The 456078-nt window shown below is 63.4% G+C and carries 409 protein-coding genes, 4 tRNA genes, 7 pseudogenes and 1 riboswitch (2 of these 421 only partly in view); of the genes and pseudogenes, 257 read left to right on the top strand and 163 right to left on the bottom strand.

Going from position 1 to position 456078, the window contains the following annotated elements:
• Nucleotides 1-239 carry the 3' end of a YajG family lipoprotein gene (locus ACIPW4_RS07775; RefSeq protein ID WP_400656380.1) on the top strand. 346 nt of this gene lie to the left of the window's left edge, so the window shows 239 of its 585 coding nt (coding positions 347-585); its start codon lies beyond the left edge, outside the window; its stop codon occupies nt 237-239.
• Nucleotides 240-310: 71 nt separating this feature from the next.
• Here ACIPW4_RS07775 and ACIPW4_RS07770 read toward each other — a convergent pair whose 3' ends face one another.
• Nucleotides 311-517 carry a hypothetical protein gene (locus ACIPW4_RS07770; protein WP_400656378.1) on the bottom strand — a complete coding sequence of 69 codons (207 nt, stop codon included), beginning with the start codon at nt 515-517 and terminating at the stop codon, nt 311-313.
• A gap of 160 nt (nt 518-677) precedes the next feature.
• Between ACIPW4_RS07770 and ACIPW4_RS07765 the strand changes: the two genes are divergently transcribed.
• Nucleotides 678-938 carry a hypothetical protein gene (locus tag ACIPW4_RS07765; RefSeq protein WP_400656377.1) on the top strand — a complete coding sequence of 87 codons (261 nt, stop codon included), beginning with the start codon at nt 678-680 and terminating at the stop codon, nt 936-938.
• A 34-nt stretch (nt 939-972) separates the two neighbouring features.
• On the opposite strand, the gene ACIPW4_RS07760 is transcribed toward ACIPW4_RS07765, so the two are convergent.
• The gene (locus ACIPW4_RS07760) at nt 973-2142 is read right to left on the bottom strand and encodes a 1-acyl-sn-glycerol-3-phosphate acyltransferase (RefSeq protein WP_400656375.1); all 1170 of its coding nucleotides are present in this window, start codon (nt 2140-2142) and stop codon (nt 973-975) included.
• 123 nt (nt 2143-2265) lie between these two features.
• On the opposite strand from ACIPW4_RS07760, the gene ACIPW4_RS07755 reads away from it, so the two are divergent.
• From ACIPW4_RS07755 to ACIPW4_RS07740, 4 genes are all read left to right on the top strand, one after another.
• Nucleotides 2266-2448: a CPXCG motif-containing cysteine-rich protein gene (locus ACIPW4_RS07755; protein ID WP_400656373.1), complete on the top strand. Its 183-nt coding sequence runs from the start codon at nt 2266-2268 to the stop codon at nt 2446-2448.
• On the top strand, nt 2448-2708 hold the full coding sequence (locus ACIPW4_RS07750) for a putative signal transducing protein (RefSeq protein ID WP_400656371.1): 261 nt from the start codon (nt 2448-2450) through the stop codon (nt 2706-2708). The genes ACIPW4_RS07755 and ACIPW4_RS07750 overlap by 1 nt, the downstream gene beginning before the upstream one ends.
• 15 nt (nt 2709-2723) lie before the next feature.
• Nucleotides 2724-3344, top strand: coding sequence for an SOS response-associated peptidase (locus ACIPW4_RS07745; RefSeq protein ID WP_400656369.1), 621 nt, complete (start codon nt 2724-2726; stop codon nt 3342-3344).
• Between the two features lie 79 nt (nt 3345-3423).
• Nucleotides 3424-4239 (top strand): M48 family metallopeptidase, encoded by an 816-nt coding sequence (locus ACIPW4_RS07740; protein ID WP_400656367.1) that lies wholly within the window; start codon nt 3424-3426, stop codon nt 4237-4239.
• A 105-nt stretch (nt 4240-4344) separates the two neighbouring features.
• On the opposite strand, the gene ACIPW4_RS07735 is transcribed toward ACIPW4_RS07740, so the two are convergent.
• From ACIPW4_RS07735 to ACIPW4_RS07725, 3 genes are all read right to left on the bottom strand, one after another.
• Entirely contained in the window at nt 4345-4929 is a 585-nt protein-coding gene (locus ACIPW4_RS07735; protein WP_400656365.1) for a TMEM165/GDT1 family protein, read from the bottom strand.
• A gap of 88 nt (nt 4930-5017) precedes the next feature.
• A riboswitch (yybP-ykoY riboswitch) is annotated at nt 5018-5138 on the bottom strand.
• Nucleotides 5139-5177: 39 nt separating this feature from the next.
• The gene (locus tag ACIPW4_RS07730) at nt 5178-6176 is read right to left on the bottom strand and encodes a methyltransferase (protein WP_400656362.1); all 999 of its coding nucleotides are present in this window, start codon (nt 6174-6176) and stop codon (nt 5178-5180) included.
• A gap of 63 nt (nt 6177-6239) precedes the next feature.
• Nucleotides 6240-7205: a 2-hydroxyacid dehydrogenase gene (locus ACIPW4_RS07725; protein ID WP_400656360.1), complete on the bottom strand. Its 966-nt coding sequence runs from the start codon at nt 7203-7205 to the stop codon at nt 6240-6242.
• A 162-nt stretch (nt 7206-7367) separates the two neighbouring features.
• Between ACIPW4_RS07725 and ACIPW4_RS07720 the strand changes: the two genes are divergently transcribed.
• The 10 genes from ACIPW4_RS07720 to ACIPW4_RS07675 all read left to right on the top strand — a co-directional run bounded on the left by ACIPW4_RS07720 (nt 7368) and on the right by ACIPW4_RS07675 (nt 20389).
• Entirely contained in the window at nt 7368-9050 is a 1683-nt protein-coding gene (locus ACIPW4_RS07720; RefSeq protein WP_400656358.1) for a fatty acid--CoA ligase, read from the top strand.
• Between the two features lie 327 nt (nt 9051-9377).
• Nucleotides 9378-11264, top strand: coding sequence for a DUF1302 domain-containing protein (locus ACIPW4_RS07715; protein ID WP_400656356.1), 1887 nt, complete (start codon nt 9378-9380; stop codon nt 11262-11264).
• 25 nt (nt 11265-11289) lie between these two features.
• Nucleotides 11290-12654, top strand: a complete 1365-nt coding sequence (locus tag ACIPW4_RS07710; RefSeq protein ID WP_400656354.1) for a DUF1329 domain-containing protein — start codon at nt 11290-11292, stop codon at nt 12652-12654.
• 252 nt (nt 12655-12906) lie between these two features.
• A complete protein-coding gene (locus tag ACIPW4_RS07705) occupies nt 12907-15624 on the top strand; it encodes a LuxR C-terminal-related transcriptional regulator (RefSeq protein ID WP_400656352.1) in 2718 nt (905 codons plus the stop codon).
• A gap of 162 nt (nt 15625-15786) precedes the next feature.
• A complete protein-coding gene (locus ACIPW4_RS07700) occupies nt 15787-17394 on the top strand; it encodes a tetratricopeptide repeat protein (protein WP_400656351.1) in 1608 nt (535 codons plus the stop codon).
• Nucleotides 17391-18083, top strand: coding sequence for a sensor histidine kinase (locus ACIPW4_RS07695; protein WP_400656350.1), 693 nt, complete (start codon nt 17391-17393; stop codon nt 18081-18083). The genes ACIPW4_RS07700 and ACIPW4_RS07695 overlap by 4 nt, the downstream gene beginning before the upstream one ends.
• 167 nt (nt 18084-18250) lie before the next feature.
• The gene (locus ACIPW4_RS07690) at nt 18251-18529 is read left to right on the top strand and encodes an AbrB/MazE/SpoVT family DNA-binding domain-containing protein (protein WP_400656348.1); all 279 of its coding nucleotides are present in this window, start codon (nt 18251-18253) and stop codon (nt 18527-18529) included.
• A complete protein-coding gene (locus ACIPW4_RS07685; RefSeq protein WP_400656346.1) occupies nt 18526-18873 on the top strand; it encodes a type II toxin-antitoxin system ChpB family toxin in 348 nt (115 codons plus the stop codon). Before ACIPW4_RS07690 ends, ACIPW4_RS07685 begins: the two co-directional genes overlap by 4 nt.
• A 22-nt stretch (nt 18874-18895) precedes the next feature.
• The gene (locus tag ACIPW4_RS07680) at nt 18896-19540 is read left to right on the top strand and encodes an MBL fold metallo-hydrolase (protein ID WP_400656344.1); all 645 of its coding nucleotides are present in this window, start codon (nt 18896-18898) and stop codon (nt 19538-19540) included.
• 123 nt (nt 19541-19663) lie between these two features.
• Nucleotides 19664-20389, top strand: coding sequence for an OmpA family protein (locus ACIPW4_RS07675; RefSeq protein WP_400656342.1), 726 nt, complete (start codon nt 19664-19666; stop codon nt 20387-20389).
• A 36-nt stretch (nt 20390-20425) separates the two neighbouring features.
• Here the strand turns inward: ACIPW4_RS07675 and pta are convergent, their stop codons facing one another.
• Together pta and ACIPW4_RS07665 are read right to left on the bottom strand one after the other, a co-directional pair.
• Entirely contained in the window at nt 20426-22513 is a 2088-nt protein-coding gene (pta, locus tag ACIPW4_RS07670; RefSeq protein ID WP_400656339.1) for a phosphate acetyltransferase, read from the bottom strand.
• 30 nt (nt 22514-22543) lie between these two features.
• Nucleotides 22544-22845 (bottom strand): annotated as a pseudogene (locus ACIPW4_RS07665) (DUF3565 domain-containing protein).
• Between ACIPW4_RS07665 and ACIPW4_RS07660 the strand changes: the two are divergent.
• From ACIPW4_RS07660 to ACIPW4_RS07650, 3 genes are all read left to right on the top strand, one after another.
• Entirely contained in the window at nt 22844-23329 is a 486-nt protein-coding gene (locus tag ACIPW4_RS07660; protein ID WP_400656337.1) for a peptidylprolyl isomerase, read from the top strand. The pseudogene ACIPW4_RS07665 and the gene ACIPW4_RS07660 sit on opposite strands and share 2 nt — an antisense overlap.
• A 145-nt stretch (nt 23330-23474) precedes the next feature.
• Nucleotides 23475-23957 carry a glutathione peroxidase gene (locus tag ACIPW4_RS07655; protein ID WP_400656335.1) on the top strand — a complete coding sequence of 161 codons (483 nt, stop codon included), beginning with the start codon at nt 23475-23477 and terminating at the stop codon, nt 23955-23957.
• Nucleotides 23958-24081: 124 nt separating this feature from the next.
• A complete protein-coding gene (locus tag ACIPW4_RS07650; protein WP_400656333.1) occupies nt 24082-25185 on the top strand; it encodes an NADH:flavin oxidoreductase in 1104 nt (367 codons plus the stop codon).
• Here the strand turns inward: ACIPW4_RS07650 and ACIPW4_RS07645 are convergent.
• Entirely contained in the window at nt 25154-26368 is a 1215-nt protein-coding gene (locus ACIPW4_RS07645) for a glycosyltransferase family 4 protein (RefSeq protein WP_400656331.1), read from the bottom strand. The two genes, ACIPW4_RS07650 and ACIPW4_RS07645, sit on opposite strands and share 32 nt — an antisense overlap.
• Before the next feature lie 87 nt (nt 26369-26455).
• Between ACIPW4_RS07645 and ACIPW4_RS07640 the strand changes: the two are divergent.
• From ACIPW4_RS07640 to ACIPW4_RS07620, 5 genes and pseudogenes are all read left to right on the top strand, one after another.
• Nucleotides 26456-27322 (top strand): annotated as a pseudogene (locus ACIPW4_RS07640) (PAS domain-containing protein); the annotation flags it as partial.
• Nucleotides 27323-27430: 108 nt separating this feature from the next.
• Nucleotides 27431-27862 (top strand): methyl-accepting chemotaxis protein, encoded by a 432-nt coding sequence (locus ACIPW4_RS07635; protein WP_400656465.1) that lies wholly within the window; start codon nt 27431-27433, stop codon nt 27860-27862.
• Nucleotides 27863-28097: 235 nt separating this feature from the next.
• Nucleotides 28098-29354: pseudogene (locus ACIPW4_RS07630) on the top strand (DUF6861 domain-containing protein).
• A 10-nt stretch (nt 29355-29364) separates the two neighbouring features.
• Nucleotides 29365-29982 carry a GAD-like domain-containing protein gene (locus ACIPW4_RS07625; protein WP_400656329.1) on the top strand — a complete coding sequence of 206 codons (618 nt, stop codon included), beginning with the start codon at nt 29365-29367 and terminating at the stop codon, nt 29980-29982.
• Between the two features lie 46 nt (nt 29983-30028).
• A pseudogene (locus ACIPW4_RS07620) lies at nt 30029-30148 on the top strand (T6SS immunity protein Tdi1 domain-containing protein); the annotation flags it as partial.
• 45 nt (nt 30149-30193) lie between these two features.
• Here the strand turns inward: ACIPW4_RS07620 and cysZ are convergent.
• Nucleotides 30194-30922, bottom strand: coding sequence for a sulfate transporter CysZ (gene cysZ, locus ACIPW4_RS07615; protein WP_400656327.1), 729 nt, complete (start codon nt 30920-30922; stop codon nt 30194-30196).
• Between the two features lie 310 nt (nt 30923-31232).
• On the opposite strand from cysZ, the gene trxB reads away from it, so the two are divergent.
• A complete protein-coding gene (gene trxB, locus ACIPW4_RS07610; protein WP_085673809.1) occupies nt 31233-32195 on the top strand; it encodes a thioredoxin-disulfide reductase in 963 nt (320 codons plus the stop codon).
• A gap of 55 nt (nt 32196-32250) precedes the next feature.
• Here trxB and nadC read toward each other — a convergent pair whose 3' ends face one another.
• Complete coding sequence (gene nadC / locus ACIPW4_RS07605) at nt 32251-33099, bottom strand: carboxylating nicotinate-nucleotide diphosphorylase (protein ID WP_400656325.1); 849 nt, start codon at nt 33097-33099, stop codon at nt 32251-32253.
• A gap of 246 nt (nt 33100-33345) precedes the next feature.
• On the opposite strand from nadC, the gene ACIPW4_RS07600 reads away from it, so the two are divergent.
• The 5 genes and pseudogenes from ACIPW4_RS07600 to ACIPW4_RS07580 all read left to right on the top strand — a co-directional run bounded on the left by ACIPW4_RS07600 (nt 33346) and on the right by ACIPW4_RS07580 (nt 39116).
• Nucleotides 33346-35490, top strand: a complete 2145-nt coding sequence (locus ACIPW4_RS07600) for a DUF1631 domain-containing protein (RefSeq protein ID WP_400656323.1) — start codon at nt 33346-33348, stop codon at nt 35488-35490.
• Between the two features lie 89 nt (nt 35491-35579).
• Nucleotides 35580-36152: a 1,6-anhydro-N-acetylmuramyl-L-alanine amidase AmpD gene (gene ampD, locus ACIPW4_RS07595; RefSeq protein WP_400656321.1), complete on the top strand. Its 573-nt coding sequence runs from the start codon at nt 35580-35582 to the stop codon at nt 36150-36152.
• A complete protein-coding gene (ampE, locus tag ACIPW4_RS07590; protein WP_400656319.1) occupies nt 36149-36979 on the top strand; it encodes a regulatory signaling modulator protein AmpE in 831 nt (276 codons plus the stop codon). The genes ampD and ampE overlap by 4 nt, the downstream gene beginning before the upstream one ends.
• Before the next feature lie 157 nt (nt 36980-37136).
• Nucleotides 37137-38258, top strand: a pseudogene (locus tag ACIPW4_RS07585) (HAMP domain-containing protein); the annotation flags it as partial.
• 42 nt (nt 38259-38300) lie between these two features.
• On the top strand, nt 38301-39116 hold the full coding sequence (locus ACIPW4_RS07580; RefSeq protein WP_400656462.1) for a methyl-accepting chemotaxis protein: 816 nt from the start codon (nt 38301-38303) through the stop codon (nt 39114-39116).
• A 106-nt stretch (nt 39117-39222) separates the two neighbouring features.
• On the opposite strand, the gene ACIPW4_RS07575 is transcribed toward ACIPW4_RS07580, so the two are convergent.
• Both ACIPW4_RS07575 and cra read right to left on the bottom strand, forming a co-directional pair.
• Nucleotides 39223-39999, bottom strand: a complete 777-nt coding sequence (locus ACIPW4_RS07575; RefSeq protein ID WP_400656317.1) for a TatD family hydrolase — start codon at nt 39997-39999, stop codon at nt 39223-39225.
• Between the two features lie 2 nt (nt 40000-40001).
• Complete coding sequence (cra, locus tag ACIPW4_RS07570; protein ID WP_400656315.1) at nt 40002-40997, bottom strand: catabolite repressor/activator; 996 nt, start codon at nt 40995-40997, stop codon at nt 40002-40004.
• A 297-nt stretch (nt 40998-41294) separates the two neighbouring features.
• Between cra and ptsP the strand changes: the two genes are divergently transcribed.
• From ptsP to ACIPW4_RS07555, 3 genes are read left to right on the top strand one after another with little or no spacing between them, the layout of a single operon-like run.
• A complete protein-coding gene (gene ptsP / locus ACIPW4_RS07565) occupies nt 41295-44147 on the top strand; it encodes a phosphoenolpyruvate--protein phosphotransferase (RefSeq protein ID WP_400656313.1) in 2853 nt (950 codons plus the stop codon).
• Nucleotides 44148-45095 carry a 1-phosphofructokinase gene (gene pfkB / locus ACIPW4_RS07560; protein WP_400656310.1) on the top strand — a complete coding sequence of 316 codons (948 nt, stop codon included), beginning with the start codon at nt 44148-44150 and terminating at the stop codon, nt 45093-45095. It begins immediately after the preceding gene.
• Entirely contained in the window at nt 45092-46822 is a 1731-nt protein-coding gene (locus tag ACIPW4_RS07555) for a PTS fructose-like transporter subunit IIB (RefSeq protein ID WP_400656308.1), read from the top strand. The genes pfkB and ACIPW4_RS07555 overlap by 4 nt, the downstream gene beginning before the upstream one ends.
• Nucleotides 46823-46926: 104 nt before the next feature.
• Here the strand turns inward: ACIPW4_RS07555 and ACIPW4_RS07550 are convergent, their stop codons facing one another.
• Nucleotides 46927-47148 (bottom strand): DUF3820 family protein, encoded by a 222-nt coding sequence (locus ACIPW4_RS07550; RefSeq protein WP_400656460.1) that lies wholly within the window; start codon nt 47146-47148, stop codon nt 46927-46929.
• A 201-nt stretch (nt 47149-47349) separates the two neighbouring features.
• Between ACIPW4_RS07550 and ACIPW4_RS07545 the strand changes: the two genes are divergently transcribed.
• On the top strand, nt 47350-47826 hold the full coding sequence (locus ACIPW4_RS07545) for a PA2169 family four-helix-bundle protein (RefSeq protein WP_400656305.1): 477 nt from the start codon (nt 47350-47352) through the stop codon (nt 47824-47826).
• Here ACIPW4_RS07545 and ACIPW4_RS07540 read toward each other — a convergent pair.
• From ACIPW4_RS07540 to ACIPW4_RS07510, 7 genes are all read right to left on the bottom strand, one after another.
• Nucleotides 47823-49319, bottom strand: coding sequence for a diguanylate cyclase domain-containing protein (locus tag ACIPW4_RS07540; RefSeq protein ID WP_400656302.1), 1497 nt, complete (start codon nt 49317-49319; stop codon nt 47823-47825). The genes ACIPW4_RS07545 and ACIPW4_RS07540 overlap by 4 nt on opposite strands.
• 124 nt (nt 49320-49443) lie before the next feature.
• On the bottom strand, nt 49444-50778 hold the full coding sequence (locus ACIPW4_RS07535; RefSeq protein ID WP_400656299.1) for an OprD family porin: 1335 nt from the start codon (nt 50776-50778) through the stop codon (nt 49444-49446).
• Between the two features lie 205 nt (nt 50779-50983).
• Nucleotides 50984-51205: a hypothetical protein gene (locus ACIPW4_RS07530; RefSeq protein ID WP_400656297.1), complete on the bottom strand. Its 222-nt coding sequence runs from the start codon at nt 51203-51205 to the stop codon at nt 50984-50986.
• A 300-nt stretch (nt 51206-51505) separates the two neighbouring features.
• Nucleotides 51506-52900 (bottom strand): heavy metal sensor histidine kinase, encoded by a 1395-nt coding sequence (locus ACIPW4_RS07525; RefSeq protein ID WP_400656295.1) that lies wholly within the window; start codon nt 52898-52900, stop codon nt 51506-51508.
• Nucleotides 52875-53549, bottom strand: a complete 675-nt coding sequence (locus ACIPW4_RS07520; protein WP_400656292.1) for a heavy metal response regulator transcription factor — start codon at nt 53547-53549, stop codon at nt 52875-52877. Before ACIPW4_RS07520 ends, ACIPW4_RS07525 begins: the two co-directional genes overlap by 26 nt.
• A gap of 9 nt (nt 53550-53558) precedes the next feature.
• Nucleotides 53559-56651, bottom strand: a complete 3093-nt coding sequence (locus ACIPW4_RS07515; RefSeq protein WP_400656290.1) for a multidrug efflux RND transporter permease subunit — start codon at nt 56649-56651, stop codon at nt 53559-53561.
• Nucleotides 56648-57811 (bottom strand): efflux RND transporter periplasmic adaptor subunit, encoded by a 1164-nt coding sequence (locus tag ACIPW4_RS07510; RefSeq protein ID WP_400656288.1) that lies wholly within the window; start codon nt 57809-57811, stop codon nt 56648-56650. The genes ACIPW4_RS07515 and ACIPW4_RS07510 overlap by 4 nt, the downstream gene beginning before the upstream one ends.
• Nucleotides 57812-58382: 571 nt before the next feature.
• Here ACIPW4_RS07510 and ACIPW4_RS07505 point away from each other — a divergent pair.
• Together ACIPW4_RS07505 and ACIPW4_RS07500 are read left to right on the top strand one after the other, a co-directional pair.
• Nucleotides 58383-58640: a hypothetical protein gene (locus ACIPW4_RS07505; RefSeq protein ID WP_400656285.1), complete on the top strand. Its 258-nt coding sequence runs from the start codon at nt 58383-58385 to the stop codon at nt 58638-58640.
• A complete protein-coding gene (locus ACIPW4_RS07500; protein ID WP_400656283.1) occupies nt 58630-58881 on the top strand; it encodes a DUF3077 domain-containing protein in 252 nt (83 codons plus the stop codon). Before ACIPW4_RS07505 ends, ACIPW4_RS07500 begins: the two co-directional genes overlap by 11 nt.
• 126 nt (nt 58882-59007) lie before the next feature.
• Here ACIPW4_RS07500 and ACIPW4_RS07495 read toward each other — a convergent pair whose 3' ends face one another.
• The 8 genes from ACIPW4_RS07495 to norR all read right to left on the bottom strand — a co-directional run bounded on the left by ACIPW4_RS07495 (nt 59008) and on the right by norR (nt 80075).
• The gene (locus ACIPW4_RS07495) at nt 59008-59742 is read right to left on the bottom strand and encodes a YkgJ family cysteine cluster protein (protein WP_400656281.1); all 735 of its coding nucleotides are present in this window, start codon (nt 59740-59742) and stop codon (nt 59008-59010) included.
• Entirely contained in the window at nt 59739-60050 is a 312-nt protein-coding gene (locus ACIPW4_RS07490) for a hypothetical protein (protein WP_400656279.1), read from the bottom strand. The genes ACIPW4_RS07495 and ACIPW4_RS07490 overlap by 4 nt, the downstream gene beginning before the upstream one ends.
• A gap of 98 nt (nt 60051-60148) precedes the next feature.
• Nucleotides 60149-61048 carry a chemotaxis protein gene (locus ACIPW4_RS07485; protein ID WP_400656277.1) on the bottom strand — a complete coding sequence of 300 codons (900 nt, stop codon included), beginning with the start codon at nt 61046-61048 and terminating at the stop codon, nt 60149-60151.
• Between the two features lie 220 nt (nt 61049-61268).
• Nucleotides 61269-62453, bottom strand: a complete 1185-nt coding sequence (locus tag ACIPW4_RS07480) for an HlyD family type I secretion periplasmic adaptor subunit (protein WP_400656275.1) — start codon at nt 62451-62453, stop codon at nt 61269-61271.
• Nucleotides 62450-64618, bottom strand: a complete 2169-nt coding sequence (locus ACIPW4_RS07475) for a type I secretion system permease/ATPase (RefSeq protein ID WP_400656273.1) — start codon at nt 64616-64618, stop codon at nt 62450-62452. The genes ACIPW4_RS07480 and ACIPW4_RS07475 overlap by 4 nt, the downstream gene beginning before the upstream one ends.
• Nucleotides 64615-66048, bottom strand: coding sequence for a TolC family outer membrane protein (locus tag ACIPW4_RS07470; RefSeq protein ID WP_400656271.1), 1434 nt, complete (start codon nt 66046-66048; stop codon nt 64615-64617). The genes ACIPW4_RS07475 and ACIPW4_RS07470 overlap by 4 nt, the downstream gene beginning before the upstream one ends.
• Nucleotides 66049-66111: 63 nt before the next feature.
• Entirely contained in the window at nt 66112-78378 is a 12267-nt protein-coding gene (locus ACIPW4_RS07465) for a BapA/Bap/LapF family large adhesin (RefSeq protein WP_400656269.1), read from the bottom strand.
• 137 nt (nt 78379-78515) lie between these two features.
• Nucleotides 78516-80075, bottom strand: a complete 1560-nt coding sequence (norR, locus tag ACIPW4_RS07460; RefSeq protein ID WP_400656267.1) for a nitric oxide reductase transcriptional regulator NorR — start codon at nt 80073-80075, stop codon at nt 78516-78518.
• A 155-nt stretch (nt 80076-80230) separates the two neighbouring features.
• Between norR and hmpA the strand changes: the two genes are divergently transcribed.
• From hmpA to ACIPW4_RS07400, 12 genes are all read left to right on the top strand, one after another.
• Nucleotides 80231-81409: an NO-inducible flavohemoprotein gene (gene hmpA, locus ACIPW4_RS07455; protein WP_400656265.1), complete on the top strand. Its 1179-nt coding sequence runs from the start codon at nt 80231-80233 to the stop codon at nt 81407-81409.
• Between the two features lie 431 nt (nt 81410-81840).
• Nucleotides 81841-82347, top strand: a complete 507-nt coding sequence (locus tag ACIPW4_RS07450) for a disulfide bond formation protein B (protein ID WP_400656263.1) — start codon at nt 81841-81843, stop codon at nt 82345-82347.
• A gap of 561 nt (nt 82348-82908) precedes the next feature.
• Nucleotides 82909-83853 (top strand): ubiquinol oxidase subunit II, encoded by a 945-nt coding sequence (gene cyoA, locus ACIPW4_RS07445; protein ID WP_159412056.1) that lies wholly within the window; start codon nt 82909-82911, stop codon nt 83851-83853.
• Between the two features lie 3 nt (nt 83854-83856).
• Complete coding sequence (gene cyoB, locus ACIPW4_RS07440; protein WP_400656260.1) at nt 83857-85875, top strand: cytochrome o ubiquinol oxidase subunit I; 2019 nt, start codon at nt 83857-83859, stop codon at nt 85873-85875.
• Nucleotides 85876-85878: 3 nt separating this feature from the next.
• A complete protein-coding gene (cyoC, locus tag ACIPW4_RS07435) occupies nt 85879-86502 on the top strand; it encodes a cytochrome o ubiquinol oxidase subunit III (RefSeq protein WP_159412054.1) in 624 nt (207 codons plus the stop codon).
• Complete coding sequence (cyoD, locus tag ACIPW4_RS07430) at nt 86502-86834, top strand: cytochrome o ubiquinol oxidase subunit IV (RefSeq protein ID WP_103445642.1); 333 nt, start codon at nt 86502-86504, stop codon at nt 86832-86834. The genes cyoC and cyoD overlap by 1 nt, the downstream gene beginning before the upstream one ends.
• A gap of 11 nt (nt 86835-86845) precedes the next feature.
• Complete coding sequence (gene cyoE, locus ACIPW4_RS07425; protein ID WP_054887539.1) at nt 86846-87733, top strand: heme o synthase; 888 nt, start codon at nt 86846-86848, stop codon at nt 87731-87733.
• A 332-nt stretch (nt 87734-88065) separates the two neighbouring features.
• Nucleotides 88066-89274: an alanine transaminase gene (gene alaC / locus ACIPW4_RS07420; RefSeq protein ID WP_103445641.1), complete on the top strand. Its 1209-nt coding sequence runs from the start codon at nt 88066-88068 to the stop codon at nt 89272-89274.
• Between the two features lie 151 nt (nt 89275-89425).
• Entirely contained in the window at nt 89426-89809 is a 384-nt protein-coding gene (locus tag ACIPW4_RS07415; protein ID WP_400656256.1) for a YkgJ family cysteine cluster protein, read from the top strand.
• A 195-nt stretch (nt 89810-90004) separates the two neighbouring features.
• On the top strand, nt 90005-90568 hold the full coding sequence (locus tag ACIPW4_RS07410) for a GNAT family N-acetyltransferase (protein ID WP_400656254.1): 564 nt from the start codon (nt 90005-90007) through the stop codon (nt 90566-90568).
• On the top strand, nt 90565-91119 hold the full coding sequence (locus ACIPW4_RS07405) for a hypothetical protein (protein ID WP_400656251.1): 555 nt from the start codon (nt 90565-90567) through the stop codon (nt 91117-91119). The genes ACIPW4_RS07410 and ACIPW4_RS07405 overlap by 4 nt, the downstream gene beginning before the upstream one ends.
• Nucleotides 91120-91130: 11 nt before the next feature.
• Nucleotides 91131-91511 (top strand): lysozyme inhibitor LprI family protein, encoded by a 381-nt coding sequence (locus ACIPW4_RS07400; RefSeq protein WP_400656248.1) that lies wholly within the window; start codon nt 91131-91133, stop codon nt 91509-91511.
• A gap of 151 nt (nt 91512-91662) precedes the next feature.
• Here ACIPW4_RS07400 and mnmH read toward each other — a convergent pair whose 3' ends face one another.
• Together mnmH and selD are read right to left on the bottom strand one after the other, a co-directional pair.
• On the bottom strand, nt 91663-92763 hold the full coding sequence (mnmH, locus tag ACIPW4_RS07395; RefSeq protein WP_400656246.1) for a tRNA 2-selenouridine(34) synthase MnmH: 1101 nt from the start codon (nt 92761-92763) through the stop codon (nt 91663-91665).
• On the bottom strand, nt 92763-93797 hold the full coding sequence (gene selD, locus ACIPW4_RS07390) for a selenide, water dikinase SelD (protein ID WP_400656243.1): 1035 nt from the start codon (nt 93795-93797) through the stop codon (nt 92763-92765). Before selD ends, mnmH begins: the two co-directional genes overlap by 1 nt.
• 126 nt (nt 93798-93923) lie before the next feature.
• Between selD and ACIPW4_RS07385 the strand changes: the two genes are divergently transcribed.
• From ACIPW4_RS07385 to phnE, 4 genes are read left to right on the top strand one after another with little or no spacing between them, the layout of a single operon-like run.
• Nucleotides 93924-94778 carry a putative selenate ABC transporter substrate-binding protein gene (locus tag ACIPW4_RS07385; protein WP_400656241.1) on the top strand — a complete coding sequence of 285 codons (855 nt, stop codon included), beginning with the start codon at nt 93924-93926 and terminating at the stop codon, nt 94776-94778.
• A complete protein-coding gene (locus tag ACIPW4_RS07380; RefSeq protein ID WP_400656238.1) occupies nt 94775-95572 on the top strand; it encodes a phosphonate ABC transporter ATP-binding protein in 798 nt (265 codons plus the stop codon). Before ACIPW4_RS07385 ends, ACIPW4_RS07380 begins: the two co-directional genes overlap by 4 nt.
• Complete coding sequence (locus tag ACIPW4_RS07375) at nt 95566-96393, top strand: PhnE/PtxC family ABC transporter permease (protein WP_400656235.1); 828 nt, start codon at nt 95566-95568, stop codon at nt 96391-96393. Before ACIPW4_RS07380 ends, ACIPW4_RS07375 begins: the two co-directional genes overlap by 7 nt.
• The gene (phnE, locus tag ACIPW4_RS07370; RefSeq protein WP_400656233.1) at nt 96390-97157 is read left to right on the top strand and encodes a phosphonate ABC transporter, permease protein PhnE; all 768 of its coding nucleotides are present in this window, start codon (nt 96390-96392) and stop codon (nt 97155-97157) included. Before ACIPW4_RS07375 ends, phnE begins: the two co-directional genes overlap by 4 nt.
• Nucleotides 97158-97271: 114 nt before the next feature.
• On the opposite strand, the gene ACIPW4_RS07365 is transcribed toward phnE, so the two are convergent.
• Complete coding sequence (locus tag ACIPW4_RS07365; protein ID WP_400656230.1) at nt 97272-98162, bottom strand: bestrophin family protein; 891 nt, start codon at nt 98160-98162, stop codon at nt 97272-97274.
• Between the two features lie 134 nt (nt 98163-98296).
• Here ACIPW4_RS07365 and ACIPW4_RS07360 point away from each other — a divergent pair.
• Together ACIPW4_RS07360 and ACIPW4_RS07355 are read left to right on the top strand one after the other, a co-directional pair.
• Nucleotides 98297-98509 (top strand): annotated as a pseudogene (locus tag ACIPW4_RS07360) (type II toxin-antitoxin system RelE/ParE family toxin); the annotation flags it as partial.
• Nucleotides 98506-98802, top strand: coding sequence for an addiction module antidote protein (locus ACIPW4_RS07355; protein ID WP_400656228.1), 297 nt, complete (start codon nt 98506-98508; stop codon nt 98800-98802). The pseudogene ACIPW4_RS07360 and the gene ACIPW4_RS07355, both read left to right, overlap by 4 nt.
• A gap of 3 nt (nt 98803-98805) precedes the next feature.
• Here the strand turns inward: ACIPW4_RS07355 and ACIPW4_RS07350 are convergent, their stop codons facing one another.
• A complete protein-coding gene (locus tag ACIPW4_RS07350) occupies nt 98806-99285 on the bottom strand; it encodes a GNAT family N-acetyltransferase (protein ID WP_400656226.1) in 480 nt (159 codons plus the stop codon).
• 61 nt (nt 99286-99346) lie between these two features.
• Complete coding sequence (locus ACIPW4_RS07345) at nt 99347-99994, bottom strand: trypsin-like peptidase domain-containing protein (protein ID WP_400656458.1); 648 nt, start codon at nt 99992-99994, stop codon at nt 99347-99349.
• A gap of 272 nt (nt 99995-100266) precedes the next feature.
• Here ACIPW4_RS07345 and ACIPW4_RS07340 point away from each other — a divergent pair, with 272 nt between their 5' ends.
• Nucleotides 100267-100740 carry a winged helix-turn-helix transcriptional regulator gene (locus ACIPW4_RS07340; RefSeq protein ID WP_400656223.1) on the top strand — a complete coding sequence of 158 codons (474 nt, stop codon included), beginning with the start codon at nt 100267-100269 and terminating at the stop codon, nt 100738-100740.
• Nucleotides 100741-100807: 67 nt separating this feature from the next.
• Here ACIPW4_RS07340 and ACIPW4_RS07335 read toward each other — a convergent pair.
• A tRNA-Leu gene (locus ACIPW4_RS07335) sits at nt 100808-100892 on the bottom strand.
• A gap of 108 nt (nt 100893-101000) precedes the next feature.
• Between ACIPW4_RS07335 and queA the strand changes: the two genes are divergently transcribed.
• From queA to ACIPW4_RS07305, 6 genes are all read left to right on the top strand, one after another.
• Entirely contained in the window at nt 101001-102050 is a 1050-nt protein-coding gene (gene queA, locus ACIPW4_RS07330; RefSeq protein ID WP_400656221.1) for a tRNA preQ1(34) S-adenosylmethionine ribosyltransferase-isomerase QueA, read from the top strand.
• A 14-nt stretch (nt 102051-102064) separates the two neighbouring features.
• On the top strand, nt 102065-103180 hold the full coding sequence (tgt, locus tag ACIPW4_RS07325; RefSeq protein ID WP_165837370.1) for a tRNA guanosine(34) transglycosylase Tgt: 1116 nt from the start codon (nt 102065-102067) through the stop codon (nt 103178-103180).
• Nucleotides 103181-103222: 42 nt separating this feature from the next.
• On the top strand, nt 103223-103558 hold the full coding sequence (gene yajC / locus ACIPW4_RS07320) for a preprotein translocase subunit YajC (protein ID WP_027920288.1): 336 nt from the start codon (nt 103223-103225) through the stop codon (nt 103556-103558).
• Nucleotides 103559-103622: 64 nt separating this feature from the next.
• Nucleotides 103623-105485, top strand: a complete 1863-nt coding sequence (gene secD, locus ACIPW4_RS07315; RefSeq protein ID WP_400656219.1) for a protein translocase subunit SecD — start codon at nt 103623-103625, stop codon at nt 105483-105485.
• Between the two features lie 10 nt (nt 105486-105495).
• Nucleotides 105496-106404, top strand: coding sequence for a protein translocase subunit SecF (gene secF, locus ACIPW4_RS07310; protein ID WP_400656217.1), 909 nt, complete (start codon nt 105496-105498; stop codon nt 106402-106404).
• Between the two features lie 119 nt (nt 106405-106523).
• Nucleotides 106524-107066: a glycine zipper 2TM domain-containing protein gene (locus ACIPW4_RS07305; protein ID WP_103445626.1), complete on the top strand. Its 543-nt coding sequence runs from the start codon at nt 106524-106526 to the stop codon at nt 107064-107066.
• A 215-nt stretch (nt 107067-107281) separates the two neighbouring features.
• On the opposite strand, the gene suhB is transcribed toward ACIPW4_RS07305, so the two are convergent.
• Nucleotides 107282-108100, bottom strand: a complete 819-nt coding sequence (gene suhB, locus ACIPW4_RS07300; RefSeq protein ID WP_400656214.1) for an inositol-phosphate phosphatase — start codon at nt 108098-108100, stop codon at nt 107282-107284.
• 151 nt (nt 108101-108251) lie between these two features.
• Between suhB and trmJ the strand changes: the two genes are divergently transcribed.
• From trmJ to ACIPW4_RS07195, 21 genes are all read left to right on the top strand, one after another.
• Nucleotides 108252-109022, top strand: a complete 771-nt coding sequence (gene trmJ, locus ACIPW4_RS07295) for a tRNA (cytosine(32)/uridine(32)-2'-O)-methyltransferase TrmJ (protein ID WP_400656212.1) — start codon at nt 108252-108254, stop codon at nt 109020-109022.
• Between the two features lie 3 nt (nt 109023-109025).
• Nucleotides 109026-109811 carry a serine O-acetyltransferase gene (gene cysE, locus ACIPW4_RS07290; protein ID WP_400656211.1) on the top strand — a complete coding sequence of 262 codons (786 nt, stop codon included), beginning with the start codon at nt 109026-109028 and terminating at the stop codon, nt 109809-109811.
• 179 nt (nt 109812-109990) lie between these two features.
• Nucleotides 109991-110482, top strand: coding sequence for a Fe-S cluster assembly transcriptional regulator IscR (gene iscR, locus ACIPW4_RS07285; protein WP_008092572.1), 492 nt, complete (start codon nt 109991-109993; stop codon nt 110480-110482).
• A gap of 45 nt (nt 110483-110527) precedes the next feature.
• On the top strand, nt 110528-111742 hold the full coding sequence (locus ACIPW4_RS07280) for an IscS subfamily cysteine desulfurase (protein ID WP_400656209.1): 1215 nt from the start codon (nt 110528-110530) through the stop codon (nt 111740-111742).
• Nucleotides 111743-111788: 46 nt separating this feature from the next.
• Nucleotides 111789-112175 carry a Fe-S cluster assembly scaffold IscU gene (iscU, locus tag ACIPW4_RS07275; RefSeq protein WP_003248539.1) on the top strand — a complete coding sequence of 129 codons (387 nt, stop codon included), beginning with the start codon at nt 111789-111791 and terminating at the stop codon, nt 112173-112175.
• A 35-nt stretch (nt 112176-112210) separates the two neighbouring features.
• Nucleotides 112211-112534 carry an iron-sulfur cluster assembly protein IscA gene (gene iscA, locus ACIPW4_RS07270; RefSeq protein WP_400656207.1) on the top strand — a complete coding sequence of 108 codons (324 nt, stop codon included), beginning with the start codon at nt 112211-112213 and terminating at the stop codon, nt 112532-112534.
• Between the two features lie 8 nt (nt 112535-112542).
• Nucleotides 112543-113064, top strand: a complete 522-nt coding sequence (gene hscB / locus ACIPW4_RS07265) for a co-chaperone HscB (RefSeq protein ID WP_400656205.1) — start codon at nt 112543-112545, stop codon at nt 113062-113064.
• 42 nt (nt 113065-113106) lie between these two features.
• Entirely contained in the window at nt 113107-114969 is a 1863-nt protein-coding gene (gene hscA / locus ACIPW4_RS07260) for a Fe-S protein assembly chaperone HscA (protein ID WP_400656203.1), read from the top strand.
• Between the two features lie 3 nt (nt 114970-114972).
• The gene (gene fdx, locus ACIPW4_RS07255) at nt 114973-115314 is read left to right on the top strand and encodes an ISC system 2Fe-2S type ferredoxin (protein WP_400656201.1); all 342 of its coding nucleotides are present in this window, start codon (nt 114973-114975) and stop codon (nt 115312-115314) included.
• Between the two features lie 10 nt (nt 115315-115324).
• Nucleotides 115325-115525, top strand: coding sequence for a Fe-S cluster assembly protein IscX (gene iscX, locus ACIPW4_RS07250; protein WP_400656199.1), 201 nt, complete (start codon nt 115325-115327; stop codon nt 115523-115525).
• Between the two features lie 90 nt (nt 115526-115615).
• Nucleotides 115616-116041, top strand: coding sequence for a nucleoside-diphosphate kinase (gene ndk / locus ACIPW4_RS07245; RefSeq protein WP_008092560.1), 426 nt, complete (start codon nt 115616-115618; stop codon nt 116039-116041).
• Nucleotides 116042-116069: 28 nt separating this feature from the next.
• The gene (gene rlmN, locus ACIPW4_RS07240) at nt 116070-117215 is read left to right on the top strand and encodes a 23S rRNA (adenine(2503)-C(2))-methyltransferase RlmN (protein ID WP_054887568.1); all 1146 of its coding nucleotides are present in this window, start codon (nt 116070-116072) and stop codon (nt 117213-117215) included.
• 13 nt (nt 117216-117228) lie between these two features.
• Nucleotides 117229-117990 (top strand): type IV pilus biogenesis/stability protein PilW, encoded by a 762-nt coding sequence (pilW, locus tag ACIPW4_RS07235; protein WP_400656196.1) that lies wholly within the window; start codon nt 117229-117231, stop codon nt 117988-117990.
• Nucleotides 117987-119000 (top strand): RodZ domain-containing protein, encoded by a 1014-nt coding sequence (locus ACIPW4_RS07230; RefSeq protein WP_400656194.1) that lies wholly within the window; start codon nt 117987-117989, stop codon nt 118998-119000. The genes pilW and ACIPW4_RS07230 overlap by 4 nt, the downstream gene beginning before the upstream one ends.
• A 3-nt stretch (nt 119001-119003) precedes the next feature.
• Nucleotides 119004-120113, top strand: a complete 1110-nt coding sequence (gene ispG, locus ACIPW4_RS07225; RefSeq protein ID WP_400656192.1) for a flavodoxin-dependent (E)-4-hydroxy-3-methylbut-2-enyl-diphosphate synthase — start codon at nt 119004-119006, stop codon at nt 120111-120113.
• 24 nt (nt 120114-120137) lie between these two features.
• The gene (hisS, locus tag ACIPW4_RS07220) at nt 120138-121427 is read left to right on the top strand and encodes a histidine--tRNA ligase (protein WP_400656190.1); all 1290 of its coding nucleotides are present in this window, start codon (nt 120138-120140) and stop codon (nt 121425-121427) included.
• Nucleotides 121428-121466: 39 nt separating this feature from the next.
• Nucleotides 121467-122108 (top strand): tetratricopeptide repeat protein, encoded by a 642-nt coding sequence (locus tag ACIPW4_RS07215; protein WP_400656188.1) that lies wholly within the window; start codon nt 121467-121469, stop codon nt 122106-122108.
• Nucleotides 122109-123251 carry an outer membrane protein assembly factor BamB gene (gene bamB, locus ACIPW4_RS07210; RefSeq protein ID WP_400656186.1) on the top strand — a complete coding sequence of 381 codons (1143 nt, stop codon included), beginning with the start codon at nt 122109-122111 and terminating at the stop codon, nt 123249-123251.
• Nucleotides 123252-123368: 117 nt separating this feature from the next.
• Complete coding sequence (gene der, locus ACIPW4_RS07205; RefSeq protein WP_103445617.1) at nt 123369-124832, top strand: ribosome biogenesis GTPase Der; 1464 nt, start codon at nt 123369-123371, stop codon at nt 124830-124832.
• 265 nt (nt 124833-125097) lie between these two features.
• Complete coding sequence (locus tag ACIPW4_RS07200) at nt 125098-126246, top strand: pyridoxal phosphate-dependent aminotransferase (RefSeq protein ID WP_400656184.1); 1149 nt, start codon at nt 125098-125100, stop codon at nt 126244-126246.
• On the top strand, nt 126234-127025 hold the full coding sequence (locus ACIPW4_RS07195; RefSeq protein ID WP_400656182.1) for an amidohydrolase: 792 nt from the start codon (nt 126234-126236) through the stop codon (nt 127023-127025). The genes ACIPW4_RS07200 and ACIPW4_RS07195 overlap by 13 nt, the downstream gene beginning before the upstream one ends.
• Nucleotides 127026-127137: 112 nt before the next feature.
• Here ACIPW4_RS07195 and ACIPW4_RS07190 read toward each other — a convergent pair whose 3' ends face one another.
• Both ACIPW4_RS07190 and ACIPW4_RS07185 read right to left on the bottom strand, forming a co-directional pair.
• Nucleotides 127138-129693, bottom strand: coding sequence for a PepSY domain-containing protein (locus tag ACIPW4_RS07190; protein ID WP_400656180.1), 2556 nt, complete (start codon nt 129691-129693; stop codon nt 127138-127140).
• 102 nt (nt 129694-129795) lie between these two features.
• Nucleotides 129796-132084 carry a TonB-dependent receptor gene (locus ACIPW4_RS07185; protein ID WP_400656178.1) on the bottom strand — a complete coding sequence of 763 codons (2289 nt, stop codon included), beginning with the start codon at nt 132082-132084 and terminating at the stop codon, nt 129796-129798.
• A gap of 221 nt (nt 132085-132305) precedes the next feature.
• Here ACIPW4_RS07185 and ACIPW4_RS07180 point away from each other — a divergent pair, with 221 nt between their 5' ends.
• The 3 genes from ACIPW4_RS07180 (at nt 132306) to ACIPW4_RS07170 (ending at nt 134397) form a co-directional block, all read left to right on the top strand.
• Nucleotides 132306-132986: a Fe2+-dependent dioxygenase gene (locus tag ACIPW4_RS07180; RefSeq protein WP_400656175.1), complete on the top strand. Its 681-nt coding sequence runs from the start codon at nt 132306-132308 to the stop codon at nt 132984-132986.
• A gap of 3 nt (nt 132987-132989) precedes the next feature.
• The gene (locus tag ACIPW4_RS07175) at nt 132990-133739 is read left to right on the top strand and encodes a tetratricopeptide repeat protein (RefSeq protein WP_400656173.1); all 750 of its coding nucleotides are present in this window, start codon (nt 132990-132992) and stop codon (nt 133737-133739) included.
• A 121-nt stretch (nt 133740-133860) separates the two neighbouring features.
• On the top strand, nt 133861-134397 hold the full coding sequence (locus tag ACIPW4_RS07170) for a hypothetical protein (protein ID WP_400656171.1): 537 nt from the start codon (nt 133861-133863) through the stop codon (nt 134395-134397).
• A gap of 38 nt (nt 134398-134435) precedes the next feature.
• On the opposite strand, the gene ACIPW4_RS07165 is transcribed toward ACIPW4_RS07170, so the two are convergent.
• A complete protein-coding gene (locus ACIPW4_RS07165) occupies nt 134436-135599 on the bottom strand; it encodes a type III PLP-dependent enzyme (RefSeq protein WP_400656168.1) in 1164 nt (387 codons plus the stop codon).
• 494 nt (nt 135600-136093) lie between these two features.
• Here ACIPW4_RS07165 and ACIPW4_RS07160 point away from each other — a divergent pair, with 494 nt between their 5' ends.
• From ACIPW4_RS07160 to ACIPW4_RS07150, 3 genes are all read left to right on the top strand, one after another.
• Entirely contained in the window at nt 136094-136594 is a 501-nt protein-coding gene (locus ACIPW4_RS07160) for an RNA polymerase sigma factor (RefSeq protein WP_400656165.1), read from the top strand.
• Nucleotides 136595-136611: 17 nt separating this feature from the next.
• The gene (locus tag ACIPW4_RS07155) at nt 136612-137574 is read left to right on the top strand and encodes a FecR family protein (protein ID WP_400656163.1); all 963 of its coding nucleotides are present in this window, start codon (nt 136612-136614) and stop codon (nt 137572-137574) included.
• 107 nt (nt 137575-137681) lie between these two features.
• On the top strand, nt 137682-140111 hold the full coding sequence (locus ACIPW4_RS07150) for a TonB-dependent siderophore receptor (RefSeq protein ID WP_400656160.1): 2430 nt from the start codon (nt 137682-137684) through the stop codon (nt 140109-140111).
• Between the two features lie 121 nt (nt 140112-140232).
• Here the strand turns inward: ACIPW4_RS07150 and ACIPW4_RS07145 are convergent, their stop codons facing one another.
• Genes ACIPW4_RS07145 through ACIPW4_RS07130 form a run of 4 tightly spaced genes read right to left on the bottom strand, consistent with a single transcriptional unit; the run spans nt 140233 to nt 143675 of the window.
• Nucleotides 140233-141390 carry a betaine/proline/choline family ABC transporter ATP-binding protein gene (locus tag ACIPW4_RS07145; protein WP_400656158.1) on the bottom strand — a complete coding sequence of 386 codons (1158 nt, stop codon included), beginning with the start codon at nt 141388-141390 and terminating at the stop codon, nt 140233-140235.
• Nucleotides 141387-142040: an ABC transporter permease gene (locus tag ACIPW4_RS07140; protein WP_400656156.1), complete on the bottom strand. Its 654-nt coding sequence runs from the start codon at nt 142038-142040 to the stop codon at nt 141387-141389. Before ACIPW4_RS07140 ends, ACIPW4_RS07145 begins: the two co-directional genes overlap by 4 nt.
• Nucleotides 142037-142948 (bottom strand): glycine betaine ABC transporter substrate-binding protein, encoded by a 912-nt coding sequence (locus ACIPW4_RS07135; protein ID WP_400656154.1) that lies wholly within the window; start codon nt 142946-142948, stop codon nt 142037-142039. Before ACIPW4_RS07135 ends, ACIPW4_RS07140 begins: the two co-directional genes overlap by 4 nt.
• 13 nt (nt 142949-142961) lie before the next feature.
• A complete protein-coding gene (locus ACIPW4_RS07130; protein WP_400656151.1) occupies nt 142962-143675 on the bottom strand; it encodes an ABC transporter permease in 714 nt (237 codons plus the stop codon).
• 475 nt (nt 143676-144150) lie between these two features.
• Between ACIPW4_RS07130 and ACIPW4_RS07125 the strand changes: the two genes are divergently transcribed.
• The 4 genes from ACIPW4_RS07125 (at nt 144151) to ACIPW4_RS07110 (ending at nt 146419) form a co-directional block, all read left to right on the top strand.
• Complete coding sequence (locus tag ACIPW4_RS07125) at nt 144151-144276, top strand: hypothetical protein (RefSeq protein WP_400656456.1); 126 nt, start codon at nt 144151-144153, stop codon at nt 144274-144276.
• A gap of 25 nt (nt 144277-144301) precedes the next feature.
• A complete protein-coding gene (locus tag ACIPW4_RS07120) occupies nt 144302-144421 on the top strand; it encodes a hypothetical protein (protein ID WP_400656149.1) in 120 nt (39 codons plus the stop codon).
• A complete protein-coding gene (locus ACIPW4_RS07115; RefSeq protein ID WP_400656146.1) occupies nt 144405-144734 on the top strand; it encodes a transcriptional regulator in 330 nt (109 codons plus the stop codon). Before ACIPW4_RS07120 ends, ACIPW4_RS07115 begins: the two co-directional genes overlap by 17 nt.
• A gap of 101 nt (nt 144735-144835) precedes the next feature.
• A complete protein-coding gene (locus ACIPW4_RS07110; protein ID WP_400656144.1) occupies nt 144836-146419 on the top strand; it encodes a peptide chain release factor 3 in 1584 nt (527 codons plus the stop codon).
• 118 nt (nt 146420-146537) lie between these two features.
• Here ACIPW4_RS07110 and ACIPW4_RS07105 read toward each other — a convergent pair whose 3' ends face one another.
• The 13 genes from ACIPW4_RS07105 to ACIPW4_RS07045 form a co-directional block, all read right to left on the bottom strand.
• Nucleotides 146538-147617 carry a polyamine ABC transporter substrate-binding protein gene (locus ACIPW4_RS07105; protein ID WP_400656142.1) on the bottom strand — a complete coding sequence of 360 codons (1080 nt, stop codon included), beginning with the start codon at nt 147615-147617 and terminating at the stop codon, nt 146538-146540.
• A 52-nt stretch (nt 147618-147669) separates the two neighbouring features.
• Entirely contained in the window at nt 147670-148011 is a 342-nt protein-coding gene (locus tag ACIPW4_RS07100) for a cupin domain-containing protein (protein ID WP_400656140.1), read from the bottom strand.
• Nucleotides 148012-148043: 32 nt separating this feature from the next.
• Nucleotides 148044-149450: an NAD(P)/FAD-dependent oxidoreductase gene (locus ACIPW4_RS07095; RefSeq protein WP_400656138.1), complete on the bottom strand. Its 1407-nt coding sequence runs from the start codon at nt 149448-149450 to the stop codon at nt 148044-148046.
• A 64-nt stretch (nt 149451-149514) separates the two neighbouring features.
• The gene (locus ACIPW4_RS07090; RefSeq protein WP_400656136.1) at nt 149515-150324 is read right to left on the bottom strand and encodes a helix-turn-helix domain-containing protein; all 810 of its coding nucleotides are present in this window, start codon (nt 150322-150324) and stop codon (nt 149515-149517) included.
• A gap of 374 nt (nt 150325-150698) precedes the next feature.
• Nucleotides 150699-151667, bottom strand: coding sequence for a peptide ABC transporter ATP-binding protein (locus ACIPW4_RS07085; protein ID WP_400656134.1), 969 nt, complete (start codon nt 151665-151667; stop codon nt 150699-150701).
• Complete coding sequence (locus tag ACIPW4_RS07080) at nt 151667-152635, bottom strand: ABC transporter ATP-binding protein (protein WP_400656132.1); 969 nt, start codon at nt 152633-152635, stop codon at nt 151667-151669. The genes ACIPW4_RS07085 and ACIPW4_RS07080 overlap by 1 nt, the downstream gene beginning before the upstream one ends.
• A 10-nt stretch (nt 152636-152645) precedes the next feature.
• Nucleotides 152646-153572: an ABC transporter permease subunit gene (locus tag ACIPW4_RS07075; RefSeq protein ID WP_400656130.1), complete on the bottom strand. Its 927-nt coding sequence runs from the start codon at nt 153570-153572 to the stop codon at nt 152646-152648.
• A gap of 10 nt (nt 153573-153582) precedes the next feature.
• Nucleotides 153583-154593 (bottom strand): ABC transporter permease subunit, encoded by a 1011-nt coding sequence (locus ACIPW4_RS07070; protein WP_400656128.1) that lies wholly within the window; start codon nt 154591-154593, stop codon nt 153583-153585.
• Nucleotides 154594-154668: 75 nt separating this feature from the next.
• Entirely contained in the window at nt 154669-156264 is a 1596-nt protein-coding gene (locus ACIPW4_RS07065) for an ABC transporter substrate-binding protein (protein ID WP_400656126.1), read from the bottom strand.
• 73 nt (nt 156265-156337) lie between these two features.
• Nucleotides 156338-157717, bottom strand: a complete 1380-nt coding sequence (locus ACIPW4_RS07060) for an OprD family porin (RefSeq protein ID WP_400656124.1) — start codon at nt 157715-157717, stop codon at nt 156338-156340.
• A 224-nt stretch (nt 157718-157941) separates the two neighbouring features.
• Nucleotides 157942-159534: an ABC transporter substrate-binding protein gene (locus ACIPW4_RS07055; protein WP_400656122.1), complete on the bottom strand. Its 1593-nt coding sequence runs from the start codon at nt 159532-159534 to the stop codon at nt 157942-157944.
• 153 nt (nt 159535-159687) lie between these two features.
• Entirely contained in the window at nt 159688-161313 is a 1626-nt protein-coding gene (locus tag ACIPW4_RS07050) for an ABC transporter substrate-binding protein (protein WP_400656120.1), read from the bottom strand.
• A 462-nt stretch (nt 161314-161775) separates the two neighbouring features.
• Nucleotides 161776-162492, bottom strand: a complete 717-nt coding sequence (locus ACIPW4_RS07045) for an SIMPL domain-containing protein (RefSeq protein ID WP_400656117.1) — start codon at nt 162490-162492, stop codon at nt 161776-161778.
• Between the two features lie 201 nt (nt 162493-162693).
• Here ACIPW4_RS07045 and ACIPW4_RS07040 point away from each other — a divergent pair, with 201 nt between their 5' ends.
• From ACIPW4_RS07040 to ACIPW4_RS07025, 4 genes are all read left to right on the top strand, one after another.
• Entirely contained in the window at nt 162694-163950 is a 1257-nt protein-coding gene (locus ACIPW4_RS07040) for an ATP-binding protein (protein ID WP_400656115.1), read from the top strand.
• Nucleotides 163950-164510 carry a response regulator transcription factor gene (locus tag ACIPW4_RS07035; protein ID WP_400656113.1) on the top strand — a complete coding sequence of 187 codons (561 nt, stop codon included), beginning with the start codon at nt 163950-163952 and terminating at the stop codon, nt 164508-164510. Before ACIPW4_RS07040 ends, ACIPW4_RS07035 begins: the two co-directional genes overlap by 1 nt.
• Nucleotides 164511-164734: 224 nt before the next feature.
• Nucleotides 164735-165676, top strand: coding sequence for an AEC family transporter (locus ACIPW4_RS07030; RefSeq protein ID WP_400656110.1), 942 nt, complete (start codon nt 164735-164737; stop codon nt 165674-165676).
• A gap of 56 nt (nt 165677-165732) precedes the next feature.
• Nucleotides 165733-167091 (top strand): amino acid permease, encoded by a 1359-nt coding sequence (locus ACIPW4_RS07025; protein WP_400656108.1) that lies wholly within the window; start codon nt 165733-165735, stop codon nt 167089-167091.
• Between the two features lie 6 nt (nt 167092-167097).
• Here ACIPW4_RS07025 and ACIPW4_RS07020 read toward each other — a convergent pair whose 3' ends face one another.
• The 5 genes from ACIPW4_RS07020 to gatC all read right to left on the bottom strand — a co-directional run bounded on the left by ACIPW4_RS07020 (nt 167098) and on the right by gatC (nt 171933).
• A complete protein-coding gene (locus tag ACIPW4_RS07020; RefSeq protein ID WP_400656105.1) occupies nt 167098-168141 on the bottom strand; it encodes a calcium/sodium antiporter in 1044 nt (347 codons plus the stop codon).
• Nucleotides 168142-168201: 60 nt separating this feature from the next.
• Nucleotides 168202-168576, bottom strand: a complete 375-nt coding sequence (locus ACIPW4_RS07015) for a septal ring lytic transglycosylase RlpA family protein (RefSeq protein ID WP_400656103.1) — start codon at nt 168574-168576, stop codon at nt 168202-168204.
• Between the two features lie 145 nt (nt 168577-168721).
• Complete coding sequence (gene gatB, locus ACIPW4_RS07010) at nt 168722-170167, bottom strand: Asp-tRNA(Asn)/Glu-tRNA(Gln) amidotransferase subunit GatB (RefSeq protein ID WP_294336294.1); 1446 nt, start codon at nt 170165-170167, stop codon at nt 168722-168724.
• Nucleotides 170168-170178: 11 nt separating this feature from the next.
• Nucleotides 170179-171630: an Asp-tRNA(Asn)/Glu-tRNA(Gln) amidotransferase subunit GatA gene (gene gatA / locus ACIPW4_RS07005; RefSeq protein ID WP_400656101.1), complete on the bottom strand. Its 1452-nt coding sequence runs from the start codon at nt 171628-171630 to the stop codon at nt 170179-170181.
• A 15-nt stretch (nt 171631-171645) separates the two neighbouring features.
• On the bottom strand, nt 171646-171933 hold the full coding sequence (gene gatC / locus ACIPW4_RS07000) for an Asp-tRNA(Asn)/Glu-tRNA(Gln) amidotransferase subunit GatC (protein WP_400656099.1): 288 nt from the start codon (nt 171931-171933) through the stop codon (nt 171646-171648).
• A 204-nt stretch (nt 171934-172137) separates the two neighbouring features.
• On the opposite strand from gatC, the gene mreB reads away from it, so the two are divergent.
• From mreB to tldD, 8 genes are all read left to right on the top strand, one after another.
• Nucleotides 172138-173175, top strand: a complete 1038-nt coding sequence (gene mreB / locus ACIPW4_RS06995; protein ID WP_003255163.1) for a rod shape-determining protein MreB — start codon at nt 172138-172140, stop codon at nt 173173-173175.
• A gap of 162 nt (nt 173176-173337) precedes the next feature.
• Complete coding sequence (mreC, locus tag ACIPW4_RS06990; RefSeq protein WP_400656454.1) at nt 173338-174411, top strand: rod shape-determining protein MreC; 1074 nt, start codon at nt 173338-173340, stop codon at nt 174409-174411.
• The gene (gene mreD, locus ACIPW4_RS06985) at nt 174411-174899 is read left to right on the top strand and encodes a rod shape-determining protein MreD (protein ID WP_400656096.1); all 489 of its coding nucleotides are present in this window, start codon (nt 174411-174413) and stop codon (nt 174897-174899) included. The genes mreC and mreD overlap by 1 nt, the downstream gene beginning before the upstream one ends.
• Before the next feature lie 33 nt (nt 174900-174932).
• Nucleotides 174933-175544, top strand: a complete 612-nt coding sequence (locus ACIPW4_RS06980; protein ID WP_400656094.1) for a Maf family protein — start codon at nt 174933-174935, stop codon at nt 175542-175544.
• A 54-nt stretch (nt 175545-175598) separates the two neighbouring features.
• The gene (gene rng / locus ACIPW4_RS06975) at nt 175599-177056 is read left to right on the top strand and encodes a ribonuclease G (RefSeq protein WP_400656092.1); all 1458 of its coding nucleotides are present in this window, start codon (nt 175599-175601) and stop codon (nt 177054-177056) included.
• Between the two features lie 79 nt (nt 177057-177135).
• Nucleotides 177136-180951, top strand: a complete 3816-nt coding sequence (locus tag ACIPW4_RS06970; protein WP_400656089.1) for a YhdP family protein — start codon at nt 177136-177138, stop codon at nt 180949-180951.
• Between the two features lie 14 nt (nt 180952-180965).
• Nucleotides 180966-181817 (top strand): carbon-nitrogen hydrolase family protein, encoded by an 852-nt coding sequence (locus ACIPW4_RS06965; protein ID WP_400656087.1) that lies wholly within the window; start codon nt 180966-180968, stop codon nt 181815-181817.
• A gap of 2 nt (nt 181818-181819) precedes the next feature.
• Nucleotides 181820-183259: a metalloprotease TldD gene (gene tldD / locus ACIPW4_RS06960; protein WP_400656084.1), complete on the top strand. Its 1440-nt coding sequence runs from the start codon at nt 181820-181822 to the stop codon at nt 183257-183259.
• Between the two features lie 149 nt (nt 183260-183408).
• Here the strand turns inward: tldD and yjgA are convergent, their stop codons facing one another.
• Nucleotides 183409-183930 carry a ribosome biogenesis factor YjgA gene (yjgA, locus tag ACIPW4_RS06955; RefSeq protein ID WP_027920225.1) on the bottom strand — a complete coding sequence of 174 codons (522 nt, stop codon included), beginning with the start codon at nt 183928-183930 and terminating at the stop codon, nt 183409-183411.
• A gap of 251 nt (nt 183931-184181) precedes the next feature.
• On the opposite strand from yjgA, the gene pmbA reads away from it, so the two are divergent.
• From pmbA to ACIPW4_RS06925, 6 genes are all read left to right on the top strand, one after another.
• Complete coding sequence (gene pmbA / locus ACIPW4_RS06950) at nt 184182-185528, top strand: metalloprotease PmbA (RefSeq protein WP_400656080.1); 1347 nt, start codon at nt 184182-184184, stop codon at nt 185526-185528.
• A gap of 127 nt (nt 185529-185655) precedes the next feature.
• Complete coding sequence (locus ACIPW4_RS06945; protein WP_400656078.1) at nt 185656-186057, top strand: FagA protein; 402 nt, start codon at nt 185656-185658, stop codon at nt 186055-186057.
• On the top strand, nt 186050-187426 hold the full coding sequence (locus ACIPW4_RS06940) for a class II fumarate hydratase (protein ID WP_400656076.1): 1377 nt from the start codon (nt 186050-186052) through the stop codon (nt 187424-187426). The genes ACIPW4_RS06945 and ACIPW4_RS06940 overlap by 8 nt, the downstream gene beginning before the upstream one ends.
• Before the next feature lie 30 nt (nt 187427-187456).
• Nucleotides 187457-187918, top strand: a complete 462-nt coding sequence (locus ACIPW4_RS06935) for a hypothetical protein (protein WP_400656074.1) — start codon at nt 187457-187459, stop codon at nt 187916-187918.
• A gap of 1 nt (nt 187919) precedes the next feature.
• Nucleotides 187920-188531, top strand: coding sequence for a superoxide dismutase (locus ACIPW4_RS06930; RefSeq protein ID WP_400656071.1), 612 nt, complete (start codon nt 187920-187922; stop codon nt 188529-188531).
• 11 nt (nt 188532-188542) lie between these two features.
• Nucleotides 188543-189436: a ZIP family metal transporter gene (locus ACIPW4_RS06925; protein ID WP_400656451.1), complete on the top strand. Its 894-nt coding sequence runs from the start codon at nt 188543-188545 to the stop codon at nt 189434-189436.
• A 163-nt stretch (nt 189437-189599) separates the two neighbouring features.
• Here the strand turns inward: ACIPW4_RS06925 and ACIPW4_RS06920 are convergent, their stop codons facing one another.
• The 10 genes from ACIPW4_RS06920 to ACIPW4_RS06875 form a co-directional block, all read right to left on the bottom strand.
• Entirely contained in the window at nt 189600-189872 is a 273-nt protein-coding gene (locus ACIPW4_RS06920; protein ID WP_400656069.1) for an HPr family phosphocarrier protein, read from the bottom strand.
• A gap of 20 nt (nt 189873-189892) precedes the next feature.
• The gene (gene rapZ, locus ACIPW4_RS06915) at nt 189893-190747 is read right to left on the bottom strand and encodes an RNase adapter RapZ (RefSeq protein ID WP_400656067.1); all 855 of its coding nucleotides are present in this window, start codon (nt 190745-190747) and stop codon (nt 189893-189895) included.
• 2 nt (nt 190748-190749) lie between these two features.
• Nucleotides 190750-191214 (bottom strand): PTS IIA-like nitrogen regulatory protein PtsN, encoded by a 465-nt coding sequence (gene ptsN, locus ACIPW4_RS06910; RefSeq protein WP_400656065.1) that lies wholly within the window; start codon nt 191212-191214, stop codon nt 190750-190752.
• 12 nt (nt 191215-191226) lie between these two features.
• The gene (gene hpf, locus ACIPW4_RS06905) at nt 191227-191535 is read right to left on the bottom strand and encodes a ribosome hibernation-promoting factor, HPF/YfiA family (protein ID WP_003255135.1); all 309 of its coding nucleotides are present in this window, start codon (nt 191533-191535) and stop codon (nt 191227-191229) included.
• A gap of 78 nt (nt 191536-191613) precedes the next feature.
• A complete protein-coding gene (locus ACIPW4_RS06900) occupies nt 191614-193107 on the bottom strand; it encodes an RNA polymerase factor sigma-54 (protein WP_400656063.1) in 1494 nt (497 codons plus the stop codon).
• A gap of 175 nt (nt 193108-193282) precedes the next feature.
• Nucleotides 193283-194008: an LPS export ABC transporter ATP-binding protein gene (gene lptB / locus ACIPW4_RS06895; RefSeq protein ID WP_027920214.1), complete on the bottom strand. Its 726-nt coding sequence runs from the start codon at nt 194006-194008 to the stop codon at nt 193283-193285.
• Nucleotides 194009-194536 (bottom strand): lipopolysaccharide transport periplasmic protein LptA, encoded by a 528-nt coding sequence (gene lptA / locus ACIPW4_RS06890; protein WP_400656061.1) that lies wholly within the window; start codon nt 194534-194536, stop codon nt 194009-194011. It abuts the gene before it with no gap.
• Nucleotides 194523-195095 (bottom strand): LPS export ABC transporter periplasmic protein LptC, encoded by a 573-nt coding sequence (lptC, locus tag ACIPW4_RS06885; RefSeq protein WP_400656058.1) that lies wholly within the window; start codon nt 195093-195095, stop codon nt 194523-194525. The genes lptA and lptC overlap by 14 nt, the downstream gene beginning before the upstream one ends.
• Before the next feature lie 8 nt (nt 195096-195103).
• Nucleotides 195104-195628, bottom strand: a complete 525-nt coding sequence (locus tag ACIPW4_RS06880; protein ID WP_400656056.1) for a KdsC family phosphatase — start codon at nt 195626-195628, stop codon at nt 195104-195106.
• A gap of 13 nt (nt 195629-195641) precedes the next feature.
• Nucleotides 195642-196616, bottom strand: coding sequence for an SIS domain-containing protein (locus ACIPW4_RS06875; protein ID WP_400656054.1), 975 nt, complete (start codon nt 196614-196616; stop codon nt 195642-195644).
• A 247-nt stretch (nt 196617-196863) separates the two neighbouring features.
• Between ACIPW4_RS06875 and ACIPW4_RS06870 the strand changes: the two genes are divergently transcribed.
• From ACIPW4_RS06870 to hisC, 10 genes are all read left to right on the top strand, one after another.
• Nucleotides 196864-197673 carry an ATP-binding cassette domain-containing protein gene (locus tag ACIPW4_RS06870; protein WP_400656052.1) on the top strand — a complete coding sequence of 270 codons (810 nt, stop codon included), beginning with the start codon at nt 196864-196866 and terminating at the stop codon, nt 197671-197673.
• Complete coding sequence (gene mlaE / locus ACIPW4_RS06865; RefSeq protein ID WP_317661316.1) at nt 197673-198470, top strand: lipid asymmetry maintenance ABC transporter permease subunit MlaE; 798 nt, start codon at nt 197673-197675, stop codon at nt 198468-198470. Before ACIPW4_RS06870 ends, mlaE begins: the two co-directional genes overlap by 1 nt.
• Nucleotides 198470-198955: an outer membrane lipid asymmetry maintenance protein MlaD gene (mlaD, locus tag ACIPW4_RS06860; RefSeq protein ID WP_201176384.1), complete on the top strand. Its 486-nt coding sequence runs from the start codon at nt 198470-198472 to the stop codon at nt 198953-198955. Before mlaE ends, mlaD begins: the two co-directional genes overlap by 1 nt.
• A gap of 9 nt (nt 198956-198964) precedes the next feature.
• Complete coding sequence (locus tag ACIPW4_RS06855; protein ID WP_400656049.1) at nt 198965-199612, top strand: phospholipid-binding protein MlaC; 648 nt, start codon at nt 198965-198967, stop codon at nt 199610-199612.
• On the top strand, nt 199609-199911 hold the full coding sequence (locus ACIPW4_RS06850) for a lipid asymmetry maintenance protein MlaB (RefSeq protein WP_400656047.1): 303 nt from the start codon (nt 199609-199611) through the stop codon (nt 199909-199911). The genes ACIPW4_RS06855 and ACIPW4_RS06850 overlap by 4 nt, the downstream gene beginning before the upstream one ends.
• 118 nt (nt 199912-200029) lie before the next feature.
• On the top strand, nt 200030-200269 hold the full coding sequence (locus tag ACIPW4_RS06845) for a BolA family protein (protein ID WP_003255121.1): 240 nt from the start codon (nt 200030-200032) through the stop codon (nt 200267-200269).
• Between the two features lie 23 nt (nt 200270-200292).
• On the top strand, nt 200293-201558 hold the full coding sequence (murA, locus tag ACIPW4_RS06840) for a UDP-N-acetylglucosamine 1-carboxyvinyltransferase (protein WP_400656045.1): 1266 nt from the start codon (nt 200293-200295) through the stop codon (nt 201556-201558).
• 174 nt (nt 201559-201732) lie between these two features.
• Entirely contained in the window at nt 201733-202368 is a 636-nt protein-coding gene (gene hisG / locus ACIPW4_RS06835) for an ATP phosphoribosyltransferase (RefSeq protein WP_400656043.1), read from the top strand.
• A 126-nt stretch (nt 202369-202494) separates the two neighbouring features.
• A complete protein-coding gene (gene hisD / locus ACIPW4_RS06830) occupies nt 202495-203820 on the top strand; it encodes a histidinol dehydrogenase (protein ID WP_400656041.1) in 1326 nt (441 codons plus the stop codon).
• 2 nt (nt 203821-203822) lie between these two features.
• Nucleotides 203823-204872: a histidinol-phosphate transaminase gene (gene hisC, locus ACIPW4_RS06825; protein ID WP_400656038.1), complete on the top strand. Its 1050-nt coding sequence runs from the start codon at nt 203823-203825 to the stop codon at nt 204870-204872.
• Nucleotides 204873-204915: 43 nt separating this feature from the next.
• Here hisC and ACIPW4_RS06820 read toward each other — a convergent pair whose 3' ends face one another.
• Nucleotides 204916-206106, bottom strand: coding sequence for an alkaline phosphatase family protein (locus ACIPW4_RS06820; RefSeq protein WP_400656449.1), 1191 nt, complete (start codon nt 206104-206106; stop codon nt 204916-204918).
• Between the two features lie 157 nt (nt 206107-206263).
• On the opposite strand from ACIPW4_RS06820, the gene ACIPW4_RS06815 reads away from it, so the two are divergent.
• The 4 genes from ACIPW4_RS06815 to ACIPW4_RS06800 all read left to right on the top strand — a co-directional run bounded on the left by ACIPW4_RS06815 (nt 206264) and on the right by ACIPW4_RS06800 (nt 209156).
• Nucleotides 206264-206914 carry a FadR/GntR family transcriptional regulator gene (locus ACIPW4_RS06815; protein ID WP_400656036.1) on the top strand — a complete coding sequence of 217 codons (651 nt, stop codon included), beginning with the start codon at nt 206264-206266 and terminating at the stop codon, nt 206912-206914.
• A gap of 13 nt (nt 206915-206927) precedes the next feature.
• Entirely contained in the window at nt 206928-208208 is a 1281-nt protein-coding gene (locus ACIPW4_RS06810; RefSeq protein WP_400656034.1) for a CynX/NimT family MFS transporter, read from the top strand.
• 170 nt (nt 208209-208378) lie between these two features.
• Complete coding sequence (locus tag ACIPW4_RS06805; RefSeq protein ID WP_400656032.1) at nt 208379-208852, top strand: nuclear transport factor 2 family protein; 474 nt, start codon at nt 208379-208381, stop codon at nt 208850-208852.
• Nucleotides 208853-208862: 10 nt separating this feature from the next.
• Nucleotides 208863-209156: a GIY-YIG nuclease family protein gene (locus tag ACIPW4_RS06800; RefSeq protein WP_400656030.1), complete on the top strand. Its 294-nt coding sequence runs from the start codon at nt 208863-208865 to the stop codon at nt 209154-209156.
• Here ACIPW4_RS06800 and yejK read toward each other — a convergent pair whose 3' ends face one another.
• Nucleotides 209157-210164 (bottom strand): nucleoid-associated protein YejK, encoded by a 1008-nt coding sequence (yejK, locus tag ACIPW4_RS06795; protein WP_400656028.1) that lies wholly within the window; start codon nt 210162-210164, stop codon nt 209157-209159. It abuts the gene before it with no gap.
• Nucleotides 210165-210557: 393 nt separating this feature from the next.
• On the opposite strand from yejK, the gene ACIPW4_RS06790 reads away from it, so the two are divergent.
• Nucleotides 210558-210839 carry an HU family DNA-binding protein gene (locus ACIPW4_RS06790; RefSeq protein ID WP_103445548.1) on the top strand — a complete coding sequence of 94 codons (282 nt, stop codon included), beginning with the start codon at nt 210558-210560 and terminating at the stop codon, nt 210837-210839.
• Nucleotides 210840-210890: 51 nt separating this feature from the next.
• On the opposite strand, the gene rlmF is transcribed toward ACIPW4_RS06790, so the two are convergent.
• The 5 genes from rlmF to ACIPW4_RS06765 form a co-directional block, all read right to left on the bottom strand.
• Nucleotides 210891-211841 (bottom strand): 23S rRNA (adenine(1618)-N(6))-methyltransferase RlmF, encoded by a 951-nt coding sequence (rlmF, locus tag ACIPW4_RS06785; protein WP_400656026.1) that lies wholly within the window; start codon nt 211839-211841, stop codon nt 210891-210893.
• Nucleotides 211842-212001: 160 nt separating this feature from the next.
• Nucleotides 212002-214848 carry a valine--tRNA ligase gene (locus ACIPW4_RS06780; RefSeq protein ID WP_400656021.1) on the bottom strand — a complete coding sequence of 949 codons (2847 nt, stop codon included), beginning with the start codon at nt 214846-214848 and terminating at the stop codon, nt 212002-212004.
• 147 nt (nt 214849-214995) lie between these two features.
• Entirely contained in the window at nt 214996-215367 is a 372-nt protein-coding gene (locus tag ACIPW4_RS06775) for a DNA polymerase III subunit chi (RefSeq protein ID WP_400656012.1), read from the bottom strand.
• A 6-nt stretch (nt 215368-215373) separates the two neighbouring features.
• Nucleotides 215374-215802, bottom strand: coding sequence for a DNA polymerase III subunit chi (locus ACIPW4_RS06770; RefSeq protein WP_400656011.1), 429 nt, complete (start codon nt 215800-215802; stop codon nt 215374-215376).
• Nucleotides 215803-215852: 50 nt separating this feature from the next.
• Entirely contained in the window at nt 215853-217346 is a 1494-nt protein-coding gene (locus ACIPW4_RS06765) for a leucyl aminopeptidase (protein ID WP_400656009.1), read from the bottom strand.
• 291 nt (nt 217347-217637) lie between these two features.
• On the opposite strand from ACIPW4_RS06765, the gene lptF reads away from it, so the two are divergent.
• Nucleotides 217638-218753 (top strand): LPS export ABC transporter permease LptF, encoded by a 1116-nt coding sequence (gene lptF, locus ACIPW4_RS06760; protein ID WP_400656007.1) that lies wholly within the window; start codon nt 217638-217640, stop codon nt 218751-218753.
• Entirely contained in the window at nt 218746-219807 is a 1062-nt protein-coding gene (lptG, locus tag ACIPW4_RS06755) for an LPS export ABC transporter permease LptG (protein WP_400656005.1), read from the top strand. The genes lptF and lptG overlap by 8 nt, the downstream gene beginning before the upstream one ends.
• 43 nt (nt 219808-219850) lie before the next feature.
• On the opposite strand, the gene ACIPW4_RS06750 is transcribed toward lptG, so the two are convergent.
• The 13 genes from ACIPW4_RS06750 to arcD (ACIPW4_RS06690) form a co-directional block, all read right to left on the bottom strand.
• Nucleotides 219851-220345: an RDD family protein gene (locus tag ACIPW4_RS06750; protein WP_400656003.1), complete on the bottom strand. Its 495-nt coding sequence runs from the start codon at nt 220343-220345 to the stop codon at nt 219851-219853.
• A gap of 90 nt (nt 220346-220435) precedes the next feature.
• Nucleotides 220436-220645: a cold-shock protein gene (locus ACIPW4_RS06745; RefSeq protein WP_016392187.1), complete on the bottom strand. Its 210-nt coding sequence runs from the start codon at nt 220643-220645 to the stop codon at nt 220436-220438.
• Between the two features lie 358 nt (nt 220646-221003).
• Nucleotides 221004-222125, bottom strand: a complete 1122-nt coding sequence (gene gcvT, locus ACIPW4_RS06740) for a glycine cleavage system aminomethyltransferase GcvT (RefSeq protein ID WP_400656000.1) — start codon at nt 222123-222125, stop codon at nt 221004-221006.
• Between the two features lie 25 nt (nt 222126-222150).
• Nucleotides 222151-223527: an L-serine ammonia-lyase gene (locus ACIPW4_RS06735; protein ID WP_400655998.1), complete on the bottom strand. Its 1377-nt coding sequence runs from the start codon at nt 223525-223527 to the stop codon at nt 222151-222153.
• Nucleotides 223528-223671: 144 nt separating this feature from the next.
• The gene (gene gcvP / locus ACIPW4_RS06730; RefSeq protein WP_400655996.1) at nt 223672-226527 is read right to left on the bottom strand and encodes an aminomethyl-transferring glycine dehydrogenase; all 2856 of its coding nucleotides are present in this window, start codon (nt 226525-226527) and stop codon (nt 223672-223674) included.
• A gap of 11 nt (nt 226528-226538) precedes the next feature.
• A complete protein-coding gene (gene gcvH / locus ACIPW4_RS06725) occupies nt 226539-226922 on the bottom strand; it encodes a glycine cleavage system protein GcvH (RefSeq protein WP_400655994.1) in 384 nt (127 codons plus the stop codon).
• 720 nt (nt 226923-227642) lie between these two features.
• A complete protein-coding gene (gene gltS / locus ACIPW4_RS06720) occupies nt 227643-228848 on the bottom strand; it encodes a sodium/glutamate symporter (protein ID WP_400655992.1) in 1206 nt (401 codons plus the stop codon).
• Between the two features lie 134 nt (nt 228849-228982).
• A complete protein-coding gene (locus ACIPW4_RS06715) occupies nt 228983-230491 on the bottom strand; it encodes a sigma-54-dependent transcriptional regulator (RefSeq protein WP_400655991.1) in 1509 nt (502 codons plus the stop codon).
• A 168-nt stretch (nt 230492-230659) separates the two neighbouring features.
• A complete protein-coding gene (locus tag ACIPW4_RS06710) occupies nt 230660-231028 on the bottom strand; it encodes a DUF5064 family protein (protein WP_400655990.1) in 369 nt (122 codons plus the stop codon).
• A gap of 55 nt (nt 231029-231083) precedes the next feature.
• The gene (gene arcC, locus ACIPW4_RS06705) at nt 231084-232013 is read right to left on the bottom strand and encodes a carbamate kinase (RefSeq protein ID WP_400655988.1); all 930 of its coding nucleotides are present in this window, start codon (nt 232011-232013) and stop codon (nt 231084-231086) included.
• Nucleotides 232014-232191: 178 nt separating this feature from the next.
• Entirely contained in the window at nt 232192-233202 is a 1011-nt protein-coding gene (locus tag ACIPW4_RS06700) for an ornithine carbamoyltransferase (protein ID WP_400655985.1), read from the bottom strand.
• Between the two features lie 69 nt (nt 233203-233271).
• Entirely contained in the window at nt 233272-234534 is a 1263-nt protein-coding gene (gene arcA, locus ACIPW4_RS06695) for an arginine deiminase (RefSeq protein WP_400655983.1), read from the bottom strand.
• Between the two features lie 33 nt (nt 234535-234567).
• Nucleotides 234568-235995, bottom strand: a complete 1428-nt coding sequence (arcD, locus tag ACIPW4_RS06690; RefSeq protein WP_400655982.1) for an arginine-ornithine antiporter — start codon at nt 235993-235995, stop codon at nt 234568-234570.
• Nucleotides 235996-236426: 431 nt separating this feature from the next.
• Here arcD (ACIPW4_RS06690) and arcD (ACIPW4_RS06685) point away from each other — a divergent pair, with 431 nt between their 5' ends.
• Complete coding sequence (arcD, locus tag ACIPW4_RS06685; protein WP_400655980.1) at nt 236427-237854, top strand: arginine-ornithine antiporter; 1428 nt, start codon at nt 236427-236429, stop codon at nt 237852-237854.
• On the opposite strand, the gene ACIPW4_RS06680 is transcribed toward arcD (ACIPW4_RS06685), so the two are convergent.
• The 6 genes from ACIPW4_RS06680 to gap form a co-directional block, all read right to left on the bottom strand.
• Nucleotides 237834-238247 (bottom strand): YbaN family protein, encoded by a 414-nt coding sequence (locus tag ACIPW4_RS06680; RefSeq protein WP_400655977.1) that lies wholly within the window; start codon nt 238245-238247, stop codon nt 237834-237836. The two genes, arcD (ACIPW4_RS06685) and ACIPW4_RS06680, sit on opposite strands and share 21 nt — an antisense overlap.
• A gap of 53 nt (nt 238248-238300) precedes the next feature.
• On the bottom strand, nt 238301-238894 hold the full coding sequence (locus tag ACIPW4_RS06675; protein ID WP_103445523.1) for a biliverdin-producing heme oxygenase: 594 nt from the start codon (nt 238892-238894) through the stop codon (nt 238301-238303).
• A gap of 220 nt (nt 238895-239114) precedes the next feature.
• Nucleotides 239115-241700 carry a TonB-dependent receptor gene (locus tag ACIPW4_RS06670; protein ID WP_400655975.1) on the bottom strand — a complete coding sequence of 862 codons (2586 nt, stop codon included), beginning with the start codon at nt 241698-241700 and terminating at the stop codon, nt 239115-239117.
• 125 nt (nt 241701-241825) lie between these two features.
• On the bottom strand, nt 241826-242788 hold the full coding sequence (locus ACIPW4_RS06665; protein ID WP_400655974.1) for a FecR family protein: 963 nt from the start codon (nt 242786-242788) through the stop codon (nt 241826-241828).
• 90 nt (nt 242789-242878) lie between these two features.
• Nucleotides 242879-243391: an RNA polymerase sigma factor gene (locus ACIPW4_RS06660; RefSeq protein ID WP_400655973.1), complete on the bottom strand. Its 513-nt coding sequence runs from the start codon at nt 243389-243391 to the stop codon at nt 242879-242881.
• A gap of 256 nt (nt 243392-243647) precedes the next feature.
• The gene (gene gap, locus ACIPW4_RS06655; RefSeq protein WP_400655971.1) at nt 243648-244649 is read right to left on the bottom strand and encodes a type I glyceraldehyde-3-phosphate dehydrogenase; all 1002 of its coding nucleotides are present in this window, start codon (nt 244647-244649) and stop codon (nt 243648-243650) included.
• Between the two features lie 265 nt (nt 244650-244914).
• On the opposite strand from gap, the gene edd reads away from it, so the two are divergent.
• From edd to ACIPW4_RS06600, 11 genes are all read left to right on the top strand, one after another.
• The gene (gene edd / locus ACIPW4_RS06650) at nt 244915-246741 is read left to right on the top strand and encodes a phosphogluconate dehydratase (protein WP_400655970.1); all 1827 of its coding nucleotides are present in this window, start codon (nt 244915-244917) and stop codon (nt 246739-246741) included.
• Nucleotides 246738-247697, top strand: a complete 960-nt coding sequence (locus ACIPW4_RS06645) for a glucokinase (RefSeq protein ID WP_400655968.1) — start codon at nt 246738-246740, stop codon at nt 247695-247697. Before edd ends, ACIPW4_RS06645 begins: the two co-directional genes overlap by 4 nt.
• A gap of 65 nt (nt 247698-247762) precedes the next feature.
• A complete protein-coding gene (gene gltR, locus ACIPW4_RS06640) occupies nt 247763-248488 on the top strand; it encodes a two-component system response regulator GltR (protein WP_400655966.1) in 726 nt (241 codons plus the stop codon).
• The gene (locus tag ACIPW4_RS06635) at nt 248469-249923 is read left to right on the top strand and encodes an ATP-binding protein (protein WP_400655964.1); all 1455 of its coding nucleotides are present in this window, start codon (nt 248469-248471) and stop codon (nt 249921-249923) included. Before gltR ends, ACIPW4_RS06635 begins: the two co-directional genes overlap by 20 nt.
• A gap of 101 nt (nt 249924-250024) precedes the next feature.
• Complete coding sequence (locus ACIPW4_RS06630) at nt 250025-251275, top strand: AGE family epimerase/isomerase (RefSeq protein WP_400655962.1); 1251 nt, start codon at nt 250025-250027, stop codon at nt 251273-251275.
• A 104-nt stretch (nt 251276-251379) separates the two neighbouring features.
• Nucleotides 251380-252666, top strand: a complete 1287-nt coding sequence (locus ACIPW4_RS06625; protein ID WP_400655961.1) for an ABC transporter substrate-binding protein — start codon at nt 251380-251382, stop codon at nt 252664-252666.
• A gap of 198 nt (nt 252667-252864) precedes the next feature.
• Entirely contained in the window at nt 252865-253773 is a 909-nt protein-coding gene (locus ACIPW4_RS06620; RefSeq protein ID WP_400655959.1) for a carbohydrate ABC transporter permease, read from the top strand.
• The gene (locus tag ACIPW4_RS06615) at nt 253766-254611 is read left to right on the top strand and encodes a carbohydrate ABC transporter permease (protein WP_400655957.1); all 846 of its coding nucleotides are present in this window, start codon (nt 253766-253768) and stop codon (nt 254609-254611) included. The genes ACIPW4_RS06620 and ACIPW4_RS06615 overlap by 8 nt, the downstream gene beginning before the upstream one ends.
• 3 nt (nt 254612-254614) lie before the next feature.
• The gene (locus ACIPW4_RS06610) at nt 254615-255769 is read left to right on the top strand and encodes an ABC transporter ATP-binding protein (protein ID WP_400655955.1); all 1155 of its coding nucleotides are present in this window, start codon (nt 254615-254617) and stop codon (nt 255767-255769) included.
• A 42-nt stretch (nt 255770-255811) separates the two neighbouring features.
• The gene (locus ACIPW4_RS06605) at nt 255812-257155 is read left to right on the top strand and encodes a carbohydrate porin (protein ID WP_400655954.1); all 1344 of its coding nucleotides are present in this window, start codon (nt 255812-255814) and stop codon (nt 257153-257155) included.
• A gap of 117 nt (nt 257156-257272) precedes the next feature.
• Nucleotides 257273-258127 carry a D-hexose-6-phosphate mutarotase gene (locus ACIPW4_RS06600; protein ID WP_400655951.1) on the top strand — a complete coding sequence of 285 codons (855 nt, stop codon included), beginning with the start codon at nt 257273-257275 and terminating at the stop codon, nt 258125-258127.
• Here ACIPW4_RS06600 and hexR read toward each other — a convergent pair.
• Nucleotides 258120-258983: a DNA-binding transcriptional regulator HexR gene (hexR, locus tag ACIPW4_RS06595; protein ID WP_400656447.1), complete on the bottom strand. Its 864-nt coding sequence runs from the start codon at nt 258981-258983 to the stop codon at nt 258120-258122. The genes ACIPW4_RS06600 and hexR overlap by 8 nt on opposite strands.
• Before the next feature lie 211 nt (nt 258984-259194).
• On the opposite strand from hexR, the gene zwf reads away from it, so the two are divergent.
• From zwf to ACIPW4_RS06580, 3 genes are read left to right on the top strand one after another with little or no spacing between them, the layout of a single operon-like run.
• Nucleotides 259195-260664, top strand: coding sequence for a glucose-6-phosphate dehydrogenase (gene zwf / locus ACIPW4_RS06590; RefSeq protein ID WP_400655950.1), 1470 nt, complete (start codon nt 259195-259197; stop codon nt 260662-260664).
• A complete protein-coding gene (gene pgl, locus ACIPW4_RS06585; protein WP_400655948.1) occupies nt 260651-261364 on the top strand; it encodes a 6-phosphogluconolactonase in 714 nt (237 codons plus the stop codon). The genes zwf and pgl overlap by 14 nt, the downstream gene beginning before the upstream one ends.
• A gap of 17 nt (nt 261365-261381) precedes the next feature.
• Entirely contained in the window at nt 261382-262062 is a 681-nt protein-coding gene (locus ACIPW4_RS06580) for a bifunctional 4-hydroxy-2-oxoglutarate aldolase/2-dehydro-3-deoxy-phosphogluconate aldolase (RefSeq protein ID WP_400655947.1), read from the top strand.
• A gap of 154 nt (nt 262063-262216) precedes the next feature.
• Here ACIPW4_RS06580 and leuA read toward each other — a convergent pair whose 3' ends face one another.
• The 3 genes from leuA to xseA form a co-directional block, all read right to left on the bottom strand.
• On the bottom strand, nt 262217-263890 hold the full coding sequence (leuA, locus tag ACIPW4_RS06575) for a 2-isopropylmalate synthase (protein WP_400655945.1): 1674 nt from the start codon (nt 263888-263890) through the stop codon (nt 262217-262219).
• Nucleotides 263891-264323: 433 nt separating this feature from the next.
• A complete protein-coding gene (locus ACIPW4_RS06570) occupies nt 264324-265151 on the bottom strand; it encodes a peptidoglycan DD-metalloendopeptidase family protein (protein ID WP_400655943.1) in 828 nt (275 codons plus the stop codon).
• Between the two features lie 3 nt (nt 265152-265154).
• Nucleotides 265155-266534: an exodeoxyribonuclease VII large subunit gene (gene xseA / locus ACIPW4_RS06565; protein WP_400656443.1), complete on the bottom strand. Its 1380-nt coding sequence runs from the start codon at nt 266532-266534 to the stop codon at nt 265155-265157.
• Nucleotides 266535-266721: 187 nt separating this feature from the next.
• Here xseA and ACIPW4_RS06560 point away from each other — a divergent pair, with 187 nt between their 5' ends.
• The 3 genes from ACIPW4_RS06560 to guaA all read left to right on the top strand — a co-directional run bounded on the left by ACIPW4_RS06560 (nt 266722) and on the right by guaA (nt 270491).
• On the top strand, nt 266722-267279 hold the full coding sequence (locus ACIPW4_RS06560; protein WP_400655942.1) for a sugar ABC transporter ATPase: 558 nt from the start codon (nt 266722-266724) through the stop codon (nt 267277-267279).
• A gap of 86 nt (nt 267280-267365) precedes the next feature.
• A complete protein-coding gene (gene guaB, locus ACIPW4_RS06555; protein WP_016713074.1) occupies nt 267366-268835 on the top strand; it encodes an IMP dehydrogenase in 1470 nt (489 codons plus the stop codon).
• A 78-nt stretch (nt 268836-268913) separates the two neighbouring features.
• A complete protein-coding gene (gene guaA, locus ACIPW4_RS06550; RefSeq protein WP_400655939.1) occupies nt 268914-270491 on the top strand; it encodes a glutamine-hydrolyzing GMP synthase in 1578 nt (525 codons plus the stop codon).
• A gap of 98 nt (nt 270492-270589) precedes the next feature.
• On the opposite strand, the gene ACIPW4_RS06545 is transcribed toward guaA, so the two are convergent.
• Nucleotides 270590-273520 carry a membrane-targeted effector domain-containing toxin gene (locus ACIPW4_RS06545; protein ID WP_400655937.1) on the bottom strand — a complete coding sequence of 977 codons (2931 nt, stop codon included), beginning with the start codon at nt 273518-273520 and terminating at the stop codon, nt 270590-270592.
• 216 nt (nt 273521-273736) lie between these two features.
• Between ACIPW4_RS06545 and ACIPW4_RS06540 the strand changes: the two genes are divergently transcribed.
• Together ACIPW4_RS06540 and tadA are read left to right on the top strand one after the other, a co-directional pair.
• Nucleotides 273737-275119, top strand: a complete 1383-nt coding sequence (locus ACIPW4_RS06540) for a multicopper oxidase family protein (protein WP_400655935.1) — start codon at nt 273737-273739, stop codon at nt 275117-275119.
• Nucleotides 275119-275598 (top strand): tRNA adenosine(34) deaminase TadA, encoded by a 480-nt coding sequence (gene tadA / locus ACIPW4_RS06535; RefSeq protein WP_400655933.1) that lies wholly within the window; start codon nt 275119-275121, stop codon nt 275596-275598. Before ACIPW4_RS06540 ends, tadA begins: the two co-directional genes overlap by 1 nt.
• Nucleotides 275599-275697: 99 nt before the next feature.
• On the opposite strand, the gene mltF is transcribed toward tadA, so the two are convergent.
• Nucleotides 275698-277155: a membrane-bound lytic murein transglycosylase MltF gene (mltF, locus tag ACIPW4_RS06530; protein ID WP_400655931.1), complete on the bottom strand. Its 1458-nt coding sequence runs from the start codon at nt 277153-277155 to the stop codon at nt 275698-275700.
• Between the two features lie 220 nt (nt 277156-277375).
• Here mltF and purL point away from each other — a divergent pair, with 220 nt between their 5' ends.
• Nucleotides 277376-281275 (top strand): phosphoribosylformylglycinamidine synthase, encoded by a 3900-nt coding sequence (gene purL / locus ACIPW4_RS06525; RefSeq protein ID WP_400655929.1) that lies wholly within the window; start codon nt 277376-277378, stop codon nt 281273-281275.
• A 3-nt stretch (nt 281276-281278) separates the two neighbouring features.
• Nucleotides 281279-281590, top strand: coding sequence for an NGG1p interacting factor NIF3 (locus ACIPW4_RS06520; RefSeq protein WP_400655927.1), 312 nt, complete (start codon nt 281279-281281; stop codon nt 281588-281590).
• A 42-nt stretch (nt 281591-281632) separates the two neighbouring features.
• On the opposite strand, the gene tatC is transcribed toward ACIPW4_RS06520, so the two are convergent.
• Genes tatC through tatA form a run of 3 tightly spaced genes read right to left on the bottom strand, consistent with a single transcriptional unit; the run spans nt 281633 to nt 282911 of the window.
• Nucleotides 281633-282391: a twin-arginine translocase subunit TatC gene (tatC, locus tag ACIPW4_RS06515; RefSeq protein ID WP_400655924.1), complete on the bottom strand. Its 759-nt coding sequence runs from the start codon at nt 282389-282391 to the stop codon at nt 281633-281635.
• Nucleotides 282388-282678, bottom strand: coding sequence for a Sec-independent protein translocase protein TatB (gene tatB, locus ACIPW4_RS06510; protein ID WP_400655922.1), 291 nt, complete (start codon nt 282676-282678; stop codon nt 282388-282390). The genes tatC and tatB overlap by 4 nt, the downstream gene beginning before the upstream one ends.
• Nucleotides 282678-282911 carry a twin-arginine translocase TatA/TatE family subunit gene (tatA, locus tag ACIPW4_RS06505; RefSeq protein ID WP_400655920.1) on the bottom strand — a complete coding sequence of 78 codons (234 nt, stop codon included), beginning with the start codon at nt 282909-282911 and terminating at the stop codon, nt 282678-282680. Before tatA ends, tatB begins: the two co-directional genes overlap by 1 nt.
• A 144-nt stretch (nt 282912-283055) precedes the next feature.
• Between tatA and gspK the strand changes: the two genes are divergently transcribed.
• Nucleotides 283056-284021, top strand: a complete 966-nt coding sequence (gspK, locus tag ACIPW4_RS06500; protein WP_400655918.1) for a type II secretion system minor pseudopilin GspK — start codon at nt 283056-283058, stop codon at nt 284019-284021.
• Between the two features lie 150 nt (nt 284022-284171).
• Here the strand turns inward: gspK and ACIPW4_RS06495 are convergent, their stop codons facing one another.
• Entirely contained in the window at nt 284172-286247 is a 2076-nt protein-coding gene (locus tag ACIPW4_RS06495) for a PhoX family protein (RefSeq protein WP_400655916.1), read from the bottom strand.
• 224 nt (nt 286248-286471) lie between these two features.
• On the opposite strand from ACIPW4_RS06495, the gene ACIPW4_RS06490 reads away from it, so the two are divergent.
• From ACIPW4_RS06490 to ACIPW4_RS06430, 13 genes are all read left to right on the top strand, one after another.
• Nucleotides 286472-288112 carry a lipoprotein UxpA gene (locus ACIPW4_RS06490; protein WP_400655915.1) on the top strand — a complete coding sequence of 547 codons (1641 nt, stop codon included), beginning with the start codon at nt 286472-286474 and terminating at the stop codon, nt 288110-288112.
• A complete protein-coding gene (locus ACIPW4_RS06485; RefSeq protein WP_400655913.1) occupies nt 288109-288534 on the top strand; it encodes a pilus assembly protein PilZ in 426 nt (141 codons plus the stop codon). The genes ACIPW4_RS06490 and ACIPW4_RS06485 overlap by 4 nt, the downstream gene beginning before the upstream one ends.
• Nucleotides 288535-288537: 3 nt before the next feature.
• Nucleotides 288538-290490: a type II secretion system secretin GspD gene (gspD, locus tag ACIPW4_RS06480; RefSeq protein WP_400655909.1), complete on the top strand. Its 1953-nt coding sequence runs from the start codon at nt 288538-288540 to the stop codon at nt 290488-290490.
• On the top strand, nt 290490-291938 hold the full coding sequence (locus ACIPW4_RS06475; RefSeq protein WP_400656440.1) for a GspE/PulE family protein: 1449 nt from the start codon (nt 290490-290492) through the stop codon (nt 291936-291938). Before gspD ends, ACIPW4_RS06475 begins: the two co-directional genes overlap by 1 nt.
• 3 nt (nt 291939-291941) lie before the next feature.
• Nucleotides 291942-293144 (top strand): type II secretion system inner membrane protein GspF, encoded by a 1203-nt coding sequence (gene gspF / locus ACIPW4_RS06470; protein ID WP_400655907.1) that lies wholly within the window; start codon nt 291942-291944, stop codon nt 293142-293144.
• Nucleotides 293145-293161: 17 nt separating this feature from the next.
• Complete coding sequence (gspG, locus tag ACIPW4_RS06465) at nt 293162-293596, top strand: type II secretion system major pseudopilin GspG (protein ID WP_400655905.1); 435 nt, start codon at nt 293162-293164, stop codon at nt 293594-293596.
• A 3-nt stretch (nt 293597-293599) separates the two neighbouring features.
• Nucleotides 293600-294037 (top strand): type II secretion system minor pseudopilin GspH, encoded by a 438-nt coding sequence (gspH, locus tag ACIPW4_RS06460; RefSeq protein ID WP_400655904.1) that lies wholly within the window; start codon nt 293600-293602, stop codon nt 294035-294037.
• Nucleotides 294034-294402, top strand: coding sequence for a type II secretion system protein GspI (locus tag ACIPW4_RS06455; protein ID WP_400655902.1), 369 nt, complete (start codon nt 294034-294036; stop codon nt 294400-294402). The genes gspH and ACIPW4_RS06455 overlap by 4 nt, the downstream gene beginning before the upstream one ends.
• A gap of 116 nt (nt 294403-294518) precedes the next feature.
• Nucleotides 294519-295109 (top strand): type II secretion system protein J, encoded by a 591-nt coding sequence (locus ACIPW4_RS06450; protein ID WP_400655900.1) that lies wholly within the window; start codon nt 294519-294521, stop codon nt 295107-295109.
• Complete coding sequence (locus ACIPW4_RS06445) at nt 295106-296182, top strand: type II secretion system protein GspL (RefSeq protein ID WP_400655898.1); 1077 nt, start codon at nt 295106-295108, stop codon at nt 296180-296182. Before ACIPW4_RS06450 ends, ACIPW4_RS06445 begins: the two co-directional genes overlap by 4 nt.
• The gene (gene gspM, locus ACIPW4_RS06440) at nt 296179-296565 is read left to right on the top strand and encodes a type II secretion system protein GspM (protein ID WP_400655897.1); all 387 of its coding nucleotides are present in this window, start codon (nt 296179-296181) and stop codon (nt 296563-296565) included. The genes ACIPW4_RS06445 and gspM overlap by 4 nt, the downstream gene beginning before the upstream one ends.
• On the top strand, nt 296562-297221 hold the full coding sequence (locus ACIPW4_RS06435; protein ID WP_400655895.1) for a hypothetical protein: 660 nt from the start codon (nt 296562-296564) through the stop codon (nt 297219-297221). The genes gspM and ACIPW4_RS06435 overlap by 4 nt, the downstream gene beginning before the upstream one ends.
• Nucleotides 297222-297424: 203 nt before the next feature.
• Entirely contained in the window at nt 297425-298372 is a 948-nt protein-coding gene (locus ACIPW4_RS06430; protein WP_400656438.1) for an RHS repeat-associated core domain-containing protein, read from the top strand.
• Nucleotides 298373-298588: 216 nt separating this feature from the next.
• Here ACIPW4_RS06430 and ACIPW4_RS06425 read toward each other — a convergent pair whose 3' ends face one another.
• The 6 genes and pseudogenes from ACIPW4_RS06425 to ACIPW4_RS06400 all read right to left on the bottom strand — a co-directional run bounded on the left by ACIPW4_RS06425 (nt 298589) and on the right by ACIPW4_RS06400 (nt 307047).
• Entirely contained in the window at nt 298589-298861 is a 273-nt protein-coding gene (locus ACIPW4_RS06425; RefSeq protein WP_400655892.1) for a DUF3077 domain-containing protein, read from the bottom strand.
• A gap of 3 nt (nt 298862-298864) precedes the next feature.
• Nucleotides 298865-299134 carry a hypothetical protein gene (locus tag ACIPW4_RS06420; protein ID WP_400655891.1) on the bottom strand — a complete coding sequence of 90 codons (270 nt, stop codon included), beginning with the start codon at nt 299132-299134 and terminating at the stop codon, nt 298865-298867.
• A gap of 393 nt (nt 299135-299527) precedes the next feature.
• Nucleotides 299528-304054, bottom strand: coding sequence for a hemagglutinin repeat-containing protein (locus ACIPW4_RS06415; RefSeq protein WP_400655889.1), 4527 nt, complete (start codon nt 304052-304054; stop codon nt 299528-299530).
• 27 nt (nt 304055-304081) lie between these two features.
• Nucleotides 304082-305761, bottom strand: a complete 1680-nt coding sequence (locus ACIPW4_RS06410; protein WP_400655887.1) for a ShlB/FhaC/HecB family hemolysin secretion/activation protein — start codon at nt 305759-305761, stop codon at nt 304082-304084.
• A 161-nt stretch (nt 305762-305922) separates the two neighbouring features.
• A pseudogene (locus tag ACIPW4_RS06405) lies at nt 305923-306342 on the bottom strand (murein L,D-transpeptidase family protein); the annotation flags it as partial.
• Nucleotides 306343-306495: 153 nt separating this feature from the next.
• The gene (locus ACIPW4_RS06400; protein WP_400655885.1) at nt 306496-307047 is read right to left on the bottom strand and encodes an NUDIX hydrolase; all 552 of its coding nucleotides are present in this window, start codon (nt 307045-307047) and stop codon (nt 306496-306498) included.
• Between the two features lie 126 nt (nt 307048-307173).
• Between ACIPW4_RS06400 and ACIPW4_RS06395 the strand changes: the two genes are divergently transcribed.
• The 5 genes from ACIPW4_RS06395 to purT all read left to right on the top strand — a co-directional run bounded on the left by ACIPW4_RS06395 (nt 307174) and on the right by purT (nt 310405).
• Nucleotides 307174-307773, top strand: coding sequence for a CoA pyrophosphatase (locus ACIPW4_RS06395; protein ID WP_400655882.1), 600 nt, complete (start codon nt 307174-307176; stop codon nt 307771-307773).
• A gap of 43 nt (nt 307774-307816) precedes the next feature.
• Nucleotides 307817-308341 (top strand): gamma carbonic anhydrase family protein, encoded by a 525-nt coding sequence (locus ACIPW4_RS06390; protein WP_400655879.1) that lies wholly within the window; start codon nt 307817-307819, stop codon nt 308339-308341.
• On the top strand, nt 308334-308537 hold the full coding sequence (locus tag ACIPW4_RS06385; protein ID WP_400655877.1) for a DUF1289 domain-containing protein: 204 nt from the start codon (nt 308334-308336) through the stop codon (nt 308535-308537). Before ACIPW4_RS06390 ends, ACIPW4_RS06385 begins: the two co-directional genes overlap by 8 nt.
• Nucleotides 308538-308679: 142 nt before the next feature.
• Nucleotides 308680-309147: a VUT family protein gene (locus ACIPW4_RS06380; protein WP_400655874.1), complete on the top strand. Its 468-nt coding sequence runs from the start codon at nt 308680-308682 to the stop codon at nt 309145-309147.
• Nucleotides 309148-309223: 76 nt separating this feature from the next.
• The gene (purT, locus tag ACIPW4_RS06375; protein WP_400655872.1) at nt 309224-310405 is read left to right on the top strand and encodes a formate-dependent phosphoribosylglycinamide formyltransferase; all 1182 of its coding nucleotides are present in this window, start codon (nt 309224-309226) and stop codon (nt 310403-310405) included.
• Nucleotides 310406-310546: 141 nt separating this feature from the next.
• On the opposite strand, the gene ACIPW4_RS06370 is transcribed toward purT, so the two are convergent.
• The 3 genes from ACIPW4_RS06370 to ACIPW4_RS06360 form a co-directional block, all read right to left on the bottom strand.
• On the bottom strand, nt 310547-311845 hold the full coding sequence (locus ACIPW4_RS06370) for an MFS transporter (protein WP_400655870.1): 1299 nt from the start codon (nt 311843-311845) through the stop codon (nt 310547-310549).
• A 271-nt stretch (nt 311846-312116) separates the two neighbouring features.
• A complete protein-coding gene (locus ACIPW4_RS06365; RefSeq protein WP_400655868.1) occupies nt 312117-313322 on the bottom strand; it encodes a transporter associated domain-containing protein in 1206 nt (401 codons plus the stop codon).
• Nucleotides 313323-313331: 9 nt separating this feature from the next.
• Nucleotides 313332-314141, bottom strand: a complete 810-nt coding sequence (locus ACIPW4_RS06360; RefSeq protein WP_400655866.1) for an inner membrane protein YpjD — start codon at nt 314139-314141, stop codon at nt 313332-313334.
• A gap of 195 nt (nt 314142-314336) precedes the next feature.
• Between ACIPW4_RS06360 and ffh the strand changes: the two genes are divergently transcribed.
• From ffh to ACIPW4_RS06330, 6 genes are all read left to right on the top strand, one after another.
• Nucleotides 314337-315713: a signal recognition particle protein gene (gene ffh / locus ACIPW4_RS06355; RefSeq protein ID WP_012270758.1), complete on the top strand. Its 1377-nt coding sequence runs from the start codon at nt 314337-314339 to the stop codon at nt 315711-315713.
• Between the two features lie 235 nt (nt 315714-315948).
• Complete coding sequence (gene rpsP, locus ACIPW4_RS06350) at nt 315949-316200, top strand: 30S ribosomal protein S16 (RefSeq protein WP_027920106.1); 252 nt, start codon at nt 315949-315951, stop codon at nt 316198-316200.
• Nucleotides 316201-316205: 5 nt separating this feature from the next.
• A complete protein-coding gene (rimM, locus tag ACIPW4_RS06345) occupies nt 316206-316742 on the top strand; it encodes a ribosome maturation factor RimM (RefSeq protein WP_400655863.1) in 537 nt (178 codons plus the stop codon).
• Nucleotides 316743-316745: 3 nt separating this feature from the next.
• Nucleotides 316746-317498 carry a tRNA (guanosine(37)-N1)-methyltransferase TrmD gene (gene trmD, locus ACIPW4_RS06340; RefSeq protein ID WP_135192778.1) on the top strand — a complete coding sequence of 251 codons (753 nt, stop codon included), beginning with the start codon at nt 316746-316748 and terminating at the stop codon, nt 317496-317498.
• A gap of 42 nt (nt 317499-317540) precedes the next feature.
• Nucleotides 317541-317891, top strand: a complete 351-nt coding sequence (gene rplS, locus ACIPW4_RS06335; RefSeq protein ID WP_023629812.1) for a 50S ribosomal protein L19 — start codon at nt 317541-317543, stop codon at nt 317889-317891.
• Nucleotides 317892-317984: 93 nt separating this feature from the next.
• Nucleotides 317985-318392 (top strand): acyl-CoA thioesterase, encoded by a 408-nt coding sequence (locus ACIPW4_RS06330; protein ID WP_400655860.1) that lies wholly within the window; start codon nt 317985-317987, stop codon nt 318390-318392.
• A 3-nt stretch (nt 318393-318395) separates the two neighbouring features.
• Here the strand turns inward: ACIPW4_RS06330 and ACIPW4_RS06325 are convergent, their stop codons facing one another.
• Complete coding sequence (locus tag ACIPW4_RS06325) at nt 318396-320231, bottom strand: cation:proton antiporter (protein WP_400655858.1); 1836 nt, start codon at nt 320229-320231, stop codon at nt 318396-318398.
• A gap of 68 nt (nt 320232-320299) precedes the next feature.
• Between ACIPW4_RS06325 and xerD the strand changes: the two genes are divergently transcribed.
• The 6 genes from xerD (at nt 320300) to ACIPW4_RS06295 (ending at nt 325920) form a co-directional block, all read left to right on the top strand.
• Nucleotides 320300-321196, top strand: a complete 897-nt coding sequence (xerD, locus tag ACIPW4_RS06320; protein ID WP_400655855.1) for a site-specific tyrosine recombinase XerD — start codon at nt 320300-320302, stop codon at nt 321194-321196.
• Between the two features lie 154 nt (nt 321197-321350).
• Nucleotides 321351-322109, top strand: a complete 759-nt coding sequence (locus ACIPW4_RS06315) for a thioredoxin fold domain-containing protein (RefSeq protein ID WP_400655852.1) — start codon at nt 321351-321353, stop codon at nt 322107-322109.
• A gap of 82 nt (nt 322110-322191) precedes the next feature.
• Nucleotides 322192-323496, top strand: a complete 1305-nt coding sequence (locus tag ACIPW4_RS06310) for a homoserine dehydrogenase (RefSeq protein WP_400655849.1) — start codon at nt 322192-322194, stop codon at nt 323494-323496.
• A 49-nt stretch (nt 323497-323545) separates the two neighbouring features.
• The gene (gene thrC, locus ACIPW4_RS06305) at nt 323546-324955 is read left to right on the top strand and encodes a threonine synthase (RefSeq protein WP_400655846.1); all 1410 of its coding nucleotides are present in this window, start codon (nt 323546-323548) and stop codon (nt 324953-324955) included.
• A gap of 215 nt (nt 324956-325170) precedes the next feature.
• On the top strand, nt 325171-325560 hold the full coding sequence (locus ACIPW4_RS06300) for a histidine kinase (RefSeq protein ID WP_400655843.1): 390 nt from the start codon (nt 325171-325173) through the stop codon (nt 325558-325560).
• Between the two features lie 78 nt (nt 325561-325638).
• Nucleotides 325639-325920 carry a DUF3509 domain-containing protein gene (locus tag ACIPW4_RS06295; RefSeq protein WP_400655840.1) on the top strand — a complete coding sequence of 94 codons (282 nt, stop codon included), beginning with the start codon at nt 325639-325641 and terminating at the stop codon, nt 325918-325920.
• 138 nt (nt 325921-326058) lie between these two features.
• Here ACIPW4_RS06295 and ACIPW4_RS06290 read toward each other — a convergent pair whose 3' ends face one another.
• Both ACIPW4_RS06290 and ACIPW4_RS06285 read right to left on the bottom strand, forming a co-directional pair.
• On the bottom strand, nt 326059-326916 hold the full coding sequence (locus ACIPW4_RS06290) for a TIGR02285 family protein (protein WP_400655838.1): 858 nt from the start codon (nt 326914-326916) through the stop codon (nt 326059-326061).
• Nucleotides 326917-326927: 11 nt separating this feature from the next.
• Entirely contained in the window at nt 326928-328127 is a 1200-nt protein-coding gene (locus ACIPW4_RS06285; RefSeq protein WP_400655835.1) for a CaiB/BaiF CoA transferase family protein, read from the bottom strand.
• 133 nt (nt 328128-328260) lie between these two features.
• Here ACIPW4_RS06285 and ACIPW4_RS06280 point away from each other — a divergent pair, with 133 nt between their 5' ends.
• Together ACIPW4_RS06280 and recJ are read left to right on the top strand one after the other, a co-directional pair.
• Nucleotides 328261-328803: a YaeQ family protein gene (locus ACIPW4_RS06280; RefSeq protein WP_400655833.1), complete on the top strand. Its 543-nt coding sequence runs from the start codon at nt 328261-328263 to the stop codon at nt 328801-328803.
• 8 nt (nt 328804-328811) lie between these two features.
• Nucleotides 328812-330521, top strand: a complete 1710-nt coding sequence (gene recJ / locus ACIPW4_RS06275) for a single-stranded-DNA-specific exonuclease RecJ (protein WP_400655831.1) — start codon at nt 328812-328814, stop codon at nt 330519-330521.
• Nucleotides 330522-330526: 5 nt separating this feature from the next.
• Here the strand turns inward: recJ and ACIPW4_RS06270 are convergent, their stop codons facing one another.
• Both ACIPW4_RS06270 and ACIPW4_RS06265 read right to left on the bottom strand, forming a co-directional pair.
• Nucleotides 330527-330730, bottom strand: coding sequence for a DUF3077 domain-containing protein (locus tag ACIPW4_RS06270; RefSeq protein WP_400655829.1), 204 nt, complete (start codon nt 330728-330730; stop codon nt 330527-330529).
• 45 nt (nt 330731-330775) lie between these two features.
• Entirely contained in the window at nt 330776-331057 is a 282-nt protein-coding gene (locus tag ACIPW4_RS06265; protein WP_400655827.1) for a hypothetical protein, read from the bottom strand.
• A gap of 454 nt (nt 331058-331511) precedes the next feature.
• On the opposite strand from ACIPW4_RS06265, the gene ACIPW4_RS06260 reads away from it, so the two are divergent.
• A complete protein-coding gene (locus tag ACIPW4_RS06260; RefSeq protein ID WP_400655826.1) occupies nt 331512-332618 on the top strand; it encodes an NADH:flavin oxidoreductase/NADH oxidase in 1107 nt (368 codons plus the stop codon).
• Between the two features lie 185 nt (nt 332619-332803).
• Here the strand turns inward: ACIPW4_RS06260 and ACIPW4_RS06255 are convergent, their stop codons facing one another.
• The 5 genes from ACIPW4_RS06255 to ydcS form a co-directional block, all read right to left on the bottom strand.
• Nucleotides 332804-334228 (bottom strand): gamma-aminobutyraldehyde dehydrogenase, encoded by a 1425-nt coding sequence (locus tag ACIPW4_RS06255; RefSeq protein WP_400655823.1) that lies wholly within the window; start codon nt 334226-334228, stop codon nt 332804-332806.
• A gap of 17 nt (nt 334229-334245) precedes the next feature.
• The gene (locus tag ACIPW4_RS06250; protein ID WP_400655821.1) at nt 334246-335052 is read right to left on the bottom strand and encodes an ABC transporter permease; all 807 of its coding nucleotides are present in this window, start codon (nt 335050-335052) and stop codon (nt 334246-334248) included.
• Nucleotides 335042-335944, bottom strand: a complete 903-nt coding sequence (locus tag ACIPW4_RS06245; RefSeq protein WP_400655819.1) for an ABC transporter permease — start codon at nt 335942-335944, stop codon at nt 335042-335044. Before ACIPW4_RS06245 ends, ACIPW4_RS06250 begins: the two co-directional genes overlap by 11 nt.
• A 1-nt stretch (nt 335945) precedes the next feature.
• The gene (locus ACIPW4_RS06240; protein ID WP_400655817.1) at nt 335946-336986 is read right to left on the bottom strand and encodes an ABC transporter ATP-binding protein; all 1041 of its coding nucleotides are present in this window, start codon (nt 336984-336986) and stop codon (nt 335946-335948) included.
• Nucleotides 336987-337141: 155 nt separating this feature from the next.
• Entirely contained in the window at nt 337142-338293 is a 1152-nt protein-coding gene (gene ydcS / locus ACIPW4_RS06235; RefSeq protein ID WP_400655815.1) for a putative ABC transporter substrate-binding protein YdcS, read from the bottom strand.
• Nucleotides 338294-338449: 156 nt separating this feature from the next.
• Here ydcS and ACIPW4_RS06230 point away from each other — a divergent pair, with 156 nt between their 5' ends.
• From ACIPW4_RS06230 to ACIPW4_RS06195, 8 genes are all read left to right on the top strand, one after another.
• Nucleotides 338450-339136 carry a tellurite resistance TerB family protein gene (locus ACIPW4_RS06230; RefSeq protein WP_400655814.1) on the top strand — a complete coding sequence of 229 codons (687 nt, stop codon included), beginning with the start codon at nt 338450-338452 and terminating at the stop codon, nt 339134-339136.
• 128 nt (nt 339137-339264) lie between these two features.
• Nucleotides 339265-340887 carry a methyl-accepting chemotaxis protein gene (locus ACIPW4_RS06225; RefSeq protein WP_400655812.1) on the top strand — a complete coding sequence of 541 codons (1623 nt, stop codon included), beginning with the start codon at nt 339265-339267 and terminating at the stop codon, nt 340885-340887.
• 5 nt (nt 340888-340892) lie between these two features.
• A complete protein-coding gene (locus ACIPW4_RS06220) occupies nt 340893-341399 on the top strand; it encodes a chemotaxis protein CheW (RefSeq protein WP_400655811.1) in 507 nt (168 codons plus the stop codon).
• Complete coding sequence (locus ACIPW4_RS06215; RefSeq protein WP_400655809.1) at nt 341396-342649, top strand: CheR family methyltransferase; 1254 nt, start codon at nt 341396-341398, stop codon at nt 342647-342649. The genes ACIPW4_RS06220 and ACIPW4_RS06215 overlap by 4 nt, the downstream gene beginning before the upstream one ends.
• Nucleotides 342646-343311, top strand: a complete 666-nt coding sequence (locus tag ACIPW4_RS06210) for a chemotaxis protein CheW (protein ID WP_400655806.1) — start codon at nt 342646-342648, stop codon at nt 343309-343311. Before ACIPW4_RS06215 ends, ACIPW4_RS06210 begins: the two co-directional genes overlap by 4 nt.
• Entirely contained in the window at nt 343308-345590 is a 2283-nt protein-coding gene (locus tag ACIPW4_RS06205; protein ID WP_400655805.1) for a hybrid sensor histidine kinase/response regulator, read from the top strand. Before ACIPW4_RS06210 ends, ACIPW4_RS06205 begins: the two co-directional genes overlap by 4 nt.
• A complete protein-coding gene (locus ACIPW4_RS06200; protein ID WP_400655803.1) occupies nt 345587-346600 on the top strand; it encodes a chemotaxis response regulator protein-glutamate methylesterase in 1014 nt (337 codons plus the stop codon). Before ACIPW4_RS06205 ends, ACIPW4_RS06200 begins: the two co-directional genes overlap by 4 nt.
• Before the next feature lie 51 nt (nt 346601-346651).
• Nucleotides 346652-347656 (top strand): diguanylate cyclase, encoded by a 1005-nt coding sequence (locus ACIPW4_RS06195; RefSeq protein WP_400655801.1) that lies wholly within the window; start codon nt 346652-346654, stop codon nt 347654-347656.
• A 40-nt stretch (nt 347657-347696) separates the two neighbouring features.
• Here ACIPW4_RS06195 and ACIPW4_RS06190 read toward each other — a convergent pair whose 3' ends face one another.
• Entirely contained in the window at nt 347697-348092 is a 396-nt protein-coding gene (locus ACIPW4_RS06190; protein WP_400655798.1) for a hypothetical protein, read from the bottom strand.
• A 190-nt stretch (nt 348093-348282) separates the two neighbouring features.
• Here ACIPW4_RS06190 and prfB point away from each other — a divergent pair.
• From prfB to ACIPW4_RS06155, 7 genes are all read left to right on the top strand, one after another.
• Nucleotides 348283-349378, top strand: a protein-coding gene (gene prfB, locus ACIPW4_RS06185) for a peptide chain release factor 2 (RefSeq protein ID WP_103445435.1) whose coding sequence is annotated in 2 segments (ribosomal slippage) — nt 348283-348354 and nt 348356-349378 — 1095 coding nt in all. Because the reading frame shifts where the segments join, the coding sequence is not laid out codon by codon here.
• A 93-nt stretch (nt 349379-349471) separates the two neighbouring features.
• Complete coding sequence (gene lysS, locus ACIPW4_RS06180; protein ID WP_400655795.1) at nt 349472-350974, top strand: lysine--tRNA ligase; 1503 nt, start codon at nt 349472-349474, stop codon at nt 350972-350974.
• A 206-nt stretch (nt 350975-351180) separates the two neighbouring features.
• On the top strand, nt 351181-351885 hold the full coding sequence (locus ACIPW4_RS06175; RefSeq protein WP_400655793.1) for a TetR/AcrR family transcriptional regulator: 705 nt from the start codon (nt 351181-351183) through the stop codon (nt 351883-351885).
• 29 nt (nt 351886-351914) lie between these two features.
• Nucleotides 351915-352463, top strand: a complete 549-nt coding sequence (locus tag ACIPW4_RS06170; RefSeq protein ID WP_400655790.1) for a hypothetical protein — start codon at nt 351915-351917, stop codon at nt 352461-352463.
• Nucleotides 352464-352521: 58 nt separating this feature from the next.
• A complete protein-coding gene (locus ACIPW4_RS06165) occupies nt 352522-353799 on the top strand; it encodes a flavohemoglobin expression-modulating QEGLA motif protein (protein WP_400655789.1) in 1278 nt (425 codons plus the stop codon).
• Nucleotides 353771-354694, top strand: coding sequence for an alpha/beta hydrolase (locus ACIPW4_RS06160; protein WP_400655787.1), 924 nt, complete (start codon nt 353771-353773; stop codon nt 354692-354694). The genes ACIPW4_RS06165 and ACIPW4_RS06160 overlap by 29 nt, the downstream gene beginning before the upstream one ends.
• Complete coding sequence (locus ACIPW4_RS06155) at nt 354691-355017, top strand: hypothetical protein (RefSeq protein ID WP_400655785.1); 327 nt, start codon at nt 354691-354693, stop codon at nt 355015-355017. The genes ACIPW4_RS06160 and ACIPW4_RS06155 overlap by 4 nt, the downstream gene beginning before the upstream one ends.
• A 178-nt stretch (nt 355018-355195) precedes the next feature.
• Here ACIPW4_RS06155 and ACIPW4_RS06150 read toward each other — a convergent pair whose 3' ends face one another.
• From ACIPW4_RS06150 to ACIPW4_RS06140, 3 genes are all read right to left on the bottom strand, one after another.
• Nucleotides 355196-355987, bottom strand: coding sequence for an OmpA family protein (locus ACIPW4_RS06150; RefSeq protein WP_400655783.1), 792 nt, complete (start codon nt 355985-355987; stop codon nt 355196-355198).
• Nucleotides 355988-356037: 50 nt separating this feature from the next.
• Nucleotides 356038-356445 carry a DUF4398 domain-containing protein gene (locus ACIPW4_RS06145; RefSeq protein WP_400655782.1) on the bottom strand — a complete coding sequence of 136 codons (408 nt, stop codon included), beginning with the start codon at nt 356443-356445 and terminating at the stop codon, nt 356038-356040.
• Nucleotides 356446-356721: 276 nt separating this feature from the next.
• Nucleotides 356722-357066: a pilin assembly protein gene (locus tag ACIPW4_RS06140; protein WP_400655781.1), complete on the bottom strand. Its 345-nt coding sequence runs from the start codon at nt 357064-357066 to the stop codon at nt 356722-356724.
• Nucleotides 357067-357235: 169 nt separating this feature from the next.
• Between ACIPW4_RS06140 and ppc the strand changes: the two genes are divergently transcribed.
• From ppc to ACIPW4_RS06105, 7 genes are all read left to right on the top strand, one after another.
• A complete protein-coding gene (gene ppc / locus ACIPW4_RS06135; RefSeq protein ID WP_400655779.1) occupies nt 357236-359863 on the top strand; it encodes a phosphoenolpyruvate carboxylase in 2628 nt (875 codons plus the stop codon).
• A 257-nt stretch (nt 359864-360120) separates the two neighbouring features.
• Nucleotides 360121-360771 carry an adenylate kinase gene (gene adk / locus ACIPW4_RS06130; RefSeq protein ID WP_028691565.1) on the top strand — a complete coding sequence of 217 codons (651 nt, stop codon included), beginning with the start codon at nt 360121-360123 and terminating at the stop codon, nt 360769-360771.
• Between the two features lie 203 nt (nt 360772-360974).
• Nucleotides 360975-361649 carry a tRNA (adenosine(37)-N6)-threonylcarbamoyltransferase complex dimerization subunit type 1 TsaB gene (gene tsaB, locus ACIPW4_RS06125; RefSeq protein ID WP_400655777.1) on the top strand — a complete coding sequence of 225 codons (675 nt, stop codon included), beginning with the start codon at nt 360975-360977 and terminating at the stop codon, nt 361647-361649.
• 131 nt (nt 361650-361780) lie between these two features.
• A complete protein-coding gene (locus ACIPW4_RS06120; protein ID WP_400655775.1) occupies nt 361781-362065 on the top strand; it encodes a hypothetical protein in 285 nt (94 codons plus the stop codon).
• 3 nt (nt 362066-362068) lie between these two features.
• The gene (locus ACIPW4_RS06115) at nt 362069-362938 is read left to right on the top strand and encodes a DUF72 domain-containing protein (protein WP_400655772.1); all 870 of its coding nucleotides are present in this window, start codon (nt 362069-362071) and stop codon (nt 362936-362938) included.
• Between the two features lie 27 nt (nt 362939-362965).
• The gene (locus tag ACIPW4_RS06110; protein WP_400655770.1) at nt 362966-363796 is read left to right on the top strand and encodes an oxaloacetate decarboxylase; all 831 of its coding nucleotides are present in this window, start codon (nt 362966-362968) and stop codon (nt 363794-363796) included.
• A gap of 6 nt (nt 363797-363802) precedes the next feature.
• The gene (locus ACIPW4_RS06105; protein WP_400655768.1) at nt 363803-364492 is read left to right on the top strand and encodes an extensin family protein; all 690 of its coding nucleotides are present in this window, start codon (nt 363803-363805) and stop codon (nt 364490-364492) included.
• A gap of 2 nt (nt 364493-364494) precedes the next feature.
• Here ACIPW4_RS06105 and ACIPW4_RS06100 read toward each other — a convergent pair whose 3' ends face one another.
• A complete protein-coding gene (locus ACIPW4_RS06100; RefSeq protein WP_400655766.1) occupies nt 364495-365115 on the bottom strand; it encodes an energy transducer TonB in 621 nt (206 codons plus the stop codon).
• Between the two features lie 103 nt (nt 365116-365218).
• On the opposite strand from ACIPW4_RS06100, the gene ACIPW4_RS06095 reads away from it, so the two are divergent.
• The gene (locus tag ACIPW4_RS06095; RefSeq protein WP_400655764.1) at nt 365219-365995 is read left to right on the top strand and encodes a class I SAM-dependent methyltransferase; all 777 of its coding nucleotides are present in this window, start codon (nt 365219-365221) and stop codon (nt 365993-365995) included.
• Between the two features lie 118 nt (nt 365996-366113).
• Here the strand turns inward: ACIPW4_RS06095 and ACIPW4_RS06090 are convergent, their stop codons facing one another.
• Nucleotides 366114-366755 carry a TetR/AcrR family transcriptional regulator gene (locus ACIPW4_RS06090; RefSeq protein WP_400655763.1) on the bottom strand — a complete coding sequence of 214 codons (642 nt, stop codon included), beginning with the start codon at nt 366753-366755 and terminating at the stop codon, nt 366114-366116.
• 168 nt (nt 366756-366923) lie between these two features.
• On the opposite strand from ACIPW4_RS06090, the gene ACIPW4_RS06085 reads away from it, so the two are divergent.
• Nucleotides 366924-368024, top strand: coding sequence for an efflux RND transporter periplasmic adaptor subunit (locus ACIPW4_RS06085; RefSeq protein WP_400655761.1), 1101 nt, complete (start codon nt 366924-366926; stop codon nt 368022-368024).
• 6 nt (nt 368025-368030) lie between these two features.
• Nucleotides 368031-371096 (top strand): efflux RND transporter permease subunit, encoded by a 3066-nt coding sequence (locus ACIPW4_RS06080; RefSeq protein ID WP_400655759.1) that lies wholly within the window; start codon nt 368031-368033, stop codon nt 371094-371096.
• Nucleotides 371097-371216: 120 nt separating this feature from the next.
• Here the strand turns inward: ACIPW4_RS06080 and ACIPW4_RS06075 are convergent, their stop codons facing one another.
• From ACIPW4_RS06075 to plsB, 4 genes are all read right to left on the bottom strand, one after another.
• Nucleotides 371217-371903, bottom strand: a complete 687-nt coding sequence (locus ACIPW4_RS06075; RefSeq protein ID WP_400655757.1) for a DUF4197 domain-containing protein — start codon at nt 371901-371903, stop codon at nt 371217-371219.
• Nucleotides 371904-371935: 32 nt separating this feature from the next.
• The gene (locus ACIPW4_RS06070; protein ID WP_400655755.1) at nt 371936-372334 is read right to left on the bottom strand and encodes a YbaY family lipoprotein; all 399 of its coding nucleotides are present in this window, start codon (nt 372332-372334) and stop codon (nt 371936-371938) included.
• A 71-nt stretch (nt 372335-372405) separates the two neighbouring features.
• On the bottom strand, nt 372406-372780 hold the full coding sequence (locus ACIPW4_RS06065; RefSeq protein ID WP_400655753.1) for a YbaY family lipoprotein: 375 nt from the start codon (nt 372778-372780) through the stop codon (nt 372406-372408).
• A gap of 80 nt (nt 372781-372860) precedes the next feature.
• On the bottom strand, nt 372861-375347 hold the full coding sequence (plsB, locus tag ACIPW4_RS06060) for a glycerol-3-phosphate 1-O-acyltransferase PlsB (protein WP_400655751.1): 2487 nt from the start codon (nt 375345-375347) through the stop codon (nt 372861-372863).
• A gap of 231 nt (nt 375348-375578) precedes the next feature.
• On the opposite strand from plsB, the gene ACIPW4_RS06055 reads away from it, so the two are divergent.
• The gene (locus tag ACIPW4_RS06055) at nt 375579-375788 is read left to right on the top strand and encodes a cold-shock protein (RefSeq protein ID WP_003252255.1); all 210 of its coding nucleotides are present in this window, start codon (nt 375579-375581) and stop codon (nt 375786-375788) included.
• A 90-nt stretch (nt 375789-375878) separates the two neighbouring features.
• Here ACIPW4_RS06055 and ACIPW4_RS06050 read toward each other — a convergent pair whose 3' ends face one another.
• The 3 genes from ACIPW4_RS06050 to dapE are packed head-to-tail and all read right to left on the bottom strand — an operon-like array spanning nt 375879 to nt 378237.
• Nucleotides 375879-376256, bottom strand: coding sequence for a hypothetical protein (locus ACIPW4_RS06050; RefSeq protein ID WP_400655749.1), 378 nt, complete (start codon nt 376254-376256; stop codon nt 375879-375881).
• A gap of 17 nt (nt 376257-376273) precedes the next feature.
• Nucleotides 376274-377086, bottom strand: coding sequence for a putative RNA methyltransferase (locus tag ACIPW4_RS06045; RefSeq protein WP_400655747.1), 813 nt, complete (start codon nt 377084-377086; stop codon nt 376274-376276).
• Complete coding sequence (gene dapE, locus ACIPW4_RS06040; RefSeq protein WP_400655745.1) at nt 377086-378237, bottom strand: succinyl-diaminopimelate desuccinylase; 1152 nt, start codon at nt 378235-378237, stop codon at nt 377086-377088. The genes ACIPW4_RS06045 and dapE overlap by 1 nt, the downstream gene beginning before the upstream one ends.
• Before the next feature lie 217 nt (nt 378238-378454).
• Between dapE and ACIPW4_RS06035 the strand changes: the two genes are divergently transcribed.
• Genes ACIPW4_RS06035 through ACIPW4_RS06025 form a run of 3 tightly spaced genes read left to right on the top strand, consistent with a single transcriptional unit; the run spans nt 378455 to nt 382187 of the window.
• Entirely contained in the window at nt 378455-379099 is a 645-nt protein-coding gene (locus ACIPW4_RS06035; protein ID WP_400655743.1) for a DUF1120 domain-containing protein, read from the top strand.
• 5 nt (nt 379100-379104) lie between these two features.
• The gene (locus tag ACIPW4_RS06030) at nt 379105-379797 is read left to right on the top strand and encodes a fimbria/pilus chaperone family protein (RefSeq protein WP_400655742.1); all 693 of its coding nucleotides are present in this window, start codon (nt 379105-379107) and stop codon (nt 379795-379797) included.
• Nucleotides 379797-382187, top strand: coding sequence for a fimbria/pilus outer membrane usher protein (locus ACIPW4_RS06025; protein ID WP_400655740.1), 2391 nt, complete (start codon nt 379797-379799; stop codon nt 382185-382187). The genes ACIPW4_RS06030 and ACIPW4_RS06025 overlap by 1 nt, the downstream gene beginning before the upstream one ends.
• Nucleotides 382188-382199: 12 nt before the next feature.
• On the opposite strand, the gene ACIPW4_RS06020 is transcribed toward ACIPW4_RS06025, so the two are convergent.
• Nucleotides 382200-384788, bottom strand: a complete 2589-nt coding sequence (locus tag ACIPW4_RS06020; protein WP_400655737.1) for a glycosyltransferase — start codon at nt 384786-384788, stop codon at nt 382200-382202.
• Nucleotides 384789-384920: 132 nt separating this feature from the next.
• On the opposite strand from ACIPW4_RS06020, the gene tcdA reads away from it, so the two are divergent.
• On the top strand, nt 384921-385730 hold the full coding sequence (tcdA, locus tag ACIPW4_RS06015) for a tRNA cyclic N6-threonylcarbamoyladenosine(37) synthase TcdA (RefSeq protein WP_400655735.1): 810 nt from the start codon (nt 384921-384923) through the stop codon (nt 385728-385730).
• A gap of 140 nt (nt 385731-385870) precedes the next feature.
• Here tcdA and ACIPW4_RS06010 read toward each other — a convergent pair whose 3' ends face one another.
• The 4 genes from ACIPW4_RS06010 to ACIPW4_RS05995 all read right to left on the bottom strand — a co-directional run bounded on the left by ACIPW4_RS06010 (nt 385871) and on the right by ACIPW4_RS05995 (nt 388982).
• Nucleotides 385871-386284, bottom strand: a complete 414-nt coding sequence (locus ACIPW4_RS06010) for a SufE family protein (protein WP_400655732.1) — start codon at nt 386282-386284, stop codon at nt 385871-385873.
• Entirely contained in the window at nt 386281-387486 is a 1206-nt protein-coding gene (locus tag ACIPW4_RS06005; protein ID WP_400655730.1) for a cysteine desulfurase, read from the bottom strand. The genes ACIPW4_RS06010 and ACIPW4_RS06005 overlap by 4 nt, the downstream gene beginning before the upstream one ends.
• Before the next feature lie 81 nt (nt 387487-387567).
• Nucleotides 387568-388602 (bottom strand): 2,3,4,5-tetrahydropyridine-2,6-dicarboxylate N-succinyltransferase, encoded by a 1035-nt coding sequence (gene dapD, locus ACIPW4_RS06000; RefSeq protein WP_027920042.1) that lies wholly within the window; start codon nt 388600-388602, stop codon nt 387568-387570.
• 32 nt (nt 388603-388634) lie between these two features.
• Nucleotides 388635-388982: an ArsC family reductase gene (locus ACIPW4_RS05995; RefSeq protein ID WP_054885379.1), complete on the bottom strand. Its 348-nt coding sequence runs from the start codon at nt 388980-388982 to the stop codon at nt 388635-388637.
• Nucleotides 388983-389389: 407 nt separating this feature from the next.
• Here ACIPW4_RS05995 and ACIPW4_RS05990 point away from each other — a divergent pair, with 407 nt between their 5' ends.
• Nucleotides 389390-391036: a Na+/H+ antiporter gene (locus ACIPW4_RS05990; RefSeq protein ID WP_400655728.1), complete on the top strand. Its 1647-nt coding sequence runs from the start codon at nt 389390-389392 to the stop codon at nt 391034-391036.
• A 123-nt stretch (nt 391037-391159) separates the two neighbouring features.
• On the opposite strand, the gene dapC is transcribed toward ACIPW4_RS05990, so the two are convergent.
• Genes dapC through map form a run of 3 tightly spaced genes read right to left on the bottom strand, consistent with a single transcriptional unit; the run spans nt 391160 to nt 395913 of the window.
• Nucleotides 391160-392356 (bottom strand): succinyldiaminopimelate transaminase, encoded by a 1197-nt coding sequence (gene dapC, locus ACIPW4_RS05985; protein WP_400655726.1) that lies wholly within the window; start codon nt 392354-392356, stop codon nt 391160-391162.
• A gap of 33 nt (nt 392357-392389) precedes the next feature.
• Nucleotides 392390-395092, bottom strand: coding sequence for a [protein-PII] uridylyltransferase (locus ACIPW4_RS05980; protein WP_400655724.1), 2703 nt, complete (start codon nt 395090-395092; stop codon nt 392390-392392).
• A gap of 38 nt (nt 395093-395130) precedes the next feature.
• The gene (gene map, locus ACIPW4_RS05975; RefSeq protein ID WP_400655722.1) at nt 395131-395913 is read right to left on the bottom strand and encodes a type I methionyl aminopeptidase; all 783 of its coding nucleotides are present in this window, start codon (nt 395911-395913) and stop codon (nt 395131-395133) included.
• A 345-nt stretch (nt 395914-396258) separates the two neighbouring features.
• On the opposite strand from map, the gene rpsB reads away from it, so the two are divergent.
• The 22 genes from rpsB to ispD all read left to right on the top strand — a co-directional run bounded on the left by rpsB (nt 396259) and on the right by ispD (nt 421529).
• On the top strand, nt 396259-396996 hold the full coding sequence (gene rpsB, locus ACIPW4_RS05970) for a 30S ribosomal protein S2 (RefSeq protein WP_060512637.1): 738 nt from the start codon (nt 396259-396261) through the stop codon (nt 396994-396996).
• Between the two features lie 184 nt (nt 396997-397180).
• Nucleotides 397181-398044 carry a translation elongation factor Ts gene (gene tsf / locus ACIPW4_RS05965; protein WP_400655720.1) on the top strand — a complete coding sequence of 288 codons (864 nt, stop codon included), beginning with the start codon at nt 397181-397183 and terminating at the stop codon, nt 398042-398044.
• A gap of 177 nt (nt 398045-398221) precedes the next feature.
• Nucleotides 398222-398965: a UMP kinase gene (pyrH, locus tag ACIPW4_RS05960; protein ID WP_027920035.1), complete on the top strand. Its 744-nt coding sequence runs from the start codon at nt 398222-398224 to the stop codon at nt 398963-398965.
• The gene (frr, locus tag ACIPW4_RS05955) at nt 398962-399519 is read left to right on the top strand and encodes a ribosome recycling factor (protein WP_400655718.1); all 558 of its coding nucleotides are present in this window, start codon (nt 398962-398964) and stop codon (nt 399517-399519) included. Before pyrH ends, frr begins: the two co-directional genes overlap by 4 nt.
• A 15-nt stretch (nt 399520-399534) precedes the next feature.
• Nucleotides 399535-400290, top strand: a complete 756-nt coding sequence (gene uppS, locus ACIPW4_RS05950) for a polyprenyl diphosphate synthase (protein ID WP_085673255.1) — start codon at nt 399535-399537, stop codon at nt 400288-400290.
• Entirely contained in the window at nt 400290-401105 is an 816-nt protein-coding gene (locus ACIPW4_RS05945) for a phosphatidate cytidylyltransferase (protein WP_400655716.1), read from the top strand. The genes uppS and ACIPW4_RS05945 overlap by 1 nt, the downstream gene beginning before the upstream one ends.
• Nucleotides 401102-402292 (top strand): 1-deoxy-D-xylulose-5-phosphate reductoisomerase, encoded by a 1191-nt coding sequence (ispC, locus tag ACIPW4_RS05940; RefSeq protein ID WP_400655713.1) that lies wholly within the window; start codon nt 401102-401104, stop codon nt 402290-402292. Before ACIPW4_RS05945 ends, ispC begins: the two co-directional genes overlap by 4 nt.
• 48 nt (nt 402293-402340) lie before the next feature.
• A complete protein-coding gene (gene rseP / locus ACIPW4_RS05935; protein WP_400655711.1) occupies nt 402341-403693 on the top strand; it encodes an RIP metalloprotease RseP in 1353 nt (450 codons plus the stop codon).
• Between the two features lie 74 nt (nt 403694-403767).
• Nucleotides 403768-406116, top strand: a complete 2349-nt coding sequence (bamA, locus tag ACIPW4_RS05930) for an outer membrane protein assembly factor BamA (protein ID WP_400655709.1) — start codon at nt 403768-403770, stop codon at nt 406114-406116.
• 44 nt (nt 406117-406160) lie between these two features.
• Complete coding sequence (locus tag ACIPW4_RS05925) at nt 406161-406664, top strand: OmpH family outer membrane protein (protein ID WP_012270843.1); 504 nt, start codon at nt 406161-406163, stop codon at nt 406662-406664.
• Nucleotide 406665: 1 nt separating this feature from the next.
• Nucleotides 406666-407721: a UDP-3-O-(3-hydroxymyristoyl)glucosamine N-acyltransferase gene (gene lpxD, locus ACIPW4_RS05920; RefSeq protein WP_400655707.1), complete on the top strand. Its 1056-nt coding sequence runs from the start codon at nt 406666-406668 to the stop codon at nt 407719-407721.
• A 113-nt stretch (nt 407722-407834) separates the two neighbouring features.
• Nucleotides 407835-408275: a 3-hydroxyacyl-ACP dehydratase FabZ gene (gene fabZ, locus ACIPW4_RS05915; protein WP_003252314.1), complete on the top strand. Its 441-nt coding sequence runs from the start codon at nt 407835-407837 to the stop codon at nt 408273-408275.
• On the top strand, nt 408272-409048 hold the full coding sequence (gene lpxA, locus ACIPW4_RS05910; RefSeq protein WP_400655704.1) for an acyl-ACP--UDP-N-acetylglucosamine O-acyltransferase: 777 nt from the start codon (nt 408272-408274) through the stop codon (nt 409046-409048). The genes fabZ and lpxA overlap by 4 nt, the downstream gene beginning before the upstream one ends.
• Nucleotide 409049: 1 nt before the next feature.
• Entirely contained in the window at nt 409050-410177 is a 1128-nt protein-coding gene (gene lpxB, locus ACIPW4_RS05905; protein ID WP_400655702.1) for a lipid-A-disaccharide synthase, read from the top strand.
• Between the two features lies 1 nt (nt 410178).
• Nucleotides 410179-410802 (top strand): ribonuclease HII, encoded by a 624-nt coding sequence (gene rnhB, locus ACIPW4_RS05900; RefSeq protein ID WP_400655700.1) that lies wholly within the window; start codon nt 410179-410181, stop codon nt 410800-410802.
• 188 nt (nt 410803-410990) lie between these two features.
• Nucleotides 410991-414515 (top strand): DNA polymerase III subunit alpha, encoded by a 3525-nt coding sequence (gene dnaE, locus ACIPW4_RS05895; RefSeq protein WP_400655699.1) that lies wholly within the window; start codon nt 410991-410993, stop codon nt 414513-414515.
• Between the two features lie 105 nt (nt 414516-414620).
• Complete coding sequence (locus ACIPW4_RS05890) at nt 414621-415568, top strand: acetyl-CoA carboxylase carboxyltransferase subunit alpha (RefSeq protein ID WP_400655698.1); 948 nt, start codon at nt 414621-414623, stop codon at nt 415566-415568.
• 147 nt (nt 415569-415715) lie between these two features.
• Nucleotides 415716-416999, top strand: coding sequence for a tRNA lysidine(34) synthetase TilS (tilS, locus tag ACIPW4_RS05885; RefSeq protein ID WP_400655695.1), 1284 nt, complete (start codon nt 415716-415718; stop codon nt 416997-416999).
• Between the two features lie 269 nt (nt 417000-417268).
• Nucleotides 417269-418897 (top strand): CTP synthase, encoded by a 1629-nt coding sequence (locus ACIPW4_RS05880; protein ID WP_400655692.1) that lies wholly within the window; start codon nt 417269-417271, stop codon nt 418895-418897.
• Between the two features lie 200 nt (nt 418898-419097).
• Nucleotides 419098-420387, top strand: coding sequence for a phosphopyruvate hydratase (gene eno / locus ACIPW4_RS05875; protein ID WP_400655690.1), 1290 nt, complete (start codon nt 419098-419100; stop codon nt 420385-420387).
• Between the two features lie 156 nt (nt 420388-420543).
• Entirely contained in the window at nt 420544-420825 is a 282-nt protein-coding gene (ftsB, locus tag ACIPW4_RS05870) for a cell division protein FtsB (protein ID WP_023534037.1), read from the top strand.
• Nucleotides 420822-421529 (top strand): 2-C-methyl-D-erythritol 4-phosphate cytidylyltransferase, encoded by a 708-nt coding sequence (ispD, locus tag ACIPW4_RS05865; RefSeq protein WP_400655688.1) that lies wholly within the window; start codon nt 420822-420824, stop codon nt 421527-421529. Before ftsB ends, ispD begins: the two co-directional genes overlap by 4 nt.
• Nucleotides 421530-421635: 106 nt before the next feature.
• Here the strand turns inward: ispD and ACIPW4_RS05860 are convergent, their stop codons facing one another.
• A complete protein-coding gene (locus tag ACIPW4_RS05860; RefSeq protein ID WP_400655685.1) occupies nt 421636-422532 on the bottom strand; it encodes a LysR substrate-binding domain-containing protein in 897 nt (298 codons plus the stop codon).
• Between the two features lie 108 nt (nt 422533-422640).
• On the opposite strand from ACIPW4_RS05860, the gene ACIPW4_RS05855 reads away from it, so the two are divergent.
• The 8 genes from ACIPW4_RS05855 to rpoS all read left to right on the top strand — a co-directional run bounded on the left by ACIPW4_RS05855 (nt 422641) and on the right by rpoS (nt 429872).
• The gene (locus ACIPW4_RS05855; RefSeq protein WP_400655683.1) at nt 422641-423753 is read left to right on the top strand and encodes an S-(hydroxymethyl)glutathione dehydrogenase/class III alcohol dehydrogenase; all 1113 of its coding nucleotides are present in this window, start codon (nt 422641-422643) and stop codon (nt 423751-423753) included.
• An 8-nt stretch (nt 423754-423761) separates the two neighbouring features.
• Nucleotides 423762-424616 (top strand): S-formylglutathione hydrolase, encoded by an 855-nt coding sequence (fghA, locus tag ACIPW4_RS05850; RefSeq protein WP_400655680.1) that lies wholly within the window; start codon nt 423762-423764, stop codon nt 424614-424616.
• Nucleotides 424617-424791: 175 nt separating this feature from the next.
• A complete protein-coding gene (gene ispF / locus ACIPW4_RS05845; RefSeq protein WP_400655678.1) occupies nt 424792-425265 on the top strand; it encodes a 2-C-methyl-D-erythritol 2,4-cyclodiphosphate synthase in 474 nt (157 codons plus the stop codon).
• A complete protein-coding gene (gene truD, locus ACIPW4_RS05840) occupies nt 425262-426320 on the top strand; it encodes a tRNA pseudouridine(13) synthase TruD (protein ID WP_400655677.1) in 1059 nt (352 codons plus the stop codon). Before ispF ends, truD begins: the two co-directional genes overlap by 4 nt.
• On the top strand, nt 426308-427057 hold the full coding sequence (gene surE / locus ACIPW4_RS05835) for a 5'/3'-nucleotidase SurE (protein ID WP_060510080.1): 750 nt from the start codon (nt 426308-426310) through the stop codon (nt 427055-427057). Before truD ends, surE begins: the two co-directional genes overlap by 13 nt.
• A 41-nt stretch (nt 427058-427098) precedes the next feature.
• On the top strand, nt 427099-427737 hold the full coding sequence (locus ACIPW4_RS05830; protein WP_400656435.1) for a protein-L-isoaspartate(D-aspartate) O-methyltransferase: 639 nt from the start codon (nt 427099-427101) through the stop codon (nt 427735-427737).
• A gap of 160 nt (nt 427738-427897) precedes the next feature.
• A complete protein-coding gene (locus tag ACIPW4_RS05825) occupies nt 427898-428755 on the top strand; it encodes a peptidoglycan DD-metalloendopeptidase family protein (protein WP_400656432.1) in 858 nt (285 codons plus the stop codon).
• A gap of 109 nt (nt 428756-428864) precedes the next feature.
• Nucleotides 428865-429872: an RNA polymerase sigma factor RpoS gene (rpoS, locus tag ACIPW4_RS05820; protein ID WP_016392283.1), complete on the top strand. Its 1008-nt coding sequence runs from the start codon at nt 428865-428867 to the stop codon at nt 429870-429872.
• A 521-nt stretch (nt 429873-430393) separates the two neighbouring features.
• Here the strand turns inward: rpoS and fdxA are convergent.
• Together fdxA and mutS are read right to left on the bottom strand one after the other, a co-directional pair.
• Entirely contained in the window at nt 430394-430717 is a 324-nt protein-coding gene (gene fdxA / locus ACIPW4_RS05815; protein WP_012270863.1) for a ferredoxin FdxA, read from the bottom strand.
• 140 nt (nt 430718-430857) lie between these two features.
• Nucleotides 430858-433431 (bottom strand): DNA mismatch repair protein MutS, encoded by a 2574-nt coding sequence (gene mutS / locus ACIPW4_RS05810; RefSeq protein WP_400655673.1) that lies wholly within the window; start codon nt 433429-433431, stop codon nt 430858-430860.
• 163 nt (nt 433432-433594) lie between these two features.
• Here mutS and ACIPW4_RS05805 point away from each other — a divergent pair, with 163 nt between their 5' ends.
• The 7 genes from ACIPW4_RS05805 to recX all read left to right on the top strand — a co-directional run bounded on the left by ACIPW4_RS05805 (nt 433595) and on the right by recX (nt 439081).
• A complete protein-coding gene (locus ACIPW4_RS05805; protein ID WP_400656430.1) occupies nt 433595-434662 on the top strand; it encodes a hypothetical protein in 1068 nt (355 codons plus the stop codon).
• A gap of 35 nt (nt 434663-434697) precedes the next feature.
• On the top strand, nt 434698-435444 hold the full coding sequence (locus tag ACIPW4_RS05800) for a S24 family peptidase (RefSeq protein WP_400655671.1): 747 nt from the start codon (nt 434698-434700) through the stop codon (nt 435442-435444).
• 250 nt (nt 435445-435694) lie between these two features.
• Entirely contained in the window at nt 435695-436051 is a 357-nt protein-coding gene (locus ACIPW4_RS05795; RefSeq protein ID WP_400655669.1) for a phage holin family protein, read from the top strand.
• A 91-nt stretch (nt 436052-436142) separates the two neighbouring features.
• Complete coding sequence (locus tag ACIPW4_RS05790; RefSeq protein WP_400655667.1) at nt 436143-436691, top strand: glycoside hydrolase family 19 protein; 549 nt, start codon at nt 436143-436145, stop codon at nt 436689-436691.
• 254 nt (nt 436692-436945) lie between these two features.
• Complete coding sequence (locus ACIPW4_RS05785; protein ID WP_400655665.1) at nt 436946-437428, top strand: CinA family protein; 483 nt, start codon at nt 436946-436948, stop codon at nt 437426-437428.
• A gap of 103 nt (nt 437429-437531) precedes the next feature.
• Nucleotides 437532-438599 carry a recombinase RecA gene (recA, locus tag ACIPW4_RS05780; RefSeq protein WP_027919991.1) on the top strand — a complete coding sequence of 356 codons (1068 nt, stop codon included), beginning with the start codon at nt 437532-437534 and terminating at the stop codon, nt 438597-438599.
• Between the two features lie 11 nt (nt 438600-438610).
• A complete protein-coding gene (gene recX / locus ACIPW4_RS05775; protein WP_400655663.1) occupies nt 438611-439081 on the top strand; it encodes a recombination regulator RecX in 471 nt (156 codons plus the stop codon).
• 65 nt (nt 439082-439146) lie between these two features.
• Here recX and ACIPW4_RS05770 read toward each other — a convergent pair whose 3' ends face one another.
• Nucleotides 439147-440265 carry an LOG family protein gene (locus ACIPW4_RS05770; RefSeq protein WP_400655661.1) on the bottom strand — a complete coding sequence of 373 codons (1119 nt, stop codon included), beginning with the start codon at nt 440263-440265 and terminating at the stop codon, nt 439147-439149.
• A gap of 302 nt (nt 440266-440567) precedes the next feature.
• On the opposite strand from ACIPW4_RS05770, the gene ACIPW4_RS05765 reads away from it, so the two are divergent.
• Nucleotides 440568-440771, top strand: coding sequence for a hypothetical protein (locus ACIPW4_RS05765; protein ID WP_400655659.1), 204 nt, complete (start codon nt 440568-440570; stop codon nt 440769-440771).
• On the opposite strand, the gene ACIPW4_RS05760 is transcribed toward ACIPW4_RS05765, so the two are convergent.
• Complete coding sequence (locus tag ACIPW4_RS05760; protein ID WP_400655658.1) at nt 440772-441194, bottom strand: quorum-sensing-regulated virulence factor family protein; 423 nt, start codon at nt 441192-441194, stop codon at nt 440772-440774.
• Between the two features lie 225 nt (nt 441195-441419).
• On the opposite strand from ACIPW4_RS05760, the gene ACIPW4_RS05755 reads away from it, so the two are divergent.
• From ACIPW4_RS05755 to ACIPW4_RS05745, 3 genes are all read left to right on the top strand, one after another.
• Entirely contained in the window at nt 441420-442130 is a 711-nt protein-coding gene (locus ACIPW4_RS05755; protein ID WP_400655656.1) for a tRNA-uridine aminocarboxypropyltransferase, read from the top strand.
• A gap of 179 nt (nt 442131-442309) precedes the next feature.
• Nucleotides 442310-442960 carry a response regulator transcription factor ErdR gene (gene erdR / locus ACIPW4_RS05750; protein ID WP_027919985.1) on the top strand — a complete coding sequence of 217 codons (651 nt, stop codon included), beginning with the start codon at nt 442310-442312 and terminating at the stop codon, nt 442958-442960.
• Nucleotides 442961-443033: 73 nt separating this feature from the next.
• Nucleotides 443034-443399, top strand: coding sequence for a diacylglycerol kinase (locus ACIPW4_RS05745; RefSeq protein ID WP_060484470.1), 366 nt, complete (start codon nt 443034-443036; stop codon nt 443397-443399).
• Here the strand turns inward: ACIPW4_RS05745 and finR are convergent.
• On the bottom strand, nt 443396-444322 hold the full coding sequence (gene finR / locus ACIPW4_RS05740; RefSeq protein ID WP_400655653.1) for a LysR family transcriptional regulator FinR: 927 nt from the start codon (nt 444320-444322) through the stop codon (nt 443396-443398). The genes ACIPW4_RS05745 and finR overlap by 4 nt on opposite strands.
• Nucleotides 444323-444439: 117 nt before the next feature.
• Between finR and fpr the strand changes: the two genes are divergently transcribed.
• Nucleotides 444440-445219: a ferredoxin-NADP reductase gene (gene fpr, locus ACIPW4_RS05735; protein WP_400655651.1), complete on the top strand. Its 780-nt coding sequence runs from the start codon at nt 444440-444442 to the stop codon at nt 445217-445219.
• A gap of 67 nt (nt 445220-445286) precedes the next feature.
• Here fpr and tsaA read toward each other — a convergent pair whose 3' ends face one another.
• From tsaA to rimO, 5 genes are all read right to left on the bottom strand, one after another.
• Complete coding sequence (gene tsaA / locus ACIPW4_RS05730) at nt 445287-445982, bottom strand: tRNA (N6-threonylcarbamoyladenosine(37)-N6)-methyltransferase TrmO (RefSeq protein ID WP_400655649.1); 696 nt, start codon at nt 445980-445982, stop codon at nt 445287-445289.
• 6 nt (nt 445983-445988) lie between these two features.
• Nucleotides 445989-446450 (bottom strand): DUF1456 family protein, encoded by a 462-nt coding sequence (locus ACIPW4_RS05725; protein WP_400655648.1) that lies wholly within the window; start codon nt 446448-446450, stop codon nt 445989-445991.
• Nucleotides 446451-446497: 47 nt separating this feature from the next.
• The gene (locus ACIPW4_RS05720) at nt 446498-447208 is read right to left on the bottom strand and encodes an rRNA pseudouridine synthase (RefSeq protein ID WP_400655646.1); all 711 of its coding nucleotides are present in this window, start codon (nt 447206-447208) and stop codon (nt 446498-446500) included.
• 119 nt (nt 447209-447327) lie between these two features.
• Nucleotides 447328-447783: a GNAT family N-acetyltransferase gene (locus tag ACIPW4_RS05715; RefSeq protein ID WP_400655644.1), complete on the bottom strand. Its 456-nt coding sequence runs from the start codon at nt 447781-447783 to the stop codon at nt 447328-447330.
• Between the two features lie 126 nt (nt 447784-447909).
• Nucleotides 447910-449241: a 30S ribosomal protein S12 methylthiotransferase RimO gene (gene rimO, locus ACIPW4_RS05710; RefSeq protein ID WP_046787966.1), complete on the bottom strand. Its 1332-nt coding sequence runs from the start codon at nt 449239-449241 to the stop codon at nt 447910-447912.
• A 234-nt stretch (nt 449242-449475) separates the two neighbouring features.
• On the opposite strand from rimO, the gene ACIPW4_RS05705 reads away from it, so the two are divergent.
• Nucleotides 449476-451386 carry a potassium transporter Kup gene (locus ACIPW4_RS05705; RefSeq protein ID WP_400655642.1) on the top strand — a complete coding sequence of 637 codons (1911 nt, stop codon included), beginning with the start codon at nt 449476-449478 and terminating at the stop codon, nt 451384-451386.
• A gap of 33 nt (nt 451387-451419) precedes the next feature.
• Here the strand turns inward: ACIPW4_RS05705 and ACIPW4_RS05700 are convergent, their stop codons facing one another.
• The 5 genes from ACIPW4_RS05700 to ACIPW4_RS05680 all read right to left on the bottom strand — a co-directional run.
• On the bottom strand, nt 451420-452712 hold the full coding sequence (locus ACIPW4_RS05700) for a virulence factor family protein (protein WP_400655640.1): 1293 nt from the start codon (nt 452710-452712) through the stop codon (nt 451420-451422).
• Nucleotides 452712-455354 (bottom strand): bifunctional lysylphosphatidylglycerol flippase/synthetase MprF, encoded by a 2643-nt coding sequence (mprF, locus tag ACIPW4_RS05695; RefSeq protein WP_400655637.1) that lies wholly within the window; start codon nt 455352-455354, stop codon nt 452712-452714. Before mprF ends, ACIPW4_RS05700 begins: the two co-directional genes overlap by 1 nt.
• A gap of 249 nt (nt 455355-455603) precedes the next feature.
• Nucleotides 455604-455680 (bottom strand) — tRNA-Met (locus ACIPW4_RS05690).
• 133 nt (nt 455681-455813) lie between these two features.
• Nucleotides 455814-455890, bottom strand: a tRNA-Met gene (locus ACIPW4_RS05685).
• 136 nt (nt 455891-456026) lie between these two features.
• A tRNA-Met gene (locus ACIPW4_RS05680) sits at nt 456027-456078 on the bottom strand (it continues 125 nt past the right edge of the window).

Raw genomic sequence — 456078 nt, 5'->3', positions numbered from 1 at the left:
AGTACCAGTCGCCGAAGGACAACCTGTACGTCACCGAAGCCACCATCGGCGCCACCTTCCGTGCCGACGTGCAGAACGCCAGCCGCCGTTACAGCGGCCGCTACGGTGCATCGCTGGACCAGCGCTTCGGCATGGCGCCGAACCAGGAAACCAACACCACCTTGGTGAGTGATGTTCTGAGCGACGCGCTGACCCGCCTGTTCAAGGACCCGACCATTGGCCAGGTGCTGGGCGAATAAGCCTTTCACCTGATTGATAAGAACCCGCTGCCGGCGCCCCGAACAGCGGGTTTTTTATTGCCTGTACGGCTTCAGGCGGCTTCTATGTGGAAATCCAGCAAGCTGACGCCGGTGAGCAAATCCACTTCTGGCAAATCTTCATGCACATGCCCGCCCAGGGCACAGTAGACCAGCCACTGACGGTCGTGGACATTGATGGCAAAACCATCGATCAGCGCCTGTTGCTCATCACTCTGAGCCACCAGATAGAGGCGGTCCTGGTTTTCGGCATGCAGCATCAACACGCTCCGGTACGGGAAAAGGCCGATAGAGTGGCCTGCCCTGATGACGCGCATGTGACAAATGAAATTTAGTGACACTTTGTCGCCACGATCGGGCGAGCAGGCTGGACTTCGGTAGAATGCCGGGCTTCGCTGTGGCTATGACCGAGGTTGTGTGATGTCTTTGCAAGTGCTCTGGGGGTTTCTTAGCGCCCACCCGACCAAACTGATCAATCTGCTGGCGCTATTGCTGACCTGCCCGGGTGGTTTGCTGCTGCAGAGTGCGCGGCGGCGTGAGGTGACCACCCGCGAGAGCCTGGCGGTGGATGAGGGGGTAGTGGATGCCTTCGACCAGCGCGTGCCGCGCTACTACTACATCCTGGGTTTTTCCTGCCTCGCCATGGCCTTGCTGCTGTCCTGGTTCAGCACCTGGATCTGAGGCTTCCGGGGCTGCAAAGCAGCCCCGAATTCGGTCAGGCGACCGGGGCCTGCTGCCTGACCTGATACTGGTTGCGCACCGGCGTCGCATACTGCAACACCAGGTACGGCCGCTGCTCTTCAGGGCAAGCATCCAGGCGGCGCTGCCACTCTTCGCTGGCCTTGGCCAGTTCTTCTGCCGGGAACACCTGCTCGGCGCTCGGCACCTGCAGCGCCTCGTCCTTCTCGCTCCACATCGCATAAGCCAGGTAATGCACCGGGAACAGGCGGTAGCCGCCGAGGATCTGCCGGTCGGTTTCCTGTGCCAGCTGCTTGGTGTCCTCGTAGTAATCGGTCACCGGTGGGGCGAAGTGGATGTGCACCCGGCCCTTGTAGCCGGTGATGCCCTTGGCGATGCTGTTGTCGTCCTCGCCCGGGGCCTTCTTGTAGGTGCCGGTAGTTGCACGAATGTACAGCTCGCGGGCCTTGGCCTGGTCGCAGGGGTCGTATTCGTAGCTGATGGAAACCGGGATCAGGTTCAGGCTCTGGATCACCGCACCGAACGGCTCGTCCTTGCGGCTCATGTGGAACATCTTGAGGATCGCCGAATCGGTACGGTCGTCACCGTCCTTGGCGCGGCCTTCGGCCTGGGCGATCCAGATCGACGCGCCATCGTTGCGGATCGAGTGGTTGATGTAGGCCGAGAGCAACTGGTAGGCCGCGAGCTTTTCGCGGCGGCCGCTGATCGAGCGGTGCACGATGAAGCTCTTGTTCAGGCGCATCATGTCGCTGACGAACGGCTTCTGCAGCAGGTTGTCGCCGATGGCGATGCGTGGGGTCGGCAGGCCGGCGTGGTACACCGCGTAGTTGACGAAGGCCGGGTCCATGACGATGTCGCGGTGGTTGGCCAGGAACAGATAGGCAGTGCCCGACTTGAGCTGCTCGACGCCGGAGTAGGTGACGCCATCGGTGGCACGCTCGATGGTCTGGTCGACGTAGTATTCGACTTTGTCCTGCAGGGTCGACACGCAGGTGACGCCGGCGAATTCTTTGCGCAGGCGCCTGGCGATCAGCGGCTTGAGCAGCCAGCCGAGGGCGCCAGCGGCGCGCGGAAATTTGAAGTGGGTGAGGATATCGAGGAATGCCGGGTCGCTGAGCAGGCGTGCCAGAACGGCAGGGACCTCAGCGTCGTCGTACGGTCGGATGGCATCGAATTCGCCCATCATGCTCTCTTGTTGGAAACGGCTAGGGTAATAAGGTAAGGGGGGGGGCCCGAAAAACGGCTCAGGCACACGCAAGCCCTGTAAACAGACCGGCAATTATACGCACAAGTCACCCCGGAGGCCGCGATGCTCGAACAAGCGTCTTACGATTGCCCTTATTGTGGTGAAGTGGTCGAGACGACTCTGGACCTGTCCGGGGGCGACCAGGAGTACATCGAGGACTGCCAGGTATGCTGCAAGCCTATCCGTTTTGTGCTGCAGGTTCATGGCGACGAATGGATGCTGGACGTCTACGGTGAGAACGACTGATGCGGCGGATCTATGAACCGGAAAACCTCCTGGAGGCCGAAATGCTGGTAGGCATGCTCGCCAGCGAGGGCATCGAAGCGCACCTGGCCGGCCGCGACCTGATGGGCGCAGCCGGAGAGTTGCCGCTGCAGGGGTTGCTCGGGCTTGCGGTGCCCGATGAACAGGCCGAATACGCACGGCAGCTGATCGATGCGTACAATGGTGCCCAGCCGCTTGCCGGCGACGAGCCGGAGAGTCATCCCGGTACCTTGATCTGCTAGGTTCTGAAATCCCCCATGTGTGGACGTTACGCCCTGTTTCGCTGGCCTCAGACGCTGGCCAGCCTGCCGGGCTTCCCTGCCGGCCAGCCGGCCCAATGGAATATCTCGCCCGGTGCTTCGGTGCTGATCCAGCGCCAGCTCGATGGCCAGCAGCAACTGGCCAAGGCGCGCTGGGGGTTGACCCCCGCCTGGCTCACCGACCTTACCCGCACCCCTGCCCATGCGCGGGCCGAGACATTGGCCGAGCAGCCGATGTTCCGCGAGGCGTTTCGCCTGCGCCGGTGCCTGATGCCGGCCAACGGTTTCTACGAGTGGCGCGGTTCGGTGCGCAAGAGGCCTTACTGGCTGACACCGGGGGAGGGCGCATCGTTGTACTTTGCCGCCATTTGGGAAGCCTACCCCGTGCAGGATCAGGTGTGGCTGAGCTGTGCGGTGGTGACCCAGGCCGCGATGAACCAGCGCCGTCCGTTGATTCTCGACGAAGCCGGGCAGGCTGCATGGCTGGACCTGGAAACACCGCTTGCGCGCTTGCACGAGCTGCTCGCCAGCCCGCCGGCGACGCTGCGCGAGCGGGCGCTGGCGAACTTCGTCAACGATCCGAAACTGGACGCGCCGGAGTGCCTTACCCCCGCTTAGGTAAAAACTGCCTTGCGGCTATGGCGGGAGGCGGGCAACTCGGCCTAGGATACGGCGCATGTAAAAAGGGAGTGTTTTCATGCGTAAGTCTTTTGTCGTCAGCCTGTTGAGTGCTGGCATCTTGCTGGCCGGCTGCCAGGCGGTGAATACCACCAGCGGCGGTGCTGTCGGCGTCGAGCGCCAGCAGTACATGTTCAGCATGCTGTCGACCGATGAGGTCAACCAGATGTACGCCCAGTCTTACCAGCAGACCCTCGGCGAAGCGTCGAGCAAGGGCGTGCTGGACAAGTCCAGCGCCGATGCCAAGCGTGTGCAGGTAATTGCCGACCGGCTGATCGCCCAGGCGCCGAAATTCCGCCCAGACGCGGCGCAGTGGCAGTGGGAGGTCAACGTGATCAAAAGCGACGAGCTCAACGCCAACTGTGGACCGGGCGGCAAGATCATTGTCTACACCGGGTTGATCGACCAACTCAAGCTCACCGATGCCGAGATTGCTGCAGTCGTCGGGCATGAAATCGCCCACGCCCTGCGTGAGCACAGCCGCGAAGCCATGTCCAAGGCCTATGGGGTGGAAATGGCTCGCCAGGGCGCGGGTGCGCTGTTTGGTCTTGGCCAGAACAGCATCGCGCTGGCCGACCAGGTGGTGAACTACGCCATGACCCTGCCCAACAGCCGTGCCAATGAAAACGAAGCTGACCTGATCGGCCTGGAGCTGTCGGCGCGTGCCGGTTACGACCCGAATGCCGCCATTACCTTGTGGAACAAGATGAGCAAGGCTTCGGAGGGCGCACCGCCCGAATTCATGAGCACTCACCCGGCATCCGAAAGCCGGATCGCCTCGTTGCAGGCGGCGATTCCGAAGGTGATGCCGCTGTACGAAGCCGCAAAGAAGTAGAACCGATAAGGCGGCTGCTTTGCCGCCCTTTCGCGACACAAGGCCGCTACATGGTGGGAGCGGGCTTGACCCGCGAATGGGCGCAAAGCGCCCCCGCTTTCAGCATTACCCCACCCAGCCACTGGTCTTCATCGCCGAGTACACGGCCACGATCGCCAGTACGAAGAATGCAGCAGCCGCCAGGCGACGAATCAGCGTCAGCGGCAGCTTGTCTGCAGCGAAGTTACCCGCCAGCACCACCGGCACGTTGGCAATCAGCATGCCCAGGGTCGTCCCGACGATGACCAGGATCAGGTGCGGGTACTGGGCTGCCAGCATCACCGTGGCGACCTGGGTCTTGTCACCGATTTCGGCCAGGAAGAACGCGATCAGGGTCGTCAGGAACGGTCCGAAGCGGCGTGCCGGGTTCTCGTCATCGTCCATCTTGTCTGGCACCAGCGTCCACAGCGCAGTGGCGGTGAAGCTTGCGGCAAGCACCCAGTGCAACACCGACTCGGTAAAGAAACTGCCGACCCAGGCACCCACCGCACCGGCTGCAGCATGGTTGGCCAGGGTGGCGGCGATGATGCCGGCGATGATTGGCCAAGGCTTGCGAAAGCGTGCAGCGAGGATGAGCGCGAGCAATTGCGTCTTGTCGCCGATTTCGGCCAAGGCAACGATTGCAGTGGGGACCAACAGTGATTCCAGCATCAGGATTCCTACGGGGGCGGGTCGACACGGCTATGACACGTACAGCCTTCCCGCCCCGGGTAAGGTGTGCGTGTCATAGGTCTTGTCAAACCCCGGACCTGTCTGTGCAGGTCGCTGGGTCGCACGCGCCATGGCCTGTGGGCCAAGTATGTTGACGCGTACCGGGCGAGCAGGGTGCTCGCGGGAGACTACTCCCCTAGGACGGTGCGGATTCTGCCTAGCCGAAACGGTTTCGGCAAGCCCTGTTTCTAACTGCGTGTGGCGCGATAGATGCGGAAGCCATCGGCTTCGGCGCAGGTCTGGCAGTTGCCCAGGGCGCCCTCGATCAGTGGTTGATAGCGCAGGAAGCTATTCGCCACGAGGCGCATTTCGCCACCTTTTCGAAGATGTTGCCCTGATTTTTTCAGCAGGTTTTCCGACGCCTGGTAATTGGTGTGCACCCCGGTATGGAACGGTGGGTTGCTCAGGATCACGCTCAGGTCGGCGGGTGCGGCATCGATGCCATCGCCGCAGATGACTGCGCCCTCAAGGCTGTTGGCCGCCAGCGTCAGGCGGCTGGCGGCTACGGCGAAGGCATCGACATCCAGCAGGGTCACCCGGCTCTGTGGATAACGGCGTTTGACCGTGGCACCGAGCACCCCGGCGCCACAGCCGAAGTCCAGTACATGGCCGCCTGGCAGGTTGTCCAGGTGCTTGAGCAACAGGGCGGTGCCGCGGTCGAGGCGGCCGTGGCTGAACACGCCTGGCAGGCTCACTACCTGCAGCGGGCCGTCTTCGAGGTCGAGCGTGAAGCGCTCGGCCAGGCTTTCCAGGGGTTTGGCTTGCGGGACGTTGTCCACGGTCACCTGCCAAAGCTGGCAATGCCGGGCGCTGTCCAGCTTGCGCGGTTTGCCGAAAGCCTGCAGCTGCTTGGCTGCGCCTTCGATGCCGCCACGCTTTTCCCCCACCAGGTACAGTTCGCGGCCAGCCAGGCGGGATGCCAGTGCATTGAGCAGGTAGGCCGCCAGTTCCCGGGACTTGGGCAGGAACAGCACGGCTGCCTCGAAGGCAACCGGCGGCACCTCGACGCCGAAGTGACTGCGCCCGGCGAAGCGGCTGTCGAGCATGGCCTGGTCACCGGCATGCCAGGCCCAGCCATGGGCCTGGGGCAATTGCCCGAGCAGGCCATCGGCGGGGGCGCCAGCGAGCAGCAGCGGGCCCTGGAACAGCTCTGCCTGGCGGAGCAACACTTCACTGCGCGGGTCCATGGACGACGCCTCCTGAAAAAGTGGCGCAGTTTAGCAGAGCCGAGTGCGGGATTGAGCCGGCGCTTAGCTGACCACGCGACGGGGCTGGCCTTCGAAGAATGCCTTGGCGTTTTCACTGAGCTGGCCGACGATGCGCTGGCGCGACTCCACCGCACCCCAGGCGCTGTGCGGGGTGATCAGCAGGCGCGGGATGCCTTTTTCCAGCAGCGGGTTGCCATCGACCGGCGGCTCGACGCTCAGCACATCGGTGGCGGCGCCGCCCAGGTGGCCATTGCGCAGGGCGTCGGCCAGGGCCTGTTCGTCGATCAGGCCGCCACGGGCGGTGTTCACCACCAGCGCGCCCCTTTTCAGCAGGGCCAGTTCGCGGGCACCGATCATGTGCCGGGTATGCTCGTTGAGTGGGCAGTGCAGGGTCAGCGCGTCGACCTGTGGCAGCAGTTCGTCCAGCGCCAGGCGATCATGACGGGCCGGGCGGCCGGGGATCTGCCCGCTCAGCACGCGCATGCCAAAGGCTTCGGCCAGCCGCGCCACTGCGCCGCCGAGTTCGCCATGGCCGAGCAGGCCGAGTGTCTTGCCCTCCAGTTCGACGATCGGGAAATCCAGCAGGCAGAACTGGCTGGCCTTGGCCCACTGGCCATCGGCAACCGCCTGGTTGTAGTCGCACAGGCGCGTGGCCAGGGCCAGCAGCAGGGCGAGGGTGTGCTGGGCCACCGACGGTGTGCCGTAGCCCTGGCAGTTGCAGACGGTGACGCCCTGGGCGCGGGCCGCTGCCAGGTCGACATTGTTGGTGCCGGTCGCGGCCACCAGGATGAGCTTCAGCTGCGGGTTGGCGGCCAGTGTGGCGGCATCGAGCATGACTTTGTTGCTGACCACCGCGACAGCGCCCTGCAGGCGTTCGGCGACCTGCTCCGGGCGAGTGGCGGCAAACAGTTCGAACTCTTCGAACTGCTGCTGCAACGGCGACAGGTCGAGGTCGCCAAGGTCCAGGGATTGGTGATCGAGAAACACGGCACGGCGCAGGCTGGGCATCTGGAGAAGCTCCGGTGGCGGGGCAGGGGTTGGTCCATCACCCGCACAATGCCACTCATACCTCGCACAGCCAAATCATTCCTTCGGCTGATTTGACCGTCACATTGAGCTACTACAGTAGTTCCAGACTTGTCCGGCATGCTTTTCAAAAAAGGGACCACCATGTTGCAGACCCGCATCATCAAGCCCGCCGAGGGCGCCTATGACTTCCCTCTGTTGATCAAACGTCTGCTGATGTCCGGCAGCCGCTACGAAAAGACCCGCGAGATCGTCTACCGCGATCAGCTTCGCCTGACTTATCCACAGCTCAACGAGCGCATTGCCCGCCTCGCCAACGTGCTCACCGAGGCGGGGGTCAAGGCCGGGGACACCGTGGCGGTGATGGACTGGGACAGCCACCGCTACCTGGAATGCATGTTCGCCATCCCGATGATCGGCGCGGTGGTGCACACCATCAACGTGCGCCTGTCGCCCGAACAGATTCTCTACACCATGAACCACGCCGAAGACCGCTTCGTGCTGGTCAACAGCGACTTCATCGGCCTTTACCAGGCCATCGCCGGGCAACTGACCACGGTGGACAAGACCGTGCTGATCACCGATGGCCCGGACAAGACCGCCGAGCTGCCGAACCTGGTCGGCGAATACGAGCAACTGCTTGCTGCCGCCAGCCCGCTCTACGACTTCCCGGATTTTGACGAAAATTCGGTGGCCACCACCTTCTACACCACTGGCACCACCGGCAACCCCAAGGGCGTCTATTTCACCCACCGCCAGCTGGTGCTGCATACCCTGGCCGAGGCTGCAGTGACCGGCAGTATCGACAGCGTGCGCCTGCTCGGCAGCAACGACGTGTACATGCCGATCACGCCGATGTTCCACGTGCATGCCTGGGGCATCCCCTACGCGGCAACAATGCTTGGCATGAAGCAGGTCTACCCAGGCCGCTACGAGCCGGACATGCTGGTCAAGCTGTGGCGCGAAGAGAAGGTCACTTTCTCGCACTGTGTGCCGACCATCCTGCAGATGCTGCTCAACTGCCCATCCTCCCAGGGTGAGCATTTCGGTGGCTGGAAGATCATCATCGGCGGCAGCGCGCTCAACCGGGCGTTGTATGAAGCGGCGCTGGCCCGGGGCATCCAGCTGACGGCGGCGTATGGCATGTCCGAAACCTGCCCGCTGATTTCCGCCGCGCACCTGAATGACGAACTGCAGGCCGGCAGCGAGGATGAGCGCGTCAGTTACCGCATCAAGGCCGGCGTGCCGGTGCCGCTGGTGGAAGCGGCGATCGTCGATGGCGATGGCAACTTCCTGCCGGCCGATGGCGAGACCCAGGGTGAACTGGTGCTGCGTGCGCCGTGGCTGACCATGGGTTACTTCAAGGAGCCGGAAAAGAGCGAGGAGCTGTGGCAGGGCGGCTGGCTGCACACCGGTGACGTCGCCACCCTCGACGGCATGGGCTACATCGATATCCGCGACCGCATCAAGGACGTGATCAAAACCGGTGGCGAGTGGATCTCCTCGCTCGACCTCGAAGACCTGATCAGCCGCCATCCGGCCGTGCGCGAGGTAGCGGTGGTAGGGGTCGCCGACCCGCAATGGGGCGAGCGCCCGTTCGCGCTGCTGGTGGTGCGCGACGACAAGGCAATCGACGCCAAGGCGCTCAAGGAGCATCTCAAGCCTTTCGTCGAGCAAGGGCACATCAACAAGTGGGCCATTCCCAGCCAGATCGCCGTTGTTACTGAAATTCCCAAGACCAGTGTCGGCAAACTCGACAAGAAGCGCATCCGCCAGGACATCGTGCAGTGGCAAGCCAGTAACAGCGCCTTCCTGTCTACCTTGTAAGCGTGCCGCAGGTCGCGCGCGACAGAACGCGACCCGCGTGCTAGACAGTCTGAAGCCTTGCCAAACGAAAAAAATCGGCCATGCTTCAGCACGGCCAATCGCTGCCGGGGAAACACCGGGACGATTTGGCAGCCGGTGCGCAAATCACACTTTAGAGGGATCAAGCACCTGAGCCTGCTGGCTATAGTCGGGGCCAGGGGATCTTCAGGAATGGGGGAGAGCGGTACGCGCAAGACGTACCGCTGCAGGGCAACCTGCATACCGGTCGCTCGGGCCGTTTCTGAAAGGACTCACTGCCATAACAATAAAGTACATGGAGTAGCGTCGATGAAATCTGCAAATCCGTTCTGGCGCCGGGCCAAGTTGCCCCTGGCCGTCAGCCTTGCTTCCACGCTCGCAAGTCCTGCTTTCGCTGTCAGTTTCAACATCGGTGAAATCGAAGGCCAGTTCGACTCGTCGCTCTCCGTCGGGGCCAGTTGGTCTACCGCCAATCCCAACAAGAACCTGATCGGGGTGAACAACGGTGGCAAGGGTCTGTCGCAGACTTCCGACGACGGCCACCTGAACTTCAAGAAGGGCGAGACGTTCTCGAAGATCTTCAAAGGCATCCATGACCTCGAACTCAAGTACGGCGACACTGGTGTGTTCGTGCGCGGCAAGTACTGGTACGACTTCGAGCTCAAGGACGAAAGCCGCGAGTTCAAGGACATCAGCGACTCGGGCCGCAAGGAGGGCGCCAAATCCTCAGGGGCCCAGCTGCTCGACGCCTTCGTGTACCACAACTATTCGATCGGCGATCAGCCAGGCTCGGTACGCCTCGGCAAGCAGGTGGTGAGCTGGGGTGAAAGTACCTTCATCGGTGGCGGCATCAACTCGATCAACCCGATCGACGTGGCCGCCTTCCGCCGCCCGGGCGCCGAGATCAAGGAAGGGCTGATTCCCGTCAACATGTTCTACATCTCGCAGAGCCTGACCGACAATCTGTCGGCCGAGGCCTTCTACCAGATCGAGTGGGACCAGACCGTCGTTGACAACTGCGGCACCTTCTTCTCGCAACCCGACATCATCGCCGACGGCTGTACCGACAACCTGCGCGTACTCAACAGCAGCCGCACGGTGCCGGCAGCGGCCCAGCAGTTTCTCGCCACTCGCGGCGTGAACATCAACGAAGAGGGCGTGATGGTCGCCCGCGGTGCCGACCGCGACGCCCGTGACAGCGGCCAGTTCGGCGTGGCCATGCGCTACATGTTCGAGCCGCTGGACACCGAATTCGGTGCCTACTTCATGAACTACCACAGCCGTGCACCGATTTTCAGCGCCACCGGCGCATCGCCTTCGGTGTTCGCCGGCCTGAGCCAGCTGCCCGCACAGCTGCGTGCCCTGGCGCCGCTGATCGTGGCGGGCAACTCCAAATACTTCGTCGAATACCCCGAAGACATTCGCCTGTATGGCCTGAGTTTCTCCACCACGCTGCCCACCGGCACTGCCTGGAGCGGTGAAATCAGCTACCGGCCAAATGCTCCGGTGCAGTTGAACACCACCGATATCCTGTTTGCCGGCGTGCGTCCGATTGGCGGCGCATTGACCAATGCCTCGTTGCTCACCGGCACCCCAGGCCAGGACCTGAACGGCTATCGTCGCAAGGAGATCACCCAGTTCCAGACCACCCTGACCCACTTCTTCGACCAGGTGATGGGCGCCAGCCGCATGACCGTGGTCGGTGAAGTCGGCGTCACCCATGTGGGTGGCCTGGAGAACGCCCACGATACCCGCTACGGCCGTGACCCGGTGTTCGGCCCTGGTCCGCTGCCAGCGACCGGCGGCGCCGACACCTGCCAGGCGCTCAACGCGAGCACCATCGCCGGTGCCGGTGCTGGTGCGTCGACCACCAACCTCAACCGCAAGTGCGAAAACGACGGCTACACCACCAGCACCTCCTGGGGTTACCGCGCCCGGGTCATCTGGGACTACAACGACGTGTTCGCCGGGGTCAACCTCAAGCCCAACGTGGCCTGGTCCCATGACGTATCCGGTTACTCGCCGGGCCCTGGCGGCAACTTCGAGGAAGGGCGCAAGGCGGTCAGCCTGGGCCTGGATGCCGAGTACCAGAACACCTACACCGCCAGCCTGTCGTACACCAACTTCTTCGACGGCAAGTACAGCACCGTGGATGATCGCGACTTCGTCGCCCTCAGCTTCGGCGTGAACTTCTAAGAACCTTGATCCAGGACGACACGAGATGAACAAGACCAGAAGTCTGCTGCAAGCCGGTGTACTGGGCCTGTCCCTGCTGGCGACCAGCGTCATGGCTGCGGTTTCCGCCGATGAAGCGGCAAAACTGGGCAGCACCCTGACCCCGATGGGCGCGGAAAAGGCCGGTAACGCCGATGGTTCGATCGGCCCGTGGGAGCCACTGTCGAAGACCGCAGGCAGCGTCGATGCCAAGGGTTTCCTTGCTGACCCGTACGGCAGCGACAAGCCGCTGTTCACCATCACGGCGCAGAACGCCGAGCAGTACAAGGACAAGCTCTCGCCAGGCCAGCTGGCGATGCTCAAACGCTACCCGGATACCTTCAAGATCCCGGTGTACAAGACCCACCGTGGCTCCACGGTGCCAGACGATGTATTTGCCGCGATCAAGAAGAACGCCACCGCGACCACCCTGGTCGAAGGCGGCAACGGCCTTAACAACTTCCAGACCGCCGTACCTTTCCCGATCCCGAAAAGCGGCCTGGAAGTGATCTGGAACCACATCACCCGCTACCGTGGCGGCAGCGTGACCCGCCTGGTGACCCAGGCCACGCCGCAGCAGAACGGCTCGTACAGCCTGGTGTACTTCCAGGACCAGTTCGTGTTCCGTGATCGCATGAAGGACTACGACCCGAACAACCCGGGCAACATCCTGTTCTACTTCAAGCAGGAGGTGACCGCCCCGGCACGCCTGGCCGGTACCGTGCTGCTGGTGCACGAGACCCTCGACCAGGTCAAGGAACCGCGCAAGGCATGGATCTACAACGCCGGCCAGCGCCGTGTGCGCCAGGCCCCGCAAGTGTCGTACGACGGCCCGGGTACTGCGGCCGATGGCCTGCGCACCTCGGACAACCTGGACATGTACAACGGTGCGCCGGACCGCTACGACTGGAAGCTCGAAGGCAAGAAGGAGATGTACATCGCCTCCAACGCCTTCATGCTGGATGACCCCAAGCTCAAGTACGCCGACATCCTCAAGGCCGGGCACATCAACCAGGACCTGTCGCGCTATGAGCTGCGTCGGGTGTGGCATGTGGTCGCGACGCTCAAGCCGGGCCAGCGCCACATCTACGCCAAGCGTGACTTCTACATCGACGAGGACACCTGGCAAGCTGCAGTGATCGACCAGTACGACGGTCGCGGCCAGTTGTGGCGCGTGTCCGAGGCCCATGCCCAGCCGTATTACAACGTGCAGGTGCCGTGGTACACCCTTGAAGCCATCTACGACCTGCAGTCGGGCCGCTACCTGGCCCTGGGCATGAAGAACGAAGAGAAGCGTGCCTACGACTTCGGCTTCACTGCCAGCAAAGCCGATTTCCAGCCAGCCGCCCTGCGCCAGTCGGGTATCCGTTGAGCTGAAACTCTGCAACTCCGTGTGACCTCCCAGAACGCCCCGGCTTGCCGGGGCGGTTCTGTTTCAGCGGCCGATAAGGCCGATGAATACCTCGCCAAAGCCCCGCCCCAGCCCATACCCATCGGCCATGTTGCTTTTTGTCGCAGTCTTTTACGGACAGATGGCGCCCATTATCTTCAAATGCGTTGCATTACCCGCTAGTCTCGCAAACATCCGTACCGCCGTAAGTCTTACCAACAGAACGAGCCGGCCATGACAGATCTGTCCCGTACGCATGGAATCGCCAGCCAGGCCCTGGGCCTGCTGGACGGGCGTTTCTTCCGGCCACCGCAGCCGGACGGCCACGTGCCGCGTGCGCGACTGTGCCAGCGCCTCCAAGGTGGCCTTGGCGGGCGCCTGTTGCTGGTCAACGCCCCCGCCGGCTTTGGCAAAAGCTCCCTGGCCATCGAGTTCTGCGAGTCGCTGCCCGACCATTGGCGCAGCCTCTGGCTCGGCCTGAGCCAACGGGACGCTGACCCAGGTCGTTTCCTCGAGCGCCTGCTCGAAGGCTTGCAGCAATATTGCCCGGCACTGGGCGGCCAGGCCATGGGCCTGCTGAAGATGCGCCAGCGCCACCAGCCCTTTGCCTTCGAAGAATGGCTCGACAGCTTGCTCGACGAACTGGCGCTTTACCTTCAGGCCGATACGCCCTTGCTGTTGGTGCTGGACGATTACCACCTGGCTCAGGGGGCGGTACTCGATCGCTGTCTGCAATTTTTCCTCAATCACCTGCCCGCAGGCCTGGTTCTGCTGGTGACCAGCCGCCAGCGCCCGGACTGGCACCTGGCGCGGTTGCGCTTGTCACGGCAGTTGACCGAACTCACTGAGCAGGACCTGCGCCTGACCGCCGAAGAGTCTCTGGCGGTGATTGGTCGGCAACCCTCTGGGCTGCGTGGGCAGGCGCTCGACAACCTGATACAGCGCAGCGACGGCTGGGTGGCCGGGCTGCGCTTCTGGCAGTTGGCAGCCACTGAAGCCGGTGACGAGCATGCCTTGCCCCAGGCGCTGTACGGCGGTGAAGGGTTGATCCGCGACTACTTGCTGGAAGAAGTCATCGAGATGCTGCCGGCGGATGTGCAGGCGTTTCTGTTCGACACGGCTTGCCAGGAGCGCTTCTGCGCCGCGCTGTGCGATGCACTGCGTGACCGTAACGACAGTGAAGAGATCCTGCGTTATCTGCAGGCGCATCAGGTGTTTCTGGTGCCACTGGATGAGCACGGTCACTGGTATCGCTACCATCACCTGTTCTCCGACCTGTTGCGCAGCCGCCAGTCCAGCGAACCGCTGGTTCGCCTGCAACTTCGCGCCTGCCGCTGGTTCCAGGCCCAGGGGTTGCTCGACGAGGCGGTGGAGCAGGCATTGCGCGCCGGGCACCTCGATGTTGCCGCTAACCTCGTGCAGAGCCTGTCCGAGGAACAACTGCTGGCTGAACAGAACGTCGGCATGCTGTTGCGCTGGAAAATGGACTTGCCCGACAGCCTGCTGATCAGCACGCCGCGGTTGATCGTGCTGTACAGCTGGGCGCTTGGCCTGGCTTGCCAACTGGATGCCGCAGAGGAACTGGCCAGTTACCTCAGTCGCTTCCTGCCTGCGCCTTCCGCCACTGCACAGAAGTCGATGCTGGCGCAGTGGCTGGCCCTGAGCGGGGTCATTGCCCGTGGCCGTGGTGACCGCGAGCGGACCCTGGCCTACTGCGGCGAAGCGCTGCAGAGCCTGCCGAGCAAACGTTACGGTCAACGCCTGGTGTGCTTGTCGACGCTGTCCAACCTGGCCATTGCCGATGGCGATTTCTGGCGTGCGCGCGGCTGGAACCGCGAAGCGCTGGAGCTGGCGCAGCGTGTCGGCAACCCGTTGTTCGAGGCGTTGGCGCATTACGACCGTGCGCGGGTGCTGCATGCCCGCGGCGAGGTATTGCGAGCACTGGATGAAGTGCGTCAGGGTCTGCAACGCCTGCAGGGGTTGTCGGCACAGCGGCTGTATGCGGTGCGGGCGCGGCTGACCCTGTACGAGGGTTACCTGCTGGTGGCGCGCCTGCAACCTGTGCAGGGGCGTGCGCGCTTGCGCGCGGGGCTTGGCGAGGCGCGCGCCTGCCGTGACATCAGCGTGCTCATCGGTCATTGCGTGATTGCCTCGCTCGATGGCCGCGAGGGCCAGTACGCCGAAGCATTCGCCGAGCTGGCCGAAGCAGAGCGGCTGATGCACATCTGGGATGTGCCGCCGATCTTCTACCTGGCGATGATCACCCTGGTGAAGTGCGAGCTGTGGCTCGCCCAGGGCCGTACCGACCTCGCCGAATCCTGGCTGCTGCGCCTGGGCCAGACTTACGGTGGTGAGCACCCGGCGGCGGCGCCAGAGTTCCACCCGTTGTTGCCTCTGCATATCGAACTGCAGCAGGCGTTGCTCGAGCGTGTGCAGCGGCGCAGCGAAGACGCCGTGACACGGCTGTGTGCCCTGGCCGAGCGCGGGCAGGCCAGTGGCGGCATGATGCTCACCTTGCACGCACTGTCGCAGTGGATCGACCTGTCGTTGAGCGAGGGGCGTGAAGCGCAGGCAGTGCAGTTGCTGCCCATGGCCTTGAGCGCAGCCCGGGGAGGGGTGATGCAACCTTTCCAGCGGCTGATCGAATTGCACCCTGCATGGTTGCGTGAACAGTTGCTTGGGCAACCCGCCTGCCATGCTCAGGCCGAACTGCTGACCCGCCTGCCGTCGCCGGCGACGCCCGCAGGCAGCGCCGCCGAGGCGTTGAGCGGTCGAGAATTGGCGGTGCTCGAATTGATCGCCCAAGGCTGTTCCAACCAGCAGATCAGCGAGCGGCTGTTCATCTCGCTGCACACCGTCAAGACCCACGCCAGCCATATCAACAGCAAGCTCGGAGTGGAGCGCCGCACCCAGGCGGTGGCCCGGGCCAAGGCGTTGGGCATGCTGTCCTGAAGGTAGCTGCAAGGGGCATGGCGCTATAAAATGATGGCTCTTGGCTATCGCCTGGGCGCTGCATGCTCAACCCTCATCTTTCCTGAGTGGCTGCCGATACAGGTTTCGGCGGTATGCATCGCCTCGCGCCATCCACCCATCTACCCAATACAGGTCGTGTTGATGCTGCAGTACGGGCAAAAAAACTTTCTGATCGTCGACGACTTCACCGACTTTCGCACGTCGACCCGTTCCATGCTGCGCGAACTGGGCGTGCGCGATGTGGATACCGCTGACAGCGGTGAGCAGGCCCTGCGCATGTGCGGCCAGAAGCGCTATGACTATGTCCTCCAGGACTTTCATCTCGGCGACGGCAAGAAGAACGGCCAGCAAGTCCTTGAGGATCTGATCCTCGACAAACTGATCAGCCACGAATGCGTGTTCATCATGGTCACTGCCGAGAGCAGCCAGGCCATCGTGCTCAGTGCCCTCGAGCACGAGCCCGATGCCTACCTGACCAAGCCGTTCAACCGCGTGGGCCTGGCCCAACGCCTGGACAAGCTGACCCAGCGCAAGACCCTTCTCAAGCCGATTCTGCAGGCCCTCGACCGTGGTCGTCCGGCCGAAGTGCTGGCCGCCTGCGCCGAGCTGTGCAAGAAGGACCCGCGTTTTGCGCCGTTGTGCCTGCGCTATCGTGCCGATGCGCTGCGCGACCTCAACCGCTTCGATGAACTGGAGAAGTTTCTCAAGGGTATCCTCGCCAGCCGCCCGCAACCCTGGGTGTATTCGGCGCTGGGCAGCCTCATGCACAAGCGTGGGCAGAACGCCCAGGCCCAAGGCGTGTATGAACAGGCGCTCAAGGCATTCCCGATCATGCCCGGGCTGTATGACGGCATGGCCGAAGTGCTGGTCGCACAGGGCGAAACCAAGCGTGCCCAGAGCATGCTCGAAGAAGCGGTGCGCTTGTCGCCTCTGGCCGTGCGCCGGCAGGCCGCGCTGGGCAAGCTGGCATTGGATAACGAAGACTTCGAAAGCGCTTCCAAGGCCTTCCGCCATGCGGTGAGTCAGGGGCAGAGTTCGCGCTACAAGGATGCCGAAAGCAACCTTGGGCTGGTCCAGGCGCTGATGAGCAAGAACGCAGGCTTCGGCCTGGATGCCCGTGCCCGGGTCGAAATCAACACCGTGCTGAGCGAAGTGGCCAAGGACAACATCGAAGACCAGGGCCTGCAAGTGCGTGCCCGGCTGATGAAGGCCGCCAGCCTGCAGCAGGCAGGCGACCCCGAGACCGCCGCCAAGCTCACCGAGCAGGCCATGCAGCGGCTGGAGAAAATGGACCAGTTCTTCTCGGTCGAGGCTGCGTTGACCGTGGCCAGGCAATTGCAGTCGCTCGGCCAGGAAGCGGCCGGCGGCAACATCCTCAAGGGTTGCGTGGAAACCTACGGCGACGACCCCAAGGTCATGCAGAGCGTGGCCAAACTGACTGACGACCCGGCGGTACTCGGTGCGGTCACCGAAGCCGTCGATCTCAACCGTCAGGGGGTGCGCAGCTACCAAGCCGGGCAACTCAACGAAGCCTTGCAGATGTTCCGCAAGGCGCTGTCGCTGCAACCGAAGAACATCAGCATTGCGCTCAACACGGCGCAAGCCCTGCTGCGCATCGGTGGCGAGGTGACACCGCCGGCGATCGAGCAAGAATGCCGCGACTGCCTGACCCGCGTGGCGGGCATCCCGACCAGCGACAGCCGCTACGACCGCTACCGCAAACTGCATATCAAGGTCTTCGGCGCATGAGTCAGGATAACCAGGGGCTGGATTTTTCCACGGTGATCGCCTCCACCGTGCATGACCTGAAGAACTCGCTGTCTGCGCTGATCCAGTCCCATGACCAATGGCTGGCACGGCTGCCTGAAGAGTGGCGCTGCGGTACCGAGCAAGGAGTGATCGAGCATGAGTTCCGCCACCTCAATGGCATGCTGGTGCAGTTGCTGGGGCTGTACAAGCTGGGGGTGAACCAGCTGCCGGTGTGCCCGGACTACCACGAACTGGATGACTTCATCGAGGCGCAACTGGCGGCCCACCAGGAAGTGCTGCAGCACAACGACATCCTCGCCACCTGGCGCGTCGACACCGACAATCCGTTGGGCTTCTTCGATCGCGAACTGGTGGCTTCGGTCATCGCCAACGTGGTCACCAACGCCACCCGTTATGCCGGCCATGCGTTGTTGATCAGCATTGGCGAGGAAGACGAGCAGCTGGTCATCAGCGTCAACGACGACGGCCCCGGTTACCCGGCGCGGATGCTCGAGCGCCAGCAGGATTACGTGCAGGGCATCGATTCGCAGAGCGGCAGCACCGGGCTCGGGCTGTATTTCGCGGCGCGAATTGCGGCGTTGCATGAGCGTAACGGCGTGCGCGGGCGGATCGAGATCGCCAATGGTGGGGCGCTTGGGGGCGGGTTGTTCAGGTTGTACTTACCATGAGTAGCGTGCTTCGAATGTTGAGTACTTTGCAGTTTTGAGGGTTTTTCCCAAGGTCTAGTAGGAAAATTCCTAGGCGTATTGTCTGCTCTGTTTTCGATGGCCTCTGAGTGGCAGTGTAGATACGAGGTTTCTACATTTCACTTGCAATCGACAGGAGGGTTTCTACTATGTATCTACCTTGGGAGATACTCATGCAGATCAAGATTCAGCAATGGGGCAACAGTGCGGCTATCCGTTTGCCGGCCGCTGTGCTCAAGCAGATGCGCCTCGGCGTTGGCTCGACATTGAGCCTGGATGCAGCAGGAGAGACCCTGGTCCTCAAGCCCGTCAGGCCCAAGCCGAAGTACACGCTAGAAGAACTGATGGCTCAATGTGATTTGAACGCGCCGGAGCCTGAGGATATGGCTGAGTGGAACGCAATGCGCCCAGTGGGGCGTGAGGTGTGAAGCGGGTCAAGTTCGCCAGGGGCGATATTGTTCGGGTCAACCTGGATCCTACCGTTGGACGAGAACAGCAAGGCAGCGGGCGTCCAGCCCTCGTGCTTACCCCTGCTGCCTTTAACGCGTCCGGTCTGGCTGCGATCGTGCCAATTTCTCGAGGCGGTGACTTTGCCAGGCATGCAGGTTTTGCTGTCACCCTCAGTGGCGCGGGCACGCTGACGCAAGGTGTGTTGTTGTGCAACCAGATTCGTACGGTGGACCTCGACGCCAGAGGCGCCAAGCGTGTCGAGTCGGCTCCTGAAGTTGTTATTCTTGATGCATTAGCACGCGTTCAAACCCTGTTCGAATAACCGGTTGCTTTTGAATTCACTCATGGAAAATGCATCCACAGCGCTGATCCGCGAAACCTTCCCCGTAGGCCCCCTGCAGTGCAACTGCACGCTGATCGGCGACCCGGTCAGCAAGAAGGCCATCGTCGTGGACCCAGGCGGCGACCCGGACAAGATCCTCGCCCGCCTGCAGGCCCATGGTCTGGCCCTGGTGAGCATCATCCACACCCATGCGCATTTCGACCATTTCCTCGCTTCGGGCAAGCTCAAAGAGCTCACCGGCGCCACCTTGCACCTGCACAAGCAGGACCAGGTGCTGTGGGACAACCTGGAGATGCAATGCCAGATGTTCGGCGTCCCCTATACCCCGGTGCCGTCGCCAGACCACTGGCTTGGCGATGACGAGGAACTTGCCTGCGGTTGTGGCGTGGCGCTGCACACGCCAGGGCACACTCCGGGCTCGATGAGTTTCTGGTTCGCCGATGCCAAGTTGCTGATCGCAGGCGACACCCTGTTCCGCCGTGGCATCGGCCGCACCGACCTGTGGGGCGGCGACCAACGCGCCATCGTGCGTTCGATCAAGGAGCGGCTGTATCGCCTGGACGAAGATGCCATCGTGGTCACCGGACACGGGCCGGATACCCGACTGGGCGACGAGATGCGCGAGAACCCTTTCGTTCGCGCCTGAGTCGCCTACCATGCGCCGGCATGAAAAGCCTTTCATGGAATTTTTCCGTATCTTTGCGTTCGAAGCCTGGCATCGATCCCTCTGCGATCTGCCGCACATACGAATTTTTGTAGGAGCTTGTCCATGTTCACCATGCGTCGTCTGATTATCGTCGCAACCGCTGCAGCCCTGATCACCGGCTGCGCCGGGCAGAATCCATACAACAGCCAAGGCCAGGCTCAGGGTGAGTCCACGGGGATGAGCAAGACCGCCAAGTACGGCGGCCTGGGCGCGCTGGCCGGTGCCATCGCCGGTGCTGCCATCGACCACAACAACCGTGGCAAGGGCGCGCTGATTGGCGCCGCCGCAGTCGGTGCCGCCGCTGCTGGTTACGGCTACTACGCCGACAAGCAGGAAGCCGAGCTGCGCGCGAAAATGGCCAATACCGGCGTCGAAGTTCAGCGCCAGGGCGACCAGATCAAGCTGATCATGCCAGGCAACATCACCTTTGCCACCGACTCGGCCAACATTTCGTCGAGCTTCTACAGCCCGCTGAACAATCTGGCCAACTCGTTCAAGTCGTTCAACCAGAACACCATCGAAGTGGTCGGCTTCACCGACAGCACCGGCAGCCGCCAGCACAACATGGACCTGTCGCAGCGCCGTGCCCAGGCCGTCAGCACCTACCTGACTTCGCAGGGCGTGGATGCTTCGCGGGTGTCGGTACGTGGCATGGGCCCGGACCAGCCGATCGCCAGCAATGCCGACGCCAATGGCCGCGCACAGAACCGCCGTGTAGAGGTCAACCTGAAGCCTATTCCGGGCCAGCAGTATGACCAGCAACAGGGCCAGGTTCAGCAGTACCCCTGATTGATCGCCGGGGCCGCAAAGCGGCCCCCAATGATTTCAGCGGGTAACGCTGGCCTGAATGGCAGTCAGGGCGATGGTATGCACGATATCGTCCACCTGCGCTCCGCGTGGCAAGTCGTTCACCGGCTTGCGCAACCCTTGCAGCATCGGCCCCAGGCTGACCCCGTCGGTACTGCGCTGCACCGCCTTGTGGGTGGTGTTGCCGGTGTTCAGGTCAGGGAACACGAACACCGTCGCACGCCCGGCCACCTGGCTTTCAGGGGCCAGCTGGCGAGCGACCTGCGGGTTGGCAGCGGCGTCATACTGCAGCGGCCCGTCGATCAGCAGCCCTTGCTTCGCGCTCTGTGCCAGGCGCGTGGCTTCGCGCACTTTCTCCACTTCCTCGTCACTCGCCGAATCGCTCGAGTAGCTGATCATCGCCACCCGTGGCGCGATGCCGAAGGCCTGCGCCGACTCGGCGCTCTGCCGGGCGATTTCGGCCAGTTCGCTGGCGCTGGGGTGCGGGTTCATCACGCAGTCGCCGTACACCAGTACCTGTTCGGGGAACAGCATGAAGAACACCGACGACACCAGGCTGGCACCGGGTGCGGTCTTGATCAGCTGCAGGGCCGGGCGAATGGTGTTGGCGGTGGAATGCACCAGGCCCGAGACCAGGCCATCCACCTCGTCCAGGGCCAGCATCATGGTGCCGATCACCACCGGGTCTTCAAGCTGTTGCTCGGCCATTGGCGCGTTGAGGTTCTTGCTCTTGCGCAGGTTGACCATCGGCTCGACATAGCGCCCGCGAATCAACTCGGGGTCGATCACTTCCAGGTCCGGCGGCAGGGTAATGCCTTGCGCACGGGCCACGGCTTCGACCGCCTCGGGCTTGGCCAGCAGCACGCAACGGGCGATTCCACGCGCCTGGCAGATGGCTGCGGCCTGTACCAGCAGCGGCTCGGCGCCTTCCGGCAGGACAATGCGCTTGTTGGCCTGCTGCGCCCGCTGGATCAGCTGGTAACGAAACACCGCTGGCGACAGGCGCATCTCCCGTGGCGTGCCGCAACGTTGGTGCAGCCAGGCGGCGTCCAGGTGGCTGGCGACGAAGTCGGTGATGAATTCGGCCCGGTCTCGATCGTCCACCGGGATTTCGCGGTTCAGCGAGTTGAGCAGGTTGGCGGTGTCGTAGGAGCCGGTGCTCACCGACAGAATCGGCAGGCCGGCCTGCAGGGCGCCACGGCACAGGCCGAGGATGCGTGCATCGGGCTTGCTGTCGCTGGTCAGCAGCAGGCCAGCCAGGGGCACGCCGTTGATGGCGGCCAGGCTCACGGCCAGGATGATGTCATCGCGATCGCCCGGGGTCACCACCAGGGTGCCCGGGGTCAGCAGTGGCACGGTATTGGCGACGGTGCGGGCGCAGATGATGATCTTGTTCATCCGCCGTTGCTCGTAGTCGCCGGCGTTGAGCACCTGGGCGCCGAGCAGTTCGGCCACGTCGCGGGTGCGCGGGGCGTTCAGCTCGGGCTGGTAGGGAATGCAGCCGAGCAGGCGAAAGTCGTTGCCGCGCAGCAGCGGCGAATGTTCGCGCAGGCGGGTGGCGAAGTCGGCCATGCTTTCGTCGGTGCGCACTTTGTTGAGGATCACCCCCAGCACCTTTGGATCGCGTGGGCCGCCGAACAACTGGGCCTGCAACTCGACCCGTCCGGAAAGCTCGCTGAGCACTTCGTTTTCCGGGGCCGAGACCAGGATCACTTCGGCATCCAGGCTCTTGGCCAGGTGCAGGTTGACCCGCGCCGCATAGCTGGCGTGGCGGGTCGGGACCATGCCCTCGACCACCACCACGTCATTGCCGACGCAGGCCTGCTGGTAAAGGCGGATAATCGCTTCGAGCAACTCATCCAACTGGCCATCGCCAAGCATGCGCTCGACCTGGGCCAGGCTCAGTGGAATGGGTGGCCTGATGCCGTGGGTGCGGGCAACCAGTTCGGTGGAGCGCTCCGGGCCCGTGTCGCCGGGGTGCGGCTGGGCAATCGGCTTGAAGAAGCCGACCTTGAGCCCGGCGCGCTCCAGGGTGCGCACCAGGCCCAGGCTGATGGAAGTCAGGCCGACACCAAAGTCGGTCGGCGCAATGAAAAATGTCTGCATGCGTGCTTCTCGAATAAGCGGTGCAAGGGATCAACGCTCAAGGGTAGCGCTATCGGCACCCTGTGCGCACCAGCCACAGGCGAATGCCTGGCCGATGCGCCCGGCGCGCTGCCCGGCATCGAGCACCCACGGCGTGCCTGCCACGGTGGCTGGTGGCGCAGGTGCTGGGTGTGGCCGCAGGACAGCTCGACCACCCAGTGGCCTTCTTCGTCCTGGTGAAAGCCGGTGATCCGACTGATGGGTCGCCCCTCGTCCGCGTTGCGGTCGCAATCGGGCGATGCCTTGGTTACACTTGTCCGCTCTACATACTTTTGCAAAAGGTCTTGCCCCATGCTGATCGCCGCCAACAAGGCTGTCTCCATCGACTATACCCTGACCAACGACGCCGGGGAGACCATCGACAGCTCCGCCGGCGGTGCGCCGCTGGTTTACCTGCACGGTGCCGGCAACATCATCCCAGGCCTGGAAAAAGCCCTGGAAGGCAAGCAGGCCGGTGATGAGCTGGAAGTTGCCATCGAGCCGGAAGACGCCTACGGCGAATACTCGGCCGAACTGGTCAGCACCCTGAGCAGCAAGATGTTCGAAGGTGTCGACCAGCTGGAAGTCGGCATGCAGTTCCACGCTTCGGCGCCGGACGGCCAGATGCAGATCGTCACCATCCGCGATATCGACGGCGACGACGTTACCGTTGACGGCAACCACCCGCTGGCTGGCCAGCGCCTGAACTTCAAGGTCAAGGTTGTCGACGTGCGCGACGCCAGCGATGAAGAAATCGCTCACCGTCACATCCACGGTGAAGGTGGCCATCACCACTGATTTTCTGCGCTAAGCTCAGAAAGTCGCCAGGCGCTCGGACAAGCTGGCATGCCTCCCAACAGGGGGCGCGCGGCTTGGAAGAGCGCCTTTTTAGTGGGCGCAATTCGCCCCCAGCGGCAAACGGGAACCTGAGAGGGGATTCATCATGAGTGCATTTCACGACCTGACGTTGAAGGCGCTGAACGGCGAAGACCTGCCCCTGGCACCGTTCAAGGGCCAGGTGGTGCTGGTGGTCAATGTCGCCTCCAAGTGCGGTTTGACGCCGCAATACGCCTCGCTGGAAAAACTCCAGCAGCAGTTCAAGGGCAAGGGTTTCAATGTGCTGGGCCTGCCCTGCAACCAGTTCGCCGGCCAGGAGCCGGGCAGCGAAAAGGACATCCAGGAATTCTGCAGCCTGAACTACGGCGTGAGTTTCCCGCTGGGCGCCAAGCTGGAGGTCAACGGCCATGACCGTCATCAGCTGTACCGGCTGCTGGCGGGGGAGGGGGCGGAGTTCCCTGGCGATATCACCTGGAACTTCGAGAAGTTCCTGGTGGGCAAGGATGGCCGGGTACTGGCGCGTTTTGCCCCACGAACGGCACCGGATGATCCGACCGTGGTGCAGGCAATAGAAAAAGCGCTGACCTGATCTTTAGCCGGGGTGCGAAGCACCCCCGGCGATACCCCAGAATCACCCAGATCAATAATGCTGGGCCCCACTTCTCACTGCCCCTAACCTCAGGCGCATTTCCTCCCTCAGACGGAAGCGCCCCATGTCCAGCAACCCCCTTTTCCAGCCTTTCACCCTCGGCGCGCTCGAGCTGCCGACCCGTGTCGTCATGGCGCCCATGACCCGTACCTTCTGCCCAGGTGGCGTGCCACACGCTGGCGTGGTCGAGTATTACCGCCGGCGTGCTGCGGCCGGCGTGGGGCTGATCATCACCGAGGGCACCACGGTCGGGCACAAGGCAGCCAATGGTTACGCCAATGTGCCGCGCTTCCATGGTGCAGATGCGTTGGCGGGCTGGAAGCAGGTGGTCGACGCGGTGCATGCCGAAGGAGGCCGCATTGTGCCGCAGCTGTGGCATGTGGGCACGGTGCGCCGCCTGGGTACCGAGCCGGACGCCAGCGTGCCGGGTTACGGGCCGAGCGAAAAGGTCAAGGACGGCCAGGTACTGGTGCATGGCATGACCCGTGACGATATTCGTGAAGTGATCGCCGCCTTTGCACAGGCGGCTCGCGATGCCAAGGCCATCGGTATGGATGGCGTAGAGATCCATGGTGCTCATGGCTATCTGATCGACCAGTTTTTCTGGGACGCCAGCAACCGTCGCAGCGATGAATATGGTGGTGACCTGGCCGGCCGTTCGCGCTTTGCCATCGAGCTGATCCAGGCCGTACGCGCCGCTGTGGGCCCGGACTTCCCGATCATCTTCCGCTTCTCGCAATGGAAACAGCAGGACTACAGCGCGCGCCTGGTGGAAACGCCGCAAGCACTGGCAGCGTTCCTCGAGCCGCTATCGACGGCGGGTGTGGATATCTTCCACTGCTCGACCCGGCGCTTCTGGGAGCCGGAGTTCGAAGGTTCCGAGCTGAACCTGGCCGGCTGGACTCGAACCCTCACCGGCAAACCGAGCATCACCGTCGGCAGCGTGGGTCTTGATGGCGAATTCCTGCAGTTCATGGTCGCCACCGACAAGGTCGCCAAGCCCGCCAGCCTCGAAGGTCTGCTGCGACGCCTCGGCGATGAAGAATTCGACCTGGTAGCGGTTGGCCGCGCATTGCTGGTGGATGCCGAATGGGCGCAGAAGGTGCGCGAAGGGCGTGAGGCGGACGTGCTGCCGTTCAGCCGCGAGGCGTTGACGACCCTGGCTTGATCGCCAGTGCGGAGCCTGCCGGCCGGGTGCTGGCAGGTGCCGTGTAGCAGGCGTTGAACAGGTGCGACTCGAACTGTTCGACGATCGCCGGCCAGCCTTGGCGGCTGGCATGCTGGCGGGCGTTCAGGCGAACCCGGCGCAGGGTCTCGCTTTCTTCCAGCAGCCAGCAGGCGGCATCGATGAACGCGCACTGGTCACCGGGCATCGCTAACGCGCCGCTGTGGCCATGGCGGATATGCTGGGCTGCGGCAGCTTCGTCATAGGCGACCACGGCCAGCCCCGAGGCCATGGCCTCGAGCACCACGTTGCCGAAGGTTTCGGTAAGGCTCGGGAACAGGAACAGGTCGCCGCTGGCGTAGTGTTCGGCCAGCGCTTCGCCGCGCTGAGCGCCGCAGAACAGCGCATCCGGCATCTGCTGTTCAAGGGCCGCTCGCTGAGGGCCATCCCCCACCACGACCAGGCGCAGGCGCCGCTGTGGATAAGTTTTCTGCAAGGCCTGCATGGACGGTTGCAACAGCGCCAGGTTCTTTTCCGCCGCCAGGCGCCCGACGTGCAGCACGGCGATGTCGTCTGGGCCAAGCCCCCAGGCCTCGCGTAAGGCCTGGCTGCGCCGGGCAGGGTTGAACAGGCCTGCATCGACGCCCCGGGCCATCAGGGCCAGGCGCTCGAAGCCGCGGCGTTCCAGCTCCAGGCGCTGGCTGACGCTGGGGACCAGGGTGGCGGCAGTGCGCCGATGGAACCAACGCAGGTAATGGGTGAGCAGCCGCGCCAGCAGGCCGAGGCCGTACTGGCCGGAGTATTGCGGGAAGTTGGTGTGGAAACCGCTGACCACGGCCACCCCCAGGCGCCGTGCTGCGCGCAGGGCACTGAGGCCCAATGGCCCTTCGGTCGCGATATACAGCACGTCAGGGCGCTGCCTGCGCCAGCGGCGCAGCAGCTTGTGCATCGACACCTCGCCCCACTGCAGGCCAGGGTAACCGGGCAGTGCCCAGCCACGGCAGAGCAACAGGCCTTGGTCGTCACCCGCCGGTGCCTCATTGGCTTGCCGTGGGCGCACGATTTCCACCTGATGGCCACGCTCTCGCAAACCTTCGCTGAGGCGGCCAAGGGTATTGGCCACACCGTTTATTTCGGGCGGGAAGGTTTCGCTGACAAGTGAGATGCGTAGGGCAGGTGTATTCATGACAAAAAGTTTCCACCTGCTGCGTTGCGCTCACATGACAGCTTTGTGACGTGCAGGTGACGCCTGATTTTCGGTAGCTGGAACTCTATGAACTTTTCTTTTCAAGGTGCTCAAGCGGCGCGCGTTGCAGCCGATGAAGATGCATCAAATTCGGCGCGTGGCGCTTGGGGAGCGGTGATGTTCAACAGCAAGCTCAAGAAAGAAATTCAGCAACTGCGCGAAGAGCTGATAGCGATCGAGCAGGTCAAGAACAGCCTCGACAGCGAGATGCTGGTGCTGCAGCTCGACCCCAAGGGCCGCATCGAGCAGGTCAACGGCAACTTCGAGAGCGAGATGCTCTACCGTGCCGAGCAACTGATCGGCCGCAACATCGAAGACATCGTGCCGGCGCACGTGAAGAAACTCGATTTTTACCAGCGCATGAAAACCGCCATCAGCCGTGGCGAGCACCTCAATGGCGCGTTCCGCCTGCTGCGCGGCAATGGCAAAGAGGCGTGGCTGCGTTCCATCCTGCAGCCGGTGAAGACTGCGGACGGACGTATCAGCCACTTCTCCATGCATTCCAGCGACCTGACCCGTACCATCGAAACGTCTCGTGAGCACGAGAGCCTGATCAAAGCGCTGATGCGCTCCACTGCCGTGATCGAATTCAACCTCAATGGCGAGGTACTTACGGCCAATGACCGTTTCCTGCAGACAGTGGGATACAGCCTGGAACAGGTACGCGGCAAGCATCACCGCCTGTTCTGCGAGCCGGAGGAAGCCAGCTCGGCGGGTTATCAGGCATTCTGGGACAAACTGCGCCGGGGCGAATACGTGGCAGACCGTTTCAAGCGGATCGACGCCCACGGCCGCACGATCTGGCTGGAAGCTTCCTACAACCCGATATTCGATGCCCAGGACGTGCTGTACAAGGTGGTCAAGTTCGCCACGGTGATCACCGACCAGGTCAACCAGGAGAAGGCTGTCGCGCAGGCCGCCGACATCGCCTACAACACCTCGCTGGAAACCGACAGCAGCGCCCGCAAGGCGACTGAAGTGGTGACCCAGACTGTGGAGGTGATGCGTGGGCTGGAGGGTTCCATGCAGGACGCTGCCGAGGGCATCCAGGCACTGGACAAGCAGTCGAAGGTGATTGGCGCGATCATCAAGACCATCAGCGACATCGCCGGGCAGACCAACCTGTTGGCGCTCAATGCTGCCATCGAGGCCGCCCGCGCCGGCGAGCAGGGCCGTGGCTTCGCCGTGGTCGCCGACGAAGTGCGGCAGCTGGCCTCGCGTACCAGCAGCGCCACCGAAGAGATTGCCAAGGTGGTGCAGCAGAACGAGCAACTGGCTCAGGCGGCGGTGGACATCATCGATACCAGCAAGCGCCAGGCCGAACAGGGGCTGGCGCTGGCGGCGGATACCGGTGGGGTGATCGTCGAGATTCAAGATGGGGCGAAGAAGGTGGTGGATGCGGTGGGGCAGTTTTCCAGTCAGTTGAGTCATTGATTGGGGCTGGGGGCTCGCCTTGAGGTTTTTCAGCGCCTGTGAGACCGAGCGCCGCGCGGGCGGCGCTCGGTCTCAATGCCGACAAATCCCTCCAGCCCTACTCAGCGCCGCACCAACCCGATCTCCATTCACCCCACCAGCTACGAAATAGACATTTCCTACAACCGTCTCAGGAATTTCCCACCCAGCTTCATGATGTGATTTCCCCTGCACAAAACTGGCAGGGAGACGCCTCATGCTGCTCTGGCACATCGTGCCCACCTGGCGCGATATCGAGACACGCATCACCGATGAAATGGGCTATCAGGGAGGTGGCCATTTTCGTACTTACCTCAACGAAGAAGTACCGTCACTGGCCCTCAACCTGCGCCGCGTGGACAGCGTGCGGCGCGCGTTCCACAAAGCTGAATGGGTAGCGGGCGGGTTGCTGCTCCAGCGCTTCGCCGACCTCGAGATCCAAAGCATCCTCAACGACCTGCTCGCCGTCGCCGAGCAGATGGCGATGATCGTCGCCGGCAGCGCCCTCAAGGTCAGCGGCTGGATCCTCGGCGCGCTGGGCATCGCCTCCATCGCCGAGTTCTTCGTAGAAGGCCTGCCGCGTATCGGCGAGTACTATCTGGACGGCATCGGCATCGCCTGGGAAGGCACACGCGGTGAGGAAGGGCTGAACGCGTTCAGCCAGGACAACCCGTTCGCCATCGACTAGGCAGCGCATTTCATCGCCACCGGGCATGTGGAAGTGGTCATGCTGCTGTTGGGCGCCATGGTGTCCTACCTCACCCGTGGGGGCGGCAATGCAGGTGTGCTTGCCCACGAGATGGCCGCCAGCAAGAAAGGCGCACGGATCGGGCAATGGATGCTCAAGCATGAAGAGGCCCTGAAGAAACGGCCGGACCTGCAGGTGCCGGAGCGGCGCAAAGGCGCGGCGGGTGAGCCACAGCCTGCGCAGCCGAACCGGCCGGCGGGGAAAGACAAGGAGCCATCCACGGGCAAGCCGGGTAGCATGCCGTTGCATACGGTGGCGTGTTTCAAGGCAGATAACTTGCCAGTTTCGAAACATGGCGAGTTTGAGAGGCAGTTGAAGGGGCAGCAAGATGGACTCAATCGGCTGACAGTTGAGGAGTTCCTGGAGCACGTCGCCAACCCCATAAAACGAAGCCCTAGCGCGGCCAGGCGAGCGCGTAAGGAATTCGAAGAAGGTTTAACCCAGCGACTAGAACAGGAATTGCAGGAGTCAATGGGTTTCAGGGCCGCAAAAATAGAGGCCTCAAAAAGGGCAAAGGAAACCATGGCAAGCCTTGCAGCCCTGCACAACCCGGATCTTATCGCTGGGGGCAGGGACGTCATTTCAGATTTTGGAGATCGCCAGGTCAACTCAAGTATTGGGCCGCAATGGAGTACTAAGATTGACCACATGAAGAATGCGGCAGCAGCAGTTCCGGAGTCATCGAGGAATAAAACTGTCATGAATGTCAAACTTCATAAGTGCTAGGAGGTTGGTGATGGATGAGGCGTTTTCGATTTTTTTAGAAGAATTTGGTGCTCCCATCGAACGCAGGGAGGTGCCAGTTTCGAGCATTCAGCGCTATCGCGGATTACTGCCTGATCAGTTGCTGGAATATTGGTCCGAGCATGGGTGGTGTGGCTATGGTTCTGGGATTTTCTGGATGGTCAACCCGCAAGAGTATGATGGAGTAGTAGCCTCTTGGCTGGAGAATACAGAATTTGAAAAAATGGATAGTTATCACGTAATCGCTAGAAGTGCCTTTGGGGATCTCTATCTATGGGGAGAGAAAACAGGCGCATCACTCAAGATTACCAGCATTCTTTCGCGCTGTAGTGTTCACAAATCCATTTATATTGGGGATAAAATGGACAAGGGCGTTCAAGCGTTCATGGTATCCAAGCGGGTAGGCACGAACGACTATGGTGATTTGTTCAAACCCGCACTAAAGAAATTTGGCCTGCTCGGTCCAGATGAAATGTACGGTTTCACCCCTGCATTCATGCTCGGAGGGCTCGACGATCTTGAACACATGGAGAAGCTGAAGATTGTCGAGCATTTGATGTTTCTCTCGCAAATTACCGAGCTCAAGCCATTTGACTATTCAGACTGTTAGGAGGCTTGTCTTTACTGTGGCATTTGAGATGTAAGGATTTGTTCCGGCGCTAGCGTTTGGTGGGTTAAGCAAGCTTGAAAATTTACGAAAGGTAAGCGTAGTGGAGCACTTGATACTGCTCACTCAGTTGTCACCTCTAAAACCCTACAGTTTCTCCGATTTCTAAAAGAATACGCTTCGAAAAGGGGCTGCCCCGCAGCCCCTCGCTCAATCAGCTCCGCTCCCTTACCCAGAACAACGTAGCCCCCGCCACCGCCGCCGGCATCATCAGCACGTTCACGCCCGGAATGAGCAAGGCCAGGTAGGTAATGCCGCCAAACCCCATCGACTGCCAGCGCTTCTGCCGCAACCACGCCAGCATGTCCTGCCAGCTCATCTTGTTGTTGTCCGCCGGGTAGTCGATGTACTGGATAGCCATCATCCACACACCAAAGACCAGCCACAGCGGCGCGGCAACCACGTTGACCACCGGAATCAGCGACAGGATGAACAGGCCGATGGCCCGCGGCAGGAAGTAGCCAAGCTTGCGCATCTCGCGGCCAAAGGTACGCGGCACCATGGCCATCAGCTCGCCCCAGCTGAACGCCGGGAACGGGTCCTGGCCACGCACGACCACTTCGACCTTTTCCGCCAGAAAGCCATTGAACGGCGCGGCAATGATATTGGCCACCAGGGTGAAGGTGAAGAACACCATCAGCACCAGCAAGGCGACGAACAGGGGCCAAAGAATGTAGGAAAGGAAGCTTAGCCAGCTGGGCAGGGTCGGCATCAATGCGTCGAGCCACAGGCTGAACTCGTGGCCGGCGAAGTAGATCAGGCCGCCGAACAGCAACAGGTTGATCGCCAGTGGCAGCAGCACGAACATCCGCAGGTTGGGGCTCAGCACCAGTTTCAGGCCTTCGCGCAGGTACTGGGGGCCGGAGAGGACAGGGGCTTGCATCGGGATACTCCGCAGAGAAGGGAAAACGCGCTGACCTTACCGAGTTTGCCGCGCCGACGAAAGGCAGGCGGGCATGAAGAAACTGGCTGTAACAAATGTGCGAGGGCCGCTTGCCCAAGTGAAAATCGCAGATAGAGGATGCCTATGAGGTGGATTGTCGAAGGATATTTCCTTAATCTCTGCCACCTCGCTACAGTGCGCTCAACTTTCCGCTTTCTGGACCTGCGCGTTGTAGCCTTCCCCAAGTGCTGCGTGGGTCCTTTTAATTTCCAGCTGGCGGCCCCTGCGGCCCGCTCGACAGGAGTTCGACATGTCTGAAGTACGTCATTCGCGCGTCATCATCCTCGGTTCCGGCCCTGCCGGTTACAGCGCCGCGGTCTACGCCGCCCGCGCCAACCTCAAGCCACTGCTGATCACCGGCATGCAGGCGGGTGGGCAGCTGACCACCACCACCGAAGTCGACAACTGGCCGGGCGACCCCCACGGCCTGACCGGCCCAGCCCTGATGCAACGCATGCAGGAGCACGCCGAGCGTTTCGAGACCGAGATCGTCTTCGACCACATCAATGCCGTCGACCTGGCCAACAAGCCGTTCACCCTGCAGGGTGACAGCGGCAAGTACACCTGCGACGCGCTGATCATCGCCACCGGTGCCAGCGCCCGCTACCTGGGCCTGCCATCGGAAGAAGCGTTCATGGGCAAGGGCGTTTCCGCCTGCGCCACCTGTGACGGTTTCTTCTACCGCAACAAGCCGGTCGCCGTGGTCGGTGGCGGCAACACTGCCGTGGAAGAAGCGCTCTACCTGGCCAATATCGCCAGCAAGGTGACCCTGGTACACCGCCGCGAAACCTTCCGCGCCGAGAAGATCCTGGTCGACAAGCTCAACGCCCGCGTTGCCGAAGGCAAGATCGAGCTCAAGCTCAACGCCACCCTGGACGAAGTGCTGGGTGACAACATGGGCGTGACCGGTGCGCGCCTGAAGAACAATGACGGCAGCAGCGACGAAATCAAGGTCGACGGCGTGTTCATTGCCATTGGCCACACCCCGAACACCTCGCTGTTCGAAGGCCAGCTGACCCTCAAGGACGGCTACCTGGTGGTTGCCGGCGGCCGTGAGGGCAACGCCACCGCCACCAATGTCGAGGGCGTGTTCGCTGCCGGCGACGTGGCTGACCACGTTTACCGTCAGGCCATCACCTCGGCCGGCGCCGGCTGCATGGCGGCATTGGACGTCGAGCGTTACCTGGACGGCCTGGCCAACGCCTCGTTCTGATTCAGGCAATAAAAAAACCGGCCATCCGGCCGGTTTTTTCATGCCTGCAATTTGCTCACAGGCTCAGCCGCATCGACAGGTCAACCGCCTTCACATCCTTGGTCATGGCGCCAATCGAGATGTAGTCGACGCCGGTTTCGGCAATGACCCGCAGGGTGGTTTCATTGACCCCGCCGCTGGCTTCCAGCTTGGCCTTGCCCGCGGTGATATGCACCGCTTCGCGCATTTCATCCAGGGTCAGCTCGTCGAGCATGATGATGTCCGCGCCTGCATTCAGCGCCTGGCGCAGCTCATCCAGGCTTTCCACTTCGATTTCCACCGGTTTGCCGGGGGCGATGCGGTGCGCCGCCGCCACTGCCTCGGCCACGCCACCGCTGGCGGCGATGTGGTTTTCCTTGATCAGGAAGGCGTCATAAAGGCCGATGCGGTGATTGTGGCAGCCGCCGCAGGTGACGGCGTACTTCTGCGCCAGGCGCAGGCCCGGCAGGGTCTTGCGGGTGTCGAGCAGCTGCACCTGGGTGCCTTCGACCAGGTCGGCCAGGAAGCGAGCACGGGTAGCCACCCCCGACAGCAGTTGCAGAAAGTTCAGCGCGCTGCGCTCACCGCTGAGCAGCGAACGCGCCGGGCCTTCGAGGTGGAACAACGGCTGATTGGCGGTCGCGCGCTCGCCATCGACCACCTGCCAATGCACGGCCACGCGCGGGTCGAGCTGACGGAACACGGCATCGACCCAGGCGGTGCCGGCGATCACGCAGTCTTCGCGGGTAATGATGGTGGCCTTGGCCAGGCGCTCGGCCGGGATCAGTTGCGCGGTGATGTCGCCGCTGCCGATGTCCTCCAGCAGCGCACGGCGCACATTGGCTTCGATCTCGGCGGTCAGGTCGGCAAGGCGTAGGTTCGGCATGGTCGGCTCCACTAGCAAGATGCCGGCGATTATAGGGCAGGGGAGCGGCGCCGTGTACCGCTGCCGCGCAGGCGACCATTGGTCAGGTCAAATGAGCATTTTCCTGAAAACAGAGTCACTTCCCGGCACGCAGAAGAGTGCTGGCAGCGGTCGGCATTTTTACCGATAATAGCGCCCAACATTTGGCGTCATAGCTTTGACGATTGCTCGCCCTGTCGTACAGGTCACCCCCTCAAGGAGTCCGGGATGTATAAAGAAGGCAAGGTGGTGCCCCTGGCAGCTGCCCTCGATCGTGGCTCACGCACGCCTTTGCCATGCCTTCCAGTGCTGCTCCTGCAGGTACGTGACAAGGCAGCCTTGCAACTGCGCCAGGCGCTGCAAGCGCTGTTCGACAATGCAGACGACACGCTTTTCGAAATGGCCGACCGGGCGGCCGACCGCTTCGATCAGAACCTGTACTTCGAGGCCATGCGTGACCTGCGCCTGAAGCGCAAGAGCATCGAACGCGGCTTTCTCGATATTTTCTACGACACCTTCGCCCGCATCGGCCAGTTCGACCCGCTGGGGCAGCAGGGTGCGAACAACAAGGTGCACATGGAGCGTACCGTCGCCGTCGACGGCATGGTCGCGCGGGTGCTGTCGCGTGATGGCTTCGCCCTCGAGCAACTGGGTATGCGCCTCCAGCGCCTGCTGGCACGCAGCTTCGACGAGCAGCAGAACCCGTTCGGGCCTGCTGCGCTGTGTGGTTACTTCCTCGATGCCGGGCGCAACCTGGGGGTGGGCCTGCGGGTCAAACTGATCCTGCTGAAGCTGTTCGAGCGCTACGTGCTGCGTGACATCGACGTGCTTTATGCCGAGGCCAATCAGTTGCTGGCCGCTGCGGGCGTGATGCCCGAGCTGCAGCCGGCGCCGCGTCGGCGCGCCGAGGACCACCGGCTGGGTTCGCGGCGCGTATCGGTCAGCCTCGAACCTGATGCCATCGGTGCGGACAGCGCCGGGCATGCATTCATGCAATCGCTGGAAGGCTTGCTGGCACCGTGCCGAGGCCGCATCGCCCCGCGCCTGCAAGCTGTCGCCAGCGCCCAGCCGATCAGCACTGCCGACCTGCTGCGCCTGCTTTCGCACCTGCAGCACTACGTGCCGGCCACCGTCGACGATGACGACTTCGACCTTGAGCAGCAGCTTGAACAACTGCTGCTGCGAGTCAGCGTGCGCAGCGGTACCCGGCGGCACATCGCATGCGCCGACGAGGACATGATCAACCTGGTCGGCCTGCTGTTCACCTGCATCGCAGCCGACCGCAACCTGCCGCAGAGCCTGCGCGCACTGATCGTTCGCCTGCATATTCCGCTGCTCAAGGTGGCGCTGCTGGACAACAGCCTGTTCAGCCGTGCCAGCCATCCGGTGCGGCGCCTGCTCAACGAGATCGCTGCTGCCGCGATTGGCTGGGAGACCGGCAGCGAGGGCCTGCGCGACAGCCTGCATCTGCGTGTGGAGCGCATCGTCCAGCGCCTGCTCAATGACTTCACTGAAGACACCGCACTGTTTGACGAACTGCTGGAGGACTTTCTGGCCTTCAGCCATGACGAGCGCCGGCGCAACGAACTGCTCGAGCAGCGTACGCGTGATGCCGAAGAAGGGCGCGCCCGTGCCTTGCAGGCCCGTCAGCAGGTGCAGCAGGCGCTCAACCTGCGTCTGCGCGGGCGCACCCTGCCGCAGGGGGTGGTAAACATGCTGGTCCAGGCCTGGAGCCAGGTGTTGCTGATGGCCTGGCTCAAGCAGGGCGAGGCGTCCCAGGCCTGGCAGCAGGCGCTGGCGACCATGGATACCTTGCTCGCCAGCATTGCCCCGCATCAGCAGCCACAGGCGTTGTTGCAACAAGTGCCAGGCTTGCTCAAGGCCCTGCGTGACGGCCTGGCCAACGTGGCGCTGGACTCGGCGGCCACGCGCGGGTTCTTCCAGCAGCTTGAGCAGTTGCACTTGCGTGCGTGCGAGGGCGCCGAACGGCCAGATGGCAGCGATGAACTGGCCGAAGTCCTGGTCGCCGAGGACATCGTGTTGGCCATCGCCGAAGAGTCCGCCTGCGCACCGCTCCTTCAACGCGATGAGCAAGGGGCGGAGCTGCGCCAGGTCCAGCGCCTGCGGATCGGCACCTGGGTAGAAATGCTCGATGACGACGAGCCGCTGCGCTGCAAGCTGGTGGCGCGCATCGACAGCAGCGACCGGCTGGTCTTCGCCAACCGTACCGGGATGAAGGTGCGCGAATGGAACTCGGCCGGCCTGGCGCAGGCCCTGCGGCGCGGCGCGGCACGGCTGCTGGATGATGGCCTGCTGTTCGAGCGGGCACTGGAAACCGTGCTCGAAGGGCTGCGCCAGCAGCAGGTTCACTGAACCGGCGGCATTACAATCATTCACCTGCACAGCGGCCCGCACGCAAGGCATACTGCAGCTCTGTACCGGTACTTTTCAGGATTTGCCCCATGCAATTGAACCGTGCCACTGGCTGGTTCGACGAAGGTGAAATCGCCCACTGCCCTTCGCCGAACTTCAACGCCCGCCCGGAGGGCGAAGCGATATCCCTGCTGGTGATCCACAACATCAGCCTGCCGCCGGCCTGCTTCGGCAGCGGTAAGGTCCAGCAGTTCTTCCTGAACCGCCTTGACCCGAACGAACACCCCTACTTTGCCAGCATCAGCCACCTGACCGTTTCGGCGCACCTGTTCGTCGAGCGCAACGGTGCGGTGACCCAATTCGTGTCGTTGCTCGACCGTGCGTGGCATGCCGGCGTGTCGTGTTTCGACGGGCGCGAGGGTTGCAACGATTTTTCCATCGGTATCGAGCTCGAAGGCACCGACGATCTGCCCTACACCGATGCCCAGTACGCCGTGCTGGAGCAGCTGACCCGGCAGATCCAGGCCGCCTGGCCGGTAATCAGCCTTGAGCGCATCCAGGGCCACAGCGACATTGCCCCGGTGCGCAAGACCGACCCCGGCCCGGCCTTCGACTGGGCGCGCTACCGCAAGGCCGTGAAGGACAACGAGGACAACGCATGAGTTTTCTGGTGCTGTTATTGGCGCTGTGGGTGGAGAAGTTTTCCGCGCTGCGCCATCAGGTGCAACGAGATGGCTTTTTCCTTGGCGAACTGGTGCGACTCGAGCGCAGTGGCAAGGTCCACCCCTGGTGGACGCTGGCGATCCTGGTGCTGGCACCGGTCGCCCTGCTGGTGCTGTTGCTGCACGTGCTGGAGCCGGTGGCCTATGGCCTGCTGGCGTTGCCGTTGCACTTGCTGGTACTGATCTACAGCCTGGGACGCGGCGATGCCAAGCGTGCGCTCGGGCCATTTCGCGATGCCTGGCGGCGTGGCGACGACCAGGCCGCGCTGCATGTGGCCGAACGCGACCTGGGCCTGGCGGCCGACGAGCCCCATAGCCTGCTGGTACGCGTGCAGGGTTACCTGTTGTGGCAGGCCTACCAGAGCTTCTTCGCGGTGATCTTCTGGTATTTCGTGCTCGGGCCAGGCGCGGCGCTGGCCTATCGCCTGCTGGCGCTGACGGGCGAGCATAGCCGTCAGCCTGCGCTCAAGGCGCGTGCTGAGCAGCTGCGGCATGTCATGGACTGGCTGCCGGTGCGTGTGCTCGCCCTGAGCTTCGCACTGGTCGGCAATTTCGTTGCGGTGATGCGGGTAATGCTGCACGAGCTGCTCAACTGGCACATCAGTGCCGGGCACCTGGTGGCAAGAGTCGGGCGCATTGCCGATGACATCCCCGAAGAAGAAGACCCCCAACGCGGCCTCGGGCGGCTGGACAGCCTGTGGGAACTGCTGCTGCGCTGTGCGGTGTTGTGGTATGCAGGGTTTGCCCTGTGGACGGTGCTGGTCTGACCGGGCGCGGTTGGTGTAGGGACGGGCTGGTTAACCTTAAGTTACAAACCTCCGATTCGTTCTGCGGTATACAAGTGGCCTAGTGCTATCTCTGCAGAACAACAAGAATCCATGGAGGTGCCCCGTGAAGCGTCTGCTCTACCCGGCCATCGCAGTGATGAACAGGCTGAGCTTTGGCCAGAAGTTCAGCCTCATCAGCGCCCTGTTCTTCCTGCCCATGCTGGCCACCAGTTTTTATCTGGTGCGCGATGCCTACCAGCAGTTCCAGGCTACCCGTGCCGAGTTGCAAGGCATCGCCCCGCTGGCGGACAGCCTGAACCTGCGCGCCGACCTGGAAGCGCTGGGCAATCTGTTGCAGATCAATGCCGTGCTTGGCCAGTCAGGCCAGGCCGGGGACTTGGAAGCGCGTATCGCGGCGTTGCAGGACAAGGTCCAGGCGCAGTTGCACACGTTGCAAGGGGATGAGGCGGTACCGCAAGGCAAGCTCGAAGAACTGGCAGGGGCATTTGCCAGTGCACGGGCAGAATCGTCGCTGCAGAACAAGGCCGCACTGTTCGACAAGCTGCTGGCCCAAGCCCAGATGCTGAGCAAGCAGGTGGTGAGCCAGGCCGGCCTGAGCCAGGACAGACAGGCGCCGGTACGCCAGCTGAGCGAACTGCTAGGGGTGACCACGGCGCAGGTTACCCAAGCCCTCGGGGAAGGGCGGGCCATGGGCGCCGTCGCGTTGGGGAGGGGGTTCATCGACTCCTCTGGCAGTGCCCGTTTCGAAGACCTCGTGCAACGCCTCGATCGCCTGGCGGCCGACTATAGCCTGCGGCTGGACGACGCCCTCGCCACCGACGCTGGCGCCGAGGCCGGCCTGGCACAGGCCGCGCAAACCAGCCAGGCGACGGTCAGGCAGGCTGCGTCGTTGTTCGAAGAGCGAGTGTTGGTGGCGGAAACCCTCGATGCGCCCTGGCCGCTGTTCTACGAACAGGTCGGCGAACTGATTGCACAGACCTACAGGCTGAATGACGCCGTGCTTGCGCACTTGCAAGGGCAGCTGCAAGCGCGCCTGGCAGAGCAGCGCTTGCGCATGCTTGCATTGGGCGCGGTGCTGGCCAGTGTGTTCGTGCTGATCCTGTACCTGTATGGCGGCTTCTATGTGTCGACCCGGGCCACATTGCGGCGGCTGGGCGGTGCCATGGACAAGGTGGCAGCGGGCGACATGACTGTCAGCTTCCAGGCCGACAGCCGCGATGAGCTGGGCGAGCTGGGCCAGGGCTTCAGCGAGACCGTGCGCCGTATCCGCGGCCTGATCGACCAGGTCGGGCGCACCGTGATGGCGGTCGAAGAGCAGGCCGGGCAGGTGCTGGCGGTTTCGGCGCGGAGCAATCAGGCGGTCAGTGGCCAGCGTGAGCAGATAGAACAGGTGGCCACGGCGATGAACCAGATGAGCGCCACTGCGCAGGAGGTGGCGCGCAGTGCCGCGCTGGCTGCGAACGGCGCACAGCAGGTCAACCTGGAAAGCGCCAATGGCCGTAGCCTCGTGCACAGCCAGCAAGCCAGCATCGGCCGCCTCGCCGAGGAAATCGACCAGACCGTACTGGCGATCAATCGGTTGGCCGATGACAGCCAGGCCATCGGCCAGGTGCTGGAAGTGATTCGCAGCATTGCCGAGCAGACCAATCTACTGGCCCTGAATGCCGCCATCGAAGCAGCCCGGGCCGGTGAGCAGGGGCGTGGGTTTGCCGTGGTGGCCGATGAAGTGCGTACCCTGGCGCGGCGTACCCAGGATTCCACCGCGCAGATCGCGCAGATGATCCAGCGCCTGCGCGACGGTGTGGAGACGGCGGTACGGGCTATGGGTAGCAGCCATCAGATGGCGGCGGGCACAGTCGATGAAGCGCGCCAGGTGCAGCAGGCGCTGGGCAACATCCTGGGAGCAGTGGGTGGGATCGTCGAGCAGAACCAGCAGATTGCTGCAGCGGTGGAGCAGCAGACGGCGGTGGCACATGATATCGACCGCAACATCGTGGCGATTAACCGGGCGGCGCAGGATACAACTCATGGGGCCTGCCAGGCGGAGGATGCCAGCCGGGTGCTGTCGACGCAGGTGGAGGAGTTGAAGCGGTTGATCGGGGCGTTCAGGGTCTGAGGTTTACCTGTGCCGGCCCTTTCGCGGGCACGCCCGCTCCCACAGGTACAGCACAGGCCTTGAATGGGGTGCTATCCCTGCGGGTTTACCCGCGAAAGGGCCGGCACTACCAGCCAAAAAGCTCACAGGCATTGCGGCTGCTGGCTTCAGCCAACACTTCAGCCTCGATGCCCATCACCTCGGCCAGCGCCTGGGCGATCTCCGGCAGGTGCTCAGGGCTGTTGCGCTGGCCGGCAAACATCGCCGGCGCCATGTCCGGCGAGTCGGTCTCCAGCACGATGCTTTCCAGCGGCAGGCGCGGCAGGGTCTTGCGCAGGCGTAGCGCCTGCGGCCAGGTCGCTGCGCCCCCCAAACCCAGCCGGAAGCCCAGCCTGATGTATTCCTGCGCCTCTTCGTAACTGCCGGCAAAGGCATGGATCACCCCCGCCCGCGCCGGCTTGTAGCGCTTGAGCGTAGCAATCACCTGGGCGTGGCTGCGGCGTACATGCAACAGCGCAGGCAGCTCGAAGTCACAGGCCATCTGCAGCTGTGCTTCGAACAGCGCCTGCTGGCGCGCTTTGTCCAGCGCTTCGAGGTAGTAGTCCAGGCCGAACTCGCCGACGGCGCACAGCCGTGGGTCGCCATGCAGGCGCTCCAGCCATTCGCGCAGCTGCGTCAGGTGCTCTGGGCGGTGCTGCTCAAGGTAGATCGGGTGCAGCCCCAGCGCCGCCTGTACGTTGCCTTCGGCGCAGGCCAGGTCCCACACCCGTTGAAAATTCGCCTGATACACCCCCAGCACCACCATGCGCTCCACGCCCCGCGCCGCCGCGCTGGCCAGCAGGCGCGAGCGGTCGGCGTCGAAGTCGGGGAAATCCAGGTGGGTGTGGGTGTCGATCAGGCGCATGATCAGGCCGCGCCGATGCGTTGCTTGAAGGTGCGGCCAATGGCATGCACGCCGGGTTCGTAGCGCTTTTCCTCGATCGCGGCCAGGGCCAGTTCCAGCGCGGTGGCAGCGATCAGGCCATGCTGCTGAGCCATGGCGTTGACCGGCAACGGCAGGAAGTCGAGCAACTGGTTGTCACCGAAGGTGCCCAGTTGCAGCTGACGCGAGTCGGCCGGGCGCGCCTGCAAGGTATCGAACACACCTTGCAGCAGCACGTAGGAGGTGGTCACCAGGGCATCCGGCAGGCCGCCTTGTTCATCGATCAGTTGCTGCATCAGGCGCTGGCCGCATTCACGGCTGAACGCCTCGCCCTGATAGCGGCGGACCACGCCGTCGAAACCCTGCATGGCTTCGTCGAAGCCGCCCGCACGGGCCTGGCTGACCGACAGCTCCGGGCGTGCACCGATCAGCGCGATGCTGCCGGGCGCGGTGGCCAGCAAGCTGTCGGCCAGCTGGCGGCTGGCATCGCGGTCGTCGCTGATCACCGAGCAGAAGTGTGCCGGGTCCATGCGCCGGTCGATGGCGATAACCGGCAGGCCCTTGTCCTGCAGTTCGCGGTAGCTGTCGTCCTCCGGCGGCAGGCAGCTGGCGACGAACAGGGCATCGCAACGGCGGGCGCGGAACAGCTGCTGCAACTGGCGCTCGCTGTCGGGCTGGTCGTCGCTGCTGGCGATCAGCAGCTGATAGCCACGGGCGCGGGCGCCTTGCTCGAGCTGTTTGGCGATACGGGCATAGCTGGGGTTCTCCAGATCCGGGAGAATGAAACCCAGGGTGCGGGTGTGCCGGCTGCGCAAGCCGGCGGCCTGCGGGTTGGGGGTGAAGCCATGGGCTTCGACCACCGCGCGTACCCGCTCGACAGTGCTGCTGCTGATGCGCTGCTGTTCGGCCTTGCCATTGATGACATAACTGGCAGTGGTCACTGACACACCGGCCAGACGGGCGATATCGCTGAGTTTCACCGAATATTCCTTGTTATTACCGGGCCTGGTTAGGAAACCAGGACCGGGTAGTTTGACCCGGGTTGGCCGCTACGCGCAGGCGACCATTGTCGCAATTGTCCGACAGGATGGGGCTTTTTCCCCGGAAGATTATCGAGTAACGTGGCCGCTTGGTCAGATTAAACGTTTCAGCTATTGAATTTTCTGCCTCGGCTGCCGCCCATGCAAGGCTGTCGAACTGGCTGATTCCGTGAATATCACAACAATACCTCAGTACCCGCCGTGAAAACCAAGCCGGGGCTGCAAAAGGAGAAGGTCATGCTCGAGCTCGCCAAAGAGCAGATAGCCATGGGCCAGAAGGCCGCCGACAAGGCCGGGGCGTTGCGCCTGCTGGCGGATCAGCTGGTGGCCGACGGCCTGGTTGCCGAAGGGTATCTCGAAGGCCTGCAGGCGCGCGAAGCGCAAGGGTCGACGTTCCTTGGCCAGGGCATCGCCATCCCGCACGGCACCCCGCAGACTCGCGAGCTGGTGTTCGCCACAGGCGTGCGCCTGTTGCAGTTCCCCGAAGGCGTGGACTGGGGCGATGGTCAGATTGTTTACCTGGCCATCGGCATCGCCGCCCGCTCCGACGAACACCTGCGTCTGCTGCAACTGCTGACCCGCGCCCTCGGTGAAACCGACCTGGCCGAGGCGCTGCGCCGGGCGGGTTCTGCCGAGGCGTTGCTCAAGCTGCTGCAGGGCGCGCCACAGGCACTGGCCCTGGACGCGCAGCTGGTCGGTCTCAACCTGCCCGCCGAAGATTTCGACGAGCTGGCCTGGCGCGGTGCGCGCCTGCTGCAGCGCGCCGGCTGTGTCGACAGCGGCTTCGCTGGCGTGCTGCAGCAGGCCGACCCGCTGCCACTGGGCGAGGGCCTGTGGTGGCTGTACAGCGAGCGTCAGGTGCGTCAGCCGGGCCTTGCCTTCATCACCCCGCAACAGCCCCTGCGTTATCGCGACCAGCCGCTCAATGGCCTGTTTTGTCTGGCCAGCCTCGGTGCCGCCCACCAGGCCCTGCTCGAGCGCCTGTGCGAAGTGCTGATCGAAGGGCGTGGGCAAACGCTCTACCAGGCTACCAGCAGCCGTGCGGTCCTCGAGGTGCTGGGCGGTGAGGCACCGGCCGACTGGCCCAGCGTGCGGGTCGTGCTGGCCAACCCGCATGGGCTGCACGCCCGCCCGGCAAAGATCCTGGCGCAATTGGCCAAGGGCTTCGAGGGCGAAATCCGTATGCGCGTGCTCGACAGCGCACAGCCGGCAGTGTCGATCAAGAGCCTGAGCAAGTTGCTCAGCCTCGGCGCCCGTCGTGGCCAGGAACTTGAGCTAAGCGCTGAGCCATCGATTGCCGGCGATGCGTTGCCAGTGCTGCTGGCTGCCATCGAGCAAGGCCTGGGTGAGGAAGTCGAGCCGCTGGTGCCAACCCGCACAGCGGCCACTGCCAGCAGCGACGTGGCCATCCAGGCGCCCGTTGCTGGCAGTCGAATTCAGGGCGTCAGTGCATCCCCGGGCATTGCCAGCGGCCCGGCGCATGTCTGCGTCGAGCGCGACATCGATTATCCGGTGCGCGGCGAGTCGCCGGCCCGGGAGCGCCTGAAACTGCGCGACGCGCTGGAGGCTGTGCATGGCGAGCTGCAGGCACTGGTGCAACGCAGTGACAAGGCGATTGGCGAGATCTTCGTCACCCACCAGGAAATGCTCGCCGACCCGGCCTTGAGCGACGATGTCGAAGCCCGCCTGGCTCACGGCGAAAGTGCGGCGGCAGCGTGGATGGCGGTGATCGAGGCGGCGGCGCGCCAGCAGGAAGCGCTGCACGATGCACTGCTGGCCGAGCGTGCGGCGGACCTGCGCGACATTGGCCGCCGGGTGCTGGCCCAGCTGTGCGGTGTGCAGGCCCAGGCCGAGCCGGAACAACCCTATGTGCTGGTCATGGCCGAGGTCGGGCCCTCCGATGTCGCCCGCCTGGACCCGGCCCGTGTCGCCGGTATCGTCACCGCCCATGGCGGTGCCACCGCGCACAGCGCGATCGTCGCTCGCGCCCTGGGCATCCCGGCAGTGGTCGGCGCGGGGCCAGCGGTGCTGCTGCTCGAAGCCGGCACAGCGCTGCTGATCGACGGCGAGCGCGGCGTGGTCAACGTCGCCCCGCCCGCTGACGAGCTGCAACGGGCACTGGCCGAGCGCGACCTGCGCGAACAACGCCTGCAAGCCGCCTGGGCCAAGCGCCATGAGCCGGCAGTGACCCGCGACGGCCATGCCATCGAAGTCTTCGCCAACATCGGCCAGAGCAGTGGCATCGACAAGGTGGTGGAGGAGGGTGCCGAAGGTGTTGGTCTGCTGCGCACCGAGCTGATCTTCATGGCCCATGCCCAGGCACCCGACGTCGCCACCCAGGAAGCGGAATACCGCCGCGTGCTCGACGGCCTTGGCGGCCGGCCGCTGGTGGTGCGCACCCTCGATGTGGGCGGCGACAAGCCGTTGCCGTACTGGCCGATCGCCGCCGAGGAAAACCCGTTCCTCGGCGTGCGCGGTGTGCGCCTTACCCTGCAACGCCCGCAGATCATGGAAGAGCAGCTGCGCGCCTTGCTGCGCGCCGCCGATCAGCGGCCACTGCGCATCATGTTCCCCATGGTCGGGCAGGTTCACGAGTGGCGTGAGGCGCGGAGCATGGTCGAGCGTCTGCGCCAGGAAATCCCGGTCGCCGACCTGCAGGTCGGGATCATGGTCGAAGTGCCGTCCGCCGCCTTGCTGGCGCCACAACTGGCCCGTGAAGTGGACTTCTTCAGCATCGGCACCAACGACCTGACCCAGTACACCCTGGCCATCGACCGTGGCCACCCGAGCCTTTCTGCCCAGGCCGACGGCTTGCACCCGGCGGTGCTTAGCCTGATCGACATGACCGTGCGCGCCGCCCACGCCGAGGGCAAGTGGGTGGGTATCTGCGGCGAACTCGCCGCCGACCCGCAGGCGGTGGCCGTACTCCTGGGCCTGGATGTGGACGAGTTGAGCGTGGCTGCCCGCAGCATTGCCGAAGTCAAAGCCCTGGTGCGCCAGGCCGATTACCAGACGGCCCGCGCCCTCGCGCGCGAGGCCTTGCAACAGGACAGCGCCGCAGCGGTTCGCGCGCTGGTGGAGCGTTACTGAATGGCCAAGATCCTCACCCTGACCCTGAACCCGGCGCTGGACATCACCGTCAGCCTCGACGCCTTGCGCCCGGGGCACGTCAACCGCGCCCAGGCCCAGCAAACTCATGCCGCGGGCAAGGGCCTGAACGTGGCCCAGGTACTCGCAGACCTTGGCCACAGTGTCACCGTCGGGGGCTTTCTTGGCTGCGACAACCTGCAACCGTTCGAGGCGTTGATCGCCCGACGCGGTTTTGCCGACTGCTTCGTGCGGGTGGCCGGTGAAACCCGCAGCAACCTCAAGCTGGTCGAGGCGGATGGTCGGGTCACCGACATCAATGGCCTGGGGCCGGACGTCGACGAAGCCGCCCGCGCCCAATTGCTGCAACGCTTGGCGCTGGTGGCCCCCGGGCATGACGCAGTGGTCGTGGCTGGCAGCCTGCCGCGTGGGGTGAGCCCCGAGTGGTTCCGCCAATTGCTCCAGCAATTGCAGGCGCAAGGGCTGAAAGTGGCCCTCGACAGCAGTGGCGAGGCGCTGCGTGCCGGCCTGCAGACTGCCCCCTGGCTGGTCAAGCCCAATACCGAAGAGCTGGGCGAAGTGCTGGGCGTGAACGTGCAGACCTTCGCCGAGCAGCACACCGCTGCCGAGCGACTGCTGGCCTGCGGTGTCGAGCATGTGGTGGTATCGGCGGGCGAGCAGGGCGTCAGCTGGTTTACCGCCGGCCTGGCGCTGCAGGCGCGCCCGCCCCAGGTGCGGGTTGCCAGTACCGTGGGCGCGGGTGATTCGCTGGTCGCCGGTATGGTCCACGGCCTGCTGGCGGCGCAGTGCCCGCAGCAGACCTTGCGCTGCGCCACGGCCATCGCCGCGCAGGCCGTGACCCAGGTCGGCTTCGGCATCTGCGACCGCGAGCAGCTGGCGCAGCTGGAGGCCGCCGTGCAACTGACAGAACAACAAGAGGGTTGCCAATGAACATCGCCATTGTCACCGCTTGCCCCAACGGGCAGGTGTCCAGCGTGCTCAGCGCCCGCCTGCTGGCGGCTGCCGCTCAGCGCCGTGGCTGGAGCACCAGTGTCGAGGTACAGGATGCCGAGCATCCGGAGCGCCAGCTGACACCTGCGCAAATCGCCGAGGCCGATTGGGTGCTGGTGGTCTCCACCGGCCCGGTGGACCTCGCACGCTTCACCGGCAAGCGCGTGTACCAGAGCACCCCGGCGCAAGCCCTGGCCGACCGTGAGGGCTTCCTCGACGAGGCGGTGGGGAAGGCCGAAGTGCTGGCTGCGCAACCGGTCAGCGCGGCGCCTTCGGGGGCTGTACGGATTGTCGCGGTCACCGCCTGCCCCACGGGCGTGGCGCACACCTTCATGGCCGCCGAAGCCTTGCAACAGGCCGCGCAACAGCTGGGTTACCAGCTCACTGTCGAAACCCAGGGCTCGGTCGGTGCGCGCAACCCACTGTCGGCCCAGGCCATTGCAGATGCCGATGTGGTGCTGCTGGCCGCTGACATCGAGGTGCCGACAGCGCGCTTTGCCGGCAAGCGCATCTACCGCTGTGGCACCGGCATTGCCCTCAAGCAGGCACGTGCGACCCTGGAAAAGGCCTTGGCCGAGGCCGAGGTCGAAAGTGCCGCAGGTTCCACCTCGGCGGCCCCGGCCAAGGCCGAGAAAACCGGCGTCTACAAGCACTTGCTGACCGGTGTTTCGTTCATGCTGCCGATGGTCGTGGCCGGTGGCTTGCTGATCGCCCTGTCGTTCGTCTTCGGCATCGAAGCCTACAAGCAGCCAGGCACCTTGCCGGCCGCGCTGATGCAGATCGGCGGCGAGGCGGCGTTCAAACTGATGGTGCCGCTGCTGGCGGGTTACATCGCCTGGTCCATCGCCGACCGCCCGGGCCTTGCGCCGGGCATGATCGGCGGCCTGCTGGCCAGCACCCTGGGTGCCGGCTTCATTGGCGGTATCGTCGCCGGCTTTCTCGCCGGCTACAGCGCCAAGGCCATCGCCCGCTGGGCGCGCTTGCCGAGCAGCCTGGAGGCGCTCAAGCCGATCCTGATCATCCCGCTGCTGGCCAGCCTGTTCACCGGCCTGGTGATGATCTACGTGGTCGGCCAGCCAGTGGCGGCGATGCTCGAAGGGCTGACTCACTTTCTCGACAGCATGGGCACCACCAACGCCATTCTGCTCGGGCTGCTGTTGGGCGGCATGATGTGCGTCGACCTCGGCGGGCCGATCAACAAGGCGGCGTATGCCTTCTCGGTGGGGCTGCTGGCGTCTTCCAGCTATGCACCGATGGCGGCGACCATGGCCGCCGGCATGGTGCCGCCGATCGGCCTGGGCATCGCTACTTTCCTCGCCCGGCGCAAGTTCGCCCAGAGCGAGCGCGAGGCGGGCAAGGCGGCATTGGCGCTGGGGCTGTGCTTCATCTCGGAAGGGGCGATTCCCTTCGCGGCGAAGGACCCGTTGCGGGTGATCCCGGCGAGCATTGCCGGTGGCGCCTTGACCGGTGCACTGTCGATGTACTTCGGCTGCAAGCTGATGGCGCCGCATGGCGGGCTGTTCGTGTTGCTGATCCCCAATGCGATCAACCATGCGCTGTTGTATCTGCTGGCGATCGTGGCGGGCAGCCTGGTGACTGCAGTGGTGTATGCGGTGATCAAGAAGAGCGAGCGGGTGGAGTTGGCCGTTGCGCCTGTGAAAGGCTGAAGCCTTCTGTTTGATTTGCCGGCCCTTTCGCGGCTAAAGCCGCTCCCACAGGTATTGTGTGATTCCTTGTAGGAGCGGGCTTGCCCGCGAAGGGCCATGGCAGGTTAACGACGGTGCTTGTGCCGCAACGGCACCAGCAGGTCGCCCAGGCCGTTGTGGTCGACCTCGTGCATCAACGCCAGCAACCCGCCCAGTTCCCCCGTCGGGAACCCCTTGCGCGCAAACCAGGCCAGGTAATCCCCCGGCAGGTCGGCAATGATCCGTCCCTGGTATTTGCCAAAGGGCATGGTGCGGGTGACCAGCAGTTCGAGCATTTCCGGTTTCATCGACGAAGCCTGGCAGTGAATGAGCGCCGACCATACTGCAATCTGCACGAGCGCCCAAGCGGCAATCATGCATAACACCGTTTTCAGACGTTAATCGATATCGATTAAATCTTTGATTTAAAAGGAGTTATTTTTTAGGTATGGCTTGGCATGAAGGCTGCTCCAGTAAAGATGACTATCACCTGCCAAGGAGTTCGTGCCATGAGCAACCCCAACAAAGACGTGATCGATGTACTTAACGACCTGGTCGAGTACAGCAAGGATGGCGAAAAAGGTTTCAAGGCCTCGGCCGATGATGTGAAAAACCCCGAGCTGAAAACCTTCTTCGTCCAGCGCGCTGGCGAATGCGGCAATGCGGCCGCCGAGTTGCAGAGCGAAGTGCGCCGCCTGGGCGGTGACCCTGAAACGTCCACCAGCATCAGCGGCGATCTGCATCGCGGCTGGGTGAACCTGAAGTCCATGGTCACCGGCAAGGATGAGGAAGCGGTGCTCAACGAGGTGGAGCGCGGCGAGGACCATGCCCTCAAGGCCTACAAGGAAGCCCGCGAGAAACTGGTCAAGCTGGGACGCACTGCCAGTGACTCGAGTTATGCCCTGGTAGAGAAACAACTGCAGGGCGTGCAACGCAATCACGACCAGGTGAAGGCGCTGCGTAACGCCGCTCGCGCCCGCTCCTAGTCAACAGGCCCCTCGACCCGGTTGCGGCCATTGGCCTTGGCCCGGTAGAGCGCTTGGTCTGCGGCACTCAGCACACCGGTAAGGTCGCGCTGGGTGCCGGGGATGTAGACCCCGATCCCGATGCTCACCGTCACTGCGTGAGCATCATCTGCAAACGGCGCCAGTGCTTGCACCTGGGCGCGAATACGTTCGGCGAGTATGCGTGCGCCGGCCAGTTCTGTCTCCGGCAGCAGTACCTGAAACTCCTCCCCCCCATAGCGTGCTGCCAGGTCTGCCGGGCGGCGTATGCAGCGCTCCAGTGCCCTGGCCACCTCGCGCAAGGCGTGATCGCCCCCGGCGTGGCCATGGCGCTGGTTGAACGCTTTGAAATGATCCACATCCACCATCAGTACGGCCAAGGGTTTGCCATTGCGCTGCGCCCGGGCCCACTCAAGGCGCAGCACCTGGTCCAGCCGGCGCCGGTTGGCCAGGCCGGTCAGGCTGTCGGTCGCGGCAAGGGTCGCCAGGCCCTGTTCGGCCTCGTGACGACGGCGCAGCTCGCGGCCCAGCAGCAAGGTCAGCCAGAGAATGCCGATACACAGCACGCCCGTCGCCGCGCTGACGACGATCGCTGTGCGCCGCCATGACTGGAACACTTCCTCGGCCGAATGCACCACCAGCACGATCAGGGGCAGGTCGGCAACCTGGGCGAACGTGTACATGCGCTGGGTGCCATACACGCTGGACTTGGCGGTGAAGCTGCCGCTGCGCTCGCCGAGGATGCGCTTGAAATTGGGGCGGTCGCCGAAGTGGGTACCGATCAGCGGATCCTGGTCCCGGGTCGGTTGGCGGGCGAGCAGTTGGCCGTCGGTATTGAGCAGGTTGATGCTGCTCTCGTCGCCGATGTCCAGCCGCTGGAAAAGCTCGTTGAAGTAGGACAGGCGAAGCGCGCCAGCCGCCAGCCCGGCGAAGGAGCCGTCAGCTGCAGAAATGCGCCGGCTGAAGCTGATGCACCAGTCAAGGTCGCCCAGCCTGGCCTTGAACGGCGGGCTGATGAACAGCCCGAGGCGCGGATCGTCGCGATGGGCCTGGAAGGCCGGGGTATCTGCGAAGTTGGCCTGGCGTGGGGTGATGCTGATCGAGTCGCCTACCACATCCCCTTTGGCGTTCAGCCAGAGGATGTCGCCCCGGACCGGCGCGGCGAAGGTCTGGTTGAACAGGATCTGCTGGCGCAACTCGGGGGCGACCTTCAGCAGTGCCGGGTGCCGCACGGCCCAGATCAACCCGCGCAGGGACTGGTCGTAGAGTTCGACGTTGCGCAGGATGTCGCTTTCGATCAGTTGCACGATGTTGCTGGAAGAGCGCACGGCCGATTGCTCGACGTTATCGCGCTCGCGGGCCAGCAAGTAGCTGACGATGGTCACGATGGCGAGCACGGCAAGGCAACTGCCCAGGTTGAGGATCAGCTCGGGGTGCGACCTGTAGAGTGCGAAACGCGGTGATCGAGTGGGCATGCGCGCTACTGCTGAGGCAGGGCCGTTTGCGGCGGGCGACATTCTAGGGAAGCACGGATTGTCGGACAAGTTTTGTCCGACGGAATCACGAAACGAGGGCAAAGCCCTCGCCAGCGGTCTCAGATCAGAAGATGTTCAGCGGATAATCGACGATCACCCGCACTTCATCATTGTCGCTGTTGCTGTCGATCGACGCATACCCTTGGCTACCGCGGTGAGTGGCATAGCGCAACTGCACCGCCAGGTCCTTCAGGTCGCCTTCCTGGAATACATACTTCACGTCCAGGTCGCGCTCCCAATGCATGGCGTTCTTGCCATCGGCGCGGTAGTAATCGTAGTGGCTGGTGTCCTGGCTGGCCTTGGTCAGGTCCGCCTCGCCGCGCGAGTACGACAGCGAAGTGCTGAGGCCAGGGATGCCGATACCGGCAAAGTTGTAGTCGTACTGCAGCTTCCACGAACGCTCGTTCGGGGCGTTGAAGTCCGAGTACATGCGCGAGTTGTCCAGGTACACGCTGTCGCCCAGGTTGATGTAGTCGAACGGCGTGTTGCCGTTGACTCGCTGGTAGGCGGCGGTGACGCTGTGGTACCCGGCGTTGACCGTGAAGTGCACGCTGTAGGTGTTGTTGTCGATCTTGCCCAGCAGCGCCTGGCCGGTGTCCTGGGTGTGGTAGAAGTGCACGCCTGGGTTGAGGCTGACCAGGTCGTTGACCACGTAGGTGTAGTCGAAGTCGGCGTAGTACTGGTTCCAGATGTCCTTCAGTTCGGCCGCGTAGAGGTTGGTGGTGATGTTCTCGGTACCACTCCACGACGCGCCGGCCCAGTTCAGGTGCTTGCTCTTGTCGTGCTCGTCCAGGCTGCCGTAGTAGGTGTCGATACGGCGGTGGCCGCTCTGGTTGTACGGGTGGGTGAAGCTGACCTGGCCGCCTTCGAGCAGCAGGCCGTCCACGCTGTGGTTGGTCAGGCTTACACCGCGGAAGGTCTGCGGCAGCATGCGGGTTTCGCCGCCAGCGATCACCGGGTTGGTGATGAACAGGTCACCGGCTTTCAACTCGGTGTCGAATGCCTTGAGCTTGACCGCTGCACCGGCCGTGGAGAACGAGTGCGGGGCGGCGCCCAGCTCACCGTTGTCCTTGATGTGCTCGGGCAGGATGCTGGTGCCGGCATGGCCGCCACCGCCGTCGAGCTTCAGGCCCAGCATGGCGTGGGCGTCGAGGCCGAAGCCGACTGCGCCCGGGGTGTAGCCGGATTCGAAACGGGCGACCGCGCCCTGGCCCCACTCGCGGGTGTCGCGCACGCCGGCGTTGTGGTTGTCGCGGTTGAAGTAGGCATTACGAAAATGCAGGTTGAAAGACGATCCTTCGATGAAGCCATCAGCCTTGTCTTCATCTGCCTGGGCGGTGAAGGGGATCGTTGCAGTCAATGCAATGAACAGCGGGGTAAAACGAAACGCGGAAGGCACCGGTACTAGCTCCTTTGGTCTGGCGGTGGGGCAGTTTTTGTTTTTTGAATGTGCGTCTTTTTATAGGTGTACGTTACGGCGGGGCTGATAGTTAGAGCACATAAAAAAAGCCGCTGATCGGCAGCGGCTTTAAAAGGCTAACATATCGGCACCGACGGTGCCCATGGCGTAGCCAAGGGAAAACTGGAGCAGGTGCGACGCGCGATCAGCTATCGGCATTGGCGTCGCTGGTAACTTTCGAAGCTGTCTGTTCTGCGTCTTTGCTGGCGTTGTCCTGGTGTGCCAGGGCTTCGCGAGAGTCTTGGTGAACTGCGGCAAGTTCTGCAGTGCGCGCAACGAAAGCCGGGGATTCTTCGGCCATGGCCAGGGGCGACAACAACAGGGAAGACAGAACGAAAACGCTGGCAATACCCATACTGTTGGACATGATTGAAACTACCTTCTTGCGGGGCAAGTGCTATGAGGACGGGGCTAAAGTTAGCCCGTGAAGTGCTGGGGAAACAGCCTCTTTGGCGATAAGCACTGTTGCGCGAAAGGTAATGATCTCGACAAAAGCAATAGGACCTTGGCCGCAAACCACCGTACTAGACAGCCTGCGCGGTCCATTGTGGGAGCGGCCTTGCGTCGCGAAAAGGGCGCGAAGCGGCCTCAGGATTTGAGCCATTGCCAAGATTGCTGGGGCTGCTGCGCAGCCCTTTCGCGACGCAAGGCCGCTCCCACAAGAGGGCTATGCAGACTTCAAGATCGGCAATCGGATGCCAAAGGTGTTGGCGCCGGCAGCACTGCGCACAAAAACGTCCCCGCCATGCATTAGCGCGATCGCCTTGACGATCGCCAACCCCAGCCCGTGATTGCCACCGCCGCTGTTGCTGCGCGCCGCATCCACTCGATAGAAGCGCTCGAACAGCAGCGGCAGGTGCGCATCGTCGATGGCCGGCCCCGGGTTGCTCACGGCAATGCAGACCTGCTCCGGCTCTGCCTCGATCTGCACCTCGATCACCTGGTTCGGCGCCGTGTGCTGCACGGCGTTGTTCAGCAGGTTGATCAACGCCCGGCGCAGCTGGGCCTTTTCGATGGGCGCCTGGGCATCACCGCTGACGCTGACGCTGACCTGGGCGTCTTCGAGGATGTAGTCCAGGTAATCGAGGGTGGTGGCCACTTCCTCGGCCAGCGATACCTGGGTCAGGGCGGTGGCCTTGCTGCCCTGGTCGGCGCTGGCGAGGAACAGCATGTCGTTGATGATGCTGCGCAGGCGCTCCAGCTCTTCCAGGTTTGACTGCAGCACTTCGAAGTAATGCTCGGCGCTGCGCCCGCGGGTGAGGGCGACCTGGGTCTGGCCGATCAGGTTGGTCAATGGCGAGCGCAGTTCGTGGGCAACATCGGCGTTGAAGGCTTCGAGCCGCGAATAGGCCTGGCTGACCCGGTCCAGCGCGGCGTTGAAGGCACCGGCGAACTGCGCCAGTTCCGGTGCCAGGTTGTGCGTCTGCAAGCGGCCATCAAGGCGCGGCGGTGCCAGCGCCTGGGCCTCGACGGACAGCGCCAGCAACGGCCGCAGGCCGATGCGCGCCACCCAGTAACCCAACACCGACGCCAGCAGCACACCCAGCACCGCCAGGCCGACGATGGCCCCCAGCAGGCTGTGCTGGGCCTGCCAGAAGGTTTCGGTGTCGATGCCGATCAGAAAGCGCAGCGGCGGGCGCTCGCCCAGGGCCGGCAGTTCGCTGACCAGCACCTTGTAAGGGTACGGCCGGTCGGGCAAGCGCAGGTCGCGCATGCCTAGCGAGCCTTCGCCAAAGGCGCGGACCAGTTCGCTGGGGTGGCCGTATTCGTAGGCCGGATTGCTGCTCACCACCCAGAAGCGGATGCGCTTGTCTTCCTCGCTGAGCAGGTTGAGCTTGTTGTTGATCTTGGCCCAGTGCTCGGGTGTGCCGAAGCGGTTGAGGGTGGACTCCAGCACGCTGAAACGCGCATCCAGTTCGGCCGCCGGCAGCAGGTCGAGGCTGCGGTCGACCTGGCGGTACAGCGCCGAGCCGATCAGCACGAACACCCCCAGCGCCACCAGGATGAACAGCGCCGACAGGCGCAGGGCGATGGAGTTAAGCGGCGCGGTTTTCCAGGACATAGCCCATGCCTCGGATGGTGTGCAGCAGCTTGTTGTCGAACGGCCCGTCAAGCTTGGCGCGCAGGCGTTTGATGGCCACTTCGACGACATTGGCATCGCTGTCGAAGTTGATGTCCCAGACCAGCTCGGCGATGGCGGTCTTGGAGAGGATTTCGCCCTGGCGCCGGGCCAGCACGCTGAGCAAGGAGAACTCCTTGGCGGTCAGTTCCAGGCGCTGGCCGGCGCGGCTGGCCTTGCGCGCCATCAGGTCGATCCACAGGTCGCCGACCTGGATCTGCAACGGCTCGTGGCTGCTGCTGCGGCGGGTCAGGGCCTGCAGCCGGGCGACCAGCTCGAGGAACGAGAACGGCTTGCCCAGGTAATCGTCGGCACCTTCGCGCAGGCCGTGTATGCGGTCTTCGACGCGCTCGCGGGCGGTGAGCATGATCACCGGCGTCTGCTTGCGCGCGCGCAGGGCGCGCAGCACGCCGTAGCCGTCCAGGCCTGGCAGCATTACATCGAGCACGATCACCGCGTAGTCGCCCTCCAGCGCCAGGTGCAGGCCGTCGATACCGTCCCGCGCCAGGTCGACAGTAAAGCCCTGTTCGGTCAGGCCACGTTGCAGGTAGTCGGCGGTTTTTTCTTCGTCTTCGATGATCAGCACACGCATGGTCTTGTCCTAGCTGGCACTTGGCGCCGCCGCACGGGCGGCCTGGCGGCGATGGAACAGGCGCTCCAGGGCCAAGTATATGACCGGGGTGGTGAACAGCGTCAGCGCCTGGCTCACCAGCAGCCCGCCGACCACCGCGATGCCCAGTGGCTGGCGCAACTCGGAGCCGGCGCCGAAGCCGAACATCAGCGGCACCGCGCCGAGCAAGGCGGCGAGGGTGGTCATGATGATCGGCCGGAAGCGCGTCAGGCACGCCTGGTGAATCGCCTGTTCGGGTGTCATGCCCTGATGGCGCTGGGCTTCCAGGGCGAAGTCGATGAGCAGGATACCGTTCTTCTTGACGATGCCGATCAGCAGCACCACGCCGATCAGGCCCATGATGCTGAAGTCCTGGCCCATGGCCCAGAGCAGTATCAACGCGCCGAGGCCGGCCGAAGGCAGGGTGGAAATGATGGTCAACGGGTGGACGAAGCTCTCGTAGAGCACGCCGAGGATGATGTACACCGCCACCAGCGCGGCGAGGATCAGCCATGGCTGGCTCGATAGCGAACTCTGGAAGGCCTGGGCCGCACCCTGGAAGTTGCCGCTGATCGAATCGGGCATGCCCAGCTCGCGCTGGGTGCGTTCGAGGACCTTCACCGCATCGCCCAGGGCCACGCCGGGGGCCAGGTTGAACGACAGGTTGGCCGCCGGGAACAGGCCATCGTGGCTGATCGACAACGGGCCGGTGCTCGGCGGCGCGACATGCGCCAGGGCCGACAGCGGCACCATCTCGTTGGTCAGTGGCGAGCGCAGGTAGAAGAAGTTCAGGCTTTCGGCCTTGCCGCGCTGCTTCGCGTCCAGTTCGAGGATCACCTTGTACTGGTTGGTCTCGGTCTGGAATTCGCTGATCTGCCGCTGGCCGAAGGCATCGTACAGCGCCTGGTCGACGTCGGTGGTGGTCAGGCCGAAGCGCGCCGCAGCCTGGCGGTCGATGTCGATGCGGGTGACGCTGGCGCCCAGTTGCAGGTCGTTGGACAGGTCGCGGAATACCGGGTTTTCCCGCAGGCGATCGGTCAGGCGCTGGGTCCACAGGTTCAGCGCCACGCCGTCGTTGCTCTTGAGCACGTACTGGTACTGGGTGCGCGACGGGCCGGAGCTGAGGTTGATGTCCTGGCCGGCCCGCATGTACAGGACGATGCCCGGTACCTGGGCGAGTTTCGGCCGCAGGCGGTCGATCAGTTCGCTGGCCGACACATCACGGTCGCCACGCGGCTTGAGGGCGATCCAGAAGCGGCCATTGGCGATGGTCTGGTTGCTGCCGGTGACCCCCACCGAATGGGAGTAGGCCTGCACGGCCGGGTCGTCGCCGATGATCTTGGCCAGCGCCAGGTGCTTCTCGACCATCGACGGGTACGACACGTCCGCCGCCGCCTCGGTGGTGCCGAGGATGAAGCCGGTGTCCTGCAGCGGGAAGAAACCCTTGGGGATGCCGACGTAACCGACGACAGCCAGGGCCAGGGTTATGCCGAATACGCCCAGGGTCAGGCGCTGGTGGGCGAGGGCACGGTCAAGGCCTTTTTCGTACCACTTCACCAGGCGCTCGCCAAACCCGCCGTGCTGCTCGCCAGGTGGGCGGCGCATGAACAATGCACACAAGGTAGGCGCCAGGGTCAGCGAAACCACCACCGAAATCAGAATGGTAGAGGTGGCTGTCAGGGCGAATTCCTTGAACAGCCGGCCCACCACACCGCCCATGAACAGCAGCGGGATGAACGCGGCGATCAGCGAGAAGCTGATCGACACCACGGTGAAACCGATCTCGCCTGCGCCCTTGAGCGCTGCCGTGCGGCTGTCGTCCCCGGCCTCCAGGTGGCGGTGGATGTTCTCCACCACGACGATAGCGTCGTCCACCACGAAGCCCACCGAGATGACGATGGCCACCAATGTGAGGTTGTTGAGGCTGAAGCCCATGACGTACATCAGCGCGCAACTGGCGATCAGCGACACGCCAAGCACGGCGGACACCACCATCGTTGCCGACCACTGGCGCAGGAACAGCGCCATCACCCCGATCACCAGGGCTACGGCAATCATCAAGGTCAGCTCGACTTCGTGCAAGGAGGCGCGAATGGTCTGGGTTCGGTCCTGCAGCACCGACACTTCGATCGACGCGGGCAGCATTTCCTGCAACTTGGGCAGTGCCGCCATCACCCGGTCGACGGTGTCGACGATGTTCGCGCCGGGCTGGCGGAATACCACCAGGTTGAGCCCTGGCTGGTCGCCGGACCAGGCTTTGACGTAGGCGTTTTCGGCGCCGTTGATCACCTTCGCGACGTCCTGCAAATGCACCGGGGCGCCGTTGCGGTACGACACGATGAGCTTGGCGTAGTCCTCGGGGTGGAACAGCTGGTCGTTGGCGGCAATGGTCGAGACGCTGTGTTCGCCGTACAGCGCGCCCTTGGCCAGGTTGAGACTGGTCTGCTGGATGGCCTGGCGCACATCGGCCAGGGTCAGGCCGATGGCGGCGAGTTTTTCCGGCTGGGCCTGCACGCGAATGGCCGGGCGCAGCTGGCCGGTGATGTTGATCAGGCCGACCCCTTCGATCTGGCTGAGCTGGCGTGCCAGCAGGGTCTCGGCGTAGTCGCTGAGGTCATTGCCTGGCATCTGCGCCGAGCTGACAGTGAGCACCAGCACCGGGCTGTCGGCCGGGTTGACCTTGCGCCAGGTCGGCGGGTTGGGCAGGTCCTGGGGCAAGCGGGCGGTGGCGGTGTTGATCGCTGCCTGGACTTCCTGGGCGGCGGTGTCGATGTTCTTGTCGAGGGTGAACTGCAGGATCAGCGTGGTCGAGCCCAATGCGCTGCTGCTGGTCATCTGGGTCATGCCGGGGATGGCACTGAACTGCACCTCCAGCGGCGTGGCCACCGACGATGCCATGGTTTCCGGGCTGGCACCGGGCAGCTGTGTAGTGACCTGGATGGTCGGGAAGTCCGCTTCGGGCAGCGGTGCCACCGGCAGCCGCGGAAAGGCGATGGCGCCGAGCAGCACCAGGGCGAAGGTCAGCAGCAGGGTGGCGATCGGGTGATCGATGCACCAGGCCGAAACGCCGTTGCGGGTATTCATGGCCGGCTCCTGCGGTCAGCCATTTCCGCCGGTGGCGGTGCGTCGGGGGTGACCTCGACCCGCGAACCGGGCTTGAGCCGTGACTGGCCATCGAGCACCAGGCGCTCGCCCGGCTTGACTCCGGCGATGATGTTCAGGCCGCTGTCCTGGTACAACACCTTGACCGGCACGCTGGTGACCTTGTCACCGTCCAGGCGGTAGACGAAGTGGCCGTCTGTGCCGCGCTGCACCACGGGTGGCGGCACCACCAGGGCGTTCTCCTCGACGGCGGTGCGCAGGCGGATGGTGACCAGTTGCCCCGGCCACAGGCGGCCATCCTTGTTGTCGAACTCGGCTTTAACCCGCACCGTGCCGGTGTTGGCCGAGATCTGGTTGTCGATCAGTGCCAGGTGGCCTTCGCCGAGCAGGTTGCGTTCGCCGTCGGCGTCCATGTAGGCCTGCACCAGCGCCGGGGTGGGGGCCTTGAGCAAGGCTTGCAGGGTGGGCAGCATCTGTTGCGGCAAGGCGAATTCGACGGCGATCGGGTCGATCTGGGTGACGCTGAACAGGCCTTGGGTATCGCTGCTGCGTACCAGGTTGCCGGGGTCGACATTGCGGATGCCGACACGCCCGGTCACCGGCGAGCGGATCTGCGTGTAGGACAGTTGCACCTCGGCATTGGCGATGGCCGCCTGGTTGCCCTTGACCGTGGCCTGCAGCTGGTTGACCAGCGCCTGTTGCTGGTCCAGCGTCTGCTTGGACACACCATCGTCGGTGCTGAGCAGGCGGTAACGCTTGAGGTCGACGCCGGCCACCTGGATCTGCGCCTGGCTCTGGCCGAGTTGGGCGCGGGCCTGGTCGAGGCTGGCGCGGATCGACCGGTCGTCCAGGGTGGCGAGCAGGTCGCCTTGCTTGACCCACTGGCCTTCCTTGACCAGCACCTGGGTCAGCACGCCTTCGACCTGTGGGCGGACTTCGACGCTGTGCAGGGACAGCACCGAGCCGATGGCGCTGGCGTAGCGCGGCACGTCCTGCTGGGCGACGCTGACCACGCGCACCGGGATCGCCGTTTGCGCGCGGGGCGTGGTGGTTTCCTCGCGCTTTGCGTACCAGATGCCAAGGGTTACCAGGGCGAGCAGTGCCAGCGCAGCGAGAAGTACAGAGCGGGAAGGACGTCGCATCGGCGCGGGCACCTTGGCCAAGGGGTGGGGAACGGAGGTGTGTATTGGAGTTTATAGCGCTGCGACCGGGTCGGCAGCGTGACAGCTGGCTGACAGCGGTGACAGGTTGGGGGTGGTGTTGGGTTAGGGGCGCCTGTCTTGAGTTTTTTGGTGATGCCCAAATTGAGCGCCGCCCGCGCGGCGCTCGATCTCATAGGCGCTGAAGATGTTGCGGCAAGCCCCTGGTGGCCCCAACACGGTCCCTTCCAGCAGCTGTAGGAAAATTCCCAAACTGAAACCAAATGCTTCAAGAGCCCGGAGTGACGAATTATCCTACGCGCTCTGTCGAATGGCGTCTGATAGGCAGGGAACAGCTTCAGCGATAATTTCACGGTTCGCCAACAACGGCGAGCGGCCGTGAGAAGCTGCGGCTGTATCTGGGATGCCATTTTTCATGGCAGCCGTGCGCGTGCGGACTTCGGTCCGGGCCGCGGTTCCTGGACGCGGTCTTCTCACCTCGCGTACGGCTGCCACCCTATCCGTGAGAAGAGCACGGTGGTTGCTTTCCAATAGCAATTTCAGGAAAGTTATCATGAAAAAGATCGTACCGGACCCGCCTCCGCGGTTCCCTATTCCTTACATCAAAATCATCGCCGACCTCACCTTCGACGACGCCAAACCCCACGCCGCGGCACTCATGGACAGCCTGTCCAACACCATCCAGCTCCTGCTCGAAACCAAAACCGAAGATCACCGCCAAATCCTGCTGGTAAACATGAGCATCCTCACCGAGCTGATCCATACCCTGGCCTCCCACATGGCAACGCTGGAGAGGGCACATGAGCAATGACCTGAAGACGCGCATCACAGCGGGCAAAGAAACCTTCCTCGACCTCTACGCCATCCAGCCGGGCATCCCGCTCGATCATGCTTTCGATGAGTTGTCTGTCCTGCTCGGTTGCATCCGCCATTTGAGCGAGGAGGCCGAGATGGAGGGCAATCTGGTCGCGGGCAGTGCCGCGCGGATTCTTAGTGCCATGGCCAAGGCGCTGATCAATGACATGGAAATGGGCTTGAACCGCAGCGCCTGAGAGTTACTGGGGCCGCTTTGCGGCCCTTCGCGGACTCGCCCGCTCCCACAGGTACTGCACAACTCACGAAGGCGGCGGTAATCCTGTGGGAGCGGGCGTGCCCGCGAAGAGGCCGGACCTGCCTACCTAGAATCCGATGAAGGCATAGTAGACCGGCGCTTGCGCAGTGGTCCGCAATCCTCGAGCCTGCAAGTCATTCACCAGCTCAGGCTGTTCCACGTGCAGTTCCCACTCGGTACCGGCGTTTGATGAAGCCTGTGCCAGCGCCCCAGCAAAGGCCGCCATCTCCGGCAGATAAGCGGTAAACCCATTGCCCTTCAGCGCACTGGTGGTCATCCCCAGTACCTCGCACACGGCCACCTTGGCCGCAATGTCATCGCGATCCGCCTGCCGCGAAGCCTGCACCATCGCCATCAACGCCGGGTCCACCGGCACTGAACCATGGATCAGCTCAGGCCCTTGTTCCCAAGCCTCGGGCGGGCAATCCTTGTTCTCCGGCCGCAGCGGGATATGCGGGTTGATTTCTACCGGATAGATACGACACACCAGCGGTCGGCTTTCATAGATGGTGCACAGGTCGTTGTCGTCGAGGTTGCGACAGCGCCCCGGGTTGAACGCGGCAAAGGTCACCGAAACACGCACCTCGCTGCCCCCGCAGGGCACCGGATACGAGCGGCGCAGCACATGCTCGCGCTGGTCCACCGGCATGCCCGGCCCATCGACTACGAAGCCTTCGATCAGCACGATCACCTGGCCACCGCCTGCCGCCCACTGGCGTGCTTCGTTCAGAGTCAGCGGCACATGGTGACCGGTACAGCACTTGCCACACCCGGTACAGGCAAAACGCAGGCTGTCGTTCACTTGTCGTCAGGGTTCCATTCGCTGATGTAAGCCTGCTGCTGCTTGCGGTCGTACAGGCAGAGCTCGGTGCCGGTGCGCTGCTGCATGTGCTTCTGTGGATAAACCCCTTCGATCAGCAGGGCACTGAAGCCGACCTGGTCATCGAATTCCGCCGGTTTGCCACGGGCATGGGCATCCTTGAACTGGCTGGCCTTCAGGCAGGCCTTGAGCATCTGCTGGCGCTGGTCGTTCCAGGCCTGGGTGCTGGAGGCCTGGGCGACACCGCTGAACAGGGCGCAGGTGATCAGGAGAGAGCTGAAAAACTTCATACGCGGTTCCGGGAAGTTATCCGAGGGGCGCGAATTATGCCCGAGTCATCCCCGGCGGCAAGCCAGGGAGTTTGTCGCTGAATATAACAACACGGGCTTCAGCGCTCGGCAAACACCACCGTCCGCGCCGCCGTCACCAGGCAGTCGGTCAGGTCGGGCGAGGAGAACTTGGTGAGGATGGCATTGGCCCCGGCCACCTTGGCTTTCTCGCTGCTCATGGCGCTGTCCAGCGAGGTGTGCAGCAGCACGTAGAGATGCTGGAAGTCCGGCGTCTCGCGCAGGGTGCGGGTGAAGGCGTAGCCGTCCATTTCGGACATTTCGATGTCCGAGACGATGATGTTGATCTCCTGCCCGGTGCCCTGCAGCTCCAGCAGCACGTTCATCGCATCCTTGGCGCTGCGCGCAGTGTGGCAGTCGATACCAAGGTTGCGCAGGGTGTGCACCGATTGTTGCAGCGCCACCTGGCTGTCGTCGACCACCAGGATGTTGGCGGCTGCCAGCACGCTCGCGTCTTCCTCGCTCAGTTCACCCGGCTGTGGCTCCGGTACGGGCGGGGCGATGCCGTGGATGACCTTTTCGATGTCCAGCACCTGCACCAGGGTGTTGTCGACCCGGGTCACGCCGGTGATGAACGAGCGGTTGCCCGAGCCGAACGGCGGCGGCTTGATGTCGGTGCTCAGGCAATGGACGATGCGGCTCACCGCCTGCACGTGCAGGCCCTGGCGTGAGCGGCTGATCTCGGTGACGATCAGGCAGCCGCCCTGTGGGTCCTCCAGCGGCCGTTCGCCGATGGCCCGGGACAGGTCGATCACCGACAGCGAATTGCCGCGCAGGGTCGCTACACCTTTCACGTGTGGGTGCGACTCGGGCAGCTTGGTCAGGGGTGGGCAGGGGATGATCTCGCTGACCTTGAGCAGGTTGATTGCCATCAGCTTGCCGCTGCGCAGGGTGAACAGCAGCAGCGACAGCGAGTCCGCGCGGGCATTTTGCGTGGCCATGGTGACCTTCGTGGGAGACAGGGGATAACGGGTTATCGGCCTCAGTTGCTTGGGCTTTAACCAAACTCCCCTGCAAGAGCATGGGGCTGCTTTGCAGCCCTTTCGCGACACAAGGCCGCTCCCACAGGTACTGCACAGCATTCAAGACCTGTGAGGTCCCTGTGGGAGCGGCCTTGTGTCGCGAAAGGGGCGCAGCGCGCCCCCAGGGATTTCAGCCCGTTCACCGTTCGCGCAGGGCTTCGCGGGCGCGGTTCAGTGGTTTGATCAGGTAATCGAGAATGGTCTTTTCGCCGGTACGAATATCCACCGTGGCGATCATCCCCGGCACGATCGCGAAGTGCTTGCCGGCCTTGTTGGTCAGGCTGTCCTGTTCGGTGCGGATGAACACGCGGTAGTAGTAGATCTCCGGCTTCACCTCATCCTGCAGGGTGTCCGGCGAAATCCCCACCACCTTGCCCTCCAGCCCGCCATACACCGAGTAGTCATAGGCGCTGATCTTCACCTTGGCCGCCTGGTCGGGGTGGATGAAGGCGATGTCCCGCGGGGCAATGCGTGTTTCGATCAGCAGGCGCTCGTCCATCGGCACGATCTTCATCACCTGCCCGCCGGGCTGCACCACGCCGCCCAAGGTGTTCACCTCGATGTCCTTGACGATGCCGCGAACCGGCGAACGCAGGGTCAGGCGGGTCAGCGAGTCGCTACGCCCGCGGATCACTTCCGACAGGCTGTCGGCTTCGGCGCTTGCCTTGGCCAGCTCTTCGCGGGCGCGCACCAGGTAGTCGGAGCGTGCTTCGTTGGCCTTGAGTTCCAGCTCTGAGCGCTGGCGGTTCAGGCGGATCACTTCGACCCGGCTGGAGGCGCCCATCTTGGCCAGGTTCTCGGTGATCTTCAGTTCCGCCCGCACCAGCCGCAGCGAATCCTCGATGCCGGCCAGGGTCTGCTCCAGGCCACGGCGACGGGTTTCGTAAAGCGCCGTTTCGGCATCGATCAGGTCGGGCGAATCACGCAGGCTCTCGGGGAAGCTCAGCGGCTTGCCGGTGACTTCGGCACGCAGACGCGCCTCGCTGGCCTTGGCCGCACGGTACTTGGCTTCGCTTTCGCCCACGCTGGAGGCGGTCTTGGTCGGGTCGAGCTGCGCAAGCACCTGGCCACGCTCGACCAGGTCGCCCTCGGCCACGTTCATCTCGGCGACGATGCCGCCTTCGAACGACTGGATCACCTGCTCGCGCGAGCTGGGGATCACCTTGCCCGTCCCGGTGGACACCTCGGTCACCTCGAACCAGGCCGCCCAGGCCAGGAACGCAGCGAGCATGATTGCGCAGACCGTGATGACGCGGCCGGCGCGCAGCACGGCCTGGTCGTCCTGGCCATCCAGATAGGACGCGGGGAGTTCATGGTTGCTCATGCCTGCACTCCTTGCAGTTTGGCCAGGGCGGCGTCGCGCTTGTCGTCGATGACGATGCGCCCGCCGTCCAGCACGATGATGCGTTCGACCCGCTGCAGCACGCTCAGGCGGTGCGTGGCGATCACCAGGGTGCGGCCCTGACAGAAGCGGTCGAGGTTATCCAGCAGCTTGCGTTCGGTGATGTCGTCGAGCGAGGCGGTGGGCTCGTCGAGCAGCAGCACCTGCGGTTGACGGACCAACAGACGCGCCAGCACCAGGGCCTGGCGCTGCCCGCCAGACAAGCCTTGGCCGCCTTCGAGGATCAGGTGGTCGAGGCCCTTGGGCAGGCGGCGGACGAACTCCAGAGCACCGGTGGCGGCCAGCGCCGCCACCAGCTCCTGGTCGCTGGCCTGGCCTGCACCGAGGGTGAGGTTTTCCCGCAGGGTGCCGTGGAACAGCCGGGCATACTGCGCCAGCAAGCCGACGTCACGGCGCAGGTCGGCCGGGTCGAGGTGGGCCATGGCGATGCCATCGAGGCTGACTTCGCCCTGGCTCAGGTCCATCGCGCCGCCCAGTGCCTGCAGCAGGGTCGACTTGCCGGCGCCGTTGCGCCCGAGCACGGCAATGCGCTCGCCGGGCTGGATGTCGAGCTGGCCGATGCTCAGCACCGGTGGGGCTTCCGGGCTGTAGCGGAAGTGCGCCTGGCGCAGTGCATACTCGCCACGGATGGCCGGCAGGTGCACGCGGGCTTCGCCTTCAGGGTGGTCGACCGGTGACTGCATCAGCTTGTCCAGGCCTTGCAGGGCCACCTTGGCCTGCTGCCAGCGGGTCAGCACATGGGTCAGCTGCGCCAGTGGCGCCATCATTCGCGACGACAGCATCGAGGCGGCCACCAGGCTACCGGTGGTGAGGTCGCCGGCAATCACCATCGGCGCGCCGATCACGATGACCACGGCAAACACCGCGCCCTGAACGTTCTGGGTCCAGGTCACCAGGCCGTTGGTCAGGGTGCGCAGGCGCAGGTTGGTGTGCGCACAGGCGGCGTTGTACTGGTTCCACTGGCGCTCGAAGCGCGCCTCGGCCTGCAGCGCCTTGATCTCGTCCAGGCCCTGGATGCTCTCCACCAGCATGGCGTTGCGCAGCGAAGACTCACGCATCGAGGCGTTGGCCAGTACCGCCAGCCGCCGCTGCGCAAGCAGGCCCGGGATGACCATGGCCAGCAGCGCCACCAACGGGATGAACACCAGCACCCCACCGATCAGCCAGAACACGAACAGGAACAACAGGAAGAACGGCAGGTCGGCCAGCGCCGTGGCGGTGCTTGAGGTGATCAGGTCGCGGATCGACTCCAGCTCACGCAGCTGCGAGATGAACGAGCCGGTGGATTTCGGCCGTGCCGAGTTGCGCAGGCGCAGGGCATGGCCGTAGACCAGGTCGGACACCCGCAGGTCGGCGCGCTTGCCCAGCAGGTCGGTGACCTTCAGGCGCAGCAGGCGCATGCTGAAATCGAACACCAGCGCCAGCACCACGCCGCCGAACAGCACGTACAGGGTCGGCAGAGACTCGGCGGGGATCACCCGGTCATACACCTGCATCGAAAACAGCACCCCGGCCAGGGCCAGCACGTTGGCCACCAGGGAGGCGACCATCACCTGGCCGTACGGGCGCAGGTCGCGCAGCACGATGCGGGTAAACCAGTGGCGATCGTACGGCGCGGTGTAGTCGTCGGTGCGCACATCGCGCAGCGGCCGTGCCGGGCGCATCAAGGCCACGCGGTTGATACGCCCTTCGAGGGCTTCGCGGGGCAGGCGCGAGGTAAGGCGCTGGTCGCCGGCGAAGACCACGGCCAGTTCGTTTTCCTCGGTTACCGCTTCGACCGTGGCCAGCTGGCCATCGTCCAGTTCCAGCACCAGCGGCGTGCGCCACTGGCGCAAGGCCTTGGCGTCGTAGCGCACGAAGCGCAAGGTCAGGCCGGCCTGGCGCGCCATGTGCCGAAGGATTTCATCCAGCGGGCGCGCATCCTCGACGGCCGCCAGGCGGATGCGCTGGGGCGAGACGTCCAGGCGGTAGTGGTGGGCGACCTGGAGCATCACTTCCAGCCAGGGGCCGAGATCGGGCCGGTGCTCCACCGGCTGCTCCGGGTTCTGCGCCTGACCGGCCTGGGTCAGCTTGACGGTATCGTTCATGGCTCGATTTCCACCCCTTGCAGGTTGCGCCCTTCCAGCCCGAAGGCGGTACGCAGGGCGCCGGTGTTGTACAGGCAGTCGACATCCAGGCGCAGCAGGTCGGAACGGGTGCCGGCGAGTTCGAAGCGTGACTGGTAGATCTCCTGCTCGGCGTTGAGCAGGTCGAGCAGTGGCCGGGTACCCAGGTCCAGGTATTGCCGGCCGTAGAGTTCACGGGCCTCCTGGATGCTGGTCTGGCGCGCTTCAAGCGAGCTGAGGCGCCGGCCCAGCCCGGAGGTCTGCGCCATGGCTTCGGCCAGGCCACGGCGGGCCTGCAGGCGCGCGGTGTCTTCAGCGGAATCGGCGGCGCTCAGGGCATGGCCGGCGGCGCGGCTGCGGGCGCTGATGGCACCGCCCTGGTAGATCGGCACCTCGACGTTCAGGTAGATGCCCGCCTGGGTGCGGTCCAGGCTGCGGTTGTCACGGTTGTAGTCGTTGTCCAGGTAGTGGTTGACCTGCGGCTGCAGCGACAAGGTGGGGTAGGCTTCCGCTTTGGCCTGGGCCAGTTCGGCCTGGGACTGGGCGCGCAGGGCCAGGGCCATCAGCACGGCTGGCAGCCGGTCGCCAGCCCCTGTGGAGCGCTTGCACGCCTGGTTCAGCTCGGGCGGCGATTCCTCGGCCAGAGACGGCGGCGCCACCCTGCCGAGCAGTTCGGCCAAGGTCGAACGCCAGCGTTCGTACTGTGACTGGTATTCCTCAAGAGTGGCGCGAGCGCCTTCGACGCGGGATTCGGCCTGGACCACATCGGAGCGGGTGCTGGCACCCATGTCGCTGCGTTGGCGGGCCATGCCGGCGATGTCGCCGACGCCGCGGATCTGGTCGCGTGCAATAACCATCAACTGTTCATAGCGGCGGGTTTCGATCCAGGCGTAGGCGGTGTCGCGGGCGAGGTCGTCGACCACCAGCAGGATATTGGCCTGGGCCCGGGTGGCGGCGGCCTCGGCGGCACTGACGGCATTGTCGACCTTGCCGAAGTCGTAGAGCATCTGCTTCAACGACAGGTTCAGCGCCTGGCTGTTGCGGTCGCCGCCGTAGCCGCTGTCATAGCCGGTGCGGATACCGCCGGAAATCTGTGGGTAGTAACCGGCGCGGGCGACGTTGATGCCTTCGCCCTGTTTGTAGAGGTTGCCGATGGCTTCGGCGATGCTCGGGTGCCACTGCGCGGCGGTCAGCACCGCCTCGGCCAGCCCCAGCCGGTCGCCATTGTCGGGCGCCTGGCCGGAAGGTGGGCGGGCGGGAACGGCAGCGGGCGCGTCGCGTATCGATGACGGGCCGATGGTGCGCAGTCTGGGGTCTATGTCATCGGCTGCCTGGGCAACCGGGTTCAGGTTCAGCACCAGGAGCCCGAAGGCTCCCAGCCACAGCGGTGACAGCGGACTGCGTCGCTTCACGAAATTCCCTTACTGCTGTTCGTCCTTGCCGCCGGGCAATGTGCCCGGCGGGTTGCAGCGGCCTCAGACGACATGGATGCTGTTTTGCACCCAGAGGTGGTGGCTCGGATCTTCCTGGGCCGTGTACTGGTTATAGTCGATACCGTCGGCAGTTTGGTTCCCGACCAGGTTCCAGTTGTCTGTCATGTGCACCGAGTCTTTGTCATCGCCCTTGATGATCAGCGTGTCGTTGCCGGTTTCGGTGATCGCCACCACGTCCGCCAGGTTGAGGGTCAGCGCCACCGCGCTGGTGTCGTTGAGGTCGATGACCTCGATGTTGTGGACGCGCTCGGCCAGGGTACCCAGGTCGATGCTGGCATCACCGCCACCCCACAGCAGGGTGTCGGTGCCGCTGCCGCCATCGACGCTGGCGAAGTTCTGGTCGACCACTTCGAGGATGTCGTTGCCAGCGCCTCCTTCCAGGGTGATGTGGCCGCCCTGGCTGCCCATCAGGTGGTCGTTGCCGTCGGTGCCGGCGAGTACTTCGCTGGACGCGCCGGCCGCCACGCTGGCCATAGCCACGCTGTCGTCGCTGGTATCGGCCGCCAGTGCGGAGAAGGTGGTGACGTTGGCGGCGTTGTCCAGGTTCACGGTCAGTGTGGCGGTGTCGGTGGCGCCGTTGGGGTGGGTCAGTTCGTAGGTGAAGGTGTCGTGTTGGCCGATTACCGCCGAGGTCAGCCCGCTGTTGAGGGTGTAGGTGTAGCTGCCGTCCGCATGCACCAGCAGCGTGCCGTAGGTGCCGGCCACGCTGACGCCGTTGTGGCCGGGGATGCTGAAGGTGCCGGCGGCCGTCAGCACGCTCAGCACGGTCAATGCCGAACCCAGGTTGTCGGTACCGGACGGGTCGGTGATCAGGTTGCCGCTGGCCACCGTGGCGCTGCTGACCACGAACTCGGTGAGGTGCGTGGTGGTGGTATTGAGGCTGGTGGTGATCGAACTGGCCAGGCCGATGCCGCCGGCGGTCACCACGATGTGGTAGGTGCCAGCGCCCTGGTTCTGGAAGGTATAGCCGGCGCCACCGCCGAGCAGGCTGATGAGCGAGCCGCCATTAACCGTCTCCACCACTACGTACTGGCCGGTAGCGGGGTTGAGCTTGAGCAGTTGAATGGTGGTGCCGTTGAGCAGACCCAACAGGTTGGTGGAGTTGACCACCACTTGCAGGTTGGCGGTGGTGTCGGTGGCCACCGTGGTGGTGTAGGTGGCCGAGCGCGAGCCGATCAGCGGCAGGGTCAGCGAACCGAGGGTGGCGCTGCTGCTGTCGACCCGGTTGGCCAGGGTGATGTGGCTGCTGTCAACGTCGTTTACCGCGTCTACAACGGTCGCTGGCGCGCTGAGGTTGTTGTTGTTCCAGATCTCGTTGGCCTGCGGGCTGTCGATGCGCACATAGAGGTTGGCGCTGTCGGTGAGGCCGTTCGGGTGTACCAGTTGGTAGCTGAACACATCCACCTTGCCGACGCTCGATGGGCTGCCGTTGGGTGTGTAGGTGTAGCTGCCATCGGCATTGATCACCAAGGTGCCGTACTGGCCCTGCACCGTGGTGCCGCTGGCGGCGACATAGCTGCCGTTCTTCAGCACCTGCAGCACGGCGCCACTGTCGGGGCCGCGGGCATCGACGGTGCCGTCGGTGCCCGGGTCGGTCACCACGTTACCCGATACCGCCGTGCCCACCCCGGTGAACTGGGTCAGGCTGGTGGCTGCGATGTCGAGGGTGGTGGTGACCTGGGTGATCAGCCCAATGCCACCGCTGGCCACGGTCAGGCGGTAGTCACCGGCCTGCAGCTTGCCAATATCCACCTGCAGCCCCAGCGGTAGCACGATCAGGTCGAGCAGCCCTTGGGTGTTGCCGGTGGCGATGGTCACCCACGCGCCGCTGGCATCTTTCACCTGCAGGGTGAAGGTGGAGTTGTTGAGCAGTGCCAGCACGCTGTTGGTGGTGAGTGTCAGGGTCGGGTCGACCGTGGTGCCGGCGGCCACCGTCCAGGTGTAGGTCTTGCTGAAGCCGGACAACAGGGTGGTGAAGCTGTCGGTGTAGGTCTGGGTGGCGGTGACCGGCGCCAGGTTGACGGTGGCGGTGGCGAGGTTGTCGCTGGCGATGACCGGGGCGTTGGCGTCGACATCCGGTGCGGTGATATTGACGTTGCCCGACACATTGCTGCGCGGGTCGGTCAGCGTCACCGACAGCACTTGGCCGTTGTCCTGGGCCGGGCTCAGGGTCACGCTGAAGGTACCGTCGGGTTGCACGGTCGCGGTCTGCAGCACGGTGCCGCTGGCGCTGCGCACGGTGACCGTGGCGCCGGCCTCGCCGCTGCCGGTGAGTGTCGAGCCATCGGCACTGATGACCAGGTTGGCAGCGTTGGCCGGCGGGGTGAAGTCCGGCGCGGTCAGCGCGGTGGCAGTCGAGGTGTTGCCGGCGCCATCGGTGAGGGTGACGCTCAGCGCCTGGTTGTCGACTTGCGCAGCGGTGAGGCTGACCACGAACAGGCCGTTGGTACCGACCGTGGCGGTGCCGAGCACGGTGCCGGCACTGTTGCGCACGGTGACCGTGCTGCCAATCTGGCCCGAGCCGCTGACCGTGGTGCCGTTGGCATTGATGCTGGCGACCGGTGCGGTCGGTGGGGTGGTGTCCGGCGCGGTAATACCAGCGCTGCCGGACTGGTTGCCGGCGGCGTCGGATTGGCGCACCACCAGGGCCTGGCCGTCGTTCTGCGCGGTGGTCAGGGTGATGCTGAAGGTGCCATTGGCCTGCACGATGGCGCTGCCGAGCGCGCCACCGGGCCCTTGCACGGTCACCGTTGCGCCGGCTTCGCCGTTACCGGTCAGTACAGTGCCGCCGGCGTTGATTGCCAGGTTGGTCGGCGCCAGTGGGGCCTGGGTGTCCGGTGCGGTATAGCTGGTCGCGCCGGAGACGTTCAGAGCAGCGTCTGCCTGGGTCAGGCTCAGCACCTGGCCGTTGAGCTGGGCACTGCTCAGGTTGATGCTGAACGCGCCTGCGCCGTTGACCAGGCCGCTGCCGAGCACGTTGCCGCCGGCATCGCGCACGGTGACGGTGGCGCCGGCTTCACCGGTGCCAGTAAGCACCAGGCCATTGGCTGACAGTGCACTGACAAGCGGGTTGGCCGGCGGGGTGATGTCGGCCGCGTTGACGAACACCGGCTGCGACTCGCCACCGAGCAGCGACACCGACGTCACCGACAGGTGTTGCCCGTTGAGCTGGGCTGCACTCAAGGTGATGGTGAAACCACCATTGCCGATGTTGGCCGAGCCGCTACCGATCAGGTTGCCGGCAGCGTCGTAGACGCGGATCGACGAACCGGTGGCGGCGGTACCGGTCAGCGTCAGGCCATCGGCCGCCAGCACCACGTTCACCGGCGGTTCCGGTGGTGGCACTAGTGGCGTGAGATAGGTTTCCACCGCCGAAGTATTGTTGGCGGCATCGGTCTGGGTGACGGCCAGGGTGGCCAGCGAACCGGGTGTTGGCTGCAGGTTGATCGAGAAGTTGCCACCGCTGTCGACCTGACCGGTACCGATGACCGTGCCGGCCAGGCTGACGGTGACGGTTGCGCCAGCTTCACCACGCCCGGTGAGGATGTCGTAAGTGTTGTTGACCGCAAGGTTGGTCACCACAGTGGGTGGTGCGGTGTCGAGGGTCTGGTATTGGGCCGGTATCGAGGTGTTGCCGGCGGGGTCGGTGGCAATCACGGTCAGCAACTGGCCGTTGTTCTGCGCCGAGTCGAGGGTCACGGTGAAGGTGCCACCAGCAGGTACCGTGACGGTACCGACCTCGGTCCCGGAAGGGTCGCGCACGCTGATGACGCTGCCGACTTCACCGGTGCCGCTGAGCACTGTGCCGTTGCCGGTCAGGGTGAGGTTGTCAGGCTGCATCGGTGGGGTCAGGTCGGGTGCGGTCAGTTGCAGCGGCGTAGACGGGTTGCCGGTCGCGTCCTGGGCAATGACGGTGAGCACCTGGCCGTTGATCTGCGCGGTGATCAGGTTGAGCACGAAGGCGCCGTCGGGGTCGATGGTGCCCTGGGCGATCAGGTTGCCTTGGCTGTCCATCACGGTCACGCGCGCACCGGCTTCACCGGTGCCGAGCAGTTGCGTACCGCTGCCGTTGAGGCTGGCGACCACGGTGGCCGGCGGGGTGCTGTCGACGGCGTTCACCGTGCTGATCGCAGAAATGTTGCCGCTGGCATCGGCCAGGGTCACTTGCAGGGTCTGGCCGTTGAGCTGTGGCGAATTCAGGTTGACCACGAAGGTGCCGTTGGCGCCGACCGTGGCAGTGCCGATCTCGGTGGTGCCGACGTAGACACGCACGGTACTGCCGGCTTCACCAGTACCCCCGAGCTGGTCGCCGGCGGCGTTGAGCCGCAAGTCGAGCGCTGCAGCTGGGGGCGTCAGGTCCGGTGCATTGACCGTGACCGGCTCGCTGATGTTGCCGGGCGGGTCGGCCTGTTGCACCGACAGCACCTGCTGGTTGATCTGCGCAGGCGTGAGCTCGACGCGGAAACTGCCGTCTGCCAGCACCGTGCCGGTGCCCAGCAGCACACCGGCGGCGTTGCTGACGGTGACCGTCGCACCGGCTTCGCCGCGGCCACTGACCACGCTGCCGTCGGCGTTTATGACCACATTGGTGAGCACGTCTGGCGGGGTGAAGTCCGGGGTTTGCAGGGTCGCGACTGCCGACACGTTGCCGGCAGCATCGGTCTGCGTGAGGCTGAGCAGTTCGGCGTTGCCCAGCGCCGGGTTGAGGGTCACGGTGAAGTGCCCGCTGGCATCGACGGTTACCGTACCGAGGTCATCGCCGGCAGCGTTGGTCACGCTGACCAATGCACCCGCTTCGCCACGGCCGGTGAGGGTGACGCCATCGCTGGAGATCGCCAGCTCGCCCGGCGCCGCAGGCGGCGTAGTGTCGGGTGCGGTGATTACCCCAGCCTGGGACTGGTTGCCGGCGGCATCGCTGAGCACCACCTGTACTGGCTGGCCGTTGGCCTGTGGCGAGCTGAGGGTGACCTGGAAGCTGCCGTCACCGCGCACTACCGCGGTGCCCAGCACGGTGCCATCGGCGGCCAGCACCTTGACGTTGGCGCCGGCCTCGCCGGTGCCGTTGAGCAGGCTGCCGCCACCTGCGAAGGCCAGGCCGCCCGGGGCATCTGGCGCCACTCGGTCAGGTGCGGTGAGGCTGACGCTGTTCGACTCGTTGCCGGCAGCATCGGCCTGGGCGGCGCTGAGCTGTTCGCCGTTAAGTTGTGCGACGGCCAGGTTGACGCTGAAGTTGCCGTTGGCGTCGACCACCGCAGTGCCCAGGTCGATGCCACCTTCACCGATGACGGTGACGGTTGCACCCGCTTCGCCACGGCCGGTCAATACCAGGCCGTCGCTGGACAGCGTCAGGTTGCTCAGTGGTTGCGGCGCGGTGGTATCGGGCGCCTGCAGGTCGGCTGGCAGCGAGGTGCTGCCGTCGCTGCCCACAGCGTTCACCTGCAGCAGTTCGCCATTGGCCTGGGCACTGCCCAGGTTCACCGTGAAGGTGCCGTCATTGGCGACCGGCGCGGAACCCAGCAGCACGCCGCCAGGCCCATAGACGGTGACCGTGCTGCCCGGCGCGGCGTTACCGGTGACCACCAGGCCATCGGCGGACAGCACCAGGTTGTCGGGTGCGTCTGGCGCCAGGTTGCCTGGGGCCGTGACGTTCTGTGCCGGCGAGGTGTTCTGCGCCGCATCGGTCTGCACCACGCTGAGGCTTTCACCCACCATGGCGGCAGGTGCAAGAGCGACCGTGAAGCGACCGTCGGCACCCACCGTTGCCGTGCCCAGCGAGCTACCGTCCGGTGCCCGCACGGTGACCGTGGCGCCGGCTTCGCCGGTGCCCATCAGGGTGCTGCCATCGGCCGAAACGGCCAGATGGTCGACAGCCGCAGGGGGTGTGATATCGGCAGCGGTGTAAGGCGTTGCAGGCGATACGTTGCCCGCCGCATCGGTGGCGGTGACCTGCAAGGTCTGGCCGTTGGTCTGGGCAGTGTTCAGGGTGACCTGGAAGGTGCCATTGCTGCCGGCCACGGCCGTGCCGAGCACGTTGCCTGCAGCATCGCGCACGGTGACCGTGCTGCCGGCCTCGGCAATGCCGCTCAGTTGCAGGCCGGTGCCAGCCAGGGCCAGCGTGGTGGGCGCCGCTGGCGGGGTGAAGTCCGGCGCGGTGACGGCCACTGCGGTCGAGGTGTTGTTGCCACTGTCGGTCTGGGTCACGCTCAGGTGCTGGGCATTGAGCTGGGCGCTGTTCAGGTTCAGGGTGAAGCTGCCATTGGCGGCGACCAGGCCGGTGCCGATGATGGTGCCGTCAGGGCCGCGCACGGTGACCGTGGCGCCTGCCTCACCGAGGCCGGTCAGGGTCAGGCCGTTGTTGTTGAGCACCACATTGGTCAGTGCCGCAGGCGGGGTGAGGTCCGGTGTGGTGATGTTCACCGCCGGCGAGACGTTGCCCGCGGCGTCCACCTGGCTCACGCCGATGGCCTGGCCATTGGCTTGCGGTGTATCGAAATTGACGGTGAAGCGGCCATCGGCACCCACCGTGGCGGTGCCAAGCACGGTACCGGCAGCATTGCGCACCTGCACCGTGGCACCGACTTCGCCGCTGCCGGACAGCTGCCGGCCATCGGCACTGAGCTGCGGGTTGCCGACCACTGCCGGTGGCGTGCGGTCTGGCGTAGCCAGGCTGGCGGGGCCGGAGATGTTGCCGGCTGCGTCGCTCAAGGTCACCTGCAGCGCGCTGCCGGTGGTCTGCGCACTCGGCAGGGTGATCTGGAACTGGCCACTCTGGTTGACCGTGCCGGTGGCGAGGATCGCGCCACTGGCGTCGCGCACGGTCACCAGCGCACCGGCTTCGCCCTGGCCGCTGACCACGGTGGCGGCGGTGTTGAGGCTCAGGCCGCTGGCGGCATCCGGAGCTTGCAGATCGGGTGCCTGCACGGTCGCGGCCAGCGAGGCGTTGCCGGCGGCGTCGGCCTGGGTGACGGTGAGGTTCTGCGCATTGCCCTGCGCTGGCACCAGGGTGACGGAGAACAGCCCGTTGCTGCCGACCACGCCGCTACCCAGCAGCGTGCCGCTGGCATCGGTCACACTCACGGTCGCACCGACTTCGCCATGGCCGTTGACCGTGCTGCCGCTGCGGTTGATGGTGACCTGGGTTGGCGCATCGGGCGCAGTGCTATCCGCCGCCACGATGGTGGCGGGCACCGAGGGAGCGCTGCCGGCCGAGGCGCGGGCACTGACCTGCAGGGTCTGGGCATTGAGCTGGGCATTGGCGAAGAAGATACGGAAGATGCCGTCGCTGCCGACCGTGCCGGTGCCCAGAGTGGCGCCCGCGGAGGTGACGGTGATCAGCGAACCCACCGTGCCTTCACCCGTCAACAGGAAGCCGTCGGCGCTGATCGAGAGGTTGCTTGGCGCGGCGAGCTCGCTGCCATCCGGGCCGGTCACATTGATGGAGGTTTCGTTGTTGCCGGCATCGTGCACCACCAGCTGCACGTTGTCGCCAGCCACCAGTGGCGGGTTGACCTCGACCACGAAGCTGCCGTCCGGCGCGACCGTGGCGGTACCCAGTTCGGTGGTGCCATCGCGCACGATAATGGTGGTGCCGGGTTCGGCAGTACCACTTATGGTGCCGCCATCCGGGCTGACCGAAATGTCGGCGGCGGGTGCTGGCGGGGTGCTGTCGGCGGCGTTTACCTCGGTCGGCGCCGTGGTGTTGCCGGCGGCATCGGTGACCACCACCGTCACTGTCTCGCCATTGAGCAGGGCAGGTGAAAGCGGCACGCTGAAGCTGCCGTCGCCATTCACGGTCACGGTGGTTTCGACACCGGTCGGGCTGATGACGGTGACCGATGCTGCGCCGGGTGCGTTACCGGTCAGCGCCAGGCCATCGCCGCTGACTGCAAGGTCCGTAGGCAGTGCGGGTGGGGTCAGGTCTGGTGCGGTCGTCTGGGCGGCACCGGAGGCATGCCCTTGCGGGTCGGTCTGGGTCACGTCCAGCGTCTGGCCATCCAGCTGGGCCGGGTTCAACGACACACTGAAACTGCCATCGGCCGGCACCACCACGGTACCCAGCAGGTCGCCTGCGGTGTTGCGCACTTCCACGGTCGCGCCGGCTTCACCGGTGCCTTGCACGAGGGTGCCGTCGGCGCTGACCTGCAGCCCGCCGGGTGCTGCCGGGGCGCTGCTGTCGTCAGCGGTGAAGGGGGCCGAAGGCGAGGCATTGCCGGCAGCGTCGGTGAGCACTACCGACACGGTTTCGCCGTTGGTCTGTGCTGGCGTCAGGGTAATGCTGAAGGTGCCGTCGTTGTCGACTACACCGTCGCCTAGCAGCTGACCGGCAGTATCACGCACCTGCACGGTGGCGCCGGGTTCGCCTTGCCCGGTCAGGGTGATGCCATCGGCAGTCAGACCCAGGCCTTGCGCTGGCGCGGGTGCCTCGAGGTCACTGGCGGTGACGGTGTTGGCGGGTGAGGGGTTGCCGCCGCCGTCGGTCTGGATAACGGTCAGGGTCTGGCCGTTGAGTTGCGGCGGGTCGATGGTCACGCGGAAGCTGCCGTCGGCCTCCACTACGGTGGTGCCCAGCACGGCGCCGCCGGCGCCGGTGACCTGCACCTGCGCGCCGGGTTCGCCGTTGCCGGTGAGTTGTGTGCCGTCGCCGGACAGCGCCAGGCCGGTGGTAACGGCAGGCGGGGTGATGTCGGGTGCGGGCAGGTCGACAGTCGCCGACACGTTACCGGTGGGGTCGCGCTGCTCGACGGTCAGCGCCTGGCCGTTGGTCTGCGCCGTGCTCAGGGTGACCTGGAAGCTGCCGTCGCCGTTCACCACGCTGGTGCCCAATACGCTGCCGTCGGGGCCGCGCACGGTGACGGTGGCGCCGGGTTCACCGGCGCCGCTGACCGTGCTGCCGGCGCCATCGATGCTCGGTGTGCCGACGGCCTGTGGCGGTGTGCTGTCTGGCGCCGTGAAGTCCACGGGGCCGGCGCTGTTGCCCTGGTTGTCGGTGGCTTCCACGGTCAGGCTTTCACCGTTGCGCTGCGGCTGCCCGAGGGTGACGTCGAAACGCCCATCGGCACCGACCGTGATGCTCCCCAGCACGTTGCCGTTGGCATCTCGCACGGTGACGACCGAGCCCGCCTGACCTTGACCGGTAAGGTGCAGGCCACTGCTGTCGATGGCCAGGCCCGAAGGTTGCAGCGGGCCGTCCAGGTCCGGTGCGATGAAGGTGGCAGTCGAGCTGTTGCCTGCGCCATCGCGCAACACCACGTCGAGTTCCTGGCCGTCGGTCTGGGCCGGGTTCAGGGTCACGGTGAAGGTGCCGTTGGCACCGACCACCGCAGTGCCCAGCAAGGTGCCCTGGGCATTGCTGATCTGCACCGTGGCGCCCACTTCGCCGCGACCGGTCAGGGTCACGCCGTCGCTGCTGAGCTGCAGGTCGCTGGCTGCGTTTGGCGGGGTGATGTCCGGGGCAGTGATCTGGGCCGGCAGCGAACTGTTGCCGTCAGCGTCGATGGCCACCACGTCGAGCAGCTCGCCGTTGGCCTGGGCCGGGCTTAGGGCGATGGCGAAGGTGCCATCGTTGCCCGCCTGTACGCTGCCGAGCACGTTGCCGTTGGCGTCGCGCACTTCCACCAGGCTGCCCGCCGGCGCCGAGCCGCTGATGGTGGTGCCATCGGCGGCCAGCACCAGGTCGGCAGGGCTTTCCGGCACTGCGGTGGACGGGACGATGACAGTGAGGGCAACCGATGGATTGCCGGCGGGGTCGGTCTGTACCAGCACGACAGATTCGCCAGCGTTGAGCGCTGCATCCAGGTCGACCAGGAAGGTGCCATTGGCGGCCACCACGCCCGTGCCGATCACAGTGCCGTTGGCGTCACGCACCTCCACTGTGGCACCCGGTTCGCCGCGGCCACTGATGACCAGGCTGCCGGCGCCCACCACCACGTTGCTGATGATTGCCGGTGCAGTGGTGTCAGGCGCGGTGTAGTCAAGCGGTTGCGAGCTGTTGCCTGCGGCATCGGTGACGCTGATGGCCAGGTGTTCACCATCGACCTGGGCAGGGGCGAGGGTGAGGCTGAAGCTTCCGTCCGGCCCGACGATACCGCTGCCAATCAGATTGCCATCGGCATCGCGCACTTCCACGCGAGCGCCTGCTTCGGCGCTGCCGGTCAGGGTAACGCCATTGGCCAGGCCCAGCCCGGTCGGTTGGGCAGGCGCTACCTGGTCCGGCGTGGTCAGCGGGCTGGGTGTGGAGACATTGCCGGCGGCATCGGTGAGGGTGACCTGCAGCGACGAGCCATCGACCACCGGCGCGTTCAGTTGCAAGGTGAAGCTGCCGTCAGGTTGCACGGTACCGGTACCGATCACCTGGCCCTGGTCGTTCAGTACGTTGACGGTGGCACCTGTTTCGCCATGGCCCGAGACGGTGCGCCCATCAGCGCTGATGATCAGGTCGCTGGCCGGTTGCGGCGGGGTGATGTCACTCCCGCCGTCGACGTCCGGCGCCGTGACATTGCCTGCCGTGGAGAGGTTGCCTGCGGCATCGGTGGCGGTCACCTGCAGTTGCTCGCCGTCGACCTGCGGTGGGGCGAGGGTCACGCTGAACGTACCGTTTGCAGCCGCCACGGCGCTGCCTAGCACGGTAGTGCCATCGGCGGCCAGCACGCGCACGGTGCTGCCGGGCTCGGCGCGGCCAGTGACAACGCTGCCATCGGCATTCACGGCAAGATCGCCCGGCGCAGACGGGGCGGTGATATCGGGGGCATCGAATGGCAGGGGCGAGGAGATGTTGCCGGCGGCGTCGACCTGGCGCACGTCCAGTGCTTCGCCATTGGCCTGGGCTGGCGACAGGGTGACGCTGAAGTTGCCATCGGCATCCACCGTGCCGCTGCCGATCAGGGTGCCGGCAGCATCGCGCACTTGCAGGGTGCTGCCGGGTTCGCCGCGGCCGGTCAGAGTAACGCCATCGGCCAGGGCCAGGTTGGTGGGTTGAGCCGGGGCCTGCAGGTCGGTAGAAGTGACCGAACCCGGCTGGGAGACATTGCCCGCCGCATCGGTAAGCGTCACTTGCAAGGTACTGCCGTCATTCACAGCCGGGTCGAGGGTGAGCTGGAAGGTGCCATCGGCAGCGACCGTGCCGGTGGCGATCACGTTGCCTTCGGCATCACGCACCTGAACATTGGTGCCTGCTTCGCCGCGGCCCGTGAGTTGGCGGCCTGCCTGGCCGATGACCAGGTTTGCCGGGGCATCAGGCGCAGTGGTATCGGGCGGGTTGCCGACGCCATCGTCCGGTGCGCTGATCGTGGTGTTGCTGGAGGTATTGCCGGCAGCATCGGTTACCGTGACTTGCAAGGCCTGGCCGTCGGTCTGCGGCGGTTGCAAGGTGATGCTGAACTGGCCGTCGGCACCGGCTACTGCGCTACCCAGGACCGCCCCGTCGGCACCCAGCACCTGCACCGTCGAGCCCGGTTCGGCGCGGCCGGTGAGGGTGGTGCCTTGCCCGTCGATCGCCAGCTCCGTCGGCGCGGTTGGCGCGCTGATGTCCGGTGCGGTAACCGCACCCGGCTGCGATGCGTTGCCCGCAGGGTCGGTCAGGGTGACGCCAAGGTTTTCACCATTGGCCTGCGGGGTGTTCAGCGCGACATCGAAGCTGCCATCGGCATTCACCGTGCCGCTGCCGATCAGGTTGCCGGCAGCGTCGAACACATTCACTGTGGCCCCCGCTTCACCCCGACCGCTCAGGCGCAGGCCATCGGGCGAAACCAGCAGGTCGATGGGCGTGGCCGGTGCCGTGGTATCGCCAGGTGCGCTGCCGCCGCCACCGCTGCTGCCTCCACCGCTGTTGTTTGCCGCTGCCGCCACGCCGCCGACACCGAGCAGGCTGAGGCCGGCGATGGCAAAGGTCGAGGTCTCGGCGCCGGCGACACCGACGCCGGCCACCAGTTCGTCAAGCGAAGCCACTTCGTCGAAGGTGAAGCCGGTGAAGGCCGTCGCGTCATAGTTGGCGTGCCACAAGGTGCCGTCTTCGCCAACGAATACCATGTCACTGCCAACACCTGCCTGGTCCACGGCAAAGAAATTGCCGACGGTGACCTTTTCTCCGGATTTGAGCGTGACGATCAGATCCTGGCCCCGCCGGGTGACGGTGGCGACCTGATCGGGGGCGACGGGCATCTGCACCACGCCAGGGCTGTTGAGGGTGATGTTACCCCAGGCATTCTGGGTGGCTACGGCGGATTGCTTGTCGGCGACGACGATGTTGTCCATGAGTGCTCCCTGCTGGATTTCGGTACACAGGGCCGCCTTCGCGACCCTTGGCCGTGTAACCGGAGATTAGGGAGATATAGCAGTCCAGCAGATTGCCACCAGATGGCTTTGCGGATAGTCCTTTAGTGAAGGGGGGCTCAGCGCAGCCCCAGGCGGCGGGCCAGACGGCTCAGGTTGGCGCGGTCCAGACCCAGCTCGCGGGCCGCGGCTGCCCAGTTGTCCTGATGACGTTGCAGGCAGGCGTCGATCACCTGGCGCTGATAGTCATCGAGGGCTTCACGCAGGCCGCCTGCGGGTACCGCCATGGCGGCAGGCGTGGCAGGGGAAGGGGAAGGGGGGGAAATCATTGCTGGTGGAGTAACACGCAGGTCAAGGTCGCTGGCTTCCAGGGTGAGGATGCGTGGGCGTTGCGGGTGTTGGCCCATGGCCTTGAGCGCCGAGCGGCCGATCAGGTGTTCGAGCTCGCGCACGTTGCCTGGCCAGTCATATGCCAGCAGGGCAGCTTGCGCTTCGCTGCTCAGCCGCAGGCTGTTCAAACCTAGACGTGATCGGTTCTGTTCGAGGAAATAGCCTGCAAGAAGCACTACATCGCGCCCACGTTCGCGCAAGGGCGGCACGTGTAGCGGGTACACGCTGAGGCGGTGGTAGAAGTCGGCGCGGTAGTTGCCTGTGCGTACTTCGGCGGCCAGGTCGCGGTTGGTGGCGGCGATCAGGCGTACATCGACACGGTGTTCGCGGTCCGAGCCCAGGCGTTGCAACTGGCCACTTTGCAACACGCGCAAAAGCTTGGCCTGGACAGTCAGGGGCAGCTCGCCGACCTCATCGAGAAAGAGGGTTCCGCCGTTGGCTAGTTCGAACTTGCCGCGCCGTTCGCCGTGGGCGCCAGTGAAGGCGCCACGCACGTGGCCGAACAGTTCGCTTTCCACCAGGGTGTCGGGCAGCGCGGCACAGTTGAGGCTGACCAGGGGTTTGTCGGCGCGGTTGCTGGCCTGGTGCAGGGCCATGGCCACCAGCTCCTTGCCCACGCCGGTTTCGCCGGTGATCAGCACGGTCAGATCGCTGCCGCCTACCAGGCGGATTTCTTCCAGCAGGCGCTTGTGCGCCGGGCTCTGGCCGATCAGCTCCTTGTCCTGGCCGCTGGCCTGGCGGTAGATCTCGGCGCGGTGGTGCTCGTCTTCGGCGCGCAGGGCCAGGTGCTCGATGCGCTCGGCCACGGTCACGGTGGCGGCGGCCAGGCTGGCGAAGGCCTGCAGGGCGTCCAGTTCGAGGCTCTGGAACTGGCCGGGGGTGAGGGCGTCGAGGGTGACCAGGCCCCACGGGCGCTCGTCGACCATCAGCGGGCAGCCCATGCAGTCGTGCACTTCAAGGTCGGCGTCTGGAGCGTTTACCAGGCCGTCGTAAGGGTCTGGCAGCTCGGAGTCGCTGGCAAAGCGTGTCGGTTCCGGGCGGCTGAGCAGGATCTGGAAGCGCGGGTGCTCACTGACCTTGAAGCGACGGCCGAGCGTGTCGGGGGACAGCCCATCGACGGCCAGCGGCACCAGCCATTCGCCATCCAGGCGCAGCAGCGCGGCGGCATCGCAGGGCAACAGCCCGCGCATGGACTGCAGCAGGCGACGGTAGCGCTCCTGGTCGGGCAGGTCGCGGGACAGGTCGCTGACCAGGGGCAGCAAGGTGGTGAGCAACGGTCTTGTAGTCATAAAGACTCCTATGGGTCGATTTGACTCTACACCCAAGTGGGTCGAATTGACATGATTGGCGTCAATGCCCTGATTTCATTGGCGAAAAAAGTTGGCACGATTGCTGTAATAGCAAGGGCAACCATTTGAAGCCTCAGGCTCAGGAGTTGTCGCAAATGCTCAATGCCGAACAACGTGCAATCATCAAAGCCACTGTCCCGCTGCTGGAAACCGGCGGTGAAACACTGACCACCCACTTCTACAAGCTGATGCTCAGTGAGTACCCAGAGGTCCGTCCACTGTTCAACCAGGCCCACCAGGCCAGCGGCGACCAGCCGCGCGCCCTGGCCAACGGTGTGCTGATGTATGCCCGTCACATCGACCAGCTGGAGCAGCTGGGTGGCCTGGTCGGGCAAATTATCAACAAGCACGTTGCCCTGCAGATTCTGCCTGAGCATTACCCGATCGTCGGCAGCTGCCTGCTGCGCGCCATCGAGGAAGTGCTGGGCAAGGAGATCGCCACGCCTGAGGTCATCGCCGCCTGGGCCGCTGCCTATGGCCAGCTGGCCGACATCCTGATCGGTGCCGAGGAAAGCCTCTACAAACAGAAGGAAGAGGCCGCCGGCGGCTGGCGCGGTACCCGCGAATTCCGCCTTGCCCGTCGCGAGCAGGAAAGCAGCGAGATCACCTCGTTCTATTTCGCCCCGGTGGATGGGCAGCGGGTACTCAAGGCCGAACCAGGCCAGTACATCGGCCTGCAGCTGTTCATCGACGGTGCCGAGCAGCGCCGCAACTACTCGCTGTCGGCGCTTTGCGATGGCAAGGAATACCGTATCAGCGTCAAGCGCGAGGCGGGTGGCAAGGTCTCCAGCTACCTGCATGACAAGCTGGTGGTGGGCGATACCCTGCAACTGTTCCCGCCAGCGGGTGACTTCACCCTGGCGGCCAGCGACAAGCCACTGGTGCTGATCAGCGGTGGTGTCGGCATTACCCCGACCTTGGCGATGCTCGAAGCAGCCCTGCAGACCCAGCGCCCGGTGCATTTCATCCACTGTGCACGCAACGGCGCGGTACACGCCTTCCGCGACTGGATCGATGCCCAGGCCGCGCGCCACCCTCAGCTCAAGCGCTTCTACTGCTATGCCGAGGAGGAGGGGGCGCAGAAGGCAGACGCGGTTGGCCTGCTGAGTCAGGACCTGCTGGGTGAGTGGCTGCCGCACGAGCGCGATGTGGATGCCTACTTCCTCGGGCCGAAAAGCTTCATGGCGGCGGTCAAGCGCCAGCTGAAGGGCCTGGGTGTGCCCGAGCAGCAGAGCCGCTACGAGTTCTTCGGGCCGGCCGCTGCCCTGGAATAATTTGCCACGCTGGACTGTAGGAGCGGCCTTGTGTCGCGAAAGGGCTGCGAAGCGGCCCCAGGGTTTCAGCTTCGCAGCTGAAGTTGCCGGGGCCGCTTTGCGGCCCTTTCGCGACACAAGGCCGCTCCTACAACCTATATATAAAGAAAGATGAAAGGGCCTCTGGCGCCTTTCATCTTTAATCCTCCTTTAATCACTGTATCCTTCACTCCCGGGTGTCGAGGGGCTTGCCCCTGCGTGGCACCCGGGCAGCCGCTTTTTTGCCGGCAGTCGTTGAACCGACGTTGCTGCAGCCGGTCTCAGCCCCTGCGGATAGCCCCGCGCAGTGTCATCCTGCCGCTTCCTCGACACGCTAACGGGCCATGCCTGCGTGTAGAATTGCACCCAGGCGGGCGGACCACGCTGCCACCTATCCATCGAAGGAATCGGCAATGAACGAACAAACAACGCGCCTGAACCGCGAACGGCGCTTTCTGGTGCTGCTGGGGGTGATCTGCCTCGCCCTGATCGGCGGTGCGCTGTACATGCAGGTGGTACTGGGTGAGGCACCTTGCCCGCTGTGCATCCTGCAACGCTATGCCCTGCTCTTTATCGCCCTCTTCGCATTCATTGCCGCGGCCATGCCCGGGCGCCGCAGCCTGACCCTGTTCGAGGGGCTGGTGGTGCTCAGTGCAATTGGCGGAATCATTGCGGCTGGCAACCATGTGTATATACTCGCCAACCCCATGGTCAGTTGCGGCATCGATACCCTGCAGCCGATCGTCGACGACCTGCCCCTGGCCAAGCTCTGGCCGCTGGCGTTCCAGGTCGACGGCTTCTGCAGCACGCCGTACCCGCCGATCCTCGGTTTGTCGCTGGCGCAGTGGGCACTGGTGGCATTCGTCCTGACCGCCGTCCTGGTACCGGTCGGCATCTACCGCAACCGGCGACAGTCTTAGACATAAGTCCTGATTTCGGTGTGGTCTTTTACACCGGATGAGAAGAGCGAAAAGTCCTCCCCCGCTTGATCCATATCAACCTCCAGGCCTTGAAAACTGCGGCTTGGAGGGCTAGCAAGCGGGGTGCGACAAACTGTCGCGAAGTTGATTTGCAGAGCTTGATTGTTACGCATTCTGTAAAAGACTGTTGCTCAATAAGTCATAGTCAAGGGTTGGCGACCTCACTACAATCGCCCCCAATTTCCGTTCGGCACTGCTTGCGAGTCGCAGGATTGAAGGAAGCCCCAGCGCTCCTTTTTGCTGACTTCGTCAAGTTTCGCCCAACGGCGATACCGGGCGGACCCCCCTCCGCGTTTTCCCGCACCAAATGGACTTGGTCTGAAGTACAGGCCTGTTGCCTACGAAACCATAAGCACCGCTAACACGCTTTTTTGCGCCAAGGTCCTGCAGTCGGACCCAGGCAGGAGCGAGTACGGGCGCGAAATGCCGCACTTGGCAGGACGAAGTGTTGGCTACCAAAACACAAATTGCATTGAAGCAAGCTGATCTAGAGGTCGTGAGATGAGTAAAAAGCGTTACCCCAGACTGTTTGGCATATTGCCCTTTTTAGGCATGCTTTTACTCAGTGGGTGCAACTGGACCCTGCTCGACCCGAAAGGTCAGGTCGGCATTGAGCAAAAGAACCTGATCCTGATCGCTACCGGCCTGATGCTGCTGGTGGTGATTCCGGTCATCATCATGACCGTGGCGTTCGCCTGGAAGTACCGTGCTTCCAACAAGGCCGCCACCTACACCCCCGACTGGTCGCACTCGACCAAGATCGAACTCGCGGTGTGGATCATCCCGATCATCATCATCATCGCCCTGGGCTACGTCACCTACAAGTCGACCCACAAGCTGGACCCATACCGTCCGCTGGATTCCGACGTGAAGCCGATCCAGATCGACGTGGTCGCGCTGGACTGGAAGTGGCTGTTCATCTACCCGGAGCAGGGCATCGCCACCGTCAACCAGATCAACTTCCCGGCTAACGTCCCGGTGAACTTCCGCGTCACCTCCGACGCCGTGATGAACTCGTTCTTCATCCCGGGCCTGGGTGGCCAGATCTACGCGATGGCGGGCATGACCACCAAGCTGCACCTGATCGCCAACGAAAATGGCGTGTTCGACGGTATCAGCGCCAACTACAGCGGTGCTGGCTTCACCGGCATGAAATTCAAGGCCAATGCGACCTCTCAGGAAGACTTCGACAAGTGGGTCGCCGAGGTCAAGCAGTCGCCACTGAAACTGGGCAAGGCCGAGTACGAAGCACTGGCCAAACCTAGCGAATACAACCCAGTCGCGCTGTACAGCGAGGCACCCGCTGAGCTGTTCCAGACCATCGTCGACAAGTACGAAGGCATGAACCGCGGCAAGCCGGTCCACGAAGAAGCTGGCAGCAAAGACCTGGCCACAACCAAGGGTGTGGAATCGAGTATGCAACCAGCTGCCGGGGCAGAGGAGTAAGAGATGTTCGGTAAACTAAGCCTGGAGGCGATACCCTATCACGAGCCGATAGTCATGGTGACGCTTGCCATGATCGCGCTCGGCGGTATCGCTGTCGTCGGTCTTATCACCTATTTCCGCAAGTGGACCTACTTGTGGACCGAGTGGCTGACTACGGTCGACCACAAAAAGATCGGCGTGATGTACATCATCGTCGCGATGGTCATGCTGCTGCGCGGCTTTGCCGACGCCATCATGATGCGTACCCAGCTGGCTGCCGCTACCGGTGGCTCCGAAGGCTACCTGCCGCCTGAACACTATGACCAGATCTTCACCGCTCACGGTGTGATCATGATCATCTTCATGGCGATGCCGTTCTTCACCGGCCTGATGAACCTTGCGGTTCCTCTGCAGATCGGTGCACGTGACGTTGCCTTCCCGTTCCTGAACTCCCTGAGCTTCTACCTGCTGCTGGCAGGCGTGCTGCTGGTCAACATCTCGCTGGGCGTTGGTGAATTCGCCAAGACCGGCTGGGTTGCCTATCCGCCGCTCGCGGGCATTCAATACAGCCCTGGGGTGGGTGTCGACTACTACATCTGGGCGCTACAGCTATCAGGCCTGGGTACGACACTGACCGGCGTGAACTTCCTCGTCACCGTGATGAAGATGCGCGCACCTGGCATGAAGCTGATGGACATGCCGATCTTCACCTGGACCTGCACCTGGGCCAACGTGCTGATCGTGGCTTCGTTCCCGATCCTGACCGCTGCACTCGCACTGCTGACTGTTGACCGTTATCTGGACTTCCACATTTTCACCAACGAGCTTGGTGGGAACCCGATGATGTACGTCAACCTGTTCTGGGCGTGGGGTCACCCTGAGGTTTACATTCTGATCCTGCCGGCCTTCGGCGTGTTCTCGGAAGTGACTTCGACCTTCTCCGGCAAGCGTCTGTTCGGCCACCACTCGATGATCTACGCATCGGGCGCCATCGCCGTTCTGGGCTTCGCCGTATGGCTGCACCACTTCTTCACCATGGGTGCCGGCGCCAGCGTCAACACCTTCTTCGGCCTGGCGACGATGCTGATCTCCATCCCGACCGGTGTGAAGCTGTTCAACTGGCTGTTCACCATGTACCAGGGCCGTGTGCGCTTCACCGCGCCAATGCTGTGGACCCTGGGCTTCATGATCACCTTCTCGATCGGTGGCATGACTGGCGTTCTGCTGGCTGTTCCAGGTGCTGACTTCGTACTGCACAACAGCCTGTTCGTAATCGCTCACTTCCACAACGTGATTATCGGTGGTGCGGTATTCGGCTACATCGCCGGCTTCGCCTACTGGTGGCCAAAAGCGTTCGGCTTCAAGCTGAACGAGAAGTGGGGCAAGGCTGCCTTCTGGTTCTGGATCTCCGGTTTCTACGTTGCGTTCATGCCGCTGTACGCCCTGGGCTTCATGGGCATGACCCGTCGTCTGAACCACTCCGACAACCCACTGTGGGAACCCTACCTGTACGTAGCCGTTGCCGGCGCCGTGCTGATCCTGTTCGGTATTGCCTGCCAGCTGATCCAGATCGTCGTTTCGATCCGCGACCGCGAGCAGAACCTGGACGTGACCGGCGACCCATGGGGCGGCCGTACCCTGGAATGGTCGACTTCGTCGCCACCTCCGTTCTACAACTTCGCCCACATGCCAGAAAAAGTTGGCCTGGACTGCTGGAACGAAGCCAAGGAAGCCGGTGTTGCCTACAAGGTGCCGGGCAAGTACGAAGCGATCCACATGCCGAACAACACCGCTACCGGTCTGTTCATGGGTCTGTTCCTGACTGTCTTCGGCTTCGCTTTCATCTGGCACATCTGGTGGCTGGTTGGCGCTAGCCTGCTGGCAACCATCGCGGTCTTCGTTCGCCACGCTGCGCGTGACGACCAGGGCTACATGGTTCCGGCCGAAGAAGTGGCGCGCATCGAAGGCGAGCGTCTCAAAGCGCTGGCCAAAGCAGGTGCTCTGCCTGCCGGCGCACGTGTCGAATCGTTTGAACGGGTGTAATCAATGTCCAGTCAAGTAATCCACGGTGGCGCGCATGGTCATGACCATGCTCACGATGACCACCACCACGACTCGGGCCAGATGACCGTCCTCGGTTTCTGGCTGTACCTGATGACCGACTGCATCCTGTTTGCGTCGCTCTTCGCCACCTACGCGGTGCTGTCCGGCAGTTTTGCCGGCGGCCCGTCGGGTCACGACATCTTCCAGCTCGACTTCGTAGCGGTTGAAACGCTGTTCCTGCTGCTGTCCTCGATCACCTTCGGCTTCGCCATGCTGAAGATGTTCGACGGCAAGAAAGCGGGCGTACTGGGCTGGTTGGCTGTGACCTTCCTGTTCGGTGCAGGCTTCATCGCGATGGAAATCTATGAATTCCATCACCTGATCAGCGAGGGCTTCGGCCCGACCCGCAGTGGCTTCCTGTCGGGCTTCTTCGCCCTGGTAGGTACCCACGGTCTGCATGTGACTGCCGGCCTGATCTGGATGGCAATCATGATGTACCAGATCAACAAGCACGGCATCACGCCGACCGCCAAGACCCGCATGAGCTGCCTGAGCCTGTTCTGGCACTTCCTGGACGTGGTCTGGATCTGCGTATTCACCGTCGTCTACCTGCTGGGAGTTCTGTAATGGCTAACGCACACGACACTCATCACGAAGGTAACCACGGCAGCGTCAAGTCGTACATGATCGGCTTCATCCTGTCGATCATCCTGACCGCGATCCCGTTCGGCCTGGCCATGTCGCCAAGCCTGCCGAAGAACCTGACCGTTCTGATCATCGTGGCCATGGCCGTGATTCAGGTAGTGGTACACCTGGTGTACTTCCTGCACATGGACCGCTCGAAAGAGCAGCGTTCCAACGTGTCGACGTTCCTGTTCACCGCCATGGTGATTGCACTGCTGGTCGGCCTGTCGCTGTGGATCATGTTCAGCATCCACTTCGAAATGATGGCCAAGTGAGGTAAGACTGCATGTCCGTGAAGCACTTTATCCAAATCACCAAACCGGGGATCATTTTCGGTAACGTGCTTTCCGTGGCAGGCGGTTTCTTCCTTGCCTCGAAGGGCCATGTGGACTTCGCCCTGTTCCTGGCGGTGGTGATCGGTACTTCGCTGGTGGTGGCGTCCGGATGCGTGTTCAACAACTGCATCGACCGTGACATCGACCACAAGATGGAGCGCACCAAGAACCGCGTCATGGTGCAGGGCGGCATGTCGCTGACCCTCGCGCTGGTCTACGCCACCCTCCTCGGGGTGGCGGGCTTCAGCCTGCTGTATGTCCAGGCCAACCCGCTGTCGGCGTTCTGTGCGCTGATCGGCTTCATCGTCTACGTCGGTTTCTACAGCCTCTGGCTGAAGCGCAAATCGGTGCACGGCACCTTGGTCGGCAGCCTGTCCGGTGCCATGCCTCCGGTGATCGGCTACTGCGCCGTGAGCAACAGCTTCGACCTGGCAGCAGTGACCCTGCTGGTGATGTTCAGCCTGTGGCAGATGCCGCACAGCTTCGCCATCGCCATCTTCCGCTTCAAGGATTACAGCGCTGCCAACATTCCGGTCCTGCCGGTGGCACGCGGCATCCTCGCGGCGAAGAAGCAGATCGTGCTGTACGTGCTGGCCTTCCTGCTCGCCACCTTGATGCTTACCCTCGGCGGTTACGCCGGCCTCGGCTACCTGGCCGTGGCGGCAGCCATGGGCCTGTACTGGCTGTACATGGCCTGGGGTGGCTACAAGGCTGAAGACGACAGCAAGTGGGCCCGCAAGGTATTTGGTTTCTCCATCCTCACCGTCACTGCCCTTAGCGTGATGATGGGTGTGGACAGCCAGACCGCTGCGGACGTGCTGATGACCTACGCGCGCTGATCGAGGCGAGTGCTTCACTAAAGACCCGGCCACTGTGCCGGGTTTTTTTATGCTTGTGATTTTCGTCTTGGCTTCTTCGCGGGCTCGCCCGCTCCCACAGGTACTGCACAGGTTTCAGATACTGCGCAATCCTTGTGCGGGCTTGCCCGCGAAGAGGCCTGACCTGAAAACATAAATCTCAGATTTTCAAAAAATACATCTGAAAAATTCTAACAAAACAGGAAATTGTCCTTTACAGGTATCCTCTATCAGCACTATCTTCTGATTCAGGCCGCCGCAGCGGTCAGCGTCGCTCGGACGGTTCCGGGCGCTTACGTACCCCAGAGGAAACCATGGCCAATCCAGGTTCGCCGCGCCGCTTCGCGCGCATCGATCGTCTCCCCCCTTACGTCTTCAACATCACTGCCGAGCTCAAGATGGCTGCCCGCCGCCGTGGCGAGGACATCATCGACCTGAGCATGGGCAACCCCGATGGCGCGACCCCGCCGCACATCGTCGAGAAGCTGGTGCAGGTCGCCCAGCGTGATGACACCCATGGTTATTCCACCTCTCGCGGCATCCCGCGCCTGCGCCGCGCCATCTCCAACTGGTACAAGGAACGCTACGAGGTCGATATCGACCCGGAGAGCGAAGCCATCGTCACCATTGGCTCGAAAGAGGGCCTGGCGCACTTGATGCTCGGCACCCTCGACCACGGCGACACCGTGCTGGTGCCCAACCCGAGCTACCCGATCCACATCTACGGTGCCGTGATCGCCGGCGCCCAGGTGCGTTCCGTGCCGCTGGTGCCGGGCGTGGACTTCTTCAACGAGCTGGAGCGGGCGATCCGCGAATCGATCCCCAAGCCAAAAATGATGATCCTCGGTTTCCCGTCCAACCCTACCGCCCAGTGCGTGGAGCTGGACTTCTTCGAGCGCGTGGTGGCCCTGGCCAAGCAGTACGATGTGCTGGTGGTGCATGACCTGGCCTATGCCGACATCGTCTACGACGGCTGGAAGGCCCCGTCGATCATGCAGGTGCCGGGCGCCAAGGACATTGCGGTGGAGTTCTTCACCCTGTCCAAAAGCTACAACATGGCCGGCTGGCGGATCGGCTTCATGGTCGGCAACCCCGAGCTGGTCAGTGCCCTGGCGCGGATCAAGAGCTACCACGACTATGGCACCTTCACCCCTCTGCAGGTGGCTGCCATCGCCGCGCTGGAAGGTGACCAGCAGTGCGTGCGTGACATCGCCGAGCAGTACCGCCAACGTCGCAACTTGCTGGTCAAGGGCCTGCACGAACTGGGCTGGATGGTCGAGAATCCCAAGGCGTCGATGTACGTGTGGGCGAAGATTCCGGAGCAGTATGCGCACCTGGGTTCGCTGGAGTTTTCCAAGAAGCTGCTGGCCGAAGCCAAGGTCTGTGTGTCGCCGGGCATCGGTTTTGGTGACTACGGCGACGACCATGTGCGCTTCGCCCTGATCGAGAACCAGGACCGCATCCGCCAGGCGATCCGCGGTATCCGCCAGATGTTCCGGGCTGACGGCTTGACCCAGAAATAACATGTCACCCGGGCCCGCTTCGGCGGGCCCGGGACTGCCGGATAAACGGCCAACTATTTTTGCATTGCCCCTCTTCTCAGCCGACCTGGCTTCGATTACAAATGGCGCCCGGGCCCAGACCCGATAACAACAACCTTCCCTCCGTGCCATCATGTCCGAAAACAACCCTTGCCTTGACTGCGGCGCCTGCTGCGGGTACTTCCGTGTGTCCTTCTTCTGGGGCGAATGCCAGTCTGCCGGCGGCCTTGTGCCAGATGACCTTGTGGTACAGATCAACCCCACCCGCGTTGCCATGATCGGCACCGACGCCAAGCCTTGCCGCTGTGTGAGCCTGCAGGGCGAGATCGGTACCGAGGTGGCGTGCACCATCTACGCCAACCGTTCCAGCCCATGCCGCGAGTTCGAGGCGTCGTGGGAGGGTGGGGTGCATAACCCCAGCTGTGACGATGCGCGCGCGGCTTATGGGCTGGCGCCGTTGACGCCGCCGGGGGCCAACGAGCCGCATTGGCCAGATGATGGGGCCGAGGTGGCCTGAGCCATTTTCGCCAGCCTCTGCCGGCCCCTTCGCGGGTAAACCCGCTCCCACAGGTACAGCGCAAGCTTCGGGCCTGGGGAGTTCCTGTATGAGCGGGCTTGCCCCGCGAATGGGCTGCAAAGCAGCCCCGGGATGCTCGAACCGGTCACATGACGTTAAACTGTCATCTCCCCAGCAATGGACAGGAGATCCGGCGTGACCCCACCCCGCAGTTTCCCGACTGACCTCTGCCTCGACAGCCCGCGCCTGCAGCTGCGCCCAATGCGCCACGCCGATGCTTCTCAATGGCTGACGATCATGGCCGACCCCGAGGTCATGCGTTACTGGCACCATGCCCCCTGGCAAGACCTGGCCGAAGCCGAAAGCGCCCTGGCCGCCGACCGCGAGGCCTATACCAATGGCGACCAGCTCAAGCTTGGCATGTACCGCCGCGACAATGGTGAACTGATCGGCATGGTCCAGCTGTTCAACATCGACGATGTCTCGCGTCGTGGCGAGATCGGCTATTGCCTGGCCAGTGCTGTGCAGGGCAGGGGCTACATGGACGAAGCACTCACCTGCTTCATCGACTACATCGCCCACACCCTGCACATGCGCCGCCTTGAAGGCGAAATCGACCCACGCAATCAGGGCTCGGCACGAACCCTCGAACGCCAGGGCTTCGTGCTCGAAGGCACGCTGCGGGCACGCTGGTGCGTGGCGGGCGAGCTGACTGATTCGGGCATCTACGGCCTGCTGCTGGAACCACCTGTCGCATGAGCCTATCTCGCTGGCCTGCGTTCTATCTCACGCTCAGCCTTGCCCTGTACCTGCTCAGCCTGGCCTTCGACGGTGCGCTGATGAGCGCCGGCCGGCACATGCCGGCGCTGCAGATGTTCCTGTATGGGCCCTGGGGCATTCCCTTCGGCATGTTCCAGTGGTTTGCCAACCCGCTGCTGGCGGTCGCCATCCTTTGCCACCGGCGCTTTCGCCGCCTGGCTCTGTTGCTTGGGCTGGGTGCGTTGTACCTGGCCGTTAGCAGCTTCGGCATTGAACGTCTGCCGGATAACATCAGCTATGAGTTCACAGTTCGTACGGGGTTCGGCGCCGGTTTTTACTTGTGGGTGGCGGCGTTCATGGTGTTTTGTATGGGGCAGGCGTGGCAGTGCTGGATCGCGCGCAGCAGCGACGATGTGCCGGGCTGGAACTGGCTGGATGTCACCCTGATCGCAGCGCTGGCCGTGACCGCCTATTCGGCGACGCAGATGCCAGCGCTGCGCTTCGAACCGGGCAAGGTGCTGATGCCGCCTGAACCTGTACAAACGCTTTGAAGGGATTTGCGATGAACAAGCGATACCTGATGCTACTGGCCTTTGTTGCCCCGTTGGCACTGGCCGATGACAACTCGCCGGCCTACGGCCAGTGCATGGACAAGGCCTCTAGCACGTTGGCCATGAGCAGTTGCATTCAGAACGAAACACAACGCCAGGACCAGCGCCTGAATCGGGTTTACAAGCAACTGATGGCCAAGCTCGAGCCCGGGCCACAGAAGAGCCTGCGCGATGTGCAGCGGCAGTGGATCGCCTATCGTGATGCCAACTGCAGGTTCCATGTGCAGGTCAGTGGCGGGACCATGGCGCAGCTCGAAGGTGGCATGTGCGTGCTGGACATGACCCGCGAACGGGCGGCGGAACTGGAGCGGGTGCTCAGCCCCGGGCAATGAAGTTCACACGGTTTATTGTAGGAGCGGCCTTGTGTCGCGAAAGGGCTGCAAAGCAGCCCCGGCAATTAATGCTTTTTCGCTGAGGCCCAGGGGCTGCGTTGCAGCCCTTTCGCGACACAAGGCCGCTCCTACAAGGTGAACCGCGTTTCGATCAGCGATTGGCACGTGCCTTGAGGTATTCGCGCACCTCCACGCCATCCCCGGCAAACTCGATCCGCTCGGCCTTGGCTTCACGCTGATAGGCGTACATCGGGTCGTAGTACTCCTTGAGCAACCCTTCGATCCAGCCCCGGTGCAGGTCTACAGAGCCACTGCGCAGTTGCTCTTCCAGTGCTTCACTCAAGATGGCAGACAAGCGCTGGAAGCGTTCGCCGCCAAGGCGCTTGTGGATGTTGCTCATGCTTTGCATCAACCGCCCGGCAAACTTCAGGCGACCGTCTTCCTCGCCATGCACATCGACGAACTCTGCGCACAGGTTGATCACGTAATCACGCAGGATGCGCTCCACGCGGTTCTCGAAACTGTCTTCCAGCCACACCATCGGGTACTGCTGCATCCCTTGGTAAAGCTCCAGCGGCACCGAGCAACTGCCAACGATTCGGCCTTCGTCTTCCAGCACGAACTGCTCGATGCCACGGGCGCGCTTCTTCAGCACATCGACCGCCAGTTTGTTCTCGAAGTCGATCTGCGCAGGCTGGCCTGTGGCGCGCTTGCCGAAGCTGGAGCCGCGATGGTTGGCGTGGCCTTCGAGGTCGAGCACGTTGTTCAGCTGGTGCAGCACGTCGGTCTTGCCGGTGCCGGTGAGGCCACCGACCAGCACGAAATCGCATTGCTCGACGGCCTGCTGGGTGGTTTCCAGCAGGAAGGTGCGCATGGCCTTGTAGCCACCCTTGATGCGAGGGTAGTCGATGCCGGCCTCGTCGCGCAGCCATTGCTGCACGATCAGCGAGCGCAGGCCGCCGCGGGCGCAGTACAGGTAACCATCAGGGTGGGCCTTGGCAAAACTGGCCCAGGCATGCAGGCGCTCGCGTTTGCTCGCGCCGCTGACCAACTGGTGGCCGAGTGTGATGGCGGCGGCCTGCCCCTGCTGCTTGTAGCAGGTGCCGACTTTCTGCCGCTCCTGGTCCGTCATCAGCGGCAGGTTGACGGTGCCGGGGAAGGCACCTTTGACGAATTCGATCGGCGCGCGCATGTCCATCATCGGCGCGTCGTCAAGGAACAGTTGGCGCAAATCGGTGCAGTCGGGGCGCATCAGTTCACCTCGACCGCATGGCTCTGTCGCTCGACCAGCAGGCCGATCGGCGACAGGTTCAGGCCCAGTTCGCCTGCCACTGCCAGGAACTCGGCTTCGCCTTCAGGGGTAACGGCAACCAGCAGGCCACCGCTGGTCTGCGGGTCGCACAGCAGGTGCTTCTGCTCATCGGTCAGCGCACCGAGCTTGTGCCCGTAGCTGTCGTAATTGCGCAGTGTGCCGCCAGGTATGCAGCCTTCGGCCAGGTAATAATCGACACTTGGGAGGCGTGGCACGGCGGCGTAGTTCAGCTCCGCCGTCAGGCCGCTGCCCTCGGCCAGCTCGACCAGGTGGCCGAGCAGGCCGAAACCGGTCACGTCGGTCATCGCCTTGACCCCATCGAGCTTGCCGAAGCGGCTGCCCGGTGTGTTCAGCGTGCACATCCAGTCGCGCGCCAGGCCCTGGTCCTGCTCGCGCAGCTTGGCCTTCTTCTCGGCGGTGGTGAGGATGCCGATGCCCAGGGGCTTGGTCAGGTACAGGCGGCAACCGGCGGTGGCGGTGTCGTTGCGCTTGAGGTGGCGCTTGCTGACCACGCCGGTGACCGCCAGGCCGAAGATCGGCTCGGGGGCGTCGATGGAGTGGCCGCCGGCCAGCGGGATGCCGGCTTCGGCGCACACGGCACGGCCACCGCGGATCACTTCGCGGGCGACTTCCGGTGGCAGCACGTTGACCGGCCAGCCGAGGATGGCGATGGCCATCAGCGGGTCACCGCCCATGGCATAGATGTCGCTGATCGCGTTGGTAGCGGCAATGCGGCCGAAGTCGTACGGGTCGTCGACGATCGGCATGAAGAAGTCGGTAGTCGACACCACGCCACGTTCGTCGTCCAGGGCATACACGGCGGCGTCGTCACGCGAGGCATTGCCGACCCACAGCTTCGGGTCCAGGGCCTGGGCGCCGCTTTCGGCGAGGATCACATCCAGCACCTTGGGGGAGATCTTGCAGCCACAGCCGGCACCGTGGCTGTACTGGGTCAGGCGAATCGGCTCGCTCATACGTACCTCAGGGATCGATTTGATGCGCGATTGTAGCAAAGCTGGCCTTTGCGCCCGCGACTCTTATAATTCCCAGCGTCGGCATGTTGCCGGCACTTTTCCCCGCTATTGAACCGGAGAACCCCCATGCTCAAACGCCCCTTGGCGCTCGCCGCCGGCCTCGTGCTGTCCTGTTGTGCCGTCGTCGCCCAGGCTGCCGACACCTTGCGGGTCAGTGCCATCCCCGACGAAGCGCCGACCGAACTGCTGCGCAAGTTCGAGCCATTGGGCAAGTACCTGTCCCAGAAGCTGGGCATGGAGGTGAAGTTCGTACCGGTGGCCGACTACCCGGCCGTGGTCGAGTCGCTGGCCAGCAACCGCCTGGACATGGCCTGGCTGGGCGGCTTCACCTTCGTCCAGGTGCACCTGAAAGACCCGACCGCCACGCCGCTGGTGCAGCGTGAGCAGGATGCCCAGTTCACCTCCAAGTTCATCACCGCCAACCCAGCCGTGAAGAGCCTGGCCGACCTCAAGGGCAAGTCGTTCGCCTTCGGTTCGATCTCGTCCACTTCGGGCAGCCTGATGCCGCGTTACTTCATGCTCAAGGAAGACAACATCAAGCCCGAGGGCTACTTCGGCCGCGTGGCCTATTCCGGTGCCCACGACGCGACCGTGGCCTGGGTGCAGGCCGGCAAGGTCGATGGCGGCGTGCTCAACGCCAGCGTCTGGCAGAAGCTGGTCGATGCCGGCAAGGTCGATACCAGCAAGGTCAAGGTGTTCGCCACCACCCCGACCTACTACGACTACAACTGGACCGTGCGCGGCAACATGGACCCGGCCCTGAAAGCGAAAATCAAGCAGGCCTTCCTCGACCTCGACCCCGCCAACCCGGAGCACAAGGCGATCCTCGACCTGCAGGCGGCCAGCCGCTTCATCGAGACCAAGCCTGAAAACTATGCGGGCACCGAGCAAGCCGCACGTGAGGCCGGCCTGCTCAAGTGACTATTCATGTACACGGCGCCGGCCTGCGCCACGGCCAGGTGCGCGCGCTCGATGCGGTCAGCCTGAGCATCGCCAAGGGTGAGCGGGTGGCGATCATCGGCCCCTCGGGGGCCGGCAAGTCCAGCCTGCTGCACCTGATGGCCACCGCCGTACAGCCCAGCAGCGGGCAGCTGGAACTGTTCGGTGAGCAGCCCTGGGCGTTGTCTGCCGGGGCGCGCCAGCGCCTGCGCGCACGCATTGGCCTGGTGCATCAGGCACCGCCGCTGCCGCCACGCCAACGGGTGGTGACGGCGGTACTGGCGGGGCGCCTGGGGCAGTGGGGCCTGCTGCGCGGGCTGCTCAACCTGGTGTATCCGACCGATGTGCCGGGGGCGCGACAGGCCCTGGCCGAACTGGGCCTGGCCGACAAGCTGTTCGTTCAGTGCGGGCAGTTGTCCGGCGGCCAGTTGCAGCGGGTCGGCATTGCCCGGGCGCTGTATCAGCGGCCAGAAGTGCTGTTGACCGATGAGCCGGTGTCGGCCATGGACCCGGTGCTGGCCGACCACAGTCTGGCGCTGCTCAATCGCCATGCCCAAGCCAATGGCGTGACCCTGGTGGCTAGCCTGCATGCGGTCGACCTGGCGCTTGCGCACTTTCCGCGGGTGATCGGTATTCGTGAAGGGCAAGTGGCGTTCGACTGCTCGGCCGAGGCGGTGACCGAGCAATTGCTCGATGCACTGTACGCCAACGAGCAACTGGGCTCGCCAGCGCAAGCCCAGGGCCCGGCCTTGACTGTGCAGATTCCACGATGCTGAAGGCCGACGCCCGCGACCCGGCCGCATTGCCGCGGTTGCTGCTGACCTTGCTCGCCTTGGCCGTGCTGTGGCCCGGGCTGCAACTGAGCGAACTGAACCCTGGGGTTTTGCTGCAAGCAGAAAACCGTCAGCAGATCGCCAGCTTCACCCGGGCTTTCTGGCCGCCAGCGCACAATGCCGAATTCCTCACGTTGTTGTACCAGTCCACCTTGCAGACCTTGGCCGTGGCGACGGCCGGCATGGCTCTGGCGTTGCTGCTGGCGGTCCCGGCCAGTCTGCTGGCCAGCCGTGCGCTGTCATTGCGCGCGGCTTCCCGTGGTGGTCGGGCAGGGCCGTGGTCGCGATTGTTGCGCCTGCCCGTTCGCGGCTTGCTGATCTTCCTGCGCAGCGTCCCGGAGATCGTCTGGGCACTGCTGTTCGTGCGGGCTGTGGGGCTGGGGCCGACAGCCGGGGTGCTGGCCATCGCCATTACCTACAGCGGCATGCTCGGCAAGGTCTACGCGGAAATCTTCGAATCGGTCGACCAGCGCCCGGCGCATGCCTTGCTGCAGGCCGGCAGTGGCCGGTTGACGGCCTTCTTCTACGGCATCCTGCCCAGTGCGTCGGCGGAGGTGGTGTCCTACACCGTCTACCGCTGGGAATGTGCCGTGCGTGCTTCGGTGGTGATGGGCTTTGTCGGCGCCGGCGGGCTGGGGCAGCAGATCGACCTGTCGATGCGCATGTTCGCCGGGGGCGAGGTGGCGAGCATGTTGCTGGCGTTCCTCGGCCTGGTGTTGCTGGCCGATCTGCTCAGCCGATTCCTGCGGGGGAGGCTGGCATGAACCGGGTGATCAATCTGCTGGTAATCGTTGCCATTGTGGCGGCGGTGGTGGCGTCGTTCGGCTATCTGGAACTGGACCTGCATGCCCTGGTGGGCGATGGCGGGCTGGGGCAGATGGGGGAATATGCCGCCCGCTTCCTGCACCCGGACTTGTCCGCTGAGCACCTGCAAGCTGTATGGCGAGGCGCTCTGGAAACCCTCGCCATGTCTGGGCTGGGCACGTTGCTGGCGATGTTCCTCGGCATGTTGCTGGCCTTGCCGGCGGCGGGGCGCTTCGGTTGGCCGCTGCAGTCGCTGGCGCGCTTGCTGCTCAATGCGCTGCGGGCCATTCCGGAGTTGGTGTGGGCTGCATTGACGGTGCTGGCGGCGGGCCTGGGGCCCAATGCCGGTACGCTGGCCCTGGCCCTGCACACCTCGGGAGTGCTCGGGCGCCTGTTCGCCGAAGCGCTGGAGAATTCGCCGGCGGAACCTGCCGCAGCGATCCGCCTGCAGGGCGGGGGGCAGGTGGCAGCATTCTGTTACGGGACCTTGCCGAACCTGTGGCCGCAGTTGCTCGCTTACAGCCTGTATCGCTGGGAGAACAACATTCGCATGGCCAGTGTGCTGGGGTTTGTCGGGGCAGGGGGATTGGGGCAGATGCTTTACACCACCCTGAGCCTGTTCCAGGAGGCCCAGGCCAGCACGGTCATCATGGCGATGTTGCTGCTGGTGTTGCTGGTGGATGCCTTCAGTGACGTGCTGCGCCAGCGGTATGTGCGGGCCTGACAGATAGCCGGGGCCGCTTCGCGGCCCTTTCGCGACACAAGGCCGCTCCTACAGGTAACGCGATCTTCTGTAGGAGCGGCCTTGTGTCGCGAAAGGGCTGCGAAGCAGCCCCATTCACGACACCAACTCCCCACACTGAGCTTCCCGCTGCATCGATTCCAGATTCCGCTCGATGGTCTCGCAGATCGTGTCCATCTGAATCTGATGTTCACTGAAGCGAAACGGACTCTGCAGATCCGTCCCGATCCGCTCGATCGCCAGCAGCATGAACCCCACCACCGTCGACGCCAGTGGCGTGAACCAGCCCAGCGATTCCACCAGCCCCACCGGCACGATCAGGCAGAACAGCGTTATGAACAGCCGCGGGAAGTACACGTACGGGTAGGGTAGCGGCGTATTGGCGATCCGCTCCATGCCACCCTGGGCATTGGACAGGTCTACCAATGTCGACTCCAGCCGCGCCAGGCGAATGCTGTCCAGACGCCCGGCCTGGTATTCCCGTGCCAGTAATGCCGCCGAGCCACTGAGGATATCGTTGGCGAAGTTGTTCGAACGGTTGCGCCGCTCGAACTCTGCCGGCGGGATGAACGCCATCAGCTCGTCCGGGCAGGCCTCACCCTTCAGGTGCGCCGCCAGGCAGTTCACATAGGCGATGTGCCGGCGCAGCAGGGTCGCCTTGACCGGGTTCAGTCCATCTTCGGTGTCATCGATCAGCGTCAGCGTCTGCCGGGCGAAGCTGCGTGAACTGTTCACCAGCGCTCCCCACAAGGTGCGCGCTTCCCACCAGCGGTTGTAGGCGCTGCTGTTGCGAAAGCTCACCAGCACCACCAGTGCCGAACCCAGCAAGGTCAGCGGAATCAGCGGCAGGGTGAACTTGCTGTTGAAGAACAGCATGAAATCGATGGTGACCAGCACGTCCCAGAGCAGCAGCCACAACAGCGACCAGCCGATGTAGCCGAAGGTCTTTACGATCAGGCGGTATTTGCGGGCGATGACGTCTTTCACGCGGGGTGCCTCGAAAAGCCGGGGATGCAGAATGGGACGTCGAGGAGGGGTGAAGGTTCGGCACCGGATGTTGCAAGAGATTTTGCCGTTCGAAGCACGGTGATAAGTCTGACAAAGCCATAGGACGTAGCTGGCGCCGGATTGAGCGAGTTTCAATGGGGAATGTGGGCGACTGCAAGTCAGTTGGCGAGGGTGTTAGTGAGCTCCGCATCAGTGTTTCTGCGGGGTAGCGTATCTACTTCACGCGCAGAGGCAGTAGATTGATTCTCTTGTTGGTTGGGGGAGACAAGTCGTCTCAGACCTTCGACATCCTGAAGGCCAAAAATCTGGCGAAGGAGCTGAAATGAAAGAAGAGCTGATTCCATTTGATATGGCAGCATTGCTCGATAGTGATGAGGCGATCAGCGAATACCTCACTCAGGTGCTATCTGATGGTGATACCGCTGAGATCATCCGTGCACTTGGTCATATAGCCCGTGCCAAAGGCATGACTCAAATTGCAGCTCAAAGCGGGCTGGGACGAGAGAGCCTGTACAAAGCGCTTAGCCCTGGGGCAAAGCCTCGCTTTGATACCGTGCTGAAGGTCATACGCGCACTAGGGGTAGAGCTTTTCGCCCAACCCCATGTTTCCTCACGCTAGCAATCAACCTGTCAGTTTCTTCATCTGCACCAAGGCCACCCGTTTGCCATCCTGAACCTGCCGCTCTTCAATGCCAAACGGTACGAAGCCAAGTTGTGGATAAAGCAGCAAACCCGCAGTGTTGTGGTTGAAGCACGACACCCAGACTTCCCGCGCCGCGAACTGCTCGCGGGCCAGCTCGGCCATGCATTGCACCAGGTAACGCGCCACGCCCTGGCCGCGAGCGGCGGGGGCGACCACCACGTTGCCGAGGGCACAGATACCGCCGTGCTCGGCCTTGTAGAAGTTGGCAAAACCGAGCACCAGGCCGTCGCCTTCGACCACCGTCGAACCGCTGCGCTGGGCGATGGCGTCGCTCAATTGCGCGGGGGTGAGCGGGTAGGTGGCTTTGGGGAACATGTAAAACAGCTCGTCCGGGCCTTGCGGGAAGCAGCAGATGGCCGGGATGTCACTGGGTTCGACGGGGCGGTGGACAAGGTGCATGGCAGGTCCTTTGCGTGAATGTGCCGACCGCAACCGTATCATGTTGGCCCGCAACGATGGATCAAGGTTTGCTGGCTACTGCCACATAGCCCTTGATCGCGGCTGGCGCGTCGTGCCGCTTGCCCTTGTGCGCCAGGTACTGGAAGCGCCGCCATTCCTTGTCGATTTCGCTGTAGGACATAAACACGCTGATCCGTGCCTTGTCGGCGAGGTCCGGGCGGTTGCGGGCATCGATCCCGTCTTTGGCGATGAAGGCGACGTTCATTCCGACTACCTTGCCGTCATCGGCGAACACCGGGCCGCCGGACATCCCCTTGACCAGCGGGCCGTCGTGCACCGAGTAGAACACGCTGCCCGGTGTGCCATCGAGGCGTACCAGCGAGTCGAGCGTACGGCCCTTGCCTTGCACAGGCATCATCAAGCTGTTGAAGCCGACTGCAGTTACCGACTCGCCCGGCACGTACTGCCGCCACTCTGGCAACTTGTCGGCCTTGTGTTTGAAAAACACCACATCGCCCAGCCCTTCATGCACCACGTTGCGCAGGAACGGGGTGTGCTTGGCAGTGACGGCGTAGTCTTCGTTCCACTGGATGGCGGTGGCCATCAGCAGCATCGGGATGGGGGCACCGGAAGTGACGACAAAAGCCTGGTCGTAGACGGGGTCTGAAACGTAAGCGGTTGGCATTCCATTGCACCCACTCAGCAGCATCATTGCTGCCAGACAGGGCGCGAGATTGTTCATGGGTCACGCAAAGTGGTATGGATAGGGGGTGCGACTATGGCTAAGTGATATTACAGAATCAATACTTTAGTTGTATCGCAGACGAATGACAGCTTATGGCCATTACTCAGCGAGGGCCAATAGATTCGAAGGATGCCTGCAGGCAGCCAAGTCGTTGAAGTGGCGTCAAAAAGGCGGGTTTTTAGCTTGTCAGGATGAATGAGCTGGGTTGAGCTGCATTGAGCCGAATCGGAGATATCATGACGTTGCCAAACAAGATCCTGAGCGTGTTGCAGGGCAATCGAGCGCTCAGTTCCCGTGAATTGGCCGAGCACCTGGACGCTAGCTGGTCAACTGTCAAACGTCATCTGGTGGTACTGCTGGAGGCGGGCAAGGTTGGGCGCGAGAAAGATGGGCGCACTAACCGATACCGACTCAACTGTGCTGCACCACGTGCAATCGATAGCGCGACAACGCTCGAGGCCATGGGTGTTCCGGACCCTGTTCGCCTGCGGTATCGGGAATTGCTGAATGAGGCGATCAACGCCGTAGTGCGTGAGCGATCAGGTGCAGATCAGGTGGTGGCCGGGCTGGAACTTTCGGTAGAGGAAAAGCCCCAGTTCGAAACCCTGTTGCGCCAGGAGCTGGACATTCTTGCTCTGCACAACTGCGCCCGTTATCGATTGACCATGAAGCAGGTAAAGGCGTGGATTGAGGCGGGTCGCCCATTCTGAGGGGGCAGACGCAAGCTAAATTTCAGGCACAAAAAAACCGACCATAAGGTCGGTTTTTTCCGGATCTTGGTGCCCCGAGGGAGACTCGAACTCCCACTCCTTTCGAAAACGGATTTTGAATCCGCCGCGTCTACCAATTCCGCCATCAGGGCTTGTGGCGCGCAGTATAGAGAGGTCGCCCAAGCCGGTCAATCGGCTTTCATGGTCAATTTTCACGCATTGGGCTAAACTTCCCGGCCCTGTCGAACCCGAACATCATCATGCGCGTCGCCGATTTTTCTTTCGAACTCCCCGATTCCCTGATCGCCCGCCACCCTCTGGCCGAGCGCCATGGCAGCCGTCTGCTGGTCCTCGATGGGCCGAGCGGGGCGCTGGCGCACAAGCAATTCCCCGATCTGCTCGACTACCTGCAGCCGGGTGACCTGATGGTGTTCAATAACACCCGGGTGATTCAGGCGCGGCTGTTTGGCCAGAAAGCCTCCGGTGGCAAGCTGGAAGTGCTGGTCGAGCGTGTGCTCGACAGCCACCGTGTGCTGGCCCATGTGCGTGCCAGCAAGGCGCCGAAAGAGGGCGCAGTGATCCTTGTCGATGGCGGTGGCGAGGCCGAAATGGTCGCTCGCCACGACACGCTGTTCGAGCTGCGCTTCACCGAAGAAGTGCTGCCCCTGCTCGACCGGGTCGGCCACATGCCACTGCCGCCGTACATCGACCGCCCCGATGAAGGCGCCGACCGTGAGCGCTACCAGACCGTCTACGCCGAACGCGCCGGTGCGGTTGCCGCGCCGACTGCCGGCCTGCACTTCGATGAAGCGCTGCTGGAGAAGATCGCCGCCAAGGGCGTCGAGCGCGCCTTCGTCACCCTGCACGTGGGCGCCGGCACCTTCCAGCCGGTGCGGGTCGACAAGATCGAAGACCACCACATGCACAAGGAGTGGCTCGAAGTGAGCCAGGACGTGGTCGACGCCATCGAGGCCTGCCGCGCCCGTGGCGGCCGGGTGATCGCGGTCGGTACCACCAGCGTGCGCTCGCTGGAGAGCGCGGCGCGCGATGGCCAGCTCAAGGCCTTCAGCGGTGACACCGACATCTTCATCTTCCCTGGCCGGCCATTCCATGTGGTCGATTGCCTGGTCACCAACTTCCACCTGCCGGAGTCCACGTTGCTGATGCTGGTCTCGGCCTTCGCCGGTTACCCCGAGACCATGGCTGCCTATGCGGCGGCGGTCGACAACGGTTACCGCTTCTTCAGTTATGGTGATGCCATGTTCATCACCCGCAATCCGGCGCCACGCGGCCCAGAGGATCAAGCATGAGTCGCACCTGTCGAATGTCGTTCGAACTGCTGGCTACCGACGGCAAGGCCCGTCGTGGCCGGCTGACCTTCCCCCGTGGCACGGTCGAGACCCCGGCGTTCATGCCGGTGGGTACCTATGGCACGGTCAAGGGCATGCTGCCGCGTGACATCGAGGCCATCGGCGCCGAGATCATCCTTGGCAACACCTTCCATCTGTGGCTGCGCCCGGGTACCGAGGTGATCAAGAAGCACAACGGTCTGCACGATTTCATGCAGTGGAAAGGCCCGATCCTCACCGACTCCGGTGGTTTCCAGGTGTTCAGCCTGGGCGCCATGCGCAAGATCAAGGAAGAGGGCGTAACCTTCGCCTCGCCGGTCGACGGCTCCAAGGTGTTCATGGGCCCTGAGGAGTCCATGCAGGTGCAGCGGGACCTGGGATCGGACATCGTGATGATCTTCGACGAATGCACGCCATACCCGGCCGAGCACGATGTCGCGCGTACCTCCATGGAGCTGTCGCTGCGCTGGGCCCAGCGCTCGAAGAATGCCCACGGCGACAGCAGCGCTGCGCTGTTCGGTATCGTTCAGGGCGGCATGTACCAAGACCTGCGCATGCGCTCGCTGGAAGCGCTGGTCAACATCGACTTCGATGGCCTGGCCATCGGCGGCCTGTCGGTGGGCGAGCCCAAGCACGAAATGATCAAAGTGCTGGATTACCTGCCAGACCAGATGCCGGCTGACAAACCTCGTTACCTTATGGGGGTAGGCAAACCGGAAGATCTGGTTGAGGGTGTGCGCCGCGGCGTCGACATGTTCGACTGCGTGATGCCCACGCGCAACGCGCGCAACGGCCACCTGTTCGTCGATACAGGGGTGATCAAGATCCGCAACGCGTTCCATCGCCATGATGATTCGCCGCTGGATCCGACCTGTGACTGCTACACCTGCACCAACTTCTCCCGTGCTTATCTGCATCATCTGGACAAGTGCGGCGAAATGTTGAGCAGCATGCTGAATACCATCCACAACTTGCGCCATTACCAGCGCTTGATGGCCGGTTTACGCGAGGCTATTCAACAAGGTAAATTGGCCGCCTTTGTCGACGCCTTCTACGCCAAGCGCGGGCTGCCTGTGCCGCCTTTGGACTGACTGTTCGCATCCATTATTAGAAAATTACATTAGGAGTGCCCAATGAGCTTCTTGATCCCCGCCGCATACGCGGACGCTGCTGCACCCGCCGCTGGCCCAGCCGGTACCGGTTTCGAGTGGATTTTCCTGGTAGGTTTCCTGGTCATCTTCTACCTGATGATCTGGCGCCCGCAGTCCAAGCGTGCCAAAGAGCAGAAGAACCTGCTGAGCAACTTGCAGAAAGGTGACGAAGTTGTCACCAACGGCGGTATCGCCGGCAAGATCGTCAAGGTCTCCGACGACTTCGTGGTCCTGGAAGTTTCCGACACCGTCGAGCTGAAGTTCCAGAAGGGTGCCATTGCGGCCACCCTGCCAAAAGGTACGCTCAAGGCTATCTGAGTTACCGGTTTCATTTTTCCAGTCGGGGCGCGCAAAGCGCCCCGCGTCTTGAACGGGCGGCGTGATGCTGAACAAATACCCTCTGTGGAAATACGCACTGATCCTGGTGGTACTGGCGATCGGTTTCATTTATTCCGCTCCCAACCTCTACCCGGATGATCCGGCGGTGCAGATCAGCGGTGCCAGCTCGGCGCTGCATGTCAACCAGGCCGACCTCGACCGCGTCAGCAAGGCGCTGGTTGACGCTGGCATCACCGTCAAGGGCGCGAGCCTGGGTGAGAAGGGCAGTGGGCTGATTCGCCTGACCAACCAGGAAGATCAACTGCCAGCCAAGGATGTCGTGCGCAAGGCACTGGGCGATGATTACGTCGTGGCCCTGAACCTGGCCCAGACTACCCCGCAGTGGCTGCGTAACCTGGGTGCAAGCCCGATGAAGCTGGGCCTGGACCTGTCCGGTGGTGTGCACTTCCTGCTGGAAGTGGACATGGACAAGGCCATGAGCGCCCGCATGAAAGTCTACGAAGGCGAGGTCAAGACCTTGCTGCGCAAAGAGCGCGTCCGCTACCGCAGCCTGCCGCAGCAGGATGGCGCCGTGATGCTGGGCTTCGCCGACGATGCTACCCGCGAACAGGCACGTGCCCTGATCCGCAAGAATTTCAATGATTTCGACCTGACCACCAGCGAGCGCAACGAGCTCGCCGTGCTGCGTCTGGCGCTGACCCAGGCGAAAGTCGCCGAGATCCGCGAATACTCGATCAAGCAGAACCTGACCACCGTCCGCAACCGTGTGAACGAGCTGGGTGTGGCTGAGCCGCTGGTGCAGCGCCAGGGTGCCAACCGTATCGTGGTCGAGCTGCCGGGCGTGCAGGACACTGCCGAAGCCAAGCGCATCCTCGGCAAGACCGCCAACCTGGAGTTCCGCTTCGGCGCCGAGCCGGGTGCCTCCAAGGCCACTACCGAGGTCTTCGAGTTCCGTGAAGGCAACCGTTCCGCCGCAGTCGAGCGTGGCCTGATCATTACCGGTGACCAGGTCACCGACGCCCAGGCCAGCTTCGACGAGCACGGCCGCCCACAGGTGAACATCCGTCTGGATGGCCATGGTGGCGAACTGATGAGTCGCGCCACCCGCAGCAATGTCGGTCGCAGCATGGCGGTGATCTTCATCGAGCAGAAACCGGTCACTCGCTACGTCAAGCAGACTGTCAACGGTGTCGAGAAAGACGTTGCCGTACAGAGTTTCCAGGAAGAGAAGAAGATCATCAGCCTGGCGACCATCCAGTCGCCGCTGGGCAGCCAGTTCCGCATCACCGGCCTGAACGGCCAGGGTGAGTCCTCGGAGCTGGCCCTGCTGCTGCGTGCCGGTGGCCTGGCTGCGCCGATGTACTTCGCCGAAGAACGCACCATCGGTCCAAGCCTGGGTGCCGACAACATCACCAAGGGTATCGATGCGTCGCTGTGGGGCATGCTGTTCGTCTCGCTGTTCATCATCGCCATCTACCGCGCCTTTGGCGTGCTGGCCACCATCGCCCTGGCGGGCAACATGGTCCTATTGCTGGCGTTGATGTCCCTGCTGGGTGCAACGCTGACCCTGCCGGGTATCGCGGGTATCGTGCTGACCATGGGCATGGCGGTTGACGCCAACGTGCTGATCTTCTCGCGTATCCGTGAGGAAATCGCTGCTGGCATGTCGATACAGCGCGCCATCCACGAAGGCTTCAACCGCGCCTACTCGGCGATCGTCGATGCCAACCTGACCACGTTGCTGGTCGGCGGCATCCTGTTCGCCATGGGTACAGGCCCGGTCAAAGGCTTCGCGGTTACCATGTCCCTCGGGATTTTCACCTCGATGTTCACTGCCGTGATGGTGACCCGTGCATTGGTCAACCTGACGTGCGGCGGGCGTGACATCAAGAAGCTGTGGGTTTGAGGGAGCTGCGATGAAAACCATCAATTTCATGGGCGTGCGCAATGTCGCGTTCGCCATTACCGTGCTCCTCACCGTGCTGGCACTGTTCAGCTGGTGGCAGAAGGGCCTGAACTTCGGCCTGGACTTCACTGGCGGTACGCTGATCGAACTGACCTACGAGCGCCCGGCTGACCTCAAGGCCGTACGTGCCGAGCTGGTCGAGTCCGGCTTCCACGAGGCCGTGGTGCAGAGCTTCGGTGCTACCACCGACCTGCTGGTGCGCATGCCGGGCGATGATCCGCAACTGGGCAACAAGGTGGCTGAAGCCTTGCAGAAGGTGGGCGGCGACAACCCGGCTACGGTCAAGCGTGTCGAGTTCGTTGGCCCGCAGGTGGGTGAAGAGCTGCGTGACCAGGGCGGCCTCGGCATGCTTCTGGCGCTGGGCGGTATCCTCATCTACCTGGCGTTCCGCTTCCAGTGGAAGTTCGCCGTGGGTGCGATCGTCTCGCTGATCCACGACGTGGTGGTGACCCTGGGAATTCTGTCGTTCTTCCAGATCACTTTCGACCTGACGGTGCTGGCTGCGGTGCTGGCGATCATCGGCTACTCGCTGAACGACACCATCGTCGTGTTCGACCGGGTGCGCGAGAACTTCCGCGTGATGCGCAAGGCCTCGCTGATCGAGAACATCAACGTCTCGACAACCCAGACCCTGCTGCGGACCGTCGCCACCTCGGTTTCGACCTTGCTGGCGATTGCCGCACTGCTGTTCTTCGGTGGTGACAACCTGTTCGGCTTCTCCCTGGCACTGTTCATCGGTGTCATGGCAGGTACCTACTCGTCGATCTACATCGCCAACGTGGTGCTGATCTGGCTGAACCTGAACAGTGAAGACCTGATTCCGCCGGCGAAAACTGATGGAGTGGATGACCGTCCTTAAGGATTAGACCTACGCCGTTCGGCGGCCAAAAAGGCGCGAGTGTTGAACTCGCGCCTTTTTTTTTGCTCCAAGGCTGGGAGAAAGCAGGTTGAACCCTGCAGGTACAACAGGAGGTTCATGTGAATAAATCAATGCTGGTAGGTGCTGTACTGGGTGCTGTCGGTGTGACTGCCGGAGGTGCTGTCGCAACCTACAGCTTGGTGAACAAGGGGCCTGAGTATGCCCAGGTCACCGACGTGCAACCGATCAAGCAACAGGTCAAGACCCCGCGTGAAGTCTGCAAGGATGTCGCCGTGACCCGTCAGGCGCCGGTGAAGGATCAACACCAGATCGCCGGCACGGTAGTCGGGGCCTTGGCGGGCGGCCTGCTGGGTAACCAGATCGGCGGCGGCACCGGCAAGAAGATCGCCACCGTGGCCGGTGCGGTCGGTGGTGGTTATGCCGGTAACAAGGTGCAGGAAGGCATGCAGCAGCGTGATACCTACACCACCACGCAAACCCGCTGTAACACGGTCAACGACATCAGCGAGAAGGTGGTGGGCTACAACGTGACCTATTCCATCGGTGATCAGGTGGGCAAGGTGAAGATGGACCGCGAGCCAGGCTCGACCATCCCGCTGGACAAGAATGGCAAGCTGATCCTCAGCGAAGCCGGCCAGTAAGTCGCACGCGGCTTGCTCTTTGTAGGAGCGGCCTTGTGTCGCGAAAGGGCTGCGAAGCAGCCCCGGCGATCTGTAATATGGCCAAGATCCTGGGGCCGCTATGCGGCCCTTTCGCGACACAAGGCCGCTCCTACAAAGGGCGTGTATGGCCTGGCATGACCATCAGGCACAAAAAAGCACCTCGAGAGGTGCTTTTTTTTGCCTGCAATCCGCGCTTAGCGCTTCATGCTCTCTGGCAGGTGCGGCTGGATAGCGGTCAGCACGGCCTTGAAGCACTTGATGTTGCCTGCAACGATGTGACCCTTGTCGAGGAAGTCGTGGCCACCGTTGAAGTCGCTCACCAGACCACCGGCTTCCTGGATCAGCAATACGCCCGCCGCCATGTCCCACTCGGACAGGCCCGACTCCCAGAAGGCGTCGAAGCGGCCGGCGGCCACGTAGGCCAGGTCCAGGCTGGCGGAGCCGGCGCGGCGGATGCCGGCGGTCTGGCCAGTCAGGGCGCGGAACATGCCCAGGTAGTTGTCCATGTCAGCCATCTGGTTGTCACGGAACGGGAAGCCGGTGCCCAGCAGGGCGCCATCCAGGCTGGTGCGCGAGCTGACGCGCAGACGGCGGCCATTGAGCTGGGCGCCGCGGCCACGGCTGGCGGTGAATTCTTCCTGGCGAACCGGGTCGAGGACGACCGCGTGCTCGAGGCGGCCGCGGTATTTGCAGGCGATGCTGACGGCGAAGTGAGGGATGCCACGAAGGAAGTTGGTGGTGCCGTCCAGCGGATCGATGATCCACAGGTAGTCCTTGCCCTCTTCGCCGGTGCCCGCGTGCATGCCCGTCTCTTCACCCTGGATCGAGTGGTTCGGGTAGGCCTTGCGCAGTGCGTCGACGATTTTCTGCTCGGCGGCGCGATCAACTTCGGAAACGTAGTCCTTGGCCTCTTTCTCGTCGACCTTGATGGTATCCAGGCGTTCGATGGAGCGGAAGATCAATTCACTGGCGCTGCGAGCGGCGCGCAGGGCGATATTCAGCATAGGCTGCATGGGCGGGTCACCTGGAGATGTTAAAGAGGAAAGCCGGCCATTCTAGCAGAAATTTTTGAAGGCAGAAGTGTCACATTTGCTTTCATGGCGTTACGCCTGTCGGTTATGTAATATCGAATGCCCTGATTCCTGCATCTGTGAGCACAACACCTTGCTGCAAAATATTCGTGTTGTTCTGGTCAATACCAGCCACCCCGGCAATATCGGCGGCGCTGCGCGTGCCATGAAAAACATGGGCTTGTCGCGGCTGGTGCTGGTGCAGCCAAAAGAGTTCCCGTCCGGCGACGCCACCGCGCGCGCCTCGGGCGCCGACGACATCCTGGCCAATGCCCAGGTGGTCGACAGCCTTGAAGATGCGCTGGTCGGCTGCAGTCTGGTCATGGGCACCAGTGCCCGCGAGCGCAGCATCCCCTGGCCGTTGATCGACCCGCGCGAGTGCGGGGCCAAGGCCGTGGAGCACGCCAATGGTGGTGAAGATATCGCCCTGGTGTTCGGGCGCGAGCACGCCGGGTTGACCAACGAAGAACTGCAGCGATGTCACTTCCACGTGCACATTCCCTCGAACCCCGACTTCAGCTCGCTGAACCTTGCCGCCGCTGTCCAGGTGCTGTCCTACGAGGTGCGCATGGCCTGGCTGGCAGCCGAAGGCGCGCCCTCGAAAGTCGAGAAGTTCGACGCCAATTCGCTGCGCAGCAACGAGCTGGCGACCATGGACGAAATGGAGCTGTTCTATGAACACCTGGAGAAAACCCTGGTGGACATCGGCTTCCTCGACCCGGAGAAGCCCAAGCACCTGATGGCGCGCCTGCGCCGACTGTATGGGCGCAGCTCGGTCAATCGTTCGGAAATGAGCATTTTGCGCGGCATCCTCACCGAGACCCAGAAGGTCACCCGGGGCGAGCCGCATAAACGGAAGGACTGACAGATGTTCGAACGTCTGCGTGAAGATATCCAGAGCGTATTCCATCGTGACCCGGCAGCGCGCAATGCATTCGAGGTGCTGACCTGCTACCCCGGCATGCACGCCATCTGGCTGCACCGCCTGGGCAATGCCTTGTGGAAGCGTGACTTCAAGTGGCTGGCCCGCCTGGTGTCGAACTTCGGCCGCTGGATGACCGGCATCGAAATTCATCCCGGCGCGACCATTGGTCGACGCTTCTTCATTGACCACGGCATGGGCATCGTCATCGGCGAAACCGCCGAGATCGGCGACGATGTCACCCTTTATCAGGGCGTGACGCTGGGTGGCACGAGCTGGAACAAAGGCAAGCGCCATCCGACCCTGGAAGACGGTGTGGTGGTTGGGGCAGGAGCCAAGGTGCTCGGCCCGTTCACCGTCGGTGCCGGGGCCAAGATCGGTTCCAATGCAGTGGTGACCAAGGCGGTGCCGGCCGGCGCAACCGCAGTGGGTATTCCTGGGCGGATCATCGTCAAGAGCGAAGACAACGAGATCGAGGCCAGGCGCAAGGCCATGGCCGAGAAGATCGGCTTCGATGCCTATGGTGTCAGCGGCGACATGCCGGACCCGGTAGCCCGCGCCATCGGTCAGATGCTCGACCACCTGCAGGCTGTCGATGAACGGCTGGAGGGCATGTGTGGTGCGCTGACCAAGATGGGCAGCGACTACTGTGCCAAGGAATTGCCAAAGCTGCCGGAAGATGACTTCGCGGTCGAAACCCAGGCTGCCCAGCGCGACACTCAGTCGCATTGATCGCGTCGCAGTGAAGTCACTCTGACATATGGGGCGTGTGCTCACGCCCCTTTGCTGCTACACTCGCGCCCGCCTCTCCGATGCAAACCCGACTAAAGCAGTAGGTCTTATAGTTGACTTAAATGCTCGGGAATCGCATACTCGCACACATCCCGTAACTCCCGTGGTACCCATTAGCCATGCGACTGACTACCAAAGGCCGATACGCCGTCACTGCCATGCTCGACCTGGCATTGCACGCGCAGCATGGGCCGGTGTCTTTGGCCGACATTTCCGAGCGCCAGGGCATTTCCCTCTCTTATCTGGAACAGCTGTTCGCCAAGCTGCGCCGTAGCAGCCTGGTCTCCAGCGTGCGCGGTCCAGGCGGTGGCTACCAGCTGTCGCGCGGCATGGAAACCATCCAGGTGGCCCAGGTCATCGACGCGGTCAACGAATCGGTCGATGCCACCCGTTGCCAGGGGCTCGGGGATTGCCATGCCGGTGACACCTGCCTGACCCACCACTTGTGGTGCGACCTCAGCCAGCAGATTCACGAATTCCTCAGTGGCATCAGCCTGGCTGACCTCGTCATGCGCCGTGAGGTGCAGGAAGTCGCCCAGCGCCAGGACCTGCGGCGTGTCGCAGGCCGTACCGCCCAGCTGGACAAGATTGAGACGTCCGCCGTCGACTGACCTTTTACAGTGACGAGCGACGCCACCGCCTGATAGGAGATACCCATGAAGTTGCCGATCTACCTCGATTACTCCGCTACCACGCCGGTCGACCCCCGTGTCGCCCAGAAGATGGCCGACTGCCTGCTGGTCGACGGCAACTTCGGTAACCCGGCCTCGCGCTCCCACGTATTCGGCTGGAAGGCCGAAGAAGCGGTCGAGAACGGCCGCCGCCAGGTTGCCGAGCTGATCAACGCCGACCCGCGCGAAATCGTCTGGACCAGCGGTGCCACCGAGTCCGACAACCTCGCCCTGAAAGGCGTGGCGCACTTCTATCAGACCAAGGGCAAGCACATCATCACCTCCAAGATCGAGCACAAGGCGGTCCTGGACACCGCTCGCCAGCTCGAGCGTGAAGGTTTCGAAGTCACCTACCTGGAACCGGGCGAAGACGGCATCGTCACCCCGGCCATGGTCGAGGCCGTGCTGCGCGACGACACCATCCTGGTCTCGCTGATGCACGTGAACAACGAAGTCGGCTCGATCAACGACATCGCCGCCATCGGTGAACTGACCCGTTCGCGCGGCGTGCTGTTCCATGTCGACGCCGCCCAGTCGGCCGGCAAGGTCGAAATCGACCTGCAAAAGCTGAAAGTCGACCTTATGTCGTTCTCCGCGCACAAGGTCTACGGCCCTAAAGGCATCGGCGCGCTGTATGTCAGCCGCAAGCCGCGCGTACGCCTGGAAGCCATCATTCACGGCGGTGGCCATGAGCGCGGCATGCGTTCTGGCACCCTGCCGACCCACCAGATCGTCGGCATGGGCGAAGCCTTCGCCATCGCCAAGCAGGAAATGGCCGCCGAGAACGTGCGCATCAAGGCCCTGAGCGACCGCTTCTTCAAGCAGGTCTCGGACCTCGAAGAACTGTACGTCAACGGCAGCAAGACGGCCCGCGTGCCGCACAACCTGAACCTGAGCTTCAACTACGTCGAAGGCGAGTCGCTGCTGATGTCCCTGAAGGACATCGCGGTATCGTCCGGTTCGGCCTGCACCTCCGCTTCGCTCGAGCCGTCGTATGTACTGCGCGCTCTGGGCCGTAACGACGAGCTGGCGCACAGCTCGATCCGCTTCTCCTTCGGCCGCTTCACCAGCGAAGAAGAAGTCGACTACGCCGCGCAGCAAGTCTGCATGGCCGTAAACAAACTGCGTGAACTGTCGCCGCTGTGGGACATGTACAAAGACGGCGTTGACATCTCCAAGATCGAGTGGGCCGCCCACTAAGCAGTCGCCGGCAAGAGCGGCTCCCTGATGAGGAAGGAATTGCACCATGGCATACAGTGAAAAGGTCATCGACCACTACGAAAACCCACGTAACGTCGGCAAGATGAACGCCGAGGACCCGGATGTCGGTACCGGCATGGTCGGCGCCCCAGCGTGCGGTGACGTGATGCGTCTGCAGATCAAGGTCAACGAGCAAGGCGTCATCGAAGACGCCAAGTTCAAGACCTACGGCTGCGGTTCGGCCATCGCCTCCAGCTCCCTCGCCACCGAGTGGATGAAAGGCAAGACCCTGGACGAAGCCGAAACCATCAAGAACACCCAGCTGGCGGAAGAACTGGCGCTGCCGCCAGTGAAAATCCACTGCTCGGTACTCGCCGAAGATGCCATCAAGGCAGCCGTTCGCGACTACAAGCAGAAGAAAGGCTTGATCTAAGCCGTCCGTTGCAAGGTAAGAGTCAAGGAGTTCCGATGGCTATCAGCATGACAGAAGCCGCCGCCAACCACATTCGCCGCTCCCTCGATGGGCGCGGCAAGGGTGAGGGTATTCGCCTGGGCGTGCGCACCACCGGCTGCTCGGGCCTGGCCTACGTGCTGGAGTTCGTCGACGAAGTGGCGGGCGAAGACACTGTTTTCGAGAACCATGGCGTCAAGGTGATCATCGATCCCAAGAGCCTGGTCTACCTCGACGGCACCGAGCTGGACTTCGTCAAGGAAGGGTTGAACGAAGGCTTCAAGTTCAACAACCCCAACGTGCGCGGTGAGTGTGGCTGCGGCGAAAGCTTCAACGTCTGAGGCTGGCCGTGGGTACTCCTTGTCATTTCGCGCTGTTTGACCTCCAGCCCTGCTTCCGTCTGGACCTCGACAAACTGGCCGTTCGCTATCGCGAGCTGGCCCGTGAGGTTCATCCGGACCGCTTCGCCGATGCTTCCGAGCGCGAGCAGCGGGTAGCGCTGGAAAAGTCCGCGGCCCTCAACGACGCCTACCAGACCCTGCGCAGTGCGCCACGCCGTGCCCGCTACCTGCTGGCAATCGGTGGCCACGAAGTGCCTCAGGAGGTCACGGTCCACGACCCTGACTTCCTGTTGCAGCAGATGCAGTGGCGTGAAGAGCTCGAAGACCTGCAGGATGAGGCCGACCTCGATGGCGTGGCCGTGTTCAAGAAGCGCCTGAAGGCCGCTCAGGACACGCTGAACGAGGATTTTGCCGCCTGCTGGGATGTGTCTGCCGAGCGCGACAAGGCCGAACGCCTGATGCGCCGCATGCAGTTCCTCGACAAGCTCGCCCAAGAAGTGCGCCAACTGGAAGAGCGCCTCGACGATTAACCCGGTGTCGCCCGTGATGACGCCTAAGGTATTCAGATAAGCATGGCCCTACTGCAGATCGCCGAACCCGGTCAAAGCCCTCAGCCGCACCAGCGCCGCCTGGCGGTGGGGATCGACTTGGGTACCACCAATTCTCTGGTCGCTGCCGTGCGCAGCGGTCGCAGCGAGCCCCTGCCCGATGCGCAGGGTAATGTCATTCTGCCGTCGGCGGTGCGTTACCTGTCTGGCCACAACGAAGTCGGCCTGACCGCGCGCGAAGCGGCTGCCAGCGACCCGCTGAACACCGTGTTGTCGGTCAAGCGCCTGATGGGGCGTGGCCTGGCTGACGTGAAGCAGTTGGGTGAGCAACTCCCGTACCGCTTCATTGGCGGCGAGTCGCACATGCCGTTCATCGACACCGTCCAGGGGCCGAAAAGCCCGGTGGAAGTGTCCGCCGACATCCTCAAGGTGCTGCGCGAGCGTGCCGAAGCCACCCTGGGTGGTGAGCTGGTGGGGGCGGTGATTACCGTGCCGGCCTATTTCGACGATGCCCAGCGCCAGGCCACCAAGGATGCCGCGCGCCTGGCGGGGCTGAGCGTGCTGCGCCTGCTCAACGAGCCGACTGCCGCTGCCGTGGCCTATGGCCTGGACCAGAACGCCGAAGGCCTGGTGGCCATCTATGACCTGGGTGGCGGTACCTTCGACATTTCCATCCTGCGCCTGACCGCCGGTGTTTTCGAAGTGCTGGCTACCGGTGGCGATACCGCCCTGGGCGGCGACGATTTCGACCACGCCATCGCGGGCTGGATCATCGAGCAGGCCGGCCTGTCCGCTGATCTCGACCCGGCTACCCAGCGCCAGTTGCTGCAGGCCGCCTGCGCCGCCAAGGAAGCCCTGACCGATGCCGACACTGTCAGCGTCAACCACGGCGCCTGGACGGGCGAGCTGAGCCGCTGCGCCTTCGAGGCCATGATCGAGCCGCTGGTTGCCCGCAGCCTGAAAGCCTGCCGCCGCGCCGTGCGCGACAGCGGTGTCGAGCTGGAGGAGGTGGGTGCAGTGGTGATGGTTGGTGGTTCGACCCGCGTGCCGCGTGTACGTGAAGCGGTGGGTGCACTGTTTGGCCGCACCCCCATGACTTCGATCGACCCGGATCAGGTGGTGGCCATTGGCGCCGCGATCCAGGCCGACACCCTGGCCGGCAACCGCCGCGAAGGTGGCGAGCTGCTGCTGCTCGACGTCATTCCGCTGTCCCTGGGCCTTGAGACCATGGGCGGGCTGATGGAGAAGGTGATCCCGCGCAACACCACCATTCCGGTCGCCCGCGCGCAGGAATTCACCACCTACAAAGATGGCCAGTCGGCCATGATGATTCACGTGCTGCAGGGTGAGCGCGAGCTGATCAGCGATTGCCGCTCCCTGGCGCGCTTCGAACTGCGCGGCATTCCGGCCATGGTTGCCGGCGCCGCCAAGATTCGCGTGACCTTCCAGGTCGATGCCGACGGCCTGCTCAGTGTCGCGGCCCGCGAACTGGGCTCGGGCGTGGAAGCGAGCATCCAGGTCAAACCGTCCTACGGCCTGACCGACGGCGAGATCGCCCGCATGCTCAAGGACTCCTTCGAGCACGCAGGGTCCGACAAGCAGGCGCGCCAGCTGCGCGAGCACCAGGTCGATGGTGAGCGACTGCTCGAAGCGGTACAGGGCGCCCTGGACGCCGATGGCGAGCGACTGCTCGATAGCGAAGAGCGCGACGCCATCGAATACCAGATGCAAGAACTACGTGATTTGCTCACCGGCACCGATGGCGCGGCCATCGAGCAACAGACCAAGCGTCTGTCGCAGGTGACCGATGCATTTGCCGCCCGTCGCCTTGATTCGACGGTCAAAGCCGCACTGGCCGGGCGCAACCTGAATGAGATCGAGGAGTAATCGATGCCGCTGGTGACATTCCTGCCGCATGAGAAGTTCTGCCCCGAGGGGCTGACCGTGGAGGTGCCAGCCGGGACCAATATCCTGGAGCTGGCCCACGACCATCACATCGAGATGGAAAGCGCCTGCGGTGGCGTCAAGGCCTGCACCACTTGCCACTGTATTGTTCGCAAAGGTTTCGACTCCCTCGAAGAGGCTGACGAGCTGGAAGAGGACATGCTGGACAAGGCCTGGGGCCTGGAGGCCCAGTCGCGTCTGGGCTGCCAGGTGGTCGTGGGTGGTGAAGACCTGACCATCGAGATCCCCAAGTATTCGCTCAACCACGCTGCCGAAGCACCGCACTGAGGTCCTGTCCATGAGTCTGAAATGGGTTGATGTACTTGAGATCGCCATCCAGCTTGTGGAAAGCAAGCCGGACGTCGATCCTAGATATGTGAATTTCGTCGATCTGCACCGTTGGGTGCTGGCCTTGCCAGAATTCAGCGACGATCCGTCACGTGGCGGTGAGAAAGTGCTCGAGGCCATCCAGGCGGCCTGGATTGATGAAGCCGACTAAGCGTGACGCAGCAGGTTAGGCAATCCCCTGGAACCCGCGTATAATTCGCGGGTTTAATTTTTCGTAACACTCAATATTCTGGAGTTTTCCATGGCTGTTCAACGTACTTTCTCGATCATCAAGCCTGACGCCGTTGCCAAGAACGTGATCGGCAAGATCACCACCCGCTTCGAAGAAGCCGGCCTGAAAATCGTTGCCTCGAAAATCAAGCAACTGTCCAAAGCCGAAGCCGAAGGCTTCTACGCCGAGCACAGCGCTCGTGGCTTCTTCGGTGACCTGGTTGCCTTCATGACTTCCGGCCCGGTCGTCGTTCAGGTTCTGGAGGGCGAAAACGCCATCGCTCTGAACCGTGAGCTGATGGGCGCTACCAACCCTAAAGAAGCTGCTGCCGGCACCATCCGTGCTGACTTCGCCGAGTCGATCGACGCCAACGCCGTTCACGGTTCGGACTCCGAAGCTGCCGCTGCTCGCGAAATCGCTTACTTCTTCGCTGCTACCGAGGTAACCACTCGCTAAGCGAAAGCTTACGGGTGAGGGTGAATCCATGACGACATCTACTGGCAAAATCAACCTGTTGGGGCTGACCCAGCCGGAAATGGAAAAGTTCTTCGACTCGATAGGGGAGAAGCGCTTCCGTGCCGGTCAGGTGATGAAATGGATTCACCATTTTGGCGTGTCCGACTTTGCGGCCATGACCAACGTAGGCAAGGTCTTGCGCGAAAAGCTCGAGGCCGTTGCCGAGATTCGCCCCCCGGAAGTGGTCAGTGAAGACATTTCCGCCGACGGCACCCGCAAATGGGTGATCCGCGTTGCCTCCGGCAGCTGCGTCGAGACCGTCTACATTCCCACCGACGACCGTGGCACCCTCTGCGTCTCGTCGCAAGCCGGCTGCGCCCTGGACTGCAGTTTCTGCTCCACCGGCAAGCAAGGCTTCAACAGCAATCTCACTGCCGCCGAAGTGATCGGCCAGGTGTGGCTTGCGAACAAATCCTTCGGGACCGTCCCTGCCAAGATCGACCGCGCGATTACCAACGTGGTGATGATGGGCATGGGCGAGCCCCTGCTGAACTTCGACAACGTCATCGCCGCCATGCACATCATGATGGATGACCTGGGCTATGGCATTTCCAAGCGTCGTGTCACCCTGTCCACTTCGGGCGTGGTGCCGATGATCGACGAACTGGCCAAGCACATCGACGTGTCCCTGGCGCTGTCGCTGCACGCGCCTAACGACGAACTGCGCAACCAGCTGGTGCCGATCAACAAGAAGTACCCGCTGAAGATGCTGCTCGAGTCGTGCATGGGCTACATGTCGACCCTGGGCGGCAAGCGTGTGCTGACCATCGAATACACCCTGCTCAAAGACGTCAACGACCAGCCCGAGCATGCGGCACAGATGATCGAGCTGCTGCGCGACGTGCCGTGCAAGATCAACCTGATCCCGTTCAACCCGTTCCCGCACTCGGGCTACGAGCGGCCGAGCAACAACGCTATTCGCCGCTTCCAGGACCTGCTGCACCATGGTGGTTTCAACGTCACCACCCGTACCACGCGTGGCGACGACATCGACGCCGCCTGTGGCCAGCTGGTCGGCCAGGTCAACGACCGTACCCGCCGCAGCGAGCGCTACATCGCCGTCCGCCAGCTGTCCGCTGACGCCGAGCTGCAAGACAGCGCCGTGCGCCACTGAGTCCGGCCTTGCCATGAGCCTGCGCGCCGCGCTGTCGATCCTTGCGCTTTTGCTGCTGGCCGGCTGCGTGTCGGGCGGTGCGAGCGACCCCCTGGCCAGCCGCCAGGGGCGAGCGGAAGCGGGGCGGGCTTACACGCAACTTGGCCTGGGTTATTTGCAACAAGGTTTGACCCAGCAGGCCAAGGCTCCATTGGGCAGGGCCCTGGCGCTGGATTCGGGCGATGCCGACGCCCATACGGCTCTGGCGTTGGTGTTCCAGGCCGAAGATGAGCCAGCGCTTGCCGAGGCGCACTTCAAAAAAGCCTTGGCATCCCGCTCGGGCGACACGCGAATTCGCAACAATTACGGCAGTTTCCTATATGCTCAGCAACGTTTTGCCGAAGCCGAGCAGATGTTTCGCCTGGCCAGCGCCGATACCCTGTATCCTGAACGTTCGCGGGTTTACGAGAACCTTGGCCTGACGGCCTTGAAACTCGACGATCGCGACCAGGCGCATGCGTATTTGACCAAGGCCCTGCAACTTGACCAGCGCCAGCCCAGAGCATTACTGGAAATGGCTGAGTTGTCCTACGAAAACAGGCATTATGTGCCGGCCCGTGACTACTACGATCGTTTCAGCCAGTTGAGCGGTCACGACGCCCGTAGTCTTCTGCTGGGCAGCCGCCTTGCCCGGGTATTCGACGAGCAGGGCACACTGGCCGATATGGGCCAGCAATTACAACGACTTTATCCCGGTACGCCGGAATATCAGCAATACCTGTCGGAGCAACGATGAAAGCCGCGCATCCCGAAGTAGCAGCAGCGACTGGCCAGAACCCCGGTGAGCTGTTGCGCCAGGCCCGCGAGAAACGGGAGTGGTCGCAAGCCGAGGTGGCCCGCAAGCTCAACCTCACCGTAAGTTCGCTGAACCACGTGGAAACCGGCGCCTTCGACAAGCTGCCCGGGCACACCTTCGCCCGTGGTTACATTCGCGCCTACGCCAAGCTGATGGACATGGACCAGGCCCCGCTGGTCGAGGCCTTCGACCAGTACACCGGCACCCACGCCAAGGGCAGCGAAGTGCATTCGCTGGGCCGCATCGAAGAGCCGGTGCGCCTGTCGCACAACATCATGCGCGGTGTCACCCTGTTGCTGCTGGTCGCCGTGGTCGGCGGCAGCTTCATCTGGTGGCAGGACCAGGGCAGCCTGAAAGGCAAGGACCTGGCCAAGATCGCCCTCGAGCATGTGGAAGTCGAAAGTGCCGACGGCACCACCCAGATCCACCCGTTGGACGAGCCTGAAGACCAGGCCGTGACCGCGGGCCAGCAGCCCGAGACCGCGCCGCTGCCGCTGGAGCAGGCGCCTGCCGAGGCAACTGCCGGCACTACCAGTGAAGCCACCCCGGCAGCCGCCACGCCGGCACCTGCTGCTCCGGTTCAGCAGGCACCAGCCCAGGCTGCCGTGCCAGCCCCGGCCCCTGCTCCGGCAGCACCGGCTGCGCCCGTTGCCAGTGTGCCGGCCGTCGCCGCAGCCGAGCCTGCCGCCCCTGCGGCTGTGCCGGCCGGGAGTGCCAAGGTTGCAATCCAGTTCACCGCCGATTGCTGGACCCAGGTGTCCGATGGCAACGGCAAGGTGCTGTTCAGCGCCATCAAGCGCAAGGGGGACAACCTCGAGCTGACCGGCAAGCCGCCATTTGCGGTACGCCTGGGCTTTGCCCGGGGCGCCCAGGTCAGCTACAACGGCCAGGCCGTCGATGTTGCCCCGTTCACCAGTGGCGAAACCGCTCGCCTGAAGTTGGGACAGTAAGTCATGCACGGCGAATCTCCGATCAAGCGTCGCGAATCCCGCAAAATCTGGGTCGGCAATGTACCGGTGGGTGGTGATGCCCCCATCGCGGTGCAGAGCATGACCAACACCGACACCAACGATGTGATGGCCACCGTTGCGCAGATCCAGCGCCTGGTCGACGCCGGCGTCGACATCGTTCGTGTCTCGGTGCCGGACATGGACGCCGCCGAGGCGTTCGGCAAGATCAAGCAGCTGGTCAGCGTGCCGCTGGTTGCCGATATCCATTTCGACTACAAGATCGCGCTGCGTGTGGCCGAGCTTGGCGTCGATTGCCTGCGCATCAACCCGGGCAACATCGGCCGTGAAGACCGCGTGCGTGCGGTGGTCGATGCCGCCCGCGACCGTGGCATCCCGATCCGCATCGGTGTCAATGCCGGTTCGCTGGAAAAGGACCTGCAGAAGAAGTATGGCGAGCCGACGCCGGCCGCGCTGGTCGAATCGGCCCTGCGTCACGTCGAGCACCTCGACCGCCTGGACTTCCAGGACTTCAAGGTCAGCGTCAAGGCCTCCGACGTGTTCATGGCCGTCGAAGCCTATCGCCTGCTGGCCAAGCAGATCATCCAGCCATTGCACCTGGGCATCACCGAAGCCGGTGGCCTGCGCTCGGGGACGGTGAAATCCGCCGTCGGCCTCGGTATGCTGCTGGCCGAGGGCATTGGCGATACCATCCGTATTTCGCTGGCGGCCGACCCGGTCGAGGAAGTGAAGGTCGGCTACGACATCCTCAAGTCGCTGCACCTGCGTTCGCGTGGCATCAACTTCATCGCTTGCCCGAGCTGCTCGCGGCAGAACTTCGATGTGGTCAAGACCATGAACGAGCTGGAAGGGCGCCTGGAAGACCTGCTGGTACCGCTGGACGTGGCGGTAATCGGTTGTGTGGTCAATGGCCCTGGCGAAGCCAAGGAGGCCCACGTAGGTCTGACCGGTGGCACGCCGAACCTGATCTACATCGACGGCAAGCCGGCGCAGAAGCTGACCAATGACAACCTGGTCGATGAGCTGGAGAAGCTCATCCGCCAGAAAGCGGCCGAAAAGGTCGAGGCTGATGCGGCGCTGATCGCCCGCGGCTGACACACAGATTCGTAAGGACTTTTCGTGAGCAAATCGCTGCAAGCCATCCGTGGCATGAACGACATCCTGCCAGACCAGTCGCCGCTCTGGCGCTACTTCGAAGGCACTGTCGCCGGCCTCCTGGACACCTACGGGTACAGCCAGATCCGCACGCCGATCGTCGAGTTCACCGAGCTGTTCAAGCGCTCCATTGGTGAAGTCACCGACATCGTCGAAAAAGAGATGTACACCTTCGAGGACCGCAACGGCGATTCGCTCACCCTGCGCCCAGAAGGCACCGCTGCTTGTGTGCGCGCAGTGCTGGAGCACGGCATCACCGGCAACGGTCAGGTGCAGAAGCTCTGGTACATCGGCCAGATGTTCCGCCACGAGCGCCCGCAGAAGGGCCGCTACCGCCAGTTCCACCAGATTGGCGTGGAAGTGTTCAACCTGGACGGCCCGGACATCGACGCCGAGCTGATCATGCTGACCTGGCGCCTGTGGGGCCTGCTGGGCATTCAGGACGCGGTCAAGCTGGAACTCAACAGCCTGGGCACCAGCGAAGCCCGTGCCCGCTACCGTGACGCGCTGGTCGAGTTCCTTTCGGCGCGCCTGGAGCAGCTCGACGAAGACAGCCAGCGCCGCCTCAAGAGCAACCCGCTGCGCATCCTCGACAGCAAGGACCAGGGCACCCAGGCGGTGCTGGTTGGCGCGCCGAAGCTGGAAGACTACCTGGACGACGATTCCCGCGTGCACTTCGAGGGCCTGAAGGCGCGCCTCGACGCCGCCGGCATCCCGTTCGTGATCAACACCAAGCTGGTACGTGGCCTGGACTACTACAGCAAGACCGTGTTCGAGTGGGTCACCGACAAGCTCGGCGCCCAGGGCACCGTCTGTGCCGGTGGCCGTTACGACGGCCTGGTCGAGCAGATGGGCGGCAAACCGACCACTGGCGTCGGTTTCGCCATGGGCATCGAGCGCCTGATCCTGCTGCTGGAAACCCTCGGCAAGGTCCCTGAGTCGATCAACCGCACCATCGACGTCTACCTGTGCGCCTTCGGCGAGCAGGCGGAACTGGCCGGCCTGCGGCTGTCCGAAAGCCTGCGCGACCGCCTGCCGGGCCTGCGCCTGGCAGTCAATGCCGGTGGGGGCAGCTTCAAGAGCCAGTTCAAGAAGGCCGACAAGAGCGGCGCGCTGTTCGCCCTGATCCTCGGCGACGACGAGCTGGCAAAGCAAGAGATCGGCGTGAAGCCCCTGCGTGGTCAGGGCGAACAACAGAACATTGCCTGGGATGCTCTGGCTGAGCACCTGGAAACCGCGATCGCTCAGGCGTAACGCGGTTCAACAAGCGAATAGGCGAAAAGGAGTATTGGGGTGTCGAGTACCGATGATGATGACCTGGCAGGGGTCAAGGACTGGTGGAACCGTAACGGCAAGCCGCTGCTGACTGGCGCATTGCTGGCGGGCGTGGTGGTACTGGGCTGGAACACCTGGCACAAGTACCAGAGCAACCAGTCGCAAGGTGCCTCGCAGCTGTATCAGGCCTTGCTCGAGACCAGCCTGACGCCGAACGGCCAGCCAGACGCGACCAAGGTTGCGGAATTGGCCGGCAAGCTCAAGAGCGAGTTCGGCGGTACTGCGTACGCCCAGTACGGCAGCCTGTTCGTGGCCAAGGTCGCGGTCGAGAGCGGCAAGCTCGACGACGCCGCTGCCGAGCTGAAAGGCGTGCTGGACAAGCCGGCCGACGTTACCCTGGGTGAAATCTCGCGCCAGCGCCTGGCACGCGTGCTCGCTGCACAGAACAAGGCCGAAGAGGCCCTCAAGCTGCTCGACGGTGACGCCGACAAGGCGTTCCTGGCCAGCCGTGAAGAGTTGAAGGGCGACCTGCTGGTACAGCTGGGTCGCGGCGACGATGCCCACAGTGCCTACGAAAAAGCCAAGGCCGCGCTGTCTGACGAAGCAGCGGTCGGTGGCCTGCAACTGAAGCTGGATGACCTGGCCAAAGGGGACGCGTAAGTGATCGGTTGGAAACAAGCAGCAGTGCTGACCCTGGCCGTGCTGGCCGCAGGTTGCAGCAGCAACAGCAAGAAGGAACTGCCTCCGGCCGAGCTGACCAAGTTCACCGAAGAAGTGGTGCTGAAAAAGCAGTGGAGCCGTTCAATCGGTGACGGCCAGGGCGAGACCTATAACACCCTGGTTCCAGCCATCGAGAACGACCGTATCTACGCCTCCGACGTCAATGGCGAAGTGTTCGCCCTGGACCGCATCACTGGCGACGTAGTATGGAAAAAAGACCTGGAGCTGCCGGTTTCCGGCGCGGTCGGCGTCGGTTACGGCCTGGTCATGCTCGGCACCCTCAAGGGCGAAGTCATCGCCCTGGACTCCAGCACCGGCGAAGAACGCTGGCGCTCGCGCGTCACCAGTGAAGTGCTGGCTCCGCCGGCCAACAATGGTGACGTTGTTGTGGTGCAGACCCAGGACGATCGCCTGATCGGCCTGGATGCCGCCACCGGCGACCGCCGCTGGATCTATGAAAACACCCCGGCCGTGCTGACTCTGCGTGGCACTGGCGCGCCGATCGCTACCAACCGCCTGGCCGTCGCCGGCCTGTCCACCGGCAAGGTGGTGGCGGTGGACATCAACAACGGCGTGCCGGTGTGGGAGAGCCGCGTGGCCATCCCGCAGGGCCGTTCCGAGCTGGACCGCGTGGTCGACATCGACGGCGGCCTGCTGCTGTCCGGTGGTACCCTGTACGTAGGCACCTACCAGGGCCGTGTCGCGGGCCTGGACCTGGAAAGCGGCCGTGTGCTGTGGCAGCGCGATGCTTCCAGCTATGTGGGTGTCGCCCAAGGCTTCGGCAACGTCTATGTCAGCGAAGCCAGTGGTACTGTTGAAGGTGTCGACGAGCGCTCCTCCAGCGCGCTGTGGACCAACGACTCGATGGCCCGCCGTCAGCTGACCGCTCCCGAGGTGTACTCCAGCTACGTGGCAGTGGGTGACTTCGAGGGTTACCTGCACCTGCTCAGCCAGGTCGATGGCCGCTTCGTCGGCCGTGAGCGTATCGACAGCGATGGCCTGCGTGCCCGCCCACTCGTGGTCGGCGACACCATCTACGTCTTTGGCAACAGCGGCAAGCTCGAGGCACTGACCATCCGCTGAAGCTATGCTTGAAGCTTTGACGGGCTTCAAGCTGCGGCGTAGGACGCGCCGCCCGAACTCCGGCCGCTGCCTTGCAGCGGCCTTTGCATTTTCAAGAATTCAAGAGTGGAGAGCCGCATGGTTCCCGTAATCGCCCTGGTGGGCCGCCCGAACGTCGGCAAATCCACCATGTTCAACCGCCTGACCAAGACCCGCGATGCCATCGTCGGTGACTTGTCGGGCCTGACCCGTGACCGCCAGTACGGTGATGCCACCTGGCAGGGTCGTTCCTTCATCCTCATCGACACCGGCGGTATCACCGGTGACGAAGTGGGCATGGACGAGAAGATGGCCGAGCAGTCGCTCATGGCTATCGAAGAAGCCGACTACGTGCTGTTCCTGGTCGACGCTCGAGCCGGTATGACTGCCGCCGACCAGATGATTGCCGAGCACCTGCGCAAGCGCAACAAGTCGGCCATCCTGGTGGCCAACAAGATCGACAACATCGACGCCGACGTCGCCCGCGCCGAGTTCTCGCCGCTGGGCATGGGCAACGCCATTCCGGTGGCCGGGTCACAGGGCCGTGGCATCAACGCGCTGATGGAAAGCGTCCTGGGCCATATTCCTCGTGACGCTGAGGAAGAAGCCCTGGACCAGGAAGTCGCCGAAGGCGAGGAAGCGGTTCGCATCCCCGGCCCGAGCGAGAAGGATGGCATCAAGATCGCCATCATCGGCCGCCCGAACGTGGGCAAGTCGACCCTGGTCAACCGCATGCTCGGCGAAGAGCGCGTGGTGGTCTACGACCAGCCGGGCACTACCCGCGATAGTATCTACATCCCGTTCGAGCGCGATGGCGAGAAGTACACCTTCATCGACACCGCCGGCGTGCGCAAGCGCGGCAAGATCCACGAGGAAGTCGAAAAGTTCTCGGTGGTGAAGACCCTGCAGGCGATCAAGGACGCCAACGTGGTGATCTTCGTCATGGATGCCCGCGAAGGTGTGGTCGACCATGACCTCAACCTGTTGGGCTTCGCCCTGGAAGCCGGCCGCGCCATCGTCATTGCCCTCAACAAGTGGGATGGCATGGAGTCGGGCGAGCGCGACTACGTAAAGACCGAGCTGGAGCGCCGGCTGTTCTTCGTCGACTTCGCCGACATCCACTTCATTTCCGCCCTGCATGGCACCGGTGTGGGCCACCTGTACAAGTCGGTACAGGCTGCATTCAAGTCGGCGGTTACCCGCTGGCCGACCAGCCGCCTGACGCAGATCCTCGAAGATGCCGTCAGCGAGCACCAGCCGCCGTTGGTCAACGGCCGCCGCATCAAGCTGCGCTATGCCCACCTGGGTGGTGCCAACCCGCCGCTGATCGTGATCCACGGCAACCAGACCGAGAAGATTCCAAAGTCCTATTCGCGTTACCTGGAAAACACCTACCGCCGCGTGCTGAAGCTGGTCGGTACGCCGATCCGCATCGAGTACAAGGGCGGTGAAAACCCGTACGAGGGCAAGAAAAACACCCTCACCGATCGCCAGGTCAACAAGAAACGCCGCCTGATGTCGCACCACAAGAAGGCCGAAAAGAAGCGCCGCGACAAGCGCTGATTAAAAGCTGGCGCGATCTCTGTGGGAGCGGCCTTGCCGGGGCGCCGGACCGGTCGGAAAGGGCCGCATAGCGGCCCCCGGGTGTCAGCGATGACGCTAATATTGCTGGGGCTGCTTCGCAGCCCTTTCGCGACACGAGGCCGCTCCCACAAGGGCCTATTGATCCAAGGCAATCCCCCTATTGTTTCAACCTTTTTCCTGACCGCTCGATCCGCTATGCTCGGGGTCCACCCCGTGCCGGATACACCCCAGGAAAGAGGGCTCCATGATCCGCAGCAAACTGCCGAATGTCGGCACGACCATCTTCACTACCATGTCCCAGCTCGCCGCGCAGACCGGCGCGCTCAATCTGTCCCAGGGGTTCCCCGACTTCAACGGCCCGCAGGCGCTGCTCGATGCAGTCGGCCGGCACGTGGCCGCCGGGCATAACCAGTATTCGCCGATGACCGGCCTGCCGGCTCTGCGCCAGCAGGTGGCAGCCAAGGTCTCACGGCTGTATGGCGCCCAGGTCGATGCCGACCAGGAAGTGACCATCACCCCCGGCGCCACCGAAGCGATCTTCTGCGCCATTCAGGCGGTGATCCACGCCGGGGATGAAGTGATCGTCTTCGACCCCTGCTACGACAGCTACGAGCCCTCCGTGGAGCTGGCGGGCGGGCGCTGTGTGCATGTGCAACTGAGCGACGGTGACTTTCGCATCGACTGGCAGAAGTTCAGCGATGCCCTCAGCCCGCGCACGCGCATGGTCATCCTCAACTCGCCGCACAACCCAAGCGGTGCACTGATCACCCGTGAAGACCTCGACCAGTTGGCCCAGCTGATCGCCGAGCGCGATATCTACCTGGTCAGCGATGAAGTCTACGAGCACCTGATCTACGACGGCGTGCGCCACGCCAGCGTGCTGGCCCATGAGCAGCTGTATCAGCGTGCCTTCGTGATCAGCTCGTTCGGCAAGACCTACCACGTCACCGGTTGGAAGACCGGCTATGTGATCGCGCCGCCGGCCTTGAGCGCGGAACTGCGCAAGGTGCACCAGTACGTCAATTTCTGCGGCGTGACGCCCCTGCAATGCGCGTTGGCCGACTTCATGGCCGAGCACCCGGAGCACATCGATGAGCTGCCGGCCTTCTACCAGGCCAAGCGCGACTTGTTCTGCGACCTGCTCGAAGGCTCGCGTTTCAGCTTTACCCGCACGGCGGGCACCTATTTCCAGCTGGTGGACTACTCACAGATCCGCCCGGACCTGAACGATGTCGACATGGCGCTGTGGCTCACCCGTGAGCACGGTGTCGCGACCATCCCGGTGTCGGTGTTCTACCAGCAACCCATCCCCGAGCAACGCCTGGTGCGCCTGTGCTTTGCCAAACGTGAGGAGACGCTGCGCCAGGCAGCGGAAAAACTATGCGCGATCTGAGTGCACTGCCCAACCTGAAAGTCGCCTTGGTCCAGACGACCCTGGCGTGGCATGACCGTGAGGCCAACTACGCGCATTTCGAGGTACTGCTGGACCAAGCCCAGGGTGCCGATCTGGTGGTGTTGCCGGAGATGTTCACCACGGGTTTTTCCATGCAGTCGGAAACCCTGTGCGAGCCTGAGAACGGCCCGACCTACAAATGGCTCAAGGCCCAGGCCAAGCGCATCGATGCAGTGATTACCGGTAGCGTAATCATCCAGGCCGCCGACGGCAGCCACCGCAACCGCCTGCTGTGGGCGCGGCCGGACGGTGAGATCCTGCACTACGACAAGCGTCACCTGTTCCGCATGGCGGGTGAGCACAAGCATTACACCCCGGGCGAGCGCCAGGTGCAGTTCGAGGTCAAGGGTTGGCGGGTGCGCCCGCTGATCTGCTACGACCTGCGCTTCCCGGTCTGGAGCTGTGACGCCCAGGACACCGACTTGCTGCTGTATACCGCCAACTGGCCAGCGGCACGGCGCCAGCACTGGAACCGCCTGCTGCCGGCGCGAGGGATCGAGAACCTGTGCTATGTGGCGGCGGTGAACCGGGTGGGGACTGATGGCAAAGGCTTTGCCTATTCCGGGGACAGCCAGGTGCTGGACTTCCAGGGCGAGAGCCTGCTCAGTGCAGGGGAGGCGGACGGGGTGTTCACCGCAGTATTGAGCGCGGCGGAGCTGGCGGCTTACCGTACCAAGTTCCCGGCCAACCTGGATGCCGATACCTTCGAGCTGCACTGATAGCCTGTACCGGCCTCTTCGCGGGTAAACCCGCTCCCACAGGTTCTGCGCAGGACCTGAGGGCAGTGGGATTACCCGCGAAGAGGCCGGTACCAGCTACACCAATGGTTGGTCAGTACACATCCCGCCGGTAGCGCCCATCCTCGATCAGCTGCTGTACAGCCTCTTCCCCCAGCAAGCCGTTTAGTGCCGCATCCACGCCCGCCGCCATCCCTTGCAGGCTGCCGCAGACATATACACACGCCCCGTCAGCGACCCAGCGCTTGAACTCATCGGCCTGCTGCAGCAACACATCCTGCACATACACTTTCTCGGCCTGATCCCGCGAGAACGCCAGGTCCAGCCGCGACAGGTCGCCGCTGTCGAGCCAGCCGTGCAGCTCAGCCCCGCACAGCAGGTCATGCGCCCGGTTGCGCTCGCCGAACAGCAGCCAGTTGCGCTGCTCGCCCGCATTGACCCGCGCCCGGAGCAGGCTGCGCAGCCCGGCAAGGCCGGTGCCATTGCCGATGAGAATCATCGGCGCATCGGTCTCGGGCAGGTGGAAGCCACTGTTGCGGCGCAGGCGCAGGCTCAAGGTGCCGCCCTGTGGGAGGTACTCGGTCAGCCAGCCCGAACCCAGGCCGAGGTTGCCGTCGGCGTGGCGCTCCTGGCGCACGATCAGCTCCAGCACGCCATCGCTTGCGATCGAGGCGATCGAGTACTCGCGGCTACCGATTGGCACCAGTGCATCGACCAATGCCTGCGGATGCATGCCGAGCAGGTGATCGCGACGGCTCGGTAGCTGACGGCCAGCCAATGCCTGGCTCAAGGTTTGCTGCAGGCCATCGACTTGTACACTGGCGATAGCGTCCAATGCCATGCCGTGAAGGAACGCGTCGATCCGTGGCTGGCCATTGAGCGGCAGGATCTCCACCAGGTCACCGGCTTCCCAGCTGGTGGGCTCTTCAGGTTGCAAGCCCAGCAGGTAAACCGGCTGGCCTTGGCTGCCCGGGTTGAGCAGTTCGCGCTGCACCAGGGTCCAGTTGCCGAAGCTTGGCGGTTGCCAGGCGGTTACCGGTTGAGCGCCGGTCAGTTGCGCCAGTTCCTGCTGCCACTGCTGCAGAGCGGCCTGGTCGGCATTGTCCACTTCCACCGGGCTGAATGCGCTGCTGGCGCCACGCTCGCCAAGCCACGCCTGCAAGCGCCGGGCGAAGCCGCAGAAGTGCGGATACTGGCGGTCGCCGAGGGCGAGCAGGGCATAGCTGAGATTGTTCAGGGCCCACGGCTGGCCGAGGATCTTGCGTTCGAAGCCGCGTGCGCTGTCGGGCGCTTCGCCGTCGCCGAAGGTGCTGACCACGAACAGGGCACGGCGAGCCTGACGCAAATCTTCTTCACCCAGGTCGCCCAGGGCGCGTACTTGCACTGGCAAGCCGGCAGCCTGCAATTGCCCGGCACTCTGCCAGGCCAGTTGCTCGGCAAAGCCGCTCTGGCTGGCGAAGCCGATCAGCCAGCTGTCGCCGTTGCCCTGATGGCTGTCAACATTGCCGCGTGCGGCACGTACCTGGTGCTTCTTGCGCCGGCGGTCGAGGTACAGCAGCCAGCCGGTCACGAAGAACAGCGGCATGGTCAGGCTGGCGAGGGTGACGATGATGCGCCCCGGCAGGCCGAAGTATTCGCCGACGTGCAGGGCATAGACGCTCTGCAGCAGCTGCGCCTTGAAGGACTTGTCGGTGTAGCGGTCGTGGCTTTTCACCTGGCCGGTGGCCGGGTCGAGCACCAGGGTGTTGAACGCGCGCGGGTGAGCGGCGTCTTCGAGCAGGTAGAACAGGTTGGCCGGCTGGCCTCCCGTTGGCGGCAGCCGCAGGTTGTAGGCGGCCAGACCCGGGCCGGCAGCGTCCCTGAGGTTGGCCCAGATGGCGTCGTAATCGACCACCAGCGGCGGCGCGTTCTTGTCGACCTTGGGCGGGCCATGGCGGCCACGGCCTTCGCCGCGCTTCTGTTGCTGGCCGGCGGCAGGTTCGTCAGCCAGCAGTTTATTCAGGCCCGAGCGATACCATTCGTAGGACCAGAACAACCCGGTCAGGGCAAACAGGAGGTAGAACAGCAGGCACCAGGTACCGGCCACGGCGTGCAGGTCCCAGTTGAAGGCGCGGCCTTTCTTGGCCCAGTCGAATGTCAGCCAGGTGCGCCAGTTCAGCGCCTTGCGTGGCCAGCGCAGGTACAGGCCGGACAGGCAGAAGAACACCAGCATCAGGGTGCAGGCACCGGTGATCTGCCGGCCCGTGTCGCCCATGGCGAGGAAGCGGTGCAGGGTCAGCATCAGGTTGAAGAAGCCTTGCCCGGCCGCATCGCCCTTGAGCTCACCGGTGTATGGGTCGGCGTAGCGCAGTTGGCCACGGCGCTCGCCGGGTGGTGGGGTGAAGAAGATGCGGGCGGCGTTGCCTTCACGCACATCCACCCACAGCATCGACACTTTCTCGCCCTGCACGGCTTCGACCCGGCGTACCAGCTCGGCGGGTGGCAGGACACCTTCGGTGCGCACTTCGACCTTGAGCACATCGGCGTTGAACGCGCGCAGCAGTTCTTCCTGGAACGAGTAAAGCGCCCCGGTGATGCCCATCAAGGCCAGCACCAGGCCAGCGGTGATGCCAAAGAACCAGTGCAATTGGAACAGCGTCTTCTTCACCACATCTCTCACCTTGTGTTGCTGCCACAAACCGCGCGGCGTGCATTATGCCTTGATACGCAAAAGCCCCGTTCACTGGAATGAACGGGGCTCGGCGGTGTTTCGTTAGAAGTGGACGCTGGTGGTCAACAAGGCAGTCCGCCCGGCCGCCTGGTTGGCGAAGTGGGTGGAGAAGGCCTTGTCGTAGTACACCTCGTTGGTCAGGTTCTGCACGTTCAGCTGCAGGTCGACGTTCTTGGTCAGCTTGTAGGCGGCCATGGCGTCGTAGCGCACGTAGCTGTCGACCATGGTGGTGTTGGCCACGCTGCCATACACGTCATCCACGTAGAAGGCGCCGCCACCGACGGTCAGCTTCGGCGTGATCGAGTAGGTGGTCCACAGGCTGGCGCTGTTGTTCGGCGTGTTCGGCAGCTGGTTGCCGTCGTTGGCCTTGCCCAGCGGGCCGCCGTCGATCTGCCGCGCTTGCATGTAGGTGTAGCCGGCGAACACTTGCCACTTGTCGGTGATCTTGCCGCTGGCCGACAGCTCTATGCCTTGCACGCGGGTCTCGCCGACGTTTTCGTAGCTGGTGGTATCCACCTGGACGCGGGCGTTTTCCTTCTCAGTGCGGAACAGTGCGGCAGTCAGGGACAGACGCTCGTCGAGCAGGTCCCACTTGGTGCCGATTTCATAGTTGGTGGTTTCTTCCGGCTCCATGTCGCTGCTCAGCAGGTTGCCGGAGCGGTCGGTGCTGCCGCCCAGCGGGTTGCCTTCCATGCCTTCGCCAAGCAATGCACCTGGTGGCGTCGCAGAGGTAGCGTAGGACACGTAGATGCTGCCGTTCTCCGCCGGTTTCCATACCAGGCCCAATTGGCCGGTGAAGAATTCACTGACGTCATCGCCCTTGGCGGTGGTGGTGCCAGCGGCGTTGTACGTCTTGTAGTCGGTATCGAAGTGATCGTAACGCAGGCCCATGTTGAGCAGCCATTCTGGCGACAGTTCGAGGGTGTCGAACACGTAGATCGCACGGGTGTTGCTCTTGGTATCGGTGCCTGCGTAGTTGCGCGCAATGCTGCCGTTCCAAGGATCGTCCGGGTTCGGATTGCTCAGCGAGGTACAGTTGTAGCCACTGCTGGCACCGATCATGCCAGGGGTGCAATTGGTGTTGGCAGCGCCGCCCGGAACGGTGTCGGTGTTGACGGTGTAGGACGAGCGGTCACTCTCTTCTCGGCTCAGCTCGATACCGGTGGAAAAGCTGTTCTTCAGGCCGCCCAGGTAGAACTCGCCGAACAGGTCGGTCTGGTTGGTAGTGGTGGCGGTGTTGCCAACGCGGGTGTTGGCGCGGCGCCAGACGCTGCCGTTGTTGACGTTGCCCTTGCTGTCGTCGGGCTGGGTCAGGATGTAGTCCTGCATGCTGTTGCCGTGACGGAAGGTGTTCTTGACGGTCAGCGCGTCGGTCAGGTCGTGCTCGATGGCGAAGGTGGCGATGTCGACACGGGTCTTGCGAAAATCACGGTCGGTCAGGCCGTAGAAGTTGTCGCTGTCGCCGCCATCGTTCGGCTTGCTCGGGTGCGCAGAGGTGCGCGCGCCGCTGCCACCGGTCGGGATGGTGTACGGGATGCCCGAGTCTGGCAGGTCGTCGCTTTCCAGGTGGTAATAGTCGAGGTTCACGCGGGTCGCAGTGCCCAGGCCGAAGGCCAGCGACGGGGCGATACCCCAACGGTCGTAGTTGACCTTGTCGCGGCCGGCGACATTGCTTTCGTGGGTCATCAGGTTCAGGCGGCCGGCAACGGTGTCGCTGAACTGGTAGTTGCCATCGAAGGTGTAGCGCTGGGTCTGGTCGCTGCCCCAGGTCCAGGCGCCGTCGAGGGAGTTGCCCAGGTGGGCACGCTTGCTCACCAGGTTGATGGTGCCGCCAGCGGCGCCACGGCCACCAATGGCCGAGTTCGGGCCCTTGGCCACTTCGACCGATTCGATGGCAAAGATTTCGCGGGTCTGGGCGCCGGTGTCGCGCACGCCGTCCAGGTAGGTGTCACCCTGGGCGTCGAAGCCGCGGATGAACGGGCGGTCGCCTTGCGGGTTGCCGCCTTCGCCGGCGCCAAAGGTGATGCCCGGCACGGTGCGCAGGGCGTCCTGCAGGGTCAGGGCGTTGGTGTCCTTGATCACTTGCTGCGGGATGACGGTGACCGAACGCGGGGTGTCCACCAGCGGTGCGGTGTACTTCTGCGAGGAGGCCTTTTCGACCTTGTAATCGGTGCTGGCCTGTTCAGCCTTGCCATTGACGCTGGTGGCGTCGAGCGTGACGGCATTGCTGGCGGCCGGGTCGGCGGCGTAGGCGCCGGAAGCGCTGAGGGCGACGCCGATGGCCGAGACGATCAGGCGTGGTGAGCTCACTGCAGATGGTACGTGACGCATTGTTGTAGACCTTCCCCAAGGTATGAAGGCCGCGGATGGTAATGTAAGCAAATGTTAAGCACAATTGAGACTCGTTACCATTCGTTATGAATTTACAATCTTTACAAATTCTCTTTACGTTTTGCGGGTGCTGAATCGTCTAAGGCACGGGCAGGGCTTGTGCGACGTAAAAGGGAATCAATATCATTGACGCCTTTACAGATCTTAACGGTGCCCCCGCCATGCTGCTTCATATCCCAGGGTTGTTCGACGCCGATGAACTGGCCCGTATTCGCGAGGCGCTGGAGCAGACTGACTGGGCCGACGGCAAGGTCACGGCCGGGTACCAGTCGGCCAAGGCCAAGCACAACCTGCAGCTGCCGGAAGGGCACCCGCTGGGCAAGGAAATCGGCAGCGCGCTGATCGACCGCTTGTGGCAGACCCCGCGTTTCATGTCGGCGGCTTTGCCGCACAAGGTGTTCCCACCGCTGATCAACTGCTACCGCGAGGGCGGCAACTTCGGCTTCCACATCGACAACGCCCTGCGCCAGCCCAAGGGCAGCGCGGAACGGGTGCGCACCGACCTGTCCTCGACCCTGTTCCTCAGCGACCCGGACAGCTACGACGGCGGCGAACTGGTGATCCAGGACACCTACGGCGTGCAGCAGGTCAAGCTGGCGGCTGGCGACCTGGTACTGTACCCCGGCACCAGTCTGCACAAGGTCAACCCGGTGACCCGTGGTGTACGTTACGCGGCGTTCTTCTGGACCCAGAGCCTGGTCCGCGAGGACAGCCAGCGAGCGTTGCTGTTCGAAATGGACAATGCCATCCAGCAACTCACCGCCGATGTGCCGGACCATCCGTCCTTGCTGCAACTGACCGGTACCTACCACAACTTGCTACGCCGCTGGGCAGAGGTCTGAACCATGTCCTATCAGCTGCGTCGTGAAGAAGTGGTGGATGCTGCCGGCCTGCAGGCCATGCTCGAACACAGCCCCGGCAAGGCGGCCCAGGCGATCCTGGCAGCGGCGGGGGAAGGCCTGGTCGAGGCACAGTTGCTGCTTGGGCAAATACTGCTCGATGGCCGTGGCATCGAGCAGGATGCCGGTGTCGCCCGGCGCTGGTTCGGCATTGCGGCACAGGGTGGCAGTGCCATGGCGCACAACATGCTCGGGCGCTGCCTGGAACATGGCTGGGGCGGTGAGGTGAACCTGGCGCAGTCGGCCATTCACTATGCCCTGGCGGCCGATGCCGGGCTTGATTGGGGGCTGTACAACCTGGGCAACCTGCTGGCCACCGGGCGGGGTCTGCCGGCCAACCAGGCCCAGGCGCTGGCCTGCTACGAGAAGGCGGCGCAGATGGGCCATGCCAAGTCGATGAACTTGTATGGGCGTTATCTGGAGCATGGCATCGCCACCGCGCCGAGCCCGGTGCGGGCGGTACGCTGGTATCGGCGCTCGGCCGAGGCGGGGGATTTTCGTGGGATGTTCAGCCTGGCGATGGTGTTGGCCGAGCGAGGCGAGATGCTTGAGGCCGGGCGTTGGCTGGCGCAGGCGCAAGTGGAGGGCAACATGAATTTTCTGCGCAGTGCGCTGGTGAGCTTGCAAGGAGCGGGGCCAGAATTCATGGCCTTTGCAGGGCGGTATGCCGAAGAGATCGAACAGCGCGAGAGGTGAGAGCGCCCTTGCTGGCTTGCTTGCGGCGCCCCGGCAACTTGGTGATCGGCCAGTAGTTCTTCCAGATTACTGTCTGTATGCCTTTCGGGGATGTTGAACGCCCATTCCGCGAGGGTTTGACATGCCACTCATACAAGAACGTTCTTTTATCGCCACCCTGACCTCCACTACACCTGGATATGAAGGCATTCTCGACTCCGTCGAATCCAAGACCATCCCGGCCTCGCGTTGCAATGATTGGCTCACGGTTGCGCCAGGCCACAGTGTCGCTTCGCAGCAGCGTTTCTGGTTTGGTTATTACGAGGGTATGCAGCCAGGTTACCGCATTCTCACTGTAGAGTCGGAAGAGGGCGCATCCCATAGGGATGCCTGGGACCTCGGGCGCGGAGATTGCGTTGGCTACTACGCGAAGGTTTCCACACCGCTGTTGTGGCGAATCTGGGTCAAGGGCGAGGCGCTTGCCATCCCGGAGGTCAGCGAATATGCAGGGGTGACAATTGCCGCAGTGGGCAGTGTACCGATCGGCGTGCGTAACCGAAAACGCTGGGAGGACCGCTATGTCAGCGCCGGAGCGCCGAACAAATTGATCATGCTGATGAACGTCAGCGAAGTGAACGTACCAGACTTCGACAGCTTTTCGAGGTTTCGACGCCGCTGAGCGGGCATGAAAACGGGGCCTTTCGGCCCCGTTCTGCATTACAGGTAGTAAGCCTTCAGCGGCGGGAAGCCGTTGAATTCCACCGCGCTGTAGCTGGTGGTGTAGGCACCGGTCGACAGCCAGTACAGGCGGTCACCGATCGCCAGGTTCAGTGGCAGGCCGTACTTGTAGTTTTCGTACATGATGTCGGCGCTGTCGCAGGTCGGGCCGGCGATGACCACTTCTTCGGCTTCGCCTTTCTTCTCGGTCCAGATCGGGAACTTGATGGCTTCGTCCATGGTTTCGATCAGGCCGGAGAACTTGCCCACGTCGGTGTAGATCCAGCGCTCGACGGCGGTGCGCGACTTGCGTGCGACCAGCACCACCTCACTGACCAGAATACCGGCGTTGGCAATCAGCGAACGGCCTGGCTCGAGGATGATTTCCGGCAGCTCGTCACCGAAGTCTTCCTTCAGGAAGCGGATGATCTCTTCGGCGTAGGTTTCGAGGCTGTTGGTACGGGTGATGTAGTTGGCCGGGAAGCCGCCACCCATGTTTATCAGCTTCAGCTCGATGCCGTCTTCTTCCTTCAGGCGCTCGAAGATCACCTTGACCTTGGCGATGGCCGCATCCCATACGCTGATGTCGCGCTGTTGCGAACCGACGTGGAACGAGATGCCGTAAGGCACCAGGCCCAGATCACGGGCGAGGATCAGCAGGTCCATGGCCATGTCGGTCTGGCAGCCGAATTTGCGCGACAGTGGCCAGTCGGCAGTGGTCGAGCCTTCGGTGAGGATACGCACGTAAACCTTCGAGCCCGGTGCGGCCTTGGCGATGTTGCGCAGGTCGGCTTCGGAGTCGGTGGCGAACAGGCGCACGCCCTTCTCGAAGAAGTAGCGGATATCCTTGGACTTCTTGATGGTGTTGCCGTAGCTGATACGGTCGGCACTGACACCGCGGTCCATGACCTTGTCCAGCTCGTAGATCGAGGCGATGTCGAAGCTCGAGCCTTTCTCTTTGAGCAGGTCGATGATTTCGACAGCCGGGTTGGCCTTGACCGCGTAGTACACCTTGGCGAATTCGAAACCAGCACGCAGGTCGTCATAGGCCTGGCTGATCATCTGGGTGTCGATGAGTACGAACGGGGTTTCCTGCTTGTCGGCGAACGCCTTCATTTTCTGGAAGGTGTCACGCGCGAAATAGTCTTCGACCTGGATCGACATGCTCAGGGACTCCATGGGCAAACTGAAAGATTAAGTGGCTGCAAACTGAACGTCCTCCGTATCCCCACTTTGGTTCGCCTACTCAGTACTTGAGCCGGATGGATCGTTTCCAGCATGGACGTTCGGCGCGCACTTTAGGGCGTGAAGAATGCAGAATCAACAGGCAATCCGGGTGCGATCGTCGTGGATCGACGCCCTACCCGTTGAATAACCGACTCGCATGACCGCCTGATGTTCCCCACCGTGTTTCAAGCGTAAAAAATTGTGGAATGGATCGCGTTGACCCCTTCGCGGGTAAACCCGCTCCTACAGGGTTTTCGCAATTCCTGCGGGAGCGGGTTTACCCGCGAACGGGCCTGCGGTGTTCATATTTATGGCCACAATCCCCTGGTACTCCCGTACCTGAAAAAGACCGTAAATTTTTTATTACCGACTGGCGGATTTGCTGGTTTTGATGAGAAACATTACTATTCGCACCCTCATCCGCCTCCCTGATGACCCCGAACGTGTCCGGACCCAAAGGCTTCCTCGACCACTACCATGAGCTGATCGGCACCTGGACGCGCAAGTTGCGCAGTCGTCAGCAGGCCGAGGACCTCACCCACGATGCCTTTGTTCGGGTACTGGAAAACCCGCGCGAGCAGGTCGAGCAGCCACGTGCCTATCTGCACCAGACCGCTCGCAACATTGCCGTGGACGGGTTTCGCCGCGAAGACAGGCGCCAGGCGCTGGAGCTGGAAGCCTTCGATGAAGTCAGCAGCACCAGCGACGACCCTGAAGCCTATGTGCATGCCCTGGAGCTGGCCGACAGCGTCGAGCGTGCATTGGCGGAGTTGCCGTTGAACTGCCGCCGGGTGTTCATCTGGCAGAAGCTCGAAGGCCTGAGCCAGGCCGAAATCGCCGAGCGCATGGGTTTGACCAAGAACATGGTCGAAAAGTATATGATTCGCACGCTCCGGCATCTGCGTGAGCACCTGGATGTGTCGGCACGATGAGTCAGGAGACCTTTCCCATGAAACAGCACGGTTCCGAGACCGTCCGTGAGCAGGCGGCCGCATGGTTCGTCCGCATGCAGGACGCGCCGCGCGATGCCACGCTGCAAAAGCAGCTGCGTGCCTGGCTTGCCGCCGACCCCAGCCATCGTGCCGAGTACGATGCTCTGGCCACGGTCTGGAACGCGGCGACGTTGATCCCGCGCGACCGCCTCGAAGCGCTGTGCGAGCCGGACCCGGTGCGCCAGCTGCCGCAGCGGCGCCTGCTGCGCCAGGCCCTGGCGGCGAGTGTGGCGGTGGTGGCGCTGGGGCTGGGCTGGATGGGCTGGCACTATCAGCAACTCAATCACCAGGGCAGCCTGCAGACTGCGCTTGGCGAGCGCCGCCAGGTCGATCTGCCCGATGGCTCGCACCTCGAGCTCAACGGAGCCACTCAGCTGCAGGTCGATTTCAGCCCAGGCCGCCGACACATTCAGTTGAACGCCGGTGAGGCGATGTTCATTGTTGCCCACGACAGCAGTCGGCCGTTCGTGGTCGATACCGCCCAGGGTAGCGTGACCGTGACTGGCACCCGTTTCGATGTGCGTCTGGACCCGGCCGCGACCCGGGTGGCGGTCGAGCAGGGCTCGGTGCGCGTGCAGGGCAGCGATGCTTCGCTGGCACAACTGGGGGCGGGTCAGGGGTCCTACATCGACGCGCACGGCCAGGTTGCCGCGCCTTATGCGGTCAACGCCGCCACACTGACCGCCTGGCGCCAGGGCAAGCTGGTGTTCGACAACGCCACCCTTGCCGAAGTGGTGGCCGAAGTGTCGCGCTATCGTGCCCAACCACTGCGCGTGGCACCGGGCAAGGTTGCCCGGATGCGCATCTCCAGCACCTTCAGCACCGATGACACGGATGCGCTGCTGCGTGCCTTGCCGAGCATCCTGCCGGTGGCGATCAAGGCCCATGAAGACGGCTCTCGCGAAATAATCGCGAAATAGATTCAGGTTTTTTTCCGCTCGTTCGTCTTCCCCGCCAGCTGCAACTGCCAAGCATTTCCATTCGCATGCGGTTGGCGTTTATTCCTTCTTCAGGATGTTTCGACGACGTGAACAACAACAAAGCTTTCCCACGCCTGAGCGCCCTGGCGCTGGCCCTGGCGGTCAGTGCCGCCGCCGTCAATGCCCAGGCCGATCAGGCCGGCAGCGCAATCCAGATCCAGGCGCAACCTTTGGCCTCGGCATTGAGCCAGTTGGGCCAGCAGACCAATCTGCAGCTGTTCTTCAGCCCTGAACTGGTGGCTGGCAAGCAGGCTCCGGCGGTGTCCGGCAACCTGGCGCCCGAGCAGGCGCTGCAGCAACTGCTGCAGGGCAGCGGGCTGACGTACGAGAAGTCCGAAGACACGGTGGTGGTGAAGCCGGCCCAGGCCGCTGGCACGCTGACCACCGGGAGCCTTGAGCTGGCGCCCACCGACGTGAAGGTGGTCGGTGACTGGCTGGGCGATGCCGACCAGGCCGTGGTGCAGAATCACCCCGGCGCGCGCACCGTGGTGCGCCGCGAAGCGATGGTGGAAAAGGGCGCGATGAACGTGCGCGATGTGTTGCGCGGCATTCCGGGCGTGCAGGTGCAGGACAGCAACGGCACCGGTGGCAGTGACCTGTCGCTGAACGTCGGTGTGCGCGGCCTGACCTCGCGGCTGTCGCCGCGCTCGACCGTGCTGATCGACGGCATCCCGGCGGCATTTGCGCCCTATGGCCAGCCGCAGTTGTCGATGGCACCGATCTCTTCGGGCAACCTCGACAGCATCGACGTGGTGCGCGGTGCCGGCTCGGTGCGCTATGGCCCGCAGAACGTCGGCGGGGTGATCAACTTCGTTACCCGGGCGATTCCCGAAAAGGCTTCGGCAGAACTGTCCACCACGCTGGAAACCTCCCAGCACGGCGGCTGGAAGCACACTGAGTCAGCGTTCGCCGGCGGCACTGCCGACAACGGCATGGGCGTTGCGTTGCTCTATACCGGGGTGAACGGCAACGGTTACCGTGAAAGCAACAACGGCAACGACATCGACGACGTCATCCTCAAGACCCACTGGGCGCCGACCGACGTCGATGAGTTCTGGCTCAACTTTCACTACTACGATGGCCGTGCGGACATGCCCGGTGGCCTGACTCAGGCTCAGTACGACAGCAGCCCGTACCAATCGCTGCGTGATTACGACTACTTCGCCGGCCGGCGCAAGGACGTGTCGTTCAAGTGGCAGCGCCAGCTCGATGATGCCACCCAGTTCGAAGTGCTGACCTACTACACCGATAGCTTCCGTGGCAGCGCCATCGCCGCGCGCGACATGAAGACCCTGTCGTCCTACCCGCGCAATTACCACACCTTCGCCATCGAGCCACGGCTGTCGCGGATCTTCTTCGCCGGCCCCACCACCCAGGAAGTCAGCGTCGGCTACCGCTACCTGAAAGAAGCCATGCGCGAGCAGTCGACCCGCCTGGCACTGATCGACAACGTCCCGACGCCCACCCCGACCTCCGACGGTCACGTGTTCCAGGACCGCAGCGGCGGCACCGAGGCCAGCGCCTACTACATCGACGACAAGATCGATGTCGGCAACTGGACCATCACTCCGGGCATCCGCTTCGAGCACATCAACACCGACTGGCGCGATCGCCCGGTGCTGGATGCCAACAACCGCCCGGTGGCAGAAAAAAAACGCAGCATCACCAGCAACGAGCCATTGCCGGCGTTGAGCGTGATGTACCACATCTCCGATGCCTGGAAGCTGTTCGCCAACTACGAGACCTCGTTCGGCAGCCTGCAGTACTTCCAGCTGGGCCAGGGCGGCACTGGCAACAGCACGGCCAATGGCCTGGAACCGGAGAAGGCCAAGACCTACGAGGTCGGTACCCGTTATGACAACGGTGGTTTCGCCGGCGAGCTGACTGCGTTCTACATCGACTTCGATGACGAGTTGCAGTACATCAGCAACGACGTGGGCTGGACCAACCTCGGCGCGACCAAGCACCAGGGTATCGAGGCTTCGGTACGCTACGACCTGGCGGGGCTGGACCCACGCCTGGATGGGCTCTCGGTGAGCGGTGGCTACACCTATACCCGCGCGACGTATGAAGGTGAGATCCCGGGCTTCAAGGGCCGTGACCTGCCGTTCTATTCACGCCAGGTGGCCACGGCAGGCGTGCGTTATGCAATCAACCGCTGGACCTGGAATCTGGATGCCTACGCCCAGTCCAAACAGCGTGCGCCGGGGACCGGGATCAATGCCGATGGCAGCTTCAACGGTGACTACATCACCGAGCCGAGTGCCGATGGGCAATACGGTGATATTCCGGGTTATGTGACCTGGCATGCCCGTGGCGGGTATGAGTTCGGGGCGGACATGTCCAACCTGAAGCTGGCGGCGGGGGTGAAGAATCTGTTCGACAAGCAGTATTTCACCCGCTCCAGCGACAACAATGCCGGCCTCTATGTGGGTGAGCCACGGACCTTCTATGTGCAGGCCAGTGTAGGGTTCTGATCCGAGATTGCAGGGGCCGCTTTGCGGCCCTTTCGCGACACAAGGCCGCTCCTACAGGAAACCGAGTTCCCTTGTAGGAGCGGCCTTGTGTCGCGAAAGGGGTGCAAAGCACCCCCAGCAATTACGAAACCACCGCCTCGGCCGGCGAAACGATGCTGGTCTTCGCCCCACGGGAGCGCCCCGAGCTCAGGTAAGCCGCAATCGACTCCTGGGTTACCTCGCCCAAAAACACCTGCTCGGCATCCAGCACCGGCAACCACGCGCGGTTGAACTCATACATCCGCGACAACAGGATGCGCAGGTGCTCGTCATGCGAAGCCGTGGCATTGAACGCTCGCAGGAAGTCGCCACAGGTCCCTTGCTGGCGGTGCATGTCACGCCGGCGCACATACCCCAGCGCCTTGTTCTGCCCGTCGGTCACCACCACATAACGGCGGTCGTGCTCGTCGAGCAGCTCCAGCGCATCGCTGACCGGCGTCTCGGGGCTCACCGACGGTGCGTTGTCTGCCGCATCCTCGGCACGCACCAGCAGCAGGCGCTTGAGCGTGCTGTCCTGGCCGACGAAATTGCTCACGAAGTCGTCCACCGGGTGCGCCAGCAAGGTGTCCGGGTGGTCCAGCTGCAGCAGCTTGCCAGCGCGGAAGATGGCGATCTTGTCGCCCAGCTTGATCGCCTCGTCGATGTCGTGGCTGACCATGATCACGGTCTTGTTCAGCGCCCGTTGCATCTCGAAGAACTCGTTCTGGATCATCTCGCGGTTGATCGGGTCGACCGCACCGAACGGTTCGTCCATCAGCAGCACTGGCGCTTCCGCCGCCAATGCGCGGATCACGCCGATGCGCTGCTGCTGGCCACCGGACAGCTCGCGCGGGTAGCGCTGCAGGTACTGCTTGGGTTCGAGCTTGATCATGTGCATCAGTTCGCGGGCGCGCTCGTGGCACTTCTGCTTGTCCCAGCCGAGCAGGCGCGGGACCACGGTGATGTTTTCCTCGATGGTCATGTTGGGGAACAGGCCGATCTGCTGGATCACATAGCCGATGTGGCGGCGCAGGGTCACTTCGTCGAGCGCGCTGGTGTCTTCGCCGTTGATGAACACCTGGCCGGAGGTCGGTGTGATCAGGCGGTTGATCATCTTCAGGGTGGTGCTCTTGCCGCAGCCCGAGGGGCCGAGGAACACGCAGATTTCGCCTTCGTTGACGGTGAGGCTGACCGAATCGACGGCTTTGACGTCCTTGCCGTTGACGTTGAAGGTCTTGCTGAGGTTCTTGAGTTCGATCATGAGCGCAGTCCTTCTGGAGTCAGGGCACGTTGCAGGGTTTGCAGGAGCAGGTCGGCGATGATCGCCAGCAGGCTGACCAGTACAGCGCCGACCAGCAGCATCGACATGTCGCTGCGGCTGATGGAGGTGAGGATGAGCACGCCCAGGCCGCCGGCGCCGATGGTGGCGGCGATGGTCATGACGCCGATGTTCATCACCACGGCGGTACGCACGCCGGCGAGGATCACCGGCACGGCGATGGGCAGCTCGACCATGCGCAGGCGCTGGCCGAAGGTCATGCCGATGCCGCGCGCCGCTTCACGGATGCCGGGCTCGACGTTGGTCAGGGCCAGGTACGTGTTGCGCAGGATCGGTAGCAGTGAATAAAGGAATACCGCAGTGATTGCCGGCAGCGGGCCGAGGCCCTGGCCGAACTTGGAATAGAACGGCAGCAGCAGGCCGAACAGGGCAATCGAAGGGATTGTCAGCAGCACCGTGGCGCTGGCCTGCAGCGGGCCGGCGACGGCCGGGAAGCGGGTCATCAGGATGCCCAGGGGTACGCCGACGATGATCGCCAGGGAAACCGCCGTGCCGACCAGCATGATGTGCTGCCAGGTCAGTTGCGCGACCTGGGCCCAGTCGAGGTGGGCGAATGTATCGAGCAGGCTCATGGGGTCACCTCCTTGAGGGGATGCTCACGCAGGAAGGCGGCGGCCACTGCAGTCGGGTTCTGGTGATCGACGTCGACCTTGGCATTGAGCTGGCGCATGGTTTCGTCGTCGAGCTGTTCGGCCAGTGGCTTGAGCAGGCCGACCAGTTTCGGGTTGGCGTCGAGCACCTGTTTGCGCACCACCGGGGCGGCGGTGTAGTCGGGGAAGTAATGCTTGTCGTCTTCCAGCAACTTCAGGTTGAACGCGCTGAGGCGGCCGTCGGTGGTGTACACCAGGCCTGCGAACACCTGGTTGTTGTGCATGGCGGTGTAGACCAGGCCAGCATCCATCTGACGGATGTTGGCGCGCCCCACTTGCAGGTCGTACATTTCTTTCAGGCCGACCAGGCCATCGGGGCGGTTGGCGAACTCGGTGTCCAGTGCCACCAGGTGCTTGCGCTGGCTTTCGTCACGCAGCACTTGGTTGAGGTCGCTGATCGTGTTGACCTGTGGATAAGCCTCGGCGACCTGCTTGGGCAGGCCAAGCGCGTAGGTGTTGCTGAACTTCGACGGAGTCAGCCAGATCAGGTCTTTCTTCGCGTCCAGCTGCTTGACCCTGGCGTAGGTGGCTTCGGCGCTGGGCATGCGCTCGTCGATGTGGTTGTACGACACCAGCGAAACGCCGGTGTATTCCCACATCAGGTCGAGCTGCCCGGTCTCCTGGGCCTGGCGCGCAATGCTGCTGCCAAGGCCGGTGGTGACGCGCACGTCGAAGCCGTGGGCTCGCAGGTATTGCGCGGTGATTTCGGCGAGCACGGTCTGTTCGGTGAACACCCGCGCGCCGATGCGGATCAGCGGGTTTTCCGCTGCCTGGGCAAATCCTGCGAACAGCAGGGCCGCGCCCAGCAACAAGGCGATTCTCTTCTTCATGGGTTCCCTCGGGTTATCCAGCCAGGCCACGTTCCAGCCAGCGCTTGCTGGAGAAACTCACCACCGCATCCAGCACCAGCGCCAGCAGTGCGGTGCAGGCGGCACCGAGCAGCAGTTGTGGCTGGTTGTTCAGGGCGATGCCGGGGAAGATCAGGCTGCCCAGGCTGTTGGCACCGATCAAAAAGGCCAGCGGTGCAGTGCCGACGTTCAGCGCCAGGGCCACGCGCACGCCGCCGACGATGATCGGCACGGCGTTGGGCAGCTCCACCTGCCAGAGTTGCTGGCGCGGGGTCATGCCGATGCCGGTGGCGGCTTCCTTGAGCGAGGCGGGGACGTTTTTCAGGCCTTCGTAGGTGTTGCGCACGATGGGCAGGAGGGAGGCGAGGAACAGCGCGAAGATCGCGGGTCCGGCGCCGATGCCCAGGATACTCAGGGCGATGGCCAGAACGGCCAGGGGGGGAACGGTGTTGCCAACGTTGAAGAACTGCATGAAGCGCTCGGCTTTGTCGACCCGGTGCGGTCGACTCAAGGCAATGCCGGCGGGGATGCCCACGGCCAGCGCCGCCGCCATCGAAGCCAGCACCAGTACCAGGTGCGCTTGCAGGTAGAACCCAAGATCGTCGCGATAACGCGCGATCGTGTTGATGCCGATCCAGTGGATCAGCAGGGCCAGGATGACGAGCACGGTGGCGCATCCCAACAGCCCTTTACCGTAGCTTTTTGCCACAGGCGGACTCCTTGTGTTGTCGGCGAGCACACTTCTTTTATTGCCGGCCTTGGTTGGCGGCGGTGGGTGTGTTCGCGAGTAGCAGCGTGAAGCAACCGAAGGCTGCGATCAGGCCATGAGCCGAACCCCGTCGGGCCCGAAAATGCTGATGTAACCAGTCCCCAACCGAAGCGGGTTGCAGGGGAGTGGACGTCTCCGTGGGCGTAAAGGTTCCCATCTGAGGCGGCATTTGGCCAGCGTTAATCACTGGTGAGATGGAAATTACTCACGAAAAATAAGCGCAAATCCTACTTCAAGGCGTTGAATTCACTGCTACCGGTCCACCTTCACCGATGGACAAAATTCCTATCTCGATTTTCTCAATATCTACTTGAGGGAATATTCCTCTGGGGGTAATTTACGGGTGTGGACGATCAGATTTTGTGAGGAGTTCGAAAGCGACTTCGAGGCTTTGGATGACAACATTCAGGAGCGAATGCTGGGTCATCTGAGGTTGCTGCAATCTTCAGGGCCGGCGCTTGGGCGTCCTCACGTCGATACGCTAAACGGTTCCCGGTTTGCGAACATGAAAGGCGGTATGGCGAGTCGCATTCGCCTTTGATCCTGATCGCCAGGCTGTCATTCTGGTGGCCGGTGACAAGGCAGGAGCGAGAGAGCAGAGGTTTTATCAGGAGTTGATCAGGCGCGCAGATGCCCGTTTTGATAACCACCTGTCTAAAGGAGAAAAAGATGTCCAAGACACTTGATGAGGTCATAGGCGCATTGCCCCCGGAGCGTAGGGAGCGAGTAGAGCAACTGGGGCGTCAGTTGATCCGCGAAGAAATGACTCTTCAGGCGCTGCGCAGGCAACTCGAATTAACCCAGGAAGGCCTGGCTGGACGTCTGGAGATTCGTCAGGGCAACATTTCCAAAGTGGAGAAGCGCAGTGACATGTTGATCTCGACTTTACGCAGCTATGTGGAGGCATTGGGCGGGACATTGGAGCTCGTTGCGCACATGCCGGGTCGTCCACCTGTCACGCTTGAGGGTTTTAGTGAGGAGCAGGCAAAACGCGCATGACTGCTAATGATTAATCAGCGGACGGGGATCAAACTTTGGTCCCCGCCCAACTTCAGGTATGATATCGCCCCTTTTCAAATCCCCCAGTCAGGCGATTTCCCATGACCAACCAGGCCGCCGAAGTCGCGAAGCGCCGCACTTTCGCAATCATTTCCCACCCCGACGCCGGTAAGACCACCATCACCGAGAAGCTCCTGCTGATGGGCAAGGCCATTGCCGTCGCCGGTACCGTGAAGTCGCGCAAGTCCGACCGCCACGCCACCTCCGACTGGATGGAAATGGAGAAGCAGCGCGGCATCTCCATCACCACCTCGGTGATGCAGTTCCCGTACCGCGAGCACATGATCAACCTGCTCGACACCCCCGGCCACGAAGACTTCTCGGAAGATACCTACCGCACCCTGACCGCGGTGGACTCGGCGCTGATGGTGCTCGACGGCGGTAAAGGTGTAGAGCCGCGGACCATCGCCCTGATGGACGTATGCCGCCTGCGTGACACGCCGATCGTCAGCTTCATCAACAAACTCGACCGTGACATCCGTGACCCGATCGAGCTGCTCGACGAGATCGAAGCGGTGCTGAAGATCAAGGCCGCGCCAATCACCTGGCCGATCGGTTGCTACCGTGACTTCAAGGGTGTGTATCACCTGACCGGCGACTACATCGTGGTCTACACCCCGGGCCACGGCCACGAGCGCACCGAAGCCAAGATCATCCAGAACCTGGACTCCGACGAGGCCCGCGCGCACCTGGGCGACCAGTACGATTCGTTCGTCGAGCAACTGGAGCTCGTGCAGGGCGCCTGCCACGAGTTCAACCAGGAAGAGTTCATCAACGGTCAGCTGACCCCGGTGTTCTTCGGTACCGCGTTGGGCAACTTTGGTGTCGACCATGTGCTCGACGCTGTCGTCGACTGGGCGCCGCGCCCGCTGGGCCGCGTGGCCCACGAGCGGACCGTCGAGCCTGTGGAAGAGAAGTTCACCGGCTTCGTGTTCAAGATCCAGGCGAACATGGACCCGAAACACCGCGACCGTATCGCCTTCATGCGCATCTGCTCGGGCAAGTACGAGAAGGGCATGAAGATGCGCCATGTGCGCCTGAACAAGGACCTGCGCATCGGCGACGCGCTGACCTTCTTCTCCTCCGAGCGTGAGCAGCTGGAAGAGGCCTATGCCGGCGACATCATAGGCCTGCACAACCACGGCACCATCCAGATCGGCGACACCTTCACCGAAGGCGAGGCGCTGGGCTTCACTGGTATCCCACACTTCGCGCCGGAGCTGTTCCGCCGCGTGCGCCTGAAGGACCCGCTGAAATCCAAGCAGCTGCGTCAGGGCCTGCAGCAGCTGGCCGAAGAAGGCGCGACCCAGGTGTTCTTCCCGGAGCGCAGCAACGACATCATCCTCGGTGCGGTCGGTGTGCTGCAGTTCGACGTGGTCGCCAGCCGCCTGAAGGAAGAGTACAAGGTGGAATGCGCCTACGAGCCGATCACCGTATGGTCGGCCCGCTGGATCGGCTGCGACGACAAGAAGAAGCTCGAGGAATTCCAGAACAAGGCCATGGAAAACCTGGCCATCGACGGTGGCGGTCACCTGACCTACCTGGCGCCGACCCGGGTCAACCTGTCGCTGATGGAAGAGCGCTGGCCGGACATCAAGTTCCGGGCTACCCGCGAGCATCATTAATCAGTGAAATTGGGGCCGCTTTGCGGCCCTTTCGCGACACAAGGCCGCTCCTACAAGGGATCGCATGTCCCTGTAGGAGCGGCCTTGTGTCGCGAAAGGGCTGCAAAGCAGCCCCATATCAATTCCCGGCCTTGATGCTGGTCCAGATCCGGGTCCTGATGCGGTCGATCTTCGCCGGCATGGCCTCCAGCGCATACAGCTTGCCCATCACATCGTCGCTCGGGTAAATCATCGTATTACCCTTTATCGCCGGCTCCACCAGTCCGTCCGCCTTGAGGTTGCCGTTGGCATACTGCACATGGTTGCTGATGTTGGCCATCACCTCCGGCTGCAACAGGTAGTTCATGTAGGCATACCCGGCTTTTTCATCCGGTGCATCGGCCGGCATGGCCACCATGTCGAACCACATCGGCGCACCTTCCTTCGGGATCGAATACCCTACCTTCACCCCGTTCTTCGCCTCTTCGGCCCGGTTCTTCGCCTGCAGCACATCCCCCGAGAAGCCCACCACCACGCAGATATCGCCGTTGGCCAGGTCACCGGTGTACTTCGATGAGTGGAAGTAGCTGATGTACGGCCGCACCTGCATCAGCAGCGCCTTGGCCTTGTCGTAGTCGGCCGGGTTCTGGCTGTGGTGTGGCAGGCCCAGGTAGTGCAGGGCGATCGGCAGCAGTTCGGGGCCGTTGTCCAGTACCGCGACGCCGCAGCTCTTCAGCTTGCTCATGTACTCGGGCTTGAAGATCAGGTCCCAGGAATCCACTGGCGCATTGTCGCCGAGCACCGCCTTGACCTTGTCGATGTTGTAGCCAATGCCGGTGCTGCCCCACAGGTACGGGAAGCCGTACTGGTTGCCCGGGTCGTTGACCTCCAGCGCCTTCATCAGCACCGGGTTGAGGTTGTGCCAGTTGGGCAGCTGCGACTTGTCCAGCGGCTTCAGGGCCTTGCCTTGAATCTGCCGGGCCATGAAGTGGTTGGACGGGAACACCACGTCGTAGCCGGAGTTGCCGGTCATCAGCTTGCCGTCGAGGGTCTCGTTGCTGTCGTACACGTCATAGGTCGGCACGATGCCGCTGGCCTGCTGGAAGTTCTTCAGCGTGTCGGGCGCGACGTAGCTGGACCAGTTGTAGATCTTCACCGTTTCGGCGGCGCTGGCGACGCTGGCGGCCAGCATCAGGGGAGCGAGAAGGAGCGTGCGCATGTCGGTTTTACCTTGCTTTGTCTGTTGTTATCGAAGGCAGGCGATCAGCGGATCAGAAAATCAGAACGTAGGTCTTGCGCACGGTCTCCTGGATGTCCCAGATGCCGGTGCTGTTGGCCGGTAGCATCAGTGCGTCTCCGGCTTCTATGAACAGAGGCTCGCCACCGTCGGGGGTGAAGGTGCAGCGGCCCTTGATGAAGTGGCAGAACTCCTGCTGCACGATCTGTCGCCGCCAGCGCCCGGGGGTGCACTCCCAGATGCCGGTTTCGACGCCGTCGCTGCGTTCCACGCAGGTGACCGAAGCCAATGCCACGGGTTCGCCAAGCGGCACCGCGACCGGGTTGGCGCTTTCGAGCACGGCGCTGTCTGTGTGTTTGAACTGGGTGATGCTCATGACCGGTGGGTCCTGTGTCGGGGTAAGGGAAGTCAGTGCATGAAGCCTTCCATGAAGTCCGCAAGGGAGCTGGCCAGGCGCCGCCTCCAGGGCGCGCTGGCGGGATTGGCGAGGGTCCGGTCCTCGTGGACGAAGCTCTGGATGATCGCGTTGTAGCCGAGCCAGCGGCAGGGCTCGGGCGGCCAGCTGGCCAGGCTCGCAACCGGGCGATTGTCGAGCACCCAGGGTTGCGCGGTCAGCTGGTTGTGCTGGTTGAGGATCAGCGCCGCCAGCGTGCGCCCACCGAGGTTGGTGGCACCGACACCTTCGCCGCCGTAGCCGCCGGCCAGGGCGATGCCGCGCTGGCGGTCGCAGAGCATGTGCGGGCGGAAGCGCCGCGCCATGCCCAGGTTGCCGCCCCAGGAATGGGTGATGCGTGCGTGCCTGAGCTGCGGGAACAGTTCGCTGAACAGGTAGCGACGCAGTTCGATTTCGTGCTCGTCGAGGTTGAAGTTCTCGCGCAGCCGGCCGCCGAAGCGATAGCCGCCGCGGGCGCCGAACACCAGGCGGTTGTCGGCGGTGCGCTGGCCGTAGGTGACCTGGCGGCTGCTCTCGCTGAAGGCCTGGCCCTGGCTCAGGCCGATCTGCTCCCAGGTCGAGTCCGGCAGCGGCTCGGTGGCGACCAGCAGGCTCTGCACCGGCAACTGGTGCTTGCCCAGCGGCGGCAGGCTGGCGGCATACCCTTCAACGGCGGGTACCATCCATTGGCAGCGGATGCGCGCCAGTGGCGAGCGTACTTCGCCGGGCTGCCAGTCGATGGCCGGGGTGTTCTCGTAGATCGTCACGCCCAGCGCTTCCACGGCCCGGGCCAGGCCACGGGCCAGCTTGGCCGGCTGAATGGTCGCGGTGTGCGGGCTGTAGATCGCGCCGTAGGCATTGCTGACCCGCAGTTGCGTGTCCAGCTGCTCGGGGCGCAGCCAGCGGTAGTCGTCTTCGGTCATGCCTTGGCGATACAGGTCATCGAGGTAGGCGCGCAGGCTGCGCTCCTGCTCCGGGTAGCGCGCAGCGCAATACAGCACACCGCCTTTGCGGTAGTCGCAGTCGATGCCTTCTCGCTGCAGCACGCTGTGCACTTCATCCGGTATGCCGTGCAACAGGTCGATGCTGGCGCGGCGCTGCTGCGGCGACAGGGTGGCGAGCAGGCGGTCTTCGCCGAGCAGGTTGCCCATCAGCCAGCCGCCATTGCGCCCCGAGGCGCCGAAGCCGGCGATGTTGGCCTCGATCACCGCGATGCTCAGTTGAGGCGCCTGGCGCTTGAGGTAGTAGGCGGTCCATAGCCCGGTGTAGCCGGCGCCGATGATGCACACATCGACTTCAAGGTCCTGGCGCAGGGCTGGGCGCGCGCACAGCGGCTCGTCGAGCTGGTCCATCCACAGGCTGAGCGTGCGCAGGGGTTGCATCGGGTTTTGCTCCACATCCGTCAAGGTCTGTGGGCGATGCTAGTGGTGTCGGCCGGTGGCTGTCTTACGTGCGTGCACGCAGGGAAATTTGCTTGAGATAGGCCTTGGGGGTGAGGCCGGTGTGTTCGCGAAAGCACTTGTAGAACGCCGACAGCGAGTTGAAACCGGCATTGAATGCCAAGTCGTCGATCGGCGCCTCGACGCTGTCGTCGTCGAGGCTGGCCATCAGGTGCTGCAGGCGCGCCTGGTTGACGTAGCGGTAGAAGCTTTGCCCGAGCACCTGGTTGAGCAGGTAGGAGATCTGGTTGCGGCTGTAGCCGCTGGCGTCGGCCACCTGCTGCAAGTCCAGCTCCGGGTCGAGGTAGGGGCGCTGGCGCTGGAAGTAGTGCTCCAGGTCCTGGGCCATGGTCGACAGCTGCCGCGGCGACAGGCCCAGGCGGCTGGTGGCCGGGCGCGGGCCGCTGCTGACCAGGCCGTTGCCGTTCTGGCGAACCAGGGTGGCGTACTCGTTGACCCGCCAGATCAGGCCGTCCTTGACGGTGATCGCTTCGCTGGACTGGAACGCCACCAGGCCGTCGCCACCTTGCACCGTGACCTGGTACTGGATGAAAGCGGTGCAGCCGTCGACGCGAATGCGGTCGCTGTGGACGATGTCTTCGCCGGCTTCATGGGGCAGGCAGGCGCGCACGTATTCGCGCAGCTCGCCGTAGCCGAGCACGCGGTTCTGGAAGAAATCGTGGTACTGGATGTCGGGGTGGTACAGCGCGATCACACCGTCGAGGTCACGGTGCTTCCAGCACAGGTGGTAGCGCAGCACGGTGTCGGCGGTGTGCGGGGTCTGCTCGGGGCCGTCGGGGAGAGTGGTGGCGGTCATGGAACTGGATAGTGCATTGCAGAACACCCAGGCGCAAGGGTGCGGATCAGGCGTTTTGCATGGTTTCTTCACAAGGGTTGTGAGATAAGTGATTGATTCATATGAATGTAATTTTTTGATACCGATGGCATGGCAGGTGCACCGGTCTAATCACCATCGAACAAGGAGAAAGGCCATGCGCTCGATACTGTTGTGGATGATTGGGGTGCCGATTCCCGTGATTATCCTGATCTGGTTCTTTATGCATTGAGATGGCTGGGGCTGCTGCGCAGCCCTTTCGCGACACAAGGCCGCTCCTACAGGAAATCGCGATCCCTTGTAGGAGCGGCCTTGTGTCGCGAAAGGGCCGCGAAGCGGCCCCAGAAATCCAAAGCCTAAAGGAACTGCTCGGCATAGTGGCAAGCCACCTGCCGGGTACCTACCTGCCGAAACGCCGGCACCTCCTTGGCACAGCGCTCGGTCGCATACGGGCAACGCTTGTGAAACGCACACCCATCCGGCGGATTCAGCGGGTTGGGCAGCTCCCCCACAATGCGAATCTTCGGCTTCAGCGGATCGGGGTGAATCGCCGGTGTCGCCGACAGCAGCGCTTGGGTATACGGATGCAGCGGTTTCTCGTAGATATCCTCCTTCGGCCCCATCTCCGCCGGTCGCCCCAGGTACATCACCAGCACTTGATCGGCCACATGCCGCACCACCGCGAGGTTGTGCGAGATGAACACGTAGGCGGTGTTGAACTCCTTCTGCAAATCCATGAACAGGTTCAGCACCTGCGCCTGGATCGACACGTCGAGCGCCGACGTCGGCTCGTCCGCCACCAGTACCTTCGGTTGCAGCATCATCGCCCGGGCCAGGGCAATTCGCTGGCGTTGACCGCCGGAGAACATGTGCGGGTAGCGCTGATAGTGTTCAGGGCGCAGCCCGACCTGCTCCATCATCTTCTGCACTTTCTCGCGCCGCTCGGCCTTGCTGAGCGAGGTGTTGATCAGCAGTGGTTCGGCCAGCTGGTCACCAATCTTCTGTCGCGGGTTGAGCGAGGCATAGGGGCTCTGGAACACCATCTGCACGTCGCGGCGCAGCTGCTTGCGCTCGGCCTTGCTGGCGCCCTTCACCTCGGTGCCGTCGATTTGCAGCGAGCCGGAGGAGGGCTCCTCGATCAGCGTCAGGGCACGGGCCAGGGTCGACTTGCCACAGCCGGATTCACCGACCACGGCCAGGGTCTTGCCGGCCTCCAGTTCGAACGACACGCCATTGAGCGCGCGCACCAGGGCGTGACCCTTGAACAGCCCGCGGGAAACTTCGTAATGCCGGGTCAGCTCCCGAGCAGTGAGAACGACGGCCATCACGCCACCTCCTGGTTCAGCGGATAGAAGCAACGCACCAGGCTGTGTGCCTGGGGATCGAGGGTCGGGCGCTGGTGCCGGCAGTTGTCCTGCACATAGGGGCAACGCGGTGACAGCAGGCAGCCGGCCGGGCGGTCGTAGCGGCCGGGAACGATGCCGGGCAGGGTGGCCAGGCGTTCGGCGCCGATGCTGTGCTCGGGGATCGCCGCCAGCAGCGCTTCGCTGTACGGGTGGGCGGGCACGTCGAACAGCTCCGGCACCTGGCCGACTTCCACGGCCTGCCCGGCGTACATCACGCACACGCGCCTGGCGGTTTCGGCGACCACGGCCAGGTCATGGGTGATCAGGATGAGCGCCATGTTGCGCTCCTTCTGCAGGTTGACCAGCAGCTCCATGATCTGTGCCTGGATGGTCACGTCCAGCGCGGTGGTCGGTTCATCGGCGATCAGCAGCTTGGGTTCGCCGGCGATGGCCATGGCGATCGCCACGCGCTGGCTCATGCCGCCGGACAGTTGGTGCGGGTAGGCGTCCAGGCGGCTTTCGGCGGCCGGGATTTCCACCTTCTTCAACAGCTCCAGGGCACGCTGGCGCGCAGCCTTGCCCTTCAGGCCCAGGTGCTGGCGCAGCACTTCCTCGATCTGGTAGCCCACGGTGTAGCTGGGGTTGAGCGCGGTCATCGGGTCCTGGAAGACCATGGCGATGTCCTTGCCCACCACCTTGCGCCGCTGGCGGCCACTGAGCTTGAGCATGTCGGTGCCGTCGAAGGTGAGCGCATCGGCGGTGATGCGCCCGGGGGCGTCGATCAGGCCCATCAGGGCCATCATGGTGACGGATTTGCCCGAGCCGGACTCGCCGACGATGGCCAGAATCTCGCCGGCGTCCACCGCCAGGTCCAGGCCATCGACCACGGGTACTGCATTGGCGTCGCCGAAGCGCACGTTCAGGTTGTTGATCTGCAACAGTGACATGGCGTTCTCCTCAGGCGGCGTTCTTGAGTTTCGGGTCCAGCGCATCGCGCAGGCCGTCGCCCATCAGGTTGATTGCCAGCACACTGAGCAGAATGGTCAGGCCAGGCAGGCTCACCACCCACCAGGCGCGCTCGATGTAGTCACGGGCCGAGGCCAGCATGGTGCCCCACTCGGGGGTTGGCGGCTGAACGCCGAGGCCGAGGAAGCCCAGGGCGGCGGCGTCGAGGATTGCCGAGGAAAAACTCAAGGTGGCCTGCACGATCAGCGGCGCCATGCAGTTGGGCAGCACGGTGACGAACATCAGCCGTGGCAGCCCGGCACCGGCCAGGCGGGCGGCGGTGACGTAGTCGCGGTTCAGCTCGCCCATCACTGCGGCGCGGGTCAGGCGCACGTAGGACGGCAAGGAAACGATGGCGATGGCGATCACCGTGTTGATCAGGCCTGGGCCGAGGATGGCGACGATGGCCACGGCCAGCAGCAGTGACGGCAGGGCGAGCATCACGTCCATCAGGCGCATGATCGATGGGCCGAGCACCTGCGGGAAGAAGCCGGCCAACAGGCCCAGCAGTATCCCCGGAATCAGCGATATCACCACCGACGACAGGCCGATCAGCAGTGACAGGCGTGCACCCTGGATCAGGCGCGACAGCAGGTCGCGGCCAAGCTCGTCGGTGCCGAGGATGAACTGCCAGTTACCGCCGTCGAGCCACACCGGCGGGGTCAGCAGGAAGTCGCGGTACTGTTCGCTCGGGTCATGGGGGGCGACCCACGGCGCGAACAACGCGCAGAACACCACCAGGCACATGAAGGCCAGGCCCATTACCGCGCCCTTGTTGCGCGAGAAGGCGTGCCAGAATTCTTTGTAGGGTGAGGGGTAGAGCAGGCTCTGGTCCACCGGGCTGGCCGGTGTGACGGACTTCGGAATCGGGCTAGTCATGGCGAAGGCCTCAGCGCTGATGACGGATGCGTGGGTTGGCCAGGCCGTAGAGGATATCCACGACGAAGTTGACCAGGATCACCAGGCAGGCGATCAACAGGATGCCGTTCTGGACCACGGGGTAGTCACGGGCACCGATGGCTTCGATCAGCCATTTGCCGATGCCCGGCCAGGAGAAGATGGTTTCGGTGAGCACGGCGCCGGCCAGCAGCGTGCCGACCTGCAGGCCAAACACCGTCAGCACCGGGATCAGCGCGTTGCGCAGGCCATGCACGAACACCACGCGGGCCGGCGACAGGCCCTTGGCGCGGGCCGTACGGATGTAGTCCTCGCGCAGCACTTCGAGCATCGATGAGCGGGTCATGCGGGCGATCACCGCCAGCGGGATGGTGCCGAGCACGATGGCCGGCAGGATCAGGTGCATCACCGCGTCCTTGAACGCGCCTTCCTCGTCGCTGAGCAGGGTGTCGATGAGCATGAAGCCGGTTTTCGGCTCGATGTCATAAAGCAGGTCGATGCGCCCGGACACCGGGGTCCAGCCCAGGCTCACCGAGAAGAACATGATCAGGATAAGGCCCCACCAGAAGATCGGCATGGAATAGCCGGCCAGGGAGATCCCCATCACACCGTGGTCGAACAGCGAACCGCGCTTGAGCGCGGCGATCACCCCGGCCAGCAGGCCGACGATGCCGGCGAACAGCAGGGCGGCCATGGCCAGCTCCAGGGTGGCGGGGAACAGGGTGAGGAACTCGGTCCACACGCTCTCGCGGGTGCGCAGCGATTCACCGAGGTGGCCCTGGGCCAGTTTGCCGACATAGTCCAGGTACTGGGCGGGCAACGGCTTGTTCAGGCCCAGGCGCTCCATGGCCTGGGCGTGCATTTCGGGGTCGACCCTGCGCTCGCCCATCATCACTTCCACCGGGTCGCCGGGGATCAGGCGTATCAGCGCGAAGGTCAGCAGGGTGATACCGAAGAAGGTCGGTATCAGCAGGCCCAGGCGCCGGGCAATAAAACTCAACATTGTCGGGGTTACCTCATCAGCCGGTCAGGGCAGTGCCGCCGGTGCCCGTGTCGGGTCCCGGCGATCGTTGTTGTTCTACTTCACCTTGGTGGTGGCGAAGTTGTTGTTGGTCAGAGGGTTGATCACGTAGCCCTCCACGTTGTCACGCATGGCGGTGAACATCTTCGGATGGGCCATGCTGATCCAGGGTTGATCGTCATCGTACACCTTCAAAGCCTCGGCATAGAGCCTGGCGCGTTGGTCGTTGTCGATCACTTCGCGTGCGCGGGTGATCAGCTCCTGAAACTTGGGGTTGCACCAGCGTGCATAGTTCTCGCCGGCTTTGGCGGCGTCGCAACTGAGCAGCGGGCTGAGGAAGTTGTCCGGGTCACCGTTGTCACCGGCCCAGCCAGAGGACACCAGGTCGGCCTCACCGTTCTTGGCGCGGCGCAGCATCTCGGCCCATTCCATCACGCGGATATCCAGCTTCAGGCCGATCTGCTTGAGGTCGGCCTGCAGCATCTCGGCGGACAGGCGCGGGTTGGGGTTGGTCGCGCCGCCGCCGTTGCGGGTGAACAGGGTGATCACCGTGCCTTCCGGCACGCCGGCCTGCTGCAGCAGTTCCCGGGCCTTGGCCAGGTCGCGGGGCGGGTTCCTGTTCTCGGTGTTGTAGCCGATCAGGGTCGGCGGGTAGGGGTTCACGCCGACCTGTGCGTTGCCTTTGCCGAACAGCTGGTCGACGTGGGCCTGGCGGTCGAAGGCCATGTTGATGGCTTTGCGCACGCGCACGTCGCTCAGGTACTTGTGCTCGGTGTTCATCGCGATATAGCCGGTGACCAGGGCTTCGATTTCGTCGACCTTGAGCTTCGGGTCTTGCCTGATCGAGGGTACGTCATCGGGTTTGGGATACAGCGCCACCTGGCATTCGTTGGCGCGCAGCTTCTGCAGGCGCACGTTGCTGTCGGTGGCGATGGCAAAGACCAACGCGTCGGCCGGTGGCTTGCCACGGAAGTACTCCGGGTTGGGCTTGTAGCGAACCTGGGCGTCCTTGTTGTAGCGCTGGAAGATGAACGGGCCGGTGCCGATCGGCTTGCTGTTGAGGTCGCCGGTCTTGCCGGCCTTGAGCAACTGGTCACCGTATTCGGCGGAATAGATCGAGGTGAAGGCCATGGCCATGTCGCGCAGGAACGGCGCTTCGGGGCGGGTCAGGGTGATCACCACGGTGTGCGCATCGGTGCTGGTCACCGACTTGAGCAGGTCTTTGAATGCCATGCTCTCGAAGTACGGGTAGCCGACGCTGGTCTTGTCGTGCCACGGGTGATTCGGGTCGAGCTGGCGATTCAGGCTCCACAACACGTCGTCGGCGTTGAAGTCGCGGGTCGGCTTGAAGTAGTCGGTGGTGTGGAACTTCACCCCCTGGCGCAGGTGGAAGGTGTAGGTCAGGCCGTCCGGGGAAATGTCCCAGCGTTCGGCCAGCGCCGGCTGGATGTCGGTGGTGCCGGGCTTGAAGTCGACCAGGCGGTTGAACACCGTTTCGGCCGAGGCATCGGCGGTGACGGCGGTGGTGTACTGGACGATGTCGAAGCCTTCCGGGCTGGCTTCGGTGCACACCACCAGCGGCTTGGCCGCGAGGTGGCCGGCGGCGCCCAGGATGACCGCTGCCAGGGCAGCGCGGAGCGGTAGCGATGTCATGGAAACTCCCTGCTTGCATTGATTCCAGCGTAGCCGCCACGGCCCGCGTCGAAGCGGGCCACGGCGCCATCGGTCAGAGAATGTTGAATGGAATGGTGGTGACCACGCGGAACTCGTCCAGGCTGCCATCGGCTTGGGCCTTGCTGGCGCGGTGCGCGGTGTAGGTGGCGCGGATGCTGGTGTCTTTCAGCGGCCCGCTCTGCACGGCATAGCTGGTGCCGATGCCCCACTCGTAGTGGGTTTCGCCGTCCAGGCCGTTCACATCGTAGGCGGTGCCACGGTAGTGGGTGCCGTCGATGCCCCAGCCACGGGCGTTGTACAGGTTGAACTTGAGGCCGGGCACGCCGTAGGGCGCCATGTTCAGCACGTAGGAAAGCTGCAGGGATTTCTCGTTGGGGCCGTTGAAGTCCGACAGCAGCGAGTTGGCCAGGTAGATGCCGTTGGTTTCGTGCAGGTAATCGAAGTACTCGTTGCCGTTGACCTGCTGCCACGATGCCGTGAGGGTATGCGCCTGGTGGGTCAGGCCGAGCGACAGGCTGTAGGTATCGTTGTCGATCTCGCCCATCTTCTTGCTGCCGGCGTCCACGGTCTTGTAGTAGTTCAGGCCGGTGGTCAGGGCGAGCACGGCGTTGTCGCCGAGCACGTGGCTGGCGCCGAAGTAGTACTGGTTCCAGAAGTCGTCGACCTTGGTGGCGTACAGGCTGGTGCTCAGGCTCTTGAACGGCTGGTAGTTGAAACCTGCGGTGCTGGCGCGGTCGGTTTCGACACCGGTGGCGCTGTATTCGCTGCGGAACTTGCTCAGGCTCTGCTCAGTGCGTGGCGACACGCGGTCGAAGGTGCCCAGGTCGAGTGACAGATTGTCGAACTCGGCGCTGTGCAGGAACGCGCCCTGGAAGCTCGACGGCAGTGCACGGTTGCCGATGTAGGCGATCATCGGCGTGTCCACGGATTGGCGGCCGACGGTGAGGGTGGTGTTGGACAGCCGCGCCTTGACGTTGGCCAGGCCCATCTTGCTCCACTGGCCGACCGGGTCGCCGTCGCTGTGGGTGAGGGTCCGGTTGTTCGGCCCGGCGATCGCTGCACGGCCTTGTTCCAGGGCGATGGCGTTGTAGCCGGCGGCTTCGACGGCGAAGCCCACGGTGCCCTGGGTGAACCCCGAGCTGTAGTTGAGGATGGTGCCCTGCACCCAGTTGTCGCGGCTGTGGGTATCGTGGCGGGTGCCGTCGCTTTTGTAGTACTTCCACAGCGGCGCGCGGGTGGCGCGTTCACGGGCGTACCAGTTGCGGGTGCTGCCGGACAGGCTCTGGCCGTCGATGAAGCCTTTGGCTTCGTCCTGCTCGCTGCTGGATTTCAGGCTGAAGGGGACGTAGTCCTGGCTCTGGGTGTCGGCCTCTGTCACGGCGGAAAAGGTGCCGATGGATAAGGCCAGAGCGGTCAAGGTGAATAGTCTCAAGGTAAAAGCTCCCTTACGTTCTTTTAGTTATTGCCTGGCCTTGTGGGCCGGGTTGTTTGCTGCGGTGTTGCCAGGGGTGCCCGGGGTCACCGGGCAAAATCGGGGAGTTGTGTTGGCTGTGCCGGCCCTTTCGCGGGGCAAGCCCGCCCCCACAGTTTTCTAAACCTGCCGTGATCTGTGTGGGAGCGGGCTTGCCCCGCGAAGGGGTTGGTCCTGGTTAATGCCTAATCAACACTCACACCGGAAAAGTCATTGCGCCCAAACGGGCTGACCTTGAAATCCACCACCTTGATGCTCAGCGGCTGGTTCACCGTGGAATGCGCCACCGGGGTGATCGGCACCTGCTGCTTCAGGCGCTGCTGGGCCTGCTGGTAAAGGGCCGTGCGCTGTTCGCGGTCGGTGACCTGCTTGGCCTTTTTGACCAGGCTGTCGTACTGCGGGTCGCACCACAGCGAGTAGTTGTTGCTGCCGATGGCGTCGCAGTTGTAGAGGGTGCCGAGCCAGTTGTCCGGGTCGCCGTTGTCGCCGGTCCAGCCGATCAGGGCGATGTCGTGCTCGCCGCTTTTCATGCGCTTGAGGTATTCGCCCCATTCGTAGCTGACGATGCGCACCTTGAAGCCGAGTTTGTTCCAGTCGGCCTGGAGCATCTCGGCCATCAGCTTGGCATTGGGGTTGTACGGTCGCTGTACCGGCATGGCCCACAGGGTGATTTCGCTGCCCGGCTTCACCCCGGCCTGCTGTAGCAGCTGTTTGGCCTTTTCCGGGTCGAAGGGCGCGTCCTTGAGGCTGTTGTCATAGGACCACTGGGTCGGGGGCATGGCATTGACCGCCAGCTGGCCGGAGTCCTGGTACACCGCCTGGAGAATGGCCTGCTTGTTCACCGCCATGTCCATGGCTTGGCGCACTTCAAGGCGGTCGAAAGGTGGGTGCTGGGTGTTGTAGGCGATGTAGCCAAGGTTGAAACCCGGCTGCTGCATGACTTGCAGCTTGCCATCGGCCTTGAGCGCCGGCAGGTCGGCCGGGCGTGGGTGCAGGGTCACCTGGCATTCGTCGCGGCGCAGCTTCTGGATACGCACCGATGCATCGGTGTTGATCGAGAACACCAGGTTGTCGATCTTCACTTGATCCGGCGCCCAATAATCCTTGTTTCCCTTGTAGCGGATCTGCGAGTCCTTCTGGTAACGCTGAAACACGAATGGCCCGGTGCCGATCGGTTGCTGGTTGATATCGCTGGGGCGCCCACTGGCCAGCAGCTTTTCGGCGTATTCAGAAGACAGGATCGAGGCGAAGCTCATCGCCAGGTTCTGGATGAATGCCGCATCGACCTTGTTCAGGGTGAACACCACGGTCAGCGGGCCGGTCTTCTCGACTTTCGCGATGTTCTTGTCCAGGCCCATGCTGACGAAATACGGGAACTCGGTGGGGTAGGCCTTGCGGAACGACTGATCCTTGTCGAGCATGCGGTTGAAGGTGAACAGTACGTCGTCGGCGTTGAAATCGCGGCTCGGTTTGAAGGCCTTGTTGGCGTGGAACTTCACGCCCTCTCGCAGGTGGAAGGTGTAACGCAGGCCATCGTCGGAAACGTCCCATTTCGTCGCCAGCGCCGGGTGCACGGCCGTGCCGCCGCGTTCGAACTCCACCAGCCGGTTGTAGATCGGCTCGGCGGCATCGTTGTCGGTGGCACTGGTGTACTGGGCAGTGTCGAAGCCGGCCGGGCTGCCTTCGGAGCAAAACACCAGGTTACTGGCCTGGAGGGCAGAGGCCTGGCTCAACAGGCCGAGGGCGAGCAGGGTCGAGAGGCGAGTGACGTGGCGCATGGCGGTTCCTTTTCCAGCTGTTCGAGCCGCTTCGGGGTACGAATGGCGGCAACAGTTTCCCGACCCCGTCGCGGGTAGCGTCGGAGCGGGTGTGCAGTGCTTGGTTATGGTGAATTGGCCCCCGCCGCGGTCTGGCGGGAGCCGGGGTCTACCCTATTTCTCCACGCTGACGCCGTAGAAGGCGTTCAACGCGAACGGGCTGATCTTGAAGTCCTTCACCTTGGCGCTCATCGGCTGGTACACGGTGGAGTGGGCGATCGGGGTGATCGGTACCTGCTCCTTGAGAATGTGCTGGGCCTTCTGGTACAGCTGGGTGCGCTTGGCCTGGTCGGAGGTGGCCTTGGCCTGCTTGATCAGGTCGTCATAGGGCTTGTAGCACCACTTGGAGAAGTTGTTGCCATCGACGGCATCGCAGCCATAGAGGGTGCCGAGCCAGTTGTCCGGGTCACCGTTGTCGCCGCTCCAGCCGATCAGCATGGCGCCCTGTTCGCCGCCCTTGGAACGCTTGATGTACTCGCCCCATTCATAGCTGACGATCTTCGCCTTGATGCCGATCTTGGCCCAGTCGGATTGCAGCATCTCGGCCATCAGCTTGGCATTGGGGTTGTAAGGGCGTTGCACGGGCATGGCCCACAGGGTGATCTCGGTGCCTTCCTTGATGCCGGCTTCCTTGAGCAGCTGCTTGGCCTTTTCCGGGTCGTACGCCGGGTCCTTGATGCTGGTGTCATAGGACCACTGGGTGGGCGGCATGGCGTTGACTGCCAGTTGGCCGGCGCCCTGGTACACCGACTCGATGATCTTCTTCTTGTCCACGGCCATGTCCAGCGCTTCGCGGACTTTCAGCTGAGCCATGGGGTTGGGCTCGTTGCTGCCCTTGATCTTGTCCATCACGTTGTAGGCGATGTAGCCGAGGTTGAAGCCGGCCTGCTGCGGCATTTGCAGGTTCTTGTCGGCCTTCAGTGGCTCGATGTCGGCCGGCCGCGGGAACAGGGTGACCTGGCACTCGTTCTTCTTCAGCTTCTGCATGCGCACCGAAGCGTCGGTGGTGATGGCGAAGATCAGGTTGTCGATCTTCACATCCTCGGGCTTCCAGTAGTCCTTGTTGCCCTTGAAGCGGATCTGCGCATCTTTCTGGTACTTGCTGAACACGAACGGGCCGGTGCCGATCGGCTTCTGGTTGATGTCGGCAGCCTTGCCGTCCTTGAGCAATTGGTCGGCGTATTCGGCGGACTGAATGGAGGCGAAACTCATGGCCAGGTTCTGGATGAACGCGGCGTCCACTTCATTCAGGGTGAACTTCACCGTGTGATCGTCGAGCTTCTCCACCTTGGCGATGTTCTTGTCCATGCCCATGTCGGTGAAGTAGGGGAACTCGGTGGGGTAGGCCTTACGGAACGGGTGATTCTTGTCGAGCATGCGGTTGAAGGTGAACAGCACGTCATCGGCGTTGAAGGGGCGGGTCGGCTTGAAGTAGTCAGTGGTGTGGAACTTGACCCCTTCGCGCAGGTGGAAGGTGTAGGTCTTGCCGTCGTCGGCCACGTCCCATTGGGTCGCGAGGCCCGGGATTACCGCGGTACCGCCGCGTTCGAACTGGGTCAGGCGGTTGAACACGGTCTCGGCCGAGGCGTCGAAGTCGGTTCCGGTGGTGTATTGCCCCGGGTCGAAGCCGGCCGGGCTGCCTTCGGAGCAGAACACCAGGTTGGACGCCGCGTGGGCCAGCGGAGCGCCGGCGAGCAAGCCTGCACCTAGCAGGAACGGAATGACTGCGTGTTTGAGCATGGTGGCCTCAATGTTGTCGTTTTTGGTTTGAGGTGGCCTCGTGAGCCGACCTGCGGATACTTATGCAGGGGGTATTCCCAATGCAACAGGCAGAAGGATAGTTGGCGTCAGAAAAGTAGTACGGGCGTACATGGATGTCGCATTCGTATAACTTTCAGCGAAGTTGAACGTTTGCGAGGGTGAAATGATGGCTTTTTGCTGGATGTTACGGAGGCAGGGAGTGTGTAGGACGCACTTCTATAGTGCGTAGGAAATTTCTGTATTTGATGTAGGCAGCTCTTTGTGAAAGCAACTGTCTTGCTCAATTCTCCAAGAGCTGGCGCGATCTGTGTGGGAGCGGCCTTGTGTAGCGAAAGGGCCGCAAGGCGGCCCTGGCAATCTTGCGGTGCAGTTGAAATCCAGGGGGCGCTGCGCGCCCCTTTCGCGACACAAGGCCGCTCCTACAGGGGGCTGTGTTGCTATTCAGGGCATCTGCACTTCGATCAGGCCATCAGCATTCATGCTCACTTCACTGGTACCCGCCTCGATATCCGGCGCTGGCGCCGCCTCATCCGCAGCCTTGGCCATCATCGCCATCGGCGCGCTACGCAGGTACGGGCGCGGGTAACCGGAGCTGTTCAGGTTCAGGCTGACCACTTTATAACCCTTGCCCCCCAACGCCTCGGTGGCCAACTGCGCACGGGCCTTGAAGGCGTTTACCGCATCCTTGAGCAGCTCATCCTCACTGGCCTTGCGCGTGGCCGGGGCGATGGAGAAGTCCATGCCACCCATTTTCAGGTCTTGCAGCAGGTCGGCGGTGAGCTGGGACAGGGCCGGGAAGTCGGCACCTTCCAGGCGCAGCTCGGCGCGCTCGCGCCAGCCGGTGATTTTCTGGCCCTTGCTGTCATAAATCGGGTAGCTGTTGCGGCTGCCCTGGCTGATCTTCACGTCCTTGACCTGGCGTGCCTGCTGCACGGCCTTGTTCATGGTTTCTGTGATCTGCTTGGCGAGCTTGCCCGGGTCGGTGTTCTGCGCTTCGCTGTAGAGGGTCACGACCATCAGGTCGCGCGCCACTTCCTTGCTGACTTCGGCGCGCAGCGACACCTGGTTGTAGCGCGGCTCGTCGGCTGCCAGCGCCGGCAGGCTGGCGAGCAGGCCGCAGGAGAGGATCAGGGCCGCGCCGCGACGTGGGATGTGCATGTGTTACTCCTTGGCAATAGTGGGCGTGGGTTCTGGTCATCCATCCACGCATGGGCCATCAGACCGGGACAAGTGTAGTGGGTTCAAAAGTGCCATCATGAACGTGTGACAAAGTGTGGCGCTTTGCCGCATCGCTGCAGCGGGGCGCCCGGCTTCGGTATACTCCAGCCGATTTTCCTGGAGCACTCATCGGGAGAGCGCATGCTCGCCGTCGCACAACCGTTGTCCGCAACACGCCAGAACCTCTGGCGCCTGACTGTCATTCGCGTTCTGGTCCTTGCCGCCCAGGCAGGCTCCGTGGGCGTCGCCTACTGGACCGACCTGCTGCCACTGCCGTGGTTGTCACTGGCCGCGACCCTGGCGTTGTCGTCCATTCTCTGCGCCTTCACCGCCTTGCGCCTGCGCCTGTCGTTGCCGGTCACCGAGACCGAGTATGCCTTGCAGCTGGCCTGCGACCTGCTGATTCACAGTGCCTTGCTGTATTACTCGGGTGGTTCTACCAACCCGTTCGTCTCCTATTACCTTGTGCCGCTGGCCATCGCTGCGGTGACCTTGCCGTGGCTGTATTCGCTGATCCTTTCGGGCATTGCCCTGACCGCCTACAGCCTGCTGCTGGTGCAGTTCTACCCGCTCGAGGGGCTGCCGATGGCGCGCGACAAGATGCAGGTCTATGGCATGTGGCTGAGCATCGCCCTGGCCGCCGCCGTAATTACCTTCTTCGCCGCACGCATGGCCGAGGAGCTGCGCCGTCAAGAGCAGTTGCGCTCCGAGCGCCGCGAAGAAAGCCTGCGTGATGAGCAGTTGCTGGCCGTGGCCACCCAGGCCGCTGGCGCGGCGCACGAACTGGGCACACCCTTGGCGACCATGAGCGTGCTGCTCAATGAAATGCGCCAGGATCACACCGATCCGCTGCTGCAGGAAGACCTGCAAATCCTTCAGGACCAGGTCAAGCTGTGCAAGGAAACATTGCAGCAGCTGGTACGCGCCGCCGAAGCCAACCGCCGCCTGGCAGTGGTCGAACAGGACGTCACCGCCTGGCTCGACGAGGCACTGAACCGCTGGCACCTGATGCGCCCGGAGGCCAGCTATCGATTCCAGCGCCTGCGCGACGGTCAGGTGCCACGCCTGACGCCGCCACCGGACCTGACCCAGGCGCTGCTGAACCTGCTGAACAACGCAGCCGATGCCTGCCCCGATGACCTGCAGGTGACCCTCGACTGGGACGCCCAGGATATCCTGATCAGCATCCGCGACCATGGCCCCGGCGTGCCGCCGGCCATCGCCGAAGCAATCGGCAAACCCTTCATTACCACCAAGGGCAAAGGCTTCGGCCTGGGCCTGTTCCTGAGCAAGGCCAGCGTGACCCGTGCGGGCGGCTCGGTGAAACTCTATAGTCATGAACAGGGTGGCACCCTGACCGAACTGCGCCTGCCCCATGGCACGCGAGGAGATGAATGATGAGCGATGAAAACCAGGTCGAAGGCGAAGAGTTGCCGCACCTGTTGCTGGTGGACGATGACGCCACCTTTACCCGGGTCATGGCCCGCGCCATGAGCCGCCGTGGTTTCCGCGTGAGCACCGCCGGTTCCGCCGAGGAAGGCCTGATCCTGGCCCAGCAGGACCTGCCGGACTACGCCACGCTGGACCTGAAGATGGAAGGCGACTCGGGTCTGGTGCTGCTGCCCAAGCTGCTGGAGCTGGACCCGGAGATGCGCGTGGTGATCCTGACCGGTTACTCGAGCATCGCCACCGCCGTAGAGGCGGTCAAGCGCGGTGCCTGCAACTACCTGTGCAAGCCGGCCGACGCCGACGATGTGCTGGCGGCGCTGCTTTCGGAGCATGCCGATCTGGATTCCCTGGTGCCGGAAAACCCGATGTCGGTGGACCGCCTGCAGTGGGAGCACATCCAGCGCGTGCTGAACGAGCACGAAGGTAATATTTCCGCCACCGCGCGGGCGCTGGGCATGCACCGCCGGACCTTGCAGCGCAAATTGCAGAAGCGCCCGGTTCGCCGCTGACCTTCTGCTGCCTGCACCGGCCTTTTCGCGGGCAAGCCCGCTCCCACAGGAATTACACAGGACCTGGAATCTGTACAATCCCTGTGGGAGCGGGTTTACCCGCGAAGTTGCCGGCACAGGTTAATCGAGAAACTTGTTTATAGTCCCGCTCGATCCCCGCATTTCCTGACGCGTTGGCGTATCATTAGCCGCCTAACGGCAACCCCCATCAGGATCGCTTGCGCATGCTCGCCCTTCTCATACAGACGCTGAACATCACGGCGCCCGTCTTCGCCATGCTGTTCATGGGCGTGCTGCTCAAACGCATCCACCTGATCGACGACAACTTCAACCGCGTCGCCTCGCAGTTGGTGTTCAACGTCTGCATGCCCGCATTGCTGTTCCTCGGCATCTACCACGCCGACCTGGCCACAGCGGTGCAGCCCAAGGTCATCCTCTACTTTGTCGCCGCCACCCTGGTCGGTTTTGCCGTGTCGTGGGGCATGGCCATCTGGCGCAGCCCGCTGGCCGAGCGCGGCATCTACACCCAGGGCGCGTTCCGCGGCAACAACGGCGTGATCGGCCTGGCCCTGGCCGCCAGCCTCTATGGCGATTACGGCATTTCCCTGGGAGCGGTGCTCGCCGGCCTGGTAATCCTCATGTACAACTCGCTGTCGGCGGTGGTACTGGCGGTGTACAGCCCGGACCTCAAGTCCGACCCGTGGAGCATCTGCAAAAGCATCTTCAGCAACCCGCTGATCATCAGCGTGCTGGTGGCAACGCCGATGGCCTACGGCCAGGTGCCGCTGCCCAACTGGCTGCTGACCTCGGGTGACTATCTGGCGCAGATGACCCTGCCGCTGGCGCTGATCTGTATCGGAGGCACCCTGTCGCTGGCGGCACTGCGTGACAGTGGCAAGCTGGCTGTCGATGCCAGCCTGGTGAAGATGGTCTGGCTGCCGCTGATCGGCACCTTGGGTGCGTGGTTGTGCGGCTTCCGCGGTGCAGAACTGGGCATCCTGTTCCTGTACATCGGCAGCCCGACTGCGGCGGCCAGCTATGTCATGGCCCGCGCGGCGAATGGCAATCATGAGTTGGCGGCGTCGATCATCGTGATCACAACGTTAATGGCTGCGATCACCACCAATATTGGTATTTTCATCTTGCAGTGGGGCGGATGGATCTAGATCCTTGTCCGCAAATGACAGCTACAACACTGCCTCACTGAGCCAAAGGACACTTCATGCAAGACCAGAGCACGCCCGAGCAGCTGAAGCGCGGGCTGAAAAATCGCCATATCCAGCTGATCGCCCTGGGCGGTGCCGTTGGCACCGGGCTGTTTCTGGGCATCGCCCAGACCATCCAGCTGGCCGGCCCTTCCGTTCTGCTGGGCTACGCCATCGCCGGCCTGATGGCCTTCTTCATCATGCGCCAACTGGGTGAGATGGTGGTCGAAGAGCCGGTTGCCGGCAGCTTCAGCCACTTTGCTCACCAATACTGGAGCGAGTTCGCCGGGTTCGTCTCCGGCTGGAACTACTGGGTGGTGTACGTGCTGGTCGGCATGGCCGAGCTCACGGCCGTGGGTATCTACGTGCAGTACTGGTGGCCGGAATTCCCCACCTGGGCCACGGCGGCGATCTTCTTCGTGGTGATCAACCTGATCAACCTGACCCAGGTGAAGGTCTACGGCGAGATGGAGTTCTGGTTCGCCCTGGTCAAGGTGGTGGCCATCGTCAGCATGATCGTTTTCGGTGCCTGGCTGCTGGCCAGCGGCCACGGCGGCCCGGATGCCAGCGTGGCCAACCTGTGGCAATACGGCGGGTTCTTCCCCAATGGCATAACCGGGCTGGTGATGGCGCTGGCGGTGATCATGTTCTCGTTCGGTGGCCTGGAGCTGGTCGGCATCACCGCCGCCGAGGCCGACAACCCGCGCCAGAGCATCCCCAAGGCGACCAACCAGGTGGTCTACCGCATTCTGATCTTCTATATCGGCGCCCTGGCCGTGCTGCTGTCGCTGTACCCCTGGCAGAAAGTGGTACAGGGCGGCAGCCCGTTCGTGATGATCTTCCACGAACTGGATAGCGACCTGGTGGCGACCATCCTCAACATCGTGGTGCTGACCGCCGCGCTGTCGGTGTACAACAGCTGCGTCTATGCCAACAGCCGCATGCTGTTCGGTCTGGCCAGCCAGGGCGATGCACCGCGACAGCTGCTCAAGGTCAGCCGCAGCGGCGTGCCGCTTACGGCGCTGGGTGTGTCGGCATTGGCCACCGGCCTGTGCGTGCTGATCAACTACCTGATGCCCGGTGAGGCGTTCGGCCTGTTGATGGCGTTGGCGGTGTCGGCGCTGGTGATCAACTGGGCCAGCATCAGCATTACTCACCTGAAGTTCCGCAAGGCCAAGCTGGCGGCGGGCATTACCCCGTTCTATCAGAGCTGGGGGCACCCGCTGACCAATTACCTGTGCCTGGCGTTCATCGTCCTGATTCTGGTGGTGATGTACCTGACGCCGCCGATTCGCATCTCGGTGATGTTGATTCCGGGGTGGATTGCAGTGCTGTGGGTGGCCTTCAAGCTGAAAAAAGCCCGCCAGGCCAAGTGAGCAGGTTCAATGCTGCCTGCGCCAGGCCCTTACGGTGGTAAACAGCAGCACCGCACCTAGCACCGGTAGCACATAGAACAGCATCAACCGCTCCAGGCGGCCGGCCAGTGGCATGCCCATGGTGAAGGCCGCCACATGCAGCCCATACACCAGATACAGGCAGAGGAACACCAGCCCCTCGGCGCGGGTGATGCGATAACCGGAATAGAACACCGGCAGGCTCAGCGCTGCGACGCCAAGCATCACCGGCAGGTCGAAGGCCAGTGCATTGGGCGAGATAGTCAGTGGTTCGGGGGTGGTCAGCGCGGTCAGGCCAAGTACTGCCAGCAGGTTGAACAAGTTGCTGCCGATCACCGTGCCCACCGCTATCTCCCGTTCGCCTCGGATAGCGGCGATCAGCGCGGCGGCAAGCTCAGGCAGGGACGTGCACACCGCGACTACAGTCAGGCCGATGATGCGTTCTGACAGGCCAAGGTCGGTGGCCACTTCAATGGCCGCTTCCAGTAGCAGGTGGCCGGCCAGGCTCAGCAGGCCAAGGCCGAACAGCACCTGCAGCAGCGTCCCGGACCAGAAGCGCCCGGCGCTGGCCGCCCCGGTGTCCGGCGCGGGGTAGGTGCGGGCATAGCTGCGTGACTGGTGCCACAGCATCGCCAGGTAGCCCACCAGGGCTAGCAGCAACAGCAACCCTTCGGCGCGGCCCAGATGGCCGTTGGCACACAGTGCATACACCAGGCCGCTGGCAACGATCATCAGCGGAATGTCCAGGCGCACCAATTGGCGTGAAACCCGCAGCGGAATGACCAGCGCGGCCAGGCCGAGGATGACCAGTACGTTGAAGATGTTGCTGCCGATCACGCTGCCCACGGCCACGTCGGGGGCGCCCTGATAGGCGGCCTGCAGGCTTACGGTCAGCTGAGGCGCGGTGCTGCCGAAGGCCACTAGGCTCAGGCCGATGATCAGCGGCCGCACGCGCAGGCGGTGGGCCAGGCGCAGGGCGGCGCGCACCAGCAGTTCGGCCCCGGCGATCAGCAGCAGCAGGGCGATGCCCATTTGCAACAGGCTGAAGGTGGGGAGGGTGGCCAGGTCGAAAATGTTCAGACTCCTGTCAGGTCAGTCGCTCAGACCTTGTACCCGGACGCGCGCCGTTCCGCTACGGAGCATGCCGATTTTTTCTGCTGCAGCACGTGACAGGTCGATCAGCCGGCCGCGGGTATGCGGGCCACGGTCGTTGATGCGCACGACAACGCTGCGGTCGTTGGCCAGGTTGGTGACCAGCACTCGGCTGCCAAACGGCAGGCTGCGGTGGGCGGCGGTAAGGCCGTGCTGGTTGAACGGTTCGCCGCTGGCGGTGCGTTTGCCGTGGTGGCGCGAGCCGTAATAGGAAGCGGTACCGGTCTGGTTGTAACCACGGGGGTCGATGTCATGGCTGGCACAGCCGGCCAGGACGGAGAAGAGGGCGAGGGTACTCAAGGAACGTTTCAGCAAGTCAGGTGCTCTCCTAGTGCGGCCATTCGCGGGTAAACCCGCTCCCACAGGTAGCCGCCGCCTGTGAGAGCGGCGCAGTACCTGTGGGAGCGGGTTTACCCGCGAACGAGGGCGAAGCCCTCGCAGGACTACAGGGGTAAAACAATCACCCTTCGAGCTTGGCCTTGAGCAATTGGTTCACCTGCCCCGGGTTGGCCTTGCCTTTGGAGGCCTTCATCGCCTGGCCTACGAAGAAGCCGAACATCTTGCCGCGCTTGGCCTCGTCGGCGGCGCGGTACTGTTCGACCTGTTCGGCGTTGGCGGCGAGCATCTCGTCGAGCATCTTGTCGATCGCACCGGTGTCGGTGACCTGCTTGAGGCCTTTGCTTTCGATGATGCTGTCGGCATCGCCTTCACCGGCGGCCATGGCCTCGAACACGGTCTTGGCGATCTTGCCGCTGATGGTGTTGTCGCGAATGCGCAGCAGCATGCCGCCCAGGTGCGCAGCGCTGACCGGCGCCTGGTCGATCTCGATGCCCAGCTTGTTCAGCAGGCTGCCCAGCTCGACCATGACCCAGTTGGCGGCCAGTTTGGCATCGCCACCAATCTTCACCACTTCTTCGAAGTAGTCTGCCTGCTCACGGCTGGAAGCCAGCACGTTGGCGTCGTAGGCCGACAGGCCGTACTGGCTCTGGAAGCGCTCGACTTTCTGCGGTGGCAGCTCTGGCAGGCCGGCACGCACGGTTTCGAGGAAGCTGTCCTCGATCACCACTGGCAGCAGGTCCGGGTCGGGGAAGTAGCGGTAGTCGTTGGCCTCCTCCTTGCTGCGCATGGAGCGGGTTTCGTCCTTGTTCGGGTCGTACAGGCGGGTTTCCTGCACCACCTTGCCGCCGTCCTCGATCAGGTCGATCTGGCGCTGGATCTCGCTGTTGATCGCGCGTTCGATGAAGCGGAACGAGTTGACGTTCTTGATCTCGCAGCGGGTGCCGAACTCGGTCTGGCCTTTGGGGCGGATCGACACGTTGCAGTCGCAGCGCAGCGAGCCTTCGGCCATGTTGCCGTCGCAGATGCCCAGGTAGCGCACCAGGGCGTGGATGGCCTTGACGTAGGCCACGGCTTCCTTGGCGCTTCGCATGTCCGGCTCGGAGACGATTTCCAGCAGCGGGGTGCCGGCACGGTTCAGGTCGATGCCGGTAGAGCCGCTGAAGTCTTCGTGCAGGCTCTTGCCAGCGTCTTCTTCCAGGTGCGCGCGAGTGACGCCGATGCGTTTGATGGTGCCATCTTCCAGGGCGATGTCCAGGTGGCCCTTGCCGACGATCGGCAGGTCCATCTGGCTGATCTGGTAGCCCTTGGGCAGGTCGGGGTAGAAGTAGTTCTTGCGCGCGAACACGTTGCGCTTGCCGATCTCGGCATCGATCGCCAGGCCGAACATGCAGGCCATGCGAACGGCTTCCTGGTTCAGCACCGGCAGGACGCCGGGCATCCCTAAGTCAACCAGGCTGGCCTGGGTGTTCGGCTCGGAGCCGAAGGTGGTGGCGCTGCCGGAGAAGATCTTCGACTGGGTGGCCAGCTGGGTATGAATCTCCAGCCCGATCACAACTTCCCATTGCATGTGTGAATTCCTCAGAAGCCGTTAGGGGCGCGGGTGTGCCAGTCGGTGACTTGCTGGTAACGGTGCGCGACGTTGAGCAGGCGGCCTTCCTGGAAGTACGGGGCCAGCAGCTGCACGCCGACCGGCAGGCCATCGACGAAGCCGGCAGGCATCGACAGGCCCGGCAGGCCTGCCAGGTTGGCGGTGATGGTGTAGACGTCTTCCAGGTAGGCGGCGACCGGGTCGTTGCTCTTGGCGCCGAGTTTCCAGGCCGGGTTCGGCGTGGTCGGGCCGAGGATCAGGTCGACATCATTGAAAGCGGCCATGAAGTCGTTCTTGATCAGGCGGCGGATCTGCTGCGCCTTGACGTAGTAGGCGTCATAGTAGCCGGCCGACAGAGCGTAGGTGCCGACCATGATGCGGCGCTGCACTTCGGCACCGAAGCCTTCGCCACGGGAGCGCTTGTACAGGTCGGTCAGGTCCTTGGGTTCTTCGCAGCGGTAGCCGAAGCGCACGCCGTCGAAACGCGACAGGTTGGAGGAGGCTTCCGCCGGTGCGATCACGTAGTACGCCGGAATGGCGTGCTGCATGTTCGGCAGGCTGATTTCCTTGACCACCGCGCCGAGCTTTTCCAGCTCTTTGACGCTGGCCTGGACCAGTTCGGCGATGCGCGGGTCGAGGCCGGCACCGAAATATTCCTTAGGCAGGCCGATGCGCAGGCCCTGCAGCGAGCCATTGAGGCCGGCGCTGTAGTCTGGTACCGGCTCGTCGATACTGGTGGAGTCCTTGGCGTCGAAGCCGGCCATGCCTTGCAGCAGCAGGGCGCAGTCTTCGGCGGTGCGCGCCAGCGGGCCACCCTGGTCGAGGCTGGAGGCGTAGGCGATCATGCCCCAGCGTGATACACGACCGTACGTCGGCTTGAGGCCGGTGAGGTTGGTCAGTGCCGCCGGCTGGCGGATCGAGCCACCGGTGTCGGTGCCGGTGGTGGCCGGCAGCAGGCGCGCGGCCACGGCTGCGGCCGAACCGCCGGACGAACCGCCAGGCACGTGCTCGAGGTTCCACGGGTTCTTCACCGCGCCATAGTGGCTGGATTCGTTGGCCGAACCCATGGCGAATTCGTCCATGTTGGTCTTGCCCAGGGTGACCATGCCGGCTTCGGCCAGCTTGGCCACCACGGTGGCGTCGTACGGGGCCTTGAAGTTGTCGAGCATCTTCGAGCCGCAGCTGGTGCGTACACCGCTGGTGCAGAACAGGTCCTTGTGGGCGATCGGGGCGCCGAGCAGCGCACCGGTTTCGCCAGCGGCGCGGCGGGCGTCGGCGGCGCGTGCCTGGCCCAGGGCCAGTGCTTCGGTGACGCTGATAAAGCTGTTGATCTGCGGGTCGATCTGCTTGACGCGCGCCAGCAGGGCGCCGGTCAGCTCTTCGGAGGAAAACGACTTGTCGGCGAGTCCGCGGGCGATCTCGGCCAGGGTCAATTCATGCATGGCAGGCTCTATCCCTTACTCGATGACTTTGGGAACCAGGTACAGACCGCTTTCGGTCGAGGGTGCGATGGCCTGATAGGCTTCGCGCTGGTTGCTTTCGGTGACCTGGTCCGGACGCAGGCGCTGGCTGGCCTCCAGAGGGTGGGCCAGGGGTTCGATGCCGTCGGTATCGACCGCTTGCATCTGGTCGACCAGGCCGAGAATGCTGTTCAGGGCGTCAGTAATGCGTGGCAGTTCGCCGTCATTCAGGCCCAGGCGGGCCAGATGGGCGATCTTTTCCACGTCGCTGCGTTCAAGCGCCATGGTGATCTCCAGGGGAAACAAAGAACGGAACAGGGTCCGCAGTGAGGAACATGTCAGCATTTTGGCGGTCTAACGGCCGCGATCATCTGCTGGCGTGCTCGGAAAAACAGCCAATTTAACATATTGGCTCCTTGCCCAAAATCCCTGCCATTGTTAGAGTTTGCCGCACTTTTTTACCCACGCTTTCCCCAGGGTCACTTTCCCATGTTCAAGAAACTGCGTGGCATGTTTTCCAGCGATCTTTCCATCGATCTGGGGACTGCCAACACCCTTATCTACGTGCGTGAGCGCGGTATCGTCCTGAATGAGCCCTCGGTTGTTGCCATCCGTACCCACGGCAACCAGAAAAGCGTCGTCGCCGTCGGTACCGAAGCCAAGCGCATGCTGGGCCGTACGCCAGGTAACATTGCTGCCATTCGTCCGATGAAGGACGGCGTCATCGCCGACTTCAGCGTTTGTGAAAAAATGTTGCAGTACTTCATCAACAAGGTTCACGAAAACAGCTTTCTGCAGCCCAGCCCTCGCGTGCTGATCTGTGTGCCGTGCAAGTCGACCCAGGTAGAGCGCCGCGCCATTCGCGAGTCGGCCCTGGGTGCCGGTGCCCGTGAGGTGTTCCTGATCGAAGAACCGATGGCCGCTGCCATTGGTGCCGGCCTGCCGGTCGAAGAAGCTCGTGGCTCGATGGTGGTCGATATCGGTGGTGGTACTACCGAAATCGCCCTTATCTCGCTGAACGGTGTGGTCTATGCCGAGTCCGTCCGCGTTGGCGGCGACCGCTTCGACGAAGCCATCGTCACCTATGTGCGCCGCAACTATGGCAGCCTGATCGGTGAATCCACCGCCGAGCGTATCAAACAGGAAATCGGCACCGCCTACCCGGGTGGCGAAGTGCGCGAAGTCGACGTGCGCGGCCGTAACCTGGCCGAGGGCGTACCACGCGCCTTCACCCTGAATTCCAACGAAGTCCTGGAAGCCCTGCAGGAATCCCTGGCGACCATCGTCCAGGCGGTCAAGAGCGCCCTGGAGCAGTCGCCGCCGGAGCTTGCGTCCGACATCGCCGAGCGCGGCCTGGTGCTGACCGGTGGTGGTGCGTTGCTGCGTGACCTCGACAAGCTGCTGGCCCAGGAAACCGGCCTGCCGGTGATCGTCGCCGAAGACCCGCTGACCTGCGTCGCCCGTGGCGGTGGTCGCGCCCTGGAGATGATGGACAAGCACGCGATGGACCTGCTCTCCAGCGAGTGATCCCCGCAGCGTTCAAGCGCCCGGTTTACAGGTAGCACGCGCAGTGCTACCTGTATGCGCTGGGCTGGCGTCCGGTCGGGCGTCGTTTCCGTCAACCCGCAACCAGGCTGGTGCGTTGTCCCATGTCCAATGACCTCCTGAGTCGTCCACGAGGAACGGCCCATTAAACCGCTTTTCTCCAAGGGCCCTTCGCTGGGCGTTCGCCTGCTGGTACTGGTGGTGCTGTCGGTCGCGTTGATGGTTGTCGATGCGCGTTTCGACGTGCTCAAACCGGTGCGCAGCCAGATGGGCCTGGTGCTGATGGAATCGTACTGGATCACCGACCTGCCGCAGCGCATGTGGCAAGGCGTGGCCGGCCAGTTCGGCAGCCGCACCGAGCTGATCGCCGAAAACGAAAAACTCAAGACCGAAGCCCTGCTGTTGCAGGGGCGCCTGCAGAAGCTGGCGGCCCTGACCGAGCAGAACGTACGCCTGCGCGAGCTGCTCAACTCTTCGGCGCTGGTCAACGAGAAGGTCGAGGTGGCCGAGCTGATCGGTGTCGATCCCAACCCGTTCACTCACCGCATCCTGATCAACAAGGGCGAGCGCGACGGCGTGTTCCTCGGCCAGCCGGTGCTCGATGCCCGCGGCCTGATGGGCCAGGTGGTCGAGCTGATGCCGTATACCGCGCGCGTCCTGCTGCTGACCGACACGACCCACAGCATTCCGGTGCAGGTCAATCGCAATGGCCTGCGTGCCATCGCCAGCGGTACCGGCAACCCGGAGCGCCTCGAGCTGCGCCATGTCGCTGACACCGCCGACATCAAGGAAGGTGACTTGCTGGTGAGTTCAGGCATGGGCCAGCGCTTCCCGGCCGGCTACCCGGTGGCCACGGTCAATGAAGTGATCCACGATTCCGGCCAGCCGTTCGCCATCGTCCGCGCCATTCCCACTGCTGCGCTCAACCGCAGTCGCTACATGCTGCTGGTGTTCAGTGACCGCCGCACCCCTGAGCAGCGCGCCACCGACGCCGCGATTGCCCAGGAAGAAGCCGATCGCAAGGGGGCTGGCCAACCTGCCGCCACTCCCGAACACCCGGTGACGGCGCCGGCCACAGCAGCCCCGGCGCAGCCAGCGGCTCCGGCTGCGCCGGCAGCAACGGGCCAGGCACCTGCCGCGCCAGCTGCAGCGCCCGCTGCAGCGCCCGCCAGCCCGGCCGCCGCGCCTGCGGCACCTGCCCATCCACGGAGGCAATGATGGCCAAGTCGCGCCGTAACAACGGTTGGGTCATCTGGCTGACGTTCGCCATCGGCCTGTTGCTCAGCGTTTCGCCCATGCCGCAGTTCCTCGAAGTGTTCCGGCCCATGTGGCTGGCAATGCTGGTGTCGTTCTGGACCTTGAACGTCCCGAGCAAGGTAGGCATGACCACCGCCTTCGCTCTGGGCCTGGCCGAAGACGTGCTGTACGGCACCCTGCTGGGGCAGAACGCGCTCATCCTCACCCTGATCACCTTCCTCGTGCTGACGTTGCAGCAGCGCCTGCGCATGTTCCCGCTCTGGCAGCAGAGCCTGGTGGTCCTGGTGATCTTCGGTATCGCCCAGCTGATCCAGCTGTGGCTCAGCGCGCTTACCGGCAATCGCCTGCCCACCCTGGCGCTGGTCTGGTCAGCGGTGATCAGCGCCTTGCTCTGGCCGTGGATCAGCTTCGCCCTGCGCGACCTGCGCCGACGCTTGCATATCAACTGACGGCGCTGGCGCCACTGACAGGGAGATGTCTGAATGAAACCACTCTACCTCGCCTCTGGCTCGCCGCGCCGGCGTGAACTGCTCGGCCAGATCGGCGTGCCGTTCACCGTCATCGGCGCGCCCATCGATGAAACCCCGTTGCCTGGCGAAAGCGCGCAGGCCTATGTCGAGCGCCTGGCCCGGGCCAAGGCCGAAGCCGGTCTGGCCACGCTTCAGGACCCCGCTGTGGCGCTTGGCGCCGACACGGCTGTGGTGCTCGATGGTCGCATTCTCGGCAAACCGGAAAACCGTGAACATGCCCTGCAGATGCTGGCTGACCTGGCCGGCCGCTCGCACCAGGTGCTGACGGCCGTGGCTTTGAGCGACGGCCAGCGCTGCGAGAGCCTGTGCGTCAGCAGCACCGTGTGTTTTCGTCCTGTGGATGCCGCAGAGGCCGAGCGGTACTGGGCCAGTGGTGAACCGGCGGACAAGGCGGGCGGCTATGCCATTCAGGGCCTGGGCGCGGTGTTCGTCACCGGGCTCGAAGGCAGTTATTCGGCGGTGGTCGGCCTGCCGCTGTGCGAAACGGCCGACATGCTCGCCCGGTTCGGTATTGCCTGCTGGCAGGTACCGGCGCTTTTGCCTGAGGTGACAAACCAGCGGTAGCCAGGGCAGCGTGCGCGATCCATCATTACCGAAGACCTTTGACGAGAGCCTGCCATGAGTGAAGAGATCCTGATCAACATCACCCCGATGGAATCGCGAGTGGCGGTGGTGGAAAACGGGGTGCTGCAGGAAGTGCATGTCGAGCGCACCCAGCGCCGCGGCATCGTCGGCAATATCTACAAGGGCAAGGTAGTGCGGGTGCTGCCAGGCATGCAGGCGGCGTTCGTCGACATCGGCCTGGAGCGCGCTGCGTTCATCCATGCGTCGGAAATATCCCAGCGTGAAGGTTCGGCGGTGGAGAACATCACGGCGCTGGTGCATGAAGGCCAGGCTTTGGTGGTGCAGGTGACCAAGGACCCGATCGGGACCAAGGGCGCACGCCTGACCACTCAATTGTCGATCCCCTCGCGTTATCTGGTGTACATGCCCCGCAGCAGTCATGTGGGTATTTCCCTGAAGATCGAAGACGAAGCGGAACGCGAACGCCTCAAGCAGGTGGTCAGCAGCTGCATGGACAGCGAGAACATCAAGGACGCTGGTGGCTTCATCCTGCGCACCGCTGCCGAAGGAGCGCGGGCCGAGGAAATCCTGCAGGACATCCGCTACCTGCGCCGCCTGTGGGAGCAGATCGGCAGCCAGATCCAGACCTGCGGCGCGCCGACAGTCATTTATGAAGATCTCGGCCTGGCCTTGCGTACGCTGCGCGACCTGGTCAACCCGAAGATTGAAAAAATCCGCATCGACTCGCGGGAGACCTTCCAGAAAACCACGCAGTTCGTCGCTGAACTGATGCCGGAGATCGCCGATCGCCTGGAGCACTACCCGGGTGAGCGGCCGATCTTCGACCTGTATGGGGTCGAGGACGAAATCCAGCGCGCCCTTGTGCGCAAAGTGCCGCTCAAGTCCGGAGGTTACCTGGTGGTCGACCCGGCCGAGGCAATGACCACCATCGACGTCAACACGGGGGCTTTCGTCGGCCACCGCAACCTCGAAGAAACCATTTTCAAAACCAACCTCGAAGCCGCCACCGCCATCGCCCGACAGCTGCGCCTGCGCAACATTGGCGGGATCATCATCATCGATTTCATCGACATGGAAGATGAAGAGCATCAACGCCAGGTGCTGCGGACCCTGGAAAAACAGCTGGAGCGCGATCACGCCAAGACCAACATCATCGGCATCACCGAACTGGGCCTGGTGCAGATGACCCGCAAACGCACCCGTGAAAGTCTCGAGCAGGTGCTGTGCGAACCCTGCGTTGCCTGCCAGGGCCGCGGCAAGCTGAAAACCCCGGAAACCATCTGCTACGAGATCTTCCGCGAAATCCTCCGCGAGGCTCGTGCCTACCAGGCCGAGGGGTATCGGGTGCTGGCCAACCAGAAGGTGGTCGATCGCCTGCTGGATGAGGAGTCCGGCAACGTTGCCGAGCTGGAGACCTTCATTGGCCGAACCATTCGCTTCCAGGTCGAATCGATGTATTCACAGGAACAATATGATGTGGTGCTGCTCTGAGGTTTTCTGATACCCCCCGATGGCACTGGCTGACAAAAACGGCACGCCGGGCCATCATGGATAAACGACCTGGAGGGCCATGGCCATGGGACGTCTGAACCGCGTTCTTGTCGCCTTGACCCGCTGGGGCCTGGGCATCTGCGCCCTTCTCGCGGTGCTGGTGGCGTTGTATGTCAGCCTTGGTCGCGAGTTGGTGCCGCTGGTGGCCGAATACCGCGCCGACGTGGAAAGCAAGGCCCAACAGGCGTTGGGCCTGCCCGTGCATGTGGGGGCCCTGGAAGGGCGCTGGAGCGGCCTTGCGCCGGTATTGCGCGTGCGTGACCTTGAGCTGGGCGAGGGCGCATCGGCCTTGCGCCTGGATGATGTCAAGGTGGTGCCCGACCTGTGGGCCAGCCTGACCGCCCGTGAAGTGCGCCTGGCGCGCATCGAACTCGGTGGCCTGCAACTGATCTTGCGCGAAGACGAGCAGGGTGGCTGGGCACTCGAAGGGCTGCCGAAAAAGGACGACGCGCCGCTGGACCCTGCCGAACTGTTGCAGCGCCTGCGCCAGTTGGGCCGCATCGATGTATTCGACAGCCAGGTTACCCTGCAGCCCTGGCAGCGTGACCCGCTGACCCTCACCTATGTCAGCGTCGGTCTGCAGGCCGGCGCATCGCGTCAGGCCCTGGACTTGCGTGCGACCTTGCCCGACGGCCAGCCGCTGGCGCTCAACCTGCGTAGCCGAGCAACCGCCAATGCCTGGCGCGAGGGCGAGTTGGACGCCTACCTGAGCCTGCCCCAAAGCGACTGGGCGCAGTGGTTGCCGCCGCGTTTGCTGGGCCAGTGGCGGGCCGAGGCGCTGAAGGCCGGTGGCGAGTTCTGGGTCGACTGGAGCAAGGGCCAGTTGCAACAGGCGGTGGTCCGCCTCAACGCCCCACAACTGCGCGGTGCCTACGGCGAGCGCAAGGCTGCGACCTTGGACAATCTTGCCGTGGCTGCCTGGTTTCAGCGCCGCGACCAAGGCTTCGATGTGGTGGTGGACTCTCTCGCCGCGAGCATCGGCAAGGCACGCTGGGAATCACACCTGCAAGTGAACCAGCGTCCAGGCGATGACCCGGCGGGCGAAACCTGGCAAGTGCAGGCCGACCGCCTTGACCTGACCCCGTTGACCCCATTGATAGATGCATTGGCGCCTTTGCCGGACAAGTTCATGACCGCGGTCGATGCGCTGAAGGTCACCGGGGCGCTGCGCAATGTCCGCCTTGAGGCACGGCCAAAGGCCGAGGGCGACCAACGCCTGCAATTCGCCGCCAATCTGGAGAAGATTGGCTTCGATGCCTACCACGGCGCACCGGCGGCCGGCAATGTCAGCGGCAGCATCAGCGGCGACCTCGGGCATGGCGAACTGCGCCTCGATACCGACGCGTTCATGCTGCATCTGTACCCGATCTTCGCTAAACCCTGGCACTACCAAAAGGCCAATGCACGCCTTGCCTGGGCCCTGGACCCGCACGGCTTTACCCTTGTCGCGCCCTACCTCAAGGTGCTCGGCGAAGAAGGCAAGATCGCCGGCGACTTCCTGATTCGCCTGTTGTTCGACGAAGGCAGCGAAAGCTATATGGACCTGCGTGTCGGTCTGACCGAGGGTGATGGCCGCTACACCGCGAAGTACCTGCCCGAGGTGCTGAGCCCGGCGCTCGATGAATGGCTGCGCAGCGCTATCGTCAAAGGCAATGTCGATCAGGGTTACTTCCAGTACCAGGGGTCGTTGAACCACGGTGCCACGCCAGAAGCACGCAGCATCAGCCTGTTCTTCAAGGTCCACGATGCCGCGCTGGACTTTCAGCCTGGCTGGCCACAGGTGCAGCAGGTGGATGGCGATGTCCTGATCGAAGACAGTGGCGTGCGCATCAAGGCCAGCAAGGGCCTGTTGCTCGACACCAAGGTCAGCGACGTCAGCGTGGATATTCCACATGTAGACAACGGTCAGCACAGCCATCTGCATCTCGACGGCAATTTCGACGGCAGCCTCGGCGATGGCTTGAAGATCCTCAAGGAAGCGCCGATAGGTACCGGCGAGATCTTTGCGGGCTGGGAAGGCGAGGGGCCATTGAAGGGCAAGCTCAAGCTCGACGTGCCCCTGGCCCATGGCGAGCGCCCGAAAGTGCGGGTGGACTTCGCCACCGCCGATGCAAAGCTGAAGGTGGCCCCGCCCAGCCTGGACCTCACGCGCCTGAAGGGCGACTTCAGCTTCGACCTCGACAAGGGGCTGAGCGGCAAGAACATCAGCTTGCAGGTGTTCGGCAAGCCAGCCACTGCGCAGATCAGCGCCGAGGGCCAGCCCGGGCAGATGCAGACACGCATCGAGGCCAGCGGCCAGGCTTCGCTGAAGTCGCTGACCGACTGGCTGCAGTTCAAGCAGACCTTGCCTGCTGCAGGCGATCTGCCTTACCAGTTGCAGGTCAACCTGGGCAGCCGTGACAACAGCTTGAATGTCAGTTCTTCGCTCAAGGGCCTGGCCATCGACCTGCCATCGCCATTTGGCAAGGCGGCAGCGGATACCCGCGACAGCCGCTTCAGCATGAACCTGCAGGGGCCGGAGCGACGTTTTGATGCGGCTTACGCCGACCTGGCCCGTTTCGCCTACGCCGCACCGGCCGACAAGCTGGGCCAGGGCCGCGGCGAATTGTTGCTGGGCGTCGGGCAGGCGCAATTGCCTGCAGGCCAGGGGCTGCGGGTGAAAGGGCGGCTGGAAAGCCTGGACCTGGCACCCTGGCAGGACCAGGCCGCACGCTTTGCCGGTGACGACCCTGGCGGCAATGCACGGCAGAACCTGCAGAGTGTCGACCTGAGCATCGGCCAGTTGAAAGCATTCGGCATGACCCTGAACCAGGCCGTGGTGCGCCTGGCCCGTGGCGGCTCGGCCTGGGACCTGCGCTTGGACAGCAAGGAAGTCATCGGCAACGCGCGCGTGCCAGACGCCAAGACCGCGCCGATGACCGTACGCCTGCAGACCTTGCGCCTGCCGCCTGCCGACCCGGCTGAAACACAATCGGAAGAGGGCCCCGACCCGCTGGCATCGTTCGACCCGCGCAAGGTGCCAGCCCTGGACCTGAGCATCGACAAGCTCTACCGCGGCGACGACCTGTTCGGCAATGCCGCGCTCAAGCTTCGCCCGACTGCACGGGGTGTGACGGCGCAGGACATCGACCTCGATTTCAAAGGCCTGCATGTCGATGGCAGTGGCGCCTGGGAAGGCGAAACGGGGGCTACCAGCAGCTGGTACAAAGGCCGGCTCGATGGCAAGAACCTCGCCGATGTGCTCAAGGCCTGGGGCTTCGCTCCGACGGTGACCAGTCGCGATTTCCGCCTGGATGTCGACGGCCGTTGGCCCGGCTCGCCGGCCTGGGTCGGCCTCAAGCGGTTCTCTGGCAGCATGGATGCCGCCTTGCGCAGTGGCCAGTTCGTCGAAGTGGAAGGGGGGGCCCAGGCGCTGCGTGTGTTCGGCCTGCTCAACTTCAACTCGATTGGCCGGCGCCTGCGGCTGGACTTCTCCGACCTGTTCGACAAGGGCCTGGCCTACGACCGGGTCAAGGGCCTGCTGGTGGCCAGCAATGGTGTTTACGTGACCCGCGAGCCGATCAGCGTGACCGGCCCGTCGAGCAATTTCGAGCTCGATGGCACCCTGGACCTGGTGCGTGATCGGGTCGATGCCAACCTCCAGGTGAGCCTGCCGGTCACCAATAACCTGCCACTGGCCGCACTGATCGTCGGTGCCCCTGCGGTCGGTGGTGCGCTGTTCCTGGTCGATCGGTTGATTGGCGACCGGGTGTCGCGTTTTGCGAGCGTGCACTATCGCGTCGAGGGCCCGGTGAAAGAGCCTAAAATCACATTTGTGAAACCGTTCAATAAATAACGCCGGGAGTGCCCATGAAGGCAGCAGTGATCCAGATGGTCAGTCAGGACGACGTGCTGACCAACCTGCAGCGCGCGGGCGCCCTGCTCGAACAGGCGGCCTTGGGCGGTGCGCGGCTGGCGGTGCTGCCGGAAAACTTCGCCGCAATGGGGCGCAAGGATGCCGCCGCCATCGGCCGCGCCGAAGCCTTGGGCGAAGGTCCGATCCTGCCATGGTTGAAACGTACCGCACGCGACCTCAGATTATGGATTGTTGCCGGGACATTGCCTTTGCCACCGCAAGGCCAGCCTGGCGCCAAGGCGCATGCCTGTTCGCTGCTCATCGACGAACACGGCGACGTGGTGGCGCGCTACGACAAGCTGCATCTGTTCGACGTGGATGTGGCCGACAACCGCGGCCGCTACCGTGAGTCCGATGACTATGCCCATGGTGCCCAGGTGGTGGTGGCTGACACGCCGGCAGGGCGCCTGGGGCTCAGCGTGTGTTACGACCTGCGCTTCCCTGAGCTGTACAGCGCCTTGCGCAGCGCAGGCGCGGAATTGATCACGGCACCGGCCGCCTTTACTGCGGTCACAGGTGCAGCGCACTGGGAAGTGCTGATTCGAGCCCGGGCTATCGAGACCCAGTGCTATGTACTGGCAGCGGCCCAGGGCGGTATCCATCCAGGCCCGCGGGAAACCCACGGGCATGCGGCGATCATCGACCCTTGGGGGCGGATCGTCGCTGAACAGGCGCAAGGCGAAGCGGTATTGCTCGCCGAGCGCGACATTGAAGAACAGGCGTCCATCCGGGCGCGCATGCCGGTCATCACGCACCGGCGCTTTTTCTCGCAGGGCGCCTTGCGGCCTGCGCACACCTCGGAGTGACTATGAGCCAGATGTTATCCACCGTCAGCGAGCAGCTCCTGGCCCCGGGCGGACTCACCCTCGACAGCCTGCAGAGCGTGCTGGGCGAGCTGGCCGGCCCCGGCATCGACGCCGCCGACCTGTATTTCCAGGGCCAGATCTCGGAAACCTGGGCGCTGGAGGACGGCATCGTCAAAGAGGGCAGCTTCAACCTTGACCAGGGCGTGGGTGTGCGTGCCCAGTCCGGTGAAAAGACCGGCTTCGCCTACAGCAATGCGATCAACCTTGAGGCGCTGACCTCGGCGGCCCGTGCCGCCCGTTCGATTTCCCGCGCCGGCCAGAGCGGCACGGTGCAGGCGTTTCGCAGCCAGGACGTGACCGCACTGTATGCGCCGGACAACCCGCTGGACGTGCTCAGCCGCGCCGAGAAGGTCGAGCTTCTCAAGCGTATCGATGTCGCCACCCGAGCGCTCGACCCGCGTATCCAGCAGGTCAGCGTGAGCATGGCCGGGGTCTGGGAGCGCATCCTGATTGCCGCCGCCGACGGTAGCCTGGCGGCCGACGTGCGCCCACTGGTGCGTTTCAACGTCAGTGTCATCGTCGAGCAGAATGGCCGCCGCGAGCGCGGCGGGCAGGGCGGTGGCGGGCGTACCGACTACCGCTACTTCACCGAAGAGCGCGTCATGGGCTATGCCCGCGAAGCGCTGCGCCAGGCGCTGGTCAACCTCGAGGCCATCCCGGCGCCGGCCGGTACGTTGCCGGTGGTGCTGGGTTCCGGCTGGTCAGGCGTGCTGCTGCACGAAGCGGTCGGCCACGGCCTGGAAGGCGATTTCAACCGCAAGGGCAGCTCGGCCTTCAGTGGACGGATTGGCGAGAAAGTCGCTTCGAGCCTTTGTACCATCGTCGACGACGGCACCCTCGAAGGTCGCCGTGGCTCGTTGAGCGTCGACGACGAGGGCACGCCGACCGAATGCACCACGTTGATCGAGAATGGCGTCCTCAAGGGCTATATGCAGGACAAGCTCAATGCGCGACTGATGGGCATGGCGGTGACTGGCAACGGTCGCCGCGAATCCTATGCGCACCTGCCGATGCCGCGCATGACCAACACCTACATGCTGGCCGGCAAAAGCGACCCGCAGGAGATCATCGCTTCGGTGAAGAAGGGCATCTATTGCGCCAACCTCGGCGGAGGCCAGGTCGATATCACCAGTGGCAAGTTCGTGTTCTCGACCAGCGAAGCCTACCTGATCGAAGACGGCAAGATCACCGCGCCAGTGAAGGGCGCGACCCTGATCGGCAACGGGCCTGAGGCCATGAGCCGGGTGTCGATGGTCGGTAACGACCTGGCGCTGGACAGTGGGGTGGGGACGTGTGGCAAGGATGGCCAGTCGGTGCCGGTAGGCGTCGGGCAGCCGACCTTGAAACTGGATGCGATTACCGTGGGCGGTACTGGCGCGTGACGATGCGCGCTGTTTGCAGGAGCGGCCTTGTGTCGCGAAAGGGCCGCAAAGCGGCCCCGGGATTTCAGCGATACAGCAGAAATAGCTGGGGCTGCTGCGCAGCCCTTTCGCGACGCAAGGCTGCTCCTGCAAGCGCCCGGTGTCAGCTTTCAGCGCAGACCGCGCTGCATCTCGTCGAGATCGCGGATGTACTTGAACACCTTGCGCGCAGCGGCCGGCGGTTTGTTCCGCGCCTTTTCGTGCTGGGCATGACGGATCAGCGAGCGCAGTTGCTGGCGATCGGTCTCGGGGTATTCGTTGACGAAACGCTCGAGGTCTTCGTCGTTACCGTCGATCAGGCGGTCGCGCCAGCGCTCCAGGTTGTGGAAGCGTTCGTTGTACTGGCGGCTGGAGCTGTCGATCTGCTCGAGCACGGCGTGGATGGCGTCCAGGTCCTGGTCGCGCATCAGCTTGCCGACGAACGACATGTGGCGTTTGCGAGCGCCATGGGCGGTGTGCTTGCTGGCGTCGGCCAGGGCCTTGCGCAGCTCGTCGGTGAGCGGCAGGCGCGCCAGGGTGTCGGCCTTGACCGTGGTCAGGCGCTCGCCGAGTTCGACCAGTGCATGCAGCTCGCGCTTGATCTGGGTTTTGCTTTTTTCGCCGTCGAAGGCGTCGTCGTATGAATCAACCATGGTGGCAGTCCGCTTGGGTTGTATGAAAAGTCGCCGAGCGGCGATCAGGCAAGGCGAAAACAGGCGAGGAAGCGGAGTTACTGATTGTAAATGAGCATTCCGAGCCTGTTTTCAACGCAGCATGAGCGTCGCGCAGGCACTTTTCATGCAAGGCATAGAAATCGCCGCCATGATAACGAGTCGGGGGCCGCTTGTCCGGCCCGGTCGTAGAATGACCCAAGCCGTACGCAGAATTTTGAGTGGAGAAAACCATGAGTGCAGTCCAGAGCGTAGGCCCCAAGGACCTGCCAGCGTTGCAGGAGCAGGTCGAAGCGATCATTGCAGAAGCTCGCAAGCAAGGCGCCAGTGCCTGCGAAGTGGCGGTTTCGCTGGAGCAGGGTCTGTCCACCACGGTGCGTCAGCGCGAGGTCGAGACGGTCGAATTCAACCGTGACCAGGGCTTTGGCATCACCCTCTATGTCGGCCAGCGCAAGGGCTCGGCCAGCACCTCGGCCAGTGGCCCGGATGCCATTCGCGAAACCGTGGCCGCCGCCTTGGCGATTGCCAAGCATACCTCCGAGGACGAATGCTCGGGCCTGGCCGACGCCGCGCTGATGGCCCGCGAGATACCCGACCTCGACCTTTATCACGACTGGGACATCGAGCCGGAAAAGGCCATCGAGATGGCGCTGGCCTGCGAAGCGGCGGCATTCGACGCCGACCAGCGCATCCTCAACGCCGATGGCACCACCCTGAACACTCACCAGGGTTGCCGCGTGTACGGCAACAGCCACGGCTTTATCGGTGGCTATGCCTCGACCCGGCACAGCCTGAGCTGCGTGATGATCGCCGAAGGCGAAGGGCAGATGCAGCGTGACTACTGGTATGACGTCAACCGCCAGGGCAGCCTGCTGGCCGACCCGCGCAGCATTGGCGTGCGCGCCGCCCAGCGTGCCGCCAGCCGACTGGGCGCGCGGCCGGTAGCGACCTGCGAAGTGCCCGTGCTGTTCTCCGCCGAACTGGCGGGTGGCTTGTTCGGCAGCTTCCTGTCGGCCATCTCGGGGGGCAACCTGTATCGTAAGTCGTCATTCCTCGACGGCGCCATCGGCCAGCGCCTCTTCCCATCCTGGCTGACCCTCGACGAGCGTCCGCACATTCCGCGTGCGCTGGGGAGTGCCGCATTCGACGGTGACGGGCTGGCGACTTACGCCAAGCCGTTCGTCGACAAAGGCGAGCTGGTGTCCTACCTGCTGGGTACCTATTCCGGGCGCAAGCTGGGCTTGCCGAGCACTGCCAACGCCGGGGGTGTTCACAACCTGTACGTCACCCATGGCGTCGAAGACCAGGCAGCACTGATTCGGCGCATGGGCCGGGGCCTGCTGGTGACCGAGTTGATGGGCCATGGCCTGAACATGGTGACCGGTGACTATTCCCGCGGTGCGGCGGGCTTCTGGGTCGAGAATGGCGAGATCCAGCATGCTGTACAGGAAGTGACCATCGCCGGGAACATGAAGGACATGTTCCAGCAAATTGTCGCGATTGGCAGTGATCTGGAAACCCGTAGCAATATTCATACAGGCTCGGTGCTGATCGAGCGGATGACGGTCGCAGGCAGCTGAATGCTGCGAGAAATGCCCAGTGATACTGAAACCCGGCCATCGTGCCGGGTTTTTCTTTCATCACTCTCCACTTGAAGTGATTCTGTTTATCACTTAATAATGAATATCATTATCCAGTCACCCGGCGATGATGTTCATGAAACCCGTCCTCCGCGAACTGCCCTACCTGGAAAACTGGCGCTGGCTCAGCCGGCGCATCCGCTGCGCCCTTGAGCCCGACGAGCCGCGCCTGATCGAGCACTATCTGGCCGAAGGCCGTTACCTGGTGTGCTGCACTGAAACGTCGCCATGGACCGTGGCACTGACCTCCTTCCGCCTGCTGCTGGATACCGCCTGCGACCGCATGTTGCCGTGGCACTGGCGCTGCCTGTGCCTGGATCAGGCCTGGCGCCCGCTGCTCGACCTGCGCAACCTCGATCGCCGTGAGCACAACCAGCGGTGGCAGCCCTATGCCTTGCAGCTGGCCAATTGCCGGTTGCTGCCGTCGATTTCTCCCGATGAACTGATGCAAGGATTTGAAGATGAGTGATACCCGTATCGAGCGTGACAGCATGGGCGAGCTGCAGGTGCCGGCCAAGGCCCTGTATGGCGCCCAAACCCAGCGCGCGGTCGACAACTTCCCGATCAGCGGCCAGCGCATGCCGGCTCAGTTCATTCGTGCCCTGTTGCTGGCCAAAGCCGCAGCAGCCAAGGCCAACATCGAGCTGGAGCAACTTTCGGCAGGGCAGGGCCAGGCCATCGTCGAGGCGGTCGAGCAACTGCTGGCCGAAGACTTCATCGAGCACTTCCCGGTAGATGTGTTCCAGACCGGTTCCGGCACCAGTTCGAACATGAATGCCAACGAGGTGATCGCCACCCTGGCCAGCCGCATTCTCGGCGAGCCGGTCAATGCCAATGACCACGTCAATTGTGGTCAGAGCAGCAACGACATCATCCCGACCACCATTCACGTCAGTGCCGCCCTGGCCCTGCATGAGCAACTGCTGCCAGCCCTGAGCCACCTGGTGCAGGTGATCGAGGCCAAGTCGGCGCAAGTGCATCAGTATGTAAAAACCGGCCGCACCCACCTGATGGATGCCATGCCGGTGCGCATGAGCCAGGTGCTCGATGGCTGGGCGGCGCAAATCAACGGCGCCAAGGCGCATATCCAGGCGACCTTGCCGAGCCTGCAGGCACTGGCCCAGGGTGGCACCGCCGTGGGTACCGGAATCAATGCCCACCCGCAGTTCGCAGCTGGCTTCGCCCGCCAGTTGAGCGGCCTCACCAAGGTCGAATTCACCCCCGGTCATAACCTGTTCGCCCTGATCGGCTCCCAGGACACTGCCGTGGCCTTGTCTGGCCAACTCAAGACTACCGCCGTGGCGTTGATGAAGATCGCCAACGACCTGCGCTGGATGAACTCGGGCCCGTTGGCCGGCCTGGGCGAAATCGAACTGCAGGGCCTGCAGCCGGGCTCGTCGATCATGCCTGGCAAGGTGAACCCGGTGATCCCGGAAGCCACCGCCATGGTTGCCGCCCAGGTCATCGGCAATGACGCCACCATCGCCGTGGCCGGTCAATCAGGCAACTTCGAGCTGAACGTGATGCTGCCGGTGATCGCACGCAACCTGCTGGAGAGCATTGAGCTGATGGCCAATGTCAGCCGTCTGCTGGCGGACAAGGCCATATCCAGCTTCAAGGTGAATGAGGGCAAGCTCAAGGAGGCCCTGGCGCGCAACCCGATCCTGGTTACCGCACTGAATCCGATCATCGGCTACCTCAAGGCCGCCGAAATCGCCAAGACCGCCTACCAGCAGGGCCGCCCGATCATCGATGTGGCATTGGAGCACACCGACCTGTCGCGTGATCAGCTCGAGGCGCTGCTGGACCCTGAAAAACTCACCGCAGGCGGCATCTGACAAGCCGTAGCGCCCAGAGGGAACAACGCCATGCAGCACTGGAAACGCACCACCGAGACGGCCAACCGCCTGTTCGAACAGGGTGAGCTGGTCGACGCACGGGAACACTACCTGCAAGCCCTGGCCCTGGCCCAGGTGCTGTTCGAGCGCTGGCATGACGTCGACGAAGCGGTGGCCGCGCTGGTCATCGCCCATCACAACCTGGCCGATCTGCACCTGCGCCTGAACCAACCGCACGAGAGTGCCGACTATTTGTGCGCCGCCCATCAGCGTTTGCTTCAGGCCAGCCAGGAGGCGCGCTTGCCGCAGGCGCTGCGTGATGCAGCGCTGCGCCATAGCAGCCGCACCTACACCGAACTGCTGAGTTTCATCGCCGAGTACGGCCAGTACCCGCGCACCGAGCGCCTGCTCAACCGCCACAGCGCCGAGGCCAGCGAACTCGCTGCCCAGGCGGACGTGACGCCTAGAACCCATGCCTACGGAATCCATTGATATGCCGCATACCTTGCCTGCACTGACTTATGCCTACGATGCACTGGAACCGCACATCGATGCGCAAACCATGGAAATCCACCACACCAAGCACCACCAGACCTACGTCAACGGCCTGAATGCGGCTGTCGAAGGCACCGAGTGGGCCGAATGGCCGGTTGAGAAACTGGTTGGCGCGGTCGGCACGTTGCCTGAGAACCTGCGCGGGCCGGTCACCAACCATGGTGGTGGCCACGCCAACCACAGCCTGTTCTGGACCGTCATGTCGCCTCAAGGCGGTGGTCAACCACAAGGCGAGGTGGCTGCGGCCATCGACGCCGAGCTCGGTGGGTTCGAGGCGTTCAAGGAAGCCTTCACCAAGGCTGCGCTGACCCGTTTTGGCAGTGGCTGGGCCTGGCTGAGCGTGACTCCGCAGAAGCGACTGGTGGTGGAAAGCAGTGGTAACCAGGACAGTCCGCTGATGCATGGCAACACGCCGATCCTCGGCCTGGACGTGTGGGAGCACGCCTACTACCTCAAGTATCAGAACCGTCGTCCGGAATACATCGGCGCTTTCTACAACGTAATTGACTGGGCGGATGTGAATCGCCGCTATCACGAAGCCTTGAAGTGAGTCGTACCGGTATGCGCTCTGAGGTGATGTCTGTCAGCAGTGTGCGCCTGTTCCGGCTGGCGCTGGGTACCTTGCTGTTGCTGGCAGGCACTGCGCTGCTGCTGGCCCGTGGCATTGCCTGGCTGGACCTGGAACCGCGGATGCTGCGTGCCCTTGAGGGCGGTGCATTGTGTGCGCTGGGGACGGCCCTGGGTGCGGTACCGGTGCTGGTGATTCGCAACATGCCGGTCGCCCTGGCCGATACCTTGCTGGGGTTCGGGGCAGGGGTGATGCTGGCGGCCACGGCGTTCTCCCTGATCATCCCCGGGCTGGATGCCGCCCAGGCCATTGGTTTCAGCCCTTGGGGCGCCGGTGGCCTGATCAGCTTTGGCCTGATGCTCGGCGCTCTGTGCCTGTTCCTGGTCGACCTCAAGGTTTCCGGTGCTTCGCCGGAAGCATTGGTGGGCTCCGAGAATCAGCCAGTGATCGCCGCGCGGATCTGGTTGTTCGTGATCGCCATAATTGCCCACAACATCCCTGAGGGCATGGCCATCGGTGTGTCAGCCGGGGGCGGCATGGCCGACGCCGACAGCCTTGCGATGGGCATTGCCCTGCAGGATGTTCCCGAAGGGCTGGTGATAGCGCTGGTGCTGGCCGGGGCGGGGATGCCAAGGTTCAAGGCGTTCCTGATCGGCGCCGCCTCTGGCCTGGTCGAGCCACTGGCAGCAGTGATCTGCGCCTGGCTGGTGAACATGGCAGCGTTTCTGTTGCCGGTGGGCCTGGCCTGTGCGGCTGGGGCGATGCTGCTGGTGGTGACCCAGGAGATCATTCCCGAGTCGCGCAGCAATGGGCATCACCGCCTGGCCAGCCTAGGGCTGTGCATCGGCTTCTGCCTGATGATGGTGATGGATACGGCGATGTCGTGATTCGCCGTGAGCCCGGCGCGGTCCCTGTAGGAGCGGCCTTGTGTCGCGAAAGGGCCGCAGAGCGGCCCCGGCGATCTTTGCGCCCATGTCGAAATCCTGGGGCCGCTCTGCGGCCCTTTCGCGACACAAGGCCGCTCCTACAGATTCTGGGCCGTCTTTGGGCTTACTCGCCCTCGTCGAAGAAGTTGTCGATCAGCGCCACCAGCGCTTCCAGGGCGTCGTTATCCTGCTCCCCTTCGGTAAGCAGGTGTACCTGGGTGCCTTTGCCGGCAGCCAGCATCATCACCGCCATGATGCTCTTGCCGTCCACCAGCTTGTCGGGCGCGCGGCCGACGCGGACCTGGCAGGGGTATTTGCCGGCTACACCGACGAACTTGGCGGCCGCCCGGGCATGCAGGCCCAGCTTGTTGATGATGGTGATTTCGCGGGCGGGCATCGTGCGGTGGATCCTGTGGGCTAGAGGTCGCGGTGGCGGACCTGGACGTTCTTCAGGGATTGTTGCAGCAGCTGGCCGAGGCGTTCGGTGATGTAGACCGAGCGGTGGTGGCCCCCTGTGCAGCCAATGGCGATGGTGACATAGGCGCGGTTGCTGGCAGCAAAGCGTGGCAGCCATTTGAGCAAGTAGCTGGAAATGTCGTTGAACATTTCTTCGACATCCGGTTGTGCGGCCAGGTAATCGATGACCGGTTGTTCCAGCCCGGAATGATCGCGCAGTTCCGGCTTCCAGTAGGGGTTGGGCAGGCAGCGTACGTCGAACACCAGGTCAGCATCCACCGGCATACCGCGCTTGAAGCCGAACGACTCGACCAGGAAGGCGGTGCCGGGCTCGGGCTGGTTGAGCAGGCGCAGTTTGATCGAATCGCGCAACTGGTAGAGATTGAGGCTGGTGGTGTCGATCTTCAGGTCGGCCAGGTCGGCGATCGGCCCCAGCAGTTCGCTTTCAACGCGGATCGCTTCGGCCAGCGACCGATTGGCGTTGGTCAGCGGGTGGCGCCGACGGGTTTCCGAGAAACGCTTGAGCAAGGTGTCTTCGTCGGCATCCAGAAACAGCACGTCACATTGGATGTGGCGCCCTCGGGCTTCCCCCAGCAGTTCGGGGAAGCGCGACAGGTGGCTGGGCAGATTGCGCGCATCGATCGATACCGCCACCTTGGGTTGCAGCAGCTCGGTATTGATCAATGCATTTTCCGCCAGCTGCGGCAGCAGCCCGGCGGGCAGATTGTCGATGCAATAGAAACCGTTGTCTTCCAGCACGTCGAGGGCGGTGCTCTTGCCGGAGCCGGACCGGCCGCTGACGATGATCAGGCGCATGTTCAGTGCTCGTTCTGTGCGTCCAGGACAACCTGGAACAGGGCGTCGCTGCTGCCGGCGGCACGCAGGCGATCACGGACCTCCTTGCGATCCAGCATGCTGGCGATCTGGCGTAGCAGTTCAAGATGGGCGTCGGTAGCCGCCTCAGGTACCAGCAGCACGAACAGCAGATCAACCGGGGCGCCATCGATGGCGTCGTAGTCGATCGGCGCATCCAGGTGCAGCAGGGCACTTACCGGGGAGTCGCAACCTTCCAGCCGGCAGTGGGGAATGGCAATGCCATTGCCAAAGCCGGTCGAGCCCAGTTTTTCGCGAGCGATGAGTTTTTCGAAGACGTCTTGCATCGCAAGCTCGGGTACTTGCTCGGCAATCAGGTTGGCGACCTTTTCCAGGGCGCGCTTCTTGCTGCCGCCCGGCACGTTCACAAGGGAACGGCCGGGGGTCAGGATGGTTTCAAGTCGGATCATGGATGAGAGGGATCAGCGGGCGGCTGCACCTTGCAGCAGGCTTTGCTGTTTTTCCTTGTGTTTTTTCAGTTGGCGGTCGAGCTTGTCGGCCAAGGCGTCGATTGCTGCATACATGTCTTCGTGTTCCGCGTTGGCAACCACTTCACCGCCTGGAATCTGCAGGGTCGCCTCGACCTTCTGCTGCAGTTTCTCGACTTTCATGATGACCTGCACGTTGGTGATCTTGTCGAAGTGACTTTCCACGCGGGCGAGCTTTTCAAGCACGTAATCGCGCAGTGGCTGGGTGACTTCTACATGCTGTCCACTGATATTGACTTGCATACAGCTTCTCCTTTGTTGCCCGTGCATAAAGAGGCAGGTATTGCACCTGCCCCACAAACGCTGTGGCACATCCGGGGGCTACATCAGTCGCTTGCGCTCGCTCGACGGTGCGATGCCGAGGGACTCGCGGTACTTGGCGACGGTGCGACGGGCTACCTGGATGCCTTGTGCCTCCAGTAAACCAGCGATCTTGCTGTCACTCAATGGCTTTTTCTGATTTTCCGCTGCAACCAGTTTCTTGATGATCGCGCGGATCGCCGTAGACGAGCATTCTCCGCCTTCGGCGGTACTCACGTGGCTGGAGAAAAAGTATTTCAGTTCGTAGATGCCGCGCGGGGTGTGCATGTATTTCTGCGTGGTCACCCGCGAAATGGTCGACTCATGCATGCCAACCGCTTCCGCGATGTCGTGCAGGACCAACGGCTTCATCGCTTCGTCGCCGTGATCGAGGAAGCCGCGCTGGTGCTCGACAATCTGCGTGGCGACCTTCATCAGTGTTTCGTTGCGGCTTTGCAGGCTCTTGATGAACCAGCGCGCCTCCTGCAACTGGTTGCGCATGAAGGTGTTATCGGCGCTGGTGTCGGCGCGGCGTACGAAGCCGGCGTACTGCGGGTTGACACGCAGGCGCGGGATCGCCTCCTGGTTCAGCTCGACCAGCCAGCGTTCGCTGTCCTTGCGCACGATCACGTCTGGTACCACGTATTCCGGCTCGCTCGACTCGATTTGCGAACCTGGCCGCGGGTTGAGGCTCTGCACCAGCTCGATCACCTGGCGCAGCTCGTCTTCCTTAAGCTTCATGCGGCGCATCAGCTGGCTGTAGTCGCGGCCGCCGAGCAGGTCGATGAAGTCGGTGACCAGGCGCTGTGCTTCGGCCATCCACGGTGTGCTGGCGGGCAGCTGGCGCAATTGCAGCAGCAGGCATTCACCCAGGGTGCGGGCGCCGACGCCGGCGGGTTCGAACTGCTGGATGCGGTGCAGTACCGCTTCGACCTCGTCGAGCTCGATGTCCAGCTCCGGGTCGAAGCCTGCGCAGATTTCTTCGAGGGTGTCTTCCAGGTAGCCCTGGCCGTTGATGCTGTCGATCAGGGTGACGGCGATCAGGCGGTCGGTATCGGACATCGGTGCGAGGTTCAACTGCCACAGCAGATGACTCTGCAGGCTCTCGCCGGCAGATGTGCGGGTGGTGAAGTCCCACTCGTCGTCGTCGTTGCTCGGCAGGCTGCTGGCGCTGGTCTGGTAGATGTCTTCCCAGGCGGTGTCGACTGGCAGCTCGTTGGGGATTCGCTCGCTCCACTCACCGTCTTCCAGGGTTTCGGCACTGCTGGTGCTTTCCTGGAAGCTGTTGTCCTGGACTTCGGCGACCGGCTTGTTTTCGGCGTTGTCCGCCATCGGGTCGCTGTTGTCGAAGTCGTCGCCGTCTTCCTGACGTTCGAGCATCGGATTGGACTCCAGCGCTTCCTGGATTTCCTGCTGGAGGTCCAGGGTAGAGAGCTGAAGCAGGCGGATGGCCTGTTGCAACTGCGGTGTCATCGTCAGTTGCTGGCCCATTTTTAGGACGAGCGATGGTTTCATGGCTGGGGCTTAATACCTTGTTCGCCGGCGCGCATGCGCCATCCACTACACGAGGGCGCCGGAGCGCCAATTTCAAGCAAGTTTTATGCCTTAAATTGTAGCGTTTGCCTAGAGTGCTGTAACAACTTAAGCCCCGACAGGGCGTGAAAGCCAGCACTCCCGGCAGGTTACAGGGTCAGAGTCGGAACTCGTGGCCCAGGTAGACCTCCTTGACCAGGTCGTTGGCCAGAATGGTCTCGGCGTCACCTTCGGCGATCAGTTGACCGTCATTGACAATGTAGGCTGTCTCGCAGATATCCAGGGTTTCACGGACGTTGTGGTCGGTAATCAGTACACCGATACCCTTGGCCTTGAGGTGGTGGATGATCTGCTTGATGTCGCCCACGGAGATCGGATCGACACCGGCAAAGGGTTCGTCCAGCAGGATGAACTTGGGTGCGGTGGCCAGGGCGCGGGCAATTTCGACCCGGCGGCGCTCGCCACCGGAAAGGCTCATGCCGAGGTTGTCGCGAATGTGGCTGATGTGGAACTCCTGCAGCAGGCTTTCCAGCTCTTTGCGCCGGCCTTCGCGGTCGATGTCCTTGCGGGTCTCGAGAATGGCCATGATGTTGTCGGCCACCGACAGCTTGCGGAAGATCGAGGCTTCCTGCGGCAGGTAGCCGATGCCGGCGCGGGCGCGGCCGTGCATGGGCTGGTGGCTGACATCGAGGTTATCGATCAGCACGCGCCCCTGGTCGGCCTGGACCAGGCCGACGATCATGTAGAAGCAGGTGGTCTTGCCGGCGCCGTTGGGGCCGAGCAGGCCGACGATCTGCCCGCTGTCGATCGACAGGCTGACATCGCGCACGACTTGCCGCCCCTTGTAGCTCTTGGCCAGGTGCTGGGCTTTGAGGGTTGCCATTTACTCGGCCTTCTTCTTCGGCTGGATCACCATGTCGATGCGCTGACGTGGCTGAGTCACGTTGCCACCACGACCGGCGGTCGCAACCTGGGTCTTGGTGTTGTAGACGATCTTCTCGCCTTCGGTGGTGTTGCCTTCGTTCTCGACCTTGGCGCGGTCGGTGAGGATCACCGTGTCTTTTTGCGCCTGGTACTGAATGGTCACCGCCCAGCCTTTCATCTTGTCGGGCTTGTCCGTGCTCTGCTGCTGCTCGAAGTAGGCCAGGTTGCCCACCGAAGTCACCACGTCGATGTCGCCGTTGGCGGCACGGGTCATGGTCACGGTGTTGCCTTTGATCATCATCGAGCCCTGGGTGATGATCACATCGCCGGTATAGGTGGCCACGCCTTGCTTGTCGTCCAGGTGCGCGTTGTCGGCCTGGATGCGGATAGGCTGGTCACGGTCGGTCGGCAGGGCGAAGGCGCTCGCGCTTCCCAGTGCTGCTGCGCTCAGGCTGAGCAAAAGGGGGAGGGTTTTAACGAGCCTCATACTGTCCTCTTACGTTAGAGAGCAAGTCGATCTTGCTTTCTTTCAAATACGCTTTCATTCCCTTGCCTGTGGTTGTACCACCGGCGCCGTCGATTCTAACGGCTTGCTCGGTCTGCGCATATTGCTTCTGCGGGAATACGGTCATGCGCGAACTGGTGATGATGGTGTCGCGCTGTTTTTCGTCGGTGCGGGCGACCCGCACCTGGTCGATCAGTTCGACTTCGGTGCCGTCAGGGTTGACCTCGGCGCGCACGCTCTGCACGTGCCAGGGGTACTGAGTGCCCCGGTACAGGTGCAGGTCGGGCGTGGTCACCAGTGTGACCTCGCTGGCCTTGAGGTGTTCGACCTTGTCGGCAGTCATTTCATACTGCAGTTTGCCGTCGGGCAGGAACTGCACGCTGTGGGCGTTGATCGCATAGTAGTCGATGGCGCTTTCGTCGACTTGTGCCTGCGGCGCTTCGAGGAAGCGCTCGGGGCTGACATTCCAGTAGCCAACCGCCGCCAGCAGGGCGGCGATGACCACCAGCAGCGCTATGTTGCGGGCTTTCTTGCTGAACATGGGCAGCCTTAAAGGTAGTTGGCGTTGGCAGCGTCCAGGGTGCCCTGGGCCTGCATGATCAGTTCACAGAACTCGCGAGCGGCGCCTTCGCCGCCGCGTGCCAGGGTTACACCGTGGGCGTGCTGGCGCACAAACGGTGCGGCGTTGGCCACGGCAATGCCCAGGCCTACCCGGCGAATCACCGGCAGGTCAGGCAAATCGTCGCCCAGATAGGCAACCTGTTCATAGCTTAGGCCCAGTTCGGCGAGCAGGCCGTCGAGTACAACCAATTTGTCCTCGCGCCCCTGAAAGAGATGGGGAATGCCGAGGTTCCTCGCCCGGCGCTCTACCACCGGGGTCTTGCGCCCGCTGATGATCGCCGTGGTCACCCCGCTGGCCATGAGCATCTTTATACCCTGGCCGTCCAGGGTGTTGAAGGTCTTGAATTCGCTGCCATCTTCGAGGAAGTACAGGCGGCCATCAGTGAGTACGCCGTCGACATCGAAAACGGCCAGTTTGATCGCCTTGCCACGTTGCATGAAGTCTTGAGTCATCGGTTCGCTCTCCTTACATCACGCCGGCGCGCAGCAGGTCGTGCATGTTCAGGGCGCCGCTCGGGCGGTCGTCCTTGTCCACGACCACCAGCGCGCTGATCTTGTGGTCCTCCATGATCTTCAGGGCCTCGGCGGCGAGCATCTCGGCGCGTGCGGTCTTGCCGTGCACCGTCATCACCTGGTCGATCAGGGTGGTGTGCACGTCGATGTTGCGGTCCAGGCTGCGGCGCAGGTCACCGTCGGTGAAGATCCCGGCCAGCTTGCCGTCGGCTTCCACGATCACGGTCATGCCCAAACCTTTACGGGACATTTCGAGTAGTGCGTCCTTGAGCAGCGTGCCCCGTTGCACTTGCGGCAGCTCGTCGCCCGCGTGCATGACATTCTCGACCTTGAGCAGCAGGCGGCGGCCCAGCGCACCGCCCGGGTGCGAGAACGCGAAGTCTTCGGCGGTGAAACCGCGCGCCTCGAGCAGGGCGATAGCCAGCGCGTCACCCAGAACCAGTGCTGCCGTGGTGGAGGAGGTCGGGGCCAGGTTCAGTGGGCAGGCTTCCTGGGAGACGCTGGCATCGAGATTGACCTCGGCGGCCTGGGCCAGTGGCGAGCCAGGGTTGCCGGTCATGCTGATCATCTGGATGCCAAGGCGCTTGATCAACGGCAGCAGGGTGACAATTTCAGCCGTGCTGCCGGAGTTGGACAGGGCCAGGATGACATCGTCGCGGGTAATCATCCCCATGTCCCCATGGCTGGCTTCCGCTGGGTGCACGAAGAACGCCGGGGTGCCTGTGCTGGCCAGGGTTGCGGCGATCTTGTTGCCGACATGGCCCGATTTGCCCATGCCGACCACAACGACCCGCCCCTTGCTCGCCAGGATCAGTTCGCAGGCCTTGACGAAATTGGCGTCGATGCGGGCCACCAGGGCTTCCACAGCCTCGAGTTCGAGGCGCAGGGTGCGCTGGGCGGATTGGATCAGCTCGCTGGATTGGCTCATGTCGAAAAGCAATGCCTGATTAAAAGGCGGCGATTATAGCCGCAATACAAGAAAGCCTCATCCTTTCGATTGCGCTATCAAATGTCATGCAACCCTGTCGTTGCCCTTAACAACCTGCTTCTCGGCCTTGGGGGCATGCGGTCTGCGGTGCTATAGTTCGCCGCTATTCGGCCTGCCAAGGGTGCGTGTGTCTTTAGCATGAAGGCCAGCGTCCATAAGTGCGAGGCTGCACTAGCAAGGAGTCTAGATGAGTGTGGATAGCGCCTACGCGGTCGAGTTGAAGGGAGTCACCTTCAAGCGCGGTTCGCGCAGCATTTTCAGCAATGTCGACATCCGTATCCCGCGCGGCAAGGTCACCGGGATCATGGGGCCGTCGGGTTGCGGCAAGACCACGCTGCTACGCCTGATGGGCGCGCAGCTACGGCCGTCGAGCGGTGAAGTGTGGGTGGCGGGTCAGAACCTGCCGAGCCTTTCGCGTAGCGACCTGTTCGACTCACGCAAGCAGATGGGCGTGCTGTTCCAGAGCGGCGCGCTGTTTACCGATCTCGACGTGTTCGAGAATGTCGCCTTTCCGTTGCGCGTGCATACCCAGCTTTCCGACGAAATGATCCGCGATATCGTGCTGATGAAACTGCAGGCCGTGGGCCTGCGCGGTGCCATCGACCTGATGCCGGACGAACTGTCCGGCGGCATGAAACGCCGGGTGGCGCTGGCCAGGGCAATTGCCCTGGATCCGCAGATCCTGATGTACGATGAACCGTTCGTCGGCCAGGACCCGATTGCCATGGGTGTACTGGTGCGGCTGATCCGCCTGCTCAATGATGCCCTGGGCATCACCAGCATCGTGGTTTCCCACGACCTGGCCGAAACCGCCAGTATCGCCGACTACCTCTATGTGGTCGGTGATGGCCAGGTGCTGGGCCAAGGGACGCCCGACGAGCTGATGGGCTCGGACAATCCGCGCATTCGCCAGTTCATGAAAGGTGACCCGGACGGTCCGGTACCATTCCATTTTCCCGCGCCAGACTACCGCGCCGACCTCCTGGGGGCGCGGTGATGCGCAGAAAATCCTTGCTCGAACGTATCCGCCTGCTCGGGCGCTCGGCGATCGACGTGCTGGCGGTGCTCGGGCGCTCGTGCCTGTTCCTTTTCCATGCACTGGTCGGCCGTGGCGGCATCGGCGGCGGTTTCCAGTTGCTGACCAAACAGCTGTATTCGGTGGGTGTGCTATCGCTGGCGATCGTCGTCGTTTCCGGCGTGTTCATCGGCATGGTGCTGGCCCTGCAGGGCTACAGCATCCTGACCAAGTACGGTTCCGAACAGGCGGTCGGGCAGATGGTCGCCCTGACCCTGCTGCGTGAGCTCGGCCCGGTGGTCACCGCGCTGCTGTTCGCCGGCCGCGCAGGTTCCGCGCTGACCGCCGAAATCGGCAACATGAAGTCCACCGAGCAGCTGTCGAGCCTGGAAATGATCGGCGTCGACCCGCTCAAGTACATCGTCGCGCCACGCCTGTGGGCCGGTTTCATCTCGCTGCCGCTGCTGGCGCTGATCTTCAGCGTGGTCGGCATCTGGGGCGGTTCGTGGGTCGCGGTCGACTGGCTGGGTGTCTACGAAGGCTCGTTCTGGGCCAACATGCAGAACAGTGTTTCCTTTACCGACGACGTGCTCAACGGGCTGATCAAGAGCCTGGTATTCGCCTTCGTCACGACCTGGATCGCCGTATTCCAGGGGTACGACTGCGAACCCACTTCAGAGGGGATCAGCCGTGCCACCACCAAGACCGTGGTCTATGCCTCGTTGGCAGTACTGGGTCTGGACTTTATTCTGACCGCCTTGATGTTTGGAGATTTCTGATGCAAAACCGCACCCTGGAAATCGGTGTCGGCCTGTTCCTCCTGGCCGGGATCCTGGCGCTGCTGCTGCTGGCCCTGCGTGTCAGCGGGCTGTCGGCCAGCCCGAGCAGCGACACGTATAAAGTTTATGCGTACTTCGACAATATCGCCGGTTTGACGGTCAGAGCTAAAGTGACCATGGCTGGAGTAACGATCGGCAAGGTCACCGCCATCGATCTGGACCGTGATTCCTACACCGGTCGGGTGACCCTGCAGCTGGACAAGTCGGTCGACAACCTGCCGACCGATTCCACTGCTTCGATCCTGACCGCCGGCTTGCTTGGCGAGAAGTACATCGGTATCAGCGTGGGCGGCGAAGAAGACGTGCTCAAGGATGGCGCCACCATCCACGACACGCAGTCGGCGCTGGTTCTGGAAGATCTGATTGGCAAGTTCCTGCTCAACTCCGTTGGCAAGGAACCCAAAGAAGCGCAACCGGCTAATTAAGGAGTTTCCATGATTTCGATCCTGCGACGTGGCCTGCTGGTGCTGCTGGCGGCCTTCCCCCTGATGGCCCTGGCCGCACAGTCGCCGCATGACGTGGTTCAGAGCACCACCACCGAGCTGCTGGGTCAGCTCAAGGCCAACAAGGAGCAGTACAAGTCCAACCCGCAAGCCTTCTACGACACCCTTGACCGGATCCTCGCGCCGGTGGTCGATGCCGACGGCATCTCCAGAAGCATCATGACCGTCAAGTACTCGCGCAAGGCGAGCCCTGCGCAGATGCAGCGCTTCCAGGAAAACTTCAAGCGCAGCCTGTTCCAGTTCTACGGTAACGCCCTGCTGGAATACAACAACCAGGGCATCGTCGTGGACCCGGCCAAGGCCGATGACGGCAAGCGCGCCTCCGTAGGCATGAAGGTCACCGGCAACAACGGTGCCGTGTACCCGGTGCAGTACACCCTGGAAAACCTCGGTGGCGAGTGGAAGGTGCGCAACGTCATCGTCAACGGCATCAATATCGGCAAGCTGTTCCGCGACCAGTTCGCCGACGCCATGCAGCGCAACGGCAACGACCTGGACAAGACCATCGACGGCTGGGCCGGCGAAGTGGCCAAGGCCAAGGAAAAGGCCGACGACTCGCCAGAGAAGACCGTCAAATGAGCGAGGCCGCTGTAACCATGGCCGAGCCGGGCGTGCTGCGCCTGGCCGGCGAACTGGACTACCGCAGCGGGCCGGCCCTGCGCAAGCAGGGCAAGGCGCTGATCGGCGCTTGCCGTGAAGCACGTCTGGTGCTGGACTGCTCGGCCGTGGCGCGTTCCACCAGTGTCGGCCTGTCGTTGCTGCTGGCGTTCATCCGTGACGCACAGGCAGCCGGGAAGGCCTTCGAGGTGCGCGGCATGCCCGAAGACATGCAGGAAATTGCCGGGGTTTATGACCTCGATGAGGTGCTGGCAAGCTGATGGCTTGGCAGTGATGACAGGCCCCTCGGTCGCGCGCCCCTTCGTTGGGCTTCGCAGGCGAGGGGCTTTTTTGTATGATGGCCGACCCGTGCGCATCGGGCGCCGATTGAGGTTGAGCATGCAGGCCGTAGAAGTTAAGAGCTTCCTTGAAGAGAAATTGCCGGGATCCCGGGTCGAAGTTGAAGGCGAAGGCTGCAACTTCCAGTTGAACGTGATCAGCGACGAGTTGGCTGGCCTGAGCCCGGTCAAACGTCAGCAGGCGATCTATGCTCACCTGAATCCGTGGATTGCCAATGGCAGCATCCATGCGGTAACCATGAAATTTTTCAGCAGCGCAGCCTGGGCTGAGCGCACCTGAGCCAACTTGGCGGCGAGACACCAATGGACAAACTGATTATTACTGGCGGCGCTCGTCTTGACGGCGAGATCCGCATTTCCGGCGCGAAGAACGCGGCACTGCCGATTCTGGCTGCGACCCTGCTGGCCGATGGCCCGGTCACCGTCGGCAACCTGCCGCACCTGCACGACATCACCACCATGATCGAGCTGTTCGGGCGCATGGGCATCGAGCCTGTGATCGACGAAAAGCTGGCCGTGGAGATCGACCCGCGCACCATCAAGACCCTGGTAGCCCCTTACGAGCTGGTCAAGACCATGCGCGCCTCGATCCTGGTGCTCGGCCCCATGGTCGCGCGCTTCGGTGAAGCCGAAGTGGCCCTGCCAGGTGGCTGCGCCATCGGTTCGCGCCCGGTCGACCTGCACATCCGCGGCCTCGAGGCCATGGGTGCGAAGATCGAGGTCGAAGGCGGCTACATCAAGGCCAAGGCGCCTGAAGGCGGCCTGCGCGGTGCGCATTTCTTCTTCGACACCGTCAGCGTGACCGGTACCGAGAACATCATGATGGCGGCGGCCCTCGCCAAGGGCCGTAGCGTGCTGCAGAACGCCGCACGCGAGCCTGAAGTGGTCGACCTGGCCAACTTCATCAACGCCATGGGCGGCAAGGTCCAGGGCGCCGGTACCGACACCATCACCATCGATGGCGTCGAACGCCTGGGCTCGGCCAACTACCGCGTGATGCCCGACCGTATCGAGACGGGCACCTACCTGGTCGCCGCTGCCGTGACTGGCGGCCGCGTCAAGGTCAAGGACACCGACCCGACCATCCTCGAGGCGGTACTGGAAAAGCTCAAGGAAGCGGGCGCCGACCTCACCACCGGCGAGGACTGGATCGAACTGGACATGCACGGCAAGCGGCCGAAAGCCGTCAACCTGCGCACCGCCCCGTACCCGGCGTTCCCGACCGACATGCAGGCGCAGTTCATTTCGCTGAACGCCATCGCCGAAGGGACTGGCGCAGTCATCGAGACGATCTTCGAAAACCGCTTCATGCACGTGTACGAAATGCACCGCATGGGCGCGCAGATCCAGGTCGAAGGCAACACGGCGATCGTCACCGGCGTACCGGCCCTGAAGGGCGCCCCGGTCATGGCCACCGACCTGCGTGCATCCGCCAGCCTGGTGCTGTCGGCGCTGGTCGCTGAAGGCGATACCCTGATCGACCGCATCTACCACATCGACCGTGGTTACGAGTGCATCGAGGAAAAACTGCAGATGCTCGGCGCGAAAATCCGCCGCGTACCGGGCTAGTTGTGGGAGCGAGCGTGCTCGCGAAGAAGCCGCCGCAATGCATGGCACCGGCTCCGCCGGTGTTCGCGGCGGTTCGACGCTTCGACGAGCCCGCTCCTGCAGAATCGCCTTACGAATTGAATGCGGTCGGGCGAAAGCCCGGCCGGCAGTAGCCGCTTAAGGACCGACGTTCCAATGTTGACCATCGCGCTTTCCAAAGGCCGTATTCTCGACGATACCCTGCCATTGCTGGCCGAGGCCGGTATCGTGCCGACCGAGAACCCGGACAAGAGCCGCAAGCTGATCATCCCCACCACGCAGGACGACGTGCGCCTGCTGATCGTGCGTGCCACCGACGTGCCGACCTATGTCGAGCACGGTGCTGCCGACCTCGGCGTGGCTGGCAAGGACGTGCTGATGGAGTACGGCGGCCAGGGCCTGTACGAGCCACTGGACCTGCAGATTGCCAAGTGCAAGCTGATGACTGCGGGTGTCACCGGTGCGCCGGAGCCCAAGGGCCGCCTGCGTGTCGCCACCAAGTTCGTCAATGTGGCCAAGCGTTACTACGCCGAGCAAGGTCGCCAGGTCGATATCATCAAGTTGTACGGCTCGATGGAACTGGCACCGCTGATCAACCTCGCCGACAAGATCATCGACGTGGTCGACACCGGCAACACCCTGCGTGCCAACGGCCTGGAACCTCAGGACATGATCGCCACGATCAGCTCGCGCCTGGTGGTCAACAAAGCCTCCATGAAGATGCAGCACGCCCGCATCCAGAGCCTGATCGACACGCTGCGCAAAGCGGTCGAATCGCGACACCGCGGTTAAGTCCTGCGCGCGACCTCCGCTGTCGCGCCCGTCTATCCGCGTCATAGCCACTTTTCTCGGGTGCCCGCGCGGATGGACTGGTAGCCTAGGGCGCCTGAGCATTCGCTAATAATCGAGGCCCTCGCCATGACCGTGTCCACTGCAATTGCCCGTCTCAACGCTGCTGACCCGGATTTCGCCCGACATCTGGATCATCTGCTGAGCTGGGAAAGTGTGTCCGATGACGCGGTCAACCAGCGCGTGCTCGACATCATCAAGGCCGTGCGCGAACGCGGTGACGCCGCGCTGGTGGAGTTCACCCAGCGGTTCGACGGTGTTGACGCCAAGTCCATCGATGACCTGATCCTTCGCCGCGAGCGCCTGGAACTGGCCCTGACCCGTATCACCGACACCCAGCGTGAAGCCCTGGAGAAAGCCGCCAACCGTGTGCGCCTGTACCACGAGCGGCAGAAGCAGGACTCCTGGCAGTACACCGAGGCCGACGGCACCGTGCTCGGCCAGAAGGTTACCCCGCTGGACCGTGCCGGCCTGTACGTGCCGGGTGGCAAGGCGTCGTACCCGTCGTCGGTGCTGATGAACGCCATCCCGGCCAAGGTCGCCGGCGTCACCGAGGTGGTGATGGTGGTGCCGACCCCGCGTGGCGAGGTCAACGAACTGGTACTGGCTGCCGCCTGCATCGCCGGTGTCGACCGGGTGTTCACCGTCGGTGGCGCCCAGGCCGTCGCTGCCTTGGCCTATGGCACCGAAAGCGTGCCGCAGGTCGACAAGATCGTCGGCCCGGGCAATATCTACGTGGCCACCGCCAAGCGCCATGTGTTCGGCCAGGTCGGCATCGACATGATCGCTGGCCCTTCGGAAATTCTCGTGGTGTGCGATGGCCAGACCGACCCGGACTGGATCGCCATGGACCTGTTCTCCCAGGCCGAGCACGATGAAGACGCCCAGGCCATCCTGGTCAGCCCGGATGCCGCGTTCCTCGACCGCGTGGCCGCGAGCATCGACAAGTTGCTGCCAACCATGGAGCGTGCCGAGATCATCGAGAAGTCGATCAACGGCCGTGGTGCGCTGATCCAGGTGCGCGACATGCAGCAGGCCATCGAGGTGGCCAACCGCATCGCGCCTGAGCACCTGGAGCTGTCGGTTGCCGACCCGCAAGCCTGGCTGCCGCAGATCCGCCACGCCGGCGCGATCTTCATGGGCCGCCACACCAGCGAAGCGCTGGGCGACTACTGCGCCGGCCCCAACCATGTGTTGCCGACCTCCGGTACCGCGCGTTTCTCGTCGCCGCTGGGGGTGTATGACTTCCAGAAGCGCTCGTCGATCATCTTCTGCTCCGAGCAGGGCGCATCCGAGCTCGGCCACACCGCCTCGGTCCTGGCCCGCGGCGAGTCGCTGACCGCCCACGCCCGCAGTGCCGAATACCGTATCCTCACCCAAGACAAGGGGAACTGAGCATGAGTCGATTCTGGAGCCCCTTCGTCAAGGAGCTGGTGCCCTACGTGCCGGGCGAGCAGCCCAAGCTGGCCCGCCTGGTGAAGCTGAACACCAACGAGAACCCCTATGGCCCATCGCCCAAGGCGCTGGAAGCCATGCGCGCCGAGCTGAACGACAACCTGCGCCTGTACCCGGACCCGAACAGCGACCGGCTCAAGCAGGCGGTGGCCGAGTATTACGGCGTCACAGCGGCCCAGGTATTCGTCGGCAACGGCTCGGACGAGGTGCTCGCGCACATTTTCCACGGCTTGTTCCAGCACGATCGTGGCCCGCTGCTGTTCCCGGACGTGAGCTACAGCTTCTATCCGGTCTACTGCGGTCTGTACGGTATTCCATTCGAGCAAGTGGCGCTGGATGAGCAATTCCAGATCCGCATCGCCGATTACGCCAAGGCCAATGCCGGCATTATTTTCCCCAACCCCAACGCGCCCACCGGCTGTCTGCTGCCGCTGCAAGCGATTGAGCAGTTGCTGCAGGCCAACCGTGACTCGGTCGTGGTGGTGGACGAGGCCTACATCGACTTCGGTGGGGAGACGGCCATCAGCCTGGTGGATCGCTACGACAACCTGCTGGTGACCCAGACCCTGTCGAAATCGCGTTCGCTGGCCGGGTTGCGGGTCGGCCTGGCCGTCGGCCATCCGGACCTGATCGAAGCGCTGGAGCGGATCAAGAACAGTTTCAACTCCTACCCGCTGGACCGCATGGCCATCGTCGGTGCGGCGGTGGCGTTCGAAGATCAGGCGTATTTCGAGGAAACGTGCCGCAAGGTGATCGACAGCCGTGAAACGCTGGTCGAGCAACTGGTTGCCAAGGGCTTCGAAGTGCTGCCGTCGGCGGCCAACTTCATCTTCGCCCGCCACCCGCAGCAGGATGCCGCGCAACTGGCGGCGCGCCTGCGCGAGCAAGGGGTGATCGTGCGTCACTTCAAGCAGGAACGTATTGCCCAGTTCCTGCGGATCACCGTTGGTACGCCGGAGATGAACCAGGCGTTGATCGATGCGCTGAACTGACGCGGTGCGCCACAGGGGCGATCTCGCTCCTGTGGCGCACACATCAGTAGCTGGCTTTCTCAAGGGCGAATGGCGCGCTGACCGGCCGGGTGCGCAGCGCTATCGGCGTGTCATCCAGCACGAGCACATAGTCCCTGGCCTCGCGCATGCCCTGCGGATCAGTCCATTGCTGCAGGTAGGCCGGCACGCTCGCGGCGACCTGGCCATTTCTGTGAATGATCACTGCCCTTTGTGAGTCGCTGTTCCACAGCAACCTGGCGTCGCCTTCGATGGCCCGTGCCTTGCGTACGCCCGTGGCGCCCAACAGTGGCGTGCCATCGAGCCCCCACTCTGGCAGCAGGTCGAGCCCCATGTGCCTGAGTACGGTCGGGGCCACCGACGTCTGCGCCGCGAAGCCATACAAGTTGTTGGGCCCGGGGTTGTCCTCTGGAACGCTCGGTTGGGTCAGCTCTTCGTTCAAAGGCTTGTTGCTGGCGATGAAGACCGTCTTTTCCTGCTCGGTCACACCCCCGTGGCCCGAGCCCCAGTAATCACGACCGTGATCGGTACAGACGAGCACCAGCCAGTCCTCCTGCGGGTTCTTCTGCGCACGCGCCGCGACCTTGTCGAGCAGGCGCCCAAGCTTCTCGTCAGCTTCGCGCAGGGCGACCTGGTAAGCCGGGCCGAAGCCGCTGGCGTGGCCGACTTCATCGGGTTCGTCGAGCTGGATGAAGGTGAAGTCGGCAGCTGTGTTTTCCAGGATCTCCAGGGTGCGGGCGGTTACCTGCTCATCGCTCAGGCCGCTTTCGCGCACATTGTTGCCTTGCGCGTCCTCCAGCAGGTAGGCCGTGTTGATCGGCGACCAGTTCACGATACTGGAGAGGTAGGCATTGGGCAGGGCGTCGCGCAGCCGTTTGAACAGGCTGGGGAACCTGGGGTCGATCCGTAAGGATTCTGTATTGGCAATGACTCCATGCTTGTTGGCCCATACGCCGGTGAGCAAGGTTATCCAGCCCGGGCCGCTGATGGTCGCCTGTTCGCTGGCGCGGCCACTGATGCCTCCGGCGTATGCTTTGCCGTAGAACAGGCGCTTGTGCAGGTTGGTGTCGCTGCCCAGCTGTTCGTAGTGCTGCAACTGCACGCCGTCCATGCCGATGATGAGCGTCTTGGGTTGTATGGGGGGCTGTCTATGGTCGCAGCCTTTGAAAAGCACGCCGAGCAGCACGCCGGCAGAAACCAGGGCAATCAACCGCAATGTCTTGGAAAGGGCCATGAATGATGCCTTGCTGGGTGACATGCCAAGCCTTGCAACAAGTCCCTCGGCTGGCAACTGACAGAAATGCCAGTTGAATTGATGTCTGCAAGGCGTTCCATTAAGCTTGGCAAATTCGTCGGATGATTGGTTGAATGCAATGAATAGTGAATTGACCAAGCGTTCGCTGGTCGAGCTTGCGGTCGAACGCATGCGCGAGCGCATCCTCCAAGGCGACTGGCAAGTCGGCCAGCGTCTGCCGACCGAGCCGGTGCTGGCACTGGAGCTGGGCATCAGCCGCAACACCGTGCGTGAGGCCATGCGTGTACTGGCGTTCAGTGGGCTGGTGGAAATCCGCCAAGGTGACGGCAGTTACCTACGTACCTGCCTGGACCCGCTGCAAGCCGTGCAGGCCATGTCGCGCTGCACCCTGGAGCAGGCTCGGGAAACACGGCACATCCTCGAAACCGAAGCAATCGGGCTTGCGGCGTTGCGCCGTACCGACGAAGACCTGCACGGCTTGCGCGTGGCATTGACGGGCAGTGCCGAGCACTTTCACGGTGATGTAGATGCCTATGTCTGCTGCGACCTGGTGTTTCACCAGCGGCTGATCGACGCCGCGCACAACCCGGCACTGAGCGAGCTGTACCGCTACTTCTCCGGCGTGGTGGCTGCCGCGCTGCAACACAACATGGCCAGCGTGCCGCGTAGCCAGGCGACCTTCGACCTGCACGGGCAGATCCTCGATGCCATCGAACAACGCGATCCGGAGCGGGCCAAGGCCCTGAGCCGGACCCTCATCGAATCCTGAAGACGAGAAGGCCATGGCTGAACCAATGACCCGAGACGCACCCGCCCGCGAGCCAGAACTGGAAGAACTGCTGATCGACGCCGAGGTCGACGATGAACAGGTACAACAACAACCGCCGGCCCTGCAGCGCCCTTGGCTACTGCTGTTGTGCCTGGTGCTGGTGGCATTGAACCTTCGCCCGGCGTTGTCGAGCATGGCGCCTGTGCTGGGCCAGGTGGCTGCGGGGCTTGGCCTGAATGCCTCCGAGGCCGGCCTGCTGACCACCTTGCCGGTGCTCTGCCTGGGCGTGTTCGCACCGCTGGCGCCGCTGCTGGCGCGCCGCTTCGGCAGCGAGCGGGTAATCCTGGGCATCCTGCTCACCCTGGCGCTGGGTATCGTGGTGCGCAGCACGCTGGGGGCTGCTGGCGTTTTCATTGGCAGCGTGATGGCCGGCGCCAGCATCGGCATCATCGGCGTGCTGTTGCCGGGTATCGTCAAACGCGATTTCCCGCAGCATGCGGGCACCCTGACCGGCGTCTACACCATGGCCCTGTGCCTGGGAGCGGCCATGGCGGCCGGAGCCACAGTGCCGCTGACCCGGCATTTCGATGACAACTGGGCCCTTGGCCTGGGCTTCTGGATGATCCCGGCGCTACTGGCCATGCTCATCTGGTTGCCGCAAGCGCGTCAGGGCCATAGCCTGCACAAGGCTGCCTATCGGGTGCGCGGGCTGTGGCGAGACCCGCTGGCATGGCAGGTCACGCTGTACATGGGGCTGCAGTCGTCGCTGGCCTACATCGTCTTCGGCTGGTTGCCGTCGATCCTGATTGGCCGTGGCCTGAGCCCGACCGAAGCCGGCCTGGTGCTGTCCGGCTCGGTGATCGTGCAGTTGGTCAGCTCGCTGAGCGCACCGTGGCTGGCGACCCGCGGCAAGGACCAGCGGCTGGCCATCGTGATTGTGATGCTGGTGACCTTGGCGGGATTGTTCGGTTGCCTGTATGCACCCATTGACGGGCTGTGGGGCTGGGCGGTGCTTTTGGGCCTGGGGCAGGGCGGTACTTTCGCCTTGGCCCTTACGCTGATCGTGCTGCGCTCGAAGGATGCCCATGTGGCGGCGAACCTGTCGAGCATGGCGCAGGGTGTGGGTTATACCCTGGCGTCCATGGGCCCGTTTGCGGTCGGGCTGGTGCATGACCTGACTGGGGGCTGGGCGGCAGTGGGCTGGATCTTTGCCGTGCTGGGCGTCGGGGCGATCGTGTTCGGGCTTGGGGCCGGGCGGGCTTTGCATGTGCAGGTGACCAGCGAAAAGCTCTGAAGTCTGTGCTGGCCTCTTCGCGGGCAAGCCCGCTCCCACAGGATCTCAACAGGTTCAGGCCTGGTGCGGTCCCAGTGGGAGCGGGCTTGCCCGCGAAGAGGCCGGTACTGGCGAAAGAGTTGTTGGCAGATTATCGTGCAGCTTCCCACTCCCAGGACGGATCTGCTGCCATGACCGACGCCAACCATGCCCTGATCACCCGCTTCTACCAGGCCTTCCAGCGCCTGGACGCCGAGGCCATGGTGGCCTGCTACAGTGACGACATCGTCTTCAGCGACCCGGTGTTCGGCACCCTGCGCGGCCGTGACGCGGGTGACATGTGGCGCATGCTGACCACCCGCGCCAAGGACTTTTCGCTGACCTTCGACCAGGTCCGTGCCGATCCGCGCAGCGGTTGCGCGCACTGGGTGGCGAGCTACCTGTTCAGCCAGACCGGGCGCACCGTGGTCAACGATATCCAGGCGCGCTTCGTCATACGCGACGGCCTGATCTGCCAGCATGACGACAGCTTCGACCTTTGGCGCTGGTCGCGTCAGGCGCTGGGAGCGCCAGGGCTGTTGCTGGGGTGGTCGCCAATGTTGCAGAACAAGGTGCGCCAGCAGGCTTTCAAAGGGCTGCGGGCGTTCCAGCAGGCGAGCGGTTAAGCTGTCGGCCATGAACATCGTTACCGAAACTGCCGAAACCTCGCTGTGCAAACCGTGGTACGTGTACCTGGTCCGGGCTGCCAATGGCTCGCTGTACTGCGGTATCAGCGATGACCCGCAACGGCGTTTCGCTGCCCATCAGAAAGGCCAGGGTGCGCGCTATTTCAAGACCAGCCCGGCGCAGGCGCTGGTCTATGTCGAACAGTGGCCGGACAAGGGCGAGGCGTTGCGCCAGGAGCGCCTGGTGAAGAAGTTGCGCAAGTCGGCCAAGGAGGCGCTGGTCGCCTCCTATGTGGCCGTCTGATCAGTCCTTGCGACGTTTGAGCTGATCCACCAGCGTGGTTGGCAAACCTTTGATGATCAGGGTGCCGGCGGCCTCGTCGTACTCCACCTTGTCACCCAGCAGGTGCGCTTCGAAGCTGATGGACAAACCTTCGGCGCGCCCGGTGAAGCGGCGGAACTGATTGAGCGTGCGTTTGTCCGCCGGGATTTCCGGCGACAGGCCGTAGTCCTTGTTGCGAATGTGATCGTAGAACGCCTTTGGGCGGTCCTCGTCGATCAGGCTGGACAGCTCTTCAAGGGTCACCGGTTCACCCAGCTTGGTCTGGGTGGTGGCGTATTCGACCAGCGTCTGGGTCTTCTCGCGGGCGGACTCTTCCGGCAGGTCCTCGCTTTCGACGAAGTCGCTGAAGGCCTTGAGCAGGGTGCGCGTCTCGCCCGGGCCGTCGACGCCTTCCTGGCAGCCGATGAAGTCGCGGAAGTAGTCCGAGACCTTCTTGCCGTTCTTGCCCTTGATGAACGAGATGTACTGCCTGGAGTTCTGGTTGTTCTTCCACTCCGACAGGTTGATGCGGGCCGCTAGATGCAGCTGGCCGAGGTCAAGGTGGCGCGACGGTGTCACGTCCAGCTCGGCATTCACGGCCACGCCTTCGCTGTGGTGCAGCAGGGCGATGGCCAGGTAATCGGTCATGCCTTGCTGGTAGTGGGCGAACAGGATGTGGCCACCGGTGGAGAGGTTGGACTCTTCCATCAGCTTTTGCAGGTGCTCGACGGCCACCCGGCTGAACGCGGCGAAGTCTTTCTCGTCTTCCAGGTACTGCTTCAGCCAGCCACTGAGCGGGTAGGCACCAGACTCGCCGTGGAAGAAGCCCCAGGCTTTGCCTTGCTTGGCGTTGTAGCTGTCGTTGAGGTCGGCCAGCAGGTTTTCGATGGCGTCCGATGCGCCCAGCTCGGTATCCCGAGCATGGAGCACGGCGGGGCTGCCATCGGGCTTCTTGTCGATCAGGTGAACGATGCAATGACGGATTGGCATGGAATTCTCGGTGAGTCCGGGGCGGCGGCAAGCCGCGCTGCAAAAGTCGTCCAGTTTACCCCAGACAACAGGCGCCGCAGTGGCCGGATGTTGGCAGAAATGCCGGTTGTTCGTTTTTTGTTCAAAATTGTGGGATTTCGGCTAAAACCCCCGAAAAACCTGCACTAAATCGAAGCGGGTAGCGGATATTTATCCATTCCTGTGGTAGCTTTGCGCGGTCTTGCGCACCTTGTGTGGCGCATTGCTGGCAGTGTGCTCATGCCGTGTCGAACCAAACGCCGATTTGCGCATCTACATTCGCGATTGGCGCGGCCCTCCAGCATTCAGGGGCTGGCCCGATAACGTCGTAGCACGCTGCATAACCACTGAATTAGATAGGGAAGGAACACCACCATGGCATTGACCAAAGACCAACTGATTGCCGACATCGCCGAAGCCATCGACGCGCCAAAAACCACCGCTCGCAACGCACTGGAGCAACTGGGCCAGATCGTTGCCGACCAGCTGGAAAACGGCGCTGAAATCACCCTGCCAGGCATCGGCAAGCTGAAAGTCTCCGAGCGTCCTGCCCGTACCGGCCGCAACCCTTCGACTGGCGCTGCCATCGAAATCGCCGCCAAGAAAGTCGTCAAGTTCGTACCGGCCAAAGCGCTGAACGATTCCATCAACAAGTAATTGTTGATGCGTTGACCAGAACCGCGCCCGGCTTGCCCGGGCGCGGTTTTTTCATGCCTGCGATTTACGCAGGGCGTGCCATTGCTGGCGGCCAGCGTCGTCAGCGAAGCTCCACGCGACCATGCGGCTCTGCTTCTGCCCCTGGCCCATCTCGACGATGCGCACGGCCTTGGCGCCGGCCTGTTTCAGCGCGGCCTCGATGCCAGGCAGGTTGCTGGCTTTGGACACCAGGCTGGTGAACCACAGCACCTGTTGTGCGTATTGCGCGCTTTCGCCGACCAGCTGCGTGACAAAGCGGATCTCGCCGCCCTCGCACCACAGCTCGTTGTTCTGCCCGCCGAAGTTGAGCACTGGCAGCTTGCGCTTGGGGTCTTGCTTGCCGAGGTTCTTCCACTTGCGCTGGCTGCCGCGGGTGGCTTCCTCGCGCGAAGCATGGAAGGGCGGGTTGCACAGGGTCAGGTCGAAGCGCTCATCCGCTTGCAGCAAGCCGCTGAGGATGTGCTTGCGGTCGGCTTGCTGGCGCAGGCTGATGCCCTTGCTCAAACCGTTGGCCTGGACGATGGCCTTGGCCGACGCCAGCGCAACCGGATCGATGTCCGAGCCCAGGAAGCGCCAACGGTAATCGCTATGGCCGAGCAATGGATAGATGCAGTTGGCACCTACGCCGATATCCAGCACGCGAACCCGTGCGCCTCTGGGTACCTCGCCGGCATTGTCCTCGGCCAGCAGGTCGGCGGCCACGTGGAGGTAGTCGGCACGGCCGGGGATCGGCGGGCACAAGTAATCGGCCGGGATGTCCCAGTGCTGGATGCCGTACTGCGCCTTGAGCAGGGCGCGGTTGAACACCCGCACGGCTTCGGGGTTGGCGAAGTCGATGCTGGGTTTGCCGTGGGGGTTGGTGATGGTGAAGCGGGCCAGGTCAGGGTGGGCCTTGATCAGGCTGGGGAAGTCGTAGCGGCCCTGGTGGCGGTTGCGCGGGTGCAGGGTGGGTTTGGTGGTCATGGTGAGATCCGGTGTCGCAGGCCGAGGGGCTGCTTCGCAGCCCTTTCGCGACACAAGGCCGCTCCTACAGGATAGCGGCGCCTATCGAACCGGCACCGTCCCTGTAGGAGCGGCCTTGTGTCGCGAAAGGGCCGCACAGCGGCCCCATCGGTCTCAATGATTACAGCGCTGCAATCCGCGCGTGCTGCTCGGTGAAGTTGGCCAGTGCCTGCTCGGACTCGGCCAGCTTGGCGCGCTCCTTCTCGATCACCGCAGGCGGTGCCTTGTCGACGAAGGCCGCGTTGGACAGCTTGCCGCCCACGCGCTGGACTTCACCCTGCAGACGCTGGATTTCCTTGTTCAGGCGAGCCAGCTCGGCGTCCTTGTCGATCAGGCCGGCCATTGGTACCAGTACCTGCAGGTCGCCAACCAGTGCGGTGGCTGACAGCGGTGCTTCTTCTGCATCGCCGAGCACCGTGAACGATTCGACCTTGGCCAGTTTCTTCAGCAGGGCTTCGTTTTCCTGCAGGCGACGCTGGTCGTCGGCGTTGGCGTTCTTCAGGAACAGTGGCAGCGGCTTGCCCGGGCCGATGTTCATCTCGGCGCGGATGTTGCGCAGGCCGACCATCAGCTCCTTGAGCCACTCGATATCACCTTCGGCGGCGGCATCGATGCGGCTTTCATTGGCCACCGGCCATGGCTGCAGCATGATGGTCTTGCCTTCGATGCCGGCCAGCGGCGCGATGCGCTGCCAGATTTCTTCGGTGATGAACGGCATGAACGGGTGCGCCAGGCGCAGCGCCACTTCCAGCACGCGTACCAGGGTGCGACGGGTGCCACGGGCGCGCTCGACCGGCGCGTTCTCGTCCCACAGCACTGGCTTGGACAGCTCCAGGTACCAGTCGCAGTACTGGTTCCAGATGAACTCGTAGAGCGCCTGGCTGGCCAGGTCGAAGCGGAACTGCTCGAGCTGGCGGGTCACTTCGGCTTCGGTGCGCTGCAGCTGCGAGATGATCCAGCGGTCAGCCAGCGACAGCTCGTAGGCTTCGCCGTTCTGGCCGCAGTCCTCGCCCTTGTCCAGCACGTAGCGGGCGGCGTTCCAGATCTTGTTGCAGAAATTGCGGTAGCCTTCGACGCGGCCCATGTCGAACTTGATGTCGCGGCCGGTGGAGGCCAGCGAGCAGAAGGTGAAGCGCAGGGCGTCGGTGCCGTAGCTGGCAATACCTTCCGGGAACTCGGCCTTGGTCTGCTTGGCGATCTTCTCGGCAAGTTTGGGTTGCATCATGCCGCTGGTGCGTTTTTCCAGCAGGGCGTCGAGGGTGATGCCGTCGACGATGTCCAGCGGGTCAAGCACGTTGCCCTTGGACTTGGACATCTTCTGGCCCTGGCCATCGCGCACCAGGCCGTGCACGTATACGGTCTTGAACGGTACCTGCGGGGTGCCGTCTTCGTTCTTGATCAGGTGCATGGTCAGCATGATCATGCGCGCAACCCAGAAGAAGATGATGTCGAAGCCGGTCACCAGCACGTCGGTGCTGTGGAACTTCTTGAGGAACTCGGTCTGTTCCGGCCAGCCCAGGGTGGAGAAGGTCCACAGGCCCGAGCTGAACCAGGTGTCGAGCACGTCGTCGTCCTGGCGCAGCTTCACATCGCTGCCCAGGCCGTGCTTGGCGCGCACTTCCTCTTCATTGCGGCCGACATAGACCTGGCCTGCCTCGTCGTACCAGGCCGGGATGCGGTGGCCCCACCACAGCTGGCGGCTGATGCACCAGTCCTGAATGTCACGCATCCAGGAGAAGTACATGTTCTCGTATTGCTTGGGCACGAACTGGATGCGGCCGTCTTCCACGGCTTCGATGGCAGGCTCTGCCAGCGGCTTGGTGGAGACGTACCACTGGTCGGTCAGCCACGGCTCGATGACGGTGCCCGAACGGTCGCCTTTCGGCACTTTCAGGGCGTGGTCGTCGATGCTGACCAGCAGGCCCTGGGCGTCCAGGTCGGCGACGATCTGTTTGCGTGCGACGAAGCGGTCGAGGCCGGCGTACTGGGCGGGCAGGCTGGTGTCGACCTGCTCGTTGAGGCTGCCGTCGAGGTTGAAGGCCTGGGCGGCGGACAGCACCAGGGCGTTCTTGTCGAAAATGTTCAGCAGCGGCAGGTTGTGGCGCTTGCCGACTTCGTAATCGTTGAAGTCGTGGGCCGGGGTGATCTTCACGCAGCCGGTGCCGAATTCCGGGTCGCAGTAATCGTCGGCGATGATCGGGATGCGGCGGCCAACCAGCGGCAGCTCGACGAACTTGCCGATCAGTGCCTGGTAGCGCTCGTCGGTCGGGTTGACGGCGACGGCTGCATCGCCCAGCAGGGTTTCCGGACGGGTGGTGGCGACCACCAGGTAGTCCTTGCCCTCGGCGGTCGTGGCGCCGTCAGCCAGCGGATAGCGCAGGTTCCACAGGTGGCCCTTCTCGTCGTGGTTTTCCACTTCAAGGTCGGAGATGGCCGTGTGCAGCTTGGTGTCCCAGTTGACCAGGCGCTTGCCGCGGTAGATCAGGCCGTCTTCGTGCAGGCGCACGAAGGCTTCCTTGACTGCCTCGGACAGGCCGTCGTCCATGGTGAAGCGCTCGCGGCTCCAGTCTACCGAGGAGCCCAGGCGACGGATCTGGCGGCTGATGTTGCCACCTGACTGATCCTTCCATTCCCAGACCTTGTCCAGGAACTTCTCGCGGCCCAGGTCGTGGCGGTTCTGGCCCTTGGCCTCGAGCTGGCGCTCGACCAGCATCTGCGTGGCGATACCGGCGTGGTCGGTACCAGGCTGCCACAGGGTGTCACGGCCTTGCATGCGGCGGAAACGGATCAGGGCGTCCATGATCGCGTTGTTGAAGCCGTGGCCCATGTGCAGGCTGCCCGTCACGTTCGGTGGCGGGATCATGATGGTGTAGGACTCACCTGCACCTTGTGGAGCGAAATAGTTTTCGGACTCCCAGGTGTTGTACCAGGAAGTTTCGATGGCGTGCGGCTGGTAGGTCTTATCCATGCGCGGCGGGACCCTGTGCATTTATTCGGGAAAGCCGAAAAGTATAACGAAGGCACAGGGTTTAGGCGACAGGAGCGGACAGAAGACCGTGATTTCCTGCAGGAGCGGCCTCGTGTCGCGAAAGGGGCGCAGAGCGCCCCCCGGGAATCACTCGGAACGCTTGATGAGACGCTCGATCCGCGCATCCAGCCGGCGCTTGATCTCGTTCTCGATATGCGGGGTAAAGTCGTTGATCACGTCCTGCATGATCATCTGCGCAGCGGCGCGCAACTCGCTCTCCAGGTGCAGCAAGGTGTCCTGGCGGCGGGTTTGCGGATCATCCTCGGGCTCAACTGCTGCGGGCTCGGCTACAGGCGCCGGCGCCGCGTTACCGGCAGGCACATCGAGCAACAGCGGAATCTGTTCGACGGTTTCGGTCAGCAGCGGCGGCTGCAGGTCGGCATCGCCGAGCAGCTGGCGAATCGACTCCAGATCGTCCAGCAGATGGGCGGAATCGGGTAGGGCGGAAGGCTTGTCCATCGTCGTTTAAAGTCGCTGTAAGCGGTGGTCTTGCAGAGCATAGCCCTGTTCACGGTAGAAACGGAACCGCTCGCGGGCCGATTGGCGAATGCCGGGCTCTTCGACAACGATCTCGGCAACCCGCTCGAACTGGCCGACGAACCCCGGCACACCGGCGCCCAGGTTGATCAGCAGGTCACGGTGTTCGCCGGCATCGTCGGCAAGGCCCAGCGCTATCCTGGCATCCGCATACACTTCAGCCAGGTCGTGGGGCACGAACGCTTCGCCCTTGAACCGCCACAGGCGTTGATCCAGCGCGTCGCGTTGCTCGGCGTCCTGGCAATGCAGGTAGACCCGGTGGCCGAGGCGCCAGGCCTTCTCGCACAGCTTGCAGGCGAAATCCAGCCGCGCCGACAGCGAGTCGGTGGGCAGAATATAGAAGTCGACTTTGCTCATGGTGTGTTCTGCCAGCCGGCGACGCCCTGGGCGCCACCGGCTTTACGGCATCAGGCGCCAGCGCGGTCCAGCAGGTACTGGGTCAGCAGCGGGACCGGGCGGCCGGTAGCGCCCTTGTCCTTGCCGCCGCTGATCCAGGCCGTGCCAGCGATGTCCATGTGCGCCCAGTTGTAAGCCTTGGCGAAGCGCGAGAGGAAGCAGCCCGCGGTGATGGTGCCGGCTTTCGGCCCACCGATGTTGCCCATGTCGGCGAACGGGCTGTCCAGTTGCTCCTGGTATTCATCGAACAGCGGCAGTTGCCAGGCACGGTCGTCGGCACGCTTGCCGGCGTCGAGCAGTTGGCCGACCAGCTCGTCGTTGTTGCCCATCAGGCCCGACGTGTGGCTGCCCAGGGCGACGATGCAGGCACCGGTCAGGGTGGCGATGTCGATCACCGCCTGCGGCTTGAAGCGTTCGGCGTAAGTCAGGGTGTCGCACAGCACCAGGCGGCCTTCGGCGTCGGTGTTGAGGATTTCGACGGTCTGGCCACTCATGGTGGTGACGATGTCGCCTGGGCGGGTCGCGCCGCCGCTCGGCATGTTCTCGGCACAGGCCAGCAGGCACACCAGGTTGATCGGCAGCTGCAGCTCGAGGACCGCACGCAGGGTGCCGAACACGCTGGCGGCGCCGCACATGTCGTATTTCATTTCATCCATGCCGGCGCCTGGCTTGAGGCTGATACCGCCGGTATCGAAGGTGATGCCCTTGCCCACCAGCACGAACGGCTTGTCGGCCTTCTTGCCGCCCTGGTAGTTGAGCACGATCAGGCGTGGCGGCTGCTCGCTGCCCTGGCCCACGGCATAGAATGCGCCCATGCCCAGGTCCTTGATCTTCTTCTCGTCCAGCACTTCGACCTTCAGGCCCTTGTGGGCCTTGCCCAGGTCCTTGGCCTGCTCGGCCAGGTAGCTCGGGTGGCACAAGTTGGGCGGCAGGTTGCCCAGGTCGCGGGTGAAGGCCATGCCGGTAGCGATGGCGCTGGCGTGCTTGACGGCGCGCTCGACCTCGGCCGCACCGGCCTTGTCGGCGAGCAGGGTGACCTTCTTGAGGGCGCGTGGCTCGGCCTTCTGGCTCTTGAAACGGTCGAACACGTATTCGCCGTCGAGCAGGGTTTCGGCCAGCAGGCGGTATTTGCCGTAATGAGCGTCGCGATTGCTGACTGCGATGTCGTCCAGCGCCAGCACGGCGTCTGCGCCGTTCAGGCCCTTGAGCACCCCGGCCACGCCGGCGACCAGTTTGCGCCATGCACGGTCACCGAGGGTTTCGTCCTTGCCGCTGCCAACCAGCAGCACGCGTTCGGCCTTCAGGCCCGGCAGGCTCTGCAGCAACAGGGTCTGGCCAGGCTTGCCGGCCAGGTCGCCGCGCTTGAGCACTGCGCTGATGGCGCCTTCGCAGGCCTGGTCGACGGCCTTGGCAACGGCACCGAGCTTGCGCCCTTCACCGACCGCCACCACCAGAGTGGCGGTTTTTACGGATGCAGCAGCTACGCTTTTTACAACCAGTTCCATGTCAGGGTCCCCGAATGATCTATGCAGTTGGCGCTATGGCTTTTCGCGCTCTGGACGGGCATGGCCGCGTTGTGCCGCGAGCCAGTGGAAAAGCTGCCAGTTTGAGCCTCTGGCAAGTGTGCTGACAACCCCGATGTTGGCCTTCATGCGCGGCCAAGTGACAGGCGCTGCCAATCACAGGATAATGCGCGCACTTCATATGGAGGTTCGCCCCTGGCGAACCGGCTTTGGTCCTGGCTGTCACAGACCAATGTTTGGCAGTCCGCCCCTGACAACCCAGGAGTGTCTGGTTTGATCGTCTTTCGTTATCTGTCCCGCGAGGTCCTTGTGACCTTGAGCGCCGTCAGCGCCGTGCTGCTGGTGATCATCATGAGCGGGCGCTTCATCAAGTACCTGGCCCAGGCGGCCCAGGGCATCCTCGACCCGGGCGTGCTGTTCCTGATCATGGGTTATCGCATGCCAGGTTTCCTGCAGCTGATTCTGCCGCTGGGCCTGTTTCTCGGCATTCTGCTGGCATACGGCCGGCTGTACCTGGAAAGCGAGATGACCGTACTGTCGGCAACCGGCATGAGCCAGCAGCGCCTGCTGGGCCTGACCATGGCGCCGGCGGCGCTGGTCGCCGTGCTGGTCGCCTGGCTGAGCCTGAGCCTGGCGCCACTGGGCGTTGCCCAGGTGCAGAAGATCATCGCCCAGCAGGATACGTTGACCGAGTTCGATACCCTGGTGCCGGGCCGCTTCCAGACCCTGCGCGACGGTAGCCGGGTCACCTATACCGAAAAACTGTCGGACGACCGCGTCAAGCTGGACGGGGTGTTCATTTCCGAGAAGCGCTTCAATCAGGACAAGACCAAGGACCGTGCACCTTCGGTACTGGTCGCCGAAAAAGGCCATCAGGAAGTACAGGCCGATGGCAATCGCTACCTGGTGCTGGAGAATGGCTACCGCTATGACGGCAACCCGGGGCAGGCTGATTACCGCGCCATCAAGTACGACACCTATGGCGTGTTGCTGCCAAAGCCTGAAGTCGCCGAGGAAGTGACCGATCGCGAAGCGATCCCGACCCTCGAGCTGTTCGGCAAGACCGACCTGCGCGAACGTGCCGAGCTGCAATGGCGCCTGTCACTGCCGATCCTGGTGTTCATCGTGACCCTGATGGCGGTGCCGCTGGCCAGGGTCAACCCACGCCAGGGCCGCTTCCTCAAGCTGCTGCCGGCGATTCTTCTGTACATGGCTTACCTGACGATGCTGATTTCCGTACGTGGCGCCCTGGAGAAAGGCAAATTGCCGATCGGCCTGGGTATCTGGTGGGTGCACGGCCTGTTCCTGCTCATCGGCCTGGGCCTGATGTACTGGGAACCGCTGCGCCTTAAAATGGCTGCCCGTCGTGCGGAGGTGGCCCGTGGGTAAGCTCGATCGCTATATCGGCCAGAGTGTGTTGCTGGCCATTCTGGCCGTGCTGGGCATCATCCTCGGCCTGGCTTCCCTGTTCGCCTTCATCGATGAAATGGGCGACCTGAGTGATAGTTACACGTTGCTGGATGCGGGCAACTTCGTGCTGTTGACTGCACCGCGGCGCCTGTACGACATGTTGCCGATGGCAGCGTTGATCGGCTGCCTGATCGGCCTCGGCAGCTTGGCCAGCAGCAGCGAACTGACCATCATGCGCGCTGCCGGCGTCTCCATTGGCCGCATCGTCTGGGCGGTGATGAAGCCGATGCTGGTGCTGATGCTCGCCGGCTTGCTGATTGGTGAATACGTCGCCCCGGTCACCGAAAACAAGGCCCAGGCCGACCGTTCGCTGGCTCAGGGGGGAGGTGAAGCGCAAACGTCCAAGCATGGCATGTGGCACCGCCAGGGCGAAGAGTTCGTGCACATCAACGCCGTGCAACCCAATGGCCTGCTGCTGGGCGTTACTCGCTACCGTTTCGACGAAGAGCGCAAGATCCAGACCTCGAGCTTTGCCCGCCGTGCCCAGTACAGCGAAGACCACTGGACGCTCAGCGATGTCAGCACCACCTACTTCCGCGGTGATCACACTGAAGTGATCAAGACACCGACCGAGAGCTGGGACGTTTCGCTGACACCTCAACTACTCAATACCGTGATCATGGCCCCCGAGTCACTGTCGATCACCGGGCTGTGGGATTACATCCACTACCTGTCGGACCAGGGCCTGAACAACGCCCGCTACTGGCTGGCGTTCTGGACCAAGGTACTCCAGCCGATGGTGACTGCGGCGCTGGTGTTGATGGCGATCTCCTTCATCTTCGGCCCGCTGCGTTCGGTCACCCTCGGCCAGCGCGTCTTTACCGGTGTGCTGGTGGGCTTCGTGTTCCGCATCGGCCAGGACCTGCTGGGCCCGTCGAGCCAGGTGTTCGGTTTCCCTCCGCTGCTGGCGGTGGTGATTCCGGCGGGTATCTGTGCCGTGGCCGGCCTGTGGTTGCTGCGCAGGGCTGGCTGACCGCCTGAACCCGCTGAAAAAGCCGACCTTGGGGTCGGCTTTTTCATGCCTGTTTTTTCTGCTTGGGTACTCGTACCAGCTGGGTTTCCGAATAGATGTCATGCCAGCCGCGCTGGCGTTTGTCGATCAGCGACCAGAAGAACCCGAGCCCCAGGCACAGCCAGGAGGCAATCGACACCACGAAGCGCAGCAGGGCCTGCCACAGGCTGATCGCGCTGCCATCGGCATTCTGCACGCGTACACCCCACACCTGCATGCCCAGGGTCTGGCCGCCATGGGTCCAGAATTTGGCAAAGAAGCCGAACAGGGCGAACAGCAGGATGGACGACAGCAGCGGGTCGCCATCCAGCGCGCCGGCCTCGGTCAGTTCACGCATGCGGGCTTCGCCGATGATCGCCATCTGGACCATCTTGTAGGCCCCGGCAGTGACGATCAGCAGCGCCGTGCACAGCAGGAAGTCGTAGAACATTGCTGCCAGGCGTCGGCCCAGGCCGACCGGCGGGAAATCACCCTGGGGGGAGAGCAGAGGCTTGGACATGCAGAACAGCTCCAGATGGCGAAGCCGCTATTCTACGGGCAAAAAAAAACCCCTGCACATGGCAGGGGCTTTTTGGAGTCTGGCTTGTGCTTACACAGGCTGGACTTTGTCAGCCTGCATGCCTTTCTGGCCTTGAACGGCTTCGAAGGTGACCTTCTGGCCTTCTTTCAGGCTCTTGAAGCCGTTGCCTTCGATGGCGCGGAAGTGCACGAACAGATCCGGACCGCTTTCTGGGGTGATGAAACCGTAACCTTTTTCGTCATTGAACCACTTGACGGTACCGTTCTGACGCTCAGCCATTGTCTTATTTCCTATGAAGCTTAAATTTTGATGACAGTTTCTTTCACGTTATATAGAAGTGAAAGAGTACTGGGCTGGGTTGCAGGAAAGTAAGAGACGTCGAACGGGTTGTAGCGAATCTCGGCTACTGGCCCAGGTCACGAACTGTTGCGACCCATGCAAACACAGTGCAGTGACTCTACGCCAACTCCCGAGAAAAAAACAAGCCCTTGGTCGTATAGAAAATCGGCCTTATTACCGATAACCGACAGCCATGTCGGAAACGGCATGGTGCCTGGCCTGGCGCTATGTTCAAAAGTTATTGGGCAGGTTCGAAAACGAATATTTCAAACCTGCCCAGACACCTCACGCGCTACCTTCAGCCACGGTAGTAACGCTGTGCAACAAAAGGCATTTTGCTGACTCTCAAGGCAACCTTCTTGCCGCGCACCAATGCAAATAGTGGCGTATCGAGTACAGCATGTTCACTATCGATATAACCCATTGCAACAGGTGCGGCCAGTGTCGGGCCAAAACCGCCACTGCACACTTTGCCTACCGGTTTATCGTTTGCATCGACAATATCTGTGCCCTCACGTACCGGCGTACGTTCCTGCGGCAGCAGGCCCACACGTTTGCGCGCGACGCCTTCGCGCTGGTGGGTGGATATGGCCTCGGCACCCGGGAAGCCGCCGGCACGAGCACCGTCGGCACGGCGTACCTTGGAAATGGCCCACAACAGACTGGCTTCGACTGGCGTGGTTTCACTGTTCATATCGTGGCCATACAGGCATAGGCCGGCTTCCAGGCGCAGCGAGTCGCGTGCGCCCAGGCCGATGGGCTGCACTTCAGGCTCTGCCAGCAGGCGGCGAGCCAAGGCTTCGGCAGCGGCCACCGGTACCGAAATTTCGTAGCCGTCTTCGCCGGTATAACCCGAGCGGCTGACGAAGCAGTCTTCACCCAGCAGCTTCACCGGGCGGAACTGCATGAAGGTCATGCCCGCCACTTCCGGCGCCAGGCGCTCCAGCACCTTTACTGCAGCCGGGCCTTGCAGGGCGAGCAGGGCACGCTCACCGAACAATGGCTGCACTTCACAACGGCTGCCGATGTGTTGCTGCAGGTGGGCCAGGTCCTGGTCCTTGCAGGCCGCGTTGACCACCAGAAACAGGGTATCGTCGCCGAGGTTGGCGACCATCAGGTCATCGAGGATGCCGCCTTGCTCGTTGGTGAACATGGCATAGCGTTGCATACCCACCGGCAGGTCGATGATGTCTACCGGTACCAGCGACTCCAGGGCCTTGGCCGCATCGGTGCCACGCAGGATGATCTGGCCCATGTGCGAGACGTCGAACAGGCCGGCCTGTTCGCGGGTGTGCAGGTGTTCCTTCAGCACGCCCAGCGGGTATTGCACCGGCATGTCGAAGCCGGCGAACGGCACCATGCGCGCCCCCAGCTCCAGGTGCAGGGCGTGCAGCGGGGTCTTTTGCAGTGTTTCGGACATCGATGACTCCTTGGTTGTTATCGGGTCAACATTCGATGATGTTGACGGCCAGACCGCCGCGGGCGGTCTCCTTGTATTTGCTTTTCATGTCGGCGCCGGTCTGGCGCATGGTGCGGATCACCTTGTCGAGCGACACGTAGTGCTGCCCGTCACCGCGCAGGGCCATGCGCACGGCGTTGATGGCCTTCACCGAGCCCATGGCGTTTCGCTCGATGCAGGGCACCTGGACCAGGCCGCCTATGGGGTCGCAGGTCAGGCCGAGGTTGTGTTCCATGCCGATTTCAGCGGCGTTTTCCACTTGCTGCGGGGTGCCACCCATCACTTCGCACAGTGCCCCGGCAGCCATCGAGCAGGCCACGCCGACCTCGCCCTGGCAGCCGACTTCGGCCCCGGAAATCGAGGCGTTTTCCTTGTAGAGGATGCCGATGGCGGCAGCGGTGAGCAGAAAGCGCACCACCCCGTCTTCGCTGGCACCCGGGACGAAGCGCATGTAGTAGTGCAGCACCGCCGGGACGATGCCCGCTGCGCCGTTGGTGGGCGCAGTGACTACGCGGCCGCCGTAGGCGTTTTCCTCGTTGACCGCCAGGGCGTAGAGGTTGACCCAGTCGAGCACCGACAGCGCGTCGCGCAGGCTGGCCTCCGGATGGCGGCTGAGTTGGCGGTACAGCGCCGGGGCACGGCGCTTGACCTTGAGCCCGCCGGGCAGGATGCCTTCGTGCCGGCAACCGGCTTCGACGCAGTCCTGCATCACTTGCCAGATGCGCAGCAGGCCGCTGCGGGTTTCGGTCTCGGGGCGCCAGGCGGCCTCGTTGGCCAGCATCACCTGGCTGACCGGCAGGTGCTGCGCGGTGCAGTGGCCGAGCAGTTCCTTCGCGGTCTTGAACGGGTAGACCAGCACGGTACTGTCCTCGACGATGCGGTCCTGGCCGGCAGCGTCCTCGTCCACCACGAAACCGCCGCCCACGGAGTAGTACTCGCGGCTGCGGATTTGCAATCCGGCAGCATCGAACGCACGAAAGATCATGCCGTTGGGGTGGTAGGCCAGTGGCTTGCGGATCATCGCCAGGTGCTGCTTCTCAACGAAGGCGATGGTCTGCTCGCCGAGCAGGCTGAGCTGGCCGCTGGCGCGGATGGCCTGCAGGCGGGCGGGGATGGTTTCGGTGTCGACGGTGTCAGGGTGCTCGCCTTCCAGGCCGAGCAATACCGCCTTGTCACTGCCGTGGCCCTTGCCAGTGGCGCCGAGTGAGCCATACAGCTCGGCCTTGACGCAGACGGTGCTGGCCAGCAGGCCATCGCGGCGCAGCCCTTCGGCGAAGCGTGCGGCGGCGCGCATCGGGCCGACCGTGTGCGAGCTGGAGGGGCCGATGCCGATCTTGAACAGGTCGAAGACGCTCAGTGACATGGTGCTACCTCCTGAACATCTGGGGCCGCTTTGCGGCCCTTTCGCGACACAAGGCCGCTCCTACAGGGGTCAATGCCGTCCTTGTAGGAGCGGCCTTGTGTCGCGAAAGGGCTGCGCAGCAGCCCCAACTGTCTAAAGGCCGCCTCAGGCGTCCTGATAGCTTTCGATCGACGGGCAGGCGCAGACCAGGTTGCGGTCACCAAACACGTTGTCGACCCGGCCGACCGGCGGCCAGTACTTGCCCTCCACCAGGCTCGGCAACGGGTAAACCGCCTGCTCGCGGCTGTAGCCATGGGCCCATTCGCCAACCAGCTCGGCCGCGGTGTGCGGGGCGTTCTTGAGCGGGTTGTCGTCCTTGTCCAGGCTGCCGCTTTCCACCGCGCGAATTTCCTCGCGGATCTGGATCATCGCGTCGCAGAAGCGATCCAGTTCTTCCTTGGACTCGCTTTCGGTCGGTTCGATCATCAGCGTGCCGGCCACCGGGAACGACATGGTCGGCGCATGGAAGCCGAAGTCGATCAGGCGCTTGGCCACGTCATCGACACTGATGCCGCTGGTGTCCTTGAGCGGACGCAGGTCGAGGATGCATTCGTGGGCGACCAGGCCATTGCCACCGGTGTACAGGACAGGATAGTGCTCTTCCAGGCGGCGGGCGATGTAGTTGGCGTTGAGGATCGCCATCTGCGAAGCACGCTTGAGGCCGGCACCGCCCATCATGCGAATGTACATCCAGGTGATCGGCAGGATGCTGGCGCTGCCGAACGGCGCGGCGCACACCGCGCCCTCGGTGTTGTCCAGCTGCGCGTGGCCTGGCAGGAACGGCGCCAGGTGCGACTTGACGCCAATCGGGCCGACGCCCGGGCCGCCACCGCCGTGGGGAATGCAGAAGGTCTTGTGCAGGTTCAGGTGCGATACGTCGCCACCGAACTTGCCCGGGGCGCACAGGCCGACCATGGCGTTCATGTTGGCGCCGTCGATATAAACCTGGCCGCCGTTGTCGTGGATGATCGCGCAGATCTCGCCGATCGCTTCCTCGAACACGCCGTGGGTCGACGGGTAGGTGATCATGATCGCGGCCAGGCGCTCGCGGTGCTCGATGGCCTTGGCACGCAGGTCCTCGACATCGACGTTGCCGCGGGCATCACAGGCGGTAACCACCACACGCATGCCGGCCATGTGTGCAGTCGCCGGGTTGGTGCCGTGGGCCGAAGACGGGATCAGGCAGATGTCGCGGTGGCCTTCGCCACGGCTGCGGTGGTAGGCACGGATGGCCAGGAGGCCTGCGTACTCGCCCTGGGAGCCGGCGTTGGGCTGCAGCGACACCGCGTCGTAGCCGGTGGCGGCACAGAGCATGGCTTCCAGCTCGCTGGTCATCTGCTGGTAGCCCTGGCTTTGCTCAGCGGGGGCGAACGGGTGCAGGTTGCCGAACTCGGCCCAGGTCACCGGGATCATTTCGCTGGCAGCGTTGAGCTTCATGGTGCACGAGCCCAGCGGGATCATGCTGCGGTCCAGCGCCAGGTCCTTGTCGGCCAGGCGGCGCAGGTAGCGCATCAGCTCGGTTTCGCTATGGTAGCGGTTGAACACCGGGTGCTCGAGGATGGCTGACTGGCGCAGCAGGGCGGCCGGCAGGCGCGAGCCGGTGCTGGCGGCCAGGGCGGCAAAGTCAGGCTGGGCCTGGTCTGCGCCGAACAGCTGCCAGAGGGCTTCGACATCGGCCTGGGTGCTGGTTTCGTCGAGCGACAGGCCGAGGTGAGTGGCGTCGACCTGGCGCAGGTTGATGCGCTGGGCGCGGGCCTTGTCGTGCAGGCTGGCAGTGGCGCTGCCGGTGGCCAGGGTCAGGGTGTCGAAGGCGGATTCACCTACCACTTCGAGCCCCAGGGTCTTCAGGCCGGCCGCGAGAATCGCGGTCAGCGCGTGGGTGCGTTGGGCAATGCGCTTGAGCCCGGCCGGGCCGTGGTACACGGCGAACATGCTGGCGATGTTGGCCAGCAGCACCTGGGCGGTGCAGATGTTGCTGGTGGCCTTCTCGCGGCGGATGTGCTGCTCGCGGGTCTGCATGGCCAGGCGCAGCGCGGTCTTGCCGAAGCGGTCGATCGACACGCCGACCAGGCGGCCCGGCATGTCGCGCTTGAATGCATCGCGAGTGGCGAAGTAGGCCGCGTGCGGGCCACCGAAGCCCAGTGGCACGCCGAAACGCTGGGCGCTGCCGATGGCCACGTCGGCGTCGAACTCGCCCGGCGGGGTCAGCAGGGTCAGGGCCAGCAGGTCGGCGGCAACGGCGACCAGGGCGTTGGCGGCGTGGAAACGTGCGACGACTTCGCGGTAGTCGAACACTTCGCCGTTGCTGGCCGGGTATTGCAGCAGGGCGCCGAAGAAGGCGCTGACATCGCCCAGCTCACGCTCGTCGCCAACCACGATCTCGATGCCCAGCGGCTCGGCACGGGTGCGCAGCACGTCGAGGGTCTGCGGGTGGCAGTACACGGAGGCGAAGAACGCGTGGCTGGCCTTGTTCTTCGACAGGCGCTTGCAGAAGGTCATGGCTTCGGCGGCGGCGGTGGCTTCGTCGAGCAAGGAGGCGTTGGCGATCGGCAGGCCGGTAAGGTCGCTGATCAGCGTCTGGAAGTTCAGCAACGCTTCCAGGCGGCCCTGGGAGATTTCCGGCTGGTAGGGGGTGTAGGCGGTGTACCAGGCCGGGTTTTCCAGCAGGTTGCGCAGGATCGGCGCCGGGGTGTGGGTGTTGTAGTAGCCCTGGCCGATGAAGCTCTTGAACAGTTGGTTCTTGCCGGCGATGGCTTTCAGCGCAGCAAGGGCATCGGCCTCGCTCTGGCCGTCTTCCGAGCCCAGCACGCTGGTGCCCTTGATGCTGTCGGGGATGACAGCGGCGCTCATGGCTTCCAGCGAGTCGAAGCCCAGGGTGGCGAGCATGGCCTGCTCGTCAGCGGCGCGCGGGCCGATGTGACGGGCGATGAATTCGTTGGCGGTGCCGAGGTTGATGGTCATGGTCGGGTTCCTCAGGCGTCGTCGTTGGCTTTGATCAGGCGGTCGTAGGCGTCCTGGTCGAGCAGGGCTTCCACTTCGGCCATGTCGGCAGGCTTGAAGCGGAAGAACCAGCCTTCACCCAGCGGGTCTTCGTTGACCAGCTCGGGGCTGTCGTTGAGGCCATCATTGACGGCGACCACTTCACCGGTCAGGGGCATGTACACGCCGCTGGCAGCTTTCACCGATTCGACGGTGGAGGCTTCGGCCCCTTTGTCGTAATGCTGCAGCTCGGGCAGTTGCACATAGACCACGTCGCCAAGGGCGTTCTGGGCGTAGGCAGTGATGCCCACAGTGACGCTGCCGTCATCTTCGACGCGCAGCCATTCGTGATCTTCGGTGAAACGCAACTCGCTCATGGGGAATCCTCGGGAAGCAGGGCGTTGGGCGCGGTGGGCCCGCGCTCTTGGGTTGGAGTTCCCCAAGCAAAAATGCGGCCATTTAATAAAAAGTCATTTAAATCAATAAGTTAATATCAATTCAAACGATCAAGTGCCATCCGATTGTAATGAAATCATTCCGCCTGCCGCATTAGCTGCAATGCGCTTTGGAATCATGGCCTTGTCAGTACTGGGTGCTTTACGCGCGTATCGAATTCGGTACGATGTATCGAAATCGCTACAGATGCGTTGAATTGAGGGAGTGAGACTGGTGAATGGCTTGAATGGGATGGAGCGTCGCCAGCGCACACCTCGATACGACGCCTGACAAACAAGGCGGTCCCTGTTGGCGTGACAGGAAGGACTGGCCCGAAACAGATGTAGGAGCGACCTTGGTCGCGATGCGCCGCGCGGGCGGCGCTCGATCTCATAGGCGCTACACCTCTCATGGCATGCGCATGGCAGCCCTGACTGAGGCTTCAGCCATTCGGATTTCATTTCACATAGGTTTTTTGGAGGTGATGGACCAGCGGCATGTCAGGAGATTGAGTAACGGCCCCCAGTGCTCGCCAACACATTTTCAGCGCTTGTGAAATCGAGCGCCGCCCGCGCGGCGCATCGCGACCAAGGTCGCTCCTACATCTGTTTCGGGCCAGTCACTCCTGTCAAGCCAACAGGGACCGCCTTGGTGCGCCACTTTTAAGCAGCGGCAAAAATCGGTAGGGCAAGATACAGCTTGATAACGATCACATTGATGATATCGATAAAGAACGCCCCCACCATCGGCACCACCAGAAAAGCAATTTGCGAAGCCCCGAAGCGTTGGGTCACAGCCTGCATGTTGGCGATCGCCGTTGGCGTTGCACCCAGGCCAAACCCGCAATGCCCTGCCGCCAGAACGGCTGCATCGTAATTGCTGCCCATGATGCGGAACGTCACGAAGATCGCAAACAACGCCATGATCAGTGTCTGGGCTGCCAGCAGAATGAAGAACGGCAAGGCCAGGGCTGCCAGGTCCCACAGCTTGAGTGACATCAGCGCAATGGCCAGAAACAGCGACAAGCTGACATTGCCCAGTACCGACACTTCGCGTTCGAACACTTGATAGCTGCCGAATGCAGCAAGCCCGTTGCGCAACAGCACCCCGACGAACAATACACAGACGAAGGTCGGCAACTCGAAGGAAGTGCCCTGGAGCAGCCCATTCAGGACGTTGCCTGCCATGAGACTGACGGCGATCAACGCAAGGGTTTCGATCATTGTGAAAGGGGTGATGAGGCGCTCCGTGTTCGGCTCCTCGAAGCCCTTGGGCGTACCTTGCAGGTCATGCGCAAGCGTGGGCGTCTTCACGCGCTTGATCAACAGGCGGGCAACTGGCCCGCCGATCAGCCCCCCCAGCACCAGGCCGAATGTTGCAGCGGCCAGTGCCAGTTCGCTCGCCGAGGCCAGGCCGTATTGCTCACTGAATGTGGCGCCCCAGGCGGCACCTGTGCCATGGCCACCTGACAAAGAGATGGAACCGGACAACAAGCCCATCAGAGGATCGAGGCCCAATGCAGTGGCCAGGCCAATGCCCATGGCATTCTGCACGATCAGCAGGCCGGTTACCGCCAGCAGGAAAATCCCCACCACCCGGCCACCTTTTTTGAGGCTTGCGAGGTCTGCACTCAGGCCAATGGTGGCGAAAAACGCCAGCATCAATGGCGTTTGCAGCGAGGTATCGAATTGCACCTGTACGTCCAGGGCGCGCAGGCCCAGAAGCACCAGCGCAACGACCAGACCACCGGCGACAGGTTCGGGAATATTGTAGGCACGAAGAAAGCCAACCCGTGTGACAAGGCCACGCCCCAGCAGAAGCACCAGGGAGGCGGCCACCAAGGTGCCGTAGAAATCGAGTTCAAGCATGCAGGGTACTCTTTGCTCTTTTTTAGAAGGCGAACAGTCCCTGGCGCGCCGTGGTGGCAGCGAGTGTATTGGCAGTGTCAGCGTTCTACGGTTAGGAAAAATCTGAAACTGTTTCGATTTTCCCTACAGCAATGTCAGGACTTGTTCGAAATACCGTACTTGCGCAAACGTTGAGCAATAGCCGTGTGCGATGTCTGCAACCGCCCGGCTAACTGTCGGGTGGAGGGGTAGCTGGCATACAGGCGCTGCAACAGCTCGCGCTCGAAGTCCCCCACCGCCTGTTCCAGACTCGCCACATCGCCATCCTGGCCGCGCGCCACCGCTGTCCCGGCAATGTCCAGGTCGCCGATATCCACCAGGTTGCTCTCGCAGATCGCCGCCGCACGGAAGATCACGTTCTGCAGTTGCCGCACGTTGCCTGGCCAAGGGTTGGCCAGCAGTGCCGAATGGGTGGCAGGCGTCAGCCGGCAAGGCGGTCGCTGGATCTGCGTGCAGGCCTGCTGCATGAAGTAATGCGCCAGCATCAGGATGTCCTGGCCGCGATCGCGCAGCGGCGGCACCTGCAGGTTGAGCACGTTGAGGCGGTAGAACAGATCCTCACGGAAGGTGCCTTCGGCGACCATGCGCTCCAGGTCGCGGTGGGTGGCGCTGATGATGCGCACATCCACCTTCACCTCGCGATCGCCCCCTACCCGGCGGAAGCTGCCATCGCTGAGAAAACGCAACAGCTTGGCCTGCAAGTAGGGTGACATTTCACCGATTTCGTCGAGAAACACCGTGCCCTGGTTGGCCAGCTCCATCAACCCCGGCTTGCCGCCGCGCTGGGCGCCGGTGAAGGCGCCGGGGGCGTAGCCGAACAGTTCGCTCTCGGCCAGGCTTTCAGGCAATGCGGCACAGTTGAGTGCGAGGAACGGTGCAGCGTGGCGGCTGCTGATGGCATGGCAGGCGCGGGCCACCAACTCTTTGCCGGTGCCGGTTTCGCCGTGCACCAGCAGCGGTGCGTCGAGGGCTGCCACGCGCAGGGCGCGGGCCTTGAGCGTGCGGATCGCCGGTGATTCGCCCAGCAGCGCATCGAAGCCTTCGGCGTGGTCGTGGTGCAGGGCCGACAGGCGCTCGCCCATGCGGTTGGGCGGGTACAAGGTCAGCAGCCCGCCCGCGTTGGTGATCGGCGAGGCGTCCAGCAGCAGGCTCTGGCCGTTGAGCTGCATCTCGCGCATCGGCAAGTGGAAGTTGTTGTCCAGCAAGGCCTGCAGCAGGCCGGGGTCGTTGAACAGCTCACCCACCGAGCGCCCGGCGGACTCGCGGCCGCACAGGGCGATCAGCGCCGGATTGGCCAGCAGCACTTTGCCTGCGCTGTCGACCGCCAGCACCGGGTCGCTCATGGCGGCGAGCAGGGCGTCGAGCTGCAGGTGGCGGCGCTGGCCGGGGAGGATGTCGACCACATCCACCGACTGCACGCCATGGACTTCGAACAGGGCGTCGTGGAGCTCTTCGAGCACCGCGGGACTGAGGGTCGGGGCGTCGATGTAGACGTTTGGTGGGACCATCTCCACGGCATCCAGGTTGAGGTTGCGGGCACCGAGCAGGGCGAGGACTTCCTGGGTGATGCCGACGCGGTCGATGAAGCTGACGTGGATGCGCATGGGGGAGGCGGGGTTGTGGCCGGGGAGGGTAGTAGTATGCCTCAACATCGCCGGGGCCGCTTTGCGGCCCTATCGCGACACAAGGCCGCTCCTACAGATGTACGCGATCCCCTGTAGGAGCGGCCTTGTGTCGCGAAAGGGCTGCGCAGCAGCCCCCGGATCTTGAAATCACTCCAGATGTTCAGGCTTGATCGGGTCGCCCGATTTCACATCCAGCTTTTCGCGCACATCCTCGAACATCAGGTCGTAGTACTTGTGAGACGAGCCAAGACTGCTTGCTGATTTTGGTATGCCGTATTTTTCCGCCACCTGGGTTACATAGCGCGCGAAATCGAAAGCCTGGTCCTTGGAAAGGGTAAATCCTTCGTCCTTGGCCAGCTCCTTGCCCTGAATACTGCCGCGCATGCGAAATTGCATGGCTTTCCCTTCCTTGGGATCTTGTACAACCTCGTAGTCGATATGCAGGTCGTAACTGACATCGTTCGTATTTAGCGCGTGTCGCTCAATATGCAGGTGGCCGGGTTCAAACTGGGCCATGGCAAACTCCTCCGGAAGGTGAAAATGGCGGGCCCCGTAAGCCCGCCCGCTGCATTCAACGGTAGCTGATACCCGACTTTTCGGTGCTCACGCGGGTGCCAGCGACACCTTTGACGATGCCCTCGATATTCTCCAGCGAACTGATCACCGCCACTTTGCCGGTGTGGCGGGCGAAGTCGCAGGCGGCCTGTACCTTCGGCCCCATGGAGCCAGCCGCGAAGCCGAGGCGCTCGAGCTCGTCGGGGTGGGCCTGGGCAATGGCCTTCTGCGTCGGCTTGCCCCAGTCAATGTAGGCGCCATCGACGTCGGTGGCGATTACCAGAAGGTCGGCTTCCAGCTGTTCGGCCAGCAGCGCCGAGCACAGGTCCTTGTCGATCACCGCCTCGATACCTTTGAGCTTGCGGTTCTCATCGTACATGGTGGGGATGCCGCCACCGCCTGCGCAAATCACGATGCTTTTCTTTTCCAGCAGCCATTTGATCGGGCGGATCTCGAAGATGCGCTTGGGCTTCGGGCTGGCGACCACGCGGCGGTACTTGTCGCCGTCGGCCTTGACCACCCAGCCTTTCTCCTTGGCCAGGCGCTCGGCCTCATCCTTGCTGTAGACCGGCCCGATGAACTTGCTCGGGTCCTTGAAGGCCGGGTCGTTGGCGTCCACCTCAACCTGCGTGAGCAGCGTTGCGAACGGCACCTCGAAGTCCAGCAGGTTGCCCAGCTCCTGTTCGATCATGTAGCCGATCATGCCTTCGGTTTCGGCGCCGAGCACGTCCAGCGGGTAGGCCTCGTCGGGCTTGTAGGCCATGCCCTGGAGCGACAGCAGGCCGACCTGGGGGCCGTTGCCGTGGGCGATGACCAGTTCGTTGCCGGGGTGAATCTTGGCGATCTGTTCGGTAGCCGTGCGGATATTGGCGCGCTGGTTGTCAGCGGTCATGGGCTCGCCACGGCGCAGCAGGGCGTTGCCGCCCAATGCAACAACGATACGCATGGGGAATGTCCTTTATCGAAAGAAATGAGCGCTACTCGGGGGCGAGTACCGGCCCCTGTGGGAGCGGGTTCACCCGCGAATGCGTCAGCAGAACCAGCGGTGATGCCTGGACTGACGCTTTCGCGGGTAAACCCGCTCCCACAGGGACTTCGGGTTGCCCGGTCTGTCGAGTCAGCCTTTACAGGTCAGCCAGGGTCGACACCAGGATCGCCTTGATGGTGTGCATGCGGTTTTCCGCCTGCTCGAAGGCGATGCACGCTGGCGACTCGAACACGTCATCGGTCACTTCGATGCCGTTGGCCATGTCCGGATACTGCTCGGCAATCTGCTTGCCGACCTTGGTCTCGGAGTTGTGGAACGCCGGCAGGCAATGCATGAACTTGGTCCGTGGGTTGCCGCTGGCCTTCATCATCTCCTTGTTCACCTGGTAGGGCTTGAGCTGCTTGATGCGCTCGCCCCAGGCTTCGATCGGCTCACCCATCGAGACCCAGACGTCGGTATGGATGAAGTCGACGCCCTTGACTGCAGCCTTGGGGTCTTCGGTCAGGGTGATGCGCGCGCCGCTCTCTTCGGCGTACTTGTGGCAACGCTCGACCAGGTCGTCATGTGGCCACAGCGCCTTGGGCGCGGCGATGCGCACGTCCATGCCGAGCTTGGCGCCGATCAGCAGCAACGAGTTGCCCATGTTGTTGCGGGCATCGCCCAGGTAGGCATAGCTGATGTCATGCAGCGGCTTGTCGCTGTGCTCGCGCATGGTCAGCACGTCGGCAATCATCTGGGTCGGGTGGTATTCGTCGGTCAGGCCGTTGAATACCGGCACGCCGGCAAACTTGGCCAGCTCCTCGACGATTTCCTGCTTGAAGCCGCGGTACTCGATGGCGTCGTACATGCGCCCGAGCACGCGGGCGGTGTCCTTCATGCTTTCCTTGTGGCCGATCTGCGAGGAGTTGGGGTCGATGTAGGTGACGTTGGCACCCTGGTCGTAGGCGGCGACTTCGAAGGCGCAGCGGGTGCGGGTCGAGGTCTTCTCGAAGATCAGGGCGATGTTGTTGCCCTTCAGGTGCTGCTGCTCGGTGCCGGTGTACTTGGCGCGCTTGAGGTCACGGGACAGGTCCAGCAGGTACTTCAGCTCGCGGGTGGTGTGGTGTTCCAGGCTGAGCAGGTTGCGGTTGTGGATGTTGAACGCCATGACGGTTCTCCTTGGATTCGGTGAGGTGTCCGGCCGCCGCCTCGTGGGCGCGGCCGGGTTCGATGGACGTTAGTAGTCGATTGGGTCGCGCACGATCGGGCAGGTCATGCAGTGGCCGCCGCCACGGCCCCGGCCCAGCTCGCCGGCGCTGATGGTGATGACCTCGATGCCGGCCTTGCGCAGCAGGGTGTTGGTGTAGGTGTTGCGGTCGTAGCCGATGACCACGCCGGGCTCGATGGCCACCACGTTGTTGCCGTCATCCCACTGTTCGCGTTCGGCGGCAAAGCTGTTGCCGCCGGTCTCTACGACGCGCAGGCCATCCTTGAGCCCAAGCTCCTCGCCGACCACTTCGATGAACGACTTGTTGATGCGGCGCACGTCCATGCCGTAGGGCTTGCTTTCGTCCGGCCGAATGATGAACGGCACGATCTCTCTCACCACTTCCGGGAAGACCGTGATCAGGTCGCGGTCGCAGAAGCTGAACACGGTGTCCAGGTGCATGGCGGCGCGGGACTTCGGCAGGCCGGCGACGATGACTTCCTTGACCGCACCTTTGGCGAACAGGTTGCGTGCCAGCTGGCCGATGGCTTGACGCGAGGTACGCTCGCCCATGCCGATCAGCACGATGCCGTTGCCGATCGGCATCACGTCACCGCCTTCGAGGGTGGACTGGCCGTGCTCCTTGTCCGGGTCGCCGTACCAGACTTCGAAGTCGGCGTTGGTGAACTCTTTGTGGAACTTGTAGATGGCGGTGGTCAGCAGGGTTTCCTGGCGGCGCGCCGGCCAGTACATTGGGTTCAGCGTTACCCCACCGTAGATCCAGCAGGTAGTGTCGCGGGTGAACTGGGTGTTGGGCAGAGGTGGCAGGATGAAGCTCGAGCTGCCGAGGTACTCGTTGTACATCTTGAGCACTTCGTCGGTTTCTTTGCTCTCTGGCAGATCCTGGCCCGCCACACCGCCGATCAGGAACTCGGCCAGGTGCCTGGGTTCGAGGCCTTCGAGCCAGCTGCGCACTTCGTTGTTCAGGCCCACACCGACGGTGTCATCGGTGATCTTGCGGTCCAGGATCCACTTCAGCGCTTCGGGTTGCTGGACGATGTCGGTCAGCAGGTTGTGCATTTCCAGCACATCGACGCCGCGCTCACGCATCTTGGTGACGAAGTCGAAATGGTCGCGCTTGGCCTGGTCGACCCAAATCACGTCGTCGAACAGCAGTTCGTCACAGTTGCTTGGCGTCAGCCGCTTGTGCGCCAGGCCTGGCGCGCAAACCATCACTTTGCGCAGCTTGCCAGCTTCGGAGTGGACACCGTACTTCTGTTTTTCAGCGGACATGGTTTCATTCCTCCAATTGAACGAAGACGTGGGTCAAAGGGTCAGGAAGCCGTCGTAAAGGCCCCAGGCGGCCACGAGGGCGCCAATGACCACGACTGCGAAGATCAGTTTTTCCACGTTGGTGAAGATGGGTTGGCCGACCTCGCGTTTGGCCTTGGCGAACAGGATCGCGCCTGGGGCATAGAGCAGGGCCGAGAGCAGCAGGTATTTCACGCCGCCGGCATACAGCAGCCAGATGGCGTACAGCAGGGCGACAGCGCCGATGAACAGGTCTTTCTTGCGTTCGGCCAAGGCCTGTTCGTAGGTTTCGCTGCGCAGTGCCAGCAGGAAGGCATAGGCCGCCGACCACAGGTAGGGCACCAGGATCATCGAGGTGGCGAGGTAGATCAGCGACAGGTAGGTACTGCTGGAGAACAGGGTGATGACCAGGAAGATCTGCACCATGGCGTTGGTCAGCCACAGGGCGTTGGCCGGTACCTGGTTGGCGTTCTCGCGGCGCAGGAACTCCGGCATGGTGTGGTCCTTGGCGGCGGCGAACATGATCTCGGCGCACAGCAGCACCCACGACAGCAGGGCTCCGAGCAGCGAGATGATCAGGCCGACGCTGATCAGCACCGCGCCCCAGTGGCCGACCACGTGCTCGAGCACGGCAGCCATTGACGGGTTCTGCAGCCCGGCCAGTTCCGGTTGGGTCATGATGCCCAGCGACAGCACGTTGACCAGCACCAGGAACAGCAGCACGGTGATGAAGCCGATGACCGTGGCCTTGCCCACGTCGGAGCGCTTTTCCGCCCGTGACGAGAAGATGCTCGCGCCTTCGATACCGATGAACACCCAGACGGTGACCAGCATCATGTTGCGCACCTGGTTCATCACGCTGCCCAGTTCAGGTGTGCCCACGGCCCAGATGTCGGCGGTGAAGATGTCGAGCCTGAAGGCGAACAGGCAGATCAGCGCGAACAGCACCAGCGGCACGACCTTGGCCACGGTAGTGACCAGGTTGATGAACGCGGCTTCCTTGATGCCGCGCAGCACCAGGAAGTGCACGGCCCAGAGCAGAATCGAGGCGCCGATGATGGCCGCAGGGGTGTTGCCTTCGCCGAAGATCGGGAAGAAGTAGCCGAGCGTGCTGAACAGCAGCACGAAGTAGCCGACGTTGCCCAGCCAGGCACTGATCCAGTAGCCCCACGCCGAAGAGAAGCCCATGTAGTCGCCGAAGCCGGCCTTGGCATAGGCGTACACACCGCCATCCAGGTCAGGCTTGCGGTTGGCCAGGGTCTGGAACACGAACGCCAGGGTCAGCATGCCGACCGCGGTGATCGCCCAGCCGATCAGTACTGCACCGACACCGGCGCTGGCGGCCATGTTTTGCGGCAGCGAAAAGATCCCGCCACCGATCATCGAGCCGACCACAAGCGCAACTAACGCGCCAAGTTTTAGTTTTCCGGAAGCATCAGACATTTAACAACTCCTGCCAGGAGAAAGTTGACATCAGAATAAATCTGATGCCTGGGCGATGAGCTGACTTGGGTCAGTTCATGGCAACGCGAGGGTAGGAAATTTCCCACACGTAACTCCTGGAGAGTGCCGACAGCTCTGCTGCAGGCGTTGTGCGCTGGCACCTCCATGTACTGCTAGAGCAAACGCTCTGTTTAGCCTGCGAACTCTGAAGCTAGCCGCTTTTGCAGCTTTCGCAAATTTTTCACAAGAATATTGAGTTTTATCAATTTCTTTTCTAGTTGCTGCTCAGCTGCTAGTTTTTACACAGGTAATGCGATAGACAATGTGGTTATTAATCCTTTAGTTTTAATAGGCTTCTTTATATAAGTCAGTGCATCTATGAGGTGCCCATGGCTGTTGCAAACGTATGACATCACGTCAAAGGAAGCTCCATGAGCGAATCTGGACAGAAGCTGCGCCTGGGTGCGTTGATCGCACTGGTGGTGGGTTCGATGATTGGTGGCGGGATCTTCTCGTTGCCTCAGAACATGGCCGCACGTGCCGATGTCGGTGCCGTGCTGATTGGCTGGAGCATTACCGCAGTGGGCATGCTGGCGCTGGCCTTCGTGTTTCAGACCCTGGCCAACCGCAAGCCGGAGCTGGATTCAGGGGTGTATGCCTATGCCAAGGCCGGCTTTGGCGACTACATGGGTTTCTCGTCTGCCTGGGGTTACTGGATCAGCGCCTGGCTGGGCAACGTCGGTTACTTTGTGTTGCTGTTCAGCACCCTGGGCTTCTACTTCCCGGTGTTTGGCGAAGGCAATACGCCGATTGCCATCGGCTGCGCCTCGTTGCTGCTATGGGCGGTGCACTTTCTGGTACTGCGTGGCATCAGGGAAGCGGCGTTCATCAACCAGGTGACCACCGTGGCCAAGGTGGTGCCATTGCTGATCTTCGTGGTCATCGCCGCCTTTGCCTTCCGTGCCGATATCTTCACCCGTGATATCTGGGGCCTGAACAACCCGCAGTTCGGCAATGTGCTGGACCAGGTGCGCAACATGATGCTGGTCACGGTGTTCGTGTTCATCGGCATCGAAGGGGCGAGCGTGTATTCCGGGCGGGCGCAGCGCCGTTCCGATGTGGGCAAGGCCACGGTGATCGGCTTTATCGGCGTGCTGGCGCTGCTGGTGCTGGTCAACGTGCTGTCGCTGGGGGTGATGACCCAGCCACAGCTGGCCGGGCTGCAGAACCCGTCGCTGGCCTCGGTGCTGGAGCACATCGTCGGCCCTTGGGGTGCCTTGCTGATCAGCATTGGCCTGGCGGTATCGCTGCTCGGTGCCTTGCTGTCGTGGGCGCTGCTGTGCGCAGAAATTCTCTACGCCACGGCGCGTGACAAGACCATGCCGCGCTTCCTGGCCAAGGAAAATGCCAATCACGTACCGGCCAATGCCCTGTGGCTGACCAACTGCATGATCCAGGGCTTCCTGTTGATCACACTGGTCTCGGCCGGTACCTACACCAGCCTGATCTACCTGGCCTCGTCGATGATTCTGGTGCCGTACCTGTGGTCGGCGGCCTATGCGGTGTTGCTGGCCTGGCGCGGGGAAAGCTATGAGGGGCAGGCAGGGCTGCGGCGCAAGGACCTGCTGGTGGCGGCACTGGCACTGGTGTATGCGGTATGGCTGCTGTACGCAGGTGGCCTGAAGTACCTGCTGCTGTCGGCATTGTTATATGCCCCTGGGGTCATCCTGTTCGCCCGGGCCAAGCACGAACAAGGGCAGACGCTGTTCACCACCTGGGAGAAGCTGATTTTCGCAGCCGTGCTGGCAGGCGCGGCGCTGGCTGCCTACCTGCTGTATTCAGGGCTGTTGAGCTTGTGAGGCAGGGGGGCAGGGCTGTTCCGGGCGTGACCAGATCCACAGGTTGCCCAGGGTCATGCCGGCAATCGCCAGAAACACCGGCCAGTGGTGTTCGAGGAAGACCAGCATCAAGCCTGCGCACAGCAGCATGCTGAGGGTGGCGCTGACCTTGGCGCGGCGCTGGATCACCTTGCCGTTGCGCCAGTTGTACAGAATCGGCCCGAACAGGCGATGGTTCTCCAGCCAGGCAGAGAGGCGTGGCGAGCTGCGCGTGGCGGCCCAGGCGGCCAGCAGGATGAACTCGGTGGTCGGCAGGCCGGGGATGACGATAGCGACCAGGCCTATCCCCAGGCTGACGTAAGCCAGGATGCCATACAGCAGGCGGGACAGTTTCGAGCGGGCGGGTCGGGTCATGGTCTCACTGCAAAAAACGTCCGGCCACCGGAGAGGCGGCCGGTTGATGCGTCTCAGGCCAGCGCGGCATCTGCGGCGTAGGCATGCTTGAGCAGTTCGGTGAAGCGCTCGAAGGCGGCAACCGCAGCGCGCTCGGCGGCGGCGTCTTCCTCGGGCGACAACTCAAGGCCATCGAGGATACGGGTGAACTGCTTCCAGCCTTCGGCACGGCCACCGGCCGGCTCGCCGAGGTGGCGGGCACCGAAACTGTCGGACAATTCCAGGGCCACGGCACGCTTGATCAGAAACGCAGCGCCAAGTTTGGAGCCTTCCGAGACGAAGATCCAGCCCATGGCTTCACCCAGGGTCGGATTGTGCAGGGCACCGGGTACGGCGGCCGGGACTTCGGTGTTCAGGTCGGCGAGGTCCAGGCGGGCCTGTTCGGCGCGGCAACGCTCGGCAAGGTCAGGGACGATGGCGATCAGTTGCGGGTCGTTGTACAGCGCTTGCAGTTCGGCCTGGAACAGGTATTGGGCGACGACGAAGCGGGCGAAGCTTTCGCGGCTGTCGAACGGCGCGTGGGATTTGACCAGGGCGTCGAGCTCGCTGTGCGGAGCGTGGGTGGCCTGGTTCAGGCGCTGCGAGCGCAGGGCTGGGCGGTCGGTCATGGGGTGTCCTTGGTAAATGAGGGCGTCTAGTGACAAGACGAAACAGCGGGGCGGAGACAGTAAAAAAACTGGGTTTTTGTGGTGTTTCGCGACGCTGGCTCTGTAGGAGCGGCCTTGTGTCGCGAAAGGGCTGCGCAGCAGCCCCAGATGTTTGAATAGTGCTGCAAGATGCTGGGGCCGCTTTGCGGCCCTTTTTCGCGACACAAGGCCGCTCCTACAGTCAGATATCCCACACCACATTGACGGCGAAATTGCGCCCCGGCATGGTCAGGCGGTCGAGGTTGGCTGGCTGGGTCACGCCTGCTTCACCCTGGCCGTCGTAGCCACGCACCGAATCCCACTGCCAGTACTTCTTGTCGGTCAGGTTGTACAGCCCGGCGTTGACGGTGACGTCGTCGGTCACCTTGTAGAAGCCGCTCAGGTCAAGCACGCCGTAACCGGGTGTGCGGAACTGCGAGCTCTGGCCGTCGGGGGCGAAGAACGTGGTGTCGTCAACGCGGGTCTTGCGCTTGACCAGGGTCCAGCTCAGCAAGCCGCCATAGTTCGGCTGCTCGTAACCCAGGCCGAACACGCCGGTCAGTGGGTTGACGCTGTTCAGCGGCTGGCCGTTGTCATCGTTGCGGCCGTTGGCGTAGGCGATCGAGGCCTGGGTGTACAGCCCCTGCGGTGCACCGAAGTGGTCGAGGTTCAGGCGGCCCTTGACCTCGGCGCCCTTGATGGTGGCGTGCTTGATGTTGTTGGCCTGGAAGGTGGTTTCCAGGTTGGCCGACTGCACGGCATCTTCGTCGATGAAATCGCGATACTTGTTGTAGAACACCGCCACATCGAAGTTGCCGGCATCGAAGTTGCCGCGCAGGCCGGTTTCGTAGCTCTTGCTCTTCTCTGGCTCGAGCCCGGGGTTGCCCTGCACGCTGTAGCCCAGGGTCGGGTTGTCGAAGCGCCCGTACATCGACTTGGCCGTCGGTGTGCGGAAGCCTTCGGCGTACTGGCCGTACCAGGTGTAGTTGTCGTTGAAGGCGTAGGTCAGGCCGAACTTGGGCGACACGCGGTGCCACTTCTTGTCCGAGTCGTCGAGGCTGCCCGGCGCTGCGCCCGAGCCCTGGATGCCACGCAGGAACTCGTCGGTGAACTTCGGCTCCATGCGCGTGTAGTCGTACCGGGCACCGGGCATGAAGGTCCAGTCGTTCCAGCGGATTTCATCCTGCACGAACAGGCTGTAGGTGTTCACGGTCGGGTCCGGGAAATCGCTGACCAGCGCTTGTGCATCGCTGGTGCTGACCTGGCCGATGGCGCGGCAGGTGCCACCCACCGCCAGGCAAGTGCCGGTACCGCTGCGCGAGCCGGTGACCTTCTCGTGCTTGAGGGTGGTGCCGTAGGTCAGCAGGTGGTCGGTAGCGCCGATGCTGAAGGCCTTGTCCAGCTGGGCGTCGAACACCCACTGGCGGTCCTTGTAAGTGGTGTCGCGGGTGCGCAGCACGGTGCGGCTGAACGGGAAATAGACCTCTTCGGTGCTCTGGTCGGTCTTGGCGATCTGATAGTTCAGGCTCCATTTGACGTGGTCGGCAACCAGCGAATCCAGGCCGAACTCATGGTTGATGCCGAAGCGCTCGCGGGTCACGGTGTCGTTGCCGGTGCGGCTGCGGTACATGCCCAGGCCGGTGCCGTTGGTGAACGGGCCGCCGACGGCGCTGAGGATGTTCTGGTCGCGGTCATCCTTGTAGCGCTCGTAGGTGAAACCCAGGCGGGCATCGTCGGCATAGTTCCAGCCAAGCTTGGCCAGCACGTTGGTGGTGCGTACGTCTTCAGGGTTGGCCTCGGTGCGCGACAGGCCGGTGCCACCGTGGCCGCCGTAGGATTCGGTCTCGTGGCCGTTGCGCTGGCTCAGGTGCAGCAGGCCGTCGAAATCACCCGTGCGGCCAGCCACGGTGGCCGAGGTCAGCCAGCTGTCATCGGCCGAGCTGTAGCCGGTCTTCAGGCGCGCGCCCACGTCCTTGCCCGGCTTGATGATGTCGTCCGGGTCGAGGGTGAAGTAGCTCACCGCGCCGCCGATGGCGTTGCTGCCGTACAGCACCGAAGCCGGGCCGCGGAGGATTTCCACGCGCTTGACGATTTCGGGGTCGACGTAGTTGCGCTGGGTCTGGGCATAGGGGCCATAGAAGAAGCTGTCAGGGATCGACACGCCATCGACCTGGGTAAGGATGCGCTCGCCGTCGATGCCGCGGATGTTGTAGCCATTCAGGCCACTGCGCTGGCCGGTGCCACCTACCGATACGCCCGGTTCGTAACGCACCAGCTCCTGGATGTTGTTGACGTTCTGCCGGTCCAGCTGCTCGCGGGTCTGCACGGTAACGGTGCTCGGCACCTGGCTTACGTCCTGGGCGCTGCGGGTGGCACTGACGGTCACCTGTTGCAGGGCGATGACGTTGCCCGCCGACTGGCGTTCCAGCACCACATTACCGTTGCTGATCTTGCGGAAGCCCAGGCCCGTGCCCTGGAGCAGGCGCTTGAGCGCAGCTTCAGGTGGCAGCGAACCCTGCACACCCGGCGATGCCACGCCGTCAGCCAGCTCGGCGCTGAAACCGACCTGCCAGCCGGTGACCTTGCTGAAGGCATTGATCGCTTCGACAAGCGGTTGCTGGGCAATGCTGAAGCGATAGTCGCCCATGCGTGGGCTGCTGGCCTGGGCCGGCTCTGCGGCCAGCGCCGGCAGGCTGCAGGCACCGCTGGCGAGCAGGGCCAGCGTCAACAGGGACAGCTGACCGGTACGACGGGGAAGGGTGGACGAGCGAGTTGGACCAGTGGACATCGAAAGCGCTCCCTGACGCGCGAACTGTTATAGGTGATGACCGTTCTTGTTTTCAAACAAGAATCAGTTGCATTGGCTATAACGAGACGGGCGGGGTTGCGCGATCGCGTAAAAAAAGTTTCAGCTCAGTTGATGATCACCACGGCGGGGAATTCGTGCAGCTGCGCCGAGGTGATGTGGGCCAGGGCGCGCAGGGTTTCCAGTGGCTGATCGAGGCGGTAGTTGCCGGTCACCGCCATGTCGTCGAGGCGGCCGCTGCGGTTGATGATCCAGCCGGGGTAATAGCGTCGCACTTCAGCCAGCACCTGGCTCAATGGGCAGTTCTCGAATACCAGGCGGCCGTCGACCCAGGCCAGGTCCTTGTGCATGTCCGGGCGCTGGCGCTGGCCGAAGCCCTGCGGGCCGACACTGATGCTGTCGCCGGCACTGAGGCGGATGCGCTGGTCGCGGTCCCCCTGCAGGTCGACATCGCCGCGCTGTACGCGAACCTGTGCTTCGCCGTCGAGGTAGCGCACGGCGAAATCGGTGTCGCGCACCTGCGCACGCATTGGCCCTGCCTGCACCTCCAGCGGTCGCTGGGCGCCTCCGGGCACCTGGAAAAACGCTTCACCCTGGAGCAGTCGGGCGACCTGGCGGCCGCCCTGCAGGTCACTGGCGAACGCGGAACTGGTATTGAGCAGGACTTTCGCGCCGTCCCCCAGCTCCAGACGCTGGCGTTCACCCACCACGGTCAGGTGGTCCGCCTGCAGGCGCACCGGCAGGTTGCCGAATGTGAACAGCCCGACCAGCAGCACGGCGGCGGTCGCCAGTGGCTTCCAGTGGGCGCGTAGGCGGCCGCGCAGCGAGCGGCGCTGATGCTGTTGCATGCTCAGGGCGGCTTGGCGCAGCGGGGTTCCGTTCCACAAGGCCTCGGCCTCGACGTAGGCTTCGGCGTTTTCAGGGGCTGCGCTGAGCCACTGCTCGAAGGCGAGGGTGTCTGCCTCGCTGGCGCATTGCAGGCGAACGAGCCAGTCCAGCGCCTCGTCCAGCGCACGGGCGCGGGCGTCGGGCCCGGTGGCTGGCGGGCGAGTGACGGGGCTGTCGGTCACGGTGGGTCCTTGCTGGTATTTTTGCGAATGATCAAGGCTTGAACGAAGCATGGCAAGCGCTATGCCGCATTCTGCGAGCCAGCCGTCGGCTCATTTGAGGCGATCGGCCACACCCATGCAGATCGCCATGATCAGTTTCAGTTCCTTCTGTACCGTGCTGGCCGAGACCTGCAGTTGCTCGGCGATTTCCAGGTAGCTGGCGCCGTGCAGGCGGCTGAGGATGAAGATGCGTTGCTGGCGCTCGGTCAGCTGGTTGAGGCTGACGCTCAGGTGCTTGAGCAGTTGCTCGGCGTGCGCGGCGTCTTCGCTGCTGCCGACCGGGGACGCGACATTGTGCAGCACCTCGTCGGGTACATCGTCGACCAGCATGCGCGACTGCACACGCCTTGTGCGCAGGTGGTCCAGGGCCAGGTTGCGCGCGGTCTGGAACACGAAGGGCTCCAGGTGTTCGACGGGCCGCTCGCCCAAGGCGCGGGACACCCGCAGGTAGGTTTCCTGCAGCAGGTCTTCGGCCGTGCTGGGGTTGCCCACCATGCGTTGCAGGGTGCGCAGCAGGGAAAGGCGCTGGACGAGGAAGACGGAGTTGAACCGGGACTGACTCACTTGGAAACCTGGCCGACGAAAGGTGAATGATAATGCTTATCATCTGTCGGTCAGGTCAAGCCTGGAATTGTTAGGAAAAGGTAAAGATTGTGAGGAGGCGGATAGTCGCTTTGCTTTTTGTGGGAGCCGCCTCGTGTCGCGAAAGGGCCGCAAAGCGGCCCCTAGGCATCAGCAGCGGTGCAAATATTGTGGGGCTGCTTTGCAGCCCTTTCGCGACACAAGGCCGCTCCCACAAAGGCAGCTCCATCCTGCAGGTTCAGCGAGCGCTGGCCAGCGCCAAACAGTTGTCCAGCATCCGGTTGGAGAACCCCCACTCGTTGTCATACCAGGCCAGCACCTTGAGCATCCGCCCGTTGGCGCGGGTATGGCTGGCATCGAAGATCGACGACAACGGGTTATGGTTGAAGTCGCACGACACCAGCGGCAGGGCGTTGTAGCCAAGCACCTTGGAGTGGCGGCTTGCCTCTAGGAACAGCTGGTTGACCTGCTCGGCAGTGGCCTCGCGCTTGAGGTTGACGGTAAGGTCGACCAGCGACACGTTGATCACCGGAACGCGCACGGCCATGCCGGTGAGCTTGCCGGCCAGTTCCGGCAGCACCAGGCCCACGGCTTCGGCGGCGCCGGTCTTGCTCGGGATCATCGACTGGGTGGCCGAGCGGGCGCGGTACGGGTCGCTGTGGTAGACATCGGTCAGCACCTGGTCGTTGGTGTAGGCGTGGATGGTGGTCATCAGCCCCTGTTCGATGCCGAACTCGCGGTGCAGTACCTGGGCGATCGGCGCCAGGCAGTTGGTGGTGCACGAGGCATTGGAGATCACTTGGTGCGAAGCCCGCAGGATATCGTGGTTAACCCCGTATACCACGGTGGCATCGACCCCCTTGCCCGGCGCCGAGACAATCACCTTGCCGGCACCCGCCGCCAGGTGCGCGGCGGCCTTGGCGCGGTCGGTGAACAGCCCGGTGCATTCGAACACCACGTCGATCGCTTCGGCTTTCCAGGGCAGCTCGGCCGGGTTGCGGATGGCGCTGACCGCGATACGGTCGCCATTGACCGTCAGGCTTTCGTGGTCGGCCTCGACCACGGCGTCGAACGTGCCATGCACGCTGTCATATTTGAGCAGGTGGGCGTTCATCGCGCTGTCGCCCAGGTCGTTGATGGCGACGACCTGCAGGTCCTGGCGGTAGCCTTGGGTATACAGTGCGCGCAGGACATTACGCCCGATGCGGCCGAATCCGTTGATGGCGATACGTAGGGTCATGGCAGTACCTCTGGCGGTCCGAGTGAGAGCTGTGGCAAAAAGACGCTTCACTGAAACGGTTTTGTTGTTGGAATTACAAGATTATTCACTCGCCGATAGAAAACAAGCCTTTTTGATGGCAGTATTTTGGTTAAACATACAACGAGTGGTTGGGCGCAGTGCCTCCCCCGATGTTGCGAGCCCCTCTTACCTGAGCCTAGGCCGCAATCGTTTGGAGGGGAAATGCCCGGTAAACCGCCCTTACAATTAGCCTGGAGTCCAGTACATGCATCCGCGCATCCTTGAGGTCACCCAGCGGCTGATCGAACGCAGCCGTGTCACCCGCGCGCGCTACCTGCAGCTGATTCGTGGCGCAGCCAGTGACGGGCCCATGCGTGCCAGCCTGCAATGCGCCAACTTCGCCCATGGCGTGGCCGGTTGCGGCGCAGAGGACAAGCAGACCCTGCGCTTGATGAACGCGGCCAACGTCGCCATCGTTTCGGCCTACAACGACATGCTTTCGGCGCACCAGCCGTACCTGCATTTCCCTGAGCAGATCAAGCAGGCCCTGCGCGAGGTCGGCTCGGTCGGCCAGTTCGCCGGTGGCGTGCCAGCCATGTGCGATGGCGTGACCCAGGGCGAACCGGGCATGGAGCTGGCCATCGCCAGCCGCGAAGTGATCGCCATGTCCACGGCGGTAGCGCTGTCGCACAACATGTTCGATGCCGCCCTGATGCTCGGCATCTGCGACAAGATCGTCCCCGGCCTGATGATGGGCGCGCTGCGCTTCGGTCACCTGCCGACCCTTTTCGTCCCGGGCGGGCCGATGGTTTCCGGTATCTCCAACAAGCAGAAAGCCGATGTGCGCCAGCGCTATGCCGAAGGCAAGGCCAGCCGCGAGGAACTGCTGGAGTCGGAGATGAACTCCTATCACAGCCCCGGCACCTGCACCTTCTACGGCACCGCCAACACCAACCAGCTGGTGATGGAGGTCATGGGCCTGCACCTGCCAGGCGCCTCCTTCGTCAACCCGTACACGCCGCTGCGCGATGCCCTTACCGCCGAGGCGGCGCAGCAGGTCACGCGCATGACCAAGGCCAGCGGCAACTTCATGCCGCTGGGCGAGATCGTCGACGAGAAGGCGCTGGTCAACTCGATCGTTGCGCTGCACGCCACCGGTGGCTCGACCAACCACACCCTGCACATCCCGGCGATCGCCCAGGCAGCGGGCATCCAGCTGACCTGGCAGGACATGGCGGACCTGTCCGAGGTGGTGCCGACCCTGTCCCACGTCTACCCCAACGGCAAGGCCGACATCAACCACTTCCAGGCCGCTGGCGGCATGGCCTTCCTGATCCGCGAGCTGCTCGATGCCGGCCTGCTGCACGAAGACGTCAACACCGTGGCCGGCCATGGCCTGCGCCGCTACACCCAGGAGCCGTTCCTCGAGGACGGCAAACTGGTGTGGCGCGAAGGGCCTGAGCAGAGCCTGGACGAGAGCATCCTGCGCCCGGTGGCGCGGCCGTTCTCGGCCGAAGGCGGCCTGCGGGTGATGGAAGGCAACCTGGGCCGTGGCGTGATGAAAGTCTCCGCGGTGGCGCCTGAGCATCAAGTAGTCGAGGCGCCGGCACGGGTGTTCCACGACCAGCAGTCGCTGGCCGATGCGTTCAAGGCCGGTGAGCTGGAGTGCGATTTCGTTGCTGTGGTGCGCTTCCAGGGCCCGCGCTGCAACGGCATGCCCGAGCTGCACAAGCTGACGCCGTTCCTCGGCGTGCTGCAGGACCGCGGCTACAAGGTTGCGCTGGTGACCGACGGGCGCATGTCGGGCGCTTCGGGCAAGATCCCGGCAGCGATTCATGTCTGCCCCGAAGCGTTCGATGGTGGCCCGCTGGCACGCGTGCGCGATGGTGATATCGTGCGGGTCGATGGCGTCGAAGGCACGCTGCGGGTGATGGTGTCGGCCGAGGAGTTGGCCAGCCGTGACCTGCCACCCGTCCCCCAGGGCAATGACCTGGGCTGCGGCCGTGAGCTGTTCGGCTTCATGCGCATGGCGTTCAGCCCGGCAGAGCAGGGCGCGAGCGCCTTCACTTCTGCCCTGGAGAACCTCAAATGAAGGACCTGCTGGTTGGCGACATCGGTGGCACCAATGCCCGTTTTGCGTTGTGGCGTGACAACCAGCTGTACCAGGTGAAGGTCTTCGCCACGGCCGACTACACCAGCCCCGAGCAGGCCATCGAGGCCTACCTGCACGGTCACGGCATTGCCCGTGGTGGCCTGGCGGCGGTATGCCTGGCGGTGGCCGGGCCGGTCGATGGCGACGAATTCCGCTTCACCAACAACCATTGGCGGCTCAGCCACAAGGCGTTTTGCCAGACCTTGCAGGTCGCGCGGCTGCTGCTGATCAACGATTTTTCTGCCCAGGCCCTGGGCATGACCCGCCTGCAACCGGGCGAATACCGCGAGGTTTGTGCAGGCAATGCGGACCCGGCGCGGCCAGCACTGGTGATCGGACCGGGCACTGGCCTGGGCGTCGGCAGCCTGTTGCGCCTGGGCGAGCAGCACTGGCAGGCGCTCCCGGGGGAAGGCGGGCATGTCGACCTGCCGGTGGGCAATGCCCGAGAAGCGGCGATCCAGCAGCAGCTGCATAGCCAGATCGGCCACGTCAGTGCCGAGACGGTACTCAGCGGCGGCGGCCTGGTTCGCCTCTATCAGGCCATGTGCGCGCTGGACGGCGACACGCCCCGACACACATCACCGGCACAGATCACCGATGCGGCGCTGGGCAACGAGCCACGTGCGTTGGCGGTGATCGAGCAGTTCTGCCGCTTCCTCGGGCGCGTGGCCGGTAACAATGTGCTTACCCTGGGCGCGCGCGGCGGGGTCTATATTGTCGGCGGCGTGATCCCACGCTTTGCCGAGCTGTTCCTGCGCAGCGGTTTTGCCGCCAGCTTTGCCGACAAGGGGTGCATGAGCGGTTATTTCGCAGGTGTACCGGTGTGGTTGGTGACGGCGGAATTTTCTGGACTGCTGGGTGCGGGGGTGGCATTACAACAAGCGTTGGATCACTGACTGGGGCGCGAAGCGGCCCAATAGCAGGCGACAAAGACCTGTGACAACAATGAGGGCGGGACACCTTGAGCACTGCCGGAAAATCCATCCTGATGGTCGACGACGATCAGGAAATTCGTGAACTGCTGCAAACCTACCTGAGCCGCGCCGGCTTCCAGGTCCACGCCGAAGCGGACGGCCTGGGCTTTCGTCGTGCGCTGGAATCAACACCCTGCGACCTGGTGATCCTCGACGTCATGCTGCCCGACGAAGACGGCTTCAGCCTGTGCCGCTGGGTGCGCCAGCATCCGCGCCAGTCGCGCGTGCCGATCATCATGCTGACCGCCAGTTCCGACGAGGCCGATCGCGTCATCGGCCTGGAGCTGGGCGCCGATGACTACCTGGGCAAGCCGTTCAGCCCGCGTGAGTTGCAGGCGCGCATCAAGGCCCTGCTGCGCCGTAGCGAGTTCGGCCAGGCCGTGCCAGCCAGTGCCGTGCTGGCCTTCGAGGACTGGCGCCTGGACACCGTCAGCCATCGCCTGTTCCACCGCGATGGCGAAGAGGTGCTGCTTTCCGGTGCCGACTTTGCCCTGCTGAAACTGTTTCTCGATCACCCGCAACAGATTCTCGACCGCGACACCATCGGCAATGCCACCCGTGGCCGCGAGCCGATGCCGCTGGACCGCATCGTTGACATGGCGGTGAGCCGACTGCGCCAGCGCCTGCGCGACACCGACAAGCCAGCGCGGCTGATCCGCACTGTGCGTGGCAGTGGTTACCTGCTGGCCGCCCATGTCTGCTGCGCTTCCTGAGCGGCGCTGGCGCCTGCTGCCACGCTCGCTGCTGGGGCGCATGCTGCTGCTGACCTTGCTGGTGGTGTTGCTGGCCCAGGGCCTGTCGAGCGTGATCTGGGTCGCCCAGTTGCGCGCCAGCCAGTTGCAGGGCCTGCGTGCAAGTGCCGGCAGCCTGGCCCATTCCATGAGTGCCAGCGTCAGCTACTTCCGCTCGCTGCCGGTGGCTTATCGGCCGATGGTGCTCGACCAGTTGCGCAGCATGGGGGGCACGCGTTTCTTCGTGTCGCTCAACGACAAGCCGCTGGACATGCCGGTGTTGCCCATCACACCACGCAAGCAAGCAGTGATCGATGTGTTCCAGCAGGTCCTGCACGAGCGCCTGGGCGAGCAGATGGAGATCTCCGTCGAGTTCGTCGGCCCCGATGACCTGCGCATCTTCAACAGTGGCCTGAAACTCGATGAGTTGCCTCGCTCGTGGGCGCATTACTCACTGACCCTGGAGCCGCTGAACCCGCCTGTGCTGGTGACTCAGATCCGACTCGACCAGGGCGAATGGCTGTACATCGCCTCCTTGCTGCCCGAACCCTATACCAGCCTTGAAGCCGAACGCCTGCCACGCCAGCAGATCGGTTTCATCGTCCTGACCACCGCGCTGTTGCTGCTGTTCATCGGCTTGCTGGTGCACTGGCAGAGTTGGCCGCTCAAGCGGCTGGCGCGTGCCGCACGCGAGCTGTCACTGGGCGCCGATGTGGCGCCGGTGGCCGAAGGCGGCGGCAGTGAGGTGGTGGAAGTGGGGCGGGCATTCAACAGCATGCGTGAGCGCATCAGCCGCTACCTGACCGAGCGCTCCCAGTTGTTCAGCGCCATTTCCCACGACCTGCGCACGCCGATCACGCGCTTGCGTCTGCGTGTGGAACTGCTCGAGGACGAGCGCCTGCAGGCCAAGTTCAGCCAGGACCTCGACGAGCTGGAGTTGCTGGTGAAAGGCGCGCTGCAATGCGTGAAGGACACCGACATCCACGAGAACATCGAGCCGATCGACCTCAACCAGGTACTGGAAATTCTCGCCGAGCCGTATCTGGGGGACGGTCGCATCACTGTCGAAGGGCGGGCCATGGCGCCTTACCCGGGCAAGTCGCTGGCCCTGCGCCGCTGCATCGGCAACCTGATCGACAATGCCATCAAATATGGCGAGCGGGCACGTCTGCGCATCATCGACAGTGCGCAAGGGTTCGTCCTGCAGGTGGATGACCAGGGGCCCGGTGTGCCGCAGCAGCAAATGGAGCAGGTATTCGAGCCGCATTTTCGCCTGGCTGGCAAGCAGCAGGGCTACGGCCTGGGCCTGGGCATTGCGCGCAACATTGCCCATAGCCATGGCGGCGAGGTGAGCTTGCTCAACCTGCGCGAAGGCGGTTTGCGGGTGACGCTGTACCTGCCCAGGGGCATGGATTGAGGCGTGTCACAGGCTTGTGACACAACAGCAGTCCTTCGTGACATCCCGGCCAGGACGGCTGGCTAGACTTCGCAGACGACTGGCAAGGAACGCGCTGGCCCATGAAACACGACGATCTCCCCCTTGGCAGCTGGCTGGACTCGCCGGTTCATGCTGCCTGGCTCATGGCCGAAGGGCAGCGCCTGCTGGCCTTCGCCAAGGCCGCGAAGTTGCCGGGCGGCTTTGGCAACCTCGATGCGTCGGGCAACCTTGCGCCCGATGCTGTCGCCGAAACGATGAACACCGCACGCATGACCCATTGCTTCGCCCTTGCGCACCTTCAGGGCGTGCCCGGCTGCCTGGCTTACGCCGAGCATGGTGTCGCGGCCCTGCGTGGGGGGCTGCACGATGCCACCTACGATGGCTGGTACGCACACCCCGAAGGCCGCGATGACAGTGGCAAGGCCGCCTACCTGCATGCTTTCGTCGCGCTGGCTGGCAGTTCCGCCAAGGTGGCGGGTGCTGCCGGTGCCGGGCAGTTGCTGGCAGACGCCGTGCGGGTGATCGACGGGCACTTCTGGTGCGAGCAGGAAGGCGCCCTGCGGGAAACCTTCTCCCGCGCCTGGCAGCTGCCTGAGGCCTACCGTGGCGCCAACAGCAACATGCACGCCACCGAGGCGTTTCTGGCCTTGGCCGATGCCACCGGCAACACGCTGTGGTTGCAGCGGGCATTGCGCATTGCCGAGCGCATCATCCACACCCATGCCGCCGCCAACGGCTATCGGGTGATCGAGCATTTCGACGTGTTTTGGCAACCGTTGCCGCACTACAACCTGGAACACCCGGCCGACCATTTCCGCCCATACGGCACAACGCCCGGGCATGCCATGGAATGGGCGCGGCTGTTGTTGCACCTGGAGGCCAGCCTGCTGCTGGCCGGGTTGCCCGTGCCCGATTGGCTGCTGCCGGACGCCCGTGGCCTGTTCGACAGCGCCTGTCGCCACGCCTGGCGCGCCGATGGCAAGCCAGGCTTCGTTTACACCCTGGACTGGGACAATCGTCCGGTCGTCAGGCAACGCCTGCACTGGGTGCATGCCGAGGCCTGTGCCGCCGCCGCCGCGCTGTTGCACAGAACCGGCGAAGCCCGGTACGAGCACTGGTACCAATGTTTCTGGGGGTTCATCGGCAACCATTTTATCGACCGTGCCGGCGGCAGCTGGCACCACGAACTCGATGCCGACAATCGCCCCGCCGGCACCATCTGGCCGGGCAAACCGGACCTGTATCACGCCTATCAGGCAGTGCTTCTGCCAGGTTTGCCGTTGGCCCCCAGCCTGGCGACGGCAGTTTCGCGTTATGTAACCAAACGATGACATTCGCGCATCGCTTCGTTACCTGACGAGGCGGGCGTGCTGTTTAGACTCCATGCAATGCAAGCGACCGACTTGCCCCGCATAACAACAAGAAAGGTACTCCGATGAATTCCACGCTCCGCCTCGCTGCCGCGATCTCCCTCGCCTCGCTCCTGCCGCTCAGTGCCACTGCCGCCGAATCCAAAGGCAGCGTCGAGGTGGTGCACTGGTGGACCTCCGGCGGTGAAAAAGCCGCTGTCGACGTGCTCAAGGCTCAGGTCGAGAAAGATGGCTTCACCTGGAAGGATGGCGCTGTCGCAGGTGGTGGTGGTGCCACTGCCATGACGGTGCTCAAGAGCCGCGCGGTGGCGGGCAATCCGCCCGGTGTTGCGCAGATCAAGGGGCCGGACATCCAGGACTGGGCGGCCACGGGCCTGCTCGATGCCGACGTGCTCAAGGACGTCGCCAAGGAAGAAAAGTGGGACTCGCTGCTCGACAAGAAAGTCTCCGACACCGTGAAGTACGACGGCGATTATGTGGCAGTGCCGGTGAACATCCACCGCATCAACTGGCTGTGGATCAACCCTGACGTATTCAAGAAGGCCGGCATCGACAAGGCGCCGACCACCCTCGACGAGTTCTACGCTGCCGCCGACAAGCTCAAGGCTGCCGGTTTCATCCCGCTCGCTCACGGCGGGCAGCCTTGGCAGGACAGCACCGTGTTCGAAAGCGTGGTGCTGGCGGTGATGGGGCCAGAGGGCTACAAGAAAGCCTTGGTCGACCTGGACGAATCGGCGCTGACCGGCCCCGAAATGGTCAAGTCGCTCACCGAGCTGAAGAAGGTCGCCACCTATATGGACCCTGACGGCAAAGGCCAGGACTGGAACCTGGAAGCGGCCAAGGTCATCAATGGCAAGGCCGGCATGCAGATCATGGGCGACTGGGCCAAGAGCGAATGGACCCTGGCGAAGAAGACCGCGGGCAAGGACTACCAGTGCGTGCCGTTCCCCGGTACTGAAAAGGCCTTCCTCTACAACATCGACTCGCTGGTGGTGTTCAAGCAGAACGACAAGGGGACTGCGGCTGGCCAGCAGGACATCGCCCGCAAGGTCCTGGGCCAGGACTTCCAGAAGGTCTTCAGCATCAACAAGGGTTCGATCCCGGTGCGTAACGACATGCTCGCCGACATGGGCAAGTATGGCTTCGACGCCTGTGCCCAAGCCTCCGCCAAGGACTTCCTCGCCGACGCCAGGAACGGTGGCCTGCAGCCAAGCATGGCGCACAACATGGCCACCACGCTGGCCGTGCAGGGCGCCTTCTTCGATGTGGTGACCAACTACCTCAACGACCCCAAGGCCGACCCGGCCGATGCGGCGAAGAAGCTGGCGGCGGCGATCAAGGCGGCCAAGTAGACGACAGTGCGCAGGCCTGCGCGGCCCTTGGTGTGGGAGCGGCCTTGCGTCGCGAAAGGACCGCAGAGCGGTCCCAAAACCAGGCAGCGCAGTCCTTTCAGAACAGCTTCGCTCATCCTGCCCCGGGGCTGCTGTGCAGCCCTTTCGCGACGCAAGGCCGCTCCCACAAAAAGTGTGGCAGCGCCTGAAAGGTGACCCATGACAACAGCAACCGCCCAACTGCGGGCCTCCCCCCTGGACGCGCTGCAGCGCTGGCTACCGAAACTGGTGCTGGCGCCCAGCATGTTCATCGTCCTGGTGGGCTTCTACGGCTACATCCTGTGGACCTTCGTCCTGTCCTTCACCACCTCGACCTTCCTGCCGACCTACAAGTGGGCGGGCCTGGCGCAGTACGCCCGGTTGTTCGACAACGACCGTTGGTGGGTGGCAAGCAAGAACCTGATGCTGTTCGGCGGCCTGTTCATCGGCATCAGCCTTGCCATCGGTGTGCTGCTCGCGGTGCTGCTGGACCAGCGCATCCGCCGCGAAGGCTTCATCCGCACCATTTACCTTTACCCCATGGCGCTGTCGATGATCGTCACCGGCACCGCCTGGAAATGGCTGCTCAACCCCGGCATGGGCCTGGACAAATTGCTGCGTGACTGGGGCTGGGAGGGCTTTCGCCTGGACTGGCTGATAGACCCGGACCGTGTGGTGTACTGCCTGGTGATCGCCGCCGTGTGGCAGGCCTCGGGTTTCATCATGGCGATGTTCCTCGCCGGGTTGCGCGGGGTCGATCAGTCGATCATCCGCGCCGCGCAGATCGACGGTGCCAGCCTGCCACGCATCTACTGGACCGTGGTACTGCCCAGCCTGCGGCCGGTGTTCTTCAGCGCGCTGATGATCCTTTCGCACATCGCCATCAAGAGCTTCGACCTGGTGGCGGCGATGACGGCCGGTGGCCCGGGCTACTCCTCCGACCTGCCGGCGATGTTCATGTACGCCTTCACTTTCAGTCGCGGTCAGATGGGCATGGGCTCGGCCAGTGCCATCCTCATGCTCGGGGCGATCCTGGCGATCCTCGTGCCGTACCTGTACTCGGAGCTGCGGAGCAAGCGCCATGCATAGTCCTGCTGATAAACCGCCACTGAGCCTCAGCCGCCTCGCCATCCATGCCGTGCTGCTGATCGCTGTGCTGCTGTACCTGGTGCCGCTGGTGGTGATGCTGCTGACCAGCTTCAAGTCACCGGAAGACATCAGCACCGGCAACCTGCTGAGCTGGCCCGCCGTGGTCACCGGCATCGGCTGGGTCAAGGCCTGGGGAACGGTCAGTGGCTACTTCTGGAACTCGATCATGATCACCGTGCCGGCGGTGCTGATCTCCACCGCCATTGGCGCGTTGAACGGCTACGTGCTGTCGATGTGGCGCTTTCGCGGCTCGCAGCTGTTCTTCGGCCTGCTGCTGTTCGGTTGCTTCCTGCCGTTCCAGACCGTGCTGCTGCCGGCCTCGTTCACCCTCGGCAAGCTGGGCCTGGCCAGTACCACCAGCGGTCTGGTGCTGGTGCACGTGGTCTACGGCCTGGCCTTCACCACACTGTTCTTCCGCAATTTCTACGTGAGCATTCCCGATGCCCTGGTCAAGGCCGCGCGCCTGGACGGCGCCGGCTTCTTCACCATCTTTCGCCGCATCATCCTGCCGATGTCGACGCCGATCATCATGGTCTGCCTGATCTGGCAGTTCACCCAGATCTGGAACGACTTCCTGTTCGGTGTGGTGTTCTCCAGCGGCGACTCGCAACCGATCACCGTCGCCTTGAACAACCTGGTCAACACCAGCACCGGGGCCAAGGAATACAACGTCGACATGGCAGCGGCGATGATCGCCGGTCTGCCAACCCTGCTGGTCTACGTGGTGGCAGGCAAATATTTCGTCCGCGGGCTCACGGCCGGCGCGGTCAAGGGGTAAGTCATGGCAACGCTTGAACTTCGCAATGTGAACAAGACCTACGGCAGCGGCCTGCCGGACACCCTCAAGGACATCCAGCTGTCGATCAAAGATGGCGAGTTCCTGATCCTGGTCGGCCCCTCGGGCTGCGGCAAGTCGACCCTGATGAACTGCATCGCAGGGCTGGAAAACATCACTGGCGGCGCAATCCTCATCGACGATCAGGACGTCAGCGGCATGAGCCCCAAGGATCGCGACATCGCCATGGTGTTCCAGTCCTATGCGCTGTACCCGACCATGAGCGTGCGCGGCAACATCGAGTTCGGCCTGAAGATTCGCAAGATGCCGCAGGCAGCCATCGATGAAGAAGTGGCACGGGTGGCCAAGCTGCTGCAGATCGAGCACCTGCTCGCGCGCAAGCCGGCGCAGCTTTCCGGTGGCCAGCAGCAACGGGTGGCCATGGGCCGCGCGCTGGCGCGGCGGCCGAAGATCTACCTGTTCGACGAACCGCTGTCCAACCTCGACGCCAAGCTGCGGGTCGAGATGCGTACTGAAATGAAACTGATGCACCAGCGCCTGAAAACCACCACGGTGTATGTCACCCATGACCAGATCGAGGCCATGACCCTGGGCGACAAGGTGGCGGTGATGAAGGACGGCATCATCCAGCAGTTCGGCACGCCACAGCAGATCTACAACGACCCCGCCAACCAGTTCGTCGCCAGCTTCATCGGTTCGCCGCCGATGAATTTCATTCCGGTGCGTCTGGCCCGGCAGGACGGGCGCCTGCTGGCGGTGCTCGACAGTGGCCAGGCGCGATGCGAGCTGCCTCTGGGCCCGGCCAGCGATGACCTGGACGGTCGCGAGATCATCCTCGGCATCCGCCCCGAGCAGATCGCCCTGGGCGCAAGCGAGGGCAATGGCCTGCCGGGTATCCGTGCCGAGGTGCAGGTGACCGAGCCCACCGGGCCGGACCTGCTGGTGTTCGTCACCCTCAACCAGACCAAGGTCTGCTGCCGCCTGGCGCCGGACATTGCCTGCCGGGTGGGCGACACCCTCAACCTGCAGTTCGACCCGGCACGGGTGCTGCTGTTCGACGCAGCCAGCGGCGAACGTTTGCACCTGGCCAGCAGCAACACCGCCGTAAAGGACAACGTGGCTCACTTCAAGGGCCGCTAATTCGTCTACACCATCAAATAAGAAAAATGAGGACGCAAAGGGATGGAACAGCGCAATCGCATCAGGACCTTGGGTTCACTGGCCCTGCTCGCCGTGGTTGGCAGCAGCGGCGTGCAGGCTGCCGAGGCATTTTCCAGCGAGTCGAAATGGATGACCGGCGACTGGGGCGGCGCCCGCACTGAACTGCTGGAGAAGGGCTACGACTTCACGCTGGACTACGTGGGTGAGGTCGCCGGCAATCTCGATGGCGGTTATAACGACGACAAGACCGCACGCTACAGCGACCAGTTCGCCCTAGGCGCGCACCTGGATCTGCAGAAGATCTTCGGCTGGCACGATGCCGAATTCAAACTGGCGATCACCGAGCGCAGTGGCCGCAACCTGTCCAACGACCGCATCAGCGACCCGCGCGCCGGCCAGTTCAGCTCGGTGCAGGAAGTCTGGGGCCGTGGCCAGACCTGGCGCCTGACGCAGATGTGGGTCAAGCAGAAGTACTTCGACGGCGCCCTGGACGTGAAATTCGGCCGCTTCGGTGAAGGCGAGGACTTCAACAGCTTCCCCTGCGACTTCCAGAACCTGGCCTTCTGCGGCTCGCAGGTGGGCAACTGGGTGGGTGGCATCTGGTACAACTGGCCGGTCAGCCAGTGGGCGCTGCGGGTCAAGTACAACATCACCCCGGAATTCTTCGTCCAGGTCGGTGCCTTCGAGCAGAACCCGTCGAACCTGGAGACCGGCAACGGCTTCAAGCTCAGTGGCAGCGGTACCAAGGGCGCGATCCTGCCGGTGGAGATGGTCTGGTCGCCCAAGGTCAATGGCCTGCCGGGTGAGTACCGCTTGGGTTACTACTACAGCACTGCAGACGCCGAGGATGTCTACGAAGACGTCAACGGCAATCCGCAAGGTATCAGTGGCGCGGGCTTCAAGTCTCATTCCAGCAAGCACGGCTGGTGGGTTGTCGCCCAGCAGCAGGTGACCGCCCAGGCGGGGGACGTAAACCGTGGCTTGAGCCTGTTCGCCAACTTCACCGTGCACGACAAGGCCACCAACGTGGTCGACAATTACCAGCAGGTCGGTCTGGTGTACAAGGGTGCCTTCGACGCAAGGCCCAAGGATGACATCGGTTTTGGTATCGCACGCATCCATGTGAACGACGACGTGAAGAAGCGCGCGCAACAGCTCAATGCCCAGAGCGGTATCGACGACTACGACAACCCGGGCTTCGTGCCGCTGCAGCGTACCGAGTACAACGCCGAGCTCTACTACGGCTTCCATGTCACCAACTGGCTGACCGTGCGGCCAAACCTTCAGTACATCAAAAGCCCCGGCGGCGTGGACGAAGTGGACAACGCGCTGGTCGCGGGTTTGAAGATTCAGTCGTCTTTCTGAGCCTACTTGTTGTAAATTTACGCCAATCCAAATTCGGCTCCCGGCACCCACTGGCTTGCAGTGGTTGTCGGGGATACGCCGAGATAGCGCTATCTCAAACAACAAGAGCCTGGAACCATGCCTGAACATCCGCTACATCGCTTCTTTTCCTCGCAGCGGCCCCGGCCGACATTCGAGTGGGAGCGTTACCAGCAGCGCGATGTGCTGATCATCGATCATCCCCGTTGCCAGGCGGTATTCAGCCGCCAAGGCGCGCAATTGCTGCACTTCCAGCCTACCGGTGAGCGGCCGTGGCTGTGGTGCGCCGAGCAGTGGCCGCAAGTGGGCGCCATTCGCGGTGGCGTGCCGGTGTGCTGGCCCTGGTATGGCCGCCACCCCAGCGAAGACCTGTGGCCTGCTCACGGCTGGGCGCGCTTGCTGGACTGGAAGCTGGTGGACAGCCGCGAAGACGAGGAGGGTGTCAGCCTGAAGTGGCGGCTGGAGCTGTGCGACTGGCAGGTGGATCTGCACGCCAGGCTTGGCAACCGCATGGAACTGAGCCTGAGCACCGTGCACGAGGACAGCGAACCCTGCCAGTTGAGCCATGCGCTGCTGGCTTACTGGCGTATCAGTGACGTGTCCGAGATAGCGCTGTCTGGGCTTGAGGATATCGAAGGCTATGACCGCCTGAGCCGTCAGGCCTGCCGCGAAGAAGGCGCGCTCAAGCTCAAGGGTGGCTGCCAGAAAGTCTACCCGGGCACGCCGCGCGTGCAGCTGCAGGACCCGGCCTGGGAGCGCGAGCTGTGCATTGACACCGGCGACAGCGACGACACCGTGGTCTGGCACCCGGGCAATCGGCCGCTGATGGGAGTCAGCGGTCGTGAGTGCCAGGGTTTCGTCTGTGTCGAGGCGGCCAGTGGCAGTGGCGAAGGCCTGAGCCTGGCGCCGGGGCAGCGTGCGCACCTGCGGTTGCAGGCGCACCGGCTCAATTGAGCTCGTCATCCTCCATCGGATAGCGACTGGCGTTGAGGCTTTCCTTGATCTTGCGCAGGTGCGGCTGGAAGTCCACGCCGCGGCGCAGGGTCATGCCGGTGGCCAGCACGTCGAGTACGGTCAGCTGGATGATCCGCGAGGTCATCGGCATGTAGATATCGGTGTCCTCCGGCAACGGGATGTGCAGGCTCAGACTGCAAGCCTGGGCCAACGGCGAACCGGCAGCGGTCAGGCCGAGCACCGAGGCGCCGTTTTCTCGGGCCAGGCGCGCCACTTCGACCAGTTCGCGGGTGCGCCCGGTGTAGGAGATGATCACGAACAGGTCGCCGGTGTGTGCCACCGAGGCCAGCATGCGCTGCATCAGCACGTCAGCATGGGCCGATACCGCCAGGTTGAAGCGGAAGAACTTGTGCTGGGCATCGAGGGCCACCGGCGCCGAGGCGCCCAGGCCGAAGAAGTGAATTTGCCGGGCCTGGATCATCATGTCCACGGCGCGGCTGACCTGCTGCGGGTCCAGCTGCTGGCAGGCGCTGTCGAGCGAGGCGATGGCGCTGCCGAAGATCTTCTGGGTGTAGGCTGCCGGGTCGTCGTCGGCCTCCACCGCGCGGCTCACGTAGGCCGCGCCGCTGGCCAGGCTCTGCGCCAGCTGCAGCTTGAGCTCGGGGTAGCCGCTGACGCCGAATGAGCGGCAGAAGCGGTTGACGGTCGGTTCGCTGACCTTGGCCGCCTGGGCCAGTGCGGCGATGCTGAAGCGGGTGGCTTGTTGCGGGTTGAGCAAGATGACTTCGGCGACTTTGCGTTCGGCCTTGTTCAGCTCGTCGAGGCGTCCCTGGATCTGTTCCAGGAGGTTGCGCACGCGGTCCATGGGTGTGTCCTTGGGTCGGGAAGACAGCCAGCTGTGGGAGCAGTAGGCTTTTTGCACGGTCGTCTATCGTACTGTCGGTGCCGTTGGCGTACCACTTGTCTGTAACGCTCGTGTGTAATGTTGTGGTTTTTACTACATTAACCCTTGAAAACCGTGTGTGAAAGCGGTATTCCTAGACCAACTTTAGGAAAGAACCTACATCATGGCTGCGATCAGTGTCGAACCTTGCACCTTTGCCCTGTTTGGCGCCCTGGGCGACCTGGCATTGCGCAAGCTGTTTCCTGCGCTCTACCAGCTCGACCGTGCCAACCTCCTGCACGCGGACACCCGCCTGCTGGCGCTGGCCCGCGAGGCCGGCAGCACCGAGGATCACCTGAATACCATCGAGGCGCACCTGCGCCGGCATGTGGCCGAGGCCGATATCGAGCCCGCCGCATTGGGGCGTTTCCTCGGCCGCCTGAGCTACCAGCACCTGGACTTTCTGCAGCCCGAGGGCTACCTGGCACTGGCCGGCCAGTTGAACGGTGAACAGCCGCTGATCGCCTACTTTGCCACGGCGGCGGCGGTCTACGGCGCCATCTGCGAAAACCTCGACAAGGCTGGCCTGGCGGCGCGTACCCGAGTGGTGCTGGAAAAACCCATCGGCCATGACCTGGAGTCATCGCGGCGGGTCAACGATGCCGTGGCGCGTTTCTTCCCGGAGAGCCGGGTTTATCGCATCGACCACTACCTGGGCAAAGAGACAGTGCAGAACCTCATTGCCCTGCGTTTTGCCAACAGCCTGTTCGAAACCCAGTGGAACCAGAATTCCATCTCCCACGTGGAGATCACCGTGGCCGAGAAGGTCGGCATCGAGGGGCGTTGGGGCTACTTCGACAAGGCCGGCCAGCTGCGCGACATGATCCAGAACCACCTGCTGCAACTGCTCTGCCTGATCGCCATGGACCCGCCCAGCGAACTGTCGGCCGACAGCATCCGTGACGAGAAGGTCAAGGTGCTCAAGGCGCTGGCACCGATCACCGGCGATGGCTTGAGCACCCGCGTGGTGCGTGGCCAGTACATCGCGGGCTACAGCGACGGCAAGCCAGTGCCAGGTTACCTGGAGGAAGACAACTCCAACGCCCAGAGTGACACCGAAACCTTCGTCGCCCTGCGCGCCGACATCCGCAACTGGCGCTGGTCGGGCGTGCCGTTCTACCTGCGTACCGGCAAGCGCATGCCGCAGAAGCTGTCGCAGATCGTCATCCACTTCAAGGAAACGCCGCACTACATCTTCGCCCCGGAGCAGCGTTTGCAGGTCGGCAACAAGCTGATCATCCGCCTGCAGCCGGACGAAGGCATATCCTTGCGGGTGATGACCAAGGAGCAGGGCCTGGACAAGGGCATGCAACTGCGCAGCGGCCCGTTGCAGCTGAATTTTTCCGACACCTGGCGCAGTGCGCGGATTCCGGATGCCTACGAGCGCTTGCTGCTCGAAGTAATGCGCGGCAACCAGAACCTGTTCGTGCGCAAGGACGAAATCGAGTATGCCTGGAAGTGGTGCGACCAGTTGATCGCCGGCTGGCGTAACGCGGGCGATGCGCCCAAGCCTTACGCAGCGGGTTCCTGGGGGCCGATGAGCTCGATTGCATTGATCACCCGTGATGGGAGGGCGTGGTATGGCGATATCTGAATTGAAGCTGCCGGCGACCGTGCAGGTGCACGAGCTGGCGGATGCCAAAACACTGGCCACTACCCTGGCCCATGATGTGGCCGAGCGCCTGCGCGCGGCGATTGCCGCCAAGGGCCAGGCTTGCGTGGTGCTGTCCGGCGGTCGCAGCCCGGTGCCGTTCCTTGAGCAGTTGGCCAGCGAGCAGCTGGACTGGGCCAAGGTCACCGTCAGCCTCGCCGATGAGCGCTGGGTGCCGGTGGAGCACGCTGACAGCAACGCTGGCTTGCTGGCCCGCCATCTGCTCAAGGGGGCTGCCGCCAAGGCGCGCTTTGTCGGCCTCTACCAGCAGGCCGAGAACCTTGATGCCGCCGCCGCCGAAGCCGACCGGGCACTGGCCGAGTTGCCGGCCATCGACGTACTGGTGCTGGGCATGGGCGACGATGGCCATACCGCCTCGCTGTTCCCCAATAGCCCCAACCTCGCCGAAGGCCTGGCCCCGAACAGCCAGCGCCGATGCCTGCCGATGCTGGCTCCGAGCGTGCCGCATCAGCGCCTGTCGATGACCCGTTCTCTGCTGGCCAGCGCGGCATTCATCGCGCTCTCCGTGCAAGGCCAGGGCAAACTCGCTACCCTGCGCGCCGCGCTGGCGGGCAACGATTTTTCCGAAATGCCGATTCGCGCCTTTCTTCACGACCCCCTGGACATCTACTGGTGCCCATGAGCCAAGGATCCACTGTCATGACCACCCTTGAACGCCCACAGCCCAAGCTTTCGATGGCGGATAAAGCCGCCCGCATCGATGCCATCTGCGAACAGGCGCGCATCCTGCCGGTAATCACCATCGCCCGTGAGCAGGACATCCTGCCGCTGGCCGATGCCCTGGCTGCTGGCGGTATCCGCACCCTGGAGGTGACCTTGCGCTCGCAGCATGGCCTGAAAGCCATTCAGGTGCTGCGCGAGCAGCGTCCGGAGTTGTGCGTCGGCGCCGGTACCGTGCTCGATCGCAGCATGTTCGCGGCGGTCGAAGCCGCAGGTGCGCAGTTCGTCGTCACCCCCGGTATCACCCAGGATATTCTCGAAGCGGGTGTGGACAGCGAGATTCCGCTGCTGCCAGGCATCAGCACGCCGTCCGAAATCATGATGGGTTATGCGCTGGGTTACCGCCGCTTCAAGCTGTTCCCGGCGGAAATCAGCGGCGGCGTTGCAGCGATCAAGGCGTTTGGCGGCCCGTTTGGCGATATCCGCTTCTGCCCGACTGGGGGTGTGAACCCGGCCAACGTGCGCAACTACATGGCGCTGCCTAACGTGATGTGCGTGGGCGGGACCTGGATGCTCGACAGCAGCTGGATCAAGAACGGCGACTGGGCGCGGATCGAGGCGTGCAGCGCCGAGGCGATGGCACTGCTGGACGCCAACTGAATCTGTTGTGTGCTTTACGGCTTATGGGGCGCTTGGTCGGCGCCCTTTTTTTGCCTGATGTTTTTGTATCACCTGTACCGGCCCTTTCGCGGGACAGGAAAACAAAAAAGCCCGCATCAAAAGATGCGGGCTTTCTCGTTCATTGCAGTGACGCTTAGGCCGCCTTGGCTTCCTGCTGGCTCAGCGAGCGGTTCAGCGCACTGAACAATGCCTTGAAGCTGGCCGTGGTGATGTTCTCATCGATACCCACGCCATGCACCGGACGACCACCGGCCACGCGCAGTTCGATGTAGGCCGCGGCCTTGGCATTGGTGCCCGCACCAATGGCGTGCTCGTTGTAGTCCATGATTTCCACGGATACCGGCAGGCCTGCCACCAGGGCTTCCAGGGCGCCATTGCCCTTGCCGCGCCAGTGCAAGGTGGTTTCGCCCTCTCCGGCAACTTCCACTTCCACGGCGCTGTTGCCGTTCTCTTCCTGCAGGCGGTGGCTGACCAGTGCATACGGCGCGTTGGCCTGGAGGTATTCCTTGTGCAGCAGGCTGTAGATCTGCTGGGCGGTCATTTCCAGGCCCAGGCGATCGGTTTCACCCTGCACCACCTGGCTGAACTCGATCTGCATGCGACGTGGCAGGCTGATGCCGTATTCCTGCTCGAGCAGGTAGGTGATGCCGCCTTTGCCCGACTGGCTGTTGACGCGGATCACCGCCTCGTAGCTGCGGCCGATGTCGGCCGGGTCGATCGGCAGGTACGGCACTTCCCAGCGCTCGCCTTCCTGCTGCTTGGCGAAGCCTTTGCGGATAGCGTCCTGGTGCGAGCCGGAGAACGCGGTGTGCACCAGGTCGCCGACGTACGGGTGACGCGGGTGAACCGGCAGCTGGTTGCACTCTTCGACCACCTTGCGCACGCCATCGATGTCGGAGAAGTCCAGCAGCGGGTCGATGCCTTGGGTGTAGAGGTTCAGTGCCAGGGTCACCAGGTCGACGTTGCCGGTGCGCTCGCCGTTGCCGAACAGGCAGCCTTCGGCGCGGTCGGCGCCGGCCATCAGGCCCAGTTCGGTGGCTGCAATGCCGGTGCCGCGGTCGTTGTGGCAGTGCAGGCTGATGATCACGCTGTCGCGACGGCTGACATTGCGGCAGAACCACTCGATCTGGTCGGCGTAGATGTTCGGCGTGGACACTTCCACGGTGGCCGGCAGGTTGAGGATGATCTTGTGCTCGGGGGTCGGGTTCCAGACGTCGATGACCGCGTCACAGACTTCCTTGGCGAACTCCATTTCGGTGGCGCTGAAGGTTTCTGGCGAGTACTGGAAGGTCCACTGGGTTTCCGGCTGCTGGGCGGCGTATTTGACGAACAGCTTGGCCGCGTTCACCGCGATGTCCTTCACGCCTTGCTTGTCCTGGTTGAAGACGATGCGGCGGAACGACGGGCTGGTGGCGTTGTACAGGTGGACGATGGCTTTCTTCGCGCCGCGCAGCGACTCGAAGGTACGGGCGATCAGGTCTTCGCGAGCCTGGGTGAGCACCTGGATGGTGGTGTCGTCCGGGATGTGGCCGTCTTCGATCAGGGTGCGCACGAAGTCGAAGTCGGTTTGCGAGGCCGATGGGAACGAGGCTTCGATTTCCTTCACGCCAACCTGCACCAGGGTCTTCCAGAAACGCAGCTTCTTCTCGGAATCCATCGGCTCGATCAGCGACTGGTTGCCATCACGCAGGTCGGAGCTGCACCAGATCGGCGCCTCGGTGATGGTCTTCGACGGCCAGGTACGGTCAGGCAGGTCGATGGTCGGGAAAGCGCGGTATTTCTTCGATGGGTCTTTGAGCATGGTCATGGAAGCAATCCTTTTGTGTGCGGCCGAGATCGGGCCTGCCGAGCTGTAACGAGATGAGGAGGCGAGGCGACGCGAATCAGCCTGGTAGTCGGGCGCTGACCAGGCAGAGGCTGCGATGTTGTCTGAGCAGGATGAGGGTGCTGAAGGTTTTCATGCTTTCAACCCTAACCAGTGGACTGGGGGATGGCAAGCGTTCGAAAAAAATTGAGAGGAATGCTTAAAAAAAGCGCAGTGGCGATATTTTATCGCTGATATGTGTGATTGGCTTTGTATTTTTTGCGCAGTACTTTTCGATGGCGCAACACACTGGAAGTCATGTTGGCTGTGCTGGCCTTTTCGCGGGCTCGCCCGCTCCCACAGGTATTGCGCAGCCTTCGGAAGCGGCGTAGTACCTGTGGGAGCGGGCATGCCCGCGAAGCAGGCGGCACCTATCTCAAGGTTGGAACGCACCAATGAAGATCGCCGGATCCACCCGCGCATCGTTCAGGCTGACGTTCCAGTGCATGTGCGGCCCGGTCGCCCGCCCGGTCGAGCCCACGCGCCCGACCACATCACCGCGACGCAGCTGCTGGCCGACCTTCACATCGACCTTCGACATATGGCAGAACATGCTGATGAACCCCTGCCCATGGTCGACGAATACCGTGCGGCCGTTGAAGAAGTAATCGCCCACCAGGATCACCTTGCCGTTGGCCGGTGTCTTGATCGGCGTGCCGGCCGGTACGGCGAAGTCCAGCCCGGCATGCGGGTTGCGCTCTTCGCCATTGAAGAAGCGACGCACGCCGAACTTGCTCGACAGCGGCCCGTTGACGGGTTTGTCGAGGATCAGGTTGCTCGGCAGCACCGGGCTGAAGCTGCGGTACGCCTTGATCTGCTCGGCCAGTTCGCGGTCGATGCGCTTGAGATCATCCGGGTTCGGGTTGACCTGACGGGTGTTCTTCAAGGTGATGCGCTGCTCGGGGTACTTCTTGCTCCCGACGCTGAAGGGCAGGGTACGGCCGCCCTGGGTCAGCACGGCGGTGCCAGGCTTCTGGGTCAGGGGGATGCCCACGATGGCCAGCCAGTTGTCCTGCTCCTTGACCACTAGCACGGGTTTGCCATCGAACCGCGCGCTCGGCGCCGTTGCAGCCGGGCCGAGGTCGATGACCGCCACGCCACCCGGCACCGGCTTGTTCAGGCTGCGGGTGATGTAGCTGGCCTGGGCGCCTGCGGCCGGCAGCATGAGGAAGAGGGCGAGCAGGGGGGCGAACAGGCGGGGCATATGTCAGTCCAGAAGCGAGAGGGTGACCGGGGTCAGGTGGTTATCTTCGACGCGTACCTGCAGTTCGCCTTCATTCAGGCGCGCGGTCAGTCGCTGGCCGTTGCGGGTCTGCTCGGCACTGCGGATGGCCTGGCCGTGCTCGTCGAGGAGAATGCTGTAGCCGCGCGCCAGGGTCGCCAGCGGGCTGACCACCTGCAGCGTCTGCAGTTGCGACTGGAAGCGTTGGCGGCGGTCCTTGAGCACCTCGCGCATGGCCCGTGGCAGCCGCTCGGCAAGGCTGTCCAGGCGCTGGCCCAGCAGTTTCAGGGTGCGCCCCGGGTGCTGCGCGGCCAGGCGTGTATCCAGGCGTGCCAGGCGCTCGCGGCGCTGGTTGAGGTCGAGCGTGAACGCACGACGCAGGCGCATGTCGAGGTCGTCCAGGCGCTGCGCCTGCTGGCGCAGCCGTTCACCGGGATGGCGCAGGCGCCGGGTCAGTGACTCAAGGCGCAGGCGGTCGTGGGTCAGGCGGTTCTGCATGCGCAGCAGCAGGCGCCGCTGCAGGCCATCGAGGCGCTGCTGCAGGCCGCTGTTGTCGGGAGCCAGCAGTTCGGCGGCCGCCGACGGCGTGGGTGCGCGCACGTCGGCGACGAAATCGCTGATCGACACATCAGTCTCGTGGCCCACCGCACTGACGATTGGCGTCACACAGGCGGCAACGGCCCGCGCCACGGCCTCTTCGTTGAAGCACCAGAGGTCCTCCAGCGAGCCACCACCACGGGCCAGGATCAACGCGTCGAAGCCCAGCCGGTCTGCCTGCTGCAAGGCGCGGACGATCTGGTTGATCGCTTCGCGGCCCTGCACGGCAGTGGGGATCAGGTTCAGCTCGACCTGCGGCGCGCGGCGGCCGAACACGCTGATGATGTCGCGAATCACCGCGCCGGTCGGTGAGGTGATGATGCCGATGCGTCGCGGATGGGCCGGCAGCGGCTTCTTGCGCTCGGCGCTGAACAGTCCTTCGGCTCCGAGCTTTTCCTTCAGTGCCTCGAAGGCCAGGCGCAGGGCGCCGTCACCGGCCGGCTCGACCGAATCGAGGATCAGCTGATAGTCGCCACGCCCTTCGAACAGCGAAACCTTGCCGCGCACGCGCACCGCCAGGCCATCACGCAGGGCCTGGCGCACGCGGGTGGCGTTCTGCCGGAACAGTGCGCAGCGCACCTGGGCGCCGCTGTCCTTGAGGGTGAAGTACATGTGGCCGGAGGCCGGGCGGGCGAGGTTGGATATCTCGCCTTCCACCCAGACGCTACGGAACACGTCTTCCAGCAGCACGCGGGCGCGGCCGTTGAGTTGGCTGACGGTGAGGACCTCGCGGTCCAGGCCGAGTCGTTCGAAGGGGTCTTTGATCATGATGGGCATGATAAGGGGCGAGGTAGGGGGCGCCAAGTGCATGTCGGGAGATTTATAGCGGTGTCGAGATCGAGCGCCGCCCGCGCGGCGCTCGATCTCACAGGCGTCACAAAACCCAAGACATGCACCTGGCGCGCCTGCGCTGTAGAATTGCCGAACTACCGCCCCCCGCAGGCCCGTTTCGTTCATGAACACCCAGAGCATCATCGTACCCAAGCTGTCCACCGTCGAAGTGCACGAAGCCCGTGCCCGCGCCATCCTGCGCTGGCTGGTGCGCGAGAAGATCGTCGAGGAGCAACTGACCACATGCGGGCGCACCGGCAACCGCATGGGTCATGCCTTGGCGGCGGGCGCGCGCAAGGTCGCCCTGCATCCGGAAAAGCTGCCGTTCGGCGAGCCGGTCAATGGCCTGGAGGTGATGCTCAAGCGTTGCATCTACTCGCCCACCGAGGGCTTCCTTGAAGAAGCCGGCTGCCCGGAATGCCGGCGCGAGGTCGGCGAGCCGCTGTTCGAGAGCCTGGAAGAGTGGATGCCGGGGGTGAGCGACAACTTCACCTGCCCGCTGTGCGGCCATGAAGACGACATCAATGGCTTCATTTACCTGCAGCCATGTGCCTTTTCCAACCTCGGGTTCATCTTCAACAACTGGGGCGAGGCCGGGTTCACCCAGGCCTTTCTCGACAGCTTTGCCGACTGGCTCGACCAGCCAGTGGCAGTAGTGCAGGTAAAACTGCCACAAGGCTGACCGAAGGCCCTTATTTTGCATTGAGCGGCGCGCCGTGGATGAGTATAATGGCGCGCTTCCATTTTTCCCGCCCGGGAGCCCCCGCGATGCTGCGTATCAGCCAAGAAGCCCTGACCTTCGACGATATCCTCCTTGTACCTGGCTACTCCGAGGTACTGCCCAATGAAGTCAGTCTCAAGACCCGTTTGACTCGTGGCATCGAGCTGAACATTCCGCTGGTTTCCGCTGCCATGGATACCGTGACCGAAGCGCGTCTGGCCATCGCCATGGCCCAGGAAGGCGGCATCGGCATCATCCACAAGAACATGACCATCGAACAGCAGGCCGGCGAAGTGCGCAAGGTCAAGAAGTTCGAGGCTGGCGTGGTCAAGGACCCGATCACCATCGACGCCGACGCCACCGTGCGCGACCTGTTCGACCTGACCCGCCTGAACAACATCTCCGGCGTTCCGGTGCTGGCCAACGGCGACCTGGTCGGCATCGTCACCTCCCGTGACGTGCGCTTCGAAACCCGTCTGGACGCCAAGGTCCGCGACGTGATGACGCCCAAAGAGCGTCTGGTCACTGTCCGCGAAGGCGCCGACAAAAACGAAGTCCGCGAACTGCTGCACAAGCACCGCCTGGAAAAAGTCCTGATCGTCGACGACAAGTTCAACCTCAAGGGCATGATGACCGTCAAGGACATCGAAAAGGCCAAGGCCTACCCGCTGGCCAGCAAGGACGACCAGGGCCGCCTGCGCGTCGGCGCTGCGGTCGGCACCGGCAAGGACACCGGCGAGCGCGTTGCCGCCCTGGTGGCCGCCGGCGTTGACGTCGTGGTTGTCGACACCGCTCACGGTCACTCCAAAGGCGTTATCGACCGCGTTCGCTGGGTCAAGGAAACCTACCCGCAAGTGCAGGTGATCGGCGGCAACATTGCCACCGGCGCTGCGGCCAAGGCCCTGGCCGAAGCCGGCGCCGATGCCGTGAAGGTTGGCATCGGCCCGGGCTCGATCTGCACCACCCGTATCGTTGCCGGTGTCGGCGTGCCGCAGATCAGCGCCATCGCCAACGTCGCCGCAGCACTGGAAGGCACTGGCGTGCCACTGATCGCCGACGGCGGCATCCGCTTCTCCGGTGACCTGTCCAAGGCCATCGTTGCCGGTGCTTCCTGCGTGATGATGGGTTCGATGTTCGCCGGTACCGAAGAAGCGCCAGGTGAAGTCGAGCTGTTCCAGGGCCGTTCCTACAAGGCCTACCGCGGCATGGGCTCGCTGGGTGCCATGGCACAGGCGCAAGGCTCGTCTGACCGTTACTTCCAGGACTCCTCGGCCGGCGCCGAGAAGCTGGTCCCGGAAGGCATCGAAGGCCGCGTGCCTTACAAGGGCGCCCTGGCCGCGATCATCCACCAGCTGATGGGCGGCCTGCGTTCGTCCATGGGCTACACCGGCAGCGCGACCATCGAAGAGATGCGTACCAAGCCGGAATTCGTGCGTATCACCGGTGCCGGCATGGCCGAGTCCCACGTGCATGACGTGCAGATCACCAAAGAAGCCCCTAACTACCGCGTAGGCTGAGGCTTCCAGCAACATTAGCAAGCGGGGCTGTCACGACAGCCCCGCGTCGTTTCCGATTTCCACTGACGAGATTGAGTCATGGCCCTCGACATTCACGCTCACCGTATCCTGATCCTCGATTTCGGTTCCCAGTACACCCAGCTGATCGCCCGCCGCGTGCGCGAAATCGGTGTGTACTGCGAGCTGCACCCGTTCGACATGGACGACGAAGCGATCCGCGAATTCAACCCGCGCGGTATCATCCTCGCCGGCGGCCCCGAGTCGGTCCACGAAGCCAACAGCCCACGTGCCCCACAGGCCGTGTTCGACCTGAACGTGCCGTTGCTGGGCATCTGCTACGGCATGCAGACCATGTCCGAGCAATTGGGCGGCAAGGTCGAAGGTTCCGACCTGCGTGAGTTCGGTTATGCCCGCGTCGACGTGGTCGGCAAGAGCCGCCTGCTCGACGGCATCGAAGACCACGTCGACGATGACGGCGTGCTGGGCCTGGACGTGTGGATGAGCCACGGCGACAAGGTCACCCAGATGCCAGGCAACTTCAACGTGCTGGCCAGCACCCCGAGCTGCCCGATCGCCGGCATGTTCGACGATGCGCGCGGCTACTACGGCGTGCAGTTCCACCCGGAAGTGACCCACACCAAGCAGGGCGGTCGCATCCTGTCCCGCTTCGTCCAGGACATTTGCGGGTGTGAAGCCCTGTGGACCCCGTCCAACATCGTCGAAGACGCCATCGCCCAGGTGCGTGAGCAAGTCGGTTCGGCCAACGTCCTGCTGGGCCTCTCCGGCGGTGTCGACAGCTCCGTGGTTGCCGCCCTGCTGCACCGCGCCATCGGCGACCAGCTGACCTGCGTTTTCGTCGACAACGGCCTGCTGCGTCTGCACGAGGGCGACCAGGTGATGGCCATGTTCAAGGAGAACATGGGCGTCAAGGTCATCCGCGCCGACGCTGAAAAGCAGTTCCTCGACAACCTGGAAGGCGAAGCGGACCCTGAGAAGAAGCGCAAGATCATCGGCCGCACCTTCATCGACGTGTTCGATGCCGAAGCCAGCAAGCTGGACAACATCCAGTTCCTCGCCCAGGGCACCATCTACCCGGACGTGATCGAGTCGGCTGGCGCCAAGAGCGGCAAGGCCCATGTGATCAAGTCGCACCATAACGTCGGTGGCCTGCCGGAGGAGATGAACCTCAAGCTGGTCGAGCCGCTGCGTGAACTGTTCAAGGACGAAGTGCGCAAGATCGGCCTCGAGCTGGGCCTGCCGTACGATATGGTCTACCGCCACCCATTCCCGGGCCCGGGCCTTGGCGTGCGTATCCTCGGTGAAGTGAAGAAGGAATACGCCGACATCCTGCGTCGCGCCGACCACATCTTCATCGAAGAGCTGCGCAAGGCTGACTGGTACCACAAGACCAGCCAGGCGTTCGTGGTGTTCCAGCCGGTCAAGTCGGTCGGCGTCGTCGGCGACGGCCGTCGTTACGCCTGGGTCGTCGCGCTGCGTGCCGTCGAGACCGTGGACTTCATGACCGCGCGTTGGGCACACCTGCCGTACGAGCTGCTGGAAACTGTCAGCGGCCGTATCATCAACGAAATCGACGGTATCTCCCGCGTTACCTACGACGTATCGAGCAAGCCGCCGGCGACCATCGAGTGGGAATGATCTCCCTTCTCGCCTCGACCGGCATCCAGTAGCCTGATATACAGCAAAGCCCGCTTTTTAGCGGGCTTTGCTGTATGCGCCACCCGCTGTCCTGCGGCTCAGTCGGGGCGGTAGCGAAAGCCCCAGCGCTCCAGCGTGCTGCGTATGGCAGCCAGGTTAGCCATGTGTCGGCCGCTGATCCAGGGCCAAGTGGGCCGGTCGATCTGCAGGTAACGCCCGTGCTCTTGCACCAGGGTGTAAATGAGCGTTGAGTCATGGCTGCGGTGTACCAGGTTCACCTTGTCAGCCTGGAGCCGGAACGTGAAGTCGCCGGCGTTGCGCAGGCGCTGCTCAAGATCGGGCACGCGTTCCTCGTTGCTGGCGATTGCCACCTGCAAGCGCAGGTCGCCGCGCACACGGCGGATGGCCGGGCCATTTTCCAGAACCGCGATCCCGGGATCGAGGCCCACACTGCCGACGCTACCAAGGTGTATGTCTTCGACCCGTAGGCCGATGGCCCCCTGAAGTTCGCTGATGCCCGGCACGCCTTCGAACGTGTTCGAGTGGGTGTTGCCAACCAATGCCACCCAGTTGCATGCGCCCCGGCTGGCCTGGTCGGCATCGATGACCAGGTGCGCGTAATAATTCATCATCTGCTGCCTGGCCTGCGCCGGTGGCAGGTCTTCCCAGGCCTGCAGGTAACTGGCCATGCAGTCGAGGGCCTGTATGCGGATCCCCTCCTTGCGTGCAGCCTTCAACACCTTGAGGTAGGTGTAGCGGCCAGCGCGGTCGGTGAAATGACCGATGTCCTGCCGCTCCACGTAGGTACGCAGTTCGGCCGGCATTTCCCCGGTGCTATTGAACGCGTCCAGGTCGGCCTGCTGGAAGTCGGTCATGAGGTGCTCCATGTACAGCACCTTGACCTGTGCGTTTTTCAATTGCGGCATGTTGTCGATGAGAAAACGCTTGCTGCCCAGGTGTCCATGGGCTTCACCGATGACCAGGCCGCGGCTGCGTTCATACACGGCACGAATGATCTGCTTGGGACTGGCCTGGCGGGCAAGTTCCGGCACCTGCGGGCGCGGGGGCGGCACGTGGGTAGCCAGGAATTCGCTGGCAGCGCTCGACAGCCTGTTGCGCTGGTTTCTGAATATCTGGAAATGCTGCTCGCGTTCTGGGTTGAGGTTGCCGTACTCACCGGTGAGTGCTCGATTGTTCCCGCTGAGCGCGGCGCTTTTCAAGGGGCCGCGTGAAGCCTCGGGTATTTCGAATCCCGTACCTGGCAAGCCTTCGAGTGCCGGCGGTGGTGCCCGCCAGCCCCACAGGCAAAGCAGCCTGCGGGGCAGCCTGCCGCCGCGCAGACCTGGGCGTTCGAGAATATGCCACTCGCCTGCCAGCAAGCGGATGGGGACGTTGCGATAGAAGGAGTAGGGGTTGGCGGGGTCGACTACCACCCAGGTGTGCATTTCCGCGACCCAGCGCACCTGATACGGCATGGCGTTGACCACGGCATAGAACTTGCCGCTCTGGATGAAGATGCTGTCGAGTGCACCGTTGCCAGGGCTGCCCTGAAGCAGCAGATTGGTTTCGAAGGGGGCAAGCAATTGTGCATCTTCTACGGGCGCCAGCGCTCGAGGGACCCAGTTTGAGATTTCGGCTGGTGTTGCAAGCGTGTCATCTTCGGCGATCACCGGCTGCTCGATCGCCACCGGTTCAGTGGGCCCGACGGCCTGCGCAGGCTCAACCTCGCCGAATGGCGCCGCCCACAGCGCGGCGGCATTGAACACTGTATTGATCGCGGCCACTATCGCTCCCGTCACGCCCGTCTGGCGCTCGGCAGTGGTATGGCCATTGATGGCCTGGTCAATGTTCAAGCCGGTGTCCGCGAGCCCCGCTCCAACGGCTGCCAGTGCTATCGGCCAGTCTACGGCGGCCATGGCGCCGGCGATCTGCCCGAAGGCACGCAGGTAGCCGATCCACAGTTGTTTGCGCAAGTCACTGTTCGAGCGCAGGGCAAATTGTGCATCGGTCACCATGCGCTGGCGGGTGCTTTTGCGCAAATGGGTGAACGGGTCGATGCGCAGTGTCGTATCGAGCATGTTGAGCCCGGAATGGCCGTCGGATCCCCACTTGTAGAACAACAGGTCCAGCATGTGGTTCAAGCCAACGCTGCTGGTGCGCTCTGCATGGCTCTCGAGCCGGAAGTGGCCCATGAAACGGGCGCGGTTGTCGGTTTCGTTGGTATTGTTCAGTACCCACCAGTACAGCGCCTTGTGGTTGGCGAACACGTGCAGCGGCTCGTCTTCGCCAGGGATGTAAAGGAACTGGCCCCCGTCCTCCAGCTCGATGCGCAGGATATCGCTGGCGACATACCCGCCAATGTCGAAAGTGCATAACCGATAGCCAGGCCCGGGCACTACCTGTTGGCGAAGCTGGTCGAGGGTGGGTGGCCAGCTTGTCGTGCCAAGCAGCGCTCGTGCCACCTGGCTGACCCGCCTGGCGTCGCGCGGATTACCCGGGTTGGCGCAGAACTCGACAACCTTGCTTAGAAAGTTGACCTTGGTCAACGTGCGAAAATCGTCGGCGTGGGTGCTCCAGAAGCGCGTCAGGCGTTGGTTGAACTGGCTGCTGAAGTCGATTGCCCAGAAGTCCTCGAGGACATCCCTGGGCGCAATCGGGAGTTCATTGTGTTCATCGAACAGGGTCTTGTCGCTGCCGTCGGTGTAAAAACCGGTCTGGTAGCTGAGCAAGTCGGCGTTGTCCTGATCATGAACGTCGAAGCGGTGCATCACCAGCTGCGGCAGGGTGAAGGACTGCACGGGTGCGCTGTGGTGTTCCCAGCCACTGAACGTGCGCGGGCTGCTTTGCGCGGCGTCGAAGCGGTTCAGGTAGACCTGATCGGGGTCACGGGCGGCCTGACCATGTTTGGCCAGGAGCGCCTGGGCGACATCGCGTGCCATCTGGCGCATGTCCGGGCATGCGCTGACCAGCTGGGCAGCCATTGCTTCGAGTTGCTGTTTCAACGGATGTTGCTGGGTGGGTTGGCTCATGAGCAGGCTCGCCGAAATTGAGGGGGCGCAGTCTGGACGTAGGCAGGCAAGGCGTTGCTGTACATAAGTCAAGCGGCGGCCCAGGTTCGGGCCGCTTGCTGACCTGCCGTGACAACACTTCACTTAATATTTCCCATTTGCAGGTGTATCGTATTCGCCCTTCACCGCCAGCCATGCTGGCAGCTTGATTGCGCAGAACACGAGGTACCCGCACCGATGTCCTTCACCCGTCGACAAATGCTCAAGGGCCTTACCGGCCTGGTTGTGGTTGGCCTGGGCGCCGGTGGCGCGGCTCGATACTGGCTGGGCAAGGTCGAGGACGACAACGCCGGGCATGACTACGAGCTGATTGCCGCGCCCCTGGACGTCGAACTGGTGCCAGGCTTCAAGACCGAGGCCTGGGCCTTTGGCCCTTCGGCGCCAGGTACCGAGTTGCGGGTGCGCCAGGGTACCTGGCTGCGGGTGCGTTTCATCAACCACCTGCCGGTGGAAACCACCATCCACTGGCATGGTATTCGCCTGCCACTGGAAATGGACGGCGTGCCCTACGTTTCGCAGTTGCCGGTCAAGCCGGGCGAGTACTTCGATTACAAGTTCCGCGTGCCGGATGCCGGCAGCTATTGGTACCACCCTCATGTCAGCAGCTCCGAAGAGCTTGGTCGCGGCCTGGTCGGCCCGCTGATCGTCGAGGAGCGCGAGCCTACCGGCTTCATGCATGAGCGGACCCTGAGCCTGAAAAACTGGCACGTGGACGAGCAGGGCGCCTGGCTGCCCTTCAGTATCCCCCGCGAGGCTGCGCGCAATGGAACTGCCGGCCGGTTGATCACCATCAATGGCCAGGCCGACTCGGTCACCGAGCTTCCAGCGGGGCAGGTGGTGCGCGTGCGCCTGCTGAACCTGGACAACACCTGGACTTACCGTATCAACCTCAAAGGCAACTGCGAGGCGATGATCTATGCCCTCGATGGTAACCCGGTGACCCCGCGCCCTCTGGAGGACGACTACTGGCTCGGCCCAGGGATGCGCATCTGCCTGGCTATCCGCATACCTGAGGCCGGGGAGGAAATTTCCCTGCGCGACGGTTTCGTACGCCTGGGCACCCTGCGCTCGGTGGCCAGCAACGAGGCGCCGGGCGAGTGGCCCAAGGCCCTGCCGCCCAACCCGGTCGCCGAGCCGGACCTGGAGAACGCCGAGAAGCTCAACTTCAATTTCGAATGGGCGGCGAGCGTCTCTGTCACCCCCGACCCGGACAAGCCGTCGAGCATGTGGCAGATCAACGGCCAGGCCTGGGACATCAACGACAAGACCTGCGCCGACCGGCCGATCGCCACGCTGCAGAAGGGCAAGAGCTACATCTTCGAGCTGAAGAACATGACTCAGTACCAGCACCCGATCCACCTGCACGGCATGAGCTTCAAGGTGATCGCTTCCAACCGCCACGACATCAAGGAGCCGTGGTTCACCGACACCTACCTGCTGGGCAAGAACGAGCGCGCCCAGGTAGCGCTAGTGGCCGATAACCCGGGCACCTGGATGTTCCACTGCCACGTCATCGACCATATGGAAACCGGCCTGATGGCCGCGATCGCGGTGGTCTGATGCGACCGCAGATCATCGACCGCAGCCGCGACCAGGAATTCATGCGCCTGGCGCTGGCCCTGGCCGCCGAGGGCGCGTCCATGGGCGAGGTGCCGGTGGGCGCGGTGCTGGTGCAGCATGGCCAGGTGATCGGCCAGGGCTTCAACCGGCCTATCGTCGACAGTGACCCGAGCGCCCACGCCGAGATGGTGGCTATTCGCGCGGCAGCCAAGGCCGCCAGCAACTACCGCCTGCCGGGCAGCACGCTGTACGTGACCCTGGAACCGTGCAGCATGTGTGCAGGGCTGATCGTGCATTCGCGGGTGATGCGGGTGGTGTATGGCGCACTGGAGCCCAAGGCGGGCATCGTGCAGAGCCAGGGGCAGTTCTTCGGGCAGGGCTTTCTCAACCATCGGGTGATGGTGGAGGGCGGGGTGCTGGCGGAGGAGTGCGGGCAGATCCTGAGCGACTTCTTCAAGGCCCGTCGGGCCAAGGCTTAGCCTGTACCGGCCTCTTCGCGGGCACGCCCGCTCCCACATTGGTCGGTGTATGCAGGGCCCTGTGGGAGCGGGCGTGCCCGCGAAGACGCCAGAGCAGGCCTACATCGGCGGCGACTGATCCGCCGGCTTGTCCTTGTTCACCCCAGGCACATGCAGGTTGCCTTCGGCCACCTGGCCTTCGAGCTGAGGCTGGGTCACCCAGGTGAGTATGTCGTAGTATCGGCGGATGTTGGCCACGAAATGCACCGGTTCACCACCGCGGGCATAGCCGTACTTGGTCTGCCGGTACCACTGCTTCTGGGCCAGCCGCGGCAGCATCTTCTTCACGTCCAGCCACTTGTTCGGGTTGAGCTTTTCGCGCTTGGCCAGGGTGCGGGCGTCTTCCAGGTGGCCGCTGCCGACGTTGTAGGCGGCCAGCGCGAACCAGGTGCGGTCCGGTTCCTGGATGCTGTCATCCAGTTCTTCCTTGATCTTCATGAAGTACTTGGCACCGCCCTGGATGCTCTGCCTCGGGTCCAGGCGGTTGGATACGCCCATGGCCTGGGCGGTGCGCTGGGTCAGCATCATCAGACCGCGCACGCCGGTCTTGGAGGTGACTTCCGGCTGCCACATCGATTCCTGGTAGCCGATCGCCGCCAGCAGGCGCCAGTCGACCTTTTCCACCTTGGCGTAGCTCTTGAAGTGCTTTTCGTACTTGGGCAGGCGTTGTTGCAGGTGCTGGGCGAAGGTGTAGGCGCCGACGTAGCCGAGTACGTCGACATGGCCGTAGTAACGATCCTTGAGGCGCTGCAGGGTGCCGTTCTTCTGAGCCTTGTCGAGATATTCGTTGATCTCGTTGAGCAGGCTGTTGTCGTCGCCGGCTGCCACCGCCCAGCGCTGGTCGCGGGTGTCGCCCAGGTCGAAGGCGACCCGCACCTTGGGGAAGTAGACCTGGTTCATCGCCAGTTCATTGGAGTCGACCAGGGTCAGGTCGATCTGCCCTTCGTCGACCATGCGCAGCAGGTCGACCACTTCGACCGCATCGGATTCTTCGTATTCCAGGCCCGGGTACTGTTTTTTCAGCTCGGCCAGCTGGTCGGCATGGCTGCTGCCCTTGAGCACCATGATCTTCTTGCCGACCAGGCCCTTGGCATCGGTGGGGCGTGGGCGGCCGTTGCGGTAGATGACCTGTGGGGTCACTTCCAGGTAAGGATGCGAGTACTTTACCTGGGCCGTGCGCCGCTCGGTGCTGACCAGCCCGGCGGCCGCCAGTACCGGGCCGGAGGGCTTGCCGAGAGCGCCGTAGAGATCGTCGAGGTTGTCGGCGGTCTCGATCTGCAGCTTCACGCCGAGGTCTTCGGCGAAATGCTGAACCAGCTCGTATTCGAAACCGGTTTCGCCGTTGCGATCCTGGAAGTAGGTGGCCGGGCTGTTGCGGGTGATGACGCGCAGCACGCCGTCCTCCTTCACGCGCTCTAGGGTGCTGGGTTTTTCAACGCAGGCACCGAGCAGCAGAAAGAGTCCGGTTGCGATTAGCCATCTGGCGCAACGCTGGCGCAAAGCAGTGTGGGCGAACATAGGTTGCAGTATACGCAAAGGACCGGCAGAGCCATATCTCGACAACGGTTAGCTTGTCTGGTAGCAGTTTCTGTGCTGCAAGCTTCAAGCTGCTTTTTTTTGACCCCAAAGTCCGGTTCCGCCGCCCGGCAGCCATGCCTTAGAGCGGGTGCCGAAAGCCGTTGAATTAGGCTAGAATGCACGGCCTCTAAGCACACCCCTTCCTGAGGCTGTCCCGACGATGTTGATCCTGCGCGGCGCTCCTGCCCTTTCTGCCTTTCGCCACGGTAAATTACTCGAGCAACTGAGCCAGAAAGTCCCCGCTGTTACTGGTTTGTATGCCGAATTTGCCCACTTCGCCGATGTTGACGGCGAGCTGACCGCCGACCAGCAGCAGGTGCTGGGCCGTCTGCTCAAATACGGCCCGAGCGTGCCGGTGCAGGAGCCGACCGGCCGCCTGTTCCTGGTCGTGCCGCGCCTGGGCACCATTTCGCCATGGGCCAGCAAGGCCAGCGACATCGCCCACAACTGCGGCCTGCAGTCGATCCAGCGCCTGGAGCGCGGCATCGCCTACTACGTCGCCGGCAACCTGAGCGACGCCGATGCCGAGCTGATCGCCGCCGAACTGCACGACCGCATGACCCAGCGTGTGCTGGCCAAGCTGGAGCAGGCCGCTGACCTGTTCAGCCACGCCCAGCCCAAGCCGATGACCTCGGTCGACATCCTGGCCGGTGGCCGTGATGCCCTGGCCCAGGCCAACATCGACCTGGGCCTGGCCCTGGCAGAAGACGAGATCGACTATCTGGTCGACGCCTTCCAGAACCTTGCGCGCAACCCGAACGACATCGAACTGATGATGTTCGCTCAGGCCAACTCCGAGCACTGCCGCCACAAGATCTTCAACGCCAGTTGGGACATCGACGGCCAGGCTCAGGAAAAGAGCCTGTTCGGCATGATCAAGAACACCTACCAGATGCACAACGAAGGCGTGCTGTCGGCTTACAAGGACAACGCCTCGGTGATCGTCGGCAGCGTCGCCGGCCGCTTCTTCCCGAACCCTGAAACCCGCCAGTACGGCGCGGTGCAGGAGCCGGTGCACATCCTGATGAAGGTCGAGACGCACAACCACCCGACCGCTATCGCGCCGTTCTCCGGTGCCTCTACCGGCTCCGGTGGCGAAATCCGCGACGAAGGCGCGACCGGCCGTGGCGCCAAGCCAAAAGCCGGCCTGACCGGCTTCACCGTGTCCAACCTGCGCATCCCGGGCTTTGAACAGCCATGGGAGCAGGCCTACGGCAAGCCAGAGCGCATCGTCGACGCCCTCGACATCATGATCGAAGGCCCGCTGGGCGGCGCCGCGTTCAACAACGAATTCGGTCGCCCGGCCCTGACCGGCTATTTCCGTACCTTCGAGCAGGCCATCGACACCCCGCACGGTGAAGAAGTGCGCGGCTATCACAAGCCGATCATGCTCGCCGGCGGTATGGGCAACATCCGTGAAGACCACGTGCAGAAGGGCGAGATCACCGTCGGCGCCAAGCTGATCGTGCTCGGTGGCCCGGCCATGCTCATCGGCCTGGGCGGCGGCGCCGCTTCGTCGGTAGCCACCGGTGCCAGCTCGGCGGACCTGGACTTCGCCTCGGTGCAGCGCGAAAACCCGGAAATGGAGCGCCGTTGCCAGGAGGTCATCGACCGCTGCTGGCAGCTGGGTGACAAGAACCCGATCGCCTTCATCCACGACGTCGGCGCCGGTGGTATCTCCAACGCCTTCCCGGAGCTGGTCAACGACGGTGGCCGTGGCGGCCGCTTCGAACTGCGCAACGTGCCCAACGACGAGCCGGGCATGGCCCCGCACGAAATCTGGAGCAACGAATCGCAAGAGCGTTACGTGCTGGCCGTCAGCGCCGTCGACTTCGAGCGCTTCCAGGCCATCTGCGAGCGCGAGCGTTGCCCGTTTGCCGTGGTGGGCGAGGCGACCGAAGAGCCGCACCTGACGGTCAGCGACAGCCACTTCGGCAACACGCCGGTGGACATGCCGCTCGACGTGCTGCTGGGCAAGCCGCCGCGCATGCACCGTTCGGTCACCCGCGAAGCCGAGCTGGGCGATGATTTCGACCCGAGCCAGCTGGACCTGGACAGCGCCGTCCAGCGCGTGCTCAGCCACCCTGCCGTTGCCAGCAAGAGCTTCCTGATCACCATCGGCGACCGCACCATCACCGGCCTGGTTGCCCGCGACCAGATGGTCGGCCCGTGGCAGGTCCCGGTGGCCGACTGCGCCGTCACCGCCACCAGCTTCGACGTCTACACCGGCGAAGCCATGGCCATGGGCGAGCGCACCCCGCTGGCGCTGCTGGATGCCCCGGCTTCCGGGCGCATGGCGATCGGCGAGACCATCACCAACCTGGCCGCCTCGCGCATCGAAAAACTGTCTGACATCAAACTGTCGGCCAACTGGATGTCCGCCGCCGGTCACCCGGGCGAAGATGCGCGCCTGTACGACACCGTCAAGGCCGTGGGCATGGAGCTGTGCCCTGAGCTGGGTATCACCATTCCGGTCGGCAAAGACTCGATGTCGATGAAGACCAAGTGGAGCGAAGAGGGCGTCGAGAAGAGCGTCACCTCGCCGATGTCGCTGATCATCACCGGCTTTGCCCCGGTCACCGACATCCGCAGCACCCTGACCCCGCAGCTGCGTATGGACAAGGGCGAGACCGACCTGATCCTGATCGACCTGGGCCGCGGCAAGAACCGCATGGGCGCCTCGATCCTGGCCCAGACCTACGGCAAGATCGCAGCCCAGGCACCGGACGTCGACGACGCCGAGGACCTCAAGGCATTCTTCGCCGTGATCCAGGGCCTGAACGCCGACGGCCACCTGCTGGCCTACCACGACCGCTCCGACGGCGGCCTGCTGACCACCGTGCTGGAAATGGCCTTCGCCGGCCACTGCGGCCTCGACCTGCAACTCGACCCGCTGACCGACAGCAAGGCCGACGTGGCAGCCATCCTCTTCAACGAAGAGCTGGGCGCTGTTATCCAGGTACGTCAGGACGCCACCCCTGACGTGCTGGCACAGTTCAGTGCTGCCGGCCTGGGTGAAGAGTGCGTCGCGGTAATCGGCAAGCCGATCAACAACGGTGAAGTCTCCATCAGCCTCAACGGCGAAGTGCTGTTTGACGACGAACGTCGCATGCTGCAGCGCCAGTGGGCCGAAACCAGTTACCAGATCCAGCGCCTGCGCGACAACGCCGACTGCGCCGACCAGGAATTCGACCTGCTGCTCGAGGAAGACAACCCGGGCCTGTCGGTCAAGTTGGGCTACGACGTCAACGACGACATCGCCGCGCCGTACATCAAGAAGGGCGTGCGCCCGCAAGTGGCGATCCTGCGTGAGCAGGGCGTCAACGGCCAGGTCGAGATGGCTGCCGCCTTCGACCGCGCAGGCTTTGCCGCCATCGACGTGCACATGAGCGACATCCTCGCTGGCCGCGTCGACTTCGAAGCCTTCAAGGGCCTGGTCGCCTGCGGTGGTTTCTCTTACGGTGACGTGCTCGGCGCCGGTGAAGGCTGGGCCAAGTCGGCGCTGTTCAACAGCCGCGCCCGCGATGCCTTCCAGGCGTTCTTCGAGCGTACCGACAGCTTCGCCCTGGGCGTGTGCAACGGTTGCCAGATGATGTCCAACCTGCACGAGCTGATCCCGGGAACCGAGTACTGGCCGCACTTCGTGCGCAACCGCTCGGAGCAGTTCGAGGCGCGCGTGGCCATGGTCGAGGTGCAGAAGTCCAACTCGATCTTCCTGCAGGGCATGGCCGGTTCGCGCATGCCGATCGCCATCGCCCACGGCGAGGGGCATGCCGAGTTCGCCAGCGAAGAGGCACTGCTGGCCGCCGACCTGTCCGGTTGCGTGGCGCTGCGCTACGTCGACAACCACGGCAAGGTCACCGAAGCCTACCCGGCCAACCCGAACGGCTCGCCACGTGGCATCACCGGCCTGACCAGCCGCGACGGCCGCGTGACCATCATGATGCCGCACCCGGAGCGTATGTTCCGCGCTGTGCAGAACTCGTGGCGCCCGGATGAGTGGCAGGAAGACGCCGCGCTGATGCGTATGTTCCGCAATGCGCGCGTTTGGGTGAACTAAGGCGTGTACAAGCTCGCCTTCTTCGTTCCGGCCAGCCATGCCGAAGTGGTCAAGGCCGCCGTGTTCGCCGCCGGTGGCGGGCGTATCGGCGGCTACGACCACTGCGCCTGGCAGACAATGGGCCAGGGCCAGTTTCGCCCGCTGGACGGCAGCCAGCCGTTTCTCGGGCAGACTGGCAAGGTCGAAGTGGTCGAGGAGTGGAAGGTGGAGCTTGTGGTGGCCGACGACCTGATCGTTCAGGTCGTCGCTGCACTCAAGCAGAGCCATCCGTACGAGACGCCAGCCTATGAGGTCTGGCGACTCGCCGAGTTCTAGACCGCGTCACGGCCATTCGCGGGACAAGCCCGCGAAGAGGCCCTAAGACCCAGTCACAATTTCCTTGGCCTGCTCAGGTCGATGCAGCCAGGCACACGCCAGCAACCCCACCTCGAACAGCACCCACATCGGCACCGCCAGCATCGTCTGCGAAAACACATCCGGCGGCGTCAGAATCATCCCCACCACAAAGCACCCGACGATCACGTAGGGCCTGCTGCGCCGCAACGTGGCCACATCGGCCAGCCCCACCCAGACCACGATGAAGGTTGCCACCGGGATCTCGAAGGCCAGGCCGAACGCCAGGAACAACGCCATGATGAAGTCCAGGTACTGGCTGATGTCGGTCATCATCGCCACGCCGTCCGGCGTCACGCTGGCAAAGAAGCCGAACATCGTCGGGAACACCAGGTAGAACGCGAACGCCATGCCGGCATAGAACAGCACGATGCTCGACACCAGCAATGGCAGGGCGATGCGCCGCTCGCGGCGGTACAGCCCGGGGGCGAGAAAACCCCAGGCCTGGTGCAGCAACAGCGGCATGGCCACGAACAGCGCGCACATCGCCGTCAGCTTGAATGGCGTCAGGAACGGCGAGGTGACGCTGGTGGCGATCATGCTGGCGCCTTCTGGCAGGAAGCGGCGCAAGGGTTCCGAGACCAGGGTGTAGAGCGGTTGGGCGAAGGGGAACAGCCCGGCGAATACCAGTGTCAGCAGCAACAGGCAGCGCACCAGGCGCTTGCGCAGGTCGCGCAAGTGCTCGGTCAATGGCAGGCGTGCCGTCGGGTCGGCAATGCTCATGGGCTGCTCTCCCGCGTCACGCTGACGGGCACGCTGTCATTCGCCGGCTGCGCCTTGAGGCTGATGCCCTGGCGGATTTCCTGCTCCAGACGCTGCAACGGTGCGCTGTCCAGGTTGGGCATATCGATCTCGCGTTCCATCTGTGCACGTAGCCCGTTCATTGCCCGGCGTGCCTGCCCCAGGCCTCGGCCCAGGGTGCGCGCCGCCACTGGCAGGCGTTCCGGGCCAAGTACCAGCAGCGCGACGATGCCGACCAGCAACAGTTCGCTGAAGCCGACCTCGAACATCAGGCTTGGCGATCCGTTTGCGGCTGCTGTGCGGCCTGCGCGGTTACCGGTGGCTGTTGTTGTACTTGCGTGGCGCCTGGGGCGTTGACGTCGTTGTCGCCGCCCATGGATTTGCGAAAGCCCTGGATCGCCTCGCCGACATCGCTGCCCAGGCCCTTGAGGCGCTTGGTGCCAAACAGCAGAAACACGATCAGCAATACGATCACCAGTTGCCAGATTCCGATGCCACCCATTTCGACCACTCCTGTAAGGCCATGAAAACGAAGGCCAATCCTGCCTCTTGCAGATGACGTCCACATGAATGCAAGGCCATTGCAATCTGCTTGCAACAACCCCGGTGTTGACTGGCGCCTTTCATCGATTGAAAAGGGTGCGTGATGGCTGGCAAGCGGCAGCAGGGTGCGGCATTGCTGATGGTGATGGTGGTGCTGGCCATGCTCGCCGCAGGCATGACCTGGCTGGTGGAGGATGGCCGTCGTCAGGTGAATGATGTGCAGCTGTTGCGCCAGCGGGTGCAGGTGCGGGCGATGGAACAAGCCGGCCTGGCCTATGCCGAACAGGCCCTGCGTGACCCGGCCTGGCGGCTTAGCCCGCTGTTCTGGCAAGCCTTGCGCGGGCAACCATTGAAATACGACTTCGGTGCCGGGCAGGCGCAGTTGCGGGTGCAAGACCTGCACACCTGCTTCAACGTGAATGCGCTGCTGGGGGCCGATGGCGAGCGTGCAGAGCACCAGTTGATGCGCTTGCTGGGGGATGACATGGCCGCCGAACGTCTGGTCGATGCCTTGGCCGATTGGCTCGACAGTGACAGCGATGCCCGCCTGCAAGGCGCCGAAAGCGCCCAGTACCTGCGCCAGCAGCCTCCGCGTCTGGCAGCCAACCAGCCGATGCTCGATACCAGTGAGCTGAACCTGCTGCTCGACCCGGACGCCACACGCCAGCGCCGCTACCCGATGCTGTGTGCCTTGCCGCAGACCACTGGCTGGCGCCTGAATGCCAATGCCCTGGGGCTGGAGCACCTGCCGTTGCTGGATGCGTTGTATGAGGGGCGTTATCCGCGTTCGTTGCTAAGCCGAATCATCAGTGGCCGGCCGGCATCGGGCTATGAGGATGCCTCGGCGTTACGCCAGGCCCTGGGGGCGGTGGATGATGAGACGTTCGAGCGGTTGAGCGAGGGGTTGTTGCTCAACAGTGGGCATTACCTGTTGCAGCTGTCGTTCGAGGAGCAGGGCAGGGTGATGCGAAGTGAGTTTCAGGTGGAGGCGTTAGGTGTGGTGCAGTGGCATGCGCGGGTGCCGGCACAGCAGGTCAGGGTTCGCAGCCGGGAGCCGATGGTCTGGTAAGGCTGGAGATTGCTGGGGCTGCTTCGCAACCCTTTCGCGACACAAGGCCGCTCCCACAGGTACAGCGCCACATTCGAATCAGGCGCTGTACCTGTGGGAGCGGCCTTGTGTCGCGAAAGGGCCGCAAAGCGGCCCCCGTACACAGGTCGATCAGGCGGTACCGATCTCGCCACCATCATCGCGCTGAATCACCACCGTGGTCGCCCGCGGCCTCACCTTGCCCCCCGCCGGAGTCGCATCGGTGGCCTTGTCGGTATACGGCCAGTTATCCGGGTGCTGAATATTGATGAACAAGGTCTTGTTGTCCGGCGTGAAGCTGATGCCCGTCACCTCGCAACCGTTCGGTCCGACGAAGAAGCGGCGCAGGGCCGTCTGGTTCTGGGCATTGACCGGCACCTGCTTGCCGCTGGCATCCACCAGGTCGGTGGGGATCACCGCCAACAGCTGGTCGTTGGTGTAGTCGGTGACGGTGGTTTCGCCGTTGTCGGTCTCGAACCACAGCACGCCGCGGCTATCGAAGCTCATGCCGTCGGGGCTGGCGAACTGATTGAGTTCGGTCAGGCCGGAACGGTTGATGTCGGCGGTACCGGCGGCATTGGCGCCGAACACGAAGATGTCCCAGGTGAAGCTCAGCTGGTCGTCGCTATCGTGCCAGCGGATGATGTGGCCGTGGCGGTTCGGGCCGCGCGGGTTGGCCGCATCGACCTTTTCCGGGGTACGTGCGCTGTTGTTGGTGAGGGTCAGGTAGACATCGCCGTTGAGCGGGTTGACGGCAGTCCACTCCGGGCGGTCCATCGGCGTGGCGCCAACGGCATCGCCGGCACCGCGGGTGTTGAGGATGATGCCTGCCAGGTCACCGTACAGCGCACCGAGGGTGCTGCCAGCACCCGTGACGGTGTTCACGTCGAGCAGCAGCCACACGCCAGTGCCGTCGGCATTGAAGCGGGCAACGTACAGCTTGCCCTGGTCCAGGTACTTGGCACCGGTGGCCAGGCGGTCTGCCGGGTTGGCGTCGGCAGCCTCCCATACGGCCGTGGACACCCACTTGTACAGGTACTCGTTGTTGGAGTCGTCGCCCATGTACCAGACCAGCGGCTTGCCGACCACCGGCAGGCCCGGGCAGCAGCCTTCGTGGCGGAAACGGCCCAGGGCGGTGCGCTTGGTGGCCAGGGTGCTGCTGTTGTACGGGTCGATTTCGACGATGTAGCCATAGGTGCTGGCTTCATTGCGGTAGTCGTCGGTAGCGGCAGCACCTTTGACGGTCACGTCGAAACGGGCGAATTCATCGGCGACCTCGGTGCTGTCACCGGCAGCGCTTTCCCACTTGTACTGGCCACTGGAGGTGCCTACGCCGATGCGGCGCTGGTCTTCGGGGCGGGTGCCCTTGTTGACGAAGATGCCCGGCCAGTTCTCTTCGCAGGTCAGGTAGGTGCCCCACGGGGTGTAGCCGTTGCCGCAGTTGTTGTTGGTACCGCGGCAGTGGGTGCCGTCGACCGAGTACTTGGTCTTGACGTGCTCGGTGCCGCGCAGCGGCCCGGTCAGCTCCATGCGCGAGGCGGTAGTGAAGCGGCGGTTGAGCGGGTCGTTGTCAACCACCTGCCAGCGGCCGCTGACCTTCTGCAGGCGCACCACACCGGCGCCGTGGGCGTTGATTTCCTTGCGTACTTCTTCAGCCGGGCGCTTGCCGCTGACATCGGTGGTCGGGCCGTTGGGGTGCAGGGCTGCCGCGTCGATGTACTCGAAGTTGATCGCCAGCAGGCCGTCGTCGGAGCTGCCGTTGATCGGGAAGAAGTGCATGCCGTCGTGGTGCATGCCCATGGCATTGGCCTGGTCGGTCGAGGTGTTGCTGCCGTCCGACTTCCACGGGTTGCCGTTGCTGTTGATCGGTGTGCCCCAAGGCGCCAGCACATAGGCGCTGTAACCGGCGGCAACGACACAGGCATCAGTGCGCGAGCCAGGGATGGACTGGAAGCCCAGGGCCAGTTTCGGTTCTTCAGGCTCGGTTACCGGAGGTTCGGTGACCGGTGGCTCGGCTACCGGATCGTCATCGGAGCCCCCGCCACTGTCGAAGCAGCCGGTCAGGCCGGTACCGGCAATCATGGCGATGGCAGCGCCCAGGCTGCCACGCATCACGCTGCGACGGCTCAGGTACGCGTCCATGACGCTGGCCATCGGCAGGTTGCCGCTTTGGTTGCGGTCCAGGTTATCGCCGGTATCTCGACTCATCAGGGTGCCCTTATAGTGGCTGAGTTGGAGGAAACCGCGACTTTAGGGCGCTTCTGTGATGATTCATTGGCAGAAATATGAAGGGGTTTTTAAAACTGTAAGTTCTTATTGCAAATTCCAACAGATCGATTTGGAATGATTGTCGGATTTTTGACATTAAACTGTCATGCCTACGCCGCAACATCCGGGGCCCAACGAGAACTCGGATAAGGATGGCGGGCCCGATGGCAAACAGTGTTAACAGGCGCGAATTGATCAGCTGGATGGGTGTCGGTGCGCTGGCACCGCTGCTCGGCGCCTGCTCTGCATTGCCAGGCCAACGTGGCGGCAGCGCCAGTGTGGATCTGCTGTACGTCGCCGACACGCTGGACGCACGCCAGCCCGGTTTGCCCGTCGTGCCGGCCACCCGCCTGGGCCCGGTCAGCCACCTGGGCCGGGCACCGTGGATGACCGGCGCCAGTGCCAGCCTGGCACATCCGCAGCTGGCACCGTTGCTCGATGCCAACCAGGCGGCGGGCACACAGCTGGGCGGCTATGCGGTGCTGGGGGCGCTGCTGGAGCAACTGCGTAGCGAGGCCGGGGCGGGCAACAGCCTGACACTGGAGAACGGCCAGGGCTGGAACGGCAGTGGCCTGGCCTACCTCACCCAGGGCGACAGCGGCGTTCAAGGTAGCCAATTGCTGGGCAGTGAAGCGCGGGTCAGCAGTGACGAGCGTGTGCTCTGGCCTCAGCGCAGCGCGGCGCTTTACCGCCAGTCTTCCGCTATCACCATCGGTGCCGGGCTTGCGGACGATCAGCGCACGTCGCTGAACCTTGTGGCCCTGCACCTTTTCGAGCGCGGCGGTGCGCGCATTGCCGTGGTCGGTGTCACCGACCCCTATGCCCAGGACCAGAAGGCCTCCCTGAAGCAGTGGTACCAGTCATTGCTGCCAACCTTCGAGCGGGCCCGACGCGAGGCCGACCTGGTGGTGGCGATGGCCGATGTCGGCACCGGGCCAGGCCTGTGGCTGGCCGAGCGGCTGACGGAAGCCGACGTCCTGCTCTGTGCCCGTGGCCAGGACCTGTGGCCGGTACCGATTCAGGCCACCCAGGCCAGCGGCCGCCGGGTGCCGGTGCTGTTCGCCGGGTGCCGGGGCAGCGGGGCATTCCGTTTGCGTTGCCAGCAGGTCGCCGGCCAATGGCAGTTCGACGGGCAGTTCTTCCCGGCCTTTGAACGCTACCTGTCGCCGGCCGCGCAGATGCGCGCCAGCCAGTTGCAGGGCGAACTGCGCCAGCAACGTGCCGGCCACGCGGCGTGGCTCGACCAACCGCTGGCGCGCGCACCCCAGGCCCTGTGGCGCCGGGACACCCGCGGCGGGAGCTGGGACCGCCTGCTGCACCAAGCCTTGGCCGATGGCAGCAGCATGCCGGTGCTGTTGCCGGGTTTGCGCTACGACTATCCCTTGGCGGCGGGCGACGCCATTACCCGCGAGCACCTGATCAGCCTGACTGGAGGCTACTCGGCCCCGGCGGTCGAGGCCCCGGCGCGGCAAGTCGAGCAAGTGCTGGAAAACGCCGCCGAGCAACTGTTTGGTGACCCGCTGCTGCTCGACAACAGCCAGGACCTGCCACGCTGGCTGGGCCAGGCCTGGCGCGTCAGCTACAGCCCGCAGGGCAAGCGCGTCACGGGTGTCGAAGCGGTGCAGGGCCTGTGCCGCACCTTTGGCCTGCAATTCGAAACCCAGGCTGGCGAGCCCCTCTGGCAGCGGGTCGAGGCCTGGCTGGCGCGGCAGAAGCCCGACTGGCAACTGGCAGCGCTGCAACTGCCTGAGGTGCGCTATGTGCAAGGCCACCCGGGCTGGCACCCGCGGCAGGCTGCGTCGTGAGCCTGGCTTCACGCCTGATGACCGGCGGCCTGCTGACCCTGGCCGGCTGGCTGGCCGCTCAGTGCGTGCTGCAACTGGGGCGCCAGCCGCAACCGTCCAGCGCGTCACAGCTCGCCGTCGCGCCGCTGCCAGGGCTGCTGATTGGTCACTGGCAGCCCACGGTCGACGACGGCGCCATCGCCATCACCCGCCTGCCGTTGCAGTACCTCGGCGGCCTCAAGGCCCAGCCGTTGTCGGCCAGTGTGGTGGTGCTGCGCTATGGCCAGCAGGTCCGCACCCTCGGCCGTGGCCAGCGCCTGGCACCCGGCATCGTATTGCAGGACATCGACGCCGATGGCCTGATTTTCGACAACCAGGGGCGGCGCGAACGCCTGCCCTGGCCGCCACGCCCTGCCGTGACCGGCTTCAAGCGGCAAGGATGAATGATGTTCGCCAGATACTGCGTGGCCGTAGCCTTGAGCCTGGGCCTGTCACTCGCCTGGGCAGAAACGCCAGAAACCTTCGATGACAATGGCACGCCGGTGTACGAGGTGAACTTCGTCGACACCGAGCTGGGCGAGTTCATCGACAGCGTGTCGCGTATCACCGGCACCACTTTCATCGTCGACCCGCGGGTCAAGGGCAAGGTCACCGTGCGCACGGTCGACCGCCACGACGCCGATGCCATCTATGACATCTTTCTCGCCCAGCTGCGCGCCCAGGGCTACGCCGCCGTCGACCTGCCCAACGGCAGCGTGAAGATCGTCCCCGACCAGGCCGCGCGGCTGGAGCCGGTACCGGTGGAGCCCGCAGGGAAACAAGGCGAGGGCAGCGACAGTGTGGCCACGCGGGTGTTCAATGTGCGCAATGCCGCCAGCGAACAGATGCTCGGCATCCTCAAACCGCTGATCGATCCGCGCGTCGGGGTGATCACGCCGTACCCGGCGGCCAATCTGCTGGTGGTCACCGACTGGCGCAGCAACCTCCAGCGCATCGACAGCCTGCTGCGCCAGCTCGACCAGGTCAGTGACGAGCCCTTGCAGGTCATGCCGCTGCGCCACGCCAGCGCTGCCGACACCGCGCAGTTGCTCACCCGCCTGCTGGCACGCGAGCAGGGCGCCGACAGCACCCAGGTGGTCGCCGACCCGCGCAGCAATGCCCTGTTGGTACGGGGCAGTACCGACCGCGTGAGGGCGCTGCTCGGCCAGCTCGACCGCCCCAGCGACAACCAGCACAACAGCAACACCCAGGTCATGTACCTGCGTCACGCCAATGCCGCTGAAGTGGTGAAGGTGTTGCGCGGCCTCAGCCAGGAAGGCGCGGTGCCCGCCGAAGCGGCTGGCGAAGGGGAAGGCAAGGACCGGCCAGTGATGGCGGCCGCCAGCGACTCCGGCATCCGCCTGGAGTACGAAGAAGGCACAAACGCCGTGGTCATGGTCGGCCCCGACAGCGAGCTGGCGGCCTACCGCTCGATCGTCGAACAGCTGGACATCCGCCGTGCCCAGGTGGTGGTCGAGGCGATCATCGCCGAGGTGTCCGACGTCCGCGCTCAGGAGCTGGGTGTGCAATGGTTGTTCGCCGACGAAAAGTTCGGCGCTGGCATCGTCAACTTCGGCAGCAACGGGGTGAACATCGCCAACATCGCCGGCGCGGCCGCCAGTGGCGACAACGAGGCGCTGGGCGACCTGCTGTCGTCCACCGCCGGCGCCACGGCCGGCTTTGGCCACATCGGCGGTGGTTTCAACTTCGCTATGCTGATCAACGCACTCAAGGGCAAGAGCGGCTTCAACCTGCTGTCGACGCCGACCCTGCTGACCCTGGACAACGCCGAGGCGTCGATCCTGGTGGGCCAGGAGGTGCCGTTCGTGACGGGGTCGGTCACCCAGAACAACGCCAACCCTTACCAGACCATCGAGCGCAAGGAAGTCGGTGTGAAGCTGCGCATCAAGCCGCAGATCAACATCGACAACAGCGTGCGCCTGGACATCGTCCAGGAGGTCTCGTCGATCGCCGATTCCAGTGCCGCCAGCGACGTGATCACCAACAAGCGCGAGATCAAGACCAAGGTCATGGTCGAGGACAATGGCCTGGTCATCCTCGGCGGCCTGATCAGCGACGAGCTCAGCACCAGCGACCAGCGTGTGCCGTTGCTTGGTGACATTCCTTACCTGGGTCGGCTGTTCCGTTCCGACACCAGCAAGAACACCAAGCAGAACCTGATGGTGTTCATCCGCCCGCGCATCCTGCGCGACGGGCCGAGCCTGGCGGGCCTGAGCGAAAGCAAGTACCGGACTCTGCAGCAGACCACGCCGCTGCAGTTGCCCGACCTGGCAGAAGGCACCCCGTTGCTGCAGGTGTTCCCCGCCAGCCGAGCACGGCTCGAAGGCGGTAACTGGTGATGCTGTCCTATCGCCAGGCGCGTCAGGCCGGGCTGGCCATGGCCCCGGCCGAGGAAGGCTGGCACCTGTGGCTGCGTCGCGACGCCGACAGCGACCAGTTGCAGGAGCTGCTACGCGTGCATGGCCGGCCGATGGCGCTGGAGTATCTGCAGCCGGCAGCGTTCGATGAGCGCCTTGGCCAGCTTTATGAAGCGGGCGCCGGCGCGACCGAAGCCTTGATCGAAGGCATCGGCGATCAGGTCGACCTCGACAGCCTGATGAGCGAAATGCCGCGCATCGAGGACCTGCTCGAAAGCGACGACGAGGCTCCGGTGATCCGCCTGATCAACGGCCTGTTCGGCCAGGCGCTGCGCCTGCGTGCCTCGGACATCCACATCGAAACCTTCGAGCAGAGCCTGGTGGTGCGCCTGCGCGTCGACGGCCACCTGCGCGAAGTGTTGCGCCCGCCGCGGGCGCTGTCGGCGATGCTGGTGTCGCGGATCAAGGTCATGGCACGGCTGGACATCGCCGAGAAGCGCCAGCCCCAGGATGGCCGGATTACTTTGCGCGCAGCCGGCCGGGAAGTGGACGTGCGGGTGTCGACGCTGCCGGGCATCCACGGCGAGCGCGTGGTGATGCGGGTGCTCGACAAGCAGGCCAGCCTGCTGGCGCTGGCCAACCTGGGCATGCCTGCCCCCGTGCTGCAGGGCCTGCGCAGCTGCCTGGCGCGGCCCAACGGCATCGTCCTGTCCACTGGCCCGACCGGCTCGGGCAAGACCACCACACTGTACGCCAGCCTCAACAGCCTCAACGATGGCAGCCGCAATATCCTCACCGTCGAAGACCCGGTGGAATACGCCATTGCCGGCATCGGCCAGACCGCCATCAACCCCCGTGCCGGGCTGACCTTCGCAAGCGGCCTGCGCGCCATTTTGCGCCAGGACCCGGACGTGATCATGCTCGGTGAAATCCGTGACCAGGAGACCGCGCAGATCGCCGTGCAGGCCAGCCTCACCGGCCACCTGGTGCTGTCGACGCTGCACACCAACAGTGCGGTGGGTGCTGTCACACGCTTGCGCGACATGGGCATCGAGCCGTTCCTGATCGCCTCGTGCCTGCGCGGGGTACTCGCCCAGCGCCTGGTCAGGCGGCTGTGCCAGTGTGCGATCGCGCAGCCGTTGCAGCCGGCCGAGCGCGCCTTGTGGCCGGAGCTGGCGGCACTGCACAGCAGTTATCACGCGGTCGGTTGCGAGCGGTGCCAGGGCAGCGGTTACGTCGGCCGCCTGGGGCTCTATGAATTCATCGAGCTGGATGCCGGCCTGGTCGGCCTGTTGTACGACGGCGCCAGCGAACTGGCCATGCAGGCGTATCTGGCCGAGCGCCGGCAGAGCTTGGTAGCGACGGCCAGCGACTGCCTGGCCCGTGGCGAAACCAGCCTGGCCGAAGTGCTGCGCGTGGTACAGGGCTGACCGATGCCGACCTTCCGCTACCGGGCCGTCGACCTCGCCGGCAAGTTTCACAAGGCCAGCCTGCAGGCCGACAGCGAACGTCATGCGCGCCAGCTGCTGCGCGAGCAGGGCCTGTTTGCGCGCCAGCTGCAACGCCATGAGGCCGGCTGCCGCCAACCTCGCCGGCAGCGTCTGAGCCGCGCCCAGCTATGCGAGCTGACGCGTCAGCTGGCGACCCTGACCGGTGCCGGCATCCCACTGGTCGATGCGCTGGCCACGCTCGAACGGCAACTGCGCGAACCGGCCCTACAAGGGGTGCTGGTGGCCCTGCGCAGCTCGCTCGCCGAAGGCCTCGGGCTGGCCCGCAGCCTCGCCCGCCAAGGGGCACCTTTCACCGGCCTGTATTGCGCACTGGTCGAGGCGGGCGAACGTTCCGGGCGCCTGGCCCAGGTGCTGACCCGCCTGGCCGATCACCTGGAGCAGGTGCAGCGCCAGCAGCACAAGGCGCGCACCGCACTGATCTACCCCTGCGTGCTGATGGGGGTGTCGCTGGCGGTGGTGGTCGGCCTGATGACCTTCGTCGTGCCCAAGCTCACCGAACAGTTCGCCCACGCCGGGCAAAGCCTGCCGCTGATCACTTCACTGCTGATCGGCCTGAGCCAGGCGCTTGTCCATGCCGGCCCGTGGTTGCTCGGGTTGGCGCTGCTGTCCGGCGTGCTGGGCAGCGTATTGCTGCGCAAGCCGCACTGGTGCCTGCGCCGCGATGAACTGCTGCTGCGCCTGCCGCGCATCGGCGCGCTAGTGCAGGTGCTGGAAAGCGCCCGCCTGGCCCGCAGCCTGGCCATCCTCTGCAGCAGCGGCGTGGCCCTGCTCGAAGCCCTGCAGGTGGCCACCGAAACGGTCGGCAACCGGCGCATCCGTCTGGCCATGGAGCAGGTGCGCCAGCAGGTGCAGGGCGGCACCAGCCTGCACCGCGCGCTGGATGCCAGCCAGCAGTTCCCGCCGTTGCTGGTGAACATGGTCGGCAGCGGCGAGGCCAGTGGCACCCTGGCCGACATGCTCGAACGCGTCGCCGACGACCAGGAGCGCGGCTTCGCCCGCCAGGTGGACACCGCCATGGCGCTTTTCGAACCCCTGATGATCCTGGTGATGGGCGCCGTGGTGCTGTTCATCGTGCTGGCGGTGCTGTTACCGATCATGCAACTCAACCAGGGCCTGCAACTGTGAACACAAGGAGCACTTCCATGCAGCACCGACACAACCGCCAGCGCGGCTTCACCCTGATGGAAATCATGGTGGTGATCTTCATCATCGGCCTGCTGATCGCCGTGGTCGCGCCCAGCGTGCTGGGCAACCAGGACAAGGCCATGAAGCAGAAGGTCATGGCCGACCTGGCGACCTTGGAGCAGGCGCTGGACATGTACCGCCTGGACAACCTGCGCTTCCCCAGCAATGAACAGGGTTTGAGCGCGCTGGTGAAAAAGCCGACCCAGGAACCCCTGCCACGCAGCTGGCGCAGCGACGGCTACGTGCGCCGCCTGCCGGAAGACCCGTGGGGCACCCCGTACCAGTACCGCATGCCCGGCGAGCATGGGCGGGTCGATGTGTATTCGCTGGGTGCCGATGGCGTGCCCGGTGGTGAAGGCCAGGATGCCGACTTGGGCAACTGGGCGCTGTGACCGATGCATCGCCAGCGCGGCTTCAGCCTGCTCGAACTGCTGGTGGTACTGGCCATCGCCGGGCTCATGACCGGCATGGCAGTGGCCTGGCTCGACAGTGGCAAGGCCAGCGTCGATCAGGCGCTGCAACGGCTGGCGGTGGAAACCCGCAGCCAGGCCGCGCTGGCCCGGCATGCCGGGCAATTGCGTGGGTTGCGCTGGACCGGCCAGCGGCCGGAATTCGTACGCCGTGAAGGCGATGCCTGGGTGGTCGAAGCAGGTGCCCCGGCCGACTGGCCAAAGGGCCTGCACCCGGACTGGCCGGCCAGCGCTACGCCTCGTGTGCTGTTCACCCCGCAGGGCTGGGCGCAACCGGGCTCGGTGCAGTGGCGCTGGGCAGACGGCGGTCAGCGTTGGGACTGGGCCCGTGACGGCCAGTTGCGCGTGGCGATGGTGCCATGAGGCAAAAGCAGCGCGGCTTCACCCTGCTGGAAGTGACTGTGGCCCTGGCGATAGCTGCAGTGCTGGCGGTCATCACCAGTCAGGTCCTGCGCCAGCGTCTGGCGGTGCAGGACAGCGTGCAGCAGCACCGGCTGGGCGTGCTCTGTGCCCGCGAACTGCAGGCGCGCTTTGCCGTCGAGCAGTATTGGCCGGCCAGCAATCAGGTCGACGGTGTGCTCAGTCAGGGCGGCCAGGCCTGCCACTGGCAGATGCAGTTGCGCCGCACCGGTGTGCGGGATCTTCGTCGTGGCGAACTGCAGTTATATGCCGACCGCGACCAGCGCTTGCCGCTGGGGCAGTACACGCTGTTTCTGGAGCGACCATGACTGGCAAAAGTCGTGAAGCTGTGGGAGCGGGTTTACCCGCGAAGCAGGCACCACGCTGTATGGCACCGGCTACGCCGGTGTTCGCGGGTGAACCCGCGAAGAAGTCGACGCGGTGCATGAAACGGCGCCAGGCAGGTCTGACCCTGATCGAGCTGATGGTGGCGATGGCCCTGACCGCACTGCTCGGGGTCATGCTGTCGGCGTTGGTCAGTGGCTGGCTCAAGGTACGTGAGCGGCTGCAGGTGAACACGCAGGACACCAGCGTGCTGGAGTTCTGCCTGGCCCTGGAGCGGCGCTTCGACAGCCCGGTGCTGCGCCGCCTGTACGAACAGCGCCTGCCCCTGGCCAGCCGCTGGCTCGACTGGCAGGCCGACCGCCAGCAATTGTTGTGGGTGGCCGCCGCCGCGTTGCCCGAGGCCGAGGGCGGCTCGCGCCTGCAGCGCCAGCGCCTGCGTTTCGATTCGCGTGACCAGCGCCTGCTGCTGGAAAGCTCGGCGGACCTGTACGCCGCCAGCGAGCCGCGCTGGTTGTTGCGTGAGCAACTGCCGCGGGTCAGCGCTATCAACGTTCTGTACCACCAGGGTGGCCGCTGGTTGCCCTGGCCCTCCGACCAACCTGCGCACCCCGGCCGTGGCGTGCGCCTGGAATTGCAGCGTGATGGAGCACCCTATGTCTGCACCTTCATTCTCCCTTGGGGGCGCTCATGAAATTTGAGTGGCGCCGTACTGCGTCAGCGCGACCGTGGCTGTTGCTGCGCCCGGGCCCAGAGTGGGACTGGCTGCTGGTCGAAGCAGGTGGTGCTCGACGTCAAGGGCAGGGCGAGCCACCGGCGAACCTGCAGGCACGGGTGGCGCTGGTCGTCCCTGGCGAATACTGCAGTCAGTTTCAGCTGGCTGCGCCGCCAGGCCTCAAGCGGGATGAATGGCCGCTGCTGTTGGAAGACCGCTTGCAGCAGAACCCGGACGAGGTGCTGTGTGCCTGCCTGTCACGGCAGGCAGGCCAATTGCAGCTGATGGCGGTGGAACGGCTGTTGCTGGAACAGTGGCGCGAGCAATGTGCCGAAGGGGGGCTGCAGGTGGACTGCTGCTGGGCCGAGTTCCAGCTGCTGCCGGCCCCCGAGCCGGGCAGTGCCGTGCAGTGGTGGCGCGCGCCGGACCTGTCGCTGTGCAAAGGTTCGGACGAGCATGGGCGCGAACATTGGCTGGCCTGGCCCGCTGAGCTGGGCGAGTTGCCGCAGCAACCCTGGTCGGGCCTGCACAAGCACGCAGCGACGGGCACCTGGCCCGCCGCATTGGCAGCGCTCGACAAGCTGCCCAGTCTGCTCGAACGACCACGCCAGGCGCGCTCGCTACCGGGCGTGTCGCGGCAACAACAGCGTTTGCTTGCGGCTTGCCTGGTGCTCGCCGCTGCATGGGGCGGTCTGTGGCTGGGTCAGCAATGGCGCCAAGTGCAGACCTGGCGTGCGCAGGTGATAGCGGTAACCGGCGACCAGGCCAGCCCGCGGCAAGCGGCGCAGGCGCTCAAGCGTATGCGCGAAGGTGACCTGCAACAACAACTGCGCGAGCGCCAACTCCAAGACCTGCAGGCACGGTTGCAAGCCTGGCTTCGCGAGCATCCCGCCTGGCGGCTACAGGCCGTGCGCTTCGATGGCCAGCGCTGGCACTTACGCCTGGACGGCGATGGCGCCGCGCCGCCGTGGAGCGAGATGGCCAGTGCCGTCGGCGCCGCCGTGCAGGCACAGGGCGGGCAAGTGGTGTTCGACCTGGGAGCGGCAACATGAACAGGCAATGGATACAGCGTCATCGACTGGCATTGGCCTGGCTGCTGATTGGTTGCTTGCTGGTCTTCCTGGCTGCTCGCGAAGGCCTGACCCAATGGCGTGAGCTCAGTCAATGGCGCGAGCTGGCAGCGCAGGCCGCAAGCTTGCAGGGCGGCCCGGGCGTGAGCCTGGAGCGTCTGCGGCAGTCGGCCCAGGCACGTCAGATCGAGCTGGCCGATGTCGATGTGCAAGGCAAAACCTGGCAGCTGCGTGGTCAGGTAACCGATGAGCGCGTGCTGCAGGGCTGGTTGCAGAGCCTGCGTGCGGAAGGGGCGCAGCCCTTGCAGTGGGGATTGGAACAAGATGCCCAGGGGTTGCATTTCGAGTTGGTGGTGCAGCCATGAGCCGACGCGGGCTGCTGTGGTGCGCGGTGGTGTTCGTGCTGACATTGCTGGTGCAATTGCCGGCTGCCTGGGTGGTGCGCAGCGTTGGCCTGCCGGCGCGTGATGTCAGCGGCAGCGTATGGCAGGGGCAAGCACAGCAACTGGGGGCGCTCGGTCCGCTGCGCTGGGCGGTGCAGCCATGGCGCATGCAAGCGAACGCTCAGCTCGGTTTCCAGGGCCAGGCCTGGCAGCTGCATGCCGAAGGCTGGCCGTGGCGCTGGCAGCTGGAAGCGACGGCGTTGGGTGCACAGGCGACGGTGCTGACGGATTACCGTTTGGCCGGGCAGTGGCAAGGGCTGCTGCGCATGCAGGGGGCAGGGCACCAGTGCCGGCGCAGCGAGGGGCGGGTAAGTGTGACTGACCTGGCCTTGAGTGAGCCGTGGTCGTTGGGGTTGGGGCAGGGCTGGGTGGAGATGGATTGCCGGGATGGCTGGCGGTTGCGGGGGCAATTGGTGCAGCAGGGACAGCATGAACTGAGGCTGGAGGCGGACTTGGAGAGGCTCAGGGGGCAGGTGGCTTTCAGCGTGCGGCGTGGGGCTGCGTTGACGCCGTTGCTCCGGAGCGCACAGTGGCTAGGGCCGCAGGCGCTGACAGGGCAGAGAGAGGTGCGTTGGTAAGTTGGTTGACTGTTCTTGGTCAGCTTGATTTTGTCCATCAGTGCTTTTGGTTGGACAACGCAACTATGTGTTGGTGACGGCCGATGTCGGTGCCCTAGCATTTCTACCAGTTGTCTTTCCTGGGAGCTTACGAAAAACTCCAAACAGTACGTGGAGGATGAAGTTTGGAATTTATCAATCGTTTTTTTTTGCAGAGTGACAGGATGTGCACCACCTTAGCTGGATCCAACTCCAGATTTTACTTATGCGCACCGTCAGGTCACTTGGCCGTAATGGCAATGGAGCAGAATGTCTCCAGCGCCACCTTGTTGGGTGTAGATCCTGCGAAGTCGGTATTTCTGGTAGGAACACCGCAACAGTCCACCTTGGTCGTTTTTAATGCCTATGGATGGACAGCCTCATTGTGGGAAGGATATGAGGGTCCCTTGTTCAATGGTTTCATGCTGCTAGGCGATTTGTATTTGTTGGGCAACGGTTATCGTGGGTACAGCCCCCGGCTCATGCGCTTCTTTTGTGCCGATTCGCTTAGCCCGTTCTCGATAGGGGGAATAAATGCTTATGCCTACTGTAAGGGAGACCCTATTAATTTCAGTGATCCCGGTGGACATATGCGCACCCCTAATGCAAGGAGGTCACCTTCGCCGACGCAGACGCCACCTCGATCTCCGCTCACTGCAGATTGGGAAACGGTGCTTTGGACTCAAAACCCTGCAGGGTCACGCTCTACTATCCCAGTACAAAATTTGTCTGTAGTTGATAGTTCATGGTCTACCTCTACGACTTTTAGAGTCGCGAGTGTCTCTTCAAGCGCCTCGACCCAAACTGGAAGATTAGATATTCAAACGAGCAGAATATCACACAATACTGGGCGCGAGATAAGGCCTGATGCCGGAAACCGGTTGCTACAACAACGTCGGGTCAGTGTGACTCCCGAGCAAGCTGTTAGATTGTTCGAGTGGAATAGAAGCAATAGCCGAACCATATTTGGTTTGACGGTTGATGAAAGCCGAAGAGCACGAGAGCTGGTAATTCAAGCGAAACTTTCAGGAGGTAAGCCGTTTGCCGAACTCCGACGCTGGAAGAATGATATGCCTTCGGCTCATGTGAGAAATATTATAGGAAATGTTAATAAAAAAATTAGAGAGTTGTAGTGATTTTTTTATTTCGATTTTCTTGGTGAGTATGGGGCGGAATTTCAAAACGATGCCTGACCCAGTCGCGAGCGACCCCATGTGCATAGCTTACGGCTTCGAGGCATGCACCAAGGCGTCTCTTGGTTTACCAACAGGATTAAGTGGCTTGAAACGAACGCTGGAGAGGGTAGCTCGTGCCTCATCGCAGGCTTGCCTACGATGAGGCCTTTGATGTCAACGCAACCTGTTCTTGGTCAGCTCGATGTCGTTCATCAGTCCTTTGGCCATGGCGATGAGGTAGTCCGCTGCACCCAGCAACTTATGGTCATCTTCCATGTCGCCTTCGCGCACCAGGTACCTGATGTAACCCAGCAGGACCGAAACTTGCTCGTAGGCATCATCGATCGGGACACCGGGTTGCACGCTTAGCAGGTTGATGGGTGGGTTGCCGACGTCGAGGAAGGTTTGCGCGCCGGTGGTGGTAATGATCTCGGGCTCGTCTGCCATGCGTCACCCCTTGGCCTGCTGGCCGTAAAGCTGGTCGTGGACATGCTCGACCAGCGAATGGGTGCTCTCGCTGGCATGCATGGCGTTGCCGAGCATGTTCAGGCCGGGCTCGCCGGCGTGGGCGCGGCAGTGTTCTTCGATGGTTTCGATGACGCCGCGCAGCAGCTCGCTGGCATGGGCCAGGGCGTCGGGGGGCCACATGTCGGCGCGGACAGTGAAGAAGGGGGTGGTGATGGGTTTGCGGTGGGGTGGGTCGGGTACGATCTTTTTCATGTCAGTTAACCTTTGTTCGGTGAAAGGAACCGCCACTTCAATCTTTCTCACGGATTGGGTGGCAGCCATGCACGGGGTGAGAAACCGAGGAACAAAGGCAAACTCGGCCAGACCGAAGTCTGCCCGTGCACGGCCGCCATAGCGACGCCTTGTATCAGTCGGGTTCTCACACCCGGTCGCCGGAGCAACCCGAAAACGTTATCCGTGAGGGCTTTCCCCGACAACAGCGATACTTCAGCACCGCGCGTAGGATAATTCCCAAGCATGCCGATTTTGAAGCATTTGGTTTCAGGTTCGGAAATGTCCTACGAGGAAGGGCTTAGAGGGGGGCGGGGGATTGGGTCAGGGCCACAGGCGCTGAACCTCTCAAGGCGAACCCTCCCGGGCCACCCCTTATTCTCCCTTGCCCTGCACACTCGAAACCCACTGTTCACTGCGACTATGCCCACTGGTTCTCAATACCCCCAGGTCCAGCGCATTCTCGCCATCCGCCGCGCCTTTGCCCTTGGAAATATCGGCAATCGCCGTACCCAGATCAACCGGCGAATTGGACGCATCGACCGAGACATCCCGACGGTAGTCATTGCCACTCAGGGTTTCCCGGGTCACCGAGCCGGCATCGAGCGCAACCTTCCCCTTGGCCGACTGCAAACGGGCGCCAACCAGCTGGGCATCCCCACCCACCTTCAGGTCGATACCGTCACTGCCCTTCAGCACCGCCTGGTGCCCCACGCTGTCACGCTGCACATGCGACACATCAAGATTGAAGGTGGGTGAGAAACCAGGGTCAGCCTTGCTCAAGGCCTCGCCGGCCTTCTCCTTGACCTTGCCACCCAGCGGGCCGGCCAGCGAAGTGGCGGCGTTGACGTAACCCTGCGGGTTCTTCTCCTGGCTCAGGCGGGCATCAGCCTTCACTGTCAGGGTGTCGACGCTGTCCTTGCGGCTGGCGATGCGCAGGTCGCCATCAACGGCGCCCGTGATGCGCCCGGCTTCCAGGCTGGCGCCTTCGATGCGGGTATCACCACGGCTTTGCAGGTCGATGTTCTCTGCCCGCAGGTTGCTGGCATTCCAGGCCTGGTTGTCGCGCTTGTCCAACTCGACCTTGGCGCGGCCGTGCAGGCCACGGGTGTCGCTGGTGCCGGCGGTCATGTTGAAACCGGCACCGGCAGTGATGTCGAGGTTGTTGCGCTGTTCCTGATTGGAAGAGGCCTCGATCAGCATGCCGCCGCTGGAGGCGTTGAGCGCGATCTGCTCGGCGGATGCCTGCAGGCCCTGCAGGTGCAGGGCAATGTCCTCGCGGGCGCGGCTGCTGAGGGTCAGCTTGCCGGCACTGGCGATCTGGGCATCGACGGCCTGATGGGCGTTTTCATCCTGCTTGCCATGGGTGAAATGGCCACCGATGCCGCCGCCTTTGCTTTCGCCCATCTTGCCTGCCAGCTCCAGGCCGCCACCGAGCTTGCCGCCGGTCGCTTGCTGAGTATCGTTGCCTGCCTTGACCTGCAGGCGACCGTCGCTTTGCACGGTCACATCACCCACCTTGGCTTTGCGACTGCCGATACGGGTACCTTCGAGCAACAGATCACCCTCGCTGCTCAGGCGTACCTCACCCTTGGCGTCGATCTGTGCTACCTGGGCCTTGGTCTGTACGGCCTGCTGCCGTGCATGGTCGAGATAGCCACGGCCGTCGAGGCCGGTGCTGCCAGGGCGGTTGCCGACCTTGGCCCAGGCGTTGCCGTCAAGCTGACGGCTCAGTTGCTCGGTGCGGTCGTTGGCCTGGGTCAACGACAGGTTGCCGGCGCTGTGGATGACCACATCGCCTGCGCCACCGTCCATGCGTGTTCCTTCATAGAGGCCATCGCTACCCAGCTGGACCTGGATACCCCGTTGCCCATAGAGGCTGCCGGGCACTGCGGTGCTGGTCGTCACTTGCTTGTCCAGCGAGCCACCCTTGCCCGCGCCGCGGACATTGAGGTCTTCACCGGTACTGGTGTCGATGCGCAGGTCGCCGCCATAAGCCAGGCGCTGGACGCTGTTCTCCTGGGTGTTTTTAGCAGCGTGCAGGGTGTGCTCCTGGGCGTCGATCAACAGTTCGCCGGCCTCGGCACGCCATGCAGTACCGTGGTCGTCGATCTTGTCGGCCTTGACCTCGACCTTCGCCCCCGACAGCTCACTTATCTGTGCGATACCCCGGCGCTGGTTTTCCAGGCGTTTGAGGTGCTCCACGGTCATGTCGGCACCGACGCTGGGTGCCACCATGGCGTCTTCCGGCGATGCCTGCTGGAAGCGCGCGGCCTCCTCACCCAGCACCAGCCGTTCGATCGGCCGGGTCAGGTCGCGGTACTCCACGCTGGCGCCGAGGCTGCCAGACCATTCGTTGCGCTGTTCTTGCCGTTCGTGGGTATCCATGACGGCACGGTTTTCGATGCGCTTGGCGTTCACCTTGAGGGTATCTCCGGCTGTGGCATGTGCCGCTTCGGTCACGAGTTCGTCTGCATCGAGTTTCAAGTGGCCGCTGGCCTGCAGCTCGCTGCGTTGGGCTTTGCTGTCATGTTCGGACACCTGCGTGCTGTTGTGGTGGCCTTCGAAGAAGCTGCCAAGGCGGTCGATACCACCCGTGACCGTCAGGCCGCCGCCGCTCTGGCTTGTGCGGGTGGTCGATTCGCGTTCGTTGCGGGTGGTGCCCAGTGTCACTTGAGTGGCCTTCACGTCGAGGTCACCGGCACTGGCCTGAACCTTGGAACCATTGATTTGCAAATGGGCCTCGCTGGCCAGGCTGACCGTGGCACCTTTGAGCTCGCTGGCGACCTGGGTAGTTTCCCGCTCGGTTTCGTGGCCGTTGGTCACTTCATAGGCCACGCCCGCCGCGTACTGGCGCGACTCCGGCTTGCCGTCTTCGGCCTCTTGAGTTTGCCGGGCACTGGCAGTGAAACCACGTTGCTGGCTACGGGTTTCGCTTTCGTTGACCGCTTGCGCGCTGCCGATCAGCACATCGCCCTTGGCCTCGACCTGCAGGTGCCCGCCCGCTTCGACCTTGGCGCCCTGGATGCGCAGTTCTTCGGCACTGGCCAGGCGCAGGTTGCTGGCCGAGCTGACATCACTCATCAGCACCTGCTGTCGGCGCGTGGTGTTTTCCCGGTCTTTGCCAATCAAGCCGAACAGCTTGCTGTCGCTTTTGCGCTCGGTGGAACGGCTGCTGCCATGGTCGGCTTCGATCGCCAGCGCGCCTTTTTCGCTGTACAGCACGGCATCCTCCTTACCGTGCACCGTGCTGCCCTTGATGCTGACCTGGTCGGCATGAATGTTCAGTTTGCCCTCTGCGCCGACACTACTGCCGGCAACGCTCTTGCCCTCGGTGTCGTTGCCCTTGCGGTCACCGAAGAAGGTGCCGGACACCAGGTCACCCCGGTAGTTGCCACCGCTGCTGCGTTGCTGCAGGGCGGTTGTACCGACCTCGACTTGCCTGCCACTGATATCCATGTCGCCGCGGCTGTGCAAGGTGCTGCCCTCGACCTTGAGCAGGTCATTGCCCTTGACCGTCATGCGCTGGGCGCTCAGGTTGCTGGGCCGTGCTGTTTCCGTGTATTTCTCGGTATCGCTGTCGCCACGCCAGAGGTCCTTGCGATGGCGCACCTGCTCCTTGAATTGCGTGCTGTCGATGCCGGCGGCGATGTTCAGGTTGGCGCCGCTGTCGAGGGTCAGATCAGTGCCTGCCTTCACCTTGGCAGCGACCAGACGCATGTCGGCTCCTGACTGCAACGACACGCTGTCGCTGGCGTGCAGTTCCACGCCGCGTTGCTGGCGCTCGGTGGTGGTGCTGTCGCGGCGGTAAGTTTCGTGGGTGATGAGCAGGAACTTCTTGTTCCAGCTGTCGCGGTCGCGGGCAACCTGCTCGCGGGCCCTGGCGTCCAAAACAAGCGTCTTGCCGGCCTTGGCCTCGATACGCTCGGCCTTGCCATCGACGGCACTCAAGGTCAGGTCGTCGGCGGCGACCAGCTGCAAGCCGCCGCGCTTGCTGTGCAGTTCTGCAGGCTTGTCATTTTCGCCACTGATCTGTAACGAACCCGCCGAATGGATTTCGATACCGCTGTCGGCCGTGGCATTAACGGGGCCCATGCGCACCCCGGCGCCTTCCGCTGTACTGATCACGCGAATGCGCCCGGCGCGCATCGCGCCGAACAGGCTGGCGTCAATGCTCGAGGGGGTGCCTGGCAAGTGTTCGAGGATCTGGCCGTCGGCGTGGGCGATACGATTGCGGCCAACGGTCACGTTGAGGTCGCCCTTGGCCATGAGCAAACCCTGTTGGTCCACCTTGGGGGCAATCAGATCAAGCGCACCCTCGGCATTGCTCTGGCCGCCTTTTTGCACCTGCAATGTGCCATTGGCGTTGAGCGTGTTGAAATGGCGCAGCTGTTCATCTTGCAGCTCGGGTGTGCCAACCACGAACCCGGCGCGGGTGGTGTTGATGAAGCTGCCGCCATTGAGTGTGATCCCGTTGGGGTTGGCCAGGATGTAGTCGGCGGGGCGGCCGAAGATTTCCTGAGGGCCTTCGATCTGCGAGGCGTTGCGGCTGACCACCTCGTTGAGAATGGTCGACGCCGCCTGGCCCTGGAACTGCGGATTGGCGGCCAGTGCTCCAGCCAGTTGCGACTGGCCCGCCTGCAGGGCGTTGTTCAGCACCACACCGGGGCGGGCGACGTTGTAGTCGATGAACTGGTTGTGCGACAGGCCGCTGGCGTTGGGGGGGACGATGTCGATCACCGGAACGCCATGGTTGTTGTTGATGAGAGGGGTGCCTGCAGGGCCGCTGGCGGCCTCCAGCCCACCCTGCGCAAGAACGCTGGTGGAGCCGAGCAAGGCGAGGAAGATGGCCCAGCGCAAGATGTTCGGGCGGGTATACGGTGACGGCGAGAGTTTCTGCATGTTCTCGTTCTCTTCGTTGTGGGGGAGTCAGATGCTCAGCGTGAAGTCCAGTACCCAGAAGCCAGGCTCCAGCCGGGAGCGGGGCAGGTCGCTGGTGTAGAGGGCGCGTTGGTAATCGAGGCGTAATCGGCTGCTCGGCAGGCTCAGCTCGACGCCGGCAGCTGCGCCTGCGAGGCGTTGCGAAGGCTTGCCAGTGGCTGTGCGTGTCCAGCCCACATCCAGGCCGAGGTAAGGGCGTATTTGCAGGGGGGGGCTCCAGTTGGCGGGCAACGGTTGGCTGAAGGTGTTGCGCCAGGCCGTGCCGCTGGCACCGGAATAGGTGCGCAGGCGAAAGCCTCGTACGGTCGAATCGTCACTGACCAGCAGTTGTTCGACTCCGGGCAACGAGTCGTCGCTGTACTGCATGGCCAGTTCGCTTTGCCAGCGCCACGGCGTGTTTGCCGAGCCCTGACGCAGATGCAACAGGCTGGCGCGGTACTTGCGAAAGTCCGGGCGCAGGCGCTCCACGCCCAGCGGCGATTCGTCGGCAGCGAACCAGTGCAGGCCCTGTGCGATGCCCACATAACCATTCCATAACCCACCTTTGAGCCACAGCAGGTTGATGCCTGCCTCGACGCTGGTAAGCGTCGGGCTCTGTTGAGTGACCACGGCGCCGGCGCTGCGGTTGATCAGTTGTTTGCGGTCCAGCCTTGCGCTGACGCTGAGCATGCCTTGCTGATTGCGCCACAGTACCCGCTCGATGCTCAGCCCCTGATAGCTGCTGCTGCCGTCGCTGGTTTGACGACTGTGTGGCAGCGGGGCGTCGTAGGTCAGTTGGCTGGCATTGAGGGCAAAGGTCCAAGGGCCGTAGGGGACGCTGTAATACAAGGTGATGCCTTGCGTCTGGCCTGGGGCGTGGAAGACGCTGGAAAGCAGCGAAACGCGCAGGTCGTCATTCAGCCCCAGCGGGCTGTCGACCCCGAGGGCAAGGCTCAGGCGGTGACGCCCGGTCAGCTCACTGCCGCGGTTGTCCAGGCGACTGTCCAGGTGCCAGCGCGAGCCGACCTTGTTCGGCTGCAGCACCACCCGGGTGCCACCTTGCAGGTCCCCAGGCAGCAGGTCCATGCCCAGGTCATAGGCGCGCAGGCGATTGAGCTGGTCCAGGCCTTGCTCGAGGGCGGGCAGATAAAGGGGTTGGCCTAGCACGCCAGGGAAGGCGCCGGGCAAAAACAATGGCAGCTCGGGGGCGTCGAGCTCGATGGATTCGACAAAGCCTTCGACGATGACGATGTCCAGCGGCGCACCATCCCGAGGCTGTTGGCGCAGGTAGGGACGGCTGGTAGGAAAACCGGCGCTCACATACAGCTGGGTGATGCTCCTGAGCAGGCTGTTGATGTCATCGATGCCCATGCAGGGCAGCACTCGTTCGCGCAGAGCGGGCTCGAGCGCCTGATCCGGAAGTTGGCGGTTGCCGATGATGCGCAAGCCGGAGACGGCCCAGCACGGACTGTTGACTGGCTTGGCGGGGGGCTGCTCTATGCGCTCGGGCAAAGGGGGCTGCTGCCAGCGCTTGAGCCTTTGTTGCTGTTCGAAATGCCGCAGGGTCTGCTGCTGGTCGCGCAGTTGCAGGCTGGCAGGGTCGTCAGCCGAGGCCGCAGAGGTGCCTGGCAGGCCAGCCAGGCATCCGGCAAGCAGCCTGCTGGCGATGAGTCGAATTCGGCATGGCATGCAGCACCCCCGCAAATGGCGTACGGATTACGTACTCGTTTGCGTGAATGCTAAGAATCAATGCCCTCAGTTGGATGCAGTACCCGGCCACTGCAGGGCGTAGGGCAGATGTGTATTTGAAGTACGAACGGTCCTACAAGCCCAGTCTGCTTGCAGGACTATCAGGGGCGAATCTCGATCAAGGTGCCATCGCGGACCAGCTCCCACACTTCCTGCATGTCGTGGTTGCGCATGGCGATGCAGCCATCGGTCCAGTCGAGGGTGTGGAAGTACCACTCGGGGTAGTCATCGTTGATCGGCGTGCCATGGATCATGATCATGCTGCCGGCACTCCAGCCTTCGCGGGTGGCGCGGGCGGCGTCGCTGACGTTCGGGTAGGTGATGTGCATGGCCAGGTTGAAGCGGTCGCTTTCCTTGCGCCAGTCCAGCCAGTACAGGCCTTCAGGCGTCTTCTTGTCGCCTTCGCGCTCCTTGGCCCCCTTGGGTTGCTTGCCCAGCGAGATGCGGTAGGTCTTCAGCGGCTCGCCACGGCTGATCAGCTGCAGGCGCCGCTGCGACTTGATCACCAGCACCTTGTCGATCAGCGGCTGCATGGCCGCCTGGGATTGCGACTGCACCGGCACGGGCGGTTGTGGCTTGCGAATGATGACTTCGGTGAAGGCCGCCTGGGACACCGTGGTAACGCAAAGGCAGAAAAGGGCGAACAACCAGCGCATGAAGCAGTACCTGCAAGCTTAAGAGGTGGGCGAAACATTCATCGGCGGCAGGTATTCATGGCCAATCGGGTAATGCTGCCTGATGCGGTCGCGATAATAGCATTCTAGTGTGCGAGTGACGGTGCGGAAAGCCAGCTCGCTCCACGGTATTTCGTGCTCTTCGAACAACCGCACCTCCAGGCTTTCGACACCGACGGCGTACTCAAGGTCCGCCAGTTCGGCGCGGAAGAACACATGCACCTGGCTGATGTGCGGCAGGTCGAACAGCTGGTACAGGGCCATGTCCCCGACTCGGGCACAGGCTTCTTCGACGGTTTCGCGACGGGCGGCCTGGTCGAGGGTTTCGCCATTTTCCATGAAACCGGCCGGTAGCGTCCAGAAGCCGCGGCGCGGCTCGATGGCGCGACGGCACAGCAGCACCTGGCTGCCCCAGGTGGGCAGCACCCCGGCGACGATGTTGGGGTTCTGGTAGTGGATGGTCTGGCAAGACTCGCAGACGTACCGCAGGCGGCTGTCGCCCTCAGGGATCCGCTGAATGACCGGCTGGCCGCATGCGCTGCAGAATTTCATGCTGTACTTCCTTAATGATCGGCCTATCTTGGCGTGCCGGGCGGGGCCGCCGCAAGCGTGCGGGGCTTGGGTGCTTCGCGGCTTTGGTGCATCATGCACGGCAGGCCTTGGAAACGAGAGTGCGCAATGCTGGACGAGCTACTTCGCCGTATGAGCAACCACCATCCCGCTTCACTGGAAACCGACCGACGGTTCCCCGAGGCGGCGGTCCTTTTGCCCATTACCCGCAGCGAAGCGCCCGAGCTCGTTTTGACCCTACGTGCCCAGGGGCTGTCCACCCACGGCGGCGAAGTCGCTTTTCCCGGTGGCCGCCGCGACCCCGAAGACCCGGACCTGGTGTTTACCGCGCTGCGCGAGGCCGAGGAAGAAATCGGCCTGCCGCCCGGCCTGGTGGAGGTGGTCGGCCCGCTCAGCCCGCTGATATCCCTGCACGGCCTGAAAGTGACCCCGTTCGTCGGGCTGATCCCGGATTTCGTCGAATACCGCGCCAATGATGCCGAAATCGCGGCAGTCTTCAGCGTGCCGCTGGAATTCTTCCGCCAGGACCCGCGTGACCACACCCACCGTATCGATTACCAGGGCCGCAGCTGGTACGTGCCCAGCTATCGCTATGGCGAGTACAAGATCTGGGGGCTGTCGGCGATCATGATCGTCGAGCTGGTCAACCTGTTGTATGACGCCGGCATCAGCCTGCATCAACCCCCTGAGCGCTACATCGAAATCTGAGCGGGGCACACCCCGCCGTCTGCGTGAACCCTGAGGAGCGAACATGAAATACCGCCTGGGCGACCATCGGGTCGAATGCCACCCCACCAGCTGGGCCGCACCCAACGCCACCCTGATCGGCAAAGTGCGCCTGCAGGCCCGTGCCAGCGTGTGGTTTGGTGCGGTGCTGCGGGGTGATAACGAACTGATCGACATCGGCGAGGACAGCAACGTCCAGGACGGTACCGTGATGCACACCGACATGGGCGCGCCGTTGACCCTGGGCAAGGGCGTGACCATCGGCCACAACGCCATGCTGCATGGCTGCACGGTGGGCGACTACAGCCTGATCGGCATCAATGCGGTCATCCTCAATGGTGCGCGCATCGGCAAGCACTGCATCATCGGCGCCAATGCGCTGATCCCGGAGGGCAAGGAAATCCCCGATGGCTCGCTGGTAATGGGCTCGCCGGGCAAGGTGGTGCGTGAGCTGACCGAGCAGCAAAAGCGCATGCTCGAGGCCAGCGCCGCGCACTACGTGCATAATGCCGAGCGTTATGCCCGAGAACTGGTGGTCGACGATGAGTGAAGTGGCAGTGGAGCGTCCGGTGGCATCGCCGTGCGTGAGTATTTGCGCGCTGGATGAGCAGGATATCTGTACTGGCTGCCAGCGCACCGTGGCCGAGATCGGCCGGTGGGGGCGGATGGACAATACCGAGCGCCGGGCGGTGCTGAAGCTGTGCCATGAGCGTGCGGTGGCGGCCGGAATGATTATCGGGGCGTGATTCTGCGCTGGCTTCTTCGCGGGTAAACCCGCTCCCTCGGGTACTGCACTGTTTCTGATTCGGGTGCGATCCCTGTGGGAGCGGGTTTACCCGCGAAGAAGCCAGCGGTAATCTGTCGGGCTTGCTCACAGAAAATCTGCCCATGTTCTATCTACTTGCCTATATCAGCAGCGTAGTGCTGATCAACTACGCCTTCTCCAGCGCCCCGCACCTGGACATCATCTGGTCCTGCTGGGGCGGCCTGGTGTTCATCCTGCGCGACATGGTGCAGACCCGCTACGGCCACGGTGCGCTGATCGCCATGCTGCTGGCCCTGGTGCTGTCGTACGCCACCTCGGAGCCGGCCATCGCCCTGGCCAGCGCCACCGCGTTCTTCGTCTCCGAACTGATCGACTGGCTGGTGTTCAGCATCACCCGCCGCCCGCTGCGCGACCGCCTGTGGCTGAGCTCGGCGCTGAGCATCCCGGTGGATACCTTCATCTTCTTCGGCATGATCGGCGCCATGACGCCGATGGTGATCGGCACCGCCATGGCCTCGAAATTCGCCGGTGTCACGGCTGTCTGGCTGGCCATGGCATTTCGTGCGCGGCGGGCCGCTGTAGCATGCTGATGGTGTAGAATACCGGTCCTTTTTCAGCGGGCCGTGCCAAGCCTGGCGCGGCCCCGGACGCCTTCGAGGACCTGAAATGACCCGTATCGGAACCCCATTGTCGCCGACCGCGACCCGTGTACTGCTCTGCGGCTGTGGCGAGCTGGGCAAGGAAGTGGTGATCGAGCTGCAGCGCCTGGGTGTCGAGGTAATCGCCGTCGACCGCTACGCCAATGCCCCGGCGATGCAGGTGGCGCACCGCAGCCACGTGGTCAACATGCTCGATGGCGTTGCCCTGCGGGCGATCATCGAAGCGGAAAAACCGCACTACATCGTGCCGGAAATCGAAGCCATCGCCACCGCCACCCTGGTCGAGCTGGAAAACGAAGGCTTCACCGTGGTGCCGACCGCCCGCGCCACCCATCTGACCATGAACCGCGAAGGCATCCGCCGCCTGGCTGCCGAAGAACTGGACCTGCCAACTTCGCCGTACCACTTCGCTGACACCTTCGAGGACTACGCCAAGGCTGTGGCCGATGTCGGTTACCCGTGCGTGGTCAAGCCGGTGATGAGCTCCTCGGGCAAAGGCCAGAGCCTGCTGCGCAGCGATGCCGACCTGCAGAAGTCCTGGGATTACGCCCAGGAAGGCGGCCGCGCCGGCAAGGGCCGGGTGATCATCGAGGGTTTCATCGACTTCGAATACGAAATCACCCTGCTGACCGTGCGCCATGTGGGCGGCACCACGTTCCTCGAGCCGGTCGGCCACCGTCAGGAGAAGGGCGACTACCAGGAATCCTGGCAGCCGCAGGCCATGAGTGCGAAAGCCCTGGCCGAATCGCAGCGCGTGGCCAAGGCGGTCACCGATGCACTGGGTGGGCGTGGCCTGTTCGGTGTGGAGCTGTTCGTCAAAGGCGACCAGGTGTGGTTCAGCGAAGTGTCGCCACGCCCGCATGACACTGGCCTGGTCACCCTGATTTCCCAGGACCTGTCGCAGTTCGCCCTGCATGCCCGCGCCATTCTCGGCCTGCCGATCCCGGTGGTGCGCCAGTTCGGGCCGTCGGCTTCGGCGGTTATCCTGCCGGAAGGCCAGTCGCAGCAGACCAGCTTCGCCAACCTGGGGGCTGCACTGAGCGAGCCTGATACGGCCATTCGCCTGTTCGGCAAGCCGGAAATCAACGGCACCCGCCGCATGGGCGTGTGCCTGGCGCGTGATGAGTCGGTCGAAGCGGCGCGGGCCAAGGCGACCCGTGCTGCGCAGGCGGTCAAGGTCGAGTTCTGATCCGAGATTGCTGGGGGCCGCTTTGCGGCCCTTTCGCGACACAAGGCCGCTCCTACAGGGGATCGCATCAGCTTCGGCTTGCGTGACCTCATGTAGGAGCGGCCTTGTGTCGCGAAAGGGCTGCAAAGCAGCCCCAATGCATCAAAGCTCGGTATCGCGGGTTTCCTTAAGGCACAGCACGGCAATCAGGCTGATCACCGCCGCCGCTGACACATAGCCCCCCACCCAGCTCAACCCGCCCATGGTCACCAGCTTCTGGGCAAAGAACGGCGCCGCCGAAGCCCCGACGATGCCGCCCAGGTTGTACGCCGCCGAAGCGCCGGTATAACGCACGTGGGTCGGGAACAGCTCAGGCAGCAGGGCCCCCATCGGCGCGAAGGTCACACCCATCAGGAACAGCTCGATGGCCAGGAACAGCGCCACACCCGTGGTCGAACCCGAGGTCAGCAGCGGCTCCATGGTAAAACCTGAAGCCACCGCCAGCAGGCCACCGACGATCAGCACCGGCTTGCGCCCGTATCGGTCACTCAGCCAGGCCGACAGCGGTGTGGCCAGGGCCATGAACACCACGGCGAAGCACAGCAGGCCGAGGAAGGTCTCGCGGCTGTAGCCCAGTGTGGTCACGCCATAGCTGAGCGAGAACACCGTCGAGATATAGAACAGCGCATAGCACACCACCATGGCCGCTGCGCCCAGCAGCGTTGGCATCCAGTATTTGCCGAACAGGTCGACCACCGGCATTTTCACCCGCTCGTGGCGAGCGACTGCCTTGGCGAACACCGGGCTTTCTTCAAGCTTCAGGCGCACATACAGCCCTACCATCACCAGCGCGGCACTGAGCAGGAACGGAATGCGCCAGCCCCACTCACGGAACTGCTCGTCGCTGAGCAGCATGGCCAGGGTCAGGAACAGGCCGTTGGCCGCAAGGAAGCCGATCGAAGGGCCAAGTTGCGGGAACATGCCGAACCAGGCGCGTTTGCCCTCTGGTGCGTTTTCGGTGGCCAGCAGCGCTGCACCGCCCCATTCACCACCCAGGCCAAGGCCCTGACCGAAGCGCAGCAGGCAGAGCAGGATAGGTGCCCACACGCCGATGCTCTCATAACCCGGCAGCACGCCGATCAGCGTGGTCGATACGCCCATCAGCAGCAGCGAGGCGACCAGGGTCGACTTGCGTCCGATGCGGTCACCGAAGTGGCCGAACAATGCCGAGCCCAGCGGGCGGGCGAGGAAGGCGATGCCGAAAGTGATGAAGGCCGCGAGCATCTGAGCGGTGCCAGACCCCGACGGGAAGAACACCGGGCCGATTACCAGCGCGGCGGCGGTGGCGTAGACGTAGAAATCGTAGAACTCGATGGCGGTGCCGATGAAACTGGCGGTGGCCACCCGCGCAGGCGAGTTGACCGGCGCGGCAGGCGCCTCGGCATAGGTACTGGTTGTCATTAAGTAGGTCCCTAACAGTCTGTTCCGTTCCATGCATTGTCCGTGGCCTGTGCAGGCGTAGAAGGCAGGCACAACTTGGCGGACGCTGGAGCGTATTGTTGTTGTGTTCGCGCGACTGACGCCAGCCCAAGGCGGGTAGGGGCGGGAGCGGGCACTGTTCGGGGTGTTGAAGCAGGACCGCGGGGATGTCAGTGGTGCGGACTGGCCGTGTGGCGCCGGGTGCGGGTAGCAGGCGGAACGGCGGGGCTGGGTAAGCGTGACCCGAGTATAGCTATCGGGTCACGGTCCACACCAGTACCTTGCTGGCGCAATTGTCCTCTGTTTCGAGGATTTCCAGGCGATAGCGGCCGATCTTCAGGCAAACGGCGCTTTCCGGGATGCTCTCGAGGGCTTCGGTGACCAGCCCGTTGAGGGTTTTCGGGCCGCCGTCGCAGGGCAGGTGCCAGCCCAGGGTACGGTTGATTTCGCGCAGCGAGGCGGTGCCTTCGATGACGAAGGTGCCATCGGGCTGGGCGTGTACGTGCGGGTTGTCGAGGCTCTGTTCGTCCTCGAACTCGCCGACGATCTCTTCGAGGATGTCTTCCAGGGTGACGATGCCCAGCACCTCGCCGTATTCGTCCACCACCACACCCAGGCGCCGCTGTTGCTTGTGGAAGTTCAGCAGCTGCATCTGCAGGGGGGTGCTTTCCGGCACGAAGTAGGGTTCGTAGCAGGCGCCCAGCAGTTGTTCCATGGCCAGCTCGGCCTTGGGCAGCAGGTGGCTGATGAGCTTGGTGTTGAGGATCGCTTCGACCTGGTTGATATCGCTGTGGTACACCGGCAGGCGCGTGTGCCGGCTGACGATCAGTTGCTCGATAATGTGCTCGATGGGCTCGTCAAGGTTGATGCCGTCGACTTCGTTGCGGGGTACCAGGATGTCATTGACGGTGATCTTGTCCAGCGACTGCAGGCCGTCGAGCAAACCGTGGCGCGGTGCCTCGTGCTCGTCGTCTTCGTCGAAGTCGTCGCTCTCCTGCGGGTGCAGGGCCACCGCCGTGGGCTGCACGCGGAACGGGCGCAGCATCAGCCTGGCGGTGCCGTCGAACAGGCAGGCCAAGGGTTGCAGGAGGGCGAGCGGGAATGGCCGCAGGCTCAGGCCAAGACTGATGAAGGCCTGCGGGTTGCGCCGCGCCAGGCGGCGCGGCAGGAATTCGGCGAGCACCAGCAGGGCTGCCACGGCGGCCAGGCCAGCCAGCCAGAAACCGTGTTCACCGTTCTGGCGTTGGCCGATCAGGCACGCCAGGCCCAGCACCAGCAGCTTGCCCAGGCTGGCGCACAGCACCAGGGCCTGGGCCGGCAGCGGCGGCTGGCCGTCATCGCCATTGCGCAGCGAACCGTTGAGTTGCAGGCGGGCGGCGTCCACGGCGGTGAACAACGCCGACCACAGCAGCGCCAGTGCCAGAATGCCGAGAAGCGGTGCGAACGGCAGGGTATCCATGGGCGGCCGTCAGATATGCAGGATGAATTCGCGAACCAGCTTGCTGCCGAAATAGGCCAGCATCAGCAGGCAGAAACCGGCCAGGGTCCAGCGGATCGCCTTGTGTCCGCGCCAGCCCAGGCGGGTGCGCCCCCACAGCAGCACGCTGAACACGATCCAGGCGATGCAGGCCAGCGAGGTCTTGTGCACCAGGTGCTGGGCGAACAGGTTCTCAAGGAACAGCCAGCCGGAAATCAGCGACAGCGAGAGCAGGCACCAGCCCGCCCAGAGGAAGCCGAACAGCAGGCTTTCCATGGTCTGCAGCGGCGGGAAGTTGCGGATCAGCCCGGACGGGTGCTTGTTCTTCAGCTGGCGGTCCTGCAGCAGCAACAGCAGCGACTGGAACACCGCGATGGTGAACAGGCCATAGGCCAGGATCGACAGCAGGATGTGCGCGAGTATGCCGGGTTCTTCGTTGATCAGCGGCACCGTGCCGGGCGGGGCGAACTGTGCCAGCAGGGCGGTGACGGCGCCGAGCGGGAACAGCAGCACCAGCAGGTTTTCCACCGGGATGCGCAGGCAGGCCAGCAGTGTCAGGGCGATGACCGCCACGGCGATCAGGCTGGCGGCGCTGAAGAAGTCCAGGCTCAGCCCCAGCGGAGTGATCAGCTGGAAGAACAGCGCGCCGCCCTGGGCGACGACGGCGAGGGCGCCGAGCAGGCCAAGCAGGCGTTTGTCGGCCTTGCGGCCCTGGGCCAGGAGGGAGCCCTGGTAGATGGCCGCAGCTATATATAAGCCGGCAGCGATCAGATTGGGGATGAGGCTGGGAGAGGAGACCATAAGTCCTGGTTGCAGAGCCCTGAAAGAGACGGAGTTTGGCATAGAACGCCACCGGCCATCCAGACCGATCGGCAGCGAGGTGTGCGCCGCCGCCGCACTTCGTTATAATCGCCGCCTTGCTGTGCCTGGCGGGTGTGCATTTCCCCCTCGGGCGCCTGACAAACCTCGGCTTTTACTGGGCCTGAAAGGATCACCATGTTCGAAAACCTGACCGACCGCCTGTCACAGACGCTGCGCCATGTCACCGGCAAGGCCAAGCTGACTGAAGACAACATCAAGGACACGTTGCGCGAAGTGCGTATGGCCCTGCTCGAGGCCGACGTTGCCCTGCCGGTGGTCAAGGATTTCGTCAACAGCGTCAAGGAGCGTGCGGTCGGCACCGAGGTGTCGCGCAGCCTGACCCCGGGCCAGGCGTTCGTGAAGATTGTCCAGGCCGAGCTGGAAAGCCTGATGGGCGCGGCCAACGAAGACCTCGCGCTGAACGCCGCGCCGCCGGCCGTGGTGCTGATGGCAGGCTTGCAGGGGGCGGGCAAGACCACCACCGCCGGCAAGCTGGCGCGCTTCCTCAAGGAGCGCAAGAAGAAGAGCGTGATGGTGGTTTCCGCCGACGTCTACCGCCCGGCGGCGATCAAGCAGCTGGAAACCCTGGCCAACGACATCGGCGTGACCTTCTTCCCGTCCGACATCAGCCAGAAACCGGTGGCGATCGCGGAAGCTGCGATCCGCGAAGCCAAACTCAAGTTCATCGATGTCGTCATCGTCGACACCGCCGGCCGCCTGCACATCGACGCCGACATGATGGACGAGATCAAGGCGCTGCACGCTGCGGTCAAGCCGATCGAGACCCTGTTCGTGGTCGACGCCATGACTGGCCAGGACGCTGCCAACACCGCCAAGGCGTTCGGTGAGGCCCTGCCGCTGACCGGTGTGGTACTGACCAAGGTCGACGGCGACGCCCGTGGCGGTGCTGCGCTGTCGGTGCGCGCCATTACCGGCAAGCCGATCAAGTTCATCGGTATGGGCGAGAAGACCGAAGCCCTCGAGCCGTTCCACCCGGACCGTGTGGCTTCGCGCATCCTCGGCATGGGCGACGTGCTCAGCCTGATCGAGCAGGCCGAGCAGACCATCGACAAGGCCAAGGCCGACAAGCTGGCCAAGAAGCTGAAGAAGGGCAAGGGCTTCGACCTCGAAGACTTCCGTGACCAGCTGCAACAGATGAAGAACATGGGCGGTCTGGGCGGCCTGATGGACAAGCTGCCGAGCATCGGCGGGGTCAACCTGTCGCAGATGGGCAACGCCCAGGGCGCCGCCGAGAAGCAGTTCAAGCAGATGGAGGCGATCATCAACTCGATGACCCCGGCCGAGCGTCGCGACCCTGACCTGATCAGCGGTTCGCGCAAGCGCCGCATCGCCCTCGGCTCCGGCACCCAGGTGCAGGACATCGGCCGGCTGATCAAGCAGCACAAGCAGATGCAGAAGATGATGAAGAAATTCTCCGCCAAGGGCGGCATGGCCAAGATGATGCGCGGCCTGGGCGGGATGCTGCCAGGCGGCGGCATGCCGAAGCTGTAACCCCTATTTTGGGTACCTGCTTATCGATGAGCGGGTGCCCGGAACCCCCGCCCTGGCGGGGCAACGGCCGCGGATTCCGTGGCTTAACCGGCAAATCTGGACGGCAGGGCAGGGCTCTTGCGAAAAAGGCATTTGCAAATGTCCGTGTATTCCCCGAGAATATGCGGCCTTTTGGGCACCCGTGTGCCTATTTGGCATTCAGATTTGCAGCACCGACTATAGGAACAATGTTCACATGGTAACCATTCGTCTTGCCCGTGGCGGCTCGAAAAAGCGCCCATTCTACCACCTGACCGTGACCAACTCGCGTAACGCCCGTGACGGCCGTTTCGTTGAGCGCGTAGGCTTCTTCAACCCGATCGCATCGGGCGCCGAAGTCAAGCTGTCGGTCAACCAAGAGCGCGTTTCCTACTGGCTGAGCCAGGGCGCACAGCCGTCTGAGCGCGTTGCTCAGCTGCTGAAGGACGCTGCCAAGGCTGCCGCCTAAACAGTATGAACGCGACGCCAGAAAAGGCTGACGACCTGATCGTCGTTGGCAAGATTTTTTCGGTTCACGGCGTTCGCGGCGAGGTGAAGGTGTTTTCCTTTACCGATCCGATTGAAAACCTGTTGGATTATCCGCGCTGGACGCTTCGGCACGAAGGCAAGGTAAAGCAGGCTGAGCTGGTCAGCGGTCGTGGCTCCCAAAAGGGCCTGGTCGTGAAATTGAAAGGCCTCGATGATCGCGAAGAAGCCCGTCTTCTGAGTGGTTACGAAATCTGCATCCCGCGGAGCCTTTTGCCCAACCTGGCTGCCGACGAGTACTACTGGTACCAGTTGGTGGGTCTGAAGGTCATCAACCAGGACGAACAACTGTTCGGCAAGGTCGATCACCTGTTGGAGACCGGTGCGAACGATGTAATGGTGGTCAAGCCCTGCGCAGGCAGCCTGGATGATCGCGAGCGTCTGTTGCCCTATACGGCGCAATGCGTGCTCGGTATCGACCTGGAAGCAGGCGTGATGCGGGTTGAGTGGGACGCGGACTTCTGAACGATGGGTAACCTTCGCGTAGACGTCATCACGTTGTTCCCCGAGATGTTCTCGGCCATCACGGAGTACGGCATTACCAGCCGCGCGGTGAAACAGGGGTTGCTTCAGGTGACTTGCTGGAACCCGCGGGACTACACCACAGATCGTCACCACACGGTAGATGATCGGCCGTTTGGCGGTGGTCCGGGCATGGTGATGAAAATCAAGCCTCTGGAAGACGCCCTGGTTAGCGCCAGGCAAGCGACCGGAGCTGCGGCGAAGGTGATCTACCTTTCGCCACAAGGCCGCAAGCTGACACAGCAGGCGGTCAAAGGCCTGGCCGAACAGGAATCGTTGATCCTGATCGCCGGTCGTTATGAAGGCATCGACGAGCGCTTTATCGAGGCTCATGTCGATGAGGAGTGGTCGATTGGTGACTATGTGCTTTCCGGTGGCGAGCTGCCGGCCATGGTACTGATCGATGCGGTTACACGGCTGCTGCCCGGAGCTTTAGGGCATGTGGACTCGGCGGAGGAAGATTCCTTCACCGACGGTCTGCTGGATTGCCCGCACTACACCCGACCTGAGGTGTATGCGGATCAGCGTGTTCCCGACGTGTTGCTAAGTGGCAACCATGCACATATCCGGCGTTGGAGGATGAAGCAGTCCCTTGGTAGGACCTTCGAACGACGCGCCGATCTTCTGGAAAGTCGCTCGCTTTCTGGAGAAGAGAAGAAGCTGCTCGAGGAATATCTCCACGAGCGGGACGATAGTTAAACGTATCGATGGTGGATCAAGTATCCATCTTAGGAGCACAGCATGACCAACAAGATCATCCAGCAGCTCGAAGCCGAGCAGATGAGCAAGGAAATCCCGACCTTCGCACCAGGCGACACCATCGTCGTCCAGGTTAAAGTGAAGGAAGGTGATCGTTCCCGTCTGCAGGCTTTCGAAGGCGTTGTCATCGCCAAGCGTAACCGCGGTCTGAACAGCGCCTTCACCGTGCGCAAGATCTCCAGCGGCGTAGGCGTTGAGCGTACCTTCCAGACCTACAGCCCGCAGATCGACAGCCTGGCCGTGAAACGTCGTGGTGACGTGCGTAAAGCCAAGCTGTACTACCTGCGCGACCTGTCCGGCAAAGCCGCTCGCATCAAGGAAAAACTGTCCTGAGTACAGTTTGCCGGGTGGCCTGAGGCCCCCTTGCGAGAAAAAGCAGCCTTCGGGCTGCTTTTTGCGTTTTGAAACCCGTGAAAAGTGACAGACATGACCACTCGAGACCAGGAAATCCTGCGCCGCACCGAGCTGTCGGTGACCCGCGTGACCAAAGCGGTGTTCCCCAACACCACCAACCACCACAACACCCTGTTCGGCGGCACCGCGCTGGCCTGGATGGACGAGGTGTCGTTCATCGCCGCCACGCGCTTCTGTCGGCTGCCGCTGGTGACCGTGTCCACCGACCGCATCGACTTCAAGCACCCGATCCCGGCGGGCTCGATCGTCGAACTGGTCGGCACGGTGGTCAAGGTCGGCAACACCAGCCTGCAGGTGCAAGTGGATGTGTTCGTCGAGAACATGTACCTGGACGGCCGCGAACGAGCCATCCATGGGGTGTTCAGTTTTGTCGCCATCGACGAGGACAAGCGCCCGGTGCCGGTACTGCCCGGCAACTGAGCCTTACGGGTCGGCCAGCGCTTCGCCGGCAGTGGCCAGCGGTACTTCCGGCTCCGGGTCAATCAGTGAAACCAGCGTCCAGCCCGCCTGAGGGTTCAGCGGGGCGTCCGGGCAGGCGACATGCACCCAGCCATGAGCATCGCGGGCAAACAGCAAGGTCGCACGTTCGCCATGCAGTGCCAGGTAGTGCGGCCAGCCAAAGGCCTCGGTGAGCGTCGTGCTGAACAACTCACCGCCTTCAAGCAGGCGATTGGCCAGTTGCAGGTAGGTCATCGGGGTAGAGCCGAGCAACTGGCCGCGGTGCTCTTCGCTGGCGCGATGCTTGTCGCTACGGCGGTTTTCCAGCCCGCTGGCCAGCACGAAAAGCCGCTTGTGGCCGAAATCATGGCGAAACCGCGCGCCGGCCAATGCATTGAGTTCACCGGCAGGCGAAAGCCCGAGCAGGTGCCCGAGGCCCACCAGGTCCAGGTGTGCGTCGGCGTGCTGCGAAGCCGGGTTGCCAAAGTAGGTTGGCAAGCCATCCATACGCGCGGCCCGTATGTTTTCCCAGCTCGAATCGGTTAGCAGGACGCGGCAGCCAAGCTGCTGCAATGCTTTGGCCAGCGTGCGCGCGGGTGGGTTGGCGCCTACCAGCAGAAAGCCGCTGGGTGCAGGCTCTGCGACCTTGAGCAGCCGCGCCAGTGGGCGAGCGGTAGCGCTTTGCAGCACGACCGTACCGATGATCACGGCGAAGGTCAGAGGCACCAGCAACAGGGCCGAGGCGTGGCCTGCCTGGTCCAGGCGGATGGCGAACACCGCCGACACCGCAGCCGCCACGATGCCTCGCGGTGCAATCCAGGCCAGCAGCGCGCGTTCGCGCCAGTTCAGCGAGGAGCCGGCTGTGGAAAGCAGCACGTTCAACGGGCGTGCCAGCAGCTGGATCACCAGCAGCAAGGCCAGAACGGCTGGGCCCAGCGACAGCAGGGCATGCAGATCGAGGCGGGCGGCCAGCAGAATGAACAGCCCGGAAATCAGCAGGACGCTGAGGTTCTCCTTGAAGTGCAGGATCTGCCGCACATCGACCCCGCGCATGTTGGCCAGCCACATGCCCATCACCGTCACTGCCAGCAGCCCGGACTCGTGGACGATCTGGTTGGCAGCAATGAAGATGCCCAGCACGGCGGCCAGCGACGCCAGGTTGTGCAGGTATTCCGGAAGCCATTGCTCACGCATCACCTGTCCCAGCAGCCAGCCACCGGCAGCACCCAGTGCGCACCCGCAAAAGATCACCCCGGCGAAGGTGAGCAGGCTCTGGCTGAAGCCGTCGCCGGTGGCGATGATGAAGCTGTAGACCACCACGGCCAGCAAGGCACCGATCGGGTCGATGACGATGCCTTCCCAACGCAGGATGTTGGCGATCGTCGCATTCGGCCGCACCACGCGCAGCATGGGGACGATGACCGTGGGCCCGGTCACCAGGGTCAGGGCGCCGAACAGGATCGCCAGGGGCCATTCGAACCCCAGCAGCCAATGGGTGGCCAGGGCGATCACCAGCCAGGTGCTCAGCGCCCCGACGGTCACCAGGCGGTGCACCACGCTGCCGATCTCGCGCCATTGCGATATATGCAGGGTCAGGCTGCCTTCGAACAGGATCAGCGCCACGGCCAGCGAAACCAGGGGCATCAGCAGTGGCCCGAACAGGGCTTCAGGCGACAGCCAGCCCAGCAAGGGGCCAGCGACGATGCCGCACAGCAGCAGGAACAGGATGGCGGGCAGTTTCAGGCGCCAGGCCAGCCACTGGCAGGCCAGTGCCGCCGCACCGATACCGCCCACACTCAGAAGAATTTGCTGTTCGTTCATGCGCACTCCCTATGCCGGCGTTGTTATGAAAGACTAAGCGCCATTTCGTCGTTTGCCACCGAGTTTTCATGCCCGCCCTCGACCACCCCCTGATCGACCAGTTTCTTGATGCCCTGTGGCTCGAAAAAGGCCTGTCCGACAACACCCGCGTGTCCTATCGCAGCGACCTGGCCCTGTTCAACGGCTGGTTGCAGGAACATTCGGTAGCCCTGCCGGACGCCGGCCGCGAACTGATCCTGGATCACCTGGCCTGGCGCCTCGAGCAAGGCTACAAGCCGCGCTCGACCGCGCGCTTTCTTTCCGGCCTGCGCGGCTTCTTCCGCTACCTGCTGCGAGAGAAGCTGGTGGCCGTCGACCCGACCCTGCAGGTCGACATGCCGCAACTTGGCCGGCCATTGCCCAAATCGCTGTCGGAGGCCGACGTCGAAGCCTTGCTGCAGGCGCCGGACCTGGGCGAGGCCATCGGCCAGCGCGACCGCGCCATGCTCGAAGTCCTTTACGCCTGTGGCTTGCGCGTGACCGAACTGGTCAGCCTGACGCTCGATCAGGTCAACCTGCGCCAGGGCGTGCTGCGGGTGATGGGCAAGGGCAGCAAGGAACGCCTGGTGCCGATGGGCGAGGAGGCGGTGGTATGGCTGGAGCGCTACCTGCGTGACGGTCGCGCCGAACTGCTCAATGGCCGCCCCAGCGATGTGTTGTTCCCCAGCCAGCGCGGCGAGCAGATGACCCGCCAGACCTTCTGGCACCGCATCAAGCACCAGGCCCGGGTGGCCTGCATCGACAAGCCGCTGTCGCCGCATACCCTGCGCCACGCCTTTGCCACGCACCTGCTCAACCACGGCGCCGATCTGCGCGTGGTGCAGATGCTGCTGGGCCACAGCGATCTGTCGACCACGCAGATCTACACCCATGTGGCCAAGGCGCGGCTGCAGCAACTGCACGCCCAGCACCATCCGCGTGGATGAATGTTTTTCATGTTCCGCCGACCGGTCCTTGCAGGCCCCTTCATCAGCAGTGTGATGTGATAGGCTTGGGCGGTTTGCATCAAGGGCCGCACGGTCGCCGCGTTTTTTCCGCAGGTGACGCCCCTCGGCCCCTGTCCGCCTCCAGGAGTTCCCCATGCGCGTGACCCAGATTTTCGCCGCCGCCGTGATGGCGCTGGCCAGTACCTTTGCCGTTGCCGCGGCCGACAGCAATACCAACGCCGAGCAGGCCATCCGCAAGTCGTTGCAGAACCTCGAACTCGAAGTACCGGTGGAAAGCGTCGGCAGCAGCCCGCTCAATGGCCTGTATGAAGTCAAGCTGCAGGGCGGCCGTGTGCTGTATGCCAGCGCTGATGGCCAGTACGTCATGCAGGGCTACCTGTACCAGCTGCAGGACGGCAAACCGGTCAACCTGACCGAAAAGACCGAGCGTCAAGGCGTCGCCAAACTCATCAACGGCATTCCAGCCGCCGAGACCGTGGTTTATCCTGCCAAGGGCGAGACCAAGGCGCACATCACCGTGTTTACCGACACCACTTGCCCGTACTGCCACAAGCTGCACGCCGAAATCCCCGAGCTCAACCGCCGCGGTATCGAAGTGCGCTATGTCGCCTTCCCGCGTCAGGGCCTGGGTTCGCCGGGTGACGAGCAGCTGCAGGCGGTCTGGTGCTCCAGCGACCGCCGCGCGGCGATGGACAAGATGGTCGATGGCAAGGAAATCAAGGCCGCCAAGTGCGCCAATCCGGTCAGCAAGCAGTTCCAGCTGGGCCAGCAGATCGGCGTCAATGGCACGCCGGCCATCGTGCTCGAGAACGGCCATGTGATTCCGGGTTACCAGCCCGCACCGCAAGTGGCCAAACTGGCCCTGGCGGGCGAGCAGCAGGCTGCCAAGTAATTCATTCAATACGCCGTCGTCATGGGGTGACGGCATGTTTCACGGTCGGTGAAGGCGCCGGCCGTTCAATGGGGAGTTCACAGTGAAACCGGTCAAAGTAGGCATCTGTGGGTTGGGGACCGTCGGTGGCGGAACCTTCAATGTACTTCAGCGCAACGCCGAGGAGATTGCCCGCCGTGCCGGGCGCGGTATTGAAGTGGCACAGATTGCCATGCGCTCGCAGAACCCGAACTGCCAGATTACCGGTACCCCCATTACCGCTGACGTGTTCGATGTTGCGAGCAACCCGGAGATCGACATTGTCATCGAGCTGATCGGTGGCTACACCATCGCCCGCGACCTGGTGCTCAAGGCGATCGACAACGGCAAGCACGTAGTGACCGCCAACAAGGCGCTGATCGCCGTGCACGGCAACGAAATCTTCGCCAAAGCCCGCGAGAAGGGCGTTATCGTTGCCTTCGAAGCGGCAGTGGCCGGTGGCATCCCGGTGATCAAGGCGATCCGCGAAGGCCTGTCGGCCAACCGCATCAACTGGCTGGCCGGGATCATCAACGGCACCGGCAACTTCATTCTTACTGAAATGCGTGAGAAAGGCCGCGCCTTCCCCGACGTATTGGCCGAAGCCCAGGCGCTGGGTTATGCCGAAGCCGATCCGACCTTCGACGTCGAGGGCATCGATGCTGCGCACAAGCTGACCATTCTGGCCTCCATCGCCTTTGGTATTCCGCTGCAGTTCGACAAGGCCTACACCGAGGGCATCACCCAGCTGACCACCGCCGACGTGAACTACGCCGAAGCGCTGGGCTACCGCATCAAGCACCTGGGCGTGGCCCGCCGCACCGCCGAAGGCATCGAACTGCGCGTGCACCCGACGCTGATCCCGGCCGACCGCCTGATCGCCAACGTCAACGGCGTGATGAATGCGGTCATGGTCAATGGCGATGCCGCCGGTTCCACCCTGTACTACGGTGCCGGCGCCGGCATGGAGCCGACCGCTTCGTCGGTGGTCGCTGACCTGGTCGATGTGGTTCGGGCCATGACCTCTGACCCGGAAAACCGTGTACCGCACCTGGCCTTCCAGCCGGACTCGCTGTCGGCCCACCCGATCCTGCCGATCGAGGCCTGCGAAAGCGCCTACTACCTGCGTATTCAGGCCAAGGACCATCCGGGCGTGCTGGCTCAGGTGGCGAGCATCCTGTCGGAGCGCGGCATCAACATCGAGTCGATCATGCAGAAGGAAGCCGAGGAGCAGGACGGCCTGGTGCCGATGATCCTGCTGACCCATGGCGTGGTCGAGCAGAGCATCAACGATGCCATCGTCGCGCTCGAAGCCCTGCAGGACGTGGTCGGCAAGGTCGTGCGCATCCGCGTCGAACAGCTGAATTAATTTGCCAATCGGGCCGTTCGCGCGGCCCTAGCATCGAAGGTTTGCACCTATGCGCTATATCAGTACCCGCGGCCAGGCTCCGGCCCTGAACTTCGAAGACGTGCTGCTGGCTGGCCTGGCCAGTGACGGCGGCCTGTACGTCCCTGAAAACCTGCCACGCTTCACCCAGGAAGAGATCGCCTCCTGGGCCGGCCTGCCTTACCACGAGCTGGCCTTCCGGGTAATGCGCCCGTTCGTCGAAGGCAGCATCGCCGACGCCGACTTCAAGAAGATCCTCGAAGAAACCTACGGCGAGTTCGCCCACGCTGCGGTCGCCCCGCTGCGTCAGTTGAACAGCAACGAGTGGGTGCTGGAGCTGTTCCACGGCCCGACCCTGGCATTCAAGGACTTCGCCCTGCAGCTGCTCGGCCGCCTGCTCGACCACGTGCTGGCCAAGCGCAACGAGCGCGTTGTGATCATCGGTGCCACCAGCGGTGACACCGGTTCCGCCGCCATCGAAGGTTGCCGCAGCTGCGAGAACGTCGACATCTTCATCCTGCACCCGCACCAGCGCGTGTCGGAAGTGCAGCGCCGCCAGATGACCACCCTGTTCGGCGACAACGTGCACAACATCGCCATCGAAGGCAACTTCGACGACTGCCAGGAAATGGTCAAGGCCAGCTTCGCCGACCAGTCGTTCCTCAAGGGCACTCGCCTGGTCGCGGTCAACTCGATCAACTGGGCGCGGATCATGGCCCAGATCGTCTATTACTTCCACGCAGCGCTGCAGCTGGGCGGCCCGGCCCGTTCGGTGGCGTTCTCGGTACCGACCGGCAACTTCGGCGACATCTTCGCCGGTTACCTGGCGCGCAACATGGGCCTGCCGGTCAGCCAGCTGATTGTCGCGACCAACCGCAACGACATCCTGCACCGTTTCATGAGCGGCAACCAGTACGTCAAGGAAACCCTGCACGCGACCTTGTCGCCGTCGATGGACATCATGGTGTCGTCCAACTTCGAGCGCCTGCTGTTCGACCTGCACGGTCGCAACGGCTCCGCGCTGGCCGAGCTGATGGCGAACTTCAAGCAAGGCGGCGGCTTCAGCGTCGAGCAGGACCGCTGGACCGAGGCGCGCAAGCTGTTCGATTCGCTGGCCGTCAGCGACGAGCAGACCTGCGAGACCATCGCCGAGGTGTTCGCCGCCACCGGTGAAGTGCTCGACCCTCACACTGCGATCGGCGTCAAGGCCGCCCGCGAGTGCCGCCGCAGCCTGGATACGCCAATGGTGGTGCTGGGTACCGCGCACCCGGTCAAGTTCCCCGACGCGGTGGAGAAGGCCGGTGTCGGCAAGGCGCTGGAGCTGCCGGCGCACCTGAGCGACCTGTTCAGCCGTGAAGAACGTTGCACCGTACTGGCCAATGACCTGAAGGCCGTTCAGGCCTTTGTCAGCCAGCATGGCAACCGCGGCAAGCCGTTGTAATTGCATTGGCCTTGGGGCCGCTTTGCGGCCCTTTCGCGACACAAGGCCGCTCCTACAGTGGATTGCGATTCCTTGTAGGAGCGGCCTTGTGTCGCGAAAGGGCTGCAAAGCAGCCCCGGATTTCAGAGCTTTCCTTACCCTTTTGCGGAATTGTCCTATGTAAGGCTCAGGAAGCCTTGTCTAAAGTGTTCGGTCCTTCCCCCAAGGAGCGGCACATGCGACAGCCTTACGTGCTCATTCACCCTGCACGCCCATCCCACCAGATCCTCCTGCACCAGGCCTGCAATGCCCAAGGTCTGTTCAACGTGCGTGTCACCCACAACCTGGCTGACCTCGACACCTGCCTGGCACGCAAGCAGGGCGCTGACCTGCTGATCCTCGAGCATGGGTTGAAGGACGGCCCGGCCCTGCTCGAGCGGGCCAGTTCTTCCCGGGCCGTGTTGTTCGTCGGCCACGTCAATGTGGGCGGTCCAAACCTTGCCGATGAGGCCCGGCGCCAAGGCCTGTGGGTGCTCGCCGATCTTCCCTGGCCCCTGCCCGTCGGGCGCTGGCAACAAGCCCTGCAACGTATTCAAACTGTCACGTCACCCACGCATGCTCACTAGCACAGCCGTGGCGTATCGAACTTTCCGTCACGCTTGCTGGTCAGTTCCTTCATGTCCCATTACAAGCGAGTGATCCGGATGGAAAGAATCTGCAGACTGCTCAACGACGCTCTTACCCCCTATCAGGCTCAGCTGGGTGCTACCGATACCAGCGGCAATCGCCAGTTGACCGTGTACGACAGCCTCGGCGGCACCGCCTTGCGACGTACCGTCAGCCAGCGCCAGTTGCAGGAGCAAAGCCTGCTGATCGACCTGGTAGACGGCCTGCACCGTGACCTGCAGATTGTCGAAGGGCGCTTGCAGCCCTGTGTCATCGCGGCATTGCAACAGCGCCAGCAGCCTCAGGGAACCTTTGCCTGAAAGGCCTATCAGAGACATTGAGGGCAGCCAGCCAGTGCACAGCTCCGGTACTGGCAGGTTGTCACGGGAAGTCCATGAGGACTTTCGATTGGCCCCGGGCGTCTTCCCCAGCGTCCGGGGTTTCTTTTTGCGCGCTGTTCAGGGGCTTTCGAAGAAGTGCCGGCTCTTTTCCAGGTAGGTGGCTCGCAGGTCCGGGTCGAGCCAGTGCGCGTACAGGGCGGGCAGGGTAGTCAGGCGCAAGGCCGCTAGTAGCTGGTCGATGCGGCTGATGGCTGCGCGCCCCTCGGGGGTGTCCGAGCAGCCAACGTGCAGGAACTGGTAGCGCTTCACGCCCTGGATCGGATGGAACTGATAGTCCTCCGGCGAGCCGCCATGTTGCTGAATCAGGTAACGTACTTCCGGCCAGTAGCCCAGCACCAGTTGCAGGCGCCCGAGCTGCTGCATCTGCAGCAGGTTGGCGGTGGCATCGTTGCCGTAGTGGCGGCTGAACGCCGAGTCGGGCAACTGGCGCAGGATCTCGTCGACCTGAGCGCTGTAACTGCGCTCGGCGACGATGCCCAGCTTCAGCCGGGTATTGCCGAGCAAGCCTTTGAGGTCGACCTGCTGGCCGTCGAGGAACGGCGTCAGCAGCGCCTGCCCGGTCTTGCGCACCACCACGCCGCTGCTCAGCACGCCGAGCGTCGGTTGCGAAAAATGCACGAACTTCGCCCGCTCGGCAGTCCACAGCAGCGTCGGGTCGCAGGTGAGGCTGGTTGCATCCTGGAGCATCTGGAGGCCACGTGCGCGGTTGACCCGGATGATGCTGTGATCGTACTCGGGCATCTGCTCGATCAGCTGCGGCAGCATCTGGTCGATAACCCCCTTGCCCTTTTGCGTGCCTTCGAACACGGTAAAGGGCGGCAGGTCGCGCACCAGCCACAGCAGGCGTTCCTTGGCCTGTGCCGGTGCCGTCAGCAGGGCCAGCAGCAGCGCGCAGCACAGGGCCAGGGAAGGCATCTGCAACAGCCTCAGACCGTGCCCGCCTGGCGCAGGCCGGCGATCGCTGCCGGGTCATAGCCCAGGGCGGCCAGCACGGTGTCGGTGTGTTCGCCCAGCGTTGGCCCGACCCATTCGGCAGAGCCTGGGGTGTCCGACAGCTTGGGGACGATGCCCGGCATCTTGAACGGCTTGCCGTCCGGCAGGCGCGCCTGCAGGAACATTTCGCGGGCCAGGTATTGCGGGTCGTTGAACATGTCCTCGGCCGAGTAGATACGGCTGGCTGGCACTTCGGCGTCGGTGAGGACCTGCATCAACTGATCCAGCGGCAGGCTGTTGGCCCAGCGGTCGATCACCCCGTACAGCTCGTCGCGCCGAGCATCGCGGCCATCGTTGCTGGCCAGGCTCGGGTCGTCTGCCAGGTCGACGCGGCCAATGGCCTGCATGAAACGCTTGAAGATGGCGTCACCATTGGCGCCGATCTGCACATGCCTGCCATCGGCGCTGGTGTGGATGGAGGAGGGCGTGATGCCCGGCATGATGTTGCCGGTGCGTTCGCGGATGAAGCCGAACACGTCGAATTCCGGGACCATGCTTTCCATCATGGCGAAGATCGCCTCGTACAGTGCCACGTCGACCACTTGGCCCTGGCCGCCGTTGACCTCGCGATGACGCAGTGCCATCAGCGCACCAATCACCCCCCACAGCGCCGCGATCGAGTCGCCGATGGAGATGCCGGTGCGTACCGGCGGGCGGTCGTCGAAGCCGGTGATGTAACGCAGGCCGCCCATTGATTCACCGACTGCACCGAAGCCCGGCTGGTCTTTCATCGGCCCGGTCTGGCCAAAGCCGGACAGGCGCACCATCACCAGGCGCGGGTTCAGTGCATGCAGCACGTCCCAGCCCAGGCCGAGCTTTTCCAGCACGCCGGGGCGGAAGTTTTCGATCAGGATGTCGGCCTCGCCAAGCAGGCGCTTGAGTACGTCACGGCCCTCGGGGTGCTTGAGGTTGAGGGTCAGCGACTGCTTGTTGCGCGCCTGCACGAACCACCACAATGACGTGCCCTCGTACAGCTTGCGCCATTTGCGCAGCGGGTCGCCGCCGTCCGGCGACTCGACCTTGATCACTTCAGCACCGAATTCGGCGCAGATCCGCGAGGCGAACGGGCCGGCGATCAGGGTGCCGAGCTCGATGACTTTCAGGCCGGCGAGGGGTTTGCTGGGCGTAGACATGAGGCATCCGTGGCAACTGGTCAGAGCCGTGGTTTTAGCATAGGTCCGTAGCGGCCGATACTGCTCCGGCGCAAGCCAAGTCTGGATCGGTTAGACTAGGTGACTTTTCTCTACGCACGAAGCCCATTCGACCATGGCCCAGCCGTCCACCACCTACAAATTCGAACTGAACCTGACCGACCTCGATCGCGGCGTGTATGAAAGCGCCCGGCAGACCATCGCCCGTCATCCTTCGGAAACCGAAGAGCGCATGGCCGTGCGCCTGCTGGCCTATGCCCTGTGGTACAACGAGAATCTGTCGTTCGGCCGTGGCCTGTCCGATGTGGACGAAGCGGCGGTGTGGGAAAAGAGCCTGGATGACCGCATCCTGCACTGGATCGAAGTCGGCCAGCCGGATGCCGATCGCCTGACCTGGTGCTCGCGCCGCACCGAACGCACCAGCCTGCTGGCCTACGGCAGCCTGCGTGTGTGGGAAGGCAAGGTGGTAAGCGCGGTCAAAGGGCTGAAGAACCTGAACATTGCTGCGGTGCCGCAGGAAGTGCTGGAAGTCCTGGCCGCCGACATGCCACGCACCATCAAGTGGGATGTGATGATCAGCGAAGGCACGGTGTTCGTCACCGACGACCGCGGCCAGCACGAAGTGCAGCTGCAGTGGCTGCTTGGCGAGCGTGGCTGAAGCGCCCCATGCGTATCGAACCTCGCCCGCTGCCGCCGACCCTGCCATTTCTGGGTAACCTTCCCCCCTTGCTGACCCGCCTGTATGCCGCCCGTGGCGTGCAAACCGAGGCCGAGCTGGACAAGAGCCTGGCGCGCCTGCTGCCGTACCAGCAGCTCAAGGGCATCGAGGCGGCGGTGGACCTGCTGGTCGAGGCCCTGGATCAGCGCCAGCGCATCCTCATCGTCGGCGACTTCGACGCCGACGGCGCCACTGCCAGTACCGTCGGTGTGCTCGGCCTGCGCCTGCTGGGCGCGGCCCATGTCGACTACCTGGTGCCTAACCGCTTCGAATACGGCTACGGCCTGACCCCGGAAATCGTCGCGGTGGCGCTCGAGCGCCAGCCGGACCTGCTGGTGACGGTCGATAACGGTATCTCCAGCGTTGAAGGGGTCTCGGCGGCCAAAGCGGCCGGGCTCAAGGTACTGGTTACCGACCACCACCTGCCGGGCCAGCAGTTGCCGGAGGCTGACGCCATCGTCAATCCGAACCAGCCTGAGTGTGGCTTCCCGAGCAAGTCGCTGGCCGGGGTCGGAGTGATCTTCTATGTGCTCATGGCCTTGCGCGCACGCCTGCGCAGCCTGGGCCGCTACGAAACACGGCCGCAGCCGAACATCGGCGAGCTGCTCGACCTTGTCGCCCTGGGCAGCGTTGCCGACGTGGTGCCGCTGGATGCCAACAACCGCATCCTCGTGCACCAGGGCCTGGAGCGCATACGTGCGGGCCGGGCACGGCCGGGCCTCAAGGCCATCCTCGAAGTGGCGCGGCGCGACCATCGACGCATTACTTCCACCGACCTTGGCTTCATCCTTGGCCCACGGCTCAACGCTGCAGGGCGGTTGGATGACATGAGTCTGGGTATCGAATGCCTGCTGTGCGAGGACGAAGCGCTGGCTCAGGACATGGCCCAGCAGCTGGATGGCCTGAACCAGGACCGCAAGTCGATCGAGCAGGGCATGCAGCGCGAGGCCCTGGCCCAGCTCAAGGACCTGCCGGTCGAGTCCATGCCCTATGGCCTGTGCCTGTTCGATGCCGATTGGCACCAGGGCGTGATCGGCATCCTCGCCTCACGCCTGAAGGAGCGCTACCACCGGCCGACCATCGCCTTTGCCGATGCGGGCGACGGCATGCTGAAGGGATCGGCGCGTTCAGTGCCGGGCTTCCATGTTCGCGACGCGCTGGACGCGGTGGCCGCGCGCCATCCGCAATTGATCAGCAAGTTCGGCGGGCATGCCATGGCGGCGGGGTTGTCGCTGCCTGAAAGCAACTTCCCGGCCTTTGCCGAAGCGTTCGATGAAGAGGTCCGTCGCCAGCTGTGCGAAGAGGACCTGACCGGTCGTCTGCTGTCGGACGGCAGCCTGGCGGTGGAGGAATTCCACCTCGATTTGGCCAAGGCCCTGCGCAATGCCGGGCCTTGGGGGCAGCACTTTCCTGAGCCGCTGTTCCATGGGGTGTTTCAGCTTGTGGAGCAGCGTGTGGTCGGTGAGCGACACCTGAAGGTGGTGCTCAAGAGCGAGTGCGGTTCGGTGCGGCTGGATGGCATTGCCTTTGGCATTGATCGGGAGGTGTGGCCGAACCCGACGGTGCGTTGGGTGGAATTGGCTTACAAGCTGGATGTGAACGAGTTTCGTGGCAATGAGAGTGTGCAGTTGATGATTGCGCATATGGAGCCGCGCTGAGCCCTTCAGCTTTTCATGCCTAACTCGGCATCATCCAGGAGAGCCTTGGCCATGGCGCTCAGGTAATGAGAGGCCCAGATCATCATCGGTTTTTCGTCCAGCAGGCCGATGATGGTCAGTTCTTGAAGTTTCTCGATTGCCTGTGCTGGCCTCTTCGCGGGCTCGCCCGCTCCCACAGGTACTGCACTCGTCTCGAGGCTTGCGGTCATCCTGTGGGAGCGGGCGAGCCCGCGAAGAGGCCAGTAAATCCAACCTCAATGCAGGCCGGTAGACCGTTCCAGGGCCATGGACAGTGCATCAGCCTGGCCCCATGCAACCTGCATGGCACGCAGCCCATTCACCAGCGATTCCCGGGTGCTGTCATCTTCAATGGCGTCGAGGATTCGGTGGCAATGGTTATAGGCAAGCATCAGGTAATGGGTGACGTTCATCACCACGTGATCGATGGGCACGATGCCGTCGCTGACGGTGTTGGTGAGGGGCTTGTCGGAGGGAAGGTCGTAATGATGGGGTGGATCGGGGACGATTTTTTTCATATGCAACGACTCGTATGGTTACTGATTGACCAACCTCTCCGATTCCACACGAAGGGTGGCAGTTGTACGCGGTGTGGAATCCAGGCTACGAGTAAACCCGGTAGGCCTCACGGCCTCCCGCGCACAACTGCCATGACGGCAGCAACTCAGTAATTGACCAGGATTCCACCCCCGGGACGCTAGACATCAGCGACCCGAAAAAGCCTAAAGGGTGGTGTTTCCAGGAACAATCAGACGCGAGTCGACAGGGCTTGTAGGATATTTTCCTTAATCAGCCATCGCTAGTTCATGCGCGTAGGAATAATCTGCTTCACGCGTCGGAATAGTCGGAAATCCCACTGAACCTTCCCCCCCACCAATCTGGTCTAGTCTGAGTAATGACCGGCACCGGGCCAGGGATGTGAACTTGAGTGTCCGGGCCGGATCACCATTGGAGTCCTTGGGAGGTGCCCTCATGAGCCTGCTGCTCGAGCCTTACACCCTGCGTCAGCTGACGCTGCCCAACCGCATCGCGGTCTCGCCGATGTGCCAGTATTCCGCTATCGATGGCCTTGCCAACGACTGGCATCTCGTTCACCTGGGCAGCCGCGCCGTGGGTGGCGCCGGCCTGGTCATCAGCGAAGCTGTCGCGGTGACTGCCGATGGGCGCATCACCGCCGAAGACCTCGGTTTGTGGAACGACGATCAGATAGCGCCGCTGCAGCGCATTACTCGATTCATCACCGCCCAGGGCGCCGTTCCGGGCATCCAGCTGGCCCACGCCGGGCGCAAGGCCAGTACCTATCGGCCGTGGCTTGGCAAGCAGGGCAGTGTGAAGCTCGAAGACGGTGGCTGGCAGCCGGTAGGCCCGTCGAAGATTGCCTTCGACCCGCAGCACACAGCGCCACGCGAGTTGAGCAAGGATGAGATTCAAGATGTGATCGGCGCCTTCGTCGCCTCCACCGAGCGGGCTTTGCAGGCCGGATTCAAGGTTGTGGAAATCCACGCCGCTCATGGCTATCTGCTGCACCAGTTCCTTTCACCACTGAGCAACCAGCGCCGTGACGAATATGGCAGTTGCTTCGAAAACCGTATCCGCCTGACCCTGCAGGTGGTCGAAGCGGTGCGCAAGGTCTGGCCTGCTGAACTACCCCTGTTCGTTCGGGTATCGGCCACCGACTGGGTCGAGGACGGCTGGAACCCGGATGAAACCGTCGAACTGGCTCGTCGCCTGCGGGTGCTGGGTGTCGACCTGATCGATGTGTCCTCAGGTGGTACCTCGGTCAACGCCGAAATTCCTACAGGCCCCGGTTATCAGACACGCTTTGCAGAACGAGTTCGCAAGGAAGCAGAGATCGCCACCGGCACCGTCGGCATGATCACCGAACCGGCTCAGGCCGAGCACATTCTGCGCACCGGGCAAGCCGATGTGATCTTCCTGGCGCGGGAGCTGCTGCGCGATCCCTACTGGCCCCTGCATGCCGATGATGATCTGGGTGGTAACAAAGCCACCTGGCCCGCGCAGTACCAAAGGGCGACCAGCCGCGCCAATCCGATTCACGAGTCGGATTTGCGAGATTGATCAAAGGCTACAGATAGAGCGCGGCCTCTGTGGGAGCGGGCGTGCCCCGATGTTCCATGCGTTCTGGCTTCCTGAACGTGCGATTTCGACGATCGAAAAGTAATGGAAGCAAGATCAGGAATGGGCTTAATGCTATGTAGGAAAGGTCCTGGATTGAGGTCTCAGCCTCAATCCAGGTATTGCATTCAATGCTTTATCATCACATGCCGCACACAGGTGTAATCCTCCAGCCCATACATCGACATGTCCTTCCCATACCCCGAATGCTTCTGACCGCCATGGGGCATCTCGCTGACCAGCATGAAGTGGGTATTGACCCAGGTACAACCATACTGCAACCGCGCCGCCAGCCGGTGGGCGCGGCCGGTGTCGCGGGTCCAGACCGATGACGCCAGACCGTATTCGGAATCGTTGGCCCATTCCAGCGCTTGCTCCTCGGTGCTGAAGCGGGTCACCGACACCACCGGGCCGAACACCTCGTTACGCACGATCTCGTCATCCTGCAAGGCGTCGGCCAGCACGGTCGGCTCGAAGAAGAAGCCATCCCCCGCAATTACCTTGCCGCCCGTCACCAGGCGGATATGCGGCTGGGCGATGGCGCGCTGCACCAGGCCGGCCACCTTGTCGCGGTGCTGGGCGCTGATCAGCGGGCCGAGCTCGGTGTCCTCGGCATCCTGCAGGCCGGCCTTGAGACTGGAAACGGCCTTGCCCAGGCGCTCGACGAAGCGGTCATAGATACCCGCTTGCACATACAGGCGACAGGCCGCCGTGCAGTCCTGGCCCGCGTTGTAGAAGCCAAACGTGCGGATGCCATCGATGGCCGCGTCGATATCGGCATCGTCGAACACCAGCACCGGCGCCTTGCCGCCGAGTTCCATGTGCATGCGCTTCACACTGTGGGCGGTGGCACCAATGATATGTGCCCCCGTAGGAATGGAGCCGGTCAGCGAAACCATGCGCACCTTGGGGTGGGTAACCAGTGGGTTGCCCACCGTCTGCCCGCGGCCGAACAGTATGTTCAGTACACCGGCCGGTAACACGTCCTTGGCCAGTTCACCCAGGCGCAGGGCGGTCAGCGGGGTCAGCTCGGACGGTTTGATGACCACGGTGTTGCCGGCTGCCAACGCCGGGGCGACTTTCCACGCCAGCATCATCAGCGGGTAGTTCCAAGGTGCAATCGAGGCCACCACGCCCAGCGGGTCGCGGCGGATCATCGAGGTGTGGCCCGGCAGGTATTCACCCGCCGCCGAGCCACCGAGGCAGCGGGCGGCGCCGGCAAAGTAACGGAACACGTCGGCGATGGCGGGGATTTCGTCGTTCAGGGCGGCGGCAAACGGCTTGCCGCAGTTCTGCGATTCGAGGCGAGCCAGTTCATCGCCATGGGCTTCGATGGCCTCGGCCAACGCCAGCAGCACCAGCGACCGTTCCTTGGGGCTGGTCTGCGACCAGCTGTCGAAGGCCTGGTCGGCGGCCCGCACGGCGGTATCGACCTGGGCCTCGGTGGCTTCGTTGATCTGCGCCAGGGCGCTGCCCTCGGCCGGGTTGAGTACGGTCCAGGTCGGGCCATCGCCCTCGACCAGCTTACCGTTGATCAGCATTTTGCTTTGCATGGGGGGCTCCTTGGGGGTCATTTGCCGCTGCCCGCAACCCTTTCACCGCCGCGGGTCAGGTAATAGGCGCCGAGAATCGGCAGCATGGTCACCAGCATCACCAGCATGGCGACCACGTTGGTCACCGGCACATCGCGGGGGCGGCTCAGCTGGTTGAGCAGCCAGATCGGCAAGGTGCGCTCGTGGCCGGCGGTGAAGGTGGTGACGATGATCTCGTCGAACGACAGGGCGAACGCCAGCATGCCGCCGGCCAGCAGTGCCGAGCCCAGGTTGGGCAGGATGATGTAGCGGAAGGTCTGCCAGCCGTCGGCACCGAGGTCCATGGACGCTTCGATCAGGCTCTGCGAGGTGCGCCGCAGGCGGGCGATCACGTTGTTGTAGACGATCACCACGCAGAATGTGGCGTGGCCTGTCACGATGGTGAACACGCCGGGCTCTATCCCCAGGCGCTTGAATGCCGAGAGCAGGGCGATGCCAGTGATGATGCCGGGCAGAGCGATGGGCAGGATCAGCATCAGCGAGATGCTCTCCTTGCCGAAGAAACTGCGCCGGTACAGCGCCGCCGAGGCCAGGGTGCCGAGCACCAGCGCAATCAGCGTGGCCAGGCAGGCCACCTGCAGTGACAGCTTGATGGCCTCGAGTACGTCGGGGCGGGCGAAGGCCACGGCGAACCAGTTGAGGGTGAGGCCCTTGGGCGGGAAGCTGAACGCCGCGTCTTCGGTGTTGAAGGCGTACAGGAAGATGATCAGGATCGGGAAGTGCAGGAACAGCAACCCGCCCCAGGCTGCCAGGCGCAGGCCGACAGACGCTTTTTCAGAGTGCATCGAAGGCCCCCAGGCGCTTGACGATGGACAGGTACAGCGCAATCAGCACGATCGGCACCAGGGTGAAGGCGGCCGCCATCGGCATGTTGCCGATCGCCCCTTGCTGGGCATAGACCATGCTGCCGATGAAGTAGCCCGGCGGGCCGACCAACTGCGGCACGATGAAGTCGCCCAGGGTCAGCGAGAAGGTGAAGATCGAGCCGGCGGCAATGCCGGGGATCGACAGCGGCAAAATCACCTGCCAGAACGTTTGCCCAGGCTTGGCCCCGAGGTCTGCCGACGCCTGCAGCAACGACGGCGGCAAGCGCTCCAGCGAGGCCTGGATCGGCAGGATCATGAACGGCAACCAGATGTACACGAACACCATGAAACGGCCCAGGTGCGAGGTCGACAACGTGCTGCCGCCAACGCCGGGCACGGCCAGCACGGCTTGCAGCAGGGCGTCCAGGTGCAGCTGCTGGAGGAACCACTGTGCCACCCCGCCCTTTGCCAGCAGCAGGGTCCAGGCGTAGGTCTTGACGATGTAGCTGGCCCACATCGGCATCATCACCGCGATGTAGAAAAACGCCTTGGTCTTGCCGCTGGTGTAACGCGCCATGTAGTAGGCGATCGGGAAGGCCAGCACCGCGCAGGCCAGCGTTACCGCCAAGGCCATGGTCAGGGTGCGCAGGATGATGTCGAAATTCGACGGGTTGAACAGCGCGGCGAAGTTGCCCAGGGTCAGCTCCGGGGTGACCGCCATGGTGAAGTCGTCGAAGGTGTAGAAACCCTGCCACAACAGGCTGAGCAACGAGCCCAGGTAGATGGCGCCGAACCAGGTCAGCGGGGGGATCAGCAGCAGCGCCAGGTACAGGTTGGGGCGCCGGTACAGCAGGTCGAACAGGCCTCGCATGTCAGCGGGCCTCGGCCAGGACGGTTTCCTGCAGCGCCGTCATCGCCTCGCGCGGCCAGCGTACCTGCACCTGCTGGCCGGCCTGCCAGGGCTGTGGCTGGGCTTGCCAGCGGTCGTTGGCGTGGCTGACGGCGAGCAACTGGCCGCTGTCCAGTTGCACCTCGTAACGGGTGGCGCTGCCCTGGTACTGCACGTCACGCAGCAGGCCGCCGAGCTGAACGTCGTGCGCCTGGCCGGGCTGATCCACCAGGCGGATATGCTCGGGACGAATGGAAAACGGCGAGCGGCTGCCGCTGAGCTGTTCGGCGAGGTCGCCACGGATGACGTTGGAGGTGCCGACGAACTCGGCGACGAAGGTGGTCGCGGGTTTCATGTACAGGTTGCGTGGCGTGTCGACCTGCTCGATGCGCCCACGGTTGAACACGGCCACCCGGTCCGACATCGACAGCGCTTCAGTCTGGTCGTGGGTGACGAAGATGAAGGTGATGCCCAGCTGGCGCTGCAGCTTCTTCAATTCGCCCTGCATCTGCTCGCGCAGCTTCAGGTCGAGCGCGCCCAGCGGCTCGTCGAGCAGCAGCACCCGTGGCCGGTTGACCAGCGCGCGGGCCAGCGCCACGCGCTGGCGCTGGCCGCCGGAGAGCTGCGCCGGTTTGCGTTCGCCGTAACCGGCCAGGGCGACCATGGCCAGCGCTTCTTCGGCGCGTGCCTGGCGTTCGGCTTTGGCCACGCCCTTGACCTTGAGGCCGTAGGCGATGTTGTCGCGCACGTTCATGTGCGGGAACAGGGCGTAGTCCTGGAACACGGTGTTGACGTCGCGCTGGTAGGGCGGCACGCCCGTGGCCTCGACGCCATGGATGCGGATCGAGCCGCCGTTCGGTTGTTCGAAGCCGGCGATCAGGCGCAGGCAGGTGGTCTTGCCCGAGCCGGACGGGCCGAGCATGGAGAAGAATTCGCCGTCATCGATGTCGATGCTGACCTGGTCGACGGCCTTGACCTCGCCGAAGGTGCGGGAAACCTGGGTGAACTGGACGGCTAGGGGCATGGATGACTCCGAGTTAGAACGGGGGCGCTCTGCGCCCCTTTCGCGACACAAGGCCGCTCCCACAGGAGCCCGCGTTTCCTGTAGGAGCGGCCTTGTGTCGCGAAAGGGCTGCGCAGCAGCCCCAAGTCAGGCAATACATCTGCTACAGGTCTGTGCTAGCGCCCGCCCATGATCGCAATGTAATCCTGGGTCCAGCGGCTATAGGGCACGAACTTGCCGCCTTGAGCCTGTGGGGTCTTCCAGAAGGCGATCTTGTCGAAGTTGTCGAAACCGTTGGTCTTGCACCCTTCGGCACCCAGCAGCTCACTGCCGGTGCAGGCCGCAGGCACTGCCGGCAACGAACCGAACCAGGCCGCCACATCGCCCTGCACCTTGGGTTGCAGCGACCAGTCCATCCACTTGTAGGCGCAATTGGGGTGCTTGGCCTCGCTGTGCAGCATGGTAGTGTCGGCCCAGCCAGTGGCGCCTTCCTTCGGAATGGTCGAGGCCACCGGCTGGTTCTCGGCCTTCAGGCCGTTGACCATGTAACCCCACGAGCTGGAGGCGACCACGCCTTCATTCTTCACGTCGCTCATCTGCACCGTGGCATCGTGCCAGTAGCGGTGCACCAACGGTTGCTGCTGGCGCAGCAGGTCGAGCACGGCCTTGTACTGCGTTTCATTGAGCTCGTAGGGGTCCTTGATGCCCAGCTCGGGCTTGGCCGACTTCAGGTACAGCGCCGCGTCGGCGACGTAGATCGGCCCGTCGTACGCCTGCACGCGGCCTTTGTTCGGTTTGCCATCGGGCAGGTCTTGCGGCTCGAACACCACGCTCCAGCTGGTCGGTGCCTGCTTGAAGGTGTTGGTGTTGTACAGCAGCACGTTCGGCCCCCACTGGTACGGCGTGCCATACACCTGTTTGTCGACCACATACCAGCCACCGTTCTGCAGGCGTGGGTCGATGTTCTTCCAGTTGGGGATCAGGCCAGTGTTGATGGGCTGCACGCGCTTGCCGGCGATCAGCCGCAGCGAGGCGTCGCCGGAGGCGGTGACCAGGTCGTAGCCGCCCTTGGTCATCAGGCTGACCATTTCATCCGAGGTGGCGGCGGTCTTGACGCTGACCTTGCAGCCGGTTTCCTTTTCGAAGCCAGTGACCCAGTCGTAGGCCTTGTCGCTTTCACCGCGCTCGATGTAGCCAGGCCAGGCGACGATATCCAGCCGGCCTTCGCCGGCGCCAAGGGCCTTGGGCATCTCGGCGGCCTGCAGGCCAACGCTGGCCAGCAGCGCGCCGGTCACGGCGCCGAGCAATGCGGTCTTGTGCACTGACATGGTGTTCCCTCTTCTTGGAGATTTTGGTCGGGGCAGTGGTCGAGTCTAGTTGGCTTTTTGCCAGCTAATGCAACATCCAGAAGCAAATCGGGGCATGGCGAGGAAACGGGCAGGGCTTACTCTGGCGGCTGACTACCAATGCGTGGAGACCTGCACATGAATACCCGTGGCCTGCTTGACCAACTGCTGAAATCTGGCCAGGAGCTGCTGAACAAGCAGTCCGCTCCCGGCAAGCCTGCAACGGGTGCCAATGGCCTTGGCAGCCTGCTTTCCGGGGCCGGTGGTGGCCTTCTGGGGGGCGGTGCGCTAGGGTTGTTGCTGGGCAGCAAGAAGGCACGCAAATACGGTGGCAAGGCGCTGACCTACGGCGGTTTGGCAGCACTTGGCGTGCTGGCCTACAAGGCCTATGGCAATTGGCAGGCCCGCCAGGGTGCAGGGCAGGGCGCCGAGCCGCAGACCCTCGACCGCCTGCCGCCGGCCCAGGCCGAGCAGCACAGCCAGGCGGTGCTGCGCGCACTGGTGGCGGCGGCCAAGTCCGATGGCCATATCGACGAGCGCGAGCGTGCGCTGATCGAGGGTGAGTTCACCCGCCTGGACAACGACCGCGAGCTGCAGCACTGGCTGCACGATGAGCTGAACAAGCCGCTGGACCCGGCCGAAGTGGCCCGCGCCGCACAAACGCCGGAGATGGCTGCCGAGATGTATCTGGCCAGTGTGATGATGGTCGATCAGGAGAACTTCATGGAGCGCGCCTACCTCGACGAACTGGCCCGTCAGCTGCGGCTCGACCCGGCCCTGCGTCAGGAACTGGAGAGCCAGGTACGGCTTGCCGGGGGCCAATGAAACGGTAAATGGCCTGTCTGTCAGGGATAGAGGCCTGTACACCTCGCATTTCAGCCGCAAAAGCGTAGGAAGCCTGGGCTATACTTCGGCGATTTTTCCCGCTCGTTGTGAATTCCTGAGGGCTGAATGTGAAGAACTGGACCTTGCGCCAACGGATCCTGGCAAGTTTCGCCGTGATCATCGCCATCATGCTGCTGATGATCGTGGCGGCTTACTCAAGGCTGTTGACGGTCGAAAGCGCGCAGAACGAAGTCGCTACCGACAGCATTCCAGGGGTTTACTACAGCTCGATGATCCGTAGCGCATGGGTCGACAGCTACGTCACCAGCCAGCAATTGGTGGGGCTTTCCAATCATCGGGAGATCACCGCAGCCGATATGGAGCTCTTCAAGAGTTTCGATGATCGCCTGAAGCAGCACATGGCCAGCTACCAGGCCACGATTCAGAGCAAGGATGATCAGACGCGCTTCGACATGTTCGTACAAATGGAGGGGCACTACATCAATATTGTTGGACAGGTGCTCGAAGCCTACCGCCAGCGCCAGTACGCCGAGGCCGAGCGGCTGATTGCCGAAGCCCTTACGCCGGCTTGGGTGGAAGGGCGCAAGCACATCAATACGGTGATCGAGCACAACCGTGAAGCGGCCGAAGCGGCTACTCACGAAATCGCCTCCGCGGTCAATACCGCCAAGGGCAGCATGATGGTCTCACTGCTGCTGGCGATGGTGGCCGCCGGCATCTGCGGCTTGTTGCTGATGCGCGCCATCACTGCGCCGGTGCAACGCGTGGTGCATGCCCTCGACAAACTGCGCTCGGGCGACCTGAGCATGCGCCTGAGCCTGGACCGCAAGGATGAGTTCGGCGCCATCGAAAGCGGTTTCAACGAAATGGCCGAAGCCCTGGCCAACTTGGTGGCCCAGGCACAGCGTTCGTCGGTGCAGGTCACCACGTCGGTCACCGAAATTGCCGCCACCTCCAAGCAGCAGCAGGCCACCGCCACCGAAACGGCAGCCACCACCACCGAGATCGGCGCCACCTCGCGTGAAATCGCCGCCACCTCGCGCGACCTGGTGCGCACCATGACCGAGGTCACCTCCGCCGCCGACCAGGCATCCAGCCTGGCCGGCTCCGGCCAGCAGGGCCTGGCGCGCATGGAAGAGACCATGCACCAGGTGATGGGCGCAGCCGACCTGGTCAACGCCAAGCTGGGCATCCTCAACGAGAAGGCCAGCAATATCACGCAGATGGTGGTGACTATCGTCAAGGTGGCCGACCAGACCAACCTGCTCTCGCTCAATGCCGCCATCGAGGCGGAAAAAGCCGGTGAGTACGGCCGCGGCTTTGCCGTGGTCGCCACCGAGGTGCGGCGCCTGGCCGACCAGACGGCTGTGGCCACCTACGACATCGAACAGATGGTGCGGGAAATCCAGTCGGCCGTCTCGGCCGGGGTCATGGGCATGGACAAGTTCTCCGAAGAGGTGCGCCGCGGCATGTTCGAGGTGCAGCAGGTGGGCGAGCAACTGAGCCAGATCATTCACCAGGTCCAGGCCCTGGCGCCGCGTGTGCTGATGGTCAACGAGGGCATGCAGGCCCAGGCCACCGGTGCCGAACAGATCAACCAGGCCCTGGCCCAGCTCAGCGATGCCAGCACCCAGACGGTGGAGTCGCTGCGCCAGGCCAGCTTTGCCATCGATGAGTTGAGCCAGGTGGCCGCCGGCCTGCGCGGTGGTGTATCGCGCTTCAAAGTCTGACCACCATGACCAACCTGCATTCCTCCCCGGCAGCGGGCGCCAGCGCCAAGGGCACCCTGTACCTGCAGTTTCGTCTGAACCAGCAGCGCTTTGCCCTGGACGTGCGCGAAGTGGTCGAGGTGCTGCCGCGTCGTGCGCTCAAGCCGATTGCCCAGGCGCCGGTCTGGGTGGCCGGTATCCTGGCGCACCGCGGTGCCATGGTGCCTGTGGTCGACCTCGGCGCCCTGAGCTTTGCCCAGCCGGCCGCCGGGCGCACCAGCACACGCCTGGTGCTGGTGCGTTACCGTACTGAACACGTGCTGGGCCTGATCCTCGAGCAAGCGACCGAAACCCTGCGTTGCCTGCCGGACGAGTTCCAGCCCTATGGCCTGGACAACGGCGCAGCGCGCTACCTGGGCCCGGTACGCCAGGACGCCCAGGGCCTGCTGCAACGGATCGAGGTGGACGACTTGTTGCCAGAGAGGGTCCGCGAGCTGCTGTTCCCGCACCCACCAGGGCAGGTGGCGCCATGAGCGAGCAGCGTTTCTTCCGCTACCTGCAGGAACGTATCGGCCTGGATGTCGAGTCCGTCGGCGCGCCGATGGTCGAGCGCGCCCTGCGCCAGCGCTGTCTCGCCCTGCATGCCGCAAACCTGGATGACTATTGGCTGCGCCTGCAGCAATCGCCGGACGAGCAACTGGCCTTGATCGAGGCCGTGATCGTCCCGGAAACCTGGTTCTTCCGCTATCCGGAATCGTTCGGTGCACTGGTCGGCCTGGCCCAGAAGCGCCTGGCCGAACTGGCCGGTGAGCGGCCGTTGCGCCTGCTCAGCCTGCCGTGTTCCACCGGCGAGGAGCCGTATTCGCTGGCCATGGCCTTGCTCGACGCCGGTATCACCCCGCCCGACTTTCGCATCGACGGCATCGATATCAGCCCGAGTTCGGTCGCCAAGGGCGTCCAGGGCTTCTATGGCCGCAACTCCTTCCGTGGCACCGAGCTTGCGTTTCGCGAGCGGCATTTCCGTGAGTGCGGTGACGGCCACCAACTGGATGAGCGCGTACGCCGGCAGGTGAACCTGGAGGTGGGCAATGTGCTCGATCCGGCGCTGGCCGGCCGCAACGGCCAGTACGATTTCGTGTTCTGTCGCAACCTGCTGATCTATTTCGATGTGCCGACCCAGCAGCGTGTGTTCGAAGTGCTCAAGCGCCTTGCGCAGCCGCAGGGCGTGCTGTTCATCGGCCCTGCCGAAGGCAGCCTGCTGGCGCGGTTGGGCATGCGACCGCTGGGCATTGCCCAGTCGTTTGCCTACGTTCGTCAGCCAGCCGATGTGCCGGCTGTGCCCGCCCAGCCACCCCGTCAGCAGCCCACGGCAGTGGCGCCGAGCCGCCCGCGGCCCGCGCCCGTGCCCCCTGCGCGCCCCCAGCGGGTGGCTGCGCCTGTAACCCCGGCAGTGGAAGTACGCGAGAGCGAAAGCGAGTTACTGGCCAGCATCACGCGCCAGGCCAATGCCGGCGACAGTGCCCAGGCCCGCGCCAGTTGCCATCGCTACCTGCGCCAGTTTGCCCCCAAAGCCCAGGTGTATTACTGGCTGGGGCTGCTCAGCGATACCGAAGGTGATGCGCAGCAAGCGCTGACCCATTACCGCAAGGCGCTGTACCTGGAGCCTCAGCATGCTGAAGCGCTGCTGCACCTGGCGACGCTGCTGGCGGCCCAGGGCGACCAAGCCGGCGCCCGCCGCCTGCAGGAACGTGCGGCTCGTGCTGGCCGGGAGTCTGAACGATGAAAACCCAACACGCGATCGAGCTGCTGGCCCAGGACGATGAGGGCATCGACGACTGCTGGAATCGCATCGGCGTTCATGGCAACAAGCAATGCCCGTTGCTGGAGCGGCATATCCATTGTCGCAATTGCGAAGTCTACGCAGCGGCCGCCACGCGCCTGCTCGACCGCTACGCGTTGTTAGAGGCGGACCTGGCACCTGCAGATGCCCCCGTCGTAACCTGCGCCGGTCGCTCGTTGCTGCTGTTCCGCCTGGGCGAGGAGTGGCTGGCGCTGGCCACTGCCTGCCTGGCCGAGATCGCCCCCCTGCAACCGGTGCATTCGTTGCCGCATCAGCGCTCCCGGGTGCTGCAAGGGGTAGCCAATGTGCGCGGTGCGCTGGTGCCGTGCCTGTCACTGAGCGACCTGCTGGGTGTGGAGCGTTTGTCCGGGCAGGCGCGCAGCGGCCGAGAGATGCCGCGCATGCTGATCCTGGCGGCGGCGGGCGGGCCGGTGGTGATGGCCGTGGACGAGATCGACGGCATTCACCGTCTTGACGCCATGTTGCCGGGCGCAAGCGAGGATGCTGCTCCGTTCACTGCAGCGGTCTTGCAGTGGCGAGGGCGCAGCGTGCGGGTGCTGGACGATCAACACTTACTGTCTGCCGTGCAGCGGAGCCTCTCATGACCCCAGAGCAAATGCGCGACGCATCGCTGCTCGAGCTGTTCAGCCTGGAGGCCGAGGCGCAGACCCAGGTCCTCAGTACCGGGCTGATGGCACTGGAACGCAACCCGACCCAGGCCGACCAGCTGGAAGCCTGCATGCGCGCGGCGCATTCGTTGAAAGGTGCGGCGCGCATCGTCGGCATCGATGCCGGGGTCAGGGTCGCCCATGTCATGGAAGATTGCCTGGTGGCGGCCCAGGAGGGCAGGCTGCGATTGCGCGCCGAACACATTGATGCGTTGCTGCGCGGCACTGACCTGCTGATGCACATCGCCACGCCCGCCGACCCGAATGGCGAAGCGCAGGTGCCGGCGTTCCTGGCTCAGATGGCCAGCCTGCTCGACCCCGGTGCCGCGCCCGTACCCGCACCGGTTATGGTCGAACCCGTGTCGCCCGTGGCCCCGCCAACACCGCCCGAGCCAGCGCCAGCGGTCGCTGAGGCCGACGTGGAACCCGCCGCCCCGCGCAAGTCTGGCAAGCGTGCGGCAGAGGGCGGTGAGCGGGTCTTGCGGGTGACCGCCGACCGCCTTAACAGCCTGCTCGACCTGTCGAGCAAGTCGCTGGTCGAGACCCAGCGTCTCAAGCCCTACCTCGCCACCTTGCAGCGCCTCAAGCGCATGCATGGCCAAGGCATGCGGGCCCTCGACGGCCTGAAAACCCAGCTCGACGACGGCGGCCAGAGCCCGGAAGTGCTCGACGCCCTGGCCCAGACCCAGCGCCTGCTGGTGGAGACCCAGCAGATCCTGCAGCAGCAGGCCGCCGACCTCGACGAGTTCGGCTGGCAGGCCAGCCAGCGCGCCCAGTTGCTGTACGACACGGCATTGGCCTGCCGCATGCGCCCGTTTGCCGACGTGCTCACCGGCCAGAGCCGCATGGTCCGCGACCTGGGGCGCTCGCTCGGCAAGCAGGTGCAACTGCAGATCGAAGGCGAGAAGACCCAGGTCGATCGCGACGTGCTGGAAAAGCTCGAAGCACCGTTGACCCACTTGCTGCGCAATGCCGTCGACCATGGCATCGAACTGCCCGAGCGGCGCCTGCTGGCGGGCAAGCCGGAAGAAGGCACGATCCGCCTGCGTGCCTCGCACCAGGCCGGGCTGCTGATGCTTGAACTGAGCGACGATGGTGCTGGCATCGACCTTGAACGGCTCAAGCGCAACATCGTCGAGCGCGGCCTGTCGCCCGCCGATACCGTGGCCCAGATGAGCGAGGCCGAGCTACTGACCTTCCTGTTCCTGCCTGGCTTCAGCCTGCGCGACAAGGTCACCGAAGTGTCTGGCCGTGGTGTGGGCCTGGATGCGGTGCAGCACATGGTCCGCGACCTGCGCGGTTCGATCGAGCTGACGCAGGTGCCGGGCCAGGGCTGCCGCTTCCACCTGGAAGTGCCGCTGACGCTGTCGGTGGTGCGCAGCCTGGTGGTGGAAGTCGGCGACGAAGCCTATGCGTTCCCGCTGGCGCATATCGAGCGCACCCTCGAGGTGGCGACTGATGAGATCGTGCAGATCGAGGGCCGCCAGCACTTCTGGCACGAAGGCCGGCATATTGGCCTGGTGGCTGCCAGCCAGTTGCTCAACCGGCCGGCAGGGCAGGGTGAGGCAAGCAGCCTGCGGGTGGTGGTGATCCGTGAGCGCGAGCAGCTTTACGGGGTGGCCGTTGAGCGCCTGGTCGGCGAGCGGGTGCTGGTGGTGATGCCGCTTGACCCGCGCCTGGGCAAGGTTCAGGACATTTCCGCAGGGGCGCTGCTGGACGATGGCTCTGTGGTGCTGATCATCGATGTCGAAGACCTGCTGCGCTCGGTCGAAAAACTGCTCAGCACGGGCCGCCTGGAACGTATCGAGCGCGGCGCGCAAGGGGGGCGAGGCGCCAGCCGCAAGCGCATCCTGGTGGTCGACGACTCGCTCACCGTGCGCGAACTGCAACGCAAGCTGCTGAGCAATCGTGGCTACGAGGTGGCGGTGGCGGTGGACGGCATGGACGGCTGGAACGCCTTGCGCAGCGAGGACTTCGACCTGCTGATCACCGACATCGATATGCCGCGCATGGACGGCATCGAACTGGTCACCCTGGTGCGCCGTGACCAGCGGTTGCAGTCGCTGCCGGTGATGGTGGTGTCGTACAAGGACCGTGAAGAAGATCGCCGACGTGGCCTGGACGCAGGCGCCGACTACTATTTGGCAAAGGCCAGCTTCCACGATGATGCGTTGCTGGATGCTGTGGTCGAACTGATCGGAGGTGCTCAGGGATGAAGGTCGCCATCGTCAACGATATGCCCATGGCAGTAGAGGCCCTGCGCCGGGCCCTGGCCTTCGAGCCGGCGCACCAGGTGATCTGGGTGGCTGGCAATGGTGCCGAAGCCGTGCGCAAGTGCGCCGAGGACGCCCCCGACCTGATTCTCATGGACCTGATCATGCCGGTGATGGACGGCGTCGAGGCGACCCGGCGGATCATGGCCGAAACGCCTTGCGCCATCGTCATCGTCACCGTGGACCGCAAGCAGAACGTGCACCGGGTGTTCGAGGCCATGGGCCATGGCGCCCTGGATGTGGTCGACACGCCCGCGCTGGGGGCGGGTGACGCGCGCGAGGCCGCCGCACCGCTGCTGCGCAAGATCCTCAATATCGGTTGGCTGATCGGCCAGCAGGGGCCCGGTACGAGCAAGTCGGTCAGCGCCCCCCTGCGCGAGGCCTCCCGGCGCAGTGGCCTGGTGGCCATCGGTTCGTCCGCGGGTGGCCCTGCCGCGCTCGAAGTGCTGCTCAAGGGCCTGCCGCGTGGCTTTCCGGCCTCGATCGTACTGGTCCAGCATGTTGACCAGGTGTTCGCGGCGGGCATGGCCGAGTGGCTCGCCAGCGCCTGCGGCCTGCCGGTGCGCCTGGCCCGTGAAGGTGAGCCACCGCAACCCGGGCAGGTGCTGCTGGCCGGCACCAATCACCACATCCGCCTGCTACAGGGTGGCCAGTTGGCCTACACTGCCGAACCTGTCAACGAAATCTACCGGCCCTCGATCGACGTGTTCTTCGAGAGTGTGGCGCGTTACTGGAACGGCGAGGCGGTGGGTGTGCTGCTCACCGGCATGGGGCGCGATGGCGCCCAGGGCCTGAAACTGATGCGCGAGCAGGGCTTTCTGACGATTGCTCAGGACCAGTCCAGCAGCGCGGTCTACGGTATGCCAAAGGCCGCTGCGGCTATCGATGCGGCGGTAGAAATCCGCCCGCTTGAGCGTATCGCCGGGCGTTTGATGGAAATATTTGCAAGATGACGACATGTATTGAATCGCGCCGCGTGGGCGGCCGTGGCCAGGTGAATTCGAATGACTGATCTACCGATCGAAGGCTTCGCGACGCCCGACGAGAACTCGGCAATGGTCCTGCTGGTCGATGACCAGGCGATGATCGGCGAAGCGGTGCGACGTGGCCTGGCCCATGAAGAGAACATCGACTTCCACTTCTGTGCAGACCCGCATCAGGCGGTGGCCCAGGCCATGCGCATCAAGCCCACGGTCATCCTCCAGGACCTGATCATGCCCGGCCTGGACGGCCTGACCCTGGTGCGCGAGTACCGCAACAATCCGGCCACCCAGGACATCCCGATCATCGTCCTGTCGACCAAGGAAGACGCGCTGGTCAAGAGCGCGGCGTTCGCCGCCGGGGCCAACGATTACCTGGTCAAGTTGCCGGACACCATCGAACTGGTGGCGCGCATCCGCTACCACTCGCGCTCCTATCTGACGCTGCTGCAGCGCGACGAGGCCTACCGCGCCCTGCGGGTGAGCCAGCAGCAGTTGCTCGACACCAACCTGATGCTGCAGCGCCTAATGAATTCCGACGGGCTTACCGGGTTGTCCAACCGCCGCCACTTCGACGAGTACCTGGAGCTGGAATGGCGTCGGGCTATGCGTGAGCAGCAGCAATTGTCGCTGCTGATGATCGATGTCGACTACTTCAAGGCCTACAACGACAGCTTTGGCCACCTGGCCGGCGACGAGGCCTTGCGCCAGGTGGCCGAGGCCATTCGCGGCTCCAGCTCGCGGCCGACCGACTTGCCGGCGCGCTATGGCGGTGAGGAGTTCGCTTTGGTGCTGCCCAACACCTCGCCCGGTGGCGCGCGTCTGGTCGCAGAAAAGCTGCGCCAGACCGTATTGAGGCTCGATATCCCGCACTGCGCGCCGCAGGAAGACTCGCGGCTGACCGTGAGCATCGGCCTGGCAACCCAGACGCCGGCCATCGGCAGCCTTTGCCGGCAGTTGATTTCGGCGGCGGACAAGGGGTTGTATCTGGCCAAGAACAATGGGCGCAATCAGGTTGGTAGCGCTTGAGATCTTTGGCTGGGGCTGGCGGCAGCGCCGCCAGCGGAGTTTATCGTGCTTCTTTGCGCTTGAGCCGGTACTGGCGGTCTGCAGAGCGGAAGGTGAGTGGCGACTCTTCGCCCGCGATCTTGAATCTTGCAACTGCCCATATCCTGTAAGACGCGGAGTCATTTAGCACGGCTGCCGGCGCGTAGCCTTCGATGACTTCTTCTCGTTGAGCGTCCATGGGGGTGGCCCTGGACCCCCAGCTATCGCCATAAATACCGACGCTCACTTCCTCAAGTCCGGGGACTGCTTCCCTCAATCCCGGGTATTTCACTGTGACGGGTTCCCTGGCGGGAGCTGGCTCGAACTCCAGCGTGCCGTTGACCGCATTGGTGAATTCGGGGGGGAGAATTTCGAAACCTTCCAGACTTTTCAAGGCGGATGCGATTTGATCTTTCATTTTCAATGCTCCATTGAGATCGACAAGACGTCATACGCATGTTCGTGTTCCTGGAAATCTCCCGCTACTGGCAGAACTGCCAGTTGGCGCCGCAGCGGCCTCTGTATCGACTGCCCAACGGGCTGCCGCAACTTCCTGGATCGGTTATACTCGCGGGCTTTTCACCGAATTCGCACGAGAGCCCCCGCCCATGGAAATCCAACCGATCCTGAACACCATCAAGGACCTCACCGAGCGTTCCCTGTCCATTCGGGGGTATCTTTGACTACGATCACAAGCATGACCGCCTGATCGAAGTCAACCGCGAGCTCGAAGACGCCGCCGTCTGGAACAAGCCAGAGTACGCGCAGGCCTTGGGCCGCGAACGCGCCATGCTGGCGCAGGTCGTCGAGACCCTGGACAAGATGGCCAACGGCCTGGCCGACTGCAAGGACCTGCTCGACATGGCCGTCGAGGAAGGTGACGAAGGCGCTGTCAGCGATGTCGAGACCGAGTTGCAGGCCCTGGAAGAATCCCTGGCCCAGCTTGAGTTCCGTCGCATGTTCAGCGGTGAGATGGACATGAACAACGCCTACCTCGACATCCAGGCCGGTTCCGGTGGCACCGAAGCCCAGGACTGGGCCAACATCCTGCTGCGCATGTATCTGCGCTGGGCCGACAAGCGCGGTTTCGACGCCACCATCATCGAACTGTCCGAGGGTGAAGTCGCCGGCATCAAAGGCGCCACCGTGCACATCAAGGGCGAGTACGCCTTCGGCTGGCTGCGCACCGAGATCGGCGTGCACCGCCTGGTGCGCAAGAGCCCGTTCGACTCCGGCGCACGTCGCCACACCTCGTTCTCGGCGGTGTTCGTGTCGCCCGAGATCGACGACAAGGTCGAGATCGAGATCAACCCGTCCGACCTGCGCATCGACACCTACCGCTCCTCCGGTGCCGGTGGCCAGCACGTCAACACCACCGACTCGGCGGTGCGTATCACCCACGTGCCGACCAACACCGTGGTGGCCTGCCAGAACGAACGTTCCCAGCACGCCAACAAGGACACCGCCATGAAAATGCTGCGGGCCAAGTTGTACGAGCTGGAAATGCAGAAACGCAACGCCGCCTCGCAGGCGCTGGAAGACAGCAAGTCGGACATCGGCTGGGGCCACCAGATCCGTTCCTACGTGCTGGATGACTCGCGTATCAAGGACCTGCGTACCGGGGTCGAGCGCAGCGACTGCAACAAGGTGCTGGACGGCGACATCGACCAGTACCTGGAAGCGAGCCTCAAGCAGGGGCTGTAAGCCGCACACCACTGCCGCGCTACCCGGCCAGCCGCCGGTAGCGCGTGCCCTGCCCGCCAAGGGCAACGAATACCTGATGGAAAGAATGACGACATGAGCGACCTCAAGACCGAATCGCAAGACCTGCAACAGGAAGAAAACGCCCTGATCGCCCTGCGCAAGGAAAAACTTGCCGCCGAGCGTGCCAAGGGCAATGCCTTCCCCAACGACTTCCGTCGCGACAGCTACTGCAACGACCTGCAGAAACAGTACGCGGACAAGACCAAGGAAGAGCTGGAAGCAGCCGCGATCCCGGTCAAGGTTGCCGGCCGCATCATGCTCAACCGTGGCTCGTTCATGGTCATCCAGGACATGACCGGCCGCATCCAGGTCTACGTCAACCGCAAGACGCTGCCGGAAGAAACCCTGGCCGCGGTCAAGACCTGGGACCTGGGCGACATCATCAGCGCCGAAGGCACCCTGGCCCGTTCCGGCAAGGGCGACCTGTACGTCGAAATGACCAACGTGCGCCTGCTGACCAAGTCGCTGCGCCCCCTGCCGGACAAGCACCACGGCCTGACCGACACCGAGCAGCGCTACCGCCAGCGCTACGTCGACCTGATGGTCAACGAAGAAACCCGCCACACCTTCCGTGTGCGTTCGCAGGTGATCTCGCACATTCGCAAGTTCCTCATCGAGCGCGACTTCCTCGAAGTCGAGACGCCGATGCTGCAGACCATCCCGGGCGGCGCCGCAGCCAAGCCGTTCGAAACCCACCACAACGCCCTGGACATGGCCATGTTCCTGCGCATCGCGCCGGAGCTGTACCTCAAGCGCCTGGTGGTCGGTGGCTTCGAGAAAGTGTTCGAGATCAACCGCAACTTCCGTAACGAAGGCGTTTCGACTCGTCACAACCCAGAATTCACTATGCTCGAGTTCTACCAGGCTTACGCCGACTATCGCGACAACATGGACCTCACCGAGGAACTGTTCCGCGAGCTGGCGCAGCTGGTGCTGGGTACCACCGACGTGCCGTACGGCGACAAGGTGTTCCACTTCGGCGAGCCGTTCGTGCGCCTGTCGGTGTTCGATTCGATCCTCAAGTACAACCCGGAGCTCACTGCTGGCGACCTGCAGGACGTCGACCGCGCCCGCGCCATCGCCAAGAAGGCCGGCGCCAAGGTGCTCGGCCACGAAGGCCTGGGCAAGCTGCAGGTGATGATTTTCGAAGAGCTGGTCGAGCACAAGCTGGAGCAGCCGCACTTCATCACCGAGTACCCGTTCGAAGTCTCGCCGCTGGCCCGTCGCAACGACGACAACCCGGCCGTGACCGACCGCTTCGAGCTGTTCATCGGTGGCCGCGAGATCGCCAACGCCTACTCCGAGCTCAACGATGCCGAAGACCAGGCAGAGCGCTTCCTGGCTCAGGTGGCCGAGAAGGACGCCGGTGACGACGAAGCCATGCACTACGACGCCGACTTCGTTCGCGCCCTGGAGTACGGCATGCCGCCGACCGCCGGTGAAGGTATCGGCATCGACCGCCTGGTGATGCTGCTGACCAACTCGCCGTCGATTCGCGACGTGATCCTGTTCCCGCACATGCGCCCGCAGGCCTGAGTGATATGAACAAGCCGCCTTTCGGGGCGGCTTTTTCTTGCCTGAAGCTTTATGTTGTCTGTGCCGGCCTCTTCGCGGCTAAAGCCGCTCCCACAGAAACCGCACAAGACCTGAAGGCCGTGAAATCCCTGTGGGAGCGGCTTTAGCCGCGAAGAGGCCGGCACAGGTAAACCACTGTCCATGAGGTAATCAGAGTGACCCCCGCAATGGCCCAACAAGGCGCCGCCGGCATCGCCACCGCCGTCGCTGAAAGCGTGCAATACCAAGGCCGCAAGACCGCCCGTCAAGGCAGCGAACAACGCCGCCAGCTGATCCTCGACGCTGCCATGCGCATCGTCGTGCGCGATGGCGTGCGTGGCGTGCGCCACCGCGCCGTGGCTGCCGAGGCGGGGGTGCCGCTGTCGGCCACCACCTACTATTTCAAGGACATTGAAGACCTGCTCACCGATACCTTCGCCCAGTACGTCGAGCGTAGCGCCGACTACATGGCCAAGCTCTGGGCCAACACCGAGGTGGTCCTGCGCCAGCTGCTGGCCCAGGGCGATGGCAGCGTGCAGTCGCGGGCACGGCTGGCTGACGAAATCGCCCGCATGACCGCCGACTATGTGCAGCGCCAGTTGCTCAACCGCCGCGATTTCATGATGGCCGAGCAGGCCTTCCGCCAAGAGGCGCTGCTTTGCCCGCGTCTGGCCGAACTGGTGCGCGCGCATGAACAGATACTGCTGCATGGCGCACGCCAGCTGCTGCAGGTGGTCGGCTCGCAGCAACCGGAACAGGACGCCCAAATGTTGACGGCGATTATCGAGCAGATGGAATATCAGGGCCTGCTCAAGGATGCCGATGCGCAAGCCGATGGGCAGATGCTCGCTATGCTTAGCCGTTACCTGCATCTGGTGTTGGCATCGGCCTGAGCTGAAACCGAACTTTCAAGGAGAACCTGATGAAAGCCTGGCGTGTGGTGTTGTTGACGTTGTCATTCCTGCTGTTGGGCGGTTGTCTGGTGACCTTTCATGAGCCGCTGCCGAGCAACCAGTCGGCGCCCAAGGCCCTGCTTGGCAAGTGGAGCAGCAAGGACGCCTGGGGCGAACCGCTGAAGCTGACCATCAGCCGCAGCGGTGGCGATGCCTACAAGGCGGTGGCCACGGCCAAGGGCAAGGCGCCCGAGGAGTACACCTTTACCGTCTCGCGGCATGGCAACCGCTGGTACCTGTCGGCTGGCGTGCCCAGGCGCCTGGGCGGCAACTTCCTGATCGGTGGCTTCGACATCGTCGATGGCAAGGAACTGGTGGTCTACAACCTTGATGTCGAGCAGGTGCAACAGGCAGTCGAGAAGAAGGAGCTGAGCGGGCACAGCACCGAGGTGCCGGAGGAAAACGGCGAGGGTGTGCTGATCGACAGCCCGTCGGCGCGGGTGTTGGCCTACCTGGATGACCCGGCCAACTCCGACCTGTTCGTCGAAGTGGCGCGCTTCCAGCGCTCCGGCAAGTAGTCACCTGTGCCCCGCGAAGAGGCCGGTACAGGTATCTTGTTCTAGAAAGGAGTCCTCCGTGGACGAGTACCAGCAAACCATCCGCGTCCTGTCCGACCGCATCGTCGCGGCGCAGACCCCGATCCGGGTCCTGGACGCAGTGAAATGGGACGACAACATCCGCCAGGGCTTCCTCAAGGCCAAGGGCAAGGAGCCGCCTGCGGTTGACCGCAATTACTACCTGGGCCGCCCGCTGTCGTTCGATTCCAGCGCAGTGAAGGCCGAGTTCCAGGCCATCGAGCGGGACATCATTCGCCAGCTCGGCCAGTTCAACCCGGTCGGGCAGATCATGAAGCGCATGTGCCGCGAGTACCGCATGGTCGTGCGCATGCTCGAAGCCCGCGGTACCGAAGACTTCGGGCTGATCTCCCAGGAACTGTACGGCGCTGCCTCCGACGCCTTCCACGCCGGTGACCCGACCCTGGCCGACCTGGGGCTGATGCTCTCGGACTACCTGAACAACATCGACGGGCGCGGCGACCTCAAGGACGAGCCGAAGAACCTGACGGCCAAAGAGGCCGTGGACATTCTCCAGCGCCGCCTGAACAAGGTGTTCGGCGAGGCCGAGGAAACCATCCGCGTGTTCGAGTCCGACGGTATCGTTGCCGATGCCGCAGCCGGTGCCGACTACATCAAGGTGCGCGCCGATGCCATGTTCAACAACCGCGACGTACGCGCCCTGGAGGTGCATGAAGGGCTGGTGCACGTGGGCACCACGCTCAACGGCCTGAACCAGCCGATCTGCACCTTCCTGGCCAAGGGCCCGCCCTCGTCGACAGTGACCCAGGAAGGCCTGGCGATCCTCATGGAAGTGATCGCCTTCGCCTCCTACCCCAGCCGCCTGCGCAAGCTGACCAACCGCACCCGCGCCATCCACATGGTCGAGGAGGGCGCCGATTTCCTGCAAGTATTCGACTTCTTCCGCGAGCAGGGCTTCGAGATGGCGCAGAGCTACAGCAATGCCAGCCGGGTCTTTCGCGGCTCGGTGCCCAATGGCCTGCCATTCACCAAGGACTTGTCCTACCTCAAGGGCTTCATCATGGTTTACAACTACATTCAGTTGGCCGTGAAGAAGGGCAAGCTCGAGCAGATTCCACTGCTGTTCTGCGGCAAGACCACCCTGGAAGACATGCGCACCCTGCGCCAACTGGTCGAGGAGGGGCTGGTGGAGCCACCCAAGTACCTGCCGGAGCAGTTCCGCGACCTCAACGCGCTGTCGGCCTGGATGTGCTTCTCCAACTTCCTCAACCACCTGAGCCTGGATCGCATTGAAGCCGACTACGCGAACATTCTCTGAACACGGCCGCCGGCTGCTCCTGGGCCTGCTGTTGCTGGGGCTGGGCGGTTGCAGCAGCCTGTTGTTCTACCCGGAGCCCGGCCAGCCGTTCACGCCGCAGCGGGCCAAGCTGGAATACCGCGATATCACCCTCACCACGGCCGATGGCCTGCGCCTGAACGGTTGGTGGCTGCCGGCCAAGGCCGGGGTGGAGGTCAAAGGGACGGTGCTGCACCTGCACGGCAATGGCGGTAACCTGCCGGGCCACCTGGGCGCCAGCTATTGGCTGCCGGAGCAGGGCTACCAGGTGCTGATGATCGATTACCGTGGCTATGGCCTGTCCGAAGGCGCGCCGAGCTTGCCCGAGATCTATCAGGACATCGACGCGGCCATGGCATGGCTGGACAATGCCCCCGAGGTCAAGGGCAAGCCTCTGGTGCTGCTCGGCCAGAGCCTCGGTGGGGCGATGGCGATCCATTATCTGGCGCAGCACCCTGACCAGCGCCAGCGCTTCAGTGCCCTGGTGTTCGACGGCGTGCCGGCCAGTTACCGTGCAGTGGGCCGTTATGCCCTGAGCACCTCGTGGCTGACCTGGCCGCTGCAGGTGCCGTTGTCCTGGCTGGTGCCGGACGGCGACAGTGCGATCCGTTCGGTCGAGCAGCTGAGCAGCCCGCCGAAGCTGTTCTTCCACAGCATCGACGACAACCTGGTGCCAATGGACAACGGCATCCGCCTGTACCAGCACGCACCGCCCCCGCGGGTGCTGCAACTGACCCGAGGTGGCCATGTGCAGACCTTTGCCGACCCGCTGTGGCGCCAGGTGATGCTGCGCTTCCTCGATGACCCCAGCCATTTCAACGGCCTGCGGCGGCTTGCCGAAGTGCCCAACTATCCTGACGAGAAGAACAAGCAATGAGTGAAGAACGCAACGCCATCCCGCTGATCCTGACCGGTGTCGGCAGCATCATCGTGACGGTGGGAGCCCTCTGGTACTACGGCTACCTGCATTTCGCCAAGCCTGAGGATGCGCTGCTGCTGCAGGACTTCACCATGCTCAAGACCATTCCCGGCGAAGACTACAAGGTCTCCCTGGACCCGGCGCCGCAGGTGGCTCAGTGCGTGGATGGCGTGCTGGTATTGTTCGATACCGCGCAGAAAGGCCTGACCGGTGTGCTGGTGGACAGCCGCAAGCGTGCGGTGCGCTGCATGGGCGCAGAGACGCCGCAGCAGGTGCAGTGATCCAGGATTTCTAGCGGCTGTTCCGGCCCTTTCGCGGCTAAAGCCGCTCCCACTGGTAATGCACAACCCTCAAGGGAAGTCGTATCTCTGTGGGAGCGGCTTTCCCGCGAAAGGGCCGGAACAGGCAAAGAAAAGCCCCGCATTGATCGCGGGGCTTTGTCATTTCAGCTCACCAGCGTTACCGCTGAATCTGGCTAACTGCACGAGGCGCCACCGGCTGGTTGTCGTTGGAGATGGTTACCTCCACCCGACGGTTCTGCGCACGGCCCGAGTTGCTGCCGTTGTCCGCCACCGGATACTCCTTGCCGTAGCCTTGGGAAACGATACGGGCCGGGTCGACCCCTGCGCGCACCAGCGCCATGCGCACGCTGTTGGCGCGGCGCTCGGACAGGGACTGGTTGTAGTTGGCGGAGCCAACGGCGTCGGTGTAACCCTCGACGATCACCTTGCGCTCCGGGTTCTCCTGGAGGAATTGCGCGAGCTTGGTGATGTTCGGGTAGGCGTTGCTCTTGAGGTTGGCCTTGTTGAAGTCGAACAGCACATCACCGAAGGTCACCAGGGTACCGCGGTCGGTCTGCTTGGCGTTGAGGCTGTCCTGCAGCTTGGCGATCTGCGCGTCGCGGGCATCGAGCTTGGCCTGGGCACGTTGGGCCGAGGCGTTTTTCAGTTCGTTCTCGGCGGTGCGCAGGGCGATGGTTTCCTTGGCCACCTCGATGCGCTGGTTGGTCAGGTAGGCGAGCTGGTCGACCTTCTTGCTGTCCTCACGCTCCATGAAGGCCTTGTCGGACTTGTTCAGCCAGTCCTGGGCGTCCTTGGTCTCGAGTGCGGCGACCTTGCTCGACTGCGGATCGCTCTGCAGTGCCGAGAAGTTGGTACGGGCCGACTCCAGATTGGGGTTCGGGTCGTGGGAGCAGGCAGCGAGGCCGACGCTCAGGGCCAGCAGGGCGGGAATCATGACGTAGTTGCGCATAGTGTTCATCCTTTGATCGGTTGCGAAGGCTCGAGGGGGCTTGGCGGCGCTCATTGAGCGCTGCGCATGCCTTCCTGACGGACGTCCTGAGCGCCCTCACGGGCCTCCTGCACAGCCTTCTGGGCCTTGGCTGCCTGGGCTTTGCGTTCAGCGACGCGCGCGTCCCACTCGGCCTGTTCGGCCAGCATCCTGGCTTGGTCGTACTGTTTGTCGTGCATGGCGATCTCTGCCTGCTTGAACTTGTCCTGAGCGGCTTTCATCTCCACGGCAGCGAACTCGGTGCCACCAGCGCTGACCGCGGAATTCACCGCGGACTGGGTCACGGCATACTGCTCGGTAGGCGGGTTGCCTGCACAGCCGGCCAGGACCAAGCTGCTGCCCAGGGCCAGCGCCGCCAGCTTGAACCCGCGCAGGTGAGTGGATGGGGTCTTCGGGGTCTTGATGGTGGTCAGTTCCATTGGATCACTCCTGATAACGACGATATCCGTAGCAGTCCATCGCTAAAGCCCTGACATTGGCTGCGCTAGCGCGTCAACGGTGCACCATGGCGGTGTGCAGGGTTTTAGCGTGATGGCTATTGGCTGGGACTTGACCGTTTTTTGAATGGTTCAGAAAAAGTTGCTTGGGCTACCTATTTATTTCTGACTAGTCGGTCAGCCGGATTGACCAGGAACTTTCACACTTCGCAGAGGTTTCCGGGCCCGTTGCAGGCCCGGACGATGAGGGGTAACAGATCAGCTGCCGCTGCTGTCGTCGGTGTTGCTCAGGTCGTGCAGGTGCCGCCGCGATAAGGCCAGAAAGCGCGGGGTAGGGCCGATGTCTTCAAACAACGGGTCACCTTCCTCGTCGGTGGCGATGACCTTGCGGCCCTGGACATACGGAAAGCTGGCTTCCAACTCCTCCAGTGCGGCGGCGACCAGTTCGCCGAGCAGTTCTTCGGCCGTGCGCTTGGGGTACATGTCGATCAGGGCCGCCAGGCGAGCCTCGGACTCCAGGTCCAGGTGCAAGGCGTGGCCGGTAGGGCTCAGGGTGCCGGCGGCATTCTGTTCCCAGTGCTGGGCGAGTTCGCGAATTTTCATGATGACCTCTGTGAACGCCAGAAAAGGCTGCATCGCATCGGACTGCTGTGCCTTGATTTTAGTTTGCTTTGCACGATCGCGGCTTGCCATTGCGCCCCGGCAGTGGGCACTCTTGGGCCAGTGCTGTTTCCTGAGCAGAGTGCGGCGAGCCGCGCCGAAGAGAGGGCCAATGACTGATATCGATGTGCGCCTGCGTGAAGATGTCCATGTGTTGGGGGAGTTGCTCGGCGAGACCATTCGCCAGCAGCACGGTGACGCGTTCCTGCAGAAGATCGAGGACATCCGCCACAGCGCCAAGGCCGACCGCCGCAGTGCTGGCGAGCAGTTGAGCTCGACCCTGGCCGACCTTGCCGAAGAAGACCTGCTGCCGGTGGCACGCGCCTTCAACCAGTTCCTCAACCTGGCCAACATGGCCGAGCAGTATCAGCTGATCCGCCGGCGCGATGCCGGCCAGCCAGAACCGTTCGAAGCGCGGGTACTGCCCGAACTGCTGGCGCGGCTGAAGCAGGCCGGGCACAAGGATGACGCCCTGGCCCGGCAGTTGGCCAAGCTCGATATTCAGCTGGTGCTCACTGCGCACCCCACCGAAGTGGCGCGGCGCACGTTGATCCAGAAGTACGATGCCATTGCCGGCCAGCTGGCCGTACAGGATCATCGCGACCTGACCCCCGCCGAGCGCCAGCAGGTGCGCGAACGCCTGCGTCGGCTGATTGCCGAGGCCTGGCACACCGAAGAAATCCGCCGCACCCGGCCAACCCCGGTGGACGAAGCCAAATGGGGCTTTGCGGTGATCGAACACTCACTGTGGCATGCGATTCCCAACCACTTGCGCAAGGTCGACAAGGCACTGTTCGACGCCACCGGCCTGCGCTTGCCGCTGGAAGCCGCGCCCATTCGCTTCGCCTCGTGGATGGGCGGTGACCGTGACGGCAACCCCAATGTCACGGCTGCAGTTACCCGCGAGGTGCTGCTGCTGGCCCGCTGGATGGCGGCCGACCTGTTCCTGCGTGATGTCGACGCGTTGGCGGCCGAGCTGTCCATGCAGCAGGCCAGCCACGCGCTGTGTGAGCGTGTGGGCGAGAGCGCCGAGCCATACCGGGCCGTGCTCAAGCAATTGCGTGACCGCCTGCGGGCCACCCGCGCCTGGGCCCATGCCGCGTTGACCGGCAACCTGCCGCCCAGCGCCGAGGTGCTGGTGGACAACCGCGACCTGGTCGCCCCGCTGGAGCTGTGCTATCAGTCGCTGCATGAATGCGGCATGGGCGTGATCGCTGATGGCCCGCTGCTCGACAGCCTGCGCCGGGCGGTGACCTTTGGCCTGTTCCTGGGCCGCCTGGATGTGCGCCAGGACGCTGCCCGGCACCGTGATGCACTGGCCGAAATCACCGATTACCTGGGCCTGGGCAGTTATGCAGACTGGGATGAAGAACAACGTATCGCATTCCTCCAGGCCGAACTGAAGAACCGCCGGCCCTTGCTGCCGGCGCACTTCAGGCCGCAGGCAGACACCGCAGAAGTGCTGGCCACCTGCCGCGAGATCGCTGCGGCGCCGGGCGCGTCGCTGGGCTCGTACGTGATCTCGATGGCGGGCGCGGCCTCCGATGTACTGGCCGTGCAACTGCTGCTCAAGGAAGCCGGCCTGACCCGGCCGATGCGCGTGGTGCCACTGTTCGAAACCCTGGCCGACCTGGACAACGCCGGGCCGGTGATGCAGCGCCTGTTGGGCTTGCCGGGCTACCGCGCCAGCTTGCGCGGGCCGCAGGAGGTGATGATCGGTTACTCCGACTCGGCCAAGGACGCTGGCACTACAGCGGCCGCCTGGGCCCAGTACCGCGCTCAGGAAAACCTGGTGCGCATCTGCCGCGAGCATCAGGTCGAACTGCTGCTGTTCCATGGCCGCGGGGGTACCGTCGGCCGTGGCGGTGGCCCTGCGCATGCGGCGATCCTGTCGCAACCACCCGGCTCGGTAGCAGGGCGGTTCCGCACCACTGAGCAGGGCGAGATGATCCGCTTCAAGTTCGGCCTGCCGGGTATTGCCGAGCAGAACCTCAACCTCTACCTGGCCGCCGTGCTGGAAGCCACCTTGCTGCCGCCGCCTCCACCAGAACCTGCCTGGCGCGTACTGATGGACCAACTGGCGGCGGACGGCGTGAAAGCGTACCGCGGCGTGGTTCGGGAAAACCCTGACTTCGTCGAGTATTTCCGCCAGTCCACCCCCGAACAGGAACTGGGCCGCCTGCCGTTGGGCAGCCGCCCGGCCAAGCGCCGTGCTGGAGGCATCGAAAGCCTGCGGGCGATCCCGTGGATCTTCGGCTGGACCCAGACGCGCCTGATGCTGCCGGCCTGGCTGGGTTGGGAAACTGCGCTGAGCAATGCCCTGGCGCGTGGTCAGGGCGAGCTGCTGGGCCAGATGCGTGAGCAGTGGCCATTCTTCCGCACCCGTATCGACATGCTGGAAATGGTCCTGGCCAAGGCCGATGCGGAAATTGCCAAGGCCTACGACGAACGTCTGGTGCAACCGGAGTTGCTTCCTTTCGGTGCGCATCTGCGCGACCTATTGTCGCAGTCATGCCAGGTGGTGTTGGGCCTGACCGGGCAGCCGGTGCTACTGGCGCACAGCCCCGAGACCCTGGAATTCATCAGCCTGCGCAATACCTACCTGGACCCGCTGCATCGCCTGCAGGCCGAGTTGCTGGCCCGTTCGCGCAGCCGCGAAGCCGCTCTGGACAGCCCGTTGGAGCAGGCCTTGCTGGTGACTGTGGCAGGCATTGCTGCGGGCCTTCGCAACACTGGTTGAGGCCAGCTGTGGCGGCGCCTTCCCGCAGGCAGGGCATGGGCCGGGACGGGGCGGGGAGGGTGGTTGCGCCAGGCGCAACCATCTTCGCTTCTGCCGGGAAATGACGCGATGCCGCCACTTTGGGACGCTTGTCTGGCTGCCGGGTGCTGTGTATCTTGAGCAGCCTTTTGACCGATTTATGGTCATACCCGATTTTCCGGACTTGGCCTCGATTGCCGAATCCATTGAATTTCATAAAAAAATTTGAGGAGCACGAGATGCGCGTAATTCTGCTGGGAGCTCCCGGGGCCGGTAAAGGTACTCAGGCAAAGTTCATCACCGAGAAGTTCGGTATTCCACAGATCTCCACCGGTGACATGCTGCGTGCCGCCGTCAAGGCCGGTACCCCACTGGGCCTGGAACTGAAGAAAGTCATGGATGCCGGCCAGCTGGTGTCCGACGAGCTGATCATCAGCCTGGTCAAGGAGCGCATCGCCCAGCCGGATTGCGCCAATGGCTGCCTGTTCGACGGCTTCCCGCGTACCATTCCGCAAGCTGAAGCCATGGTTGCTGCCGGTGTCGACATCGACGCCGTGGTCGAAATCGCCGTCGACGACGAAGAAATCGTCGGCCGCATGGCTGGCCGCCGTGTGCACCTGGCCTCGGGCCGCACCTACCACATTCAGTACAACCCACCGAAAGTGGAAGGCAAGGACGACGTCACCGGCGAAGACCTGATCCAGCGCGACGACGACAAGGAAGAAACCGTGCGTCACCGCCTGTCGGTCTACCACAGCCAGACCAAGCCGCTGGTGGACTTCTACCAGAAGCTGTCGGCCGCCAACGCCGGCAAGCCGAAGTACAGCCATATCGAAGGCGTCGGCTCGGTCGAGTCGATCACCGCCAAGGTGCTGGCAGCCCTGAGCTGATCCACCCTCTGACGCAGCGTCCGCTTTTTTGTGGGAGCGGCCTTGCGTCGCGATTGGGCTGCGAAGCAGCCCCCTCGATTTATGCCGTGTCGCTGACATCCTGAGGCCGCTCCGCGGCCTTTTCGCGACGCAAGGCCGCTCCCACAGGGACCGTAGCTGCTCTATACTGCCGCTCTTTTTCCCCGCACCTGGATACCCGTTCGATGACCACCCTGCTGGCCCTGGATACCGCCACCGAAGCCTGTTCCGTTGCGCTGCTGCATGACGGCAAGGTAACCAGCCATTACGAGGTGATCCCGCGCATGCATGCGCAGAAGTTGCTGCCGATGATCAAGCAGCTGCTGGCGGACTCCGGCGTGGCGCTCAATGCGCTGGATGCCATCGCCTTCGGTCGTGGCCCGGGCGCGTTCACCGGTGTGCGCATCGCCATCGGTGTGGTACAGGGCCTGGCGTTTGCGCTGGAGCGCCCGGTGCTGCCGGTGTCCAACCTGGCCGCGCTGGCCCAGGGCGCGCTGCGTGAGCACGGGGTGCAGCAGGTGGCGGCCGCCATCGATGCGCGCATGGATGAAGTGTACTGGGGCTGCTACAAGGCTGAAACCGGCGAAATGCGCCTGCAGGGTCTGGAGGCGGTGCTGCCGCCTGAGCGCGTGACCCTGCCTGATGGCAGCAGTGGCGACTGGTTCGGTGCCGGTACCGGCTGGGGCTATGCCGAGCGCATGGCAGTGCAGGCCAGCGCCAGCGACCCGGCCGCTTTGCCCAATGCGCAGGACATCCTCAGCCTGGCCAGTTTCGCCTGGGCCCGTGGCGAGGCAATCGTCGCCGAACAGGCGCAACCGGTTTACTTGCGCGATAATGTAGCCACACCCAAGGCGCGTTGAGTGCAGTTCGTCGGTTATCGCGGTTGACGATAAAACCTTCGGCGCAAACTGTGGTCCAGTTATCACTCAAGCATTAGCGACGGAACTCTGATGCTGCTAAATTGCCATCATTGGTCCTGAGTGCTCATGCCATGCGTATCGACGGTTTCTCATCGCAGTCCTACCCGGTCAAGCGCACGCCGCGCAAGGCAGCGGTGCGTGACGATAGCGTCGACGATGCCGAGCTGATCGAGGAAAGCGAAGTCACCCCAGAGGCTGCAGCTCGTCGTACGGCAGGCCTGCCAGCACGGCAGCAGGACATGGTCTTCCCCCGCGCCCGTGACCGGCGCACCGCCACGGCGCTGGCCAGCTACCTGAGCACAGCCGGTTTCAACGACTGGGACATGGAAGTACTGGGGCTCGACCTGTACATTTGATGGATGAATTCGTCACCCCTGCCTTATTTCGTAGGTTGCCCGTCCTGGAGTGAGAACGCCTGGCGCGAGTACCTGTATCCCGCCGACGCCAGCACCAGTGAAATGCTTGGCTACTATAGCCAGGTGTTCAACGCGGTCGAGGGCAACACCACGTTCTACGCCCGCCCCGCCCCCGGCACCATCGCCCGCTGGGCGCAGGTCATGCCTGAGCACTTCCGTTTTACCGCCAAGTTTCCCAGGGACATCACCCACGAAGGTGATCTGCGTGATCAGCTGGAAACTGCCTTCGACTTCACCCGTCTGATGGCCCCCCTTGGCCAGCGCGTATCGCCTTACTGGTTGCAATTGTCCGCCCAGTTCAGCCCTGCACGGTTGGGCGAGCTGTGCCGCTTCCTCGACGAAATCGGCGTGCCGGTGGCCGTGGAGGTGCGCAACCCGGCGTTCTTTGCCAAGGGCGAGGAGGAGCGGCTGCTCAACCGCCTGCTGCTCGAGCGCGGCGTGGAACGTATCTGCCTCGACCCGCGTGCGCTGTTCAGTTGCACCTCACGCGACCCTGCGGTGCTGCATGCGCAGTCGAAAAAGCCCAAGGTGCCACCGCGCCCCGCTGCCTTCAGTCAACATCCGCAGGTGCGTTTCATCGGCCACCCGGAGCTTGCCGCCAACGAAACCTTCCTCACCCCCTGGGTCGACAAGGTCGCCGCCTGGGTCGAGGAAGGGCGCAGCCCTTATGTGTTTCTGCACACTTCCGACAACCGTCTCGCCGCCGCGCTGGCTCGGCGCTTCCACCAACGGCTGATGGCCCGCCTGCCTGGCTTGGCACCTTTGCCTGAATTGCCGCGCGCTCCCGAGGTCGAACAACTGGGGCTACTCTGACCCTTCCCTGCCCCGGAGGTTGTGACCATGGATGTACAGACCCTGCGAGCCGAAGCCTTCAAGGCGCTGCATGAGCGTGATGGCGCTTTCGTCATCCCTAACCCCTGGGATGCCGGCTCCGCCAGGATGCTGGCCAGTCTCGGCTTCGAAGCGTTGGCCACTACCAGTGCCGGCCTGGCCTTCAGCCTTGGTCGACCGGATGCCGAAGGTGCCCTGAGCCTGGATGAGACGCTGGACAATGCCAGAGTGATCGTCGATGCCACACCATTGCCGGTAGCCGCCGACCTGGAAAACGGCTTTGGCGACCTGCCGGAGGACAGCGCGCAAACCATCCTGCGTGGCGCTGAAGCGGGGCTGGTCGGCGGGTCGATCGAAGATGCCAGTGGCCGCGCCGAGGCGCCGATCTACGACTTCGAACTGGCCGTGGCGCGGGTGCGGACCGCGGTGCAGGCGGCCCGCAGCCTGCCATTCCCCTTCACCTTGTGTGCCCGTGCGGAAAACCTGCTGCACGGGCGCATGGACCTGGACGATACCATCCTGCGCCTGCAGGCCTTCGCCGAGGCCGGGGCCGACGTGCTCTATGCACCGGGGCTGCGCAGTGTCGATGAGGTGCGCGCCGTGGTGCAGGCGGTGGCGCCCAAGCCGGTCAATGTGCTGATGGGGCTGGCCGGTGTGCCGCTGAGCGTCAACCAATTGCAGGACCTGGGCGTTCGTCGCATCAGTGTCGGCTCTTCGCTGGCCCGGGCAGCGCTGGGCGCATTTCAGCGGGCGGCACTGGAGATTCGTGACCAGGGCACTTTCAGCTACGCCGAGCAGGCCTTGCCGTTCGCCCAGCTCAACGACCTGTTCCGCCGCTAGGCCGTCATGCGCGCACTTATGCTGCTGTGCGGCCTGCTGTTGCTGATGGTGGGCGTTGCGTGGCAGCTTGGCTGGCGCCTGCCGCACGCCTGGAACCCTTGGGCGCCGCTGGATGTGCGCCAGTCGCCAAACTGGCTGACAAGCTACAAACTGTCGCGGCTGCGCAACGATCCAGGCCTGTGTCGCCAGACGCTGGAAACGTCCGGCCTGCGTTACCGGGCGCAAGCCGACAGCCCGGCGTCAGCGAAATGCCCCCTGCAAAACGTGTGGCGCATTGAGCAAGGGCAGGTACGTTTGAGCAGCAGCTTCCTCGCCAGTTGCCCGCTGGCGGTCGCCTATGCATTGTTCGAGGAGCATGGCTTGCAGCCAGCCGCGCAGCGGGTATTCGGCCAGCCTGTGGTGCAGGTGGATCATCTGGGCAGCTTTGCCTGCCGCAATGTCTATAACCGCAAGCAGGGGCGCCTTAGCCAGCACGCCTCGGCCAACGCGCTGGATATCAGCGGCTTTCGCTTGCAGGACGGTCAGCGCATCGTACTGGCGCGTGACTGGCAGTCGGGTGGACAGAAGGGCGAGTTTCTAAGGCAAGTACGGCAAGCGGCCTGCGACAGTTTCAGCACCGTGCTGGGGCCGGACTACAACGCTGCCCACCACAATCACTTTCATCTGGACATGGGGCGCTGGCAGGTCTGCCGTTGAGCTCAGGCGTGTACGCGAACGTTGTTCAGCACCACCGGGCGTGCCCAGTGCATGTCGAACTCAAGGTCGTTCTGCTGCTGGGCCATGGTCGCTTCGTCGTAGGGTTCAGGCGCGGGGTCGAGCAGGTTCATCTCGAATTCGGCGATCGGCAGGTGCAGCGGGCGCGGGGAGGGCGCCGGGCCCGGTTCGCCGAGCGGGTGGCCTTGGCTCATCACAACCGGGCGCAGCCAGTTGTTGCTGATGTCGAGCTGGCGTTGCTGCTGGATCATCTCGGCGACGCTGAACGGCTCTGGCGCCGGCTCCAGCAGGTTGGCCTCAAGTTCCGCCTTGGGCAGGAACAGGGGCTCGGGCGGCGCGACGAGGGTGTCATGCACCGGGCAGGCACGCTGGGTTTCGATCAATGCCAGGGCCTTGGCCCCGCCAATCGGTTCGCCGCTGGCCTGGTCGTACTGGACCATGGCCTGGCTGACACTGTCTGGCTCTTCGGCTTGCTGCTCGGCCATCGCGCGAGCAAAGAAATCCTGCCACAGGTGGCTGACGCCCCCGAGTGCCTGGGTATTCTGCCGACCGTAGTTGCCGACAGGCGACAAGTAGGTCAAACCGATGGGAAGAGTTTCTGACATGGCAGTCGCGCGCGTTGTGCTCTGGCAGAATAGCGGGATATTGCCTGTATCGGCCGTGGCGGCCGATACATTAATGGCTGGGTTCAATTTCTAGGTGTGAAAGATGGAAGAGCAGGGCACAGGTATCCGGGTCGAGGCGCTGTCGGCTGAATTCGAGGCGCAAGCCGCCGCATGGGCCGAGCGCCTGGCGCTGCCGCTGCAGGACGATGCTGCCGGGTTTGCCGTGCAGGTCGGCATCGATGGTCTGCAGATCCAGCAACTGGGCCCGCAGGCACCGGGGCCGGTGCGGGTGGACTTTGTCGAGGGCCAGGCTGCACACCGGCGCCAGTTTGGCGGCGGCAACGGGCAGATGATCGCCAAGGCGGTCGGTATCGCCCAAGGCGTGCGGCCGCAGGTGCTGGATGCCACGGCAGGCCTGGGCAAGGACGCGTTCGTGCTGGCCAGCCTGGGTTGCCAGATGACCTTGATCGAGCGCCAGCCGCTGATTGCTGCGCTGCTGGAGGATGGCCTGTCGCGGGCTCGCGCGGATGATGAGGTGGGGCCGATTGTAGGGCGCATGCGCCTGCTGACCGGCAACGCCATCGAGCGGATGCGCGCCTGGGAAGGCGAGGCGCCGCAGGTGATTTATCTCGACCCGATGTTCCCGCACCGCGACAAGAGTGCCTTGGTAAAGAAAGAAATGCGCGTGTTCCGGCCTTTGGTCGGTGATGATCTGGATGCCCCGGCGTTGCTCGAAGCTGCCTTGGCACTGGCCAGCCACCGAGTGGTGGTGAAGCGGCCGCGCAAGGCGCCGATCATCGATGGGCCAAAGCCGAGCCACAGCCTGGAAGGCAAGTCGAGCCGGTATGACATTTATCCGAAGAAAGCGCTGAAAGCCTGACCGCCTGCGCCGGCCTCTTCGCGGGCACGCCCGCTCCCACAGGGATATCAGAGGTTCTGAAAACTGTGCGGTACCTGTGGGAGCGGGCGTGCCCGAGAAGAGGCCGGTTAAGGTTGGCTCAGGCCTTGAAAGCCCGAATAAACAACTCCACCACCTCACGCACATGGGCCTCGGCCTTATCCCCTTCCAATGGCCCGGCACACCCCAGCAGTAACCGATAGTCAGGCGCACCCTTGACCAGGCAGAAGAAATGCTCCGCCGCCTGCAACGGATTGGCAATCCGCAACAGTCCGCGCGCGTCGATCCCGCGCAGTAGCGCCTCCATGCCCATCAGCACCCGCTTGGGCCCGGCTTCATAGAAATACTCGCCAAACCCCGGATCCTGGCTGCCTAGCGCCATGATCAGGCGGCTGAGCTTGACCGCCTCGTCACTGCTGATCAGCGCCTGGAAGCTGCGGCCGATATTCAGCAGCACCTCCTCGACCGGCGCACCCTCCGGGTACTCGAATATCATGTCGGGCAACTGGTTCTGACAAGTCGCCATGACCGCCGAACCAAACAGCGTCTGCTTGTCGGTGAAGTGGCTGTAGACCGTGAGCTTTGAAACACCTGCCGCCGCAGCGACCGCATCCATGCTGGTGTTGGCGTAGCCGAGGCTGAGGAACAGGGCCTTGGCGGCTTCGAGGATGGCCTCGCGCTTTGCCAGGTCCTTGGGCCGGCCTGGGCCGATGGGTGCGTCGTTGGACATTGGAATCCGCATCTGATTGAAGGGGCGCCCATCTTACCGGGTGGAACGGCATCCGGCTGCAGGTGACGACCGTCGTTAATGTCGATTTTCTTTCCGACGCCGGCTTCCCGGCCTCGGTTCCCTGACTTAATATACTCGCCAGTATAAATATTCGATGTGCTCTTCGCGAAAGGATTCATCATGTTGCGCCATGCCTTGTCCCTCGCTCTGCCTGCCGCTGCCGTGCTGTTGCTGGCAGCCTGCGGCCAGGAAACCGCTGCTCCTGCCGCGCCGCGCCCGGCCTTGGTGGTTCAGCCGCAACCGGCCGAAGCCGCTGCCGACAGTTACCCCGGCGAAGTGCGCGCGCGCTTCGAGCCGGAGCTGGCCTTCCGCATCGGCGGCAAGGTCAGCAAGCGCCTGGTGGAGGAAGGGCAGCGGGTCAAGGCCGAGCAGCCGCTGGCCGAACTGGACCCGCAGGACGTACGGCTACAGCTGGAGGCCAACCGCGCCCAGCTGGCGGCTGCCGAGGCCAACCTGTCGCTGGTGCGCACCGAGCGTGATCGCTACCAGAAGCTGCTGGACCGGCAGATGGTCAGCCATTCCCAGTACGACAATGCCGAAAACCTCTACCGCGCCGGCCTGGCTCGCCTCAAGCAAGCCAAGGCCGAATTCGACGTGGCCGGCAACCAGGCCGAATACGCGGTGTTGCGCGCGCCACAGGCGGGCGTGATTGCCAAGCGCCAGGTCGAGGTCGGTCAGGTGGTTGCGGCGGGACAGACAGTGTTCACCCTGGCTGCCGACGGCGAGCGTGAGGTTGCCATTGGCCTGCCGGAACAACAGTTCGCTCGTTTTGCCGTGGGCCAGGCAGTCAGCGTCGAGCTGTGGTCGCACCCCAATCAGCGTTTCGAGGGGCGCATTCGTGAGCTGTCGCCGGCCGCCGACCCCCGTTCGCGCACCTTCGCTGCGCGTATCGCCTTCACCTCGTCCAAAGTCCCTGCCGAACTGGGCCAGAGCGCGCGGGTGTTCATCGCCCATGACGGGGTGATCCCCTTGGCCGTGCCGTTGTCGGCGGTGACCGCTGAAAATGGCCAGGCCTATGTCTGGCGGGTCAAGCCGGACGCTCACCTGGAGCGTGTGGTGGTGCGCCTGGGCCCTTATGGCAGTGAAACCGTACCGGTACTCGAAGGCCTGACGCCAGGCGACTGGGTGGTCGCTGCCGGCGGCCATGTGCTGCGCGAGGGGCAGGAGGTGCGGCCAGTGGACCGCACCAACCGCGTGGTGAACCTGACGGCCAAGGAGTAAGTCCCGATGGGTTTCAACCTTTCCGCCTGGGCGCTGCGCAACCGCCAGATCGTACTGTTCCTGATGATCCTGCTGGCGGCCATTGGCGCCATGTCGTACACCAAGCTGGGGCAGAGCGAGGATCCGCCGTTCACCTTCAAGGCCATGGTGATCCGTACCCTGTGGCCGGGCGCCACGGCCGAAGAAGTCTCACGCCAGGTCACCGAGCGCATCGAGAAGAAACTGATGGAGACCGGCGAGTACGAGAAGATCGTCTCGTTCTCGCGCCCGGGCGAGTCGCAGGTGACCTTCATGGCCCGCGACTCGCTGCATTCCAAGGACATCCCCGAATTGTGGTACCAGATCCGCAAGAAGGTCGCGGACATTCGCCATACCTTGCCGCCAGAAATCCAGGGGCCGTTCTTCAACGATGAGTTCGGCACCACGTTCGGCAATATCTACGCGTTGTCCGGCGCCGGCTTCGACTATGCGGTGCTCAAGGATTATGCCGATCGTATCCAGATCCAGCTGCAGCGGGTCAAGGATGTCGGCAAGGTCGAGCTGATCGGCTTGCAGGACGAGAAGATCTGGATCGAGCTGTCCAACCTCAAGCTGGCTACCCTCGGCGTACCGCTGGAGGCGGTGCAGCAGGCGCTGCGTGAGCAGAACGCGGTGAGCACGGCCGGCTTCTTCGAAACCCCCAGCGAGCGCCTGCAACTGCGGGTGAGCGGTCGCTTCGACAGCGTTGACGAGATCCGCCAGTTCCCCATCCGTGTGGGCGACCGCACCTTCCGCATCGGCGATGTGGCCGATGTGCACCGTGGCTTCAACGACCCGCCCGCGCCGCGCATGCGCTTCATGGGCGAGGACGCCATCGGCCTTGCGGTGTCGATGAAGGATGGCGGCGACATCCTGGTGCTGGGCAAGGCGCTGGAAGGCGAATTCGAGCGGCTGGCGCGCAACCTGCCGGCCGGTATGGAGTTGCGCAAGGTGTCGGACCAGCCGGCGGCGGTCAAGGCCGGCGTCGGCGAGTTCGTCCAGGTGCTGGTCGAGGCGCTGGCGATCGTGCTGCTGGTGAGCTTCTTCTCCCTGGGCCTGCGCACCGGCCTGGTGGTGGCTTTGGCGATCCCGTTGGTGCTGGCCATGACCTTCGCCGCCATGCACTACTTCGGCATCGGCCTGCACAAGATCTCGCTGGGTGCGCTGGTGCTGGCGCTGGGCCTGCTGGTGGACGATGCGATCATCGCCGTGGAGATGATGGCGATCAAGATGGAACAGGGCTTCGACCGCCTCAAGGCGGCCAGCTACGCCTGGACCAGCACGGCGTTCCCGATGCTCACCGGCACGCTGATCACGGCGGCAGGCTTCCTGCCGATTGCCACGGCGGCCTCCAGCACCGGCGAGTACACCCGCTCGATCTTCCAGGTGGTGACCATCGCATTGTTGACGTCGTGGATCGCGGCCGTGCTCTTCGTGCCTTACCTGGGCGAACGGCTGCTGCCGGACCTGGCAAAACTGCATGCTGCCCGCCATGGCAAGGACGGGCATGCCCCCGACCCCTATGGCACACCGTTCTACCACCGCGTGCGGCGTGTGGTGGAGTGGTGCGTGCGGCGGCGCAAGACGGTGATCCTGCTGACCATTGCCGCCTTTGTCGGCAGCATCCTGCTGTTCCGCTTCGTGCCCCAGCAGTTCTTCCCGGCCTCGGGGCGCCCGGAGCTGATGGTCGACCTGAAGCTCGCTGAAGGCGCCTCGCTGGCCAACACCGCCGAGCGGGTCAAGCAACTGGAAGCGCTGCTCAAGCAGCAGGACGGCATCGACAACTACGTCGCCTATGTAGGCACCGGTTCGCCACGCTTCTACCTGCCGCTGGACCAGCAACTGCCGGCCGCCAGCTTTGCCCAGTTCGTGGTGCTGGCCAAGTCGATGGAAGACCGTGAACGCCTGCGCAGTTGGCTGATCAATACCGTCGACCAGCAGTTCCCCGACCTGCGCGCCCGTGTCACCCGGCTGGAGAACGGTCCGCCCGTGGGATATCCGGTGCAGTTCCGCGTCACCGGCGAGCACATCGAGAAAGCCCGATCCCTGGCCCGCGAAGTGGCAGACAAGGTGCGTGAGAACCCGCATGTGGTCAATGTGCACCTGGACTGGGAAGAACCGAGCAAGGCGGTGTTCCTCGAGATCGATCAAGACCGCGCACGCGCTCTGGGCGTGAGCACCGCGCAGCTGTCGAGCTTCCTGCAGAGCTCGCTGACCGGCACCACGGTCAGCCAGTACCGCGAGGATAACGAACTGATCGAGATCCTCTTGCGTGGTACCGCGCAGGAGCGTGGCGAACTGGGCAACCTTGGCAGCCTGGCATTGCCGACCAACAACGGCCAGAGCGTGGCGCTGTCGCAGGTGGCTACCCTGGAATATGGTTTCGAGGAAGGCATCATCTGGCACCGTAACCGCCTGCCGACGGTGACCGCGCGTGCCGACATCTATGACAAGGAGCAGCCGGCGACGCTGGTGAAGCAGATCTTGCCGACGCTGCAGGAGATCAAGGCGAAGCTGCCAGATGGCTACCTGCTGGAAGTGGGCGGCACGGTGGAAGACTCGGAGCGCGGGCAGAAGTCGGTGAACGCCGGCATGCCGCTGTTCATCGTGGTGGTGCTGAGCCTGCTGATGATCCAGCTGCGCAGCTTCTCGCGCACGGTGATGGTGTTCCTGACTGCGCCGTTGGGGCTGATTGGCGTGACCCTGTTCCTGTTGGTGTTCCGCCAGCCGTTCGGCTTCGTCGCCATGCTCGGCACCATTGCCCTGGCAGGGATGATCATGCGCAACTCGGTGATCCTGGTGGACCAGATCGAGCAGGATATCGCTTCCGGGCTGGACCGCTGGCAGGCCATCATCGAGGCTACGGTGCGGCGCTTCCGGCCGATCGTGCTGACCGCGCTGGCGGCGGTGCTGGCGATGATCCCACTGTCACGCAGTGTGTTCTACGGGCCGATGGCGGTGGCGATCATGGGGGGGTTGATCGTGGCTACGGCGTTGACCTTGCTGTTCTTGCCGGCGCTGTATGCGGCTTGGTTCAGGGTGAAGAAAGGCTGAAGACTGCGGGGGAGGGCTTTGCCCTCCTTTCGCGACACAAGGCCGCTCCTACAGGGAAACGCGTTCGCGTGTAGGAGCGGCCTTGTGTCGCGAAAGGGGCGCAAAGCGCCCCCTAGGCCCTCAAAGGGCGCCGAAGACCTTCTTGGCCAGGCTGGTAGCCGCCTGCGCCGGGTTCTGGCGAATGCTTTCTTCCTGCTTGGCAATCATCTCGAACAGGCCATCCAGCGCCTTCTCGGTCACGTAGTTCTCGATGTTGGCGTCATCCTTGATCAGCCCCATGCCCTTGGCCTGGCCGGCGAAGGCATTGTACTGCTGGGCGACACCGACCTTGTCGGTGGCCTGCTTGACGATCGGCAGGAACTTGGCGCGGATCTGCTCCCGGCTGCTCTTGTTCAGGTATTGGGTGGCCGAGTCGTCAGCACCGCTGAGAATGCCCTTGGCATCGGTCACGGTCATCTTCTTCACGGCGTCCACCAGAATCGCCTGGGCCTGCGGCACCGCAGCTTCGGCGGCCTTGTTCATGCTGGTTTCCAGGGCTTCGACCTGGTCGCCCTTGCCGAACATCTTCATTGCCTTGGCCGCTTTGCCGAGGTTGCCCGGCAGCTCGATGCGCACCTCAGGGTTATTGCTGAACCCGCCAGGTGTGCTGAGTTGCTTGACGGCAACCTGCGCGCCCTGGGTGAGGGCGTCCTTCAGGCCGCCGGTGGCGTCGGACTGGCTCAGGTCGCCAAGCGACAGGGCCAGGGCACTGGCCGACAGCAGCAGGCCGGCGCACAGGGTAGTGAGGCGCAGGGGGGCGCGAATCATGGGCATTTCCTTATCGGTGAAGTGGGGCGGGCTCAGCGTACCGGGTCGACTTTGACCCGTACCGGCTGCTGGTCGCTGCCGTCGAGTGCCACGCCGTGGTGTTCGGTATTGATGAACAGCAGCTTGCCGTCCAGTTCGATGCGTGCGCTGACCGCGTAACGGTGCCCGGGCTTGACCCGGGCCGGGTCGTAGGTGAGGTGGAACGGCAGCGGCACGTTACCTTTGACCGGGCCGGCCTGGCGGGCCAGGGTCACGGCAGGGGCGTCCATCAGCGAGACATCCTGCAACTCGACGCTCAAGGTGGCGGCAGGCGGCAGGGCGATGCGCTGCAGGTAGAAAACTTCGCCATCCAGGCTGGCCTGGGTGGACGGGGTTTGGCTGGAACAGGCTGCGAGCAGGGATGCGCAACACAGCATAAAGAGCTTTTTCATGGAATCTCCGTTGTCCTGGGGCTGGCTTGTGGCCAACCCCCGGACTGTAGCGGATTTTCCTGCTCGGGTGGTCAATCCCTACGGTTCCTCAAGTCGATGCAGCCAAAGGGAACTTCGATCTTGTCGACAACCACCTGTTGCTTACCCGTCACGGCATCCGGCTTGATTGGATGGCTACTGGTGTTGATGTACAGCAGCTTTCCATCCTTCTCGATGCGTACGGCCAAGCCGTAACTGCGGTTTGGATCGATCTGGCTGACATCGAAATTCAGTTGCAGCTGGATCGGCATCGTGCCGCCACAGCGCAACTGCAACTCGGCGAGGCTGATGGACGGTGCATCTGCCAGCGATTCATCAAGCAGGCTCAGTTTTACCAGTGCAGGGGCTGGCAGGGCGCTTTCGCCGGAAGAAACGATTTCGACTTCTATCGCTTTCATGTGGGTCATTGCAGTACTCCTTGAGGGGGATATCGGGATGCAGCTGACTGATCCTGGTCCCCCGCGAGGGCTGAATGTAGACAGAACAATTACCCTTGCACGGTATCCACCGGCTCGTCGCGGTGCAGTGCAACCTGGCGGATCGACAGCCGCAGTTCGGCCGACAGCACGCGTTTGGCCACACCTTCGGCGAGCTCACCCAGTTTGTCGTGGTGGCCCAGCTTGCCATTGCCATCCGGGCGCAGCACGCCTTGCTCGATCAAGGTCTGGATGAAGTGCCGGAACAGCGTCTTGTCGAAGAATTCCGGTGCATTCAGGCCATGCAGGATCGACAGGCGCTGAGCCATCATCACGCACAGGTCTTCCAGCTCTTCGGCGCTCAGGGTGTTCTGACCGCTGTTGAGCAGCAGCGAGGTGGCCATGTAGAAACGCTGCAGGGTCTGGGTGATGGTGCGGGCTAGCAAGGTCAGCAGGACGAACGGGCGAGAGCTTGGCGCCGGACGCATGTAGACCTCGCCCTCCTGGCGCAGCAAGCCCTGTTCGACCAACGCCGCCAGCCACTGGTCGATCACCTCGTCCAGTTGCTCGGGCGTCCAGCGCAGGAACAGTTCGGCCTGCAGGTAGGGATACAACGCACGCACGTATTGCCCGAGCAATTCACGGCTCATGCGCGAGCTGCTGAGGAAGAAGCTCGCCAGCAGCGCGGGCAGGGCGAGAATGTGCAGGACGTTGTTGCGGTAATAGGTCATCAGCACCGCGTTCGCTTCATCCAGATAGAGGATGCGGCCCAGGGCGTCCTTCTGCTCGGCCAGCAGGTCCATGCCGCGAACATGCTCGATCAGTGCCTGGCCGTCACCGTCGGGCAAGGTGGTGTGTGCGGAGTAAGGCACTTTGCGCAACAAGGCCAGATACAGGTCGAGCACGCGGGTCAGGGCACGTTCGTCCAGCGCCAGGCGGCTGGTCGAGAGCAATGCCAGGGCTACCAGGTTGACGGGGTTGACCGCCGCTGCCTCGTTGAGGTGGCGGGCCACGGTTTCACCCAGGCGGGTAGTGGTCTCATTGAGCCAGGCCGGGCGGAACTGCGGGCCCAGTTCCTGCTCGCGCCAGCCGGGTTGCTGCTCATCCAGGAAGCCGGCCAGGCGGATAGGCTCGCCGAAGTTGACGTACACCTGGCCGAAGCGCTGCTTGAGTGCGCCGATGACCTTGAAGATGTCGAAGATCGACTCTTTCTTCTTGCTTGCACCGCGCAGTTCGCCGAGGTAGGTACGGCCTTCCAGCACCCGCTCGTAGCCGATGTACACCGGCACGAACACGATCGGTGTACGCGACGAGCGCAGGAAGCTGCGCAGGGTGATCGCCAGCATCCCGGTACGCGGCTGCAGCATGCGCCCGGTGCGCGAACGGCCACCCTCGACGAAGTATTCCACGGGGAAGCCTTTGGTGAACAAGGTGTGCAGGTATTCGTTGAATACCGCGGTGTACAGCGGGTTGCCCTTGAACGTGCGGCGCATGAAGAAGGCGCCGCCACGGCGCAGCAGGCCACCGATCACCGGCATGTTGAGGTTGATACCGGCGGCGATGTGCGGCGGCGTCAGGCCGTTGCGGAACAGCAGGTAGGACAGCAGCAGGTAGTCGATGTGGCTGCGGTGGCAAGGCACGTAGATCACTTCGTGGCCCGGAGCGATGCCCTGCACCTGCTCGATGTGGTTGACCTTGATGCCGTCGTAGATCTTGTTCCAGAACCAGCTCAGCACCACTTCAAGGAAGCGGATCGCGGTGTAGGTGTAGTCCGAGGCGATCTCGTTGCCATAGCGCAGCGCCTGGGCTTCGGCCTTGGCCACAGGCATGTTTTCGCGCTTGGCCTCGTCGGCGATGGCCTGGCGGACCAGTGGCGCATGTACCAGGCCCTTGACCAGATTGCGCCGGTGCGAAATATCCGGCCCGATGACGGCGGTCTTGAGGTTGCGAAAGTGCACGCGCATCAGGCGTTGGGCCATGCGCACGGTACGCTCGTGGCCCTTGTTGTGCTGCACCAGGTCGCGCAGGTGGATCGGCGCGGAGAACTGCACGCGGGTCTTGCGCCCCAGGATCAGCACGGTCAGCAGCCGGCGCAGGCGCCCGGTCACCGCCCAGCTGTCGGCGAACAGCAATTTCCACGGGCTGTTTTCACTGGCCGGCGTCTGCCCCCAGAACACGCTGACCGGAATGATCTGTGCGTCTTCCTCGGCGTGCTGGCTGATGGCGGCCACCAGGCGTTCCAGGGTCGGCGGGGCGCCGCGTTTGTCCTGGCGGCCGAGCCAGTCCGGGGCCGGGGTCAGGTAGAAGAACGCGGCGGGTTCGTGCAGCGGGCCGACGGCCACCGGCAGCACAGGGCGCGGCAGCCCCGCTTTGGTGCATTCGTGGTCGATGACCGCCAGGTCGGTGAGCGATGGCGAGGGCAGGGCGTAGAACACCGGGCGGCTGCGGTCGAGTTTGAGGGTCAGGGACGACTGGTTGATGGTCTCGGAGCGCACCCACAGGTACATCAGGCGACGCAGGGCGCCGAAGATCAGGCGGCGCAAGGGGGAACGGGTCATGGGGTGAGTGCCCTGGAAGTGAATTTCTGAGGATAGACAGTCATTTAGTCTGCCGTATCGGCGCAAGTTCAGCAAAATTCGGTAATTACCGCGACGGTCATGAATTTTTTTTGTTCTGTGTCATATACTCGGCCTGCCACTTGCAGGATATTTCGGCAAGCGGCGTCGACATAGGGAGAGCACCCTGTGTCTGCAAGGCGATCTTCACAATAAAAATCCGGAGTAGTTCAGATGTCGTCTCGTGAGACTGGGAATGTTAAGTGGTTCAACGATGCCAAAGGTTATGGCTTCATTCAGCGCGAAGGTGGTGCGGATGTGTTCGTCCACTATCGGGCGATCCGCGGTGAGGGGCATCGTACCCTGGTCGAAGGGCAGCGGGTGGAATACGCCTGCGTGCAGGGCCAGAAAGGCCTGCAAGCCGAGGACGTGGTAGGCCTCTGAGCCTCAGGCTACAAGCTTCAAGCTGCAAGTGACCGTGTACTTGCAGCCTGATGCAATCGTGCTTGACGCTTGCAGCTCAATGCTTGCAGCTCAAGACGTCCGCCAGGTGATTTCCTCTTCACCGTCGGCGCTGATGCGGATCCACCGATCGGCATCTTCTTCACCGTCTTCCTCGACCCAGCCACCCGGCGCACAACGCACTTCGACGTTCAATGCGGCGAACGCAGCGCGTGCGCAGGCGATGTCATCGGCCCATGGGGTCTGATCGCTTTCCAGGTACAGGCTGTTCCATTTCCCTACAGCTTTGGGTAACCAGGTGACTGGAATGTTACCGGCCTGGCATTTGAAGGTCTGGCCTTTCTGCTTCCATTCGCTGCACGGGCCGATCGCCTCGTTGAGCCAGGCGGCAATCTGCTTGTGGTCGACCTCGGCGTCCTTCAGGTAGATCTCGATATCGGGTTGGCGCATAAGGGCTCCGGGTGTGCTCAGTGCTGGCGCACGAAATAGTCATAACGCATGGAAACGGTGACCGCGAACGGCTCGGGCTGGTCGATCACGCGGGCGCGCTTCTCGGCGCTGGCGCGCCAGCCGTGCGGCGTCATCGCCAGCAGGTCGGCACGGGCCTTGGGTTCGGCCAGGCTCAGGCGGAACTCGAGGGTTTCGCTGTGGGCGTGGGCCATGCCCTGCGGCACCAGGGCCAGGTGCTTGTCGTCGGCATAGGGACGCACTTCATCGTAGAGCACTTCGCGCAGCTCCATCAGGTGGCCGCTGGTGGGGCCCACACGCATCAGCCCGCCGCCGGGGCTGAGCAGGCGCCTGGCCTCGTCCCAGTTCAGCGGGCTGAACACACTGGCGATGAACTGGCAACTGGCGTCGGCCAACGGCACGCGGGCCATGCTGGCGACCATCCAGGTGACCTCGGGCGCGCGGCGGCAGGCGCGCTTGACCGCCTCGCGGGAAATATCCAGGGCATAGCCATCGGCAGCCGGCAGAGCCTGGGCGATCTGTGCGGTGTAGTAGCCCTCACCGCAACCGATGTCCAGCCAGGCGCCGGGCTGGCGCTCGCCGGCCAGCTCGGCGAGGCGGCCGGCCACCGGCGCATAGTGGCCGGCGTCGAGGAAATCGCGGCGCGCTTCGACCATCGCCTGGTTGTCGCCCGGGTCACGGCTGTTCTTGTGCTGCACCGGCAGCAGGTTCAGGTAACCCTGTCGGGCGCGGTCGAAGCGGTGGCCGGCCGGGCACACCACGCCGTTGTCGAGCCGCGACAGGGCAGCCTGGCAGAGGGGGCAGGCGAGCATCAGGCGAGCAACCGGACCAGGGTCTGGTAGTAGATCTCGGTCAGCAGGTCGAGATCGCTGGCCAGGATCCGTTCATCGACCTGGTGGATGGTGGCGTTGACCGGGCCGAGTTCGACTACCTGGGTGCCCATGGTGGCGATGAAGCGGCCATCGGACGTGCCGCCGCTGGTCGACGGCTGGGTGTCGCGGTCGGTGACGCCCTTGATGCTGGCCGCCACCGCATCGAGCAGTTCGCCTGGCTCGGTGAGGAACGGCAGGCCCGACAGCGCCCACTCGACCGACCAGTCCAGCTGATGCTTGTCGAGGATTGCCGATACCCGCGCCTGCAGGCCTTCGACGGTCGACTCGGTGGAAAAGCGGAAGTTGAACAGCGCGGTCAGCTCGCCAGGGACCACGTTGGTGGCACCGGTGCCGGAATTGAGGTTGGAAATCTGGAAGCTGGTCGGCGGGAAGAACGCATTGCCTTCGTCCCAGTGCTCGGCCGCCAGTTCCGCCAGCGCCGGGGCGGCCAGGTGGATCGGGTTGCGCGCCAGGTGCGGGTAGGCCACGTGGCCCTGCTTGCCGCGCACGGTCAGCTTGGCGCCGAGCGAGCCGCGGCGGCCGTTCTTGACCACGTCACCGAGTAGCGTGGTGCTCGACGGCTCGCCGACGATGCACCAGTCCAGGCGCTCGTTGCGCGCTTTCAGGCGTTCGACCACGGCCTTGGTGCCGTGATGGGCCGGGCCTTCCTCATCACTGGTGATCAGGAAAGCGACCTTGCCGCGGTGGTTGGGGTAGTCCTGCACGAAGCGCTCGCTGGCGATCACCATCGACGCCAGGCTGCCTTTCATGTCGGCGGCGCCGCGGCCGCAGAGCATGCCGTCGGCGTCGATCAGCGCCTCGAACGGCTCGTGCTGCCACTGCTGCACCGGGCCGGTGGGGACCACGTCGGTGTGGCCGGCGAAGCACAGCACCGGGCCGTCCTGGGTACCGTGGGTGGCCCAGAAGTTGTCGACGTCTTCGAAGCGCATCGGCTCCAGTTGAAAGCCCACGGCGCCCAGGCGGTTCATCATCTGCGCCTGGCAGTCGGCATCGACGGGGGTGACCGAGGGGCGACGAATCAGGTCGCAGGCCAGAAGCAGGGTGGGGGACAGGTCGGCTGGGGCCGTCATCTTGGTACTCCGGAAGCGGGCAAGGCGGGCAAGGGGGCAATAGTCTAAAGCAAAACGCCTTGGCCTGAGCACCTTGCGGCGTGTGGTTTTGCCGCTGGGCGAGGTCGTGCAGCGCTGCCTACGCATGAATAGTTGCCTTCTGCGAGGTAGGGCGTTGCTTGCCATAAGTTACGTGCCTCCAACACGGCTTGATTAGCCAATGCACGAGGAGCTTCACGTGAAACAGATCCAACGCTTGTTGTTCATTGCGGGTATGGGGGCCAGCGGCCTCAGTTTTGCCAGTACCGCCGAAATCACTGTCACCGGCTCGATCAAGCCGGGGGCCTGTGTTCCAACGCTCAGTAATGGTGGGCGATACGATTTCGGCACCATTTCCACCAGTCAACTGAAAGATACCCAGTGGACTCGGCTCGACTCGGCTTATCAGCAACTGTCAGTCCAGTGCGATGCGCCGACCCGTTTCGGATTGAGGGCAGTGGATGCCAGGTCTGACAGTTCAGTCGGTGTATCCGAAAACGAGTACGGCCTGGGCATGAATGGCACTAACAAGATCGGTCACTACACCCTGGCGTTTCTCGGTTCCAGCGTCAAGATCAACGATGGTGACGCTGCAACGCGCCTGCGTACCTATGACGGAGGCAGCAGTTGGAGCGTAGATGGAGGAGTGGTCAGCTACATCAAGAACACCAGGAGGAACGCCATGCACACGTTCGTGCCAGTCGGTAGCACGCAACCAGTGGCCATCCGCAACATGGTCACCGATCTGAGGGTGACCATGCATATCGTGCCTCTGTCGGAGCTCGATGTAGGTGATGGAATTGAGCTCGATGGAGCTTCGACCATCGAGGTCAGGTACCTGTAGCAGCGATGAAAAGGTTCTGGCTGCTTCCTCTGTTCAGTTGTTTCCTGGCCCCGGCTCTGGCCGATGGCATGATTCCGGAAACGTCCGTGGTCATTGTCAACGAAGCCGACGGCGAGGCATCGATACGTGTGCGCAATGATGACAGCCGGGTCGCCCTGCTGGTGGCATCGATCGAGGATATTCCCGAAGACGACGAGCCGCTGCTGTTTCTGTCCCAACCCGCCTGGCGGGTAGAAGCGGGTAGGGAGCAGGTGGTGAGGTTCATCCTGCGGACCGACGTGGCGCTGGCCACCCAACGCCTCAAACGGGTGATTTTCGAAGGTGTGCCTGAGGGCAAGGGAGACGGGAGCTCGCGGGTGGGGGTGAGTATTCGGCAGAATTTGCCGGTGCTCATTCACCCCAAAGGGCTGGCACTCGATCGCACGCCTTGGACGAGGTTGCACTGGAGCCTGCACGGTCGTGAGCTGCGGGTGGAAAACCCTAGCCCCTATGTGGTGCGCCTGGCACAGGAGCTGTTGCTGCTGCCAGCGCAGCACGTCGCGCTGTTGCCGCGGCCTTATGTGTTGCCTGGCGAATCTTTGGTGGTATCACGGCAGCTTCCCGAAGGCTTGCCCAGTGAACGGTTACGTCTGATGCCGGCTACGGTATATGGGTACGCAGCAGAGCCTTTTGAGGCTCCGCTGACACCCGTTCCGTGATGCGCAGCTGGCACAGGCTGGCGTCGTTGTGTGGCGCATCGTTGCTATTGTTCGAGGTCATGTCGGCCAGTGCTCAGGAGGTCGGCTTCGACATTCAGACCCTGATCGAGCGTGGCCTGGACCCAGCCGTGGCGGCCTATCTGGGCCGAACGCCCCGTTTTACACCCGGGGTGCACAAGGTCACGTTGCGGGTCAACGGGCGTGCGGCAGGCTCAGTGAACGTGCGTGTCACCGAGGCAGGTGAACTGTGTTTCGAGCCGGCATTGCTCGACGCTGCGCAGTTGATGGCCCCGCCAGCACCGTCGGATGGTTCTGATAGCGACTGCCGACGCTTTCAGGTCCATTACCCGCAGACCGAGGTTCGGCTCGACCCACAAAACGCGATAGTCGACCTGCTGGTACCGACCCAGGCACTACGCCCGACCAACCCCGGCTTCTCGTTGACGCACTACGCATCCGGCGGAGTGGCTGGCACGCTCAATTACGATCTGGGGTGGGCTGAACATCGCGTGGCAGGGGCGCGCTACGATGCTTGGACAGCCAGGACCGAACTGGGGCTGAATGCTGGAGATTGGGTACTGCGCAGTAACCAGATTTTCAGTCGACTGGGTGGCATGCATCGGGCCGAGCTGCTGGATGCCTATGCCCAGCACACATTCGCTGAACATGCCACTGTGCTTCAGCTTGGCCAGATCCACCTGACCAATACGGTGCTAGGCGGCTTGCCTGTCAATGGCGCACAGTTGTTTCCCGAGCAGGCCCTGACCAGGCGCGGCGCCGTGAGGCGCATCGAGGGTATCGCGCACACCGAGGCGAGCGTGGAGGTGCGCCAGGGCGGACGATTGCTCGACACATTCTTGGTGCCTGCGGGGCCTTTTTCGGTGGACCTTCCAGTATGGGTCGATGCGAATCGAGCCACGCAGGTGACGATTGTCGAAGCCGACGGCCAGCGTCGAGAGTCGAGATTGCCATCATCGCCTGTCGAGACTCTGGATTTGCCTGCCGGCTTCACCTTTGGGCTGGGTACATTGCGCGACTATCCGCAGGCGCCGGGCTTGCTCAGTGCGGGGTGGAGCGGAGCCCTCGGGATGGGCCTGGCTTCAAGTGTGGGAGTGTTGTCCAGCGCCAGTTACCAGTCTGTTGGATTCGGCCTGGGCCAGCGGCCGTGGGCCAGCGCGGAATTAACGAGTACTTTGCGACATGCCCACGTGGCCCAAGGCGCCCTGATGGGCGCGCAGGTGCAGGTACAGCTTTCCCAGGGCCTGGCGCAGAACTGGCACTCGACCGTCGGTTACCTACGGCAAACGTCAGGTTACCGGGAATTCCATGATGCCTTGCCTGGCAATGACCGGCCTGAGCGCAGACTGGGTGAGCGTGACCAGCTCAGCCTGACAGTTTCGTGGCAGCATGCACCGCTCGGAGTGCTCAGCCTGAGCCATGTGCAGACACGCCTCAGCGATGGCAAGCAAATCGGCCACAGCAGCATGGGGTGGTCCAGGCGTTTTGGCCAGGTGACGGTCAACGGCACCGCGGAGTGGCACAGTGCTGCCGGTCAGGGGCGTGGCCGTGCCGTTCATTTGGAGGCGAGCGTGCCGCTGGGAGGGAGCAGGCGACTGCGCGCCTCGATGTTCGGCAGCGGCGAGGCTCGCCGCGGTCGGTTAAGCATGAGCGAGCGCGTGAACGAACAAGTCGCCTATGACCTTGGCCTTGAGCAGCAAAGCCAGGCGGATGTCCTGCAGAGCCGGATCGGCCTTTCGTTGCTGTCCCGATATAACCAGATGCGCATCGATCACGCCGACAATGGCGGAGGTCGCCGTAGTTTGTCGGCCAGGATGCACGGTGCGGCCGTGGCCCATGACGAGGGCGTGACGCTGTCGCCTTACCCGGTACAGGACACCTTCGCGCTGCTCAAGGTCGGCGCGCTCAGTAAAATCCGGGTCAATACTCCCAGTGGACCAGTGTGGACCGACAGCCAGGGGCGGGCGGTGGCGGGGCGGGTTGAACCCTACGGCAAGACCCCTGTGCAGGTGCAGGCGCACAGCGTGCCGCGCAATGTCGAACTGGACAATGCCATCGCCACCGTACAGGCGCGGCGTGGCGCGGTGGCGCGGGTGGCATTCGACGTTTACAAGCGGCGGCGCCTTTTGCTGCAAGCTACTAGCAACGGGCAACCCCTGCCCGTGGGGGCTTCGGTCAGTGATGATGCAACAGGTTTCGTGACCTTGGTGCAGAACGGTGGCCTGGTGTTCCTGCATGATTTTCAAGATGGCCGCCGTCTGACCGTTGAATCGCCCGAGCTCGGGATCTGTCAACTGGAGTTCCAGGTCTCCGAGCACGCCCCCCCTGATCTGTACTACGAAACACTGCCTGCCAGCTGTCGTTCAGTATGACGGACACAGCAGCTAGACCTGCACGGGGTCCTCCTGCGGCATTGGCTTGGGCAGCGAAGACAAAAATGCCATCACCAGTGCCGCCACGTAAGGCAACGACTGCACCAGCAACATCGCCACCCAGAAGCGCATATCGGAACTCGGCAGCCCCTGCACCAGATAGATGCCCAATGCTGCGCCCCACAACAGCAACATGATGAACAGCTCTTCCCGCGCTTCGGAAATCGCCACCAGCAAGCCATGGCTGTCGGCATTCTTCGGTGTACGGAAGAACGGCATGCTGCTGGTGAAGAACCCGTACAGCACCGCCTTGGCGATGGTGTGCGACAGCGCCAGCCCCGCCAGTGCTGCGGCAAAGGCATCCTTGAGGTTCACCCCCACCGCGCGGCGGTAGAGGAAGACAATTTTGCCGACCTTGAAGAAGAACAGCGCCAGCGGCGGAATGGCGAAGATCATCAGCGGCGGGTCGACCCGGTGCGGCACGATGATCATCGCGGCCGACCAGAGCAGAGCACCGACCGTGAAGAAGATGTTCATGCCGTCGGCGATCCAGGGCAGCCAGCCGGCCAGGAAGTGATAGCGCTGGCCACGGGTCAATTCGCTGCCTTTGCCGCGTAACAGGGCAGCGGCGTGGTGCTTGATGATCTGGATGGCGCCATAGGCCCAGCGGAAGCGCTGTTTCTTGAAGTCGATGAACGTATCGGGCATCAAGCCCTTGCCATAGCTGTTGTGGGCGTAGGCAGCCGACAGGCCTTTCTCGAACACGCGCAGGCCCAGTTCGGCGTCTTCGCAGATGCACCATTCGGCCCAGCCCAGTTCCTCCAGCACGCTGCGCCGGGTCATGGTCATGGTGCCGTGCTGGATGATCGCATCACGGTCGTTGCGCGTGACCATGCCGATGTGGAAAAAGCCCTTGTACTCGCTGTAGCAGAGCTTCTTGAAGGCACTTTCGTGCTGGTCGCGGTAATCCTGCGGCGACTGCACCACGGCAATCTTCGGGTCGGCGAAGTGCGGGACCATGTGTTTGAGCCAGTTGCGGTCGACGCAATAGTCCGAGTCGATCACCGCGATCACTTCGGCGTCCTTGGCGGTGTGCGGGATCAGGTAGTTCAGCGCGCCACCCTTGAAGCCGGCCAGGGGCGCGACATGGAAGAACCTGAAGCGCTCGCCGAGCTTCTCGCAGTGGGCCTTGAGCGGCTCCCACACGGCAGGGTCCTTGGTGTTGTTGTCGATCACCAGCACTTCATAGTCGGGGTAATCCAGCGCGGCGAGGGCGTCAAGGGTCTGCTTGACCATCTCCGGTGGCTCGTTGTAGCACGGCACATGCACCGACACCTTGGGCCGGTAGGCACTGTCGCCCTGCACCGGCAGGAATTCGCGCCGGCGCTTGAGGGTCCACACTGCCTCGGCCAACTCGTGGGCCTCGGTCATCAGCACGATGAACACCCCCAGTGCGCCGAGCGCCAGCAGCACGCCAACGGTCAGGCTGAACCAGGTGCTGTATTGCTGGCTGTAGTCATAGGCGATCCAGACCAGCACCGACCCGCACAGGAAGGTGATGAATGTCAGGAAGGTGCGGCCGCGCTGGCGCAGGGCCGAGCCGTCGATCAGCAGCACGGCCAGGGCGATCATGGCCAGGACCACTGAGGCAACCGCCAGGGCACGCCATTGCGGGATCGCCACCACCGGCCCCTCGAAGTTGAACTTCTGCTGGCGCTCGGCGTTGTACACGCCCCAGTAGGCACCCACCGAACCTTCATCGTTGGCCTTCCAGGGCTGGTCGTAGGCCTCGATGACGAAGTAGTTGTAGCCACGGCGGTTGAGGGTGTTGACCAGGGTGCGCAGGTAGATGGCCTGGTCGGCCTGGGTGGCGTCGGCACCGCCGCGCATGCGGCCGTTGCTCGGCCATCCCACTTCCGACAGCAGCAGCGGCTTGCGCGGGAACTGGTGGCGCAGTTCGCGGGCGCGGTCGAGGACGAACTCAACCGAGTCTTTCATCGGCACGAATTCCCAGTACGGCAGGATGTGCGCGGCGATCAGGTCGACATGCCTGGCGATTTCCGGATGTTCCTTCCAGATATGCCACTGCTCGCTGGTGGTCACCGGTACCTTGACGGCAGCACGTACGCGGTCGATGTACTTGATCAGCTCTTCTGGCGTGACCTCCTCGCGGAACAGCGCTTCGTTGCCGACCACCACCCGCACCACGCTGCGTGAGTGGTTGGCCAGTTCGATGGCTTTTTCGATCTCGCGCTCGTTGCGCTCCAGGTCTTTGCTGATCCAGATACCCAGGGTCACCCGCAGGCCAAGCTCTTCAGCCAGACGGGGGATTTCGGCTTGAGTGCCTTCGACGGTATAGATACGGATGTTGTCGGTGAGTTTGCTCATCTGCTCCAGGTCCTGGCGCATCTCGTCATCGCTGGGGTATTGGCCCTTTTGCGGGCTCTCCCCGAGGCGGAACGGTGAGTACGAGAAGCCAGAGATCTGTTCCGGCCAGGCAGGTGCGGAGACCGGGCGGTTGATCAGCGCCCAGAACCCGGTGAACAGTGCGGCGATGGCCAGGACCACCACCAGGTTGAGGCCGAATTTGCGAGATGACATTGTGGTCCGTTTCTGTCCAGGTGATAGAACATTAAAGCAGCAATGATAGGGTGTTTCCTAACGATGGAGGTCAGTGCGGCCGCTGGCCTATAATGCGCGCCGTTTTTCGGGTATGAGTTTCGGGATAGTGACATGAGCACAGAAGATCCACGCTTTGCCGGCGTTGCCCGGTTGTATGGCAACGAGGGCCTGCAACGTCTGAGTAATGCCCATGTGGCGGTCGTCGGCATCGGCGGCGTCGGCTCGTGGGCCGCCGAAGCCCTGGCGCGCAGTGGCGTGGGCGAAATCACCCTGTTCGACCTGGACGATGTCTGCGTCAGCAACACCAACCGCCAGGCCCACGCCCTGGAAGGCCAGGTAGGGCGGCCCAAGGTCGAGGTGATGGCCGAGCGCCTGCGGGCGATCAATCCGGCGATCACGGTGCATGCGGTGGCGGATTTCGTGACCCGCGAGACCATGGCCGAGTACATCACCGAGGAGATGGACGCGGTGATCGACTGCATCGACAGCGTGATGGCCAAGGCTGCGTTGATCGCCTGGTGCCGGCGGCGCAAGATCGCCATTGTCACCACCGGTGGTGCGGGCGGGCAGATCGACCCGACGCAGATCCAGGTCGGCGACCTCAACAAGACCTTCAACGACCCGCTGGCCTCACGGGTGCGCTCGACCCTGCGCCGGGACTACAACTTCTCGCGCAATACCAGTCGCAACTATGGCGTGCCTTGCGTGTTCTCCAGCGAGCAGCTGCGCTACCCCAAGGGCGATGGCAGTGTCTGCCTGCAGAAGAGTTTCGTCGGTGAAGGCGTGCGCCTGGACTGCGCGGGGGGCTTTGGTGCGGTGATGATGGTGACGGCGACGTTCGGCATGGTCGCGGCGAGCAAGGCCATCGAAAAGCTGGTGGCGGGGGCGCGGCGGCCTTCAGAACGAGCTAAACCCGAATAACTTCTGGTCGGTACGCGGTCAATGTGGGAGCGGCCTTGCGTCGCGAAAGGGGCGCGCAGCGCCCCCCAGATTTCAGCTTAGATGCTTAGATCGCTGGGGCCGCTCTGCGGCCCTTGCGCGACGCAAGGCCGCTCCTACATTTAGCTAGCGGGTAGCCCCAACTCCGCCATCCGCAGCAACACCGCATGCAGCCCATTGCTACGCGATGGCGACAGCTGGCGCTCCAGCCCCAGCTGCGTGAACCATGCGCGCAGATCGAGCTCGGCCAGATCTGCACTGGCCAGCCCCTGCACTCGCACCAGCAGCAGCGCCAGCAACCCGCGCAACAACCGCGCATCGCTGCCTGCCTTGAAGTGCCACTGCCCCTGGTCCTGTTCGGCCACCAGCCACACCAGGCTCTCACAGCCATGAACCCGGTTGCACTCGGACTTTTCCGCCTCGCTCAGCGGTTCCAGACGATCACCCCATTGCATCAGCAGTCGAGCACGCTGCTCCCAACCGCGCGCCTGTTCAAAGCTTTTCAGCGCTTCCTGGGCAGGCAAAGGCAACGTCATCGCAACAACTCCAGGCCCTGATCAAGTGCCCCGAAGAACCGTTGCAGATCGTCACTGTCGTTGTACAGCCCGAGCGACACCCGAATCGCCCCCTCCAGCCCCAGCCCCTTGAGCAGCGGCATGGCGCAGTGATGCCCGGCGCGCACGGCGATACCTTGCTCGGTCAGCATGTGGGCGATGTCGGCATTGTGTACGCCTTCGATGACGAAGCTGGCCAGGGCCGTCTGGGGCGCGCCTAGCACGCGCACGCCCTCGCGGTCGGCCAGACCGCGCAGCAGGTGCTGGTGCAGGCTGGCTTCGTGGGCATCGACGGCTTGGGGATCGAGGCTGGCCAGGTAATCCAGCGTTGCGCCCAGCCCGATCACCCCGGCAATCGGTGGGGTGCCGGCCTCTAAGCCCAGTGGCGCAGGACGGAAGCTGGCGCTCTGATACTCGGCCAGCTGCACCATTTCACCGCCGAACTGCCAGTGGCGCAGCAGCTCCAGTGCCTGGCTACGGCCGTACAGCACTCCAACGCCGTCCGGCCCATACAGTTTGTGGCTTGAGAACACGTAGAAGTCGCAGCCCAGCTGCTGCACGTCATGGCGACCATGGACCACGCCCTGGGCGCCATCGACCACGGTCAGCGCGCCTTGAGCGCGGGCATGGGCCAGCAGCGCAGGCAGCGGTTGCCAGGTGCCGAGCACGTTGGACAACTGGCTGACGGCGAGCACCCGGGTGCGCGGGCCGATCAGCTGCAACGCCTGTTCCAGGTCGATATGGCCATGCTCATCCAGCGGCAGTACCACCAGGCGCAGGCCACGGCGCCGAGCAAGCTGCTGCCAGGGCAGCAGGTTGGCGTGGTGTTCCAGCGCACTGACGGCAATCTCGTCGCCCGCTTCGAAACGGTACTCCAGGCCATAGGCCAGCAGGTTCAGCGCCGACGTTGCACCCTGGGTGAAGATGACCTGCCTTGAGTCCGCGGCGTTGAGCCAGGCGGCCACCTTGTCGCGGCTGGCCTCGAAGGCCTGGGTCGCGAGCGCGCCGGGCAGGTGCTGGGCACGGTGTACGTTGGCTGCGCCGTGGCCGTAGTAATGGCTCAGGGCATCGAGCAAGGCCTGGGGCTTCTGGGTGGTGGCGGCGCTGTCCAGGTAGGTCTGGTGCTGCCGTTGCAAGGCGGCGATAGCGGGGAAATCGGCGCGCCAGGGGGAGGGCTGGAACATGTTCGCGGGGCCTGGAATGAAAATCGGGTCTGGCGCATGCACGCCAGACCCGATCTTAACACTTCAAACCGCCGAGGGTTCTCAGTTATGGGCGTGCAGCGCCTCGTTCAGCTCGATGGCCGACTTGTGGGTCTTGCACTCCACAGCGCCGTTCAGCGAGTTGCGGCGGAACAGCAGGTCGGTCTGGCCGGCCAGGTCGCGGGCCTTGACCACTTTCACCAGCTCATTGTTTTCGTCCAGCAGGTTCACCTTGGTACCAGCGGTGATGTACAGGCCGGCTTCGACGGTGTTGCGGTCACCCAGCGGAATGCCGATACCGGCGTTGGCGCCGATCAGGCAGCCTTCGCCAACCTTGATGACGATGTTGCCGCCACCGGACAGTGTGCCCATGGTCGAGCAGCCGCCGCCCAGGTCCGAGCCCTTGCCGACGAATACGCCAGCGGAAACGCGGCCTTCGATCATGCCCGGGCCTTCGGTGCCGGCGTTAAAGTTGACGAAGCCTTCGTGCATGATGGTGGTGCCTTCGCCGATGTAGGCGCCCAGGCGTACACGAGCGGTGTCGGCGATGCGCACGCCGGCCGGGACCACGTAGTCGGTCATCTTCGGGAACTTGTCCACCGAGAACACTTCCAGCAGCTCGCCCTTCAGGCGCGCTTCCAGTTGCAGTTCGGCCAGTTCGCTCAGGTCGACGGCACCCTGGTTGGTCCAGGCCACGTTCGGCAGCAGTGGGAAGATGCCGGCCAGGCTCAGGCCGTGCGGCTTGACCAGGCGGTGCGACAGCAGGTGCAGCTTGAGGTAGGCCTCTGGGGTCGACGCCAGCGCGGCGTCTTCGGCCAGCAGGGTGGCGACCAGCGGCTTGTGGCTTTCGGCCAGGCGGGTCAGCAGGGCAGCCTGGGCGGCGTCGACGCCTTTCAGGGCTTCGGCCAGCTGGGCGGCCTGGGCGTTGCTGAAGGCGATGGCCTGGTTGCCACCTTCATAACCAAGGATCGGCGCAACGGCGGCGACCAGCTCGGCGCTCGGGTTGAGCAGGGGTTGTGCGTAGAATACTTCCAGCCAGGTGCCCTGGCGGTTCTGGGAGCCGACACCAAAGGCCAGGCTGAACAGGGTATTGGACATGTGATTACCTCGTGCGAAATAGGGTAGGGGCTTCAGGCCAGCGCGGCGGCGTACAGGTCGGGCTTGAAGCCGACCAGGGTGCGCCCGCCAAGGTCGAGCACCGGGCGCTTGATCATCGACGGTTGGGCGTGCATCAGTTCGACGGCCTTGGCCTGGTCGAGGTCGGCCTTGCTGGCGTCGTCGAGCTTGCGGAAGGTGGTGCCGGCACGGTTGAGGATGACTTCCCAGCCGTGTTCGTCGCACCAGCGGTTGAGGCTGTCGCGGTCGATGCCTTGGGTCTTGTAATCGTGGAATTCGTAGGCGATGGCTTTGTCTTCGAGCCAGGTACGCGCCTTTTTCATGGTGTCACAGGCTTTGATGCCGTAGAGCGTGTAGGTCATTGTGTGCATTGAGGCCACAGGCTGCCCCAATCTCTCCATTTCCGAATGTCAGTCGCGGGATTATGCGGGAACGATTGTATGAGCGCCACGGGGTGTGCATGTCTTGAGGTTTTCAGTGCTTGTGAGATGTGCATGCCTTGAAAGTTTAAGCGCCTATGAGATCGAGCGCCGCCCGCGCGGCGCTCGATGTCAGCAGCCCCACAGTACCCAAGGCATGCACCTCCAGGCCGATCCAAGGCCAAACCTGCACAACGCACAAGGCTTGAGTATCATCGTGTTACATATTCATCCGCCAACTGCGACTATCGTGCAGCGGCCTCGTTTCGCGATACCTCGCTAACATATTGTTTCAATGGCGATCTCTCGCCTGCGCTGTCGTTTTTTGTATACAAAGGAAGCCTTCACGGATGCAGTCCGCCTACACCGTCCTGATCCTGTTGACGCTGGTAAGTGTCTCGAAGCTGGTCGGGCGCATGATTCCGCTGCCATTGCCCCTGGTGCAGATCGCCGCTGGCGCACTGCTGGCGTGGCCTACGCTGGGCCTGCATGTGGCCCTTGACCCCGAACTGTTCCTGTTCCTGTTCCTGCCGCCACTGCTGTTCGCAGACGGTTGGCGTATCCCCAAGCGCGAACTGTGGCGCATCCGTGGTCCGGTGGTGGCTCTGGCCGTGGGCCTGGTGCTGTTTACCGTGGTCGGCGCTGGATATTTCATCCATTGGCTGCTGCCGAGCATTCCGTTGGCAGCGGCATTCGCACTGGCCGCTGTACTGTCGCCGACCGACGCCGTGGCCGTGTCGGCCATTACCCAGGACCGTCTGCCTACGCCGCTGATGCATATGTTGCAAGGTGAGGCGCTGATGAACGATGCGACCGGCCTGGTGACATTCAAGTTCGCCTTGGCCGCAGCAATCACCGGTGCATTCTCGCTGGCCGATGCAAGTTTCAGCTTCTTCCTGGTTGCCCTGGGTGGCCTCACGGTCGGTGTCGCCCTGAGCTGGCTGATCGGCCGCTTGCGCGCCTGGATGATTGCCCGTGGCTGGGACGACCCAGCCACCCACGTGGTGTTCATGCTGTTGTTGCCCTTCGCCGCCTATGTGCTGGCCGAGCGACTGGGCGTTTCGGGCATTCTTTCGGCCGTTGCTGCCGGGATGATGCAGAGCTGGCTCGACCTGCTGCCACGACAGACCAGTACGCGCCTGCTCAACCGCAGCGTCTGGTCCTTGCTGGAATTCGCCTTCAATGGCCTGATTTTCCTGCTGCTGGGCCTGCAATTGCCGGACATCATCAAGGCGGTGGTCAGCCATGAACCTACTGTCTGGCCGACCCTGGCCTGGCGTTGCCTTGACGTGCTGGCGATCTTCGCCGCGCTGATCCTGCTGCGGTTCGTATGGGTGCAGAGCATCTGGCGGGCGATTGGCGTGGTGCGGCGTTGGCGCGGCAGGCCTGCGCTGGTGCTGATGCCGACGGCACGCTCGTGCTGGTTGCTGACGCTGGGCGGGGTACGCGGCGCGGTAACCCTGGCCGGTGTGATGTCGGTGCCTTTGTTGATTGGCGCAGGCCAGGCCTTTCCCGAGCGTGACCTGCTGATTTTCATCGCGGCAGGGGTCATCCTGCTGTCGCTCATCAGTGCCTGCATCGCCTTGCCGTTCCTGCTGCGTGGCATAGTCAAAAGCCCTGATGAGCGCTTGCGTCAGGAAGTGCAGGAAGCCTGGAGGCGCACGGTGGAGGCGGCAATCCATGCGCTGGAGGCTGAAGAGGTGATCGATGCCAGCGCACCTCAGGATGCGACCCAGGCGACCTTGGCCACCGAGCTGAAGGCGCGGCTGATGGCTGAGTATCGGGATGAGCTGGACAGCTACAACGATACGGCCGAGGCGCGAGCGCTGGCCGAGCAGATGGACTTGCTGGAGCGGCGTTTGCGCCTGCGCGCGCTGAGGGCGCAGCGGCTGGAGCTTTACAACCTGCATCGTCAGCATCAGGTGGGTGATGAGGTGGTGCGGCAGGTGCTGGGGGAGCTGGATCTGAGTGAGGCCAACCTGGGGCAAGTCAGGTAGATCTGTTGAGGGCCATTCGCGGGTAAACCCGCTCCCACAGGTATTGCACCGCTTTCGCGGCTTGCGCTGTCCCTGTAGGAGCGGGCTTGCCCGCGAATGGGGCGCAAAGCGCCCCCGGGCCAATCAGCGGTTTTGCAGGAAGGCGCGAATCCGCTCGGCCGCCTCGATGCACTCGGCCAGCGGCGCAACCAATGCCATGCGCACCCGGCCGGCCCCTGGGTTCACACCGTCGACTTCACGCGACAGGTACGAACCCGGCACCACAGTCACGTGCTGCGCCTCGAACAGGTCACGGGTGAACTCGGCATCACCGCCTGGCACCTTGGCCCACAGGTAAAAGCTGCCGTCCGGGCGCTGCACGTCCATCACCGGCTGCAGGATGTCCAGCACGGCATCGTACTTGGCCCGGTATTGGTCGCGGTTGTCGCGCACATGCGCTTCGTCCTGCCAGGCCGCGATGCTGGCCAGCTGGGTCTGTACCGGCATGGCGCAGCCGTGGTAAGTGCGGTACAGCAGGAATGGCTTGATGATCGCGGCGTCACCGGCAACGAAGCCCGAACGCAAGCCTGGCAGGTTGGAGCGCTTGGAGAGGCTGTGGAACACCACGCAGCGCTTGAAGTCACTGCGGCCGAGTTCGACGCAGGCGCTGAGCAGCCCAGGTGGCGGCGCGTCTTCGTCGAAGTACAGCTCGCTGTAGCATTCGTCGGCGGCGATCACGAAATCGTGCTCGTCCGCCAGGGCAATCAGCTTCTTCAGGGTGTCCATCGGCACCAGGGCGCCGGTGGGGTTGCCTGGCGAGCACAGGAACAGAATCTGGCAACGTTGCCAGACGTCGGCCGGTACGGCATCGAAATCCGGGTTGAAGCCATTGTCTTCCAGGCACGGCAGGTAATGCGGCGTGGCACCGGCGAGCAGGGCAGCACCTTCGTAGATCTGGTAGAACGGGTTGGGGCTGACCACCAGGCCTTCATCGGCACGATTGACCACGGCCTGGGTGAAGGCGAACAGCGCCTCACGGGTACCATTGACCGGCAGGACATGCCGGTCGGCATCCAGCCAGCCGGCCGGCACGCCGAAGCGGCGTTCGCACCACTGGCCGATGGCCTGGCGCAGGGCCGGCAGGCCGAGGGTGCTCGGGTACACCGCCAGCTTGTCGAGGTTGTCGGCCATGGCCTGGGCGACGAACGCCGGCGATTCGTGCTTCGGCTCACCGATCGACAGGGCGATGGCGCGTTTGTCTGCCGCAGGCTTCACGGTACCCAGCAGGGCGCGCAGTTTCTCGAACGGGTAGGGCTGAAGCTGGGTCAAGGCATGATTCATCGGCGCAAGGTCTCGTCAATAAACGTCTGATCGTTAAAAGGTCACGCGGGTCGGGCTGGCATCGCTGGCCTGACCGGCCTGCAACTGCTGCACGATGGCTTCCTGCAGGCGGCTGCACAGCTGCGGGTCGGACAGCGGCTGGTTGTCGGCATCGGTGATGAAGAACACGTCCTCCACCCGCTCGCCGAGGGTGGCGATCTTGGCGTTCTGCAGTGACAGGTCGAACTCCAGGAAGATCCGCCCGATCCGTGCCAGCAGGCCGGGGCGGTCCGGTGCAGTGATCTCGAGGATGGTCACCGGGCGCTGGGCATCGTTGAGGATGGTCACCTGCGGCGGGAAGTTGAAGTGCTTGAGCTGGCGCGGTACCCGGCGCTGGATGATGGTCGGGTAGTCCTCGGGGTTGCGCAGCGCTTCGGTGAGGCCGTCGCGGATCTGCCTGACCCGCTGCGGGTTGTCGCCGATCGAGCCGCCGTCGTTGTCGAGCACGATGTAGGTGTCGAGGGTGAACTGGCTGCTCGAGGTGATGATCCGCGCATCGTGGATGTTCAGGTTCAGCTGCGACATGGCGGCCACGGTCACGGCGAAGAAGTCGTGCTGGTCGGGCGCGTAGATGAAGATCTGCGTGCCGCCCTCGAATTCGCGCTGGGTGGTTTCCTTGATCAGCACCAGCGGCCCGCCATCGGCCGGTTGCTGGAGGATGGCGTCGCTGTGCCAAGCCACGTCGGCGGCGTTGTGCTTGAGAAAGTAGTCATCTCCCAGCTGCGACCACAGCTGCTCGACGTCGTCCGGGTCGGTGCCCTCGCGCACGAGGATGTCCAGCGCGGCCGACTGGGTCTGGCGGATCTGCTCCTCGCGGTCCAGCGGGTTTTCCAGGCCGCGGCGCAGGGCGCGCTTGGTCTCGGTGTAGAGTTGGCGCAGCAGGCTGGCGCGCCATGAGTTCCACAGGCTGGGGTTGGTAGCGTTGATATCGGCCACGGTCAGCACGTAGAGGTAGTCCAGGCGCGTCTCGTCGCCCACGTGCAGCGCGAAGTCGTTGATCACCTGCGGGTCGGACAGGTCCTTGCGCTGGGCGGTGGTCGACATCACCAGGTGATTCTGCACCAGCCAGACGATCAGCCGGCTGTCCCAGGCCGGCAGCTGGTGGCGCTCACAGAACTTCTGCGCATCCACCGCACCGATCTCGGAATGGTCGCCCTGGCGGCCTTTGCCGATGTCGTGGTACAGGCCGGCGAGGTAGATCAGCTCGGGCTTGGGCAGGCGGCCCATGAGCTTGCTGGCCAGCGGGAATTTCTCGGACACCGGTGTGTACTGCAGCTTGCGCAGGTGCTTGATGAGGTTGAGGGTGTGTGCATCGACCGTATAGATGTGGAACAGGTCGTGCTGCATCTGCCCGACGATCAGGCCGAACTCCGGCAGGTAGCGGCCGAGGATGCCGTAGCGGTTCATCCGCCGCAGGTTGCGGTGGATGCCGATCTCGCACTTGAACAGTTCGATGAACAGGCTGGTGTTGCGGATGTCGTTGCGGAAGGTGTCGTCGATCAGGTGCCGGTGTTCGCGCAGCAGGCGCACGGTGTCGGCACGCACGCCCTTGATCTCGGGGTGCTGGGCCATCAGCACGAAGATCTCCAGCATGGCGAACGGGGTGCGCTTGAACACGTTGGGCCTGACCGCTTCGATATAGCCGTCGTGCAGGCGGAAGCGCGCGTTCAGCGGCTGGGTGGTGCCGCTGTCGTCATCGGCGAGGATGACTTCTTCGAAGTGCTGGATGATCAGGTCGCACAGCTGGCTGATGCTCATCACCACCCGGTAGTACTGCTGCATGAACTGTTCGATGGCGCGCTTGGGGTTGTCGTCGCTGTAGCCAAGCAGCGCGGCAATGCTGCGCTGGTGGTCGAACAGCAGGCGGTCTTCGGCGCGGCCGGCGAGCATGTGCAGGGCATAGCGCACTTTCCACAGGAAATCCTGGGACGAGGCCAGCAGTTCGTTCTCGCTTTCCAGCAGGAAGCCTTCGCCGGCCAGGGCGTGCAAGTTCAGCGTGCCGTACTGGCGGCGGGCCACCCAGAGCACCGTCTGGATGTCGCGCAGGCCACCGGGCGAGCCTTTGACGTTGGGCTCGAGGTTGTACTCGGTATCGTTGTACTTGTGGTGGCGAGCCTTGAGTTCGGCGCGCTTGGCCAGGAAGAACTCTTTGCTTGGCCACAGCTGCCCGGTGCCGGTGGCCTCGAGCATGCGCTGGCGCAGCACTTCAGGGCCGGCAATGGTGCGGCTTTCCATCAGGTTGGTGATTACCGTCAGGTCGGCGCGGGCCTGCTCGACGCATTCGTCGATGCTGCGCACGCTCTGGCCCACTTCCAGGCCGATGTCCCAGAGCAGGGTGAGGAAGCGCTCGATGGCCTCGCGGTACTGCTCATGCTCGTCAGCGCCAAGCAGGATCAGCAGGTCGATGTCCGAGTGCGGGTGCAGTTCGCCGCGGCCATAGCCGCCAACCGCGACCAGGGCGATACCGCTCGGGTCACCCCAGTCGAACTGGTTCCAGGCCTGCTGCAGGATGTTGTCGACGAGCCAGGCGCGGGCTTCGATCAGCGGGCGGATCTCGCAGCCTGTGCGAAAACGCTTGTCGAGCACCTCGCCTGCCTGGCGGATGGCTTTCTTGAAGGCGGCGATGGGGCTCGCCTTGAGGGCCAGTTCCGCCTGGAACTGGCCGCGGTCGAACAGCTCGGGATCCACCTGGGGCATCGCGTCGCGTTCCTGTCTGGGGGTTGCCTTGGGTGCAATCAGGCCGAGGTGCGCGGGATGGTGTCGTCCTTGCGCAGGGTGAAGATCTCGTAACCGGTGGCCGTGACCACCAGGGTGTGCTCCCACTGGGCCGAGAGCTTGCGGTCCTTGGTGATGGCGGTCCAGCCGTCGCCCAGCACCTTGGTGTCGGCCTTGCCCTGGTTGATCATCGGCTCGATGGTGAAGGTCATGCCTTCCTTGAGCTCCATGCCGGTGCCGGCGCGGCCATAGTGGAGAATCTGCGGCTCTTCATGGAACACCTTGCCGATGCCGTGGCCGCAGAACTCGCGCACCACGGAGAAGCCGTTCTTCTCGGCGTGCTTCTGGATCACTTCACCGATGTCGCCCAGGCGGCAGCCCGGCTTTACCAGCTCGATGGCCTTGTACATGCATTCCTGGGTAACCTTGGACAGGCGCTCGGCCCAGACCGGTACGGTACCGACGTGGAACATGCGGCTGGTATCGCCGTGGTAGCCGTCCTTGATCACGGTGATGTCGATATTGAGCGTGTCACCGTCCTTGAGCGGCTTGTCGTTGGGGATGCCATGGCAGACCACATGGTTGATCGAGGTGCAGATCGACTTCGGGTAGCCCTTGTAGTTGAGGGGCGCCGGGATGGCCTGCTGGACGTTGACGATGTAGTCGTGGCACAGGCGGTCGAGCGCTTCGGTGGTGACACCGGGCTTGACGTGTTCTTCGATCATTTCCAGCACGTCGGCGGCCAGGCGGCCGGCGATGCGCATCTTCTCGATGTCTTCTGCAGTCTTGATGGTGACGGTCATTACAGGCTCTCTACGGCGCCGCAGGCGGCGCGAACAAACGGGAAAGGCCGGATTCTAGCAGAGCAGGGCGGCATTCTGTCGGGATAAAGGCGGCCATGCTGCGGTCTATGGAAGGCATTCTGGCCTGTTTGGCAGGGTGCTGCAAAAACTGCTGACGGACGTTACCTGATCCGGGTTCCGTTCGCTCGCGGTCTGTGGTATAAAATGCGCCGCTTTCGGGGACGACCCCGTCAGCTCAAACCCACACACGTGTCGACACGATGGCCTGGGTGCCCCGGATCGAATGATTCGCGGGTTGGTCATTGGGATGCGTGGAGGCCCAACCCGACTTATCAAGGAACTATCATGTCCCAAGTCAACATGCGCGATATGCTGAAGGCCGGTGTGCACTTCGGCCACCAGACCCGTTACTGGAACCCGAAAATGGGCAAGTACATTTTCGGCGCGCGTAACAAGATCCACATCATCAACCTGGAAAAAACCCTGCCAATGTTCAACGAAGCTCTGGCTTTCGTAGAGCGTCTGGCCCAGGGCAAGAACAAGATCATGTTCGTCGGCACCAAGCGTTCCGCCGGCAAGATCGTCGCCGAGCAAGCTGCTCGCGCTGGTTCGCCATACGTTGATCACCGTTGGTTGGGCGGCATGCTGACCAACTACAAAACCATCCGCGCCTCGATCAAGCGTCTGCGCGACCTGGAAACCCAGGCCGAAGATGGCACCTTTGCCAAGCTGACCAAGAAAGAAGCCCTGATGCGTTCGCGCGATCTGGAAAAGCTGGACCGCAGCCTGGGTGGTATCAAGGACATGGGCGGCCTGCCTGATGCCCTGTTCGTGATCGACGTTGATCACGAGCGCATTGCCATCACCGAAGCCAACAAGCTGGGCATCCCGGTTATCGGCGTTGTCGATACCAACAGCAGCCCGGAAGGCGTTGACTACGTGATCCCAGGTAACGATGACGCCATCCGCGCCATCGAGCTGTACATGACTTCGATGGCCGACGCCATCATCCGCGGCCGCAACAACGTTGCCGGCGGCACTGAAGTCTACGCTGAAGAAGCGGCTGCACCTGCTGCCGAGTAATAGGCGCTAGCGTCTACTTGGCACGCAAAAAGGGGGCTCTGCCCCCTTTTTGCCACCTTGAAATCCTGCTGTCAGCAACGGCCCCGCATGATGGGCGAGCTGATATAAAGGCAGCGATTTGCAGAATTTAACGCCCGTGACGAGCGGGTGGAATGGTTGAAAAACTTTCCAAGAGGATTTTGAAATGGCAGCAATTACTGCGGCGCTGGTCAAAGAACTGCGCGAGCGTACCGGCGAAGGCATGATGGATTGCAAAAAGGCCCTGGAAAAGGCTGGCGGCGACATCGAAAAAGCCATTGACGACATGCGTGCTTCGGGCGCCATCAAGGCCGCCAAAAAGGCTGGCAACGTGGCCGCTGAAGGCGCCATCGCTGTCAAGACCGACGGCAAGGTTGCCGTTCTGCTGGAAGTGAACTCGCAGACCGACTTCCTGGCCCTGCAAGACGACTTCAAGAACTTCGTGGCCGAAAGCCTTGAAGAAGCCTTCGCCCAGAAGCTGACCGATGCCGCTCCGCTGATCGCCTCGCGTGAAGCTGCTCGTGAAGCCCTGGTTGCCAAGTGCGGCGAGAACGTCAACATCCGCCGCCTGGTGCGCGTCGAAGGTGATGTTGTCGGTGCCTACCTGCACGGCAACAAGATCGGCGCTGCCGTTGTGCTGAAAGGCGGTGACGTCGAGCTGGCGAAGAACATCGCCATGCACGTTGCAGCATCGAACCCGGAGTTCCTGGATTCGTCGGAAATCTCCGCCGAGGCCATCGAGCGTGAGAAGGGCGTCTTCCTGCAGCTGAACGCTGACAAGATCGCTGGCAAGCCGGAAAACATCGTTGAGAACATGATCAACGGTCGTATCACCAAGTTCAAAGCTGAAGCTTCGCTGAAAGAGCAGGCCTTCGTCATGAACCCGGAAGTCAAAGTCGGCGAGCTGGCCAAGAAAGCCGGCGCTGAAATCGTTTCCTTCACCTACTTCAAGGTTGGCGAAGGCATCGAGAAGCCAGTTGACGATTTCGCTGCTGAAGTTGCCGCTCAAGTAGCAGCTGCCAAGCAGTAAGACAGCCCCGTCTGTCGCCCCAAAGAGGCTGCCCGCTCACGCGCGCAGCCTCTTTGTCAAAGCGGGAGCGGCTTACAAGGCCGTTACTCGCTGACGCAGTTGCTGCGTCACGTTAGAGTTACACGCAGGCTCAAGAAGCCTGCCAGAATTTTACAAACGCCGCAGGAGAGATTCGCAATGGCTCAGCAGGGCAGTGGTCATCAGGCTCGCTATAAACGCATTCTACTCAAACTTAGCGGCGAGGCCCTGATGGGCTCGGAAGAGTTCGGGATCGACCCCAAGGTCCTGGATCGCATGGCGCTTGAAGTCGGCCAGCTGGTCGGCATCGGTGTTCAGGTAGGCTTGGTGATTGGTGGTGGCAACCTGTTCCGTGGCGCGGCGCTCAGTGCAGCCGGTATGGATCGTGTCACTGGCGACCACATGGGTATGCTGGCCACCGTGATGAATGGCCTGGCCATGCGTGACGCACTGGAGCGGGCGAATATCACCGCCATCGTCATGTCGGCGATCTCCATGGTTGGCGTGACCGATCACTATGATCGCCGCAAAGCCATGCGCCACCTGAACGCCAAGGAAGTCGTGATCTTCGCTGCCGGTACCGGCAACCCGTTCTTCACCACCGACTCCGCCGCTTGCCTGCGTGCCATCGAAATCGATGCCGACGTGGTATTGAAGGCAACCAAGGTCGATGGTGTATACACTGCAGATCCATTCAAGGACCCGCATGCCGAGAAGTTCGATCATCTGACCTACGATGAAGTGCTGGATCGCAAGCTGGGTGTAATGGATCTGACGGCAATTTGTCTGTGCCGCGACCACAAGATGCCGCTGCGCGTCTTCAACATGAACAAACCCGGCGCCCTGCTGAACATCGTGCACGGCGGCGCGGAAGGAACTCTGATCGAGGAAGTTCAAAAATGATCAACGATATCAAGAAAGATACGCAGGAGCGCATGGGCAAGTCGATCGAGGCCCTTGGTCGTCATCTGGCCGCCATCCGCACCGGCCGTGCTCACCCAAGCATCCTCGATAGCGTCAAGGTTACCGCTTGGGGCAGCGAGATGCCGCTCAACCAGGTTGCTGCGATCACCGTCGAAGACGCCCGCACCCTGAAGATCGTCGCTCACGACAAGAACCTCAGTGCGGCCATCGAGAAGGCCATCCTGACCTCCGATCTGGGCCTGAACCCATCCAGCGCTGGTACCACCATTCGTGTACCGATGCCTGCCCTGACCGAAGAAACCCGCAAGGGTTACACCAAGCAGGCCAGCAGTGTGTGCGAAGACGCCAAGGTTGCGGTGCGCAACGTGCGCCGTGACGCCCTGGGTGACCTGAAGAAGCTGACCAAGGACAAGGAAATCAGCGAAGACGAAGAACGTCGCGCCGCTGATGAAATCCAGAAGCTGACTGACAAGTTCATTGCTGAAGTCGATGCTGCTTTCAAAGCCAAGGAAAAGGACCTGATGGCCGTTTAAGGCCGAGGTTTTTTAATGGAAAAGTCCAAGTTGGCGGCACCGTCTTCGGTGCCGCGTCATGTCGCGATCATCATGGATGGCAACAACCGCTGGGCGAAGAAGCGCTTGTTGCCCGGCGTTGCCGGGCACAAGGCTGGCGTCGATGCGGTGCGCGCGGTCATCGAGGTGTGCGCCGAATCCGGGGTCGAGGTTCTGACCCTGTTCGCGTTTTCCAGTGAGAACTGGCAGCGCCCGGCCGATGAGGTCGGTGCGTTGATGGAGCTGTTCTTCTCGGCCTTGCGCCGTGAGGCCCGGCGTCTGAACGAGAACAACATCAGCCTGCGCATCATCGGCGACCGTTCGCGTTTCCACCCCGAACTGCAGGCCGCCATGCGCGAAGCCGAGGCGCTGACTGCGGGCAGCAACCGTTTCATCCTGCAGATCGCCGCCAATTACGGTGGCCAGTGGGATATCGCCCAGGCTGCCCAGCGTCTGGCGCGTGAGGTCCAGGCCGGTCATCTGCGCCCGGACGACATCACCCCGGGCCTGCTGCAGACCTGCCTGGCAACGGGCGAGCTGCCATTGCCCGACCTGTGCATCCGCACCGGTGGCGAGCACCGCATCAGCAATTTCCTGCTGTGGCAGCTGGCCTATGCCGAACTGTACTTCTCCGACCTCTACTGGCCGGATTTCAAACACGAGGCCATGCGCAAAGCACTGGCCGATTTCGCTTCGCGCCAGCGCCGCTTCGGTAAGACCAGCGAGCAGGTCGAGGCTGGAGCTCGTGCTTAATGCTTAAACAACGCATCATTACCGCGCTGATCCTGTTGCCGGTCGCGCTGGGCGGTTTCTTCCTGCTCAACGGCGGGGACTTCGCCCTGTTCATCGGCTTCGTGGTGACCCTCGGTGCCTGGGAGTGGGCGCGTCTGGCCGGGCTTGTGGCCCAGCCGCTGCGCATCGCCTATGCCGCCGTGGTCGCCGGAGCGCTGATGCTGCTCCACCTCATGCCGGACCTGGCACCCTGGGTGCTCGGGGCATCGGTCATCTGGTGGGGGTTGGCTACCTGGCTGGTGTTGACCTATCCGCGCAGCAGCGAGCTGTGGGCCAGTGCAGCCTGCAAGCTGCTGATCGGGCTGCTGATCCTGTTGCCGGCCTGGCAAGGGCTGATCCTGCTCAAGCACTGGCAGCTGGGTAACTGGCTGATCCTGTCGGTCATGGTGCTGGTCTGGGCGGCGGATATCGGTGCCTATTTCTCCGGCCGAGCCTTTGGCAAGCGCAAGCTGGCACCGCAGGTGAGCCCAGGCAAGAGCTGGGAAGGCGTCTATGGTGGGCTGGCGGTCAGCCTGGTAATCACCCTGGTGGTCGGCATCAGCCGTGACTGGGGCCTGGGCCAGATTCTGCTGGGGCTGCTGGGGGCTGCGCTGGTAGTCATGTCGTCGGTGATCGGTGATCTGACCGAAAGCATGTTCAAGCGCCGTGCCGGCATCAAGGACAGCAGCAACCTGCTGCCTGGCCATGGTGGTGTGCTGGATCGCATCGACAGCCTGACGGCGGCGATCCCGATCTTTGCCGTGCTGCTGTGGGCCGCCGAATGGGGTGTGATGTGAGCAGCGTGCAGCGTATTACCGTCCTGGGTGCTACCGGATCGATCGGCCTCAGCACCCTCGATGTGATTGCGCGGCATCCAGAGCGTTATCAGGTGTTCGCGCTGAGCGGCTATACACGCATCGACGAACTGCTGGCCCTGTGCGTTCGGCACCGTCCGGTCTACGCCGTGGTGCCCAATGGCGAAGCCGCTGCGCGCTTGCGTGATGGCCTGGTTGGGGCCGGCTGCGCTACGCAGGTGCTGGAAGGGGAGGCGGGCCTTTGTGAGGTCGCAGCGGCCCCTGACGTGGATGCGGTGATGGCGGCCATTGTCGGTGCCGCCGGGCTGCGCCCGACCTTGGCCGCGGTCGAGGCGGGCAAGAAGGTATTGCTGGCCAACAAGGAAGCGCTGGTGATGTCCGGTGCGCTGTTCATGGACGCAGTGCGCCGCAGTGGCGCCGTGCTGCTGCCGATCGACAGCGAGCACAATGCGATTTTCCAGTGCCTGCCGGGCGACTATGCCCGTGGCCTGAGCCAGGTCGGCGTGCGCCGTATCCTGCTGACCGCTTCGGGTGGGCCGTTCCGCGAAACGCCACAGGCGGCCCTGGTCGATGTCACGCCTGAACAGGCCTGTGCCCACCCCAACTGGTCCATGGGCCGGAAGATTTCGGTGGACTCGGCCAGCATGATGAACAAGGGGCTCGAGCTGATCGAAGCCTGTTGGCTGTTCGATGCGGCGCCGGCCAAGGTCGAGGTGGTGGTGCATCCGCAAAGCGTGATCCATTCGCTGGTCGACTACGTCGATGGTTCGGTATTGGCCCAGCTGGGCAATCCGGACATGCGCACCCCTATCGCCAACGCCCTGGCCTGGCCAGAGCGCATCGACTCCGGGGTCGCCCCGCTGGACTTGTTCGCCATCGCCCGCCTGGACTTCCAGGCGCCGGACGAACAGCGCTTCCCCTGCCTGCGCCTGGCGCGCCAGGCGGCCGAGGCAGGTAATAGCGCGCCTGCGGTGCTCAATGCGGCCAACGAGGTCGCCGTGGAGGCATTTCTCCAGCGGCGTATCCGCTTCCCGGAGATCGCGGGTATGATCGAACAGGTGCTTGATCAGGAACCTGTGGTGCCGCTGTTGTCGCTGGAGGCCGTATTCGCCGCCGACCAGCGCGCCCGCGAGCTGGCTCGCGAGTGGCTGAGGCGTCACGGCCGTTGAGGCTGGTCGCTATTCCAGGGTTCTGCTGAACGTCATTCGGAGATAGATATGACTGCGCTCTACATGATTGTCGGCACCCTGGTGGCCCTGGGTGTATTGGTCACGTTCCACGAATTCGGCCACTTCTGGGTTGCCCGGCGTTGCGGGGTCAAGGTGCTGCGCTTCTCTGTCGGCTTCGGCACGCCGCTGCTGCGCTGGCATGACCGCCAAGGCACCGAGTTCGTGGTGGCGGCCATCCCTCTGGGGGGCTACGTCAAGATGCTCGACGAGCGTGAAGGCGATGTACCTCCGGCGCTCGCCGATCAGTCGTTCAACCGCAAGTCGGTGCGTCAGCGCATCGCGATCGTGGCCGCGGGCCCGATTGCCAACTTCCTCCTGGCCATCGTGTTCTTCTGGGTATTGGCCATGCTCGGCACCCAGCAGATCCGCCCGGTCATCGGCGCGGTGGAATCCGGGAGTCTGGCTGCAGCGGCAGGCCTGTCGGCGGGTCAGGAAATTGTGTCCATTGATGGCAAGGCGACCAACGGCTGGTCGGCTGTCAATCTTCAACTGGTTCGACGCCTGGGCGAGAGCGGCACGCTGCAGGTGGGCGTACGCGATGAAGGCGCCAGTGCCGAGCGCCAGTTGCAGGTGAAACTGGACCAATGGCTCAAGGGCGCCGACGAGCCGGACCCTATCCAATCCTTGGGCCTGCGCCCATGGCGCCCGGCGGTTTCGCCGGTACTGGCCGAGATCGATCCGAAAGGCCCGGCCGCTGCCGCTGGTCTGAAGACTGGCGACAAGCTGCTTGCCCTGGACGGTGCCGCACTGAGCGATTGGCAGCAGGTGGTGGACAGCGTTCGCGCCCGCCCGGATGCCCAGGTGGTGCTGCGCGTAGAGCGCGATGGTGCGGCCCTGGATGTGCCGGTCACACTGGCCCACAAAGGTGAAGGCAAGGCTGCCGGAGGTTATCTCGGGGCAGGTGTGAAGGGCGCCGAATGGCCTGCCAGCATGCTCCGTGAAGTCAGCTACGGCCCGCTGGATGCCGTAGGCGAGGGGCTTTCGCGAACCTGGAACATGAGTGTTCTCACCCTCGAGTCGCTGAAGAAAATGCTGTTCGGGGAGCTCTCGGTAAAAAACTTGAGCGGACCGATAACCATTGCTAAAGTGGCGGGCGCTTCAGCCCAGTCCGGCGTGGGGGATTTCCTGAATTTCCTGGCCTACCTGAGCATAAGCCTGGGGGTTCTTAACCTGCTGCCCATTCCAGTACTGGATGGGGGGCATTTGCTGTTTTACCTCGTTGAGTGGGCGCGCGGTCGTCCACTGTCGGAACGGGTGCAAGGTTGGGGGATCCAGATCGGTATCAGTTTGGTCGTAGGGGTGATGTTGCTCGCCCTGATCAACGATCTGGGTCGACTATAAAAGCTTCGCTCAATTGCGAACCTGCCGCCTCGATGCGGCAGGTTGTTTATTGCCAGTTGGAATAAAAGGACTTCATGAAACGTCTGCTGCTAACTGCGGTCATGTCCGCACTGATGATCGCTGAAGTTCACGCCGAGTCCTTCACCATCTCCGATATTCGTGTCAACGGCCTGCAGCGGGTATCCGCCGGCAGCGTGTTCGGCGCCTTGCCGCTCAACGTCGGCGACCAGGCTGACGACCGTCGCCTGGTGGATTCCACCCGCTCGCTGTTCAAGACCGGCTTCTTCCAGGACATCCAGCTGAACCGCGATGGCAACGTCCTGATCATCAACGTGGTCGAGCGCCCGTCGGTGTCGAGCATCGAGATCGAAGGCAACAAGGCGATCAGCACCGAAGACCTGATGAAAGGCCTGAAGCAGTCGGGCCTGGCCGAGGGCGAAATCTTCCAGCGCGCCACCCTCGAAGGCGTGCGCAACGAACTGCAGCGCCAGTACGTGGCCCAGGGCCGCTACTCGGCCGAGGTCGACGCCGAGGTGGTGCCGCAGCCGCGCAACCGCGTGGCCTTGAAGATCAAGATCAACGAAGGCACCGTCGCCGCCATCCAGCACATCAACATCGTCGGCAACACCGTGTTCGACGATGAAGAGCTGGCGCAACTGTTCGAGCTGAAGACCACCAACTGGCTGTCGTTCTTCAAGAACGACGACAAGTACGCCCGCGAGAAACTCTCCGGTGACCTGGAGCGCCTGCGTTCCTACTACCTGGACCGCGGCTACATCAACATGGACATCGCCTCTACCCAGGTGTCGATCACCCCGGACAAGAAGCACGTCTACATCACCGTCAACGTCAACGAAGGCGAGAAGTACACCGTTCGCGACGTGAAGCTGTCGGGCGACCTGAAGGTGCCGGAAGACCAGGTCAAATCGCTGCTGCTGGTGCAGCCGGGCCAGGTGTTCTCGCGCAAGGTGATGACCTCCACCTCCGAGCTGATCACCCGTCGCCTGGGCAACGAAGGCTACACCTTCGCCAACGTCAACGGCGTGCCGCAGCCGAATGATGAAGACCACACCGTCGACATCATGTTCGTGGTCGACCCGGGCAAGCGTGCCTACGTCAACCGCATCAACTACCGGGGCAACACCAAGACCGAAGACGAAGTGCTGCGCCGCGAAATGCGCCAGATGGAAGGTGGCTGGGCTTCGACCTACCTGATCGATCAGTCCAAGACCCGCCTCGAGCGCCTGGGCTTCTTCAAGGAAGTCAACGTCGAGACCCCGCCGGTGCCCGGCACCGATGACCAGGTCGACGTCAACTACAGCGTCGAAGAGCAGGCCTCCGGCTCGATCACCGCCAGCGTCGGTTTCGCCCAGAGCGCCGGCCTGATCCTCGGCGGTTCGATCAGCCAGAGCAACTTCCTCGGTACCGGCAACAAGGTGTCCATCGGCCTGACCCGTTCGGAATACCAGACCCGCTACAATTTCGGCTTCGTGGATCCCTACTTCACCGCCGACGGCGTGAGCCTTGGCTACAACGCCTTCTACCGCAGCACCGACTATGACGACCTCGACGTCGACGTGGCCAGCTATGCGGTGGACAGCCTCGGTGCCGGTGTCAGCCTCGGCTACCCGATCAGCGAAACCTCGCGTTTGACCTACGGGCTGAGCGTACAGCAGGACAAGATCAAAACCGGTCGATACACCGTTGATGAAATCTTCGATTTCCTCGAGGAAGAGGGCGACAACTTCCTGAACTTCAAGGCCTCGGTCGGCTGGTCCGAATCGACCCTGAACAAAGGCGTGCTGGCGACCCGTGGTCACTCCCAGAGCCTGACCCTGGAAACCACCATTCCGGGTAGCGACCTGTCGTTCTACAAGCTTGACTACCGTGGTCAGCTGTTCCAGCCGATCAATAACGACTACACCCTGCGCCTGCATACCGAACTGGGCTATGGTGATGGTTTTGGTGGCACTTCCGGCCTGCCGTTCTACGAGAACTATTACGCGGGTGGCTTCAACTCCGTCCGTGGTTTCAAGGACAGCAGCCTGGGCCCACGCAGCACGCCAAGTAACGGCTCTAACCCGGGTACCATTGCCGACCCGGACCAGGACCCGCTGCCGTTCGGTGGCAACGTGCTGGTGCAAGGTGGCGTCGAACTGCTGTTCCCGCTGCCGTTCGTCAAAGACCAGCGCTCGCTGCGCACCTCCGTGTTCTGGGATGTGGGTAACGTGTTCGACACCAATTGCGGCAGCAAACCGGATTGCGAAAAGGTCGGTTTCTCGGGCATGGCCAGCTCGGTCGGTCTGGGTGTGACCTGGATTACTGCCCTGGGGCCGTTGAGCTTCAGCCTGGCAATGCCGGTGAAGAAGCCGGACGATGCTGATACCCAGGTGTTCCAATTCTCTCTGGGCCAGACCTTTTAAGGTCGGCCCTTGCTTAACGACAACGGTTTATCCAGGAGTGCATCGTGCGTAAATTGGCTCAACTGGCCGTAGTGGCCGCGGCGCTAGTCGCCACCCCGGCTTTCGCCGAAATGAAGGTCGCCGTGCTGAACTATCAGATGGCCCTGCTCGAATCCGATGCCGCCAAGAAGTACGCGGTCGATGCCGAGAAGAAGTTCGGCCCGCAACTGACCAAGCTGAAAAGCCTGGAAAGCAGCGCCAAAGGCATCCAGGACCGTCTGATCAAGGGCGGCGACAAGATGCAGCAGCAGGAGCGTGAGCGCCTCGAGCTCGAATTCAAGCAGAAAGCCCGTGACTTCCAGTTCCAGTCCAAGGAACTGAACGAGGCCAAGGCCGTTGCCGACCGCGACATGCTCAAGCAACTGAAGCCGAAGCTGGACGGCGCTGTAGAGGAAGTGATCAAGAAGGGCGGTTTCGACCTGGTTCTCGAGCGCGGCGCGGTCATCGATGTCAAACCTCAGTACGACATCACCCGCCAAGTCATCGAGCGCATGAACCAAGCGCGTTGATATGACCCTGACCATGACGCTCGGCCAGCTGGCCGAGGCCCTCGGGGCCACACTCAAGGGCCCTGAGGCGCTGCTTGTTACCGGGTTGGCCACGTTGCAGGAGGCCGGCCCCGGTCAATTGAGCTTCCTCGCGAACCCGCAGTACCGCAAATACCTGGACAACTGCCAGGCTGCTGCGGTGCTGCTCAAGGCTGCGGATGCCGAAGGCTTTGCCGGCAATGCACTGATCGTGGCCGACCCGTACCTGGCTTATGCACGCATTTCCCACCTGTTCGACCCCAAACCCAAGGCTGTGGCGGGTATACATCCCAGCGCCGTGGTGGCCGAGGACGCCCAGGTGGATGCCAGCGCCAGTATCGGGCCGTTCGCGGTCATCGAAAGCGGTGCGCGCATCGGCGCCAACGTCAGCATCGGGGCGCATTGCTTCATCGGTGCCCGTTGCGTGGTGGGTGAAGGCGGCTGGCTGGCACCGCGGGTCACGCTATATCACGATGTGACCATCGGCAAGCGTGTGGTCATCCAGTCGGGTGCGGTGATCGGTGGCGAGGGCTTCGGTTTCGCCAACGAGAAAGGCATCTGGCGCAAGATCGCCCAGATTGGCGGCGTCACTATCGGTGACGACGTGGAAATCGGCGTGAACACGGCCGTTGACCGTGGGGCACTGTCCGATACCCGGATCGGCGACGGGGTGAAGCTCGACAACCAGATCCAGATCGCCCATAACGTGCAGATTGGCGATCACACGGCCATGGCGGCCTGTGTCGGTATCTCCGGGAGTGCGCGCATCGGCAAGCATTGCATGCTGGCGGGTGGTGTCGGCCTGGTGGGGCATATCGATATCTGCGATAACGTATTCGTCTCCGGAATGACCATGGTGACCCGTTCGATCACCGAACCTGGCTCCTATTCTTCCGGTACGGCCATGCAGCCCCTGGCTGACTGGCGCAAAAGCGCGGCGCGTATTCGCCAGCTCGATGACATGGCCAAGCGTCTCCAGCAGCTGGAAAAACGTGTCGATACCGTGACCTCAGGTGGCCAGCCGGCATCAGAAGGCTGATACCATTTCCTGAGCAAGAGTGAACAGTCGCTAACTGGCTCCTCTTTGGACTGCAAAAGGAGCGTGTGGTCAGCACCTGCGCTCCCTATTCTTATTACAGGCTTCCCCCCGAAATGATGGACATCAACGAGATTCGCGAATACCTGCCTCACCGCTACCCGTTCCTGCTGGTAGATCGCGTGACGGATCTGGACTTCGAAGCCCAGAGCATTCGTGCCTACAAGAATGTCAGCATCAACGAGCCGTTCTTCAATGGCCACTTCCCGGCGCACCCGATCATGCCGGGCGTCCTGATCATCGAAGCCATGGCCCAGGCGGCCGGCATCCTTGGCTTCAAGATGCTCGATGCCAAGCCGGCCGATGGCACCCTGTATTACTTCGTCGGGTCCGACAAGCTGCGTTTCCGCCAACCGGTTCTGCCGGGCGACCAGTTGGTACTGGAAGCCAAGTTCCTCAGCCGCAAGAGCATGATCTGGAAGTTCGAGTGCCGGGCCCTGGTCGACGGCAAGCCGGTGTGCTCGGCCGAGATCACCTGTGCGGAACGCTCCCTATGAGTTCGATTGATCCGCGGGCGATCATCGATCCGTCGGCCAAGCTGGCCGATGGCGTCGAGGTCGGCCCGTGGTCGATCGTCGGCCCGGATGTCGAAATCGGCGAGGGCACCGTCATTGGTCCCCACGTAGTGCTCAAGGGGCCGACACGGATTGGCAAGCACAACCGTATCTACCAGTTTTCCTCGATTGGCGAAGACACCCCTGACCTGAAGTACAAGGGCGAGCCCACGCGCCTGGTGATTGGCGATCACAATGTCATCCGCGAAGGCGTGACCATTCACCGTGGTACGGTCCAGGACCGTGCGGAAACCACCCTGGGTGATCACAACCTGATCATGGCCTATGCCCACATCGGCCACGACAGCGTCATCGGCAACCACTGTATCCTGGTCAACAACACCGCGTTGGCCGGGCATGTGCACGTGGGCGACTGGGCGATCCTGTCCGGGTTCACTCTGGTGCATCAGTACTGCCACATCGGCGCCCATGCGTTCTCCGGCATGGGCACGGCGATCGGCAAGGACGTGCCGGCCTTCGTCACGGTGTTCGGCAGCCCGGCCGAAGCTCGCAGCATGAACTTCGAAGGCATGCGCCGCCGTGGTTTCAGTGACGAAGTCATTCATGCCCTGCGCCGTTCCTACAAGATCGTCTACCGCCAGGGCCTGACCGTGGAAGAGGCAATCAAGGAACTGGAAGAGCTGGCCGGCAAGCATGAGCAGGTGGAGCTGTTCCGCCAGTCCATCGCGAACTCCGCCCGCGGCATTACTCGCTGACATGGCGCAGCTTTGCGTAGCCCTGGTTGCGGGCGAGGCCAGCGGCGATATTCTCGGGTCCGGTCTGATGCGCGCCCTCAAGGCGCGCCATCCCGATATACGCTTCATCGGTGTAGGTGGGCCACTGATGGAGGCCGAAGGTCTTCAGTCCTACTTCCCCATGGAGCGCCTCGCGGTCATGGGGCTGGTCGAGGTACTGGGCCGTCTGCGCGAGCTGCTCAAGCGGCGCAAGGCGCTGATTCAGACTCTGATCGGCGAACAGCCTGATGTGTTCATCGGTATCGACGCCCCCGATTTCACCCTCAACATCGAACTGAAACTGCGCCAGGCCGGGATCAAGACCGTACATTACGTCAGCCCCTCGGTCTGGGCGTGGCGGCAGAAGCGCGTGCTGAAGATCCGCGAAGGTTGCGACCTGATGCTCACGCTGCTGCCATTCGAAGCACGTTTCTATGAAGAACAGGGCGTACCGGTGCGGTTCGTTGGCCACCCGTTGGCCGATACCATTCCGTTGGAGGCCGACCGGGAGGCTGCGCGCAGCGACCTGGGTCTGGCTGATGGGCCGTTGGTCGCCTTGATGCCGGGTAGCCGTGGGGGCGAGGTAGGGCGCTTGGGGGCGTTGTTCCTCGACACCGCCCAGCGTCTGCGCGAGCGGGTGCCGGGCGTGCGTTTCGTGTTGCCGTGCGCCAATGCGGCGCGTCGTGCCCAGGTCGAGCAGATGCTCGAGGGCCGCGATCTGCCGTTGACCTTGCTCGATGGCCAGTCACATCAGGCCCTGGCTGCCTGTGACGCGGTGCTGATCGCGTCTGGTACTGCCACGCTGGAGGCGATGCTGTACAAGCGCCCGATGGTCGTGGCTTACCGCCTGGCGCCGCTGACCTACTGGATTCTCAAGCGTCTGGTGAAAAGCCCCTACGTGTCGCTGCCGAATCTGCTGGCCCAACGTGAACTGGTGCCTGAGCTGTTGCAGGAAGCCGCGACCAGCGAAGCCCTGGCGCAGGCCCTGGCGCCGCTGGTCACCGACGGAGCCCAGCAGACCGAACGCTTTGACGAGATTCACCGTACCCTGCGCCGCGACGCCTCCAACCAGGCGGCCGACGCGGTGCTGGCCTTGCTCAAGGACCGCTGACATGCAGATTGGACTGGATTTCAACCTGGTCGAAGACCTGGTCGCCGGCGTGGACGAAGTCGGCCGCGGCCCGCTGTGTGGTGCGGTGGTAACCGCGGCGGTGATTCTCGACCCGACTCGGCCGATTCTGGGCCTGAACGATTCGAAGAAGCTCACCGAAGCCAAGCGCGAAGCGCTGTTTGACGAGATCTGCGAAAAAGCCCTGAGCTTCTGCATTGCCCGTGCCGAAGTCGATGAAATCGATCGGCTGAACATCCTGCAGGCCACCATGCTGGCCATGCAGCGAGCGGTGGAAGGGCTGCACGTGACGCCGAAGCTGGCATTGATCGACGGTAACCGTTGCCCGAAGCTGGCGGTGCCAGCTGCACCCGTGGTCAAGGGCGATAGCCAGGTGCCGGCGATAGCCGCGGCATCGATCCTGGCCAAGGTGACCCGCGACCGGGAGATGAGTGCGTTCGAGCTGATCTACCCGGGTTACGGAATTGGCGGGCACAAGGGCTACCCTACGCCGGTGCACCTCGAAGCCCTGGCGCGCCTCGGACCGACGCCCATTCATCGGCGTTCGTTCGCACCGGTGAGGGCAGCCTGGGAAGCCCGTCTGGGTGTTACCGATTCTCTGATCTGAGCCTTTGGGGCCGCTTTGCGGCCCTTCGCGGGCAAGCCCGCTCCCACAGGTACTGCGCTGTTCCTGAGGATTACCTTATCTCCTGTGGGAGCGGGCGTGCCCGCGAAGGGGCGCAAAGCGCCCCAAATCCCCCTCGTAATTACGCTACAATCCCGCCCTTGTCGTTCAGCATTGCTACAGGACTTTCCATGTCGGTTCCCTTCGTTCACCTGCGGGTCCACTCCGAATTCTCGCTGGTCGACGGCCTGGTGCGGATCAAGCCGCTGGCCAAAGCGCTGGCGGGGATGAACATGCCGGCAGTGGCGATCACCGACCAGAGCAACATGTGCTCGCTGGTCAAGTTCTACAAGACCGCCATGGGCGCCGGCATCAAGCCAATTTGCGGTGCCGACCTGTGGCTGGCCGGTGCCGATCCGGAAGCACCGTTGTCGCGTATCTGTTTCCTGGCCATGGACCCCAAGGGCTACCGCAACCTCACCGAGCTCATTTCCCGTGGCTGGACCGACGGCCAGCGCAACGGCCTGGTGATTCTCCAGCGTGAATGGATCGCACCCGCCAGTGAAGGGCTGATCGCTCTGTCCGCAGGCAAGGAGGGCGATATCGGCATGGCCCTGATGAACGGCCGTCAGGACGAAGCCCAGGCGTTGCTGCAGGACTGGATGGGCATGTTCCCCGAGCGCTTCTACGTTGAAGTGCAGCGCACCAACCGCGCTGGCGACGAAGAATACGTGCACGCTGCCGTGGCCCTGGCCGACCAGCTTGGCGCGCCGCTGGTGGCCACCAACGACGTGCGCTTCATCAAGCAATCCGACTTCGATGCTCATGAGACCCGCGTGTGCATCGGCGAGGGCTGGACCCTCGACGACCCGCGTCGCCCGCGCGGCTACAGCGACCAGCAGTACCTGAAGTCGGCCGAGGAAATGGCCGAACTGTTCAGCGATCTGCCCGACGCCATTGCCAACACCGTCGAAATCGCCAAGCGTTGCAACATCCAGGTGCAGCTGGGCAAATACTTTCTGCCTGACTTCCCGACGCCTAACGGCATGGGCATCGACGACTACCTGCGCCATGTTTCCCACGAAGGCCTCGAGGAGCGCCTGGCGGTGCTCTGGCCGAAAGAAACCACGCCCAATTACGAAGAGAAGCGCCAGGTCTACCTGGACCGGCTGAAGTTCGAACTGGACATCATCATCCAGATGGGCTTCCCCGGTTACTTCCTGATCGTCATGGACTTCATCAAGTGGGCCAAGAACAACGACGTGCCGGTCGGCCCGGGCCGGGGTTCGGGTGCCGGCTCGCTGGTGGCCTACGTGCTGAAGATCACCGACCTCGACCCGCTGGCCTATGACCTGCTGTTCGAGCGCTTCCTCAACCCTGAGCGTGTTTCCATGCCCGACTTCGACGTCGACTTCTGCATGGACGGCCGTGACCGGGTGATCGATTACGTGGCCGAAGCCTATGGCCGCAACGCGGTGAGCCAGATCATCACCTTCGGCACCATGGCCGCCAAGGCGGTGGTGCGCGACGTGGCGCGGGTGCAAGGCAAGTCCTACGGCCTGGCCGACCGCCTGTCGAAGATGATCCCGTTCGAAGTGGGCATGACCCTGGAGAAGGCCTACGAGCAGGAAGAGATCCTGCGCGACTTCCTCAAGGGCGACGAGGATGCCCGCGAGATCTGGGACATGGCGCTCAAGCTCGAAGGTGTCACCCGTGGTACCGGCAAGCACGCCGGTGGCGTGGTGATCGCCCCGACCAAGCTCACCGACTTCTCGCCGATTGCCTGTGACGAAGAAGGCGGTGGCCTGGTGACCCAGTTCGACAAGGACGACGTCGAAGCAGCGGGCCTGGTGAAGTTCGACTTCCTCGGCCTGCGTACCCTCACCATCATCAAGTGGGCGATGGAGATCATCAACCGCGAGCAGGCCAAGCAGAACCTGCCCGACCTCAACATCGACTTCATCCCGCTGGACGACCGCAAGACCTACGAACTGCTGCAGAAAGCCGAGACCACGGCGGTGTTCCAGCTCGAATCGCGCGGCATGAAAGAGCTGATCAAGAAGCTCAAGCCCGACTGCCTGGAAGACCTCATCGCACTGGTGGCACTGTTCCGTCCGGGCCCGCTGCAGTCGGGCATGGTGGACGACTTCATCAACCGCAAGCACGGCCGTGCCGAGCTGGCCTACCCGCACTCCGACTACCAGTACGAAGGCCTCAAGCCGGTACTGGCGCCGACCTACGGCATCATCCTGTACCAGGAACAGGTGATGCAGATCGCCCAGGTGATGGCGGGCTACACCCTCGGCGGCGCCGACATGCTGCGACGAGCCATGGGTAAGAAAAAGCCCGAGGAGATGGCCAAGCAGCGCGGTGGCTTCATCGAAGGTTGCGTCGCCAACAACATCGAGGCGGATCTCGCAGGTAACATCTTTGACCTGGTAGAGAAATTTGCCGGTTACGGCTTCAACAAGTCCCACTCCGCGGCCTATGGCCTGGTGTCGTACCAGACGGCCTGGCTGAAGACCCACCACCCTGGGCCGTTCATGGCAGCGGTGCTGTCGGCGGACATGCACAACACCGACAAGGTGGTGGTGCTGGTCGAGGAAGTGCGCAGCATGAAGCTGCGCCTCGATGCGCCGGACGTGAACTTCTCCGACTTCAAGTTCACCGTCAACAACGACGGCCGTATCGTCTATGGCCTGGGCGCGATCAAGGGTGTCGGCGAGGGCCCGGTGGAGGCCATCGTCGAGGCCCGCGCCCAGGGTGGCCCGTTCAAGGACCTGTTCGACTTCTGTGAGCGCATCGACCTCAAGCGGGTCAACAAGCGTACCCTCGATGCGTTGATCCGCAGCGGTGCGCTGGACCGCCTGGGCCCGCACTTCCATGACGAGATCAAGGCCTACCACGCCAGCATCGACGTCAACCGTGCCACCTTGCTCTCGGCGCTGGGCGAAGCGGTCAAGGCCGCCGAACAGGCGGCCCATACCGCTGACAGCGGCCACGTTGACCTGTTTGGCGGCATGTTCGACGAGGTGGATGTCGACGTCTACGCCAACCACCGCAAAGTGCGTGAGCTGACGCTCAAGGAGCGCCTGAAGGGCGAAAAGGACACCCTGGGCCTGTACCTCACCGGCCACCCGATCGACGAGTATGAAACCGAGATCCGCCGCTTCGCCCGTCAGCGGATCATCGACCTCAAGCCATCGCGCGAGACCCAGACCATTGCCGGGATGATCATCGCCCTGAGGGTGATGAAGAACAAGAAGGGCGACAAGATGGGCTTCGTCACCCTGGATGACCGCTCCGGGCGCATCGAGGCCTCGCTGTTCGCCGATGCCTACATCGCGGCACAGTCGTTGCTGCAGGCCGATGCCATGGTGGTGGTGGAGGGCGAAGTCAGCAACGACGACTTCTCCGGTGGCCTGCGCCTGCGAGTGAAGCAGGTGATGACCATGGAGGATGCGCGCACCAAGCTGGCCGAAAGCCTGCGGCTGAAAGTGGCGCACGAAGCGCTCAAGGGCGACCGCCTGAAGTGGCTGGGCGAATTGATCACCCGCCACCGGGGTGCCTGCCCGATCACGCTGGAGTACACCGGCAGTGATGCCAAGGCCATGCTGCAGTTCGGCGAGCAGTGGAAGATCGACCCGGCCGATGGCCTGATTCAGGCGCTGCGTGACCAGTTCGGGCGTGAGAACGTCTTCCTGCAATATCGTTGAATCGACGAAATTTAATCTCGACCTATATGCGCCTGATCCCTTAAGGTAGGGCGCCAAACGGATCAACCGGCCGGCCGCCTGGCCGTAGACCCAAGACGGATGACTATGAACCCGAATTTTCTCGATTTCGAACAGCCGATTGCCGACCTGCAAGCCAAGATCGAAGGCCTGCGCCTGGTAGGCAACGACAACTCGCTGAACATCAGCGATGAAATTGCCCGTCTGCAAGACAAGAGCAACACCCTGACCGAAAGCATCTTCGGCAACCTGACCAGCTGGCAGATTGCCCGCCTGGCCCGTCACCCGCGTCGTCCATACACCCTGGACTACCTGGATCACATCTTCACCGAGTTCGAAGAGCTGCACGGCGACCGCCACTTCTCCGACGATGCTGCCATCGTCGGGGGTACCGCGCGTCTGGACGGCAAGCCGGTGATGGTGATCGGCCACCAGAAAGGCCGTGAAGTGCGCGAGAAGGTACGCCGCAACTTCGGCATGCCGCGCCCTGAAGGCTACCGCAAGGCCTGCCGCCTGATGGAAATGGCCGAGCGTTTCAAGATGCCGATCCTGACCTTCATCGACACCCCGGGCGCCTACCCGGGCATCGACGCCGAAGAGCGCAACCAGAGCGAGGCCATCGCCTGGAACCTGCGCGTCATGGCACGCCTGAAGACCCCGATCATCGCCACCGTGATCGGTGAGGGTGGTTCCGGCGGTGCGCTGGCCATCGGCGTATGCGATCAGCTGAACATGCTGCAGTACTCCACCTATTCGGTGATCTCGCCGGAAGGCTGCGCCTCGATCCTGTGGAAGACTGCCGACAAGGCGGCCGACGCCGCCGAAGCCATGGGCATCACCGCAGAACGCTTGAAAAGCCTGAACATCGTCGACAAGGTCATCCCGGAGCCGCTGGGCGGCGCCCACCGTGACCCGGCGAAAATGTCCGAAAGCATCCGTGCCGACCTGGTGCAGCAGCTGGACATGCTCGGCAAGCTCGACAACGACGCGCTGCTTGCCCGTCGTTACGAGCGCCTGATGAGCTACGGCCTCTGATCTGGATTTGCCCCGGGGGCCGCTTTGCGGCCCTTTCGCGACACAAGGCCGCTCCTACAGGCGACCGCGTTCCCCTGTAGGAGCGGCCTTGTGTCGCGAAAGGGGGGCAAAGCACCCCCCGGCAATCTCAAGCCAAGTGAGGCGCATATGATCAACCTCACCCCCTGGCTGACAGCCCCCACCTGGTACATCGCCTTCTCCGGCGGCCTCGATTCCACCGTCCTCCTGCACCTGCTGGCCAACCACGCCCGCAACCACGCATCCCCCCCGCTGAACGCCATTCACATCCATCACGGCCTGCAATCCGCAGCCGACGCGTGGCCGGCCCACTGTCAGGCCGTCTGCGAAAAGCTGGGTATCGAACTCCAGATCCTCCACGTCCAGGTGACCCCCGGCGCCAGCCTCGAACAGGCGGCCCGCGACGCCCGCTATGCCGCCCTGGCGAAAGTCCTCGGCCCCGGCGACATCCTGTTCACCGCCCAACACCGCGACGACCAGGCCGAAACCTTGCTCTTCCGCCTGCTGCGCGGTGCCGGCCTGCGTGGTCTGGCGGCGATGCCCGGGCAGCGCCCGCTAGGGCAGGGCAGCCTGGTCCGGCCGCTGCTGGGCACCTCGCGCCAGCAGTTGCATGACTACGCCCAGGCCAAAGAGCTGGTGTGGATCGAAGACCCGACGAACGTTGATACCGCCTTCGACCGCAACTACCTGCGTGCACAGGTGTTCCCGCATTTGCAGCAGCGTTGGCCGCAGGCCAGCCAGAACTTCGCACGATGTGCAGAGCATCTGGGCGAGGCGCTGGGCTTGCTCGACGAACTGGCGCAGGGTGATCTGGGCGACGCCGGGGAGGGCGCCGTTCCGGCCTGGGCGACCTTGCAATCGCTCGATCTGGCGGTGCTCACCCGCTTGTCGCCGGCACGGCAGCGCAATGCCCTGCAGCATTGGCTACGCCCGCGAACCCGCTTGCCTGATACCCGTCATTGGGCCGGCTGGGCGGACCTGCGCGATGCCGCTGCAGATGCACAACCCATCTGGCGGCTAGCCGACGGTCGGTTGGTGCGCAGTCATGGCCGTATCTGGTGGTTGAGTGGTGACTGGCTGCAGCAACCCGCGGGCGAGTACGCCTGGGCCGACCCAGGCGCGGTCCTGGCATTGCCGGGCAACGGCAGCGTACGCCTGGAAGCCGCTGAGCCGCTGGGGGAACTGCGGATCACCTATCGCCAGGGCGGCGAGGTACTGGACATGCCCGGACGCGGCCGGCGCGACCTCAAGCGCCTGCTCAACGAACTGCAGGTCCCGCACTTCGTGCGCCCGCGCCTGCCATTGCTATATGGCGGCGATCGCCTGCTGGCAGTGGCCAATCTGCCAGCGCTGGCGCAGGCCGATTGCCAGCTTCACTGGCAGCCGCCGACGAACGCGCAAGGTTTGAGCTGAAGGGTACATTCCGGTAGACTACCCTCCCTTCTTGATACAACTTCTGTGGCTTCCCCGGAAACACAGCAGTTGCCGATTACCAAGCAGTTTTTTGCTGGGCTGATTCTGGAAATGACGAGCGAGCTCCATGCCGGGGATACCCCCGGTCTGTACAGACGCGGCAGTTTTTCGAGATGCACTGTGATTGACGCAGGTGATCGGGGGCTTCGGCCTTCCTTCGCTTTCTCCGGCGGCGCTGGCCGCCTTAACGCAGACTTCTAGGGTTTTTCATGACGCGCTACATATTCGTCACGGGCGGTGTTGTTTCTTCATTGGGGAAAGGCATTGCCTCGGCTTCCCTGGCGGCCATCCTGGAAGCGCGGGGCCTGAAGGTCACCATGCTCAAGCTGGATCCGTACATCAACGTCGATCCGGGCACCATGAGCCCGTTCCAGCATGGTGAAGTGTTCGTCACCCACGATGGCGCCGAGACCGATCTCGACCTGGGCCACTACGAGCGGTTCATCCGCACCACCATGACCCAGAACAACAACTTCACCACCGGCCGTATTTACGAGCACGTGCTGCGTAAAGAACGCCGGGGTGACTACCTGGGCGCGACCATCCAGGTCATCCCGCACATCACCGACGAGATCAAACGTCGCATCATCAAGGGCGCCGACGATGCCGACGTGGCCCTGGTGGAAATCGGCGGTACCGTGGGTGACATCGAGTCGCAGCCATTCCTCGAGGCGATCCGCCAGCTGCGTGTCGAAGTGGGCTCCAAGCGCGCCATGCTGATGCACCTGACCCTGGTCCCGTACATCGCCACCGCCGGCGAGACCAAGACCAAGCCGACCCAGCACTCGGTCAAGGAGCTGCGCTCCATCGGCCTGCAACCTGACGTGCTGATCTGCCGTTCCGACCACCCGGTCGACGCTTCGTCGCGCCGCAAGATTGCGCTTTTCACCAACGTCGAAGAGCGCGCGGTGATTTCGCTGGAAGACGTCGACACCATCTACAAGATCCCAGGTGTTCTGCACGCCCAGGGCCTGGACGACTTCGTCGTCGAGCGCTTCGGCCTGCAGTGCAACAGCGCCGACCTGTCCGAGTGGGACAAGGTGGTCGATGCCAAGCTCAACCCTGAGCAGGAAGTGACCATCGCCATGGTCGGCAAGTACATGGAGCTGCTGGACGCGTACAAGTCGCTGATCGAAGCGATGAGCCACGCCGGCATCACCAACCGGACCAAGGTCAACCTGCGTTACATCGATTCCGAAGACATCGAGAACCAGGGCACCAGCCTGCTCGAAGGCGCCGACGCCATTCTGGTCCCGGGCGGTTTCGGCCTGCGTGGCGTTGAAGGCAAGATCACCGCGGTGCAGTACGCCCGCGAGAACAAGGTCCCGTACCTGGGCATCTGCCTGGGCATGCAGGTGGCCGTGATCGAGTTCGCCCGCAACGTGATGGGCTGGAAAGACGCCAACTCCACCGAGTTCGACCGCAACAGCGGCCACCCGGTTGTCGGCCTGATCACCGAGTGGGCCGATGCAACCGGTGCTGTCGAGACCCGTACCGAAGCGTCCGACCTGGGCGGCACCATGCGCCTGGGCGCGCAGGACTGCCAACTGGCTGCCGGTTCCAAGGTGCACGACTGCTACGGCAAAGACGTGATCACCGAGCGTCACCGTCACCGTTACGAGGTCAACAACAACCTGCTGCCGCAACTGGTTGACGGTGGCTTGGTGGTTTCCGGTCGCTCCGAAGACGGCGCGCTGGTCGAAGTGGTCGAGGCCAAGGACCACCCATGGTTCGTTGCCTGCCAGTTCCACCCGGAGTTCACCTCCACCCCGCGTGACGGCCACCCGCTGTTCAGCGGCTTCGTCAAGGCGGCCCTGGCCCAGAAGAACAAGGCCTGATTTTTTCAGGTCTTTGATGAGTTTTCCGACGGTTAAAGCCGCGCAAGGCTCATTTCTCGGGTAAAGTACGCCCCGATCTACCCCTGACCGCTCGGTCAGGGGTTGCTTCTGCCAGGCCTGCCTGCTGCATCCCCGCCTGGTACAAGGCAAGAATTCCTTAAAGCTGCGTTGTTTTCGTCAATTCTGGAGTGCTTACAACAATGGCAAAAATCGTCGACATCAAAGGTCGTGAAGTTCTCGATTCGCGTGGCAACCCCACCGTGGAAGCCGATGTACTGCTCGACAACGGCATCATCGGCAGCGCCTGCGCGCCGTCCGGTGCTTCCACCGGCTCGCGCGAAGCGCTGGAGCTGCGTGATGGCGACAAGAGCCGTTACCTGGGCAAGGGCGTGCTGAAGGCCGTCGGCAACATCAACGGCCCGATCCGTGAGCTGCTGCTGGGCAAGGATCCTTCCGACCAGAAGGCCCTGGACCGCGCCATGATCGAACTGGACGGTACCGAGAACAAGGCCAAGCTGGGCGCCAATGCCATCCTGGCTGTTTCCCTGGCTGCCGCCAAGGCCGCTGCACAGGACCAGGACCTGCCGCTGTACGCGCACATCGCCAACCTGAACGGCACCCCGGGCCAGTACTCGATGCCAGTACCGATGATGAACATCATCAACGGTGGCGAGCACGCCGACAACAACGTCGACATCCAGGAGTTCATGGTTCAGCCAGTAGGCGCCAAGACCTTCTCCGATGGCCTGCGCATGGGCACCGAGATCTTCCACCACCTCAAAGCCGTGCTCAAGGCCCGTGGCCTGAACACCGCTGTAGGTGACGAGGGTGGTTTCGCCCCGAACCTGGCTTCCAACGAAGACGCCCTGGGTGCCATCGCCGAAGCCGTTGAAAAAGCCGGCTACAAGCTGGGCACCGACGTGACCCTGGCCCTGGACTGCGCCGCTTCCGAATTCTACGAAGGCGGCAAGTACAACCTGTCCGGTGAAGGCAAGTCGTTCGATGCCGAAGGCTTCGCCGATTACCTGAAAGGCCTGACCGAGCGCTTCCCGATCATCTCGATCGAAGACGGCCTGGACGAGTCCGACTGGGCTGGCTGGAAGATCCTGACCGACAAGATCGGTGAAAAGGTACAGCTGGTCGGTGACGACCTGTTCGTAACCAACACCAAGATCCTCAAGGAAGGCATCGAGAAGGGCATCGGTAACTCGATCCTGATCAAGTTCAACCAGATCGGCTCGCTGACCGAAACCCTGGAAGCCATCCAGATGGCCAAGGCTGCCGGCTATACCGCAGTGATCTCGCACCGCTCCGGTGAGACCGAAGACTCGACCATCGCCGACCTGGCCGTGGGTACCGCTGCCGGTCAGATCAAGACTGGCTCGCTGTGCCGCTCCGACCGCGTCTCGAAGTACAACCAGCTGCTGCGCATCGAAGAGCAACTGGGCGCCAAAGCGGTTTACCGTGGTCGTGCCGAGTTTCGCGGCTAAGCAAGAGATGGTAAAAAGACAGCAGCCGAGGTTGTCAGAACTTTCGTAATGAATTTTCTGGCGCTTCATGCGGGTTTCTGTCAACGAAGCCTGGCCTCGGCCAGGCTTCGTGCTATATGACGCCCGTGTGCGGCGGTCTTTAACCTGGATACCTTGATGCGCAGTCCCTATTGGTTGTTCCTTGTCCTGCTCCTGCTGCTCGGTGGCCTGCAGTACCGCCTTTGGGTGGGTAACGGCAGCCTGGCGCAAGTGGCCGAGCTCAAGCAGCAGATCGACGAACAGCACGCCGAGAACGAACGGCTGCTGGAGCGTAACCGCGTGCTCGATGCCGAGGTGCTGGAGTTGAAGAAAGGTATGGAGACCGTCGAAGAACGGGCTCGTCATGAATTGGGAATGGTCAAAGAGGGCGAAACCCTCTTCCAGCTGCCGCAAAAATGATTGAACCACTACCGGTCTTCTGGGCCGTGATTCCTGCTGCGGGCGTCGGTGCCCGCATGGCTGCCGACCGCCCCAAGCAGTACCTGGCGCTGGCCGGGCAGACCATCCTCGAGCACAGCCTCGACTGTTTCCTTGGCCACCCCTCGCTCAAGGGCGTGGTGGTCAGCATTGCCGAAGACGACCCTTACTGGCCAGGCCTGCGTTGCGCCAGCGATCCGCGCATCCAGCGTGCGCCGGGCGGCGACGAACGGGCCGACTCGGTGCTCAATGCCTTGTTGCTGTTGCATGCCCAGGGGGCGTCGGACAACGACTGGGTATTGGTGCACGATGCCGCGCGGCCTAACCTTGCGCGCACTGACCTGGACAAGCTGTTGTCGGAGCTGGCCGATGACCCGGTAGGCGGGCTGCTGGCAGTGCCGGCACGCGATACCCTCAAGCGCGCCGATGCCAATGGGCGGGTCGCAGTGACGGTGGACCGCAGCACCATCTGGCTGGCCTACACGCCGCAGATGTTCCGCTTGGGGGCGCTGCATCGGGCCCTGGCCGAGAGCCTGGTTTCTGATGTGCTGGTGACCGATGAAGCGTCGGCGATGGAGTGGTCGGGGCAGGCGCCACGGCTGATCGAAGGGCGCAGCGACAACATCAAGGTCACCCGGCCGGAAGATCTGGAATGGCTGCGCCAGCGCTGGACGGGTAGGCGCTGAGATTGTCGGGACCGCTGCGCGGTCCTCTCGCGACACAGGGAACTGCGACCTCCTGTAGGAGCGGCCTTGCGTCGCGAAAGGGTCGCAAAGCGGCCCCAGCACCCGATCAGGTCACCCGATACTCCGGCAACCCCGCCAACCCTTCCTTCAGATAATCCACCAGCCGCCTGACCTTCGGCGACAGATGTCGCTGCTGCGGATACAACGCCCACACCGCCGTATTCGGCGGCTGATGCCCCTCCAGCAACGACACCAGCGCGCCACTGTTGAAGTGCTCCAGTACGTAATAGTCCGGCAACTGGCACAACCCCATCCCCAGCAGCGCCGCATCCAGCACCGCCTGACCACTGTTGCAGCGCCAGTTGCCCTGCACCCGCTGGCTGATCTCACGGCCATCCTGCTGCAACGCCCACAAGTCGGAACTGCCGATCAGGCAATTGTGCCGGGCCAATTCCGACAGACTGTGCGGCCGCCCATAGCGCTCCAGGTACGCCGGCGATGCGCACAGGTACATGCGCCGCGGCGCGAGGCGCGTGGCCACCAGCCGTGAGTCGGCCAAGCGGCCCAGGCGGATTGCCAGGTCCATGCCTTCGTGCAGCAGGTCCAGCGTGCGATTGCTCAGTTCCACCTCGACGCGCAATTGTGGATACAGCGCCATGAAGCGCGTCACCAGTGGCACGATGAAGCGCTCGCCATAGGCCACCGCACAGGTCATGCGCAGCAGCCCCTTGGGTTCGCTGGCCAGGTCACCCATGGCGCGCAGCGCTTCTTCCCGGCCGTCCTGCAGGCGCTGACAGTGCTGCAGAAAGGTCTGCCCGGCTTCGCTCAAGGCCACCCGACGGGTGCTGCGGTACAGCAGGCGGGTTTGCAGACGTTCCTCCAGGCGGGCGATCTGTCGGCTGATATGTGAAGACGACACGCCCAGACGCTCCGCGGCAGCCGTGAACTGGCCAGACTCGGCCACGGCGACGAATTCGTCGATGCCTTCCCAGCGGCTGCTCATGAATTATCCCTGTATGGCAATAATGTTTTGGCTTTGGCCTGATTATTCATCAAAAGCGCGTGGATTACACTGCTGGACTGAACCGATCCTCTGTCTGGAGACCCTGTGATGATCAAATCCCGTGCTGCCGTTGCCTTCGAGGCCAAGAAACCCCTGGAAATCGTCGAAGTCGACGTGGCCATGCCCAAGGCTGGTGAGGTCCTGCTGCGGGTGGTCGCCAGCGGTGTCTGCCACACCGACGCCTACACGCTGTCCGGCGCCGACCCCGAAGGCATCTTCCCGTCGATCCTTGGCCATGAAGGCGGTGCGATCGTCGAAGCCGTTGGCGAGGGCGTGACCTCGTTGGCAGTCGGCGATCACGTGATCCCGCTGTACACGCCGGAGTGCGGCAAGTGCAAGTTCTGCCTCTCGGGCAAGACCAACCTGTGCCAGGCCATCCGCGCCACCCAGGGCAAGGGGCTGATGCCGGACGGCACCACCCGCTTCTCGTACAAGGGCCAGCAGCTGTTCCACTACATGGGCACCTCGACCTTCTCCGAGTACACCGTGCTGCCGGAAATTTCCGTGGCCAAGATCCAGAAGGAAGCACCGCTGGAAAAGGTCTGCCTGCTCGGCTGCGGCGTTACCACCGGTATCGGTGCCGTGCTCAACACCGCCAAGGTCAAGGCGGGTGACACCGTGGCCATCTTCGGCCTCGGTGGCATCGGCCTGTCGGCGGTGATTGGTGCAGTCAAGGCCAAGGCCTCGCGCATCATCGCCATCGATATCAACCCGGCCAAGTTCGAGATCGCCCGCCAACTCGGCGCTACCGACTGCATCAACCCGAAAGACTACGACCGCCCGATCCAGGAAGTGATCGTCGACCTCACCGATGGTGGCGTGGACTTCTCCTTCGAGTGCATCGGCAACGTGCAGCTGATGCGCGCGGCCCTGGAGTGCTGCCACAAGGGCTGGGGCGAATCGGTGATCATCGGTGTCGCCGGTGCCGGCCAGGAAATCGCCACCCGACCGTTCCAGCTGGTGACCGGCCGCGTCTGGCGTGGTTCGGCATTCGGCGGCGTACGTGGCCGCAGCGAGCTGCCAAGCTACGTGGACATGGCCGAGAAGGGCGAGATCCCGCTGGATACCTTCATCACCCACACCATGGGCCTGGAGGACATCAACAAGGCTTTCGACCTGATGCACGAAGGCAAGAGCATCCGCAGCGTGATCCACTTCTGAGGTGAGCCATGAGCCTGGATAACATCTCCTGCCAGAAAAGCTTCGGCGGCTGGCACAAGCGTTACCGGCATCACTCCAAGGTGCTGGGGTGCGACATGGTGTTTGCCGTCTACCTGCCACCGCAGGCCGAGCAGGGCGAGAAGCTGCCGGTGCTGTATTGGCTCAGCGGCCTCACCTGCACTGACGAGAACTTCATGCAGAAGGCAGGTGCCCAGCGCCTGGCCGCCGAACTCGGCCTGATCATCGTCGCCCCCGACACCAGCCCGCGTGGCGAGCAGGTGGCGGGCGACCCTGACGGTGCCTGGGACTTCGGCCTCGGCGCCGGGTTCTATCTCAACGCCACCCAGCAGCCCTGGGCGCAGCACTACCGCATGCACGACTACGTGGTGCAGGAGCTGCCAGCACTGATCGAGGCGCACTTCCCGGCGTCCGGCCAGCGCAGCATCAGCGGCCATTCCATGGGCGGGCATGGCGCGCTGGTGTGCGCCTTGCGCAACCCAGGGCGCTATCGCTCGGTGTCGGCGTTCTCGCCGATCAGCAACCCGATGGACTGCCCGTGGGGTGAAAAAGCCTTCAGCCGCTATTTGGGTGAAGACCGTGCGCGCTGGCGTGAATGGGATGCCAGTGTACTCCTGGCGGAAACACCTGCAGGCGAGTGCCCGCCGTTGCTGGTGGACCAGGGCGACCGTGACGACTTCCTCGAGAAGCAGCTCAAGCCTGAAGCGCTGGAGCAGGCCGCGCGCAAGGGCGGCCATGAGCTGACCTTGCGCCTGCAGCCGGGCTACGACCACAGCTACTACTTCATCGCCAGCTTCATCGATGAGCATCTGCGCCATCATGCAATGGCACTGGGGCGGCTGTAGGAGCGGCCTTGTGTCGCGAATGGGCCGCAAAGCGGCCCCAGGTTTCGGCGCCACCGCTTCAATCGCCGGGGCTGCTGCGCAGCCCTTTCGCGACGCAAGGCCGCTCCTACATGACGGCCCCAATAGCGGCTAAAGCAGGTAGAATCACGCCCTGACTCAATCAGGGCGTTTTTCTATGCGTATTGGCCACGGCTACGATGTGCACCGTTTCTGCGACGGTGATTTCATTACCCTGGGTGGGGTGCGTATCCCCCACAAATACGGCCTCCTGGCCCATTCCGACGGTGACGTGCTGCTGCATGCCCTGAGCGATGCCTTGCTCGGCGCTGCGGCGCTGGGTGACATCGGCAAGCATTTCCCCGACACCGACCCGCAGTTCAAGGGCGCCGACAGCCGCGTGCTGCTGCGTCATGTGGTCGCGGTGGTCCGGGCCAAAGGCTGGAAAGTCGGCAATGTCGACGCCACCATCGTCGCTCAGGCCCCGAAAATGGCCCCGCATATCGAAACCATGCGCCAGCTGATTGCCGAAGACCTGCTGGTCGAGCTCGACCAGGTCAACGTCAAGGCCACCACCACCGAGAAGCTCGGTTTCACTGGCCGCGAGGAGGGCATCGCCGTGCATTCGGTTGCCCTGCTGCTGCCAGCATGACCGAACTGGACCTGCTGGGCCCGCGGGCGTCGGGCGAAGCGTTGGGTAGTGCCGTGCTCAAGGCCGTGGCTGAAGACTTCCAGGTCGACGAGGTGCTGGACATCCCGCTGTCCGGCCAGGGCGAGCACCTGTGGCTGTGGGTCGAGAAGCGTGACCTCAACACCGAAGAGGCTGCCCGCCGCCTGGCCCGTGCCGCCGGTGTGCCGGTGCGCGCCATCAGCTACGCGGGCCTGAAGGACCGCCAGGCCCTGACTCGCCAGTGGTTCAGCCTGCACCTGCCGGGCAAGGCCGACCCTGACCTGTCGCGTGCCGAAGACGACACCCTGCGCGTGCTCAAGCAAGTGCGCCACCAGCGCAAGCTGCAGCGCGGCGCCCATTCGGCAAACGGCTTCACCCTGCGTCTGACTGCCCTGGCCGCCGATCGTCAGGCCCTCGACGCCCGCCTTGAGCAGCTCAAGCAGCACGGCGTGCCGAACTATTTCGGCAGCCAGCGTTTCGGTCACGCCGGTGGCAACGTCCACGATGCTCAGGACTGGGCTGCGCGCAAGGCTCTGCCGGAGCAGCGCAACGTGCGTTCGCGCCTGCTCTCGGCGGCGCGCAGCTATGTGTTCAATCAGGTGCTGGCGGCACGTGTGGCCGATGGCAGCTGGCAGCGCGCCCAGGTCGGGGATCTGCTGGCGTTCACCGATAGCCGTAGTTTCTTTCCCGCTGGGGAGCAGGAATGTTCCGATCCTCGCTTGGGAATTCTCGACTTGCACCCGACCGGCCCGATGTGGGGTGAAGGCCCTTCGCCCGCAGCTGGCGCGACCTGCGAGCTGGAGACGGCGGTCGGCGAGCAGCACCTGGCACTTTGCCAATGGCTCGCGTATGCGGGCATGAGTCACGAACGGCGCATCCTGCGGCTCCCTATTGGCGGCTTGACGTGGCATTATCCCGAGCCTGATATCCTGCAACTGGAATTCGTCCTTCCGGCCGGATGCTTCGCCACCGTGGTGGTGCGCGAACTCGTCGATCTGGTGCCGGCAGGGCAGACGGACAGCCCATGCGTATTCTGATTTCAAATGACGACGGTGTTACGGCACCGGGCCTCGCCGCGCTACACGGTGCGCTGGCGGATTATGCCGAGTGCGTGGTGATCGCCCCGGACCAGGACAAGAGCGGCGCCGGCAGTTCGCTGACGCTGGACCGGCCGCTGCACCCGCAGACCCTGGCCAACGGCTTCATCAGCCTCAACGGCACGCCTACCGATTGCGTGCACCTGGGGCTCAACGGCCTGTTGCCGGAGCCGGTGGACCTGGTCGTTTCGGGCATCAACCTGGGGGCCAACCTGGGTGATGACGTGATCTACTCCGGCACGGTCGCTGCCGCGCTGGAGGGCCGTTTCCTGGGCGGCACCTCGCTGGCGTTCTCGCTGTTGTCGCGGTTGCCCGACAACCTGCCGACTGCCGCCCATATCGCCCGTCGCCTGGTGGAGGCGCTGCCGCGTCTGCAACTGCCGCCGCGTACCGTGCTCAATGTGAATATTCCCAACTTGCCCCTTGAGCACATCCGTGGCATCCAGCTTACCCGCCTTGGTCATCGGGCGCGGGCGGCGGCGCCCACCAAGGTGGTCAACCCGCGCGGCAAGGAAGGCTACTGGATCGCCGTGGCCGGGGATGCCGAGGATGGCGGGCCGGGCACCGATTTCCATGCCGTCATGCAAGGCTATGTATCGATCACCCCGTTGCAGCTGGACCGCACGTTCAATGATGCCTTCGAACAGCTCGACGGCTGGCTGGAGGGCCTGCTCTGATGCGTGAACAGGACGATCTGCAGCGCCGTGGCGGTATCGGCATGACCTCGCAGCGCACCCGCGAGCGGCTGATCCAGCGCCTCTATGAGGAAGGCGTGTCGAACGCCAAGGTGCTTGACGTCATTCGCCGTACCCCGCGCCACCTGTTCGTCGACGAGGCGTTGGCGCACCGGGCATACGAAGACACGGCGCTGCCGATCGGGCACAACCAGACCATCTCCCAGCCCTTCATGGTGGCGCACATGAGCGAGCTGCTGCTCGAAGCGGGGCCGTTGGACAAGGTGCTGGAGATCGGCACCGGCTCTGGCTACCAGACCGCGATCCTGGCCCAGCTGGTCGAGCGGGTGTTTTCGGTGGAGCGGATCAAGGTGCTGCAGGATCGGGCCAAGGAACGCCTGGTCGAGCTCAACCTGCGCAATGTGGTGTTCCGCTGGGGCGACGGCTGTGATGGCTGGCAGGCGCTGGCGCCCTATAACGGCATCATCGTCACTGCGGTGGCGGCGGAAGTGCCGCAGGCGCTGCTGGACCAGCTGGCGCCGGGAGGGCGCATGGTGATTCCGGTCGGCCCGGCCGGCGAGGTGCAGCAGCTGATGCTGATCGTGCGCGAAGAGCACGGTTTTTCCCGTCGCGTACTGGGTGCAGTGCGTTTTGTGCCGCTGCTCAACGGCCCGCTGGCCTGAGCCGCCAGGAATATTTGCAGCAGCAACGAATTCTTGCGGCATGGCCCTGTCTATCTGGCGGGGCCTGGACCCTGCCAATGCCGCCTGGCTTGGTTATAATTGCAACAATATTGCATTTCATATCGTATTATCGATTTTCGGCACCATGAGGGGAGCGCGGGTGGGGCACACAGTCATTCGGCAGCGCAAGGATCGGTCGGGTTTCAAGCTTCTGGTGATTGCACTGGTCATGGGCACCCTGCTGACAGGTTGCTCCAGCACAGGCTCCAGCGGCGCGCGTGTGATCGACCGCAACACGGCTGCGCCCAAGCGACCTGCAGTGACTTCGGGGCAGTACGTCGTCAAACCTGGCGACACGCTGTTCTCCATCGCATTCCGCTACGGCTGGGACTACAAGGAGCTGGCTGCACGTAACGGTATCGACGCTCCGTACACCATCCGCCCGGGCCAGGCGATCCGTTTCAGCAGCGGGTCCACCAGCAGCACCACTGTGGTCTCCAGCCCGTCTTCCTCGAGCAAGACAACGGTCATTCGTCGCCCCGCAGGAACGCCTATCACCCCATCCGGAAACGGCGGAAAATCGACGCCAACAACGCCCGCCACGCCTGCGCCGGTGATCACCACGGTGCCCGCCGCAGAGCGTGCGGTGGGGAGCTGGACATGGCCAGCCAATGGCGTGCTGATTGGAAAATTTGCTTCAAACGGTAGTTTGAATAAAGGCATTGATATCGCCGGTGATTTGGGACAGCCTGTTTTTGCTGCGTCTGATGGTGCGGTGGTCTACGCCGGGAGTGGTTTGAGGGGCTACGGCGAACTGATCATCATCAAGCACAGCGACACCTACGTCAGTGCCTACGGCCACAACCGCAGGCTGTTGGTTCGGGAGGGGCAGCAGGTCAAGGCAGGGCAGTCGATTGCTGAAATGGGGTCCACGGGCACTGATCGGGTGAAGCTGCATTTCGAGATTCGCCGCCAGGGCAAACCCGTCGATCCGCTCCAGTTCCTGCCACGCCGTTGATCGTTGCACCCCGGCCTGTTCCTTGGATGTAGAGGGGACAGGCTCCTGCGATGCCAGGGAGACAGGCGCCGCATGAGTCTGAGTTCGAACTCAGCAAAGGACTATAACAATGGCTCTCAGTAAAGAAGCGCCGGAGTTTGACATCGACGATGACGTCCTCCTCATGGAGACGGGCATCGTTTTGGAAACGGATGTGGTGTCAGACGAACCTGCTGTACCTTCGGTTCGGACCAGGGCCAAATCAGGCTCTTCGCTCAAGCAGCACAAGTACATCGATTACAGCCGGGCACTCGATGCCACGCAGCTGTATCTCAACGAGATCGGATTCTCGCCTCTGCTTTCGCCGGAAGAGGAAGTCCATTTTGCGCGCCTGTCGCAAAAGGGTGACCCGGCCGGCCGCAAGCGCATGATCGAAAGCAACCTGCGCCTGGTTGTGAAAATTGCCCGTCGTTACGTCAACCGTGGCCTGTCGCTGCTCGATCTGATCGAGGAAGGCAACCTGGGGTTGATCCGCGCGGTGGAGAAGTTCGACCCGGAGCGCGGCTTCCGCTTCTCTACCTACGCGACCTGGTGGATCCGCCAGACCATCGAACGGGCGATCATGAATCAGACCCGCACCATTCGCCTGCCGATTCACGTGGTCAAGGAGCTCAACGTCTACCTGCGTGCCGCGCGGGAACTGACCCAGAAGCTCGATCATGAGCCTTCACCTGAAGAAATCGCCACGCTGCTGGAGAAACCGGTCGCCGAGGTCAAGCGCATGCTGGGCCTGAACGAGCGTGTGTCTTCGGTGGACGTGTCGCTCGGCCCGGACTCCGACAAGACCCTGCTCGACACGCTGACCGACGATCGCCCGACCGATCCGTGCGAACTGCTGCAGGACGATGACCTGTCGCAGAGCATCGATCAGTGGCTGGGTGAGCTGACCGACAAGCAACGTGAGGTGGTGGTACGCCGCTTCGGCCTGCGTGGGCATGAGAGCAGTACCCTGGAAGATGTTGGTCTGGAGATCGGTCTGACCCGCGAACGCGTAAGGCAGATCCAGGTGGAGGGGCTCAAGCGTCTGCGCGAGATCCTCGAGAAGAACGGGCTTTCCAGTGAGTCGCTGTTCCAGTAAACCTGGCGTTACCGTATGCAAAGCGCCCCGATGACCTCGGGGCGTTTTTGTGTGCGCCGTTCGGGTAGTCCCGCTCCGGCCTCTTTGCGGGCATGAAACCAGGGCCAAGCAATGTGTACGGCGCTACCCCTGATGCTTGCCGTGTAAGCCTTTGCTTACTCTTTGTGTAAGCCATCTGTGTAACTACCAGTAAATCAAAGTCGTTTTCAGATCCGGTTTATTCGCAACTATCTGAAATTAAAGTGATTTTTGGCTGTGTGGAAATGTGTCCCCAGTAACATCCTGAGAGATCTTGCTGTTGCCTGCCTCGGGGAACTCGCTAGTATTCGAACTGTGCACACGGACATGCACAGGCTTTCAGGGAGAAGGCCAAGGACATCGCAAGAGGCGATTTCATCAGGACGATGTTTGGGACAAGCAGGGACTACGGAAAAAAATGTGGGCGGGTCAAACCGCCCCTTTTTTTTTGCCCGCAGATAATGAAAAAAGGCCCGTTGCGGGCCTTTTTCGTTTCTGGGCGCTTAGCGCTCCAGATCGGCGATCTTGCCGGTCTTGCCGTCCCACTCCTCAGCGTCGGGCAGGGCGTCCTTACGCTCGGTGATGTTCGGCCAGACTTCCGCCAGCTCGGCGTTGAGCTCGATGAAGTTTTCCATGCCTGCGGGGATCTCGTCTTCCGAGAAGATCGCCTGGGCTGGGCACTCAGGCTCGCACAGTGCACAGTCGATGCACTCGTCCGGGTGAATCACCAGGAAGTTCGGGCCTTCGTAGAAGCAGTCCACCGGACAGACTTCCACGCAGTCGGTGTATTTGCATTTGATGCAGTTGTCGGTGACGACGAAGGTCATTTCTAGTTCTCTCCTCAGGCGACGGCGGCGGCCCTTCCTCTCAGGGCCGCGCGGTTTACAGGCATGTGGCTGCAGGCCAGGCTAATAACCTGCAGCACCAGCAAACCGCGGCGGATTCTACCAGCTTGTAGTGGGCGCCGTTATAACAGGTTCTTTAGTTGATATAGCATTTCGATAGCTTGACGCGGGGTCATGTCATCCAGGTCCAGCTTGCCCAGCTTCTCGATGGCCGGGTGAGGCAGGCTGGCGAACAGGTCGCTCTGGTGCGGGGCTTGTGGCTCGTCCTTGGCCTTCTTCGTCAGCGGTGCCTCATGGGGCAGGCTGGCGGTCTCCAGCCTGCCCAGGTGCTCGCGTGCACGCAGGATTACGGGCGCCGGCACGCCCGCCAGCTGGGCCACGGCCAGGCCGTAGCTTTGGCTGGCCGGGCCAGGCAGCACGTGGTGCAGGAAGACGATACGTTCGTTGTGCTCGGTGGCGTTCAAGTGCACGTTGGCCACCAGCGCTTCACTCTCCGGCAGCACGGTCAGCTCGAAGTAGTGAGTGGCGAACAGGGTGTAGGCACGCAGCTGGGCCAGGCGCTCGGCGGCGGCCCAGGCCAGTGACAGGCCGTCGAAGGTGCTGGTGCCGCGGCCGACTTCGTCCATCAGCACCAGGCTGCGGTCGGTCGCGTTGTGCAGGATGTTGGCGGTTTCGCTCATCTCGACCATGAAGGTCGAACGCCCGCCGGCCAGGTCGTCGCTGGAACCGATTCGGGTGAAGATGCGGTCGACCAGTGACAGCTCGCAGCTGGCCGCCGGTACGAAGCTGCCGATGTGTGCCATCAGCACGATCAGGGCAGTCTGGCGCATGTAGGTGGACTTACCGCCCATGTTCGGGCCGGTAATGATCAGCATGCGCGTGCTGTTGTCCAGGCCCAGGTCGTTGGCCACGAATGGCGTGGTCAGCACCTGCTCGACCACCGGATGGCGGCCCTGCTCGATGCGCAGGCAAGGCTCGTCGGTGAAGCGCGGGCAGTTCAGGTCGAGATTCAGCGCACGCTCGGCAAGGTTGCTCAGCACATCGATCTCGGCCAGCGCGGCGGCGCTGTCCTGCAGCGGCGCCAGGTGGCTGATGAGGGTCTCCATCAGCGCGTCGTAGAGCATTTTCTCGCGCGCCAGGGCGCGGCTCTTGGCCGACAGCGCCTTGTCCTCGAAAGCCTTGAGCTCGGGCGTGATAAAACGCTCGGCGCCCTTGAGCGTCTGGCGGCGGATGTAATCGCCCGGCGCCTGCTCGGCCTGTTTGGTAGGCAGCTCGATGAAGTAGCCGTGCACGCGGTTGTAGCCGACCTTGAGGTTGGCAAGGCCCGTGCGGGCCTTTTCGCGGGTTTCCAGGTCGATGAGGAACTGGCCGGCGTTCTCGCTGATGGCCAGCAGCTCGTCCAGCTCGCTGTCGTAGCCGGCCTTGAGCACACCGCCATCGCGAATCACCGCTGGCGGGTTGTCGATGACTGCACGTTCCAGCAGGCTGGCCAGCTCGGGGTAGGTGCCGGTAATGGCAGCCAGGCGCGCCAGGTGCGGGGCCTCCAGCTCGCTCATGGCGTTCTGCAGTTCGGGCAGGGCGCCAAGGGCATCGCGCAGGCGCGCCAGGTCACGCGGACGGGCATTGCGCAGGCCGATACGGGCGAGGATCCGCTCGATATCGCCGATTTCCTTCAACTGCGGCTGCAGCTTTTCGAAACGGTAGCTGTCGAGCAGGCAACGGATTGAGTCCTGGCGTGCCTGCAGCACCTTGAGGTCGCGCAGCGGGCGGTTCAGCCAGCGGCTCAGCAGGCGGCTGGCCATGGCGGTCTGGCAACGGTCGATCACCGATTGCAGGGTGTTGTCACGCCCACCGGCCAGGTTGATGTCCAGCTCCAGGTTGCGACGGCTGGCGCCATCCAGAATGACCGTGTCGTCCAGGCGCTCGTGGCGCAGGCTGCGCAGGTGTGGCAGGGCGGTGCGCTGGGTTTCCTTGGCGTAGGTCAGCAGGCAGCCGGCGGCGCCGATCGCCAGGGTCAGCTTGTCGCAGCCAAAGCCTTTGAGGTCCTTGGTCGCGAACTGCTGGCACAGGGCCTTGCGTGCCGAGTCGCGGTCAAAGTCCCACGGCGCGCGGCGACGGGCACCCGGACGCTTCTCGGCGGGCAGGTCGCGCGGCCAGTCATCGGGGATCAGCAGCTCTACCGGGTTCAGGCGCTCGAGTTCGGCCAGCAGGTTTTCCCAGCCTTTGATCTCCTGCACGCTGAAGTTGCCGCTGGTGATGTCCAGCACCGCCAGGCCGAACAGGCGTTCGTCACCGAGCAGCGCGGCGATCAGGTTGTCGCGGCGCTCGTCGAGCAAGGCCTCGTCACTGACCGTGCCTGGGGTGATGATGCGCACCACCTGGCGTTCCACCGGGCCCTTGCTGGTGGCGGGGTCGCCGATCTGCTCGCAGATCACCACCGACTCGCCGAGCTTGACCAGCTTGGCCAAATAGCCCTCTAGCGAATGGAACGGAATGCCGCACATGGGGATCGACTGGCCGGCCGACTGACCGCGCGCGGTCAGGGTGATGTCCAGCAGTTTCGCGGCTTTCTTCGCATCTTCGTAGAAGATCTCGTAGAAGTCGCCCATGCGGTAGAACATCAGCTGGTCCGGGTGCTGATTTTTCAGCTTCCAGTACTGTTGCATCATCGGGGTGTGTGCGGAGAGATCAGACATTCAGGGCCTTACAGCGGGTGATCTGGTTGGCGATTTTGAAACCGGCAATGGTACAGGCTTTTTCATCCAGATGCAGGCAGGGCGCTCGTCGCTCAATCTGGTGAAGCATCGCGCACTTCTCTACAATGCGCGGCCCCTTGCAGAGCCATCCCCGAGTTTCACGATGAATGTTTGCAACACGGTCTCCTTCGCCAAACAGCAACTGATCTATCTTCTCTACGGAGAGCGGCGCATCTACCAGCTGGAGGCGAAACTGAGCATCCTCACCGCGCTGGCGCGCAGCAAGCCGGGGGAGCTGCCGACCATACGCGTGCTTACCGACCAGCCGCAGGCATTCGATGGCTGGCCCGTGCAAGTGATTGCCCTGGACCCAGCACTGCTCGAAGCCTGGAGCGGCGATGGCGGCTACACCCACCGCCGCAAGGCATGCGCTATTGCTTACGCTGCGCCGTGGGCAGAGAAGACCATCTTCATCGATACCGACACGGTGTTCCTGCAGGCTCCGGTGCAGTTGTTCCAGCAGGTTGATGCAGGCCACTTCCTCGTGGATGAACTCGAAATGAGCTGGGAGCAGGCGTCCCGCCACCACTATTACTCAGCTTTCACCCAGGCGCTGGCGAGCGCCGGGGAAGCACCGGAAAACGACTTGCAGCTTTGTAACAGCGGTGTGCTGGGCTTTGCCCTGGAAAACGCCAGCATTGCCGAGCGTGCCGTGCACCGCATTGACGCCTGGGCGCCCTTTGCTGCGAGCCTGCATACTATCGAGCAGATCGCTTTTTCATTCGAGCTGCATGGCAAGCAGATCAATCAGGCGCGTGGCATCATCAGCCACTACTTTGCGATGAAGCCGTTCATTCATGCCATTCTGGAAGTGTTCTTCGCACGCAACGGTGACCGCTTCGATGCGCGCATGCTCGAACAGGCATTGCAAGTACCTGTGCAGAGGCCAGAGCCTTCATGGTTCGATCGCCTTACCGCCAAGTGGTACCTCAAGCGGATGCCGCGGAAAACGCGTGGTATCGGCCGCAAGCTGCTGTACGGCAGCTTCATCGGCAGCGACGAGTATCAACGGGCATGCAAGGCGATCTGGTGGCACTCGGCGATCGAGGACATGCGTCGGATCGGTGGCTTCGACTGGTCGACCGGCTGGCCGCAAGGCCTGCCGCGTCTGCGGGAGGCCGATGAACAGGTGGTTACGGCAATGGCCCGAATAAGCCGGGCGATGTCCTGAACGCTGCATTGCTTTCGGTTTCGTATGCCTGCATTATGCATGCTATGCAAAAACGCAACGTAGCCTCCGTACTCAGAGAACTGCTCGACCGCCACGGCCTGTCCCCGACGGAGCTGTACCGGCGCACGGGCGTCCCTCAATCCACCTTGTCGCGGATTCTCGGCGGCAAGATCGTCGACCCTTCCGACAAGCACGTGTCGAAAATCGCCGAATACTTTGGCGTGAACACCGAGCAGCTGCGCGGTCGCGCCGAGCTTGGCGAGTCGCGTGAAGCCGCGCTGCCGGCCCACGGCCACGCAGACCTCAGCGACATCAGCCTGTGGGACGATGAAACCCCCGTCGAGGATGACGAGGTCTCGGTACCTTTCCTTCGTGAGGTCGAATTGGCAGCAGGATCAGGAAGATTCGTCATTGAAGAGAGCGAGCGTGCGCGACTGCGCTTCGGCAAGCGCAGCCTGCGCCACAATGGCGTGCAGTTCGACCAGGCCAAGTGTGTGACCGTGCGCGGCAACAGCATGCAGCCGGTATTGCGCGATGGCGCGACGGTGGGCGTGAACACCGGCAAATGCGCGATCGGTGACATCATCGATGGCGACCTCTACGCCATCAACCATAACGGCCAGTTGCGGGTGAAGCAGGTCTATCGCTTGCCAACCGGCATTCGCCTGCGCAGTTTCAACCGTGACGAACACCCAGATGAGGACTACAGCTTCCAGCAGATGCAGGACGAGCAGATCAGCCTGCTCGGGCATGTGTTCTGGTGGGGCATGTACGCTCGCTGACATACCTGCTCCCAAGAAACCCGCTTCAGCGGGTTTTTTTTCGCCTGCAGAAAATCCCTACACGGCAAGTCGTGCATAGCCTGCATGCATATCAGCAAAAAACCGCGCTTTGAAACTTGAATAAATGCATTGACTGCTTATGCATCAATGCATAATCTGTGTCTCAAGCCGGGCGGAAACCGGTTGTTACACAGGTGTCGAAGTGCAGGCTTCGGCTGTTCAGAGCCTTGGCGACAAAGGAGACAGGACGGTGGCGATCGAGCAACAAGTGTTACTGGAGATGCCGCTCTGGCTGGTAATTGCCCTGGCATTGGTGGGCGGCTTGTGCGGCGAGATGTGGCGGGCCGACAAGGCCGGTGCCACGGGCTGGGCGCTGCTGCGCCGGCTGGTATTGCGCTCCGGAGCGTGCATGGTTTGTGGCGTGTCGGCCGTGATGCTGTTGTATGCCGGTGGCCTGTCGATCTGGGCGGCCAGTGCATTTGGATGCATGACTGCTGTAGGTGGCGCCGACGTCGCCATGCGGCTGTATGAGCGCTGGGCCGTCCGCCGTCTGGGCTTGCGCGATACCAAGCGGGCTGATGAGCATGAGGAGAATATGCATGGATGAGCAGGCCCCTCTGCAAAGATCAGATGAACCGTGGCCTAACCGACCCTCCAATTTCGATGCATCAAGGACATTTTCTGGAAGGAGTACAGACATGCTCACTGAATCGCAATTGCTTCAGATCTTGCCAAATGCCCGTCCTGTTGCGGACGTATTTCTAGCTGCACTGAATGTCGCCTTGCCTCGTTGGGAAATTGACAAACCCAAGCGTCTGGCGGCGTTCATCGCCCAGGTCGGCCATGAATCTGGCGAGTTCCGCTACTTGACCGAACTGGGTAGCGAACACTACCTGGCCCGCTATGACACCGGTCGCCTGGCTCTGAGCCTGGGCAATACGCCACAGGCAGACAATGATGGCCAGTTGTATTGCGGGCGTGGCCTGATCCAGATTACCGGGCGCAGCAACTACGAGGCCTGCAGCCGCGCGCTGTTCGGCGACGAGCGCCTGCTGGCACAACCCAGGTTGCTCGAACAGCCGCGCTGGGCCTGCGAGTCGGCGGCGTGGTTCTGGCACTCGCGAGGGTTGAATGCCTTGGCTGACCGGGGCGAGTTCAACCGCATCACGCGCCATATCAATGGTGGGCTCAATGGCCTGGAGGAGCGTCTCAAGCTCTGGGCGCGGGCGCGCGAGGTGTTGTGTTGAGCTGATTGCAACTGGGCCTTGGGGCACTGTTGTTGGATTATGTGCGGGAGGTGCGTGGGGGCATTAGTGCATGCCTTGAGAGCTCTAGCGCCTATGAGATCGAGCGCCGCCCGCGCGGCGCTCGATCTCACAAGCGCTGAAAACTCAAGGCATGCACCCAGCAGGCACGGATCAATCGAACCTGGCCCATCGAAGACCATCCCCATCCCCTTCACCAAATGCTACGGTGTCCCCACCCCCCAAAGGACCCACTCATGGACCCGATCACCGTACTCGCTACTCGCCTCGGCGAACACCTGCGCCGCTTCAACGCCCAAGTGACCACTGCCGAATCCTGCACCGGCGGCGGCATCGCCGAGGCCATCACTCGTGTGCCCGGCAGTTCGGCCTGGTTCGAGGTTGGCTACGTGACCTACTCCAATGCCCAGAAAACCCGCCAGCTGAACGTGCCTGAAGCGCTGTTCGCCGACGTCGGCGCCGTTAGCCGGGAGGTAGTCGAGGCCATGGTTCGTGGTGCCCAGGCCGCCAGCGGCGCTCGCTTTGCAGTGGCCGTCAGTGGTGTGGCCGGGCCCGACGGTGGATCGCCGACCAAGCCAGTGGGTACCGTCTGGCTGGCCTGGGCGGATGGCGGCCAGGTAACCAGCGAGCGCCGGCACTTCGACGGTGACCGCGAAGGCGTGCGCCGACAGACGGTGATCGCCGCGTTAGACGGCTTGTTACAGCTTGGTGCCGAGTAAATCGACAACAGGGGTTTGCTCGCGCGCTTGCCTGTGGAATAATACTGGCTACTTATACAGGTATTCCGGCCGTCAGGGCCAAGTCGAACACGTGAGGATTTCAATGGACGACAACAAGAAGCGCGCCTTGGCTGCGGCCCTGGGTCAAATCGAACGCCAATTCGGCAAAGGCGCGGTCATGCGCATGGGTGACCACGAGCGCCAGGGTATTCCAGCCATTTCCACCGGCTCCCTGGGCCTGGACATCGCGCTCGGCATCGGTGGTCTGCCAAAAGGCCGTATCGTCGAAATCTACGGCCCGGAATCCTCGGGTAAAACCACACTGACCCTGTCGGTCATCGCCGAAGCCCAGAAGAACGGCGCTACTTGCGCCTTCGTCGACGCCGAACACGCCCTCGACCCTGAATACGCCGGCAAGCTGGGCGTCAACGTTGACGACCTGCTGGTCTCGCAGCCGGACACCGGCGAACAGGCCCTCGAAATCACCGACATGCTGGTGCGCTCCAACGCCGTTGACGTGATCATCGTCGACTCCGTGGCTGCACTGGTGCCGAAGGCCGAGATCGAAGGCGAGATGGGCGACATGCACGTCGGCCTGCAGGCCCGTCTGATGTCCCAGGCGCTGCGCAAGATTACTGGCAACATCAAGAACGCCAACTGCCTGGTCATCTTCATCAACCAGATCCGTATGAAGATCGGCGTGATGTTCGGCAGCCCGGAAACCACCACCGGTGGTAACGCCCTGAAGTTTTACGCCTCGGTGCGCCTGGACATCCGCCGTACCGGCGCGGTCAAGGAAGGCGACGAAGTGGTCGGCAGCGAAACCCGCGTCAAGATCGTCAAGAACAAGGTCTCGCCTCCGTTCCGTCAGGCCGAGTTCCAGATCCTCTACGGCAAGGGTATCTACCGCAACGGCGAAATCATCGACCTGGGTGTATCCCAAGGCCTGGTGGAGAAGTCCGGGGCCTGGTATGCCTACCAAGGCAACAAGATCGGCCAGGGCAAGGCCAATGCGGCCAAGTACCTGCAAGAAAATCCAGCTATCGGCGCCGAGATCGAGAAACAGATTCGCGAGAAGCTGCTCAAGGCCGGTGCTGTAGCCGAGGCCGGCAAGGCCGCTGCCGCTGACGCCAATGCAGACGATGTGGCTGACGCCGACGCCGGTTACTGATAGCTGCTGGTATGTCCGCCGTACTCGACACCCCCGTCGCCGTCAGGCGGACAGCCATGGACCTGCTCGCGCGCCGTGAGCATGGTCGCGTCGAGCTGACGCGCAAATTGCGTCAGCGCGGTGCCCCGGATGAACTGATCGAGCCTGCGCTCGATCGGCTCGCCGAAGAAGGGCTGCTTAGCGAAGCACGCTACCTCGAGAGTTTCATCCGATACCGTTCCGGTGCCGGCTATGGTCCTGCGCGTATTCGCGAGGAGCTGGGTCAGCGCGGGCTGGACCGAAGTGATGTCGAGCGGGCCCTGCGCGAAAGCGAAGTGGACTGGGCAGCGCTGTTGCGCGATACCTGGCAGCGCAAGTTCGCAGGCCTTCGCCCCCACGACCCGCGCAGTCGCGCCCAGCAGACCCGCTTCCTTGCCTACCGTGGTTTCCCCATGGACATGATCGGCCGGCTGCTCAGTGGTCGGGATCTGGATGATTACTAGTCAAATGGCCTCCTCGCTGGGAAACCCGCGATGAGGCCATTTGCTTCACCCCGCAAAATTGCCCTTTAACTGACCTTCAACGCCTCCCGCGCACGCTGAGTGGTGTGCATCGGCTCTGGCTTGGCCCAGTTTTCCGGCAAGTTGATGAAATCGACCAATTCCCGTAGCCGCCCCTGGTCACGACCGTTGAAGGCAAACGTCAGCCGGGTCAAATGACTGAAGTTGCCCACCTCGTGCTCGGCACCGCTGTCGGCGTGCTGGTGATACCGGCCACTCAGACGCAAGTCGGCAAAACCTTCCTGAATATCATGCAGTGCGGCCTCGCTGAGTCGATGGTGCATACGGATCACGAACTGATTTTTCAGCCAGCGGCTGGAGTGGTAGTTGCTGTAGAACTGGTTGATTTCTTCCACTGCCTCATCGGCGGTGTACACCAGGCGCAGCAGCTTCAGGTCACTGGGCAAGATGTAGCGGTTTTCTTCGAGTTGGCGGCTGATGAACGCCAGGCAGTCCTGCCAGAACGTGCCTCCCGGTGAGTCCAGCAGTACCACCGGTACAAGTGGGCTCTTGCCGGTCTGGATCAGCGTCAACACTTCAAGCGCTTCGTCCAGGGTGCCAAAGCCGCCAGGGCAGAGCACCAGTGCATCCGCTTCCTTGACGAAGAACAGCTTGCGAATGAAGAAGAAGTGGAAGGGCAGCAGCTTGTCGGTGCCATCCACCGTGGCATTGGCATGCTGCTCGAAGGGCAGGGTGATGTTGAAGCCCAGGCTGTGGTCACTGCCGGCTCCCTCATGGGCCGCTGCCATGATCCCGCCACCGGCCCCGGTAATGACCATCAGCTCGGAGCGGGCAAGGGTTGCCCCCAGCTCGCGAGCCAGGGCGTACATCGGGTGTTCAACGGGGGTCCGTGCCGAGCCGAACACGGTGACTTTGCGTCGCCCACGGTAGCGCTGAAGCATGCGGAACGAGTGGTCCAGTTCGCGCAGGGCCTGCAAGGTGATCTTGGCGTTCCAGCGGTCGCTGTCGTCATGGGCCATGCGCAACACCGTAAGCATCATGTCGCGGTACAACGGCAGGTTGGGGCTGTGCGGTGCGACCAATTGCAGTTGCTGGTCGATCATGCTCAGGTCGATGCCGTAGTCCTTGAAGTGATTGAACAGGTGTTCATTCGATTGGTAAGGCATTCAACGTCTCCTTCTGCAGCAAAACCTCTGACCGGGCCGATGGCGTGGCTCGGCCGCGACACTGCATGTGTCGCTGGCTGCCGTGACTCGAGTGTGCATCTCGAGCATTGCAGTAGGCCTTCAAGGCCGTGGTGCAGGGTGTCAGTCCATCTTGTTGTTTTTCGGGTGTTCGCTATCAATCTAGACCGTTGCGACTGATTGTGCAGGAGGGATCAGCGTGGCCACTCGTCGGTCTGTGACCATCCCCGGCGAGGGTTTGGTTAACTGGAGAAGCGAAACGTGTCGATGCAGGAGGTGGCGGTATGCATCGCTTGGTCATCGAGGTAGACCGGCAGCTCTATCAGCAGCTGGAACATGCGGCCCAGGATCATCATGTGAGCCTGGAAGTGGAGTGCCGTCGCAGGTTGGCCGCACTTGAGTGCCAGTCACGCCACCTGCAGGCACTGCTGGCCGATATGCGCGCCGACGAAGAGCCGCAGCGCGCCGAGGGGGAACGGGTTATCTAGTTACTTCTTCTTTTTGTTACCAGCGGTGCAGCTGGCATTGTCGAAGGCCTGGTCCATGACCGGCTGGTTGGTCTTGTACACCGTGAAGCGATAGACCATCACCGCACCTTTGGACATCAGGTTGCGAAAGCCACTGTTGCGGCACACGCTGTCGCCCAACTGGCTGCGTACCTGCTCAGGGTTCTGCTGCATGCGTGCGGCATGCTCGGCACGTACGCTGAGGTGATTGACCAACGCCTTGCCTTCAACGGTGTAGCCCTGATCGAGGATGTCTTCATTGATGGCGCGTGGGGTGCCGACACTGCTTTCCGTGGCAACCTTCTGCAGCGTCTTGTTGAGCTCGAACTCCTGCTTGGAGGCAGCCTGGGCTGTCAGTGGCAGGGTGAGCAACAGGCTCAGGGCCGGGACGATAAAACGCAGCATGAATCTCTCCTGGTTCGGTGACTGGCGCTTGGACATGCGCCGGCGACGGGCGTTCCGTGAAACCCGCTGCGTCGCAGGCAAATTCACGATGGCCGATGACGCCGATTATAAGGGACCGATTGGCTCCGCTGCACGGCCAAATGGTGCTTGCTCTGATAGACTGGCGCTTTGTTTATTCCGAGTCCCTGCAGTGTTCAGTCACAACCCGTCTACAGGCTTGCCAGCATGAGCCACGCGGTCGCACGCTTGCGTGCCGAACGCCTGGCGCGCAGCAACAAGCCTTTCATTGCCCGCGGTTCACGCGCCGAGCGTTGCTCCGATTGCCGGGTGATCGCCACCCATTGCCTGTGTGCGTGGAAGCCCAAAGTGCAGGCCGACTCTGGCGTGTGCCTGATCATGCATGACACAGAGCCATTGAAACCGACCAATACCGGCTGGTTGATCGCCGACCTGATCGAAGACACCTGCGCCTTCGGCTGGTTACGTACCTCGGTGGACGAGCGCCTGCTGGCATTGCTCGACGACCCACAATGGCAGCCCTACATCGTCTTCCCCGGCGAATTCGTCGCCCAGGAGCGTGTGGTCAGCGAGGTCGTGCGCGAACCCGGCAAACGCCCGTTGTTCATCCTGCTTGACGCCACCTGGACCGAGGCCCGCAAGATGTTCCGCAAGAGCCCGTATCTTGATCGCTTCCCGGTGCTGAGCCTGCAAGCCGAGCAGATGTCACGCTATCGCCTGCGCCGGTCCAAGCGCGATGACCATTTCTGCACGGCCGAAGTGGCGGCCATGTGCCTGGATCTGGCGGGTGACAGTCAGGCGTCCGAGGCGCTGGATGCCTACCTGGACGTGTTCAGCCTGCATTACCTCAGCGGCAAGCGTCGCCTGCCACTGGATGAGCAGGATGACACCCACCAGCGTTTGCATACCTTCCTATAGTCCAAGGGGCATACGTTCCACTTTGGTTCATAATGACGGGGCTGGCAGCCAGGGTGGGCGAGACGGCTGGGTAGTTGGTTCGACCACCTGCGGCTGTGCTCGGCATCCTCGGCGCCGATTCCCCGCCAGGCGCTTCACTTCCCCACATGCGCCTGGCACAGAACAGGATCCATAGATCGATGGCCACATACGAAATCCTGATTGCCGATGACCACCCGCTGTTTCGTAGTGCTCTGCGCCAGGCCGTTACCCTCGGCCTGGGTACTGATGTGCGCCTGGTTGAAGTGGCGAGCATCGCCGAGCTGGAAACCCGCCTGAGCGAAAAAGCCGACTGGGACCTGGTCCTGCTGGACCTGAACATGCCGGGTGCCTACGGCTTCTCCGGGCTGGTCCTGCTTCGCGGCCAGTACCCGCAGATTCCGGTAGTGATGGTCTCGGCGCAGGAAGAGGCCGCCGTGGTGGTCAAGTCCCGCGAGTTTGGTGCCAGCGGCTTCATTCCGAAGTCCAGCGGCCTGGAAGTCATTCAGGATGCCGTGAGAAAAGTGCTCGATGGCGACGTCTGGTGGCCACCGCAAGCCTTCGAAAAAGTCGATGTCTCGGCTGAAGCGAAGGCCGCCAGCGAAGGGCTGGCCAGCCTCACCCCGCAGCAGTTCCGCGTGCTGACCATGGTTTGCGAAGGTTTGCTGAACAAGCAGATTGCCTATGAGCTGAGTGTGTCGGAAGCGACCATCAAGGCCCATGTTACAGCCATCTTCCGCAAGCTGGGTGTGCGCACCCGCACCCAGGCCGCGCTGTTGCTGCAACAACTTGAATCGGTTGCCAGCAACTGACACCACCTGGATTCACGCTTTTTTGACCCGTGCCGCACTAGTCTGCTGGCCTTTCTGTTGTGAAGTGACTCACATGACATCGCCATTCAAAGGCCAGACCGGCCTGAAACGCATTTTCAACGCCGCCGGCTACTCGCTGGACGGCCTGCGCGCCGCCTTCAAGGGGGAGGCCGCCTTCCGCCAGCTGGTGCTGCTCAACGTATTGCTGATTCCGATCGCCTTCTGGCTGCCGGTCAGCCGTGCAGAGCGGGCAATCATGATTGCCGTGTGCCTGCTCGGCCTGATCGTCGAGCTGTTCAACTCGGCAGTGGAGGCCGCCATCGATCGCATTTCGCTGGAGCGCCACCCATTGTCGAAGAACGCCAAGGACATGGGCAGCGCAGCACAACTGGTGGCGTTGAGCATGGTTGCGCTGGTGTGGGGTGTGATCCTGCTTTAAGCGATTGCTGGTAACACGATCTCATCACTGCGGGTAAAGCCCGCAGTGAAATTGCGGCATAACTCCAGGAATTCACGCATCGCCGACGTCTGGTATTTCTGTTTGTGCCAGATGAAATAGAACTGGCGCATCAGGTCCAGCTCCGGGGTCTCCACCGGCACCAGGCTGCCGCGGCGGAAGGCGTCGCGCAGGGCCAGCCGGGAAATGCAGCCGATCCCCAGGCCCGATTCCACGGCGCGCTTGATCGCTTCGGTGTGTTCCAGCTCCAGGCGGATGTTCAGGCTGGTGCGGTGATGACGCATGGCCTGGTCGAAGGTCAGGCGCGTGCCTGAGCCCTGCTCACGCAAGATCCAGGCCTCCTGCGACAGGGCTTCGACATCGGCGCGCCCTGCCTTGGCCAGGGGGTGTTGCGGTGCGCAGAACACCACCAGTTCGTCCTCCACCCAAGGCTGCACCTCCAGGTCCGGGTGGTTGCAATCACCTTCGATCAGACCCAGATCAATTTCGTATTGCGCGACCTGGTGCACGATATGCGCAGTGTTCTGCACATGCAGTTTCACCTGGCTCTCCGGGTGTATCTGCATGAAGCTGCCGATCAGCAGGGTCGCCAGGTAGTTGCCGATGGTCAGCGTGGCGCCGACCGCCAGCGAGCCGAAGCCGGACTTGCCGTTGAGCAGGTCTTCGATTTCCTTGGCCTGGTCGAGCAGGGCGACGGCCTGGGGCAGCAACTGATGGCCCAGGGCGTTGAGGGCCAGGCGCTTGCCGGCACGGTCGAACAGCTGGCAGCTGGATTGCCGCTCAAGTTCGGTAATGGAAGTGCTCGCCGCCGACTGTGAAAGCGCGAGCACGCTGGCCGCCCGCGACACACTCTGGTGCTGGGCCACGGCGACGAATACCTGAAGCTGACGAAGAGTAAATCGCATATCTATATAACCGATAACACATATCTTGATAATTCAGTTAACAGATATTCTCGCTGCCCCTAAACTATCGCGCAACTGCGCGTTTTGCGCGCTGCGTTTTCTTCAGGAGCCCCATCGATGAGCAACATGAACCACGAACGTGTCCTCAGTGTGCACCACTGGAATGACACCCTGTTCAGCTTCAAGTGCACCCGCGACCCGGGCCTGCGCTTCGAGAACGGTCAGTTCGTGATGATCGGCCTGCAGCAGGAAAGCGGCCGTCCGCTCATGCGCGCCTATTCCATCGCTTCGCCGAACTGGGAAGAGCACCTGGAGTTCTTCAGCATCAAGGTGCCGGACGGCCCGCTGACCTCGCAGCTGCAGCACCTGAAGGAAGGCGACGAGATCATCATCAGCAAAAAGCCAACCGGTACCCTGGTCCTGGACGACCTGAAACCGGGCAAGCACTTGTACCTGCTGAGCACCGGCACCGGCCTGGCGCCGTTCATGAGCGTCATCCAGGACCCGGAAACCTACGAGCGCTTTGAAAAAGTGATCCTGGTTCACGGTGTGCGTTACGTCAACGAAGTCGCCTACAAAGAATTCATCACCGAGCATCTGCCGCAGAACGAGTTCTTCGGCGAGTCGGTCCGTGACAAGCTGATCTACTACCCGACCGTGACCCGCGAGCCGTTCGAAAACCAGGGCCGCCTGACCGACCTGATGCGCAGTGGCAAGCTGTTCAGCGATATCGGCCTGCCACCGATCAACCCGGAAGACGATCGCGCAATGATCTGCGGCAGCCCAAGCATGCTTGACGAAACCAGCGAAGTGCTCGACAGCTTCGGCCTCAAGGTGTCGCCACGTATGCGCGAGCCGGGTGATTACCTGATCGAGCGTGCTTTCGTCGAGAAATAAGACGAACGCGGCAACGAAAAAACGCAGACCCGGGTCTGCGTTTTTTATGCCTGCAAGGCGGTGATGTTCAACCTTCCCGAACGACTTCCAGCACTTGGATGTGGTCCGGTTGCGGGTAATGCCAGCGGACCTGAACGTCCCAGAGCTTTACCCCGTACACCCGCTCCGGCGGTGGCACCTGATACGCCGGGCGCGGGTCCTGTGCCAGGCATTGCTCGATCAGCTCCGGCAACGGCTCGCCAAGACGCAGCCCATGTTCGTGGGCCTGGGGCAGGGCATTGTCGCTCCAGGTCACGTCAATCACGACCGGCGCATCACTGGCCATCAGGTTGCGTGCGCCGGTGACACTGTCGGCATAAGGCACATACGGTTTGATATCCAGTACCGGCGTGCCGTCCAGCAAGTCGATCCCGGACAGCAGCAGGCGCCCCGGCTCCACGCCCTCCAGGCGCACCACCGACTGGCCGATGCCATTGGGGCGGTGCGTGGCGCGGGTGGCGAATACGCCCATGCTCTTGTTGCCGCCCAGGCGTGGTGGGCGCACTTTCAGGCGTGGCTTGTCTTCCAGGGCCTGATGGAACAGGAACAGCAGCCAGACATGGCTGACCTGCTCCAGCCCTGCCACCGCATCGCCTTGATCGAACGGTGGCAGCAGTTCCAGCACGCCCCGGGCGGCTGGCGCCAGCTGGGGCTGGCGCGGGATGGCGAACTTCTCCTTGAAGCAGGAGCGGACGATGCCAACCGGTGCAACCGTATGCTGCATGGTCATTCAGCCGCGCACGCGCTGGGTCAGGCCCTTGAGGAAGTTGCGCAGCAGCTGGTCGCCACACGGGCGGTAGTTGTCATGCCCGACCTTGCGAAACAGCGCGCTGAGTTCGGGCTTGGACACGGGGAAATTGACCGACTTGAGGATGACGTGCAGGTCTTCTTCCTTCAGTTCGAAGGCCACCCGCAGTTTTTTCAGGATGGTGTTATTGGTCACCGGCAGCTCGACCGGCTGCGCCGGGCGGCTGTCGTCCTTGCCCCGGCGATGGATCACCAGGCCGTCAAGGAAGTGCGCCATGACCCGGTCCGGGCAGCGCACGAAACCGGCCTCGTCTTCCTTCTTCAAGTAGGTAGCCAGTACGATCGGGTTAACTTCGAGGCCGGACAGCGCGATGATTTCGGCCATCTTGGCGTCGTTCACCTTGAGCATGTAGCGCAGGCTGCGCAGGACATCGTTGTGGTTCATTGCTGCAAAATCCTGTTCAGTAGCCACGCCAAGGCGTGGCGCGGTGCTTAGAAACGTTCGGTCGCCGCCAGGTAACGCCACTGCGCCACGGGCAGCTTGCCCATCGATACACCACCCAGGCGAATGCGGCGCATGCCCAGCACCTCCAGGCGCAAGTAGGCGCACAGCTCGGAAAGCTGCCCGGGTTGCGGGTTTTTCACGACCATGCGCAGGTGGGTCTCGTTCTGCCAGCTGGCCTTGGCCCTGGGCAGCTCCCGGTCATTGCGCGTGGCGCCGCGCGCCAGGCGCTCCAGGGCCTGGGGTGTGGTCTCGCCGCGCACTTCGATGATGTATTCCTGTTCCATGCGACGCAGGTCGGCGTCGATCTTGCGCGTAACCCGCCAGTCCTGAGTGAACACCTGCAGGCCGCTGGCACCGCGTTCCAGCGGAGCCAGGCAGGTCAACCGGGCGAAATGCCCGTGCAACGGCCGCACGCCTTCGCGGTGGGCCTCGCTGAGGCTGCCCATGTTCATGCTGGCGCGAGCGGTTTCGCTGTCGACACCAGCCGCCTGATGCAGCAGCAGAGTGACCGGCTCCAATGCCTCGGCGCGTGCGCCTGGCAGCAGTTCGACGCGCTGGTCGTCGACCTTGAACTGGGGTTGCTCGACCACCACGCCATCGACCGTGACCCAACCTCCTTCGATGTACAGCTCGGCCTCGCGGCGGGAGCAACCAAGCTGCTCGATGAGGCGTTTGGACAGGCGGACGAGTTCGGACATGGGGCAATTCGCACGGCAGGGAAAGACCTGCATTGTACCTGCCTGCAGGCGGTTGATGATGGGAATCTGTGTCAAATGCGCCATTTTGGAGGCAGAGCACGGCATATTCGGACGCCGCCTTAGAAGGCTGTAGGAATGAGCCTCATATGCAGCAGGGGATAAGGCTGCCCCAAGCCATCCGTTTCCGAGCGGCCGACCACTTCGAAGCCTTCATGCAGGTAGAAGCCCAGGGCCTGGGGATTCTGTTCGTTGACGTCCAGGCGTACGGCATTCAGTTCATCGATGGCGTACCGCAGCAAGCGCTTGCCAACCCCCATGCCACGGCAGCCCGGAGCCACGAACAGCATGTGTACGCAGCCGTTGGCGACCCCGGCAAAGCCGCAGATATGTTGACGATCCCGGCAGCAGATCAGCATCACGGCGTCGAGGTAGCGGCGCAGCACCTGCTCGCGCAACAGCAGGATGTAGCCGTCGGGAAGGAAGTCATGGGTTGCCCGCACCGAGTCTTCCCAGAGCTGCACCAGTTCGCCGTAGTCGCTGTAGCGCGGGGTTTGCAGCGTCAGAGCCGAATGCATGCCGGTGTACCTCCTGGGCGATCAGGAAACCATAGCAGGCCAGCCACGCATCCTGACGAAAAAAGCCCCTGCCGGGTATTTCCACATTGGGAATACCCGGCAGGGGCTTTTCATGTCTCGGCCGGTTTAGACAGGCTCGGCCCACATGTCGTATTCATCGGCATCCACCACGCGGCAACGCACTTTGTCGCCCGGCTTGAAACCATGGTCGCCGTCGATGAACACGCTGCCGTCGATTTCCGGCGCATCGAAGAAGCTGCGGCCAACCGAACCCTGCTCTTCGACTTCGTCGATCAGTACTTCGATTTCCTTGCCGATACGCAGCTGCAGGCGTGCGGAGCTTATGGCCTGCTGGTGCGCCATGAACCGGTCCCAACGCTCCTGCTTGACATCATCGGGCACTTCTTCCAGGCCGAGGTCATTGGCCGGTGCACCTTCGACCGGCGAGTACTGGAAGCAGCCGACGCGGTCGAGCTGGGCTTCGGTGAGCCAGTCCAGCAGGTACTGGAAGTCTTCCTCGGTCTCGCCAGGAAAGCCGACGATAAAGGTCGAGCGGATCACCAGCTCAGGGCATTGCTCGCGCCAGTTCTTGATGCGCGCCAGGGTGCGGTCTTCGAAGGCCGGGCGCTTCATCGACTTGAGGACCTTGGGGCTGGCGTGCTGGAACGGGATGTCCAGGTACGGGAGGATCTTGCCAGCGGCCATCAGCGGGATCACGTCGTCGACGTTCGGGTATGGGTAGACGTAGTGCAGGCGCACCCAGGCACCCAGGCTGCTCAGTGCTTCGCACAGTTCGAGCATGCGGGTCTTGACCGGGCGGCCGTTCCAGAAGTCGGTCTTGTACTTGACGTCGACGCCGTAGGCGCTGGTGTCCTGGGAGATCACCAGGATTTCCTTGACCCCGGCCTTGACCAGGCGCTCGGCCTCGCTCAGCACTTCACCGACCGGGCGGCTGACCAGCTTGCCGCGCATCGACGGGATGATGCAGAAGCTGCAGCTGTGGTTGCAGCCTTCGGAAATCTTCAGGTAGGCGTAGTGGCGCGGAGTCAGCTTGACACCCTGCGGCGGCACCAGGTCGATCAGCGGGTTGTGATCCTGGCGCGGTGGCACCACTTCGTGTACGGCGTTGACCACCTGCTCGTACTGCTGCGGGCCGGTCACCGACAGTACGCTTGGGTGCACATCACGGATACTGCCTTCTTCGACACCCATGCAGCCAGTGACGATGACCTTGCCGTTTTCCTTGATCGCTTCACCGATCACTTCCAGCGACTCGGCCTTGGCGCTGTCGATGAAGCCGCAGGTGTTGACCACCACTACATCGGCATCCTCGTAGGTGGGCACGACTTCATAGCCTTCCATGCGCAGCTGGGTCAGGATGCGCTCGGAATCGACCAGGGCCTTGGGGCAACCCAGGCTGACGAAACCAACCTTGGGGGTGGCGGGAGTGGTGGACATGACTAACCTCGGTATTGAATGCAGTTCGCCCTGGCGCAGCCGGGGCGATCTTGACGGGCGCTTTGGGCGCCTCTGATCAAAAAGTGCGCAATTCTAGCGAGCGCAAGGTCGCTTGACCAGCAGAAAAGCGACGAACGCTGCGCTATGCTTCGCGCCATTGCACCGGGTTCAATGCGTGCCCTTGGCGCAGAGGTGAATTCTACTGGCCTTCAAGGCCACCTGCGGGAGTGTTCGATGGTTCAGGCAAGCAGTCACGCCGAAGGCGGGCACGCGGGGAAGCAGGGCGCGACACGGTCGCTGGGCCTGCTCGTGGCGGCGGTCGGGGTAGTTTACGGCGATATCGGTACCAGCCCCTTGTATACCTTGAAAGAGGTATTCACTGGCGGTTACGGGGTGCCGGTCAACCATGATGGCGTGCTGGGCATCCTCTCGCTGATCCTCTGGTCACTGCTGTGGGTGGTGTCGTTCAAGTACGTGATGTTCATCCTGCGCGCCGACAACCAGGGCGAGGGTGGCACCATGGCGTTGACCGCACTGGCGCGACGGGCCACGGCGGCCCATCCGCGCCTGCGCGCGCTGATGGTCGTCTGTGGCCTGATCGGCGCCTCGCTGTTCTACGGTGACAGCATGATCACCCCAGCGGTGTCGGTGTTGTCTGCGGTAGAGGGCATGGGCCTGGCCTTCGACGGCATCGACCACTGGGTAGTGCCCATTTCGTTGGTGGTGCTGGTGGCCTTGTTCCTCGTGCAGAAGCACGGCACCGACAAGATCGGCAAGTTATTCGGCCCGATCATGGTCGTCTGGTTCCTGGCCCTTGCCGCACTGGGGGTGCATGGCATTTCCCAGAGCCCGGAAGTGCTCAAGGCATTCAACCCCGGCTGGGCGGTGAACTTCTTCATCGTCCACCCTGGGATGGGGGTGGCCATTCTCGGCGCCGTGGTGCTGGCGCTGACCGGCGCCGAGGCACTGTATGCCGACATGGGGCATTTCGGGCGCAAACCGATCGCTCGCGCCTGGTTTGCCCTGGTGCTTCCGGCACTGGTACTCAACTACTTCGGCCAAGGCGCAATCTTGCTGCAAAACCCCGAGGCCGCCCGCAACCCGTTCTACCTGCTGGCGCCAGGCTGGGCACTGCTGCCGATGGTCGGGCTGTCGACCATGGCCACGGTGATCGCTTCGCAGGCTGTGATTTCCGGGGCCTTCTCCCTGACTCGCCAGGCCATCCAGCTTGGCTATATCCCGCGCATGCAGATCCAGCATACCTCCAGCCACGAACAGGGCCAGATCTACATCGGCGCGGTGAACTGGACATTGATGGTGGGTGTGGTGCTGCTGGTGATCGGCTTCGAGTCCTCCGGCGCACTGGCGGCAGCTTATGGTGTAGCCGTGACCGGGACCATGCTGATGACCACTGTGCTGGTGTCTTCGGTAATGCTGTTGCTGTGGAAATGGCCACCGGTGCTGGCGGTACCGATCCTGCTCGGCTTCCTCTTCGTCGATGGGCTGTTCTTCGCTGCCAACGTGCCGAAGATTGTTCAGGGCGGTGCCTTCCCTGTGCTCGCAGCCATCGTTCTATTCCTGCTCATGAGCACCTGGAAGCGCGGCAAGCAGATTCTGGTGGAGCGCATCGATGAAGGTGGGCTGCCGCTGCCGGTGTTCATCAGCAGCATTCGCGTGCAGCCCCCGCATCGGGTCGAAGGCACGGCGGTGTTCCTGACGGCGCGGGCAGATGCGGTGCCCCATGCACTGCTGCACAACATGCTGCACAACCAGGTGCTGCACAGCCAGGTGGTGTTGCTGACCGTGGTCAGTGAGGACCGCCCACGGGTACCGGACCAGGAGCGTTTCGAGGTCGAGGCCTATGGCGATGGCTTCTTCCGCGTGCTGCTGCACTTTGGTTTCATGGACGAGCCGGATGTGCCGGCGGCGCTGAAGTTGTGCCACCTGGACGAACTGGATTTCAGCCCGATGCGCACCACCTACTTCCTTAGCCGGGAAACGGTCATTGCATCGCGTCTGGAGGGTATGTCGCGCTGGAGGGGCAACCTGTTCGCGTTCCTGCTGAAGAACGCCAACGGCAACTTGCGCTTCTTCAACCTGCCGTTGAACCGGGTGATCGAATTGGGCACCCAGGTCGAGATCTGAGTTGCCGGGGCCGCAGAGGGGCCCCAATCATTTTCAGTTCTGTGCAGCCACGCTGGATTTGCCCTGACGGGTCTCGATCTCGTCGATCAGGCGTTTGGCCAGTGCCGGGTAGTTCTCGTCGAAGTGATGGCCACCTGGCAGCTTCATACGCTCGCCCACTGCGGTCTTGTCAGTGCAGCCGCTTTCGTCGGACTCTTCGACGCCATATACACACACCACCTTGGACGCCGGCAGCCTGGCCATTTCCGGCCCGGTCGGTGCCTCCTGGCCTTCCTTGCCCAACCAGCCCTCAACTTCGATCTCGAAGCTGCCACTGCGGGCGAACGCCAGCAGCACGACTGCGTCGATACGCTGCTGGTCTTCGGCCGGCAGGCGGTTGTAGATGGCGGGCAGCACGTCGGCGCCGAACGAATAACCGGTCAGCACGAAGCGCTTGGTGCCCCACTTCTGACGGTAATGCTGCATCAGCTCCGACAGGTCGGCGGCGCTTTGCTCCGGGGTCTTGTGCTGCCAGTAGTAGCGCAGGGTGTCGATACCGACCACCGGGAAGCCGAGCTTGGCCATTTCGCCTGCCACGTCGCGGTCCAGGTCGCGCCAGCCGCCGTCACCGGACAGGAACAGGGTGACGGTGTCGGTGGTCTGGCCGGCCGGGACTTCCACCACCGGGATTGCCAGGGCGTTGCCGTCGCGGCCGACCAAGGCCTGGGTCAGCTGGGCCTTGAGCACCTGTGGCAGGTGAATGTCATAGTCGCTGATGCTGGTCTCGGCGTTGGCCTGGTCGCGCACGAAGGCGGCACTGGCGTCGTCCGGGTTGTCGTTCCAGGCGACGTTCCAGTGGCCGTGGACGGCCGACTTCGGCAGTTCGGCCTTGCAGCCCGGCTGCTCCAGGTTGAAATCGACCGAGATGGCCCGTGCCTTGTCGTCACTCTGGGTGGCCAGCCAGCGCCATGCCTGGGCTGCCCCTGGGCCGATGCCGGCGACCAGGGTCGGTTTGTCGGAAAGCTTGGTCAGTGCCTGGTCCATGGCCTGTTGTTGCTTGGCGCAGTCGTTGGGCGGCAGGATTACCTGGACCAGTTGCGCTTCGCCGGCCTGGCTCAGGTCCATTAGCTGCTTGTCGGTCAAGGCCTGGTCCTGGGGTACGCCGATGGCGACCCGGGCCTTGGCATGTACGCCCGGGGTGACGCGGGTGATGCTGGTGTCATCGAGGGTCAGTTGCTCCAGCCGTGCCTCGGGGGCTGGCCGGGCCCACAGCCAAAAGCCCGCGGCGCCTGCGAGGGCGGCCAGTAACAGGGGAATCAGTACGTACAGCCAATAGCGTCGGATCATCAACGTTTCACCAATCCAGTCAGGCCGCCGGCAATCAGGGCGGCAGTATCGGCCAGTGCCACCAGCGGGTCGAGCCCGGCCGGCACGGCCATGTAACGAGGTTCCCAGTCCGGCTGGAACTTGTCCTTGAAGCGCCGTAGGCCCTGGAAGTTGTAGAGCTGCTCGCCACGGCGGAACACCATGGAACCCAAGCGCTGGGTCAGGGGCGCGCCGCGCCGTGGCTGCAGGCCGGAAAGCGGGACCATGCCCAGGCTGAAGCGCCCGTAGTCATGGCTTTTGTAATGCAGGATCAAGCCGATCATCATGAATTCCATGGTCAGCTTCGGCGCTTCGGGATGCGCGCGCATCAGGTCGAGGCTGGCCAGTTCGTTGCGGTGGGTTTCCAGCAGGTTGGCGAACGCCACCGGCCGGCCCTGGAAACGAATCAGTGCGATACGGAAGTGCTGCAGGTACTCGGGGCTGAAGCGTCCCAGCGAGAAGCCTTTCTCGCGTACGTTCTTGCCGCCCAGCCAGGCGTCGGAAATCTCCTTGAGCTCGGCCAGCGGGGCGTGGCCGGGTTCGTGGATCTCCAGGCTCAGGCCATCCCGACCACCGCGGTTCCAGGTGTAGCGCAGGTCCTTCATTTCCTTGCCCTTGGCTTCGAGGTCGAAACGGCGCAGGTCGACCCGCGCCTCTTCGCCCAGCTTCAGGGCAGTCAGGCCGATATCCATGTAGAACGGCAGGTTCTCCGCGCGCACCTGGTAGAACACCGGGCGGGCGTGGTGCAGGTCGCACAGGTCGCGGAACTGCCAGATCATTTCGGCACGTTCCTGGGCCGGGCCGATCGGGTCGTACAGCGCCACCAGGCTGCGGCCGCGACGGGCATACATGAGGAAAGCATTGTCGCTGGGGTGGAACAGCAATGCCTTGTCACCGGTCAGTGCCAGGCCGCCGTCAGGCTGGTCGGAGGCCAGCAGGATACGGTTGGCGCGCTGCAACTCCGTGTCGTCTGGCAGGTGAATGACCGGGCGGGCGGTGCGCAGCAGCCAGGTCAGGGCGACGATAACCAGCAGCACCGCGCTGCCCAGTGCCGCACGCAGGCCGCGCGGGGCGTCGGCGTCCAGGGTGAATTGCCACCACAGCTTGTGGGTATAGGGTACGTCCTGGTAGGCAAATAGCAGCAGCCACACCGAGGCACCGACCACGCAGGCGCTGGCGACCAGGTACACCGGCGAGAACGGCAGTTCGAGCAGGCGGCTCGGCCGGTAGAACGAACGGCGGAATATGGCCAGCAGCGCGGCGGTCAGGGTCAACAGGCTGGCTTCTTCCCAGTCGAAGCCTTTGAGTATCGACAGCAGTGCACCGACCAGCAGCAGCACGGTGGTCAGCAGCCAGGCCGCCGACAGGCGTCGGCGCAAACCCTGGGCCAGCAGCAGGCAGAGTACGCCGATCAGGCTTGCGCCAAAGTGCGATGCGTCGATCAGCCGGTGCGGTACGAGAAAGCCCATGTGCTCCAGTCGCGTGTCGATCTCCGGGGTAGCGCCGGAGAACAGCAACACTACGCCAGACAGGAACACCAGAATCGCCAGAATCGGCGCGCCTAGCCCCGATGCCGCCTTGATTGCCTGCTGGGCGAACAGCAGGCGGCGTGCTTCGTTGACCAGCAACAGCCCACAGGCTAGCAGCAGGGGCAGGACCACGTAGATCAGCCGGTACAGCAGCAGCGCGGCGGCCAGGGGCGCGGCACCGAGCTGGTCGGCGAAAGCGGCCAGCAGGATCGCTTCGAATACGCCGACACCACCCGGCACATGGCTGAGTACGCCAGCGGCCAGTGCCAGCAGATAGACCAGCACGAAGGCACCGAAAGGTGGGGCCTCGGGCAGCAGCAGGTAGAGGACGGTGGCAGCAGCGGCTACGTCCAGCGCGGTGATCAGCAGCTGCAGGGCCGCCAGGCGGCCACCGGGCAGGCGCAGGGTACGACGGCCCAGTTGTACCAGCAGGTTGTCAGCCAGCGGCTGTGCCGGCAGGCGGCGACGATACAGCCCGATCACCAGCACGGCAGTCAGGACCAGCACGGCAACGGCGATGCCGGCCAGCACCGTCGCTGGCAAGCGCAGGGCCGCTGCCGCCGCCGGCAGGTTGCTCAAGGTGGCCAGGGCCGCCAGCGGTGGCAGCGCGCAACCCAGCGACAGGCTGGCAAACACGGTCATGCGCGCGACTTCTGCGGCGCCTAGACCCTGGCGCGCATACAGGCGATAGCGCACCGAGCCACCCGAGAGCATCGACAGGCCGATCGCGTTGCCAATGGCAAAGGCGCTGAAGCCGCCCATCACCAGGGCGCGTGGGGGCAACTTGACGGCTGCGAATCGGCTGGCCGACCACTCGTAGCCCAGCAGGATCACGAATCCTGCCACGGTCGCCAGCAGGGCACCCATCAGTGACTGTGCCGGTACGTCGAGCATGGCATCGTGGAGGGCGTAGATGTCCAGCTCGCTCAACAGATGCCGGCAGGCGATCAGTGCCATGGCAAACAACAGCAGTGTCACAGCCAGGCCAATCGGTTGACGGTAACGGCTTATACGCTCCAGCCAGGGCAGGCGTTGGGCAGCAGTCGGCAGGGCCGAGGCAAGGGGCACCTGAGGTTCAGGGTTGTGCGATGTCATGAGATGCCTCGAGCGAACTGCGCGAGGTGGGGGAGAGCGGCGGCCAAGTGAAAGTCCCTTTGGTAAACGTATCCAGATATTACTCCGGGCAACGTTACTTTCAGTCGTCCGGCAGTGTTAAAGATAGTTCATCCTCAAGGCGAAGCCTCAAACGGGCGGGTTTGCTTGAGGCAGAGGAAATTTTTCAGGCGACGAAATGCAACAAACCCCGCGCTGCTGTTACACAGGCGGGGTTTGTTCTGACGAATATGGTTGCGGGAGCCGGATTTGAACCGACGACCTTCGGGTTATGAGCCCGACGAGCTACCAGGCTGCTCCATCCCGCGTCAGAGGTGCGCATTCTATAGACTTGCTTGATCAAGTCAAGCGTTAGCTGAAAAATGACGCGTAATGGTTTCAGGCATTTATCTGCAGGCAAAGAAAAAGGCCACTGCGTTAACAGTGGCCTTTTCTCGAATCTGGTTGCGGGAGCCGGATTTGAACCGACGACCTTCGGGTTATGAGCCCGACGAGCTACCAGGCTGCTCCATCCCGCGCCTGTGGGATCGAATTCTACAGCGTAAGCGCCTGGTGTCAAGCGCTAGTTGTTGATTTCTCTTGGTTTTATTTCACCGGTCAAATTCGGGGCAAAAGAAAAAGGCCACTGCGTTAACAGTGGCCTTTTCTCGAATCTGGTTGCGGGAGCCGGATTTGAACCGACGACCTTCGGGTTATGAGCCCGACG

This window comes from Pseudomonas sp. NPDC089996 (assembly GCF_044748405.1).
Classification (GTDB): domain Bacteria; phylum Pseudomonadota; class Gammaproteobacteria; order Pseudomonadales; family Pseudomonadaceae; genus Aquipseudomonas.
Note: the sequence above shows the minus strand (reverse complement) of the source record. Positions and strands in the feature narration are given on the sequence as shown.

Coding starts and splice junctions, on each gene's coding strand:
- ACIPW4_RS06420 (WP_400655891.1), bottom strand. CDS start 299,134: ATGAAAAAGATCGTACCCGACCCACCCCACCGCAAACCCATCACCACC.
- ACIPW4_RS06540 (WP_400655935.1), top strand. CDS start 273,737: ATGTCCTTCACCCGTCGACAAATGCTCAAGGGCCTTACCGGCCTGGTT.
- recA (WP_027919991.1), top strand. CDS start 437,532: ATGGACGACAACAAGAAGCGCGCCTTGGCTGCGGCCCTGGGTCAAATC.
- tsaA (WP_400655649.1), bottom strand. CDS start 445,982: ATGCAGCATACGGTTGCACCGGTTGGCATCGTCCGCTCCTGCTTCAAG.
- rpoS (WP_016392283.1), top strand. CDS start 428,865: ATGGCTCTCAGTAAAGAAGCGCCGGAGTTTGACATCGACGATGACGTC.
- ACIPW4_RS06600 (WP_400655951.1), top strand. CDS start 257,273: ATGCCTGAACATCCGCTACATCGCTTCTTTTCCTCGCAGCGGCCCCGG.
- ACIPW4_RS07135 (WP_400656154.1), bottom strand. CDS start 142,948: ATGAAGAAGAGAATCGCCTTGTTGCTGGGCGCGGCCCTGCTGTTCGCA.
- ACIPW4_RS07575 (WP_400656317.1), bottom strand. CDS start 39,999: ATGCGCCTGATCGACACCCACACCCACCTGGATTTCCCCGACTTCGAC.
- hisD (WP_400656041.1), top strand. CDS start 202,495: ATGACCGTGTCCACTGCAATTGCCCGTCTCAACGCTGCTGACCCGGAT.
- ACIPW4_RS07505 (WP_400656285.1), top strand. CDS start 58,383: ATGAAAAAGATCGTACCGGACCCGCCTCCGCGGTTCCCTATTCCTTAC.
- ACIPW4_RS06010 (WP_400655732.1), bottom strand. CDS start 386,284: ATGACGTTGCCTTTGCCTGCCCAGGAAGCGCTGAAAAGCTTTGAACAG.
- ACIPW4_RS06395 (WP_400655882.1), top strand. CDS start 307,174: ATGCTGGACGAGCTACTTCGCCGTATGAGCAACCACCATCCCGCTTCA.
- ACIPW4_RS06095 (WP_400655764.1), top strand. CDS start 365,219: ATGGAAGAGCAGGGCACAGGTATCCGGGTCGAGGCGCTGTCGGCTGAA.
- ACIPW4_RS07105 (WP_400656142.1), bottom strand. CDS start 147,617: ATGCGCACGCTCCTTCTCGCTCCCCTGATGCTGGCCGCCAGCGTCGCC.
- ACIPW4_RS06845 (WP_003255121.1), top strand. CDS start 200,030: ATGCAGGCCGTAGAAGTTAAGAGCTTCCTTGAAGAGAAATTGCCGGGA.
- recX (WP_400655663.1), top strand. CDS start 438,611: ATGTCCGCCGTACTCGACACCCCCGTCGCCGTCAGGCGGACAGCCATG.
- gcvH (WP_400655994.1), bottom strand. CDS start 226,922: ATGAGCGAGTTGCGTTTCACCGAAGATCACGAATGGCTGCGCGTCGAA.
- ampD (WP_400656321.1), top strand. CDS start 35,580: ATGCAATTGAACCGTGCCACTGGCTGGTTCGACGAAGGTGAAATCGCC.
- ACIPW4_RS05785 (WP_400655665.1), top strand. CDS start 436,946: ATGGACCCGATCACCGTACTCGCTACTCGCCTCGGCGAACACCTGCGC.
- ACIPW4_RS06215 (WP_400655809.1), top strand. CDS start 341,396: ATGAGCGAGCAGCGTTTCTTCCGCTACCTGCAGGAACGTATCGGCCTG.
- ACIPW4_RS06935 (WP_400656074.1), top strand. CDS start 187,457: ATGCAGCACTGGAAACGCACCACCGAGACGGCCAACCGCCTGTTCGAA.
- ACIPW4_RS07530 (WP_400656297.1), bottom strand. CDS start 51,205: ATGTCCAACAGTATGGGTATTGCCAGCGTTTTCGTTCTGTCTTCCCTG.
- ACIPW4_RS06020 (WP_400655737.1), bottom strand. CDS start 384,788: ATGTCATCTCGCAAATTCGGCCTCAACCTGGTGGTGGTCCTGGCCATC.
- ACIPW4_RS07100 (WP_400656140.1), bottom strand. CDS start 148,011: ATGAGCATCACCCAGTTCAAACACACAGACAGCGCCGTGCTCGAAAGC.
- ACIPW4_RS06100 (WP_400655766.1), bottom strand. CDS start 365,115: ATGTCAGAAACTCTTCCCATCGGTTTGACCTACTTGTCGCCTGTCGGC.
- ACIPW4_RS07040 (WP_400656115.1), top strand. CDS start 162,694: ATGCTCGCCGTCGCACAACCGTTGTCCGCAACACGCCAGAACCTCTGG.
- ACIPW4_RS06965 (WP_400656087.1), top strand. CDS start 180,966: ATGAAGGCAGCAGTGATCCAGATGGTCAGTCAGGACGACGTGCTGACC.
- rpsP (WP_027920106.1), top strand. CDS start 315,949: ATGGTAACCATTCGTCTTGCCCGTGGCGGCTCGAAAAAGCGCCCATTC.
- ACIPW4_RS05770 (WP_400655661.1), bottom strand. CDS start 440,265: ATGCCTTACCAATCGAATGAACACCTGTTCAATCACTTCAAGGACTAC.
- ACIPW4_RS06680 (WP_400655977.1), bottom strand. CDS start 238,247: ATGACCCGACCCGCCCGCTCGAAACTGTCCCGCCTGCTGTATGGCATC.
- ACIPW4_RS07545 (WP_400656305.1), top strand. CDS start 47,350: ATGAGCAACCCCAACAAAGACGTGATCGATGTACTTAACGACCTGGTC.
- xerD (WP_400655855.1), top strand. CDS start 320,300: ATGCCCGCCCTCGACCACCCCCTGATCGACCAGTTTCTTGATGCCCTG.
- zwf (WP_400655950.1), top strand. CDS start 259,195: ATGGCTGCGATCAGTGTCGAACCTTGCACCTTTGCCCTGTTTGGCGCC.
- ACIPW4_RS07345 (WP_400656458.1), bottom strand. CDS start 99,994: ATGCTGCTGAGTGGGTGCAATGGAATGCCAACCGCTTACGTTTCAGAC.
- ACIPW4_RS07080 (WP_400656132.1), bottom strand. CDS start 152,635: ATGTCACTGTTGCAGATCAACAACCTGAACGTGCGCTTCGGCGACGCC.
- erdR (WP_027919985.1), top strand. CDS start 442,310: ATGGCCACATACGAAATCCTGATTGCCGATGACCACCCGCTGTTTCGT.
- ACIPW4_RS05880 (WP_400655692.1), top strand. CDS start 417,269: ATGACGCGCTACATATTCGTCACGGGCGGTGTTGTTTCTTCATTGGGG.
- ACIPW4_RS07770 (WP_400656378.1), bottom strand. CDS start 517: ATGCTGCATGCCGAAAACCAGGACCGCCTCTATCTGGTGGCTCAGAGT.
- gspM (WP_400655897.1), top strand. CDS start 296,179: ATGAACAGGCAATGGATACAGCGTCATCGACTGGCATTGGCCTGGCTG.
- ACIPW4_RS06940 (WP_400656076.1), top strand. CDS start 186,050: ATGAGTGATACCCGTATCGAGCGTGACAGCATGGGCGAGCTGCAGGTG.
- ACIPW4_RS06075 (WP_400655757.1), bottom strand. CDS start 371,903: ATGATTCGCGCCCCCCTGCGCCTCACTACCCTGTGCGCCGGCCTGCTG.
- tcdA (WP_400655735.1), top strand. CDS start 384,921: ATGAGCACAGAAGATCCACGCTTTGCCGGCGTTGCCCGGTTGTATGGC.
- ACIPW4_RS07555 (WP_400656308.1), top strand. CDS start 45,092: ATGAACATCGCCATTGTCACCGCTTGCCCCAACGGGCAGGTGTCCAGC.
- ACIPW4_RS07600 (WP_400656323.1), top strand. CDS start 33,346: ATGTATAAAGAAGGCAAGGTGGTGCCCCTGGCAGCTGCCCTCGATCGT.
- cysE (WP_400656211.1), top strand. CDS start 109,026: ATGTTCGAACGTCTGCGTGAAGATATCCAGAGCGTATTCCATCGTGAC.
- ACIPW4_RS06300 (WP_400655843.1), top strand. CDS start 325,171: ATGCGACAGCCTTACGTGCTCATTCACCCTGCACGCCCATCCCACCAG.
- ACIPW4_RS06580 (WP_400655947.1), top strand. CDS start 261,382: ATGACCACCCTTGAACGCCCACAGCCCAAGCTTTCGATGGCGGATAAA.
- ACIPW4_RS07045 (WP_400656117.1), bottom strand. CDS start 162,492: ATGCACATCCCACGTCGCGGCGCGGCCCTGATCCTCTCCTGCGGCCTG.
- alaC (WP_103445641.1), top strand. CDS start 88,066: ATGGCCAATCCAGGTTCGCCGCGCCGCTTCGCGCGCATCGATCGTCTC.
- ACIPW4_RS06925 (WP_400656451.1), top strand. CDS start 188,543: ATGCGCTCTGAGGTGATGTCTGTCAGCAGTGTGCGCCTGTTCCGGCTG.
- ACIPW4_RS06430 (WP_400656438.1), top strand. CDS start 297,425: ATGTGCACCACCTTAGCTGGATCCAACTCCAGATTTTACTTATGCGCA.
- dapC (WP_400655726.1), bottom strand. CDS start 392,356: ATGAATCATGCCTTGACCCAGCTTCAGCCCTACCCGTTCGAGAAACTG.
- phnE (WP_400656233.1), top strand. CDS start 96,390: ATGAACCGGGTGATCAATCTGCTGGTAATCGTTGCCATTGTGGCGGCG.
- gltS (WP_400655992.1), bottom strand. CDS start 228,848: ATGCTTGAACTCGATTTCTACGGCACCTTGGTGGCCGCCTCCCTGGTG.
- ACIPW4_RS07125 (WP_400656456.1), top strand. CDS start 144,151: ATGCTGGGTCATCTGAGGTTGCTGCAATCTTCAGGGCCGGCGCTTGGG.
- ACIPW4_RS06750 (WP_400656003.1), bottom strand. CDS start 220,345: ATGTCCAAGCCTCTGCTCTCCCCCCAGGGTGATTTCCCGCCGGTCGGC.
- ACIPW4_RS05855 (WP_400655683.1), top strand. CDS start 422,641: ATGATCAAATCCCGTGCTGCCGTTGCCTTCGAGGCCAAGAAACCCCTG.
- ppc (WP_400655779.1), top strand. CDS start 357,236: ATGACTGATATCGATGTGCGCCTGCGTGAAGATGTCCATGTGTTGGGG.
- ACIPW4_RS07025 (WP_400656108.1), top strand. CDS start 165,733: ATGCAAGACCAGAGCACGCCCGAGCAGCTGAAGCGCGGGCTGAAAAAT.
- mreD (WP_400656096.1), top strand. CDS start 174,411: ATGGCCAAGTCGCGCCGTAACAACGGTTGGGTCATCTGGCTGACGTTC.
- pta (WP_400656339.1), bottom strand. CDS start 22,513: ATGCAGACATTTTTCATTGCGCCGACCGACTTTGGTGTCGGCCTGACT.
- ACIPW4_RS07745 (WP_400656369.1), top strand. CDS start 2,724: ATGTGTGGACGTTACGCCCTGTTTCGCTGGCCTCAGACGCTGGCCAGC.
- mlaE (WP_317661316.1), top strand. CDS start 197,673: ATGCGCAGAAAATCCTTGCTCGAACGTATCCGCCTGCTCGGGCGCTCG.
- ACIPW4_RS06675 (WP_103445523.1), bottom strand. CDS start 238,894: ATGACCGACCGCCCAGCCCTGCGCTCGCAGCGCCTGAACCAGGCCACC.
- gspG (WP_400655905.1), top strand. CDS start 293,162: ATGCAGCACCGACACAACCGCCAGCGCGGCTTCACCCTGATGGAAATC.
- ispG (WP_400656192.1), top strand. CDS start 119,004: ATGCACGGCGAATCTCCGATCAAGCGTCGCGAATCCCGCAAAATCTGG.
- pmbA (WP_400656080.1), top strand. CDS start 184,182: ATGAGTGCAGTCCAGAGCGTAGGCCCCAAGGACCTGCCAGCGTTGCAG.
- ACIPW4_RS06425 (WP_400655892.1), bottom strand. CDS start 298,861: ATGGCAGACGAGCCCGAGATCATTACCACCACCGGCGCGCAAACCTTC.
- ACIPW4_RS07540 (WP_400656302.1), bottom strand. CDS start 49,319: ATGCCCACTCGATCACCGCGTTTCGCACTCTACAGGTCGCACCCCGAG.
- ACIPW4_RS07760 (WP_400656375.1), bottom strand. CDS start 2,142: ATGATGGGCGAATTCGATGCCATCCGACCGTACGACGACGCTGAGGTC.
- rseP (WP_400655711.1), top strand. CDS start 402,341: ATGACTGCGCTCTACATGATTGTCGGCACCCTGGTGGCCCTGGGTGTA.
- ptsP (WP_400656313.1), top strand. CDS start 41,295: ATGCTCGAGCTCGCCAAAGAGCAGATAGCCATGGGCCAGAAGGCCGCC.
- fabZ (WP_003252314.1), top strand. CDS start 407,835: ATGATGGACATCAACGAGATTCGCGAATACCTGCCTCACCGCTACCCG.
- ACIPW4_RS06145 (WP_400655782.1), bottom strand. CDS start 356,445: ATGGAACTGACCACCATCAAGACCCCGAAGACCCCATCCACTCACCTG.
- yajC (WP_027920288.1), top strand. CDS start 103,223: ATGAGCTTCTTGATCCCCGCCGCATACGCGGACGCTGCTGCACCCGCC.
- ACIPW4_RS06045 (WP_400655747.1), bottom strand. CDS start 377,086: ATGCTCGCCTGCCCCCTCTGCCAGGCTGCCCTGTCGCGGCTCGACAAC.
- ACIPW4_RS06900 (WP_400656063.1), bottom strand. CDS start 193,107: ATGAAACCATCGCTCGTCCTAAAAATGGGCCAGCAACTGACGATGACA.
- ACIPW4_RS05945 (WP_400655716.1), top strand. CDS start 400,290: ATGCTTAAACAACGCATCATTACCGCGCTGATCCTGTTGCCGGTCGCG.
- ACIPW4_RS06810 (WP_400656034.1), top strand. CDS start 206,928: ATGGCTGAACCAATGACCCGAGACGCACCCGCCCGCGAGCCAGAACTG.
- lptC (WP_400656058.1), bottom strand. CDS start 195,095: ATGTTCAGCAAGAAAGCCCGCAACATAGCGCTGCTGGTGGTCATCGCC.
- ACIPW4_RS06280 (WP_400655833.1), top strand. CDS start 328,261: ATGGCCCAGCCGTCCACCACCTACAAATTCGAACTGAACCTGACCGAC.
- ACIPW4_RS06670 (WP_400655975.1), bottom strand. CDS start 241,700: ATGTCCACTGGTCCAACTCGCTCGTCCACCCTTCCCCGTCGTACCGGT.
- ACIPW4_RS06090 (WP_400655763.1), bottom strand. CDS start 366,755: ATGCGGATTCCAATGTCCAACGACGCACCCATCGGCCCAGGCCGGCCC.
- ACIPW4_RS07720 (WP_400656358.1), top strand. CDS start 7,368: ATGTTGCAGACCCGCATCATCAAGCCCGCCGAGGGCGCCTATGACTTC.
- ACIPW4_RS06970 (WP_400656089.1), top strand. CDS start 177,136: ATGGCCATGGGACGTCTGAACCGCGTTCTTGTCGCCTTGACCCGCTGG.
- ACIPW4_RS06400 (WP_400655885.1), bottom strand. CDS start 307,047: ATGAAATTCTGCAGCGCATGCGGCCAGCCGGTCATTCAGCGGATCCCT.
- ACIPW4_RS06200 (WP_400655803.1), top strand. CDS start 345,587: ATGAAGGTCGCCATCGTCAACGATATGCCCATGGCAGTAGAGGCCCTG.
- gcvP (WP_400655996.1), bottom strand. CDS start 226,527: ATGACCATCAACCTCGGCACCGCCAACGAATTCATCGCCCGTCACATC.
- ACIPW4_RS06025 (WP_400655740.1), top strand. CDS start 379,797: ATGCGCAGCTGGCACAGGCTGGCGTCGTTGTGTGGCGCATCGTTGCTA.
- ACIPW4_RS07625 (WP_400656329.1), top strand. CDS start 29,365: ATGGATGAGGCGTTTTCGATTTTTTTAGAAGAATTTGGTGCTCCCATC.
- ACIPW4_RS06875 (WP_400656054.1), bottom strand. CDS start 196,616: ATGAGCCAATCCAGCGAGCTGATCCAATCCGCCCAGCGCACCCTGCGC.
- suhB (WP_400656214.1), bottom strand. CDS start 108,100: ATGCAGCCTATGCTGAATATCGCCCTGCGCGCCGCTCGCAGCGCCAGT.
- hmpA (WP_400656265.1), top strand. CDS start 80,231: ATGCTCAATGCCGAACAACGTGCAATCATCAAAGCCACTGTCCCGCTG.
- ACIPW4_RS07070 (WP_400656128.1), bottom strand. CDS start 154,593: ATGTTGAGTTTTATTGCCCGGCGCCTGGGCCTGCTGATACCGACCTTC.
- ACIPW4_RS06270 (WP_400655829.1), bottom strand. CDS start 330,730: ATGACCGCAAGCCTCGAGACGAGTGCAGTACCTGTGGGAGCGGGCGAG.
- yejK (WP_400656028.1), bottom strand. CDS start 210,164: ATGCCAATCCGTCATTGCATCGTTCACCTGATCGACAAGAAGCCCGAT.
- tsf (WP_400655720.1), top strand. CDS start 397,181: ATGGCAGCAATTACTGCGGCGCTGGTCAAAGAACTGCGCGAGCGTACC.
- ACIPW4_RS07400 (WP_400656248.1), top strand. CDS start 91,131: ATGAACAAGCGATACCTGATGCTACTGGCCTTTGTTGCCCCGTTGGCA.
- pgl (WP_400655948.1), top strand. CDS start 260,651: ATGGCGATATCTGAATTGAAGCTGCCGGCGACCGTGCAGGTGCACGAG.
- ACIPW4_RS07635 (WP_400656465.1), top strand. CDS start 27,431: ATGCGTGGGCTGGAGGGTTCCATGCAGGACGCTGCCGAGGGCATCCAG.
- trmD (WP_135192778.1), top strand. CDS start 316,746: ATGGGTAACCTTCGCGTAGACGTCATCACGTTGTTCCCCGAGATGTTC.
- ACIPW4_RS07030 (WP_400656110.1), top strand. CDS start 164,735: ATGCTCGCCCTTCTCATACAGACGCTGAACATCACGGCGCCCGTCTTC.
- tadA (WP_400655933.1), top strand. CDS start 275,119: ATGCGACCGCAGATCATCGACCGCAGCCGCGACCAGGAATTCATGCGC.
- ACIPW4_RS06490 (WP_400655915.1), top strand. CDS start 286,472: ATGGCAAACAGTGTTAACAGGCGCGAATTGATCAGCTGGATGGGTGTC.
- guaA (WP_400655939.1), top strand. CDS start 268,914: ATGGCCCTCGACATTCACGCTCACCGTATCCTGATCCTCGATTTCGGT.
- rimM (WP_400655863.1), top strand. CDS start 316,206: ATGAACGCGACGCCAGAAAAGGCTGACGACCTGATCGTCGTTGGCAAG.
- ACIPW4_RS06850 (WP_400656047.1), top strand. CDS start 199,609: ATGAGCGAGGCCGCTGTAACCATGGCCGAGCCGGGCGTGCTGCGCCTG.
- rimO (WP_046787966.1), bottom strand. CDS start 449,241: ATGTCCACCACTCCCGCCACCCCCAAGGTTGGTTTCGTCAGCCTGGGT.
- ACIPW4_RS06055 (WP_003252255.1), top strand. CDS start 375,579: ATGTCGTCTCGTGAGACTGGGAATGTTAAGTGGTTCAACGATGCCAAA.
- ndk (WP_008092560.1), top strand. CDS start 115,616: ATGGCTGTTCAACGTACTTTCTCGATCATCAAGCCTGACGCCGTTGCC.
- ACIPW4_RS06030 (WP_400655742.1), top strand. CDS start 379,105: ATGAAAAGGTTCTGGCTGCTTCCTCTGTTCAGTTGTTTCCTGGCCCCG.
- ACIPW4_RS06140 (WP_400655781.1), bottom strand. CDS start 357,066: ATGAAAATTCGCGAACTCGCCCAGCACTGGGAACAGAATGCCGCCGGC.
- ispD (WP_400655688.1), top strand. CDS start 420,822: ATGATTGAACCACTACCGGTCTTCTGGGCCGTGATTCCTGCTGCGGGC.
- tatA (WP_400655920.1), bottom strand. CDS start 282,911: ATGGGTGGCATCGGAATCTGGCAACTGGTGATCGTATTGCTGATCGTG.
- ACIPW4_RS06325 (WP_400655858.1), bottom strand. CDS start 320,231: ATGAACGAACAGCAAATTCTTCTGAGTGTGGGCGGTATCGGTGCGGCG.
- ACIPW4_RS06715 (WP_400655991.1), bottom strand. CDS start 230,491: ATGCGCATCCACGTCAGCTTCATCGACCGCGTCGGCATCACCCAGGAA.
- ACIPW4_RS05830 (WP_400656435.1), top strand. CDS start 427,099: ATGACCTCGCAGCGCACCCGCGAGCGGCTGATCCAGCGCCTCTATGAG.
- ACIPW4_RS07450 (WP_400656263.1), top strand. CDS start 81,841: ATGAACGAACAAACAACGCGCCTGAACCGCGAACGGCGCTTTCTGGTG.
- der (WP_103445617.1), top strand. CDS start 123,369: ATGGTTCCCGTAATCGCCCTGGTGGGCCGCCCGAACGTCGGCAAATCC.
- ACIPW4_RS06360 (WP_400655866.1), bottom strand. CDS start 314,141: ATGGTCTCCTCTCCCAGCCTCATCCCCAATCTGATCGCTGCCGGCTTA.
- ACIPW4_RS07415 (WP_400656256.1), top strand. CDS start 89,426: ATGTCCGAAAACAACCCTTGCCTTGACTGCGGCGCCTGCTGCGGGTAC.
- ACIPW4_RS05700 (WP_400655640.1), bottom strand. CDS start 452,712: ATGATCCGACGCTATTGGCTGTACGTACTGATTCCCCTGTTACTGGCC.
- ACIPW4_RS06805 (WP_400656032.1), top strand. CDS start 208,379: ATGACCGACGCCAACCATGCCCTGATCACCCGCTTCTACCAGGCCTTC.
- ACIPW4_RS05725 (WP_400655648.1), bottom strand. CDS start 446,450: ATGAACCACAACGATGTCCTGCGCAGCCTGCGCTACATGCTCAAGGTG.
- cyoD (WP_103445642.1), top strand. CDS start 86,502: ATGGCTAACGCACACGACACTCATCACGAAGGTAACCACGGCAGCGTC.
- ispF (WP_400655678.1), top strand. CDS start 424,792: ATGCGTATTGGCCACGGCTACGATGTGCACCGTTTCTGCGACGGTGAT.
- ACIPW4_RS06250 (WP_400655821.1), bottom strand. CDS start 335,052: ATGCACTCTGAAAAAGCGTCTGTCGGCCTGCGCCTGGCAGCCTGGGGC.
- adk (WP_028691565.1), top strand. CDS start 360,121: ATGCGCGTAATTCTGCTGGGAGCTCCCGGGGCCGGTAAAGGTACTCAG.
- ACIPW4_RS05760 (WP_400655658.1), bottom strand. CDS start 441,194: ATGCTGCGTTTTATCGTCCCGGCCCTGAGCCTGTTGCTCACCCTGCCA.
- ACIPW4_RS07145 (WP_400656158.1), bottom strand. CDS start 141,390: ATGATCGAACTCAAGAACCTCAGCAAGACCTTCAACGTCAACGGCAAG.
- ACIPW4_RS06745 (WP_016392187.1), bottom strand. CDS start 220,645: ATGGCTGAGCGTCAGAACGGTACCGTCAAGTGGTTCAATGACGAAAAA.
- ACIPW4_RS05790 (WP_400655667.1), top strand. CDS start 436,143: ATGCTCACTGAATCGCAATTGCTTCAGATCTTGCCAAATGCCCGTCCT.
- ACIPW4_RS07675 (WP_400656342.1), top strand. CDS start 19,664: ATGTTCACCATGCGTCGTCTGATTATCGTCGCAACCGCTGCAGCCCTG.
- gatC (WP_400656099.1), bottom strand. CDS start 171,933: ATGGCGCTTGAACGCAGCGACGTGGAAAAGATCGCCCATCTGGCCCGC.
- rapZ (WP_400656067.1), bottom strand. CDS start 190,747: ATGCGCCTGATCATCGTCAGCGGCCGGTCCGGCTCCGGCAAGAGCACC.
- ACIPW4_RS05980 (WP_400655724.1), bottom strand. CDS start 395,092: ATGCCCCAGGTGGATCCCGAGCTGTTCGACCGCGGCCAGTTCCAGGCG.
- ACIPW4_RS06365 (WP_400655868.1), bottom strand. CDS start 313,322: ATGGATACCCTGCCGTTCGCACCGCTTCTCGGCATTCTGGCACTGGCG.
- murA (WP_400656045.1), top strand. CDS start 200,293: ATGGACAAACTGATTATTACTGGCGGCGCTCGTCTTGACGGCGAGATC.
- ACIPW4_RS07195 (WP_400656182.1), top strand. CDS start 126,234: ATGCGCGATCTGAGTGCACTGCCCAACCTGAAAGTCGCCTTGGTCCAG.
- ACIPW4_RS05705 (WP_400655642.1), top strand. CDS start 449,476: ATGGTTCAGGCAAGCAGTCACGCCGAAGGCGGGCACGCGGGGAAGCAG.
- ACIPW4_RS06230 (WP_400655814.1), top strand. CDS start 338,450: ATGAATACCCGTGGCCTGCTTGACCAACTGCTGAAATCTGGCCAGGAG.
- ACIPW4_RS06475 (WP_400656440.1), top strand. CDS start 290,490: ATGCTGTCCTATCGCCAGGCGCGTCAGGCCGGGCTGGCCATGGCCCCG.
- ACIPW4_RS06775 (WP_400656012.1), bottom strand. CDS start 215,367: ATGGACAAGCCTTCCGCCCTACCCGATTCCGCCCATCTGCTGGACGAT.
- ACIPW4_RS07160 (WP_400656165.1), top strand. CDS start 136,094: ATGACCCCGAACGTGTCCGGACCCAAAGGCTTCCTCGACCACTACCAT.
- ACIPW4_RS07355 (WP_400656228.1), top strand. CDS start 98,506: ATGAAAGAAGAGCTGATTCCATTTGATATGGCAGCATTGCTCGATAGT.
- trxB (WP_085673809.1), top strand. CDS start 31,233: ATGTCTGAAGTACGTCATTCGCGCGTCATCATCCTCGGTTCCGGCCCT.
- ACIPW4_RS06220 (WP_400655811.1), top strand. CDS start 340,893: ATGACCAACCTGCATTCCTCCCCGGCAGCGGGCGCCAGCGCCAAGGGC.
- ACIPW4_RS05720 (WP_400655646.1), bottom strand. CDS start 447,208: ATGTCCGAACTCGTCCGCCTGTCCAAACGCCTCATCGAGCAGCTTGGT.
- hisC (WP_400656038.1), top strand. CDS start 203,823: ATGAGTCGATTCTGGAGCCCCTTCGTCAAGGAGCTGGTGCCCTACGTG.
- lptA (WP_400656061.1), bottom strand. CDS start 194,536: ATGAGGCTCGTTAAAACCCTCCCCCTTTTGCTCAGCCTGAGCGCAGCA.
- yjgA (WP_027920225.1), bottom strand. CDS start 183,930: ATGGTTGATTCATACGACGACGCCTTCGACGGCGAAAAAAGCAAAACC.
- plsB (WP_400655751.1), bottom strand. CDS start 375,347: ATGACCCGTTCCCCCTTGCGCCGCCTGATCTTCGGCGCCCTGCGTCGC.
- ACIPW4_RS07655 (WP_400656335.1), top strand. CDS start 23,475: ATGAGTGCATTTCACGACCTGACGTTGAAGGCGCTGAACGGCGAAGAC.
- iscR (WP_008092572.1), top strand. CDS start 109,991: ATGCGACTGACTACCAAAGGCCGATACGCCGTCACTGCCATGCTCGAC.
- cyoC (WP_159412054.1), top strand. CDS start 85,879: ATGTCCAGTCAAGTAATCCACGGTGGCGCGCATGGTCATGACCATGCT.
- ACIPW4_RS07230 (WP_400656194.1), top strand. CDS start 117,987: ATGAAAGCCGCGCATCCCGAAGTAGCAGCAGCGACTGGCCAGAACCCC.
- gspD (WP_400655909.1), top strand. CDS start 288,538: ATGTTCGCCAGATACTGCGTGGCCGTAGCCTTGAGCCTGGGCCTGTCA.
- guaB (WP_016713074.1), top strand. CDS start 267,366: ATGCTGCGTATCAGCCAAGAAGCCCTGACCTTCGACGATATCCTCCTT.
- ACIPW4_RS05890 (WP_400655698.1), top strand. CDS start 414,621: ATGAACCCGAATTTTCTCGATTTCGAACAGCCGATTGCCGACCTGCAA.
- mnmH (WP_400656246.1), bottom strand. CDS start 92,763: ATGCGCCCCGACTGCACCGATTTGCGCCAACTGTTCCTTGACGACGCG.
- gspF (WP_400655907.1), top strand. CDS start 291,942: ATGCCGACCTTCCGCTACCGGGCCGTCGACCTCGCCGGCAAGTTTCAC.
- ACIPW4_RS06080 (WP_400655759.1), top strand. CDS start 368,031: ATGGGTTTCAACCTTTCCGCCTGGGCGCTGCGCAACCGCCAGATCGTA.
- ACIPW4_RS06065 (WP_400655753.1), bottom strand. CDS start 372,780: ATGACCCACATGAAAGCGATAGAAGTCGAAATCGTTTCTTCCGGCGAA.
- ACIPW4_RS06790 (WP_103445548.1), top strand. CDS start 210,558: ATGGCATTGACCAAAGACCAACTGATTGCCGACATCGCCGAAGCCATC.
- mreB (WP_003255163.1), top strand. CDS start 172,138: ATGTTCAAGAAACTGCGTGGCATGTTTTCCAGCGATCTTTCCATCGAT.
- secF (WP_400656217.1), top strand. CDS start 105,496: ATGAAAACCATCAATTTCATGGGCGTGCGCAATGTCGCGTTCGCCATT.
- pyrH (WP_027920035.1), top strand. CDS start 398,222: ATGGCTCAGCAGGGCAGTGGTCATCAGGCTCGCTATAAACGCATTCTA.
- selD (WP_400656243.1), bottom strand. CDS start 93,797: ATGAGCGAGCCGATTCGCCTGACCCAGTACAGCCACGGTGCCGGCTGT.
- tgt (WP_165837370.1), top strand. CDS start 102,065: ATGTCGTTCGAACTGCTGGCTACCGACGGCAAGGCCCGTCGTGGCCGG.
- ACIPW4_RS06635 (WP_400655964.1), top strand. CDS start 248,469: ATGTCTGCTGCGCTTCCTGAGCGGCGCTGGCGCCTGCTGCCACGCTCG.
- tatB (WP_400655922.1), bottom strand. CDS start 282,678: ATGTTCGAGGTCGGCTTCAGCGAACTGTTGCTGGTCGGCATCGTCGCG.
- ACIPW4_RS07480 (WP_400656275.1), bottom strand. CDS start 62,453: ATGAGCAACCATGAACTCCCCGCGTCCTATCTGGATGGCCAGGACGAC.
- mlaD (WP_201176384.1), top strand. CDS start 198,470: ATGCAAAACCGCACCCTGGAAATCGGTGTCGGCCTGTTCCTCCTGGCC.
- recJ (WP_400655831.1), top strand. CDS start 328,812: ATGCGTATCGAACCTCGCCCGCTGCCGCCGACCCTGCCATTTCTGGGT.
- ACIPW4_RS06385 (WP_400655877.1), top strand. CDS start 308,334: ATGAGTGAAGTGGCAGTGGAGCGTCCGGTGGCATCGCCGTGCGTGAGT.
- ACIPW4_RS07170 (WP_400656171.1), top strand. CDS start 133,861: ATGCCACTCATACAAGAACGTTCTTTTATCGCCACCCTGACCTCCACT.
- ACIPW4_RS07525 (WP_400656295.1), bottom strand. CDS start 52,900: ATGTCCTGGAAAACCGCGCCGCTTAACTCCATCGCCCTGCGCCTGTCG.
- ACIPW4_RS06170 (WP_400655790.1), top strand. CDS start 351,915: ATGAAAGCCTGGCGTGTGGTGTTGTTGACGTTGTCATTCCTGCTGTTG.
- lpxA (WP_400655704.1), top strand. CDS start 408,272: ATGAGTTCGATTGATCCGCGGGCGATCATCGATCCGTCGGCCAAGCTG.
- ACIPW4_RS07465 (WP_400656269.1), bottom strand. CDS start 78,378: ATGGACAACATCGTCGTCGCCGACAAGCAATCCGCCGTAGCCACCCAG.
- ACIPW4_RS05990 (WP_400655728.1), top strand. CDS start 389,390: ATGCAGTCCGCCTACACCGTCCTGATCCTGTTGACGCTGGTAAGTGTC.
- gap (WP_400655971.1), bottom strand. CDS start 244,649: ATGACCCTACGTATCGCCATCAACGGATTCGGCCGCATCGGGCGTAAT.
- ACIPW4_RS07765 (WP_400656377.1), top strand. CDS start 678: ATGTCTTTGCAAGTGCTCTGGGGGTTTCTTAGCGCCCACCCGACCAAA.
- lpxD (WP_400655707.1), top strand. CDS start 406,666: ATGACCCTGACCATGACGCTCGGCCAGCTGGCCGAGGCCCTCGGGGCC.
- tatC (WP_400655924.1), bottom strand. CDS start 282,391: ATGAGCATTGCCGACCCGACGGCACGCCTGCCATTGACCGAGCACTTG.
- ACIPW4_RS06610 (WP_400655955.1), top strand. CDS start 254,615: ATGGCAACGCTTGAACTTCGCAATGTGAACAAGACCTACGGCAGCGGC.
- fghA (WP_400655680.1), top strand. CDS start 423,762: ATGAGCCTGGATAACATCTCCTGCCAGAAAAGCTTCGGCGGCTGGCAC.
- ACIPW4_RS06370 (WP_400655870.1), bottom strand. CDS start 311,845: ATGACAACCAGTACCTATGCCGAGGCGCCTGCCGCGCCGGTCAACTCG.
- ACIPW4_RS07680 (WP_400656344.1), top strand. CDS start 18,896: ATGGAAAATGCATCCACAGCGCTGATCCGCGAAACCTTCCCCGTAGGC.
- arcD (WP_400655982.1), bottom strand. CDS start 235,995: ATGTCTGATGCTTCCGGAAAACTAAAACTTGGCGCGTTAGTTGCGCTT.
- dapD (WP_027920042.1), bottom strand. CDS start 388,602: ATGTCCAATACCCTGTTCAGCCTGGCCTTTGGTGTCGGCTCCCAGAAC.
- ACIPW4_RS07350 (WP_400656226.1), bottom strand. CDS start 99,285: ATGCACCTTGTCCACCGCCCCGTCGAACCCAGTGACATCCCGGCCATC.
- finR (WP_400655653.1), bottom strand. CDS start 444,322: ATGCGATTTACTCTTCGTCAGCTTCAGGTATTCGTCGCCGTGGCCCAG.
- ACIPW4_RS06240 (WP_400655817.1), bottom strand. CDS start 336,986: ATGCCCCTAGCCGTCCAGTTCACCCAGGTTTCCCGCACCTTCGGCGAG.
- ACIPW4_RS07550 (WP_400656460.1), bottom strand. CDS start 47,148: ATGAAACCGGAAATGCTCGAACTGCTGGTCACCCGCACCATGCCCTTT.
- ACIPW4_RS07115 (WP_400656146.1), top strand. CDS start 144,405: ATGTCCAAGACACTTGATGAGGTCATAGGCGCATTGCCCCCGGAGCGT.
- ACIPW4_RS07090 (WP_400656136.1), bottom strand. CDS start 150,324: ATGACCGCCACCACTCTCCCCGACGGCCCCGAGCAGACCCCGCACACC.
- ACIPW4_RS07065 (WP_400656126.1), bottom strand. CDS start 156,264: ATGACATCGCTACCGCTCCGCGCTGCCCTGGCAGCGGTCATCCTGGGC.
- lpxB (WP_400655702.1), top strand. CDS start 409,050: ATGGCGCAGCTTTGCGTAGCCCTGGTTGCGGGCGAGGCCAGCGGCGAT.
- eno (WP_400655690.1), top strand. CDS start 419,098: ATGGCAAAAATCGTCGACATCAAAGGTCGTGAAGTTCTCGATTCGCGT.
- ptsN (WP_400656065.1), bottom strand. CDS start 191,214: ATGATCCGACTTGAAACCATCCTGACCCCCGGCCGTTCCCTTGTGAAC.
- ACIPW4_RS05745 (WP_060484470.1), top strand. CDS start 443,034: ATGACATCGCCATTCAAAGGCCAGACCGGCCTGAAACGCATTTTCAAC.
- ACIPW4_RS07690 (WP_400656348.1), top strand. CDS start 18,251: ATGTATCTACCTTGGGAGATACTCATGCAGATCAAGATTCAGCAATGG.
- ACIPW4_RS07755 (WP_400656373.1), top strand. CDS start 2,266: ATGCTCGAACAAGCGTCTTACGATTGCCCTTATTGTGGTGAAGTGGTC.
- ACIPW4_RS07185 (WP_400656178.1), bottom strand. CDS start 132,084: ATGCGTCACGTACCATCTGCAGTGAGCTCACCACGCCTGATCGTCTCG.
- ACIPW4_RS06630 (WP_400655962.1), top strand. CDS start 250,025: ATGAAACACGACGATCTCCCCCTTGGCAGCTGGCTGGACTCGCCGGTT.
- ACIPW4_RS07155 (WP_400656163.1), top strand. CDS start 136,612: ATGAAACAGCACGGTTCCGAGACCGTCCGTGAGCAGGCGGCCGCATGG.
- ffh (WP_012270758.1), top strand. CDS start 314,337: ATGTTCGAAAACCTGACCGACCGCCTGTCACAGACGCTGCGCCATGTC.
- rng (WP_400656092.1), top strand. CDS start 175,599: ATGAGTGAAGAGATCCTGATCAACATCACCCCGATGGAATCGCGAGTG.
- ACIPW4_RS07645 (WP_400656331.1), bottom strand. CDS start 26,368: ATGAATACACCTGCCCTACGCATCTCACTTGTCAGCGAAACCTTCCCG.
- lptB (WP_027920214.1), bottom strand. CDS start 194,008: ATGGCAACCCTCAAAGCCCAGCACCTGGCCAAGAGCTACAAGGGGCGG.
- rlmF (WP_400656026.1), bottom strand. CDS start 211,841: ATGACCACCAAACCCACCCTGCACCCGCGCAACCGCCACCAGGGCCGC.
- ACIPW4_RS06700 (WP_400655985.1), bottom strand. CDS start 233,202: ATGGCGTTCAACATCCACAACCGCAACCTGCTCAGCCTGGAACACCAC.
- ACIPW4_RS07700 (WP_400656351.1), top strand. CDS start 15,787: ATGCTGCAGTACGGGCAAAAAAACTTTCTGATCGTCGACGACTTCACC.
- ACIPW4_RS06205 (WP_400655805.1), top strand. CDS start 343,308: ATGACCCCAGAGCAAATGCGCGACGCATCGCTGCTCGAGCTGTTCAGC.
- ACIPW4_RS07085 (WP_400656134.1), bottom strand. CDS start 151,667: ATGGCCGTCGTTCTCACTGCTCGGGAGCTGACCCGGCATTACGAAGTT.
- nadC (WP_400656325.1), bottom strand. CDS start 33,099: ATGCCGAACCTACGCCTTGCCGACCTGACCGCCGAGATCGAAGCCAAT.
- cysZ (WP_400656327.1), bottom strand. CDS start 30,922: ATGCAAGCCCCTGTCCTCTCCGGCCCCCAGTACCTGCGCGAAGGCCTG.
- truD (WP_400655677.1), top strand. CDS start 425,262: ATGACCGAACTGGACCTGCTGGGCCCGCGGGCGTCGGGCGAAGCGTTG.
- ACIPW4_RS07735 (WP_400656365.1), bottom strand. CDS start 4,929: ATGCTGGAATCACTGTTGGTCCCCACTGCAATCGTTGCCTTGGCCGAA.
- ACIPW4_RS07695 (WP_400656350.1), top strand. CDS start 17,391: ATGAGTCAGGATAACCAGGGGCTGGATTTTTCCACGGTGATCGCCTCC.
- mutS (WP_400655673.1), bottom strand. CDS start 433,431: ATGTCTGATCTCTCCGCACACACCCCGATGATGCAACAGTACTGGAAG.
- ACIPW4_RS06495 (WP_400655916.1), bottom strand. CDS start 286,247: ATGAGTCGAGATACCGGCGATAACCTGGACCGCAACCAAAGCGGCAAC.
- hpf (WP_003255135.1), bottom strand. CDS start 191,535: ATGCAAGTCAATATCAGTGGACAGCATGTAGAAGTCACCCAGCCACTG.
- rnhB (WP_400655700.1), top strand. CDS start 410,179: ATGCAGATTGGACTGGATTTCAACCTGGTCGAAGACCTGGTCGCCGGC.
- ACIPW4_RS07375 (WP_400656235.1), top strand. CDS start 95,566: ATGCTGAAGGCCGACGCCCGCGACCCGGCCGCATTGCCGCGGTTGCTG.
- ACIPW4_RS06195 (WP_400655801.1), top strand. CDS start 346,652: ATGACTGATCTACCGATCGAAGGCTTCGCGACGCCCGACGAGAACTCG.
- ACIPW4_RS07705 (WP_400656352.1), top strand. CDS start 12,907: ATGACAGATCTGTCCCGTACGCATGGAATCGCCAGCCAGGCCCTGGGC.
- gspH (WP_400655904.1), top strand. CDS start 293,600: ATGCATCGCCAGCGCGGCTTCAGCCTGCTCGAACTGCTGGTGGTACTG.
- ACIPW4_RS07050 (WP_400656120.1), bottom strand. CDS start 161,313: ATGCTCAAACACGCAGTCATTCCGTTCCTGCTAGGTGCAGGCTTGCTC.
- gspK (WP_400655918.1), top strand. CDS start 283,056: ATGGCTGGCAAGCGGCAGCAGGGTGCGGCATTGCTGATGGTGATGGTG.
- ACIPW4_RS06710 (WP_400655990.1), bottom strand. CDS start 231,028: ATGGCCCAGTTTGAACCCGGCCACCTGCATATTGAGCGACACGCGCTA.
- ACIPW4_RS06115 (WP_400655772.1), top strand. CDS start 362,069: ATGAATTCGTCACCCCTGCCTTATTTCGTAGGTTGCCCGTCCTGGAGT.
- ACIPW4_RS06980 (WP_400656094.1), top strand. CDS start 174,933: ATGAAACCACTCTACCTCGCCTCTGGCTCGCCGCGCCGGCGTGAACTG.
- hscA (WP_400656203.1), top strand. CDS start 113,107: ATGGCCCTACTGCAGATCGCCGAACCCGGTCAAAGCCCTCAGCCGCAC.
- rlmN (WP_054887568.1), top strand. CDS start 116,070: ATGACGACATCTACTGGCAAAATCAACCTGTTGGGGCTGACCCAGCCG.
- dapE (WP_400655745.1), bottom strand. CDS start 378,237: ATGACGGCCCCAGCCGACCTGTCCCCCACCCTGCTTCTGGCCTGCGAC.
- ACIPW4_RS07475 (WP_400656273.1), bottom strand. CDS start 64,618: ATGAACGATACCGTCAAGCTGACCCAGGCCGGTCAGGCGCAGAACCCG.
- ACIPW4_RS06455 (WP_400655902.1), top strand. CDS start 294,034: ATGAGGCAAAAGCAGCGCGGCTTCACCCTGCTGGAAGTGACTGTGGCC.
- map (WP_400655722.1), bottom strand. CDS start 395,913: ATGACCGTCACCATCAAGACTGCAGAAGACATCGAGAAGATGCGCATC.
- pfkB (WP_400656310.1), top strand. CDS start 44,148: ATGGCCAAGATCCTCACCCTGACCCTGAACCCGGCGCTGGACATCACC.
- ACIPW4_RS05860 (WP_400655685.1), bottom strand. CDS start 422,532: ATGAGCAGCCGCTGGGAAGGCATCGACGAATTCGTCGCCGTGGCCGAG.
- ACIPW4_RS07750 (WP_400656371.1), top strand. CDS start 2,448: ATGCGGCGGATCTATGAACCGGAAAACCTCCTGGAGGCCGAAATGCTG.
- queA (WP_400656221.1), top strand. CDS start 101,001: ATGCGCGTCGCCGATTTTTCTTTCGAACTCCCCGATTCCCTGATCGCC.
- uppS (WP_085673255.1), top strand. CDS start 399,535: ATGGAAAAGTCCAAGTTGGCGGCACCGTCTTCGGTGCCGCGTCATGTC.
- ACIPW4_RS07055 (WP_400656122.1), bottom strand. CDS start 159,534: ATGCGCCACGTCACTCGCCTCTCGACCCTGCTCGCCCTCGGCCTGTTG.
- ACIPW4_RS05995 (WP_054885379.1), bottom strand. CDS start 388,982: ATGACCTACACGCTCTACGGCATCAAAGCCTGTGACACCATGAAAAAG.
- ACIPW4_RS06855 (WP_400656049.1), top strand. CDS start 198,965: ATGATTTCGATCCTGCGACGTGGCCTGCTGGTGCTGCTGGCGGCCTTC.
- bamA (WP_400655709.1), top strand. CDS start 403,768: ATGAAACGTCTGCTGCTAACTGCGGTCATGTCCGCACTGATGATCGCT.
- hisG (WP_400656043.1), top strand. CDS start 201,733: ATGTTGACCATCGCGCTTTCCAAAGGCCGTATTCTCGACGATACCCTG.
- ACIPW4_RS06930 (WP_400656071.1), top strand. CDS start 187,920: ATGCCGCATACCTTGCCTGCACTGACTTATGCCTACGATGCACTGGAA.
- ACIPW4_RS07385 (WP_400656241.1), top strand. CDS start 93,924: ATGCTCAAACGCCCCTTGGCGCTCGCCGCCGGCCTCGTGCTGTCCTGT.
- purT (WP_400655872.1), top strand. CDS start 309,224: ATGACCCGTATCGGAACCCCATTGTCGCCGACCGCGACCCGTGTACTG.
- mltF (WP_400655931.1), bottom strand. CDS start 277,155: ATGTTCGCCCACACTGCTTTGCGCCAGCGTTGCGCCAGATGGCTAATC.
- ACIPW4_RS06110 (WP_400655770.1), top strand. CDS start 362,966: ATGGATGTACAGACCCTGCGAGCCGAAGCCTTCAAGGCGCTGCATGAG.
- ACIPW4_RS06315 (WP_400655852.1), top strand. CDS start 321,351: ATGCGCGTGACCCAGATTTTCGCCGCCGCCGTGATGGCGCTGGCCAGT.
- ACIPW4_RS07510 (WP_400656288.1), bottom strand. CDS start 57,811: ATGCGACGTCCTTCCCGCTCTGTACTTCTCGCTGCGCTGGCACTGCTC.
- ACIPW4_RS06545 (WP_400655937.1), bottom strand. CDS start 273,520: ATGAGCCAACCCACCCAGCAACATCCGTTGAAACAGCAACTCGAAGCA.
- ACIPW4_RS07175 (WP_400656173.1), top strand. CDS start 132,990: ATGTCCTATCAGCTGCGTCGTGAAGAAGTGGTGGATGCTGCCGGCCTG.
- rplS (WP_023629812.1), top strand. CDS start 317,541: ATGACCAACAAGATCATCCAGCAGCTCGAAGCCGAGCAGATGAGCAAG.
- ACIPW4_RS06295 (WP_400655840.1), top strand. CDS start 325,639: ATGGAAAGAATCTGCAGACTGCTCAACGACGCTCTTACCCCCTATCAG.
- ACIPW4_RS05755 (WP_400655656.1), top strand. CDS start 441,420: ATGAGCCACGCGGTCGCACGCTTGCGTGCCGAACGCCTGGCGCGCAGC.
- fdxA (WP_012270863.1), bottom strand. CDS start 430,717: ATGACCTTCGTCGTCACCGACAACTGCATCAAATGCAAATACACCGAC.
- arcC (WP_400655988.1), bottom strand. CDS start 232,013: ATGCGTATCGTTGTTGCATTGGGCGGCAACGCCCTGCTGCGCCGTGGC.
- ACIPW4_RS06880 (WP_400656056.1), bottom strand. CDS start 195,628: ATGACTCAAGACTTCATGCAACGTGGCAAGGCGATCAAACTGGCCGTT.
- frr (WP_400655718.1), top strand. CDS start 398,962: ATGATCAACGATATCAAGAAAGATACGCAGGAGCGCATGGGCAAGTCG.
- ACIPW4_RS07180 (WP_400656175.1), top strand. CDS start 132,306: ATGCTGCTTCATATCCCAGGGTTGTTCGACGCCGATGAACTGGCCCGT.
- ACIPW4_RS06050 (WP_400655749.1), bottom strand. CDS start 376,256: ATGCGCCAACCCGATATCGAGATCTACCTGAAGGACGCCGAGGTCGAC.
- iscX (WP_400656199.1), top strand. CDS start 115,325: ATGAGTCTGAAATGGGTTGATGTACTTGAGATCGCCATCCAGCTTGTG.
- ACIPW4_RS06265 (WP_400655827.1), bottom strand. CDS start 331,057: ATGAAAAAAATCGTCCCCGATCCACCCCATCATTACGACCTTCCCTCC.
- ACIPW4_RS07075 (WP_400656130.1), bottom strand. CDS start 153,572: ATGACTAGCCCGATTCCGAAGTCCGTCACACCGGCCAGCCCGGTGGAC.
- ACIPW4_RS07020 (WP_400656105.1), bottom strand. CDS start 168,141: ATGGGCATCGCCCTGCTGCTGCTGATCGCCGGGGCCGAACTGCTGGTG.
- tilS (WP_400655695.1), top strand. CDS start 415,716: ATGATCAACCTCACCCCCTGGCTGACAGCCCCCACCTGGTACATCGCC.
- fpr (WP_400655651.1), top strand. CDS start 444,440: ATGAGCAACATGAACCACGAACGTGTCCTCAGTGTGCACCACTGGAAT.
- ACIPW4_RS06945 (WP_400656078.1), top strand. CDS start 185,656: ATGATGTTCATGAAACCCGTCCTCCGCGAACTGCCCTACCTGGAAAAC.
- ACIPW4_RS06070 (WP_400655755.1), bottom strand. CDS start 372,334: ATGAAAAAGCTCTTTATGCTGTGTTGCGCATCCCTGCTCGCAGCCTGT.
- iscU (WP_003248539.1), top strand. CDS start 111,789: ATGGCATACAGTGAAAAGGTCATCGACCACTACGAAAACCCACGTAAC.
- surE (WP_060510080.1), top strand. CDS start 426,308: ATGCGTATTCTGATTTCAAATGACGACGGTGTTACGGCACCGGGCCTC.
- ACIPW4_RS06870 (WP_400656052.1), top strand. CDS start 196,864: ATGAGTGTGGATAGCGCCTACGCGGTCGAGTTGAAGGGAGTCACCTTC.
- tsaB (WP_400655777.1), top strand. CDS start 360,975: ATGACCACCCTGCTGGCCCTGGATACCGCCACCGAAGCCTGTTCCGTT.
- ACIPW4_RS07200 (WP_400656184.1), top strand. CDS start 125,098: ATGATCCGCAGCAAACTGCCGAATGTCGGCACGACCATCTTCACTACC.
- ACIPW4_RS06625 (WP_400655961.1), top strand. CDS start 251,380: ATGAATTCCACGCTCCGCCTCGCTGCCGCGATCTCCCTCGCCTCGCTC.
- ACIPW4_RS06560 (WP_400655942.1), top strand. CDS start 266,722: ATGAACACCCAGAGCATCATCGTACCCAAGCTGTCCACCGTCGAAGTG.
- ACIPW4_RS06415 (WP_400655889.1), bottom strand. CDS start 304,054: ATGCAGAAACTCTCGCCGTCACCGTATACCCGCCCGAACATCTTGCGC.
- ACIPW4_RS06260 (WP_400655826.1), top strand. CDS start 331,512: ATGAGCCTGCTGCTCGAGCCTTACACCCTGCGTCAGCTGACGCTGCCC.
- ACIPW4_RS06765 (WP_400656009.1), bottom strand. CDS start 217,346: ATGGAACTGGTTGTAAAAAGCGTAGCTGCTGCATCCGTAAAAACCGCC.
- ACIPW4_RS07730 (WP_400656362.1), bottom strand. CDS start 6,176: ATGGACCCGCGCAGTGAAGTGTTGCTCCGCCAGGCAGAGCTGTTCCAG.
- ACIPW4_RS07035 (WP_400656113.1), top strand. CDS start 163,950: ATGAGCGATGAAAACCAGGTCGAAGGCGAAGAGTTGCCGCACCTGTTG.
- ACIPW4_RS07485 (WP_400656277.1), bottom strand. CDS start 61,048: ATGGCCACGCAAAATGCCCGCGCGGACTCGCTGTCGCTGCTGCTGTTC.
- ACIPW4_RS07095 (WP_400656138.1), bottom strand. CDS start 149,450: ATGCAACCCCTGCGCACGCTCAGCCTGTGGATGGACCAGCTCGACGAG.
- gatB (WP_294336294.1), bottom strand. CDS start 170,167: ATGCAATGGGAAGTTGTGATCGGGCTGGAGATTCATACCCAGCTGGCC.
- ACIPW4_RS07500 (WP_400656283.1), top strand. CDS start 58,630: ATGAGCAATGACCTGAAGACGCGCATCACAGCGGGCAAAGAAACCTTC.
- ACIPW4_RS07280 (WP_400656209.1), top strand. CDS start 110,528: ATGAAGTTGCCGATCTACCTCGATTACTCCGCTACCACGCCGGTCGAC.
- ACIPW4_RS07340 (WP_400656223.1), top strand. CDS start 100,267: ATGACGTTGCCAAACAAGATCCTGAGCGTGTTGCAGGGCAATCGAGCG.
- ftsB (WP_023534037.1), top strand. CDS start 420,544: ATGCGCAGTCCCTATTGGTTGTTCCTTGTCCTGCTCCTGCTGCTCGGT.
- arcD (WP_400655980.1), top strand. CDS start 236,427: ATGAGCGAATCTGGACAGAAGCTGCGCCTGGGTGCGTTGATCGCACTG.
- arcA (WP_400655983.1), bottom strand. CDS start 234,534: ATGTCCGCTGAAAAACAGAAGTACGGTGTCCACTCCGAAGCTGGCAAG.
- ACIPW4_RS06390 (WP_400655879.1), top strand. CDS start 307,817: ATGAAATACCGCCTGGGCGACCATCGGGTCGAATGCCACCCCACCAGC.
- ACIPW4_RS06410 (WP_400655887.1), bottom strand. CDS start 305,761: ATGCCATGCCGAATTCGACTCATCGCCAGCAGGCTGCTTGCCGGATGC.
- cyoB (WP_400656260.1), top strand. CDS start 83,857: ATGTTCGGTAAACTAAGCCTGGAGGCGATACCCTATCACGAGCCGATA.
- ACIPW4_RS07140 (WP_400656156.1), bottom strand. CDS start 142,040: ATGAGCCTGCTCGATACATTCGCCCACCTCGACTGGGCCCAGGTCGCG.
- ACIPW4_RS07490 (WP_400656279.1), bottom strand. CDS start 60,050: ATGAAGTTTTTCAGCTCTCTCCTGATCACCTGCGCCCTGTTCAGCGGT.
- ACIPW4_RS06450 (WP_400655900.1), top strand. CDS start 294,519: ATGAAACGGCGCCAGGCAGGTCTGACCCTGATCGAGCTGATGGTGGCG.
- ACIPW4_RS06445 (WP_400655898.1), top strand. CDS start 295,106: ATGAAATTTGAGTGGCGCCGTACTGCGTCAGCGCGACCGTGGCTGTTG.
- ACIPW4_RS06005 (WP_400655730.1), bottom strand. CDS start 387,486: ATGTTCCAGCCCTCCCCCTGGCGCGCCGATTTCCCCGCTATCGCCGCC.
- ACIPW4_RS06245 (WP_400655819.1), bottom strand. CDS start 335,944: ATGCGAGGCCTGTTCGACCTGCTGTACCGGCGCCCCAACCTGTACCTG.
- norR (WP_400656267.1), bottom strand. CDS start 80,075: ATGACTACAAGACCGTTGCTCACCACCTTGCTGCCCCTGGTCAGCGAC.
- ACIPW4_RS06150 (WP_400655783.1), bottom strand. CDS start 355,987: ATGCGCAACTACGTCATGATTCCCGCCCTGCTGGCCCTGAGCGTCGGC.
- ACIPW4_RS05715 (WP_400655644.1), bottom strand. CDS start 447,783: ATGCATTCGGCTCTGACGCTGCAAACCCCGCGCTACAGCGACTACGGC.
- ACIPW4_RS07165 (WP_400656168.1), bottom strand. CDS start 135,599: ATGTCGATCCAGGTCGAAGACTATTTCGCGCGTGACACCTTCCAGAAA.
- fdx (WP_400656201.1), top strand. CDS start 114,973: ATGCCGCTGGTGACATTCCTGCCGCATGAGAAGTTCTGCCCCGAGGGG.
- leuA (WP_400655945.1), bottom strand. CDS start 263,890: ATGACCATGCTCAAAGACCCATCGAAGAAATACCGCGCTTTCCCGACC.
- ACIPW4_RS06645 (WP_400655968.1), top strand. CDS start 246,738: ATGAAGGACCTGCTGGTTGGCGACATCGGTGGCACCAATGCCCGTTTT.
- ACIPW4_RS06605 (WP_400655954.1), top strand. CDS start 255,812: ATGGAACAGCGCAATCGCATCAGGACCTTGGGTTCACTGGCCCTGCTC.
- gcvT (WP_400656000.1), bottom strand. CDS start 222,125: ATGTCCGAAACACTGCAAAAGACCCCGCTGCACGCCCTGCACCTGGAG.
- ACIPW4_RS07715 (WP_400656356.1), top strand. CDS start 9,378: ATGAAATCTGCAAATCCGTTCTGGCGCCGGGCCAAGTTGCCCCTGGCC.
- cyoA (WP_159412056.1), top strand. CDS start 82,909: ATGAGTAAAAAGCGTTACCCCAGACTGTTTGGCATATTGCCCTTTTTA.
- rpsB (WP_060512637.1), top strand. CDS start 396,259: ATGTCCCAAGTCAACATGCGCGATATGCTGAAGGCCGGTGTGCACTTC.
- dnaE (WP_400655699.1), top strand. CDS start 410,991: ATGTCGGTTCCCTTCGTTCACCTGCGGGTCCACTCCGAATTCTCGCTG.
- ACIPW4_RS06815 (WP_400656036.1), top strand. CDS start 206,264: ATGAATAGTGAATTGACCAAGCGTTCGCTGGTCGAGCTTGCGGTCGAA.
- ACIPW4_RS06920 (WP_400656069.1), bottom strand. CDS start 189,872: ATGCCCGCCCGCGAAATCACCATCATCAACAAGCTGGGCCTGCATGCC.
- ACIPW4_RS07515 (WP_400656290.1), bottom strand. CDS start 56,651: ATGAATACCCGCAACGGCGTTTCGGCCTGGTGCATCGATCACCCGATC.
- ACIPW4_RS06190 (WP_400655798.1), bottom strand. CDS start 348,092: ATGAAAGATCAAATCGCATCCGCCTTGAAAAGTCTGGAAGGTTTCGAA.
- ACIPW4_RS06330 (WP_400655860.1), top strand. CDS start 317,985: ATGACCACTCGAGACCAGGAAATCCTGCGCCGCACCGAGCTGTCGGTG.
- ACIPW4_RS06290 (WP_400655838.1), bottom strand. CDS start 326,916: ATGCCTTCCCTGGCCCTGTGCTGCGCGCTGCTGCTGGCCCTGCTGACG.
- cyoE (WP_054887539.1), top strand. CDS start 86,846: ATGTCCGTGAAGCACTTTATCCAAATCACCAAACCGGGGATCATTTTC.
- secD (WP_400656219.1), top strand. CDS start 103,623: ATGCTGAACAAATACCCTCTGTGGAAATACGCACTGATCCTGGTGGTA.
- ACIPW4_RS07650 (WP_400656333.1), top strand. CDS start 24,082: ATGTCCAGCAACCCCCTTTTCCAGCCTTTCACCCTCGGCGCGCTCGAG.
- thrC (WP_400655846.1), top strand. CDS start 323,546: ATGCGCTATATCAGTACCCGCGGCCAGGCTCCGGCCCTGAACTTCGAA.
- ACIPW4_RS06155 (WP_400655785.1), top strand. CDS start 354,691: ATGAGTGAAGAACGCAACGCCATCCCGCTGATCCTGACCGGTGTCGGC.
- xseA (WP_400656443.1), bottom strand. CDS start 266,534: ATGATCAAAGACCCCTTCGAACGACTCGGCCTGGACCGCGAGGTCCTC.
- tldD (WP_400656084.1), top strand. CDS start 181,820: ATGAGCCAGATGTTATCCACCGTCAGCGAGCAGCTCCTGGCCCCGGGC.
- ACIPW4_RS05765 (WP_400655659.1), top strand. CDS start 440,568: ATGCATCGCTTGGTCATCGAGGTAGACCGGCAGCTCTATCAGCAGCTG.
- ACIPW4_RS07520 (WP_400656292.1), bottom strand. CDS start 53,549: ATGCGTGTGCTGATCATCGAAGACGAAGAAAAAACCGCCGACTACCTG.
- ACIPW4_RS07740 (WP_400656367.1), top strand. CDS start 3,424: ATGCGTAAGTCTTTTGTCGTCAGCCTGTTGAGTGCTGGCATCTTGCTG.
- ACIPW4_RS07710 (WP_400656354.1), top strand. CDS start 11,290: ATGAACAAGACCAGAAGTCTGCTGCAAGCCGGTGTACTGGGCCTGTCC.
- ACIPW4_RS06120 (WP_400655775.1), top strand. CDS start 361,781: ATGCGTATCGACGGTTTCTCATCGCAGTCCTACCCGGTCAAGCGCACG.
- ACIPW4_RS05800 (WP_400655671.1), top strand. CDS start 434,698: ATGCATGCTATGCAAAAACGCAACGTAGCCTCCGTACTCAGAGAACTG.
- ACIPW4_RS06770 (WP_400656011.1), bottom strand. CDS start 215,802: ATGAGCAAAGTCGACTTCTATATTCTGCCCACCGACTCGCTGTCGGCG.
- ACIPW4_RS06435 (WP_400655895.1), top strand. CDS start 296,562: ATGAGCCGACGCGGGCTGCTGTGGTGCGCGGTGGTGTTCGTGCTGACA.
- lysS (WP_400655795.1), top strand. CDS start 349,472: ATGAGCGACCTCAAGACCGAATCGCAAGACCTGCAACAGGAAGAAAAC.
- ydcS (WP_400655815.1), bottom strand. CDS start 338,293: ATGTCAGTGCACAAGACCGCATTGCTCGGCGCCGTGACCGGCGCGCTG.
- ACIPW4_RS07725 (WP_400656360.1), bottom strand. CDS start 7,205: ATGCCCAGCCTGCGCCGTGCCGTGTTTCTCGATCACCAATCCCTGGAC.
- ACIPW4_RS06210 (WP_400655806.1), top strand. CDS start 342,646: ATGAAAACCCAACACGCGATCGAGCTGCTGGCCCAGGACGATGAGGGC.
- ACIPW4_RS06615 (WP_400655957.1), top strand. CDS start 253,766: ATGCATAGTCCTGCTGATAAACCGCCACTGAGCCTCAGCCGCCTCGCC.
- ACIPW4_RS07405 (WP_400656251.1), top strand. CDS start 90,565: ATGAGCCTATCTCGCTGGCCTGCGTTCTATCTCACGCTCAGCCTTGCC.
- ACIPW4_RS06285 (WP_400655835.1), bottom strand. CDS start 328,127: ATGTCTACGCCCAGCAAACCCCTCGCCGGCCTGAAAGTCATCGAGCTC.
- edd (WP_400655970.1), top strand. CDS start 244,915: ATGCATCCGCGCATCCTTGAGGTCACCCAGCGGCTGATCGAACGCAGC.
- ACIPW4_RS06800 (WP_400656030.1), top strand. CDS start 208,863: ATGAACATCGTTACCGAAACTGCCGAAACCTCGCTGTGCAAACCGTGG.
- pilW (WP_400656196.1), top strand. CDS start 117,229: ATGAGCCTGCGCGCCGCGCTGTCGATCCTTGCGCTTTTGCTGCTGGCC.
- gatA (WP_400656101.1), bottom strand. CDS start 171,630: ATGCATGAATTGACCCTGGCCGAGATCGCCCGCGGACTCGCCGACAAG.
- ACIPW4_RS07580 (WP_400656462.1), top strand. CDS start 38,301: ATGGCGGTCGAAGAGCAGGCCGGGCAGGTGCTGGCGGTTTCGGCGCGG.
- ACIPW4_RS05805 (WP_400656430.1), top strand. CDS start 433,595: ATGAATGTTTGCAACACGGTCTCCTTCGCCAAACAGCAACTGATCTAT.
- ACIPW4_RS06780 (WP_400656021.1), bottom strand. CDS start 214,848: ATGGATAAGACCTACCAGCCGCACGCCATCGAAACTTCCTGGTACAAC.
- ACIPW4_RS06175 (WP_400655793.1), top strand. CDS start 351,181: ATGGCCCAACAAGGCGCCGCCGGCATCGCCACCGCCGTCGCTGAAAGC.
- ampE (WP_400656319.1), top strand. CDS start 36,149: ATGAGTTTTCTGGTGCTGTTATTGGCGCTGTGGGTGGAGAAGTTTTCC.
- ACIPW4_RS06570 (WP_400655943.1), bottom strand. CDS start 265,151: ATGCCCCGCCTGTTCGCCCCCCTGCTCGCCCTCTTCCTCATGCTGCCG.
- ACIPW4_RS06105 (WP_400655768.1), top strand. CDS start 363,803: ATGCGCGCACTTATGCTGCTGTGCGGCCTGCTGTTGCTGATGGTGGGC.
- ACIPW4_RS07660 (WP_400656337.1), top strand. CDS start 22,844: ATGCTGATCGCCGCCAACAAGGCTGTCTCCATCGACTATACCCTGACC.
- ACIPW4_RS07110 (WP_400656144.1), top strand. CDS start 144,836: ATGACCAACCAGGCCGCCGAAGTCGCGAAGCGCCGCACTTTCGCAATC.
- iscA (WP_400656207.1), top strand. CDS start 112,211: ATGGCTATCAGCATGACAGAAGCCGCCGCCAACCACATTCGCCGCTCC.
- ACIPW4_RS06620 (WP_400655959.1), top strand. CDS start 252,865: ATGACAACAGCAACCGCCCAACTGCGGGCCTCCCCCCTGGACGCGCTG.
- ACIPW4_RS06255 (WP_400655823.1), bottom strand. CDS start 334,228: ATGCAAAGCAAAATGCTGATCAACGGTAAGCTGGTCGAGGGCGATGGC.
- ACIPW4_RS06735 (WP_400655998.1), bottom strand. CDS start 223,527: ATGTCACTGAGCGTCTTCGACCTGTTCAAGATCGGCATCGGCCCCTCC.
- ACIPW4_RS06085 (WP_400655761.1), top strand. CDS start 366,924: ATGTTGCGCCATGCCTTGTCCCTCGCTCTGCCTGCCGCTGCCGTGCTG.
- purL (WP_400655929.1), top strand. CDS start 277,376: ATGTTGATCCTGCGCGGCGCTCCTGCCCTTTCTGCCTTTCGCCACGGT.
- mprF (WP_400655637.1), bottom strand. CDS start 455,354: ATGACATCGCACAACCCTGAACCTCAGGTGCCCCTTGCCTCGGCCCTG.
- ACIPW4_RS06380 (WP_400655874.1), top strand. CDS start 308,680: ATGTTCTATCTACTTGCCTATATCAGCAGCGTAGTGCTGATCAACTAC.